This is a genomic window from Salegentibacter flavus, assembly GCF_900115145.1.
Taxonomy (GTDB): domain Bacteria; phylum Bacteroidota; class Bacteroidia; order Flavobacteriales; family Flavobacteriaceae; genus Salegentibacter; species Salegentibacter flavus.
In genome coordinates this window covers 57,672-449,050 of record NZ_FOVL01000001.1, presented here as the reverse complement: position 1 = coordinate 449,050, position 391,379 = coordinate 57,672, and the positions used below count along the sequence as shown (strand labels likewise).

At 40.2% G+C, this 391,379-nt stretch carries 378 protein-coding genes, 3 tRNA genes, 2 pseudogenes and 1 riboswitch (1 of these 384 only partly in view); of the genes and pseudogenes, 132 read left to right on the top strand and 251 right to left on the bottom strand.

What is annotated here, in order from left to right; genetic code table 11:
- Both BM266_RS17005 and BM266_RS02195 read left to right on the top strand, forming a co-directional pair.
- Window positions 1-546: relaxase/mobilization nuclease domain-containing protein (locus BM266_RS17005; protein WP_394333114.1), on the top strand; the 546-nt coding region annotated here is incomplete at its 5' end.
- A gap of 17 nt (window positions 547-563) precedes the next feature.
- Window positions 564-965 (top strand): DUF6730 family protein, encoded by a 402-nt coding sequence (locus tag BM266_RS02195; protein WP_093405267.1) that lies wholly within the window; start codon window positions 564-566, stop codon window positions 963-965.
- A gap of 148 nt (window positions 966-1,113) precedes the next feature.
- Here BM266_RS02195 and BM266_RS02190 read toward each other — a convergent pair whose 3' ends face one another.
- The 6 genes from BM266_RS02190 to BM266_RS02165 form a co-directional block, all read right to left on the bottom strand.
- A complete protein-coding gene (locus tag BM266_RS02190; protein WP_093405264.1) occupies window positions 1,114-2,097 on the bottom strand; it encodes an aldo/keto reductase in 984 nt (327 codons plus the stop codon).
- An 89-nt stretch (window positions 2,098-2,186) separates the two neighbouring features.
- A complete protein-coding gene (locus BM266_RS17305) occupies window positions 2,187-3,308 on the bottom strand; it encodes a cupin domain-containing protein (protein WP_093405262.1) in 1,122 nt (373 codons plus the stop codon).
- Window positions 3,309-3,347: 39 nt separating this feature from the next.
- Window positions 3,348-3,956: a flavodoxin family protein gene (locus BM266_RS02180; protein WP_093405259.1), complete on the bottom strand. Its 609-nt coding sequence runs from the start codon at window positions 3,954-3,956 to the stop codon at window positions 3,348-3,350.
- A 40-nt stretch (window positions 3,957-3,996) separates the two neighbouring features.
- A complete protein-coding gene (locus BM266_RS02175; protein WP_245760365.1) occupies window positions 3,997-4,446 on the bottom strand; it encodes a putative quinol monooxygenase in 450 nt (149 codons plus the stop codon).
- Window positions 4,436-5,287, bottom strand: a complete 852-nt coding sequence (locus tag BM266_RS02170; protein ID WP_093405257.1) for a DUF4440 domain-containing protein — start codon at window positions 5,285-5,287, stop codon at window positions 4,436-4,438. Before BM266_RS02170 ends, BM266_RS02175 begins: the two co-directional genes overlap by 11 nt.
- A gap of 27 nt (window positions 5,288-5,314) precedes the next feature.
- The gene (locus tag BM266_RS02165; protein WP_093405254.1) at window positions 5,315-6,433 is read right to left on the bottom strand and encodes an alpha/beta hydrolase; all 1,119 of its coding nucleotides are present in this window, start codon (window positions 6,431-6,433) and stop codon (window positions 5,315-5,317) included.
- Window positions 6,434-6,628: 195 nt separating this feature from the next.
- On the opposite strand from BM266_RS02165, the gene BM266_RS02160 reads away from it, so the two are divergent.
- From BM266_RS02160 to BM266_RS02150, 3 genes are all read left to right on the top strand, one after another.
- On the top strand, window positions 6,629-7,522 hold the full coding sequence (locus BM266_RS02160) for an AraC family transcriptional regulator (RefSeq protein WP_093405252.1): 894 nt from the start codon (window positions 6,629-6,631) through the stop codon (window positions 7,520-7,522).
- Window positions 7,523-7,682: 160 nt separating this feature from the next.
- Window positions 7,683-8,138, top strand: coding sequence for a helix-turn-helix domain-containing protein (locus BM266_RS02155; protein WP_081209147.1), 456 nt, complete (start codon window positions 7,683-7,685; stop codon window positions 8,136-8,138).
- The gene (locus BM266_RS02150) at window positions 8,128-8,691 is read left to right on the top strand and encodes a PIN domain-containing protein (protein ID WP_081209145.1); all 564 of its coding nucleotides are present in this window, start codon (window positions 8,128-8,130) and stop codon (window positions 8,689-8,691) included. The genes BM266_RS02155 and BM266_RS02150 overlap by 11 nt, the downstream gene beginning before the upstream one ends.
- 199 nt (window positions 8,692-8,890) lie before the next feature.
- Here BM266_RS02150 and BM266_RS02145 read toward each other — a convergent pair.
- Both BM266_RS02145 and BM266_RS02140 read right to left on the bottom strand, forming a co-directional pair.
- Window positions 8,891-9,262: pseudogene (locus BM266_RS02145) on the bottom strand (HAD family hydrolase); the annotation flags it as partial.
- Between the two features lie 213 nt (window positions 9,263-9,475).
- A tRNA-Leu gene (locus BM266_RS02140) sits at window positions 9,476-9,557 on the bottom strand.
- 139 nt (window positions 9,558-9,696) lie between these two features.
- Between BM266_RS02140 and BM266_RS02135 the strand changes: the two genes are divergently transcribed.
- Window positions 9,697-11,091: a dipeptidase gene (locus BM266_RS02135; protein ID WP_093405246.1), complete on the top strand. Its 1,395-nt coding sequence runs from the start codon at window positions 9,697-9,699 to the stop codon at window positions 11,089-11,091.
- Between the two features lie 353 nt (window positions 11,092-11,444).
- The gene (locus tag BM266_RS02125) at window positions 11,445-13,523 is read left to right on the top strand and encodes a dipeptidyl-peptidase 3 family protein (RefSeq protein ID WP_093405241.1); all 2,079 of its coding nucleotides are present in this window, start codon (window positions 11,445-11,447) and stop codon (window positions 13,521-13,523) included.
- A 53-nt stretch (window positions 13,524-13,576) separates the two neighbouring features.
- Here BM266_RS02125 and BM266_RS02120 read toward each other — a convergent pair whose 3' ends face one another.
- The 9 genes from BM266_RS02120 to ruvC all read right to left on the bottom strand — a co-directional run bounded on the left by BM266_RS02120 (window position 13,577) and on the right by ruvC (window position 22,108).
- Entirely contained in the window at window positions 13,577-14,155 is a 579-nt protein-coding gene (locus tag BM266_RS02120; RefSeq protein WP_093405238.1) for a PhnA domain-containing protein, read from the bottom strand.
- 30 nt (window positions 14,156-14,185) lie between these two features.
- Complete coding sequence (locus BM266_RS02115; RefSeq protein WP_093405236.1) at window positions 14,186-15,922, bottom strand: DUF885 domain-containing protein; 1,737 nt, start codon at window positions 15,920-15,922, stop codon at window positions 14,186-14,188.
- 47 nt (window positions 15,923-15,969) lie between these two features.
- Entirely contained in the window at window positions 15,970-16,977 is a 1,008-nt protein-coding gene (locus tag BM266_RS02110) for a metal-dependent hydrolase (protein WP_093405233.1), read from the bottom strand.
- A 100-nt stretch (window positions 16,978-17,077) separates the two neighbouring features.
- The gene (locus BM266_RS02105) at window positions 17,078-18,856 is read right to left on the bottom strand and encodes a MutS-related protein (RefSeq protein WP_093405232.1); all 1,779 of its coding nucleotides are present in this window, start codon (window positions 18,854-18,856) and stop codon (window positions 17,078-17,080) included.
- Window positions 18,853-19,215, bottom strand: a complete 363-nt coding sequence (locus BM266_RS02100; protein WP_093405325.1) for an MmcQ/YjbR family DNA-binding protein — start codon at window positions 19,213-19,215, stop codon at window positions 18,853-18,855. The genes BM266_RS02105 and BM266_RS02100 overlap by 4 nt, the downstream gene beginning before the upstream one ends.
- 35 nt (window positions 19,216-19,250) lie before the next feature.
- Window positions 19,251-19,601 carry a DUF4260 domain-containing protein gene (locus BM266_RS02095; RefSeq protein WP_093405229.1) on the bottom strand — a complete coding sequence of 117 codons (351 nt, stop codon included), beginning with the start codon at window positions 19,599-19,601 and terminating at the stop codon, window positions 19,251-19,253.
- A gap of 5 nt (window positions 19,602-19,606) precedes the next feature.
- Complete coding sequence (locus tag BM266_RS02090; protein ID WP_093405227.1) at window positions 19,607-20,350, bottom strand: cyclase family protein; 744 nt, start codon at window positions 20,348-20,350, stop codon at window positions 19,607-19,609.
- Between the two features lie 53 nt (window positions 20,351-20,403).
- A complete protein-coding gene (gene hemW / locus BM266_RS02085) occupies window positions 20,404-21,531 on the bottom strand; it encodes a radical SAM family heme chaperone HemW (RefSeq protein WP_093405224.1) in 1,128 nt (375 codons plus the stop codon).
- 25 nt (window positions 21,532-21,556) lie between these two features.
- Window positions 21,557-22,108, bottom strand: a complete 552-nt coding sequence (gene ruvC, locus BM266_RS02080) for a crossover junction endodeoxyribonuclease RuvC (protein ID WP_093405221.1) — start codon at window positions 22,106-22,108, stop codon at window positions 21,557-21,559.
- Window positions 22,109-22,187: 79 nt separating this feature from the next.
- On the opposite strand from ruvC, the gene BM266_RS02075 reads away from it, so the two are divergent.
- The 3 genes from BM266_RS02075 to BM266_RS02065 all read left to right on the top strand — a co-directional run bounded on the left by BM266_RS02075 (window position 22,188) and on the right by BM266_RS02065 (window position 24,017).
- Window positions 22,188-23,345, top strand: a complete 1,158-nt coding sequence (locus BM266_RS02075) for a glycosyltransferase family 2 protein (protein ID WP_093405219.1) — start codon at window positions 22,188-22,190, stop codon at window positions 23,343-23,345.
- A 27-nt stretch (window positions 23,346-23,372) separates the two neighbouring features.
- Window positions 23,373-23,663 (top strand): YciI-like protein, encoded by a 291-nt coding sequence (locus BM266_RS02070; protein ID WP_093405216.1) that lies wholly within the window; start codon window positions 23,373-23,375, stop codon window positions 23,661-23,663.
- Between the two features lie 102 nt (window positions 23,664-23,765).
- Window positions 23,766-24,017: a hypothetical protein gene (locus BM266_RS02065; protein WP_093405214.1), complete on the top strand. Its 252-nt coding sequence runs from the start codon at window positions 23,766-23,768 to the stop codon at window positions 24,015-24,017.
- A 4-nt stretch (window positions 24,018-24,021) separates the two neighbouring features.
- Here BM266_RS02065 and BM266_RS02060 read toward each other — a convergent pair whose 3' ends face one another.
- From BM266_RS02060 to BM266_RS02040, 5 genes are all read right to left on the bottom strand, one after another.
- Window positions 24,022-24,495 carry a hypothetical protein gene (locus BM266_RS02060; RefSeq protein WP_093405212.1) on the bottom strand — a complete coding sequence of 158 codons (474 nt, stop codon included), beginning with the start codon at window positions 24,493-24,495 and terminating at the stop codon, window positions 24,022-24,024.
- Window positions 24,496-24,654: 159 nt separating this feature from the next.
- A complete protein-coding gene (locus BM266_RS02055) occupies window positions 24,655-26,715 on the bottom strand; it encodes a lamin tail domain-containing protein (RefSeq protein ID WP_093405210.1) in 2,061 nt (686 codons plus the stop codon).
- Between the two features lie 324 nt (window positions 26,716-27,039).
- On the bottom strand, window positions 27,040-28,158 hold the full coding sequence (locus tag BM266_RS02050) for a tetratricopeptide repeat protein (RefSeq protein WP_245760363.1): 1,119 nt from the start codon (window positions 28,156-28,158) through the stop codon (window positions 27,040-27,042).
- A 16-nt stretch (window positions 28,159-28,174) separates the two neighbouring features.
- Entirely contained in the window at window positions 28,175-29,605 is a 1,431-nt protein-coding gene (locus BM266_RS02045; RefSeq protein WP_093405206.1) for a M56 family metallopeptidase, read from the bottom strand.
- Window positions 29,605-29,967 (bottom strand): BlaI/MecI/CopY family transcriptional regulator, encoded by a 363-nt coding sequence (locus BM266_RS02040; protein ID WP_093405203.1) that lies wholly within the window; start codon window positions 29,965-29,967, stop codon window positions 29,605-29,607. Before BM266_RS02040 ends, BM266_RS02045 begins: the two co-directional genes overlap by 1 nt.
- Before the next feature lie 270 nt (window positions 29,968-30,237).
- On the opposite strand from BM266_RS02040, the gene BM266_RS02035 reads away from it, so the two are divergent.
- Window positions 30,238-30,735 carry a DUF456 domain-containing protein gene (locus BM266_RS02035; protein WP_093405201.1) on the top strand — a complete coding sequence of 166 codons (498 nt, stop codon included), beginning with the start codon at window positions 30,238-30,240 and terminating at the stop codon, window positions 30,733-30,735.
- 59 nt (window positions 30,736-30,794) lie between these two features.
- Here the strand turns inward: BM266_RS02035 and hpf are convergent, their stop codons facing one another.
- Complete coding sequence (hpf, locus tag BM266_RS02030; RefSeq protein WP_093405198.1) at window positions 30,795-31,094, bottom strand: ribosome hibernation-promoting factor, HPF/YfiA family; 300 nt, start codon at window positions 31,092-31,094, stop codon at window positions 30,795-30,797.
- 198 nt (window positions 31,095-31,292) lie between these two features.
- Between hpf and BM266_RS02025 the strand changes: the two genes are divergently transcribed.
- Together BM266_RS02025 and BM266_RS02020 are read left to right on the top strand one after the other, a co-directional pair.
- On the top strand, window positions 31,293-32,339 hold the full coding sequence (locus tag BM266_RS02025) for a glycoside hydrolase family 130 protein (RefSeq protein WP_093405195.1): 1,047 nt from the start codon (window positions 31,293-31,295) through the stop codon (window positions 32,337-32,339).
- Complete coding sequence (locus tag BM266_RS02020) at window positions 32,336-34,624, top strand: glycosyltransferase (protein WP_093405193.1); 2,289 nt, start codon at window positions 32,336-32,338, stop codon at window positions 34,622-34,624. Before BM266_RS02025 ends, BM266_RS02020 begins: the two co-directional genes overlap by 4 nt.
- A 44-nt stretch (window positions 34,625-34,668) precedes the next feature.
- Here the strand turns inward: BM266_RS02020 and BM266_RS02015 are convergent, their stop codons facing one another.
- The gene (locus BM266_RS02015) at window positions 34,669-35,109 is read right to left on the bottom strand and encodes a hypothetical protein (RefSeq protein WP_093405191.1); all 441 of its coding nucleotides are present in this window, start codon (window positions 35,107-35,109) and stop codon (window positions 34,669-34,671) included.
- 138 nt (window positions 35,110-35,247) lie between these two features.
- Here BM266_RS02015 and BM266_RS02010 point away from each other — a divergent pair, with 138 nt between their 5' ends.
- Together BM266_RS02010 and BM266_RS02005 are read left to right on the top strand one after the other, a co-directional pair.
- Complete coding sequence (locus BM266_RS02010) at window positions 35,248-35,886, top strand: phosphoribosyltransferase (RefSeq protein WP_093405188.1); 639 nt, start codon at window positions 35,248-35,250, stop codon at window positions 35,884-35,886.
- Window positions 35,887-35,918: 32 nt separating this feature from the next.
- Window positions 35,919-36,680, top strand: a complete 762-nt coding sequence (locus BM266_RS02005) for an SDR family NAD(P)-dependent oxidoreductase (protein WP_093405186.1) — start codon at window positions 35,919-35,921, stop codon at window positions 36,678-36,680.
- An 8-nt stretch (window positions 36,681-36,688) separates the two neighbouring features.
- Here BM266_RS02005 and BM266_RS02000 read toward each other — a convergent pair whose 3' ends face one another.
- The 4 genes from BM266_RS02000 to BM266_RS01985 all read right to left on the bottom strand — a co-directional run bounded on the left by BM266_RS02000 (window position 36,689) and on the right by BM266_RS01985 (window position 43,304).
- Window positions 36,689-39,322: a cation-translocating P-type ATPase gene (locus tag BM266_RS02000; RefSeq protein WP_093405183.1), complete on the bottom strand. Its 2,634-nt coding sequence runs from the start codon at window positions 39,320-39,322 to the stop codon at window positions 36,689-36,691.
- A gap of 31 nt (window positions 39,323-39,353) precedes the next feature.
- Window positions 39,354-41,720 (bottom strand): phosphoenolpyruvate synthase, encoded by a 2,367-nt coding sequence (gene ppsA / locus BM266_RS01995; protein ID WP_093405182.1) that lies wholly within the window; start codon window positions 41,718-41,720, stop codon window positions 39,354-39,356.
- Between the two features lie 11 nt (window positions 41,721-41,731).
- Window positions 41,732-42,118, bottom strand: coding sequence for a hypothetical protein (locus BM266_RS01990; RefSeq protein WP_093405179.1), 387 nt, complete (start codon window positions 42,116-42,118; stop codon window positions 41,732-41,734).
- Window positions 42,119-42,197: 79 nt separating this feature from the next.
- Window positions 42,198-43,304, bottom strand: coding sequence for a DUF6920 family protein (locus BM266_RS01985; protein WP_093405177.1), 1,107 nt, complete (start codon window positions 43,302-43,304; stop codon window positions 42,198-42,200).
- Between the two features lie 171 nt (window positions 43,305-43,475).
- Between BM266_RS01985 and BM266_RS01980 the strand changes: the two genes are divergently transcribed.
- A complete protein-coding gene (locus BM266_RS01980) occupies window positions 43,476-44,765 on the top strand; it encodes a cation:proton antiporter (protein ID WP_093405175.1) in 1,290 nt (429 codons plus the stop codon).
- On the opposite strand, the gene BM266_RS01975 is transcribed toward BM266_RS01980, so the two are convergent.
- From BM266_RS01975 to BM266_RS01955, 5 genes are all read right to left on the bottom strand, one after another.
- On the bottom strand, window positions 44,745-45,449 hold the full coding sequence (locus BM266_RS01975; RefSeq protein ID WP_245760362.1) for an LrgB family protein: 705 nt from the start codon (window positions 45,447-45,449) through the stop codon (window positions 44,745-44,747). The genes BM266_RS01980 and BM266_RS01975 overlap by 21 nt on opposite strands.
- Window positions 45,446-45,778 carry a CidA/LrgA family protein gene (locus BM266_RS01970; RefSeq protein ID WP_093405170.1) on the bottom strand — a complete coding sequence of 111 codons (333 nt, stop codon included), beginning with the start codon at window positions 45,776-45,778 and terminating at the stop codon, window positions 45,446-45,448. The genes BM266_RS01975 and BM266_RS01970 overlap by 4 nt, the downstream gene beginning before the upstream one ends.
- Window positions 45,779-45,790: 12 nt before the next feature.
- The gene (locus tag BM266_RS01965) at window positions 45,791-46,564 is read right to left on the bottom strand and encodes a creatininase family protein (protein ID WP_093405168.1); all 774 of its coding nucleotides are present in this window, start codon (window positions 46,562-46,564) and stop codon (window positions 45,791-45,793) included.
- Between the two features lie 86 nt (window positions 46,565-46,650).
- Window positions 46,651-47,703 carry an RluA family pseudouridine synthase gene (locus BM266_RS01960; protein WP_093405166.1) on the bottom strand — a complete coding sequence of 351 codons (1,053 nt, stop codon included), beginning with the start codon at window positions 47,701-47,703 and terminating at the stop codon, window positions 46,651-46,653.
- A complete protein-coding gene (locus tag BM266_RS01955; RefSeq protein ID WP_093405163.1) occupies window positions 47,703-48,308 on the bottom strand; it encodes a PASTA domain-containing protein in 606 nt (201 codons plus the stop codon). The genes BM266_RS01960 and BM266_RS01955 overlap by 1 nt, the downstream gene beginning before the upstream one ends.
- A 101-nt stretch (window positions 48,309-48,409) precedes the next feature.
- Between BM266_RS01955 and BM266_RS01950 the strand changes: the two genes are divergently transcribed.
- Together BM266_RS01950 and coaD are read left to right on the top strand one after the other, a co-directional pair.
- Window positions 48,410-49,384, top strand: coding sequence for a D-alanine--D-alanine ligase (locus tag BM266_RS01950; RefSeq protein ID WP_093405322.1), 975 nt, complete (start codon window positions 48,410-48,412; stop codon window positions 49,382-49,384).
- 186 nt (window positions 49,385-49,570) lie between these two features.
- The gene (gene coaD, locus BM266_RS01945; RefSeq protein ID WP_093405160.1) at window positions 49,571-50,029 is read left to right on the top strand and encodes a pantetheine-phosphate adenylyltransferase; all 459 of its coding nucleotides are present in this window, start codon (window positions 49,571-49,573) and stop codon (window positions 50,027-50,029) included.
- Here coaD and BM266_RS01940 read toward each other — a convergent pair.
- Window positions 50,026-52,317 carry a TonB-dependent receptor gene (locus tag BM266_RS01940; protein ID WP_245760361.1) on the bottom strand — a complete coding sequence of 764 codons (2,292 nt, stop codon included), beginning with the start codon at window positions 52,315-52,317 and terminating at the stop codon, window positions 50,026-50,028. The two genes, coaD and BM266_RS01940, sit on opposite strands and share 4 nt — an antisense overlap.
- 157 nt (window positions 52,318-52,474) lie before the next feature.
- Between BM266_RS01940 and BM266_RS01935 the strand changes: the two genes are divergently transcribed.
- The gene (locus BM266_RS01935) at window positions 52,475-54,226 is read left to right on the top strand and encodes a M14 family metallopeptidase (RefSeq protein ID WP_093405157.1); all 1,752 of its coding nucleotides are present in this window, start codon (window positions 52,475-52,477) and stop codon (window positions 54,224-54,226) included.
- Here BM266_RS01935 and BM266_RS01930 read toward each other — a convergent pair.
- Entirely contained in the window at window positions 54,194-54,817 is a 624-nt protein-coding gene (locus tag BM266_RS01930; protein ID WP_093405156.1) for an NUDIX hydrolase, read from the bottom strand. The genes BM266_RS01935 and BM266_RS01930 overlap by 33 nt on opposite strands.
- Window positions 54,818-54,824: 7 nt before the next feature.
- Between BM266_RS01930 and pyrE the strand changes: the two genes are divergently transcribed.
- Both pyrE and BM266_RS01920 read left to right on the top strand, forming a co-directional pair.
- Complete coding sequence (gene pyrE / locus BM266_RS01925; protein ID WP_093405153.1) at window positions 54,825-55,466, top strand: orotate phosphoribosyltransferase; 642 nt, start codon at window positions 54,825-54,827, stop codon at window positions 55,464-55,466.
- A gap of 3 nt (window positions 55,467-55,469) precedes the next feature.
- Window positions 55,470-55,862, top strand: coding sequence for an orotate phosphoribosyltransferase (locus BM266_RS01920; RefSeq protein WP_093405151.1), 393 nt, complete (start codon window positions 55,470-55,472; stop codon window positions 55,860-55,862).
- 55 nt (window positions 55,863-55,917) lie between these two features.
- Here BM266_RS01920 and BM266_RS01915 read toward each other — a convergent pair whose 3' ends face one another.
- On the bottom strand, window positions 55,918-56,649 hold the full coding sequence (locus tag BM266_RS01915; RefSeq protein ID WP_093405148.1) for a biotin--[acetyl-CoA-carboxylase] ligase: 732 nt from the start codon (window positions 56,647-56,649) through the stop codon (window positions 55,918-55,920).
- Window positions 56,650-56,743: 94 nt separating this feature from the next.
- On the opposite strand from BM266_RS01915, the gene rsfS reads away from it, so the two are divergent.
- The 6 genes from rsfS (at window position 56,744) to BM266_RS01885 (ending at window position 61,652) form a co-directional block, all read left to right on the top strand.
- On the top strand, window positions 56,744-57,115 hold the full coding sequence (gene rsfS, locus BM266_RS01910; protein WP_093405147.1) for a ribosome silencing factor: 372 nt from the start codon (window positions 56,744-56,746) through the stop codon (window positions 57,113-57,115).
- 21 nt (window positions 57,116-57,136) lie between these two features.
- Window positions 57,137-59,209, top strand: coding sequence for an ATP-dependent zinc metalloprotease FtsH (gene ftsH / locus BM266_RS01905; protein ID WP_093405144.1), 2,073 nt, complete (start codon window positions 57,137-57,139; stop codon window positions 59,207-59,209).
- 97 nt (window positions 59,210-59,306) lie between these two features.
- The gene (locus BM266_RS01900; protein ID WP_093405142.1) at window positions 59,307-59,918 is read left to right on the top strand and encodes an LUD domain-containing protein; all 612 of its coding nucleotides are present in this window, start codon (window positions 59,307-59,309) and stop codon (window positions 59,916-59,918) included.
- A gap of 3 nt (window positions 59,919-59,921) precedes the next feature.
- Window positions 59,922-60,725 (top strand): phosphatidate cytidylyltransferase, encoded by an 804-nt coding sequence (locus tag BM266_RS01895; RefSeq protein WP_093405141.1) that lies wholly within the window; start codon window positions 59,922-59,924, stop codon window positions 60,723-60,725.
- Complete coding sequence (locus tag BM266_RS01890; RefSeq protein WP_093405138.1) at window positions 60,715-61,374, top strand: phosphatidylserine decarboxylase family protein; 660 nt, start codon at window positions 60,715-60,717, stop codon at window positions 61,372-61,374. The genes BM266_RS01895 and BM266_RS01890 overlap by 11 nt, the downstream gene beginning before the upstream one ends.
- Window positions 61,375-61,376: 2 nt before the next feature.
- Window positions 61,377-61,652 carry an acyl-CoA-binding protein gene (locus BM266_RS01885; RefSeq protein WP_093405136.1) on the top strand — a complete coding sequence of 92 codons (276 nt, stop codon included), beginning with the start codon at window positions 61,377-61,379 and terminating at the stop codon, window positions 61,650-61,652.
- A gap of 31 nt (window positions 61,653-61,683) precedes the next feature.
- Here BM266_RS01885 and BM266_RS01880 read toward each other — a convergent pair whose 3' ends face one another.
- Window positions 61,684-64,314, bottom strand: coding sequence for a valine--tRNA ligase (locus BM266_RS01880; protein WP_093405133.1), 2,631 nt, complete (start codon window positions 64,312-64,314; stop codon window positions 61,684-61,686).
- 208 nt (window positions 64,315-64,522) lie between these two features.
- Between BM266_RS01880 and BM266_RS01875 the strand changes: the two genes are divergently transcribed.
- A complete protein-coding gene (locus BM266_RS01875; RefSeq protein ID WP_093405131.1) occupies window positions 64,523-64,909 on the top strand; it encodes a DUF1573 domain-containing protein in 387 nt (128 codons plus the stop codon).
- Between the two features lie 49 nt (window positions 64,910-64,958).
- On the opposite strand, the gene BM266_RS01870 is transcribed toward BM266_RS01875, so the two are convergent.
- On the bottom strand, window positions 64,959-66,293 hold the full coding sequence (locus BM266_RS01870; RefSeq protein WP_093405129.1) for an aspartyl protease family protein: 1,335 nt from the start codon (window positions 66,291-66,293) through the stop codon (window positions 64,959-64,961).
- A gap of 99 nt (window positions 66,294-66,392) precedes the next feature.
- On the opposite strand from BM266_RS01870, the gene BM266_RS01865 reads away from it, so the two are divergent.
- A complete protein-coding gene (locus tag BM266_RS01865) occupies window positions 66,393-67,583 on the top strand; it encodes a pyridoxal phosphate-dependent aminotransferase (RefSeq protein ID WP_093405126.1) in 1,191 nt (396 codons plus the stop codon).
- A 6-nt stretch (window positions 67,584-67,589) separates the two neighbouring features.
- On the top strand, window positions 67,590-68,603 hold the full coding sequence (murB, locus tag BM266_RS01860; RefSeq protein WP_093405124.1) for a UDP-N-acetylmuramate dehydrogenase: 1,014 nt from the start codon (window positions 67,590-67,592) through the stop codon (window positions 68,601-68,603).
- 97 nt (window positions 68,604-68,700) lie between these two features.
- A riboswitch (TPP riboswitch) is annotated at window positions 68,701-68,788 on the top strand.
- A gap of 144 nt (window positions 68,789-68,932) precedes the next feature.
- On the opposite strand, the gene BM266_RS01855 is transcribed toward murB, so the two are convergent.
- Window positions 68,933-69,553: a fasciclin domain-containing protein gene (locus tag BM266_RS01855; protein WP_093405121.1), complete on the bottom strand. Its 621-nt coding sequence runs from the start codon at window positions 69,551-69,553 to the stop codon at window positions 68,933-68,935.
- A gap of 166 nt (window positions 69,554-69,719) precedes the next feature.
- On the opposite strand from BM266_RS01855, the gene BM266_RS01850 reads away from it, so the two are divergent.
- The 6 genes from BM266_RS01850 to BM266_RS01825 all read left to right on the top strand — a co-directional run bounded on the left by BM266_RS01850 (window position 69,720) and on the right by BM266_RS01825 (window position 75,839).
- Window positions 69,720-69,935, top strand: coding sequence for a membrane or secreted protein (locus tag BM266_RS01850; RefSeq protein ID WP_093405119.1), 216 nt, complete (start codon window positions 69,720-69,722; stop codon window positions 69,933-69,935).
- Window positions 69,936-69,939: 4 nt separating this feature from the next.
- Window positions 69,940-71,043 (top strand): glycosyltransferase, encoded by a 1,104-nt coding sequence (locus BM266_RS01845; protein ID WP_093405116.1) that lies wholly within the window; start codon window positions 69,940-69,942, stop codon window positions 71,041-71,043.
- Window positions 71,034-71,606 carry an RNA polymerase sigma factor gene (locus tag BM266_RS01840; protein WP_093405115.1) on the top strand — a complete coding sequence of 191 codons (573 nt, stop codon included), beginning with the start codon at window positions 71,034-71,036 and terminating at the stop codon, window positions 71,604-71,606. Before BM266_RS01845 ends, BM266_RS01840 begins: the two co-directional genes overlap by 10 nt.
- A 73-nt stretch (window positions 71,607-71,679) precedes the next feature.
- Window positions 71,680-72,558 (top strand): lipoyl synthase, encoded by an 879-nt coding sequence (gene lipA, locus BM266_RS01835; RefSeq protein WP_093405113.1) that lies wholly within the window; start codon window positions 71,680-71,682, stop codon window positions 72,556-72,558.
- A gap of 13 nt (window positions 72,559-72,571) precedes the next feature.
- Window positions 72,572-73,579, top strand: a complete 1,008-nt coding sequence (gap, locus tag BM266_RS01830) for a type I glyceraldehyde-3-phosphate dehydrogenase (RefSeq protein ID WP_093405110.1) — start codon at window positions 72,572-72,574, stop codon at window positions 73,577-73,579.
- Window positions 73,580-73,619: 40 nt separating this feature from the next.
- Window positions 73,620-75,839, top strand: coding sequence for a tetratricopeptide repeat-containing hybrid sensor histidine kinase/response regulator (locus tag BM266_RS01825; protein WP_093405108.1), 2,220 nt, complete (start codon window positions 73,620-73,622; stop codon window positions 75,837-75,839).
- Between the two features lie 195 nt (window positions 75,840-76,034).
- On the opposite strand, the gene lpxK is transcribed toward BM266_RS01825, so the two are convergent.
- Window positions 76,035-77,057 carry a tetraacyldisaccharide 4'-kinase gene (lpxK, locus tag BM266_RS01820; RefSeq protein WP_093405105.1) on the bottom strand — a complete coding sequence of 341 codons (1,023 nt, stop codon included), beginning with the start codon at window positions 77,055-77,057 and terminating at the stop codon, window positions 76,035-76,037.
- Between the two features lie 90 nt (window positions 77,058-77,147).
- Between lpxK and BM266_RS01815 the strand changes: the two genes are divergently transcribed.
- The 5 genes from BM266_RS01815 (at window position 77,148) to BM266_RS01795 (ending at window position 82,055) form a co-directional block, all read left to right on the top strand.
- The gene (locus BM266_RS01815) at window positions 77,148-78,242 is read left to right on the top strand and encodes a Nif3-like dinuclear metal center hexameric protein (RefSeq protein WP_093405103.1); all 1,095 of its coding nucleotides are present in this window, start codon (window positions 77,148-77,150) and stop codon (window positions 78,240-78,242) included.
- Between the two features lie 2 nt (window positions 78,243-78,244).
- Entirely contained in the window at window positions 78,245-79,027 is a 783-nt protein-coding gene (locus BM266_RS01810) for a zinc ribbon domain-containing protein (RefSeq protein WP_093405100.1), read from the top strand.
- Window positions 79,028-79,171: 144 nt separating this feature from the next.
- Window positions 79,172-79,789: a hypothetical protein gene (locus BM266_RS01805; protein ID WP_093405098.1), complete on the top strand. Its 618-nt coding sequence runs from the start codon at window positions 79,172-79,174 to the stop codon at window positions 79,787-79,789.
- A 3-nt stretch (window positions 79,790-79,792) separates the two neighbouring features.
- The gene (msrA, locus tag BM266_RS01800) at window positions 79,793-80,455 is read left to right on the top strand and encodes a peptide-methionine (S)-S-oxide reductase MsrA (protein WP_093405095.1); all 663 of its coding nucleotides are present in this window, start codon (window positions 79,793-79,795) and stop codon (window positions 80,453-80,455) included.
- Window positions 80,456-80,564: 109 nt separating this feature from the next.
- Window positions 80,565-82,055 carry a potassium/proton antiporter gene (locus BM266_RS01795; protein WP_093405094.1) on the top strand — a complete coding sequence of 497 codons (1,491 nt, stop codon included), beginning with the start codon at window positions 80,565-80,567 and terminating at the stop codon, window positions 82,053-82,055.
- Here the strand turns inward: BM266_RS01795 and BM266_RS01790 are convergent.
- Window positions 82,052-83,407 (bottom strand): FAD-dependent oxidoreductase, encoded by a 1,356-nt coding sequence (locus BM266_RS01790; RefSeq protein ID WP_093405316.1) that lies wholly within the window; start codon window positions 83,405-83,407, stop codon window positions 82,052-82,054. The two genes, BM266_RS01795 and BM266_RS01790, sit on opposite strands and share 4 nt — an antisense overlap.
- Window positions 83,408-83,606: 199 nt before the next feature.
- Between BM266_RS01790 and BM266_RS01785 the strand changes: the two genes are divergently transcribed.
- The 3 genes from BM266_RS01785 (at window position 83,607) to BM266_RS01780 (ending at window position 85,112) form a co-directional block, all read left to right on the top strand.
- Window positions 83,607-83,852, top strand: a complete 246-nt coding sequence (locus tag BM266_RS01785) for a hypothetical protein (protein ID WP_093405092.1) — start codon at window positions 83,607-83,609, stop codon at window positions 83,850-83,852.
- A 343-nt stretch (window positions 83,853-84,195) separates the two neighbouring features.
- Window positions 84,196-84,351: a lmo0937 family membrane protein gene (locus BM266_RS16905; RefSeq protein ID WP_106197114.1), complete on the top strand. Its 156-nt coding sequence runs from the start codon at window positions 84,196-84,198 to the stop codon at window positions 84,349-84,351.
- 92 nt (window positions 84,352-84,443) lie between these two features.
- Entirely contained in the window at window positions 84,444-85,112 is a 669-nt protein-coding gene (locus BM266_RS01780) for a hypothetical protein (RefSeq protein WP_093405090.1), read from the top strand.
- On the opposite strand, the gene BM266_RS17470 is transcribed toward BM266_RS01780, so the two are convergent.
- Genes BM266_RS17470 through kynU form a run of 3 tightly spaced genes read right to left on the bottom strand, consistent with a single transcriptional unit; the run spans window position 85,109 to window position 87,252 of the window.
- On the bottom strand, window positions 85,109-85,486 hold the full coding sequence (locus tag BM266_RS17470; protein WP_217648140.1) for a serine hydrolase: 378 nt from the start codon (window positions 85,484-85,486) through the stop codon (window positions 85,109-85,111). The genes BM266_RS01780 and BM266_RS17470 overlap by 4 nt on opposite strands.
- Window positions 85,467-85,946, bottom strand: a complete 480-nt coding sequence (locus BM266_RS17465; protein ID WP_217648139.1) for a serine hydrolase — start codon at window positions 85,944-85,946, stop codon at window positions 85,467-85,469. The genes BM266_RS17470 and BM266_RS17465 overlap by 20 nt, the downstream gene beginning before the upstream one ends.
- A gap of 10 nt (window positions 85,947-85,956) precedes the next feature.
- Entirely contained in the window at window positions 85,957-87,252 is a 1,296-nt protein-coding gene (kynU, locus tag BM266_RS01770) for a kynureninase (RefSeq protein ID WP_093405088.1), read from the bottom strand.
- 130 nt (window positions 87,253-87,382) lie between these two features.
- On the opposite strand from kynU, the gene BM266_RS01765 reads away from it, so the two are divergent.
- Window positions 87,383-88,024: an O-methyltransferase gene (locus BM266_RS01765; RefSeq protein WP_093405086.1), complete on the top strand. Its 642-nt coding sequence runs from the start codon at window positions 87,383-87,385 to the stop codon at window positions 88,022-88,024.
- Here the strand turns inward: BM266_RS01765 and BM266_RS01760 are convergent.
- From BM266_RS01760 to BM266_RS01735, 6 genes are all read right to left on the bottom strand, one after another.
- Window positions 88,017-88,574, bottom strand: coding sequence for a phosphatase PAP2 family protein (locus BM266_RS01760; protein ID WP_093405084.1), 558 nt, complete (start codon window positions 88,572-88,574; stop codon window positions 88,017-88,019). The genes BM266_RS01765 and BM266_RS01760 overlap by 8 nt on opposite strands.
- An 11-nt stretch (window positions 88,575-88,585) precedes the next feature.
- Window positions 88,586-88,867 carry a Sec-independent protein translocase subunit TatA/TatB gene (locus tag BM266_RS01755; RefSeq protein ID WP_093405082.1) on the bottom strand — a complete coding sequence of 94 codons (282 nt, stop codon included), beginning with the start codon at window positions 88,865-88,867 and terminating at the stop codon, window positions 88,586-88,588.
- A gap of 85 nt (window positions 88,868-88,952) precedes the next feature.
- On the bottom strand, window positions 88,953-91,256 hold the full coding sequence (locus BM266_RS01750) for a M1 family metallopeptidase (protein WP_093405080.1): 2,304 nt from the start codon (window positions 91,254-91,256) through the stop codon (window positions 88,953-88,955).
- Between the two features lie 58 nt (window positions 91,257-91,314).
- A complete protein-coding gene (locus BM266_RS01745) occupies window positions 91,315-91,821 on the bottom strand; it encodes a DUF6702 family protein (RefSeq protein ID WP_093405078.1) in 507 nt (168 codons plus the stop codon).
- 29 nt (window positions 91,822-91,850) lie between these two features.
- The gene (locus tag BM266_RS01740) at window positions 91,851-92,597 is read right to left on the bottom strand and encodes a peptidase associated/transthyretin-like domain-containing protein (RefSeq protein WP_093405076.1); all 747 of its coding nucleotides are present in this window, start codon (window positions 92,595-92,597) and stop codon (window positions 91,851-91,853) included.
- 51 nt (window positions 92,598-92,648) lie between these two features.
- Window positions 92,649-93,443 (bottom strand): carboxypeptidase-like regulatory domain-containing protein, encoded by a 795-nt coding sequence (locus BM266_RS01735; protein WP_093405075.1) that lies wholly within the window; start codon window positions 93,441-93,443, stop codon window positions 92,649-92,651.
- A 111-nt stretch (window positions 93,444-93,554) separates the two neighbouring features.
- Here BM266_RS01735 and pepE point away from each other — a divergent pair, with 111 nt between their 5' ends.
- Window positions 93,555-94,262: a dipeptidase PepE gene (pepE, locus tag BM266_RS01730; RefSeq protein WP_093405073.1), complete on the top strand. Its 708-nt coding sequence runs from the start codon at window positions 93,555-93,557 to the stop codon at window positions 94,260-94,262.
- A complete protein-coding gene (locus tag BM266_RS01725) occupies window positions 94,262-95,176 on the top strand; it encodes a glutaminase (protein ID WP_093405070.1) in 915 nt (304 codons plus the stop codon). The genes pepE and BM266_RS01725 overlap by 1 nt, the downstream gene beginning before the upstream one ends.
- 103 nt (window positions 95,177-95,279) lie before the next feature.
- On the opposite strand, the gene rpsT is transcribed toward BM266_RS01725, so the two are convergent.
- From rpsT to proS, 4 genes are all read right to left on the bottom strand, one after another.
- On the bottom strand, window positions 95,280-95,528 hold the full coding sequence (gene rpsT, locus BM266_RS01720; RefSeq protein ID WP_093405063.1) for a 30S ribosomal protein S20: 249 nt from the start codon (window positions 95,526-95,528) through the stop codon (window positions 95,280-95,282).
- A 29-nt stretch (window positions 95,529-95,557) separates the two neighbouring features.
- Window positions 95,558-95,629 (bottom strand) — tRNA-Glu (locus tag BM266_RS01715).
- 60 nt (window positions 95,630-95,689) lie between these two features.
- Window positions 95,690-95,761 (bottom strand) — tRNA-Glu (locus BM266_RS01710).
- A gap of 77 nt (window positions 95,762-95,838) precedes the next feature.
- Window positions 95,839-97,317 (bottom strand): proline--tRNA ligase, encoded by a 1,479-nt coding sequence (proS, locus tag BM266_RS01705; RefSeq protein WP_093405061.1) that lies wholly within the window; start codon window positions 97,315-97,317, stop codon window positions 95,839-95,841.
- Window positions 97,318-97,443: 126 nt separating this feature from the next.
- On the opposite strand from proS, the gene BM266_RS01700 reads away from it, so the two are divergent.
- Both BM266_RS01700 and BM266_RS01695 read left to right on the top strand, forming a co-directional pair.
- Complete coding sequence (locus BM266_RS01700) at window positions 97,444-98,538, top strand: hypothetical protein (protein ID WP_139220581.1); 1,095 nt, start codon at window positions 97,444-97,446, stop codon at window positions 98,536-98,538.
- Between the two features lie 97 nt (window positions 98,539-98,635).
- The gene (locus BM266_RS01695) at window positions 98,636-100,141 is read left to right on the top strand and encodes an OmpP1/FadL family transporter (RefSeq protein WP_093405056.1); all 1,506 of its coding nucleotides are present in this window, start codon (window positions 98,636-98,638) and stop codon (window positions 100,139-100,141) included.
- 53 nt (window positions 100,142-100,194) lie between these two features.
- Here the strand turns inward: BM266_RS01695 and BM266_RS01690 are convergent, their stop codons facing one another.
- The gene (locus tag BM266_RS01690; protein WP_093405053.1) at window positions 100,195-102,012 is read right to left on the bottom strand and encodes a T9SS type B sorting domain-containing protein; all 1,818 of its coding nucleotides are present in this window, start codon (window positions 102,010-102,012) and stop codon (window positions 100,195-100,197) included.
- 133 nt (window positions 102,013-102,145) lie between these two features.
- Between BM266_RS01690 and folE the strand changes: the two genes are divergently transcribed.
- From folE to BM266_RS01665, 5 genes are read left to right on the top strand one after another with little or no spacing between them, the layout of a single operon-like run.
- Window positions 102,146-102,826 (top strand): GTP cyclohydrolase I FolE, encoded by a 681-nt coding sequence (folE, locus tag BM266_RS01685; protein ID WP_093405051.1) that lies wholly within the window; start codon window positions 102,146-102,148, stop codon window positions 102,824-102,826.
- Between the two features lie 28 nt (window positions 102,827-102,854).
- Window positions 102,855-104,342 carry a cysteine--tRNA ligase gene (cysS, locus tag BM266_RS01680; protein WP_093405049.1) on the top strand — a complete coding sequence of 496 codons (1,488 nt, stop codon included), beginning with the start codon at window positions 102,855-102,857 and terminating at the stop codon, window positions 104,340-104,342.
- A 3-nt stretch (window positions 104,343-104,345) separates the two neighbouring features.
- Window positions 104,346-104,585: a membrane protein insertion efficiency factor YidD gene (gene yidD / locus BM266_RS01675; protein ID WP_093405047.1), complete on the top strand. Its 240-nt coding sequence runs from the start codon at window positions 104,346-104,348 to the stop codon at window positions 104,583-104,585.
- 57 nt (window positions 104,586-104,642) lie between these two features.
- Window positions 104,643-105,464 carry a prolipoprotein diacylglyceryl transferase gene (gene lgt, locus BM266_RS01670; protein WP_093405044.1) on the top strand — a complete coding sequence of 274 codons (822 nt, stop codon included), beginning with the start codon at window positions 104,643-104,645 and terminating at the stop codon, window positions 105,462-105,464.
- Window positions 105,461-105,958 carry a DUF192 domain-containing protein gene (locus tag BM266_RS01665; RefSeq protein WP_093405042.1) on the top strand — a complete coding sequence of 166 codons (498 nt, stop codon included), beginning with the start codon at window positions 105,461-105,463 and terminating at the stop codon, window positions 105,956-105,958. The genes lgt and BM266_RS01665 overlap by 4 nt, the downstream gene beginning before the upstream one ends.
- 340 nt (window positions 105,959-106,298) lie before the next feature.
- Here BM266_RS01665 and secDF read toward each other — a convergent pair whose 3' ends face one another.
- The 5 genes from secDF to asnB all read right to left on the bottom strand — a co-directional run bounded on the left by secDF (window position 106,299) and on the right by asnB (window position 115,331).
- On the bottom strand, window positions 106,299-109,295 hold the full coding sequence (secDF, locus tag BM266_RS01660) for a protein translocase subunit SecDF (protein ID WP_093405040.1): 2,997 nt from the start codon (window positions 109,293-109,295) through the stop codon (window positions 106,299-106,301).
- A gap of 165 nt (window positions 109,296-109,460) precedes the next feature.
- A complete protein-coding gene (gene mdh / locus BM266_RS01655) occupies window positions 109,461-110,387 on the bottom strand; it encodes a malate dehydrogenase (protein ID WP_093405037.1) in 927 nt (308 codons plus the stop codon).
- A gap of 92 nt (window positions 110,388-110,479) precedes the next feature.
- Window positions 110,480-111,448, bottom strand: coding sequence for a DUF6588 family protein (locus BM266_RS01650; protein ID WP_245760360.1), 969 nt, complete (start codon window positions 111,446-111,448; stop codon window positions 110,480-110,482).
- Window positions 111,449-111,591: 143 nt separating this feature from the next.
- Window positions 111,592-113,529 carry a DNA topoisomerase (ATP-hydrolyzing) subunit B gene (gene gyrB, locus BM266_RS01645; protein WP_093405032.1) on the bottom strand — a complete coding sequence of 646 codons (1,938 nt, stop codon included), beginning with the start codon at window positions 113,527-113,529 and terminating at the stop codon, window positions 111,592-111,594.
- 179 nt (window positions 113,530-113,708) lie between these two features.
- A complete protein-coding gene (asnB, locus tag BM266_RS01640) occupies window positions 113,709-115,331 on the bottom strand; it encodes an asparagine synthase B (RefSeq protein ID WP_093405030.1) in 1,623 nt (540 codons plus the stop codon).
- Window positions 115,332-115,595: 264 nt separating this feature from the next.
- Here asnB and BM266_RS01635 point away from each other — a divergent pair, with 264 nt between their 5' ends.
- Window positions 115,596-116,165, top strand: coding sequence for a DUF2911 domain-containing protein (locus tag BM266_RS01635; protein ID WP_093405028.1), 570 nt, complete (start codon window positions 115,596-115,598; stop codon window positions 116,163-116,165).
- Window positions 116,166-116,212: 47 nt separating this feature from the next.
- On the opposite strand, the gene BM266_RS01630 is transcribed toward BM266_RS01635, so the two are convergent.
- From BM266_RS01630 to BM266_RS01610, 6 genes are all read right to left on the bottom strand, one after another.
- Complete coding sequence (locus BM266_RS01630) at window positions 116,213-116,845, bottom strand: 7-carboxy-7-deazaguanine synthase QueE (protein WP_093405025.1); 633 nt, start codon at window positions 116,843-116,845, stop codon at window positions 116,213-116,215.
- Between the two features lie 69 nt (window positions 116,846-116,914).
- On the bottom strand, window positions 116,915-118,369 hold the full coding sequence (locus tag BM266_RS01625) for a M14 family metallopeptidase (protein ID WP_093405023.1): 1,455 nt from the start codon (window positions 118,367-118,369) through the stop codon (window positions 116,915-116,917).
- The gene (locus tag BM266_RS01620) at window positions 118,366-119,049 is read right to left on the bottom strand and encodes an N-acetylmuramoyl-L-alanine amidase (protein ID WP_093405020.1); all 684 of its coding nucleotides are present in this window, start codon (window positions 119,047-119,049) and stop codon (window positions 118,366-118,368) included. Before BM266_RS01620 ends, BM266_RS01625 begins: the two co-directional genes overlap by 4 nt.
- Before the next feature lie 63 nt (window positions 119,050-119,112).
- The gene (locus tag BM266_RS01615; protein WP_093405018.1) at window positions 119,113-120,504 is read right to left on the bottom strand and encodes a SusD/RagB family nutrient-binding outer membrane lipoprotein; all 1,392 of its coding nucleotides are present in this window, start codon (window positions 120,502-120,504) and stop codon (window positions 119,113-119,115) included.
- Between the two features lie 11 nt (window positions 120,505-120,515).
- Window positions 120,516-121,496 carry a SusC/RagA family TonB-linked outer membrane protein gene (locus tag BM266_RS17295; RefSeq protein WP_245760359.1) on the bottom strand — a complete coding sequence of 327 codons (981 nt, stop codon included), beginning with the start codon at window positions 121,494-121,496 and terminating at the stop codon, window positions 120,516-120,518.
- A gap of 2 nt (window positions 121,497-121,498) precedes the next feature.
- Complete coding sequence (locus BM266_RS01610; protein ID WP_245760358.1) at window positions 121,499-123,694, bottom strand: SusC/RagA family TonB-linked outer membrane protein; 2,196 nt, start codon at window positions 123,692-123,694, stop codon at window positions 121,499-121,501.
- Window positions 123,695-123,880: 186 nt separating this feature from the next.
- Between BM266_RS01610 and dacB the strand changes: the two genes are divergently transcribed.
- From dacB to BM266_RS01585, 5 genes are all read left to right on the top strand, one after another.
- Window positions 123,881-125,179, top strand: coding sequence for a D-alanyl-D-alanine carboxypeptidase/D-alanyl-D-alanine endopeptidase (dacB, locus tag BM266_RS01605; protein WP_093405015.1), 1,299 nt, complete (start codon window positions 123,881-123,883; stop codon window positions 125,177-125,179).
- Window positions 125,180-125,334: 155 nt separating this feature from the next.
- The gene (locus tag BM266_RS01600; protein WP_093405013.1) at window positions 125,335-126,390 is read left to right on the top strand and encodes a S66 peptidase family protein; all 1,056 of its coding nucleotides are present in this window, start codon (window positions 125,335-125,337) and stop codon (window positions 126,388-126,390) included.
- A gap of 43 nt (window positions 126,391-126,433) precedes the next feature.
- The gene (locus BM266_RS01595; RefSeq protein WP_093405011.1) at window positions 126,434-127,969 is read left to right on the top strand and encodes a helicase HerA-like domain-containing protein; all 1,536 of its coding nucleotides are present in this window, start codon (window positions 126,434-126,436) and stop codon (window positions 127,967-127,969) included.
- A gap of 16 nt (window positions 127,970-127,985) precedes the next feature.
- Window positions 127,986-128,543, top strand: a complete 558-nt coding sequence (locus BM266_RS01590) for a hypothetical protein (protein ID WP_093405008.1) — start codon at window positions 127,986-127,988, stop codon at window positions 128,541-128,543.
- Between the two features lie 149 nt (window positions 128,544-128,692).
- Window positions 128,693-128,893 (top strand): hypothetical protein, encoded by a 201-nt coding sequence (locus BM266_RS01585; RefSeq protein ID WP_093405005.1) that lies wholly within the window; start codon window positions 128,693-128,695, stop codon window positions 128,891-128,893.
- A gap of 69 nt (window positions 128,894-128,962) precedes the next feature.
- Here the strand turns inward: BM266_RS01585 and ftsZ are convergent, their stop codons facing one another.
- From ftsZ to mraZ, 13 genes are read right to left on the bottom strand one after another with little or no spacing between them, the layout of a single operon-like run.
- A complete protein-coding gene (gene ftsZ / locus BM266_RS01580) occupies window positions 128,963-130,915 on the bottom strand; it encodes a cell division protein FtsZ (RefSeq protein ID WP_093405002.1) in 1,953 nt (650 codons plus the stop codon).
- Between the two features lie 27 nt (window positions 130,916-130,942).
- A complete protein-coding gene (ftsA, locus tag BM266_RS01575) occupies window positions 130,943-132,301 on the bottom strand; it encodes a cell division protein FtsA (protein WP_093405001.1) in 1,359 nt (452 codons plus the stop codon).
- A gap of 3 nt (window positions 132,302-132,304) precedes the next feature.
- Window positions 132,305-133,009 (bottom strand): cell division protein FtsQ/DivIB, encoded by a 705-nt coding sequence (locus tag BM266_RS01570; protein ID WP_245760357.1) that lies wholly within the window; start codon window positions 133,007-133,009, stop codon window positions 132,305-132,307.
- Window position 133,010: 1 nt separating this feature from the next.
- On the bottom strand, window positions 133,011-134,369 hold the full coding sequence (murC, locus tag BM266_RS01565; RefSeq protein WP_093404995.1) for a UDP-N-acetylmuramate--L-alanine ligase: 1,359 nt from the start codon (window positions 134,367-134,369) through the stop codon (window positions 133,011-133,013).
- Between the two features lie 2 nt (window positions 134,370-134,371).
- Window positions 134,372-135,466 carry an undecaprenyldiphospho-muramoylpentapeptide beta-N-acetylglucosaminyltransferase gene (murG, locus tag BM266_RS01560; RefSeq protein ID WP_093404992.1) on the bottom strand — a complete coding sequence of 365 codons (1,095 nt, stop codon included), beginning with the start codon at window positions 135,464-135,466 and terminating at the stop codon, window positions 134,372-134,374.
- A 1-nt stretch (window position 135,467) separates the two neighbouring features.
- Window positions 135,468-136,670 carry an FtsW/RodA/SpoVE family cell cycle protein gene (locus BM266_RS01555; RefSeq protein WP_093404990.1) on the bottom strand — a complete coding sequence of 401 codons (1,203 nt, stop codon included), beginning with the start codon at window positions 136,668-136,670 and terminating at the stop codon, window positions 135,468-135,470.
- A 27-nt stretch (window positions 136,671-136,697) separates the two neighbouring features.
- Complete coding sequence (gene murD, locus BM266_RS01550; protein ID WP_093404987.1) at window positions 136,698-138,068, bottom strand: UDP-N-acetylmuramoyl-L-alanine--D-glutamate ligase; 1,371 nt, start codon at window positions 138,066-138,068, stop codon at window positions 136,698-136,700.
- Window positions 138,068-139,303, bottom strand: a complete 1,236-nt coding sequence (gene mraY, locus BM266_RS01545) for a phospho-N-acetylmuramoyl-pentapeptide-transferase (protein WP_093405314.1) — start codon at window positions 139,301-139,303, stop codon at window positions 138,068-138,070. The genes murD and mraY overlap by 1 nt, the downstream gene beginning before the upstream one ends.
- Before the next feature lie 36 nt (window positions 139,304-139,339).
- On the bottom strand, window positions 139,340-140,806 hold the full coding sequence (locus BM266_RS01540) for a UDP-N-acetylmuramoyl-L-alanyl-D-glutamate--2,6-diaminopimelate ligase (protein ID WP_093404984.1): 1,467 nt from the start codon (window positions 140,804-140,806) through the stop codon (window positions 139,340-139,342).
- Entirely contained in the window at window positions 140,803-142,809 is a 2,007-nt protein-coding gene (locus BM266_RS01535) for a penicillin-binding protein (RefSeq protein WP_093404981.1), read from the bottom strand. Before BM266_RS01535 ends, BM266_RS01540 begins: the two co-directional genes overlap by 4 nt.
- Window position 142,810: 1 nt before the next feature.
- Window positions 142,811-143,128: an FtsL-like putative cell division protein gene (locus tag BM266_RS01530; protein ID WP_093404978.1), complete on the bottom strand. Its 318-nt coding sequence runs from the start codon at window positions 143,126-143,128 to the stop codon at window positions 142,811-142,813.
- 16 nt (window positions 143,129-143,144) lie between these two features.
- Entirely contained in the window at window positions 143,145-144,041 is an 897-nt protein-coding gene (rsmH, locus tag BM266_RS01525) for a 16S rRNA (cytosine(1402)-N(4))-methyltransferase RsmH (protein ID WP_093404975.1), read from the bottom strand.
- On the bottom strand, window positions 144,028-144,495 hold the full coding sequence (gene mraZ, locus BM266_RS01520) for a division/cell wall cluster transcriptional repressor MraZ (RefSeq protein WP_093404972.1): 468 nt from the start codon (window positions 144,493-144,495) through the stop codon (window positions 144,028-144,030). The genes rsmH and mraZ overlap by 14 nt, the downstream gene beginning before the upstream one ends.
- A gap of 279 nt (window positions 144,496-144,774) precedes the next feature.
- On the opposite strand from mraZ, the gene BM266_RS01515 reads away from it, so the two are divergent.
- Both BM266_RS01515 and yihA read left to right on the top strand, forming a co-directional pair.
- A complete protein-coding gene (locus BM266_RS01515; protein ID WP_093404970.1) occupies window positions 144,775-145,539 on the top strand; it encodes an alpha/beta fold hydrolase in 765 nt (254 codons plus the stop codon).
- A gap of 33 nt (window positions 145,540-145,572) precedes the next feature.
- Window positions 145,573-146,172 (top strand): ribosome biogenesis GTP-binding protein YihA/YsxC, encoded by a 600-nt coding sequence (yihA, locus tag BM266_RS01510; RefSeq protein ID WP_093404967.1) that lies wholly within the window; start codon window positions 145,573-145,575, stop codon window positions 146,170-146,172.
- A gap of 8 nt (window positions 146,173-146,180) precedes the next feature.
- Here yihA and BM266_RS01505 read toward each other — a convergent pair whose 3' ends face one another.
- The 3 genes from BM266_RS01505 to gldB are packed head-to-tail and all read right to left on the bottom strand — an operon-like array spanning window position 146,181 to window position 147,847.
- On the bottom strand, window positions 146,181-146,540 hold the full coding sequence (locus BM266_RS01505) for a GTPase (protein ID WP_093404965.1): 360 nt from the start codon (window positions 146,538-146,540) through the stop codon (window positions 146,181-146,183).
- A 12-nt stretch (window positions 146,541-146,552) separates the two neighbouring features.
- Window positions 146,553-146,888 (bottom strand): gliding motility protein GldC, encoded by a 336-nt coding sequence (gldC, locus tag BM266_RS01500; RefSeq protein ID WP_093404963.1) that lies wholly within the window; start codon window positions 146,886-146,888, stop codon window positions 146,553-146,555.
- Window positions 146,888-147,847 carry a gliding motility lipoprotein GldB gene (gldB, locus tag BM266_RS01495; RefSeq protein ID WP_093404961.1) on the bottom strand — a complete coding sequence of 320 codons (960 nt, stop codon included), beginning with the start codon at window positions 147,845-147,847 and terminating at the stop codon, window positions 146,888-146,890. Before gldB ends, gldC begins: the two co-directional genes overlap by 1 nt.
- Window positions 147,848-147,952: 105 nt before the next feature.
- Here gldB and nadE point away from each other — a divergent pair, with 105 nt between their 5' ends.
- Together nadE and BM266_RS01485 are read left to right on the top strand one after the other, a co-directional pair.
- Window positions 147,953-148,744, top strand: coding sequence for an NAD(+) synthase (nadE, locus tag BM266_RS01490; RefSeq protein ID WP_093404959.1), 792 nt, complete (start codon window positions 147,953-147,955; stop codon window positions 148,742-148,744).
- Between the two features lie 121 nt (window positions 148,745-148,865).
- The gene (locus BM266_RS01485; RefSeq protein WP_093404957.1) at window positions 148,866-149,507 is read left to right on the top strand and encodes a response regulator; all 642 of its coding nucleotides are present in this window, start codon (window positions 148,866-148,868) and stop codon (window positions 149,505-149,507) included.
- Here BM266_RS01485 and dnaG read toward each other — a convergent pair.
- From dnaG to BM266_RS01465, 4 genes are all read right to left on the bottom strand, one after another.
- Window positions 149,500-151,458, bottom strand: a complete 1,959-nt coding sequence (dnaG, locus tag BM266_RS01480; RefSeq protein WP_093404955.1) for a DNA primase — start codon at window positions 151,456-151,458, stop codon at window positions 149,500-149,502. The genes BM266_RS01485 and dnaG overlap by 8 nt on opposite strands.
- Before the next feature lie 97 nt (window positions 151,459-151,555).
- Window positions 151,556-152,587: a porin family protein gene (locus tag BM266_RS01475; RefSeq protein WP_093404953.1), complete on the bottom strand. Its 1,032-nt coding sequence runs from the start codon at window positions 152,585-152,587 to the stop codon at window positions 151,556-151,558.
- A gap of 51 nt (window positions 152,588-152,638) precedes the next feature.
- Window positions 152,639-153,388: a hypothetical protein gene (locus tag BM266_RS01470; protein ID WP_093404950.1), complete on the bottom strand. Its 750-nt coding sequence runs from the start codon at window positions 153,386-153,388 to the stop codon at window positions 152,639-152,641.
- Window positions 153,375-153,932 carry an RNA polymerase sigma factor gene (locus BM266_RS01465; RefSeq protein WP_093404948.1) on the bottom strand — a complete coding sequence of 186 codons (558 nt, stop codon included), beginning with the start codon at window positions 153,930-153,932 and terminating at the stop codon, window positions 153,375-153,377. Before BM266_RS01465 ends, BM266_RS01470 begins: the two co-directional genes overlap by 14 nt.
- Before the next feature lie 139 nt (window positions 153,933-154,071).
- Here BM266_RS01465 and rluF point away from each other — a divergent pair, with 139 nt between their 5' ends.
- The 4 genes from rluF to BM266_RS01445 all read left to right on the top strand — a co-directional run bounded on the left by rluF (window position 154,072) and on the right by BM266_RS01445 (window position 156,889).
- Complete coding sequence (rluF, locus tag BM266_RS01460) at window positions 154,072-154,908, top strand: 23S rRNA pseudouridine(2604) synthase RluF (protein WP_093404946.1); 837 nt, start codon at window positions 154,072-154,074, stop codon at window positions 154,906-154,908.
- Window positions 154,909-154,992: 84 nt separating this feature from the next.
- Window positions 154,993-155,415, top strand: a complete 423-nt coding sequence (locus BM266_RS01455) for a VOC family protein (RefSeq protein WP_093404945.1) — start codon at window positions 154,993-154,995, stop codon at window positions 155,413-155,415.
- A 16-nt stretch (window positions 155,416-155,431) separates the two neighbouring features.
- Window positions 155,432-156,451 (top strand): AI-2E family transporter, encoded by a 1,020-nt coding sequence (locus BM266_RS01450; RefSeq protein WP_093404943.1) that lies wholly within the window; start codon window positions 155,432-155,434, stop codon window positions 156,449-156,451.
- Between the two features lie 33 nt (window positions 156,452-156,484).
- Entirely contained in the window at window positions 156,485-156,889 is a 405-nt protein-coding gene (locus BM266_RS01445; protein WP_093404941.1) for a YkvA family protein, read from the top strand.
- 35 nt (window positions 156,890-156,924) lie between these two features.
- Here the strand turns inward: BM266_RS01445 and BM266_RS01440 are convergent, their stop codons facing one another.
- The 3 genes from BM266_RS01440 to argS form a co-directional block, all read right to left on the bottom strand.
- Window positions 156,925-157,818: a bifunctional 5,10-methylenetetrahydrofolate dehydrogenase/5,10-methenyltetrahydrofolate cyclohydrolase gene (locus BM266_RS01440; protein ID WP_093404939.1), complete on the bottom strand. Its 894-nt coding sequence runs from the start codon at window positions 157,816-157,818 to the stop codon at window positions 156,925-156,927.
- A 114-nt stretch (window positions 157,819-157,932) separates the two neighbouring features.
- A complete protein-coding gene (ffh, locus tag BM266_RS01435) occupies window positions 157,933-159,261 on the bottom strand; it encodes a signal recognition particle protein (protein ID WP_093404936.1) in 1,329 nt (442 codons plus the stop codon).
- Window positions 159,262-159,395: 134 nt separating this feature from the next.
- Window positions 159,396-161,174, bottom strand: a complete 1,779-nt coding sequence (gene argS / locus BM266_RS01430) for an arginine--tRNA ligase (RefSeq protein ID WP_093404934.1) — start codon at window positions 161,172-161,174, stop codon at window positions 159,396-159,398.
- 110 nt (window positions 161,175-161,284) lie between these two features.
- On the opposite strand from argS, the gene BM266_RS01425 reads away from it, so the two are divergent.
- Window positions 161,285-161,710 carry a hypothetical protein gene (locus BM266_RS01425; protein ID WP_093405312.1) on the top strand — a complete coding sequence of 142 codons (426 nt, stop codon included), beginning with the start codon at window positions 161,285-161,287 and terminating at the stop codon, window positions 161,708-161,710.
- A gap of 27 nt (window positions 161,711-161,737) precedes the next feature.
- On the opposite strand, the gene BM266_RS01420 is transcribed toward BM266_RS01425, so the two are convergent.
- Window positions 161,738-161,941, bottom strand: a complete 204-nt coding sequence (locus tag BM266_RS01420; protein ID WP_093404931.1) for a hypothetical protein — start codon at window positions 161,939-161,941, stop codon at window positions 161,738-161,740.
- Between the two features lie 71 nt (window positions 161,942-162,012).
- On the opposite strand from BM266_RS01420, the gene BM266_RS01415 reads away from it, so the two are divergent.
- Together BM266_RS01415 and BM266_RS01410 are read left to right on the top strand one after the other, a co-directional pair.
- Window positions 162,013-163,443 (top strand): SDR family oxidoreductase, encoded by a 1,431-nt coding sequence (locus BM266_RS01415; protein WP_093404929.1) that lies wholly within the window; start codon window positions 162,013-162,015, stop codon window positions 163,441-163,443.
- A gap of 93 nt (window positions 163,444-163,536) precedes the next feature.
- Window positions 163,537-165,027 carry a BCCT family transporter gene (locus BM266_RS01410; protein WP_093404927.1) on the top strand — a complete coding sequence of 497 codons (1,491 nt, stop codon included), beginning with the start codon at window positions 163,537-163,539 and terminating at the stop codon, window positions 165,025-165,027.
- Between the two features lie 89 nt (window positions 165,028-165,116).
- On the opposite strand, the gene ctlX is transcribed toward BM266_RS01410, so the two are convergent.
- From ctlX to rpsL, 40 genes are all read right to left on the bottom strand, one after another.
- The gene (gene ctlX / locus BM266_RS01405) at window positions 165,117-166,043 is read right to left on the bottom strand and encodes a citrulline utilization hydrolase CtlX (protein ID WP_093404924.1); all 927 of its coding nucleotides are present in this window, start codon (window positions 166,041-166,043) and stop codon (window positions 165,117-165,119) included.
- Between the two features lie 4 nt (window positions 166,044-166,047).
- Window positions 166,048-166,959, bottom strand: coding sequence for a dimethylarginine dimethylaminohydrolase family protein (locus BM266_RS01400; protein WP_093404922.1), 912 nt, complete (start codon window positions 166,957-166,959; stop codon window positions 166,048-166,050).
- A gap of 72 nt (window positions 166,960-167,031) precedes the next feature.
- Complete coding sequence (locus tag BM266_RS01395; protein WP_093404919.1) at window positions 167,032-168,315, bottom strand: citrate synthase; 1,284 nt, start codon at window positions 168,313-168,315, stop codon at window positions 167,032-167,034.
- Between the two features lie 196 nt (window positions 168,316-168,511).
- Complete coding sequence (gene eno, locus BM266_RS01390) at window positions 168,512-169,798, bottom strand: phosphopyruvate hydratase (protein ID WP_093404916.1); 1,287 nt, start codon at window positions 169,796-169,798, stop codon at window positions 168,512-168,514.
- Window positions 169,799-170,118: 320 nt separating this feature from the next.
- Complete coding sequence (locus BM266_RS01380; protein ID WP_093404912.1) at window positions 170,119-170,301, bottom strand: hypothetical protein; 183 nt, start codon at window positions 170,299-170,301, stop codon at window positions 170,119-170,121.
- Window positions 170,302-170,305: 4 nt separating this feature from the next.
- The gene (locus BM266_RS01375; protein WP_093404908.1) at window positions 170,306-170,800 is read right to left on the bottom strand and encodes a hypothetical protein; all 495 of its coding nucleotides are present in this window, start codon (window positions 170,798-170,800) and stop codon (window positions 170,306-170,308) included.
- Window positions 170,782-171,318, bottom strand: coding sequence for a DUF3575 domain-containing protein (locus BM266_RS01370; RefSeq protein WP_093404905.1), 537 nt, complete (start codon window positions 171,316-171,318; stop codon window positions 170,782-170,784). The genes BM266_RS01375 and BM266_RS01370 overlap by 19 nt, the downstream gene beginning before the upstream one ends.
- Before the next feature lie 118 nt (window positions 171,319-171,436).
- Window positions 171,437-172,549, bottom strand: coding sequence for a glutamine-hydrolyzing carbamoyl-phosphate synthase small subunit (carA, locus tag BM266_RS01365; protein WP_093404903.1), 1,113 nt, complete (start codon window positions 172,547-172,549; stop codon window positions 171,437-171,439).
- A 157-nt stretch (window positions 172,550-172,706) separates the two neighbouring features.
- Entirely contained in the window at window positions 172,707-173,207 is a 501-nt protein-coding gene (rplQ, locus tag BM266_RS01360; RefSeq protein ID WP_093404900.1) for a 50S ribosomal protein L17, read from the bottom strand.
- 69 nt (window positions 173,208-173,276) lie between these two features.
- A complete protein-coding gene (locus BM266_RS01355; protein ID WP_093404897.1) occupies window positions 173,277-174,269 on the bottom strand; it encodes a DNA-directed RNA polymerase subunit alpha in 993 nt (330 codons plus the stop codon).
- A 20-nt stretch (window positions 174,270-174,289) separates the two neighbouring features.
- Window positions 174,290-174,895: a 30S ribosomal protein S4 gene (gene rpsD / locus BM266_RS01350; RefSeq protein ID WP_093404895.1), complete on the bottom strand. Its 606-nt coding sequence runs from the start codon at window positions 174,893-174,895 to the stop codon at window positions 174,290-174,292.
- An 88-nt stretch (window positions 174,896-174,983) separates the two neighbouring features.
- Complete coding sequence (gene rpsK, locus BM266_RS01345) at window positions 174,984-175,370, bottom strand: 30S ribosomal protein S11 (RefSeq protein WP_093404892.1); 387 nt, start codon at window positions 175,368-175,370, stop codon at window positions 174,984-174,986.
- 8 nt (window positions 175,371-175,378) lie between these two features.
- A complete protein-coding gene (gene rpsM / locus BM266_RS01340) occupies window positions 175,379-175,753 on the bottom strand; it encodes a 30S ribosomal protein S13 (protein ID WP_093404891.1) in 375 nt (124 codons plus the stop codon).
- A 2-nt stretch (window positions 175,754-175,755) separates the two neighbouring features.
- Window positions 175,756-175,872, bottom strand: a complete 117-nt coding sequence (gene ykgO, locus BM266_RS01335; protein ID WP_013621733.1) for a type B 50S ribosomal protein L36 — start codon at window positions 175,870-175,872, stop codon at window positions 175,756-175,758.
- Between the two features lie 120 nt (window positions 175,873-175,992).
- Window positions 175,993-176,208, bottom strand: coding sequence for a translation initiation factor IF-1 (gene infA / locus BM266_RS01330; RefSeq protein ID WP_013073244.1), 216 nt, complete (start codon window positions 176,206-176,208; stop codon window positions 175,993-175,995).
- 2 nt (window positions 176,209-176,210) lie between these two features.
- A complete protein-coding gene (gene secY, locus BM266_RS01325) occupies window positions 176,211-177,548 on the bottom strand; it encodes a preprotein translocase subunit SecY (RefSeq protein ID WP_093404888.1) in 1,338 nt (445 codons plus the stop codon).
- A gap of 11 nt (window positions 177,549-177,559) precedes the next feature.
- Entirely contained in the window at window positions 177,560-178,012 is a 453-nt protein-coding gene (gene rplO, locus BM266_RS01320) for a 50S ribosomal protein L15 (RefSeq protein ID WP_093404885.1), read from the bottom strand.
- Between the two features lie 11 nt (window positions 178,013-178,023).
- Complete coding sequence (gene rpmD / locus BM266_RS01315) at window positions 178,024-178,206, bottom strand: 50S ribosomal protein L30 (RefSeq protein WP_093404883.1); 183 nt, start codon at window positions 178,204-178,206, stop codon at window positions 178,024-178,026.
- A 13-nt stretch (window positions 178,207-178,219) separates the two neighbouring features.
- The gene (gene rpsE / locus BM266_RS01310) at window positions 178,220-178,744 is read right to left on the bottom strand and encodes a 30S ribosomal protein S5 (protein WP_093404880.1); all 525 of its coding nucleotides are present in this window, start codon (window positions 178,742-178,744) and stop codon (window positions 178,220-178,222) included.
- A 7-nt stretch (window positions 178,745-178,751) separates the two neighbouring features.
- A complete protein-coding gene (rplR, locus tag BM266_RS01305; RefSeq protein WP_093404878.1) occupies window positions 178,752-179,105 on the bottom strand; it encodes a 50S ribosomal protein L18 in 354 nt (117 codons plus the stop codon).
- A 12-nt stretch (window positions 179,106-179,117) separates the two neighbouring features.
- Window positions 179,118-179,660 carry a 50S ribosomal protein L6 gene (rplF, locus tag BM266_RS01300; RefSeq protein WP_093404875.1) on the bottom strand — a complete coding sequence of 181 codons (543 nt, stop codon included), beginning with the start codon at window positions 179,658-179,660 and terminating at the stop codon, window positions 179,118-179,120.
- Window positions 179,661-179,675: 15 nt separating this feature from the next.
- A complete protein-coding gene (rpsH, locus tag BM266_RS01295) occupies window positions 179,676-180,074 on the bottom strand; it encodes a 30S ribosomal protein S8 (RefSeq protein WP_093404873.1) in 399 nt (132 codons plus the stop codon).
- 66 nt (window positions 180,075-180,140) lie between these two features.
- The gene (gene rpsN / locus BM266_RS01290; protein ID WP_093404870.1) at window positions 180,141-180,410 is read right to left on the bottom strand and encodes a 30S ribosomal protein S14; all 270 of its coding nucleotides are present in this window, start codon (window positions 180,408-180,410) and stop codon (window positions 180,141-180,143) included.
- Window positions 180,411-180,412: 2 nt separating this feature from the next.
- Window positions 180,413-180,964: a 50S ribosomal protein L5 gene (gene rplE / locus BM266_RS01285; protein WP_093404868.1), complete on the bottom strand. Its 552-nt coding sequence runs from the start codon at window positions 180,962-180,964 to the stop codon at window positions 180,413-180,415.
- Window positions 180,965-180,966: 2 nt separating this feature from the next.
- Window positions 180,967-181,278 (bottom strand): 50S ribosomal protein L24, encoded by a 312-nt coding sequence (gene rplX / locus BM266_RS01280; protein ID WP_093404865.1) that lies wholly within the window; start codon window positions 181,276-181,278, stop codon window positions 180,967-180,969.
- A gap of 13 nt (window positions 181,279-181,291) precedes the next feature.
- Window positions 181,292-181,660: a 50S ribosomal protein L14 gene (rplN, locus tag BM266_RS01275; protein ID WP_081208845.1), complete on the bottom strand. Its 369-nt coding sequence runs from the start codon at window positions 181,658-181,660 to the stop codon at window positions 181,292-181,294.
- Window positions 181,661-181,662: 2 nt separating this feature from the next.
- On the bottom strand, window positions 181,663-181,920 hold the full coding sequence (gene rpsQ, locus BM266_RS01270) for a 30S ribosomal protein S17 (RefSeq protein WP_093404863.1): 258 nt from the start codon (window positions 181,918-181,920) through the stop codon (window positions 181,663-181,665).
- A gap of 17 nt (window positions 181,921-181,937) precedes the next feature.
- Window positions 181,938-182,129 carry a 50S ribosomal protein L29 gene (gene rpmC / locus BM266_RS01265; protein WP_081208841.1) on the bottom strand — a complete coding sequence of 64 codons (192 nt, stop codon included), beginning with the start codon at window positions 182,127-182,129 and terminating at the stop codon, window positions 181,938-181,940.
- A gap of 12 nt (window positions 182,130-182,141) precedes the next feature.
- Window positions 182,142-182,561 (bottom strand): 50S ribosomal protein L16, encoded by a 420-nt coding sequence (rplP, locus tag BM266_RS01260; RefSeq protein WP_093404861.1) that lies wholly within the window; start codon window positions 182,559-182,561, stop codon window positions 182,142-182,144.
- 20 nt (window positions 182,562-182,581) lie between these two features.
- Complete coding sequence (gene rpsC / locus BM266_RS01255) at window positions 182,582-183,301, bottom strand: 30S ribosomal protein S3 (RefSeq protein WP_093404860.1); 720 nt, start codon at window positions 183,299-183,301, stop codon at window positions 182,582-182,584.
- Between the two features lie 8 nt (window positions 183,302-183,309).
- Window positions 183,310-183,717 carry a 50S ribosomal protein L22 gene (gene rplV, locus BM266_RS01250; RefSeq protein ID WP_093404857.1) on the bottom strand — a complete coding sequence of 136 codons (408 nt, stop codon included), beginning with the start codon at window positions 183,715-183,717 and terminating at the stop codon, window positions 183,310-183,312.
- Between the two features lie 8 nt (window positions 183,718-183,725).
- Window positions 183,726-184,004: a 30S ribosomal protein S19 gene (rpsS, locus tag BM266_RS01245; RefSeq protein WP_081208833.1), complete on the bottom strand. Its 279-nt coding sequence runs from the start codon at window positions 184,002-184,004 to the stop codon at window positions 183,726-183,728.
- Between the two features lie 6 nt (window positions 184,005-184,010).
- A complete protein-coding gene (gene rplB, locus BM266_RS01240) occupies window positions 184,011-184,838 on the bottom strand; it encodes a 50S ribosomal protein L2 (RefSeq protein ID WP_093404856.1) in 828 nt (275 codons plus the stop codon).
- Between the two features lie 9 nt (window positions 184,839-184,847).
- Window positions 184,848-185,138, bottom strand: coding sequence for a 50S ribosomal protein L23 (gene rplW, locus BM266_RS01235; RefSeq protein ID WP_081208829.1), 291 nt, complete (start codon window positions 185,136-185,138; stop codon window positions 184,848-184,850).
- Window positions 185,139-185,143: 5 nt separating this feature from the next.
- The gene (gene rplD, locus BM266_RS01230; protein WP_093404854.1) at window positions 185,144-185,773 is read right to left on the bottom strand and encodes a 50S ribosomal protein L4; all 630 of its coding nucleotides are present in this window, start codon (window positions 185,771-185,773) and stop codon (window positions 185,144-185,146) included.
- Window positions 185,773-186,384 carry a 50S ribosomal protein L3 gene (rplC, locus tag BM266_RS01225; RefSeq protein WP_093404851.1) on the bottom strand — a complete coding sequence of 204 codons (612 nt, stop codon included), beginning with the start codon at window positions 186,382-186,384 and terminating at the stop codon, window positions 185,773-185,775. The genes rplD and rplC overlap by 1 nt, the downstream gene beginning before the upstream one ends.
- A 163-nt stretch (window positions 186,385-186,547) precedes the next feature.
- Window positions 186,548-186,853, bottom strand: coding sequence for a 30S ribosomal protein S10 (rpsJ, locus tag BM266_RS01220; RefSeq protein WP_072318085.1), 306 nt, complete (start codon window positions 186,851-186,853; stop codon window positions 186,548-186,550).
- 10 nt (window positions 186,854-186,863) lie between these two features.
- Entirely contained in the window at window positions 186,864-188,972 is a 2,109-nt protein-coding gene (fusA, locus tag BM266_RS01215; RefSeq protein ID WP_093404849.1) for an elongation factor G, read from the bottom strand.
- Between the two features lie 5 nt (window positions 188,973-188,977).
- Window positions 188,978-189,454, bottom strand: a complete 477-nt coding sequence (gene rpsG / locus BM266_RS01210; protein WP_093404846.1) for a 30S ribosomal protein S7 — start codon at window positions 189,452-189,454, stop codon at window positions 188,978-188,980.
- Window positions 189,455-189,477: 23 nt separating this feature from the next.
- A complete protein-coding gene (gene rpsL, locus BM266_RS01205) occupies window positions 189,478-189,852 on the bottom strand; it encodes a 30S ribosomal protein S12 (RefSeq protein WP_010230128.1) in 375 nt (124 codons plus the stop codon).
- 416 nt (window positions 189,853-190,268) lie between these two features.
- Here rpsL and BM266_RS01200 point away from each other — a divergent pair, with 416 nt between their 5' ends.
- The 3 genes from BM266_RS01200 to rlmB all read left to right on the top strand — a co-directional run bounded on the left by BM266_RS01200 (window position 190,269) and on the right by rlmB (window position 195,834).
- The gene (locus tag BM266_RS01200) at window positions 190,269-193,484 is read left to right on the top strand and encodes a SusC/RagA family TonB-linked outer membrane protein (protein WP_093404843.1); all 3,216 of its coding nucleotides are present in this window, start codon (window positions 190,269-190,271) and stop codon (window positions 193,482-193,484) included.
- A 13-nt stretch (window positions 193,485-193,497) separates the two neighbouring features.
- Window positions 193,498-194,895 carry a SusD/RagB family nutrient-binding outer membrane lipoprotein gene (locus tag BM266_RS01195; protein ID WP_093404841.1) on the top strand — a complete coding sequence of 466 codons (1,398 nt, stop codon included), beginning with the start codon at window positions 193,498-193,500 and terminating at the stop codon, window positions 194,893-194,895.
- Window positions 194,896-195,075: 180 nt separating this feature from the next.
- Window positions 195,076-195,834 carry a 23S rRNA (guanosine(2251)-2'-O)-methyltransferase RlmB gene (rlmB, locus tag BM266_RS01190; RefSeq protein WP_093404838.1) on the top strand — a complete coding sequence of 253 codons (759 nt, stop codon included), beginning with the start codon at window positions 195,076-195,078 and terminating at the stop codon, window positions 195,832-195,834.
- Between the two features lie 4 nt (window positions 195,835-195,838).
- Here rlmB and BM266_RS01185 read toward each other — a convergent pair whose 3' ends face one another.
- Entirely contained in the window at window positions 195,839-196,600 is a 762-nt protein-coding gene (locus BM266_RS01185) for a rhomboid family intramembrane serine protease (protein ID WP_093404836.1), read from the bottom strand.
- Between the two features lie 86 nt (window positions 196,601-196,686).
- Here BM266_RS01185 and BM266_RS01180 point away from each other — a divergent pair, with 86 nt between their 5' ends.
- Window positions 196,687-197,961: a replication-associated recombination protein A gene (locus BM266_RS01180; protein WP_093404833.1), complete on the top strand. Its 1,275-nt coding sequence runs from the start codon at window positions 196,687-196,689 to the stop codon at window positions 197,959-197,961.
- Here the strand turns inward: BM266_RS01180 and BM266_RS01175 are convergent.
- The 8 genes and pseudogenes from BM266_RS01175 to BM266_RS01140 all read right to left on the bottom strand — a co-directional run bounded on the left by BM266_RS01175 (window position 197,958) and on the right by BM266_RS01140 (window position 205,548).
- Entirely contained in the window at window positions 197,958-198,806 is an 849-nt protein-coding gene (locus BM266_RS01175) for a hypothetical protein (protein ID WP_093404832.1), read from the bottom strand. The two genes, BM266_RS01180 and BM266_RS01175, sit on opposite strands and share 4 nt — an antisense overlap.
- Window positions 198,807-198,923: 117 nt before the next feature.
- The gene (locus BM266_RS01170; protein ID WP_093404829.1) at window positions 198,924-200,333 is read right to left on the bottom strand and encodes a DUF5723 family protein; all 1,410 of its coding nucleotides are present in this window, start codon (window positions 200,331-200,333) and stop codon (window positions 198,924-198,926) included.
- A 2-nt stretch (window positions 200,334-200,335) separates the two neighbouring features.
- Complete coding sequence (locus tag BM266_RS01165; RefSeq protein WP_093404827.1) at window positions 200,336-200,887, bottom strand: hypothetical protein; 552 nt, start codon at window positions 200,885-200,887, stop codon at window positions 200,336-200,338.
- Window positions 200,888-200,939: 52 nt separating this feature from the next.
- A complete protein-coding gene (locus BM266_RS01160) occupies window positions 200,940-201,629 on the bottom strand; it encodes a YjjG family noncanonical pyrimidine nucleotidase (protein WP_093404824.1) in 690 nt (229 codons plus the stop codon).
- Entirely contained in the window at window positions 201,616-202,905 is a 1,290-nt protein-coding gene (locus tag BM266_RS01155) for a polysaccharide deacetylase family protein (RefSeq protein WP_093404822.1), read from the bottom strand. The genes BM266_RS01160 and BM266_RS01155 overlap by 14 nt, the downstream gene beginning before the upstream one ends.
- 9 nt (window positions 202,906-202,914) lie before the next feature.
- Window positions 202,915-203,616 carry a RadC family protein gene (gene radC, locus BM266_RS01150; protein ID WP_093404819.1) on the bottom strand — a complete coding sequence of 234 codons (702 nt, stop codon included), beginning with the start codon at window positions 203,614-203,616 and terminating at the stop codon, window positions 202,915-202,917.
- 81 nt (window positions 203,617-203,697) lie between these two features.
- Window positions 203,698-204,615: pseudogene (locus BM266_RS01145) on the bottom strand (Mur ligase family protein); the annotation flags it as partial.
- 54 nt (window positions 204,616-204,669) lie between these two features.
- The gene (locus BM266_RS01140; protein WP_139220580.1) at window positions 204,670-205,548 is read right to left on the bottom strand and encodes a tetratricopeptide repeat protein; all 879 of its coding nucleotides are present in this window, start codon (window positions 205,546-205,548) and stop codon (window positions 204,670-204,672) included.
- 199 nt (window positions 205,549-205,747) lie between these two features.
- Here BM266_RS01140 and BM266_RS01135 point away from each other — a divergent pair, with 199 nt between their 5' ends.
- The 6 genes from BM266_RS01135 (at window position 205,748) to mptB (ending at window position 216,776) form a co-directional block, all read left to right on the top strand.
- Window positions 205,748-210,469 carry a T9SS type B sorting domain-containing protein gene (locus BM266_RS01135; RefSeq protein ID WP_093404811.1) on the top strand — a complete coding sequence of 1,574 codons (4,722 nt, stop codon included), beginning with the start codon at window positions 205,748-205,750 and terminating at the stop codon, window positions 210,467-210,469.
- A gap of 25 nt (window positions 210,470-210,494) precedes the next feature.
- Complete coding sequence (locus tag BM266_RS01130; RefSeq protein WP_093404809.1) at window positions 210,495-211,436, top strand: PorP/SprF family type IX secretion system membrane protein; 942 nt, start codon at window positions 210,495-210,497, stop codon at window positions 211,434-211,436.
- Between the two features lie 12 nt (window positions 211,437-211,448).
- Window positions 211,449-213,131 (top strand): OmpA family protein, encoded by a 1,683-nt coding sequence (locus BM266_RS01125; RefSeq protein ID WP_093404807.1) that lies wholly within the window; start codon window positions 211,449-211,451, stop codon window positions 213,129-213,131.
- A gap of 125 nt (window positions 213,132-213,256) precedes the next feature.
- Window positions 213,257-213,949 carry a glycosyltransferase family 2 protein gene (locus BM266_RS01120; RefSeq protein ID WP_093404804.1) on the top strand — a complete coding sequence of 231 codons (693 nt, stop codon included), beginning with the start codon at window positions 213,257-213,259 and terminating at the stop codon, window positions 213,947-213,949.
- A complete protein-coding gene (locus BM266_RS01115; protein WP_093404802.1) occupies window positions 213,949-215,415 on the top strand; it encodes a cellulose synthase family protein in 1,467 nt (488 codons plus the stop codon). The genes BM266_RS01120 and BM266_RS01115 overlap by 1 nt, the downstream gene beginning before the upstream one ends.
- Before the next feature lie 11 nt (window positions 215,416-215,426).
- Window positions 215,427-216,776, top strand: a complete 1,350-nt coding sequence (gene mptB / locus BM266_RS01110; RefSeq protein ID WP_093404799.1) for a polyprenol phosphomannose-dependent alpha 1,6 mannosyltransferase MptB — start codon at window positions 215,427-215,429, stop codon at window positions 216,774-216,776.
- A 34-nt stretch (window positions 216,777-216,810) separates the two neighbouring features.
- On the opposite strand, the gene BM266_RS01105 is transcribed toward mptB, so the two are convergent.
- From BM266_RS01105 to BM266_RS01075, 7 genes are all read right to left on the bottom strand, one after another.
- Entirely contained in the window at window positions 216,811-217,782 is a 972-nt protein-coding gene (locus tag BM266_RS01105) for a deoxyhypusine synthase family protein (protein WP_093404796.1), read from the bottom strand.
- Window positions 217,775-218,650 (bottom strand): agmatinase, encoded by an 876-nt coding sequence (gene speB, locus BM266_RS01100; RefSeq protein WP_093404793.1) that lies wholly within the window; start codon window positions 218,648-218,650, stop codon window positions 217,775-217,777. Before speB ends, BM266_RS01105 begins: the two co-directional genes overlap by 8 nt.
- Window positions 218,651-218,698: 48 nt before the next feature.
- Window positions 218,699-220,102, bottom strand: coding sequence for an arginine decarboxylase (locus BM266_RS01095; protein WP_093404791.1), 1,404 nt, complete (start codon window positions 220,100-220,102; stop codon window positions 218,699-218,701).
- A gap of 288 nt (window positions 220,103-220,390) precedes the next feature.
- Window positions 220,391-221,254, bottom strand: coding sequence for a pseudouridine synthase (locus BM266_RS01090; RefSeq protein WP_093404788.1), 864 nt, complete (start codon window positions 221,252-221,254; stop codon window positions 220,391-220,393).
- An 82-nt stretch (window positions 221,255-221,336) separates the two neighbouring features.
- Window positions 221,337-222,242, bottom strand: a complete 906-nt coding sequence (locus BM266_RS01085; protein WP_093404786.1) for a geranylgeranylglycerol-phosphate geranylgeranyltransferase — start codon at window positions 222,240-222,242, stop codon at window positions 221,337-221,339.
- Window positions 222,243-222,255: 13 nt separating this feature from the next.
- Window positions 222,256-223,194: a mevalonate kinase family protein gene (locus tag BM266_RS01080; RefSeq protein ID WP_093405309.1), complete on the bottom strand. Its 939-nt coding sequence runs from the start codon at window positions 223,192-223,194 to the stop codon at window positions 222,256-222,258.
- Between the two features lie 50 nt (window positions 223,195-223,244).
- Window positions 223,245-224,327 (bottom strand): diphosphomevalonate decarboxylase, encoded by a 1,083-nt coding sequence (locus tag BM266_RS01075; RefSeq protein ID WP_093404783.1) that lies wholly within the window; start codon window positions 224,325-224,327, stop codon window positions 223,245-223,247.
- A 120-nt stretch (window positions 224,328-224,447) separates the two neighbouring features.
- Between BM266_RS01075 and BM266_RS01070 the strand changes: the two genes are divergently transcribed.
- A complete protein-coding gene (locus BM266_RS01070) occupies window positions 224,448-224,924 on the top strand; it encodes a TspO/MBR family protein (RefSeq protein ID WP_093404780.1) in 477 nt (158 codons plus the stop codon).
- Here the strand turns inward: BM266_RS01070 and BM266_RS01065 are convergent.
- Together BM266_RS01065 and BM266_RS01060 are read right to left on the bottom strand one after the other, a co-directional pair.
- Complete coding sequence (locus tag BM266_RS01065) at window positions 224,917-226,143, bottom strand: BaiN/RdsA family NAD(P)/FAD-dependent oxidoreductase (protein WP_093404778.1); 1,227 nt, start codon at window positions 226,141-226,143, stop codon at window positions 224,917-224,919. The two genes, BM266_RS01070 and BM266_RS01065, sit on opposite strands and share 8 nt — an antisense overlap.
- 83 nt (window positions 226,144-226,226) lie before the next feature.
- Window positions 226,227-226,931: a glycerophosphodiester phosphodiesterase gene (locus BM266_RS01060; protein WP_093404775.1), complete on the bottom strand. Its 705-nt coding sequence runs from the start codon at window positions 226,929-226,931 to the stop codon at window positions 226,227-226,229.
- 187 nt (window positions 226,932-227,118) lie between these two features.
- Between BM266_RS01060 and BM266_RS01055 the strand changes: the two genes are divergently transcribed.
- The 5 genes from BM266_RS01055 to BM266_RS01035 all read left to right on the top strand — a co-directional run bounded on the left by BM266_RS01055 (window position 227,119) and on the right by BM266_RS01035 (window position 229,892).
- Window positions 227,119-227,643 (top strand): DUF421 domain-containing protein, encoded by a 525-nt coding sequence (locus BM266_RS01055; protein ID WP_093404770.1) that lies wholly within the window; start codon window positions 227,119-227,121, stop codon window positions 227,641-227,643.
- A 3-nt stretch (window positions 227,644-227,646) separates the two neighbouring features.
- Window positions 227,647-227,925, top strand: coding sequence for a SemiSWEET family sugar transporter (locus tag BM266_RS01050; protein WP_093404768.1), 279 nt, complete (start codon window positions 227,647-227,649; stop codon window positions 227,923-227,925).
- Window positions 227,926-228,013: 88 nt separating this feature from the next.
- Entirely contained in the window at window positions 228,014-228,706 is a 693-nt protein-coding gene (gene gntA, locus BM266_RS01045) for a guanitoxin biosynthesis heme-dependent pre-guanitoxin N-hydroxylase GntA (protein ID WP_317040935.1), read from the top strand.
- Window positions 228,707-229,330: an FMN-binding negative transcriptional regulator gene (locus BM266_RS01040; RefSeq protein ID WP_093404762.1), complete on the top strand. Its 624-nt coding sequence runs from the start codon at window positions 228,707-228,709 to the stop codon at window positions 229,328-229,330.
- Window positions 229,311-229,892, top strand: a complete 582-nt coding sequence (locus tag BM266_RS01035; RefSeq protein ID WP_093404760.1) for a DUF1989 domain-containing protein — start codon at window positions 229,311-229,313, stop codon at window positions 229,890-229,892. Before BM266_RS01040 ends, BM266_RS01035 begins: the two co-directional genes overlap by 20 nt.
- A 142-nt stretch (window positions 229,893-230,034) precedes the next feature.
- Here BM266_RS01035 and clpX read toward each other — a convergent pair whose 3' ends face one another.
- The 8 genes from clpX to BM266_RS00995 form a co-directional block, all read right to left on the bottom strand.
- Complete coding sequence (gene clpX / locus BM266_RS01030; RefSeq protein ID WP_093404757.1) at window positions 230,035-231,267, bottom strand: ATP-dependent Clp protease ATP-binding subunit ClpX; 1,233 nt, start codon at window positions 231,265-231,267, stop codon at window positions 230,035-230,037.
- Between the two features lie 36 nt (window positions 231,268-231,303).
- Window positions 231,304-231,984, bottom strand: a complete 681-nt coding sequence (gene clpP, locus BM266_RS01025; RefSeq protein WP_093404755.1) for an ATP-dependent Clp endopeptidase proteolytic subunit ClpP — start codon at window positions 231,982-231,984, stop codon at window positions 231,304-231,306.
- Between the two features lie 107 nt (window positions 231,985-232,091).
- Window positions 232,092-233,417, bottom strand: coding sequence for a trigger factor (gene tig / locus BM266_RS01020; RefSeq protein WP_093404752.1), 1,326 nt, complete (start codon window positions 233,415-233,417; stop codon window positions 232,092-232,094).
- An 86-nt stretch (window positions 233,418-233,503) separates the two neighbouring features.
- Window positions 233,504-233,845 carry a phage holin family protein gene (locus tag BM266_RS01015; RefSeq protein WP_093404750.1) on the bottom strand — a complete coding sequence of 114 codons (342 nt, stop codon included), beginning with the start codon at window positions 233,843-233,845 and terminating at the stop codon, window positions 233,504-233,506.
- Window positions 233,846-233,927: 82 nt separating this feature from the next.
- Window positions 233,928-235,496, bottom strand: coding sequence for an SGNH/GDSL hydrolase family protein (locus BM266_RS01010; RefSeq protein WP_093404747.1), 1,569 nt, complete (start codon window positions 235,494-235,496; stop codon window positions 233,928-233,930).
- A gap of 9 nt (window positions 235,497-235,505) precedes the next feature.
- Window positions 235,506-236,756: an OmpP1/FadL family transporter gene (locus tag BM266_RS01005; protein ID WP_093404745.1), complete on the bottom strand. Its 1,251-nt coding sequence runs from the start codon at window positions 236,754-236,756 to the stop codon at window positions 235,506-235,508.
- Window positions 236,757-236,877: 121 nt separating this feature from the next.
- Entirely contained in the window at window positions 236,878-237,639 is a 762-nt protein-coding gene (locus BM266_RS01000) for an alpha/beta fold hydrolase (RefSeq protein ID WP_093404742.1), read from the bottom strand.
- Between the two features lie 10 nt (window positions 237,640-237,649).
- Complete coding sequence (locus BM266_RS00995) at window positions 237,650-238,363, bottom strand: pyridoxine 5'-phosphate synthase (protein ID WP_093404740.1); 714 nt, start codon at window positions 238,361-238,363, stop codon at window positions 237,650-237,652.
- Between the two features lie 90 nt (window positions 238,364-238,453).
- Here BM266_RS00995 and BM266_RS00990 point away from each other — a divergent pair, with 90 nt between their 5' ends.
- The 8 genes from BM266_RS00990 to murI all read left to right on the top strand — a co-directional run bounded on the left by BM266_RS00990 (window position 238,454) and on the right by murI (window position 246,400).
- Entirely contained in the window at window positions 238,454-239,110 is a 657-nt protein-coding gene (locus tag BM266_RS00990; protein ID WP_093404737.1) for a CBS domain-containing protein, read from the top strand.
- 1 nt (window position 239,111) lies between these two features.
- A complete protein-coding gene (locus BM266_RS00985; RefSeq protein WP_093404735.1) occupies window positions 239,112-239,996 on the top strand; it encodes an NAD kinase in 885 nt (294 codons plus the stop codon).
- Between the two features lie 100 nt (window positions 239,997-240,096).
- Window positions 240,097-240,798, top strand: coding sequence for a type IX secretion system protein PorG (gene porG, locus BM266_RS00980; protein WP_093404732.1), 702 nt, complete (start codon window positions 240,097-240,099; stop codon window positions 240,796-240,798).
- Between the two features lies 1 nt (window position 240,799).
- Window positions 240,800-241,540 (top strand): isoprenyl transferase, encoded by a 741-nt coding sequence (locus BM266_RS00975; protein WP_093404730.1) that lies wholly within the window; start codon window positions 240,800-240,802, stop codon window positions 241,538-241,540.
- A 7-nt stretch (window positions 241,541-241,547) separates the two neighbouring features.
- A complete protein-coding gene (locus BM266_RS00970; RefSeq protein WP_175494736.1) occupies window positions 241,548-244,160 on the top strand; it encodes a BamA/OMP85 family outer membrane protein in 2,613 nt (870 codons plus the stop codon).
- A gap of 30 nt (window positions 244,161-244,190) precedes the next feature.
- Complete coding sequence (locus BM266_RS00965; protein ID WP_093404726.1) at window positions 244,191-244,994, top strand: OmpH/Skp family outer membrane protein; 804 nt, start codon at window positions 244,191-244,193, stop codon at window positions 244,992-244,994.
- Between the two features lie 41 nt (window positions 244,995-245,035).
- Window positions 245,036-245,545 (top strand): OmpH/Skp family outer membrane protein, encoded by a 510-nt coding sequence (locus tag BM266_RS00960; RefSeq protein WP_093404723.1) that lies wholly within the window; start codon window positions 245,036-245,038, stop codon window positions 245,543-245,545.
- Window positions 245,546-245,608: 63 nt separating this feature from the next.
- Window positions 245,609-246,400 (top strand): glutamate racemase, encoded by a 792-nt coding sequence (murI, locus tag BM266_RS00955; RefSeq protein ID WP_093404722.1) that lies wholly within the window; start codon window positions 245,609-245,611, stop codon window positions 246,398-246,400.
- On the opposite strand, the gene BM266_RS00950 is transcribed toward murI, so the two are convergent.
- Window positions 246,397-247,449 carry a PorP/SprF family type IX secretion system membrane protein gene (locus tag BM266_RS00950; RefSeq protein ID WP_093404719.1) on the bottom strand — a complete coding sequence of 351 codons (1,053 nt, stop codon included), beginning with the start codon at window positions 247,447-247,449 and terminating at the stop codon, window positions 246,397-246,399. The two genes, murI and BM266_RS00950, sit on opposite strands and share 4 nt — an antisense overlap.
- A gap of 61 nt (window positions 247,450-247,510) precedes the next feature.
- On the opposite strand from BM266_RS00950, the gene BM266_RS00945 reads away from it, so the two are divergent.
- Complete coding sequence (locus BM266_RS00945; RefSeq protein ID WP_093404717.1) at window positions 247,511-248,428, top strand: NifU family protein; 918 nt, start codon at window positions 247,511-247,513, stop codon at window positions 248,426-248,428.
- 7 nt (window positions 248,429-248,435) lie between these two features.
- Here BM266_RS00945 and BM266_RS00940 read toward each other — a convergent pair whose 3' ends face one another.
- Window positions 248,436-250,700 carry an inorganic phosphate transporter gene (locus tag BM266_RS00940; protein ID WP_093404714.1) on the bottom strand — a complete coding sequence of 755 codons (2,265 nt, stop codon included), beginning with the start codon at window positions 250,698-250,700 and terminating at the stop codon, window positions 248,436-248,438.
- Between the two features lie 200 nt (window positions 250,701-250,900).
- On the opposite strand from BM266_RS00940, the gene BM266_RS00935 reads away from it, so the two are divergent.
- Both BM266_RS00935 and BM266_RS00930 read left to right on the top strand, forming a co-directional pair.
- Window positions 250,901-252,946 carry a thioredoxin domain-containing protein gene (locus BM266_RS00935; protein WP_093404712.1) on the top strand — a complete coding sequence of 682 codons (2,046 nt, stop codon included), beginning with the start codon at window positions 250,901-250,903 and terminating at the stop codon, window positions 252,944-252,946.
- 66 nt (window positions 252,947-253,012) lie between these two features.
- Entirely contained in the window at window positions 253,013-253,894 is an 882-nt protein-coding gene (locus tag BM266_RS00930) for a mechanosensitive ion channel family protein (RefSeq protein WP_093404709.1), read from the top strand.
- Here BM266_RS00930 and tsaB read toward each other — a convergent pair.
- From tsaB to BM266_RS00745, 37 genes are all read right to left on the bottom strand, one after another.
- The gene (gene tsaB / locus BM266_RS00925) at window positions 253,891-254,550 is read right to left on the bottom strand and encodes a tRNA (adenosine(37)-N6)-threonylcarbamoyltransferase complex dimerization subunit type 1 TsaB (protein WP_093404707.1); all 660 of its coding nucleotides are present in this window, start codon (window positions 254,548-254,550) and stop codon (window positions 253,891-253,893) included. The genes BM266_RS00930 and tsaB overlap by 4 nt on opposite strands.
- Window positions 254,551-254,604: 54 nt before the next feature.
- Window positions 254,605-255,858 (bottom strand): efflux RND transporter periplasmic adaptor subunit, encoded by a 1,254-nt coding sequence (locus BM266_RS00920; RefSeq protein ID WP_093404704.1) that lies wholly within the window; start codon window positions 255,856-255,858, stop codon window positions 254,605-254,607.
- Between the two features lie 3 nt (window positions 255,859-255,861).
- A complete protein-coding gene (locus tag BM266_RS00915; RefSeq protein ID WP_093404702.1) occupies window positions 255,862-257,301 on the bottom strand; it encodes a TolC family protein in 1,440 nt (479 codons plus the stop codon).
- Window positions 257,302-257,363: 62 nt separating this feature from the next.
- Window positions 257,364-258,482, bottom strand: coding sequence for an efflux RND transporter periplasmic adaptor subunit (locus BM266_RS00910; RefSeq protein ID WP_093404699.1), 1,119 nt, complete (start codon window positions 258,480-258,482; stop codon window positions 257,364-257,366).
- A gap of 36 nt (window positions 258,483-258,518) precedes the next feature.
- Window positions 258,519-259,784: an ABC transporter permease gene (locus BM266_RS00905; RefSeq protein ID WP_093404697.1), complete on the bottom strand. Its 1,266-nt coding sequence runs from the start codon at window positions 259,782-259,784 to the stop codon at window positions 258,519-258,521.
- Between the two features lies 1 nt (window position 259,785).
- Window positions 259,786-261,033: an ABC transporter permease gene (locus BM266_RS00900; RefSeq protein WP_093404694.1), complete on the bottom strand. Its 1,248-nt coding sequence runs from the start codon at window positions 261,031-261,033 to the stop codon at window positions 259,786-259,788.
- A complete protein-coding gene (locus BM266_RS00895) occupies window positions 261,026-261,727 on the bottom strand; it encodes an ABC transporter ATP-binding protein (RefSeq protein ID WP_093404692.1) in 702 nt (233 codons plus the stop codon). The genes BM266_RS00900 and BM266_RS00895 overlap by 8 nt, the downstream gene beginning before the upstream one ends.
- 106 nt (window positions 261,728-261,833) lie before the next feature.
- Window positions 261,834-262,067, bottom strand: coding sequence for a hypothetical protein (locus tag BM266_RS00890; protein WP_093404690.1), 234 nt, complete (start codon window positions 262,065-262,067; stop codon window positions 261,834-261,836).
- Between the two features lie 66 nt (window positions 262,068-262,133).
- The gene (locus tag BM266_RS00885) at window positions 262,134-262,673 is read right to left on the bottom strand and encodes a DUF420 domain-containing protein (RefSeq protein WP_093404687.1); all 540 of its coding nucleotides are present in this window, start codon (window positions 262,671-262,673) and stop codon (window positions 262,134-262,136) included.
- A complete protein-coding gene (locus tag BM266_RS00880; protein ID WP_093404684.1) occupies window positions 262,670-263,404 on the bottom strand; it encodes an SCO family protein in 735 nt (244 codons plus the stop codon). Before BM266_RS00880 ends, BM266_RS00885 begins: the two co-directional genes overlap by 4 nt.
- Window positions 263,405-263,435: 31 nt before the next feature.
- Window positions 263,436-264,080 (bottom strand): hypothetical protein, encoded by a 645-nt coding sequence (locus tag BM266_RS00875; protein ID WP_093404682.1) that lies wholly within the window; start codon window positions 264,078-264,080, stop codon window positions 263,436-263,438.
- A gap of 83 nt (window positions 264,081-264,163) precedes the next feature.
- On the bottom strand, window positions 264,164-264,526 hold the full coding sequence (locus BM266_RS00870) for a cytochrome C oxidase subunit IV family protein (RefSeq protein WP_093404680.1): 363 nt from the start codon (window positions 264,524-264,526) through the stop codon (window positions 264,164-264,166).
- Between the two features lie 26 nt (window positions 264,527-264,552).
- Window positions 264,553-265,533: a cytochrome c oxidase subunit 3 gene (locus BM266_RS00865; RefSeq protein ID WP_093404677.1), complete on the bottom strand. Its 981-nt coding sequence runs from the start codon at window positions 265,531-265,533 to the stop codon at window positions 264,553-264,555.
- Between the two features lie 54 nt (window positions 265,534-265,587).
- Window positions 265,588-266,169, bottom strand: a complete 582-nt coding sequence (locus tag BM266_RS00860) for a cytochrome c oxidase subunit 3 (protein ID WP_093404675.1) — start codon at window positions 266,167-266,169, stop codon at window positions 265,588-265,590.
- A complete protein-coding gene (cyoE, locus tag BM266_RS00855; RefSeq protein WP_093405307.1) occupies window positions 266,160-267,062 on the bottom strand; it encodes a heme o synthase in 903 nt (300 codons plus the stop codon). Before cyoE ends, BM266_RS00860 begins: the two co-directional genes overlap by 10 nt.
- Before the next feature lie 89 nt (window positions 267,063-267,151).
- Window positions 267,152-269,275: a gliding motility protein RemB gene (locus tag BM266_RS00850; RefSeq protein WP_093405304.1), complete on the bottom strand. Its 2,124-nt coding sequence runs from the start codon at window positions 269,273-269,275 to the stop codon at window positions 267,152-267,154.
- Window positions 269,276-269,395: 120 nt separating this feature from the next.
- Window positions 269,396-270,118, bottom strand: coding sequence for an energy transducer TonB (locus BM266_RS00845; protein ID WP_093404672.1), 723 nt, complete (start codon window positions 270,116-270,118; stop codon window positions 269,396-269,398).
- 44 nt (window positions 270,119-270,162) lie between these two features.
- Window positions 270,163-270,567, bottom strand: coding sequence for a VanZ family protein (locus BM266_RS00840; RefSeq protein ID WP_093404669.1), 405 nt, complete (start codon window positions 270,565-270,567; stop codon window positions 270,163-270,165).
- Entirely contained in the window at window positions 270,557-270,937 is a 381-nt protein-coding gene (gcvH, locus tag BM266_RS00835; protein WP_093404666.1) for a glycine cleavage system protein GcvH, read from the bottom strand. Before gcvH ends, BM266_RS00840 begins: the two co-directional genes overlap by 11 nt.
- A gap of 61 nt (window positions 270,938-270,998) precedes the next feature.
- Window positions 270,999-278,165, bottom strand: a complete 7,167-nt coding sequence (gene sov / locus BM266_RS00830; RefSeq protein WP_093404664.1) for a T9SS outer membrane translocon Sov/SprA — start codon at window positions 278,163-278,165, stop codon at window positions 270,999-271,001.
- Between the two features lie 3 nt (window positions 278,166-278,168).
- Window positions 278,169-278,750, bottom strand: coding sequence for a Holliday junction branch migration protein RuvA (gene ruvA, locus BM266_RS00825; RefSeq protein WP_093404661.1), 582 nt, complete (start codon window positions 278,748-278,750; stop codon window positions 278,169-278,171).
- An 85-nt stretch (window positions 278,751-278,835) separates the two neighbouring features.
- Window positions 278,836-281,130: an NADP-dependent malic enzyme gene (locus tag BM266_RS00820; protein ID WP_093404659.1), complete on the bottom strand. Its 2,295-nt coding sequence runs from the start codon at window positions 281,128-281,130 to the stop codon at window positions 278,836-278,838.
- A gap of 190 nt (window positions 281,131-281,320) precedes the next feature.
- Window positions 281,321-281,995, bottom strand: coding sequence for a PAQR family membrane homeostasis protein TrhA (gene trhA / locus BM266_RS00815; protein ID WP_093405302.1), 675 nt, complete (start codon window positions 281,993-281,995; stop codon window positions 281,321-281,323).
- Window positions 281,996-282,138: 143 nt separating this feature from the next.
- Window positions 282,139-282,747, bottom strand: coding sequence for a hypothetical protein (locus BM266_RS00810; protein WP_093404656.1), 609 nt, complete (start codon window positions 282,745-282,747; stop codon window positions 282,139-282,141).
- Window positions 282,731-283,222 carry an RNA polymerase sigma factor gene (locus BM266_RS00805; protein ID WP_093404654.1) on the bottom strand — a complete coding sequence of 164 codons (492 nt, stop codon included), beginning with the start codon at window positions 283,220-283,222 and terminating at the stop codon, window positions 282,731-282,733. The genes BM266_RS00810 and BM266_RS00805 overlap by 17 nt, the downstream gene beginning before the upstream one ends.
- A 100-nt stretch (window positions 283,223-283,322) precedes the next feature.
- Complete coding sequence (gene queG / locus BM266_RS00800) at window positions 283,323-284,249, bottom strand: tRNA epoxyqueuosine(34) reductase QueG (RefSeq protein WP_093404651.1); 927 nt, start codon at window positions 284,247-284,249, stop codon at window positions 283,323-283,325.
- A gap of 89 nt (window positions 284,250-284,338) precedes the next feature.
- Window positions 284,339-285,667 (bottom strand): cytochrome P450, encoded by a 1,329-nt coding sequence (locus BM266_RS00795; protein WP_093405299.1) that lies wholly within the window; start codon window positions 285,665-285,667, stop codon window positions 284,339-284,341.
- A gap of 81 nt (window positions 285,668-285,748) precedes the next feature.
- On the bottom strand, window positions 285,749-286,771 hold the full coding sequence (gene ruvB / locus BM266_RS00790) for a Holliday junction branch migration DNA helicase RuvB (RefSeq protein ID WP_093404649.1): 1,023 nt from the start codon (window positions 286,769-286,771) through the stop codon (window positions 285,749-285,751).
- A gap of 120 nt (window positions 286,772-286,891) precedes the next feature.
- Window positions 286,892-290,110 carry a WD40/YVTN/BNR-like repeat-containing protein gene (locus BM266_RS00785; protein WP_245760356.1) on the bottom strand — a complete coding sequence of 1,073 codons (3,219 nt, stop codon included), beginning with the start codon at window positions 290,108-290,110 and terminating at the stop codon, window positions 286,892-286,894.
- Window positions 290,111-290,271: 161 nt separating this feature from the next.
- Window positions 290,272-292,092, bottom strand: coding sequence for a cytochrome c oxidase subunit I (locus tag BM266_RS00780; protein ID WP_093404646.1), 1,821 nt, complete (start codon window positions 292,090-292,092; stop codon window positions 290,272-290,274).
- Window positions 292,093-292,122: 30 nt separating this feature from the next.
- The gene (locus BM266_RS00775; RefSeq protein ID WP_093404644.1) at window positions 292,123-293,184 is read right to left on the bottom strand and encodes a cytochrome c oxidase subunit II; all 1,062 of its coding nucleotides are present in this window, start codon (window positions 293,182-293,184) and stop codon (window positions 292,123-292,125) included.
- A 35-nt stretch (window positions 293,185-293,219) separates the two neighbouring features.
- Window positions 293,220-294,581 carry a quinol:cytochrome C oxidoreductase gene (locus tag BM266_RS00770; RefSeq protein WP_093404641.1) on the bottom strand — a complete coding sequence of 454 codons (1,362 nt, stop codon included), beginning with the start codon at window positions 294,579-294,581 and terminating at the stop codon, window positions 293,220-293,222.
- Between the two features lie 25 nt (window positions 294,582-294,606).
- On the bottom strand, window positions 294,607-295,293 hold the full coding sequence (locus tag BM266_RS00765; RefSeq protein ID WP_093404638.1) for a c-type cytochrome: 687 nt from the start codon (window positions 295,291-295,293) through the stop codon (window positions 294,607-294,609).
- 5 nt (window positions 295,294-295,298) lie between these two features.
- Window positions 295,299-295,826 (bottom strand): DUF3341 domain-containing protein, encoded by a 528-nt coding sequence (locus tag BM266_RS00760; RefSeq protein ID WP_093404636.1) that lies wholly within the window; start codon window positions 295,824-295,826, stop codon window positions 295,299-295,301.
- 5 nt (window positions 295,827-295,831) lie between these two features.
- A complete protein-coding gene (nrfD, locus tag BM266_RS00755; protein ID WP_093404633.1) occupies window positions 295,832-297,640 on the bottom strand; it encodes an NrfD/PsrC family molybdoenzyme membrane anchor subunit in 1,809 nt (602 codons plus the stop codon).
- Window positions 297,641-297,677: 37 nt separating this feature from the next.
- A complete protein-coding gene (locus BM266_RS00750; RefSeq protein ID WP_093404630.1) occupies window positions 297,678-300,752 on the bottom strand; it encodes a TAT-variant-translocated molybdopterin oxidoreductase in 3,075 nt (1,024 codons plus the stop codon).
- Window positions 300,753-300,807: 55 nt separating this feature from the next.
- Window positions 300,808-302,157: a c-type cytochrome gene (locus tag BM266_RS00745; protein WP_093404626.1), complete on the bottom strand. Its 1,350-nt coding sequence runs from the start codon at window positions 302,155-302,157 to the stop codon at window positions 300,808-300,810.
- A 219-nt stretch (window positions 302,158-302,376) separates the two neighbouring features.
- On the opposite strand from BM266_RS00745, the gene BM266_RS00740 reads away from it, so the two are divergent.
- Complete coding sequence (locus tag BM266_RS00740; protein ID WP_093404624.1) at window positions 302,377-302,763, top strand: SPOR domain-containing protein; 387 nt, start codon at window positions 302,377-302,379, stop codon at window positions 302,761-302,763.
- A gap of 72 nt (window positions 302,764-302,835) precedes the next feature.
- On the opposite strand, the gene infB is transcribed toward BM266_RS00740, so the two are convergent.
- Genes infB through rimP form a run of 3 tightly spaced genes read right to left on the bottom strand, consistent with a single transcriptional unit; the run spans window position 302,836 to window position 307,371 of the window.
- Window positions 302,836-305,619 carry a translation initiation factor IF-2 gene (infB, locus tag BM266_RS00735; protein ID WP_093404621.1) on the bottom strand — a complete coding sequence of 928 codons (2,784 nt, stop codon included), beginning with the start codon at window positions 305,617-305,619 and terminating at the stop codon, window positions 302,836-302,838.
- 42 nt (window positions 305,620-305,661) lie between these two features.
- Window positions 305,662-306,894, bottom strand: a complete 1,233-nt coding sequence (gene nusA / locus BM266_RS00730) for a transcription termination factor NusA (protein ID WP_093404618.1) — start codon at window positions 306,892-306,894, stop codon at window positions 305,662-305,664.
- Window positions 306,895-306,906: 12 nt separating this feature from the next.
- Complete coding sequence (gene rimP / locus BM266_RS00725; protein ID WP_093404616.1) at window positions 306,907-307,371, bottom strand: ribosome assembly cofactor RimP; 465 nt, start codon at window positions 307,369-307,371, stop codon at window positions 306,907-306,909.
- A 348-nt stretch (window positions 307,372-307,719) separates the two neighbouring features.
- On the opposite strand from rimP, the gene ric reads away from it, so the two are divergent.
- Entirely contained in the window at window positions 307,720-308,442 is a 723-nt protein-coding gene (ric, locus tag BM266_RS00720; RefSeq protein ID WP_093404613.1) for an iron-sulfur cluster repair di-iron protein, read from the top strand.
- 450 nt (window positions 308,443-308,892) lie between these two features.
- Window positions 308,893-309,729 (top strand): universal stress protein, encoded by an 837-nt coding sequence (locus BM266_RS00715; RefSeq protein WP_093404610.1) that lies wholly within the window; start codon window positions 308,893-308,895, stop codon window positions 309,727-309,729.
- Here BM266_RS00715 and BM266_RS00710 read toward each other — a convergent pair.
- Complete coding sequence (locus tag BM266_RS00710; protein ID WP_093404608.1) at window positions 309,726-311,243, bottom strand: hypothetical protein; 1,518 nt, start codon at window positions 311,241-311,243, stop codon at window positions 309,726-309,728. The genes BM266_RS00715 and BM266_RS00710 overlap by 4 nt on opposite strands.
- Before the next feature lie 199 nt (window positions 311,244-311,442).
- Between BM266_RS00710 and BM266_RS00705 the strand changes: the two genes are divergently transcribed.
- The 8 genes from BM266_RS00705 (at window position 311,443) to BM266_RS00670 (ending at window position 316,251) form a co-directional block, all read left to right on the top strand.
- On the top strand, window positions 311,443-311,640 hold the full coding sequence (locus tag BM266_RS00705; RefSeq protein WP_245760355.1) for a hypothetical protein: 198 nt from the start codon (window positions 311,443-311,445) through the stop codon (window positions 311,638-311,640).
- Between the two features lie 133 nt (window positions 311,641-311,773).
- Window positions 311,774-312,397: a metallophosphatase domain-containing protein gene (locus BM266_RS00700; protein ID WP_093404603.1), complete on the top strand. Its 624-nt coding sequence runs from the start codon at window positions 311,774-311,776 to the stop codon at window positions 312,395-312,397.
- Window positions 312,398-312,610: 213 nt separating this feature from the next.
- Window positions 312,611-312,943, top strand: a complete 333-nt coding sequence (locus tag BM266_RS00695; protein ID WP_093404600.1) for a hypothetical protein — start codon at window positions 312,611-312,613, stop codon at window positions 312,941-312,943.
- Between the two features lie 139 nt (window positions 312,944-313,082).
- Window positions 313,083-313,340: a DUF3098 domain-containing protein gene (locus BM266_RS00690; protein WP_093404598.1), complete on the top strand. Its 258-nt coding sequence runs from the start codon at window positions 313,083-313,085 to the stop codon at window positions 313,338-313,340.
- Between the two features lie 6 nt (window positions 313,341-313,346).
- The gene (locus BM266_RS00685; RefSeq protein ID WP_093404595.1) at window positions 313,347-314,144 is read left to right on the top strand and encodes an undecaprenyl-diphosphate phosphatase; all 798 of its coding nucleotides are present in this window, start codon (window positions 313,347-313,349) and stop codon (window positions 314,142-314,144) included.
- Window positions 314,145-314,858, top strand: coding sequence for a tRNA pseudouridine(55) synthase TruB (gene truB, locus BM266_RS00680; RefSeq protein ID WP_093404593.1), 714 nt, complete (start codon window positions 314,145-314,147; stop codon window positions 314,856-314,858). It abuts the gene before it with no gap.
- Between the two features lie 105 nt (window positions 314,859-314,963).
- Window positions 314,964-315,674 carry an energy transducer TonB gene (locus BM266_RS00675; protein ID WP_093404590.1) on the top strand — a complete coding sequence of 237 codons (711 nt, stop codon included), beginning with the start codon at window positions 314,964-314,966 and terminating at the stop codon, window positions 315,672-315,674.
- Window positions 315,658-316,251 carry a DNA-3-methyladenine glycosylase I gene (locus BM266_RS00670; protein ID WP_093404587.1) on the top strand — a complete coding sequence of 198 codons (594 nt, stop codon included), beginning with the start codon at window positions 315,658-315,660 and terminating at the stop codon, window positions 316,249-316,251. The genes BM266_RS00675 and BM266_RS00670 overlap by 17 nt, the downstream gene beginning before the upstream one ends.
- 1 nt (window position 316,252) lies before the next feature.
- Here BM266_RS00670 and BM266_RS00665 read toward each other — a convergent pair whose 3' ends face one another.
- From BM266_RS00665 to BM266_RS00650, 4 genes are all read right to left on the bottom strand, one after another.
- Entirely contained in the window at window positions 316,253-317,020 is a 768-nt protein-coding gene (locus BM266_RS00665; protein ID WP_093404584.1) for a sterol desaturase family protein, read from the bottom strand.
- 87 nt (window positions 317,021-317,107) lie between these two features.
- Window positions 317,108-317,746 (bottom strand): leucyl/phenylalanyl-tRNA--protein transferase, encoded by a 639-nt coding sequence (gene aat / locus BM266_RS00660; RefSeq protein WP_093404582.1) that lies wholly within the window; start codon window positions 317,744-317,746, stop codon window positions 317,108-317,110.
- An 84-nt stretch (window positions 317,747-317,830) separates the two neighbouring features.
- Window positions 317,831-318,202 carry a DUF3127 domain-containing protein gene (locus BM266_RS00655; RefSeq protein WP_093404579.1) on the bottom strand — a complete coding sequence of 124 codons (372 nt, stop codon included), beginning with the start codon at window positions 318,200-318,202 and terminating at the stop codon, window positions 317,831-317,833.
- Between the two features lie 6 nt (window positions 318,203-318,208).
- A complete protein-coding gene (locus tag BM266_RS00650; protein WP_093405294.1) occupies window positions 318,209-319,081 on the bottom strand; it encodes a flavin reductase family protein in 873 nt (290 codons plus the stop codon).
- Window positions 319,082-319,192: 111 nt separating this feature from the next.
- Here BM266_RS00650 and BM266_RS00645 point away from each other — a divergent pair, with 111 nt between their 5' ends.
- A complete protein-coding gene (locus BM266_RS00645; RefSeq protein ID WP_093404577.1) occupies window positions 319,193-320,341 on the top strand; it encodes a sensor histidine kinase in 1,149 nt (382 codons plus the stop codon).
- A 42-nt stretch (window positions 320,342-320,383) separates the two neighbouring features.
- Here the strand turns inward: BM266_RS00645 and BM266_RS00640 are convergent, their stop codons facing one another.
- Window positions 320,384-320,773, bottom strand: a complete 390-nt coding sequence (locus tag BM266_RS00640) for an HIT family protein (protein WP_093404574.1) — start codon at window positions 320,771-320,773, stop codon at window positions 320,384-320,386.
- Window positions 320,774-320,872: 99 nt separating this feature from the next.
- Window positions 320,873-321,349 (bottom strand): transcription elongation factor GreA, encoded by a 477-nt coding sequence (gene greA / locus BM266_RS00635; RefSeq protein ID WP_093404572.1) that lies wholly within the window; start codon window positions 321,347-321,349, stop codon window positions 320,873-320,875.
- 118 nt (window positions 321,350-321,467) lie between these two features.
- Here greA and BM266_RS00630 point away from each other — a divergent pair, with 118 nt between their 5' ends.
- A complete protein-coding gene (locus tag BM266_RS00630) occupies window positions 321,468-321,899 on the top strand; it encodes a Rieske (2Fe-2S) protein (protein ID WP_093404569.1) in 432 nt (143 codons plus the stop codon).
- Between the two features lie 41 nt (window positions 321,900-321,940).
- On the opposite strand, the gene BM266_RS00625 is transcribed toward BM266_RS00630, so the two are convergent.
- Window positions 321,941-324,322, bottom strand: a complete 2,382-nt coding sequence (locus tag BM266_RS00625) for a TonB-dependent receptor (protein ID WP_093404566.1) — start codon at window positions 324,320-324,322, stop codon at window positions 321,941-321,943.
- Window positions 324,323-324,611: 289 nt separating this feature from the next.
- Between BM266_RS00625 and BM266_RS00620 the strand changes: the two genes are divergently transcribed.
- Window positions 324,612-327,032 (top strand): hybrid sensor histidine kinase/response regulator, encoded by a 2,421-nt coding sequence (locus BM266_RS00620; RefSeq protein WP_093404564.1) that lies wholly within the window; start codon window positions 324,612-324,614, stop codon window positions 327,030-327,032.
- Here BM266_RS00620 and BM266_RS00615 read toward each other — a convergent pair.
- The 8 genes from BM266_RS00615 to BM266_RS00580 form a co-directional block, all read right to left on the bottom strand.
- A complete protein-coding gene (locus BM266_RS00615; RefSeq protein ID WP_093404561.1) occupies window positions 327,022-328,368 on the bottom strand; it encodes a sigma-54-dependent transcriptional regulator in 1,347 nt (448 codons plus the stop codon). The two genes, BM266_RS00620 and BM266_RS00615, sit on opposite strands and share 11 nt — an antisense overlap.
- Before the next feature lie 424 nt (window positions 328,369-328,792).
- Window positions 328,793-329,134 (bottom strand): hypothetical protein, encoded by a 342-nt coding sequence (locus BM266_RS00610; RefSeq protein WP_093404559.1) that lies wholly within the window; start codon window positions 329,132-329,134, stop codon window positions 328,793-328,795.
- Window positions 329,135-329,613: 479 nt separating this feature from the next.
- On the bottom strand, window positions 329,614-330,015 hold the full coding sequence (gene arfB, locus BM266_RS00605; RefSeq protein ID WP_093404557.1) for an alternative ribosome rescue aminoacyl-tRNA hydrolase ArfB: 402 nt from the start codon (window positions 330,013-330,015) through the stop codon (window positions 329,614-329,616).
- 4 nt (window positions 330,016-330,019) lie between these two features.
- Window positions 330,020-332,143 carry a DUF4301 family protein gene (locus tag BM266_RS00600; RefSeq protein WP_093404554.1) on the bottom strand — a complete coding sequence of 708 codons (2,124 nt, stop codon included), beginning with the start codon at window positions 332,141-332,143 and terminating at the stop codon, window positions 330,020-330,022.
- Window positions 332,104-332,736, bottom strand: a complete 633-nt coding sequence (gene pnuC, locus BM266_RS00595; RefSeq protein ID WP_093404551.1) for a nicotinamide riboside transporter PnuC — start codon at window positions 332,734-332,736, stop codon at window positions 332,104-332,106. Before pnuC ends, BM266_RS00600 begins: the two co-directional genes overlap by 40 nt.
- On the bottom strand, window positions 332,720-332,980 hold the full coding sequence (locus BM266_RS00590; RefSeq protein WP_081208579.1) for a thiamine-binding protein: 261 nt from the start codon (window positions 332,978-332,980) through the stop codon (window positions 332,720-332,722). Before BM266_RS00590 ends, pnuC begins: the two co-directional genes overlap by 17 nt.
- A 77-nt stretch (window positions 332,981-333,057) precedes the next feature.
- Window positions 333,058-333,750, bottom strand: coding sequence for a phosphoglycerol geranylgeranyltransferase (locus BM266_RS00585; RefSeq protein ID WP_093404549.1), 693 nt, complete (start codon window positions 333,748-333,750; stop codon window positions 333,058-333,060).
- Between the two features lie 4 nt (window positions 333,751-333,754).
- The gene (locus BM266_RS00580) at window positions 333,755-334,399 is read right to left on the bottom strand and encodes a 4'-phosphopantetheinyl transferase family protein (protein WP_093404547.1); all 645 of its coding nucleotides are present in this window, start codon (window positions 334,397-334,399) and stop codon (window positions 333,755-333,757) included.
- Between the two features lie 65 nt (window positions 334,400-334,464).
- On the opposite strand from BM266_RS00580, the gene ahcY reads away from it, so the two are divergent.
- On the top strand, window positions 334,465-335,781 hold the full coding sequence (gene ahcY / locus BM266_RS00575) for an adenosylhomocysteinase (protein WP_093404545.1): 1,317 nt from the start codon (window positions 334,465-334,467) through the stop codon (window positions 335,779-335,781).
- Between the two features lie 83 nt (window positions 335,782-335,864).
- On the opposite strand, the gene BM266_RS00570 is transcribed toward ahcY, so the two are convergent.
- The 4 genes from BM266_RS00570 to BM266_RS00555 all read right to left on the bottom strand — a co-directional run bounded on the left by BM266_RS00570 (window position 335,865) and on the right by BM266_RS00555 (window position 337,668).
- Window positions 335,865-336,233: a putative signal transducing protein gene (locus BM266_RS00570; RefSeq protein WP_093404542.1), complete on the bottom strand. Its 369-nt coding sequence runs from the start codon at window positions 336,231-336,233 to the stop codon at window positions 335,865-335,867.
- Window positions 336,234-336,322: 89 nt separating this feature from the next.
- Entirely contained in the window at window positions 336,323-336,583 is a 261-nt protein-coding gene (rpmA, locus tag BM266_RS00565) for a 50S ribosomal protein L27 (RefSeq protein WP_093404539.1), read from the bottom strand.
- A gap of 29 nt (window positions 336,584-336,612) precedes the next feature.
- Window positions 336,613-337,104, bottom strand: a complete 492-nt coding sequence (gene rplU, locus BM266_RS00560) for a 50S ribosomal protein L21 (RefSeq protein ID WP_093405291.1) — start codon at window positions 337,102-337,104, stop codon at window positions 336,613-336,615.
- Window positions 337,105-337,203: 99 nt separating this feature from the next.
- A complete protein-coding gene (locus BM266_RS00555; protein ID WP_093404537.1) occupies window positions 337,204-337,668 on the bottom strand; it encodes a DUF4199 domain-containing protein in 465 nt (154 codons plus the stop codon).
- 182 nt (window positions 337,669-337,850) lie between these two features.
- On the opposite strand from BM266_RS00555, the gene BM266_RS00550 reads away from it, so the two are divergent.
- On the top strand, window positions 337,851-339,173 hold the full coding sequence (locus BM266_RS00550) for a M16 family metallopeptidase (RefSeq protein ID WP_093404535.1): 1,323 nt from the start codon (window positions 337,851-337,853) through the stop codon (window positions 339,171-339,173).
- A 19-nt stretch (window positions 339,174-339,192) separates the two neighbouring features.
- On the top strand, window positions 339,193-341,253 hold the full coding sequence (locus BM266_RS00545; RefSeq protein WP_093405289.1) for a M16 family metallopeptidase: 2,061 nt from the start codon (window positions 339,193-339,195) through the stop codon (window positions 341,251-341,253).
- A gap of 56 nt (window positions 341,254-341,309) precedes the next feature.
- Here the strand turns inward: BM266_RS00545 and BM266_RS00540 are convergent, their stop codons facing one another.
- From BM266_RS00540 to mutY, 5 genes are all read right to left on the bottom strand, one after another.
- Window positions 341,310-342,215: a DMT family transporter gene (locus BM266_RS00540; protein WP_093404532.1), complete on the bottom strand. Its 906-nt coding sequence runs from the start codon at window positions 342,213-342,215 to the stop codon at window positions 341,310-341,312.
- Window positions 342,216-342,275: 60 nt separating this feature from the next.
- A complete protein-coding gene (gldD, locus tag BM266_RS00535; protein WP_093404530.1) occupies window positions 342,276-342,848 on the bottom strand; it encodes a gliding motility lipoprotein GldD in 573 nt (190 codons plus the stop codon).
- Window positions 342,845-344,167: a gliding motility-associated protein GldE gene (locus BM266_RS00530; RefSeq protein WP_093404527.1), complete on the bottom strand. Its 1,323-nt coding sequence runs from the start codon at window positions 344,165-344,167 to the stop codon at window positions 342,845-342,847. Before BM266_RS00530 ends, gldD begins: the two co-directional genes overlap by 4 nt.
- A 21-nt stretch (window positions 344,168-344,188) precedes the next feature.
- Window positions 344,189-344,635 carry a single-stranded DNA-binding protein gene (locus tag BM266_RS00525; protein ID WP_093404524.1) on the bottom strand — a complete coding sequence of 149 codons (447 nt, stop codon included), beginning with the start codon at window positions 344,633-344,635 and terminating at the stop codon, window positions 344,189-344,191.
- A 119-nt stretch (window positions 344,636-344,754) separates the two neighbouring features.
- On the bottom strand, window positions 344,755-345,804 hold the full coding sequence (gene mutY / locus BM266_RS00520; RefSeq protein WP_093404521.1) for an A/G-specific adenine glycosylase: 1,050 nt from the start codon (window positions 345,802-345,804) through the stop codon (window positions 344,755-344,757).
- Window positions 345,805-345,929: 125 nt separating this feature from the next.
- Between mutY and BM266_RS00515 the strand changes: the two genes are divergently transcribed.
- On the top strand, window positions 345,930-346,238 hold the full coding sequence (locus tag BM266_RS00515; RefSeq protein ID WP_262506692.1) for an HU family DNA-binding protein: 309 nt from the start codon (window positions 345,930-345,932) through the stop codon (window positions 346,236-346,238).
- Between the two features lie 295 nt (window positions 346,239-346,533).
- The gene (locus BM266_RS00510; RefSeq protein WP_093404518.1) at window positions 346,534-348,075 is read left to right on the top strand and encodes an Rne/Rng family ribonuclease; all 1,542 of its coding nucleotides are present in this window, start codon (window positions 346,534-346,536) and stop codon (window positions 348,073-348,075) included.
- A 72-nt stretch (window positions 348,076-348,147) separates the two neighbouring features.
- Here the strand turns inward: BM266_RS00510 and BM266_RS00505 are convergent, their stop codons facing one another.
- Window positions 348,148-349,593 carry a serine hydrolase gene (locus BM266_RS00505; protein ID WP_093404515.1) on the bottom strand — a complete coding sequence of 482 codons (1,446 nt, stop codon included), beginning with the start codon at window positions 349,591-349,593 and terminating at the stop codon, window positions 348,148-348,150.
- A 103-nt stretch (window positions 349,594-349,696) separates the two neighbouring features.
- Here BM266_RS00505 and BM266_RS00500 point away from each other — a divergent pair, with 103 nt between their 5' ends.
- A complete protein-coding gene (locus BM266_RS00500; protein WP_093404513.1) occupies window positions 349,697-350,179 on the top strand; it encodes a regulatory protein RecX in 483 nt (160 codons plus the stop codon).
- Here the strand turns inward: BM266_RS00500 and BM266_RS00495 are convergent.
- From BM266_RS00495 to BM266_RS00435, 13 genes are all read right to left on the bottom strand, one after another.
- Window positions 350,172-351,056 carry a cupin-like domain-containing protein gene (locus BM266_RS00495; RefSeq protein WP_394333111.1) on the bottom strand — a complete coding sequence of 295 codons (885 nt, stop codon included), beginning with the start codon at window positions 351,054-351,056 and terminating at the stop codon, window positions 350,172-350,174. The two genes, BM266_RS00500 and BM266_RS00495, sit on opposite strands and share 8 nt — an antisense overlap.
- Window positions 351,057-351,182: 126 nt before the next feature.
- A complete protein-coding gene (mnhG, locus tag BM266_RS00490) occupies window positions 351,183-351,623 on the bottom strand; it encodes a monovalent cation/H(+) antiporter subunit G (protein ID WP_093404510.1) in 441 nt (146 codons plus the stop codon).
- Window positions 351,620-351,895, bottom strand: coding sequence for a cation:proton antiporter (locus BM266_RS00485; RefSeq protein ID WP_093404508.1), 276 nt, complete (start codon window positions 351,893-351,895; stop codon window positions 351,620-351,622). The genes mnhG and BM266_RS00485 overlap by 4 nt, the downstream gene beginning before the upstream one ends.
- The gene (locus BM266_RS00480; RefSeq protein WP_093404505.1) at window positions 351,892-352,371 is read right to left on the bottom strand and encodes a Na+/H+ antiporter subunit E; all 480 of its coding nucleotides are present in this window, start codon (window positions 352,369-352,371) and stop codon (window positions 351,892-351,894) included. The genes BM266_RS00485 and BM266_RS00480 overlap by 4 nt, the downstream gene beginning before the upstream one ends.
- Window positions 352,371-353,894, bottom strand: coding sequence for a proton-conducting transporter transmembrane domain-containing protein (locus BM266_RS00475; RefSeq protein WP_093404503.1), 1,524 nt, complete (start codon window positions 353,892-353,894; stop codon window positions 352,371-352,373). Before BM266_RS00475 ends, BM266_RS00480 begins: the two co-directional genes overlap by 1 nt.
- The gene (locus tag BM266_RS00470; protein WP_093404500.1) at window positions 353,891-354,244 is read right to left on the bottom strand and encodes a Na+/H+ antiporter subunit C; all 354 of its coding nucleotides are present in this window, start codon (window positions 354,242-354,244) and stop codon (window positions 353,891-353,893) included. Before BM266_RS00470 ends, BM266_RS00475 begins: the two co-directional genes overlap by 4 nt.
- Window positions 354,245-354,247: 3 nt before the next feature.
- Window positions 354,248-354,661 carry a Na+/H+ antiporter subunit B gene (locus BM266_RS00465; RefSeq protein ID WP_093404497.1) on the bottom strand — a complete coding sequence of 138 codons (414 nt, stop codon included), beginning with the start codon at window positions 354,659-354,661 and terminating at the stop codon, window positions 354,248-354,250.
- A 10-nt stretch (window positions 354,662-354,671) separates the two neighbouring features.
- Window positions 354,672-356,981, bottom strand: coding sequence for a putative monovalent cation/H+ antiporter subunit A (locus tag BM266_RS00460; protein WP_093404495.1), 2,310 nt, complete (start codon window positions 356,979-356,981; stop codon window positions 354,672-354,674).
- Between the two features lie 300 nt (window positions 356,982-357,281).
- Window positions 357,282-357,569 (bottom strand): F0F1 ATP synthase subunit delta/epsilon, encoded by a 288-nt coding sequence (locus BM266_RS00455; RefSeq protein ID WP_093404492.1) that lies wholly within the window; start codon window positions 357,567-357,569, stop codon window positions 357,282-357,284.
- 42 nt (window positions 357,570-357,611) lie between these two features.
- Window positions 357,612-359,126, bottom strand: a complete 1,515-nt coding sequence (atpD, locus tag BM266_RS00450) for a F0F1 ATP synthase subunit beta (RefSeq protein WP_093404490.1) — start codon at window positions 359,124-359,126, stop codon at window positions 357,612-357,614.
- Between the two features lie 269 nt (window positions 359,127-359,395).
- A complete protein-coding gene (gene glmS, locus BM266_RS00445; protein ID WP_093404487.1) occupies window positions 359,396-361,243 on the bottom strand; it encodes a glutamine--fructose-6-phosphate transaminase (isomerizing) in 1,848 nt (615 codons plus the stop codon).
- A 37-nt stretch (window positions 361,244-361,280) separates the two neighbouring features.
- Window positions 361,281-362,843: a BamH family beta-barrel-assembly machinery protein gene (locus tag BM266_RS00440; protein ID WP_093404485.1), complete on the bottom strand. Its 1,563-nt coding sequence runs from the start codon at window positions 362,841-362,843 to the stop codon at window positions 361,281-361,283.
- 12 nt (window positions 362,844-362,855) lie between these two features.
- Complete coding sequence (locus tag BM266_RS00435) at window positions 362,856-363,668, bottom strand: glycogen/starch synthase (protein ID WP_093404482.1); 813 nt, start codon at window positions 363,666-363,668, stop codon at window positions 362,856-362,858.
- A 110-nt stretch (window positions 363,669-363,778) separates the two neighbouring features.
- On the opposite strand from BM266_RS00435, the gene panC reads away from it, so the two are divergent.
- From panC to BM266_RS00405, 6 genes are read left to right on the top strand one after another with little or no spacing between them, the layout of a single operon-like run.
- Window positions 363,779-364,627, top strand: coding sequence for a pantoate--beta-alanine ligase (gene panC, locus BM266_RS00430; protein WP_093404481.1), 849 nt, complete (start codon window positions 363,779-363,781; stop codon window positions 364,625-364,627).
- A gap of 6 nt (window positions 364,628-364,633) precedes the next feature.
- Window positions 364,634-364,984, top strand: coding sequence for an aspartate 1-decarboxylase (panD, locus tag BM266_RS00425; protein WP_093404478.1), 351 nt, complete (start codon window positions 364,634-364,636; stop codon window positions 364,982-364,984).
- A gap of 5 nt (window positions 364,985-364,989) precedes the next feature.
- Window positions 364,990-365,958, top strand: a complete 969-nt coding sequence (locus BM266_RS00420; RefSeq protein ID WP_093404476.1) for a lysylphosphatidylglycerol synthase transmembrane domain-containing protein — start codon at window positions 364,990-364,992, stop codon at window positions 365,956-365,958.
- A 33-nt stretch (window positions 365,959-365,991) separates the two neighbouring features.
- The gene (locus BM266_RS00415) at window positions 365,992-367,140 is read left to right on the top strand and encodes an alpha/beta hydrolase (protein WP_093404473.1); all 1,149 of its coding nucleotides are present in this window, start codon (window positions 365,992-365,994) and stop codon (window positions 367,138-367,140) included.
- Between the two features lie 21 nt (window positions 367,141-367,161).
- Window positions 367,162-368,526 carry a DNA repair protein RadA gene (radA, locus tag BM266_RS00410; protein ID WP_093404471.1) on the top strand — a complete coding sequence of 455 codons (1,365 nt, stop codon included), beginning with the start codon at window positions 367,162-367,164 and terminating at the stop codon, window positions 368,524-368,526.
- A gap of 34 nt (window positions 368,527-368,560) precedes the next feature.
- A complete protein-coding gene (locus BM266_RS00405) occupies window positions 368,561-369,703 on the top strand; it encodes a M23 family metallopeptidase (protein WP_093404468.1) in 1,143 nt (380 codons plus the stop codon).
- Here BM266_RS00405 and BM266_RS00400 read toward each other — a convergent pair.
- From BM266_RS00400 to BM266_RS00375, 6 genes are all read right to left on the bottom strand, one after another.
- Complete coding sequence (locus BM266_RS00400) at window positions 369,700-370,734, bottom strand: aldo/keto reductase (RefSeq protein WP_093404466.1); 1,035 nt, start codon at window positions 370,732-370,734, stop codon at window positions 369,700-369,702. The two genes, BM266_RS00405 and BM266_RS00400, sit on opposite strands and share 4 nt — an antisense overlap.
- Window positions 370,735-370,758: 24 nt before the next feature.
- Window positions 370,759-371,706 carry an OmpA family protein gene (locus BM266_RS00395; protein ID WP_093404464.1) on the bottom strand — a complete coding sequence of 316 codons (948 nt, stop codon included), beginning with the start codon at window positions 371,704-371,706 and terminating at the stop codon, window positions 370,759-370,761.
- A 20-nt stretch (window positions 371,707-371,726) separates the two neighbouring features.
- Window positions 371,727-372,488 (bottom strand): exodeoxyribonuclease III, encoded by a 762-nt coding sequence (locus BM266_RS00390; protein ID WP_093404462.1) that lies wholly within the window; start codon window positions 372,486-372,488, stop codon window positions 371,727-371,729.
- A gap of 105 nt (window positions 372,489-372,593) precedes the next feature.
- On the bottom strand, window positions 372,594-375,566 hold the full coding sequence (locus tag BM266_RS00385) for a GEVED domain-containing protein (protein ID WP_093404459.1): 2,973 nt from the start codon (window positions 375,564-375,566) through the stop codon (window positions 372,594-372,596).
- 120 nt (window positions 375,567-375,686) lie between these two features.
- Window positions 375,687-377,222: a glycine--tRNA ligase gene (locus BM266_RS00380; RefSeq protein ID WP_093404456.1), complete on the bottom strand. Its 1,536-nt coding sequence runs from the start codon at window positions 377,220-377,222 to the stop codon at window positions 375,687-375,689.
- Between the two features lie 64 nt (window positions 377,223-377,286).
- Window positions 377,287-378,171, bottom strand: a complete 885-nt coding sequence (locus BM266_RS00375) for a hypothetical protein (RefSeq protein ID WP_093404453.1) — start codon at window positions 378,169-378,171, stop codon at window positions 377,287-377,289.
- 61 nt (window positions 378,172-378,232) lie between these two features.
- On the opposite strand from BM266_RS00375, the gene BM266_RS00370 reads away from it, so the two are divergent.
- Entirely contained in the window at window positions 378,233-378,913 is a 681-nt protein-coding gene (locus tag BM266_RS00370; RefSeq protein WP_093404451.1) for a ComF family protein, read from the top strand.
- A 57-nt stretch (window positions 378,914-378,970) separates the two neighbouring features.
- Complete coding sequence (locus BM266_RS00365) at window positions 378,971-380,584, top strand: Ig-like domain-containing domain (RefSeq protein ID WP_093404448.1); 1,614 nt, start codon at window positions 378,971-378,973, stop codon at window positions 380,582-380,584.
- Here BM266_RS00365 and BM266_RS00360 read toward each other — a convergent pair.
- Entirely contained in the window at window positions 380,571-381,350 is a 780-nt protein-coding gene (locus tag BM266_RS00360; protein WP_093404445.1) for an amidohydrolase, read from the bottom strand. The two genes, BM266_RS00365 and BM266_RS00360, sit on opposite strands and share 14 nt — an antisense overlap.
- Before the next feature lie 103 nt (window positions 381,351-381,453).
- Between BM266_RS00360 and BM266_RS00355 the strand changes: the two genes are divergently transcribed.
- Entirely contained in the window at window positions 381,454-381,960 is a 507-nt protein-coding gene (locus tag BM266_RS00355) for a DUF1440 domain-containing protein (RefSeq protein ID WP_093404442.1), read from the top strand.
- A gap of 294 nt (window positions 381,961-382,254) precedes the next feature.
- Window positions 382,255-382,683 carry a tellurite resistance TerB family protein gene (locus tag BM266_RS00350; RefSeq protein WP_093404439.1) on the top strand — a complete coding sequence of 143 codons (429 nt, stop codon included), beginning with the start codon at window positions 382,255-382,257 and terminating at the stop codon, window positions 382,681-382,683.
- A 67-nt stretch (window positions 382,684-382,750) separates the two neighbouring features.
- Here the strand turns inward: BM266_RS00350 and fbp are convergent, their stop codons facing one another.
- Window positions 382,751-383,758, bottom strand: a complete 1,008-nt coding sequence (gene fbp / locus BM266_RS00345; protein WP_093405285.1) for a class 1 fructose-bisphosphatase — start codon at window positions 383,756-383,758, stop codon at window positions 382,751-382,753.
- A gap of 105 nt (window positions 383,759-383,863) precedes the next feature.
- Between fbp and BM266_RS00340 the strand changes: the two genes are divergently transcribed.
- From BM266_RS00340 to BM266_RS00325, 4 genes are all read left to right on the top strand, one after another.
- On the top strand, window positions 383,864-384,346 hold the full coding sequence (locus tag BM266_RS00340; RefSeq protein WP_093404437.1) for a GNAT family N-acetyltransferase: 483 nt from the start codon (window positions 383,864-383,866) through the stop codon (window positions 384,344-384,346).
- A gap of 76 nt (window positions 384,347-384,422) precedes the next feature.
- Window positions 384,423-384,908, top strand: coding sequence for a GNAT family N-acetyltransferase (locus BM266_RS00335; RefSeq protein ID WP_093404434.1), 486 nt, complete (start codon window positions 384,423-384,425; stop codon window positions 384,906-384,908).
- The gene (locus tag BM266_RS00330; RefSeq protein ID WP_093404431.1) at window positions 384,905-386,155 is read left to right on the top strand and encodes an aspartate kinase; all 1,251 of its coding nucleotides are present in this window, start codon (window positions 384,905-384,907) and stop codon (window positions 386,153-386,155) included. Before BM266_RS00335 ends, BM266_RS00330 begins: the two co-directional genes overlap by 4 nt.
- A gap of 113 nt (window positions 386,156-386,268) precedes the next feature.
- Complete coding sequence (locus BM266_RS00325; RefSeq protein WP_093404429.1) at window positions 386,269-386,919, top strand: SDR family oxidoreductase; 651 nt, start codon at window positions 386,269-386,271, stop codon at window positions 386,917-386,919.
- Window positions 386,920-386,997: 78 nt separating this feature from the next.
- On the opposite strand, the gene BM266_RS00320 is transcribed toward BM266_RS00325, so the two are convergent.
- From BM266_RS00320 to BM266_RS00295, 6 genes are all read right to left on the bottom strand, one after another.
- A complete protein-coding gene (locus tag BM266_RS00320; RefSeq protein WP_093404426.1) occupies window positions 386,998-387,978 on the bottom strand; it encodes a 2-hydroxyacid dehydrogenase in 981 nt (326 codons plus the stop codon).
- Between the two features lie 252 nt (window positions 387,979-388,230).
- The gene (locus tag BM266_RS00315) at window positions 388,231-388,596 is read right to left on the bottom strand and encodes a cupin domain-containing protein (protein ID WP_093404423.1); all 366 of its coding nucleotides are present in this window, start codon (window positions 388,594-388,596) and stop codon (window positions 388,231-388,233) included.
- A gap of 12 nt (window positions 388,597-388,608) precedes the next feature.
- Window positions 388,609-389,958 carry a magnesium transporter gene (gene mgtE, locus BM266_RS00310; protein ID WP_093404421.1) on the bottom strand — a complete coding sequence of 450 codons (1,350 nt, stop codon included), beginning with the start codon at window positions 389,956-389,958 and terminating at the stop codon, window positions 388,609-388,611.
- Complete coding sequence (gene rsmA / locus BM266_RS00305) at window positions 389,936-390,766, bottom strand: 16S rRNA (adenine(1518)-N(6)/adenine(1519)-N(6))-dimethyltransferase RsmA (RefSeq protein WP_093404418.1); 831 nt, start codon at window positions 390,764-390,766, stop codon at window positions 389,936-389,938. Before rsmA ends, mgtE begins: the two co-directional genes overlap by 23 nt.
- Before the next feature lie 15 nt (window positions 390,767-390,781).
- Window positions 390,782-391,099, bottom strand: coding sequence for a DUF4286 family protein (locus BM266_RS00300; RefSeq protein ID WP_093404416.1), 318 nt, complete (start codon window positions 391,097-391,099; stop codon window positions 390,782-390,784).
- Between the two features lie 10 nt (window positions 391,100-391,109).
- Window positions 391,110-391,379 carry the final stretch of a tetratricopeptide repeat protein gene (locus BM266_RS00295; protein WP_093404413.1) on the bottom strand. The gene runs 1,512 nt beyond the window's last position, so 270 of the gene's 1,782 nt are visible here — the last part of the coding sequence; its start codon lies off the right edge, out of view; it ends in the stop codon at window positions 391,110-391,112.

Sequence of the window (391,379 nt, the reverse complement as noted above, 5' to 3'; positions counted from 1 at the left end):
ACCCACATTCATATCTATACCAATAGAATTGGCTTTGATGGTAAGGCCTACAATGACAGTTTTATTGGAAAGCGCAGTCAAATAGCCGCAGATAATGTCGCAAAAGAATTAGGTCTTACCCGTGTTAAGGAAGTACAGAAGGAAAAACTTAATGAATTAAAAGGCTTTAGGCAGGAAATAAAGGATATTCATAATCGGGTATTGCAAACAAAACCAAAGTCCCTGGATGATTATATGAATAAGATGAAAGCCCATCAGGTGGAGGTGATTCCAACAATCAATAAAGCCAATAAGCTTCAGGGGTTTCGTATGGAATATAGAGGTGTAAATCTTAAGGCAAGTGAAATCGACCGTTCCATGAGTGGTAATAAATTAATTGCGGTAATCTCACAAAACAAGAGTTTTACAAGATTAAAGGAAGCGCCAAAAAATCTTTTGGTTTTAAACAAAACGGTGCAATTAAGCAGCAACCTTGCCTCCAAAATAACCAAAGACATTATAAAAGGAGCTTTAAAAAAAGTAATGGATACAGGAATAGGAATGTGATTATAAAAGTTTGAAGGATGAAAAAATTAGATGAAATTATGGAACTGATGGCCGATGAGATGGCTGATTTTAAATCCTCCCTGGAGAGCCTTGAAGATTTATCTAATAAATTGCACAAAACCAGTGTGCCGCTGAGTACGGAGGTCTTGGAAAAACATTTGAATTCCTTTCTTAAGATCCAAAAGCAAAAAGAAAATGCGAGAACTGGAAATCTGGAACTAATACTTTCAAAGCTGGAAAGGGCATATATCCTTCCTAAGAGCCTGGCAAGATTACTTCTCAGTATTCTATTGGCCCTACTAATATCATTTAGTTATCTCACCTATAAGTTGATTGAAAGCCAAAATGAAAACAGGGAATTAAATAAGCTGCTAAGTAAGGAGATTTCAATTCATAAAGGGAATAATACTCCAGAATGAAAAGTAGGTTGCGCCCTATGCTGTTTTTACTTTACACTTAACTTTCCGTACGCTATAAAAACAGCATAGGATCCGGCGCAGGTAAGTTATGGTAGATTTGGGGGCTGAAAAAAACTTCAAGACAACAATTTGAGAAATGTTAAGCTGACTAATTATCTTTTTGGTGGAGCTTCCACGCCCATACCATCCAACACCGGCTGTGCATTTTGGGCATCTTCAATTTCAATTTCTGAAAGATCTGAAATTCTTTTAATTCTTCCGAAGAGAATGAAATATCATTTGCCCTTATGTTTTCTCTAAGGTGTACTGAATTTGATGTTCCCGGAATAGGTGCTATCCAGGGTTTCTGAGCTTGGAGCCAGACCAGGGTTATTTGCGAAGGAGTAGCATTTTTACGCAAGCCCCATTCCTCGATATAGTAAAGCATTTCCAGGTTGTGAGGTATATTTTCCGGAGTTATTCTAGGTAAAATGGCTCTAAAGTCACCTTCAGAGAATCGGGTATTTTCATTGATCGCATCAGCAAAGAAACCATAGCCTAAAGGACACCAGGGGACAAAACCAATTCCCAGTTCTTCGCACAGAGGCAAAACTTCGGCCTCCGGATTACGGGTCCAGGGGGAATATTCATTCTGAATAGCAGCTAATGGTTCTACCGCGTGTGCCCTGCGAACCGTATTTAAACCGGGCTCCGAAAGCCCCCAGTGCAGGACTTTTCCTTCTTTCATTAAATCCTGAACAGTTCCTGCAACATCTTCAATGGGTACATTGGGATCTACACGATGTTGGTACAGCAAATCTATATAATCTGTATTCAACCTTTTCAACATTCCCTCCACAGCTCTACGAATAGTTTTGGGATTACTGTCTATTCCCCCTCTTTCGCCGGTGTCGGGATCTACATCAAAACCAAATTTAGTGGCAAGCACCACTTCTTTTCTAAAAGGTGCTATGGCTTCACCTACCTGCTTTTCGTTAATATGAGGCCCATATACTTCCGCGGTGTCGAAGAATGTCACTCCGTGGTCATAGGCCTCGCGATAAAGCTTATTTACCTTTTTTTGATCTCTTGGACCCCCAGCATAAAACCCAACTACCGAAAGTCCGCCAAGACCTTGAGCAGAAACCTCCATGGAACCTAGTTTGCGTTTCTCCTTAGAGCCCGCGCCCGCGCCGGTTTGCTTATTGTCTTTCCCTTATTTACATTATCACAATATTTTATCTACTCAGCATACTGGGAGTCTGATACTTCATCTTCCCATTCCGTTGGGCCATCAACTCTACTGGTAATGGCTATTTGCACAAATTCCTCATTCGGACCTGCACCGTGCCAGTGAGGCGTATCCGCAGGGCATTTTGCCACATCTCCTTTTTTCATTATTATTTTTGGACTCCCTATTTCCTGGTAGTAGCCTTCACCTGAAAGCGCAAGTATAATCTGCCCGTTAGGATGCCGGTGCCAAAAAGTTCTGGCTCCGGGTTCAAAGGTTACCACACCTACTGAATTTTTGTTTACCTCATCTGCAGTAACTAAAAAGTTAACCCAGGCATTACCTGTAAAGGCAGGATTTTCAATTTTTTTTCCTCGTGGATATATTTTTTCACTGTCATCATATTTGGATTCGGTTCCGGCAGGTTCTCCGGAGATTAGTGCTGCCACTATTTCCCTACTCTCCAGTCCAGTTTCCTTATCAATTTCGGTTTCAATAAGATCCACAATCTGGAGTATTTGTGGTTCAGTCACTCCATGTCTCATACTGATTTTAATATGACCTGTGGCCATAGGTGCAGCACCCCCCATACCTAAAAGGGCAGCCACCGTAGCGATTTCCCGCTCCTTATAACTCAATACCCCTCGTTTAAAAATATCTGCAAACAGGTGTTCTTTTAAAAACACTTCGATAATGGGAACCGTTTTAGCATAACCAGCTTTTGGGCGGTCTTCTACTCCGGTTAGATCGACCAGGACTTCTTTTCCTATTTCATATTTATCTCCGCCTTTTAAATCTTTTGGTTCTTCTCCTATTTCGTCTCTAATTCCCTTTTCCTTTCTATCGTTCAATACATCGGTTAGCGTATTGATGGCCATAAGACTTCTGGGAAAACCGGTATATGCATAAAGATGAACAAGTTCCTCTTTTATTTTATTAATGCTAAGTCCATTTTCCAAACCTTCGTTCAAGGCATCTTCTAAAGTTTCAAGATCTCCTGTAGCTGTAGCAGCAGAAATTCTGGCAATACTATATTCAGTAGGACTTAACTTTTCATTTTCCGATTGTGCTGAAATAGTGAAAGGCACTACTATCAACAAACAAAAAAGTATACTTCTAAAATTATAGCTCATTTTTTTAATTTTAAGATTCAATAGTTATCAGGACAGATTTTATAGTAGTCCAATTTTTTGCAGCCAGGTATCAAGCTGATCTGAAACTTCTTCTTCACGTTCTCCCTTAATGGCTAAGAATACCCCTCTTTTTTCATAGCCTCCTTCTACCGAAAAACCTTCAAGAATATCACTTTCAGGACATAGCTCTCGCAATTGCTCAAAACCCCGGCCTACTCCAAATCCGGCATTGGTGTTAAATGGAATTATGGTTTTTCTACTCATATCATTTTGAGTTAAAAAGGATTTCATTGGTGGTGGCATTTGCATATCCCAGGTAGGAAAGCCTATAAAGATCGTATCATAACTTTCAAGATCTTCTATTTCTGTTTTTAATGGAGGCAGGTATCCTTCTTCATTCTCACGATCTACCTGGTCCACGATTTTTTGATAATCCTCGGGATAGGGGTTTTCTTTTATAAGGACTATCAGTTCTCCACCCACCTTATGCTGTATTAGCTCGGCTACCACTTTTGTATTATTGGTTCGAGACAGGTATACAATAAGGGTTTTCTCTGAACCTACAGATATTTTCTTCTGAGAATTAGCACAATTCATTTCCACTGCAAAAAGTAGGAATGATAATATGACAACTAAACTCTTGTTCATTAACTTCAATATTTAATTGAGATTAAAATTTGAATTAATCTTAATCTTTAATTTTATTAAAAATTAGAGGCATTGTTTCTTTATCTAAAGCTTTCATATCAATTAATTCGAGGGTCTCAATCATACTTCTCGTTTTTTCTTTATAAGATTTAAAATGGGGTGTTTCTAAATGTGATTGATAAGCCTTTTTATTAGCGTAGATTTCCAGTAACCTTATCTCATTAGGATTTTCTTTTTGATACATTGGATAAATACATATTACTCCCGGTTCCAATTTAATTGAAGCTTCTGCCTCTTCGTTAAGAATAGCAATGTATTCATCCCTATGGTTAGCATATACTTTAATTTTAGCCATCCTTATAATCATTTCATCGACTTCAACATCCTGGTTCTCATTTTTTTCCTGGCCATAAGAACTAATACAGAATATTGCTAAAAATAATATCAACACTACTTTAGGGAGTTTCATCCCTGCTTTTTTAATCTTCATTAGGACTAGAAAGTTGTTTTACAAAAGAAAGGTTTGCTAATTTCCATTCATTCCCTTCTTTTACATAAACCTCGGTCGCTATAAAAGGATTAGTTACTTCATTTCCACCTACCACTGCCAATAGGGTGATTCGGCTTGAAACAATAGCAGTATTACCTATAATATCTGCAGACACTTCGTGAATATCTGCTTTCTTATAGTGTATACCTCCGCTACGAATAACCTCAACCTCACGGTCTTTTCCCCAGCTTCCGCCCATATGAACAAACTGGGATTTCTCGTGAAATAAGTCTTCAAGTTTATCGGCATCCTTATCGGCCATCCATTCCCATTTCTTTTTGGAAACCTCTATCATATCTTCCTCTGTATCTTTATTAGACAATTCCGGAGCCTTAATAGCATTATAGGTTTCCGCAGTAATGGTATCTGTCCATTTGGTAGGTGCATTTCCACTTATCGCGATATAAGTAACCGGGGTTTTAGGGGTAGCAGCGTGCCAGTGTTCCACTTCTGGATCACATTTAATCACATCTCCTTTTTTTACTACCTGAACTTCCTTTCCTTTTTGCTGGTAATAACCAACTCCGTCTGTGATGTATAATTGTTGACCTTTTGGGTGAAGGTGCCAGTTCAGTTTTGAACCGGCTGCCATTGTTGCCTGTACTACATTAAAATCGAAGTTTTCATCGGCATCAGCCAGGTGATTTAGCCAAACATCGCCGGTATGATAAACGTTAGGTGCTTTTTCCCCTTTCGGAAAAATTTCATTTTGAGCCATCAAGGAGTACGATGAAAGCAGCCCGATTACGGCAATTAAACAGAATTTTTTTATGAGTCTCATAATGTATTATTTAAGATTATTATGTTTTTAGTCCAAAGCTTTTTCCTGTAGCCACTCGAACAAGTGTTCAGCAACTTCTTGATTGTTTAAATCTGACATTGGGAAATGCGTATTACCTTTCATTCCGATTTCGGGTAGTGGTACCAGCGTAACATCTCCCCCGTGCTTGTTCACGATAGAAGTCCATTTTCTGGCCATAGTAAGCGCTGCCCGCCACTGTTCTTTACCCGGGTTCTGTGTTTCTTCTTCAGGGATATAATCTCCATAATAGATGATAATTGGAATTTCAGTAAGCTTTTCGAAATCAGACATAGGAACTGCCCGTGCACTGAGTTGACCGCCTAAATAAGGTATTGCTTCCGGTACTTCTCCCTCCGGAAATACAAAATTACTTCCCGGCTCATAAGATGCTATAGCTTTTATATTGTCATTTTCCAGAGCTGTGAGCCAGCCTTGCCCACCACTGTGGGAATGGGTCACCAACACGCCAGGACCGATTTTATTGAATAGAGCAGAAACCGCATCAATATTTAATTCTATATTCAAGAGCCCGGTATCGGGAGTCATTTGTCGGAAGAACTGATCTAAAGCTTCAGGATCTTTTGAGAATTGTACATCTTCATAAAATTCGGTCCCTAATCCCAATCTGAAGATACCAAACCACAACTGATCATCGGTACCTGCCGAAATGGTGGTAGGTTCAGTACTTCTTCCAGATAATCCTCTTCGGGGCTGGTCGATTAAATACACCGGAAAACGTTTCCGAAGAAAAATACTTTGGAATCCCTCCCTACCATCGGGAGTAGTTTGCCAGGTTCTCATCGATTGCCCGAATCCGTGCCAGAAAACCAGTGGTAATTCGCGGGAGTTTACCGGGTGTTGAAAAAGCACCGTGGCGTGATCCCCGTGCAGGGTTTGCCCCTGGGTACTTTGATTAGCGGGATTAAATGCTCCGTGTTCCACCGGGTCAAAAGTACCAGGACTCTTTTTTACTGTACCTCCAACGGTGAAACTTCCTTGTTTTTCAATAATTAATTCATCATTATGTTGAACCCCGCAGGAAAAAATTAAAAAACTTAGCAATAATAAAATCCCCTTAAAAGGAGAAGATAATGTCTTAGGTTTAATATGTGTTTTTAATATCATATTACTAAATTTTTGAATTGAACATATACCTAAATAAAGATAAATATTCATTTCTATACAAAGATCGAATAATAAACAGCCACACTTTGTATACAGAATACTGCTATCCTTACCATTTTTACTGATTAGACCTGGTCTTCTAATTTACTAATAATCTGATTGGTATATTTGTATGGAAATTTCAGATACTGTAATATGAAGGATTTAGTTAAGGTAGATAGCATCTCCCAGTACAATGAACTTAAGGCGATACCCACCAGGCATCCCTTAATTACTGCTTTTGACAGTTCCACAGCGAAACCTTTACATAGTGGCAATTTCAGTTTCGGCTTTTATGCCATATTCCTTAAAGGTGTAAACTGCGGGCAGCTCCAATACGGGCGTAATAATTATGATTATGAAGAAGGTACCCTGGTATTTATGGGTCCCGGTCAGGTGGTGGGAATAAAAAGCCAAAAAGATTACAATCCAAAAGGCTTTGCCTTACTATTTGATCCGGAATTCATCAAAGGCACTCCGCTTGCAGCAAATATCCATAGATATAACTTTTTTTCCTATGAGTTAAACGAGGCTTTGCACTTATCTAAAAAAGAACAACAAATAGTAAAGGAACTGTTTTTAAAAATAGATTACGAACTCGATCAAAATATAGACAAACACAGTAAAACGATTGTAGCCAATAATATTGAACTATTGCTGAACTATTGCGAACGTTTCTATGACAGGCAGTTTATTACCAGAGAGAACTTAAATAAGGGTATTCTCTCCAATTTTGAAAAATTATTACATGAATATTTCCATTCTGAAAATCCGAAGCAAATAGGCCTGCCTTCTGTAGCGTATTTTGCAGAGGAATTAAATCTTTCCCCAAATTATTTTGGCGATTTAATTAAAAAGGAAACCGGTAAATCGGCAATGGATCATATCCACCTTAAATTAATAGATATAGCTAAAGAAAAGATATTTGAAGCAGATAAATCTATAAGCCAGATCGCTTATGAATTGGGGTTCAAATACCCTCAGCATTTTACCCGGATGTTTAAAAAAGGGACAGGCTATACGCCTGCCCAATATCGAAATTCAAATTGATGTTTTGAGTGAGGCGAAGCGAGAGAGCCATCTCGCCAGGTCGTTCAATAATCTTAATTTGGGTAAATCCGTTTTTGGATATAGCTAATATAATTAACAATTTTTATCATTCTGTTTCGTTTATTTCGTTTAATATTGTAGAAGCAAAACAGATCAGGTTATGGAAACTTTTAAAAATATTAATCGTCCTTCAAAAGATGAGCAAAAAATTGCTATTGAGTCATATGATGCTTTAGCATCTGTAATCCGGCAGTTAAAATCGGAAAATCCTGAAATTGAAATTGAAGAAACCCAGGAAAGGATCAAAATTCCATTAAAAGCTTTAAAATTATTGGGAGAAGTTCTGAAGGCAATGAGTGAAGGTAAACCTTTTTCGATAGTGCCGATGGCTACAGAAGTTACTACGCAAAAAGCGGCGGAGATTTTGGGTTGTTCAAGACCTCATTTCGTGAAATTGCTCGAAGAAGGTAAAATTGAATTTACCAAGGTTGGTAAACATAGACGTGTTAGGTTTGAAGATGTTATGAAATACAAAAGAAAGATGAAGAAGGACCAGAAGCAACATCTAATTGATATAATGAAGTCTGATGAAGAATTAGGTCTGTATGATTCATAGTGTAAGGTTTAAATGTGTTCTGGACACAAACGTCATTTATCCAATTGAAATTAGAGATTTGCTTTTCTGGTTTGCTTATTATGATTTGTATACCCCGAAATGGAGCGAACATATATTCGATGAGTGGAAAGATGTAATGAAAAGAAAGGGAGTAGAAGAATCAGTTGCCAGCAAAAGAGCTGAGAAAGCAAATTTAGCCTTTCCAGATGCCATGGTTAATAATTACTCAGCCTTAATACCTAATCTCACACTACCAGATCCTAAAGATTGTCATGTTTTAGCTGCAGGAATAAAAACCAATGCTAACGTAATAGTAACTAATAATATAAAGGATTTTCCAAAAGAATATCTTGCTTCATTTGGTCTTTCGGCTAAAACTGCAGATGATTTTTTAACCGATATAATCGATTTAAATCCGGAACAAGCAGTTGAGGCTTTTAAAGAAATGGTGCTAAACAGAAGAAACCCTGATCTGAATGAGTTTGAAGTTTTAGATATTTTACGGAACAGAGGTTTAAAGGATACTGCAGATTTTTTACACTCTCAGTTATAATTCATTGGACTTCCGGTAACCAAAAGGTGTTATCCTTACGCAGCCCGATACCCCCATTTGAATAATCCTTATTTAAGAAAATTAGAAAAAACTTAAATAAGGTTAGTATGTAATAAAAATTTAAGACAAAAACTTAATTAACGAATCTTCTAATTAAAATTTCTATCCACTATTATAGCTATCCAAAAAAGATCCTTTCCTAAATTACGAAAAAGCTAAGTTTTGTAAATTTGGATTCCAGGCGGATGGAGCTGATAATAGATTCAGATTTTCTACTCAATCCAATAGCATATGGAAGTGTTTCCGGCTTATCGGCCATCAATGCAATATCGATCGCTTCCAAGGCAATGGCTATTGCCGGCTCATCGTTTCCCCCATCCCCAACCATGGCTACTTTAGATTCTTTTTCTTTTAATTTTTTAATCCCTTCTACCTTTTCTTCAGACAACAAACTTCCCCAGGCAACGGTCAACCCTATTTCTTCTGTCACCGATTCGGCTACATTCTGATTATCTCCAGTAAGCATAATCATTCGTTTAAGTCCGATTTCTTTTAATTTTAAAAGGGCTTCTTTGGCAGCATCGTTCGAATTCCCTTTCTTTTTTGGACCGCAATTAGCTCGTGCTCAGGAAGACCACCGTCGACCGCATTTCATTCTGCTACTTTTGATGGATGTTAAAAAAGGTTAAAAAGAATTTAATGTAAGGCGTTTTAATAAAATGTGTTACCCCGGTGTTACCCAAACAAAAAAGCCGACTCCTAAAAGTCGGCTTTTCCCTTGCTGTGCGGGCGGAGAGACTCGAACTCTCACACCTCGCGGCACTAGATCCTAAGTCTAGCGTGTCTACCAATTCCACCACGCCCGCATTTTCAGTTTACAACACTTAGGACTCGTTGTAAAAGCACTTACTTGTCGTAAGCGGATGCAAATATACATAAATGTTTCAATTCTCAAATAGTCCGCAAAAAAATTTTTTACCTTTATCTCACTTAAAAATTTATACAATGAATAACATCAAATCATATGTAGAAAACAATAGAGATCGTTTTCTAAGCGAACTCATTGATCTTCTGAAAATTCCATCGGTAAGCGCCGATTCCAAGCACAAACCCGATATGCTAAAAACAGCTGAAGCGGTGAAGAAAAATCTTTTGGAAGCCGGTTGTGATTCCGCAGAAATCTGTGAGACTCCCGGTCATCCTGTTGTCTATGGCGAGAAGATAATCGATAAAAACCTGCCCACCGTGCTGGTTTACGGACATTATGATGTACAACCGCCTGATCCCTTAGACCTTTGGAATTCCCCGCCATTTGACCCGGTAATCAAGGAAACCGAAATCCATCCCGAGGGAGCGATTTTTGCCCGCGGTGCCTGTGATGATAAGGGACAGATGTACATGCATGTGAAGGCCCTGGAATATATGACCAAAAATGATGCGTTGCCCTGCAACGTGAAATTCATGATTGAAGGCGAAGAAGAAGTGGGTAGTGAACACCTGGCTTGGTTTATCGAAAATAATAGAGAGAAACTTCAGAATGATGTGATTCTCATTAGTGACACCGGAATGATCGCCAAAGACACGCCATCTATTACTACAGGCCTGCGCGGACTCAGCTATATGGAAGTGGAAGTAACGGGGCCTAACCGCGATCTTCACAGCGGACTCTACGGTGGAGCCGTAGCCAATCCTATCAATGTACTTTCTAAGATGATCGCTTCCTTACAGGACGAGGATAACCGAATTACTATTCCCGGATTCTATGACAACGTAAAGGAATACAGCGAAGCCGAAAGAGCTAAAATGGCCGAAGCTCCCTTTGACCTCGAAGAATATAAAAAGAAACTGGACATTGCGGATGTGCAGGGAGAAAAAGGATATTCTACCCTCGAACGCGCCTCAATTCGCCCTACCCTGGACGTAAACGGGATTTGGGGAGGTTATATCGGGGAAGGTGCTAAAACCGTGTTGCCCTCTAAGGCCTATGCTAAAATTTCAATGCGTCTGGTAAGCGATCAGGACTGGGAAAATATCAGCGAATTGTTTACAAAACATTTTGAAAGCCTCGCACCAAAGTCGGTTAAGGTAAAGGTAACCACCCATCACGGAGGGCAGGCTTATGTCACCCCAATAGACACCCTGGAATATCAGGCTGCCAATGATGCTTATGCCGAAGCATTTGGAAAGGATCCTATTCCGCAGCATAGTGGAGGAAGTATTCCTATTGTTTCCCTTTTTGAAAAGGAATTGAAAAGCAAGACTATTTTAATGGGCTTTGGCTTTGATACCGATGCCATCCACTCCCCTAATGAACACTTCGGAATTTGGAATTACCTGAAGGGAATTGAAACTATTCCGTTGTTTTATAAGCATTTTACGAAGCTAAAGCAGGCCGAATAGCAGTAGTTTATACAATTCAGATTATAAATAATTTAAACCTCACAGGTCTCAGAGACCTGTGAGGTTTTTTTTATCTTTCTGAAGAATGGCTTTATTTATTAGTTCAATTATTATCAAGCCTCGTAGAGGCGGTATAAGTTTAGAAAAGTTAAAAATGAAAGAATCGAGTTCCAGCGGAACGGCACATAAAATAGCTTTTTGATTATAATTATTTCAGCAACCGCCTGTAAAATGATCGGTTTTTTAAAAAATTCCGAATATAAATGTGATCGATTCCTGTCTGTGATCAGTTTTTTAGCTGCCATTACTGAACGGAGTTTCATAACTTTGGATACATTAAGAACATAAACATTATGAGAAAAATATTTAGCATTTACCTGCTGGTACTTGTCACTGTTTTTACAGCCTGTGATGCCAGCAGACAGGGAACGGATAGTCCCGGAATAGCAACTCCCCCGGTATCTGAGACCACCATTGACACTACTGAAACCGATCATTTTGATTACCTGATAGACGAGTTTGCCGATATCAAGATCCTTCGCTATCAGATCCCGGGCTGGGAAGACCTTAGCCTAAAGGAGCAAAAACTGGTTTATTACCTGGTGGAAGCCGGACTTGCTGGCCGCGATATTATGTGGGCGCAAAATTACCGACACAACCTGAAGATCAGAAACGCGCTGGAAAACATCTATGTCAATTACCAGGGCGACAAAACTTCAGCGGATTGGAAAGAATTCGAAACCTACCTGAAACGGGTATGGTTCTCTAACGGAATTCATCACCACTACTCCAATTCCAAATTAAAACCCGGCTTCAGCAAAGATTATTTAGATACGCTTCTTGCTGATACCAATACTGAACTTAGCGGTGAAGCTTACGAGGTAATTTTTAATGATAAAGATGCCAAAAAAGTAAATCTAAACGAAGAGGAAGGCTTATTGTTAGGATCGGCTGTAAACTTCTACGGTCCCGATGTAACTGCTGAAGAAGCTCAGGCATTTTACGCCAAAGAAGAATCTCCAAATCCTGAAAAGCCACTTTCCTTCGGACTCAACTCCAGATTGGTAAAACAAAACGGAGAACTGGTAGAACAGGTTTACAAAGCAGACGGACTCTACGGTGATGCTATTACAGAGATTATCAAATGGTTGGAAAAAGCCGAAGGCGTAGCTGAAAATGAAAAACAAGCCAAAGCCTTAAGATTGCTTATCGATTATTACACCACCGGCGATTTGCAAACCTGGGATGACTATAACGTAGCCTGGGTAAAAGCCACCGAAGGAAACATTGACTATATCAACAGTTTCATAGAGGTTTATAACGACCCGATTGGATACCGCGGCTCTTACGAGAATATCGTTCAGATCAAGGACTTCGATATGTCTAAGAAGATGCAGGTTTTTGAAGACAACGTGCAGTGGTTCGAGGATAATGCTCCAATCATGGACGAGCATAAAAAAGAAGAAGTTGTAGGAGTAACCTATAAAACGGTTGTTGTTGCCGGAGAAGCCGGAGATGCTTCACCAAGCACACCCATTGGAGTTAATCTTCCAAACGCAAACTGGATTAGAAAGGCCCACGGAAGTAAATCGGTTTCTTTAGGAAATATCATTGAAGCCTACAACCAGGCCGGTGGCCCCGAAAAACTTCACGAATTTGCACACGATGAGGAAGAAGTAAGATTAGCCGAAAAATACGGTGAGCTTTCAGGAAAACTCCATACTGCATTGCACGAAGTGGTAGGTCACGCCTCAGGACAGATCAACCCCGGCGTTGGAGAAACCAAGGAAACTCTAAAAAGCTACGCATCTACTATGGAAGAAGGCCGCGCTGATCTTGTTGGCTTGTACTATCTGATGGATCCGAAACTGGAAGAATTAGGTCAAACCGATAATGCCGAAGAACTTGGAAAAGCCTCCTACGATGGCTACATCAGAAATGCTATGTTGGTACAATTGCTTAGAATTGAACCGGGAGATGATATCGAGGAATCTCATATGAGAAACAGAAAGTGGGTGAGCGCCTGGGCCATTGAAAAAGGTCAGGAAGATGGCGTTATCGAGAAAGTAACCAGAGATGGTAAAACCTATTACGACATCAAGGATTACCAGAAACTTCGTGAAATATTTGGAGACTTGCTACGTGAAACCCAGAGAATTAAATCTGAAGGAGACTACGAAGCTGCCAAAAACCTTGTAGAAAACTACGGTGTCAAAGTAGACCAGAATTTTCACCAGGAAGTAATCGAAAGAAACGAGCCTTTCAAATCGGCGCCTTACAGCGGATTTGTTAATCCGGTGCTTGTTCCTTCAATGGATGCGAACGGTGAGATCACCAAGATCGAGGTAACCCAACCTGAAAGCTTCGAAGCTCAAATGCTGGAATACGCCAGAAAATATAATTTTCTTGATGAAAATGAAGCCGCAGAGTAAACAACTTTTAGAATAAATAGAAAGAAAAGGCGCGGGAATCCGCGCCTTTTCTTTTATACCTTTTTTACGAATTTGGTAAGGATCACGATCTGTTGGCTCTCCACTTTTCCCTCGATCTGCTCGGGATTATCGTGAACCAGGGAAACCCGTCGTACTGCCGTCCCTCTTTTTGCGGTTAGACTACTGCCTTTCACATTAAGATCTTTGGTAAGCACAACAGTATCTCCTGCTTCTATAACCGCGCCATTGCTATCTCGATGCACCGCTTCAGGAGTTGCTTCCTCGTTTTTTAGTCCGCGCCGGGCATAGCTTTTCAGCTCATCATCCATATACATCATATCCAGGAGATCCTGGGGCCAGCCTTCAGCTTTAAGGTTATTCAGCATCTGCCAGGCGGTCACCTGCACAGCAGGTACTGGGCTCCACATAGCATCGTTCAGGCAGCGCCAGTGATTGGGATCGGCTTTTTCGGGATCTTCCAGTTGTTCTTTACAAACTGAACAAATCATAAAACTGCCATCTGTCTCTTCTCCCGGGAAATCCTCCAGGGTATAAAGATTTAAATTTTCTTTACTTCTGCAAAGCTCGCAGGTAGAATCGCTGCGCTGCTCTATCTCTTTTTCTAAACTCATTTTGCTTATTTGAAGCCACGAAGTTAAGCTTTAGTTTGAATTACCGCTTTCCTTAGTGTTTTTCTCAATAAAAGCATTCACCCGTTCTTCCAAAATTGGCAGCGTAACCACCCCCTGTTCCAGGATCACTTCGTGAAAGGCTCTCACATCGAAATCGGCTCCAAGAGTTTCCTCAGCTTTCTTGCGAAGCTCCCGAATCTTGATCTCGCCTATTTTATAAGACACGGCCTGTCCGGGCCAGGAGATATAACGATCTACTTCGGTGTTGATATTGTGCATAGAAAGCGCCGTATTTTTTCTGAAATACTCCACAGCCTCTTCCCTGCTCCAGCCCATCTCGTGAATTCCGGTATCGATTACGAGTCGGCAGGCGCGCCATTGCTCATAGGTGAGTTTTCCGAAGCGCTCGTAAGGGGTGCGGTAAATGCCCATTTCCCCTGCAAGGGTTTCAGAATAAAGCCCCCAGCCTTCTCCGTAAGCCGATAAATACATATTTCTGCGGAATTTAGGAATACTATCTCCCAATTCCGCATTCAGGGCATTTTGCAGGTGATGCCCGGGTACAGCCTCGTGTGCGGTAAGCGACGGTAACACATACAGTGGGCGGTTTGGTAGATTATAAGTATTCACCCAGTAATAGCCGGGTTGGGTTTCATCAGATGCGCCAATATATCTACCGGTGGTATATTTTGGAGCAATCGCATCGGGTACGGGCGCCACACCATAGGGTTTTCGCGGAAGGGTTTTGAAATAAGCCGGAAGCTTCGCGTCAATACGCTTGGAGATATCCCGGGCTTCCTTCAGGAGTTCCTCAGCGGTTTTTGCATAGAACTGCTCATCGGTTCTTAAAAAGTGTATGAAATCTTCAAAACTGTCTTCAAATTCCACTTCTTTGATGATCTCTTTCATTTCGGTATTGATACGGGCCACCTCATCCAAACCTATCTGATGCACTTCTTCCGCAGAAAGATCGAGGGTGGTATAATAATCAAGTCTGTTCTGGTAATATTCCCTGCCATTTGGGATTTCTGATACTCCAAGCCCGGTGCGGGTATTTGGCAGGTATTCGTTCTCGAAGAAATCTTTTATTTTTTTAAACTGTGGCACTACATTTTTGGAAATAGCTTCTTCCGCAGCATCTAAAACCGAATCTTTTTGTGCTTCTGAAAGGCCGCGGGGAAGGTTTTCGAAAGGTTCGAAAAAGTAGCTTTCCCGGGGAGAGTCCACAAGCTGATCGTTGTAGGTAGACTCATAACCTTCAAAGATAACACGCGGCTGAGTAATACCTCTTTCCAGACCTTTACGCAGCAAAACCAGGTGCTGATCTACATAAGCCGGAATCGCATTCAGTTTATTGAGATAAGCCTTCACCTGCGAATAATTATTGAAATCCCGAACCTGGTAGGCCAGGCTAAGGTGAAAACCGGCATCAGAGAGCAGCGGATTCAAATAGGCTTCATATTTATACTCATCAACATCCTCCTGCAATTTAAATTTCAATAATTCGAGGGAGATCTTTTCGGTTTCACTGAGGGAATCGGCATTGATCTCTTGCAACTCGGTGATTCGTTCTTCAGCAAATTCCGCCTGATTCTCATAGTTTTCTTCAGTATAAAGTCCAAGTGGAAATTCCTCCCGGTCGTAAAATTTATGCTCCTGAACCTTGTTGATAACGGTATCCAGCTTCGCCGACTCGCTTTGAGCTGAAAGCAAATTACTGAAAAGAAATACCGAAAGAAGCAGGAGATTTTTAAATCTGATTTTCATAAGTGAGTGGATTTGAGCTAAAGATAAGAAAGCTTTTCAAATCAACTTTAATTCCCGATAATTCTCTCTCCCAACTGGGCCATTAATTCCTTGGCATCACCACGGGTTTTAGGGGTTTCTTCAGCCATAATTCTACCATCCTCTTCCACCAGTTTATAATTAAAAGCGAATTCAGAATCGACTCGCGGAAAAGGATCCAGTATTCCGAAGCGAAGATCATTGAAGTATAAATCCCCTTCTTTTTCAGAAATCGTGTACCAACCTTCAGAGATCTTAATTAGTCGCTGCACATTTTTGCGTTGCCTCCACTCTCCCAGCAAATGATGCTTTTTAGGATATTCCACGAATTTTATAGGTTGAGAATCAAACAGCGAATAATCCCCGATAAGATAGGCATCCTCCACCTCCACATTGGCAGTCCATAAAATAGTATTCAGCGGGGCCGGTTTTGTTTCGATCTTTTTATAGGCAATTCCCTGCTCTGCCAGGGCATCAGTGAATTTGTTATAAGTGTATAATTTTATTCCGGGGGTGATGACCAGCAAATAAATACTGGAGATAATCAGGCCGAGATTATTATACTTTCTGCGCTTTCGGGAATCCCGTTTCTGCCGCATAGCCAGAATGAGAAACACCAAAAACGGCAAGGTGTACAGCGGATCTATCACAAAGATATTCTTATAGGCCAACCTCACTTCCAGTGGCCACAAGAGTTGCGTGCCCCAGGTTGTATGTGCATCCAACAGCGGGTGTGTTACCAGGCTCCAGAACATCAACCAGGACCAGTTTTGCCAGGTTGCAATAGATTTACGTTCAATTTTTGAAATCAGCCAACCGAAAACCGGAGCAAATAAAACCGCAAATACAATGGAGTGCGTAAAGCCGCGATGCCATTCAATGGCGGTGATGGTATCGGTAAAAGCGCCGGCAAAAGTATCGAGATCGGGAATGGTACCTGCGATTGCACCATAGAGCATCGCCTTATTTCCAACTTTCCGGCCGAGTACCGCCTCACCTACCGCGGCACCCAGAACTATTTGAGTTAATGAATCCATTTATATTTTAAAAAAATTAAAAAAACCAGAATGAGATACCGGATCATTCCGATAGCTATCGGAACGGTATGACGTTCCTTTGATACAGGGTAGTCGAGAACTAATCATCCACAATTTCCATTTTTCGAAGTAAAAACGAGGCATTCATATTCTGGCAAACTCCATCTTTAAACTTATAGTCGAAAAACAACTCATCGTTTACAATTTCAGCATCAAAATAATGATTTTTCACCTGTGGTAATTCAGCGGTGATCTCGCAGAGGCTCAGGTCGTGAGTAGCGATGATCCCGGTAGACTTTGATCTTACCAGTTTCCGTATGAATTTCTTCGAGCCGATAGCCTTATCGCTGCTGTTGGTGCCTTTCAGGATCTCATCGAGAATGATGAAATACCTGTCGGTTTTGATCTCATCTACGATGAATTTTAGTCGCTTTAATTCTGAAAAGAAATAGGATTCATCATCGCTCAGTGAATCGCTGGTGCGCATACTGGTGATGAGTTTAATCGGCGAATATCTACAGCTTTCGGCACACACGGGCAAACCGATATTACTCATCAGGATCTGAAGGGAAACTGTGCGCAAAAAGGTACTTTTCCCAGCCATATTTGCGCCGGTGATGATAAAGAATTCCTCGTTATTTATGCTGAAATCGTTAGCCACTCTTTTCTCAGGATCCAGTAAGGGGTGAGCCAGGACTGTTGCTGAAATTCGGTTTTCTTCAGCATTGATCTCCGGAAAGACATATTCCGGATGGTTAAAGGAAAAGTTCCCCAGGGAGTTCAGGGCATCGATGGTTTCTATCACCTCAAACCAGTGCGTCACATTCTGCCTGTAGGCGGATATCCATTTTTCCAGTTTATAGCTCTGGCGTAGGTCCCAAAGCAGAAATCCGTTGGCGAAGATCCCAAACAGCATATTGTTACGCTGATCCAGAGCATCAATGGCTTTGGAAAATTCCTTGAAAATGGCAGAGGCTTTCTTCTTTTCTGAACGGATAAGCTCCTTATTCTTTTGCAGAATTTCGGAAGAAAATTCTTCATTTTCCAGCAATGCCAGTAAATGGTGATATTGGTGAAAGGTATCCTGCACCTTGCTCACACTGCCTGAAAGCAAATTGATCTTTTTCAGATAGATGCCCGTATATAATAGCCCAGCAAGAAACCAAAGAAAAAGATGAATCCCTTTGAAATAATCCAGGGAATAGCCTGCGATCACAAGTAGCGAAAGCACTGAAAAAACCGTAGGCAGCCATTTCATATAAGCGGGCACAAAATTCCTATATTTTTTTAACCATTGCACTACGGTATTAGACGGAGTTTCGGTTTTAACCAGACGGGCAAGGGCAGTGAATTCCTGGCGCCATTTAGGTTTCTGCTCCAATTCTTTTATGGCCTCCTGCTTTTTCGGAATTCCCTCAATAGAATTTTCAGTAAGCATAGCCGCCAGTTTTTTGGCGCCTTCGTAAAGTGCTGTGCGATTGAGATACTGAAAGAAAGAACCTCTTCCGAAGAGATCGATATCCTGCCCAAATGCGTGCTTAGGATCTTCAAACTCAGTTCCTTCGGGAAGATCCTGGAAATCCCGGGTTTTCAGGATGTCTATCTCCAGTTCATTTAGTCTGATAAGTTCTTTTTGCTTATCGGCTTTATCCTTGAGGTCGCTGTGGCGGGAAACAAGAAACAGAAAAAGCGCGATCCCGCCAATTACCACCGGCACCAATACATTCATATTTCCGAAGAAATAATAAACCGAAAAAGTGATGATCAAAAATACCAGCAACCTCAATAGACTTGAGAAAAGAAGTTTCCGGGATAATTGGTTGAGTTGAAATTGATGAGTCTCTTTCTGATCTATATAAAATTCTAAAGCTTGTTTCATTGTAAATTTTGTAGTTCCTGCTGTAGTTTCTTTGTTAGACTCTGCACCACAAGATCATAGGAGTGATCGATGAGTTCAAGAACCAGCGTTTTTTCTAAATATCCGTCTAAGATAAGGCTATTCCAGTGTTTTTTATTCATATGATACCCGGGAAGGATGTGACTGCCGTAGGTTTCCCGTAATTCCAGGGTGTGATCGGGATCGCATTTCAGGTTGACTGTTAAGGGAACTTCATCCAATCCGGCAAGAGCAAACATCTTCCCCATTACTTTAAAAACAAGAGTATCGGGACCGAAAGGAAGTTCTTCGGTCACGCCTTTTTTGCTGAGACAATAATTTCTAAAAGTTTCTATGTCCATAAAATAATACATGTCATTTCCGCGAAGGCGGAAATCTACTTGCCAATTTCACCCAAATGGGTGAATTTAAATCCGGTTTCATACTTGAGTCCGTAGCCCAGCATTCGGTCAAATGAAGCGTGGGCAAATAAAATCACGCCTATTAATTGAAAAATTTGGTTCTCCAGACTGAAGCCTAAAAGCCAAATTAAAATGGCGAGCCCCTTGTGGTGAAACAGATTGTATAACAGTGCACCAGATTTATTTCCGAAGAGATAGCCCAGCATTCCAAGATCTGGAACGAGAAATAGCACCAAAAACCACCACCAGGCAAAATCGAGTAAACTAAAGGCCAATATTCCAAGAAGTAACATCGCGAGTTCTTCGAGTTTTAAGGTTAGTTTCATTATTACTATATTTTATATAAAACAGGTTTGGAAGGTGCAGCATCATTTTCAAAAGAGGCGATCTGCAGATTTAAAAGATAATTCCCATCGCCTATAGAATTCGGCACATACACCAGTTCGGTAATTGTAGCATCGAAACGGGTATTTTTAGGGTAATTCCAAAAGGCTTTATGCGCCAGCAACTTGCCTCCGTCCTTTTCCTTATCAACCGAGGGCAGATCTATAAGCAAATGCTGTACTCCGCAATTACGGAGGTAAATTGCGCCATCTTCAGTTAAATATGGCCAATTGGTATTGGAATATTTGCGGCTACGTTTTTCGATATAATTGGGTGAAGTTCGTATTACCAGGGCTTCAGCTTCATCTTTCTGAAAATGCTTTCGGAGAATTTCTTCGGTTATCACAAAGTCTTCCAACCAACTTTCCGGTTCTACCGAAATAAGTTTCGCCGTAAAAAAAAAGTTCTTTAAAGTCTGATTTATACTGTGAAATTCCAGCGAGATATGTCCCACACACTCAGTATGTGTCCCGTGGGCGTGCGGATTGAATTTCACGTTATTAAAATTCACGGCAGCGCCTTCAGAAACCTTCCCGATAAAATCGCCGTCTTTCACCGGCTCTATGACCGGAGCTCCAAGGTACCAGGCCACGGGATTTTTTGCATCTCCCCGTAAACTCAAAGAAATATCAAGGGCTTTGGAAAGATCTATGTGATAAGTTTTGTCTTTATGAATGATGTTCGCCAGCATCTGGTAAAATTACGAAAAGGCGAAGAAACAATTTTAAGAATATGTGTAGGCTTTTAATCCAGGTAGAAAAGATCGGCGGCAATGCCGTCACTCAGGAATTTCCCTTTAGCGGTGATATGGAAAACGCCATCTCGTTCTTCCAGAAGTTGTTTTTGCTTATGGGGGGCTGCATATTTTAAAAAATGCTGTTTATAGTCAGTTCCAAATTTTTCTTCTACTTCCGAAAGGGAAACGCCGAATTTAGTACGAAGGCGGGTCATCACATATTCGTTGTACTTATCGGCGGTGGAGAGTTCTTCGGTTTGCTGCGGAAGCTGATCTTTCTCCATCGCCTTAATGTAAAGGCTATTGTTGTTCACATTCCATTTCCTCACATTTCCATCGTAGGAATGTGCCGAAGGTCCAATGCCCAGATAAGGTTTACCCAGCCAGTAGGCAGTGTTGTTTTGTGAAAAATAGCCCGGTTTTTCGAAATTAGAAAATTCGTAATGTTCAAATCCGTTTTTGGTGAGGGTTTCCACCAGTATCTCAAAATGTCGCCGGGCGGCTTCATCATCAACCGGTTTAATCTTGCCTTTTTCGATAAATTTCTGAAGGGCGGTATTGGGTTCTACGGTAAGGGCGTAACTTGAAATATGAGGCACGCCAAGCTCCAGGGCAATCTTTAAGTTTTCCTTCCAGCGCTCATCGCTCATCCCGGGCACCCCGTAAATTAGGTCGATGGAAATATTATCAAAATACCTTTTCGCCAGCTGAATGCTTTCCCGGGCTTCTCCTGCATTATGCGCGCGGTTCATCAATTTCAGGTCTTCTTCAAAAAATGACTGTACGCCAATGCTTAGCCGATTGATCTTTGAAGCGGCCAGCATTTTTATCTTTTCTTCGGAAAGATCATCAGGATTGGCCTCAAGGGTGATCTCGGGATTTTCTGCAATGTTGTAATTCGAATAAATTGTTTCAAAAATGCTTTCGAGGTTTTGTGAAGACAGCAAACTGGGCGTTCCCCCGCCAAAATAGATGGTTTGGTATTCTGCCCCCGGTAGTTCATCCTTCCGAAGTTCCAGTTCCCGACAAAGCATCTCCACTACCCGACCTTTCTTTTTTAGGGAAGTCGAAAAATGGAAATCGCAGTAATGACAAGCCTGTTTGCAGAAAGGAATGTGGATATAAATGGCAGACATTTTATCTATTTTGAAGATTTGAAACCTACTTAATTTTATTCGGATTTTGTTTCACAAACGCATCCCAACCGCTGTAGCTTTTACCGATCTCGGTGCGGCCTGAATTATAGAAATGACAAACTGCCGCAGCAAGCCCATCGGTTGAGTCGAGATTTTTGGGTAAAGATTTCAAGTTAAGCAGACTTTGCAGCATCCTGGCCACCTGTTCCTTGCTGGCGTTACCATTCCCGGTGATGGCCATCTTTATTTTCTTCGGAAGGTATTCGGTGATGGGGATTTGACGTGAGAGTCCGGCGGCCATTGCCACCCCCTGAGCCCGCCCCAATTTCAGCATAGACTGTACATTTTTCCCAAAAAAAGGAGCTTCAATGGCAATCTCGTCAGGATTATAGGTGTCGATGAGTTCTATGGTGCGCTCAAAAATGAGCTTTAATTTGATATACGGATCGGAATATTTACTGAGTTGCAGTTCGTTGAGTTGCAGGAACTCCATCTTTTTATTTTCCACCTTTATGAGTCCGAAGCCCATAATCGTGGTTCCGGGGTCGATACCTAATATGATCCTTTCTCTTTTCAAAATCGCAGTTGGGGGTTAAAGCCGTCAAAAATTACGTAATTTCGGGCAACCAGGCAAAGCTAAGGAATTCTAAGGCCCAATGATAATTTTCGTATTCATAAGTATCGCTTACCTCATACTGATGATCTCCCTGATCTATGGCTGGCAGCAAATCCCTGAATTTTCATCTAATTTTTCCACTGCGGAAACCGGGTTTTCGATCATTATCCCATTCAGAAACGAGGGTGAAAATTTACCCGTTTTACTAAAATCCCTGGCAGAACTGCAATACCCCGCCGATAAATTTGAAATTTCACTGATTAATGATGCTTCGGAAGATGATTCAGTAGAAATTTGCAAAAATTTTCAGCAGAATTACCCGGAGTTTTCCATAAAAATTCTGGAAAATAACCGCCAATCGAATTCTCCTAAAAAAGATGCGATTACCACAGCAATTGAGAAAGCTGAATTCAAATACATCCTCACCACCGATGCCGATTGCCGGGTGCCAAAATTATGGCTGCAGACTTTAAATGATTTTATTAAAAATACACAGGCTGCATTAGTAGCAGGACCGGTTTCCCTCATTCCTCCCAGCCCCCCTATAACTCCCCCCGAAGAGGGGAGAAATGTGAAGCCTTTCCGGGCTTTTGAGGAGCTGGATGTTTTAAGTCTCCAGGCTGCAGGAGCGGGCGCTTTTGGAATCGAACAGGCTTTTATGTGTAACGGAGCGAATTTGTGTTATAGAAAAGATGCGTTTCTGGAAGCAGGTGGTTTCAGCGGCAATAATGAAATCGCCAGCGGGGATGATGTGTTTTTGCTTCAGAAATTTCAGCAGAAAAAATACAAGGTAAATTTTCTAAAGAGTCAGGAGGCCACTGTGCAGACCCAATCCCAGAAGAGTTTTCGTGCATTGATCTCTCAGCGGATTCGCTGGGCAGCAAAGGCACCGGCTTATAAAAGTCTGTTCTCTAAATTTGCGGGAGCCATTGTGTTGTTAATGAACGTCGGACTCCTGGTGGGAGCGGTTCTGGCCTTGATGGAAATCTGGCCTTACTACCCGGTTTTGATCATTTTTCTTCTTAAATTTAATGTTGACTTTGCGCTGTTATATCTTTCAGCAAAATTCTTTAAGCGGGAAGAGGTACTGCGCAGTTTTTTTTGGAGCAGTCTGGCCTATCCTTTTTTCTCGACCTATGTCGCACTGAAATCGCTGGTTTCGGGATATGAATGGAAAGGAAGGAAATTCAGAAGTTAGAAGGACCGGCATTTAAAAATCGAAACTATGGAATATTATATTTTAAAATACAAACCCATCTCAACCTACCTTGAGGAACGTGGAAAATATAGAAACGAGCATTTAAAACTGGCTGAAATTGCTGCTGAAGATGGTTCATTAGTTTTAGGCGGCGCTATGGAAGACCCCGCCGATGAAGCACTTTTGGTGTTCAGAGCGGAATCTAAAGAAGCAGTTAAAAGCTTTGCAGAAAATGATCCCTATGTTCAAAACGGACTCATTGAAAAATGGGAGGTTCGAAAGTGGAATGTGGTAATTGGAAGCTGTTTCGACGGATAAAAACCCCATTATTAACCATACTTTAATACCTCTTCAGTTTACTTTAATATTAGGATAACCCCTAAAGCAGATGCCAGACTTATTTTTACAAAAAAATAAGTTATGACAACTACTGAGAAGAATCTACTGGCAATATCTACTATCGATTTCCCGGTTCGTTATGAAGAATCGGCACAAACCATTCGGGATGCCAAAGGAATGATGGTATGCGATATTAGGGGATGGAGTAAAATACAGTTTATGGCTAAGGCACAGGAACGCCATAATGCCATAGGAACCCTAATATGTAACCTACTTAATGATTATAAGAATAAACAGGTGGTTGATTTTGATGAGATGATGCTTGGCGTGTAAAAAGTTACTCAGCCTTAATAACAATCGGCATTTTAAATACCGAAGACACCGGAATGCCTCGTTTGCTGGCGGGATAAATTTTTGGCAGGGAATCGATACTTTGAGTTAGCCAACTTCTGATTTCGGGCAACTGCTTTGTGGTGATGGAATCGATCTCTACCGAATCGATCTCAGGCCTGCCTTCCTTGCTTATCTTTAAATACATAAATAAGGTATCGTTAATAGCTTCAGTAACCACAGGTTGCTGTTTGGCAAGGTAAGCATATACATTTTCGGCAACTTCCCGCTCAAAACAATCTCGGGCAGCAGTGAGTTCGGTTTCATCCTGGCAGTCTTCAAAAGCGGGATACTGGTCTACTTCCTTCCAGTTGAGGGTTTGGGATTCGAGTTCCAATACTTCTTCCGAAGAGATCTTTTTGGTCTCGAAATTACAGGAAAACAAGAATATTGGTAAAAGCAGGAGTAAAGTTCTTTTCATTAGCAAACAGCGCTTTGACTTTAGACAAAAGTAATGAAAATGAAGGGAACTTCTATCTAATCGAAAGGCTGCTTTCCACCTATAAGAATGAAAAAATTTTCTTCTGTTCCTATAAATAAAGAAACCGGGCTATCCCGGTTTCTTTATTTGGCAAAGATATTATTTCCGAACTATGAACTGGCGGGAGGCAGTTGTCCCTCCGGTTTTAACTACAAAGAGGTAGAACCCATTTGGCCAGTTACCGGTATTCAATTCAAAGCTGTAATCTGTATCAGGTTGCACATTTCCAACAAAGAGATTGCTCATTTTCTTTCCGGAAAGATTAAAGACCTCTGCAGAAGCTCTACCTTCAAACATGGGTTTAAATTCAAGGGTTAACGGTCCGGCAGATGGATTAGGATATATAGTGATATTTACAATTTCATCCCCGGAATTGGTAGTTCCTGAAAGATCCTCACAGGCTCCCAGCACCGCTCCTTTGGCAAGGAAGGCCTTGACTGCAGCAGGGGGAACTGAAAGGGTTTTTTCGTTATAGCATAACTCGACCTTCTGCTTTTCTGAAATATCTGATACCAGAACAACAACCTCATCAGTACCCGAACAGCCTTGTGCATCTGTTACCCTTACAGTATAAGTTGTGGTAATCTCAGGACATACTTCCACTTCAGGTCCGGAAAGCTCAGGCAGGGGTGTCCAGCTGTATGTATATGGAGGTGTTCCTCCGGATGCCATAACAGACAGTTCAGTACAACTAAATTTTTCAGGCAAACCGGTATAAACTATCTTATCAGGTCCTGCATCCACAATGATCTCAGAGGTACAGCAGCTTTTCCCCGGGCTGGCATAGATCTCATATCCTTTATAAGTGCCTGCATACATAGTAGCATCACTCCAATTGGCGGGATCGTTATTATCCAGACTGGCATCACAAAGCTCCATAGAGTAACCTCCTCCCGCAGCACCCTCCGGCCAGGGTGAACCAATACCATAGGTGACCAGATCAATCATGACATCAGAGTGATGATCGGTATTGATAATATAGATGGTTTCAGGTTCATCATTGCTTAAATTTGCCCCGTGCCATTCATAGGCAGGAATTCCGAAGAAATCGGTGAAGACTGTGGCATTTTTGGCTGTTACCCAATATGCGCCGGACTCCAGAGTATATTTGGGTAAACGGCCGCTGGTAATTCCCCCTTTTATCCTCAAACCACCTAGCTCTATAGGTTTATCGGAAGCATTATAAAGCTCAATGAATTCAAGGTCATCTCTTTGTCCCACAGGAGGTTCATCATACATAATCTCGGTTATCACCAGACCTCCCTGCAGTGGATTGTAAATGATATCTGTAGTCATAGGTTCCATCACATTGCCTGCCAGATCCTCAACATTGGATATTCCGAGTTCATAATATCTTCCTATCTCAATAGGCGAGGATAAATGAAGTATAACCAAATCCCCTTCCTCTGAAATTTCAACACTTCCTTCCGCAGGTACCGAATTCAGAGTATAGTTTGAAATGTTCAGGGCGGTATTGTTTACCGGTTCACTGAATTCTATTTGTATCTCATCAATACTTAATGCCTTAGGCTCAAGGGCAAGCGGAGGAAAAATATCGCTCTCTGCTGCGTAGATCAGCACATCGTCTATTAGAACCTTTGCAACTGTCCCTTTTCGCGCGCCCGCTTTAGTTAGAAATCTAAGCACGACGTCGTTATTATCAAAAGCGTCGGGATGAAGAGCATAAGTGAATTCCATAAAATCTGAATCCACATTATTGAATCCCCGGTGATCTGACCCCATCAAAATCCTGGAGCCAAAGCTAAGGCCTCCGTCTGTGGAAAGTTGCATAAATAGCTTAACGTGTTTCATGGCCCCTGTAGCCCTGGTAGCCACCCAAAAATTGGCAGCAACATTCTCCATTCCACTGAGATCGAGACGAACCTGGGCAAATATCTCCACTTCTTCCTCATCTTCCCCCTCTTCCACTACTGGCCACAGCCCTAATGAATAATCTCCTGATCTTGTAAAAAAATCCTCCTGAAAAATTCTAATCCCATCTACCTCGTTTCCGGACCAGTTGGGAATAAAATTCTCGTTTTGCATAGTAAAGGCATCTTCAAAGCCTTCAGTATATGGAAAGTCGGTTTCCTGGCTCCATATTGACCCGGACAATAAAGCCGGTATAATTCCTAATAAGAAAAGTAAAAGTTTTTTCATGACCCCAATATTTTAGTTAAACACAACAGTAGATCCTGGTTACAGCATCATCTTATATTAAAGGTAGACAACAGGATGTTTTTTTGGAGTAACGAAAATCACCGGAAGCACGGGGATATATTTCTTTTTAGGACATAATGGATTGATAATCATATTTCATTATGATTTTTCATCTGGACCTATGAACAACAGTTATTGAAGATAGCTAGTTTTATCGCATCCTATAAGGAGGTCAATTCCGTATGCTATGAAGAAATTAGATCATTAAAAAAAGAAAAGTAAGGAGAACAATAATTTTTCCATATTAATACAAATACAATGCTTTTACTCTTCCAAATGAAGTTTCTTTTTTATATCCTTAATCCGGTTTCTGGTTAAGCTGAGCATCCCCGGATTTCCCTTCTTCTCATATTTTCGCAAATAGGTATTGTAATGCTGTAAAACCAGCTCCCTGTCTTTATAATAATTATCGGCAGCCACCGCTTTTTCATAGAGCGCCCGCTGATTATCGGGATTTTCTTCTAAAGCTTTATCAAAATAGTCCAAGGCGTCTTTATATTTTTTCTGAAGTTTATACGTAAGTCCGAGGCTAAGAAATTCGGCATCTACAGGTTGTTTTTTGATGAGAATGGCCATAAGCAAATGCGTTTCCGATTTATCTAAATCACCGGTTTGGGCATATAATTTCCCGAGGATAAAATGGGTGGCTGCGTTGCGGTCTTCAAATTCCAGGGCTTTTTTATAATATAAAATCGCCCTTTTATAATCGAAAAGTTGATAATTCGCATAACCGAGTTTGGAATAAATAAACTCGCTCTCTTGCCCCAATTCCTGCAATTTTTCGTAATGTGGGATCGCCTTACGATATTCTTTAAGCGAAGAATAGGTTTGTGCGAGAATGGAAAGCAAGGATGCATTTTCAGGATTCGCTTCCAGGCCTTGTTTACTAAGTTTTTCAGCTAGGCTATAGCGACGGTTCCTAAGTTCTTCTTTGGCAATTTTATACAATGCGCCCTGATGAAATTTGTCTAAAGCTATACTTTGCATAAAAAGATCCATGGCCGTGCTATCCTTTTGTTTTTCCTTTATAAGTGCGTGCTGGTAGTAGAAGTTTGCGTTTTCAGGATATTTATTGGTAAGACTGGAGAAAAGGCTATCGGCTTTGCTTAGTTTTCCGGTTTTCACCAGTAATTTCCCATAATCTATAGCTGTGAGCAGGCGTTTAGGATTAAATTCCAGGAGTTTTTCATAATGCTCAATTGCTATTGCTGAATTCCCCGCAGCCGAATGGTATTTTGCCAGGCTTTGGTGAATTCTCTCAGAATTATCCGAAATCCCTTCCAGTACTTCAATTGCCTCCTTATACTCCCCAACAGCATATAAACTGTCGGAAATAGCCAAAGCCGAAGTCTGAGCTTCGGCTTTAGCTACTAAAATCAACATAATTAAAAGAAGTATTCTATTCATCTACCTGGAAAACTATAGGAAGCGAATACATTACCCCAACTTCTTTCCCTTTTTGTTTTCCGGGTTGCATTTGAGGTAAAGAATTTATTACCCGAATGGCTTCAGTTTCAAGTTCCGGACTTGAGGCACGAGCTTTAGCATCGACAACCTTTCCGGAAGCATCAATTTTAAACTGAACGATTACCCGGTTCATACCCACTTCTGCGAACTCGCGCATTTCCTTCACCTTAAAATTTGAATTTACAAAGTTTGCAATCCCTGAGCTCATACATTTTTTCTTCGCCTCCTCATCTGACTCATTTTCACAGCCCGGGAAAACCGGCACCTCTTCGATTACCGCGAAGGGCACATCTGCACCAGATGCCACATTTCTAGTTTGAGAAGGTGGTGGTGGATAATTTCCGTCTTCTATTATCTGTTGCATAAGACTAAAAAATTGCTGCTTCTCGGCGTCGGTTAATTCCTTGCCATCTTCAATTGCATTTTTTATTTGTGTCAATTGTTCGGATATCGACTGATCTTGTGGAATTTCTTCAGAATTATCCGAACAAGCCACATAGGTTAGCATTATCAGCAAGAGCGGAACGATGATAAGGAATTTAAATTTTGCGATTGATTTTGATTTCGATTTTTGTAACATAATAATTCGTTTTTTGATTAATGAATGATTGAAAAATTGATTGATAAATGAAATATTCCGGGTGTTAAAGGTGGTGTTGAGCAACTGCTCATAATATTTCTCCTTCCCGGTGCGCTTTACCACACTGGCATCGGCGATGAACTCGTGCAAAGTGGAGATTCGGTTTTGATAGATATATAGGAGCGGATTGAACCAGAAAATAATCTTCTGAATTTCAAAGAACATCAGGTCAAGACTATGCTTTTGATGAATATGTACCAGCTCATGTGAGAGAATTTGCTGTCTTTCGCTTTCAGTTATTTTATCTCCCAGGAAAACCGTGTTGAAAAAGGTACAGGCTATCTTTGAGTTCGGGATCTCTATGATTCTGAAATTCTTTTCTTCTGAAATTTTCCGAAAACGGAACAAACGGTTTAGACTAGAGAATCTTTTGAGAAAGATCATCATCGTGGCAAGTAATCCTAAACCATAAAAGACCAGCCACCAATTTATTTGAAACCCGTTTTCTTTCACCACTACCTGGGGCAATTGCTGAACTGTCTGCGGCTGATCTCCTATGAAGACCTCTGGCAGCAAAACTGAGGTTAAGGCCTGAACAGAATCTGCCGGAAAAAGACTACTTAAACCTTCAACTTTTAAAAAAGGAAGTAACAAGGAAAGCACCGGCGTTATCAGCAAATAAGCCCGGTTGGCGTTAAAAAAGGTTTCCTTTTTTAGCAAAAATTCATAGACCAACAAAAATGCCAGTTGAAATAATATTGCCTGTAAAATATACTGTAGCATTAGTCCTCTTTTTTATTGATTTCCTTTAAAATAGCTTCCAGGTCTTTAGTGCTCATCTCGTTCTTCTTCATAAAAAAGGAGACCATATTTTTAAAAGACCCGTTAAAATAAGAGTCCATCAACTTGTTAATGCTCTGGTTGCTGTAGGTTTCACGCTTCAGCAAAGGAAAATACAGATAGCCTTTCCCCTTCTTCTCGTGATCTACAAAGCCTTTGTCTTCCAGGATGCGTACGATGGTAGAAACCGTGTTGTACGCAGGCTTAGGCTCGGGTATCTCCTCTATAATAGAAGCGACATTGGCCTTTTCCAGTTTCCAGAGGATCTGCATGATCTCTTCTTCTGCTTTAGTGAGTTGTTTCATAATATTTCCTTTGTCATTTCCGTGAAGACGGAAATCTATTTATACTTTTCTTCTCATTTCCGTCCCTCCGAAAAATCGGGAGCGGAAATCAATTTATATTCTTTTTAGTCTTTCCAGATTCAAGCTTATAAATCAAACTTGAAACCTAAAATTCTTTTAACACCGCTAATATAAAACTAAATATTTAGTTCTACCTAATTTTTTAGTTAAAAATATTTTCAGCACAATTTCTATTAATTCGTAACTTCCCTTGAAAATAGCATAAAAACTATGGATTTACTCTTTGTTATTCTGGGTGGAATTTTAATCATCACCGGGATCCTGGGCAGTTTTTTTCCGGTATTGCCGGGAATTCCGATTAGCTGGCTAGGTTTATTAATGTTGTACCTGGCACCATCGGTGCCTGTAAACTATCTTTTTCTGGGAGTTACTCTGGCTATTGCCATACTTATCTATTTACTTCAGCTGGTGATTCCGGCTATGGGTACTAAAAGATATGGAGGTAGCAAGACAGGGATGTGGGGCGCAACTATTGGACTGGTCATTGGTATTTTTACACCAATCCCCTTCGGAATTATCATAGGGGCATTTGTTGGAGCTTTTATAGGAGAAATTATCAATAAAAGCGATTCAAGATCGGCGGTGCGGGCGGCTTTTGGGTCTTTTGTAGGTTTGCTGGCCTCAACGTTTATGGAGTTTCTTGTTGCAGTAGGTTTTTTATTTCTGTTTCTCTATAAGGTGTGGGAATACAGCGATCTCTTGTTTTAAAATTCGGGCAATAAAAAAACCCGGCTCTCACCGGGTTCAAAAATTAACACCTAAATTAACTAATGATTCTGAAAAACTGCTTTTCGTTTTTTAAGCTGTTGCTCAAGTTCGGCTACAGTATTTTTCACGGCTAATTCAAAATTATCTGCTCTTGCTTCAGCGTAAATTCGGGGTCCCGGGGCACTAAGTTCTATTTCGCAGATCTTATCCTTCCCGATAGCCTGGCTTTCCCATTTGATAAAAACCTCAGCCCGGATAAGCCATTCATATTTATTTTGTAATTTTTCAAGTTGTTGGTTAATGAATTCAGCTAAAGCATCGCTGTTTTTAATCTTCACAAACTGTATATTGATATGCATAGTAGATGTTTTAATGATTACTCTAATTTACGCCCAGCTTCCCAAATTTAATATGACCGGCATCAGCTATAATTCACTTTAAATGCCTAAGCATTTTTAACAAAATATTATTGCAGGCAGAAATTGATAACTTGATAAATATCATAGCTTTAAAGCTCATCTTTCCTCATCTTTAATGGAAATAAAATCTGCTTGGAAATGCCGCCGAAAGTTAAAAAACACGGAGTGATCCTGGAGAAGACCCCGCACAACTTTGAAAATGAAGGGGTGTTTAATCCTGCGGTAATAAAAGAGGATGATACCGTGCATATTTTCTACCGGGCCGTGCGCATTGGTAACTATTCGAGTTTAGGTTATTGCCAATTGAAGGGCCCGCTGGAAGTAGTAAAAAGAAATACTTCCCCTATATTTTTCCCCACGGAAGACTATGAATTCCAGGGGACGGAGGACCCCCGAATCACCAAAATTGAGGACACCTATTATCTTACCTATTCAGCCTACGACGGCATTAATGTTTTTGGAGCTTATGCTACCTCTGAAGACCTGAAAAATTTTACCCGTGAGGGAATACTCACCCCTGTATTTAATTATGAAGAATATTCAGAACTCATCAGGGAAAACTTCGAGAAAATAAGTGAAAAACACCTGCTGTTCTATGAACTGTTCGTGCGGTATAAGCTCAACGAATTAATGAAGGGAAAGATCTATGTATGGGACAAAAACGTGATGTTCTTCCCGAAGAAAATAAATGGAAAATTTGCGGTACTCCACCGTCTGTGGCCTTCCATACAGATCTTTTACTTTGAAGAGAAGGAAGACCTCAGCCGGGCTTTCTGGCGGGATTATGTAAGGAATCTGCACAATCATATTGTCTTACGGCCACGATACCATTATGAATGCAGCCACGTTGGGGCCGGCTGCCCCCCCATAGAAACCGAAGAGGGTTGGCTTCTTATTTATCACGCGGTGGAAACCACCGTTAAAGGTTTGATCTATCATGCCTCGGCCGCATTGCTGGACCTGGAAAACCCCGGCAGGATGATTTCCAAATTAAAAACTCCCTTATTCTCCCCCACCGAAGAGTATGAAAAAAAAGGAGTAGTAGACAATGTAGTATTCCCTACCGGCACGGCCATTTTCGGAGAAGATTTGTACATCTATTATGGGGCCGGAGACGATTGTATTGCAGTGGCTTCGGTTAAATTAAAGGACCTGCTAAATGAACTAAAACAGGAATCAGAATGAAAAACTTAGATAACACATCCAAAATTCTCTTTATGTCTACTTTCCCGCCTACCACCTGCGGAATAGCTACTTATACCACCGATACTATGCAGTCTATTCAGCGTAAATTCGGGAAAAGTTTTGAATGCGAAGAACTGGAAATTGTAAAGGCCCAGAAACCGGGTTTCTCATATCATTTTAATCCCCAGAAAAAACAAGAGTATATACGTATAGCAGAGGATATTAACAGAAATCCTGAGATTAGACTGATTCATATCCAACATGAGTTTGGCCTTTTTGGCGGAGCTTATGGCAGCTATTTATTTGAATTTTTAAAAAAGACAGATAAACCGGTAGTGATGACTTTTCATACGGTACTCCCCCGCCCCAATCCGGAATTGAAATCGGTGGTTCAGAAACTGGTAAAATACTCTCATCAAATATTCATTATGACTCAGCAATCGGTGAAGATTTTAGTCGAGGATTATGGTATTCCGGAAGAAAAACTGGCGCTTATTGAGCACGGAACTCATATGGTAGCGTGGAAATCCCCGGAAGAGGTCAAGGAGAAATATGGTTTCCAGGGGAGACTGGTCTTATCTACCTTTGGTTTACTGGGTACAGGAAAAAGCATTGAAACAGCATTATACGCTTTACCAGAGATCGTAGAACAACACCCGGACGCCTTATATCTCATTATTGGAAAAACCCATCCGGGAAATATAAAAAACAACAGGGATAATTACAGGAAATTTTTAAAAAGCCTGGTAGATCAGTTAGAACTTTCAGCCCATGTTAAATTTTACGATTCCTATCTGGAGTTAAATCAGCTCCTGGAATTATTACAGGCAACAGATGTCTACCTGTTTACCTCCAAGGACCCGAACCAGGCGGTGAGCGGCACTTTTTCTTATGCAATGAGCTGTGCCTGTCCCATAATTGCAACCACCAATCCGCACACCAAAGAAATCCTTAACCACGAACTCGGAATCCTCATTGAAATTGGAGATCACAAGCAGTTATCAGAAGCCGCTATAAAATTACTTTCAGATAAAAAACTACGGGAATTTATGGCTGTGCAGGCTTATACCAAAACCAGTTCCAGTGTATGGGACAATATTGCCATTCAACATGCCAGAGTATACCAGGATATTTTAGACAAAAATGAACCGCTTAAATTTTCCAAACCAAAAATCAAGCTGGATCATCTTAAAAGACTTACTACGGAAAAGGGAATGATACAATTTTCAAGGATAAGTACCCCCGATCGGGATTCGGGATATACCCTTGATGACAATGCCAGGGCACTTATTGTCATGCTGATGCATTATAAAATTTTCAGGACCAGTGAAGATCTTAATTATATAGATCTCTATTTATCATTTATAGAAAGATGCCAGACCAAAGCTGGCAATTTTGTGAATTATATAGATGAACACAACAAGGTTCATATTAAAAACGATTATGTAAACCTGGAAGATTCTAATACCAGGGCCATTTGGGCTCTTGGTCAGGTAGTTAGCGAAGCCCATAATCTTCCTCCTGAATATATTAAAAGAGCAAAAAGTTGTATGGATAAAGCACGAACCTGGATACCCGGTGTTTTATCGCCCCGGTCAATCGCTTTTACCATAAAGGGTTTATACCTGTACCTCGAAAATTTTGAAGACGAAGAGTTTAAAAAGGCAATAGAAGACTTAGCACAAAACCTTATAAGCAGGTATGACCTCAACAGGGAAAAAGACTGGGAATGGTTTGAAGAATACCTTACCTATGCCAACAGTATCCTCCCCGAAGCTATGCTGCTTGCCTTTTTAACTACCGGTAAAAAGGTTTATAAAAAAACTGCCCTGGAATCATTTGAATTCCTTCTGTCTAAGATATATAAGAACGGAGATTTTAAGGTGGTCTCCAATAAAGGTTGGCACCAAAAGCATACAGAGCCGGAAAAGTACGGTGAGCAGCCCATAGATGTTGCCTACACCATACAGGCCCTCGATCTTTTTTACCAGCATTTTAAAAACCCAGCGTATAAAATAAAAATGGAAAAAGCTTTCAACTGGTTCCTGGGAGACAATCATCTTAATCGTATTGTCTACAATCCCGTTACAGGCGGCTGCGGAGACGGTCTCGAAAAAGAGAATGTAAACCTGAATCAGGGAGCCGAGTCTACCGTATGTTACCTTATGGCCAGGCTAATAATGGAATCGTATCCTGACACTTCTGCATCCGAGCCTTTCCAAGATAATTCATTAAGAACAAAAAGAAGAAGAGTGAGAAAAGCTTCGAGACCTGAATTCCGTTAAACAAAACATCCCATTATTAATGAGATGTTTTGTTCAGTTTAAATTTATTTAATTCCTGAAAAGTCCTCGGTGTCTTTGAGGTATTCGGTGATTTTAAAAATATCTATCCTGTTTTTCCTGAAGGATTTTACGAAATCGGTGATCTCATTTTCAAGATGTTCATGTTCCAGTCGAAATATCCTGGAGTCATCGCTGTCCTTTTCAATCATGACTCCAAGCTGCTCCCTGTGTTTTTGGGTTTTATGGAGCAAGTCTTCGCATCGGGAACGAATTTCCTGAAGCTCAGATCTAAGCCTGGAAACTTCATTTATGCTCGTATCATTATCTATCCAGATAAAATATTTATCGATTAGTTTATTGAGAAATTGTAGATCGTCCCTAAAAAATTTCAGATCAGATTCCCAGTGTTTGGTGAGCAAATAGAGCTGATCCCAATCGGCCTGGATCATAAATTCCCCTTTTGGTCTTTTTCTAAAATTCTCCATAATACTGCAATTTAATTACTACTGAAATTAACTCTTTCAACAGTAAAAAATAATGATTTTAATCATACAGCAGCAAGATTGATTTTTATCATTTCGGAGGATATATTTTTATAATATCTTCAGATCAAAATCTAAGCGATGTTTACAGACAGAATAGATGCAGGAGAACAATTAAGCCGGGAATTGGCAGGCTACAAGGACAAGCCCGTAGTGGTTTTGGCTATTCCCAGAGGTGGACTTCCAATAGGAGCTATACTCGCCAAAAGGCTGGGAGCGCCTTTGGATGTGGTCTTATCCAAGAAAATAGGCCATCCCAATAATAAGGAATATGCTATAGGTGCGGTAAGTTTAGCGGATGTCACGCTAAGTCCCACCGAGCATTTTTCAGAAGAATATATCACTACTGAAACAGAAAAAATAAGGGAGTTGCTTCAGAAAAGAGATAGGGAATACCATAAAAACTCCAGTCCGGCTAATTTAAAGGATAAAATCATAATTATAACCGATGATGGGATCGCTACCGGGAATACGCTTTTAAGTACGGTTATGTTGGCTCACAAACAACAGCCCCGGGAAATTATAGTGGCTATCCCGGTAGCTCCTCCTTCCTCGGTAGAAAAACTAAGGAACACTCCCGAGATCAGCAAAGTAATCTGCCTTGAAACCCCATACAATTTTAGTGCAGTGGGGCAATTTTATGAAGATTTCAGGGCGGTAAGCGATGAAGAAGCCATAGAGATACTAAATGAGACCAACCGGAAATCAGGGAGAAGCTAAAATTTTTAGGGATTAATTCAATACAAATAATTATGAAAAGATTAGAGAACAAAGTCGCACTAATCACCGGGGGAGCCGGTGGAATTGGATTGGAAACTGCCAAATTATTCCTTGCAGAGGGCGCCAAAGTATTTTTAACCGACCTGGAGGAGGAAAATCTCAAAAAGGCCGCTGAAAGCCTGAAAAGCGACAAGGTAGCCTGGTTTGCTGCCGATGTATCTAAAGCTGAGGACACTAAGAAATACCTGGAGAAATGTCTTTACAATTTTAGCAAAATCGATATTTTCTTCAGTAATGCCGGAATTGAAGGCAAAACAAGTTCCATTGCAGAGTATCCCGAAGAAGTTTTTGACCGGGTTATAGCTGTAAACCTAAAAGGAGTATGGTTGGGTTGCCAACAGGTTATTCCCAGAATGGAAGATGGAGGCAGTGTTATTATTACCAGTTCGGTGGCAGGATTAAAAGGTTTTCCCAATCTTGGCGCTTATGTAGCATCTAAACACGGAATTATTGGTATTATGCGAACTGCCGCGCTGGAGTTTGCTGAACGAAAAATCAGGGTGAATTCAATACATCCCGGTCCCGTAGAAAACCGTATGATGCGTTCCATAGAAGATCAACTCGGTCCTGATAATCCGGAAGAAGTCAAGGGTGGTTTCGAAAAATCAATTCCTTTTGGCCGCTATGCCGAATCAAAAGAAATAGGGCAACTGGCTCTTTTTCTTGCCAGCGATGAAAGCAAATACATGACCGGTACCCAACAGGTTATTGATGGCGGAATGTTTATCAAATAAAACAAGGTCTAATTTGTTAATCCTATTTTTTTTAAAATCTGTGATAACAACAAGGATGCAAAGGCGAAGACTGCAATAATCAGGAATTGCTCTTCATTTAAGGCTACCAGGGAAAGGGCCTCCTGCATAATGGGAATAAAATAGACCACCACCATTATAGCAATGGAAAATACAAGAGCTGCCCACACCCAGGGATTTTTGGTCACTTCATTTACCAGGAAGGAAGCTTTTCGACGGGGCAGGTTAAAAACATTCAGTAATTGTGCTAAGACCAGGGTATAAAAGGCCATATTATTAACTTCAAGCGCTGGATAAGCTTTGCCCAAATGAGCATAGACCACAATTCCTATTACTGCTGAAGTAATACTAAGTCCATACAAGACAGTAGAGGTCCATAATTTACGGGTGAGAATGGGTTCCTGCGGATCCCGGGGTGGCTGCTTCATCACCTGGGGATCACCTTTACCTACTCCCAGGGCCAGGGCCGGAAAGACGTCGGTTACCAGATTTAAAAACAGAATTTGCAAAGGCAAAAGCGGTAAGGGTAGGTTACTGAAAGATGCCAATGCTACAGAAATTATCTCTGCAAGATTACAGGAGAGCAAAAAAACCACAAACTGCCTGATATTTTCAAAGATGGTGCGTCCCTGCCGTATAGCAAGCTCGGTTGAAGTAAATTTATCGTCCATTAGGATCACATCAGCTACTTCCTTGGCAGCCTCTGTTCCCCGAATTCCCATTGCAATCCCTATATCTGCTTTTTTAAGGGCTGGAGCATCATTCACTCCATCCCCAAGCATCCCAACTATTGCTTTATTTTTCTGATAGAATTCCACCAGATCAAGTTTTTGCTTCGGTACCATCCTGGCAAATATCCCGGCTTCCATGACGGTTTTTTTCTTTTCGGGAGAAAAGGCCTCAAATTCTTCCAGTTCCCGCCCCAGAATTACTTTGGTTCCAGGGGCATCTTCTTCAATTAAACCTATTTCCTCGCCTATTTTCCTTGCAGTATCCGGGTGATCCCCTGTGATCATCACCACCCTGATACCCGCATTTTTATAGGTTTCTATTGCCTGTTTTATATCTTTTCGTGGAGGATCCAGAAAACCAAGAATTCCCACAAAAACCAGGTTCTTCAACAATTCTTCTTTATGTGGTTTTTCCTGAGATTCCCGGTAAGCAAAAGCCAACACCCTAATCCCTTCAGCAGCGATCTCTCCTGCTTTTTTTTTCCAAAATTCCTTATCGGTGAATTCCTTTTCTCCATCCGGAGTTAAAATAAGATCACAATCCGAAAGCAATGCTTCCAGGGCACCTTTTACAGTAATGAGATAATGGTCTTCATAGTTTTGAAGGGTGGACATTTTCTTGATTTCTGCATCGAAGGGAATTTCCGCTACTCTGGAATATTTTTCCCGCATTTCTTCATAACTGAAGCCCTGATCCGCAAGGAATTCAACAAGCCCGATCTCTACCGCGTCACCTTTTTGTTTCCCATCACGCAGGCTGCTATCATTACAAAGCGCAGCTACTTCGATGATCTTTTGAAAGGCTTTATCGTCTTTAAGATTGTTGGCATTAATATCATCTAAAGGATACTCCCCCGAAGAAAGCACCAGATAATGAATACTCATCTTATTCTCGGTAAGTGTCCCGGTCTTATCGGTGCAAATAATTCCTGTTTCTCCCAGGGTTTGTACTGCTTCCAGTTTTTTGATTACCACATTACGCCGGGAGAGCCTCAACATCCCCCTGGCCAGGGCTATAGTTGCCACAATAGGAAGACCTTCGGGAATAGCAGCTACTGCCAGGGCGATCCCGGTTTTTATCATCAGGGGGAGATCTTTACCCTGAAAAAATCCCGCTATTACAATTAATAAAGCGAGTCCAAGGGTTAGCCAAATCAACCAGTAACTAAGTTTTTTCAGCTTTTTTTCCAGCGGGGTTGTGTCTTTCTTTGCTTCATGGGTAAGCTCACTTATTCTTCCGATCTCGGTTTTGGTACCTGTTGCAATAATTACCGCTTTGGCTTTTCCTCTGGCTGCAATTGTCCCTTTGTAGAGCATATTTCTCCGATCGGCAAGCGGCGTATCTTCAGGAAGTTCGTCCTCAATTTTTTCGATCTGGTTGCTTTCACCGGTAAGCACGGCTTCTTTTACAGCAAAACTCCGGGATTCCAATACCCGGCCGTCGCCAGGGATCACATCTCCTGCCTCCAATTCAACAATATCACCGGGTACCAGCAACATTGCTCTTATTTTTTCAGTCTTTGAATCTCTTAAAACATTGGCTACGGTTTGCACCATTTTTTGCAGGGCCTCCACCGATCTTATCGCCTGCCATTCCATAAAAAACCCGATGAGTGCCGTTATAAGAATTACTATTAACACGGCAAATCCTTCTAACCACTCGCTAAATGCAAAGGCCAGCATCATTGCGGCAGCAAGAATATAAATTATAGGATCAAGAAACTGTTCGAAGAGAATTAACCAGATGTTTTTGGTTTTCGCATTGCGTAATTTGTTTTGCCCATATTGTTTCAGGCGTTTCTGTGCCTCTGCTGCAGACAGGCCTTTTTCAGGATCTACAGAAAATTCAGAAAGAATCTCCTCCTTTGATCTCGCATATGCTTCTTTGGGCATTATACCGGGGTTTGATTAAAGTACTAAAAACTCAGTTTCCTTCGGCTTTATTGATGTTTTCGATTCCTTTCAGCAGCGCATCAGGATTAAACGAGATACTGTTGATGCCTTCCTTTACCAGAAATGCTGCATATTCGGGAAAATCGCTGGGCGCCTGTCCACAAAGTCCAATCTTTATACCGGCCTTATTGGCTTTTTTTATCGCTGTTGCTATCATTTCCCTGGCTGCCGCATCATTTTCGTCAAAAACATCAGCCATTACCTCAGAATCCCTGTCTACCCCGAGGGTAAGCTGGGTAAGGTCGTTTGAGCCGATAGAGAAGCCGTCGAAAATTTTAGCAAATTCTTCGGCCAGAATCACATTGGAAGGAATTTCTACCATCATATAGATCTCGAGGCCATTCTCTCCCTGTACGAGTCCGAAATTTTTCATTAGCTCAACAACATTCCTACCTTCCTCCAGGGTTCGGCAAAATGGAATCATCACCTTTACATTGGTAAGCCCCATTTCGTCCCTTAGTTTTTTAATAGCCTTACATTCCAATTCAAAACCGGCTTTATAAAAAGGATGATAATAACGTGCGGCTCCCCGGAATCCAAGCATCGGGTTTTCTTCTTCTGGTTCAAACTGTTTCCCACCTATGAGATTTGCATATTCGTTACTTTTGAAATCGCTCATTCTAACAATCACTTCTTTGGGATAAAAAGCAGCTGCCATAACCGCCAGTCCGCGGGATAGTTCCTCTACAAAGTAGTCCTTCTTATCCTTATATTGCCAGGTGAGCTCTTCGATGGTTTTTTTTGTTTGGGAATCACTTATCTGGTCAAACTTCACCAGGGCCATTGGGTGCACTTTTATAAGGTGGGTGATTATGAATTCCATTCGCAGCAGTCCGATCCCGTTATTGGGATAAAAAGAAAGCTGAAAAGCCCTGTCGGGATCAGAAAGGATTAATTTAACTTCTGTTTCAGGTAGATTTATTTTACCAAAATCTATTTCCTTCTTTTCGAATTTCAGCTTTCCTTTATAGACGAAACCAGTCTTACCCTCACAGGAAACGGTTATTTCCTCACCATCTTTAATAATTTGGGTGGCATCATTGGTTCCTACTACTGCCGGTACGCCGAGTTCCCGGGCTACTATAGCAGCGTGGCTGGTGCGGCCACCACGGTCTGTAATAACTGCAGCCGATCTTTTAAGTAGCGGGTCCCAGTCTGGGCTGGTGGTTGAAGTCACCAGGATATCTCCAGGTTTTAGTTTATGTGCTTCAGCGGGAGATTTCAGGTAACGCGCGATGCCTGTGGCGATACTGGAACCTATGGCATTCCCGCTTACCAGCATTTCAGAATGTTCGGTAAGGTGGTACTCCAAATGATATCTCCCCTCTTTTTCCCTATGTACGGTTTCGGGACGGGCCTGGGTAATAAAAAGCTGGTTTGTTTCACCATCTTTAGCCCACTCTACATCCATAGGTTTTGAATAATGATCTTCTATCACCAAGATCCATTTAGAAAGCTGAATCACTTCCTCATCACTTAAAACGTAGGAATCCTGTTTTTCAATTGGAGTATCCATAGTTACAGTAGAGGAATGCCCGTTAGATTCAGAATAAACCATGGTGAGCTCTTTTCTACCCATTTTTTTCTGAACTATGGGGTTTTTATCTTTTTTAAGGGTGGGTTTAAAAACATCAAATTCATCGGGGTTCACCAACCCCTGAACTATGGTCTCTCCCAACCCCCATACACCAGATATATGAATAAGGTTTCGAAAGCCTGATTCTGGTTCCAGGCTGAATCCAATCCCAGAGCAGCCGATATCTGATCGCACCATTTTTTGAACCCCCACCGATAGCGCAATATCGTGATGGACAAAGCCGTGATCTTCGCGGTATTTTATAGCGCGGTCTGTATAGAGGGAGGCAAAACAATTTCTAACGGCTTTCAAAAGCACTTCTTCGCCGGTAATATTTAAAAAAGTCTCGTGCTGGCCGGCAAAACTGGCATCCGGAAGATCTTCGGCTGTTGCGCTACTTCTTACTGCCACAGGAATATTACCCGATTCCCCCAATTCATTATAGGCCCGCCTGATCTCATTGGCAAATGCATCTGAAAACTCAGAGGATTTTATGATTTTTCGCGCTTTAGCCCCAATTTCACCAAGGTTTTCAAAATGTTCTATATCGAGCGTTTTAATGAGATCTTTGAGTTTTTGTTCCAGGTTATTTTCCTTCAGAAAAGACCAAAAGGCTTCTGAGGTTGTAGCAAAACCATCAGGCACTAACACGCCTTCCGAAGAAAGCTCATTAAACATTTCGCCCAGGGAAGCATTTTTACCTCCTACCTGCGGAAGATCGTCAAGAGACAAGTCACTGAATTTCTTTATAAACTCCATCATAATTCAGAATTTTAATATAATACCAGTTGGTAGCCCATATTCAACAGAAATATTCCCATAAGGAAAAGAATGATATAGATTACCTGCACAAACCTGATATTAAGGGTGGTTAGTCGGCGGGTTGTAGAATCAGGAAACACAAAAAGTCCAAGGCCTATAAAAAGAGATATCCAACCCAGACCTGTAATAATAAAGCGCCAATCGGGTTCCCATATATTGTGAAAAAGAATGTTTAAAAGCCCTAAAATAATCGCTGCAAAGGCGGCCAGAATCAGAAACTTTTGATCTTTGAGATCTTCGAAGATCTGCCTTATCCTTTGTGGGTTGAAACTAAGGATAAAGAAAAAAATAAGCAGATACCAGCCCCAGAATTTGGCAAGAAAGACAGACGTTTCCATAAGCTTAAGCGCATTGGTTTAACCCAAATTTACCAGTTATAAGCCAGAATTAATATGACAAATATCAGTGCAGGTTGGCTTAATTTGGGTAGAACTCACCACTATTATAATCTACTTCCATAATTTCCAGTTCCAGCCAGGTAAAATCTCCCTCTGCCAGTTTCCAGGTAATTCTGCATTTATTGGGAATCCTATACCCTGAAAACTCTTTAAAATCAAGCATTTCGATATGCCAGGTTTCTTCCTTTGCATCTTGTTCCCCACCATAAAAGCGTTCGGCCTGGAAAGAAAGTAACTCCCCGTCTTCCGAAAAATTAAAAATCCCCGAAACCTTTTTTCCATATATTTCCAGGTCTGCCCGGGCGGCATTCCCATTCAAGGCTTCCCAACTGATTTGATTGCTTAAGGCTGCTGTGGGAAACCAACAGATCTCTGCGAGAAAACGCTGCATAGCCCCGGAATCTATTTTATCATTATTATATTCATTTACCACGGGAAACAGGGAGAGCAATTTAATGAGCATCTCTCCTTCCCCGTTTATCAACTTATCCCGGCCATCAAAATAAACGGGAGATCCAGAGTTAACACGGGCAGTCCAGATGAAAGAATGCGCTTTAACATTAAAATATTGGATAGCCTGAAAAGGCATCCAATCTGCATCGGGTTTAATCTTCATTCTACCCTGCTGCCGAAGCCGAACGAAAGCAACTTCCGGGTTATCTCTTACTCCTGAATTTCTCAACCATTTCCGGACTATTTCCGGAAGTTGAGTATTCTCTTCCAATTCTGCAGATACCTCTGTTGAAGTTTCATCAAGTTGAACTAAGCGGGTCACCTCTTTTTCTGTTTTTTTCTGAAAATAAAAACTGCCCAGGGCCGGAAGACTTATAAGTAAAATAACCAGGTTAAGAACACTGCCATATTTGGCGTCATGCCAGGCCAGAATAATAAGACTTTGAGAAATTATTACAGCGGCAAGTGCAAAAAAAGGCCACCAGGATTTATCCAGGAAATATAAATAAAGTACATATAAAAAGAGAAGCGTACAGAACAACCATAAAAAACCCAGAGGTTTGGAGATTTCCAGTTGAAGCTGTCGTATTTTACCGATTTGGAATGCCTTGAAAAAACCCAGCAGATGAATAAAGGCATGAACCAGTAGAATTATCCCAACGAGAATCTTCATTTTTCAAGGATTACAGACTATAAATTTACCGGAATAGTATTGATGAAAAAATGATGAAAATCATCAAAGCAATTCCTAAGAGCCATTTCCTATCCCCTAATTGTTAGCCTTTTGTGAAAGTCTGAAAACATATTCGCTACAAAGCAAAAAATCTGTTATTTTTATATACCTATGAAAGACCACTACCTTATCCTCGCAGGAGTAGGTTTAGCCACCCTGATTATGGCCTGGCTACCCTCGGTTTCCAAAAAGATTAAAGTCAGCTCTCCTATTCTCTTGCTGTTAATAGGTTTTTTACTTTTCTATATAGACATCCCATTGAGGTGGCCAGATCCTTTGTGGAACGATCTCAGCCTGATGTACTTTTCAGAAATGATCGTGATCATCTCCCTGATGGGAGCTGGTCTAAAGATAGGAACAGAATATTCTTTTAAAACATGGAAGCGCCCCCTCTTACTTGTTTTCGTCACAATGCCCCTTTGTATGCTCTCTGCATATCTTCTGGGTAATCATTTTTTATTGCTAAGTGTTCCATCTTCTCTGCTTCTGGCAGCCGTTCTCGCCCCAACAGATCCTGTTTTGGCGGCTGAGACCCAGCTGGACGACCCAAAAAGGGAAAAAAAATTCAAGGAACGGGTAAGGTTTTCCTTAACCGCCGAGGCAGGGTTGAATGACGGGATGGCTTTCCCATTTACCTATTTGGCTCTGCTTGTAGCACAGGCAGGCGGATGGGCAATGTTTGACTTTAGTGACTGGTTTTTAGATAAATTTTTACTGAAGATTATAATCGGGGTGATACTTGGTATCGCCATTGGTAGATTGATAGGGTTTCTTTTGGATAGGCTTCACCGATGGTCAAGCATCAAAACTTTTGATGGATTCCTGGCATTATCGCTAACAATTTTTAGCTACGGTTTAACAGAATTACTCCATGGTTATGGCTTCCTGGCTGTATTCTTTGCGGGCCTAAGCTTGAGATATTATGAAAAGATAAGCGGGGATTACAAGAAGAAGATGCATGATTTTGTTCACGAAATCGAGCGGCTATTGCTGGTGGTATGGATCATCTTATTTGGTGGCTCGCTAATGAATGGAATGCTGGAATTAACAGACTGGAAAGGAATCTTATTTGCCTTTACATTTGTTTTGGTAATAAGACCCCTGGCAGGATTAATAGGAATAGCGGGAATAAAGGAATCCTTTAAAAGTAAACTGGCGATAAGTTTTCTAGGCATAAAAGGAATTGGCTCGGTATTTTATCTTTCCTGGGCATTTGTACAATTTGATGGGTTTGAGAACAGAAATGAACTACATTCCATTACTGCTTATATTATTTTAATTTCAATAATTTTTCATGGGCTCACCGCTCCCTCTATTATCGGCTATTTCAAAAAAGACAAATTTGGGAATGATGTAGTAGAGGAAGAAGAAAGCGGAGTTTCAGAAGATTCTGAAAAATAATTCTAAGAGATATGGGGTAATAAGAGCGGTAATAATTCCATTAAGGCACATTGCCAGGCCGCTATAAACGCCTTGAATCTTTCCCTCTTCAAAAGCTCTTGCGGTTCCAATTCCGTGGGCTGCGGTTCCAAGGGCCGTGCCGATGGCGATCTTGCTTTTTATCCCTGATTTCTTCAGAATAAATGGGCCGAAGGCATTGCCAAATATTCCTACTGCTATGACTATTCCCGCAGTAATTTCAGGGATTCCATTCAAAAGCCGGGTTATTTCAATCGCGATAGGTGTGGTCACCGATTTGGCTGCAAGAGATCTGGTGATCACCTCAGGAGCTTTCAGCAATAAAAGAAAACCGGTAACACTTAGCACACCGGTAATCCCTCCGGCGACCACCGCAAGAATAAATATCTTTAAATTCTGTTTTACCTCTTCATATTTTTCATAAAAAAACACGCCTAAAGCTACCACAGACGGCCCAAGGAAAAAGCTAATATATTCTCCACCAACATTGTAGGTTTCAAAATCTATCCGGAAGATTAGCAGGAAACCAATTATTCCCGCGATGGCGATCAGCACCGGATTCAACAGCAAATAATTCCACCTTTTTCTGAGTTTTACCGCAAGGAAATATGCGATCAGGGTTATAAAAACCCCAAATACCGGAAGCTCGAAAAATTGCTGCATCATTTCCCGGTTTTTTCAAGAATTATAGCCGTTATATAGAGCGTAAGAATACTGCTGAAAATCACAGCCACTGTTATAGGTAGCCAGAATTCGGCTATCAAATTAAAATGAACCATCAAGCCAACGCCATAGGGAATAAAGAAAATCACGAGGTATTTAATTAGTTTATCTGATGCGGGTTTCACATCCTTCAAACTAATTAGTTTTAATTTTAAGGCGATAAAGATGAATAGCATCCCCAGAATATTCCCCGCCACGGGAAGTTGGAAAAGCCAGGAGACCAATTCTCCCGCGATCAGAAATCCGAAAATATAAAGCAGACTTTTTAGCATCAATTTCAGGGCTTATTCGTACATATCCTGAAGATCGGCGTGATGCAAATCTGTGATAAACTGTGCGATCATATCGGTGGTTTTCTCAAAGAATTGCCTGCCATTTTCTGCGGTGGCTCCTTTGGGATTCCCTACCCCGGTATCTTCTGTAACTTTAGTCCAGGCACGTTGTGAAGTCGCCCAACCTTCTTTAAGTCCGCGGATTTTAAAGGTTTTTGCAGCTCCATCTCCGGCTTCTTCCAGGGGAAGCACCAGATCAGGAGTTAGATGCATCACCGTAGCGGTCTCCAGTTCTCCCGCGTGATCGCCGGGCTCCTCAAAATACTTTTTTGCATCTGAAAGTTGCCACCAGTTAATAGCACAAATAAAAACATCGGGATATTCCAGGCTTAGTTCCCGAATCATCTGTTTAAAATTATTCCCGCCATGTGCATTCAGAATAACCAGTTTATAAATTTTATGGGCATCGAGCACCTGAACCACATCTTTTAATACCGCATACTGGGTTGAAGGATTCATATTCATACAAAGCTTCACTTCCATTTGGCCTGTATTAACGCCAAAAGGAATGGTAGGCAAGACAATAGGTTTTGCATTCTGCTTCCAGGCTTTGGCGGCAGCTTCTATGGCATTGGATTCCCCTAAAATATTATCGGTTGCATAAGGGAGGTGATAATTATGAGCTTCAGTCGCTCCCCAGGGGAGGATGGCTACGGTATAATTCTCATCTTTAACCTGTTTCCAATTGGTTTCGGCCAATACGTAAGGCCTTATTTTATTACTCATAGCTTCAGTTTTCTGGATTTAAAATCTATAAATTTAAGGAAACCATAAGGTTTCAGCCATCCGAAGTACAAGGAAATTTGAAAAAACTAATCCAGATTATCTTTCAGGTTCTTGGAATAATTGCGCCACTTTTCAATACAGTTCTGCATATCCTGAGGGATCTCGGTATCAAAACTCAGATCCTCTCCTGTTTCGGGATGAGTGAAGCCAAGGGTTTTGGCGTGCAGGGCCTGGCGGGGAAGCACTTTAAAACAGTTATCGACAAACTGCTTATATTTAGAGAAAGTAGTTCCCTTAAGGATCTTATCTCCCCCATAGCGTTCGTCATTAAAAAGCGTATGGCCAATGTGCTTCATATGAACGCGAATCTGGTGAGTACGGCCTGTCTCGAGTTTACAGGAAACCAGGCTAACATAACCAAAACGCTCCAGAACTTTGTAGTGAGTAACGGCTGGCTTTCCCTTAATTTCATCGTCACCTTCATAAACTGTATTCTGTAATCTGTTTTTAGGATGACGCCCAATATTGCCTTCAATTTTGCCTTCATCTTCTTCCACATTTCCCCATACCAGGGCCACATATTCCCGGTCGCTGGTTTTATCGAAAAATTGCTTAGAGAGATGCGTCATCGCATGTTCAGTTTTCGCAACTACAAGCAGGCCACTGGTGTCTTTATCAATACGATGAACCAGTCCCGGGCGCTCACTGCTGTTATTTGGCAGGTTATCGAAATGGTAAATCAGGGCGTTAATTAAGGTCCCGCTGTAGTTCCCGTGACCGGGATGCACAACCATACCTGCAGGTTTATTAATAACCAGCAAGCTATCATCTTCATAAACAATATCAAGGGGAATATTCTCTGGAGTAAGCAGGAATTCATAAGGCGGATGTTCAAACATCACCTGCACTATATCGCCCGCTTTTACCTTGTAGTTTTGCTTTACCGCCTCGTCGTTAACATAAATATTTCCGGTTTTGGCTGCTTTCTGAATTTTATTCCGGGTAGCATTTTCTATAAAATTCATCAGGAATTTATCCACCCGTAAAGGTTTCTGACCAATTTTTGCTACGAATTTGTGATGTTCATAGAGGGTTTCGTCCTGTTCCTCAATCTCGTTGTTATCGTCTTCTTTCCTCATTAAAATTCCAGTTCTTCTTCGTTATCACCCTCTTCATCTTCACTTTCCGAATAACGGCCGGAACCGTCCCCCAATACAAGATCTATTTTTGAGGTCTTCATCAATTCGTCTCCAGCTTCTATTTTTTGGCCTTCATGTCTTAATTCCAGCACCGCGTCTTTTGCGATATCAGGTTTATAGGTAACGTCTCCTATTTCAAAACCAAGCGAACGCAGGGTTGGTTCGGCCTGGCGGCGGGTTCTTCTGATAAGGTCAGGGATAATAACCTTTCTGTAACCCGAAGGATTAAGGGTGAGATATATTTTTCGGTTCTCTTTCACATACTGTCCGGGTTCGGGAACCTGTTCGATCACCGAAAAACGCGGAAAATCGGGATTAAAATTAGCAGAATCCAGGATCTCATACTGCAATTCCAGCGTTGCCAGACGATCGTCTACCTTATCAAGAGACATTTTCGAAAGATCAGGTACCTCGATACGCTGTTCCTGATTGGTAGAATAATCGAGCCATTTTAATGCAAGAAAAGCGATCACGATCAAGGCAATCACAGCCAGTACCAGCTGAATTAAAAAAGTTTTGCTAAAGATAAATTTAAATAATCCCATACATTTGTTTGTGAGCGACAAAGATATAAAACCCGGGCTTTTGGTTGCAGGCCTTATTAATGATATTTTTGTTTAACGGAAATAAACTCCAAAAATTGAAGATGAAGAAAAAAATCGCCATCGCAATGGGCGGGTATTCGAGCGAATATCACATTTCTATAAACAGCGGTAATATGGTTTATAAACATTTAAACCGTGAAATTTATGACCCCTATCGGGTACATATCTTACAAAACGGCTGGTCTGTGATAGATGAAAACGACAATCCATACCCGATAAACAAGAATGACTTTACGGTAAAGATAGGCGAAAAAACCATAAGCTTTGACTGCGTTTTTAATACAATCCACGGTACACCGGGAGAAAATGGTTTACTGCAGGCATATCTCGAATTAGTGGGAATCCCTCAAACGACCTGCGGATACTACCAGGCAGCCCTCACTTTTAACAAAAGGGACCTGATAAGTGTTTTAAAAGCCTACGGAATAAAAGCAGCAACAAATTATTTTTTGAACAAAGAAGATAGGATAGATTTTGAAGAAATTATAGACCGCGTGGGCCTACCCTGTTTCGTGAAGGCTAATCGTGCCGGAAGCAGCTTCGGGATCACCAAGGTTAAGAAAAAGGAAGATTTAATTCCGGCAACCAAAACTGCATTTAAGGAAGACAATGAGGTAATTATCGAATCTTTCCTGGACGGCACCGAAGTTTCGGTTGGAGTGATCACCTGGAAAGGCAAAGTTCGAGCCCTACCGGTTACCGAGATCATTTCTGAAAATGAATTCTTCGACTACGAAGCCAAATACCTGGGGAAGTCACAGGAAATCACCCCGGCAAACATTTCAGAAGAGAAAACCAAGAAAGTACAGGAGATCGCCAAACTGATCTATAAAAAATTAAAGATGAAAGGTTTCACCCGTTCAGAATTTATTTTTCACAAGGGGGAGCCTCACTTTATTGAAATGAACACAACGCCCGGACTGAGCCAAGCCAGTATTTTACCACAACAGGCACAGGCCGCTAACATTAACCTTACAGAGCTATACGGGAGTGCCATTGAAGCGGCATTAAAGTAAAACCCCCTCTGAATTTTTAATTATATTTACGTGGTTTTCTGTCAGCTTGGGAGGAATTTGAATATGGGATTTCCGCCTACGCGGAAATGACGGTATAAGTTTCCCGCCGGAGTTTATCCCGTCTTTGGAGGGACGGAAAAGACAAAATTAGTTTCCCGCCTGCGTGGGAGAAACAAATCAATATTTATGAGAAAAGCTGTATTTCCGGGATCATTTGATCCTTTAACCCTGGGCCACACCGATGTTATCGACAGGGCTTTGCCTTTATTTGAAGAAATAATTCTGGCTATAGGCACAAATTCCGATAAGAATTATATGTTTTCTCTGGAAGAAAGACTTCATTTTTTAAAAGAAACATATAAAGATATCCCCAAGGTTAAAGTGATGACCTATAAAGGCCTAACCGTAGATTTTTGTAAAGAACAGGGCGCAGATTTTCTGTTGCGCGGACTTAGAAGCGTGCAGGATCTGGAGTTTGAGAAAGCTATTGGGCAGACCAACTACAAGATGGCAGGTATTGATACTGTATTTCTCATCTGTTCTTCCGGGCACAGCCATATCTCTTCTACCGTGGTACGCGATGTTATTAGACACGGAGGGGACTATGAATTTATGGTACCCGATGTTGTTAGAAAAAAGGCTTAAAAGATATAATTCAACTGCACTCCCCCATAGTAATTTCTTGGGTTCCCGGGATAATAATATCTTGGAGCAGCACCTCCAAATCCAACTGCATTGGTTAAAACACTGGCCGCATAATGTTCATCAAAAACATTATTGATCCCGGCATAAAAATTCACCCCAAGATCCCTAAGGATATCAAAGGACCAGGAAGCTTTCAGGTTAACTAATTGATATTTTTCTGAATAACCAGAATTTGCATCATTCAGCGGAATTTTGCCAACCGCTCTGTAACCTGCAAAGAGATCAAGTCCCAAATCACTTTCCAGATTCAAGCCCAGGTTAAGTGTAGATTTAGGCACCCCAGGCAATTTGTTTCCTGAGAAATCCTGATCGTTATTTACAAACTCATCAAATTCAAAAAAGTTGAAAGCCGCGTTTAAATATGGTTTTGCAGAAATCCCCGGTGTCAGGTTAAAATTATAGTTCACGAGAAATTCGAGTCCGTTATGAATGGTTTTTCCGGCATTTAGTCCTACATATTGATCTTCAGCGACACGCTGAGCAACCAAAAGATCTTCTATTCTGATGGAATAAGCCGAGAATTCGGTGTAGAGTCGATTTTCCAGCCAGTTTCCTTTAAAGCCGAGTTCATAGTTAATCCCGGTTTCTGGTTGCAGCCCGGTGTTTATAAGCCCTTCGGGAGTTAAGGTTTCGGCTACGGTTGGGGTAGAGAAACCGTGACTTATGGTTCCATAAAAATTCTTTCCGGGGCTAACTTCATAGGTCGTTCCAACACGGGGGGAAAAGATAAGGTCGAAACGGTAATCCCCCGATTGGTCTATCTCATCCTGGGCATAAAGATCGTTAAGGCTATACTGGGTGGAATTGATATTAAATCCTGCTTCGAGCATCCATTTTTCTGAAAGCTCGAGGTTCATCTGGCCAAAGAAATTACTATAATTGCGATCTTGCTCATTCCCACTAAGGCGCTGGCCCATCACGCTACCCTGGTCTTCATATTCACGAAACAAATTCTCAAAGGTGGCGCCATTGTACCATTCGTTATAATATTCGGCACCGAAACTTACCTGGGAAGGTAATTTAAACACCAGCAACTCAAGGTTAAACCTGGTTCGGGCCCCTGCCGAAACCCGCTCCTCCTTCAGAATATCAAAGGGTCTCGGTTCATAGGCATCCCTGAAACTCAAATATACACTTGTAGTATTGCTGAAATTTTCTGAAAAATTATGCAGGTAAGAAGCGCCCAGCATTCCGCGGTCATATGACTCATAGCCCCGGGCCGCTTCCCAGTTACCATTGGCGCTTTGGGGATTGTTAAGGAAATCATCTTCATTCAGCGAGCTGGGAATATATGCTTTAAGCTTAGTAAAAGTAGCCAGAAGAGAAAGGCTGTTTTCTTCTGAAGTTTGAAGTCTGGCATTGATTACTGCCGACTGGCGGTCATACTCCCCGTTATCGCGATAACCATCACTGGTTAATTCAGAATAATTAGCGTGAATAGCGGCATTCGTGGTAGCATGCACTGCTCTTACCACATTTTTCCTCGTATTAAAACTTCCTACCTGAGATTTGAATGCAGCCTCGGTCTTCAAAGATTTTGGCAGAGCTGAAAAAAGATTAACAGAACCTCCCAATCCAGCTCCATATACACTGGAAGTAGGGCCTTTTATCACTTCTATACGGTCCAGGTTTTCGGGATCTATATCGTCCAGGGTGAGTTCCCCTTCGGCCGTTGTGAGTGGAATCCCGTCGAAATAAGACTGAATACGGTTGGTACTGTATTGAGAGCGCGCCCCAATACCGCGAATGTTAATCTTATTGGTATTCAGGGCACCCTGATTCACATACATTCCCGGCACATTATTGAATTTTTCCACCAGGTTAGTATTATCACCGCGTTTGAGATCGCTGGCAGAGACAAGGCTCACAGACGCAGGTAAATCCTGCAACCTACCAGGAATTGCCGTGCTGGTAATAATCACCTCAGATAAATTCTCCAGGGATGGGCTAAGATAAAAAACCCCGTGATGCTCAGCGTTTAAAATCTCAACTTCAAGGTTTTCAAATCCAATCCCTGATATACTGAGCATGGCCGGAAAATCCTCAATTGTGATTTCGAAATTTCCCGCATCATCAGAGAAGACTATGGTGCCTGTTGCAGGGTTTTCAATACGCGCATTTATAACTGGTTCAGCAGTTGCAGCATTTATAACTTTTCCCTCAAAATTCTGGCTTACAACCTGCTCTGCACTAATTAAAACCAGGAGGAACAATAAAAATTTTTTCAATATCTAAATATTTAAAACTTCGGAATAATAATTTTTCAGGGTAAAAATACCTCATAGCCTGCAAGCACACAAGCCGAAATAGATTAATAATACTCAAAGGGTTTTGCTGCTAAGGGCCTTTTAAGTAAGTTTATGCCTAAAATATTTAGGTTTTTTTATGAAAAAACTCATTATAGTATTTCTCGGGGCTTTTTTATTGATTTCCTGCGATCTGGAAAAATATCGTTTGGTAAACGATTTTGATTTTTTAACAAAATTCGAAAAATCTGAAGGCAAAGAAACGGGCACCTATGAAGAAGTAATAGAATTCTACCAGGAACTCGCAGATGCCTATGAGAATATAAGCCTTGAAGAAATTGGCAATACCGATAGCGGAGAACCACTTCACCTTGCAATTTTTAGTCAAAACGGCAAATTCAATCTTGATAATTTAAGAAAAGAAAACGGGATAATTCTTATCAACAACGGGATTCATCCTGGGGAGAGCGATGGGATAGACGCCACAATGATGTTGTTCCGGGATTTGGCCGGGGATTCAATTTCAACACCCAAAAACACTATTATCGCCACCATTCCTATCTACAATGTTGGTGGAGCGCTTAACCGGAATTCCACCACCCGGACCAACCAAAATGGTCCTGAAGAATACGGTTTTAGAGGTAACGCCCGAAATTATGACCTGAACCGGGATTTTATTAAGGCCGATACCCGTAACACCCGTAGTTTTTATGAAATCTTCCATAAGGTACAACCCGATGTTTTTATAGACAATCACGTAAGCAATGGGGCCGATTATCAATATACTCTAACTCATCTGTTCACCCAACACAACAAACTTGGCGGGGAGCTGGGCGAATATTTAAATAAAAAAATGATGCCCGCCATAGAGGACTCTCTACGGAAGAAAAACTGGGAGATTACCCCATATGTAAATGTTTTCAACCAGGTTCCCGAAGAAGGATTTTCACAATTCCTCGATACCCCCAGATATTCCACAGGATATACCACCTTATTCAATACCCTGGGGATGATGATGGAAACTCATATGCTGAAACCCTATAAAGACAGGGTTTATGGAACCTATGAGTTTATGAATTCTGTTATTAATTATACCGATGCTGATAAGGAGAGCATAAAAGACCTTCGGGACAGGGCCAGGAGAAAATACCTTACCGATCGCTGGTATCCAACCAATTTCAAACCCGATATGGAAAACCCGAGCAAAAGGAATTTTAAAGGTTTTGAGGCGGAGACGGTCACAAGCGAAGTCACCGGTGGACAGCGATTAAAATATGACCGCGATAAACCCTTTACCAAAGAGATTGATTATTATGATAATTTCATTGCTGAAGACCGGATAGAAATCCCAAGGGCCTACATCATTCCGCAAGGCTGGTGGAATGTCACAGAGCTCCTCGAACTCAACAACATTGTCCTGGAACCTTTACCGCAGGATACGGTGATACTTGTAGAAAGTTACAGGATTAAGGATTTTGAAACTTCAGAGCGAGCTTACGAAGGACATTATATGCATAAAAACACCCAGGTGAGTAGCAGGATAGATTCAGTTCAATTCAGGAAAGGAGATCTTTATGTGAAAACATTTCAGGACGGTGCTAGGTATTTATTAGAGACCCTGGAACCAACAGCTCCCGATTCCTTCTTCAACTGGAATTTCTTCGATCCCATTCTTCAGAAAAAAGAAGGCTTCTCGACCTATGTATTTGAAGATACAGCCAAGACTATGCTGAATCAGAACCCAGAGCTGAAAGAAGAGTTTGAGGAGAAAAAACGCAGGGAACCAGAATTCGAGAATAATTCTTACTCCCAATTACGCTGGCTGCACCAAAAATCTAAGCATTATGAAGAGGCACACTTACGCTACCCTGTTTTTAGAGTCCCCCGGTAGATATTTCTTCGGAAAGAGTTCCCTTATGTTAGCATAGGATTTTTTGAGTGCTTTGCGAGCCTTTTCGAAATTTTTCCACTTTGCTTTTTCAATGCCCTCTTTTTCCTCCGGAATAAGTTCACCGGTATAATTGGAATGCATTTCGTACCAGTGGGTCACTTTTAGCCTGAATTTACCTTTTCTCTTAAAAATATGATAGGTCTTGGCTAGAAAACCGGTAATTTTTAAATCTTTAATTCCGGTCTCCTCTTCGGTTTCTCTTACTGCCGAAGCTGCAATATCCTCTCCTTTTTCAGTTTTCCCTTTTGGCAGGTCCCAGCGCTTATTGCGGTAAATAAATAAGATCTCATTTTTATCGTTGAAAACCATTCCACCGCCCGCGGTTACCACGGGTAGCTTTTTGAACAAATGCTTCAAAAGCTTGTCTTCTTTTTCGTGATAAAGGTTAACATATAGTAATTCCCCTTTATTAATTTGTTTAATGATGCGCTTGAGTTTCACCTTTTTAATAGGAAAAGAGGTGTATTTTTCGCCAATATCTTTTTTAGTAGAAAGGATTATTGGAACATCATTGACAAAAACTTTATACATTTGTATTATGATTTTGAATAAAGAAACAGCAATCAAAACTGCTGAACTACTCCTGCAAATTAAAGCAATAAAATTAGAACCACAAGAACCTTTCACGTGGGCCAGTGGCTGGAAATCGCCAATTTATTGTGACAATAGGATTGTATTATCCTATCCGCCAATCAGAAATTATATCAGGGAACATTTTGCCCGTCAAACCGAGGAACTCTATGGCAAACCAGATGTTATAGCCGCTGTTGCTACCGGAGCCATAGGCATCGGGATGTTGGTTGCAGAATACCTGAGCCTGCCTTTTGTTTATGTTAGACCAGAGCCTAAAAGTCATGGTCGTAAAAACCAAATCGAAGGCGTATTGGAAGAAGGACAGAACGTAGTGGTAATAGAAGATCTTATCAGTACAGGAAAGAGCAGTTTAAATGCGGTAAAGGCCCTAAAAGAAGCTGGCGCTAATGTAAAGGGAATGTTTGCAATTTTCACCTACGGCTTTGCCACTGCAGAAGATAATTTCAAGCAGGCAGAAGTAGAATTGCACACCTTAAGCAATTACGATTACTTACTGGAAACAGCACAACGCACAAATTATATAAACGCTTCGGAAGCCGAAACCCTTAAGGATTGGCGACAGGACCCAAGCAACTGGAAAAAATAAACAATGCATTTAGAAAGCAAAAAAGTTACCACCGGGAAGAATCAGCAGGAAACGTTTGATTTTTTAACCAATGTTAAAAATTACGAGCAATTAATGCCAGAAAGCACAGAAAAATTTGAAGTGAAGGCTGAAGACAGGTTTTTATTCGGTTTAAAAGGTATGCCGGAAATTCAGCTGGAGATCAAAGAAACCAAAGAACCCGAATTAGTGGTTCTGGGATCTACTTCAGATAAGTTCAATTTCTCACTAAATATTCATATCGAAGACGCAGCCGAACAGCAAAGTGAGGTTTTTATGGAGTTTGATGGGAAGTTCAATGCGATGATGGCGATGATGGTGAAGGGGCCACTTCAAAAATTTATAAATACCCTTTCAGAAAACGCAGCCAAACTTTAAGCTTAAACTACTTCAGAAAAATATTCAACCCTGGAATTTTCCAGGGTTTTGTTTTTTAATACATCAGCTTAAGCTCCTTGAGGTCGAAAGTTTTAAAAACCGAATTCTCAATCTCCACATTGAGTCTTCCCGCGGTGGTTACTCCCCGAATAATTCCGGTTAGGTAAGAGTTATCAGGGTATTGAAAGGTAGAAACCACATCTTTTCTGAACATTCTTTCGGCGTATTCCTCGAGCACCCGACTTTGATTTGTGGAAGAAATCGATTGCAAGTCCCTTTCGATTGAGGTCAAGATTCCATCAAGCACCTCCTCCAGTTCGTAGGTAATCCCGGTGAGCATTTTTAATGAAGCAGCCTGGGGTAGACCGGGGAAATCTACCTGGTTAACATTAAGACCGACGCCAATAACCGAGGCTGACATTTGGTTATTTTTCAGAATATTCTCGATAAGGATCCCACCGACTTTAAAATTCCCTGACATTATGTCGTTTGGCCATTTTACCTTCAGGTTAGGAATATTAAAAAATTCCAGAGCCTTCACCACCGCCAAAGAGACCACTGCACTAAGTAAAAACTGACGGTCCACCTCGACCTTTATCTTCGGATAAAGAATGCTAAAAGTAAGATTCTGCCCCGGAGTGGCCATCCATCCTGAGCCCCGCTGCCCACGCCCACTGGTTTGATTATGAGCCAGCACACAGCAAGGTTCAAAATCCGATTTTCCGCGGTAGAGATCCCGGGCAAAATCGTTGGTAGAATTGATGGCATTAACTTTGATTATACGCATAGGTAAATAAGAAGTCGCAAAGGAGTTAAATCTTGTGTTAACAGGCTCTAAAAAAACTTAAAAAGTAATAACTTTGCGAAAATAAAAAATTTTAATGGTAAAAAAGGAAACGAACAGCGATCAACTTATTGCACATATAATAAAAGGGATAGAAGAGGTAAAGGGAAATGACATTGAGATTCTAGACCTTAGAGAAATTGAAAATACAGTTTGTGATTATTTTATCATCTGCAATGGTACTTCAAACACGCAGGTAAACGCCATAGTCAACTCTATCCAAAAAACAGTTAGTAAAGCCCTTAAAGACAAACCCTGGCATATTGAAGGCAGCGAAAATGCCGAGTGGGTTTTAATGGATTATGTGAATGTAGTAGTGCACGTTTTCCAAAAACACATCAGGGAATTTTACGACATTGAAAGCCTCTGGGGTGATGCAAAGATCACCACTATCGAGACTAATTACTAAATTTTATAAGACCTACCAGGTATGGCGAAAGAACAACCCAAGAAAAATATCGATCCGAAGAAACCAAAATTTAGCGCATACTGGATCTATGCCGCAATAATCTTAGTATTTTTAGGAATAAATTTCTTCAGTGGTGGCGGTTTTAATGAACCGGCCAAAACAAACCCTGCTGAATTTCAAACCTACCTTAGAAATGGTGATGTTGAAAAAGTACTCATCATAAACCGTAACCAGGCCCAGGTTTTTCTTACCGAAGATGCCAAGCAAAAAGAAGTTCATAAAAAATCACAGGACCCAGAGATCTTTGCTACCGGCGAAACTCCGGCTTACACCTTTGAATTCGGGGATCTTCAGAATTTTGAAAACAGTATCTCTGAAATTAAAAAAGAAGAAAACCTGGACACTGTGGTCACTTACGACACGCAAAGCAACGTATGGGGTGAGATCTTCATAACCTTACTGCCATTTGTACTTATAATCGGGATCTGGATCTTTATTATGAAAAGAATGAGCAGCGGTGGTGGTGGCGGTGCCGGAGGCCAGATCTTCAATATAGGGAAATCCAAGGCTAAGCTTTTTGACCAGAATACCGATGTAAAAACCTCTTTTAAAGATGTTGCCGGTCTTGAAGGCGCAAAGGAAGAAGTTCAGGAAATCGTAGATTTTCTAAAACATCCTGAAAAATATACTTCCCTGGGAGGTAAAATCCCTAAGGGTGCCCTACTTGTAGGCCCTCCGGGTACAGGTAAAACCCTTTTGGCAAAAGCCGTTGCAGGTGAAGCCAAGGTGCCTTTCTTCTCACTTTCCGGTTCAGATTTCGTGGAAATGTTTGTAGGAGTTGGTGCCTCGAGAGTAAGAGACCTTTTTAAACAGGCTAAAGAAAAATCCCCATCTATTATTTTTATAGATGAGATTGACGCCATTGGTCGTGCCAGAGGAAAAAGCAATTTTTCTGGGTCTAACGATGAGCGTGAAAACACCCTTAACCAGTTACTTACCGAGATGGATGGTTTTGGCACCAATACCAACGTGATTGTAGTAGCTGCCACAAACCGCGCCGACGTACTGGATAAAGCTTTAATGCGTGCAGGCCGTTTTGACCGTCAGATTTATGTAGACCTACCAGACCTTAACGAAAGAAAAGAGATATTTGAAGTTCACCTGAAGCCGTTGAAAAAAGTGGCAGACGAACTGGATACAGAATTCCTTGCAAAGCAAACACCCGGATTTAGTGGAGCAGATATTGCCAACGTATGTAATGAGGCAGCCCTTATTGCAGCCCGAAAAGGCAACAAAGCCGTTGGAAAACAGGACTTCCTGGATGCCGTAGACCGTATTGTTGGCGGACTCGAGAAGAAAAATAAGATCATTACCCCAGATGAGAAAAAGGCCATCGCCTTTCACGAAGCCGGGCATGCAACAGTTAGTTGGATGTTGGAACACGCTGCTCCCCTGGTAAAAGTAACCATCGTACCCCGTGGCCAATCCTTGGGTGCTGCCTGGTACCTGCCGGAAGAAAGACTTATTGTAAGACCTGAGCAGATGCTTGATGAGATGTGTGCCGCACTTGGAGGCCGTGCAGCCGAGAAGGTAATCTTCGATAAAATTTCTACCGGGGCATTAAGCGATCTTGAAAAAGTAACCAAGCAGGCTAAAGCCATGGTAACCATTTACGGATTAAACGAAGCGGTAGGTAACCTTACCTATTATGATTCCTCGGGACAGAGTGAATATAACTTCACCAAGCCATACAGTGAAAGAACTTCAGAATTAATAGATAAGGAGATCTCAAATCTTATTGAAGCCCAATATAAACGGGCTATAGCGCTTCTCACAGAAAATAAAGACAAGCTTACTCAACTTGCTGATATCCTACTGGACAAAGAAGTTATTTTCAAGGACGACCTTGAGAAAATATTCGGAGCCCGGCCTTTTGAAAAAGATAAGGATATGGCTAGAGCTGAACAGGATAAGAAAGAAGCTAAAAAGAGAGCCAAAGCTGAGGAATCGTCGAAAAATGCCGAGAAATCTTCTGAGGAGGGATCAAACGAGACAGAATCTGAAATTTCAGAAAACGACTCGGTTAATAAATAGTTTATAACCAAGGTTTAAAAAATCTTATTTTAAGTTAAGTTAAAGTAAGATTTTTTACCTTTGGTTAAAATGAGCTTTAGAACCACACCCAAACTTTATGAGTCTATTTAGAAGATTCCTTAACCCTAAATCTAAATCAGACAAAAAACAGGAATCCCCTGAAAATGCTGATCGGGGCAAATACATGCCGGAAGTAAAGCTCCCTACCGATGAGCGGTTTATGCTTAACTTCAAAAATAATGGTGGAAAGTTTCTTTATTGCGAGGATGAATCAGAGATTAGGGAAGCTTTTGATAATATTTTGCTGGAGAACGATTGGTATGAATCAGAATGTTGTTGTTTCGACCCGAATCTTAAGGATAGGTTTAAGGGTTTCAATCTGGAGTTCACCAAATCGGGCACAGCAGCCTTCTACCTTTCTACCAGTGAATTTCTGATCGCCAATGATGGTTCTATTTTAATTTCTTCAAACCAGATAAAAGAGTGCAAACTCCATGAATTACCAGCCAATTTTGTGATTATTTCTTCTACCAGCCAGTTGGTAGACACTATTGGTGAGGGGCTTAGAGGTATTAAATCCCGCAATAAGCAGAGCATCCCCTCTAACATCACCACAATTAAAAACTTCGAAACACAAAAAGAAGGTGATTTCATGAGTTACGGAAGTAGCACGAAAAACCTATATTTGCTCCTGCTGGAAGATCTATAACACATGAGGGAAGCAATTATCAGGACAATTTCAGGATTATTGTATATATCCATATTGGTTGCTTCAATACTTCATGATGAACTCGTATTCGTCAGTCTTTTCTATCTTTTAGGCCTTGTTTGCCTTATTGAAATGCAAAAACTTCTTCATCTTAGAAGCTATGCTCTTTATGCCATACAGGCCCTATTATTTTACCTTTTCAGCTATTTAAAATTCAATCAGGATGCAACCATCCTACTTTTATTCATCACAATCTTCGTGAATTTATTCCTTGTAAAAGACCTTATGGTAGTCCAGAAGATACCGGTTTTTGAAAAGAAGAAATATATAATTATTATATTCTATCTAATTTCTTCGGTAATATTTTTAACCCTACTTCCTACTATTCACGGGTTCTTCAGACCCGATTTAATAGTTGGAATCTTTGTTCTGATATGGACTAATGACACCTTTGCATATATTGTAGGGAAAAATTTTGGTAGAAAGAAGCTTTTTGAACGTATCTCCCCTAAAAAAACCATTGAAGGTTTCCTGGGTGGCCTCGTATTTAGTGCGGTGGCTAGTTTTTTTATTTTTCATTACACTCAATTCCTCAGCTTTCCTCTCTGGCTCGGGATGGCTATAATACTTAGTGTTTTCGGAACCTTAGGAGATTTAATTCAGTCAAAATTCAAAAGACAGGCTGGCGTAAAAGACAGTGGGAAATTAATGCCAGGCCACGGCGGATTGTTTGACAGGCTGGATAGTATTATCTTTGCCAGCCCATTTGTATATGCATATTTATACCTATTAAATTATGTTTCATAAAGAAGGATATAAAATAATGGCCTTTGCTGCAATAATCCTTATTGCAATAAATGTGCTTTCTTATAGTTTAATAAACACGTACTGGATTAAATTTTCAGTATTATTGGTTTCTATTTTTTTGTTCTTACTGATCATTCAGTTTTTCAGAAATCCAAAAAGAAGGACCCAGCATAACGATGCGCACATCGTTGCTCCCGTAGACGGTAAAGTAGTTGCGATTGAAGAGGTTTATGAAAAAGAATATTTCAAGGATAAAAGACTACAAGTCTCTATTTTCATGTCCCCTCTAAACGTTCACGTTACCAGACACCCCGTAAGTGGAACAGTGATATACAGCAAGTACCATCCCGGGAAATTTTTAGTAGCCTGGCATCCAAAATCCAGTGAGGAAAACGAACGAACAACGGTTGTGGTGAAGAACAAGCTTGCCGGTGAAGTGCTATACAGGCAAATTGCAGGAGCTTTGGCCAAGCGCATAGTTAATTATGCTGAAGAAGGCTCAGAGGTTATCCAGGGAAGCGATAGCGGTTTCATTAAATTTGGATCCAGAGTAGATGTGCTTTTACCTGCTGATACTCCATTAACGGTTAAATTAAATCAAAAAATGAAAGGCGGTTTAAGCGTGATCGCAAAAATTGAGGAGGATTAAAAATGTCAGATTTAACACAAAAAAGATTCAACAGGGCCTACGAATTAGCCAGTACCACCGACCTTAGTTTCCCTCCGGATATTATGCTTAGTTTCTATGCTTATTATAAAAGAGCCACCGAAAAAAACGGATTCTATTTACCCCATTCTGAACAGGGTGACCTAAGAAGCGCTTTCAAGATAAATGCTTTGGTACAGGTAAAAGATCTCAGCAAAAAAGACGCACAGGAAAAATATATCTCCCTTGTAGAAGAACATATTGGCGAAATAACCGAATAGATTAGATCACCAATATTTCATCCTCTAATAATTATTTCAAATTCTTTAAACTAGCTTCCAGAGCTTTGATCCTGGCCTCGGCATCAGCCTTTTTGGCTTTTTCTACGGCCACTACCTTTTCGGGAGCATTATTTACAAAGCGCTCGTTTGAAAGTTTTTTGTCTACAGTTTTCAGGAATCCGCGAGTGTATTCCAGCTCCTCCTCCATCTTATTAATCTCGGCCTCAACATCAACGGCACCTGTTATGGGGATATAATATTCGTTAGATCTTACCCGGAAGCTTAACGCTCCTTCTACCTGTTTATCTACAGTCTGAAATTCGGCGATATTACCCATTTTCCTAATAACCGGATCGAATACTTCGGAAGTATTTTCGTTATTCAACACCATAAAATCTATGGTATTTTTAAAAGATATATTTTTCTCTTTCCTGATTTTTCTTATTCCTGCGATAACTTCAGAAGCAATAGCAAATTCCTCGATGATATTCTGGTCAAAATCTTTTAGTTCCGGCCATTTAGCGACGATCAAGGCTTCCTGAGGAATTCTGGTGGTGATTTCCTGCCAAATTTCTTCAGAAACAAATGGCATAAACGGATGAAGGATTTTAAGATTGTCTTCCAAAATTGCGATCACCGCTTTATAGGTCGTGCCATCTATCGGCTCACCATAGGCGGGTTTCACCATTTCCAAAAACCAGGAACAGTAATCGTCCCAAACCAGTTTATAAGTACTCATTAAGGCATCACTGATACGATATTTTGAAAAATGATCTTCGATCTCGGCAAGGCTTTTTCTAAATTTAGCCGTATACCAGTTGATCGCGATCCTTGAAGTCTCGGCCTGTTCTTTTTCTTCTGAAACTTCCCAGCCCTTCACCAATCGAAATGCATTCCATATTTTATTACTGAAGGCACTACCCTGCTTACAAAGTTCTTCCTCAAACATTAGATCGTTCCCGGCGGGAGAGCTCAAGAGCATTCCTACTCTTACCCCATCGGCTCCATATTGCTCTATGAGCCCAAGCGGATCAGGTGAATTCCCCAGGGATTTAGACATTTTCCGGCGTTGCTTATCACGCACAATTCCTGTGAGGTAGACATTCTTAAATGGCTTTTCTCCGCGATATTCGTATCCGGCCATAATCATACGTGCTACCCAGAAAAACAGAATTTCAGGGGCGGTAACAAGGTCGTTGGTTGGGTAGTAATATTCTATTTCGGGGTTTTCCGGCTCCAGAATTCCATTGAAAACACTCATTGGCCATAACCAGGAAGAAAACCAGGTATCCAGGGCGTCTTTATCCCGGGAAAGATCAGATGCTTGTAGACTGGCATCACCAGATTGTTTTTTAGCTTTTTCCAGTGCTACTGCTTCAGTTTCTGCTACGACAAAATCTTCCTTTCCATTTCCATAATACCAGGCCGGGATTTGGTGTCCCCACCACAGCTGTCTTGAAATATTCCAGTCCCGTACATTTTCCATCCAGTGCTTATAGGTGTTCAGAAATTTATCAGGCACAAGATTAATATCCTTATTAACCACTGCTTCTAAAGCAGGTTGTGCCATATCTTTCATTTTGAGGAACCATTGATCGCTTAATTTTGGCTCTATCACAGCACCGGTTCGTTCACTTGTCCCCACTTTATTGATGTGTTCTTCGGTCTTAACCAAAACTCCAAGTTCCTCAAGCTCCTGGATTATTTCTTTCCTGGCAACAAAGCGATCCTTCCCTTTATAATGCAAACCGTAGTCATTGAGGCTGGCATCATCATTAAAGATGTCTATAACTTCCAGATTATGTTTATCGCCTAGCATTTTATCATTTTCGTCGTGCGCCGGAGTAACCTTTAAACAGCCGGTACCGAATTCCATATCCACATATTCATCTTCTATTATGGGGATTTCGCGATCACAAACCGGCACTATGGCTTTTTTGCCTTTTAGATGTTTAAATCGCTCGTCATTGGGATTTATACAAATAGCAGTATCCCCAAGAATAGTTTCGGGACGTGTAGTGGCAATAGTCACCATTTCGTCACTGTCTACAATCTTATAGTTAAGGTAATAAAGATTGCCCTGTTTCTCCTGATAGATTACTTCCTCATCAGACAAGGTGGTCTTTGCTTCCGGATCCCAGTTCACCATTCGGTATCCACGGTAAATGAGGCCTTTTTCATAAAGGTCTACAAAAACTTTTATAACCGAGGCCGACATCTTTTCATCCATCGTGAACTTGGTACGGTCCCAGTCACAGGAGGCACCCAGCTTTTTAAGCTGCTCCAGAATGATGCCACCGTGTTTATGAGTCCAGTCCCAGGCATGCTGTAGAAATTCCTCACGGGTGAGGCTGTTCTTATCAATCCCTTCAGCTTTTAGTTTGGCAACTACTTTAGCTTCAGTGGCGATGGAAGCATGATCAGTTCCAGGAACCCAGCACGCGTTGAATCCCTTTAGTCTGGCTCTTCTTACCAGAACATCCTGGATGGTATTATTCAGCATATGGCCCATGTGTAAAACCCCGGTTACGTTAGGAGGGGGAATTACAATGGTATAAGGCTCACGCTCGTCTACTTCAGAATGGAAATACCGGTTTTCCATCCAGTATTTGTACCATTTTTCCTCTACTTGTTTCGCGTTATATTTGGAAGCTATCGCCATAATTGGTCTGGTTTTTGAAAATAATGGCAAAAGTAACTATTAGTTAAGGAATTTAAAAGGAGTTGAATTGAATATAATTTTGTGAATAACTCTAATTCAGCTTATATTTACTATTCCGAAAAACTAAATTATCATGCCTTATTTAAGGCTATGTTCAACCAAAGTTCTTTGAAAGCTCAGGCTTTTAAAGACTTCTAAATTATGAAATATGAAAAAGTTAATTGCAATCGCTGTTTTTGTTTTAGCCGGAGTCGGTGTAGCCACCGCCCAGAATACGGCAAAAATGGAATTTAAAACAGAAACTATTGATTACGGAGAAATAAAGAAAGGTAGCGACGGGGTGCGTGTCTTTGAATTCACCAACACCGGAAATGCACCTTTAGTGATCGAAAATGTGACTTCCAGTTGTGGATGTACCATTCCAAAGAAACCTGAAGAGGCTATTATGCCCGGAGAGACCGGAGAGATCGAGGTAAAATACGATACAAAACGGGTTGGCCCCATCAGAAAAACTGTTACCGTATATTCAAATTCTGATGTTCCCACCAAAGCTCTTAAGATTAAAGGGAAAGTGATAGACAACGATACATTGTAAACATCCTGTGATTTTTACTAACAACTCCTGCTCATCGGCAGGAGTTTTTTTATAGAATTCGCTTAAGCATGAACGTGAATTTCATCTCCTTTAGCTCTCTTTCTACAATCAGTTTTATTAGCCTGCCATCCCGAGAGGTAAATAAACTTGATATCTTATCAAGAGAATATTTATGGGCAGGTTTCCCGTTAATTTCAAGGATTATATCTCCTATTTGCAGCCCGGCTTTTTCTACCGGAGAGCCCGGCCTGATCTCAGCAATTTGGTATTGTGGCGCCAAAGAAAATTTAAGCTGGTAAGTAATTTCTGAAACTTCCTCGCCATCACTTTGAATCTCTTCAACATCAAAAAACGGTGGAGGGGCCTCATAATGCCTCACAATTCTTTGCCCTGTATGCTGCACCACTACTCCACTCATATCATATTCAAAAGACTTCCTGAAATCTAAATTTGGCTTAAGCCGAAGGTTCTTTCCGGGATAGTCCAGGGTATAGTGAAAACGCTTCATTATCTGGCTACCTATACTGCCATTTCTATTATCATAAAGCGAAACATCCTTTACATAAAGGCTATCAGGAAAACTTGCGGTAACCTCCTTTAGTTTTAAGTCTCCTAAACTTAAAGAGCTTATTCTACTTCTTTTACCATAGACACTCCCGCTGATGCTGTAGCCCAGGAAATCTTCAAAAGAAGGATGGGGAACAGTAATTCCTCTTTCTTCATCAGTAAAAATCCAGACGGCATCACCTGATCCACTATCCAGCAAAAAAAGCATATTATGTTCTTGATCTTCCATCTCAACTTTAGCTTCCAGATAAGGTTTGTTTTCATCAAATATTAAAGGGATGTCCACGCAGCGTCTACACTTTTTATAATTATATATCTCAGGAGCATAAACCTTAATAAATTTCCTGCGGTAATTAAAATTTACAATGAAATCCCGAAAGAAGTCATAACCCAGAATACCGTTTAACTCAATGCCAAGCCGGTTTGAAAGTCCGATTAATTCTTCCTCAACAATATAAAGAGTTTCCGCTTCGCTAACCGCATCGCCCAGTGTTACCTTATTATTTATAGCTTTTAACGCCATTACCGGCTCTCCGGCCCCCAAACCCCGAAGAAAAATTCTACTAGTATTTTTAACGTCAGGAATTTCTCCATCTATCGCAAAAATCAAAGTGGCATTCACTCCGGTATCCAGCAAAAAGGAAAGTTCAACGCCATTGACCGTCACAGGAACAATCACCAGGTCATTAATCAATTGAAAAGGCAACTTAAAATAGCCTTTTTGATTTTCTACACGATATTCGCTTTGAGCCGTAAGAGGGATGGTTAAGCCAGTTAACCAAAGCATTAACAACCAGAAAAACATCAGCCTTTTCATTCTTCTTAATTTATGAAATATTCACAAAATAATGACCATAAGCCGACCAACTTTGTGACAATTATTTTGCATTTTTGCATACCATTAAAAACGTAAATCATGCCTAAAATTTCCAATAAGGGTAGAAACATGCCCGAGTCACCTATACGAAAGCTGGTACCTTATGCTGAAGCAGCTACCAGAAAAGGCCGTAATATCTATCAGTTAAACATTGGACAGCCCGACATAAAAACTCCTCAGGCTGCGCTTGATGCAGTAAAAACCAATGATATTGAAGTGCTGTCTTACAGTCATTCGGCAGGTTTTGAATCTTACCGCACTAAGCTGGCCGCATATTATAAGAAAAATGATATCCCGGTAAACGCAGATGAAATTATTGTGACTACTGGAGGTTCTGAAGCTTTGATGTTCGCTATGGGTAGCATTACCGATCCGGGGGACGAAGTGATTATTCCCGAACCATTTTATGCCAATTACAACGGTTTTGCCACTGCTTCAGGAGTAAATATTGTACCCATAAAAAGTTCCATAGAGAATAATTTTGCTTTACCTCCTATTTCTAAATTTGAAGAGCTTATAAGCGAAAAAACCAAAGCAATTATTCTCTGTAATCCGGGGAATCCCACCGGTTATTTGTATACCAAAGAAGAGATCGAGCAACTGGCAGAAATCGCCCTTAAACATGATCTTTTTATCGTAGCAGACGAAGTTTACCGCGAGTTCGCTTACGATGGGGTAAAACATCACTCCATAATGAGTATACCTAAACTTGCTCAAAACGCTATTATGGTCGATTCGGTTTCCAAGCGTTATAGCATGTGCGGCGCCAGGATTGGTTGTCTGGTATCAAAAAACCAGGAGGTGATGAAAACAGCCATGAAATTTGCCCAGGCCCGACTTAGCCCTCCAACCTTTGCCCAGATTGCGAGTGAAGCTGCTTTGGATACTCCGCAGGAATATTTTGATGAAGTAATTGAAGAATATACCACCAGAAGAAATATCCTCATAGAAGGCCTCGAAAAAATTGAAGGTGTGAAGGTGGCCAAACCAAAAGGAGCATTTTACTGCATCGCCGAACTCCCGGTGGAAAATGCCGACGATTTTGCACAATGGTTGCTGGAAGAATTTGAAATGGATAACGAAACCATTATGGTGGCCCCTGCTGCAGGCTTCTATTCCACACCCAATACCGGGCTAAATCAGGTTCGAATTGCCTATGTGTTGAAAAAAGAAAACCTGATACGAGCTATTGAAATATTGGAAGTAGCCTTAAAGCAGTACAATAAATAAGTTGATATGCAGGTTTCTGAAAATATCTCTTTAAAGAATTATAACACATTTGGTATTGACGTAAATGCCAAAAAGTTTATTTCGGTTTCTTCTTCTGAAGAATTAAGAAAGGTACTTCAGCAAACCTATGCAACAGAAATATTTATCCTGGGTGGTGGCAGCAATATGCTCCTCACCCGGGATATCAACAAAACAGTGCTACATATTGGTTTAACCGGAAGACAGATCATTTCTGAAACCGAAAATGAGGTTGTGGTTGAAGCCAATGCCGGGGAAAACTGGCATCAATTTGTACTATGGACACTGGACCACGATTTCGGCGGACTCGAAAACCTTTCCCTTATTCCCGGAAACGTAGGAACAGCCCCAATTCAGAATATTGGTGCCTATGGAGTAGAGTTGAAAGATGTTTTTGAATCCTGCACCGCAATACGAATACAAACGCTGGAAGAGATTAACTTCAAGCCTGAAGATTGTGAATTCGGATATAGAAATTCCGTCTTTAAACAAAGATTAAAAGGCGAATATATCATTACCTCGGTAAGGTTTAGGTTAAGCAAAACCCAGCACAAATTGCACACCGGATATGGGGCTATAAACGACTGGTTGATTAGAGAAAAAATAACAAAACCGGGTATTAAAGATATTTCCAATGCTGTAATCGCCATTCGGCAGTCTAAATTACCAGATCCGCGAGTACTTGGTAACAGCGGAAGTTTTTTTAAGAATCCAGTAATCCGAAGAGAAGAATATTTAAAGCTTCAGGAAAAATTCCCTGGTATCCCTTCTTATCCCATCGATGAAAACCTGGTGAAAGTGCCCGCCGGATGGCTTATAGATAAGGCAGGTTTAAAAGGTTACCGTAGAGGCGATGCAGGAGTGCATCAAAACCAGGCACTGGTTCTGGTAAACTACGGCGAAGCTACAGGCGAGGAGTTGCTTGACCTTTCCTATGAAATCAAGAACCAGATATATTCAGAATTTGGAATAAAGTTGGAAGCTGAAGTGAATATATTCTAAATTATTGTAAGAAAATATTTAACAGCTCCTACTACTTAAATAGTTTTTTTTTAAGAGTTTCTTATCAAACTCCCTCTTTTTATTTCCTATCTTTATTATATCAATATCGGGGTGCTTAGGCTGAGATTATACCCGCATAACCTGATCTGGATAATCCCAGTGTAGGGAATATTGAATCTAGCGAGGCTGAATGCCTTATTAGAGGAGCTTCATTTCCTTTACAGGAAATGAAGCTTTTTTTTGCTCACATTGATTGAAATAAGTCATAAAAAAACTACTGGGATTTACCGATAGTTTGAAATTTAGAACTTCTTGGATGTTACAAAGGACTAAGATTTTTTCCTCATCATTACCCCATCTATTTGATGAATTACACCGTTTGAGGCCTCTATATTAGTTTTGATGATTTTAGAAGTGTTACCATTCTCATCTTTGAGAAGAATATCATCTCCACTTTTAAGAGCGTTAAGCGAGGCGCCGCTCAAGGTAGTTATGGAATATTCTCCATTACCCTCGTCAATTCTTTCGGAAAGTTCTTCTGCAGTGATCTCATCCTCCACTACGTGATATTTAAGCACATCGCTTAATTTTTCGCGGTTTTCAGTCTTCATTAATGTATCCAAAGTGGCCCGATCTACCTTTTCAAAGGCCTCATTGGTGGGTGCGAAGATAGTATAAGGTCCCTCCTCTTCAGTGAAAGTCTGCGCAAGTTCTGCATTCTGTAAAGCGCTGGACAAGGAACTCAGCGAATCATCTTCCATCGTTTTTGCAGCAATACTGTTTGCTTCCCATTCCATGCGTTCTTCTTCTGCCTGCAAGCCAGCCGCTCGTTCAGCTTCTTGCCTTTCTAATCTTTCCTTCTCTTCTTCAGCTTTTTTCTTTCCATCTTCACAAGAAGTAAACACAAAGAGACCTAAAAATAGTATGACTAAAATTTTACTGATTTTCATAATTGAATTATTTAGTTTGTTAACCTGCAAATTTATCGCGTAACACAATCACTATTAGAGTTTTACATGTAATGTTTAGTTAAATAGTGTAAAGCTTTTCCTAATGTGTCGACTAATTTTACCAATCCTGTTTTTATTGTTATTTTTGCAGAAGAAATCTATCACCATGAAATTAATAATTATAAGTATAGTATTGCTTGCTCTTGCGTTTGCAGGGCTTGCTATAAAGATCTGGAGTAAGAAAGACGGAAAATTTGCCGGAACTTGCGCCAGTCAAAGTCCATATTTAAATAAAGGTGGCGAATCCTGCAGTTTCTGCGGAAAGATGCCAGAAGAAATGGGTAATTGCAGTACCGATAAAGAAGGGAAACAGATTACTTAACTGAATGACCCTAACTTTACTCGGTTTCTATTTATTATTCTGTTTAACCAACTTCGTTTTTTTCCTGGCATTTCTGTCGTTTGCCAATGCCAGAAACCGAAAAACCGAAAAACCGGGTTTTCCGGTTTCTGTAATTATTTGTGCGAAAAATGAAGCTGAAAATTTAAGGAATTTCCTCCCCTCTATTCTGGAACAGGAATATCCCGACTTTGAAGTTGTAGTGATCAATGATGCCTCTACAGATAGTACTCTTGAGGTTATCGAGGAATTTCAGAAAATAGACGGCCGTATAAAGATTGTTAACGTTCAGAATAATGAAGCTTTCTGGGCGAATAAAAAATATGCCCTAACCCTTGGTATAAAAAAGGCCAGAAACTCCCACCTCTTATTTACCGATGCCGACTGTGCCCCTCAATCGAACAAATGGATTGCAGGAATGGTTCAGAATTTTAGTGCAGAAAAAAGTATTATTCTGGGTTACGGCGGTTATTTTAAACATAGAAACTCTTTTTTGAATAAATTGATAAGGTTTGAAACCCTGCTTACTGCCATTCAGTATTTTTCATATGCCCGGCTCGGAAGTCCTTATATGGGAGTAGGCCGAAATCTGGCTTATACTTCAGAAGAATTTTATGCACATAAAGGTTTTGCCAGTCATTTGCATTTGCGCTCGGGGGATGATGATCTCTTTGTCAATGAAGCCGCCACCGCACACAATACCGCTATTTGCTTTAATAAGGAAGCCATAACCCGAAGTGTGCCCAAGCAAACTTTTAAAGAGTGGTTTCAGCAAAAAAGAAGACACACTTCAATTGCCAGGCACTACCAGCTTAAACATAAATTCCTACTGGGATTATTTTACAGCTCTAAATTATTATTCTGGCTTTTACTCCCCATTCTTTTAATAGCACAGGTTTACCCGGTAATAGTCCTATCGGCTTTAGGCCTTCTTTTGTTGCTGGAATTTTTGGTATATTATAAGTCGGCACGGAAAATTGGAGAAACAGATGTGGTTTGGTTATTTCCGTTTTTAGAAGTATTTTTAATCTTATCGCAATTAAGCATATTTATAGCTAATATTTTCTCAAAACCAAGCCATTGGAAATAAACCGGGAGGAGCTGCTTACCAAAATAAAGGCCGCCAAAGATGGGAATCAGGCTGCTTTCAATTATCTCCTGGATAAATTCTGGAATGACGTATATGGTTTTCAGCTTAAAAAAACCAGGGATGAGTATGAGGCTGAAGACATCAGCATTCAGACTTTCTCCAAGGCCTTTAACAAGATCCGTACTTTCGATGAAAATTACTCCTTCAGCACCTGGTTAATAGCGATCTCAAAAAACCTTCATGTAGATCTTATTAGAAAGAAAAACGCTTCAATAAGGTCAAAAACCACTTCAGAAAACGTTACCCAGGTTCATAGCATTGCCGATGAAACTCCTTCGATTGAAGACAAGCTCATCAAGGACCAGAATCTTGCTCAATTACTAACCGATATCAAGCAGTTGAAACCTCATTACCAGGAAGTGATCAACCTTAGATATTTCCAGGAGAAATCATATAAAGAAATTGCTGAAGCCCTTGATGAACCTATGAACAATGTCAAGGTTAAACTCCTCAGGGCCAAGAAACTTCTCGCAGAGATTATAGAAAACAGAAACAGGCTGTAAGCAATAAGAACAAAGGCTGTCTAATTTATGCAGTTAAACAGATTATTGTATCTTTGACCAATTGAATTTTGCTATGAGTACAGAGACAATTTCCCCTAAAGAAACCAAGACCAAATCCAAACCTAAATGGTTAAGGGTTAAGTTACCCACCGGAAAAAAATACACCGAGTTACGTAACCTGGTAGACAAATATGACCTTCATACCATTTGTACCTCCGGAAGCTGCCCCAATATGGGTGAATGCTGGAGTGAAGGCACTGCCACCTTTATGATCCTGGGAAATATCTGTACCCGATCCTGCGGATTTTGCGGGGTTAAAACCGGAAGACCGGAAACAGTAGATTGGGATGAACCTGAGAAAGTCGCCCGCTCCATTAAACTCATGAAGATCAAACATGCAGTAGTCACCAGTGTAGACCGCGATGATCTTAAAGATATGGGCTCCATCATCTGGGCCGAAACGGTAAAGGCCATTCGAAGAATGAACCCTGAAACCACTCTGGAAACCCTTATTCCCGATTTTCAGGGAAATGAAAGAAATTTAGATCGTATTATTGAAGTTGCTCCGGAAGTGGTCTCACACAATATGGAAACCGTAAAGCGCTTAACCCGCGAGGTAAGAATTCAGGCAAAATACGAGCGAAGCCTGGAAGTTCTACGATACCTGAAAGATCAAGGCATAAATCGCACAAAATCAGGCATAATGCTTGGTCTTGGAGAACAGGAAGACGAGGTTATTCAAACTCTTCATGATTTAAAAGATGCAGGAGTAGACGTTGTAACCATTGGCCAATATCTACAACCCAGCAAAAAACATCTGCCGGTGAAACAATTCATAACCCCCGATCAATTCAAAAAATATGAGGCTATTGGATTGGATCTGGGATTTCGACACGTAGAAAGCAGCGCCTTGGTCCGCTCCTCTTATAAAGCGCAAAAACACATAAACTAACTAAGAGCTTTCAATGGCGGCAAAAATCAATATAGGCATAAATGGTTTTGGTCGCATAGGGCGTAACCTTTTTAGATTGTTAATTGGACACCCTAATATCAGGGTTGTAGCCGTCAATGATGTTGCCGATGCCCGCACCCTAATTCATTTACTGAAATATGACAGTATTCACGGAGTTCTGAAAAATGAAGTTCGTGCTTCTGAAGATGGTTTTATTATTGACGGAAATTCTGTAAAACTCCTAAACAAATCTCATCCTCAAGAACTAAACTGGCAGAATTATAAAGTTGATTATGTAGTTGAAGCTTCCGGAAAATTTAAAACAACCGAAGATCTTCAGCATCATTTAAAGGAAGGCGTGAAGAAAGTGATCCTCTCTGTCCCACCACAGGACGACAAGATCAAAATGGTGGTTTTAGGAGTAAATGAGCATATTCTTGACGGCACAGAGAGAATAATCTCCAATGCTTCCTGTACCACCAATAATGCCGCGCCAATGCTTAAAATTATTCACGACAATTTTGGAGTAGAACAGGCTTATATCACCACGGTTCATTCTTATACATCAGATCAAAGTCTTCATGATAAGCCACACCGGGACCTTAGACGAAGCAGGGCTGCGGCACAATCTATAATTCCGACCACAACGGGGGCTGCTAAGGCTTTAACTCATATTTTTCCTGATTTACAAGAAGTTATTGGGGGCTGCGGAATTCGGGTTCCCGTTCCCAACGGCTCATTGACCGATATGACCCTTAATATCAAGAAACAAACCTCCATTGAAGAGGTAAACAAATTATTTAAGGAAACTTCAGAAACAAGACTGGCAGGAATATTAAGTTACACCGAAGATCCAATTGTTTCAATAGATATACAAGGCAATACCCATTCGTGCATTTTTGATGCCCAAATGACTTCGGTGATAGGAGGAAAACTGGTGAAACTTATCGGCTGGTATGATAATGAAATAGGTTATTCCAGCAGGCTTATCGATTTAATTTCAGCGGTTAATGATAATTAACTATATTTAACAACAAATTAGCCGCCAACCCCCCAAAGTGATGAACTTTACGCATATATGGGTATTTTTTATATTTTTCTCAATAACCTTACCATCCCAGGATGTTGATGAGGTTGAAGAAACCAATGCAAGAATCCAGAAGCTTCTAAGCCAAGCTGAAGAATCAATAAATATTCTGGATTTTGATCAGGCCCTGCAGCAGCTAAATACTTCCCTGGAATTTTCAAAAGGCATAGATAACAAAAAGTATATCGCACTTTCCAGTAGTATTCTGGCTAAGCTATACTATATCAGGCATGAATATAGCAGAGCTTCTACCGAATTGAATCGTGCTATTTCCATCCAAAGGGAAATCGAAGATGATATGGGGCTGGCATATAGCTATATAACCTACGCCAAAATCCTCATTTCTGAAAAAGATAGCAACCGGGCTCACAAATATTTAAATCTTGCTGAAAGCCTATCGGTAAAAAATGATAATACTGAGTATTTGGGAATTATCCACTTAAACCGTGGGATTATAAATTTAAACCTGGATCAAAAACCCACTTTAGCACTCTCCAATTTTAATAAAGCAGAAGGGTACTTAAAAGACGATGAAACTCCTGACATTTACGAGATATCACGGCTCCATTATTTTCGGGGCAAAACTCATTTCAAATTAAAAGATTACAATTTAGCCCTCACCGATATCCAATTAGCAAGAGATATTGGAAAGGAACAGAGTTTCAACGGAATATTGATGAGTTCCAACAAGGTACTTAGTGAAGTACACGAAGAAATAGGCAACCCGACACAGGCTCTTGAGTTTCTAAAGATCAGTAACATGATTCGAGATTCAATTTATAACATGAACAAGGAGGCCATAGCAGTAGATGCCACTACCCGTTATGGAGTTGATGCCATGAAAAGCAGCCTTAATGAACTCGCCCTTCAAAACGCCGAACAGGAACGGTCATTAAAAGTAAATAAGCTCACCACCATTTTAAGTGTAGCCTTAATCACTATTCTCTCATTATTAACTTTATCGCTTTACAAAAACAATAACCTGAGAGCAAGAGCCAACGAATTGCTTCAGAAAAAAAACACAGAACTCACAAAGGCCAAAGAAAATGCCGAAAAAGCATCAATGGCCAAGGCACAGTTCCTTTCTACAATCACGCACGAGCTCCGCACTCCATTATATGCCGTAACGGGACTTACCCATTTATTGTTGGAAGAGAGTCCTACTGAAAACCAAAAAGAACACCTAAATTCCCTGAAGTTCTCCGGGGAATACCTGTTGTCGCTAATCAATAACATTTTAGACCTCAACAAACTCGAGGCCAATAAGGTGGAAATTATGGAGGCTAGTTTTAATCTGGAGAAAAGAATTTCAGATGTGCTTATCGCTCTTAAAAATTCAGCCGATGAGAAGCATACTAAAATCCACTTTGATTTTGATAAGAAGATTCCTCGTAAACTAAAAGGAGATCCCCTAAAGATCTCCCAGGTACTTATTAATCTAATAGGGAATTCCATCAAGTTTACCGAAGACGGAGATATTTGGATAAGCGTCAAAAAGACCAAGCAGGACGGTCCCTTTATTTGGTTGAATTTTGAAATAAAAGATAATGGCGAGGGCATTACCAAAGAAAAACAAAAAGCAATTTTTGAAAATTTCACCCAGGGCTCTACCCAGATAAACCGAAAATTCGGGGGTACGGGGCTCGGCCTATCCATTGTTAAAAACCTGCTTCATTTACTGGGAAGTGAGATTAATCTGGAAAGCGAATTGGGAAAAGGATCCTGTTTTACTTTTGAACTTAAATTTGAAGCCGTAGAATTACCAAAAACCGAATCTCCGGAACTCCCCTCTTCAATAGATAATATGGAGTTGATGAAAGACAAAAAAATTCTGGTGGTTGAAGACAACAAGATCAACCAAATGATCACCAGGAAGATTCTTGAAAAGAACGGCACTATTTGCGATGTCGCAGATAACGGATCTGATGCGATAGAAAAGATAAGAACTGAAGATTTCGACCTTGTGCTTATGGATATTCATATGCCGGGAATAAGTGGTATTGAAGCGACTGCTGCCATTAGAAAGTTCAATGACAGCATCCCGATTATTGCGTTAACCGCAGTAACCCTTGATAATAATCTGGATGAGTTCTACGCCAATGGTTTTAGTGATATTATCCCAAAACCCTACAAGACCGAAGAGTTCTTTAGGAAGATTAACAATCAATTAGCATTAAGAGAATCAACCGTTTAGCGCTTTGGCATATGCTTTGCAAAATACAAGGCTAGTAAAATTATATATCGCAGATTACAATATATATAGTTTGAATTAGCCTAAAAAGAAATGAGGTGCCTGCGCACCTCATTTTTATTCCAATAACTAACTATCAATGGATTGGAAAATTAATTTTAGATTTATTTTTCTTCTGTGCTTAGTAATGACCGGAGACTACCTACTCTCCCTAAAATCAACCCGGTTCACATAGGCCAGAACTTCTTCAAGAAATTCCATTTCTCCATTGATAAAGGAAACCTCTATAGGAAGGTAAAACAGCTTTTCCTTAGCTATCCTGTTCTGAAGCCGCATATAATCCTTCTCGGTGGTTAGAATCAGGTCTTCTTTTTGCAGTTCAGCGATTTCAGATGAATTAAAATTATGATGGTCTCCAAAAGTTTTATGTTCAAATTTTAGCTTTTCCCCCTCCAGATATTTTACCAGCGGCTGAGGCTTAGCGATACCCGTAACCAGAGTGAATGGAGTAGTTTTCAAATCCCTGAGCATAATTCTTTTTTCACCAGAAATGATTTCTTCTGAATACCTGATAGAAGTAAAAAACAGTTCCTGATAATTACGCAGTTCAAGTTTAGTCCTAATGTGCTCCTGTTCACTTCTATTAAGGTTTGGCGGACATTTTGTGACCAGAATAATATCTGCTCGTTCAGCGCCAAATCCAGGTTCTCGCAAATTTCCGGTAGGTAACATAAAATCATCAGTATAAAGAGCTCCAAAGGCCGTGAGCAAAATATTCAACCCCGCTTTCACCTTCCTGTGCTGAAAGGCATCATCAAGCAATATAACCTCAGGGTTTTCTTTAAGTAAATTCGAAATTCCATTTTGGCGGTCGGCATCAACAGCTACAAGAGCATCAGGGAATTTTTTCTTAAACTGAAGTGGCTCATCCCCTACTTCGGCGGCGGCCTCTCTCCCCATTAAAAGATAATATCCACGAGTCTTGCGCTTATATCCGCGGCTTAAGCTAGCCACGCGGTATTCCTTCCCCAATACTTTCAGCAGAAATTCTATCATGGGCGATTTTCCTGTCCCACCGGTATTAAGATTGCCAACACAAATAATCGGAATCTCATAAGATTTTGATTTCAGGATTCCGCTATCGTAGAGAAAATTCCTGATAAGCATTACAAATCCATATAAAAGTGAAAAAGGCAGGAGGATTTTTCGGAAAAGTTCCATAGGGCAAACTATAATATTTATATTTGAAGTTAGGCTGATTCAAACAAAATTAACAAAAGCAGGCTTCTGCTTTCAATATAATAAAATTAAATGCAGATTCAGGAAGTTATTAATATTCTGGAAGATTTTGCTCCTACTGCCTACGCTGAAGATTTTGATAATGTAGGCCTTCTTTCAGGAGACCCCACCACCCAGATAAAGGGAGCGCTTATCACGCTGGACACCCTCGAAGAAGTGGTAGATGAAGCAATAGAGAAGAATTGCAACCTCATTATTAGTTTTCACCCTATTATCTTTTCAGGTTTAAAAAAACTCAACGGAAAAAATTATGTGGAGCGCACCATAATAAAAGCAATAAAAAATGATATCGCGATCTATGCGATTCACACCGCCCTTGATAACCAACATAAAGGCGTAAATGATATGATTTGCGAAAAGCTGGGATTAAGAAACAGGAAGATCCTTATTCCGCGAAAGCAAAGCATAAAGAAACTCACCACATTTGTTCCAAATAATAAGGCTGATGAAGTTCGAAAGGCGCTGTTTAATGCTGGGGCCGGTAGCATTGGAAATTACGACAACTGTAGCTTTAATTTAAAAGGTTCGGGGAGCTTTAAACCAAATGAAGAAGCAAATCCGGTGATAGGCGAAAAAGGAGAGGTGCATTTTGAGGAGGAAACACAAATCGGGTTAACTTTTCCTGCCCATATGGAAGGAAAGATCATAAATGCCCTTTTCTCCAGCCACCCTTATGAGGAAGTAGCCTATGAGATAACAACTTTAGATAATTCAAATCAACATTTAGGGATGGGAATGATAGGCGAACTTGAAGAGGAGCAGGATGAAGCAGAATTTCTTCAGAAGGTAAAACAGAACTTTAATTCAGGTTGTATCAGGCACTCAGAATTGCGACAAAAACCGGTAAAAAAAGTTGCCGTTTTGGGCGGCAGTGGCAGTTTTGCCATCGAAAATGCCAAACGAGCCGGAGCCGATTTTTATATTACTGCAGATCTCAAGTATCACGACTTCTATAAAGCCGAGAAAGAGCTGGTACTGGCAGATATTGGCCACTATGAAAGCGAGCAATACACAAAAAATCTGCTACATTCTTATTTGACAAAAAAAATTAGTAATTTTGCACTTATTTTAGCAGAGACAAATACCAATCCTATCAAGTATATTTAACTATGGCAAAAAAAAACGAAGTTACTGTAGAAGAGAAGTTAAGAGCATTGTACGATCTTCAACTGGTGGACTCAAGAATTGATGAAATCAGGAACGTACGCGGCGAGCTTCCCTTAGAAGTTGAAGATTTGGAAGATGAAGTAGCTGGATTAAACACCCGTTTAGAAAAACTGGATGCCGATATTGAGGTTATTGAGAATGATATTAAAAGCAAGAAAAACCAGATAGACGAGTCTAAAGCCACCATTAAAAAATATTCTGAGCAGCAGAAGAATGTACGAAACAACCGTGAATTCAATGCACTTTCAAAGGAAGTTGAATTCCAGGAACTGGAAATAGAACTGGCAGAAAAAAACATCGCAGAATATAAAGTTCAGATTGAGCAGAAGAAAGAAGTGATCGGGCAAACTAAGGAACGTTTGGACGAAAGAGTAAAACATCTTGAGCACAAGAAAAGTGAGTTGGACGAAATTCTTTCAGAAACTGAAAAAGAGGAACAGGCTCTTATCAAAAAATCTGCAGAGTTCGAGAAAAACATCGAAGAGCGTTTAGTAAATGCCTATAAAAGAATCAGAAGCAATGTGAAAAATGGACTGGCCATCGTTCCGGTAGAGCGTGGTGCGTCCGGAGGTTCTTACTTCACGATCCCACCGCAGGTAATTATGGAGATCGCCGGTCGCAAAAAGATCATTACAGACGAACATAGTGGCCGTATTTTGGTAGATGAAGAACTTGCCAAAGAAGAACAGGAGAAAATGAACAATTTATTTACCAAGGTAGGTTAAGAATTCATTCCAAATAATTCTGAAAAGCCCCAAATCTATAGATTTGGGGCTTTTTTGTTGGCTCCTGTTTAAGCATTGATTAACAAGTATTTCACAATTATACGTTAGATTAACTCTAACTTTAGATGTTCAAAACCTACTAAAATGAAAAATTATTTAATATTATTCAGCCTCGTATTTGTACTTTTTTCCTGCAAAAATGAGGAAAACGATAAGGAAGCTGAAGATATCCAAAATACCGAACAGAATTATGACGTCTATGAAAATTCGGATTCAAACAAGCCCGGTTCCCGATCTGAAACATCAGAAAATAACAAAACCTCCAGGGATAACAATATGGAAACTCCAGATAGTGTAAAGGATGGAAAAAATGAGGAGGAAGCCCAAGGCAGGATAAGCAACACGAAATATATAAAAGTTGATGAAAACGATGCCGGGTGCAGCTGTTATTGCGTTGATGTTGTAACCACAGGGCAATCTGAACTATGCCTCAAGGATAATGAAATCTATATCAAGGCGAGATTTTCTCAAAGCGGGAACACTACCCTAGTCTTTTTTACAAAACCTTCTGTAAAAAACACCAACGATAAGCTTCCGTGGGAAGATTTTGACACCAATACCCCAATCGCTGAAATTACCCCAACGCCAGATGGAATGGAACTGGACTGGAAAGGATTCTCCATTGACGGGGAGTTAGCGGTAGATTATGCTATTTACGGTAAAAAAACCCTTGAAGGTTCATACTCATACAGAAAACAATAAGAAATGAAACGATATATTTTTAGCTTTTTAGCCATAGTACTCTTTTCCTGTGGAAACAATGCGCAGGAAAAATCAGTAACCAAACCAGAAATAGCCAATGCAGACCCCGTCGAAGTCGAACCGGAAAACGGCCTGGAGAAGGCCTATTTCGCAAGCGGATGTTTCTGGTGTGTTGAAGCCATCTACGAGAGCATAGAAGGTGTAAAGGAGGCTGTTTCGGGTTATTCGGGTGGGCATACAAAAAACCCAACCTACGAGTCAAGCAATACCGGAAGAACCGGCCACGCTGAAGCAGTTGAAGTAATCTACGACCCGGAGGTGGTGAGTTTCAGAACCTTGGTGGAAGTATATTTCGGTTCACAGGATCCCACTCAGATCAACGGCCAGGGCCCGGATCAAGGTTCCCAGTACCGCTCGATCATATTTTTTCAGAATGAAAAGCAAAAACAGATTATTGAAGAAGTAAAAGCAGAAGTCGCCAAAAACTACAACAAATCTATCGCGGCTGAAATTCTTCCATTTAAGAAATTCTGGATTGCTGAGGATTATCACCAGAATTACGAAAAGAATAATCCCAACAACCCCTATATTCAAAAAGTATCGATCCCGAGACTAAACCGGTTTAAAGAAAAATTTCCGGATATCCTCAAGAAAAAGGAACACTGATCTTTAAACCACATCAAAAAGAATGGCAGCCAGATAGCTGCCTTTTTTATTGAATTAGATTTATTCTGCCCGCCAAAAAATGTATTTTTAGCGTCTAATTTAGGTATAGATGAACATTACCATTGAAAACGTACTCCTAATTGGTTCTCTGTTGCTCTTTATTAGTATTCTGGCAGGAAAAACCTCTTATCGATTCGGGGTCCCAACTTTGGTGCTTTTTCTGGCAGTGGGGATGCTGGCAGGTTCAGAGGGAATTGGTAATATTCATTTCAATGATCCCAGCCTGGCTCAATTCATAGGAATTGTTTCCCTGAATTTCATCCTCTTTTCCGGGGGACTTGATACCAGCTGGAAAAGTATACAACCCGTACTCTGGCAGGGAATTTCTCTTTCTACACTCGGAGTGCTTTTCACAGCCCTGGGGCTGGGAACTTTTGTATGGGGTATTACAGATTTCACCATTTATGAAGCCCTGCTCCTGGGAGCAATTGTTTCATCTACAGATGCTGCTGCCGTGTTTTCTATTTTAAGGTCTAAAAATCTGGCATTAAAATCTAAACTTCGGCCAACTCTCGAGCTCGAAAGCGGTAGTAATGACCCCATGGCCTATTTCCTAACCATTGCCTTTTTAAGCCTTGTGCTAAGTCCCGATAAGAGTTTATGGAGCATTATCCCCTTTTTCCTTCAGCAGATTCTTATAGGTACTGCGATGGGATTTCTAATGGGGAAACTTAGCAAGATCATAATTAATAGGATAAGGCTTGATTTTGAAGGCCTTTATCCAGTTCTGGCTATCGCTTTGATGTTTATCGTGTTTTCAGCTACAGATTTTCTGGGAGGTAACGGTTTCCTGGCCGTATATCTTAGTGGGGTTTACCTGGGGAATCACAGTATAATTCATAAAAAGACCATTATGAGGATGTTTGACGGACTCGCATGGTTGATGCAAATTGTATTATTCCTCACCTTAGGACTTTTAGTATATCCATCCCAGGTATTGCCTATAGTTGGAGTAGGCATACTGATTTCGGGCTTTTTAATCTTTGTCGCACGCCCGCTAGGGGTTATGCTTAGTCTTGTATTCTTTAAAATGAAGATGCGCAGGCGATTGTATATTTCCTGGGTAGGACTTAGAGGAGCCGTACCTATTGTTTTTGCCACCTATCCTCTTATCGCAGGAATTGAAAAGGCCAATATGATCTTTAATATTGTATTTTTCGTATCTCTTACCTCGGTTTTACTACAGGGAACTACCTTATCACTTATTGCGAAATGGCTGCACGTTGCACTGCCGATGAAGGTAAAACCAAAGTCTCCCGTAGATGCATTCTTGGCAGACGGCGCAAAATCATTGCTTAATGAGATTAGCATCCCGGAAAACAATCATTCTATTGGAAAAAGAATAGTGGATTTAAAATTTCCGCGGAAGGCTATAATCGCTATGATCTCCAGAGGAGATAAATTTATTACTCCCAATGGGAATACCGTTATTGAAGCTAATGATATTTTAATTGTATTAACTGAAGACAAAGAAACTCTTCATGGGGCCTATGAAAGTTTGAAATTACCGCCGAAATTAAAGGAAGAGGAAGAAGCTTAGGTGCTTCCATTATTTTTAATGATCTCCAACATCTTATCTTCTACCTTCTGAGAATTCCATTTTTCTTCGATCCCGGGGATTTCCATCACTTCATCCATAACCGCACGTTGCCAGTCCCCTATCGCTAAAGCTTCAGTATAAGGTTTATCAGAAAAGGTCACACGAGAATACATTGGAAGCCAAAGCTCCGGATACTTCTCACCAAACCGCTTTTCGATCTTTTTCCGAAGAATAAATTCGGGGTCTGCCGTTTTGCTGCTCATCTCAAGAAAATTACGACAACTGAGTTCTGCGATAGCATCGGCATTTGGTTTTCGTTCCTGCTGATATTCCAAAAAGATTTGTTCCCAATTGTCGCCGTGTTGTTTCATCTTTTCAAAAAGCACCGAAATATCTTCAAAACCGGCATTCATGCCCTGCCCGTAAAACGGCACTATAGCGTGCGCCGAATCTCCTACCAGGGCAACTTTGTCCCAGTAAGTCCAGGGGAAACATTTAATAGTTACCATGGAGCTGGTAGGATTTTTAAAAAAGTCTCTCTTAAGATTTGAAATCTCTTCTTTGATATCGGGAAAATGTGTTTCAAAGAAGGCGTCGGCCTGAGCTTCTGTGGTTAAGCTTTCAAAAGAAACCTCCCCTTCAAAAGGTAAAAACAAAGTGCAGGTAAAACTTCCATCGAGGTTAGGCATAGCGATAAGCATAAATTCACCCCGAGGCCAGATATGAAAAGAAGCATTGTCAAGCTTGTGGCTGCCATCTGGATTTGCGTCAATAGTGAGTTCTTTATACCCCACATCTACAAAATGTTGAGAATAATTAAAGCGGCTGTTACGTTGCATTTTATGTCTAACCCGGGAGAAAGCCCCATCGGCTCCAAAAATAAGATCATATTGATATTCCTTCCATTCGCTTTTTTCTGACTCACCGGTATATAAGCGCGCATTGGCCAAATCAATATCCCAGACTTTTTCTTCAAATCTGAATTTTACACCCTCGGCTTCAGCCAGATCTATCATTTTACGGTTAAGAACACCCCGGGAGATCGAATATATAGCTTCTCCTTTTTTACCGTAGGGTTGAAAATAAAGCGGTTGTGAAGAGACATGTAAAGCTCTCTTATCTAAAGGAAGGGCGATCTTTTTAATTTCGATCTCTATTCCTATCTCGCGTAATGCTTTCCAGCCACGATTAGACATAGCCAGATTAATTGACCTTCCTGAAAATTCAACTTTTCTGATATCGGGACGTCGATCAAATACTACTACTTTATGACCTGCCTTTTGAAGGTAAAGTGCCAACAGGGAACCAACAAGGCCCGAGCCTACTACGGCTATATTTTTGGAAGACTGCATAAATATTGATGAAAAGCGATTTAAAATCACCGGGTTCATCTACGAAAATACTTAATTCCTGAAACCTGAAGCCGGTTTTAATCCAAATACCCTCAAATGTGCTAATATTTTTATAAAAAAACCTAAAGCAGGGTTAAGAGTAACAGAGGTCCAGTGTGAAATCTCTAAATTTAATTTAATAACCAAACTAAAGACAGCTATGGATGAACAAAAACTGGAACAGATGCGATCTGTACTTAACAAACTTGAAGACATAAAAAATACCCAGGAAAGTATAATTGATAAGATTAATCATGTTATAACCGATCTATTTCAGCATCCCGACAAGGATTTGGAAAAAATAATGGAAGAGGCTCATCAGAAGGCATCAGATAATGTAGATGCTATTCGGGAAGCCATGGATGATTATGAAATGAGAATCAACAAAATAGAGACACAAGACTAATTTATTTTTCAATAATAATTTAACAACAGATTTAAACACTCGTTAAATCAAACGGCGCGATAGGTTCAATATCGTAATTTCATTTAAATAGAACTTAACCAGGAACAAAATGAGAAATCTTATTTGATTAATTGTGGTCTGGCTTATTGGATTTGGAGAAGATGCAGGTAATCTTATCCACATTCTGCAAGCACTGCCATAATTAAGATTTTAAACCGATTTGCAACTGGAAGAAGGCCATAATAACTTCACTATCAAATAGGTTCGTAAGAATAAATTTAAAATCATTATATTTAATACAATCAATTAACCAACGCAACCAAGTTGCCTAAAAACCACTATTATGAGAGATTTAATTTGGCTAATCGTAGTTCTATTAGTAATCGGATGGCTGATAGGGTATTTTGCCTTTCCTGATTTAGGAAGCATTATTCACATCCTTATCGTTATTGCCGTTATCTTAATTTTATATAAGCTGCTAACCGGCCGCCGACTATAATCGGAAGATTAAAACAAATTAGAAATACCCTTTGGAAATATTTTCAAAGGGTATTTTATTTTCTGTTATATTTATCTTCAAAGATTAACCTTATGAAAAAAACTGTACTGTTACTATCCATTCTTTTAACTATTAGCTGCAAAAACGAAAAAAGCGGAGATATATCTTCAGCAGAGAAAGAGGAAGAAACCAGAGCTCAGGAAATTGCCAGGGCACATGGTTTTGAAAATTTTAAAGATGTTGAGGAAATTAAATTCACCTTCAATGTAAAAGTAGGAGATTCAGTAAGAACTAGCCGGAGTTGGCACTGGAAAACGAGTAATGATGAAATAAGACTGACGGAAGGGGACATTAGCCGCACTTACATTAAAGACGACAGCATAGCCGATGATGAAAAAGAACTTGACCAGAAATTCATCAATGATTCATACTGGTTGTTATTCCCTTTTCAACTGGTATGGAGCGATGCTGAAATTTCAGAAGAAAAGAAAGCTGAAGCTCCCATCAGCAAAAAGGAAATGAGAAATATCACCGTTTCCTATCCTTCAGAAGGGGGTTATACCCCTGGAGACAGCTATGAAATCTTTTACGAAGACGACCTTATACTAAAAGAGTGGATCTATAAATCGGCCGATGGCAGCAGAAAATCTCCTACTACCTGGGAAGATTATAAGGATTTCAATGGGCTTAAGATAGCCAGATCGCATAAATCACCGGATGGAAGCTTTGAGTTGTTTTTCAGCGGGATTGAGGTAAATTAATAGCGCAGACCCCGAACCAGTTCTCCAGAATTTTCTGCAGGTTCCCAGTCGCTTTCTGGCTCAAAATAGCTCCATAACATTGCTGAAATATTTCGCTGCAGTTCCCAGGCTTCATTCCCATAATCCCAGGAAGTATCCTGGTTATCTTTAGTAGCGATATAAAACGCATAATCCCCCGAGGGCGCATTAACCAGCACCGCTTCAGAACGGGACTTATTAACCATTCCCTGCTTAGCTGCAGTCTGGATATATGGCGGGATCTGGGAAAGCGCATAGTCAGTATAAAAAGAATTGCTTAGCATCCTGTACATTTCATCGCTGGCGGCATCACTTACCAACTCCCTGTTTCTAATCTTAACAAGGAGCGTGGCCATTTCCCGGGGAGTAGTTTGTCCCCATCCGTATTTCTCCCCCACCGGCAAGCTGCTGGCTCCAGATGGAAGTCACATTATCGCTATAGGTAATCATCAATGCGGCAAGAGTGCGCAGGTCAGTTACCGTTGAATCCTTATAGAACTGCATTACCCCTGAGCCTCCATAGGCACGGGAATCCCGGTACAAAAGTGTATCATTAAGCGTTATTTCCTCTTTTTCGATCTTATCGAATAATCCTATAAGTATTGGAATTTTTACAATGCTTGCCGTAGGAAATATAGTATCGGGATTTATCCCGGCCTCTTTTCCGGTTTCCAGGTTATAAACATACACCCCGGCAATGCCTTTGAAATCTCTTGTGTACTCTTCAATTTTTTGTTGCAGCTGTTTGTCAACATTGTTTTCCTGGGCAGATAAAAATCCGCAAAGCAGCAGGACCAAAAAGGTTATACGCTTCATCTCTTTGTGTCTAGAGTTTTGAGATTGATTTCTTATTTTGAATTCCTTGTTTAAGCACCTGTCCAAACTTATACATATCCTCGTATGAACAATAGAAAGGTGCCGGGGCGAGCCTTATCACATTTGGTTCCCGCCAATCGGTAATCACTCCATTTTCCATCAGGTAGGTAAATAACTCTCTTCCTTCCCCGTGAAGAAAAACTGAAAGTTGTGTGCCACGCTCTTCCTGCTGTGCCGGTGTAATAATTTCAAAACTGCTATCAACTTCCTTATCAATTTCGTGCAAAATGAATTCAAGATAAGCCACAATCTTATTACGCTTTTCTATCAATGCAGGCATTCCAACCTCATCAAACATTTCAAGCGAAGCGAGATAAGGCGCAAGTGCCAGAACCGGGGCATTGCTAATTTGCCATGCGTTTGCTCCGCTTTCTGGCTGAAATTCGGGTTCCATTAAAAAGCGGCGTTCCTTGTTGTGACCCCACCAACCTTCAAAACGCGGGATATCTTTTTTGCCGTGGTATTTTTCATTCACAAAATACCCTGAAACATTTCCGGGACCACTATTCATATACTTATAACTGCACCAGGCGGCAAAATCAACCTTCCAGTCGCTCAGTTTCAATTCTATATTTCCCGCAGCGTGTGCCAGGTCCCAGCCAACAATCGCCCCTATCTGGTGACCTGCTTTTGTGATATTTTCCATATCCAGGACCTGCCCGGTATAATAATTTACGCCGCCAATCAATACCAGGGCACACTCATCGCCTACTTCAGCGATTTTAGCCAGGATATCTTCTGTTCGAAAATTATGTTCTCCGTCCCGTCTTTTTAGCTCAACTATAGCATCATCCGGATCATACCCGTGGAAACGCACCTGGCTGGAAATCATATACTGGTCGCTGGGAAAGGCTTTTTCCTCACAAATAATTTTATATCTTTTTCCTGAAGGCCTGTAAAAGGAAACCATAAGCAGGTGAAGGTTGACCGTTAAGGTGTTCATCACAGAAACTTCAGCAGGTTTTGCACCAACTACTTTCGCCAGTTTTTCTGAAAAGCGTTCATGATACTCCCACCAGGGTTTTTCAGCATTAAAATGTCCTTCCACAGCAAGATTTGCCCAATCGGTCATTATCTCTTCCACATACCTAGCGGCAGAGCGTGGCTGAAGTCCAAGGGAATTTCCGGTAAAATAGACTACTTCCTTTCCTTTATGCTTCGGAAAAATAAACTGAGCCCTGTATCTGGCTAATTCGTCCTGTTTATCAAGTTCCCGGGCGAACTCCAGGGTATTTTTAAATTGCATGCTGATGGTTTGATTAATTTCAGTAAAAATACAATTTAAGCTGAAGTTTCATAATATTAGCCTTTTGCCCCTGACATATTTTCCCCGGAATCCGTTTATCTTTGCCCGTATAAACCTTTAGTTTAAAAACATGCATTTTCTTCCTGAAGACATAGATGATTACATAGTTGAACATTCAGCAAAAGAGCCGGAGTTATTAGCGAAACTCAACAGAGAAACCAATCAAAAGATTTTACAACCAAGAATGCTAAGCGGACATTATCAGGGCCGGGTTTTAAGTCTGTTATCAAAAATGAAAAGTCCGAAATCTATCCTGGAAATTGGAACTTACACAGGATATTCTGCCCTTTGCCTGGCAGAAGGTCTGGCTGAAGGCGGTATGCTGCATACAATCGACATCAATGAGGAGTTGTACGATTTTCAGAAGAAATATTTTGAAGCATCAGCATATAAGAATCAAATAAAGCAATATTTGGGTGATGCCCTCGAGATAATTCCAATGTTAGATGCAAAATTCGACCTGGTTTTTATCGATGCCGACAAACCTAATTATCCCGCATATTTTGAAATTATCATTGAGAAAATGAATAAAGGAGGGGTTATACTTTCAGACAATGTTCTATGGAGCGGGAAGATAATTGAAACCCCAAATGAGGAGGACGAATCCACGAAGGCGTTAGTGGAGTATAACGATCTTTTAGCAAAAGACAAGCGCCTGGAAACTGTAATTTTACCAATAAGGGATGGCTTAACCTTAAGCCGGGTTAAATAAACCTTCTGCCAGATTTATTATAAAGCCAGAAAAAGACAAAGGCAAAAATAAGGCCTACCAATGCGCCAACCAGTAAATCGCTGGGATAATGAACCCCGACATATACACGGCTCATTATAAATAGAAGCGGCCAAATATATACCAAATATATCCAGCGGAATTTATCTTTTAAGCTTAGTACTATAAAAGTCGAGGCCACCATGGAAGAAGAAGCGTGACCGGAGAAAAAACTATAGTTGGTTGGTTCCTGCAAAATTCGAATCAAATCTACAAGCTCAGGATTATTATTAGGCCTTAACCGAACAAGAAAAACCTTCACCGCATTGGTAAACCCCCAGGTAGTAAGAAAAGCACTTAATAAAAATAAGGAAGAAAAACTGGCTTTTTTCCAGTGAAAAGCAATAAAGTAGAGAAGGAATAAAAAAATATAGAACGGGATCCAATTCTCTATCCGGGTAACAAATATCCAAAAATAATCATAGGATTCAATTCCCAGACTATTAAGATAAACAAATAATTCCCGGTCCCATTGCTTAAGCTGTTGCCACATTTCAACAGGTTTTAGAATCTACGTTTTACCGAACCGGTAATATCGTCTATATCTTCTTTTACCTTATCGATCTCTCCTTTTATATCTTTGGAAATATCAGTATCTATACCCTGTTTTTCAGCACTTTTCTGAATTTCACTTTTAATATCATTGGAAGCATTTCTGAGCGTACGCATACCTTTCCCAAGTCCCCGGGCGATTTCAGGGATCTTATCGGCCCCAAAAACCATCACGAGAATAAACATAATAAAGGCGATCTCAGCGCCACTTATAAATAATGGATGTACTACCATAGCGTGCAAATATAATCACAAATTTAGCCATAAAAAAAGCCGACTCGTTAAAGTCGGCTTTTTTTCTTTATTTCAGTGAGCCTGCTTAGTTATCCAGGCTTTCTTTAAATTCTTCAAATTTATCGGTGGTTTTATCCTGAGGCCAGCTATTGTTACTAACATCAACATCTGCTGTCTCCAGATCCGGATCTACTACTACAGAAGTGATTTCCTTTTCTGAGGCAATTGCCTTAGTTACTTCGGCATCATTTTTTCTCCAAAGCTGAACAGGATAGGTCACTTTTTCTGAAGTCCCATCGGCATAGGTATACTCCACAATAAGTGGCATAGGAATCCCACCCGGCTTCTCAAAAGTGATTTCATAGAAATACTTTGGATTTTTCATTCCTGCACGATCTTGTTCTGAAAAATTGTCCATTAAATATTCATTAAGTGTAGATGCATTCTCCAACGGATCTTTCCCTTTCATTGCTTCTTCAAAATCTTCGCTTCCTTCTTCTACAACATAGATCCCTTCCATATCCTCTGGTTTTGCACCGTAGCGCTCAAGGAATTCAGCACCCTCTTTTGTGGCTTTATCGGTAATGTAATATTTCTTGATAGATTTTACACCCATATCCACATTATCGGTAGTGTAAAACCAACCTCTCCAAAACCAATCCAGGTCTACCCCTGAAGCATCTTCCATAGTTCTGAAGAAATCCTCGGGAGTTGGGTGTTTGAACATCCAACGGTTCGCATAGGTTTTATAAGCGTGATCAAAAAGGTCTTTCCCCATAACAGTTTCTCTTAGAATATTAAGAGCGGTTGCGGGTTTTCCGTAGGCATTATTTCCTAACTGAATCACCTGTTCGGGATTAGACATAATAGGAGCGATAAATTGCTGGTCCCCTTTCATATAAGGAACTATTTTAGAAGGAATCCCCCGTCTGGAAGGATATTGACCCAAAGGCGCAATGGCTTCCGGATATTTTTTCCCGAATTCCTGCTCGGCCAGGTATTGGGAGAAAGTATTCAAACCTTCATCCATCCAACCCCATTGGCGTTCATCACTATTTACAATCATCGGGAAGAAGTTATGTCCAACTTCGTGAATTATTACACTTATCATCCCGTATTTAACCCTGTCGCTGTATTCCCCGTTCTCATCAGGTCGGCCATAGTTCCAGCAGATCATTGGATATTCCATCCCCTGATTTTTGGCGTGTACCGAAATTGCTTTATGATAAGGATACTGAAAAGTTTGATCAGAATAGCTTTCCAGAGTAGTAGCTACAGCACGAGTTGAATACTCTTCCCATAAAGGGTTCCCTTCTTTCGGATAAAGCGAGATTGCCATTACCTCTTTTCCCTGAACATCGGTATTCATCATATCCACAACAAATTTCCTTGAAGTAGAAAAGGCGAAATCCCTTACCATATTGGCTTTATATTTCCAGGTTTTGGTTTTGTTTGAAAAACCTTTTTCGGCTTTTTCAGCTTCTTCCTGGTTTACGATGATTACAGGTTTATCAAAAGATTTTTTAGCCTCTTCATAACGCTTCAGCATATCTTTAGTGTAAACCTGCTTACGGTTCTGAAGTTCTCCGGTTGCTTCCATAATATGATCTGCAGGCACGGTAATATTCACTTCATAATCTCCAAAAGGAAGTGCGAATTCCCCATTACCCCAGAATTGCATATTCTGCCAACCTTCTACATCATTGTAAACAGCCATTCTCGGGAAGAACTGTGCAATAACGTATACATTATTTCCATCTTCTGGAAAATGCTCATAGCCTGAACGGGCTCTATCGGTAACATGATTATTGATCTTGTACCACCAATCTATAGAAAAGGTATAGCTTTCTCCTGCGGCCAGAGGCTCAGCCAGGTCTATTCTCAACATAGTCTGGTTAATGGTATAATTTAGCGGTTTCCCGTTGTGGTTAATTTTTTCTATATTGAAACCACCGTCAAAAGATTCTTTCAAAAACTGATTCGTAAATCTTTCAGGGCTAGAAACAGGGTTCATCTTACTTGGATTCTTCTCCTGAGCAGGCGAATTTTTTGACCGGATATTCTGGTCCAGTTGCACCCAAAGATATTCAAGTTTATTTGGTGAATTATTATGGTAAGTAATAGTTTCTTTTCCCGTTAGTTTTGTGTTCTTATCGTCAAGCACGATATCCATTTTATAATCGGCCTGATTCTGATAATAAGCTTCTCCGGGTGCTCCGGCCCCTGTACGATATTGATTAGGAGTTGAAAACTCATCATAAAGCTGTCTGAACTTGTTTTGGTTTGTGTGACCTTCCTGGCGTTCTGATTGCTGTTGCTCTTCCTGAGCAGAGAGACCAACAAAAAAGAGCATTAAAATTGCGGAAGTCAAGAATTTAATTTTTCTCATGAAAACTGAATTATTATTTAATTTTTCTAAAAATAAGACTTTATGTTAAATAAATGGTTTAATTTCTAAATTTGAAACTTTTTTTATCTTCATTCTTTTGAAGTAACAGGCTTTTTGTAACTCCGTTTACTTTTACGTGAACGACGTTTTTCTGATCATCAAAAAGATCGGTCAATATTGAATTTGTAATGCTAATCTCTGTGAAAGGCACAACCTTTTCAACTTCGATATAGAGAATCATCTGGTCATTATCATATTCTTTTCCCAAATATTTTAACTGATGCTCCTTCCCGTTTGATTTAAGCTGAAGTTTCTGCCCAAGATATCGCTCTATCATTTTTCTAACCGGGCCTTCTTCGGCATCTTTCACAAGTCGAATATCGTTGTTAAAACGTTTTCGCAAAACATTCTCAAAATCATCTACAAAGACCCGGGTTATTATCTGAAGGGATTGACTTTCGGTTTTGTAATTAATTTCGGTAACACTAAGATAATACTCGTGTGCGGTGACTTTAAAAGAGGTCAAAATAAAGAAAAGACCAAAGAGAATAAAAATCTTTTTCATTAAAGGCTTTTAGTTTTTGTCATCAACATTCAATCCAAACTGATATAATCCTGATAATTGGGAATGGTTTTTTTATAAAATTCGATGAGTCCAAGAAGATCCTCCTTATTAACAAGTCTCATAAATAAAGGGTTTTCTGCGCAGTAATACAGAAAATTCAGCACCTCTGATTTCTTTAATCCCAGTTCGGTATTATAAAATTCTTCGGAAAGCAAATTACGGGCTTTAAGGATTCGGTTATTTTCTCTTTGATTTTCCCGGGCTTGCTTGAGTTTTCTCCTCTCACCACTTATTGCCCCATAAAGCAAACCTGCGGGATCCATAGGACTACTCATTCCACTAATTTTTCGTTCCACGATATTTGGCGGCTTTTTATCGGAATAAGGAATCCCAAATTCTGCCTGGTTCAAGGTTTCCATATTTCCAATATCCTGCAGTAAATTACCGGAAAGCTCATGAAGTTTCACCTCGTCAAGCTCGGTGAGTTCATTTTCCAGTTCAATTTCAAAAGATTCGGCTAGCATCTCCTTTCTTACCGCAATAGTAATATTCTTATACTGAACAGAAGAAAAAAGAATGGAATCTCCGGGTTTTACGCTTAGGATAAACTCTCCTGATTCTCCACTAAGCGTTCCTTTTTCAGAAGTAATATTAATAACATGCACTTGAGAAAGAAGAGAATCATTAGTGATTTTCCCATTAAGCAAATCTCTATCCTGAGCCTGAAGAGAGAAACTAAAAATAACGGCTATGAGTACAAGAATTACTAACCTCATCGAGATTCCTGTGAGGTTTTAATGTGGAACAGAGTACGTTGAGGGCTTTTATTAATTTTCAACTTGATTCTTGTATTCTCTACCTTTGGCTATAAGAAACTCTATGAGATCAAGTTCATTACCTTCCTGCATCATCTCGGCAGTAAGGCCATTATCTGAAGCATAGAAAATAAAATCGTTGATGTTTTCTTTTTTGATGTCCAGGTTTTCCTGAAAAAATTCATCGTTATATAATTGACGGATATATTCATCTTTTTCCCGTTGCTTAATTTGATGGCTTCCATTACTATCACCCACAAGAACCTTGAAAATATTCACAAGATTAAGTCCGTGAATAAGGCGGGTTTTACTAGCTGCCATCGCTTCATTTTTACCGGGTCCGGTTAGGGCATCGGGTTCAGTAACAACATTCATATTTTCCAAATCGGCGGCACTGTATCGCGGCAAATCAGGATCTGCAACCTGTATGCGAGCCACATCGACGTTAACGTTTCCGGAGAGGTCATGAGGCAGGACTACCACCTCAGGGAGTTCGGTTACAGTCTCACTGATAAAAACATTGAGTTCTCCCGAATCTATAACCCCCTGATCTACTACAACTGTAAATTTCTGAAATTGCAAAGCCGAAAAGCTTATACTATCATTTATGGCTACAGATATCCTGAATTCACCATCGGTATTGGTGATGGTTCCTCTTTGGGAAGTCTCATTATAAACAGTCATCCCCTCCAGGTTATCCCCTTCAGGAACAATAATTTTACCATCTATCACCACTCTTTGCACCTCTTGAGAGAGAAGTGGAAAAGTGGCTATCAAGAAAACTAAGGTAATTACAAAGCGTATCATAATACAATTTCTATAACTTAAAGGAACAATTTATCTTCTTATGAGAAAGATAAGTTGCAGGTAAATTTTTGTTAAACCTGCCTTTTCCTCTAAATTTACAAAAAAACAAAGATGAAAAAAGCCCTTCTAGCCAGTACCTCTACCCTGCACGGGCAGGCATACCTCGAATATTTAATTCCGGAAATAAAGAAATTTTTCGATGGAGTATCAGAGGTTTTATTCATTCCTTATGCCCGCCCAGGGGGAATTTCTCCTGAGGAGTATACCAAAATGGCCGCCACTGCATTTTCCAAAGCCGGGTTAAAATTGAAAGGGATACAGGAATACCAAGATCCGACAGAAGCGGTAAAAAAAGCTGAAGGAATCTTTACCGGTGGTGGTAATACTTTTTTACTGGTTACCCAGTTATACAAAAACAAGGTAATGAAGGTTTTACAGGAGGCCATCCTTTCAGGCACACCATATATGGGTACCAGCGCAGGAACGAATATTGCCGGGCTCACTATGCAAACCACCAATGATATGCCAATAATTTATCCCCCATCATTTAAAACACTGGGAATCGTTCCCTTTAATATAAATCCTCATTATTTAGATCCCGATAAGAATTCAACTCATAAGGGAGAAACCCGGGAAACCAGGATCAAAGAATTTCATACTCTGAATACCCAGCCTATAATTGGATTACGAGAAGGAAGCTGGCTGGAAGTTTCCGGTGATAAAATTACGTTAAAAGGAAAACCAGAGGCCCGAATTTTCAGGCCAGAACAAGTACCTTTCGAGATAGAAACAGGAACTTCCTTAAAGGATTTGCATTAATGGATTACCAGAAAATTTTAAATACTATTGAGAGCGAGATGAACTACCGTGATGTAGAAGGAAAAGTCGCCTCTTACATTCCGGAACTGGCAAAAGTAGACCCGAGAAAATTCGGGATGCACATTTATTGCGGAGATAAACAGCATTTTTGTTTTGGCGACAGCGATGAAAATTTTTCGATACAAAGTATAGCAAAAGTTTTTTCCCTATCCATGGCGATGATTCTTATGGGTGAAGATCTTTGGAAACGGGTGGATGTGGAACCTTCGGGAGATCCTTTTAACTCTCTCACGCAGCTGGAATATGAACAAGGCGTGCCCCGGAATCCTTTTATAAACGCGGGGGCTTTGGTGATCTCAGACATTTTAGTCGCCCAATTAGAAGACCCCAAACAGGAACTTCTTGATTTTGTAAGAAAGATTACCGGTAACCCAGAAATAGATTTTGATAAGAAAATCGCTGCTTCGGAAAAATCTACCGGGTATCGTAATATTGCTCTCGTAAATTATATGAAAGCACTGGGAAATATTAAATGTGAGGTAGAACCAATCGTAGATTTTTATTTTAACCTCTGCAGCCTCTCGATGTCCTGCAAAGAATTGGCACAAGCTTTTATGATCTATGCCAACAAAGGAAAAATCCTTGACACCGGAGAAGAAATTTTAACGCCAACCTCGGTAAAACGTATTAATGCCTTAATGCAAACCTGCGGCTTTTATGATGAAGCGGGAGAATTTAGTTTTGAGGTAGGTCTACCGGGAAAAAGTGGCGTAGGCGGCGGAATAGTTGCGATTCACCCAGACCAGTATTCTGTTGCGGTTTGGAGTCCTATTCTTAATCACAAAGGGAATTCGGAGCTGGGGATGAAGGCCCTGGAAAGACTAACCACCCTTTCGGGTCTTTCAGTTTTCTAAAATAATTTATCAAAAACGGGAGGCACAATTGAAATTTTTGGGCACAAAAAAATGCTCTCCGTTCTCACAGAAAGCATTCAGTAATTGAACACTGTAATAATTCTTAAAGCGCTGCTACGTGCTTACTAAGCTTAGACTTAAGGTTTGCAGCTTTATTATCGTGTATAATGTTTTTCTTTGCTAATTTATCAACCATAGAAACTACAGAAGGAAGCAAAGTTTCAGCTTCTTTCTTATCAGCCTCACGCAATTTTTTGATTGCGTTTCTGGTAGTTTTATGCTGGTAGCGATTTCTAAGACGTTTTGCCTCATTGCTACGTATCCTCTTCAACGCTGACTTGTGATTTGCCATTATATTCTTCTTTAATTAATCTTTTCTTGTAGTCCGTAGGGGAATCGAACCCCTGTTACCAGGATGAAAACCTGGCGTCCTAACCCCTAGACGAACGGACCATTAATTTTCAATAAAAACACCTTTTCAGGTAACTATGAAACAGCTCTCTGTTTCTCTTGTAGTCCGTAGGGGAATCGAACCCCTGTTACCAGGATGAAAACCTGGCGTCCTAACCCCTAGACGAACGGACCATTCTTTTCTTCAAATGCGGATGCAAAAATACAACTATTTTTCAATGCCGCAAATCTATGTTGAAAAAAATCAAAAATTAATACGCCTTAGCAAAAAGCACCCTTCCAGCAGAAGGTTTTCCTGTAAGAACACAGCTTCCCGTCTCTTCTTCTCTATCAAACGGAATACATCTTATCGTAGCTTTAGTAAGGTCTTTTATTTTATTTTCTGTTTCTGAAGTACCATCCCAATGCGCAGAAATGAATCCACCCTTTTCCTTTAATACCTTTTTAAATTCATCAAAGGAATCTACCCTGGTGATATGCTCATCTCTAAAGTTTTTAGCTTTATTAAAAAGACTATCCTGGATCTCTACCATTAGGTCTTTTACTTTTTCTACAACCTCAGTCTGCTGAACAAACTCTTTACTCAAAGTATCTCTTCGTGCCAGCTCTACAGAACCTTTTTCAAGATCCTTGGGACCAATAGCCAATCTCACCGGTACTCCCTGCATTTCGTATTGAGCAAACTTCCAACCTGGTTTTTGTGTATCACGGTCATCATATTTTACTGAAATTCCTGCAACTTTCAATTCATCGGCAAGCTTGTTGGCAACTTCAGAAATTTGTGCTAATTGCTCTTCACCTTTATAGATTGGAACAATCACTACCTGAATAGGCGCAAGATTTGGTGGTAAAACCAGACCATTATCATCACTATGCGTCATCACAAGAGCCCCCATCAATCTTGTGGAAACTCCCCAGGAGGTAGCCCAAACATGTTCGAGCTTACCTTCTTTTGAAGTAAACTTAACATCAAAGGCTTTGGCGAAATTCTGACCAAGAAAATGGGAAGTTCCCGCCTGCAAAGCTTTTCCGTCCTGCATCATCGCCTCTATACAATATGTTTCTTCAGCTCCTGCAAAACGTTCACTTTCTGTCTTACTTCCTTTTATAACCGGCATTGCCATAAAACTCTCGGCAAATTCAGCATAGATATTATTCATTAGCATAGTCTCATCCAGTGCCTCCTGTTTTGTAGCGTGTGCGGTATGTCCTTCCTGCCAAAGAAATTCTGCAGTTCTCAGGAATAAACGGGTTCTCATCTCCCATCGTACCACATTCGCCCATTGATTTATCAAGAGAGGCAGATCCCGGTACGACTGAACCCAATTTTTATAAGTATTCCAAATAATCGCTTCTGAAGTTGGTCTAACAATAAGTTCCTCTTCAAGTTTCGCCTCCGGATCTACAATTAATTTTGAAGTATCGTCAGGATTGGTTTTTAGCCTGTAATGGGTCACTACAGCACATTCCTTGGCAAATCCTTCTGCATTCTTTTCTTCAGCCTCAAATAAACTCTTTGGCACAAAAAGCGGAAAATAAGCATTTTCATGCCCCGTCTCCTTGAACATTTTATCCAGTTGGGCCTGCATCTTCTCCCATATGGCATAGCCGTAAGGTTTAATAACCATACAACCTCTAACTGCAGAGTTTTCGGCCAGGTTTGCCTTAACTACCAGCTCATTATACCATTTTGAATAATCTTCGCTGCGTGTAACTATGTTCTTCCCCATTCCAATAATTTGGCACAAAACTTGTGCTATATTTAACACTTATTAATAAATAGTTAGTCTGTGTATAACTAACATTTAGCGCAAAACTAACTATTTTTGTAATGTTCAACAATAAAATATAGGCTAATGATACGCAATTACAACATTCCTAAAAGAGCGTGGTTCTTAATGACTCCTCTAATATTATTGCTATTGTTAGCATCTTGTGGTTCCACACAGTATTCCGGCTATGAAGACGGAATCTATGGCGACGGAAGCCAAACTTATCCTTCTGAAACCGATCGATCTCAATATGCTACTCAAGACAATAATGCAAACTCATATTATAAGAATCTCTTCGCTGAAAAATCTGCAATATATGGAGAAATGGCAGATAATATGATCTTTACTGATGTGGATGAATATACTTCTGCAGATGATTATGAAGATGAAATGTACGAGCAGGATGCTATAGAGTATTCCGGAGGATATGCCCCCTGGGGAAACGACCCCGACCAATACACCATAAATATTTACAATACCGGATGGTATAGTGGATTCTACAATCCATATCGTTGGGGCTGGAGTGCTTCGTATTACAATCGATGGTATGATCCGTTTTTTATAGATCCTTACTGGGGACCTGGTTATTATTATCCATACTGGGGCTCAAACTTCGGCTACAGCCCATGGGGCAGCCGAATTGGCTTTGGTTTTGGGTTTGGTTCTTACTGGGGTAGCTGGTATGGCATGGGATACGGAAACTACTATGGATACCCTTACAACAGATGGGGCTATAATTATCGCTATCGCAACACATATAATGATGTGGCCTACAATACCGGCCGAAGAAATTCCTATTCTGATTATTCCTCAACCCGAAGAAATGCTTCAGCAGATAGCAGAAGCTCTTATTCAAGAAGTATAAGGAGTATTCGAAATAATGATGTTTCAGCCAGAAGACAGGCTATAAGCAGAGGTGATAATTCCAGGATTTACAGTAGAACGACCAGGAATTCTGAACCAACCCGCGTAAACACAAATGTAAACACGCGACGTTCAAATTCGAATTCCACCTATAACCGAAGTCGTACTACCAGGAATAATAACACCTATAACAGGTCTTCTAATAGGTCATCCCGTAGCAGCGGTGCCGTAAGAAGTTCATCTTCTTCCAGCCGAAGCTCCGGAACCTCAAGAAGTTCTGGTAGCTCACGAAGAAGCGGGGGCGGCAGAGGATAATCTGTAACAAGGGATTTGACATAAAACACAACCTTACAGGACAAGTCCTGTAAGGTTTTTTTAAGATTTTTCACGACAAAAAAATAAATGATCTGATATGAAAAAGTTAGCCTTTTTATTAATTACCTTATTGGGTTTCACATACACCCAAGCCCAAAATATAACCGACGCATACAGATATTCTTCAGAAGACCTTACGGGAACAGCACGTTTTCGTGCTATGAGTGGAGCTTTTGGAGCACTTGGAGGAGATATGTCGGCGATTTCGATTAACCCGGCTGGATCTGCAGTATTTCTTAACAGTTTTGGGACAATCACCCTGGATTTTAGAAATAGCACCAACGATGTAAATTATTTCAACAGCTACACCTCCAATGAGGAATCTGATGTCTATTTCAACCAGGCCGGTGGAGTTTTGATTTTCGATACTGCCAATAACAGTTCCTGGAAAAAATTCAGCCTGGCAATGAATTATTCAAAAACTAAGAATTTTGACGATAGTTTTATTGCAGCGGGTACCGGAAACAATTCCATTGATCAGTATTTTTTAGGTTATGCTGATGGAATTCCATTGGATCTACTTCAGACTATGGATGGAGAATCTATTTCAGAGCTTTACACCTATTTAGGTGAAAACGAAGGTTTCGGTGCTCAGCAGGCTATGCTTGGTTACCAGGGCTATGTAATTGACCATGATCTTGATGATCCAAACAACACTACTTACAATTCTTTTATTGCTCCGGGAAATTTTAACCAGGAATTTTCTTCTTATGCAACAGGCTTAAATGGAAAGTTCACCTTTAACTTTGGTACACAATATGAAGATTTCCTTTTCCTGGGAGCTAACCTTAACACACATTTCATTAACTACGACCGGGCAACCCGATATCTGGAAACCAACAACAATAGCGGGAGCGCAACAAATGAAGTTCGATTTAATAATAATTTAAGCACCAACGGAAATGGATTTTCCTTTCAGCTTGGGGCCATCGCCAAAGTAAATGACAATTTTCGCGTTGGGGCTTCTTACGAATCGCCAACCTGGTTGAATATCGAAGAACAAACCACTCAATACCTCGAGACTAATAATAACCAGAATGAACGGGTGACAGTAAATCCAAATGTACTAAACGTTTACCCCGACTATACTTTAAAAACACCTTCGAAGTTAAACGGTAGCATTGCCGTTTTATTTGGAGGACAGGGACTTATAAGTTTTGATTATTCCTATAAGGATTACTCCAACATAGAATTCAGACCGAAAGATGATCCCGATTTCAGTTATCAGAATACTCAAATAGCCGATAACCTAAAAGCTGCTTCCACATTTAGGTTTGGAGGAGAATACAGAATTCAAAACTGGAGTCTCCGCGGAGGATACCGCTTTGAGGAAAGTCCCTATCAGGATGAAATCAAGGTAGGAGATCTTACCGGCTATTCGGCAGGGCTTGGTTACAATTTTGGAAGTATAAAATTAGACCTGGCTTATACAAATGCTCAAAGGGATGAAAACCCTCAACTGTTTGATGTGGGTCTAACAGACACTTACAAAATTAACCGCGACCTTTCCAGTGTGGTTTTATCTCTTAGTTTTGGACTTTAGGAAGAATTAAAATATTTGGCTTTAAAAGCGCCTTCCAGGCGCTTTTATGTTTCCTACCTTTTCAGGGTGAAATGAGACTTAAAGATGCTGGTTTTTCCAGTATTTCTATCGAGATATTCCAGCTTAAACCAGTAATCATTCGCAGGCAGATCCCGGCCTCCAAAACTACCATCCCAGCCGGCTCCATTTGGATTCAATTGTTTAAGCAATTTCCCGTACCTATCGAAGATAAAAAGCTCAAGAACCCGAATATCTTCATCACCTTCAATTTTCCAGGTATCATTATACCCATCGGAATTTGGAGTAAAAAACCGAGGATAACCCACCAGATCAAAATTTTCTGAGGTGGTTGCGCCGCATCCATTTATTTCTCTGCCCGTGATATTGTGCAAGCCGGGAGGAACATTTTTAAACACATTGCTTTCCTGCCATGGCCCGTTGTCCATCTGAAATTCATAAACAGCATTTGGTGAAATCCCAGGAATAGCTTCGGCGGTTACCGTATAACCTTCTTCAAAATCATTCCCCTCAATTCCAATTTTAACTTCTTCTGGCGCTGAAAAAACCATTATGTCAGCCTCAAAATTTCGGGAGCAATCACCTATTAAATCAGTAATTGTCAGACTAAGCTTATCAACTTCCGGAATTTCATCCAGCACCAGGATTGCCTGCGTAGAAACTTGTTCATCCCCTAAAAACCATTCGAATTCATAATTCGGCCCAAGATCTTCTCCCAGTTGAATATCTTCAAGAATGTCACCCTGAAGATCTGCACATAATATTACTGTCTCAGCTAAAATCTCTTCCTGAATAATCTCTACTTTAATACTAACCTTTACCGGATCGGAATAACAACCATTTTCAGATCTAATCACTGCAAGTATATCCTGAGTTTCAACTTTCAGATAATTTCCGGGGTCGACAATTGGTTTATCTTCTTCGAAATGTTCATCAGATTCATAATAAATCACTTCAAGTTTTTCGGAAGGTGGATTACCAGTGGTTATCTCAGAATTCAGAACAGTAAGATCTATAGATTCCTGGCTGCCATCACAGATATACAGCTCTTCAGGTTCATTGGCTGTTGGCTCAGGATTAAAGCCTACAAAAACAGTATCATCAATAACCTCAGAAAACCTATTGGAAACAATGAGTTTATAGGTTCCCTCCTCCTCTACTTCTAAATAGGCATCGGTTTCCCCTTCAATTTCTTCAAATGATCCATTTTTCTCTACAAACCAGGCATATTCTTCAGCAAACAAAACGGTTCCATCCACAATTACCGTTTCTCCTTCACAACCATAAATCTCATCTTCAAGCCCCCCCTGGAAACAATCGGTAGACCCAGCCCCAGGTTGCCCCGCATTCACCTGTTCAAGTTTTATAAATCCCTGGGTTTCACTAAAATTGGTGATAACCACAACATAGATCTCTCCTGCTTCGGTTTCCCCAAGATCCATCCTTTCGGTGCTATCAGGTTCGTAAGAGCTACCCACAAGATTTTCTTCACTTAGCATCTCGTAATCACATATATCGTCAGATGGTGAGAATGGCCCCCATACTGCAAAATCCACGTCAAGAATTTTACCGCTGCCATCATCGTTTTCGGTTTGAGAGATCAGAAATTCCAGCCTTCCGCTTTCCTGAACCTGAAGGAAATACCAACTTGGATATGGTTGGGTGGTGAGATCACCATAATACGGACCTTCTTCGGCTTGCTCCTGGTCACTATTATCTTTATGACTGTTTTCAAAAACAAATTGGTTTCCCCCGGCACAAAAGGGCTCAATATTTGCACAAACTTCTCCCTGAGCCCATACAGATGGAAGGCTTAGCAAAAAGAATACTAATAGAGCAAAAACTGGTTTCATAGCTATCACAGCAAGATATATAAATTTAAGTAATAAGGCGAAATCTTCAGTTTCTAAGACGAAGTGAAAAACCCATTAAAATTGTATCTTTGCAAGCTGTAACCACTGATTACGACAATTATTGTAAAACGGCATGAAAATAGACAAAATTTTGACGGAAATTGATGAAATGGGGGATGCCCATGCGGGTAGCAGTGCAGATACTCCAATACGTGAAGATGCTTTTGAACTTAGTGATATTGAAAAAGTTGCTTTAATCAAGGATGACGTAAAAAAAATTATGGAAACTCTGGGACTGGACCTTACCGATGATAGTCTACAGGGAACTCCTCAAAGGGTTGCCAAAATGTTCGTGAACGAAATTTTCTCAGGACTAGATCCGGCAAATAAACCCAAGGCCTCCACTTTCGAGAACAAATATAAATATGGGGAGATGCTGGTAGAAAAAAACATCACTGTTTATTCTACCTGTGAGCACCATTTACTTCCTATCGTTGGGAAAGCACACGTGGCTTATATTTCTAAAGGAAGAGTTATAGGGCTTTCCAAAATGAATCGCATAGTAGATTATTTCGCTAAACGCCCACAAGTCCAGGAGCGAATGACGATGCAAATAGTTCAGGAGTTACAAAGAGCCCTTGGCACACCTGATGTAGCTTGTGTGATTGATGCGAAGCACTTGTGTGTAAACAGTCGGGGAATCAGGGATATTGAGAGCAGTACCGTAACCAGTGAGTTTGGCGGAGCTTTTAAAAACAAAGAAGTAAAACGTGAATTCCTGGATTACATCAAATTAGACACAACCTTTTCATAATTAATTACATTTAAACAACTAACTACCTATGGCGCTTTTTGATGAACAAAGCTTAAAACTGTATAATTCAATGGGCGGGGAGAAAGAGATTTTCACCCCTATAAATCCGGGACACGTAGGCATGTATGTTTGCGGCCCTACTATTTACAGCAATGTTCATTTAGGCAATTGTCGTACTTTTATCTCCTTCGACCTGGTCTTCAGGTATCTTAAACACCTGGGGTATAAGGTACGGTATGTTAGAAATATAACCGATGCCGGCCATTTGGAGAACGATGCGGACAGCGGAGAAGACCGCATCGCCAAAAAGGCAAGGTTGGAAAAAATTGAACCTATGGAAGTAGTACAGCGCTACACCATAGATTTTCATAATATTCTTCAAAAATTCAACAATTTACCGCCAAGCATCGAGCCTACTGCCACAGGGCATATTGTGGAGCAAATTGAGATTATAAAAGAGATCCAGAAAAAAGGATTTGCATACGAAGCCAACGGTTCGGTTTATTTTGATGTGATGAAATACAATGAAAGTCATCACTACGGAAAATTAAGCGGGCGTTCACTAGAAGATATGGTCGCAAATACCAGGGAACTTGCCGCTCAGAGCGACAAAAAGAATCCCCAGGATTTTGCACTGTGGAAAAAGGCAGAACCCCAACATATTATGCGCTGGCCATCTCCCTGGAGTGACGGCTTTCCTGGCTGGCATTTAGAGTGTACCGCTATGAGTACAAAATACCTCGGAGAAGAATTCGATATCCACGGAGGGGGAATGGACCTGAAATTTCCTCATCACGAATGCGAGATCGCTCAAGGTGAAGCTTCCACCGGCAAAAACCCTGTTCATTACTGGATGCATGCTAATATGCTTACCCTTAATGGCAAAAAGATGGCGAAAAGTACAGGAAATAATATTCTACCCGAAGAGATCTTCTCCGGTAACAATGATATTCTGGACAAGCCATTTTCTCCCAATGTCACAAGGTTTTTTATGCTTCAGGCGCATTACCGCAGCGTATTGGATTTTTCTAATGAAGCACTTTCAGCAAGTGAAAAAGGTTTCAACCGTCTTATGGATGCCTACCATCAAATCGACAAGCTTCAGGTAGGTAAATCTTCGTCAATTTCGGTTAGCGATTGGAAACAATCCTGCTACGATGCGATGAATGACGATTTTAATAGTCCTATCCTTATTGCAAAACTTTTTGATGCTGTAAAATTCATCAATAGTGTTAAGGAAGGTAAAGTCGAAATCACTTCAGAAGATAAGGAAATACTTCACGAAACCATGAAAAACTTCATGTTTGATGTGCTAGGACTTCTGGAAAAAACTTCAGAAAATGAAGAAAGCACGCAAAAACAACTTTCAGCAACCATAGAGCTGCTTATAAAACTTAGAGCCGAAGCAAGGGTAAATAAGGATTTTGCTTTAAGCGATCAAATCAGAGACCAGTTACAGACTTTGGGCATTCAGCTTAAAGACGGAAAAGAAGGCACGACCTTCAGTATCGAATAACAGATGCTAAAAAAAATTCTCGCATATCCTTTTATCCTAGTGGTGAAATTCTACCGCAATTTTATTTCCCCATTAACTCCGGCAAGCTGTCGCTATTCGCCTACCTGCTCTCAATATTCCCTCACTGCTTTAGAAAGGTTTGGAGTGTTTAAAGGGGGCTGGCTAAGCATTAAAAGGATAGTTAGCTGCAATCCCTGGGGCGGAAAAGGCTATGATCCCGTTCCGCCAAAAAAGAACACCTAGCAACTTGCAGAAACCTGCAAATATGTATCTTTACCTTACTAACATAAAATTCACTTCATGTTTTTAAATGCAATTACCTGGAACCCTTCTGAAGGTTTGGACCTGGGATTTTTCACCCTTCATTATTACAGCCTAATGTTCCTTATCGCTTTTGGTTTGGGGTGGTATATAATGAAAAGCATTTATACACGGGAAGGTATTGCAATAGAAAAATTAGATTCCCTTTTTATCTACACAGTACTCGCAACCCTTATTGGGGCCCGACTGGGACACGTGATCTTTTATGATTGGGATTATTTTCAGAATCATTTACTGGAGATCTTTCTGCCTGTAAGATTTGAACCGGAATTCGAATTCACAGGTTTCAGAGGACTTGCAAGCCATGGTGCAGCCATTGGGATCATCATAGCAATGTATTTATACCGAAAAAAGGTGCTGGACAAACCAGTTCTCTGGATCCTTGATAGGATTGTTATTCCGGTTGCCAGTGGTGGTATTTTTATTAGAATAGGAAATTTCATCAATTCTGAAATAATTGGAAAACCTACAAATTCAGACTATGGAGTTATTTTTGCCAAACTTGGCGAAGATTTTCCCAGACATCCCGCACAGCTTTACGAATCTGTTTGTTATCTACTTATCTTCATTTTGCTTTGGTACTTATACTGGAAAACCGAAAAACGTTTAAAAGTGGGATACATCTTTGGTTTATTCCTGGTACTTCTTTGGACGGTAAGATTTTTTGTAGAGTTCATAAAGGAAGCTCAGGTAGAAGAACGCGCAACCTGGCTTCTAAATACTGGTCAGTGGTTAAGTATTCCGTTTATAATTGCAGGTTTCTATTTTATGTATCGTCCAACCAAAAACCGCAGCCTATGATTCGCAGAAATCTTTTCTTAAGCCTGGGCATGGCCTCAGTAATCCTTTTTTCCTCTTGTAAGGAGGACGCAAAGCCAGAGGAAGAAATAATCGAAGAAGATATTGAATTCACCAAAGAAGGCGAACTCAGCCTTATTAAATCTGAAGGTGATACCATAAAGAAACTAGACATAGAAATTGCCGATAGCCAATACGAACACGAAACGGGTTTAATGTATCGGGAAAGTATGGAAGAATTACAGGGAATGTTGTTTATATATAATATGGCCGAACCACGTGCCTTCTATATGAAGAACACTTACATACCATTGGATATCATCTATTATGCTTCAGATAGCACTGCGGTGAGCTACTATGAAAATGCTGAACCAATGGATGAGACCTCCTTGCCTTCAGGTGAACCGGCACAGTTTGTACTGGAAATAAATGCAGGGCTAATTAAGGAATGGGGTATTGAAGTTGGAGATAAGATCTTTTTTAAAAGAACAGATTAAGCAATTAAACACAGCTTTTTACCAATAAAAAAACTAAAGCTTTCCTACTAAGGGAAAGCTTTTTTGCTGATTGCCTACAACTAAATTAGATAAAAATGAGTAACCTAAAACTTTAAACTCTTATCATAACAAGGCGGAATTTCCAATTATAGTTTCCTTGTGTAAAACTAAAACAAGGGAGTAAATTTCTCCGGGGAAAGCCTACCGAGCTTTACAATTGAACACGATTTCAAACTTTACAACATTCACTAACGAGGCAAGCCTCGGGGTATTTAACCTCCTAGAATAAAAAAGGCTTTCCAAATGCGGAAAGCCTTTTTTTATAAGCATTAAACTTTACTTAAACTGTAGTTTCAGTCTCTTCTTCAAGTTTCTTCTTCTGAATTTTAGCCTTATCGGTGACGCTATCAAACATAACCGGCGTCGCTATAAAGAGTGATGAATAAGTACCTACAATTACCCCTACTATCAAGGCAAACATAAAGCCTCGAATGCCTTCCCCTCCAAATATGAAGATAGCCAACAATACTATTAAGGTGGTAAGCGAGGTGTTCAGCGTACGACTTATCGTACTATCCAAAGCACTGTTAATAGTCCTGTCAAGATTCCATGAGGTGTGCTCATTAACATACTCCCGGATTCTGTCAAACACAACCACGGTATCGTTAAGCGAGTAACCAATCACGGTTAGGATTGCAGCGATAAAAGCCTGGTTGACCTCCATACTAAAAGGCATCACCTTGTAAAGCAAAGAGAAAACACCCAATACTATAATAACATCGTGAGCTACAGCAGCTACCGATCCTATACTGAACTGCCATTTTCTAAACCTCAATAAGATATAAAGGAAAATAACAACCAGGGATCCTAAAATAGCCCAGAAGGAATCATTTTTAATATCATCGGCAATGGTTGGACCAACCTTCATAGATTGCATAATCCCAAGGCTACGGTCAGTTCCACCGGCACGAAATTGCTCAAAAGTAAGGTCGGCAGGAAGATATTCCTGGAGCGCCCCATACATTGTTCTGGCAATCTCCTCATCTACTTCAGATCCATCATCATCAACACGATAATTGGTTGTGATTTTTAGCTGATTGTTTGGCCCAAAAGTTTTAGCCTCTGCACTTCCAAAAACAGCTATCAGGTCATCCTGAACATCAGTAGGAGAAACATCCTGGTCAAAACGAACAGTGTAAGTTCTACCTCCCACAAAGTCAACTCCCAGATTTAATCCCTGAACAAGTAGTGAACCTAAGCTTATTATGATCATTATTCCTGAGATCACATAAGCAAGTTTTCTCTTCCCTAGCCAATCTACCTTCACATTTCTGAAAAGGTTTTTTGTCGCTGAAGTAGAGAAAGGAAGTTCTTTTCCGCTTTTTGCATAACCATCTATAAACAGACGGGTAATAAATATTGCAGTAAATAAAGAGGTTGCAATACCAATTAATAAGGTAGTAGCAAAACCTTTAATAGGTCCGGTTCCAAGAATCAAAAGAATAAAACCTGTAAGACCTGTGGTAATGTTCGCATCTAAAATAGAAGAAAGTGCATTGTTGAAACCATCTTTAATAGCATCCTTCTGCATTTTACCTTTTGCGAGTTCTTCTCTAATCCTTTCAAAGATAAGTACGTTCGCATCTACCGAAATACCAATGGTCAAAACAATACCGGCAATACCAGGTAAAGTAAGAACGGCACCAAGTCCGGCTAAAATTCCGAAGATGAATAGGATGTTCACTGCAAGAGCTATGTCGGCATAAATACCGGCTTTCCCATAATAGAATATCATCCAAAGAAGTACAAAGACAAGAGCTATGGCAAATGACATAATCCCACTATCGATAGCCTCCTGTCCTAAACTTGGCCCTACGATCTCACTCTGGATAATATCTGCTGAAGCAGGAAGTTTACCTGCTCGAAGTACATTAGCTAAATCCTGTCCTTCCGTAATAGTAAAGTCTCCTGTAATCTCACTTCTTCCTCCTGAAATAGGTCCACTGGAAACTCCGGGAGCAGAATACACAATATTATCAAGTACAATAGCGATCTGGCTTTGATTGTTGGAAGCATAACCGGTCATTTCTTCCCAGATCTTTGCTCCCCTGCCATCCATTTGCATAGACACCGCTATCCTGCCAACCTGGTCAAATGTTTGGTTAGCATCGGTGATCACATCTCCGCTTAAAGGCGGAGTCATATTTCTGTTCCCCTTTAAAGCATACAGACCTACAAGATCTGCGTCGCCTTCAGGAATTCCCCACACAAATTTAGCGTAACGCTGGTCTGCAGGCAGAAGTGATCTTACCTGCGATTTGTTAAGATATTCCATAGCCTTAGCTGTATCCCTGGTAGAGAAATAAGCTAAAACCGGCCCACCTTGAGAGCCCGGGGATTTAATAAGATCAAATAATGGATTATTCCCGGTTGCAACGTCTGAAGTATCATCTTCAGCTTCAGCAAGAAGTTCATCTATATCGCTATCTTCCGTAGATGTAGTATCGGTTTCGGCCCGTGCCTCCTCTTTATCTCCAACTAATTCGATCAAACGATTATTAGCTTCTGCGAGGAAATTTCCAAATTCATTGCTTTTATATACGTGCCAGAACTCTAACTGTGCTGTACTTTGAAGTAGATTTTGAACCCTGCTGATATCTTTGGCTCCGGGAAGTTCTACAAGTATTCTTCCTGAATTCCCCAAACGCTGGATATTTGGTTGTGTTACACCAAACTTATCGATACGCTTACGAAGTACCTCAAAGGCCGAAGTAATAGACTCGTCTACCTTTCTTCTTATAATACCTTCTACTTCATCATTAGACATTTCAGAATTAATCTCATCACTAAGAGATTTATTAAAGAATGCATCGGGAGAAGCCAGCCTGGCATCAGGAATATCATTGAAAGCCTCAAAGAAAAGATCTATATAATCGTCCTGACTATCTTTTTGTGCTGCATCGGCTTCATCTAAAGCACGGTTAAAAGCAGGATCGGCAGTATTATTGGCAAGACCATGAAGAATATCTCTTACCGAAATCTGAAGAATTACGTTTATTCCGCCTTTAAGGTCTAAACCTTTATTAAGCTCTTTATCTTTTGCATCATTATAAGTTATGCCGGCTATAATATCATCTCCTCCAATTGAGTCCAGATAACGTTTCTCTTCAGCATCTCTTAAAACTGAATAATTATCTACATCTTCACCAATTTTTTGAATGGCAAATTCTTCAGCTTCATTTTCAACTCTATTTGTGATAAATGTAAATGAAAGCTGGTAAATACATACCAGTCCAAATAAAATTGCAAAAACCTTAATCAGTCCTTTGTTCTGCATTATTCCTTAAATTATAATTAATTAGGTCGATTTTAAAAACGGACAAATATAGGGTTTCAAAAATCAAATCCCAATATTTTTATTTGGAATAATTTAACTTTTAAACCCAAAAAAGACCCCAGAAACTGCGGCCTTTTTTAAGAAATCATTTAAACTTTTGAGTATTTATACGTCTAGCAAAGTATTGGTCTTTTTTACACCTTCTGCGCTTTCTTTCATTTTAGCACTTTCAGCATCGCTAAGTTCGAGTTCAACGATCTTTTCAAGACCATCTTTACCCAATATAGCCGGTACACCTATACAAATGTCATTAAGCCCGTACTCCCCTTCCAGCATTGCTGAACATGGAAACATTTTTTTCTGATCGCAGGCAATTGCCTGAACAAGAGCTGAGACAGCTGCTCCCGGAGCATACCAGGCAGAAGTCCCCAATAATTTGGTTAGCGTGGCTCCTCCAACTTTAGTATCTTCAGAAACCTGATTTAGACGATCTTCTGATATAAATGCCGTTACCGGAACAGAATTTCTGGTTGCCAGTCGCGTAAGCGGTACCATCCCAGTGTCACTGTGACCACCAATCACCATCCCATCAACATCTGATGGCGGGCATTCTAAAGCTTCGCTTAATCTAAACTTGAAACGGGCGCTATCTAAGGCTCCACCCATACCTATTATTCTGTTTTTCGGAAGGTTTGTGGTCTTATGCACCAAATATGTCATGGTATCCATTGGGTTACTAACCACAATAAGAATAACATCAGGAGAATGCTTAATAAGGTTTGTAGCAACTTCTTTTACGATCCCTGCATTAATCCCTATCAATTCTTCTCTGGTCATTCCAGGTTTACGTGGGATTCCACTGGTAATTACAGCAACATCACTGTCAGCAGTTTTAGAATAATCACCGGTAGTCCCGGTAATTTTGGTATCAAACCCGTTTAGAGTCGCAGTTTGCATAAGGTCCATCGCTTTTCCTTCAGCAAAGCCTTCTTTAATATCCAGCAGCACTACTTCAGATGCAAAATCCTTAATGGCTACATATTCTGCACAACTGGCACCAACAGCACCAGCTCCAACTATTGTAACTTTCATATTATATATTTTATATCAATTAATATTAGTTCCTAGCGAAAATACGAAATAAGGGAAAGCTTTACTAATAGAAAGAAGTAAAAACCAAGGCCTTAAATCCTGAAATGCAGGCCGAGATTCATATTAAAAAAGCTTCCTGCAGTTACCATCGTGCTTACTTTAAATTTATTGAAGTATAAATTAAAACCTATGTCTCCTTTAAACTGAAGTTCATTTTCTCCCAGGGTTTCCAGAGCTGTATTTATATTTCCTAAAAACGGCCCACTGCCATCCATCGCGTAAGCAAAGTTGGAATTTGTTGCCCCCAGGGCACCGAAGATCTCAAAATTTTCGTAGCGTTTTGAGGCCAGGGCTTCAAAAAGCCAGAGATCACCGTTTACATCAATTAGATCGAGAACTGCAACTTGAGGGATGTTCACAGGATCAAACGCATATTTCACATCAAACTTACTATAGGTAATAAGTGCAGAGACCTGAAGATCTTCAGGCTCATTAAACATAAAATACTGACTAAAATTATGTTTGATCCCAGCCCCATATGTACTGAAATTCACATCGTCTATGGTCATCTCAGGCAGGGCTCTAACTGTAAATTCAGATTCATAGGGCAAGCCCATAGTTACCTGCACAAACGGATGCGGAATAAGTCCTTTATCCACACCTTCCAAGGCCTGAAACTCGAAAGAATTCCCCATTACGGTACCCTCATAATAGACATCGGTAGTTTCTCCAAAGGCGGTTGGAACTTTGGCGTTAGACGCTCCCTTTATATTAAGTAAACTAAATTCATTATTGGAAATAGTACTACTCTTTTTACTTGAAGGTACAATGAGACCATTCGCATGCACTGAAACTTCAAATTTCCAGGGAGCCAGACTTTGCGCAGAGGTGAACCATCCAGCACTAGCCTGGTAGGCTGCCCCGGATGCAGCCGGACTGGCAAATTCATCAGCAATATGAAGTAAATCACCCACTACGGCATCTACATCATTTTGAGCGATTATAAAATTTGAAGAAATAAATAAGAGTAGGGTGCAAATTGTTCTGGTTAGAATTTTCACAAGATTCAGGTTTAGTTAATGGAGTAAAAATAGCAAAAATACTTTTGCAGCATATTTAATAACCGGGGAAAAAAACCAAACAAAAAATCTTAAAACAAGAAAACCCATGACAGGCACGGGTTTTCTTTTTATAGCTTATAAACTTAAGCGTCTATATTTGCATATTTAGCGTTCTTCTCGATAAACTCACGTCTCGGCGGAACCTCATCTCCCATTAGCATAGAGAAAATCCTATCTGCCTCACTACTGTTATCAATATTAACCTGACGCAGTTTACGTTTTTCAGGATCCATAGTGGTATCCCAAAGTTGTTCTGCATTCATTTCCCCAAGACCTTTATATCGCTGAATTTGCACGCCGCCACTATAGCTTTCGGCAATTTCATCACGCTCTTCCTCACTCCAGGCATAACGCTTCTTGCTTCCCTTCTTCACAAGGTATAAAGGTGGAGTTGCGATGTATATATTACCTCCTTCTATTAGTTCCTTCATATATCTAAAGAAGAAAGTTAGAATCAAAGTTTCAATGTGACTACCATCAACATCGGCATCACACATAATCACAACTTTATGATATCTTAATTTATCGATATTCAAGGCCTTACTGTCCTCTTCGGTACCAATGGTTACACCAAGTGCAGTATAGATATTCTTGATTTCTTCGTTTTCAAATACCCGATGAGTCATGGCTTTTTCAACATTCAGAATTTTACCTCTTAGCGGAAGAATAGCCTGGAATCTCCGGTCTCTACCCTGCTTGGCAGTTCCACCCGCCGAATCTCCCTCAACGAGGAATACTTCACTCTGAGTAGGATCCTGCTCTGAGCAGTCTGATAATTTCCCAGGCAAACCACCAATGCTCATTGCGGTTTTACGCTGCACCATATCACGGGCTTTTTTAGCCGCGTTTCTGGCTTGAGCAGCGAGAATCACCTTTTGAACAATGATCTTCGCATCATTAGGATTTTCCTCCAAATAATTTTCAAGCATTTCTGAAACTGCCTGAGAAACCGCTGATGTTACTTCCCTGTTTCCAAGTTTGGTCTTGGTTTGCCCCTCAAATTGAGGCTCGGCAACTTTTACTGAAATAATAGCGGTTAATCCCTCACGGAAATCATCTCCGGTAATCTCAAATTTCAGTTTATCCAGCATTCCCGAGGCATCGGCATATTTCTTAAGCGTAGTGGTTAAACCTCGTCTAAATCCAGATAAATGCGTTCCTCCTTCGTGAGTATTGATATTGTTTACGTAAGAATGTAAATTCTCATTGAACGAAGTGTTATAAACCATCGCCACCTCAACAGGTATATCATTCTTTTCACCTTCAATCGCGATCACATCGCTGATTATAGGATCCCGATTACCATCAAGAAATTTTATAAATTCTTTTAATCCTTCTTCAGAATAAAATCTTTCAGAGAGAAATTCTCCATCTTTGTTGATCTCCCGTTTATCGGTTAACGTGATCTGGATTCCCTTATTCAAATAGGCCAGCTCGCGCATTCTACTTGATAAAGTCTCATAACTGTAATCTACACTTTGCTGAAATATTGAAGAATCCGGTTTAAATGTTATTATAGTTCCATTCTTGTCCGATTCTCCAACTGGTTTTACGGGATACAAAGGCTTCCCAAGCTCATATTCCTGTTCCCAGATCTTTCCATCACGATAAACTGTGGCTTTCAAAGAAGAAGAAAGTGCGTTCACACAACTTACACCTACCCCGTGCAAACCTCCGGAAACCTTATAAGAATCCTTATCGAATTTACCTCCGGCTCCAATCTTGGTCATTACCACCTCAAGAGCAGAAACCCCCTCTTTTTTGTGAAGATCAATAGGAATACCCCGACCGTTATCCTCGGTAGTTACCGAACCATCTTCATTAATTGTAACTTTAATGGTATCACAGTGGCCCGCCATAGCTTCATCTATGGAGTTATCTACCACCTCATACACCAAATGATGCAATCCTCTTACCCCGGTATCTCCAATATACATCGAAGGTCGCATGCGCACATGCTCCATTCCTTCAAGCGCCTGGATACTATCAGCCGAATATTGTTTCTTGGGTTCTTCGCTCATATATTCTTTAATTAAATTCGTCTGTTTTATATAACGAACAAATATAACAAAACCCTTATTTTCTGCTAGCGGAAGCCTGATTTTAAGCCTTTAAGTTATTAACAATTTGTGCAAAAAAAGCCCGTAGGGCAGGTAATTTTATACCTCGCACTACGGGTCTTTCAAAACACAGGCTTAATTTATGAGGCTTTGGCTAATTCCTCAAGTTCTTTTTTAGCTGTTGATGCAACATGAGAGGTGTTTGCCCGGCCACTTGGGTCCAGGTCTTCCTGCCATTTTGGAACCCATCTTTTTACAGTTTTGGCTGCGCTCTCCTGCGGAAAATGTGAAGCAAAAATTTCCCGATAAAAATAGGCCTCTTTGGTAGCCGGAGTATTATGGGGATATTTATCGACTGCCTCAGCCATTTCCCGATCACTCACACGAGCTGAAGCATACGCGATAAGCTCATCTATCCAACTGTATCCAACCCCGTCACTAAACTGCTCCTTTTGCCTCCAAAGCACTTCTTCAGGCAAAAAGGGCTCTTCGGGAGTATCAAAAGCTTTTCTAACGATATATTTCTCCACCCCATCATAGGTGTTTGGCATTTTATATTTTGCCTGGGTTTCCATAGCGACCTTTAAGAAGGCCTTATCTAAAAAAGGAACCCTGGCTTCCAATCCATGAGCCATCGTAGATTTATCGGCTCTTAAGCAATCGGCAGTGGCCAATCTTTGTACTCTTCGAATTGTTTCTTTCTGAAATTCATCGGAAGAGGGTGCATTTTTGAAATAGAGATAGCCTCCAAAGATCTCATCGGCTCCTTCTCCTGAAAGAACCACTTTTACTCCTTTCTCTTTTATTGCTTTTGAAAGGAAATACATTGGTGTACTCGCCCTAATGGATGTTACATCATAGGTTTCGAGGTGCCACACCAGTTTTTTCAGGATTTCAATTCCCTCTTCTACCGAAAAATAGATTTCGTGATGTTCAGTCTTCAGGAATTTTGCCACTTTCCGGGCGGCTACCAAATCGGGAGCGCTTTCATCCAATCCTATTGAAAAAGAATGCAGCTTTTGTCCGCTGTCTTTCATCAACCTTGCTGCTATAGAAGAGGTAAGCGAAGAGTCCAGCCCGCCGCTCAACAATACCCCAAGAGGCACATCGGCCATAAGCCGTTTTTTCGTTGCCTCAATAAGGCTTTCTCTAAGTTTTGTAAGGTCGAGATCTTTATCTGCTTTGGTATAATCGTACCAATCGGGTTTATAATATTCTACAAATCCCGTTTTTGGGGTATAGTAGTGCCCCGGAGGAAAGGCAGCAAAATTGGTACATTGATCAGCAAGCGCTTTCATTTCACTGGCAAACCAGATCGCACCATCCTCATCGGTGCCGTAGTATAAGGGTTTTACCCCAATTGGATCACGGGCTGCTATAAAATCCTTCCCGTCTACAACAACAAATGCAAAAACTCCATCTAATTTATCTACAAAATCATAACCGTACTCTTCATACATATGAACTATTACTTCAGAATCTCCTGTTGTTCTGAATTGGTGGCTTTTCAGCTCATTCTCCCGCAGTGACTGGTGGTTATAAATTTCACCATTATGGATCATCCAGGCTTTACTGGTACCTTTAATTGGTTGTTGCCCTGTTTGCAAATCCACAATAGAAAGTCTTTCATGACTCAACAAGTATCCTTCTTCTGTAATTTGCAGTCCACTTTCATCCGGTCCGCGATGAGACATTCTCCTGGAGATCCCACTCACTTTCTCTTTACTTAATCGCTCTCCGATTACTGCTAAAATTCCACACATAATAATTGCTTTAATATTTCAAGACAAATATGCGTTGAAGCTTCCAGTTTAAAAACAAAAAATTACATTTTGCTACTAACTGTAAATATAAAAAACATTATATGCATAATTTTAAAAGCTTTACAGGTAAAATTTCTCTCAAAAAGTTTAGTTATGTAAATCTGGCAAGGTATCTGCCTGATAATTATTGATGTTTTTTACAGATCTCTTCTGTATTTATTACAATATCTCTTATATTTAAAAGAAAAATTAATCAACAACACTATGAAGAAAATTTTTATCGCAGCTTTAGGAATTATTTTTTTAATGGGAATTCCACAGCTAAAAGCACAGGAGAGAGACACTACCTCCCCCAATTTTCCAAAAATGGACGCCAGTCCAATGGACCTTATCATCTACCGCGACAGCAATAATGATGTAATCGCCAGGGTACTTTACAGCAGGCCCAGGAAACGCAACCGGGTTGTCTTTGGTAAATTAGTGCCGTACGGACAAGTTTGGAGAACGGGAGCAAATGAAGCTACCGAGCTAACTCTTTATAAAGACATGAAAGTGGGCGATGCTGTGGTAGAAGCAGGAACATACACTCTATATTCTATTCCGAAGGAAAAGGAGTGGACAATAATTCTTAATCAAAAAACCCACACCTGGGGTGCTTACGAATATACCGATGAGGAAGATATAGTAAGAATAACGGTGCCTGTAAGAGAGTCTTCTACTAACATAGAAAACTTGTCTATGACTTTTGAGAGTGCCAGTGACGACAGTGGAACTAATCTTTTAATTGGCTGGGACGACAAATACGTTAAAGTGCCTTTTAAAAATATAAACTAATAAGTTATCCATTGATCAAAAACGCTCAGATCGGGCGTTTTTTTATTTTATGGGATATTGAGATATTTATGGGTTTGAAGTGACACTTTCCACTTTGGATTTTTCATTACATAATCCACGATTAGCGGCATCATTTTATCTCTTTTGCTCCATTCGGGCTGGAGGTAGAGGATGCAATCTTCACTAACCTTTGCTGCCTGTTCTTCAGCAAATTTAAAATCGTGTTTATTAAAGATGATCATCTTAAGTTCATTGGCCAAAGGATAGATTTCATCAGTTGGAAGTTTTTTCTTCTTCGGAGAAAGACAGATCCAGTCCCACTGGCCGGATAACTTATATGCTCCTGAAGTTTCAATATGAATTTTACTGCCTTTATTTTTTAAACCCTGAGTGAGTTGGGTCATATCCCAGGTCAGGGGTTCCCCACCTGTCACCACAACAGTATCACTATAAGCGGTAGCATTTTCAATAATTTTACCAATATGAGTTGGCGGATGCAGGCCTGCATCCCAACTTTCCTTCACGTCACACCAGTGGCATCCAACATCGCAGCCCCCTATCCTAATAAAATAAGCGGCAGTCCCTTTATGGAATCCCTCTCCCTGTATGGTATAGAACTCTTCCATTAACGGAAGCATAATTCCTTCATCAACCAGCCTTCTTGTATCTTCTGTAATCATAGCGCGCAAAGATACGGATTATCCTTTTTTTCCTCTCCGCTTTAGGCCAGGATTATTTATTGCTGGTTTTTATTTGAGGATTAAGGCGTTTTTTACTGCGGAAGGCTCTTCGCCTATTTTAACCAGGAATCCATTTATCACCGCGTATTCAGTCTCCCCATCTTTCTCGAGAAAAAAGGAATGAGAAATATCCTCTGAAACTTTAAAATCCGGAGAAACAAGGTTTACAGGATAATCGGTAAAATTTTCTTTTTCCGGTAAATTCTCAACCGGGATATAGGCATAAGCCTGTTCCATTAGCTCCTCAAAATCCAGTTTTCCTACAGCCTCCACATCGGGTAAGATCTCTGGATATACTTTTCCTGAAATCAGCTTATAACCTAAAAGGTCTTTGCTGTTGTAGGCATAATTCGTAGAAAGATCTCCCCGGTCTGCTACATAAGCACGATAGGAATATTTCTGGGGCGTGTCGCCTGGAACTTCACTGTGGTTAATCCCGAGATCCAGGATATATTCATTCCCCAGTAATTCATAGGTAACCTCTGTTAATTTCAGGTCATAGAGTTTGGAATCATTCTGCGGAATATTTTCATATTCCGCTATATCCACCGTTTTATAATCTTCATCTGCAATAGCGAAAACTGCAGCAAGAATGGCTACAAAATTCAATTTTCTTATTTCCTGTTTTTCAGGATCATCAGGGTAACCCCCGCTCTCAATTAAAATAGTACTGGTGCCCCATTTCTGAATATTATCGCCAAAGGCCCGGGGTTCAAAATCATCGTTGTATCTACCAACCTGCCCGGGTGCATAGTTCTGTAAAACGCCATTCATTAGGACAATGAGTTTCATAGCGTTCCCTCGAACCTTATTAATGGATTTCTCATAATCGTAAGCCGGCGCCAAAAATGAAATCGTAGCAGGTTTTTCGGTGCCTTCTGCATTGTAATAGCGACTCTGGTCGTGAAGATTGAATCCAAAATCGGCATCAAGGCTATCTCTAACTTTTTTTAGGGTTTTACTTTCGGGGGATTGTAATCTTAAAGCATCCCGGTTAACATCTACACCTAATGCATTTCGTCTTTGAAATTTTTCGGCGCCATCAGGATTCAGCATAGGGAGAAAATGTAAAGTAACTTCTTTCAAAAGTGCTTCCTTTTCAACTTTAAAATCATCAGCATTCAGGAAATTAAAAATATCAAAAAGAGCCATAGTGGCAGTAGATTCATCTCCATGCATTTGGGACCATAGCAACACATCGGTCTCACCGGTTCCAATACTCAAAAGATTTAAAATTCTGCCCTCGATAGATTCCCCAACTTTATTAATCCTGAACTCTGAGTTACTTTCCAGTTTTTTGATCAGGTCTATAACCAGCTCGTGAGTAAATCTTCTTTGATTGATGCTCTCTTCTTTATAATCGGGATATTTCGCATAAAGCTTTTTATAAAAATTATCCTGTTGAGCCGAGAGTCCAAAAGTTATAAAAAGAAAGAAGATCGATAAAGTTGAAAAGTTTTTCATTTAACTGTGGATTTAGGCTTGGGAACGGGTTTAAAATTAAAATTTTTCGTCGCACGTCTAACCGCGTTCATGAAGTCTACCCCCGGATCGGTTTTTTGGGTGCGATAACCGCTGTCTTTTTCTTTCCAAAGCGGATGGTTTTCAAAGTTAGTGTATTCATAATGTCCTATGAGATAATCGATATTGTACTTGTTTGCGAGGTAATTCACCAACCAGATATTGGCATCGACCTGCGCCTGGGTTAAAGGAGCTTCCTCGGTGCCACCAACATTTTCAATACCAATAGCTACATGGTTGAGACCAATAACATGTCTGGCCATGAGTTTTTCCGGCATCAGCCTGTAAATTTCGCCATTGCGATGCACGAGAAAATGCGCAGAAACATTCAAGGCGCCCGCCTTCTGGATATCGGCTCTGGCCCCTGGTAATTTCACAGGATCGAAAGCTTTGAATGAAGCTTCAAGTGTTGGTATAGCTGTCCAGTGCAAAACGATCATTTTGGGGGTTATCTTCGGGGTTTTCTTACGTAGATCATAACGCTCTTCCATATAATCTAAACTCAGCTCCCGGCGCTCCTCGTTGAAATTTATAGGCTTATCAATAATAAAATAAGCCACTTCCCTGGATGGACCGCAAGAAGTAAAAAGAATCACCAATGAGATTAAAACAAGTTTTTTCATATCTTTTAAAATTAAAAAAGGGCCGCCAAAAAAGCAGCCCTTCTAAATTAATGAAATTTAATTTTATTCATCCCACCATACGTTACCATAGATGCTATCTTCTCCACCAAACTGACGTTGTACAGCCTCTTCATAATTAGCTTCATTATTAAAAACCTCGTTATCTGGATAACTTAAACGGTTTGGAACTGCAGCACCATTTGGCTCAACTAGGTCATTAGGGAAACCTGTTCTTCTCCATTCTGACCATGCTTCATAACCGAACATATATAAATGCACCCAACGCTGGTTGGAAATTTTCTCAATGGCATTATCGGGGTCAAAAGCAATTTCAGGTTGATCAAGAAGATCACCTACACCATCTGAGCTTCCGGTCCATTGTTCAATAGAAGCTTCAATGGCTTCTTCATAAAAGGTGCCGGCATCTCCTTCGGTGGTCCAATTTCGCGATGCAGCTTCGGCTTTTGCAAACAGAACTTGTGCATAAGTAACCAGATATACTGGAGCATCCTGGGCGAAAATTTGAGATCCAAGAAGTGAATAGTCTTCAGTTCCTATGTTCTCTTCTTCACCAAATCTAAGTCCTACATATTCTCCTGTTGCTCTCGCAGGATCTCCATAAACCTCAAGCCGAGGGTCATTAACCGGTTTCATTTCTTCAACAAGATTCTCGGTCAAAGCCCACCATTCACGATTGCTGGCTACAACCTGGCTGTACCAGTAATTTTGATTGTTTGCATCAGCTAAATGCTGGAACACAAGATTATCAGCATTCGAGGTGAAAACTCCTGCATCTAAGGCTGCATTAAATTCATCCCGCGCAGTATCCTCATCCACTTCTGAAAGTCTTAGAGCCATAAAGAGCCGAATGGTATTCCCTAGCTTTTTCCATTTAGACATATCTCCATCATACACGATATCATTGTTTATGCTTCCGGAAACCATCATATCATTAGCTTCTTTTAGTTCACTGAAGAGGTCATTATAGATAAATTCCTGAGTATCGTATTTAGGAGTGAAATTTTCAGATCCCATCAAGGCATCAGAATAAGGTATATCTCCCCACCGGTCGGTTAAATTCCAGTAAAAATACGCTCTAAGAATCTTCGCTACGGCTACCTGGTTCGCAACGGGACCATCTGACCCGCTAAGATCATCTGAATCCAGAACCGTTTGGAGGTTTTCCAGGGGTCCCTGATAATATCCATAGAAACTTGTGCTTTCCTGAGGATATAAGGAGGTTCCCACGTACTGGGTCTCTGCCAGATACTGCGCCATAAATTCTCCTTTAGGAGAGGAAGCAAGCCCAGGCAAATAAAGTTGGGCGTTAGCAATCAATTGAGTCCCGGAAGCCTGGTTAGGCAGGTTCGGATTTATATTGATGTCTTCATCAAAGTCACTGCAACTTCCCAGAATGAAAGTAGACAGAAATAATATTATATATGTTTTTTTCATCGCGATAATTTTTAAAATGTGATGTTTAGATTAATCCCATAAGATCTTACCGTTGCCAGCTGTCCTGATTCATACCAGCTAATTGACTGGCTACCGGTAGATATTTCAGAAGGGTCTATACCATCTGGAGCCTCCTGCCAAATCATTGCAGGATTTCGCGCTATAAGAGCCAAATTAACCGTGTCAAAAGGAAGATTACTCATTAAATTTTCCCCAAAGGTATATCCAAGTCTAAGCTCCCGTAGTTTAATATAGGAAGCATCATACAGCCATTCTTCATAGATTCTTCTCCCCACAACATTTCTGTAATAAGATCTGGCATCTACATAAGCTTCTACGGGCTGGCCGGTTTCGGCAGAAATACCAGTAACTTTTACTCCACCACCTTCTTCAAGTGGATCTCTTACATTCATTCCTCTGTCGTTAGTAGCTACTGTTAAAGGGTCTTGCCCTGTTCTAACCCCTAGCATTTTTGAGCGGCTAAAGAATTGTCCTCCCCCTTGAAAATCGATCATTGCTGCAAGGTTAAAGTTCTTGTAGCGGAAGGTATTCTGGAAACCTCCGGTAAAATCCGGAAGTACCGAACCAAAATTATGGGTGGCATCGGTATACAAAGGCATATTATTTTGATCTAACAGAACTTCCCCGGTAGCATCGTCTCTCTGGTAAGCTTGCCCTATAAGACTTCCAAAAGGTTCCCCTTCATAAGAATTCAGGTAACTCGAAACGCTGGAATAAGTGGTAGACCCATAGGTATAAACATCAATTCCCGGTGCTAATTCAACCACCTCACTTTGGTTTCTGTTAATATTAAAAACAGCATCCCATACAAAATCATCGGTTTTAATGGGTTGTCCAGTTAAAGTTATTTCTATACCCTGGTTCTGGATAAGACCTGCATTAATAGTACTTGAACTATAACCACTTGCTCCTGATACATCAAGATTAATGATCTGATTTTTATTTTTTTGTAAATAATAGGTGAAATCCAAACCTAATTATTGAGAAACCTAAGATCAACCCCTGCTTCATAGGAGTGAGCGAAAGAAGGTTCTATATCAGGGTTGTTCAGATTATCAGGCACATATAAGGTGTTTATATTTCCATAAACGGTACCAACGCCGTAAGCCGGGGTGGTTTGATATGGACTAAGATCTGACCCCGCCTGAGCATAACTGGCTCTTAACTTTCCAAAAGTTAGAAAGTCAGATTCTATGAGTTCACTAAAAATCATACTTCCGGAAATAGATGGATACCAATAAGAATTGTTGTCTTCTGGTAAGGCCGAAGAATTATCGTTTCTAATAGAAGCATCTACAAAATAAGTGTCCAAATAACCTAAATAAATCATCCCAAAGGCACTTCTAATCTGTTTCTCCAGCTTATAGGAAGTAGTCGAAGGCCTGTCAATTGATGCATCAATATTGTAGAAACCTGGCGCAGATAAACCACCAACTGTAGCTTGAGATAAATAGGTGTAATTACGATTATAAATATTCCCTCCAATAGTTCCATTAACAGAGAATTCCTCAAACTTTTTATTATACTGAGCAATCAATTCATAGTTGAATTCCTTATTCTGATACTTTCCTACAGAGTAACCGGGTATACTCTTTCCCCCAAAGGCTGTTCTGCCTTCAATATTTTGAGTATACATATCTGATCTTATTGCTCCGGATATTTCAATTTCCGGTGTGATTTGATATTTCAGCGCGACATCCCCAAAGAACCTGTCCCGGGTATCTTCCGAAGTATTTTCATATGCATCAAAATAGGGGTTGTTCCAGTATAAAGGATTAAAATTGGTTATTTCTCCTGTTGTGGAACTTGGATTGCGCAGGTTCCAGTGAAGAAATGTACCATCGGCATATTTATAGTCCTTTAAACGGTTCATATCAAGATTTCTCTGAAACCACTGGTTAAAGTAAGCGACACCGTACTCAGAACCCTGTCCTGGTCTTCTGGCATCATTCCTTGCATAGTTAATATTAGTTGAAAGCGTGATCTCATCTGAAAGATCCAGAGCAGCACTCAAACCTAAATTATTTCTATTTAAATAGGTATTAGGTTCAACCCCTTCTATACGAGTGTCATTGAGACTTAATCTAAAAGTGGTGTTCTCGTTTCCACCAGAAACGGTTACGCCATTATTCAGGTTATAACCTGTTTCATAATAATCCTCTATATTATCAGGATGTGGAACAAATGGTGTTAACTGACCGTAAGTAGGATCCTGAGGATAAAAACTAAAGACTTGCCTTACGGGCGTACCATCCATTTTTGGCCCCCAACTTTCATCTACACTTATGGCTACATATGGATCACCATTCGGAAGGGTTGAGAAAGACTGACTTGATCCAGCCCCGTACATATTTTGTTTAGGCAAAAAGTTACCCGCTCTTTCAATTGAAAAAGATGAATTTATTTGTACCTGAACATCTTCAACACCCTTTTTACCCTTCTTAGTGGTAATCATAATTACCCCGTATTGTCCGCGTATTCCGTAAAGAGCAGAAGCTGCAGGTCCTTTCAGGACATTTACAGATTCAATATCACTTGGATTAACATCCTGGCCTAAGTTTCCAAAATCTGCTCCGGAACTGCCGGAGAAGTTAGCATTGGAAATTGGAGTTCCATCAACTACCATTAAAGGTTGGTCTCCCCCGCTTATGGAGTTCACACCACGAATTTTTATCTTTTGGGTTCCTCCCATACTGGCTCCTGAGGAACCGGTAACCTGAACACCGGCAACCCTACCGGCAAGGGAACCTAGAACATTCTGTTCATTGGTTAAATTCATATCCTCACCATCTACCTCCTGGGTAGCATATCCTAAGGATTTCTTTTCTCTGGAAATACCGAGAGCGGTAACTACTACCTCTCCTAAACTCTCCAAATCTTCCACCATTTCCACATTAATAGTGGTTTGATTGTTCACAGCTATTTCCCGACGCTCAAAACCAAGCGAGGAAAATACCAAAACAGCATCAGGGGTAACATCAATGGAATATTCCCCGTCCATATCGGTCACAGTTCCCTGATTGGTTCCTTTCACCAGTACATTCACGCCCGGCAGTGGCATACCATCACTGGCAATGGTCACTGTCCCAGAAACGGTACGCTCCTGAGCGAAAATACTGGAAATCTGAAAAATAGCTAATAAAGCTATTAGTGTAAGTTTGTTTCTCATTCCTTGTAGTGTTATATTTTTGCTAATAATCCTTAAATATATATAAATTGCGTCTACTCTGCGGCTTTACCTTACCTAATAAACAAGGTTTTACTAATATTTTAGATAAGCTATATTCGAAAAAACAAAATCTATAAAAAGCTTAACCCAAGTCACAATTCATTAAAACTCCAAAATTCTCAAAAGATGAATATCCACCCTTTAATAATCTTCGGATTAATTATATTCCTTGGCTCCTGCTCGGTTTCAAAGAGAACGACAAAAAATATCGATAATAGCTTCAGGGAAGCACCTGCTTTTAAACAAGGTTTTGCGGGATTTATGGTTTATGATCCGGAAGAGAAAAAAATACTATATAACCACAACGGAAGGAAATATTTTACTCCGGCATCAAACACAAAATTATTCAGTCTTTATACGGGATTAAAAATCCTGGGGGATTCTGTCCCTGCCCTTAAATATACCATCAAAAACGACAGTCTTTTCTTTACCGGTACAGGAGACCCTTCGCTTTTAAACCCTAATCTTCCGGATTCACAGGTCATTCCGTTTTTAAATGAACGAAATGAAACCCTGGTGATGGTTCCTCCGGTTTACACCGAAAAACACCAGGGTCCGGGCTGGGCATGGGATGACTTCAATTCCTATTATTCTGCGGAAAGAACTCCTTTTCCTATTTATGGCAACCTGGTGGAGTTCACTTTTAAATCAAGTGAGGAAAAACCAGAGATCAGTCCGACGATATTCTCAGATTCAATTGTTATCTCAGAGACTAAAAGATCAAGGGTAAGAAGAGAAATTCGCAGCAATACGTTTTTAATTCAGAATTCAAAAAGAGAAATCAATTTCAGCCAGAATGTGCCCTTCCATTATTCAACAGAAATGGCGGCTGCTCTTTTAAGTGATACGCTTAAAAAGCCCGTTTTCATAAAGAAATCATCTGAAATGAAGTTTACAGAAAAGCTTTATAGTATTCCTGTAGATAGTATGTATAAAAGGATGATGGAAACGAGCGATAATTTCATCGCCGAACAAATTCTGTTGATGGCAGCTCAACAGATAAGTGACACGCTAAAAAGCGATATCGCCATCAAACATATGAAAGAAACTTTTCTAAAAAACCTTACTGACGAGCCTTATTGGGTAGATGGTTCGGGCTTATCGCGATACAATCTATTTACCCCGCGCACTATGATAAGCTTACTCCTTAAAATAAAAGAAGAAGTGCCGGAGGATAGATTGCTTTCCTTACTGGCCACAGGCGGCCAATCCGGTACTCTAAGAAATTTCTATAAAGCTGAAGAACCTTACATTTTTGCCAAAACCGGCACCTTGCGCCACAACCATAGCCTTAGTGGCTACCTGCTTACCAAAAAAGGCAAATTGCTGGTCTTTAGTTTTATGAACAGCAATTATACCGTACCTACTTCTGAACTTAAGGATGCTATGGAACAGATACTTCTACAGATTAGGGACAATTACTAAAAAATAAAAGGGAAGTAAATAAAAATAGCTAATTTCGGTTTATAGAAATTTTAAGGAATGAAACCGGCTTGCTGCCGGACCCGAAAATGGCAGCATACAGGAACATGATTATAATTCTGTGCCTAATTCCCAAATTGGGATATAAATTATAAAAAATGAAAAGAAGAACCTTTGTACAAAATATAGGGCTGGGAAGCCTGGCTTTCCCTCTGAGTTCTTTTTCAGATAAAATTGAATTCTCCGGAAGAAAAACCTCTGAATTATTAATCCCAAAAGCTTTGGAGACCGGGCAAACCATTGGAATTGTTAGCCCCGCCAGCGCAATTTTTGAGACTGAACCTTTTGAGATTGCCAAAGAATCTTTTGAAGCACTGGGACTCAATGTGAAATTCGGAAGTCACCTGAAAAACCGTTATGGCCATCTGGCCGGAAGCGACGAAGAACGCGCCGAAGAGCTCAATGAAATGTTTCGGGACCCTGAAGTAAATGCAATAATCGCCCTTAGAGGCGGTTCGGGAGCAGCCAGAATTCTTGACAAACTGGACTATGAAGCTATTGCCACAAATCCAAAGATCTTTATAGGGTACAGCGATATCACGGCCCTTCATCTTGCGATTTTTCAAAAAACCGGATTGGTAACATACCACGGACCGGTAGCAGTATCTGTTTGGAATTCCTTTAGCAGCGATCACCTTAGAAAATTGCTTTTTGAAAAAGAGGCTGTTCTTTATGAAAACCCGGAAGACAAAGGAGATCAACTTACCCAAACCAAGAACAGGATCAGGACGATTACTCCGGGACAGGCAACAGGGCAATTACTCGGCGGAAATCTCTCGGTAATGACAGGAATTATGGGATCGGAATATTTTCCTGAAAACTGGGAAGGAAAGATCCTTTATCTGGAAGACGTGGGCGAGCAGATTTATGCCGTAGACAGAATGATGTCTCAACTCTATTTAGGAGGTGTGCTCGATAAAATTAGCGGATTTATCTTCGGAAAATGCAGCAGTTGTAAGCCCGGGGGAAGTGGTTATGGTTCCCTCACCCTTGAAGAAGTCATAGACCACTATATTAAACCCCTTGGCATTCCTGCATTTTCCGGAGCTATGATTGGTCATATAGACGATAACGTTACCATACCAAATGGAATCACGGCCAGAATGGATGCCGAAAAAGGAACATTTGAGTTGATTACTCCGGGCGTTGAATAGTTAACTGCAAAACAATTTTTATACATTTATAAAAAACTTCAGCTTGGAAAAATCAGAAGATTTTATTCAACATATTCAGGAGGGTTACCAACCTAAGGGTGATTTTATTCACCTGGGAGCGGCGATGTTTGAGGGAAAAACCTATGCCGATGCCGCTGTAAAGATTCCGCTTAAGACGATGAACCGGCATGGCTTGATCGCTGGGGCCACAGGAACAGGAAAGTCTAAAACCCTGCAAATCCTGGCTGAAAATCTTTCAAAAAAAGGTGTTCCAGTCTTATTAATGGACGTTAAGGGCGACCTGAGTGGGATCGCCGAAAAATCTGCAGGCGGCGAATTTCTTGATGAAAGACATCAAAAATTAGGCTTCCCTTTTGAAGCCAGCAGCTCTCCCGTTGAGTTTTTAACCATTTCTGAACAAGATGGAGTAAGATTAAGGGCTACGGTAAGTGAATTCGGCCCGGTATTACTTTCCAGGATTCTGGACGTCACCTCTACACAGGCGGGTATTCTCGCGATAATTTTTAAATATTGTGATGATCACCATCTCCCGCTATTAGATTTAAAAGACCTGAAAAAAATTATCCAGTATGCTACAGATGGTGGGAGAGAAGAATTTGAAAAAGAATATGGGCGCATTTCCAGTGCATCTACCGGAGCTATCCTAAGAAAAATAGTAGCCCTGGAACAACAAGGAGCTGAGCGATTCTTTGGAGAACGCTCATTTGATGTTCATGACCTTTGTAGAAAGGACAGCAATGGCCACGGTTACGTAAATGTAATGCGACTTACCGACATTCAGGATAAGCCTGCTTTATTTTCAACCTTTATGTTGAGTCTGCTGGCAGAAATTTACACCACCTTTCCTGAAGAAGGAGATAGCGACAAACCCAAACTCGTGCTTTTTATAGATGAGGCCCATCTAATTTTCAAAAATGCTTCAGATGCCCTTTTAGATCAAATTGAAAGCATCGTAAAACTTATCCGATCCAAAGGGGTTGGTCTTTATTTTGTAACCCAGAATCCCACCGATGTACCTTCAGAAGTATTAGGACAGCTGGGCTTGAAAATTCAGCATGCGCTCAGGGCTTTCACTGCCAAAGACCGAAAAGCGATAAAATTAACGGCCGAAAATTATCCACTTTCAGATTATTATGATACCAAAACAGAATTAACCTCGTTAGGAATTGGGGAGGCTTTGGTTTCGGCCCTTGATGAAAAGGGAAGACCTTCTCCCCTGGCTGCAATCATGCTTAGAGCACCTATGAGCAGAATGGATGTGCTGAGCCAATCAGAATTAGAAGAAAAAATATTTTCTTCCTCTTTAAGAAAAAAGTACAATGAAGAGATAGACCGGGAAAGTGCTTACGAACTTCTGAATAAAAAAATAGACGAAGCCGAGGCAGATAAAGCAAAGGAAAAAGCAAAAGAAGAAGAATTAAAACGCCAAAAGGAAGCCGCGGGAAGTCATCGGGGCACACGCAGTAAAAATAAAACCGAAGGAGCCATAATCAAAGTGTTAACCAGTGCAACCTTTATTAGGGGTGCTTTAGGTATTCTCAATAAACTCTTAAAATAAAAATCAATAAACCCATATGAAAAGTAAGTTCCTATTAATTTTAGTTATAGCGATTAGTTTTATTTCCTGTCAAAAAGATGAAGACAATCCTTTCCTGATTACTGCTACGCAAGTGGGACCGATTAAGAAAGAACTCAGAATAAACAAACTGGACTCTGTTTTCCCTAATGATTCCATTGTAACCCAAACCAGCGGAGAACGGCAATTGCGTTCCACCGATGAGATCAAGATTTTTGAAAAGGGAGGAAAACCACTTCTTGTTTTGGAACCCCTCCAGGAATTTGATTCAATAAGCACTATTGGATATATACGGATACTGGACCCCCAGTATGAAACCAAAGCGGGCATTAATACCGAAAGCACTTTTAAAGATATTGTAGAAAATTACAACATCTCAAGAATAGAAAACACGCTTAATGCAGCGGTAGTATTCCTGGACGAGATAAATGCCTATATCACTATAGACAAAAAGGAACTTCCTTCAAATTTGCGCTATGACACCGATTCCAGGATTCAGACCTCTCAAATACCGGACGATGCAAAAATTAAATACTTTATGATCCATTGGGATTGAAATAGTTTATTCCTTCAACCAATTCAAGAAACCTATAATGGAGATAAAAAAATGGAAAACCCACTAATTGTCAATCTTTAAGAAATGTTAATCATACTCCCTGTGTAAAATCTTTGAGTAACTTTATACTCTAACCAAAACACTATGTTATGATTAAAATCTTAGGAATCATTATGACTGTTGGCGGTGCAATCGCACTGGTTATGGGAATTCTGGGGGTATTTGGAAGTTTTGCTTTAATGCTGAATCCCTGGGCCTTAACAATAATTGGATTCATATTCTTTTTGGCAGGGATTTCCCTGATTAAAAGACGAAAAGATACCGAAGATATTGAAGCGGAAAAACGTTAAACTTCAAATCCTGAAAAACAAAAAAGGTGCCCATTTAGGCACCTTTTTTATGAGCAGTAATTAAAAAGATTAGTCCACATTATCGTGAAGAAAAGAGTTATTTCTTCTGAAATGCAGTTGGTCATTTTCATCCTTACCAAGGCTGGTACGGGATAACTTTTCTTCACCCGGCCTGTTTTCATCAAGGTCCACACCTTGTCTTTTATAAGCGGGTTGTTTCTCGAATTCATCGACCTGCGCTGCATTGCTTCTGAATTTATAATTAAACTCCTTCATTTTAGCTCTTCTCTCGGCTGCGCGTTCAATTAAAACTTCAGAAATTGGATTATTGAAGGGATCTTCATTATCTTTTTTCTCTGTTTCCGGCTTAGGAGCCACAGTTTTCTTTTCAAAAGCGATGGTCTCATCTTTTGGTTCCTCCTTTTTGGAAACCTTAGAACCCTCGAGAGAACGCTCCAGTTCCATATAGTCATCAAGGCTGTATCGCTTAACCCCACGCGCTGAACTTTCGGTCACAGGAACGATTTCCACTGGCTCATTAACCTCTATCTCTCTGGAGCTTTCGAAGAGGTCATGTTTTTTAGCTGAAGGACTTTCGGTAGAAGTTTCTTTTTTGGACTCCTTTTCCTGCTGGTTATTCAGCGGAAAATCGAAAGTGAACATTATCTGTTCCTCACTATCAGATTTTTCCTCTTCAGCTTCATTTGCACCCAGGTTATTTACTTCATCTGAAGTTTCGTTGATGATAAAATCGTCGGGGTTCACCTCATCATAGCTCACCTCCAGATTCCTGGCTGACTGCGGAGTTTTCAGCAGTTCATCTTCCTTTGTCTTTATATTACCAACCTCGTCTACATCTTCCAGGCTGTCATCCAGAGTATGCACAATCTTTGGATTTGGAGCCTGTTCTTCATTTTTAGGCGTATTTACCGAAGAAAGACCACCTGTTCTTTTAGGATTAAGATCCTGCTCGGCTCTTTGGTCGTCCTCCAGAGTATGAATTATTTTTTTAGCTTCAGTATTAACGATCTCATTTTGTTGTTCTACATTAAACCCCGTAGCGATAATAGTTACCGAAATGGCTTCATCTAAGGCTTCGTCTTCTCCCACACCCATAATAATATTGGCGCTATGCCCGGCCTCGGCCTGGATGTGATCGTTAATTTCACCAATTTCATCAATAGTAATCTCTTCAGATCCCGAAACGATTAGCAGTAGTACGTTTTGGGCACCTGTAATTTTGTTATCGTTTAACAACGGAGAGTCTAGGGCTTTGCTTATCGCGTCCTGTGCCCTGTTGGCACCTGTAGCCTGCGCCGATCCCATAATCGCGGTTCCACTGTTACTCAGTACTGTTTTGGCATCTCTAAGGTCAATGTTTTGAGTATAGTGATGTGTAATTACTTCGGCTATTCCTCTGGAAGCAGTAGCAAGAACTTCATCGGCCTTAGAGAAACCAGCTTTAAACCCAAGGTTTCCATAGACCTCTCTAAGTTTATTATTATTGATTACAATTAGGGAATCTACATGGCTGCGGAGTCTTTCCACTCCAAGCTGCGCCTGTTCGTTCCTCATTTTCCCTTCAAACTGAAAAGGAATGGTTACGATACCCACGGTTAGGATATCCATCTCTTTGGCCTGTTTTGCGATCACAGGGGCCGCACCTGTACCGGTACCACCACCCATCCCGGCGGTAATAAATACCATCTTGGTATTGGTATCAAGCATTTGCTTGATCTCCTCAAAACTCTCTACGGCTGCCTGCTGACCAATTTCTGGATTTGCTCCCGCTCCAAGACCTTCAGTAAGGCTTACACCCAACTGGATCTTGTTAGGAACCGGACTGTTTTCCAGGGCCTGGGAATCGGTGTTGCAGATAACGAAATCTACTCCTTTTATTCCCAGCTGGAACATGTGATTTATGGCGTTGCTTCCGCCGCCGCCTACACCAATAACTTTTATGACGTTCGATTGATTCTTTGGTAAATCGAATGCTATGTTTCCGAATTCTGTACTGCTCATAAATTCTGTTTTACTGGTTCTCTCTTTTTACTCTGCGTTATCTAAAAAATCTTTAAACTTCTCTGCCCACTTGTCAAAAATACTCTTGCGGGTATGTTTTCCCGGGGCATGTGGATCGGGTTTCAGGTCTTCTTTATTTTCAATATCGTCATCAAAGCTTTCCTTAAGCTCTTCTTCTCGTTGTTCCTTGCTTTTAAGCACGGCTTCCTCCTGAAACTTTTTGGCACCGTGCTCCAAACTATTCATCACTAATCCAACCGCTGTGGCATATACAGGACTTGTGGTTTCAGAATCATTTGTTCCGGCAAGATGCTCGTTAGGATAACCTATTCTGGTATCCATTCCGGTAATATACTCGGCGAGTTGCTTTATATGCTTAAGTTGCGCTCCTCCACCGGTAAGCACCATCCCGGCAATTAATTTTTTCTTTTGTTCTTCGTGCCCATAGTTCTTTATCTCCAGGTATACCTGCTCTATGATCTCTACAACCCTTGCGTGAATAATCTTGGAAAGGTTTTTTAGGGTAATCTCTTTGGGCTCCCTTCCACGTAAACCAGGAATGGAAACTATTTCATTATCCTTATTTTCCCCCGGCCAGGCCGAGCCGAATTTTATCTTCAGCAGTTCCGCCTGCTTTTCTATGATCGAACAACCTTCTTTGATATCTTCTGTGATTACATTTCCACCAAAAGGTATTACCGCAGTATGGCGAATGATTCCATCTTTAAAAATGGCAAGATCGGTAGTTCCTCCTCCTATGTCGATTAGGGCCACTCCGGCCTCCTTTTCTTCCTGGCTCAATACGGCATTCGCCGAAGCCAAAGGCTCCAGGGTCACTGCCGAAAGCTCAAGACCTGCACTTTTCACGCAACGACCAATATTCCTGATGGAAGAAACCTGACCAACGACAACGTGAAAATTAGCTTCCAACCTACCGCCATACATTCCAATTGGTTCTTTGATTTCTGCCTGCCCATCAACTTTGTATTCCTGAGGCAAAACGTGTATGATCTCTTCTCCCGGAAGCATCACAAGTTTATGTACCTGGTTGCAAAGGGTATGGATATCATCGGCATCAATAACCTCATCAGGATTTGGGCGGGTTATGTAATCGCTGTGTTGCAGGCTACGGATATGTTGCCCGGCTATACCTACCACTACATCTTTGATCTTAAGTCCCGAATCAGCTTCAGCTTCCTGAATAGCCTGTTGAATAGACTGAATGGTTTGCGTGATGTTATTAACCACTCCGCGATGAACGCCAAGGCTCTTGGATTTACCAATCCCCACGATCTCCACTTTGCCGTATTCATTTTTACGACCTATCATAGCCACGATCTTCGTGGTCCCTATATCCAATCCTACTGCAATGTCGCTTTGTTCCATAATTTACTTTTTCGTGCAAACAACCTGATTCCCAAACTGTAAGTTCACTTTTTTATAGGCATCCAGTTTATCGTCTTTAAGCGCTTTTTTATAAAAAACCTTAAAATTGTTGAACTTCAAAGGAATTTCTTCAACCTTTCCGAAATACACACTAAAATCAAGTTTGCGCATTTCCAGCTCAAATTTTCCACCGTTCAACCTCCTTATACCTGTAATATGCTGAGTTAAAAATTTATCGTTCTTTATGTAATTCACCAACGGATATACTTCAGAAACATTGTCGTCATCAAAGCCAAAAAGCAGTGGCACTCTCGCTGAATAATAAGGTGAAAGAGGCATTACCTTCCCGTTTTTGTCCAGATAAAATGAAGAGTTTCCCACTACACGCCCGATTGGTTTCCGCTGACTGATATCGGCTTTGAGTTTGCCGTCAAGATTCAGGTAAACTTCTGCGTTTTCAATCATATCGTGGTTTTTCAGTAGGATTTCTACCCTATTCAAATCTAAAGTTTCTTTATCTATGCTCGTAAGCTCAAGATTATTTTGTATTAACAACTTATTAACCGCTTCCTCAGTGACATAGAGGTTTTCATCTTCCAAAAATTCAATATTTACCTCACTTATTTTTCGGGATTTGTGACGGTATTCGGCAAAACCATAAAGAAAGGCCACCAACCCCAGCAAAAACATAGCTTTTATGTAGCCCATCTTACCTTTCATTTAGAAGAATCCTTTTTAAAGGTTCGACTTCTTCTCCAATATCTCCGGCGCCCATCATTACGATCACACTAGCATCACTTTTCTTCACTTCTTCTGAAAGCTGCTCCTTGGTAATTAACCGCTTTAAATTCATTTTAATCTGGTCAAATAACCACACTGAATCAATCCCTTCAATTGGTTCTTCCCGGGCAGGATAAATATCCAGTAATAACAATTCATCAAATTTGGCCAGACTTTTAGCGAAATCATCACCAAAATCACGGGTTCTGCTGAATAAATGCGGCTGAAATATCGCCAACACCTTTTTCCCAGGATGCATTTCTCTTACCGCCTGATGCACCGCTTCAATTTCTGCGGGGTGATGGGCATAATCATCGATAAGGACCAACTCATCGGTTTTTATTTTATAGGTAAATCTACGCCTCACACCTTTGAAGCTAAATAAAGCCCTGGCGAGTTCTTCATCGGTTGGGGAGCCGTACTGAATAGCCATCGCCAGGGCTGTTATAGCATTGAGCAAATTGTGCTTGCCGGGTAGATTAAATCTTAAATCCTTAATTATTCCTTTTGGAGTTCTTAAATTGAAATGGTAAGTGCCATTTTCAATTTCTATATCTGTTGCAGTATAATCGGCATCATCTTCAATGCCAAGAGTTATTCCTTCTATTGGAAGACCATTCTTCACAAAAAGCGTTCCTGATTCGGGAACAAGCGCTGCAAAATCCCTGAAAGTTTTATCCAGTTCTTCTTTATCATGGTAAATATCCAGGTGATCGGCATCCATAGAGGTGATTGCCGCAATATTGGGGGCAAGCTGCATAAAGGAGCGGTCAAATTCATCGGCTTCCACCACGATTACTTCATCTCCCTTAAGAATAAGGTTACTTTGAATATCCTCGCTTATTCCTCCCAGGAATCCCGTAACCGGTGCTCCTGTTTCTTTCAGTAAATGACCAAGAATTGCAGTGGTTGTGGTTTTCCCGTGAGTTCCGGCCACGGCAAGGGTATTCTTACCTTTCGAAATAAGGCCAAGAACTTCGGCCCGTTTTTTCAACGGAAATTCCCTGCTAATAAAATATAACCACTGCTTATGTTCCTTCGAAATCGCCGGAGTATAAACCACTAGTGTACCCTCCAGATGAGTGAAATCCTCAGGAATACTCGCTACAGCCTCATCATAAACCACCTGTATACCTTCGCTTTCCAAAGTTCTGGTAAGCGGCGTGGAAGTTTTATCGTAACCGGCTACATTTTTTCCCTGGAATTTAAAATAGCGCGCAAGCGCACTCATCCCTATTCCGCCAATGCCGATAAAATAAATGTTCTTTATGTGGTTTAATTCGATCAAAATTATTCTCTAATTAATTTTTCTACTTCATCTACTATTGCAGAGGTTGCATTGGGCAAAGCCAATTCTTTAATATTTCGGCTTAATTCTTTTTGTTTTTCTTCTGAATTGAGCAAACCAAAAAACTCGGTTTCAAACTTGTCTTCCAGCTCATTTTCAGTAAGCATCAACGCGGCATTTTTTTCAGCGACAGAACGCGCATTTTTCGCCTGATGATCTTCTGCAACATTGGGCGAAGGAATAAATAGTACCGGTTTTCCAACAATGCATAATTCTGAAACGCTTATTGCACCGGCCCGCGAAATGATCACATCAGCTGCAGCATAGGCCAGATCCATCCTGTTCAGGAATTCGTGGGTTTGCACGAATTTCCCGTTGTATTTTTTGTATTCACTGAAATACAATTTTCCTGTCTGCCAGATCAACTGAATTTCCTTTTTCTCAAATTCTTCAGCGAATTTCTCTATCAATTGATTGATCCTTCTCGCACCGAGACTTCCGCCAAGCACTAACACAGTTTTCTTTGCAGCGTCAAGTTTAAAAAATTCCAGGGCTTCCGCTCTTTTTGAACTTACTTCCAGTAAATCCTGCCTAACCGGGTTGCCTGTTATTACGGTCTTATCCACAGGAAAAAATCGTTTAACCTCTTCATAGGCTGCACATATTCTATTCACTGCTTTTGAAAGCAGCCGGTTGGTAATTCCGGGATATGAATTCTGTTCCTGGATGAGGGTTGGAATATTTTGAGAGCTTGCCACTTTTAATAAAGGTCCACTGGCAAAGCCGCCGGTCCCAATCACCACAACTGGATTAAAAGCTTTTATTATTTTTCTTGACCTTTTCAAACTGCTTAGTAGTTTAAAAGGAAAAGCAAGATTTTTCAGACTCAGTTTCCGCTGAATTCCGCTTATCCACAAACCTTCGATCTCATACCCGGCTTGGGGCACTTTTTCCATCTCCATTCTGTCCTTCGCACCCACAAAGAGGAATTTGGCTTCAGGGTGGCGCATTTTTATCTCGTGAGCGATAGCTATCGCCGGATAAATATGGCCTCCTGTGCCCCCTCCAGATAATATGACTCGTAGGTCTTTTTTCATCTTATATCGCTTCGCTTAAAATATCAAGCGGATTTTCTTCTTCGTTTAATCGCTCTTCAGCTTCTTTAATTTCTTCCCGTTTGGCGCTAACACTAAGGATAATTCCCAGTGCCATACAGGTCATCCAAATCGAGGTTCCCCCGCTACTGATTAATGGAAGGGTTTGCCCTGTCACCGGAAACAATTCAACAGCCACTGCCATATTGATGAGTGCCTGAAAAATTATCGGTAAACCCACCCCCATGACAACCAGTTTCCCGAACATGGTATTGGCCTTGGTCGCAACAATTATTATTCGGAACAACAGCATCAGATAAGCACTCATAACTCCAAATGCTCCTATCAATCCCATCTCTTCAACTATTATCGCATAAATAAAATCGGAAGAAGACTGGGGTAAAAAGTTTCGCTGTACGCTTTTGCCAATTCCTGTTCCTGTTACTCCTCCGCGCGCAATAGCAATCTTGGCTTTCTCTATTTGATAATCCGCTTCGGTATCTTCATCATTAGAAAAGTTCTCGATCCTGCTTGCCCAGGTATCAACTCTGTTGGGTAAAAGTCCGGGGAAAGCTTTGGCTGTGAGAATGAATATAGTGAGCAAAAGGAATCCGGCTGCGACTATAATTCCAAGATATTTTGCAGGATACCCTCCTAAGAACATCAATACCAGAACCATACAAAATATGATAGCTGTGGTGGAAAAGTTGGCCGGCAAAATTAGCATTAATACCGCACCTACAGGCAACCAAAGTGGTAAAATAGACTCTTTAAAACTTAAAGTTTTATGCGTCATTTTAGAGAGGTACCTGGCCACATAAACCATTAAAACCACTGATGCCAGAGTAGACGACTGAAATGAAACGCCTAAGACAGGAATCTGTATCCAGCGGCTTGCGTTAGCTCCGTCTATGATGGTTCCCTGAAAAGCTGTGTATAATAACAGCACGATGACTACAGGTAAAAATAAAATAGAGAGCCCCCGGAAATAGTGATAGGGTATTTTATGAATGGCAAAAAGCAATGAAAAACCAAGCACCAAATGGAAAAAGTGAACAACCACATACTTAAATGTGCTTCCATCTCCATAAAGGTATGCAAGGTTACTACTGGCGCTGTATACCGGCAAAAATGAAAATAATGCCAACAAGCCGGCGGTTGCCCAGATAACCTTGTCTCCTTTAAGATTTGAAAAAAAGTTGCTCATTTTATTGATACTCTTCTAGTTCTAATTTTATAAATTTCTTACCGCGTCTTTAAATTGTCTGCCACGATCCTCATAATTTTCAAAAAGATCGAAACTGGCGCAGGCCGGAGATAATAGAACTGAATCTCCTTTTTCTGAGAGCCTGTATGCCATTGTAACTGCTTCAGACATAGATTGGGTTTCCACAATAGTTTCAACACAATTCCCGAATGTATTTAGCAGCTTTGTATTATCTACCCCAAGGCAGATTATCGCTTTCACTTTTTCATTCACCAGAGGCAAAAGATCGTCGTAAACATTTCCTTTATCTACCCCGCCAACGATCCAAACCGTTTCAGACTCCATACTCTCCAATGCATAGAATGTGGCGTTCACATTAGTTGCCTTTGAATCGTTTATATACTGAACATTATTGATCTTCAAAACCTTTTCCAAGCGGTGTTCAACCCCCTGAAAATTCTCCATACTCTCACGTATGGTTTCTTTTCTAATTCGTAATAATTGTGCTACCGTAGCAGCAGCCATAGCGTTTTTGGTATTGTGCTTACCTTGCAGACCTAATGTTGTTGTTGGCATATTAAATTGATCGTTATTAATGTTTATTACAATATTTTCGTTTTCTATTTCGGCACCATTTTCTATTTTCTTCTCCAGTGAAAATGGAAGCTTTTGTGCTTTAATCTTGTTGTTCTTCAACCATTCTTCAATGATCTCATCATCGGCATCGAAAATGAAAAAATCATTTTCGGTTTGATTTTCGGTGATCCTGAATTTTGATGCTACATAATTCTCCAGCTTATAATCATATCTATCCAGATGATCTGGGGTTATATTAGTCAACACAGCTATCTCAGGCCTGAAATTCTCAATTCCGTCCAGCTGAAAACTACTTAGCTCCAGTACAAACCAGTCGGGCTTGGTTTCAGCGACCTGTTTTGCAAAGCTGTCTCCCACATTCCCAGCCATTCCTACTGAAATTTTACCGGCTTTCAGAATATGGTGAATGAATTTCGTGGTGGTAGTCTTACCATTACTTCCTGTTACTCCAATTATTTTTGCTGAAGTAAAAGCGGTAGCAAATTCTATTTCAGAAATAACCGGAATCCCAAGTTCCTTTAGTTTTAATACTAAGGGAACAGTATCGGGAATCCCCGGACTTTTCATCACCACATCTGCATCGAGAATCTTAGCTTCAGTATGCCGTAATTCCTCCCATTCAACCTCAATATTTAAAAGAACTTCTTTGTACTTATCCTTAATCTTTCCCTGGTCTGAAACAAAGACTTTAAAGCCTTTTTTATTCCCCAGAATAGCCGTTCCGGCCCCACTTTCTCCACCACCCAGGATCACTAGTTTTTGCGAGCCTGATTCGCTGATATTTCTCCAGTCCTTCTTCATTATCGCACCTTAAGTGTGATGATGGTCACAATTGCCAGAAAGATTCCGACGATCCAGAACCTCACCACGATCTTGCTCTCGTGATATCCCCTTTTCTGATAATGATGATGCAAAGGAGACATCAAAAAAATTCTTCTTCCTTCTCCGTATTTTCGTTTCGTGAACTTAAACCAGGCAACCTGTAAAACCACCGAAAGATTTTCCATCAGAAAAATTCCGCATAGAATCGGAATCAGTAATTCCTTACGGGTGGCAATAGCCAGTACCGCGATTATTCCACCTATAGTAAGACTTCCGGTGTCTCCCATAAAAACCTGCGCGGGATAGGTATTGTACCATAAAAAGCCAACCAAAGATCCTGCAAAGGCAGTGATGTAAATCGTCATCTCTCCAGACCGGGGGATGTACATAATGTTCAAATAATCTGAAAAAATGATGTTACCGGATACCCAGGCAAAAATCCCAAGTGTTAATACAATTATGGCTGAAGAGCCCGCAGCAAGGCCATCAATCCCGTCGGTTAAATTGGCGCCATTGGAAACGGCAGTAACAATAAAGATCACGATAGGAATAAAAATGAGCCAGGCGTAATTTTTAAGCACAGGATTTATCCAGGTAATAAGGCTGGAGTAATCGAATTCATTATTTTTTACAAATGGAATTGTAGTGGTCGTGGTTTTTTCTTCAGGCCCCATCACGATCTCATCGGTATCAACCAACATTTCCTGCTGTTGAGTTGCAGGCCTGTTGGTCTCTTCTTTAACAGTAATCGCCGGATGAAAATACATCGTGGCTCCCACTATGAGCCCGAGGCCAACCTGTCCAATGACTTTAAATTTCCCAGACAGACCTTCCTTATCCTTTTTAAAGGTTTTAATATAATCGTCTATAAAGCCAATTGCTCCCATCCAAAGGGTGGTGACAATGAGTAAAAGAACATAAATGTTATCCAGCCTGGCGAAGAGCAATACCGGAATTAAGGTGGCGATTATTATAATAAGTCCACCCATAGTAGGTGTTCCGGTTTTTTCATTCTGGCCTTCCAGACCAAGATCTCTTACACTTTCACCAATTTGTTTTGTTCTTAAGTAATTGATAATTCTTTTACCATAAATAGTAGAAATTGCAAGCGCAAGGATAATCGCCATCGCCGACCTAAAGGAGATATACTGGAACAGGCGCGCGCCCGGCACCTGGTACTCTGCATCTAAATATTCAAATAGGTAGTATAACATATCCTTGTTTGGCACCTGCATGGGCAGGTTCGATTCTTATTTTTCTAATTGCTTTAAAAATTCTGCTACTATTTTGAGATCATCAAAATCAAATCTTTCCCCATTGATCTCCTGATAGGTTTCATGACCTTTCCCGGCAATCAGGATAATATCGTTTTTGGCAGCCATCTGACAGGCGGTTTTTATCGCCTGTTTTCTATTGGTTACCGCATTGGTTTTTTTGAAATTCTGAGGCTCCACTCCGGCTTCAATCTCTTCAATAATTTTATCAGGGTCCTCAGTTCTTGGGTTATCGCTGGTAAAGATTACATCGGTGCTTAGCGCCGATGCGATATGCCCCATCTTGGGTCTCTTGGTCTTATCTCTATCTCCCCCACAGCCAAGAACCGTGATCAGTTTTTCATTCCTGGTCCTGATGCTGTTTATAGTCTCCAACACATTCTTAAGCGCATCAGGAGTATGTGCATAATCTACAATTGCGGTAATCTTTTCTTTATCTGAGATCAAATATTGAAATCTTCCACTCACCGAATCCAGTTCGCTGATAATTTTCAGGGTCTCAAGAGTCTCCAGTCCAAGCAATTCAGCGGTAGCATAGATTGCCAGTACATTGTATGCATTGAAATTCCCTATAAGTTTTGTCCAGAGTTCCTGGCCATTTACCTTCAGCAATAAACCTGTGAGCTGATTTTCCAGAATCTGCGCTTTATAGTCGGCGTAAGATTTTAGAGCATAAGTGTATTTTACCGCTTTGGTATTTTGAAGCATCACCAAGCCGTTCTTATCATCGACATTGGTAAGTGCAAAAGCCGAAGCCGGCAACTCATCGAAGAATCTTTTCTTCACATCACGGTATTCAGCAAAATCCTTGTGATAATCAAGGTGATCATGAGACAGGTTAGTGAAAATTCCACCTTTGAATTCCAGAGCGCTTGTTCGGTGTTGGGCAATGCCGTGAGAGCTGACTTCCATAAAACAGAATTCCACACCTTCATCATTCATCTGATGGAGGTAGGAATTTATGGTAAGGGAATCGGGGGTTGTTCTTACAGCATCAAAACTCTTATCCCCAACCATTACTTTTACGGTTGAAAGCAACCCAACTTTAAAACCTGCCTTGGTAAAAAGCTGATACAACAAAGTAGCGATAGTGGTTTTTCCATTGGTACCGGTAACTCCTACAAGTTTTAATTTTTCAGAAGGATTATCATAGAAATTCGCTGCCATATAAGCCAGCGCTCTTTGAGAGTCGTTCACCTGAACATAAGTAACCCCATTGACGATATCTTTAGGTAGTTCTTCACAAATTACTGCCAGTGCTCCCTTGTTTACAGCCTGTTCTATAAATTTATGGCCATCGGAAAGTGTCCCCCGAATGGCTACAAAAACATCATTTAATTCCACCTTACGGGAATCAAACTGAATATTGTTAACTGCAACCGAAGTATTCCCGGTTACGGCCTCCATAGAAACTCTGTACAATATGTCTTTTAAAATATTCAACTTAAATGCAGATTTACCTGTTGGTTATTTTTTATTTTCTGCCCGGCCGATACCGACTGTGCTTTCACTTTTCCTTTTCCATGGAATTTCACTTCTAAACCAAGATTTTCTAAAAGGGATATGGCATCCATTGCCGGCATTCCAATCACATCGGGCATAATTATTTTCTCGTTCTGGATCTTGGTATAGTATTTTTCAAAATCATCTTCTATAACTTCATTTTCTACTTCTATAGATTCCAGTTCATCTTCTATTGGGGTATCGGTATAGATCTTTTGAGCGATACGTTTAAAAACCGGCCCACTAACATCGGCTCCATAATAACCCACTCTGTTATCGGGTTTATGAATTACCACTATACTGGTATATTTGGGGTTTTCTGCAGGGAAGTACCCCACAAAGGAGGAAATATAGCGTCTGTTGGAAGCCCAGTCATCCATCCAGTATTCAGTCTGGGCGGTTCCGGTTTTCCCGGCCATAGAGAAATTTGGGGAATACAGACTTTTGGCTGTCCCGCGTTCAACAACATTTTTAAGCATCTCCTGCACTTTGGAAAGTGTTTCCGGAGAACAAATTGCTGGGTCGATCACTTCTTTTTCAAATTTCTGAATGGTTTTATCCCATTCTTTTACCTCTTTTATAAATCGGGGTTTCACCATCTCTCCATTGTTGGCGATGGCGTTATAAAAGGTAAGTGTTTGCAGAGGCGTCATCTGGATACTTCCATAGCCGTAGGCCATCCACGGCAACGAAAGCCCCGACCATTTCTTATCTCCCGGTTGCGGAATATCCGGTACTCCTTCTCCTTTTATATCCAAACCAAGCGGCTCATTCAGGTGCATCGAATTAAGCTTATCGATGAATTTCTGAGGCTGGTCTTTATAGTTGTCATAAATAATTTTTACGGTTCCAACATTGGAGGAAACTTCAAAAGCTCTTGCAACGCTAATATCTCCATACCCACCATGTTTCGAATCCCGAACCATCCTTCCGCGGATCGGAAGCCGACCATTTCCGGTTGCCACGATATCACCGGTATCAACTACTTTATGGTCCAGGGCAGCAACCATAGCCATTAATTTGAAGGTAGATCCGGGCTCGTGTAATTCACCAACGGCATAATTAAGTTTTTCATAATAGGTGCCCTTAGAGGTTCTCCCTAAATTGGAGATGGCTTTGATCTCTCCTGTTTTGGTTTCCATTACCACCACACTGCCATGATCGGCTTTATACTTTTCGAGTTGCTTCAAAAGAGCATGATGAGCAATATCCTGAATATTGACATCTATGGTTGAAATAACATCGTAACCATCTTTTGGCTCCACCTCATTATTATCGCTAATAGGCTTCCACTGGCCTTTGGCTATTTTCTGTTTCAGTCGGCGGCCATCGGTTCCTCTTAAAAAAGAACTGTACGCTCCCTCAAGTCCAACCCGGGTGAAATAACCCTGGTCATCCTGGCGTTCATACCCAACGGTTCGCTCTCCCATTTTCCCCAATGGATGCTCTCGCACAGTGCGTTGCTCCACGATCATTCCCCCTTTATACGTTCCCAGATTGAACATAGGGAACTGCTTCAGTTTAAGAAATTCTGAATAACCAAGACCTCTTGTTATTAAAAGGTAACGTTGCTTGTTAGCTCTGGCCGTGCGAAGTTTCTGCGCGTAATAGGAAGCTGAATTGCCAAGCATTGCAGCCAATTCTTTGGATAGCGGACCTATATTCTCCTGAAAATTCTTATCGGAAACAGTTACTGCATCAAATCTTATATCGTATTTGGGAATGGAAGTAGCAAGTAAACTTCCGTTAGAATCATATAAGTTACCGCGATTGGAAGGTATTTTGAAGTTTCGGTAAGTGCGCTCTTCAGCTAATTGTTTATAATATTCGCCATCTACAAACTGAATATCCAGAAGCTTGACGCTTACGCCAACCGCAAACAAAAACATACAGGCTGCCACGAAGTACAACCTGTTTAATATGCCTTTTTCGGTTATTGCCATTTTATTCCGGGATATTTACTCTTATTTTAAAGGGTGGTGTTTCTGATGGTCCAACACCCCTATCACTCATTTTCCTGGTGATTGTAGACTCCATTTTTATTTTCATCAAGGCAGAACGCCGGTCTACAAATTCACTTCTCAATTCTCTCACTTCATTATGCAGCTGAGCTATTTCATGAACTTTCCTCTCGGCACTGTGAGAACTAGCGATCATAATAATGGCCAACAACGTGCAGTACACAATAAACCTCCAATTATTAACCGCATCGCGGCTAATGAGAAAATTTGCTCTAAGAAGATTGTAAAAACCCTTTTTCATCACTTTCTAAGAGATTTTAAATTCTTTTAGCTACACGCAATTTTGCACTGCGGGCACGGCTATTTCGTTCAATTTCTTCTTTGGAAGGAACAATTAGCCCTCCTACCTTTTTAAAAGGAACCGAAATATTTCCGTAGAAATCCTTTTCCGGCTCGCCTTCAAACAATCCGCTTCTTATAAAGCGCTTCACCAAACGGTCTTCTAACGAGTGATAGGAGATCAGACTTATACGCCCACCTTTTACCACAAGTTCTTCTGTTTGCTTTAAAAATTCTTTTAGTACTTCAATTTCCTGATTCACCTCTATCCTGATCGCCTGATAGATTTGAGCCAGAACCTTATTTTCTTTACCTTTAAAAAGATGCGGCTTCAAAAGTTCATTTAATTGTTCGCTGCTTTCAATTGCCTTCTGCTCTCTGGCCTCTACAATAATTTTTGCAAGTTTTGGAGCATTCTTTAAATCGGCATATTGATAAAACAACTGTCTTAATTGCGTTTCAGAATATTGATTAATCACATCATAGGCACTCAGTTTGCTGTCCTGGTTCATCCGCATGTCGAGTTTAGCATCAAAACGGGTTGAAAAACCACGTTCAGCTTCATTAAACTGATGGGATGAAACTCCAAAATCCCCTAAGATGCCATCAACCTGCTTTATTCCATAGAACCTCAGGAAGCGCTTGATAAACCGGAAATTCTCGCTGATAAGTGTAAATCGCGGATCCTCTATTTTATTCTGCAAAGCATCTTTATCCTGATCGAAACCGAAAAGTTTACCTTCGGAACCCAATCTTTTAAGAATCTCCCGGGAATGTCCGCCGCCACCAAAAGTGACATCAACGTAAACCCCGTCTTCCTTGATATTGAGGCCGTCTACAGATTCTTTTAATAAAACCGGATTATGATATTCCATCTAGATCGTCATTACCCATTACTTCTTCAGCCAGGTCGGCGAAATCATCGGTAGACTCATAAATGGTCTTCTCGTACTGCTCTTTATCCCAAATCTCGATAATGTTAATTGCCGAATTCAGGACGATTTCCTTCTCAATTCCGGCGAAACCCACAAGATCCTTCGGAATTAACAATCTGCCGTTTGCATCTACCTCCACACTTTTCACCCCGGCTGTAAACCTTCTAATAAAATCGTTGTTCTTTTTCTTGAAACGGTTAAGTCCGTTCATTTTCTTCATCAGTTTATCCCATTCTTCCATGGGATATAATTCCAAACAAGACTGAAAAACGGCTCGCTTTAACACGAATCCCTCCTGCAACATAGGCGCAAGCTGCTTCTTTAACGCTGAAGGCACCATTAACCGGCCTTTTGCATCTACCTTGCATTCATATGTTCCGATGAGATTTACCACTAGTTAGATTTTCAAAGTCAAATATATTGAAAATATTACCACTTTTTACCACTTTTTACCACATTGTTGATAAATTTTTCCCTCCTATTACACTGAAAGACTTTTGAATACACCTATGAGGTTAGATCTCAGAGCCTTGGTTTTATCCTAAAATTTTGTGTTAAAAATGATCGCCAATCCTGTTAAATGCTATAAGGAATTGCCTTTGCTATTTCTCAAAAATGATTATACTTGTATCGAAATCGCTATATTTGCGATTGCTAACCGCAAAGGCTATCAATGAAAAATAATTTAAGGCAAGAGGGTAAATTCACATACCTGGAGAAAGGAGAAGGGACTCCAATAGTTATTTTACACGGACTGATGGGTGGCTTGAGTAATTTTGATGGTGTTATTGATTTTTTTCCTCCTAAGGGCTATAAAATTTTGATTCCTGAATTGCCTTTATACTCCATGTCTCTACTAAAAACCAGCGTGGGTACTTTCGCGAAATACATTAAAGAATTTGTAGACTTTAAGGGTTTAGATAAAGTGATCTTACTAGGGAATTCCCTGGGAGGCCATATTGGTCTTCTCACTACTAAACTATACCCCGAGATGGTAAAGGCGCTTGTTATAACGGGAAGTTCCGGTCTATATGAAAACGCAATGGGAGAAAGTTACCCCCGGCGTGGCGATTATGAATTCATAAAGAAAAAAGCACAAAACGTTTTTTACGATCCTGAAGTTGCTACCAAGGAAATAGTAGATGAAGTTTACGACACGGTAAGCGACCGTAATAAACTGGTTAAAACCCTTGCGATTGCAAAAAGTGCGATCAGGCATAATATGGCGAAAGACCTGCCGAAAATGCGAACTCCAACCTGCATTATTTGGGGGAAAGATGATAATGTCACTCCTCCTGAAGTTGCTGAAGATTTTAAACGCCTCCTACCCGATGCCGATCTTTACTGGATCAACAAGTGTGGGCACGCGGCTATGATGGAGCATCCAGAGCGATTCAATGAGCTTCTCCACGCCTGGCTGCAAGAACGCAATTTTTAATTAGTCCCAAACCGGGTTATAAAATAATTTCTGATGAAAATCAAATCGGCCGAATTTGTGGTTAGTAATTCCAAGGTGGAAAAATGTCCTGATTCCCGTCTGCCCGAGTATGCCTTTATTGGCCGAAGTAATGTGGGGAAATCTTCACTTATCAATATGCTTACCGAGCGAAAATCCCTGGCCAAAACCTCATCAAGACCGGGAAAAACACAACTTATCAACCATTTTCTAATCAATGGAAACTGGCACCTGGTAGATTTACCTGGATACGGTTACGCAAAGGTTTCAAAATCTGCAAAAAGAACATTTCAGAAATTTATCACTGCGTATTTTGCGAATCGCAAACAAATGGTATGCGCCTTTGTACTGATAGATAGCCGCCACAAGGCACAAAAAATAGATCTGGAATTTATGCAGTGGCTGGGCGAAAACCAGATTCCTTTCTGTATTATTTTCACCAAAGCCGATAAGATTAAACCTAAAGCCCTGGAAACCAACATTAAAAATTACCAGACTGAAATGCTTGAATACTGGTCAGAAATGCCGGAGTTTTTTATTAGCTCTGCCACTTCTGGTCTTGGTAAGGAGGAAATCCTGGGTTATATCGAATCGGTTAACCAGCAACTGGAATAGCCTAAGAATTAAGTTCTGCTTTCAAGAAGCGCTATTAACTCTTCTACATTTTCCATTTCTTCGAGTTCCTCAGTTGAGACCAAAATTCCCATTTCTCTTTCATCTTCCCATAAAACTATTGGAAAAGTATACTTGTATCCGAATTTCGAGGCATACTTTTTCCTGAATTCATCCAAATGCAGGAAATCTATTTCCAAATCTGAATCTCTTTTGAATTCCTTCCAGGCTTTCTTTTCAGAAAAAACCCCGTGGGTAAGCTCACATAATTTGCACGGGGTAGACTTAGATCCCACCAATTTAAGGACTGAATCCAATATTGCATTATGACTGCCCGAGAATGAATTATAGACAAAGAGTAACTTTTCCAAAGGAGTTTGATTTTATTTTTTAGTGATCTCCATTTTTTCGGCGAAATAATCACAGAAATCCTTCATTGTATCGGTCATTTTCTGGTCCTGGGTTGCGCGATTAAATGTATCACTCATGGAAACCAGGGTTTGATGGAAGAACTTTTTCATCTCATCAACCGGCATATCCTTGGTCCAAAGATCAATTCGCAGGGTCTCCTGTTGTTTGCTGTCCCAAACCGAAAGCATTATAGCTTTTGCTTCTTCCTTGTGAACGCCTCCGTCTTCAGCACTCCAGTAAAGTTCTTCAGGAACCTGGTTTTCGTCGGTTATTACTTCTATATTTATTTCAGACTTCTTGTAGGCCATTATTTACTTGGTTTATAATTTGCGTTATTAAAAATAGTCTCGGCATCGGTTTGCAACATTTCTTCTACCGAAGCTTCATTTCTATCCATATATTTTCTGATGATCTGCCATCCGATATATTGCCCCAATCGGTCTGGCGATTCATTATCAAGCGCCAGGTAAAATTTACTGAAAGGTGCCGGATATAAAAATCTGGTATACAGCTCAGAATCGGTATCAAAGATAAATTCCTTATCCACAAAATGCCGCCAGATCTGTTCTTCATTACTTTTAGCCCATTCAAACTCTTCAGGGGTGTAGCCAATTTTATCGGCATCTGTTCTAAAAGGGATCCACAGGTCTTTAAGGTAAAGCATTTTCCCATAGTAGATCATATGCGCGAGAAATGTTCGGGCCTGCGGCCTGGGAACATATTTTTTCGCGTATGCCTGGGAAACATCGGGAAGAATTTGAGATCTCCGGAAATTCTTTTTCAGGTATTCCTGCAGCCCGATGTAAAAATGATGATCTTGCCCGAGGTAAGTATCAAGGGCGATAAAAAGTTTATCTTCTGCAATTACCACCTTATTCTTATAATCTACTTCAGAAGTGATGGTAATTACATCCGGGGTTTCAAAATCGGGGAAATAATATTTTATATGCTGAAAAAATCTGTGCAATTCATCTTCTTCCCGGGAAAAATCGGAAAAGGCTTTGGCTACCTCTGCGTTGAGCTCTAGCTGAATGGTGTCGGTTAACTTTTCTTCCCAAACCTCATCACCGTATTGCTTAGGAAAAAGATAAGGATACTCTGCTTTCAATTCAGGGAGGCTTTCCGGAGAAGCTTCGGCAAATTTCTCATCAAAACGGATTACCTCAAAATCGACTTCAACTTTTTCGATTTCCTTTTCAGTTTCTGACATATTTCCGCAGGAAAAAATGGCCAAAACGGTAAAAAACAACAGCAATTTCCTGATCATACAATTTTCTTATGAAGGCTTTAACGCCTGGGAGCTTTTATAAATTACCTTTAAATAGTAGTTTTGAGACAAAGGTATTATTTACAAACTAATTCACCCAAAATTATGCAGACTGATAAAGTAGTAGATCATATAGTAAACTGGCTAAAAGATTACGCAACAAAAGCCAATATGAATGGTTTTGTTATAGGAATTAGCGGCGGTATCGATTCGGCAGTAACTTCTGCACTTTGCGCCAAAACAGGAATGCGTACTCTTTGCCTGGAGATGCCTATTCACCAGCCAAAAAATCAGGTGACAAGGGCGCAAAAACATATACAATACCTAAAGGAACATTTTGCCAATGTGAGTAACCTGGAGGTAAACCTCACCCCTGTTTTTGATAATTTCCAAGAGGCAGTCCCAAAGGCTGAAACCTCAGATAATCTGGCTTTAAGTCTTGCCAACACCCGTGCCCGGTTAAGAATGACTACCTTATATTATTTTGCCGGGATGCATGCTTACCTGGTTGCAGGCACAGGGAATAAAGTTGAAGATTTTGGTGTAGGATTTTTCACCAAGTATGGTGATGGCGGAGTCGATCTTAGTCCAATTGCAGATTTGATGAAGAGCGAAGTATACCAGATCGCTGAATACCTGCAACTTTCTACTGAAATAATAAATGCTGAACCTACCGATGGCCTGTTTGATGATAGCCCAAGCGACGAAGAGCAAATTGGCGCCTCTTATGATGAACTGGAATGGGCTATGCTGGAGGCCGGAAAAGGAAAAACAGTAGATGACTTTTCAGGAAGACAAAAAGAGGTTTTTAAAATTTACCAAAGCCGTCACAGAGCTAATTTGCACAAAATCAATCCGATACCCGTTTGCCAGATTCCCGTTCATCTTAAAAACTAATCGTTTTATCGAATAAGCAACTAAAATTTCTATAATTAATAAGAAAACAGGTATTTTTAAGTAAGTAAAAAATATGCCTCCGCCCTACAGGCATATAGTTTTTTCAACACCAACCTGTTTTATGAATACAATATTAATTGCAGATCATCATCCTGTGGTAAGCGAGGGCATCGGTAGCATCATACGTATGAACCCGGCCCTGGAAATTATTGGTAAAGTTACCAATGGAAATGAACTCTTTAAGTTTTTATCCCGGCAGGTTCCTACCGTACTGATTCTTGAATTAGATCTCCCCGAAATTCACGGCATTAATGCCATAAGGACTTTAAAAAAGGAATATCCGGAATTGAGAATTCTGGTTTTTAGCTATCACGCAGAAGAAATGTATGCTTTAAGTGCAATTAAAGCAGGAGCATCCGGTTATATTTCCAAAACAACAGATCCCAAAACCTTAGAATCAGCAATTTATCAGGTAGCCCGGGGCGGAATATATCTGAATAAAAAAATAACTGAGAAATTAAATTCCGGAATGTCCAAAGGTAAAAGTCTTATCACTAAATTCAAAAAGCTTTCTACTCGTGAAATCGAAGTCTTAAATCTTATCTCTGCAGGAAAACGCAATAAAGACATAGCCGAAACCCTTAATATCAACGAAAAAACGGTAAGTACCTACAAAACACGTTTGCTGAAAAAGCTAAACGTTGATAATGTAGCCGATCTCATTACCAGATCCCGACTACTGGAAATAAACCCCTCTACATAACCCGATTGAGCTTATCAGAAAGCACTTTCTTTAAACTTAAATAATCCATTATATCCTTTAGTATCACACTGCTGTCCGTTTCCGGGTCGGGAGTTTTTACTTGCGATGAAAGTTCATCTATCTTCTGGTTTATCAAAAACCGTCGTAGTGAAAGGATGGTTTCAGAAACCAGGCGTGAAAGGGTTTCTTTCTTGGTTTTTACAAAAATATTCTGCCGATCCCAGTCGTGCAATTCATACTGCTCGTCCTCCATTAAAATATTGGTTATCGCCGAAGCCTTTTCAGCATCAATTTCATTAATGAAGGTCTCCATCGCGAAGGAATCGTTGCTGTTAAGCCTATCGATAAGATCACTATAAATCTGCTGAAAATCGGAATTGGTAAAAGCTATTTCATCCTCCTGAAGGTCAAGAAATATTTTCTCAAAGACTCTGGCTTTCTGTATTTCAGGTTCAAGCACCAATTCTCCGTTTTCTTTTTCTTTTAGAAGTAGATCCTCAAATTCCTCCTCTTCCTTTCCGTATAACAACAGCAGGCTTATAATTTTTTTCTCCAGTTCAAATTGCTCATCTACCCTGGGTGCTATTTGTTTTTCTTCTTTTACAACATCAAAAGATTTTCTGGCAGGTTTCCTTTGGGACTGGCCATCAGATTTTTTGGTTAACTGTGCCAGGCTGGAATAAAGCACTTCTTCAGAGATATCCATGATCCTGGAACACTCCTGAAGATATACTTCCTGCTGAATATTATCAGGAATCTTTGAAATACTTTGAACTATTTCTCTAATTAATCCGGCTTTCTTCACCGGATCATTTTTTGCTTCCTCCATTAACAGGGAAGCTTTAAAACGAATAAAATCCTTTGAATTTTCTTCAAGGAAATCCCTTAACTCTACCTCAGAGTTTTTCCGGGCAAAACTATCAGGATCCTCGCCTTCAGGGAAGGTGCAAATCCTTACGTTCATCCCCTGTTCGAGGATAAGGTCAATTCCGCGGAGGGAAGCTCTCAAACCGGCTGCATCTCCGTCAAAAAGCACTGTAATGTTTTTAGTAAGTCGGTTAATGAGCCGGATCTGCTCAGACGTAAGCGCCGTCCCTGAGGAAGAAACCACATTCTCTATTCCGGTTTGGTGAAACTGGATCACATCGGTATAGCCTTCAACAAGAAAACAGTTATCTTCTTTAGCAATAGCCTGCTTGGCGTAGTTAATTCCGTAGAGGACCTTGCTCTTATGATATATCTCGCTTTCGGGAGAGTTCAGATATTTCGCAGCTTTTTTATCGTTGGAAAGTATTCTCCCTCCAAAACCAAGCACCCGGCCAGACATAGAATGAATAGGAAACATCACCCTGCCTTTAAACCTGTCGAACTGCTTTTCGCCTTTTACGATACTAAGTCCGGTTTTTTCCAGGAATTCCAGCTTGTAGCCTTCGGCCAGGGCTTCTTTGGTAAAAGCATCCCACTCATCAAGGCAGTAGCCCAGCTCGAACTTATTGATGGTTTCTAAAGTAAAGCCGCGCTCTTTGAAATAACTTAAACCAATTGCCTTTCCGGGATCGGTTTTATGAAGTATTTTCTGAAAATATTTATTGGCAAATTCTGAAACCAGGTACATACTTTCCCGCTCGTTGGCCTGTACCTTTTGTTCGTCGGTTTGCAGGGTTTCCTCTATTTCAATCCCGTACTTTTTTGCCAGGTATTTTATGGCTTCAGGATAGGTAAAGTGCTCGTGCTCCATAAGGAAAGCCACCACATTACCACCCTTCCCGCTTGAGAAATCCTTCCATATCTGTTTCACAGGAGAAACCATAAAACTCGGGGTTCGCTCATCGCTAAAAGGACTTAACCCCTTAAAATTCGAACCCGATTTTTTAAGCTGAACAAAATCGCCGATAACCTCCTCAACCCGGGCGGTTTCAAATACATTGTCTATGGTGGTTTTTGAGATCAAAGGGCGAAAATTTTCACGGAAGTTATTAATTATTTCTTTGAAAAAACAAAGCCCCGGAAAATATCTTTCCGGGGCTTCAAAAGTATGAATTTATAAGCTAATCCACATCAAAGCGAAGTCCGAGTGAGAAATTATGCAATTCCCGGTTTGGGTCTTTGAAAATCGGGTTCAAATCATATTTCCCGTACAAGGTGGCACCACCCCATCCCAGGTAAGCGCTTAAACCGTAAACAAAATCGTTGGTGTTGTAATCGTTTTTCAGCTTTTCTTTTATTTTCTCGCCATCGACTTCATACTTGAGCTTTTGCCGCTCCCCAATATTTAAACCGGCATATCCTCCCAAACCTATTTTCAATTTTCCTACGGTAGAATATCGAATACTTCGGTCGGTTTCGATTTTGGTAGAAGGACCAAACTCAAAATGAACGGGAACTACCAGGTTATCCATCCTGAATTTCGATTTTTTGAGATCATAATTGAATTCGGTTAAATAAGTTTCGTTTCCATCCTGCTCAAAAATCTGGTTATCTACCGGTTTTAAGCCATTAAACTGAAATGACACCCCATAACGAAACCTCAACCAATTGGTATTTTTAAAAACCCGGGTTTTCCAAGCCCAACCGATTTCAAAAAATCTGCTTCCAGCCAATTTAAAATCCGAATCATTAAGGGACTGACCATCTTCAAGCGCATTGTTAAATCCGGCGGCTATTACAAGATCATTGGTAGTTCTTCTATCGTATTTATTTGGATTAGTATCTAAACCTCCTACTTTACCGTCTTCGCCAAATGTTAGCCAAACACTTTTATCATTAGAACTATTTCTGGATTCCAGGGCAAATTTATTTTCAAGGATGGTAATACGGTTTTCAATGTTTTTTGCATGTTTACCAGCAGCTGTCTCTTTTTGAAGCATGGCTGATTCTGCAGTTATTTTACCCTGCTCAACAAGACGGTTCAGGGAAGTAACTGTTTTTTTTAATTCCTCCTTTTCCTCGGTAACGATTTCCTTCTTTAATTTCTCCAGGGTTTCAACCTGTCCGTAATCTGAATCTTTGGATTGAGCATAAATTTCCTGAAATAAAAGAGAACTCAAACTTACTACTAAATAGATAATGATTGTTTTCATAAAACTGATTTGATGGATTAATTGATAAATGACCCTAAAAGGGGATGATTATTATTTATTTCGATTGGTAAAAGCATAACTCGCTTCCTCAAAACCTTCTTTTAATAGTTCAAAAACCTTTTTACGGAAAGACTGATCGAGTTCTGTTTCAACATCGGCCAAAAGAGCAGATGCATTCACACTCCCATTGTCTTCAAAAACCTGCTGCCGGGTAAGCCGGCTTGCAGCTTCCAGTAATAAATCATCTACCTCGGCTTCAGTAAGATCTTTTTCTGCCTGCTCAGAAACTACCATGGCAATAACTTCCTCCAATTGGTTTTTTACAGGTGTCAAATTCTGAACCGGCGGTGTAAGGCTTATATTTTCAAGCTCAAAATGAAGGTTTTCAATTTCTGTTGAAGCAGCCACTAATTTCTCCCGCTTAATTTCCGGAGTAGGTTGCTGCGGAATTTCTTTCGAAGATTCAACTTTCTTATTTTGTGCAGGCCTTGTTTTCTTTTCTTCAGAAGCAATCTCAACCGGAGCTTTAAAATCTTCACTTTTCCGGGTATTTTCAGGAATTTTTTCGGTGGGTTCTTCTACTATTGCAGGTGACTCTGGTGTTGTGCTAAAAAACAGGCTTCCCGCAAAAAAAGCCAGAACCATTATGGCTGCCACCAATGGCCACCAGGCCCTGAACTTACTTTTTTCCTCATCCTTGCCCAATTTAGCCTCGAGCTTCTCCCAATTTCCCGCTGAAGGAGCTATCTGGCGTTCCCTTAACTTCTTCTCTGCCTGCTCTTCAAATCTATGTAGTGCCATAAGCTGTGTTTTGTGCGATTAATTTTTCCTGTAATATTTTTCTTGCTTTAAAAAGCTGGGATTTGGAAGTCCCTACTGTAATTTTCAGCAAATCTGCGATTTCAGCGTGTTTATAGCCTTCAATAGCATACATTATAAAGACCATTCGATAGCCTTCGGGCAGCTCATCAATTAAAGTCTGAATCTCTTCCGCGCTTAATTCTGAAGAAACCGTTTCGGAAATTTCTGCTTGTGAAAATTCATCCTCCAGAAATTGAAGTTTTTTGTTTGACCGTAGAAAGGAAATACATTCTCTAATCATAATCCTACGTATCCAACCTTCGAAACTGCCTTCATTTTTAAAACTTTTCAGATGAAGAAAAACCTTTAAAAACCCACTTAGCATTACTTCTTCTGCTTGCTGAAGGTCTTTAATATATTGCCTGCAAACACTTAGCATTTTCCCCGAATGCTGGTCGTATAACTGGCGCTGCGCCTCCCGGTTTTGGTTGGCAGCCAGTTTAATAAGTAATTTTTCGTTTTTAAAGAGTTGAATTACTTTCACCTGTGGTTTTTAAATTAGCCTCTATATACATAGACGCATGAAAGTTACAAAAGGTTGCCTGTGGATTCATTTTTTTTTGAAAATTAGTTCTTGAAGAGAGCGTTTTAAATCTTGTATCTTTGCAACAGAAATCAATTTTATGGCCGAAGAGAAACTCACCCGAATCAATAAATACCTCAGCGAAGTTGGCTATTGTTCCCGCCGTGAAGCTGATAAACTCATAGATCAGGGCCGAATCACCCTTAACGGTAAAGTTCCTGAAATGGGCACTAAGGTAAGTGCGGAAGATGAGGTTAGAGTTGACGGCAAATTGATTTCAGCAAAAGAGAAGAAAGAACCTAATGTTTACCTCGCTTTCAACAAACCTGTGGGAATTGTTTGCACTACCGATACGCGGGTGGAAAAAGATAATATTATAGATTTCATAAATTATCCCAAGCGCATTTTTCCTATTGGGAGGTTAGACAAACCCAGTGAAGGACTTATCTTTCTTACCAATGATGGCGATATTGTTAACAAGATCCTCAGAGCAAGGAACAATCACGAGAAAGAATATATTGTCACTGTAAACCGCCCACTAACGGACGATTTTATAGACAGGATGAGGAATGGAGTACCCATTCTTAATACTACTACCAAAAAATGCGAGGTAGAAAAACTGGGGAAATATGAGTTCAGGATTGTTTTAACCCAAGGCCTTAACCGCCAGATAAGGCGGATGTGTGAATTTTTAGGTTATGAGGTTACCTCTCTGAAACGCATCAGGATCATGAACGTAAATCTTGATGTGCCGGTAGGCAAATGGCGTGATCTAACAGACGAGGAGTTACAAACGATTAACAAAATGGTAGACGATTCGATTAAAACGGAAGAAGCTTCCAAACTTAAAACTTCTGCCTCGCGTAACTTAAAGAACCACACTGAATACAAACCCAAACAAAACCGGCCTTCCCGGAGACCGGGGCACAAATCTTAACAGATTATTAGCGAACTTCATTGATATTATGTTAAGATAACTTCCTAATTTTAAATTCAACACTAATCAGGTAATTATCTAAGCATGAAAATACCACCTTTTCACCTCGCCATTCCTGTTTCCGATCTTCAGAAGGCCCGAAAATTTTACCGGGACGTTCTTGGATGTGGAGAAGGCAGAAGTAGCGGGCACTGGGTTGATTTTAATTTCTTCGGACATCAGCTGGTCATTCATTATAAACCCCAATCAGAAACCGAAAAAGCACATTCCAATCCTGTAGACGGAAAAGATGTGCCGGTACCTCATTTTGGGGTGGTATTGGAATGGGAAGTTTTCCAGGAATTTTCTAAATTAATGGAATCCCGGGGAATAGAGTTTATAATTGAACCCTATATAAGGTTTAAGGGCGAGGTTGGTGAGCAGGCTACTATGTTCTTTAAGGACCCCAGCGGAAATGCTTTGGAATTTAAAGCATTCAAAAATCAAGATCAGCTTTTTGCATCTTAGTCTTAAATAATTTCATATGGATAGATTAAAACCGGCCCTTGTAAGACAGTTATTTGTGCTTCTGCTCATATTGTTTATGTCGGTTTTAATTTTCAAAGAAATCACCCCGTATTTATCTGGAATTCTTGGAGCTATAACCTTATATGTGGTTCTAAGGAACTGGATGAAAAAACTGCTCGAAAGAGGATGGCATCCTGGTCTTGCCGCTGGCCTTTTAATGACGGGCTCATTTATAGGAATCCTGGTTCCGGTGAGTCTTGTAGTAATTATGCTTACCTCAAAAATAGGGAAAGCTGTGGCTAACTCAGAAAGAGTGATAAGGGCTATTAAAGATCAATTGACAGAAGCTGAAAGCTATATTGGATACAGTATTAGCAGTGCCATCGATACCTCGGCCATTACGAACTGGATCTCAAGCAATTTACAAAGTTTTGCCGGAGGCACCTTTAATGCTACCATTGCAATTGGTATCATGTATTTTATGCTCTATTATATGCTTATCAACAGGGATAAGATGAAGGAAATACTTTTTTCATATATTCCTATGGGAAGGGATAATATTGATGTGATAAGCGATGAAAGTAATGAGCTGGTAAAATCTAATGCACTGGGGATTCCCTTGGTAGCTTTATTCCAGGGAATAATTGCCCTTATTGGTTTTCTTATCTTTGGTGTGCCCGATCCGTTTTTTTGGTTTGTAATAACCGCTATTGGTTCAATGATCCCTTTTATAGGTACTGCGGTAGGAATAATACCTGTAACCATCCTGCTCTTTGCTCAGGGAGATAACTGGCAGGCAATTGCCATGCTGGTTTACGGCTTTGCAGTGGTTGGAGTAACAGATAATTTGATAAGGCTATATATTCTTGAACGTCTTGCCGATGTGCACCCACTAATAACCCTATTTGGAGTTATTATAGGAGTTCCCTTATTTGGTTTCATCGGATTGATTTTCGGTCCTTTATTGATTTCTTTATTTTTATTGATACTAAAAATATACAAGAAGGAATACGGAAATACTTACGAAAAATTGTAAATACTAATCACTATTTAATTAAAAATATAAAAAATGTTTAACAGAAAGAGTACAAATATTGATGAGAAATATGTAGAAGAAAAAGTTGCAAAAGTAGATGAAGGCGATGTAGAGCTTGCGGCTAAAAATCAGCAGGAAATTTCAGATAAGATTCTAAATGCAAATGCACTTAAGAAATATACTGAACTCGGAAAAGTGATGTTTGGTATGCTACAGGATTACCGAAAGGGAATTTATAAAGACGTTCCCTGGTTCACCATTGCAGCTATAGCTTTTGCCTTGTTATATGTTTTAAATCCATTGGATATGGTACCAGATTTCATTCCGGGAATAGGTTATGTTGATGATTTTGCGGTCCTAACTTTTTCTCTAAGATTTATGGAAACCGATCTACACAAATATCTCGACTGGAAGCTGGAAGAAGGAGAAGAAGCTTAAAAAAAGGCTTTCTGATAATCAGAAAGCCTTTTTAGTTATCTCTTCATACCTCTTTGCTTGTGACGCTCTCTGGCGAGCAAAGTGTTCTTAAGCAACATCGAAACGGTCATAGGACCAACCCCGCCGGGCACAGGTGTGATATAAGATGCTTTTTTACAACAGTTTTCATAATCAACATCTCCTTTAATCACATAACCCTTTTCTGTATTCTCATCGGGAACACGGGTAATTCCAACATCAATAACCACCGCATCATCCTTGATCATTTCGGCTTTAAGGAAATAGGGGATCCCTACCGCGATTATAATGATATCAGCCTGGGAGGTGATCTGGGTAATATTTTTAGTGAATTCGTGGGTAAGAGTAACCGTAGAATTTCCTGGAAAACCGCTACGTCCCATCAAAATACTCATTGGGCGTCCAACGATATAACTACGGCCAATAACCACGGTATGTTTTCCTTTGGTAGGAATATCGTAGCGCTCCAGTAATTCCAGAATCCCAAAGGGTGTTGCTGGTATGAAGGAGGTCATATCCAAAGCCATTTTCCCGAAGTTAGTAGGATGAAATCCATCTACGTCTTTATCGGGATCAACAGCAGTTAAAACCTTTTGAGTATCAATTTGAGGAGGCAGAGGTAACTGGACGATAAAACCATCTATATCATCGTTTTGATTAAGCTCCTCGATCTTATCAAGCAACTCCAACTCACTAATGGTGTGGGGCAAACGGTAAAGTGAAGATTGAAAACCTACCTGCTTACAGGATTTCACTTTCGCGTTTACATAGGTAAGACTGGCTCCATCCTTTCCAACAATAATTGCGGCAAGGTGCGGGACTTTTCCACCTTTAGCTTTGATTTTTTCAACTTCTGTAGCAATCTCATTTTTAATGTCGTTGCTGGTCTTTTTTCCGTCTAAAATAGTCATTTCAGTAAGCAGTATATTAATTGGCAGTTAGCAGTCCATTTTCGACTACAGATTTACCGGATTACTAATCAATAATTAAAAAAGCTACCTGAATCCAGATAGCTTAGGTTATACTTATTTCATCCCCTTCATCATTTGCATCATCTTCTGGCCGCCACCGCCCTGCATCATCTTCATCATTTTACCCATCTGGTTAAATTGCTTCAACAACTGGTTTACTTCCTGAACAGTGGTTCCCGAACCTTTACTGATACGTTTCTTTCGACTGGAGTTTATAAGTTTTGGGTTGCTGCGCTCTTCAGGAGTCATCGAATGGATTATCGCTTCAATTCCTTTAAAGGCATCATCATCGATATCTACATCCTTAAGCATCTTTCCCGCCCCCGGAATCATTCCCATCAGGTCTTTCATAGACCCCATTTTCTTAATCTGTTGAAGCTGTTTCAGGAAATCATCGAAACCGAATTTATCTTTAGCAATTTTCTTCTGAAGTTTTCTCGCTTCCTCTTCATCATATTGTTCCTGGGCGCGTTCCACAAGGGAAACAACATCCCCCATCCCCAAAATTCTGTCGGCCATACGGGAAGGATAGAACACATCAATCGCATCCATCTTTTCACCCGTACCAATAAATTTAATAGGTTTATTAACTACAGATTTAATGGAAATCGCCGCACCACCGCGGGTATCACCATCTAATTTTGTAAGGATTACTCCGTCAAAATTCAGTCTTTCATTAAAGGTTTTTGCAGTATTTACCGCATCCTGACCCGTCATAGAATCTACCACAAATAAGGTCTCCTGTGGTTCAACCGCCTTGTGAATATTGGCGATCTCGGTCATCATCTCTTCATCTACAGCAAGCCGACCGGCGGTATCAATAATTACTACGTTATGACCATTTTCCTTAGCGTGTGCGATAGCCGCTTTAGAGATCGCAACCGGGTCCATATTTCCTTCTTCGGAATATACCTCAACACCAACCTGTTCTCCAACAACGTGAAGCTGGTTGATCGCAGCTGGACGATACACATCACAGGCTACTAAAAGTGGTTTTTTGCTTTTTTTCTTCTTCAGAAAATTAGCCAGTTTCCCAGAGAAAGTGGTTTTACCACTACCCTGCAAACCAGACATCAGGATTACCGATGGATCACCAGACAGGTCAATTCCTTCAGCTTCACCTCCCATGAGTTCCGTAAGCTCGTCCTTAACAAGCTTTACCATCATTTGTCCCGGCTTTAATGCTGTTAATACATCTTGTCCAAGCGCTTTTTCCTTTACGGTATTGGTGAAATCCTTAGCAATCTTATAGTTAACATCGGCATCAACAAGAGCCCGCCGAACCTCTTTAAGAGTTTCGGCTACATTAACCTCGGTAATCTGCCCGTGACCTTTTAAAACGTGTAAGGCATTATCTAACTTGTCGCTTAAATTATCGAACATAATCTCTTCCTGTAGTTTAATTTTGCGCCCTTTAAGAGGCGGTTTGCAAATTTAATGATTTGATCCTGAAGTGAAAACTTTTTATTTCGCTTCAAATCCAATACTTTCTTCTAAATTTTTATTCCTCTTTTGGCCTACATTCTCTCCGGCACCTTTATTCCCAGTAATGTAAAGCCCGATTTGATAACATTTGCTACTGATTGGGATAATTGCACTCTGAATACCTTTTGTGAAAGATCTTCGGCTCCAAGAATAATCACGTTCTGATAGAAAGAATTGAATTCCTTCACCAGGTCATAAACATAATTGGCAATGAGTGCCGGACTGTGATTTTCGGCAGCCAATTGAATGGTTTCAGGATAAAGCTGAAGTTGCTTGAGCAATTCCTTTTCTTTTTCGTGCAATTGATAATCTGGAGCTACCGGCTTGCTGTAATCAAAATCGGCTTTTCTTAAAATTGACTGGATCCTGGCGTAAGTATATTGAATAAAAGGCCCGGTATTTCCCTGAAAGTCCACCGATTCTTCAGGATTGAACAGAATGCGCTTTCGCGGATCTACTTTCAGGATATAATATTTTAAAGCGCCAAGCCCTATAATTCGGTATAAGTCTTCTTTTTCTTCTTTAGAATAACCATCCAGTTTCCCAAGTTCTTCAGAAATTTTCCTGGCGGTTTCAGTCATTTCCAGAATAAGGTCGTCAGCATCAACTACTGTACCTTCACGACTCTTCATTTTTCCCGAGGGTAGGTCTACCATTCCGTAGCTCAGGTGATATAGATAATCTGCCCAATCATAACCCAGTTTTTTCAGAATAAGGAATAAGACTTTAAAATGATAATCCTGCTCATTTCCTACGGTATAAACCATCCCGTTAATATCGAAATCTTTCACCCTCTGAATGGCCGTCCCGATATCCTGGGTCATATAGACGGCTGTACCATCACTACGCAAAACGATCTTCTCGTCCAGACCTTCGTCGGTGAGATCTATCCATACACTGCCATCCTCTTTTTTATAAAAAACACCTTTCTCAAGCCCCTGGTTTACGACATCTTTACCAAGAAGGTAAGTATCGCTTTCGTAATAATTCTTATCGAAATTTACTCCAAGAGCATCGTAGGTTTTCTCAAATCCATTGTAAACCCAATTGTTCATTTTCTCCCACAGGGCGACTACTTCCGGGTCATTGTCTTCCCATTTGAGAAGCATTTCCTTGGCCTCGTTCAGAATTGGAGCTTCAGCCTTTGCTTCCTCTTCGGTTTTGCCCTGGGCGATTAATTCTGAAATTTCCTTTTTATATTCCTGGTCGAATTTAACATAGTAATTCCCCACCAGTTTATCGCCTTTTAAGCTGGCTGTTTCCGGGGTTTCTCCATTTCCAAATCGTTGCCAGGCCAGCATAGATTTACAGATATGGATTCCACGATCGTTAATGATCTGGGTTTTGTATGATTTGTTTCCCGCGGCCTTTAAAATTTCAGCGACGGAATAGCCCAAAAGAATATTCCGAATGTGCCCTAAATGCAAAGGTTTATTGGTATTTGGCGAAGAATATTCCACCATAATCCCTTTAGCATCTTCCGAAGGAGGAATTACCCCGAAATCTTTGCGATCTTTTACCTCATTGAAGAAATCCAGATAATAGGCATCGCTTAAAACGATATTCAGAAATCCCTGAACCACATTAAAACGCGCAACTTCACCAACATTTTCCTGTAGATAATTTCCTATATCTTCTCCCAACTTTGCGGGATTAGTTTTCACCTGTTTCAGCATAGGGAAAACCACCAGGGTAATATCGCCTTCAAAATCCTTTCGGGTAGGTTGAAACTCGGTGTGATTTATTTCTACTTCATACAGCTGCTTAACAGCTTCTTTTACTTTTTCTGAAAGTTTCGCCTGAATGCTCATTGCTACTTCTGGGTTTTATTATTTGGCTTAAAATAAGAGCGCAAAGATAACAGAAATTAGAGTTTTACTACAGGTTTTGGCGCCAAATGCTTATCTTTAAGCAAAAAGCTATGCTCCTTAATGTTTCCTATAATCGGGCAAAGATCAAAGAAAAGATTATCGACGAAGTAGGACCTCCCTTTACGCTTTTTGAGCGTATGAAATTAAAAGGGATAGGCTCGCCAAAGTTACACATCACCTCTACCAGCATCGATATCCACAACCTTCTGGTTCTCGACAATAATGCCAATACCTGTAATGTTGAAATGCGACCTAAAGGAATCATCATTATGTTCCGTTCTTTGCTGGAAACTTTTGCCCTGGTAATCCCATATTACAAACTTCATCTATATAAAGGCCGGGCCGAGGAATATTCACTTTATCGGGATCATTACCACATTAAAGTGAAGGCAGACCATCCGGAAATACATAAATATTTTAAAAAGATTCTGAATTACAAAACAGACAATGCCCCAACCCAGGTGGAGGATTTGTAGATTTAAAAGAAATTTTCAACTCTTGTGTCAGCGTTTCTTATAGGCAAGGCCACCAATTAAGGCCAAAACCCCGAAGGCGATCATAGCAATAGGCTGGGTTTTATCCCCTTGTGCTTCGAACTGGAAAGGACCGGCATCTACAGAAACTTCAGGAGTAATAAGGGTATAGAAGCCATAAGCAATAAGGCCTAACCCTACTACGAGAAGCACAACCTTGAGAACATTATTCATTTTACAAAGTTTTTTAAAACTTAAGTGAAAGTAATAATTAATCCCTAATTTAACGCTGAAATAACATAAAAATGCGAATACTACTTACGGGGGCCAACGGTTATATCGGAATGCGACTTCTTCCACAACTGCTTGAAATGGGCCACGAAGTGGTTTGTGCAGTTAGGAACGCAAACCGCTTTACTTCCAATAAAAATATCAGGAAAAAAGTAGAAATCGTAGAACTTGATTTTCTAAAGGATTCTGAAACTCCAGATAAGATCAAAAATATCGATGTGGCCTTCTATCTTATTCACTCGATGAGCGGCTCTACTGAAGACTTTGATGAGCAGGAAGCCAGATCAGCAGAAAATTTCAATAAAATAATGGCTGGCACTTCGGTAAAGCAGGTGATCTATCTAAGTGGAATAATCAATGAAGAGAAACTTTCTAAACACCTGGAATCCCGGAAAAAAGTAGAGGAAATTTTATATACAGGGAATTTTAAACTTACCGTTATTAGAGCGGCGATTATTGTTGGTTCAGGTAGCTCTTCCTTTGAGATCATTAGAGATCTTTGCGAAAAACTACCGGTTATGATCACCCCAAGTTGGGTTGAAACAAAATGTCAACCCATTGCCATAAGAGATATAATCCAGTTTTTGACCGGAGTTATTGGCAACGAAAAATGCTATAATGAATCTTTTGATGTAGGAGGTCCCGATATCCTTACCTATCGGGAAATGATGGAGATTTATGCAAAAATAAGGGGCCTTAAAATCTGGATCATCGGGGTGCCTGTAATGTCACCTAAACTTTCGGCATACTGGCTTTATTTTGTGACCTCAACTTCCTTCAAGCTTGCCCAAAACCTTGTAGACAGCATGAAAATTGAAGTAGTGACTAGCGACACAAGGCTTCAGGAGATACTTGACATTCATCCCATAACTTACCAGGAGGCCATAAAACTGGCCTTTTACAAGATCGAACAGAACCTCGTAATTTCCAGCTGGAAAGATTCCCTTAGCAGCGGTCGATTTAATAAAGAACTCAACGATTATATACAGGTACCCACTTATGGTTGTTTAAAGGATGAACAGTCTACCAAAGTTAAAAATCCGGAAGAAATCCTGGAACGCATCTGGGCTATTGGCGGACTCAATGGCTGGTATTATGGCAACTGGCTTTGGAAAGTTCGCGGGCTAATTGATAAGTTTTTTGGCGGAGTTGGCCTGCGCAGAGGAAGAACCCATCCTACCGAAATCACTGCCGGTGATTCTCTTGATTTCTGGCGGGTTTTACTGGCCGACAAGGAAGAAAAACGCCTATTGCTTTTTGCTGAAATGAAAGTCCCCGGGGAAGCCTGGCTGGAATTTAGAATAGATGAAGGAAATGTGCTACACCAAATCGCCACCTTTCGTCCAAAAGGGATTTGGGGAAGATTATACTGGTATGCCATGTATCCTTTTCATTATTTTATTTTTGAAGGCATGCTGAATAAAATAGCTGAAGGAAAAGAATAAACCAGGTGTCTCACTTCCAATTGGTTTTTCCTGGTCCAAATATATTCCGGATATTAGGTAATTGAGAAGACTAAAGTTTAAACACTGGCATTTTTGAAAACTGTTTATAGCCTGGTAAGGCAAAATATACTTCTGGCTACTTCCATAACAATATTACTGTTATGCTCCCTTTTCATCTTTTTTTTTACCGATTATTTCTACCAACTAATTGACTTTGCTTCTTTATGGATCAGGGAATATTTTGGTGCTTTCTATCTTTGGTTAGGCTTAATTTCCGTTTTCTTTTTAATAGGAATTGCTTTTTCCAGATTCGGGAAGATTAGGCTAGGTCCCAGTGAACCCGAATTCTCTCGACTCGGTTGGATTGCCATGCTTTACAGCGCAGGAATGGGTGCGGGAATATTATTGCGGGCGGTACAGGAGCCGGTTTTTATGTTTATAAATCCCCCGCTGCAAACCACAGATTCAGCTGATATCATCGCGTTGGAATACACGTTTTACCAATGGGGTTTTACGGCCTGGGCTTTTTATGGCATTTTTGCATTATTAATAGCTTATTCCCTTTTTGTGGCGAATAACAGAATTAAATTAGGCCACAGCCTTCCGCAGTTAAAATCGGTGAAACTTCTTCCCCAAGGGGTAGACCTCCTTACTATCTTAACCACCGTCTTCGGTTTGGTTGCTGCAATTGGACTGGGAACCACACAAATTGAAGGTGGATTAAGTCATCTTACATCCACCACCCCAGGAAATTTATGGCTTACCATAGCTCTGGTTTTTCTAATTTGTGCACTGGCATTTTTCTCTGCGTATGCCGGAGTAGAGAAGGGTATAAAAAGAATCTCCACCTGGAATATTTTTATCACGCTGTTACTACTGTTCTTTGTGTTTTTCCAGATTGACATATTAGTCAGTTTAGAGCGATTCGGAATTTCTCTCTACCAATATATAATTGATTTTATTCCATTAAGCCTGGCTTTGGGAACATACGATCCGGGGAAAGAATTCCTTACTGACTGGACTTATTATTACTGGGCGTTTTGGTTGGCCTGGGCTCCATTTACAGGAATATTTATCGCTCGCATTTCAAAAGGTAGAACAATCAGGGAAATGATTTTGGGGGTTTTACTTATCCCTTCCCTTGGAAGCTTTTTCTGGTTTAGCGTTTTTGGATCGGCTTCTTTCGATTTAATAAACCAAGGGGCTGCTTATAACGAAGAGTTCGATAATGTCTTTACCTCCATATTCCGGTTCTTAGAATATCTCCCTTTTTCTGATCTTACTAATATTGTTGCAGTACTACTGCTTGTGAGTTTCCTGGTAACCTCGGTAGATTCAGCAATTTTTGTGCTTAGTATGTTTTCAGATAAAGGCAAGGAAAATCCCAAAAGAAAATTCCGACTTATTTGGGCGGTAATTATCCTTATTTTTTCTGAAGCCATTATCGTACTGGGAAATGTAAGGCCAGACAGCGATGTTCTGACCGCAATGCAAAAATTTCTGATTATAAGTTCCCTTCCTTTTGCATTTTTCACTGCAGGGATTATGGTCTTATTTTTAAGGGAATTGATAAAAAAACACTAGCATAAACGAAACCATTTACCATCGAAATTTTAAGGTTTGTTAGGCAAATGCACTCCCCCAGTAAACACTTAATCACGTTTGGTAAGAATCTATTCTTTTGGCAAAAACACTTCTGCTAACATACAACGGGCACTTCCCCCACCACAAGTTTCAATAACTTCCAGATCACTGCTCAAAATTTCGCAGTATTTTTCAATTTTTGCAATCTGGTCAGGGTTCAGACTTTCATGGGCCCTAGCACTCATCACAAGATATTTTTTATCAAAGGCTCCCTTTACCTGTAACATATTTCCGGCGAATTCATGCATCTGGGCTTCAGAAATGACGACTATTTCTTTACCATCCTTTTTAAGGTGTTTCAGAACATTTTTGCGTTCTTTCTTATCATCTATGGTTTCAAGACAAATCACTGCAAATTCTTCAGCTACACACATCATGACATTCGTGTGATAGATAGGCTTACGTTTTCCGCCTACATCCTGATTAGCATGAAAAATAACAGGAGTGAATTCAAAATCCTCACAAAATTCGATGAGTAGATCCTCATCGGCGCGGGGTGAAATCGCGCAATAGGCTTTCTGATTTTCCCTGTCCAGAATAAGGCTTCCTGTACCTTCCAGGAAGTAATCTTCCTCTTCAGCAGCGGTATAATCTACAATATTGGTGATTTTAAAACCTTCCTCTTCCAATTTTGCAAAATACTCCAAGCGACGCTCCTTTCTTCGGTTTTCGGCAAACATGGGATAAAGAGCGATTTGACCATTTTCATGGAAAGAAACCCAGTTGTTAGGGAAAATAGAATCCGGGGTATCCTCCTCCTTTACATCATCTACCACAACAACATTTACTCCTACTCCCCTTAGTTTGGTTACAAAAGCATCAAATTCGGCCTGGGCTCGTTCGTTTACATTATCATCATTCAGATCTTCCTGAAAGTAATTATTCACGGCAGTTTGTTCGTTCATACGAAAAGCCACCGGTCTAACCATTAAAACTGTATTTGTGATCTGTTGCATAGGTTTAATCTCTTATTAAAGGCAAGGTTGAGCATCTCAACAAGCCTTCTTGTTTAGCAATTTCGGCATAGGGAACCTCTTCTACAGTGATGCCCTGTTCTCTAAGCCAGGTATTGAGTCTGGTAAAATTCTTTTCTGAAATAACCACATCTTCAGCAATAGAGAAAATATTAGAATTCATATTATACATCTCCTCACGGGTAATCTCAAAAACATTTTCTTTTCCAAAAAAATCAACCAGCCATTTATATTCCTTTTCTTCTAAAAATCCACCCTTATAGATAATAGCTTTATCTTTTCCTACAGGCTGAAAACAACAGTCCAAATGCAAGGCATTATCCCGGGGCTCGGTATTGGATTTCTTTAAATTAAAGGAAACCACTTTTTTATTCGGAAAAAGTTCCTGCAGGGCTTTCACTGCCTGCATATTAGTACGCGCAGTGATATAGTCCTTATAATCCTCGCCATAATATGTTCCTACAAATAGATAATCTCCATAAGGCATAACATCACCACCTTCGATATGCGCTTCTTCCGGAAGTTTTATTATTTGACTTTCTGGAATTTGATCGATAACATGATTGATAGCCTCGATCTCCTTTTCCCGATCGGGAAGGATATTGGATTTTATAAATTTATCTTCAATAACAAAGGCGATATCCCTTGTGAAAATTTGGTTGTAATCCTTTAGAACCTTTGGTCTGTATACCTTTACGTTATATTTTTCCAGAACTTTGGCAACGGCATCCATTTCCCTTACCATATCTTCTTCTTTAGGATAAGTTCCGGCTTTTATATGTTCCCTTGATTTCGGATCGTAAGCTTCCGAAAGATCGGGCGTACCGCCAAAACTTTCAGCGGTTCCCAGCACCACGGCACGCAGCCTGGAAGTTTCATTAGTGATATGCAAATTCATACTGCAAATTTTTGCAAATATAAAAAAAGCCTCACTGTTAAATGAGGCTTTTTCTAATATATTAAGGATCAATTATCTTTTGTCCACAGGTTGGAACTCACGGTGAGTATGGCCGGTATAGATCTGTCTTGGACGGCCTATAGGCTCTTTATTTAATCTCATCTCTCTCCACTGAGCAATCCAACCCGGAAGTCTGCCTAGAGCAAACATTACGGTGAACATCTCTACAGGAATTCCTAAAGCACGATAGATAATTCCTGAATAGAAATCTACGTTAGGATATAATTTTCTATCTACAAAGTATGGATCTTCCAGGGCTTCTTTTTCAAGACCTTTGGCGATATCCAATATAGGATCTTCAACACCTAACTGACCAAGCACTTCATCTGCAGATTTTTTGATGATCTTAGCACGTGGATCGAAGTTTTTGTACACACGGTGTCCAAAGCCCATAAGTCTGAAAGGATCATCCTTATCTTTAGCCTTAGCCATAAATTTCTTGGTATCTCCACCATCCTCTTTAATTTTTTCAAGCATTTCTATAACCGCCTGGTTAGCTCCACCGTGAAGTGGGCCCCAAAGTGCTGAAATACCTGCTGAAATAGATGCGAACAGTCCGGCGTGAGAAGAACCTACCATTCTTACAGTAGAAGTAGAACAGTTTTGCTCGTGATCGGCGTGAAGGATTAATAATTTATCCAAAGCATCAATCACTGATTGATTTACTTCATACTTTTTGCCCGGTTTTTCGAACATCATTTTATGAAGGTTTTCTACATAACCAAGAGAATCATCTCCGTAGTTAAGTGGAAGGCTGGTTTTCTTTCTTAAGGTCCAGGCTGCAAGAACCGGAAATTTACCAAGAATCTTAACAATAGCATTATACATATCCTGTTCAGAAGAAACATCAACGCAGGATGGGTTGAAGGCTACAAGAGCACTTGTAAGTGAAGAAAGCACTCCCATGGGGTGTGCAGCTTTAGGAAATCCGTCCAGGATCTTCTTCATTTCCTCATCTACGGTAGACTGCTCTTTGATATCATCGTAAAACTTCTCTAATTGCTCTTTAGAAGGAAGGTCTCCAAAAATAAGCAGATAAGCTACCTCCAGAAAATCAGCTTTTTCGGCCAAATCTTCTATTGCATAACCTCTGTATCTCAAAATACCTTTTTCTCCATCCAGAAACGTAATTCCGCTTTCGCAGCTTCCGGTGTTTTTATAGCCTGGATCCAGGGTTATAACCCCGCTTTCACCACGCAAACTTTTAATATTTATACCAAGTTCATTCTCGGTTCCTTCTACGACGGGAAATTCATATCTCTTACCGTCTATTTCAAGTGTAGCTACTTTTGACATATCTTTTATAATATACTTAATTAAACATATTTTCGATAGTCGCTAAGTTACAAATTATAGCCTTAAAAAATGTATTATGCAGGCATAAGATTTGATGAAAAACCACTAATAATCTATTTTTCTAAGAAATAATTTAAATAAAAAAAGTCTTTTGATTTTTCATCAAAAGGCTTTCAAAATTATCTTCTAAATCGAACTAGATCTTAAAGGCTTTTCGTTGCGGAAAATATGCTACTTCTCCTAGCTCTTCCTCTATCCTGATCAATTGATTATATTTCGCCATACGATCACTTCTAGAGGCTGAACCGGTCTTGATCTGGCCTGTATTAAGGGCAACAGCAAGATCGGCAATGGTATTATCTTCGGTTTCTCCTGAACGGTGAGACATTACAGAAGTATACCCGGCATTATGCGCCATATTTACTGCTGAAATGGTTTCAGTAAGCGTACCAATCTGATTAACCTTAATAAGGATAGAATTGGCGATACCTTCCTCAATTCCTCTACTAAGACGTTCTACATTGGTTACAAAAAGGTCATCGCCTACAAGCTGAACTTTATCACCAATTAGATCGGTAAGGGCTTTCCAGCCTTCCCAGTCATTTTCATCCATTCCATCTTCAATAGAAATAATAGGATATTTAGAGGCCAGTTCTGCAAGATATTCAGCCTGTTCCTGGCTCGATCTGATCTTCCCTGAATCTCCTTCGAATTTTTTATAATCGTATTTTCCGTTTTCATAGAATTCGGCAGCGGCACAATCAAGAGCGATCATAACTTCATCTCCTCCTTTATAACCGGCCTTCTCAATTGCTTCCAGAATAGTATCCAAAGCATCTTCGGTACCGTCCAGAGTGGGCGCGAAACCACCTTCATCTCCAACTGCGGTGCTTAAACCTCTATCGTGAAGTACTTTTTTAAGATTGTGGAAGATCTCTGTTCCCATTTTAAGAGCTGCAGAAAAACTTTCGGCCTTTACCGGCATCACCATAAATTCCTGGAATGCGATTGGCGAATCACTATGCGAACCACCGTTAATAATATTCATCATTGGCACAGGAAGCGTTTTGGCACTTACCCCTCCAATATATCTGTATAATGGAAGTCCAAGTTCATTAGCAGCTGCCTTGGCTACTGCCAGAGAGACTCCTAAAATAGCATTCGCGCCAAGCTTTCCTTTATTTGGAGTGCCATCGAGCTCAATCATCGCCTGATCAATAAGATTTTGTTCAAAAACAGAGAATCCAAGTAGCCTTTCCGCAATAACGTCATTTACATTTTCAATGGCTTTACTAACGCCCTTCCCCATAAAGTCCTTACCGCCATCACGAAGCTCTACGGCCTCATGCTCTCCGGTAGAGGCACCTGATGGAACAGCAAATCTTCCAATAGTTCCGGTTTCAGTTATTACATCTACCTCTACGGTAGGGTTTCCTCTTGAATCAAATATCTGACGGGCGTGAATATCTATAATTGCACTCATAGTCTGTTTCTTTTTAGTTATTTTATGAAGTACGCAAGATACAAATAGCCAGCTTAAAACACGAGTGAAACCGGTAGTTTTAAGCCATTTATAACATTAGTTATTAACGAAATCGTTTTCTTTACGGTAACGAAGAGAACAAAATTTTGTCTTATTTCCAGTTTAATGCTTTAAAAATAAAAAAGATCAGAATCTGATAACTCTGATCTTTTAATCTTTTATTTATTAAAGATTTGCCTAAAACCAAATTAAAAAAAGCATTTCTAAAATTTAGCAGATATATTTTAAAATAGAAGTTAATACGGAAATCACAATTTTTTTTAATAATTTTCTGAACCAAATGGGTTGTAGTAAAAGCGGACACCCAGGCCAATAGTGGAAGTTAAAGTAGAACGAACATAGGCATCTTGCGCTGAAAATTCCATAGTATCCCAAACATTATTGGCATCTACCAAAGTATAATGAAGAGAAAGACCAAACCAGTATTTTGAGGTAATTTGCAAACCTTCAAAACCAATGAAAGCTCCAAAATGAAGTATTAATCTTGGACTCCTGGCCCTCTTTTAAACTTATATATCTATTATTATTGCCACTATACTCGAGATAAGCTGCTTCACCATTGAGTCTGCCAATGTGATATTTCGGAGAGAAGGTAAAGTAAGCGTCTTCTTCGCCAAATTTTAGTTTAGGATTCAGAGTTAATACTGAAAATGTAAATCGCTGCCTTAAGAGTCCTTCGCTTAAATTATCCACGAATACACTTTCATCAAATACACTTCTTTCCTGAAGTGCCCCTCCTCCATAATCAAACCCGATTTCCGGAGCAAATAATTTGAGCTGATAAATTTGAGTACCTACCGATAATTTTATAAAACCATTATTCTCAAAAGAAGTATGCCGGTACATTTCCAACCCGCCATAAAAAACAGGATGTTTTTGGGCCTGGATTTCCGAAATACAGAGAAATAAAAGACTGAAAAAAATTAGTTTGAAAGACGCCATCCTAATCTTAAACCAATAAGTGGAGAGAAAAAAGATTCACCAGATTCATTAAAACCGTAACCAGCCCCTAAATTGAGGTCTAATTTAAAACCACCTCCATAATAACGCTGTAAACCCCATACCGGGCCAATCGCTCCAAAATAACCTTCATTATATTCTAAATCTCCAATTATAGGTTTTCCTGCCTGAACAGCTCCGCTCAAAGCAATATAATTAGCACTGTTATTATTTATATTTTTTCCTTTTTCCAGGCGTTTTTCTAAGTTATAATAATAGCGATATTGAACATTAAAAATAGGATATACACCAAAACCTTCATCGAAGCTGTTCTTTCTATAAGCAAAGCCGGTGCCTGCCCTTAAATCTAAAGTACTTGAATTTGTGAGACCGAACTCATATTCCAAACCGGGAGTTAAGATGTTTATAGATAAAAGTCCGTCTTCAACCGAAGCCTGACCTTGTGCATTGATGAAAGAAAATGATAAAAAGCAAAAGCTAAGTAGTAATAGTTTCTTCATTGATGAGTTTTGATTGGGATGAATTGAGATCGCAATTTAGAATAAAATAAGTCTTAATACAGAAAAAGCCCAAAATTTAAAGATTCTGGGCTTTTTATTTATTTTTTATAGAAAATTATTAAACTTTCGCTCCTTTTATTCTGTCCAGAAATTCATCAAATAAATAGCTCGCATCGTGTGGACCGGGACTTGCTTCAGGATGGTACTGTACCGAGAAACAATTTTTGTTTTTCATCGCAATTCCACCAATGGTATCGTCATTAATGCACATATGGGTTATTTCCACATCGGGATGAGCTTCAGTTTCTGCTTTATCCACAGAGAATCCGTGGTTTTGAGAGGTAATCTCTCCTTTTCCTGTTTTAAGGTTCAGGACAGGGTGATTAATTCCACGGTGACCGTGATGCATCTTATAGGTTTTAATTCCATTTGCGATGGCTATAACCTGGTGACCAAGACAAATTCCGAAAAGAGGATGATCTTTTTCTAAAATAGATTTTGTAAGACTAATTGCATCTTTCAATGGTTGCGGATCTCCGGGACCATTAGAAAGGAAATAACCATCCGGATTCCATTCCTTCATTTCTTCATAAGTAGCGTTATACGGATATACTTTTACATATACATCCCTATCGGCCAGGTTGCGAAGGATATTTTTCTTAATCCCGATATCTAAGGCAGCTACGCGGTAAGTAGCGTTTTCACTTCCGAAGTAATATGGTTCTTTGGTAGAAACCTTGGAGGCAAGTTCCAGACCATTCATATCAGGTACTTTCTCAAGCTCTTTTTTCAGTCCCTCAATATTATCCACATCGGTAGAAATAATGGCGTTCATAGCTCCTTTTTCCCTGATGTAGGTTACCAGCGCACGTGTATCTACATCAGAGATGCCAAAGATGCCACTTTCCTCGAGAAAAGTCTCCAGAGAAGCATCGGCTGCCGGACGAGAATAGGTATAGTTGAAATTCTTGCAAATAAGTCCGGCAATCTTTGCTTTGTCAGATTCATTATCTTCTTTGGCGGTTCCGTAATTTCCTATATGAACATTGGTGGTTACCATTAATTGTCCAAAGTAAGAGGGATCGGTAAATATCTCCTGATAACCGGTCATCCCGGTATTGAAACAAATCTCGCCGGTGGCGCTTCCATCTTTATCTCCTATAGCCTTTCCGTGAAATATAGTTCCATCGGCCAGAAGAATAATTGCTTTTTTGCGGGTTTGGTACTTCATTGTAACTAATACTTAATTATGTTGTCTTGTGTTGTGCTGTGGGATTTCCTATTTAGATTTCCGTCTTCACGGAAATGACTATTTTCATATTAATATATAAAAAAAGGATAAACCCGAGAGCTTATCCTTTTTAGAATTTATAAGAGAATGAATCATTCTATTCTTCTTTTTTATCTTCTTTAGATGAAGATTTCTCTTCAGTTTTAGTCTCTGCTTTTGGAGCAGCTACCTCAGAAGGTTTTTTCTTACCAGCTCTACGAGTAGATTTTTTCTTCTCTGGTTTGGTAAGGTTATAAGTTTCGTTGTAATCAACTAACTCGATAAGGGCCATATCGGCGTTATCTCCAAGTCGGTTACCAAGTTTAATAACTCTGGTGTAACCTCCCGGGCGATCTCCTACTTTAGGAGCTACCTCACGGAACAATTCCGCAACAGCTTCTTTTTGACGAAGTTTACTAAAAACAATTCTACGATTGTGTGTAGTATCTTCTTTAGACTTCGTTACCAAAGGCTCTACAAAAACTTTCAAAGCTTTTGCCTTAGCAACGGTAGTGTTAATTCTCTTGTGCTCAATTAACGAGCAGGCCATATTGGCAAGCATAGACTTTCTGTGAGCGGTCTTTCTCCCTAAATGGTTGATTTTCTTTCCGTGTCTCATTGTTCTGTTCTTTATTCATTTTCCCAAAGCCTGGTCTTCTGCCGGCTTTTATGGAAAACTACTTATATATTAGTCCTTATCTAATTTGTATTTTGAAAGGTCCATCCCAAAGTTTAAACCTTTGTTGCTTACCAACTCTTCTAATTCGGTAAGAGATTTCTTTCCGAAGTTTCTGAATTTCATCAGATCGTTTTTGTTGTAAGAAACAAGGTCTCCAAGGGTGTCAACCTCTGCTGCTTTCAGGCAATTTAGTGCTCTAACCGAAAGATCCATATCTACCAACTTGGTTTTAAGCAACTGTCTCATATGAAGAGATTCTTCATCATAAGTTTCAGTTTGTGCTATTTCATCTGCTTCAAGCGTGATACGCTCGTCAGAGAATAGCATAAAGTGGTGAATAAGGGTTTTTGCAGCTTCGGTAAGTGCATCTTTAGGGTGAATAGAACCGTCGCTTACGATCTCAAAAACCAGTTTTTCGTAGTCGGTTTTTTGTTCTACACGATAGTTTTCAATGCTATACTTTACGTTTTTAATTGGCGTAAAGATAGAATCTGTGAAAATAGTTCCTAAAGGAGCATTTGCTTTTTTATTTTCTTCTGCCGGAACATAGCCTCTGCCCTTTTCAACAGTGACTTCCATATTCAAATTAACCTTTTTGTCAAGGTTACAGATCACAAGATCCGGATTTAACACCTGGAAACCAGAGATAAATTTTTGGAAATGACCCGCAGTAAGTTGATCTTCACCTGAAACAGAAATTGTAACGGCTTCGTTATCTATTTCATCAATTTGCCTTTTAAACCTTACTTGCTTCAGGTTTAGGATAATTTCTGTTACGTCTTCTACTACGCCTGGGATAGCAGAGAATTCGTGATCTACGCCTTCGATACGAATCGAAGTGATTGCGAATCCTTCCAGTGAAGATAATAACACTCTTCTTAAAGCGTTACCAACGGTTAATCCATAGCCAGGTTCCAAAGGGCGAAATTCGAATTTCCCCTCGAAATCTGTAGAATCAATCATTATAACTTTATCGGGCTTTTGAAAATTTAGTATTGCCATATTACGACTTCTGTGAATTATTATTTCGAATATAATTCGACGATGAATTGTTCATTTATATTTTCCGGGATCTGAATACGTCCTGGTACAGAAACAAAAGTTCCTTGTTTTGTTTCGTTGTTCCAGGTAATCCATTCATAAACACTGCTGGAATTAGCAAGTGACTCCTGGATGGCCTGAAGGGATTTAGATTTTTCGCGAACACCAACTACATCACCAGCTTTCAACTGGTAAGAAGGAATGTTTACAAATTCACCGTTCACGGTTATATGCCTGTGAGAAACCAATTGTCTCGCAGCTCTTCTTGAAGGGGCAACACCCATTCTAAAAACTACGTTATCTAAACGGGATTCACATAATTGTAAAAGCACCTCCCCGGTAATTCCCTGGGAACGGGTAGCCTTTTTGAACATATTACTGAATTGACGCTCTAAAATACCATAGGTATATTTAGCTTTTTGCTTCTCCATTAACTGGATAGCATATTCTGATTTTTTTCCGCGACGACGGGTGTTACCGTGTTGACCTGGAGGATAATTTCTTTTCTCGAAAGATTTATCATCCCCGAAAATAGCTTCTCCGAATTTACGGGCTATTTTAGTTTGTGGACCTGTATATCTTGCCATTAAATTTAAATTTGGAAGAGAGGGATTATGAATTAAGGCATTTCTCCTTCGATAATCTTAACTCCTCTCTCAATTATTATAATTTTTATTAAACTCTACGTCTTTTAGGAGGACGACATCCGTTGTGTGGTAATGGAGTAACATCGATTATTTCGGTTACCTCAATCCCACTGTTATGAATAGAACGGATAGCAGATTCTCTACCATTTCCGGGTCCTTTTACATAAACCTTTACTTTACGCATACCAGCTTCGTGTGCCACTTTAGATGCGTCTTCTGCAGCCAATTGGGCAGCATAAGGAGTGTTCTTCTTAGAACCCCTGAAACCCATTTTACCAGCAGATGACCAGCTAATAACATCACCGTTCTTATTGGTTAAAGACACAATAATGTTATTAAAAGAAGCAGTAACATGCGCCTGTCCGTTAGACTCAACAGTTACTTTACGTTTTTTTTGAGTTGTCTTCTTTGCCATATTACTTACTATTTAGTTGCTTTTTTCTTGTTAGCAACTGTTTTTCTTCTACCTTTTCTCGTTCTCGAGTTATTTTTGGTACGTTGACCTCTCAAAGGTAAACCGGTTCTGTGACGGATCCCTCTGTAGCACCCGATATCCATAAGGCGCTTAATACTTATTTGAACTTCAGTACGTAATTCTCCTTCGATTGTATAATTACCAACAGCTTCACGAATACGACCAATCTCTTCGTCGTCCCAGTCTGAAACTTTTGTACTTTCATCTACTTTGGCTTCGGCCAGGATTTGTTGCGCCCTGCTCTTGCCAATTCCGAAGATATAGGTCAATGCTATAACTCCTCGCTTTTGTTTTGGTATATCAACCCCTGCAATTCTTGCCATAATTAGCCTTGTCTTTGTTTAAATCTAGGATTCTTTTTGTTAATTACGTAAAGCCTGCCTTTTCTGCGCACAATTTTGCACTCGGCACTTCTCTTCTTTATTGATGCTCTAACTTTCATCTCTTTAGGTTTTTGTGCTCCCGGCAAGCGATACAAAAAATTCGCATCCAGGATATTCAGCTATCAAATTTTTTCAGGTTGCAAAAGTACTGAAAATTTTATAAATAGCTCAAATTACTTTTAATATCTGTAAGTTATGCGAGCCTTACTTAAATCGTAAGGACTCATTTCCAGTTTAACTTTATCTCCGGGCAACAGCTTGATATAGTGCATACGCATTTTACCCGAAATATGTGCAGTCACTACGTGACCGTTTTCCAATTCCACCCTAAACATCGCATTAGACAATGCTTCAATGATGGTTCCGTCTTGCTCTATCGCTGGTTGTTTTGCCATAATTAAGCTACTGCTTTTCTGTTTTTACCTGTTTTCATCAATCCGTCATAATGCCTGTTAAGCAAATATGAATTCACCTGCTGCATAGTATCTATCGCAACTCCAACCATAATAAGCAGCGAGGTCCCTCCAAAGAACAATGCCCATCCTGCTTGTATTCCTAATAAAGACTCAACTATAGCAGGGAACACCGCAATAATAGCCAGGAATACCGATCCAGGGAGAGTGATTTGAGACATGATTCGGTCTAAAAAGTCAGCCGTTTCGCTTCCAGGACGAATCCCGGGAATAAACCCACCGCTGCGTTTAAGATCATCAGCCATTTTATTGGTAGGCACGGTAATCGCCGTATAGAAGTAAGTAAACACTATAATCAATAGTGCAAAAACCACATTATACCAAAAACCGAACATATCGCTAAAAGCGGCTGTTACTCCCTGTGCAGCTTCAGAATCTGAAAGACCAGCAACTGCTGCAGGAATAAACATAATAGCCTGGGCAAAGATAATTGGCATCACCCCTGAAGCATTAAGCTTAAGCGGAATGTATTGTCTTGACCCAAACACATTTTTCTCATAACCACCGGAAGCGGTTCTTCGGGCATACTGAACCGGGATCTGACGCACAGCCATCACCAGCATTACAGAAGCAAGAATTATCGCGAACCAGATCACTAATTCGATAAGGATCATAATTAAACCACCATTAGACTCAAATACTCTGGAAGCGAATTCCTGAATAAACGCCAGTGGCAAGGTCGCAATGATACCTACCATAATTAATAATGAAATACCATTACCAATACCCTTATCTGTAATTTTCTCACCTAACCACATAGCGAAAATACACCCTGTGGTAAGAATAATTACCGATGCCGTTACAAAAGTAACAGTATCTCCTAAAAGGAAAGCGCTTGATGGCAGGGTTGAAAAAAGGTTATAAATATAACCCGGACCCTGAACAAGAGTGATAGCTATAGTAAGCCACCTGGTAATCTGATTGATTTTTCTTCTACCGCTTTCGCCTTCTTTTTGTAGTTTTTGCAGGTAAGGAATCGCAATTCCCATAAGCTGCACTACAATAGAAGCAGAGATATAAGGCATAATCCCTAAGGCAAACACCGAAGCATTCGAAAACGCTCCCCCGGTAAATGCATTAAGGAGGCCTAAAATACCTCCTTCAGTTTGACTTGACAGGTTTGCGAGCTGCGAAGCATCTATTCCTGGCAGCACTACCTGCGCTCCAAAACGGTATACTAATAATAGACCGAGGGTTACTAAAATTCTGTTTTTTAGTTCCTCAATCTTCCAAATATTCTTAATAGTATTGATGAATTTCATTGGGCTATCTATTATAAAGTAACAACTTCACCTCCGGCAGCTTCAATAGCTTCTTTAGCTGAGGCTGTAAATTTATGAACAGATATTTTCAACTTTGCTTTTAATTCACCTCTTCCTAATATCTTAACAAGCTCGTTTCTTCCGGCAAGGCCGTTTTCAACCAAAACGTCCATATCTACGGTTTCTTTGATTCTACCTTCATCAACAAGACGTTGAAGGGTGTCCAAATTAATACCTTGATATTCTTTACGATTCCTATTACTGAAACCAAATTTTGGTACCCGGCGTTGAAGCGGCATTTGCCCACCTTCAAAACCAATCTTCTTGGAGTAACCAGAACGCGATTTAGCACCTTTGTGACCTCGGGTAGCAGTACCACCTTTTCCAGATCCTTCTCCACGGCCTACGCGCTTGCTGTTACTTTTAACTGAACCCTTTGCAGGTCTTAAGTTATTTAATTCCATGTGTGAACCTCTTATTTTGTTTCTTCTACAGAAACCAGATGTTTAACTTTATTTACCATACCAAGGATGTTTGGCGTATTGTTGTGCTCAACAGTTTGACCCATTTTCTTAAGGCCAAGCGCTTCTAAAGTCAGCTTTTGATTTTTAGAACGGTTGATCGCACTTCTCACTTTTGTAACTCTAATCTTTCCCATCTCTGTCCTTGATTTATCCTTTAAAAACCTTTTCTAACGAAATACCACGTTGTTTAGCTACAGTATCGGCACTACGTAATTGCAGTAATGCATCAAAAGTAGCTTTTACTACGTTATGAGGATTTGAAGAGCCCTGGTTCTTAGAAAGTACATCATGTACTCCAACCGCCTCCAATACGGCACGAATTGCACCACCGGCAATAATACCAGTACCGTTTGATGCTGGAAGCAACAAAACTCTGGCTCCACCGTATTTACCTTTTTGTTCGTGAGGTAAAGTTCCTTTATGCAAAGGGATTCGAACTAAATTCTTTTTAGCATCTTCTACACCTTTGGAAATAGCGTCGGCAACTTCTTTAGATTTCCCTAAACCTTGCCCAACAACGCCATTCTCATCTCCTACTACTACAATAGCAGAAAACCCAAAAGCTCTACCACCTTTTGTAACTTTAGTAACACGCTGTACTCCTACCAAACGGTCTTTTAATTCAAGCCCGCCCGGTTTTACATGCTCTACGTTTTTATAATCTTGATACATAATTTTTCTAGAATTTTAGGCCTCCTTCGCGAGCACCATCGGCTAATGATTTAACTCTTCCGTGATATAGATATCCACCTCTGTCAAATGAAATGGTTTCCACACCGGCTTTCTTAGCTTTTTCAGCAAGGTTTTTTCCAACAAGCTCTGCTTGTTTAGATTTATCTCCTTCTGCTGAAATATCCTTATCTCTTGAGGAAGCCGCAGCAATGGTTTTTCCTTCTACGTCATCTATAATCTGAGCATAAATCTCTTTATTACTTCTGAATACAGATAATCTTGGTCGGCTTGCGGTACCCGTAATCGATTTACGTACACGCTTCCTGATCTTATTTCTTCTATCTTGTTTTGAAACTGCCATATCTAAACTTTATTAAGCTGATTTACCTGCTTTTCTACGTAATTGCTCTCCAACAAACTTAATACCTTTACCTTTATAAGGTTCTGGTGCTCTAAAGCTTCGTATTTTAGCGGCAACCTGACCCACAAGTTGTTTATCGTAAGAAGTTAGTTTCACGATAGGGTTTTTACCCTTATCTGAAACTGTTTCCACTTTAACTTCGGGAGCCAAATCTATTACAATATTATGAGAGTACCCAACGGCGATATCTAATTTTTGCCCCTGGTTGCTGGCGCGGTATCCTACCCCTACCAACTCAAGAGTTTTAGTATAACCAGTTGTAACACCTTCAATCATATTGTCTACCAAAGCACGGTAAAGACCATGCTTGGCTTTTTGTTCACTTTTCTCTGAAGAACGTTCGAAAGTGATCACGCCATCTTCGATTTTCACCTCGATGCCTTTGATCTCCTGCTTAAGCTCTCCAAGCTTTCCTTTTACCGTAACAAATCCATCCTTGTAATCTACAGTTACACCTTCAGGAATTGTAATTGGGCTTTTACCTATTCTTGACATTTCTTTAGTCTTTTATTAGTAAACGTAACACAATACTTCACCACCAACTTTATCGGCTTTGGCCTGCTTACCAGTCATTACCCCGTGAGAGGTAGATATGATAGCAATTCCCAATCCATTAAGGATACGAGGAAGTTCATTGGCGCCGGCATACTTACGTAAACCGGGTTTACTTATTCTCTGGATATCTTTAATTACAGGCTCTTTGGTAATCTTGTCATACTTAAGGGCGATTTTAATCACTCCCTGAGCAGTAGAATCATCGAACTTGTAACTTAGGATATAACCCTGATCGAATAATATTTTAGTGATTTCTTTCTTAAGATTAGAAGCCGGGATCTCCACAATTCTGTGGTTTGCCGCAACGGCATTTCTAATTCTTGTTAAATAATCTGCAATAGGATCTGTATTCATCTATTCTAATTTGCGGCTGTGGTTTTCATTCTGAAAACAGGATGAACCTTCAACCAATTTATAATTTTACCAACTAGCTTTTCTCACCCCTGGAATAAGACCTTGATTGGCCATTTCCCTGAACATTACTCGCGATAGTCCAAATTGTCTCATGTACCCTTTAGGTCTTCCTGTTAGTTTACAACGGTTGTGCAAACGTACGGGAGAAGCGTTTTTTGGTAATTTTTGCAATGCTTCGTAATCGCCGGCTTCTTTAAGAGCCTTACGTTTCTCAGCATATTTCTTTACCATTTCCTGCCTTTTTACCTCACGGGCTTTCATTGATTCTTTAGCCATAATTAATTCTTTTTAAAGGGTAATCCCAGTTCGGTTAACAATGATTTTGCTTCCTTATCGGTTTTTGCTGTAGTAACAAAAGTGATATCCATCCCTGCAATGCGGTTTACCTTGTCAATATCAATTTCCGGAAAAATGATCTGCTCGGTAATCCCCAGGTTGTAATTCCCTCTTCCATCAAAACCGTTGGCTTTAATTCCGCTGAAATCACGAACTCGTGGCAATGCAGAAGTTATAAGTCTGTCTAAGAATTCATACATTCTATATCCTCGCAAAGTAACTTTAGCGCCAATTGGCATTCCTTTACGAAGTTTGAACGAAGCAACATCCTTTTTAGAAATGGTTTGTATCGCTTTTTGACCAGAAATAGAAGAAAGTTCTTCTACTGCGTGATCAACAAGTTTTTTATCGGCAACAGCTGCACCAACTCCACGGCTAATAACTATTTTTTCAAGTTTTGGAATCTCCATTACGTTGGAGTAGCTGAATTCTTCTCTAAGTGCAGGTTTAATTCTGTCATTAAATTCTGCTTTAAGTCTTGGTACGTATGCCATAACTAAATTACTTCATTAGATTTTTTAGAAAATCTCACTTTCTTTCCATCCTCTTCTCTATAACCAACTCTGGTAGTTTCACCATTCTTGTCTATTAGAGACAGGTTGGAAATATTGATAGGAGCTTCTTTCTTTACAATTCCACCTTGTGGGTTAGAAGCGCTTGGCTTCTCATGTTTAGAGATAGTATTCACCCCTTCCACAATGGCTTTATTTTTATCAATCAATACCTTTTGTACTTTACCTTCCTGACCTTTGTGATCTCCGGCAATTACTCTTACGGTATCTCCTGTTTTTATCTTAAGCTTTCTCATTTTTTTAAATGTATTAAAGCACTTCTGGTGCCAATGATACAATTTTCATGAATTGCTTATCACGAAGTTCTCTCGCCACCGGGCCAAATACACGGGTACCGCGCATCTCTCCGGTTGGGTTCAACAATACACAAGCGTTATCATCAAAACGAATGTAAGATCCGTCCGGCCTGCGTACTTCCTTCCTGGTACGAACAACTACTGCTGTTGAAACTGCACCCTTTTTAATGTTTCCGTTAGGTGTAGCTTCTTTTACGCTGACAACTATCTTGTCTCCAACAGAAGCGTATCTTTTCTTTGTACCTCCTAATACACGAATGGCCAATACTTCTTTAGCCCCGGTATTGTCTGCTACTTTTAGTCTAGACTCTTGTTGTACCATAATTACTTCGCTCTTTCAATTATTTCTACTAATCTCCAACATTTCGATTTACTCAAAGGTCTTGTTTCCATGATCTTTACAGTATCTCCTTCGTTGCAGTCGTTTTGCTCGTCGTGCGCTACGTATTTCTTCGTTTTTAAAACGAATTTTCCATACATAGGGTGTTTTACTTTCTTAACTTCAGAAACCACAATAGACTTCTGCATTTTATTACTGGTAACAACACCTATACGTTCTTTTCTTAAATTTCTTTTTTCCATGTTCAGCAGAATAACATTTATTGTTGTTCTCTTTTAGTTAACTCTGTAGCAAGTCTCGCTATGTCTCTTCTTACAGCTCTAAGCTGGATTGGGTTCTCTAATGGCGAAACTGCGTGAGCCATTTTTAAATCTGAATATGCTTTTCTAGATTTATCAAGCTCCTCTTGTAATTCTGCCACAGAAAATTCTTTTACTTCTGATTGTTTCATAACATTTAAATATTAAGCCTGATAATCTCTAGCTACAATAAACTTAGTTTTTACAGGAAGTTTTTGTGCTGCAAGACGAAGGGCTTCTTTAGCCACGTCCATTGGCACCCCACCAATTTCAAATAGGATTCTTCCTGGTCTTACAACAGCTGCCCAGTATTCAACGGCACCTTTACCTTTACCCATACGCACCTCAAGAGGCTTCTTAGTGATAGGCTTGTCCGGGAAAATCTTGATCCAAAGCGCACCTTCCCTTTTCATATAACGAGTAGCAGCAATACGCGCTGCCTCGATTTGACGGGCGGTTACAAAACTAGAGTCCATAGATTTTATCCCAAAGGTTCCATTAGAAAGACGATGACCTCTTTGAGACATCCCCTTCATACGGCCTTTCTGTTGCTTACGGTATTTTGTTCTTTTAGGTTGTAACATTTTTTCTTTACTTTAAAAAATTACTTTCTACGACGTGATTTGTTACCACCCCGACCGGCTCCAGGCTTTCCACCTTGCTTTTTGGCCAGGCCAACTAGCGGGGAAAGTTCTCTTTTACCGTAAACTTCGCCTTTCATGATCCATACTTTAATACCCAGTCTACCGTAGGTAGTGTGAGCTTCAACTAAAGCATAGTCAATATCGGCCCTAAAAGTAGACAATGGAATTCTACCATCTTTGTACGATTCTGAACGTGCCATTTCAGCACCGTTTAAACGACCGGAGATCTCAATTTTGATTCCTTCAGCGTTCATTCTCATAGCAGCCGCGACAGCCATTTTTATTGCACGACGGTAAGAGATACGATTCTCAATTTGTCTTGCAACACTTGATGCTACTAAATGAGCGTCAAGTTCTGGCCTCTTAATCTCAAAGATGTTGATTTGAACTTCCTTGTCTGTGATCTTCTTTAGCTCTTCTTTAAGCTTGTCTACCTCCTGGCCACCTTTACCGATAATGATACCGGGTCTGGCAGTGGTGATAGTAACGGTTACAAGCTTAAGGGTACGCTCTATAATTACCCTTGATACACTCGCTTTAGAGAGACGAGCATGGATATATTTTCTAATCTTATCGTCTTCGGCTAACTTGTCGCCGTAGTCATTTCCTCCGTACCAGTTGGATTCCCATCCTCTGATAATACCAAGGCGATTCCCGATTGGATTTGTCTTTTGTCCCATACTCTTACTTAGCTTTGTGTATTATTGTTTTCTCCAAGCACCAAAGTAACGTGGTTGGATCTTTTTCTAATTCGGTGTGCCCGACCCTGTGGTGCAGGACGCAGCCTCTTAAGCATTGCTCCTCCATCTACACGAATCTCTTTCACAAATAATTCAGCCTCTTCGATGTTTGCATCTTCGTTTTTAGCTTGCCAGTTGGCAACAGCTGAAAGCAAAAGCTTCTCTAAACGATTAGACGCTTCCTTCTGGCTGAATTTTAAAATATGAAGCGCATTTTCTACTTTCTCTCCTCTTACAAGATCCGCAACAAGACGCATCTTTCTGGGGGAAGTAGGGCAGTTATTCAACTTTGCAAACGCCACCTGCTTGTTGGCTTCTTTTATTTGCTCTGCTCTTTCTCTTTTACGAACTCCCATAGCTTCAATTATTTTTTACCTTTATTTTTCGCACCTGCATGCCCTCTAAAAGAACGTGTTGGTGAAAATTCTCCTAATTTATGACCTACCATGTTCTCGGTTACATAAACTGGAACAAATTGTTTCCCGTTATGAACCGCGATAGTTTGCCCAACAAAATCCGGAGTAATCATAGATGCGCGAGACCAGGTCTTGATCACGGCTTTCTTTCCAGACTCAACATTTTGAGCAACCTTCTTATCTAATTTATAGTGAACGTAAGGTCCTTTTTTTAATGAACGTGCCATATCTTATTATTTCTTTCTACGTTCTACAATATATTTATTACTCGCTTTTGTTCTTGAACGGGTTTTAAAACCTTTAGCAGGCAAACCTTTTCTTGAACGTGGGTGACCTCCTGAAGCTCTACCTTCACCACCACCCATTGGGTGATCTACCGGGTTCATAGCAACTGGTCTTGTTCTTGGTCTTCTACCCAACCAACGTTTTCTACCGGCCTTACCAGAGATCTGCAACTGGTGGTCACTGTTTGAAACAGCTCCTATAGTTGCCATACAAGTAGAAAGTACTCTTCTTATCTCTCCGGAAGGAAGCTTGATGGTTGCATATTTACCTTCTCTCGCAAGAAGTTGAGCAAAAGCCCCAGCACTCCTTGCCATAACAGCACCCTGTCCGGCTCTAAGTTCGATGCAGGAAACAATAGTACCAAGAGGAATAAAGCTTAAAGGCATTGCATTTCCAATTTCTGGAGCTGCCACCTCATTGCTTGATACTAAATTCTGCCCAACTTGAAGACCGTTCTGAGCAATAATATACCTCTTCTCGCCATCCTGATAATTCAATAGTGCGATAAAGGCAGTTCTGTTTGGATCGTATTCTATACTTGCAACAGTTGCAGGAATCCCCTGCTTGTCGCGTTTAAAATCGATAACTCGATAACGTCTTTTGTGACCACCACCTTTATAGCGCATGGTCATTTTTCCCTGACTGTTTCTACCACCCGACTTTTTGATCGGAGCCAAAAGGCTTTTCTCCGGCTTGTCAGTAGTAATGGCGTCAAACCCATTTACTACTCTAAAACGCTGCCCAGGTGTGATTGGTTTTAATTTTCTAACTGACATTTTTTCATCTTAAAGATTACTATACAAATCAATAGTTTCACCTTCCGTCACCTGTACCAAAGCTTTTTTGAAAGCGCTGGTTTTACCAGTGATCATCCCAGATTTTGTATATCTGGTTTTACGATCCGGACGGACATTTATAGTACGAACTTTTTCAACTGAAACCCCATATGCAGCTTCCACCGCATTTTTGATCTCAATCTTATTCGCCTTATTGTTTACCACAAAAGCATAACGATTATTTAGCTCGCTATCTGCTGTGGCTTTTTCCGTAATAATGGGTTTTATTAAGATATTCATAAGGCTTATTTACTTAAATTCGACTCGATTCCTTCTAAAGACCCCTCAAGGAACACGATATTCTTCGCGTTTAATATTTTGTAAGTACTTAATTCTGAACTACTTACAACCTCGGAGCCCTTCAAATTACGTGACGACAAATATACGTTTTTATTTGACCCGCCCAATACTATCAGGGATTTTTTGTCCTGAATACCAAGGGCTTTCAAAAAGTCGATGTAATTTTTGGTCTTTGGTGCATCAAAAGAAAAATCTTCCACTACGGTGACAGCATTTCCGTTTGCCTTAATGGTCAAAGCCGATTTTCTGGCAAGACGCTTAAGGTTTTTATTCAATTTGAAACTATAGCTTCTTGGTCTTGGACCAAAAACACGTCCACCACCTTTAAAAATAGGAGACTTGATGCTACCTGCACGAGCAGTACCGGTACCTTTTTGTTTCTTGATCTTACGGGTACTCCCGGTGATCTCAGCCCGCTCTTTAGCTTTGTGAGTCCCCTGGCGCTGGTTAGCCAGATATTGTTTTACATCAAGATAAACAGCATGTTCGTTAGGCTCAATTGCGAAAACAGCATCAGAAAGCTTTGCTTTTCTGCCTGTTTCTTTTCCTTTTATATCTAAAACTGCTACTTCCATTACTTGCTAATGATTACGTATGAGTTTTTGTGACCTGGAACAGCACCTTTCACTACGATAAGGTTCTTATCTGTAACCACTTTCAAAACTCTCAGGTTTTCTACTTTCACTTTATCTCCACCCATTCTACCGGCCATCTTCATTCCTTTGAAAACTCTCGCAGGATAAGATGCAGCACCAATAGAACCCGGAGCTCTTAAACGGTTATGCTGACCGTGGGTTGCTTGTCCCACACCAGCAAAGCCGTGTCTCTTTACTACCCCCTGGAATCCTTTACCTTTAGAAGTACCCGAAACATCTACGAATTCCCCTTCTTTAAAGTGTTCCACGGTGATAGCATCACCTAATTTAAAATCTCCTTCAAATCCCTGGAATTCCACGACTTTACGCTTTGCAGCGCTTCCCGCTTTCTTGGCATGCCCTTCGGCAGCTTTGTTGGCAGTCTTTTTGTCATCGAAACCAAGTTGAAGTGCTTCATACCCGTCAACCTCTTTGGTTCTGACTTGGGTAATTACGCATGGACCTGCTTCAATTACGGTACAAGGGATATTCTTCCCGTTCTCGTCGAAAATACTGGTCATGCCTATTTTTTTTCCTATTAACCCAGACATAATTAATTTTTGATTATTACTTATTTATTTAAAAAAAATTCAGGGCAGAAAAATACTTTCGCCCTGAATGTATTTTTCCCGTTTTTCCCTCGCCAACTGCTCAGGACATGTATATTCCCACGTAGGTGGGAATCTTTTTGATCCCCGCCTTCGCGGGAATGACTTATACTTTTATCTCTACTTCAACCCCACTTGGCAATTCAAGCTTCATCAACGCATCAATGGTTTTTGAAGATGAACTGTAGATATCAAGAAGTCTCTTGTATGAACTTAGCTGAAATTGCTCCCTTGATTTCTTGTTTACGTGAGGAGAACGTAAAACAGTAAAAAGTTTTTTATGCGTAGGCAAAGGAATTGGTCCTGTTACCACTGCACCCGTAGTTTTTACGGTTTTTACGATCTTTTCAGCTGACTTATCAACCAGGTTATGATCGTAGGATTTTAGTTTTATTCTAATTTTCTGACTCATTTTCCTAAGATTATTCGTTTGTACCCTTTGCTGCCTTTATTACTTCTTCAGAAACATTTGAAGGTGTTTCGGCATAGTGAGAAAATTCCATAGTTGAAGTTGCTCTACCTGAAGAAAGCGTTCTCAATGTGGTTACATAACCAAACATTTCAGAAAGCGGCACTTCAGCTTTAACAATCTTGGCACCAGAACGGTCACCCATACTACTCATATGACCTCTTCTTCTGTTAAGGTCACCTACAATATCTCCCATATTTTCTTCCGGAGTAACTACTTCTACTTTCATAATTGGCTCCAGAATAACAGAACCTGCTTTTTTAGCAGCATCTTTATACCCAAGCTTAGCAGCAAGTTCGAAAGATAATTGATCGGAATCCACAGGGTGGAAAGATCCATCCTTAAGAGTAACTTTAAGAGTATCCATAGTAAACCCGGCTAAAGGACCATTCTTCATAGCCTCTTTAAATCCTTTTTCTACAGACGGAACAAATTCTTTAGGAATACGACCACCTTTGATCGCATCTACAAACTGAAGTCCCTCTCCTTCAAAATCCTCATCTGCTGGTCCTAAAGTAAAGACGATATCGGCAAATTTACCTCTACCACCAGTTTGCTTTTTATAAACCTCACGGTGATCGGTAGTTCTGGTAACAGCCTCCTTGTATTCAACCTGAGGTTGACCAACGTTAACTTCTACCTTAAACTCACGACGCATACGGTCTATAATAATATCCAGGTGAAGCTCACCCATACCAGAGATAATTGTCTGGCCTGAAGCTTCATCGGTACGCACTGTAAATGTTGGATCTTCTTCTGCAAGTTTTCCAAGTGCCATTCCCATTTTCTCAACATCAGCCTTAGTCTTAGGCTCCACCGCGATACCGATTACCGGCGCAGGGAAAGACATAGACTCAAGTACGATTGGGTGCTTCTCATCAGTAAGCGTATCTCCGGTTTTAATATCTTTAAAACCAACAGCAGCTCCAATGTCACCAGCTTCAATTCTATCAATAGGCTCCTGCTTATTAGAGTGCATCTGATAAATACGAGAGATACGTTCTTTCTTACCAGAACGGTTATTCAACACGTATGAACCAGCATCAAGAGCCCCAGAGTAAACTCTGAAAAATGCCAAACGACCTACGAAAGGATCGGTAGCAATTTTAAATGCAAGTGCAGAGAAAGGTGAATCTACATGCGGCTTACGACTCTCCTCTTCATTTGTATTTGGATTAACACCTACGATTGCTTCAACATCTGAAGGTGCAGGAAGATATCTCATCACAGCATCAAGCATTGCCTGAACACCTTTGTTTTTAAAGGCAGAACCACACATCATAGGGATGATAGACATATCTATGGTTGCAGCTCTAAGCGCAGCGATAATTTCATCTTCAGTAATTGAATTTTCATCTTCAAAGAACTTTTCCATCAATGCTTCATCATACTCGGCTACAGCTTCTACAAGCTCAGTTCGGTATTTATTCACATCTTCCATAAGTTCTTCAGGAATATCTATGATTTCATAGGTCATCCCGTGATCTTCATCATTCCAGATCACCGCCTTTTTAGAAATAAGGTCTACTACACCCTTAAAATCTATTTCATCACCAATAGGAACTTGTAATGGCACAGGGTTTCCTCCAAGCATTTCTCTAACCTGCTTACACACATTAAAGAAATCGGCTCCCTGACGGTCCATTTTATTTACAAACCCTAAACGCGGTACTTTATATTTATCAGCCTGTCTCCATACTGTTTCACTCTGAGGCTCAACCCCATCCACAGCACTAAACAAAGCAACAACCCCATCAAGCACACGTAAAGAACGCTCTACCTCTACGGTAAAGTCAACGTGACCTGGGGTATCAATTATATTTACAGTATACTCCTGGTCACGGTACATCCATTTACAGTGAGTTGCAGCAGAAGTAATAGTAATACCTCTTTCCTGTTCCTGCTCCATCCAGTCCATTGTTGCAGCACCGTCGTGAACCTCCCCTATTTTATGGCTTATCCCTGTATAATAAAGGATACGCTCTGTAGTGGTGGTTTTACCCGCATCAATATGCGCTGCAATTCCAATATTTCTAGTAAATTTTAAATCTCTTTGTGCCATTTTTCTTAGAATCTAAAGTGAGAGAATGCTTTATTAGCTTCGGCCATTTTATGAGTATCCACTCTTCTCTTAACTGCAGCACCTTCTTCTTTAGCAGCAGCAAGAACTTCTGCGGCCAGCTTCTGCGCCATTGCCTTTTCGTTTCTCTTTCGAGAAAAGCTAATCAACCACTTCATAGCGGTTGACACTTTACGGTCTGGCCTTATCTGCATTGGAATTTGAAAAGTTGCACCACCCACACGTCTGCTTCTCACTTCTACGTGAGGCATAACGTTAGATAAAGCGTCTTTCCACACCTCTAAAGCAGTTTTCTCTTCATCTTGTTTTTTCTCTTCAACAATTTCCATTGCATCATAGAAAATTTTAAAGGCTACCGATTTCTTACCATCCCACATCATCATGTTCACAAAGCGTGTTACAAGTTGATCATTAAACTTTGGATCTGGTAAAAGCGGTCTCTTTTTCGCCTGTCTTTTTCTCATTTCTTTACATTAAAAGTTTTTAATTACTTCTTAGGGCGTTTTGCACCGTATTTAGACCTACGCTGAGTTCTACCCTCAACACCGGCTGTATCCAAAGCTCCACGAACAATGTGATACCTAACACCTGGCAAATCTTTAACCCTTCCGCCTCTAACCAATACTATCGAGTGCTCCTGCAAATTGTGTCCTTCTCCCGGAATATAAGCGTTAACTTCTTTTCCATTAGTCAACCTTACCCTGGCTACTTTACGCATAGCCGAATTAGGTTTCTTAGGAGTGGTGGTATACACACGGGTACACACACCTCTTCTTTGAGGACACGAATCCAAAGCAGCCGATTTACTCTTCTTGGTAATCTTGGCTCTTCCTTTTCGTACTAACTGTGAAATTGTTGGCATAATTTCTTTTACCTAATTAATTTTTAAATTACTCCCTATTTTTTAGGGTTTGCAAATGTAGAAATAAAAACCAAGTTTTCAAATCCATAATCAATTAATTTTCAAGCGGCTCGGCAAGTTGAATAAAATTCAAGCGAAACCTGCTAAATCCACGCCATATATAAAGGACCAAAAGGAACTAAAAACCACTTCTCTGATAAAAATGCAATGAATTTGAGCTAAATCTAAAGTTTTTGAGGCCAACGAGAACAAACATTAACATTTCAACAAAATCAATCACATAGGCTGAAAAAGAACCATCTATAGTATTTTAGTATAAAAACTTAGAGATGCAAAATCATTTTAAGAGACAAAAGCTTGTATAATTAACCATTTATTAGCACTTTTGGCGTTGGCTAATTCAAACAAATTTTAAAATGAAAACAAAGTTTAGTAGTATTTTAACGCTATTACTAGCGTTTGTTGTGCAAATAACATTTGCGCAAGAACAAACGATTACCGGTACGGTGACCGATGAAGATGGTCTTCCGTTACCAGGGGTAAACGTTTTAGTAAAGGGTACCAGCGCTGGTACCCAAACCGATTTTGACGGAAATTACTCCATCACTGCCGATCAAGGCGATGTATTGGTGTTCTCTTTCGTTGGTCTGACAACAGCAGAGTATCCGGTAGGAAACAACACAACAATTGATGTTGTATTAGAAGCTGATGCAGCACAACTTGAAGAAGTTGTGGTAACAGCACTGGGTATCCAAAGAGAGAAAAAATCTCTTGGGTATGCCACGCAGGAAGTAGACGGATCTGAAGTATCTGATGTACCAACCTCTAACTTTATGAACTCGCTTTCTGGTAAAGTAGCAGGTCTTAAGGTTAAGTCTTCCGGTACTATGGGTGGTTCTTCCGACATTGTAATTCGTGGTAACTCCTCGCTTACAGGAAACAACCAGGCTTTATTTGTGATTGACGGTACACCTATTAGTAACGCAACTCCTAACACTTCCGACCAAGCTCGTGGTAGAGGTGGTTATGATTACGGTAATGCCGCAGCAGACATCAACCCTGATGATATCGCTTCTATGAACGTTCTTAAAGGTGCTGCAGCAACTGCTCTTTATGGTGCGCGTGCCGCGAATGGGGTAATTATTATCGAAACTAAAAAAGGTCAAAAAGGTAAAGGTATTGGCATCTCTATCAACTCTACTTTAATGACCAGCCGTGCAGACGAAGAAACTCTTCCTAAATATCAGCAGCAATATGGTGCAGGATACGGACAGTACTATGCTTCTGAGGATGGTTATTTCAGTCTTTATGATGTAGATGGTGATGGTAATCTTGATGAAACTACTCCGTTTACTGAAGATGCTTCTTTTGGAGCACGTTTCGATCCAAACCGTATGATCTACCAATGGAACTCTATTTATCCACAGTTAGACACATACCAACAAGCGACGCCTTGGGTTGCTGGTGGAAACACACCTAACGACATTTGGGAAACCGGTTCAACTGCGATCAATTCTGTAGCTTTAGATGGAGGAACTGACAAGAGTAACTTTAGGTTAGGTTTCACTAACATGATGACGGATGGTAATCTGCCTAATGCAACAATGAAAAGAAATACCTTAAAATTTAGTGCTGGTCACGACTTTACAGACGATTTTCGTGTTAGCACAAACGTAACCTATATCAAAAGTGACGGTAAAGGTAGATATGGTACCGGTTACGACTCTGAAAACATCATGCAGTCGTTCCGCCAGTGGTATCAGACTAACGTAGATATTTATGAGCAAAGGGATGCTTATTTCCAAACTGGTGAAAACATCACCTGGAACCCTAACAGCCCAACAAATTTGACTCCTATCTACATGGACAACCCATACTGGACTCGTTATGAAAACTTCCAGACAGATACCCGTAACAGGTACATTGGTAATATTAACCTGGACTATGAGATCAATGACATCTTTAGTGTAATGGGACGTTTCTCTTTTGACACTTATGAAGAACTTCAGGAAGAAAGAAGAAATGTAGGTAGCTCTGGAGTATCAGGTTACTCTCGTTTCAACAACCGTGTTGCAGAATACAACTACGATGCTATTCTTAACTTCAACCACGATATCGCTACCGATCTTAACCTAGACGGTAACTTAGGAATGAATCTTAGAAGGAATCAGAACAAATCTATTAGAGCTTCCACCAATGGTGGACTTAACGCACCTGGATTCTATGCTCTTTCAAACAGTGCTGATCCACTTAACCCACCAAGCGAATATGACGCCACCAGCATGGTAGACGGTATTTATGCAAGAGTTGGATTTGGGTACCAGGATACTTACTTTATAGAAGGTACAATAAGAAGAGACCGTTCTTCTACGCTACCTAAAGAAGAAAACACATTTTACTATCCTTCTGTCTCTACAAGTATTATCCTTACTAATGCACTTAATGCAGACTGGCTTAATTTCGCCAAGTTTAGAGCTAACTACGCAGAGGTTGGTAGCGATACTAACCCATACAACGTATTTAACACTTATAGCATTTCTGCTCCTTTTGCAGGACAGGGTATTGCTAACAACAACTTCAGCTTGAATAATATCGAGCTAGTTCCTGAAAGAGCTAAATCTTATGAGGTTGGTCTAGAAGCGGACTTCCTTGACAGAAGAGTTGGGTTTGATATTTCTTATTACAACACTCAAACTGAAGATCAAATTACTCCGGTACCAGTATCAAATGCTACAGGTTTCGGCGAGGTTTGGTTGAATTCAGGTACCATCGAAAACAAGGGTATTGAAGTTTCTTTAAACCTTAACCCGATTAGAACTGAAGACTTCAATTGGAATATGAACATTAACTGGGCGCGTAACCGCAGTGAGGTTCTTGAACTTGCTCCAGGGATTGACAACTTAGAATTAGCTTCCTTACAAGGTGGTGTTTCTATTAACGCTGCTCCTGATGAGCCTTATGGCGCAATTAGAGGTAGAGACTATGTTTATGATGATAACGGGAACCGTATCGTTAACGATGCTGGTTACTACTTAAGATCAGCTACTTCTAACGAGATCATCGGTAATATCCAGCCAGACTGGACAGGAGGTGTATCTAACACATTCCAGTACAAAAACCTAAGTCTTGATTTCCTTATCGATGTCCAGGAAGGTGGAGATATCTTCTCACTTGATACGTGGTATGGTTTTGCTACCGGTCTTTATGACAGGTCTGTTGGACCAAACGATCTTGGTAACCCAATTAGAGATGCTGTTGCCGATGGTGGTGGTGTAATCCTTGAAGGGGTAACTGAAGGTGGTCAACCAAACACAACCAGAGTTAGAGCTGATTACTATGGTACGCCATTCGGATATGCCAGAGATGCTAACAAAGGTCATGTTTACGATGCATCTTTCGTAAAGCTTAGAGAGGCTAGCCTTACTTATGCTTTTGGAGATGATGTGATTGAAAGACTACCTTTCACAAGAGCTTCTATTTCTGTGGTAGGAAGAAACCTATGGATTATCCACAAGAACATTCCTTATTCCGATCCGGAAGCAGGTCTTAGTGCTGGTAATATCCAGGGATACCAATCTGGTGCATACCCTGCATTCAAAGAAATTGGTGCAAGTGTGAAACTTAACTTTTAATTAAAATATTATCATGAAGAAACTTTTAATAACATTTATTGCTCTATCAACTTTATGGTCTTGCCAGACCGATGAGCAATATGAAGATCTCAACAGAGATCCGAAAAATCCAACAGATGTTGCTGCAGATTTCCTTTTTACTTCTGCATCTGTTAACCTGGCCGATCAGTTGGCCAGTCCTAACGTAAACCTTAACATTTCCAGGTTTATTGCGCAGTATCTTACTGCCACTACCTACCTGGATGAGCCTAACTACGACCTAAACAACCGTAACATCCCACAAAACCACTGGTCTATACTTTACAGAAATGTATTGTTTAACCTACAGGATGCTAAGGAAAGAGTTCAGGCAAATGAGAACCTTAGTGCTGGACAAAAGTCTGCAAGAGTTGGTCAGATTGAAGTATTGGAAGTATATGCCTGGCAAATACTTGTAGATACCTTTGGAGATATTCCTTATACTGAAGCATTGAACGGGAAAGACAACTCTTTACCGGCGTATGATGATGCTGCAACTATCTACAATGATCTTTTAACAAGACTTGAAACAGCTCACACCAACCTTGGTGCAGGGCAGGGATTCGGCGGATCTGATGTGATCTATCAAGGAGATATGGCTAAATGGCAAAAATTTGCAAATTCATTGCAGGTTCGTTTAGCAGCCCGAATAGATAACTGGGCCGAAGTAGAGGAAGCTGTTGGTAGAGGAGTATTTGACTCTAATGCCGATAATGCAACTATGGAATACCAGTCTTCACCACCAAACACCAACCCATTATGGGTAGACCTGGTACAGAGTGGACGTTCTGATTATGTAGCTGCCAACACAATCGTTGACGTTATGAACGAATTAGATGATCCCCGTAGAATGGTATATTTTGATGACAATATCGAACCATATACAGGTGGTATCTATGGAGGTAGTAACTCTTTCCAGAGCTATACTCACATTGGAACTGAGTTCACAGAACCAACTCACACAGGTATTTTTATGGACTATGCCGAACTTAACTTCCACCTCTCTTATGCAGCTATGGAAGGAGCCGGTTTAGAAAACGATGCCCAGTGGTATTACGAGGAAGCTATTACCGCTTCTATGGAATACTGGTTAGGAGAAGATGTTGATGCATCAGGATACCTATCTCAGTCTGAGGTTGCTTATGATGGTACAATGGAGCAATTAGGAACTCAGTTCTGGATCGCTATGTTTGATAACCCATTAGAAGGTTGGAGTGTTTGGAGAAAATTCGATGCTCCGGAATTGAATCTTCCGGAAGAATCAGGTAATCCTGTACCACTTCGTTACACTTATCCTGTAAACGAACAAAACCTTAACCAAGATAACTACGATGCTGCTGCTTCTGCAATTGGAGGAGACGATCAACAAACCCCACTTTTCTGGGATAACTAGTAACCTAGTAGTAGTTTTAATTATACTAAAAGGCTGCCTTAACGGGCAGCCTTTTTTTGTTGGAGAAGATTGGATTTAAAGCAGTAATTAGATTAATAAATTTACATTCCAGAAAACAGTTCCAACTTCAAAATCATCTAAAAAAGCTTTCGTTATATTATTAAAACTTACCTTTGCCTTATGGAAGAAAACACAAGAATTTTCGGTATCAGGGCCGTTTTAGAGGCAATACAAAGCGGAAAAACTATCGATAAAGTTTATATTCAAAAAGGACTCGCCGGACCTTTATTTCAGGAGTTAAACCACCAACTCAACAAGGGTGAATTCAATATCTCCTATGTTCCCGTAGAAAAGCTCAATAAACTGGCTAAGGGGAACCACCAGGGCGTTGTAGCTTCTATCTCGCCGGTTAGTTTCAGGAGTATTGAAGAAGTAGTAGCCCAGGCTTTTGAAGAGACCTCCACTCCCCTTTTTCTCCTGCTCGACCAGATCACCGATGCCAGAAATTTCGGAGCCATTATCCGTACGGCAGCATGCACCGGAGTGAACGCTATTATTTTCCCCGAAAAAGGATCGGCACCTGTAAATGCCGATACAGTAAAAACCTCGGCAGGCGCTGTTTTTAGTGTGCCGCTTTGCAAGGTGAACCATATTAAAGATGCTGTTTATTACCTTCAGTCTTCAGATATTCAGGTAATCGCCGCAACCGAAAAAACGAATGACACTATCTATCAGGTAGACTTTAAAAAAGCAAGTGCGCTGGTAATGGGCAACGAAGCTAAAGGAGTTTCTAATTCTATTTTAAATGCGGTAGACGTGAAAGCCAAATTACCAATGTCCGGAACTATTGAATCCCTGAATGTTTCAGTGGCTTGCGGAGCAATTCTATATGAGGCGGTAAGACAAAGAATCCCCCTAAACGCCGAAGGGGGAATTTAAGATTTTACTCTTTTCGATCTTTCGATTCTTTATAAAAATACCTATAAGTGATTTTATCCTGAGTTAGGTCTTCAGGAGGATTTTCCTCCACCTCGTCCTCGGGAAGATGCTCAATGAAGTTTCCATTTTTGTCGAAATGCCGCATAAACCGGTCATTCTCTTCATTGTATTCCGGTTTCTCCCATTCGTATTTGGGTTTTTTAGCGATATTCCTCCGGTAGATCAGCGATAATCCAAAACCGGTAATCAATCCGGAAAGATGACCCTCCCAGGAAATACCCGGTTCTATAGGAGCCACATACCATAACATTCCGCCATAGAGAAAAACCACGATAAGCGAAAGCGCAATCAAGCGAAAATATCCTGAAAAAACTCCTTTGAAAAACAGAAAGGCTGCGAGCATATAAATAACTCCGCTGGCTCCAATATGATTTGAAGGACGACCAATAATCCAGGTTAAAAGCCCGGTAATCACAAGACCGATCAAAAGCACCTGCCAACTGATTTTCCGGTAGAAATAAAACAAGGACATAGAAAGGACCAGAAGCGGCACAGAATTATTGAATAAATGCTTCAGGTCGCCGTGAATAAAAGGTGAAAACAAAATCCCCCTAAGGCCGGTTATTTCCCTGGGCCGAACTCCATACATATTGAGATTCACATTGAATCTCACTTCAAACCAGAATACCAGCCAAATAAGAAGTACAAAAAGGATGGGATAACCCACAACCCTGGTAGAAAAAACAAAGGATTCAGCCTGCTTCATAACTCGTTTTTAAGGTTTTACCAACAAAAAATCAACCATATTCCTTAATAGTGACAAAGTGTTATCCAATTTACTAATTTTGTCAGATGAATGAACCATTAGCAGAAAGATTACGTCCAAATAATCTAGATGAATATCTAAGTCAGCAACATTTGGTGGGTCCAAAAGGTGCTTTGAGACAACAGATAAAGTCGGGAAACATCCCTTCCCTCCTCCTCTGGGGTCCTCCCGGAGTAGGAAAGACCACCCTGGCTAACATTATTTCCAACGAAACCGACCGGCCTTTCTATACGCTTAGTGCAGTTAGCAGTGGGGTCAAAGATGTGCGGGAAGTCATTGAAAAAGCAAAGAAGAGTGATGGCTTATTCACTACAAAAAACCCAATTCTATTTATTGATGAAATTCATCGTTTCAGCAAATCCCAACAGGATTCACTTTTAGGCGCTGTTGAAAAAGGGTGGGTCACGCTAATCGGCGCCACAACCGAAAATCCGAGTTTCGAGGTGATCTCGGCATTGCTATCCCGTTGCCAGGTATATATTCTGAAGCCTTTTTCTGAAGAAGACCTAATAGCCTTGTTACATAGGGCGATGAAGGAAGATAAACACATAGCTTCCAGAGAAGTTAAATTAAAAGAAACTGAAGCTTTATTACGCTTAAGCGGTGGTGATGCCCGGAAACTACTCAACATCTTTGAAATACTCATCAATGCCACAGAAAAAGGCACTGAAATTACCAATAAACTGGTGCTGGATAAAGTTCAGCAAAATACGGTGCTTTATGATAAGGCCGGAGAACAGCATTATGATATAGTTTCGGCATTCATAAAATCGATAAGAGGAAGTGATCCAAACGGGGCCGTTTACTGGCTGGCCAGAATGATTGAAGGTGGCGAGGATGTGAAATTCATCGCCAGAAGATTGCTCATCCTCGCAAGTGAAGATATCGGCAATGCGAATCCAACTGCATTGGTCATCGCAAATAACACTTTCCAGGCGGTAACCACCATCGGATTCCCGGAGAGTCGTATCATTTTAAGCCAATGCGCAACATACCTGGCAACCTCCCCAAAGAGCAACGCAGCGTATATGGCCATTAATCAGGCCCAGGCTTTGGTGAAAAAAACCGGAAATCTTTCGGTTCCTTTAGCCATTAGAAATGCCCCAACCAAATTGATGAAAGATATAGGTTACGGAAAGGATTATAAGTACGCTCACAACTATGAAAATAACTTTGCTGAAGCAGAATTTCTCCCAGACGAGATAAAAGGCACACAACTTTACGACCCGGGCAATAACCCACGTGAAAGCGCACAACGAGAATTCTTAAAAAAACGCTGGAAGGCTAAATATAATTACTAGTCTTTTTTGACCGTATAGGTGGTTTTTACCGATACTCCTCTACTGGCGTCGAAATGTTCTACCACAAGATCACCATTTTCAGAAAAAGAGGCGATTCCCTGTTTGGTAACCGAATTATAAATAAAACTGCCCCCCTCCTGGGAACTTATAAGCAAAGCAAAGGGCTCACTCATGCCTTTTTGAAATAGAGCATAACCATTTTCGTTCTCCTGAAGCTGAAAATAGGTTCCGTCCTTTTCGAAATTGAGAATTCCGGGTGCTTTTTCTTCGGGAATTTTTTCACTTTGAACAACTACTTCAGGTTTTTCGGGGCTTTCGGGAGTGGTTTTCTCTTCCTGGGGAACTTCAGCAGCAACCTCAGCCTCTTCAACTACTTCAGCCGTTTCTGGAGTAGCAGGAGTTGCGGGTGGCGCATCAGCCTCAAAATTATAATTCAAAGCTTCCACCGATTCAAAAGCCTGCCTGAGGGATTCGTGCCAGGCCGTTTTATAATCTTTTTCCCGGCTTGTTCCCTCTTCAGAAGTAAAAATCAGATTTCCGTGGCAATCCTCGAGGGTAATTCGCATTCTGGTAGTAAAAAGGCCCGAATCCTCGACAACATTCGCATCAAGACCGAGACAATTATCGCGCTGCAGGTCTTCCGGCCGGCTTTCTTTGTTCATTAGGGTTTCAAATCCTTCTCTTTCAAAAAGGAATTTCAGCAAAGAATTTAGCTGATGCTGGTTTTTCTCCTTCGAAAATTCGAAGCTTTCAGGAATAATTATGTATTTATATTCATTAAGATTTTGGGCCTTCAGGCCTGAAAAACTAAAAAGAATAAGAAGTGAAAAAAGTAGTTTTTTCATATGTGTTTTATTTGTTTATAAATGGTCATATATAATTCGCATATCCCTGCCTGCCGCCGGCAGGTTTATTGGTGTTTGTATTGTATTCCGGTTATGCTCATTTCATAGTATTTTATTTTAAAGATCTTTAAAGACCATTTGCATCCCCAATTGCACCGAAGTGCTCCTCGCCTTTGCAAGGTTGCGGAACCCCAGCAAATTATTAGCTGCAAGATAAAGATTAAATTTATTAAAAGTCACCGAATACATCAATCCGAAATTAGCAAGAGAATAATCATCAAAAGTATGCGCAATCCTGAAGCGTTGTTTTTCGGTAAGTTTTTTATCCCAGTATGTGGTAAAGGCATATACGAATCCGCGTGGACGCAATACCCCAGCCAGGTTCATTCCTATCTGGTTCATAAATCTAACTTCATTAACTTTTAAATAATTACAGGGAAGAAAGGCTTGCCCGAACCCGTATTCTATGGCAAGATTGAATTTCGCCGGGCGCCAGGTTATATAGGGCTCGTTATAGGTTCTATCAATGAGGTTTCTGTCAACTTCATCCTCAAACTCATCCCAATAAGGAATCGCGCGACCAGTTTCATCCAATTCAGGAAAAAGCGGCTCCAAACCATCGGTTTGATAGGAACCATAATAATGATAACTTTCTACATCTTCCCGCTGGAACATTACTCCTATGTCCTGTACAGAGGCCGAGGCCACAAACTGTTCAGTTACTAGGTAGCTTAAACCCAGATCCAATCCCACCCCCACATTTCCTCCAAAAAAGGAGCGCTTAAGCAATTCGGCCGTACCTTCCTCCACGGTCATGTCCTCCTCCTCATTTAAGGATGCAAAGCCTGAAGTATTTACCTGAACATCCATATTATCTACAATGTGCCTGTATTTATTGGGACCCTGTGGAGTTGTTATCGTGGTAAAGGTTCCCGTATTTCCGGTGCTTTCAGCATTAAATATACCTGAATATAATTTCCCCCGAACCCCCACGGTGAGGCGTTGATCGAAACGGTGATTGAGCCCAAGATGATAAACCGTCAGGATTTCCCCGGTGAAAGCCGCCTGGGAAAAATCAAAGACATCATTGATATAATTAGCATTTCCCTCATTAACGAGTATGGCGAGATCTTTTGGAAAATAAGAGAAGAAATCAAGTTCCTGGTAAATTCCGGTTGAAAGATAATTTCTTTTGTCCAGCTGCCAGCCCAGGGAAATGATCTCTACCTGCTCATTAGCGGTAAAATGGTCGTAGGAAGTCATGCTATGCATTGCTTCTTTTATCCGGGTATTGATATTAGTCCCATGATTTCTAAAAATATCGTGCAGGCTAATTCCACTGGTCCCCGCTGAAAAGTGTATTTGCGAAAAAAACGGCAGCCCTATGTGACCTATGAAATCTATTTGAGCACCGGGATTTAGCAACAAACTTTGCGGAAGATCATCAACATTATAAAGCAGAGGTTTATTTTGTGCCGAAAGCAGTGAAAAACAAAACAGGAATGGGATAAGTAGCCAGCATCGCATATTTAAAAATCAAACTTAAATAATCCCGTTGAAGCGAATTTCAATTCTCCCTTAAATTCATCTGAATTTGGGTGTGCTTCCAATTCAATCACCATTTGTATGGAATTTCTAACCAAATGTATACGGTTCTCCTCAATGATTTCGGTATAATCTGTCTCTACAGGATTATTCAAACTTCCCGGTGCAACTTCATATTGGATTAGAATCTGCTCTCTTCCAGCATTAGAAAGAAATTTTATAGTATGTGAGAAACGCTGAGGAAAAGTATTGATATGCCTGAAATAAAACTCCACTTCAGTCAGGTCTTTTTGGATATAATCGTCGTCCAAAAATTCCAGGCGAACCGTGTCCCGAATTACCGGCTGAAAAACATTATTCCCAGACTGATAAAAATAATCTTCGCTAATATCATAAATAAGCAAGTCTACGTCAATATCCGGGCTTAAACCAATTTCCTCTGCCTGATCCAGATCAATGTCCTTCACGCACCCGGTTAGAGCCATGCAACAAACAAGACACAGGATAACTTTATTTATTCCCGGGATTAAAGACATCAGCATTGGTTTTGGGGCACTAACCCCTAACGAAATTAATGAACAATTATTACTAAAGATAATCTCTTAGTTCATTTAACGTTTGAATTTGTCTTCCATCAATTTTTTCTTTCTTACGGTAGTAATCAAAGTAAATAGTACTCATCCCAAAGTCCTGGGCACCTTTTACATCGGCAACAAGATTATCACCAATCATAAGGCTTTTAGAAGGAAGGGCACTGGCTTTGTTTAAGGCAGTTTCAAAGATTAGGGAATGAGGTTTTTTCACGCCGGCTTCTTCTGAAGTGGTTACGGTGGCAAAGAATTTACTTATACCGGAATTATGGAGCTTTTTATGCTGAACCTCTTCAAACCCGTTAGTAATAATATGAAGTTGGTAATTAGCCTCAAGGTAATTCAGTATTTCCACACTTCCGTCGAGCAAATGATTATTCTCGGGTAAAAATTCTATGTATTCTATTGAAAGCTCTTCAATGGTTCTAGCTGAAGTTTCCATTTTAAGCAGGTCAAAACTATCCTTCAATCGCCCAATGCGCAAATCTTCCTTGCTCACCTGGTTGTCACGGTATAATTCCCAGTATTTGTAATTCACCGGCACATAAACCTCTAGAAAATCCTCAATCTTAAGCGAGATTTTTCTTCTGCTGAACATCTGCTCAAAAGCAAGGGCAGAATTCTTATCGAAATCCCACAAGGTGTGGTCAAGATCAAAGTAAATATGTTCTATATCATTTAATTTCATGGATCTGTTTTAGAAATGAATAATATAGTTCTTTATCTGAATAATCAGAAAAATCCTGATTCTTAAATACCGCATTAAAATTCCCCTCCACCGCTTTCACCTCCTGCAGCATTTTGGCAACCTCACTTTTCATTTTCCCGATTGGCTCCTCCTCCAGGACATTTGAATTCAATACGTAAGGGTGAATTTCTAAAGGCGTAGTAACTTCCGTGTTGATATCATAGAACAAAAAGGGTGTGCAAGTTCCGGCTCTAAACCCCTGGGTTTCGGGGTAGCCCATAGAATAATCCTCGGGAATTTCCAGCTCGGTCAAGTTATTATAATGTTCGGGAAGACTCAGGTTATATTTGCTATTCAAAACCGCTCGAAGGGGAGAATGAACAATTTCTTCTAATCTGAGCTTTTCTTTTCTAAGGGTTTTAATATTTCGCAAGGAATAATAACCCAGAAGTAAACCAACTTTTGTATAATCTGCCACATACTTGATAACAGATCTAAGCGGCATCCTGTTGGGATTAATATTGCGGTCATGAACCGTAAAATCACTCAGCTGAAACAAAAACATCAGCTTTAAATCGTATTGTTTTATAAGTAAAATCAAGTCTTCAAAAATATTGAAGGGATCTTTTTTGAGCCTCAATAAAACCTGAATCCTATCCAGAACCTTCCCGAACTGAAGTTTTACAAGATCCACTAGCATCCCAACAAAACTTCTTACAAAACCTTTGTTCCGGTAGCTAAAGGCATGTTCTACTGCGATAATACTTTGTACAGAATAACTCCGTTTTTTTTCGTTTAGATCAGGGTAGCGCTGCTGAAGAACTTCGCGGAACTTATAGGCCCAAACATCAACCACAGGCTTTTGAAGAAAACCCTCCTGCTCTGCCAGACTTTCAGAAGCTGGAAAACGCCCGTACTCGTCCTTTACGTGCGGCAAATACTCCTCATACCTGCTTAACAAATAAAAGGAAGCAGCAAAAATATCAAAAGGAAGATCACTCTTTTCAGTGGCAGGAAAAAAGCAAAAACTATCTCCCCAGGGCTGAACTTTAATCTCTACTTCAGAAAGTCCTTGCTCCATCAACAAACCGGTATTCTGAATAAAGAGCTCGTTGCCCAGGGCCTGTTTTCCGTAGGAAAGTTTCATTCCATCATGCGCTATGAACTCTTCAATCTTAGAAGTAAACCGAATTGAAATTCCCAGCATATTTGTGCAAATATGCTTAAAAATGTAGATGATCCTTGGGGTGATTTTCTGGGTATAGATTAAAAGCATTCCTAAGTTTTATAGCACACCTTCATCGGCAAAGCTAAAATAGGAGTTTTCGGTTACAATCACATGGTCCAGAACTTTAATATCAAGACTTTGAGCCGCGGTCTTTAATTTTCTCGTAAGTTGTTTATCGGGTTCACTGGCCAGTAAGGTGCCAGAAGGATGGTTATGCACCAGAATAAGCGATGTAGCCGAAAGTTCCAGGGCTTTCTTTAGCGTTAAGCGCACATCTACCAAGGTACCGGTTATTCCACCTTTACTGAGTTGAAGTTGTTCAATTACTTTATTGGAATTATTTAGATAAATGATCCAGAATTCTTCATGCGGGAGTTCTCCAATTACAGGTTGCATTAATTCAAAAACCGATGCGCTTGAGGTTATTTTCTTTCGCTCAAGGGCTTCTTCGATACGTCGGCGGCGTCCCAGTTCCAGGGCAGCGATTATACTAACCGCTTTTGCCGGTCCCACCCCCTTAAAATTACATAGCTGTTGAACGGAAAGCTTTCCCAATTCACTTAAATTATTCTTTCCTGAAGCCAGGATACGTTTACTGAGCTGAACGGCACTTTCATTAGGACTGCCCGAACCAATAAGAATAGCGATTAATTCGGCATCACTAAGGCTTAATTTACCTTTTTGAAGCAGTTTTTCCCGGGGACGATCGTCTTCGGCCCATTGCTTAATGCTGAAATTCATTTGCTGTTCGTTTTCCATCGTCTGTTAAAGATAAAAAATACTTTTATATCCTTAACAATTTGGCTGAAATTGAGTTACTTATGAATCATTCTCCTAATTCTTTACAGCATCCTGGAAATCGATGATCGCTTCATAGAAATCATCTTCATCAATCCCCATATGCTGGCATATCCATTTTGCTCCGCCGAGATTATTCATATTATCTGCTCTGGAAAATTCCAGAGGCATTTCCCCTTCAGGTGTATCAAGAATAAAAGTATCATCTTCTATATGATATTCTGGACTGGAATATGGGTGTTTTCTTATGGGATTTTCAGTTTTTTCGGCAAGTTCCTTTAGCTTTTCATCCTCTTCGTTATACACCAAGATCCCCCCATTTACTATTGAATTAATAAAAATCTGAAACTGCTCTACGTAATTTCCCGAAGCTGAAAAATCATCAATATGCTCTCTGGCAATCCCGCTTAGCAAGGCGATATTAGGCTGGTATAAGTGAAATTTAGGTCGGCGATCTATTGCAGAGGCAGAAGATTCATCACCTTCAATCACTATAAAATCGTTTTCCTCGGTAAGGTTCAAGGTATTTTCAAATCCGGAAACCGGTGTCTCAAGCATATAATCCACTTCTTTCCCATGATATTTCATCACGTGAAGAACCATGGCTGTAAGAGTTGTTTTACCGTGGCTCCCGGCGATAACTACACGAGTTTTATCCCGTGATAATTCAAACATAAACTCAGGAAAGGAATATATCTTTATGCCAAGTTCTTGAGCGCGTTTTAATTCAGGATTATCGGTTTTGGCCTTCATCCCCAGGATTACCGCGTCTAGGTTTGTAGTTATTTTCTCCGGGAACCAGCCTGATTCTTTGGGAAAAAGCTGGTGTTTTTCCAGGACGAGCTCTGAGGAACCGTCGATAGAATTATCGCTTCCACTAATTTGATATCCTTTGTTCTGGAGTGCAATGGCTAAGTCGTGCATTGCACTTCCACCAATCCCGATAAAGTGCAGATTCATAAAGCTGAAATTTGCTGCAAATATAATTATTTAAGCCTGAAGAATAAGGGAAAATTACATTTGAAGAATTCGCATTTTTTCTTTTTCAGCCTCAGGAAAAACAACCTTATGATTAAGGGCCAAATTGATATTTTTAAGTGCTTCTTCCCTATTATTTTGGGAGGCCTCGATTCGGGCCAAATGCAAATAAGCAAAGGCCGGTGATTCCAGGTCTTTATACCCGTAATCTGCAATATATCTTTCCAGGAATCCTGAAGCTTTGTCAGGATAAATATTTAAAACCGCTGCTCTTTCCCCTAATTCATAATTGACATGATTCCTGGCAACAAGGCCAGGATTGCTCACTGCGACAGTAATAGCCTTTCCAATCTCCTCCTGAAACGCTTCCGACTCCTCCTGAGTTTTGTAGATATATGCCCGGGCAAGGTGGGCTTCTACTTTATTGATCTCTTCCAGCTCTTTTACATATTCCATAGCCGCATTTTTCCCACCCCCGAGCAATGAAGGAATTTGCATGTAAAATTCCACCAGAACACGTCTTACCTCCACATGTTGAGGATCAAGCTCGGCAGCGGTTAGCAATGATTTTTTCATTTCAGGGACTAAGAGCGCTGCCTGAAATTTAGAACCTTCGAGGGCTTTCATACCAAGGGCACCACCTAACTTAAAATTATACTCGGCTGAATCAGGGTCCCTGTCTACCAGATCGCGGTAATATTCAATAGCTTTATCCCAATTCTTATTAAAGCTGGCTATATCACCTAATAAATCGACAGCGTCTTCCCTTTCCTTGAATTCGAGCAAAATATTCTTTGCCTGCTGAATTTCTCCATTTTTGAGTAAATTCACCCCATCTTCAAATGACCTTTGGGCCATAGTCAAAGATGGAAGTACGATGAACGCCATAAAAAATCCTATAAAAAGTCTGCCCATATATTAAAATTTTCCTAAATTTAGACAATATTGTAACAATTTTGAAGTCCCGATATTCTAACAACTTCACAAAACGACCTATTAATGCTAATTATTGTTAAACTAGCATACAATAAGACTGCCAATGTTAAAAATAATTTTAATATTTGTGCTACTTAAATCAGTTTATAATCTAATATTTAAAATTAACACCTAGCCTATGCAAAATTTTACTTTTGGGAGGAAGGGAACGAATTGGTTCCTTTTCGCCTTTGTTATGTTAATTGGAACCTTGCCCTCGTTTGGGCAAGCTAACGATTGCGCCACTGTAGACGATGATGATATTGGCACAGCCGGTAATCAACAATTTTTCTGCTACCTATCTACAGTAGATGAAATTAAAAGCACCGGTGGCACAAACACCGCTATCTTTGAAAGTGCTGATACTGTGAATGACACGCAGCCTATTGATCCTAATGAACTTTTATCTACAGCTACTTACTATGTAGGAAGCACTACAGAAGTTTGTAACCGTGTTGCTGTTGAAGTTACTGTAACTTCGGCCGACACTCCGGACAACTCATTATTCCCTGGACAAAACAACTTTACCTTATCACCCTGTTTATCTTCAAATTTTACTGCGGATGATCTTGAAGCTTTGTTTACAGTTGATGCTGGAAATAACTATTCGATCGTAGTTTATACTTCAGAATTTGGAGAGCAAATCGCCGTAGGAACGGAAGAATTAGTCCCAGGAGAAAGCTATTATGTTGCCCAGGTATCTTCTGTAGACGGCGAATGTCCTTCAACTAGAGCTGCTGTAGGATATAATCCTACGGAAGCTCTTACTCCAGTTGCTGAACCGACTCAAACTTTTTGTGAAGGCGCAACAGTAGCAGATCTTGTTGCCGCAGGCACCGAAGATAACACTCAGGCCATAAGATGGTATAGAAGCGCTACTTCAAGTAGCCCTCTTGCAGATGATGTTGAACTAATTAATGGGGAAGATTATTTTGCCTCTCAGGTCGTGAACGATCGTAATGATATCTTCCCTCCTTGTGAGACTCCTGCTACAGATAGAGCGGAGGTGACCGTAACTATTGTAGAAGGTCCTGATGCCGGTGCAGATGCCGCAGGAATTATTTGTGAAACGGACGTTCAGGATACTTTCCCTTCAGAAAATGCAGTTGAAAATTTCTATTTGAGTTTATTAGAGAATGGAGTACCGACAGATGGAACTTTCAGCCCGAGTATTTCACAAATGGTAAGTCAATTTCAAAATGATACAGATGGTCTAGGTGATTTCACTACTACCTATACCATTGGTGAAAATGACTGTTCAGATTCAGTGGACCTTACTATCTCCGTAATCGCAGCTGAGGATGCCGAAGCAGGTGATGATTATTCCGCTGAATATTGCGTTACTCAAGATGAAGATTTAGACCTTTACAGCTTTTTAAGTGATGACGCCATTAAAACCGGTGAATTTTCTGCTCCTTTTGAGGATGGAATTTTCAATCCTTCAGCTGAAGGAGAAGGAACTTATACTATAACTTATTCTGTAAATGAAGATAATTCCTGTGTTAATGGTTCCGATGAAGCTACCTTCACTTTAGAAGTGAACGAGGTAAATGAAGAAAACATCACAATAAATATCGATCCTTCTGAATTTCAAGGGATGACAGCAGAGGAGGCGCTAAATGAAGTTTCCAGTAGATTCGCCCCTTATTTCGATGGAGTTCCAGAGGATGGCGATTTTGATCCTGCTTTAGAAGTAGCCTTTGCTGATTTGGATCCTGGAAATCCTGAAGGAAATTATACTGTTTCTTATTTAGGAAATTCCTGCGAGATATTAAACTTTACAGTTATAATAGCAGAACAACCTATTACAGATGAACCATTTGTAGGTATCGTTTGTGAAACCGATGTTCAGGAAACATTCCCTAGCAATGACGAAGTTAGAAAATACTACCTAGCTTTATTGCCATCAGGAACTCCAACCAACGGAACTTTCAATCCTACCATTGATCAAATGGTAACGCAATTTCAGAATGATGCGGATGGCCTTGGTGATTTCACAACAACGTATACGGTAAACAACGAATCTTTCGAGCTTACTATAAGAATAATTCCAACTATCGAAGCCAATGCAGGTGAAGGGCAAACCGTTACTTATTGTACTGGTGCAGGAGAGCAGGATTTATACGCACTCCTTAGCGATGACGCTAATGAAGACGGAGTTTTTGAAGGCTACGAAGATGGTGTATTCAACCCTTCAGTAGAAGGTGAAGGTACTTATGTGATCACTTATAGCGTTACTGATGAAGTCGCTTGTGTTACCGGAACAGCTTCTGCAACATTTACTATCAATGTTAATGAAGGAGATGCTAATGCCGGAAGCGATAATATCGCTATTGTATGCGAAACCGATGTTCAGGAAACTTTCCCAAGTGTAGACGAGATAAGAAAATATCTTCTTTCAATGCTAGACGAAGGGGTGGACAGAACGGGAACTTTTAGTCCTACTCCTGCCCAACTTGCAGATATCTATCAGGATGATGAGGATGGTCTTGGTGATTTCACCACTACCTACACTCTGCAAGATGGAGAATGCTCAGATTCCGCCGAACTTACTATTAGGGTGATTGAAGCTATAGAAGCAAATGCAGGTGACGATTTCGCCACCACCTTCTGCTCAAACGAAGAAGATCAGGATCTTTACAGTTTCCTTAGTGAAGACGCCAATGCAAATGGATATTTCGAAGGTTACGAAGATGGCATATTCAGTCCATCAGAACAAGGAGCTGGCGTTTATGACTTCAACTACGTTGTAGACGATTCTTCTGCTTGTGTTGAAGGAGAGGATACTGCTGCATTTAGTATTGAAGTTTTTGAAGCTCCAAATGCAGGAGAAGATTTTGCTGAGACAATCTGCATCACCGAAGCCGAAGAAATGATTGCAAACCCACAAGCCGCTTTAGATTGGTTCAATTCTATTGTGGATGTAGAAGGTGTGGATCAGGATGGTGAATTTGATCCTGCTTTATCCGGCCTTGCAGCTGATATTATTGCATACGTTAATACACCGGATTCTCCGAGCGCTACATTTGAAACCACTTATACGGTTTCTAATGATAACTGCGAAGATTCAGCAAATATCTCCTTAACTATTAATAATCTTGAGGAAGCCAACGCTGGTGAGAACGTAGAATTGACTTTCTGTGTTTCACAAGGGGATCAAAATCTATATGACTACCTAAGTGATGGTGCAAATCCAAATGGATATTTCGAAGATTTCGATGGCACAATCAGTCCATCTGAACTAGGAGAAGGAACTTATACCTATACTTATATCGTTGATGAATCTGTAGATTGTGTGACTGGTGAAGATTCTGTTGAGTTTACCGTTGAGGTAATAGGAGACATCTTCGTTGGAAATGATAACCAGGAATTTATCTGTAATGCAGAAATTGTAGCTGGAATGTTCCCAACCGAGGCTTCCGTAAGAAGTTTTTACCTTAACATGTTAGACGAAGGTGTGTCAAGAGATGGAACTTTTAGCCCATCAATTCTTGATTTAATGGACGCCTACAATAATGACGATAATATTGGTGACTTTACTACCACTTATACACTTACTGAGGGTGAATGTTCAGCTTCTGTTGATCTTACAATCACCGTATATGAATCAATCCCAGCTGAGATCGATCCGATCGATGATGTGACTCTTTGTTCCATCGATGACGATCAGGATATGTTCTCTTTCTTACCTGAAGGTGCCGATACCAATGGCTACTTTGAAGGTTATGAAGACGGAATGTTCAGTCCATCTACAACTGGTGCAGGTGAATTTGAAGTAACCTATACTTTAGATGAAACTTCACCTTGTGTTACAGGAGAAGCTTCTGCTACTTTCACGATCACTGTCCTAGAAACTGTAACTGCAGGTGAAAATATGACTGCCAATTTCTGTGCAACTGATGGAGAGCAGGATTTGTATAACTTCCTTGATGCAGAGGCTTCAACTGATGGTGAATTCACCTATAATGATGAAGTTCTTGTAGACGGAATGTTCGATGCAAGTGCGATGGGTGCAGGATCTTATGATGTGACATATACTGTTGAGCCAATCAACGAATGTGGAGTTGCAACTTCAATCCTAACTGTAACTGTAAACGAAGTGCCTGACGCGCCGGCAGCTCCTGAATTGGATGCTTTCTGTGCGATCGAGATGGCAACAGGAGCCGATCTGCCAATGGCAGAAGGACAAACCTGGTATGCCGATGCAGACCTTACCACAATGGTAGCTGCTGAAGATGTGCTTGAAGATGGTGCTTACTATCTAACAGTAACTTCTGAAAACGGATGTGAATCTGAAGCTACAGAAGTAACGGTAAGCGTTAACGATTCTCCGGCACCAACAATCAGCTCAACAAATCTTGAGTTCTGTGATGCCGATAATCCAACCATAGCAGAGCTTACTGCAGAAATAGTAGAAAGCGGGGATATCACCTGGTATGATTCAGAAGATGGAACCAATGCTCTTGGCACTTCTACTACGCTAACTTCAGGAACTTACTATGCTACTCTTACCGGAGAAACCGGCTGTGAAAGTTCACAAAGACTGGCTGTAACCGTATCTGTTGAGAACTGTCCTATCCTTTATCCGGAGGCAATTACTCCAAACGGAGACGGCAGGAACGATACCTTCATTATTGAAAATATCACTAATGAATATCCAAACTATTCTATTGAGATCTTTAACCGATGGGGTAATGTAATTTACAAAGGAAATGCTTCCACTCCTGCATGGGATGGAACCTCTAACCAATCTGGTTCCTTTGGAGATGATGTGTTACCTGTAGGTGTTTACTTCTACGTGATTGATTTCAGCGACGGAAGTACCGAACCAAAACAAGGTAAAGTATACTTAAGTAGATAATCAAAAGGATAAACACTAGAAAGAAATGAAAATAACAATCACAAAATATCTAATATTCGCGGGCATTATCCTTTTCTCTATTAAAGGTATGGCTCAGCAAGACCCAATGTTCACTCAGTATATGTATAATATGAGTGTCATTAACCCAGGGTATGCTACCGATGATCCCGGTATGCTTAATCTAGGTGGTATTTACAGGTCTCAATGGCAGGATGTTGAGGGTGCACCAAGCACCTTCAGCTTCTTCGCTCACACACCTGTAAGTGAACGCGTAGAACTAGGTCTAACCGTAGTGCACGATGAAATTGGTGAAATTGTAAAAGAAAACAATATCTCTGCCGATTTCGCTTATGTACTTCCGGCTGGACAATCAAGTAAGATATCATTTGGTATTAAAGGGGGATTAACCACCTTTGATGCAAGCCTTTCCGGTCTTAGCGTAGTAGATCCGGGTGATCCCGCGCTGCAAGACGTAAATGAAGTATTTCCTGTATTTGGAGTTGGAGCCTTCTGGTTTGGAGACAATTATTATTTAGGTGCCTCTGCCCCTAACCTCTTTACTTCAAAATACATTGAAAACGAACAAGGCCTCCAAGCCTTGGGCAAAGAAGAAATACACTACTACCTCACCGGTGGATATGTATTTGATATCAGCCAGGATGTACGCCTAAAGCCTGCTTTTATGACAAGAGCTGTTCAAGGTGCGCAATTAGCTGTAGATGTTACTGCAAATGTTCTTCTCTATGACAGACTGGAAGCAGGAATCGGGTACAGGTTTAACGAAACCATTACAGGACTTGTGAACTTTAAGATCACTCCTGCCTTAAGGGTTGGTTACGCCTACGATCATTTTACTTCAGATTTTCTGGGGTACAACGTGGGAGGAACCCATGAGGTTATGTTATTATGGGACATCGATCTCTTCGGCCTTACAAAAGGATACGACAAATCACCTAGATTCTTCTAAAAACAGCAAGACATGAAAAATATATATAGTACACTTTTATTATTACTGATAAGCATCACTGCCTTTGGGCAGAGCTCCCAGATAAAAGAAGGCGACAAGCTTTTTGCTCAAAGAGCTCTTATTGATGCCGCAGATGCTTACGAGCAGGTTGTAGATAAGAATCAGGAGGTTTTGCAAAACCTTGGTGATGCCTATTTCTACACCAATCAAATGGAAGATGCAGTTGAAACCTATCGAGTGCTTTTCCTTAGACACGAAGCTGAAGTAGCTCCTGAATACCGCTTCAGATTTGCCCACGCCTTAAGAGGTGTTGGTGAGCACGAAGAGGCCGATGAGCATATGAGTGAGTTTTCTGGAAATGACGTTAATTTTGACGAATTCCAGAGAGAACTCGATACCATCGCCCCTCATGTTTACACCACCGATCAAATCATGAATAATAGTGCTGCCGCAGATTTCGGAATAGCTTATATGGGAGACCGTATTGTATTCGCTTCCACCAGAAATCAGGAGCGTCCTATTTATCCGTGGAATAAAAAACCTACTCTAGACCTTTACAGCGCCGAAATGACTGACGAAGGTGAATTAGTGGATATCCTCCTTTTTTCTGAGGATATCAATACTGATTCTCACGAAAGTTCTGCCACCTTTAACGAGGATGGTACTGTAATGTTTTTTGATCGCACCAGCGAAAAAAGAGTTAAAAACGAAGAAGGTGTAAGAGTAGCGCACATTAAACTTTACCGTGCTGAATTGGTAGATGGGGCCTGGACCAACATCGAAGCTCTTCCATTCACTAGCGATGAGTACTCTACCGAGCACCCAAGTCTTAGTGCAGATGGAAGCAAACTTTACTTTGCCAGTGATATGCCAGGATCTGAAGGTTCTTTCGATATCTATGTAGTAGATATTAATGAAGACGGAACTTACGGAACTCCGCAAAATCTTGGAACGGGAGTTAACACTCCACAACGGGAGCAATTCCCTTTCATAAGCGAAGAGAATGTACTTTATTTCGCTTCAGATGGGCATCAGGGATATGGAAACCTGGATGTCTTCAGAACAGAAGGAGATTTTTCAGAAGTACAAAACCTTGGAGCTACAGTAAACTCAGGTCGTGATGACTTCGCCTTTGTAATTAAAGAAGGTGACGAGGAAGGTTACTTTGCCTCTAACCGAAGAGGTACGGACAACCTTTACCTGTTTAACCGCGAAGATTATGAACCTCCTGTAGTTGAATTCGAAGATAGAGAGACTAACGTTGAAACCGGAAGACAGCAACTTAGAGGTGTAGGAAACATTTACTTCGACTTTGATAAAGCAACTATTAAAGACGAATCTAAACCTACTCTAAATAAAGTTGTTGATATTATGAATAAGTATCCAACTATCAACATCGAAATAGGTTCTCACGCAGATGCCAGAGGTTCTGATGAATATAACATGGAACTATCTGAGAGACGTGCAGCTTCTACCTTAGAATATCTTGTAGAAAACGGAATTGACCGTAGCAGATTAACTTCTGAAGGTTATGGTGAGAGCATGCCGCTCAACGATTGTACCGAACCAACAGGTTGTACAAATGAGCAGTACGCTAAAAACCGTAGAAGTGAGTTCACTATTATGAACGAGCAAGGTGAACCTGAAGATAGAGACGACTACGAAATCAATGAGGAAGAAGTAGAAGAAAACTAATTCCAACTTAGAATACTAACTAACCAACCTTTAAAAGCCCCGGAAATTCCGGGGCTTTTTTATTTCCGATTTTTTATGGAGAAGCCCCTGCCCAAACTTATATTTGTATTCCAGCAAATAGACCTATGCCTCCAATTATAAAAGTTATTATCCCGGCCTATAACGAAGAAGCATCCATAGGAAAGGTTATTGCTGAAATTCCCGAATTAGTTAAGGAAATTATTGTGGTAAGCAACAGTTCCACCGATGCAACCGAACAAAATGCAATAACAGCCGGGGCCACTGTACTTTTAGAAAAAAGAAAAGGCTATGGTTATGCCTGCCTGAAGGGAATGGATTATGTCGCAAGTCAAAATCCGAAGCCAGATATCATTGTTTTTCTTGATGGAGACTACAGCGATTATCCAGAAGAATTGAACAAAATCGCAGCCCCAATTATGGAAGATGAAATAGATTTAGTCATCGGCGCAAGGAAGAAGGAATTAAGAGAAAAAGGCTCAATGACCAGTCCGCAGATCTTTGGAAACTGGCTGGCCACTTCATTGATGAAACTTTTTTTCGGAGCCCGGTTCACCGACCTTGGCCCATTCCGGGCCATTAAATATGAGAAATTAGTTGCCCTGCAGATGGAAGATAAAACCTATGGCTGGACGGTGGAAATGCAGTTGAAAGCCCTCAAAAAAAATTATACTTACACCGAAGTTCCAGTAAAATATAAAAACCGCATTGGCACCTCAAAGGTTTCGGGCACGGTGAAAGGTGCTACCTTTGCAGGAGTAAAGATCCTGGGCTGGATCTTCAAATACAGTTTTAAATAATGGAGCTTGCAATTCTCATCATATATTCCCTCTCCCTGCTGATAATTTTCATCTACAGCATTTCCCAGCTTCAACTATTACTGAATTACCGGAAAGCCCAAAAAAAGGTAGACACTTCTGAAAAATATAATTTGAGTGATCCTACCCAAATCCCAGCAGTTACTATACAACTACCACTGTATAATGAATTGTATGTCGTGGAGAACTTACTCGATAATATTGCAAAAATTCAGTATCCAAAAAATAAGCTGGAGATCCAGGTGCTCGACGATTCCACCGACGAATCCATTGCCCTCATCGCTGAAAAAGTTTCGGTCTTAAAAGAAGCCGGTTTAGATATCAAACACATTCGCCGGGAATCCAGGACCGGGTTTAAAGCAGGAGCTTTAAAAGAAGGTTTGAAAATCGCGAAAGGAGACCTTATCGCGATCTTTGATTCCGATTTTTTACCCAAAAAAGACTGGCTCCTACAAACCGTCCCCTATTTCAAAGATCCTGAAATTGGAGTGGTACAAACCCGATGGGGCCATATAAACCGCGATTATTCCTGGCTGACCAAAATCCAGGCCTTTGCACTCGATTTTCATTTTATCCTGGAACAAACCGGAAGAAATTTTGGCCGTCACTTCATCAATTTTAATGGCACGGCGGGCATCTGGCGTAAAGAATGTATTCTCGATGCCGGTAACTGGAGCGGTGACACCCTAACCGAAGACCTTGACCTAAGTTACCGCGCCCAACTTAAAAAATGGAAATTCAAATATCTTGAAGACGTAGAAACCCCGGCCGAACTCCCGGTGGCCATTAGCGCAGCCAAATCACAGCAATTCAGGTGGAATAAAGGAGCGGCCGAGAACTTCCGAAAAAATTATAAAAAGCTATTGAACGACAAATCAGCTTCTTTCAACACCAAATTCCACGGATTTTTTCATTTGCTCAATTCCAGTATGTTTTTAATTGTGCTGCTATTGGCAGTTTTAAGCGTTCCAGTTTTGTATATTAAAAGTCAGAATCCCCAATTTTCTTGGTATTTCAATTGGCTGGGAGTTTTTCTCCTTAGTACGATCATTTTCTTTTTCTGTTATTACGCGGCCTGGAAAAAAATTCACGGCAGCGGATTTAAAAGTCTATTGAAGTTTATCGGGATGTTCTTCAGTTTTTTCTCGGTGGCGATGGGCTTTTCGCTTCATAATTCTATCGCTGTTTTGGAAGGTCATTTAAGAAAAAGATCGGATTTTATCAGGACTCCTAAATTCAATATTAATTCGGCCAACCAGAACTGGAAGAACAACATATATTTAAGTCGGACGATAAGTCCGCAATTATTGCTGGAATTTGGGCTCTGGTTGTATTTCGGTTTCGGACTCTACAGCGCTTTTTTACTGAATGATTTTAGTTTGGCGATTTTCCATTTAATGTTGTTCCTGGGCTTTGGCTTTGTAGTTTTTAAAACGATTCGAACTTAGTCCCCGGAAAGATGAAGGAGTTTTTTAAAAACCACCGATTCAGTCTCCTCATCGCCATAACCGGCATCGCATTTTATTTTTCCTTCGCTTTCAACCTTGAACGCAATGATTTTATAAAACTCATAGGCCTTTATGGCGGATTGTTTTTTATAAGCTTCAGACTAATTCAGCTTGAGAAAACCAATTTTTGTTTCCTGGCCGGTTTAGCGCTCCTCTACAGACTTATTTTTCTTTTGGCCTTGCCCAACCTCACCCAGGATTTCTATCGCTTTATTTGGGACGGAAACCTCATTCTCGAGGGAATCAATCCTTATTTATTCAAACCTTCTGAATTGATTGGAAATTTTCAAGGAATTTGGACTGAACTTTACAAGGGAATGGGAAGTTTAAGTCAAAACAATTTCACCAGTTATCCCCCGGTTAATCAATTGATTTTTGCTGTATCGGCGTTGTTAGGCGGGAAATCGATTTTAGGATCGGTAATAATAATGCGGATATTAATCATCCTGGCCGATTTAGGGACGCTTTTCTTCGGAAGGAAACTGTTGCAGGATTTCGGTCTTCCGCAGCATCAGATCTTTTGGTTTATCCTGAATCCATTTATCATTATAGAGCTCACCGGAAACATGCATTTTGAAGGGGTAATGCTGTTTTTCATCATTTTCTCACTCTATTTACTTCACAAAGGAAAATGGCTAATGAGTGCAATTCTGCTGGGAATTTCAGTTTCGGTGAAATTGATTCCGCTTATGTTTCTGCCGCTGCTCTGGAATTATTTTCGAAAGAATCAACAGCTTAAAATCCAGAAATTATGGTTTTATTATGCTACAGTAGCGATAACAGTCCTGCTGACTTTTCTTCCCTTTCTTTCTTCTGAACTGATCTCCAACTTTTCAGCCAGTATCGGACTTTGGTTTCAGAAATTTGAATTCAATGCGAGTATCTATTATCTCATTCGCTGGATTGGTTTTGAGCTGAAAGGCTATAACATTATCGCTGCCGCGGGAAAAATCTTACCGGTTTTAACCCTTTTAATTATTCTGGGGCTCGCGTTTTTCCGAAGAAATAGATCAACTACAACTTTAATCACTTCGATGCTTTTTGGAATAACTGCATACCTCTTTCTTTCTACTACGGTACATCCCTGGTATCTGGCCACACCCCTACTATTATCTGTTTTTACAAAATATCGTTTTATGATTTTATGGATAGGGCTGGTCTTTATGAGCTATTTCGCATATTCCAATCCCGGTTTTGAAGAAAATTCCTGGCTTTTGGCGGTAGAATATCTTCCGGTTTTTGGTTATTTAATTTATGAGATCTTCAAAAATGAATTTCAAACAAAAAAGCCTGTAATTTAACTTACAGGTTCTTGTTTATACTCCAAATTACTACTTACATATCCAGTAAATAGGCAAATATCAATGGCGCCACTATCGTAGCATCACTTTCTATAATATGTTTCGGCGTGTCGATATCCAATTTTCCCCAGGTGATCTTCTCATTAGGCACAGCTCCCGAGTATGATCCGTAACTGGTTGTAGAATCCGAAATCTGGCAGAAATAACTCCAGAAAGGCGTATCGGTTCTTTCCATATCCTGGTACAACATAGGCACCACGCAAATAGGAAAATCGCCGGCAATTCCTCCTCCAATCTGGAAGAAACCGATTCCGTTTTTAGAATTACCGGTATACCAGTCGGCAAGGAAGGTCATATATTCTATACCCGATTTCATCGTGCTTGCTTTTAGCTCACCTTTGAGTACGTAGGAAGCGAAAATATTTCCCAGGGTGCTGTCTTCCCATCCGGGAACTACCATTGGCAAATTCTTTTCGGCCGCAGCATACATCCAGGAATCTTTGATATCAATCTCGTAATGCTCTTCCAAAGCCCCGGAAAGCAATAATCTATAAAGGAATTCGTGTGGGAAAAAGCGCTCGCCTTTTTCTTCAGCATCTTTCCAAATCTTCACGATTCTATGCTGAATTCTTCTAAAGGCTTCTTCTTCGGGGATACAGGTATCGGTAACCCGGTTAAGGCCCTTTTCCAGCAGACCCCACTCATCTTTCGGAGTGAGGTCGCGGTAATTAGGCACACGTTTGTAATGCGAATGCGCCACCAGGTTCATCACATCTTCTTCCAGATTGGCCCCGGTACAGGAAACGATATGCACTTTATCCTTGCGGATCATCTCGGCGAAAATTTTACCAATCTCGGCAGTACTCATAGCTCCTGCGAGAGAAACCAGCATTTTTGAACCGCCCTGCAACTGCTTTTCGTAATCTTTTGCCGCATCTACCAAGGCGGCAGCGTTAAAGTGTAAATAATATTTTTCTATGAATTGCGAAATCGCTCCTTTACTCATCTTCGTCTTCGTGGTTATGATTTAAATATTTGAATTTGTAGCTCAACATCTTGTAATAAAGTTTTGCCGCAAGAAAATCAGATGATTTTTCATTTTCATTCGGGCAAAGTTCTACGATATCAAAACCAACTACATTTTTCTTTTTGAACATCAACTTAAGGAATTCCAGGGTTTCATACCAAAAAAGTCCGCCAGGCTCCGGGGTTCCGGTAGAAGGCATAATAGAAGGATCTAACGCATCCAGATCTATGGTAATAAAAACATTTGGGGTCATTTGGCCAATGGCATCATCCATCCAGTCTTCGTATAGATCGTGTGCGAAATACACCTGGTTCTCGTCCATATGCTCTACTTCTGAAACATCCATTGAACGAATTCCAACCTGTACCAGGTTTGTCTTTTTACTGGCCTCATGTACCGCACAGGCGTGATTACAGGATGAACCTTCATATTCCGGTCTAAGATCGGCGTGAGCATCTAGCTGAACTACCGTAAGATCTTCGAAACTTTCGTTAAATGCACGAATGGTTCCGATAGAGACAGAATGTTCTCCCCCAAAAATAGTTACAAATTTATCCTGTTTTATATAGTTCTTTACAGTCTTATGAACGGCTTCCACCATCTTTTCGGGAGAAGAATTCTCAGAAACAGGAGGAGCTAAATAAATTCCTTTTTTGTAAACCTCGCTTCGTGTTTCAATGTCATAAAGCTCCATATTTTCTGAAGCTTCTAAAAAAGCTTCCGGACCTTTATCTGCGCCTTTCTGCCAGGAACTTGTTCCATCGTAAGGAACAGGAATTAACACCACTTTAGCATCGTCTATGCGAGAATACTTATCTGGTATCCCTGCGTAATTCTTTTTGTTCATTGTAAAACTTGATTGAATAAGAGTTAGTTGTATAAAGTTATAAAAAATTTAGTTGCCATTGTTATAGCCAAGAATTTTCAACATATCTTCTGCATTCTGCTGTTTGCTGAACAACTCTGTCGTGATATTTCCATTTTCATCTTTATCAATGAGAATATGTTTGGGTTGCGGGATCAGGCAGTGATGCAAACCACCAAAACCTCCAATGGTTTCCTGGTAAGCCCCGGTGTTGAAAAACCCGATATAGAGCGGTTTATCCTTTTTGTACTTCGGAAGATAGATCGCGTTCACGTTTTGCTCTGAGTTGTAATAATCGTCGCTATCACAAGTTAATCCGCCCAACAAAACCCTTTCATATTCATCGTTCCAGCGGTTTAAGGCCAGCATCACAAATTTCTTACTAATCGCCCAGGTATCGGGCAGGGTGGTAATAAATGATGAATTGATCATATTCCACTTTTCCCGATCATTTTGCTGTTTCTGATACAGAATTTCATAAATAGCGCCACCACTTTCACCTACCGTAAAACTTCCGAATTCGGTAAAAATATTAGGCACTTCTACTTCGGCATCATCACAGACCATTTTTATCTGGTTGATGATCTCATCTACCATATACTCATAATCGTATTCAAAATGCAAAGAATTCTTCACCGGAAACCCACCACCAATATTAAGACTATCCAGCGTTGGACAAACCTTCTTCAAAGCGATATAAACTTTTAAACATTTGATCAATTCGTTCCAGTAATAGGCCGTATCGCGAATTCCGGTGTTGATGAAGAAGTGGAGCATCTTCAGTTCAACCTGATCATTATTCTTAATTTGTTTATTGAAAAAAGGCACAATATTCTTATATCCAATTCCCAGCCGGGAAGTATAGAATTCAAATTTCGGCTCCTCTTCAGAAGCAATTCTTATCCCAATAGGAAATTTGCCATCTATATTTTCAGAAAGTAGGTCTATTTCCTCGTAGTTATCGATGATAGGGATACAATTCCTATGACCATTATTCAAAAGCCGGGCTATATTCTCGATATACTCATCCCTTTTAAAGCCATTGCAAAGCACATAAGTATCGTCGGTGATCTTCCCTTTAGCCTTTAAATTCTCAACGATATTTATATCAAAGGCTGAAGAAGTCTCAATATGGATATCATTTTTCAAAGCTTCGTTCAAAACGTGTTCAAAATGGGAGCTCTTGGTGCAGTAACAATAATTATAGGTGCCCTTATAATTATGTTTTTCCATTGCGCTGGCAAACCATTTTTTTGCTCTCTGGATATTGTCAGAAATTTTAGGCAGGTAATTAAATTTAAGGGGAGCGCCGTATTTACGCACAAGTTCCATCAGGTCAATTCCGTGAAACTTTAGTTCATTATCATCCAGGGTAAATTCTTCCTGAGGAAAATAGTAGGTCTGGTCTATTAAATCGCTGTATTTGGTATTCAATGGAGTGGTTTAAGAGTTTTGAAGGTAGAAATTAGGGATAATATTACCGCATCAAAAGATTTGATTGGTAAAAGTTTGTTAAGATGAATTTTTCAGGTGATAATTTCAGGCCTGAAATTCGGCCAAATAAGAAATATTCCGGAAAAGCCGGTAAACTTCCGGAGAAGTGAGGCCAAAAATTTGTCAATTATGCTTATACATTAGAAGATTTATAAAATTAAAAACCCGGTTCTCTATAGAAAAATCCGGGTTAAAAATATTAAAAAACTTAATACGGAATAACTTTTTTTAAAGCATTCCAAGATTTATAAGCTCTTGATCTGTAAGCCTTCTGAAACGACCTCTGGGCAGGTCTTTTTTTGTTAGTCCACCAAAGACTACACGATCAAGTTTTTCTACCTCGTAACCCATACTTTTAAATAAACGTTGGATCACGTGATTTTTCGTAGAGTTGGTTTCAAGGCCAACTTCATTTCTCGGCCTGTCGGCAATATAACTAACATCCTGCACCTTAACTTTACCGTCTTCGAGAATCACCCCGGCTTTAATCTTATCGAGATGTTCCGGTGAGAGTGGCTTGGTAAGACTTATATGATAGATCTGTCTTATCCCATTCTTAGGTTTCCCTAATTTCTTGGCAAGACTACCATCGTTGGTAAAAAGTAACAATCCCATTGCCTGGGTATCGAGTTTCCCAACAGGGTCAAGTTTTGATTTGGTTGCCTTGGCCATTAGTTCCATCACGGTTTTCCCGCCTTTTTCCATACTTCCGGTCACATAAACCCCTTTAGGTTTATTCAGTAAAAAATATTCGGGTTTTTCGGGATTCAGGGTTCTGCCGTCAAACTTAACCTCATCGGTAAGCTTGACTTTATGCCCCATCTCGGTAATAACCTTCCCGTTAACCGTAACATTACCAGATGAAATATAGATATCGGCATCACGACGGGAACAGATCCCGGAATTCGCAATGTATTTATTGAGCCTGATCCCCTCAGTCTTTTCGGTTGATTTAGCTGAAGTGGGTTTAGCTGAAGTTTTGTCTCCCGCCTTTTTTATAGGGGCATTCCCCCGGGCATAAGATTTCTTTCGTTGCCCACCACCTTGTCTTCCGCTGAATTTTCCATCTGAAGATTTATCGTTTCTGCTCATAGCGCTAATTTTTTGCAAAGGTACTGTATAAGTACAGATTAACTAAATTATAAAAAGAATAATATTATTGAAACAAATTGATTTAAAACACCCGGCTAAGCACATCTCGAAGGTCGATAAGCAAAATACTGAAAACTCCGGCCACAATAATCAATTTAAGAATGTTATGCAATAACAAATATTGCCATTTGGCTTTACTGAAATACAGGAATAACACGAAAAACACCAATAATACAAGAGAAGAATAGAAGTAATAATTCATATAACCAGTATCAAACCTGGTAATGAGAAGTAAAATAGGAACTACCGCAAGTATGGTTAAGACTGAAAGAAAGAACTTACTCCATTTTTCCCCATATACCACCGGAATTGTCTGATAGTTCTGCACCAGATCGCCCTGCATATTCTCGAGATCTTTTACCAATTCCCTCATAACAATCATCAAATAAAGGAAGGTAGCGTGAATAAAGATAACGGTCTCAAAATTCCTGTAATACACGAAGATCACAAAAAAAGGAGTTATGGTGAGGATAGAGGCTACCAGATTCCCCAAAAACAGAATCTTTTTAAGACGGTGGGAATAAAGCCAGATAGCAAAAATGTAAATTGAAAAGAACACCACCGTTTTAAAAGAAACATAGCTTGCAAAAAATATCGCGAGTAAATTCAGAATAAAATAGACCGAGAGCTTGGTGCGCTGGCTCACAATCCTGTCCAACATCGTTTTCTTAGGCCTGTTGATCAGGTCTTTTTCACTATCGTAAAAATTATTAATGATGTATCCCGAAGCCACAATTGTCGCGGAAGAAAGGATTAGAAAGAATAAATTATCGTCAAAGATGATATCCCGCAATGGTAAATCGGGAGCAAGTATAAAAGCTGAAGTAAGGTACTGTGCAATAATGAGCACCAGTATATTATAACCACGAACCACCGAAAACAAACTGAGCATTTTCAGCAACAAACGTTTGTTGGAGATGGAAACCATTAAGGGGGCTTGTTTAGAAGTTGTAAACCACTTCTAATTTATAATCTTTTAAGGCTTTTCTTGCTTTTTCTATGTCTTCAGTAAACCCGAGAATGTATCCACCACCTCCTGAACCACAAAGTTTGAGATAGTAATCGTTGGTATCAATTCCCTTTTGCCAAAGTTTATGAAATTGCGCGGGGATCATAGGTTTAAAATTATCCAGTACAACGTGAGAAAGACTCTTAACATTTTTAAAAAGTGATTTTACATCCCCTTTCAAAAAGTCATCTACACAGGCATCTGTATGTTTTACGAACTGGTCTTTAAGCATTCTTCTAAAGCCTTCCTGCTTCATGTTTTCCATGAAAATACCAACCATTGGGCCAGTTTCGCCGGTGCTCCCACTGTCAAGCAAAAATACGGCTCCCTGCCCATTTTCGGTTTGGGAGGGAATCCCTGCGGGCTCAATATTGTCTTTTGAATTTATAAGGATAGGAATGCTCAAATAGCTATTAAGCGGATCAAGACCTGAAGATTTTCCGTGGAAAAATGATTCCATTTCGCCAAAGATTTTTTTCAACTTTAGAAGTTTATCTCTAGTAAGATTTTCCAGTACAGTTATCTTATCGGTAGCATATTTATCGTAGATCGCTGCTACTAAAGCACCACTGCTACCCACTCCATATCCCTGTGGAATTGTGGAGTCAAAATACATTCCTTTAGCTATATCAGCCTTTAATGAATCCAGATCGAATTTAACCAGATCAGGATTGTTTTGCGAAAATTCCCCGAGGTAATCGGCAAATCTGCGCAAACTCTTGTTGGATTTGATAGCAGCTTCAGATGGATCTTCATCTACCTTCAAGGCACCATTGTAAAAATTATAAGGAATTGATAAACCTTTGGAATCTTTAATAATTCCGTATTCTCCGAAGAGAAGGATTTTTGAATAAAATAAAGGTCCTTTCATAAGCTCTGGTGTAAACTGTACCATTTTAAGGCAGAGAAATTTAGGTAAATCTACAATTTTTCCGCACCTTTTCCAATACTGTCGCAAATATACTGCCCTTTTTCACAATAGGCAACCAACTCATTCTTAATGAATTCCAAAACTTCTTCTTTATGCCTTTTGGGGTAAAGCACATGAACATTCGCTCCGGCGTCTAAAGTAAAACAAACCGGAACACCTGTAGATTCTCTAAATCCCCATATCCTATTGATTATTTCCAGGGTATTTGGTTTCATTAGAATGAAATACGGCTCACTGCTCATCATCATGGCATGCAATGTTAAGGCTTCACTTTCTACAATTTTGATAAATTCTGGCAGGTTCCCGGTTTCAAAAACTGCCTGTAACTTTTCAAGGTTTGCATGTGCCTGTTCAAATCTAGCCTCAGCAAAAGAATGCCCGTGCATTAAGTTATGGCCTAAGGTGCTACTCACCTGTTTTTGTCCTTTATCGACCAGTAAAATCGTGTCCTGATAGGATTTAAAAACCTCAAGAACTTTATTTGGATATTTTATTCCGAAGAGATCGCTGCTACCCGCTGTAGTTTTATGTTCTCCCCATTCTATGAGCTCTCCTTCAATGCTGCGGCAGGCACTCCCGGAGCCTAATCGGGCCAGAAATGAAGCCTTCTTCAGAAAATAATCTTCAGTTATTTCCGGATTTAATTCCTTTTCCAAACTCATCACACATAGGGCCAGGGCACTCATTCCACTAGCAGAAGAGGCAATCCCACTACTATGTGGAAAAGTATTTTCAGTTTGTATAACTAACTCATAATCCTTCAAAAAAGGAGTGTATTTTTCGATGCGCTCAAAAAACCTCGTGATTTTTGGTTTGAAGTCATCTTTCTTTTTTCCTTCAAAAAACAATTCAAAATCAAAATCCTCGCCTTTGATTTCTTTTTTCTGAAACTCCATCGTAGTGATGGTTTTACAATTTTTCAAAGTAAAACTCACCGAAGGATTGGCTGGAATCTGGTTTTTTTTCTTACCCCAATACTTCACCAAGGCTATATTGCTTGGGGATTGCCAGGTCACCTTACCAGATTGCACCGACTTCTGAAATTCTCCCGGAATAAAATCCTGTTCACACATCTTAAAAATTTTTAGTAAAGATAGTTTTTAACCTGAAATTGTCCATATGCATAACTTATGTCTTGAGGGTTCTATAATTCAATTTAATTCCTATTTTAGTAGAACCTAACCAACTCGAAGATGACAAGGAAGCTTTTCATACGTAGTTCTATAGCCATTGGCATTTGTTTGTTCTTCGGTTTTGTGGGGGCGGTTGCAACTCAAACCGCTATGAATGGTTGGTATACAGCCCTGGATAAGTCCTGGTTCGACCCGCCGGAATGGATCTTTGGCCCGGTCTGGATGTTAATGTACGTTCTTATGGGTATCGCGGCAGGGATCGTCTGGAGCAAAGGTTTTTATCATAAATGGGTAAAAACGGCTCTTTATCATTTTGGATTCCAACTCTTGTTCAACGGATTTTGGTCTCTGCTATTTTTTGGACTAAACAAGCCTTTCTGGGCATTGCTCACTGCTATTACCTTGTTCATCCTGGTAATTCTTACCATAAGATGGTTTAAAATAGTGAATGATCTCGCTGCATACCTTCTTGTACCCTATGCTGTCTGGGTGCTTATGGCGCTTGTTTTAAATTTGGAGGTTTGGTATCTTAATTAGCGCTCATCGCTTTTGCAGCAAGGAATCCACCGGTCCAGGCATTTTGAAAATTAAACCCACCTGTTATCGCATCTATATTTAAAACTTCCCCGGCCAGATAGAGATTTTTATGCAGCTTACTCTCAAAAGTTTTAAAGTTCACCTCTTTAAGATCTACTCCGCCTGCAGTTACAAATTCCTCTTTAAAAGTGCTTTTTCCATTCACCTCGAATTCAGCATCACAAAGCTGATTGATCAAAGCTTCCAGCTGACTTTTATTAACTTCTGCCCAGGTAGTCTCCGAACTTATCCCTGATGCCTCTACCAAACTCTGCCATAAGCGCTTGGGAAGACCGAACCTCGAGTATTTTGCCACTTGTTTTTTTGCTTCCTTTAATTTAAGTTTTTTTAATTCTTCTTTTATTTCCTCTGAAGATATCTCCGGCAACCAATTCACCTTTATCTGAAACTTATAATCTTCAGCATAAAGCTCCCTCGCTCCCCAAGCTGATAATTTCAGAATAGCCGGCCCGCTCATCCCCCAATGCGTGATAAGCAAAGGCCCCTTGCTTTCTAATTTATCTTCTTTAGAAGTAAGTTTCACCCGTACATAAGCTTCAGTGGCGATCCCTGCTAAACCTTTTATTCTTTCATCCTTAATATTGAAAGTAAAAAGCGAAGGCACCGCAGGCACAATGCTATGCCCTAGTTTAGCGAGAAGTTTCCACATTTTAGGATTACTCCCCGTAGCCAGCATAATTTTTTCTGCTGAAAAATCTCCCTTATTGGTCTTGATATCCCAGGTTTCCCCTGCTTTCTGAATTTCCTGTACCGAATGGTTCTTCAGAACATCAATTTGTAATCTTTGAATCTCGCTCAGGAAACAAGTGATTATACTTTCAGAAGAATCTGAAACCGGAAAAATACGGCCATCCTCTTCGATCTTAAGTTTGATCCCTCTTTTCTCAAACCATTCCATCGTATCGCCGGTCATAAAACTGTGAAACGGGCCAAGCAATTCTTTTTCCCCTCTTGGGTAATTAGCACTAAGTTCCTTAGGAACAAATTCGGCATGAGTTACATTACAGCGACCTCCCCCTGAAATTTTCACTTTGGAAAGCACTTCCTTTCCTCTTTCCAGAATTGCGATCTTCAATCCCCGATTCATCTCAGCAGCATTTATTGCGGTAAAAAATCCCGCGGCGCCACCGCCAATAATAATGATGTCGAAATGCTGCATTTTTGAATATTGATGATTTGGTGACGCTCCTCTGGAGCTCTAATTCTATTTATTTAATCGAGTTCTCTATTAATATGCCTCTTCTATGGAGCTAAGCTTATAAATAGCCGGTCAGGAAAATCAGAGATGATTCCATCTACCCCAAAATTTATCATTCTGGTAATATCATCTGGTTCATTAACTGTCCATACATTCACTTTAAATCCCGCCTGGTGAGAATTCTTAACGCTGTCTCGAGTAATTATTCCTAAGGACGGGTGGATGGCTTGTGCATTGAGTAATTTGCCTAATTCTATGGCTTCGCTTACGCTAGCCTTGCTCAAAACTCCAAGTGGGACTTTCTCATCAAATTGCTTAATTTGGAAGAGTTCATTCTTCTGAAAACTTGACACGATAAAATCCTGATATTTCCAGTTTCCTTTTGCGATATATTTCTGGATTATTTCTGAAGTCCCCACAGCGGTATTCAAGCCTTTAAGTTCAATATTAATGCTGCATTTTCCCTCAATAAGATCAAGAACTTCAGTTAGCAGCGGAATGTGAAAATATTCTTCAACCTTAAGCAATTTTAATTCCTCCCAGGCTCTTTTAGCGATCTCTCCACTTCCGTTGGTGGTACGGTCCAGCGTAAAATCATGAAAAACCACGATCTCACCCGTTTTACACCGGTGCACATCAATTTCAATGGCATCTACCCCTAAATCAATGGCTTTTTGTATGCTTTCCAGGGTATTTTCGGCGAGAAGGCCTTTTGCGCCTCTATGTCCTATTTTCAGAATAGATTTCATTGGACAAAGGTAAAAGCTTTATTGAAATGAATTAAGCTGAAAGCAAATCTTTAGAAAGGCTTATTACAACTTAACATTTTTTTAATGTGAGCCTTTCCTAAATTTAAGAATACAACCAATGAGTCTTTTTGGTTGATCAAATATCTATCGGCTATTTGGAAAAGTCTAATCGATAAAAATTTAAAAAATGGAAAAATGGTTTGAATTCTCTACCGAATCTTTAATCGCTATCGCACTTACTGCCGCAGGTATTTATTTAGCAGTTATAGTTTTTACCCGCATAGCCGGGAAACGCAGTTTTTCAAAAATGTCCAGTTTTGACTTTGCAATGACAGTGGCCGTTGGTTCTATTTTGGCAACTACCATTCTCTCGGCATCAGTAAGTTTAATCCAGGGAATAGCAGGTCTCGCAGCAGTATACATTTTGCAAATGGCAGCAGCTATTTGCAGGCGATTTTCCTGGTTTCGGGAAGCGATAGACAATTCGCCTTTATTACTTATGGATGGCAAAAATATTCTCTACGAGAACTTAAAGAAAGCCAGGGTTACCGAAGGTGATCTACGTTCAAAATTAAGGGAAGCGAATGTCCTGGATCTTTCCCAGGTACGGGCGGTAATTTTTGAAACTACCGGAGATATTTCGATAATGCATACTTTAGATCAAAATCAGGAAATAGAAGATTGGCTTACAAAAGACCTACAAAATAATTAAAATATGATGCTTAGCTGGACAGATATTCTGGGATTGGTAGCAGGGGTTTGCACCACAATAGCCGTCATTCCTCAAATTAAAAAAGCCTGGAAAACCAAAAAAGTAGAAGATGTTTCCCCGGGAATGTTCACCATTTTAATAATTGGCGTTTTTTTATGGGTAGTTTATGGAATAATTCAAAATGATTTACCGATAATTGCTACCAACGGTGTTTCTTTGGGGCTAAATGGCGTGATGCTATACCTTATGCTTCGCTACAGGAATACTAATAAAAACCAATAGCTGTTAATCTTCACTAATCTTAATCTAAAGTCTTCTTAAACCATTTCAGTTTGTTTTTATATCCCATTATTTTTAAAAAAATGTGTAAATGATGAATGCTAGCGCCCATAAAAAATTTAAAAAGAGTTCTGTTAAACCTACTTATAAGGATTTCAGGGAATTCATAATCGATAAGGACCACCCCTGTGTAATGGCGCAAACCGTGTTCAGTATGGATAAAGCTGAAATTCACAGCTATGAAAATTTCGGATCTCTTAAAGCTGCAAAGGAGATATTAAAAGATCTCAGGCAATACCTGGAGAATTACGACTTCAACTCCAACGAATTTTACACTTTTATTGCGGCTTTTCCGGAGCAAAAAAATTTAACTGAAGCGAAATTTGAAGAATTGCTTTGGAAGCAATTGCAATTAATTCACCAGGCAGATGACAAAGATTGGGACCCCGAGGTGAGCAAAGATCCGGAAAGTAAAAACTTCAGCTTTAGTATCGCCGGAAAATCATTTTATATAGTGGGTCTCCACCCTAACAGCAGCAGGAAGGCTAGACAAAGTCCGTATCCTGCACTTACCTTTAACCTGCATTGGCAGTTCGAAAAACTTAGGGAAATGGGTTCTTATCAAAACGTGCGGGATAAGATACGGGAACGCGACATCGAACTGCAGGGCAGTACAAACCCTATGCTGGAGGATTTCGGTGAAAGCAGTGAGACCAGACAATATAGCGGGCGAAAAGTTGGAGAAGAATGGAAATGTCCTTTTCTTCACGGGAAAAATAAATAAATGTACCAACCGAAAAAATATCAGAAAAAGGACTCCAATTACATTTATACATTTATACAACATCACCCGTTCGCCACACTCGTTCTTAAAGGAGAACGGCTTCTTGCTACTCATATTCCGGTATTGGTTGAGGGTGATGCAGAGAATTTAAGACTCTACAGCCATATTGCCAACCATAACGAACAAATACAGCATCTTACAGACGGGACCGAAGTCTTACTGATTTTTCAGGGGGCTCACGGGTATGTTTCTTCGTCCTGGTACAGGGAAAAAGATATTAGTACCTGGGATTATTCGGCGGTTCACGTGAATGCAAGGATCAAAATTCAATCTACCGAAGAGCTGGAACAGTCGCTTGTTAACCTAGTTCATAAATTCGAAAAAGATCAGGAAAAACCCTTATGGTATAAGGATATTCCTTCAGAAATAATTTCAGACCATCTCCCGCTCATTACCGGGTTTTGGTGTGAACCGTTTAAAATTGAAGGGATAGCAAAGTTACATCAGGGTTACGATTCAGAAAACCTCAACCGAATTAGCAAAAAATTACAGGAACGGGACGACCCTATGGATTCAGTTCTTGAAAAAAATATTAAAGCTGAAAATGATACAAAAGATAGATAAACAAAGTGGCGCTGCCTTTAAACTTAAAAAAGGTCAACAATTAAAAGTGATCTCCCCGGAAGCTGAACAGGTAAGCGATATGGTTTTGTTTAATGCTCACGACATCCGGGAGAAACTATCCTCTGGGAAGACCCTGGATTTTGAGGAAAGCATCCTTATTACAAAAGGAAATTTTTTATGGAGTAACCGAAGCCAAAAACTGATGGAAATCCTGGAGGACACCAATGGGCGCAATGATTTTTTACTGGCTCCCTGCAGCCCGGAGACCTTCGAGATAATGTATGACTATAAGAGTTATCACCCCAGTTGTTTTGAAAATCTCTACAGCAATCTGGAGGAATTTGGCATCCGCCCAGATGATGTCCCCACGGCCTTCAATATCTTTATGAATGTACAATTTGACAGCAAAGGTAAATTAAGTGTAGACCCTCCGCTTAATAAAGCAGGAGATTTTCTCCTTTTTGAAGCAAAAATGGACCTTATCGTCGGACTTACCGCCTGCTCTGCAGAAGACAGCAACAATGGCAGCTTCAAACCCATCTATTTTGAAATCATCGATTAAGCCTCTACGCGTTTTTTCCTTTTTCTGCTGAAGCGCGTAAATTCAGTATTACTATAGTCAAAGAGAAGAATACGAGTGTATGAAAACAAAAAGGCCATTCTTTTTACAAATGGCCTTTTAAAGTATTTAATTAGATGTCTTGCTAAGAAACTGCTTTTAGCTTTTTAATAGTAGATTTGTTGAGTTTGTCTTCAGCATAATCCCTATCCACAACAAGTTTTGTTTGGTTGCTCTCAGGCATATCAAACATCGCATCAGTAAGTATCGCTTCACAAAGGGAACGAAGTCCTCGTGCGCCAAGTTTGTATTCCACAGCTTTCTCAACGATGAAATCTAAAGCTTCTTCAGTCATATCAAATTCGATATCGTCCATCTCAAAGAGTTTCTGATATTGCTTTACGATGGCATTCTTAGGTTCGGTAAGTATCGCTCTAAGAGTTTTCTTATCCAGCGGATTCATATAGGTTAAAGCCGGTAGCCTTCCAATAATTTCAGGGATAAGCCCAAAGTCTTTTAAATCCTTCGGGATAATATACTTCAGCAAGTTCGTGCGTTCTATCTGGTCGTCACCTTTTGAAGCGCTAAAACCAACAGCCTGCATATTCAATCGCTTGCTGATGTTTCTCTCGATCCCATCAAAAGCTCCTCCGGCAATAAACAGTATGTTTTCGGTGTCTACCTCAACAAATTTCTGATCGGGGTGCTTACGACCTCCTTTTGGCGGAACATTTACCGTGGTTCCTTCCAGTAATTTAAGTAAAGCCTGCTGTACTCCCTCTCCCGAAACATCCCGGGTAATTGAGGGATTATCGCTTTTTCTGGCAATCTTATCTATTTCATCGATAAAAACGATTCCGCGTTGTGCTTTCTCTAAATTATAATCGGCAGCCTGAAGCAATCTGGTTAAGATACCTTCTACATCTTCACCCACATATCCAGCTTCGGTGAGTACAGTGGCATCAACGATAGCCAAAGGTACATTCAGCATTTTAGCAATGGTTTTTGCAATAAGGGTTTTCCCGGTTCCGGTTTCCCCAACCATAATAATATTACTCTTCTGAATCTCTACATCGTCATCAGATTTGGGTTGTAACAAACGTTTATAGTGGTTATAAACCGCTACCGACATAACTTTCTTAGTAGCCTCCTGACCAATCACATATTCATCTAAAAAAGACTTGATCTTTTTGGGTTTGCTTAGCATCAAATCTGAAGAAAGCTCACGAGCCTCCCCCTGTTTTAATTCTTCCAGGACGATGCCATGAGCCTGCTCTATGCAGCGATCACAAATATGAGCATCCAGGCCTGCGATGAGTAAATTGGTTTCAGGTTTTTTTCTTCCACAAAAGGAACATTCTAATTCTTCTTTCGCCATTTCGTTTAATTTAGCGCAAACTCAGGTTTGCTTAAATTATTTTCCTTCTCTTTTTAGTATCTCGTCTATCATACCATATTCCAGCGCCTTTTCAGCTTTCATCCAGTAATCACGGTCACTATCTTCTTCGATCTTCTCGTAAGTTTGTCCGGAGTGCTTAGCAATAATCTGATACAATTCCTTTTTAAGGGTTAAGATCTCTCTTGCTGTAATCTCGATATCACTGGCCTGGCCCTGGGCGCCCCCAAGCGGCTGGTGTATCATTACCCTCGAATGCGGCAAGCCACTTCGTTTTCCATTTTCTCCGGCACATAGTAGAACCGCTCCCATTGAAGCTGCCATCCCGGTGCAGATTGTTGCAACATCGGGCTTGATAAACTGCATGGTATCATAAATTCCAAGTCCGGCGTAAACACTTCCTCCCGGGGAATTAATATATATCTGAATATCTTTGGAAGCATCTGTACTTTCCAAAAACAACATCTGTGCCTGTACAATATTAGCCACCTGATCGCTTATTCCGGTTCCTAAAAATATAATGCGGTCCATCATAAGGCGGGAAAAAACGTCCATAGCAACAGCATTCATTTGGCGTTCCTCAATAATATTGGGAGTCATCCCCAAAGGATTCATGCTGCTAACGATCTTACCGTAATAATTACTGTTTATGCCGTGGTGTTTAGTGGCGTATTTTTCAAATTCTTTTCCGTAGTCCATTAAAATACTTTTTTTCTCGTGTTAAAAAGAGGGGTCTCCTATACCCAAAAAGGCGTTATCCCAAACGGTTTAACGCCTTAAAGATAGGTATAAAATTCTAAAATTTCTTATTGATAGATCTCTTTCACAAATTCATCATAAGTGACTTCTTTCTCTTCAAACTTCATGTTCTCTTTATAGAAATCAAGAAGTTTTTCATTCATCAGTTGCTCAGACAGTCGCTTAACTTCATCCTGATTTGAAAGGATTCTTGAAGCGATATCATCAAGTTCTTTTTCTGAAGGGTTCATCTGGCCAAATTGTGCCATTTGCTCTTTGATCTTTTCGTGAGAAAAAGCCTTCAGGTCTTCAAATTGAACCTCAAGCTTATTATCATTTATGATCTTCCCTTCAATTAACTGGTAACGCAAGCCTTTTTCACTCTTTTCGTATTCTTCTACGGCTTCCTCTTCAGTTAATGGCTTTTCGCCTACAGTGCGGATCCATTTCTGAAGAAATTCCTTCGGAAGTTCAAATTTAGTGTTATCGATCAAAGTCTCGGTCACATCGTTCATCAACTGCTGATCACTTTGCTGTTCAAATTGCTTGGCAGCATCTTCCTTGATCTTATCTTTAAGTTCAGTTACCGATTTCACTTTGTCCTTTCCAAAGAGCTTATCAAAAAGCTCCTGGTCAAGATCGGCCAGCTCTCTTTTATTTACTTCAGAAATAGTGAATTCAACTTCAATATCAAGATCGTGAGCTTTATCGTGATCGATTCCAAGAAGATCAATTAACTGGTGATCATCCTTGAAAAGATTTTTGGTTTTCAGCTTAATGGTATCTCCAACTTTGGAGCCCATAAATTTATTAAGATTCTTTTTTCCGTTGATCTTTTCCAATTCTACCGAAGATTCCTTCTCAATACCTTCCTCTTCATTCTTGAAAGTCCCGGCAACGATATCCTTTTCATCATCTACTTCATCTTTAGAAATCAGTTTTCCGTATTGCTTTTGCATAGATTCGAGCTGGGTGTTAACCATCTTCTCATCGGCAACGATGTTATACTTGGTAACCGGCTTTTCAAGATCAAGATTCACCTCAAATTCCGGGGCAAGACCAAGTTCAAATTCAAAGCTGTATTCTTCCTTATTCCAGTCGAAGTCTTCCTGTTCTTTTGGGATAGGATTCCCTAAAACATCAAGTTTTTCTTCGGTAAGGTATTTATTAAGGGCGTCCTGCAGAAGTTTGTTAACCTCATCTACCAAAACTGCCTGTCCGTATTGTTTTTTCACCATTCCCATTGGCACATGGCCCTTTCTAAATCCGGGTATGTTAGCGTTTTTACGGTAATCTTTTAATATCTTCTCTACCTTTGGGGCATAGTCTTCTTTTGCGATATCAACTTTTACTACCGCATTAAGCTCATCAATATTCTCTCTGGTAATATTCATCTTGACTTGTTATAAAAATTGGAGTGCAAAATTACACTTTTTTCCCAAGCCCACAAAGTTTCAATTTATTGAATTTCAGCCTTCTTCTAATCTTTTCCGAGAAGAGAAAACAGTATGGATTGAAAGAGAGATAAAAGCAGACTAAAAAGCAGGGCGATAAGAAAACCATTCACCTCAAATCCACTCACAAAGGCATCGGCAAGAAGAATGATGATCGCATTTATAACCAGCAGGAACAATCCCAGGGTCAGTATAGTTACCGGCAGGGTAAAAAGCACTAAAATTGGTTTGACCAGCAGGTTTAAAATTGCCAGAACAATGGCGACAATTATTGCGGTAACATAACCCGCAACTTCAACGCCGGGAAGAAATTTAGCCAGCACAACAACGGCCAGCGCGGTAAGTAAAATTCTTAAAATGAAGTTCATAGCTTATAGTGTTAGTACTACAAATATGCAAAAAACGCCGGAATATCCGGCGTTTAATGAAAATTGAAAAAAGTGAAATTTTTTAATTAACCTCATTATTGAGCGTTATTGTAGGATAATTCCCAATATTAACTCCAGGCACAGTAGAACTATATGTAGTGTTTATCTCTTTGATCAACTCGTTAGCTACAATTGCGTATCCCCGAGGGGTTAAATGAATCCCGTCTAAGGAGAAAGCACCACCACTAGCAAAAGTTGAAGTCACGGTACCCGCATCAAAGCTATATCCATTTTGAGCAATATTGGTTAGCAAAGAATTTGCATCCAGCATTGCCAGCCCATTTGCATCTGCAATGGCAGAGATCGCCTGGTTATACGCTGCAGTAGCATTCTTGATATTCTCAATCTCTTCAGCATCCAGGACATCTGCATCTTCTATTCCGGCTACAGCCCCGAACAACGTATTCACCTGTTCTTCGGTTGGTTGCCCCCCACTTTGAAGAACTCCCAGCACCTGCATAACTTCCGGAGTTAATCTTACTGAACCATAACCCTGAGCTAAAGCTCCCTGGTCTATGGTTAAAAGCAATAATTCCTCTTCAGTCATTTGTCGGAATCCCAGAGGATTCATATCTGATGGTTCTACGGAAATTACAAATCGGTTAGGACCTTCGCTAAAAGTTAAGGCATATTGACTTGCGAGTGCCATTGCCTGCTCCTGCGGAACTCCTTGTTGCATTAAAACACCGGTAAAAACCTGAGAAACCGCCTGAAAGAATCCGGTTAAGTTTGCAGCAGTTTCAGCGTCCAGTACTAATGCATTATTTGGTACAGTTGTAAAATAGGGCACAGAAGTAACATCTGGAATATTTACCAATACTCCACCTGTAGCGGTACTGGTTAAAGTCTCCACAAGTCCTGAATAAACCGAAGCAAAAACATTAGGATCGGTTATATCGTTTGTTCCATAGGTAGAAGGATCGGTGTTATTGGTTTGATCTTCCCCCGTTCCTCCTGAAGTCGCGTACCCAAGCACATCATTATTTCCTATCCAAAGAGAGAAAAAACTAGGGTTCATCATCATAGCATCCGCGATTACGGTAGTAGATCCTGAAGTAGCAAAACGCGCGAAGTAAGGATTAGCCATTCCGGTAGGTACGCCTTCAGGATTGCCATATCCCTCTGCTACTAAATGGTAACTTTTAGCACCGGCTACCCCCATATTACTAAACGGCCCATCCAGGGTATTTAAAACTTCGGTAGTAGGTTGACTTCCGGTATAGCGGGCAGGCCCAGGTTCTCCATTAGCACCTACTGCTAAAACGTAACGGTTTTCAGCGATAACATTTCCGCCAAATAAAAGTCCGCCTGTATTATCACTCATATAAGGAATCGTGAACTCATTGGTTTCCTGAGTTAACGCAAATTGTTGCGCCATGATATTAGGATAAGAATTTTCCTGACCGGTAATATACAAAGCTCCGTCAGCATAACCTGAGGTTAAGGAGTTACCCAGCGCTACGTAACTTGAGAAATCGGCTTCCCCATTGCTGTAAGTACCTATTTCATCAACCGGGGTTTCCAATTCTGGTTCACAGGACAAAACTCCTGCGGCTAGTACTACTGCTATATATCTATAATATTTTTTCATGTTCTTCAATTAAATTTTATAAGTTAAACCAAGACCCGGAATAAAAGCAGATGTCTTATAAGTACCTTCAAAAGGTACTTTTTGTCCGTCTTCACTATAGTAATCATAAGATTCATCAACTTCTTTATAACGGTTATACAGGAAAGATGCATCTATAGACAGCCTCTCATTAACATTTACAGAAAGACCACCGGTGAATCCCTGTGCATCATTTCGGGGTGTTTCAGGAGCGAAATAACCCGATTGCACCGGAGACTCATCAAAGTAGTAACCTACTCTAAGGGTGAACATTTCATTTGCCAAATATTGCATTCCGAAACGGTATGTTGCGGCATCTTTATAATTTCTCGCATTCTGAGAATCGGGAATGTTGGGGTTTGCAAAATCAATATCCAAAGATTCATATACGCTCCAGTAAGTTCGGTTATAATCAACGGCCAACAACCATTTATCCAGTAACTCATAGGAAACTCCAACTGAAAGTTCGGCCGGAAGAGGCAGTTCAGCATCAAAGCTAGTATCTTCAAACGGGGTCAAAGGAGAGTTAGGGATATTCTGGAAATCGGCATCCCCACCTTCAGCATCCATCATTATTTCTGAGCGATAATTAAGCCCAACAGTCAATCTATCGGTAGGTTTGTACATTGTACTGGCAGACCATCCAAAAGCACTTACGCCAGTAGCGTCTACAGTAACATTGGACCGATTTCCTTCAAGATCGGTTAGTGTTCTGTTCAGGTTTCGGTTAAAATTAACACCACCGGTTACATAGATAGGACCTCCACCTACACTAAGATTATCAGTAATCTTTACTGAAGCCAGAGCTTGAATGTAAATCGCTTTCAGGTCAATATTATTCACCAAATGCGATCCAGACCAGTCGTCTGGCCATTCCACGGTACTACCATAAGGTGTATAAGCGGCAAGACCAAGACTTAGCCAATCATTCATTCTGTAAGAAAAATAAGCGTAAAAAGGAGTTCCCACCGGACTATCGGTGCGGTAAGTTTCACCAAATTGATCATTTTGCCATACTGTCTCAGAGAATACGGCGCTGGCACCTACAGCCATATTAATTTTGTCTTCCAGGTATACCAACCCTGCAGGGTTAAAGAAAGCGAGTTCAGCATTGTTTACCACAGCCACCCCGGTGTGACCCATAGCAAGAGAACGCTGGCCCTGAAGGCTTACCCGGTATCCTCCGGCATATGTTACGGATGCAGCCAAACCAAAAAGGCATAGAAATAATAGTTTTTTCATAATTGAATTGGGATTAATAATGGTATTTAATAAAATAGTCTCTTCAAAAATAGAACAAATTAGAAAGTATGCAATGAATCAGATCATTTTATTATGCATACATAATATATTCAGGGTAAATTTAAAGAAATTTCAGCACAGCTTCATAAAAAGCATCACTATTCTCGGCGTGAACCCAGTGACCTGCATCGGGAATGCTTATGATTTCGGCTTTTGGAAATTGATTTTTTATGGAAACTTCATCTTCTGAAGTAATATAATCTGAATTCTCTCCTCTAATAAATAAGGTTTCCCCGGCATATTTTTGATCTTCGGGGAGCGCCTCTCCCACTTTCTCTATATTTGCCTTTAAGGCTGAAAGATTGAGCTTAAGACATAGTTTGTTCTGAGACTCCCTTTCCAGATTCTTTAGCAAAAATAGCCTGATGCCTTTATTAGAAATAAATTCCTTCAGGAGATTCTCCGCTTCCTTTCTCGAACTTAGATGGGCTTCTTCCAGAGCCGTTAATCCATCCAGAATTTGCTGGTGATGGGGCGCATAGTATTTTGGCGCGATATCTACTACAATGAGCTTTTTCACCAGGTCAGGGTTTTGAGCAGCTACCAGCATAGCGGCTTTCCCGCCCATGGAATGCCCTAATAAAATTATATCAGAGAGATTATGCTGCTTGCAGTAATCAACTACATCTTCAGCCATTATTTCATAGTCAAAATCGTCACTGTGCGGACTTTTCCCGTGGTTTCTTTGATCGATAAGATGCACCTGATAACCTGCTTCGGCAAACTGGCCACCCAGGGTTTTCCAGTTATCTCCCATTCCCAAAAATCCGTGTAGAAAGAGAAAGGGCGTACCTTCCCCAAGAATATTTGAATGTAATTTCATAGTAATGCTCCTATTTTAAAAGTTCGAGATACCTTTTTACTGTGGTTTCCATACCTAAATATAAAGCTTCAGAAATTAAAGCGTGCCCTATAGATACCTCATCAAGAAAGGGTACTTCTTCATTAAAATATTTCAGGTTTTCCAGGGAAAGATCATGACCGGCATTCACACCCAACCCAAGTTCATGGGCCTTCCGGGCACATTCGGCATAGGGTTTCACCCCAGCCTTATGTCCTTCAGCAAACGTCAAAGCGTAGGCTTCTGTATACAATTCAATACGGTCTGTCCCGGTTTGGGCGGCACCTTCAATCTGGTTTATTTCGGGGTCTACAAAAATCGAGGTACGAATTCCGTTATTTTTAAATTCTAAAATGATCTCTTTTAAAAAATTCCGGTGTTTTACGGTATCCCAACCCGCGTTAGAGGTGATAGCATCTTCAGCATCGGGTACCAGGGTAACCTGAGCAGGTTTCACCTCAAGTACAAGGTCTATGAATTTTTTTACGGGATTTCCTTCAATATTGAATTCGGTTTTGAGAAGCGGTTTCAACTCCCTCACATCGCTGTAACGAATGTGTCTTTCGTCTGGACGCGGGTGAACGGTTATTCCCTGGGCACCAAATTTCTCAATATCCAAAGCTGTTTGTAGCACATTGGGAATATTCCCTCCCCGCGCATTCCTTAGGGTGGCAATTTTATTGATATTAACGCTTAATTTGGTCATCTTTTTGGCTTTAGATTAACAAAAATACAAACTTGCCAATGCCTTAATGAATTTTATTTTAATTAATTTGCAGAAATAAGGACGTGGGATATGAACATAGAAGATTTTATTATTAACGATGTCTCGATTTGTCATTTTTCCGATACAGTTGTAGAGATTCAAAATTTGTTCAACCAGCTTACCTACTCCCATCTCCCCGTAGAAAATAACGGGATATACATGGGCTGTATTTCAGAAAATGACATTCGTTGTTTTGAAGCAGAGAAAACCCTGGAGGATTATCAATATGCTCTTGAAGGTTTCTTCGTTAGAGAAACCGATTACTGGCTGGATATTCTGGATGCTTTTGCGCAGAATAACACCAATATTTTACCTGTTTTAGATGAAGAAAATAAATATCTGGGCTACGTAGAGCTTAATGAGATTATCGCGATTTTTAATGAAACCCCTTTTCTAAGTGAACCAGGGAATATAATTGTGTTAGAAAAAGGCTTTAATGATTATTCCTTTAGTGAAGTGAGCCAGATTACAGAGTCTAACAATGCCAATATTCTTGGTGTTTTTGTTTCAAAATTTGAAAACGACCTTGCCCAAATCACCCTAAAACTCAGCCCAACGGGAATCAACGAAATCATCCAGGCCTTCAGGCGGTATGGATATCGAGTGATTTCAGAGCATCAGGAAGACAGCTTCAATAAAAATTTAAAAGACCGCTCAAAATACTTAGATAAATACCTCAATATTTAATATGAAAATTGGCATCTACGGACAATTTTACCACACCAATGCCGGAGAATATATCGGGCAGCTTTTGGAGTTACTGGACAACGAAAATGTAAAAGTAGTTATTGAGGAGAAATTCTTTGATTTAATTAAACTCAATGAAACAATACCTGATTCCCGGAGTCATTATGAAACTTTCACCTCTTTAGACAGGTCGTATGACCTGTTTTTTTGCATTGGAGGGGACGGAACTATCTTAAAGTCCATTAATTATGTAAGGGACATGGAAATTCCAATTGTTGGGATTAACACAGGGAGATTGGGCTTTTTAGCCACCATCCAGAAGGAGGAGATCGAAAGCACCATCCACGGCATCCTAAACAGAAATTTCAGCATATCACCGCGGAGTGTTTTAAAAACCGAATGTCATCCCAACGCACAAGATCCTATTTTCAATAACGTAGCCCTTAACGAAATAGCAGTTAGCCGGAAAAACACAACCTCGATGATTACCGTTGACACCTGGCTTGACGATCAGTATCTCACTTCTTACTGGGCAGACGGGTTAATAATTTCAACACCCACCGGCTCTACCGGATATTCCTTAAGTTGTGGCGGTCCTGTAATCACTCCAGATACAGATTCTCTTGTAATCACGCCTATCGCGCCACATAATTTAAACGCCAGACCACTTGTTATTAAAGATAACACAAGGATAACACTTCGGGTTTCGGGACGGGAAGATTCCCATCTACTCGCTATGGATTCCCGGATTGCATCATTAAAGAACGATACTAAAATCACTATTATCAAGGCACCCTACACAATAAATATTGTTGAATTAAACGAACAGAGCTTCCTGCATACCTTGCGCCAGAAACTTTTATGGGGAGAAGATAAGCGTAATTAAGCAATAAAAGTTTTCTAAAACTGTTTATGAATATGTACAAAACTGCTCAAATTATTGTAGAGCAAACATTATTGTTATATTTGCAAACTTTTGAAAACCTATGAGGTACCTAATAGCTTTTGTAATCATGTTTGCTTACTCGGCTAACACATATTCACAAACCTTTGAGGCAGGTCCATTTATAGGAGGAGCTAACTACATAGGGGATGTAGGTAGAACTAATTATGTTTTGCCCAATTCCCTGGTTTTTGGGGGACTCGTAAAATGGAACCGAAGCCCGAGACATGCATTCAGATTTTCTTTGCTTTTTGCTGAAATTAATGCCGATGACAACAAATCTTCAGAAAACCGGAGAGTGCAAAGAGGTTATTCTTTCAGTAACAATATAGCGGAAGCGTCCTTAGGAGTAGAATTTAATTTCTGGGATTTTGATCTTCATCAGGGTCATCCGCAAAGTTCGCCCTATCTTTACACCGGGCTAACCTATTTTAGGGCAGATCATCTTTATTTGAAAAATGGACGAGGCGGAAATCTGGTTAACGAAGGTACCAACTGGTCTTTTGCCATCCCGATGGTAATTGGTTATAAGGAAAGCATCACAAAACATATTGTAGGAGCTTTTGAAATTGGGGCGCGTTACACCTTTACCGACAACCTTGATGGTAGCTGGCCCGAAGAATTATTAGACAGGCGGGATCCGCCAATTGAATTTGGAAACCGAAATACAAACGACTGGTATGTGTTTACGGGGGTGAACTTCACCTTTTCCTGGGGTCGAAGACCTTGTTACCGGAATTTTTAATATGGATTACAGAGAAAAAATTAACCTTAAAAATCTGCCGAAACATATTGCCTTAATTATGGATGGCAATGGACGTTGGGCAAAGCAGCAGGGCTTTTTAAGGATTAAGGGGCACGAACAAGGCACTACAGCGGTACGCGATGTCGTGGAAGGAGCCGCCGAACTCGGCGTGGAGCATCTCACCCTTTATGCTTTTTCGACCGAGAACTGGAACAGGCCCAAACTAGAAGTTCAAACCTTAATGAAACTTCTGGTTTCTTCACTTCGGAAAGAAATAACTACGCTTCAGGATAACGATATACGTTTAAACGCTATCGGAAATTTGGATAATCTTCCCAAAAAAGCACACCGAGAACTAATGGAAGTTATCGATAAGACCAAGAGCAATAATCGTATGGTTTTAACCCTCGCCTTAAGCTACGGTTCCCGGGAAGAGCTTACCAGCGCAGTGAAGGAAATAAGCCTGAAAGTTAAAAACAACGAAATTTCTTCTGAAGATATTGATGAATCAGTTATAAATCAGCATCTTTACACCCGAAATTTACCAGATGTAGATCTGCTTGTTAGAACAAGCGGGGAGCAGCGCATAAGCAATTTCCTTTTATGGCAAATCGCTTATGCCGAATTATATTTTACAGAACTATTATGGCCGGATTTCAGAAAAGAAAATCTTTTTGAAGCCATTTACAATTATCAAAATAGAGAACGACGATTTGGAAAAACCAGTGAGCAACTCAGTTAGCGCATTCATGACGAAGAAGTTTATAGCACTTGTAGCATTTTGTTTATTTTTAGGCACATCCACCCAGGCACAAGACTTGCCAATTTCCGATGGCGAAAAATATATTTTAGGAGAAATAAAAGTAACCGGTAACGTTAGTTATAACGAGCAAACCGTTATTGCCTATACCGGCCTCAAGAAAGGCGAGGAGATTTATATCCCGGGAGATAAGTTGAGTAATGTCCTTAAGAAATTATGGAAGCTTGATCTTTTCAGCGATATTAATTTCTACCTCACAAATGTTGAAAATGGTGTTGCCGATCTCGAACTGGAGATTCAGGAGGTCCCGAAACTTTCCAAAGTAAGAATCCAGGGATTAAAAAAACGGGAACAGGAAGAACTTCTCGAAGAAAACAAACTTAGAGAAGGTGCTAAGGTTACTGAAAACCTTATCACCACCACCAAGAACTATATCGAAAGCAAATTCCGTAAAGAAGGCTATTTTAACGCTAACGTTAAAATAAATACTACTCCGGTACAGGATACCACCGATACCAAATCAAATCTGGTTAATATGGTAGTGGATGTAGATAAGGGAGACCGGGTTAAAATAGATGACATCGATTTTGCTGGAAACGAGAATTTTTCAGATGCCAAGCTTAAACGCAGTATGAAAAATACCAAGCAGAAAAATCTGTTTAGGTTTTGGAAGAGATCAAAATTTGTACGCGCAGATTATCAGGAAGATAAGCAGTCTATTATCGATAAATATAAAGAAACCGGTTACCGGGATGCCAGGATTGTTTCAGATAGTCTTATCAAAAAAGATGATGAATCCATAACTCTTAACCTAAAAGTTGAAGAGGGAGATCAATATTATATTGGTGATATAGAATTCTTAGGAAATTCAGTTTATTCTGATGATCAATTACAAAGAGTACTCGGAATAAATAAAGGAGATATATACAATGGCGTTCTTCTTGACAAACGTATTATGGACCAATCAAGGCCAGACGCCCAGGACCTTTCCAATCTTTATAAGAACAACGGTTATCTTTTCTCGAATATAGACCTGGTGGAAACCAATGTTTATAATGATACCATAGACTTTGAAATAAGGATAATGGAAGGAAAAGAAGCCTATTTCAATGAAATAAGAGTTACCGGTAACGATAAGACCAAAGATCACGTAATATACCGGGAATTAAGAACCAAACCTGGCCAGAAATACAGTCAGGAAGATGTGGTTTCTACAGTTAGGGAACTCGGGCAGTTAGGTTTCTTTGATGCAGAGCAGCTAGAACCTAATTTTGTTGATCCCAACCCACAGACGGGTACTCTCGACCTGGAATATTCAGTAGTAGAAGCGGGCGCCAGCCAAATTGAGCTCCAAGGTGGATATGGCGGTGGTGGTTTTATAGGAACTCTGGGGCTTTCCTTTAATAATTTTGCGCTCTCAGGCCTTTTTGACAAAGAAGCCTATAAACCTTTACCTATGGGTGACGGGCAATCCCTTTCATTAAGAGCACAAGCCAGTACTTTTTACCAGACTTACAGCCTTAGCTTTATGGAGCCCTGGCTTGGAGGCAAAAAACCGGTTAGCCTGCAGACTTCTTTCTCCTTTACAAGGCAATTCCTGTTTGACTATTTAACCCGTAGAGCCGATAAAAGCAGAAGTTTCGACATCCTTGGAGTAAATGTTGGCTTAGCGAAGCGTTTAACCGTGCCAGATCCATATATAACGGTGTCCCATGCCATAGGATTCCAACGATATAACCTTAATAACTACAACACAGGTCTCTTTACCTTCGGGGATGGGCACTCTAATAACCTGAGTTACACCTTCGGTCTTACCAGAGACAACACATATGTTAACCCGATTTTCCCTACCGGAGGATCTAAATTTAAACTAACAGCTAAACTTACACCTCCTTATTCGCTTTGGAATGATGTGGATTACGCAAACCTTGGTGAACAAAGAGAATTCCAGCTGGAAGATGAAAATGGTAATCTCATAGATCTTAATGGTGGTCGGGTTACTCCTGAAAATGCCGTTCCTGATCAGGGAAAAATAGACCAGGAGAAATTCAATTGGCTGGAATTTTACAAAGTGAAATTTAGCGGGGAATGGTTTACACAAATCTATGACAAACTCGTCCTTAGGACTTTTGCTGAATATGGTTTTCTTGGGGCCTATAACAATGATCGTGGGGTCCCTCCTTTCGAGCGTTTCTTCCTTGGGGGAGATGGTCTTGGAGCCTTTAGTTTAGATGGAAGGGAGACAGTTCAACTTAGAGGTTACCCTAACCAGTCTGTAGTGCCTATAGACAGACCCACAGGATCTACAGATGATGGAGCTACCATTTTCAATAAATATTCACTTGAATTAAGATATCCTATTACCCTTAAGCCTTCTGCATCTATTTATGCTTTAACATTCTTAGAAGCGGGTGCCTCATATGACAATTTTAGAGACTACAACCCTTTTCAACTTAACAGATCGGCGGGAGCAGGTTTAAGAATTTTTATGCCGGCCTTCGGTTTATTAGGTATTGACTTTGGATACGGGTTTGATCCCATTGTGGGAAGTCCGGGCGCAAATGGGTGGGAAACACATTTTATCATAGGACAACAGTTTTAAATTGGCACGATATTTTCTATATTCGGTATTATGAAAAGAATTCTCCTTATTTCACTAATAATCCTCACCGGGAATTTTGGAGCAAATGCTCAAAAGTCTTTCCGTATTGGTTATGTTGATATGGAGTATATTCTTGAAAACGTTCCTGAATACCAGGAAGCCGCCGCACAGCTTGACACCAGAGTAAAAGACTGGCGCGAAGTTGCAGAAAAGAACAGAAGAGAGATTCAGGCTTTAAAAGAGGAACTGGAAAATGAAAAGCCACTTCTCACCAAAGAACTTATTGAAGAACGGGAAGAAGAAATTGCCTACCGCGAAGAACAAGCCGCCGAATATGAGCAAAACAGGTTTGGACCGAACGGAGACTACATAATTCAGAAAAAACAATTAATAAGACCAATCCAGGACCAGGTATTTACAGCGGTTCAGGAAATTGCCGAAAACCGTAATTTTGATATGGTATTTGACCGTACTTCTGAAAGTGGTATGATTTATGCCTCCCGTCAGTTAGATGTCAGTGATCAGGTTTTAAGAAGCATCAACCGGGCTTCAAACCGTCGCCAGTTGGATTCAAAAGAAGAGGTCGAACAATTTGAACGCGAAGAAAACCGAACCGTAGAAGAAGATGCCGAGATAGCCGAAAAGGAAAAAGCGGTTAAGGACAATAAAAGCGAAAGGGAAGCTCTCATTGAAGAACGTAGAAGACAACGCGACTCTATAAAAGAAGCCAGACAAAGAGAATTTGAAGAACGCCGCAAAAGGATTCTTGAGGAAAGACAAAGAAAAAAGGATTCTATTCAGGCGATCAGAAATAAGAAAGACACGATAAACTAAATAAATTTAACCTTTAACTTAACAATTAATCTCACTTTAAAATGAAACAATTCAAAACACTTTTTATAGCTTTAGCTTTAACCCTTGGTGCTACCGCTTTTACCAATGCTCAATCCAAAGTGGCTCATATCGCTACCCAGGAACTAGTTGAGTCTATGCCTGAGTATAAAAATGCCATGGACCAATTACAGAAGCTGGAAAAGACATATGACGCCGAGATCAAAGACATGTTAACCGAAGCACAAAATACTATGCAGCGTTACCAGTCTGAAGCTGAAACCCAAACAGAAGAAGAAAATGCAAAACGTGCTACTGAACTTCAGGCAACTGAAAGAAGAATCCAGGAGCATAGCCAGAAAGCAAGACAGGATCTTCAGAAAAAAGAGAATGATCTTATTCGTCCTGTAATCGAGAAGGCCCGTGAAGCTATTCAGAAAGTAGCAAGAGCTCAGGGTTACGATTATGTACTTGACTCTACTACCGGTACCGGAGTAATCCTTGCAGACGGGAAAGACCTTATGGCCGATGTAAAGAAAGAACTAGGAATGTAATTCCTTTTCAAATAATAAATAAAAACTGCGCCTGAATGAGGCGCAGTTTTTATTTTTGTATCTATGAGTTCAACCCAACCTATTGGTATTTTTGATTCGGGTGTAGGCGGTACTTCCATCTGGAAAGAAATACACGAACTTCTTCCCTTTGAAAAAACCATCTACCTGGCCGATAGCAAAAATGCACCATACGGGAAAAAACCTATCGGAGAAATTATAAACCTCAGCAGGAAGAATACTGAGAAACTCCTGCAAATGGGAGCCAAAACAATTGTTGTGGCCTGTAATACGGCAACTACCAATGCCATTAAAGTTTTAAGGAGCAATTACAATGTTCCGTTTATAGGAATTGAACCCGCTATTAAACCTGCGGCACTTCATTCGAAAACAAAAGCGATAGGAATTCTTGCCACCCAAGGCACTCTTACAAGTGAATTATTCCATCAGGCCTCCGAATTGTATTCAAAAGACATTCATATTTTTGAGGTAGAAGGTCACGGACTCGTAGAATTAATAGAAAGCGGAAAGAGAAATTCTAATCAAACCAAAAACCTGCTTAGAAATCTTTTAAAACCTATGTTGGAACATTCCATAGACTATCTGGTATTGGGATGCAGCCATTATCCTTATTTAGTGCCTGTGCTAAAGGAAATTCTTCCCGAAGATGTGCAGGTAATAGATTCGGGAGAAGCAGTGGCAAGGCATACAAAAGTAGTTTTAACTGAAAACGATCTGCTCGCGCCAGAAGGAATAAACCCAATCCCCGAGTTTTTCAGCAACACAAATCCTGAAGTTCTGGCCTCGCTCATAAATGCTGAAGAAAATAATTTCAAGGTTTCCCACCTGGACTTTTAGTTAACCGCAGGACACTTACAATCGTAACGTCCCCGGCTCTCCCCGAAATCGTATCCCAGGGTAAGCTGATGGAATCCGTTATTACTTAAAACCATTGAATTAAACTGATGGGTATAGGTGTAGCCAAACATAAAACGTTTATAATCCACCCCAACAAAAGGCGTTAGATATCGCAATTGCTGATTTTTAACCTCCTGTCCATCGCTGGTATACTCGGCACCTTCAAAGCTGTTTCGATAGGATATCCCACCCCAAACCTGGCCAAAATCAACTTCGTGATAAACTTTCATATTAACATCTATATTTTTTTCAGCGGTTTGTTCGCGCAGCTGAAAGAGTAAGGAAGGCTCATAGCTCCAGGGACCTTCTACCTCAAAAACATAACCCGTTGAAACGAGATACTTCCGTTGATTGCTGGGAACAGCATCAGAATAAAATAATTCCCTTCTAACCGATAGTATATTTTTAGCAGCCAGGTGAACATAGAAATTCAGGTAATAATATGAAAGCCCAAGGTCCATATTTCCGTAGATATCGGCCTGGTCATTGCCTCCAATAATAGGATCATATTCTGTGAATCCGCTTTGATCCAACCTATGCTGAATGACTCCAGCACTCACCCCAAACGAAAGCTGGTTCAGGTCAAATTCACTACGGGAAAACATAAGATGGTAGGCAAAAGTAGCGTAGGCCCCGGTTTTAGAGAAATTTCCGTTCTGGTCATTAAAAAGTATCCCTCCCAGCCCCACACGCTCTCCTGTGCGTGCATTTACTGCAAGGGTTTGTAAATTAGGTGCATTATCTACGTCAAACCATTGCTGTCTTGCAGTAAGCCTTATTTGGTTGGAATTAGCAGCTCCTGCCATAGAGGGATGCAACAAATAGAGGTTATCGGTCAGATAATCTGAATAGGTTGGAATTACCTCCTGAGCATTACTAGTAATACCAAAAAATACTAAAATTAAAAAAGAATTTTTCCCCGGGAATTTCAGCCTGGCACAATTCGAAAGTTCTGAGAGATAAAAAATTAATCGAAAAACTAATATCATAAGAAAAGTAAAGATATCGATTAGCTAAGTTTTCTTTATTACTTTTGACAAAAATTTTACTATGAGCAATTTTGCTATCGACATACATCCAACAGACAAACCCGGAATCGTTAAGTTTGAAGCCAACAAGTTTCTTACCCGGCATAAAAGTTTTGAATTTCATAATATAGATGAAGCGAAAGACTCACCCTTGGCGCAGCAATTATTTTACTTGCCTTTCGTAAAAACCATTTACATCGCCCAGAATTTTATCGCGATCGAAAAATATGATATCGTGGATTGGAAGGATGTGCAGGAAGAAGTTGCTGGCCAGATCCAGGATTACCTCAATAAAGGAGGCCTTGTGGTTGAAGAAGAAACTGAGGAAAAAAAATCTATCCCGGTTACTGTTTATGCTGAAAGCACTCCAAACCCTGCGGTAATGAAATTTGTCGCCAATAAAAAACTGGTGCTTCAGGCAACCGAATTCAAGAATATTGATGATGCTAAGAATTCACAATTAGCCCAGAAACTCTTCCATTTCCCATTTGTTAAGGAGATCTTTATGGATGAGAATTATGTTTCTATTCAGAAGTATGATATTGCAGGTTGGGAAGAAATAACCATGGAGCTAAGGGAATTCATTCGTAATTTCATTCAGGATGGAAATGAAGTGATAACAAATGAAAGCCTTGGCCAGAGCAATGCAGGAACCGAAGCTGAGATAGCAAAACCTCAGCTTGATCTCGACAGCCTGGACGACACTTCACAACAAGTGGTTGCTATCCTGGATGAATACATTAAACCGGCAGTAGCCAGTGATGGAGGTAATATTCTTTTTGATTCATACAACGCCGAAAGCAAAACCGTAAAAGTAATTCTTCAGGGAGCCTGTAGTGGCTGCCCGTCTTCTACAATGACACTTAAAAGCGGTATAGAAACTATGTTACGGGATATGCTTGGTGGTAAAGTAGATTATGTAGAAGCAGTTAACGGCTAAAATTGATTTAAAATGTTCTCTTTGCCTCAATGTTGAACTCCTGAAACAGTTGTAGCAAACTCATCGTAGAGCTTATCAGGTCCTTTGTTTCAAGCAATAATCCGAAATAAAGCTTTGTATTCTTGGGACTGGTTTCAGAAGTTCGGATACGGTTGATCTGTTTCTGAATTAGCTCTGATACATAATCCAATAGTTGTTGCTTTTCGGCAAGAATCTCCTCGATATTGCTGAATTCGTGATTATCGAACGTATCTTTTATATCGTCAAACAACACCTGCATTTTTTCATCGACCTTTTTGAGATCCCTCACCTGATTAAACTTCAGGTTTTTGTGGTTGTTGTTTACATGATTATAAGAATTACGGGTGATGAAACCAATAGACTGCACCATATCCTGAAGATAATCCAGGATTAAAATATAGAATTTGCTGGCTTCTACTGAATCCTCATCCAGCGACTTGATAAAGTAGAAAATATTGCCTTTTAGTTCATCAACTTCAGATTCCAGCTTTTTAATCGCCTTGCTATTCTTCTTTAACTTACCAAGATCGTGATAGCCCAGGTTATCTACTGTTTTGGTGTACATTTTATTTACCCCACCAATTACACTAGAGATGTTTTCTGAACTTTCGGCAGTGATCTCATTGATCGTGATGATATCGGTTCTATTATAGCGTTTCCTATTTTCCTCTTCCTTGGTTTTTTTAGAATGAATCATTGTACTTCTCACCACTAAAACCACCGCAAGAATGATAAGCAATGCGAGCGCTATCATCCCGCCGAAATATATAATTGCAGCAAAAAGTGCTGCAGCACTAAAAGCAACCAGGGCTGTAACAAACCAACCTCCCACTACATTAAGAACACCTGCCACCCTATAAACCGCACTCTCCCGATCCCAGGCCCTATCTGCCAGAGAAGTACCCATAGCCACCATAAAGGTTACATAAGTCGTAGAGAGCGGAAGCTTCATGCTGGTACCAATGGAGATGAGAATACTGGCCACAACCAGGTTTACCGAAGCCCGAACCATATCAAAGGCCGGAGCATTCGCTCTTTTGCTTCTCACATGAGTAGTGGACTTTTCAAATTTAGATTCAATTTTTTTCTTTAACCTTAAAGGAAGGACTACTGAAATTGCATTTCCAAAAACCACCGAATAACGTACGATACTACGGGAAAGGAAATTAGGTTCAAAGCGCTCCGATCCATCTCCCTGCCTTGCGAGATTCACCCCGGTATCTACCACAGAGCGGGCCTTCCCGGAAAACCAGATGGTAATCACCATAACCCCCCCCGCCAGTACAAGCAGAAGTTGTGGAGTGGGAACACTTCCGGAGAGTTCAGTCATCAATAGGTCTGAAGGCATAACTCCGGTTGCCTGATACGCAGATTGCCAAATCTCAAATGATTGCCAGGCCGCAATAGGAACACCAATAAAATTTACCAGGTCATTTCCTGCAAAAGCAAGTGCCAGTGCAAAGGTTCCTACCACAATGACAACTCTTAGAATATCCATTTTCAGAATACTCATTACGAACTGGGAAAGTAGAGTGAAAATAACAAAGCTTATCCCAATAATTGTCAGGGTATTATCGTTCAGATAGACTAAAACATACTGGGGAATAAAGGAAACACCCTTTAAACCCTTCATTAGGATAAAATGAAGAATGGCCGTAAGGGAACCTCCACCAAAGAGCGCACCCACATATTTTATTTTTCTTTCAAACTGAAAAGAAAAAATTAGCCGGGATATATACTGAATTAACGCACCCACAATAAAGGCAATAATAACCGCCAGGAGTATTCCTAAGATAATTTCGGTAGCTTTCGATGTATTTATATAAGAAGTGAGCTGATTGTAATCCCCGGTATCCATGTAGATCTTTATTAGCGCCATACTAACAGCTGCACCTAAAAGCTCAAACACTATAGATACGGTTGTAGAAGTAGGCAGCCCAAGAGAGTTGAAAAAATCCAAAAGCAAAACGTCAGTGATCATAACCGCCATGAAAATGATCATGATCTCTTCAAAGTAGAACTGATCTGGCACAAAAATACCTTTTCGGGCTACTTCCATAAGACCACTGGAAAAGATAGCGCCTACCGCGACCCCAAGGCTCGCTACTATTAGAATTGTGCGCATGGAAACCGCTTTTGAACCTATCGCGGAGTTTAAAAAGTTAACAGCATCGTTACTAACTCCAACCACAAGGTCTGTAATCGCAAGTGCAAATAATGCGACCAACATTACAATATACACGTCTTCCATAGGCTCTAAATATACGCAATCTACAAAATTGATTTTTTTTTCAGGAAACTTTAGTTCTTTAAGATTATTAAAACTTCAATTAATAGAAGTTTACAATTTTAAGTACTTCCTGCAGCCTTTTTAATTTTGTATCTTTCTAACAATTGAATTAATAAAATTCAATTATCTGACTGTTACATCTATCGTAAAAAACATTCACGATGAAAAATAAAAAACCAACATACACCAACGATCTCATAAATGAAACCAGCCCATACCTGCTTCAGCATGCACATAACCCGGTAGACTGGAAACCCTGGAATGACCAAAGTCTGGAGAAGGCCAGAAAGGAAAATAAACTTTTAATAATTAGTGTGGGATATTCCGCTTGTCATTGGTGTCACGTTATGGAACACGAAAGTTTTGAAGATCCCGGAGTAGCTGAAGTGATGAATGCCGATTTTGTAAACATAAAAGTAGACCGGGAAGAACGTCCCGATATCGATCAGGTGTATATGAATGCCGTTCAGGTAATGACAGGCACCGGTGGATGGCCAATGAACATCGTGGCACTTCCGGATGGCCGTCCGGTATGGGGCGGCACCTATTTCAAAAAGGAACAATGGATGAATGCTCTCAACCAGCTTTCAGTGTTATACAAACAAAAACCTGAACAACTCCTGGAATACGCCGGAAAACTGGAAGAAGGATTACAGAAATTACAGTTCATAGAACTGCCCCAAGAGGAACAGCCTTTCTCCAGGGATTTTTATCCTGAAATTCTCAAGCAATGGAAAGCTCAATTTGATCTTGAAAACGGAGGTTTCAAGGGTGCTCCAAAATTTATGATGCCCAATAATTATGAGTTTTTACTGAGGTATGGCCTTCAGCAGCAAGACGAAGAAATACAGAAGTTCACCGAGAAAACCCTCAAAAAAATGGCTTGGGGCGGTATTTATGATCCGGTAGGAGGTGGTTTTTCCCGGTATTCTGTAGATGAACGCTGGCACGTGCCGCACTTTGAGAAAATGTTGTACGACAACGCTCAGTTGGTTAGGCTTTATAGCCAGGCATATAAAAACCATCAAAATGATCTTTTCAAAAATGTAATTGAAAAAACTTTGGAGTTTATCCAGGAAGAATTAACCGCGCCCGATTATGCGTTTTACTCGGCCTTGGATGCAGACAGCCTGAATGAAAAAGGTAAATCGGAAGAAGGCGCGTTCTACACCTGGACAAAAGCAGAGCTGAAAAACCTGCTTGAGGAGGATTTTAAACTCTTTTCGGAATATTTCAATATCAATAATTACGGAAAATGGGAAAAAGACAGGTATGTGCTCATCAGGACAAAAAAATCAGCTGATATTGCTTCAGAGTTTGAAATTTCCGAAGAACAACTTCAGGAGAAAGTCAGATCCTGGATGAAGAAACTCAAAAAACATAGAGAAGGTCGCAAAAAACCCGCCCTGGATGATAAGACCCTTACTTCCTGGAATGCCCTTATGCTTTTTGGCTATTTAGAGGCTTATACAGCTCTTAAAGATCGCAACTACCTGGACACGGCTCTGAAAAATGCGGATTTCATAAAGACCAAACAAATAGCCGGTAACGGTAGACTTTTCCATTCTTATAAAAAGGGCAAAAGTTCCATTAATGGCTACCTGGAGGATTACGCTTTTACCATAGAAGCCTTTATAAAACTTCACGAGATTACTTTTGAAGAATCCTGGTTAAGACTCGCCGATGATTTGTGTGAGATTTGCATTGAAGATTTTAGCGAGGAATCCCCGATGTTCTATTTCACTTCAAATAAGGACAGGAAACTCATTACCCGCACCCTGGAAATTATGGATAATGTGATCCCGGCTTCCAATTCGGTAATGGCTAAAAATCTTTTTAAACTCGCAGCTTTATTGGGAAAAACTGAATATAAAAACCGCGCAGAGAAAATGCTGAAAAGTGTTCAAGCACAAATTAAAACTCACCCGGGCTCCTATTCTAATTGGCTGGACCTGATGCTGAATTTCACCCACCCGTTCTTTGAAGTTGCTCTCACGGGTGAAAATGCGAAAAACCTAAATTTTGACCTTCAGGAGAAATACTTACCCAACACCCTTATCACGGGTACAACGGGCGAAAGTGAATTGCCATTGTTGCAAAATCGTTTTCAGGAAAACAATGATTATATCTATGTTTGCAGCGAAGGGAAATGTGACCTGCCACAAACATCTGTCGAAAAAACTGTGAATTTAATTAAACACTTTTAACAAAATTTAAACAGGAATTTTTCCCAAAATTTTATTTAATGTACTCTCTTTGTAAAAAAATAATTTATGGATAAATTAAACGATTGGGGCGACATCGCCAGGGAATATGCAGACAAATTTATTGATTACCTGCCTACTTTATTAGGTGCACTTGCTTTGCTAATTATTGGCCTTTGGATAATTAGCCTAATTGTTAAATATGTAGATAAACTATTTCAGAGAAAAGATTACGATAGAACATTGGAGATTTTCACCTTAAATTCCATTCGGTGGGGACTTCGAATAATTCTTTTTGTTCTGGTGATTACCCAATTGGGTGTAGAAAGCGCTTCCCTGGTAGCTGCTATTGGTGCCGCGGGTTTAGCGATTGGTCTTGCAATGCAGGGATCACTTTCCAACCTGGCTGGTGGTGTACTGCTCATAATTCTTAAGCCCTTTAAAGTTGGTGACTGGATAGAAGTACAGGGGGTTTCTGGTTCTGTGGTAGAAATCAACCTGTTTTATACCAAATTGGATACTTTTGGGAATCAACGAGCAATAATACCTAACGGTGACTTGAGTAACGATAATATTATTAACTATAGTTTCAATGGTACAAGGAGGGAAACTTTAAGCTTTGGAATATCTTATGATGATGATTTAAAAAAGGCAAAACAAGTACTTAGGGACCTTGTTGAAGAACAGGAAGATGTTCTTAAAGACCCTGCCCCACAAATTATTGTTGCGGAACTCGGAGCCGATTCGGTAAACTTTTCGGTTAGATATTTTGCTGAAAACAGTAAATTCTGGGACCTCCACTGGTATATGATCGAAGAAGGAAAACTAAGACTGGAAGAAGCCGGCATGACAATTCCTTATCCTCAACGTGATGTTTACCTGTACGACCAAACAAAAATGAACGGTACATTAGAAAAGAATCAGAATAACAATTCAAATTCAGCCAATTAACCGGCTTTAAAATCTTTCAGGTAATAAGGTTCAAAGTAAGCGACATCTACGGTGTCGCTTATTTTGTATTTCTCTATTGCAGAATTACACATCTCTTTTGCTGAAGGCAAGGTATCGGGAACAAAAATAGCATTTGGATGTTGGCAGATTGTTTGGAATTTTGCCACTCCGGAGCCTATAAATACCACTTTACCTTTTTCCAGGTATTCAGCGTAAATTTCTGCTTCCAGAATTTCGGCACGGGTCTCCCTGATCTGTTCAAATTCAGCATTAAATACTGCGGAATACACCTCCATTCTACGGGCATCAAGCAAAGGAATCACTAAAGCGTCACTATCTTTTACCTGCCGGGCCAGGGACTTTAGGGTAGAGATCGAAATAAGCGGAATTTCCAGTGAAAAACATAAACCTTTAGCAGCCGAAACCCCAATTCTCAAACCTGTATACGACCCGGGACCTTTACTAATGGCTACCGCATCCAGATCTGTAATCTTAAGGTTATTTTCCTTAAGGATCTCATCGATAAAAACGTGAAGCTTCTCGGCGTGGGAATAATTATTATTCTTATCTTCCTTAATAGCAAGCACCCCATCATTTGTAGCAATAGCCACAGAACAATTGGTGCTTGAGGTTTCTAAACAGAGGATGTTCGGCAAAATAGTAATTTTAGTAGGCAGGAAGATTATTTCCTTCGTGCGGCTGCAAAATTACTAATTTTCTTTTGAAGCTACTTTTACTTGATCACCGGCTTTTAATGATTTGGTAACAAGGGTATACGGCCCGGTAATAACCTCTTCCCCTTCCTCAAGGCCCTTAGTGATTTCGATGTGGGAACCATCCTGGATACCGGTCTCCACCACCCGAAGCTTCGCCTCATCGTTTTCTTTCACAAATACAGCTTCAAACATTTCTCCTCCGGGTTTTATCATTGAATTTCCGTTAGCTGTAGTATCGCTTTTTATCACAATCGCACTAATAGGCACCCCAATAATATTTTCGCGTTTATCGGTGATTATATCTACCGTGGCGGTCATTCCCGGACGAAACGGGGAATAATTTTCAGGTCTCCCTTCTAAAAGGTCATCGTAGGAATCTTCAAGAATCCTAACCTTAACTTTAAAATTAGTAACCTGATCGGTAGTAAGCTGGCTGTCCGCAGAATTGGAAATTTCAGTAACCAGGCCTTTAAATTCTCTGCGTAAGTATGCGTCAACTTCAACAATGGTAGAATCTCCTACCTCTACTTTTACAATATCATTTTCATTTACGTCAACTTCCACCTCCATATTAGCCAGGTTAGCGACCCTCAGGATCTCTGTACCCGCCATTTGCTGAGTTCCTACCACTCTTTCGCCCAGTTCTGCATCCAAACGGGAGATCGTTCCGCTCATAGGCGCATATATGTTTGTTCGTGAAAGGTTGTCCCGGGCTTCGGTTACGCTGGCCGCACTACTTTGCATATTATAGTAGGCTGATTCTTTTGAAGCCTGGGCCACTTCATAATTTGAAACTACCGCATCCCATTCGGCCTGGGAGATAACTCCTTTTTCAAAAAGGGTTTTGTTCCTCTTATAATCGGCTTCTGCCTGTTTTAAATTTGCCTGCGCCTGGTTGTAGTTTGCCCTCATATTCTGTAGGCCTGCTTCCATTCGTTGAAGATTGGACTGATAGATATCTGGATTTACTTTTACCAAAAGATCGCCCTTCTCCACACTCTGTCCTTCTTTGATAGGAAGTTCAATGATCTCTCCGGAAACTTCAGAAGAAAGTTTAACCTCTACCTCCGGTTGAATTTTTCCTGTTGCGGCAACAGTTTCTGTTATATCCAGGGGTTCTGTTTTAGTGATCTCCACTTCTTTTACGTTCCCGGACTCTCCAAACCAGCCGGCTCTTTTTCCGATTACCAGTACTACTATTAAAACCAGGGAAACACCAATAATGATGAAAAGCGTCTTTTTCTTCATAATTTAAAATTTAAGCTCTGTTACCGGGACCCCGAAATAAAGCTCTATGACTTTAAGTTTAAAAATATAATCGTATTTAGTTCGTACCACTTCACGCTGGGCGTTTTCATACCGCAGTTTAGACTGGCTGTAATCAAAAGCATTCGTTAATCCAACATCATAACGCTGGGTAGCATATTCATTAGCCTGTTCCTGAGCATCAGCTGCAACAAGAGCGGCTTCATAAGCTTCAAAAGCTCCCCTGGCATCTACGTAAGCCTGGTAAACATTAGCTTCAAGGTCCAGCTCTGCTTGCTCCATTTCATATTCAGCACGTTTAGCACTTACCTGAGATCTTTTAACCTGGTTACGCGTAGCGAAACCGTTAAAAATTGGAACACTTAATTGCACCCCGTAGCTAATACCATCATTTCTTTGAAGTTGTTCGAAGAAGGGCAGCGGATTGCCGATGGTAGTCATCGTATTTGGAGCGACAACAACCTCTCCTGTACTTTCCACCACTCCAATTTCACGTGTTGGATCCTGTGGATCTATAGTTACTCCGGTAATTCTTCCCATCCCAGATTCCCGGGTATTGTAATTGAAGAATGCACCAAGAGTTGGCATATAGGCTCCTTTGGCAATTTCAACATCTTTCTCGGCGAGGTCACGGTTCGCTTCAGCTATTTTTAATTCTGATCGTTCCTCTCTGGCGCGGTCAATAATATCATAAACCGAATTTTCAAGGATATCACTTCCGAAGATATCGTAATCGCGATCTACGATATCGAAATTTTCATAATCACTTATTCGTAAAAGCTGGGCCAGGTTGATCAGGGATATTTTAATATTATTTTCAGCTACTATCATTCGCTGTTTCTCATCGGCATCAGTTGCTCTTATTTCCAATAAATCGCCACGGGGCAGGGAACCTGCTTCAACAAGCTCTTGTGTGCGTTCCAGCTGTTCCAGGGTCACCTCGTTTTGCGATCTCAAAACTTCCAGGTTTTGTTTACTGAAAAGCACCTGAAGGTAAGAATCGGCCACAAACAGAGTGATATCATCTTTCATCTTATCCAGCGAATACTGGGCAGAAAGTTGAGAGATCTTGGAGCGCTGCAGTTGTTTAAAATTGCGCAAGCCATCAAAAAGATTCATACTGGCTGTGACTCCGGCTGAAAAGTTTCTGGTAGTCTGTGTTTGAAGAATTCCGGTAGTAACATTCTGCGTTAAACCGGTATTCCAGGAATTAGTAGCAGAGGCGTTAACATTCGGCAGAAAATTTCCTATGGCATCGAGCCGTTCAATTTCAGAAATTTCCAGGTTAAGCTCAGACTGCTGAATGGAGATATTATTTTCAAGAGCATAATTCACACACTCTTGAAGTGTCCATTTATCGCCTTCCTGGGCAGTTGCAAATAAAGCAGAAATTAAAAATAGAGTTAGTAAGCTGTATTTTTTCATAATCGGTATTGTAGTTGATAAGTCTGTGAAATTCTAAACTTGTTACATTTTCAAATAAAAATCTAACTTCCGGCAAATTCCGGACTTGGTTTTACTTTGTTCCAAACCTTAATTTTATCATCTTTAGAAATGCCATTTTTCACTTCTACCTGAATTCCATCACTAATTCCCAATTCCAAATCTCTTCTTTCAAATTCCTGGTCTCCGGTTTCTATTTCCACAAAAGGCTCTTGAGTTTTTGGATCAAACTGAACAAGCGCTTCCTTAATTGCCAGAACCTCGTCTGCCCGGTCTAAAATAATAGATGCATTTGCGCTTAACCCGGCACGAATAAAAGTAGTGTCGGCTTTATCTAAGGTGCCTTTTATTTCAAACTGAATCGCTCCATTTTCATCTACTCCTTTCGGCGCGATATAATCTAAAATTGCATTAAAGGTTTTATTCTCTATTGCACCAACCGTTACTTCCAAGGGTAGATCTTCCTTTATTTTCCCTACTTCACTTTCGTCAACTTTTCCTTCAAAGATCATTTCGTTTACATCGGCTAAAGTTGCTAGAGTGGTTCCATCGTTAAAATTGTTGCTTTCAATTACCTGGTTTCCTACCCGCACCGGCACGTCTAAAACCATCCCATCTACGGTAGATCGAATAAGCGTATTAGCTGCACTTCCAATTCCGCTGGTGGTCCCGGTTTGAACTATTTCGAAATTTTGTTCCGCCGAACGGTAGTTCTGCTGCATCCTTTTGAAGTTTGCTTCAGCATTGTCAAAATCGTTTTGAGAGATCACTCCTTTTTCAAATAAGGCCTTTTGCCTCTTAAAGGTTTTTTCTTCATTTTCTAAATTGATCCTGGCCGTAGCTACAGCATCCTTAGCGCTTTGTAATGAATTGACATTTGGAATTACCCGAATTTTAGCGATAAGATCTCCCGCCTCAACTCTTTCTCCCGCTTCTATATATATTTCATCAATAATTCCGGAAATATTCGGTTTTATGAGCACTTCTTCCTTCGGAACAATATTTCCCGTCGCCACCGTTTTCTTGATGATGGTTTCTACGGAAGCCTGCTCGGTTTCATAAATCGTAGGATCTTCCTGATTTTTCTGAAACAAATAGTATAAGGCGCCTACAAAAACTACGACGATCAATACTAAAATTGAGATGGTTACTGTTTTTTTCATTTTTTGATTGTATTTATCTTCTTTACTTTTCTCTCGTTATTCGGTTCTAAGGGCATCAACGGGTTTGATTTTAATCGCATTCTGTGCAGGAATTAGTCCCGCCAATAAGCCTGAACACACTAAAATGGCCAACGCGGTAATCACTACCCCTAAATCTACACTCGGATTGGAAAACATCATTTCTGAAGTATCCATTCCGCTTAAAGCATAATTAATTGCTGCAATTATTCCTGTGGCGAAAATAATCCCGGCCATTCCGGAAATAATGGTAAGGAAAATAGCCTCCATTAAAATTTGCCCTCTAATAGACCAGGGCGTAGCACCAAGGGCACGCCTTACACCAATTTCATTAGTTCTTTCTTTTACCACGATTAGCATAATATTACTGATGCCAATTATACCAGAGAGCAACACCAAAATCCCCACAAAATAGGCTACTGCTTTTAGCGCAACGAACAAACCATTAATCTTGTTGTATTCTTCGTATAAATCAAAATTACCCACAGCTCTATCATCCTCCGGATGTATGGAGTGCCTGCTTTTTATAAGATCCAGAATCCTTGATTTTAAACTGGTAATAGAATTTTCATCCTGGGCGGTTATTGCCATCCAACCAACCCTATCTCCCATATTGAAAGCCTGGGAGAACGCGGTGAATGGAACATAAATTTCTTTCTGAGCTTCTTCTGAGTTTCCTCCGCCGCCACCTTTTTTCTTATAGGTGCCGATCACCATAAAATTGACACCATTGATTTTGAGATAAGTTCCAATAACTTCCTCTCCTTTATCATAAAGTTCCCTTCTTACACCCTCACCAATTATGGCAACCTTCCTTTTTTGTTCTATATCCAGGTAGTTAATAAACCTCCCGGAAGTTACATCCATTGGTTCTTGCTGAATGATCTCTGGATAATCCCCATAAACATTAAAAGCACCGGTTTGCAACCCGCGAACCACATTATTATTTCCGCCGAAGCCACCTAACTGGTTTCTGGGAGAGATAAACCGAAGTCCCGGGACATTCTCCCGAAGGGCTTCTACATCGCCCGTCTTAAAACTATAACGTCTCCCTTTTGGTAAGCCTTTATAGGGTTTAGATGGAGTTTGTGTCCACATAAACATCGTATTGGTAGCAATGCCACTAAAACCCTGCTTTACACCATTTTCGAGGCCTTTCCCCGCAGCGAGTAAAATAACCAGGATAAAAATCCCCCACATTACCCCAAAAGCAGTAAGTATGGTTCTAAACCAATTAGCTGTTAATGCTTCAATTATTTCGCTCCATTTATCCCTGCTAAACATACTATTCGTCTCTTAGTGCTTCAATAGGTTTAATTCTCGCAGCTCTCCAGGCAGGAAAAAACCCGGCAATTGCGCCGGCAATTACCAGTATAAAAACGGTGGTAAGCGCCACATTAAAATTAACTGCAGGATTCGAGATATACTGAGTTTCTATAAGAGGGCCTACAAATTCCAATAGCATCAAACTCGCAATCAAGCCAATAAAACCGGCAATTGCGGTCACAAAGATAGATTCGTGCAAAACCATCCCCACTATAGACAGCGGTTCTGCTCCAAGAGCTTTTCGTATTCCTATTTCCCGGGTTCTTTCTTTTACGATAATGAGCATAATATTACTTACACCAACAACGCCGGCGATAATGGTACAAATACCAACTCCCCAGAAGAAGAATTTTATCATATCCATAAGATCGTAGAAGCGTTTGGCATTTTCCAGAGAGTTATTAATGCTAACCGCGCTTTCATCCTCGGGAGCTATGGTATGTGTTTCCTTAAGTTGATTCTCAATTTCGGTTGAAAAATAATTGGAAGCGGCAAGCGCAGCTTCAAAATTATCTTCGGGCTCTAAGGTAAAAGCCATATTTGCAATATTGTTGGCACCGCCAAATACCCGTTGTGCAGTAGAAAGCGGCATAAAAACCAGGCTTTCTTCCCTTTCTCCACCGGGATCAGTAAAAACACCTATCACTTTAAAATTAATTCCGGATATCTGCACGTACTCACCAAGAGGGTCTTTTCCATCTTTAAAAAGGTCATCCCGAACTTTTTTCCCAATCGCAACGACTTTCTCAAAATTCTCGTGATCTTTATAATTTACAAAGCGTCCCTCAACCATCCCGCTGTTTTCCAGAAACTGATAATCAGGATAAACGCCTTCTACACGATAAGAACCTGATTCTTTCCCGAAATTTACTATTCCGTTCCAGATTCGGAAAATAGAAGATTTGTATTCTAAGTCATCCTGATGTTTTAAAGCGGTGTAATTAAAGTCCTCATTTTTCATCTGAATTCTTCTGCCCGGGTTTAGGCCTTTATATTCCTTTGAGGTAACGCCGGTATAAACGTAAATGATGTTAGCAGCATCCCTTTGGAATTCCTGTGAAATACCGTTCCGCATTCCTTCACCAATCCCCAGAAGAATTACTAAAATAAAAATCCCTGAAGCCACAGATAGCCCGGTTAAAAACGTCCGTAGTTTGTTTTTACGAATCGTATCAAAGATCTCTTCCCAACGTTCTAACTCAAACATTTTCCTGCGCTCTAACCTGATTAACCTGGGTATCCTGAATTATCCTGCCGTCTTTTAAGTTAACGATCCTCTTCGTCATTGCAGCAATATCGGGTTCGTGGGTTACTACAAGTATGGTTCGGCCTTCATCGTTTATCTCCTGAATTAGATTCATAACATCATAAGATGTTTTTGAATCTAAAGCTCCGGTAGGCTCATCGGCTAGAAGGACCTTTGGATCGCTGGCAAGAGCTCTCGCAATAGCAACCCTTTGTTTTTGCCCTCCGGAAAGTTCGTTAGGTAAGTGTCCCGCCCAATCGGCCAGGCCAACTTTTTCCAGGTAACTCATTGCCTTATCTATGCGTTCCCCGCGTTTAATTCCCTGGTAATACAGCGGAAGCGCTACATTATCCAAAGCATTTTTATAAGAAATAAGGTTAAAAGATTGAAAAACAAACCCAAGGAATTTATTGCGGTAGCGGGCAGCTATTTTTTCATTAAGATTTTTAATTACAACGCCATCAAGAGTATAAGAACCTTCATCAGCCTCGTCGAGCATCCCAAGAATATTCAGTAGGGTAGATTTCCCAGAACCTGAAGATCCCATAATAGAAACGAGTTCACCTTCGGCAACGTTAAAATTAATTCCTTTTAAAACGTGCAGTGAATTACTGCCCACTTTATAGGACTTATGAAGATCTCTGATTTCTATCATTGCAGTGCATTTACAAGTTGCTAACTTTTTGTTGAAAAGTGTCACTCATAAGACTCCACGATAGAGAAAAAGTTACATTTTATTTAAGAAATTATTTTGAAGTGGTTTAAGCTTCTTCAGACTTTTTAGCTTGTTTCCGGGAGCGGTAAATAAAATAGCCTATTCCCCCAATAAGAAGATAGGGGAACATCATTAGGTAGAGTATTCCGTTGTTTATTCCCTTAGCCATGCTTTGGTCTCCCTCGCTTTCCAGAACAGCTCTACACATGGCGCATTGCGCTTCAGCAGCGATTGGAAGAAGTAAGAGCAGAAGTAATATGAATAAAAATCTGGTTTTCATTTTCTATAATTAAAGCACAAATTTAAAAATTTAGTCACTCTCAATAAAAGATTTAACACGAGATAATTAGTAATAAGGCATCATAAAAACATACACTAGAACCCCCGTTATAGCAACATATAACCAAATAGGAAAAGTCCACCGGGCGATGCGGGCGTGTTTATCATATTCAGCGGTAAGTCCCCGATACATCGTAAAGAGAACCAGGGGAACAATTATCGCCGAAAGTATTATATGGGTAATAAGTATAAAAAAGTACAAATACCTCAAAACTCCTTCGCCACCATAAGGTACAGGATCATTGCTCATCTTAGAAATCACATAACTTACCAGGAAAACAGCAGAAAGAAAGAATGCCGTAATCATTGTATTACGGTGAAGTTTGTATTCCTTAATCCTCATAAAAAAGTACCCCAACATCAGCAAGATAGCCGTGGAGCCATTCAGGATCGCATGAAAAAAAGGAAAAGTTCCTGCCCGGGTCCCGAGAAAGTTAAAGCGTTCAGGGAGGTACATCAAGATAAGTACGATTAAGGGTACGGCGATAGAAAGCGCAATAATTACCGGCACCGCAATTCTATCGGTTTTAGTTAGGCCTGCTCTCACAATAAGTTTTTAATATCTTCAATTAAAATATCAATTTCAGGGGTTTCTTCTCCTTCGGCTACAGATTTATTTCTTTCAACAGAACCTCTGTAATAAATTATGGGGTTGCCATAAGCATCTCTGCGTGACCTGATGTAACCTTCCTGGTCTACAAGAGCAAACATTCCCTGATGCGCAAAACCACCGGGAGCATCCTGGTCTTCACCGGCATAAATATTAAACCCGGAATTAGCCAATTCATAGATATACTCCTTATCCCCGGTCAAAAGATGCCAGTTAGGATTGGTAATCCCGTACTTTTCTGCGTATTCCTGTAAAACTTCAGGCGTATCGTAGGTAGGATCTATACTAAATGATGCGATCCCAAAATCTTCTTCATTATTAATCTCATTCTGAATATCCACCAGATTACTGTTCATAATTGGGCAAATTGTTGGACAGGTAGTAAAGAAAAATTCGGCTACATATACTTTTCCAAGGTAATCCTCATTGGTAATAGTGTCTCCATTCTGATCAATAAGTTCGAATTCGGGCGCTTTTTTACGTTCTCCATCGATCTCCATATAAGCGAGTTCTTCAGCAGAAGCAGATTTCCTCTCAGTTCCCTTTACATTCAATCGATCTGACTCCACTACTGAATCGGTGCTGATGCGATCTACTATTTTTGGAATAAAGATGATCCCAAAAATCAGGATGATCAGGGAAATTCCTATGTATGAATAATTCTTCATTATAAATGGTTTTCTATGGTTGTCGAAAAAATTAGTTTTTCCTTTCGGCGTTATTCTTTTTAAGGGCCATACGATATTCAGCGAGTATAACCTTCACGTCATCATTCATTTTATTGCTTAAATCCGCAACAGAGCTGGCATCATAACCATACATCTTTCCATAATCCTCATCGTCCTTCCTACCGCGAAGGTTTTTGTCTTTGTCTACAATAAAAACATACGGAGTGTGCAGGTTTTTATCCAGTTGAAAACCGGAGTTCATACTTTCAAAAACCGCTTTTACTTTTTCTTCAGAAGAGAAAACAAATTTCCAATTCTCTGGGTTGCCTATCGCCTCAAATTCATCGGAAAACCGAATAGCTTCCTCCCGGGCAGATTCTGGTAGCACGATCACGAATTGAAAATCATTAAATTCATAGTATTTCTCCAGGATCTTTTGATCGAGGTTAAACGTATGCCCTTTAATTTGATCCAGATCTTTTCCGAAGAAAGCTACAATACTAATCTTTTCCTCAAGAGAAACACTATCCCCCTGCAAACTTTCAAAATCATTTAAATCCTCTACATTTTCTGTCAACACAGGAAGTTTTGCAAAATTATTTTGTCCTGAAGAAAAAAAGAGGTAAGCGATAATGGGTAAGGCGAAAAGTACTATGAGCACAAAAAACTTTTTCATAAACCTGATTCTAGGAATGAGTACAAAAATAAAAAGACGGCTCCATAAAACCGTCTTTTCTTTATCATTTAACTTTCATCAGCCTAAAAATCCCAGGCTACGTGATTAGTTTTAAAAACTTCGTATATATAATCTCCTTCGGTAAGAAGAATAAATAAAAGATACCCTATAAGAAACACTCCGGTCCATACAATTGCTCTGCGCAAGCCTTTTACTTCTCCTTCAAGGTGCATGAAAGCCCAGGCAATATAATATGCCTTAAAGAGCGTAAGAATGATGAAAATCCAGTTTAGGAGGCTCATACTAAATAGATCAGTATGAACAAGAAAACCAGGTTTTATAATACCGAAAACAACCTCAACAATAGTCAAAACAGATAGTATTGCAAAAACTATCCAGATTCGCTTGGTATTAGATTCGTGATGATGTGCAGTTTCGTGTGCCATAATATTGTTCGTTCTGTCTTAGAAAATTATACCAGGTAAAAGAATGTAAATACGAATACCCAAACCAGATCTACAAAGTGCCAGTAAAGCCCAACTTTCTCAACCATTTCATAACTACCACGTCTTTCGTAGGTACCAATTACCACGTTAAAGAAAATAATGATGTTTATTAAAACACCTGACAATACGTGGAAACCGTGAAATCCTGTAATAAAGAAAAAGAAATCGGCAAAGAGAGGTGGTCCATATTCATTTTGAGACAGATTTGCCCCTTCTATAACTCCAACGGCCTCGGTGTTCAGCTTTGCAAGAGACTCGTCTCTACTAAGAATGGTTTTCTCGCCTTCTTCTGTTAAAGTTTGTGTTCTTACCAGAATATTTTCATTAGCTGCAAAACCAGCTTTTATTTCTTCGATGGAATAAGTAGGAAGCGCTGCGCCCTCTTCAAACCATACTCCACTTTCACGAGTATGTGGAACTCGCTCAGTTGGCATAACCTGCGCTACATCGGCAAGGGCCACCCGGTGACCTTCGTTATCTACAAACTGAAGAATATTCCCTCCCTTTGTGCTAACTGCACCATAAGTTCCGGTAATAAAGTTCTTCCATTCCCAGGCTTGAGAACCAAGGAAAATTAGTCCGCCAATAATGGTAAGAAACATGTAGAAAATCACTTTTCCCTTTTTCATCTGATGTCCGGCGTCTACTGCCAGAACCATCGTTACCGACGAAAATATAAGGATAAAGGTCATTAAGGCTACATAATACATGGGGGCATCAACCCCATGAAGGAATGGGAAGTGATTAAATACCTCATCGGCTATAGGCCAGGAATCGATAAATTTGAATCTTGAAAAACCATAAGCCGCAAGGAAACCTGAAAATGTAAGCGCATCGGAAACGATGAAAAACCACATCATCATTTTTCCGTAACTCGCTTTAAGAGGTTCATTTCCCCCGCCCCAGGATTTACCTTCGGTGCCTGTTCTTACAACAGTCGCGTCCATAGAAGAGTTTTTAGTTTAGTTTTTGAGTATTGCGCAAAAATAACGTAAATTTTATTATCTGAAGAAATATAAAAATAAAAACAAATAAACCCACAGAATATCTACAAAATGCCAGAAGGTGGTACCCAGCTCGATTCCAAGCATTTGGCCCGGCTGGTAGCGTTGTTTAAAATGGTTATAAATTACTACCAATAATACTATTAAACCTCCCGCTAAATGAGCTAAATGCACCAATACCAATACATAAATAAAGGATGTGGTGATACTGCTTTCACTACCTGTAAAATAATAACCCTGCGACACGATATCGTTAAACCCTTGAAATTGAAGGGCTACAAATAAAAGAGCCAGGATTAGTGTACCAAGCAAAAAGGCTGTTCCATTCTTAGGTTTAGAAGCGGCAATACTTCTTTTCGCCAGGAAAAAAGTAATACTACTTGCTACTATCACAAAGGTACTCCATACAAAGGCATCAGGAAGATCAAAACCAGTAAGCCAGTCTGGCCTGTTTTTACTTACAACATAAGCACTTGTTAATCCAGCGAAGGTCATCACCATACTTATAATCCCAAACCAGAGCATCATTTTTTTAGCTCTGGCAAATTTGCTTTTATCGGTTCCTTGTGTTAAATCCATTGTCTTATAAATTTATCCAGTACATATATAATTTGAAGCAAGGTAATATATGAAACGCTGGCAAACATTAATTTTTTGGCCGCCTGGGCCGATTTTTTCTTATAAAGATTAACTGCATAATACAACATCCCCAGCCCGAGCATTAATATTAAAATTGCCGCAACCGGAGTTAGATATAGCCTTCCTGTAACCCCAAATGCCGGAATTAATGAAACAAGTACGGTCCATACTGTGTATAGAACAATTTGTATTGCTGTTCCTTTATTCCTTTTCCCCGTAGGCAACATAAAAAAGCCTCCTTTTTTATAATCATCATACAACCACCAGCCCAAAGCCCAGAAATGTGGGAATTGCCAGAAAAACTGTATCATAAATAATATTCCCGGTTCAATCCCGAAACTATCTGTAGCTGCAACCCACCCGAGCATAAACGGAATCGCTCCCGGAAAGGCTCCAACAAAAACAGAAAGTGGAGTTTTGGTCTTTAGCGGGGTGTATATACTTACATAAATGAAGATGCTAAGTGCCCCAAACATCGCAGTTTTAGGATTGATGATATAAAGTACGATCAAGCCAAGAATAGTAAAGACACTCGCGATAATAAAAGCACGGGTAACCGTCATTCTGCCAGCAGGCACAGGACGGTCCTTTGTACGATCCATCAAAGCATCGAGGTTTTTCTCGATGATTTGATTAAATGCATTTGAGGCTCCAACCATAAGGTATCCTCCAATAGCAAGTAATAGTACAACCACAAAGTCTATGCTTTCAGCTCCCAGAAAATATCCCGTAATAGAAGAAAACACCACGCTAACTGCAAGTCGCATTTTGGTAATTTCTTTAAAATCGGTTAAGCGGGAAACAGTTGGGGTATGTACGCCGGAGCTACTCAAAAACAGTTTTTTAAATTGGCGCAAAGATAGCCCTTAATTCGTTTTAGACAAGGGCTCACAAATGTTAATTTTGGAGAACAGCAAGAGACTTAATAGTCGTAGTACCAATTAAATATATCGGTTCTTATTCCGAAGTTGATCCAGGTAGTTGAATTCTCAAACTGATTAAAGGTTTTTACCTCAGGCTTAAAATTTCGATAAATAAAACTTCCGTATAATTTAAGATTCGTGGCGGGATTAATTATATAGCCTGCCTCCACTTCAGCAAAAAGCGAACTAGTAGTGTTTCCCTGGCCTATTTTAACGCCGGTATCCAAATTCTCAGGCCGCTCCCTTTCACTGCCGTAAATATCACCACCATAATTATAATTATCGGCAAAATTATACCCACGTGTGCCATAGATGAATTTTCCATGGCCATACCATCTGTCTTTTTTGTAGCGAGCTATTGCCAGAATTTCCCTGAAACTTGCACCCCATTGATGTGCCATAGACTGGTTGTTATGCCCATAATTTAAAACCCCCGTATTATGAGAATAGGTATATGGCCGCACCTGGTTATACTCGGCCCTCAGGAAAAGACCAGGCACTGAGAATGCATTAAAATATTTTACTCCCAGTTGATACCCCAACTTGTTTTTCCAACTCTGTTCTCCCCCAAAAACATCAGCAGAAGAGAATTCGTCTATAACCCATTGCCCGTAGACATTTATTTGATCACTAACTTTATATTTTCCGGTTAGACCGATAATCGCGTTCCCGCCACGGGCGCCGGTAGAGAACTCAATAGCACGGTAAAAAATCACCGGGTTTAAATAATTAAGATCAAACCCGCGGTCGTTATCGTTTTCCCACACCACCGATTCAAAAAAGCCCAGATTTAGTCTTTTAGTAACATTATAGCTCAAATAATGATTTGCCATATATTTTGTGCGGAAAGAACCGCTCTCGGTAACCTCCGGTCTAACATCACGCAAAGACATCCAGGTATTGGTGTATTTAATCTTCCAGAAAGTGGTATTAAGCTTAAAATAAGGATAGGGCGAAGCATTATCACTCATTAAAAGCGAACGATATCCATCACCGATAAAATTTTTTCCGTGGCCAAATTCAAGATTAAAGAATTTCCCAGGGCTATAAGTAAGGTAACCTTCAGCTACAGGATAATCATAGCCGCCATCCATAAAAGGCTTTGCGATTCCACGGCCGGGAATAATGGCAGGATCGCCCCCATCTGGCCTTATTGATTCGGCATAGCGGTTGTAATAATCAGCAAATCTCCCCTGATTTTCATATACCACGGAATAGAAATTCAGCTTCTCCCCAAGGCCTCCCTGAAAGATCGCGGCCCTGGTGTTGTTATAAGTGAATTCGTATTCGGTTTGTTCGAAATCTTTACCTAATTGCATATCCATAGCAAAATCTATGGTGAACCAGTATTCATCGGTTTGAAACCGGATTAGATGTTCATTCCAGATTTTACGCCCAAGCAAGGAATTTGTATTTTTTAGCATTTGCATTTCTTTAGCCTCAAAATCGTAATAGGGAGCGACCTCATCGAAGCGCAAGGGTTTAGAAGCCGAATGAGTATTTGTGCCTATTCGATTAAAATTAGCATCGAATCTCGAATAATATTCATGACTTAACGGAATATTAATCCGGCTTTGATATCTGGGCCGCGTAAATTCACCCGACTTAATGCTATCGTATTCATTTAATGCCTGAACTTTGGAATCTGTTCTTTGAGCAATTTTCTTTTCTGTATTTTCTTCTGAAATGAATTCTTCCTGAACAGTTACTTCTTCAAGAGAAATCTCCAACGGAATCATCAGCTTCATTTTAAACTGCATAAAAGAAGGCCTGGAGTTATAAGTTGCTGGAGCAATTATAGGAAGAAGAGCAAAAACACGCTGAAGCTCCTCTTTTAATTCAGAATAAGCAGCATCAGTATACAGAAGATTAAAAGAGCCGGTTTTATCAACTTCAAAGATAAGGGTAGCTACTCCCCGGTAGTCTTCAGCTTCTACTTTTGAAGGTATTTGAAAGTTTTCAATAACAAAAGCTGAAAAAGTCCGCTCAAAACAGTCAGATTGTTGTTCATAGGGAACATTTTCACATTCGGAAAACCGGGGATAAACCTCTATATTGTTTTTAGTTTGTGCAGACAGGCAGACAGAGGCAAGAATCATAAAAAGAAGCAGTGTATACTTCATACCACTTGCAAGTAGGTTAGTTTCACAATGGGAATATACATTTTTTAAACAGAGTTTTAGAGCCAAAACAAAAAAATCCCGGGAAAATCCCGGGATTTGATATATAATTTATAGTAATTTTTAATTCTGAACCTGGAACACAATTGGAAGAGAGTACATAACTCCCACTGCTTTCCCACGTTGTTTACCGGGTTGCATTTTAGGCAGTTTATTGATTACCCTTGCAGCTTCCCTCTCAAGTCTTGGGTGTGGTGCACGGGACATCACGTTAACAATATCTCCGTTTTCGTCAATCTTAAACTGTACGATCACCCGGTTAACTCCAGATAATCCAAGCTCTGAACCAAGATCCTTGTTAAACTCTCTGTTTACGTGCTGCTGAATCTTCTGACTCATACATTGCTTCCGCTCCTCATTGTTTTTCATGTTCTCACAACCTGGATAGATTGGTACATTTTCAATAACGGCGAAAGGAACATCTGCAACTTCTTCTTCTACAGGAGCTTCTACAACCTCTTCTACTTCTACAATTTCCTCTAGGTTGGTTTCGGTAGACTCGATCTCGTCTTCTTCTACTTCTTCCTCATCTTCAACAACCTCAATCACCTCTGGCGCCGGTGGTGGTGGCGGTGGTGGTGGTGGTGTATTTTGCATTTCCGTGATTGGAATTTCTTCATCATCCAATTCATCTAAATTAAGCTGACCGGTATCGAGGGCGTCCTTGTCATAGGTTTTCCACTCAATGGCCTGCCAGGTAACAAAAAGGACTAAAATAAGACCTAACTGAAGAAACAGGACGCTTCTTCTGCTAAGATCTGCTTTAGGATTTTTCTTTGGTTCCATAATGGGTTATTGATTAATAAGGATTGCTAAAATAAATATTTTTTCTAAAAAACTAAATTAATCTTGCTTTTTAACCTTTGCAGGATTCCTTTAGATAACAGTAGTAACATCGCGGCACTCATCACACCCAAACTATTGGCTAATATATCCCACCAATCGGGTTCTCTGAAGCTGGTAAGGGCTCCTTGTAAACCCTCAATTAACATACCAAAAGCAATAGCAAGAACAGATATCTTAATTAAATAAGAATAATACTGCTTAAAACCCTGTTCCCTAAAAACTATATAAAGTTGCCAAAGTATAACCAATGCAAGATAGGCTATAAAATGTAAAAACTTATCTGTAGGGTTAAATTTACCCACACTAATTTTCCCCAGTTGCACCAGGGAACCAATGGTAAGGGCAAGGGTGTAAAGGCTTGCACCAATTAAAATGATTCTAGCTACCAATAATTTCTTTATAGGCTTCAGGGGTTAATAGATCTTCGAGTTGAGAAGCATCAGAAAACTTAATTTTAACCATCCAGCCATCTCCATAGGGATCAGAATTCACCTTTTCAGGCTCATCTTCAAGGCTGTCATTGAAGGCTACTATCTCTCCCGAAAGCGGAAGATATAGATCTGATACTGTTTTCACAGCTTCCACAGTACCAAAGACTTCTTCTCTTTCCAGAGTTTCATCTAGGGTATCTACTTCAACGTAAACAATATCACCTAATTCACCCTGGGCAAAATCGGTAATTCCTATAGTGGCGGTATCGCCTTCAATTTTAACCCACTCGTGGTCTTTGGTGTACTTTAAATCTTGAGGTATGTTCATAATTTGATATTATATATACGCAAAGGTAATTTTTTAATGCAATTGTTCAAACAGCCATTATCTAATTTCCGAAATTATATCTTAATGTTATTCCAGATCTGATAGTAGTCTGCGGAAATGCGGTAGAAACAGCGTATTCAGAAAAACTATGATCGTAATAAAATATAGCAGTGAGGTTTTGAGATAGCGCATAATCTGCCGTGAAATTGATACCCCAGATATCCTGCCCTGCAATAACCTGACTGGTCTCCAAATCTAAATATCTAATCACCGTATTATTCCTTCTGAAGGATACATCTCCTTTAAAATTAAGGTCACTACTCAAAATTCTATTTTGCCCGGCTAAACTAGTTGCAATTTTCAGGTCCTGTATACGGTACCCCATCCCAAGCCTGTATTCATTCCCTCGGGTCTCGGTAAGCAGGTTATTGTCAAAGCTAAGCGCAAGAGCTCTGTCTTTTCGAATTTCGGCAAGCACCTGTATCGAGGATTTTGTTTCAAGATCTAACCTAATCAAAGGAGTAAACAATTCGGTTAAAACTATGTTTGAATACAGCACAGGATTTTTAAAATCTCCCGCCTGGTTAACAGCAAACCTATCATCAGGATCGTAATCAAGATTGCTTTGAAACTGATTTATCGTGTAATTAGACTGATACCCGTGATTTAAAGAAATTCGTCTGAATTTATCCTTAAACCAACCTATTCTCATCAAGCCGGTATATTTAAGATCCCAGTTGGGTAAAGGTACATCTCTAAAAGCCCCGAGTTTAACATTATCGGGGTCAACCCCGGCATATGCCGAAATAAAGGCTGGTAATAACACGGCCTGATTGGTTTTCCCCAGTCCTACCGGGTAACCGTCTTCGTCTGTATTATTAGGATCCAGACCACGTTCAACAGCCAGTCTACGCGCTACATCCAACCTGTTTTCCCTGAAAGTTTCAAAGGTTTCTGAAGAGGCTTCTGAGGATTGATTAAATGCTGTCTTAAGCAGGATGGTCGAAATATTAAAATTCCCGTAAGTATATGGAGTCAAAGATTGATATTCCAGCGTGTTGGGATCAACTCTGTAATTTTCATTAAATGTTTCTGCATAATTTCGGTTGGCACTAATGTCTATGGTAAGATCCGGCAGAAGGTCCAAAGAAGCCTGAGCAGCGAGTTGTTCATTCTCAACTGTGGTAAACTGCTGGTTAAAATCCTGGAAAAGGGTCAACCATCCCCTTCTGGCGGCCATATACCTTATTTCGTCCTGAAGCCCGAAGGTAAAGCCCGTAGTTGGCCTTAGGGTCCCCATAAAACCTATTTCAGGAGTATAACCCGGCATAAAGGTCCCCTGACTATTCCTGTAGTTCACCTGAATCCTTTTTAAGGAAGTAATCACCCCAATAAAGGTATTATAACCTCTGTATTCTTTAGTCTCGGGAGGTGAAGCCTCTTGTGGTTCTTCCTGGGTTCCATCCAGGGTTGGCACTCCGGCACTGCGTTCTTTTATGGTACTGTTACCTACGGTTTTCTTCTCCACCAAACCAAGATAATCATATAGGTTTTGCATATCAAGGCTTGCATTCACCTGATGAGTATTCGAGTTCTGGATAGAATTTCCGATATCCGGAACCCCTTCCAGGTTTTCATATATTCTGGATCCCCGCTGCCATTGAAAATCACCGGTGAATGAATAGGTAGCTTTCAAAAATCGCAATACCGGTAGTTTTTCCAGGGGCAGATCATAATTTAGCTGAAGGCTCTGATAATGCAGATTAGGCTCCCCTATATTGAAGAAATCATCCCACAGGCCAATGCTGTTATCGGGAATACCGTCTTCAGTGATATAATTCCTTACAACCCTGTTATTCGAAGCATTGAAATTGAAATTCAATGATCTGGTCAAATTATAATTTATGCCGTAATCCCAATTAAATAAATAATTCCGTTGATATAAAACAGGTAATCCCAGATCGTTTTCTGTCAATTCAAGGCTTCGGAATTTCTGTTCATTATACTGCCGGAGAATATTTGAACTAGCATTAATATTTGTTGGAAGCGGATTAAAATTGAAGTCTTTAATAATTGTAAAATAATCACTGCTGTCTAATACCGCAATATTCTTAAAAGGTTCAATGGGTTCATTTGCAAAATTAAACTCATAGTTTCCTCCCACCCTCACATTTTGATCAAGGCTTTCTTCAATTTCAAAATCCCTGTGGTCTACCTGGTTGTATGAAGTGGAAAAAGTGAAATTCTCAATATCGTAAGGCATAGGTTTTGCTTCGCCGGTCCTTTCTTTTCTTAGCCCTATTACATTTATGCTTTGGCGTTTTGTATAAGACTGCGATTGCTTTTTAACCTTGTCCCTTTCCACAGGATCAACGATATCCTGTAATCGTGTATCCAGTTCCACATCAAGGAATTCCTGATCGTATTTTGGAGTTACCAGTTCCTCGCCGCGACTATAATTTACAGGAATTCTTAGCCCCCATTTCTGCGGAAATAATTGCCCCATATTTAAATTGGTAACCACATCATATTGCTGAACATCTTCCCTGCTTCGCTGATTCGGTCCCTGATCCAGCGTACCGAATCCAACAGTGCTTTTACGTCCTGTCGCCGCAAGGTTGGCAAAATCCGCAAGATTGGTATCCATATTAATAATACTGGCCCAGCCCCCTTCATTATTAAGATCTGAAAGTCTTAATTCGTTAAACCACACCTCACCACAAAGATCCTGCACGCTATTATTTGGCATCCCGTTTTTCAGGCCGAGCATTAGTACCCGAACATTTCCAAAACTTGGATTTCCCTTAATTCCTATTCTCATTTCTCCGGGGTCGTAGGTATCTTCAGCATCGGTTAACTCAAGATCCTGAGTATAAAAATTAAGATCCCCTGAATTCAATGAAGGATCACCCAATACACTTGTTTTAACCCTTTTCAATAACTCCAGGGGTAGGTCAAGGCGATTTACTGCCGGCCAGATTTCTTCAGCAGACTGTGCTCCAAATAATGTTGGGCTTAACGGAATTTCAACCTGATAAAAGTTATCGGTAAAATCTGTTCCTATTCTTAAGAAAGCCACCAATTGCCCATCTTTTAACGGCGTTTGGTTCACCAGAGATTCGGCGTGCAGGAACATCTCAAGGTTTTTATACTGCCGCATATCAATCTGGAAATTCTTATAAACAGCACGGGCATCCTGGGGTTCAAGATCACAAACCCTTAAAGCCAGCGACTGTTCATTTTGCCTGATATTGGTATTGCTTTCAAAAAGCTCTTCTCTTATCACGCCCGGAGGCAACACATATGGAATTGGCTGCCGGTTTTCATTCTCTTCTATGTTTACCGCAGTAACTTCAAATAAAGTATTGGAATTTTCGGGCCTGGCATTCTCAATTTGCAAACTCTGGTTATACCTGCGGTAATCACCCCTAACCAGTTCCATCGTCCCAAATCTTAACAAAGTAGGATCTTGAAAACCGGTTAGAAACATCCTCATAAATCTTATCGATCTAAAATCAGCTATACCCCCTTTGCTATCGGTTGGTTCGTAAATAGGCACCTTGAACTGAAGCCACCTAACCGGAAGTTCCTGTCCGTTTCTTAGACTCACATTGAGCTCCTTAACATCGGTGATATACTGGTTATTATCTATATCCATACCCTGGAAGAAAGGTACTTCATACTCAAAGTAACTGTCTATGGTATTCATCGTATTGTCCCTGTTAATATCCTCGGCAGTAGGCAAAGTGGTGTTCCCGCGGTTTGTATTTCCAACCTCGGTTGGGGAATTCCCTTCAATCCCGTTATAATTTCGGTAGCGATTTACGATGTTTCCGTCGCGGGCAAGAAAATAGTCATAATTATCACCGGCAGGATCTTCCAGGTTTCCAAATTCCGGAAATTTCACAGCTTCTTCTTCATCAGAAAGACCGTTATACCCCACATCCTGGTTTAAACGTTCCTGGCCTTCAGAATCAAAGGCATACACCAGGGACTGATCGGAAGGCACCTTTCCAAAATTTGTAGATATGGTATTACTGTCGCCTCCATCTTTAGGCAAGCCATTTTCATATTGTTTTCTTCCATCCTTTACAACATCTTCGGAAATATTCCCAAGATTGAAGTTGATGCTTCCTCCAGAATTCCCGCGGTTTTCCTCATAAATATATGGATCCATCACCCAGAATTCGATGAATTCCACGTTAGACTGCTCAAAGTTTGTAGCGCTTATTCCCCGCATCATCCCGCCAAAATTATCGGTTGGATTCGGCAAAGTATTTCCCCCTGAAGCAGTAGGATTAAAGTTATAAGGTCCGCGTTCCCCGGGAAAATACGCTACATCCATAGTATAAACAACCATAGGCTGCCCCTGTACCACATCTGTATTGGGGAAAATTTCACTCATTGAAACCCGCCGGGTAGCATAAGAAGAAAGGTCGGCATCGGTAATTCCATCGGGCCGATTACTGCTGTAAAAAATAGGGTCTATGGTGTACCAGGCTAGTTTAGCACGTTTAAAGCCTACGTTTATGTCACCATTAGAAAGCTCACCTCCAAATCCCAGAGGAACGCTGGAGAGGTCCCAGCTTAGGGGGGTGTTAATCCCAATAGAGGTTTGAGCAGCTTCAAAATCGTCAATATAAGTCGTGGTTTTTCCTCCAAAATCATTAATATTCGGTGATCCCGGCTGCAGATAGGCAAATTCGCCGGTCACCGAAAAATTAGATTCAACATCGGTATCTATATTCGGAAGCTTATTCACCAATCGGGTGAAGAAAGGAACTTCAGTAGAATAATTTAAATTGAAACCGTAAATCGAATTATTGAGCGGTTCGTAGCTATAATTAGCCTTTTGAGTTAATGGTCGTTCTTTTAAATTCAGGAAGGTAGCGCCTACAAGGAAATTTTCATTGAAAAGATGTTCTACATTAACCCCGGTAAAGCGTTTGGTCTGTTGCCCGAAGAGCGCATTGTTTTCCGTATTTACCTGAATGGGAATATTAGAGGCAAGTAAACCTTCATCGAGGATTTGAACACGGCCAAGTTCATAATTCACCACATAATCTACGCCCTCCTGAAGCACCCGACCTCCGGCCGTTACTGTTACAGAACCCGGCGGCAAATTAAAGCCAATCGGAATTCCTTCTACCTCAGCCGACTTATATCTTCCTTTTAATTGAAATTTGTTCTTCTCGGCCTCTTCCTGTTCGGCCTGAGTTTTGGTGGTGCTGTAAAGGGAACGAAATACATATTTTAATTGGTTTGCATTCCAGGTATCCTTATCGGCATAATCTTCTGTCCCGGTATTGGGCGTATTATCCAGTTCCCTGAAAAGGTGCTCTCCGAAAGGCTCCACCGAAGTAAAAATCACATTTCCATTTCGCGGATCTATGGTTAGGCCGGGAACATAATCAAAAAAGCCGTCCCCGCCCACGATGGGATCGTTATTGGAGTTAAGCTTATCCAGATTAAAAACCCTCAACAGAGGAGTATCGCTTACATCTTCTGGCAAGGGAGTAGCCCCATCCCCTGCAGGTTTAATATAGTTAATCGGTTGCGGATCGGTATAAAGAATATTCATTCTGAAATCTTCTCTTTCCAACTCATAAGCACCCAGGCTGTAGATATTCTTCATCATTAGGTCCCAGATAGGCTCATTTACGTTGGTAATCGTGCTTTTAAGAAGTTTTACCACCAGGTTACGGTTAGAACGTGCATTGATGTCCTGTTCATTTTCATCACCTGGTTCTTCAGCAGAAACAGAGCCGGTAGCATCTACCCCATCGTTCGCAAATTCACCAACCTGGTACACCTGTCCGTTAGCAGTGAACTGAAATGCAACTGCCAGCACCTCGTCATTACTTAAACGCTGGTTTAACGAAATATAGCCCAATTGGGTATTTAGTGTATATTCATTAGACTGTAACTGACGGGCGTTTTCGAGTTTTATATAATCGGTCCCTTCTGAAACCTGCACACCTCCAAAACCACTTTCTATGGTAGAAATATCCCTGATGGCAGGAGTAAGGACAGACTCCTCAGTACCATTGATTCCAAAAGGATTAAAATCGTTATTCGTGTTATCGGGAAAAGCACCTTCAGCCTGGTTAAAGAAACCAGCAGGCGGATTATCCAAACCTATATTTCCTTCTAAAAAAGTTTCCCCAAGATCCTGAATTCCAACAATATTACGAGTATCCTGAAGATTTTGAATATTATTGGTTCGATTGGTCACCCATACCTGGATTCGCTGTACCTGGATATTGGAATTTATAAAGGGATAATCCCTTAAAGCCTCGTCATAATGATCTCTAAAATAATGTGCCAGGAAGAAATGCCTATCCTGATCGTATTCCAGGATGAATCTTTCAAAATCTTCAATTGTTGCTCCACCTTCAACATTCACCGTTCTCCGTTCTGATTTTTGTTCAGAAAACACTCCCGTAATCCTGGTTTTTCCAAACTGGAGTTCGGTTTTAAACCCAAAAAGACTCTGTGCGCCCTGCATAAGTGCATTATTCAAGGGCATATTTACGTTACCAACCTCAATCTTCTGAATAATATCATCTTCATTGGGGGTATATTCCAGTTTCAGTTGATTCTGAAAATCGAAGGTTGATTCAGTATCATAATTAGCAATGATACCCAGGCGTTCCCCCACCTGTCCCTGAAGGCTTAAACTTATACGCTGGTCAAAATCGAAGGTGAGATTCTTTCGGTTTCGCGGAGAAAAAGCCGGGTTATCCTGTTTGGTATAAAGCAGTCCCAAATCCATTTCAACAGTACCCTGAGGTACAATATCTATCTGGCTCCCGCCAAAAACACTCTCAAAAAAACCGGAGTTTACATAGAAATCCGGCAACATATCTTTCTGAATTTCTTCGGCTCCTTTTTTATTCCCGGCGAGGGCATCACCTTTAAGCTTAAAATAGTTTTGCATCTCTTCCCGAAGCACAAGTTCTTCAAATTCTTCAGGAGTAAGGATGAGGGGTTGCGACAAACTGATATTGCCGATGCTTTCACGGAAGATGTAACGGTCTAAAATGGGATCATACTCATACTGGGAAGAAAAACTCTCGGGATCGGGCAATGAAATTGTGCCCAAGTCATATCCGGTTCGGGTGGTGTCCTGCGAAGTCTCCTGTCCTGATAAATTAGTTGAAATTACCAGCGATAACAGTAAGGCAAGCGGGACCGAAGTTGACAATTTCAAGTAATTGTTCTTCAATTTCTAAAGGTTTTTAAGCGCCAGTTTAATGAGGGACTCCACGGTGGGGCTGGTAGAATCCTTTAAAATTTTATCTATAACTTTCCCTGCTTGCTTCCGGGCAAAGCCCAGGGTTTCTAAAGCTGATAACGCTTCTTCTTTAATTGTATTGTCCTGAGAAACAAAAACTTCATCTCCTCCCTGCACTTTCAGGATCTTATCTTTCAGGTCTAAAATAACCCGCTGGGCAGTTTTAGCTCCAATTCCTTTTACACTCTGAATTGTTGCTACATCGGCTGTGGCTATGGCATCCCTTACCTGACTAGGTTCAAGCGAAGACAACATTGTTCTTGCCGTACTGGTACCCACTCCCGAAACCGAGATCAGCAACCGGAAAACTTCCCGCTCATATTTGTCACTAAAACCATATAGGGTATGAGAATCTTCTTTTACCTGCAAATGGGTATAGATATGTACAGCTTCAGCATCGGGAAGTTTAGAAAAAGTATTTAATGATATATTTAAAAAATAACCAACTCCGTTACAGTCTATCACCACATGCGTGGGATATTTTTCAATCAATTGCCCCTTTAAATGATGAACCATATATCAATTCAAGCTTAGATATCAAATGTAGTAAAATTAACTTAAGCCTGAAACGCTCATTTCATAGGCTTTTTCATCAAATTTACTACAGATTTTCCTTTTGTTTCTTTCTTTCTTTTTCCTGTGCATCAACTACGGCAACGGCTGCCATATTCACCATTTCTTCTACGCTCGCCCCTAGCTGAAGAATGTGTACCGGTCTTTTCATACCCATCATAATTGGCCCAATAGAATCGGCATGATTCAGCTCTTTAAGCATTTTATAATTACTATTCGCTGAATCCAAATTCGGAAAAATTAAGGTGTTCACCTTCTTCCCGGCCAGTTTAGAGAATGGGAATTTACTCTGAAGCATTTCCCTGTTAAGGGCAAAGTCTATCTGTAATTCTCCATCAACTTTTAATTCTGGTTGCCATCGGTGAAGGTACGAGACTGCTTCTTTTACCTTCGAGGCGTGGGGGTCTTTAGATGATCCGAAATTCGCATATGAGATCATTGCTATAACCGGTTCCAGCCCAAAAAGCTGCACGGTGCGCGCAGTCATTTGTGCAATTTTAGCCAGATCTTTTGCCGGCGGATCAATATTAATGGAGGTATCACTTATAAATAATGGGCCACGCGAAGTATTCATAAGGTTTGTTGCGGCCACACGGCTAACTCCTTTTGCTAATCCAATAAGTTCGAGCATAGGTTTTACGACAGTTGGATAAGCTCTGGAATACCCTGAAAGCAAAGCTTCGGCATCTCCTGTATTGACCATCATCGCCGCGAAATAATTTCGAAGACGCATAAAATTCTCGGCATCATATAGAGTTACTCCACTTCGATTGCGTGTTTTCCAGTAAGCTTCAGCATAGTCTTTGCGTTTATCTTCCTGTTCATCAGATTTAGGATCAAGGATCTCAACATCGGCTTCAAAATCTATTTCCTGCATAAGCTCCTGAATCACCTCTCTTCTCCCCAGGAGGATAGGAATTCCAATTCCTTCATCATTTACTATCTGGGCAGCCTTAAGAACATCAAGATGGTCGGCTTCAGCAAAAACAATGCGTTTAGGGTCCATTTTGGCCCTGTTCATCAATAAACGTGTGATCTTATTATCACTTCCCATGCGCTCCAGAAGCTCTTCCTCATATTTTTCCCAATCCTGAATAGGGTGCCTGGCACACCCACTTTCCATAGCAGCCCGGGCTACCGCCGGAGGAACTTTAGTAATAAGCCTTGGGTCAAAAGGCTTGGGAATAATATAATCGGGACCAAAGTTCATACGGGTCTCTCCATAGGCAATATTTACCTGTTCGGGAACGGGCTCTTTGGCTAGTTCGGCCAGGGCTTTAACCGCGGCCATTTTCATTTCTTCGTTAATTTTAGTAGAGCGAACATCAAGAGCGCCCCTAAAAATAAACGGGAATCCCAGTACATTGTTCACCTGGTTAGGATGGTCGCTACGGCCGGTTGCCATTATCAGATCTTTTCTAGTAGAGATAGCCAGGTTGTAATCGATCTCGGGATCGGGATTGGCCATTGCAAATACAATAGGTCTTTTCGCCATGCTTTTCAGCATTTCGGGAGTTACAATATCAGCAATAGAAAGACCAACGAAAACATCGGCATTTTTCATCGCCTCATCCAGAGTATCGATCTTACGGGAAGTCGCAAATTCGGCTTTTTCTTCGGAAAGGTCTGGTCTGTCTTTCCTTATAACCCCTTTACTGTCCAGCATGACAATATTCTCGGGCTTGGCTCCAAAGGCTTTATATAATTTGGTACAGGAGATTGCAGCAGCACCGGCACCATTAATTACTATTTTGACCTTTTCCATTTTCTTTTTAGACAATTCCAAGGCATTCAGCAAAGCAGCCGCAGAAATAATCGCAGTCCCGTGCTGGTCGTCATGCATCACCGGAATATCAAGCTCCTCCTTCAGGCGTCTTTCAATCTCAAAAGCTTCAGGAGCTTTTATATCTTCAAGGTTAATTCCACCAAAAGTGGGGGCGATGTTTTTTACAGTTTCAACGAACTTATCTACATCTTTTGTGTCTACTTCAATATCAAAAACATCAATATCGGCAAAGATCTTAAATAGTAAGCCCTTGCCTTCCATAACGGGTTTTGAAGCTTCAGGACCTATATCCCCAAGACCAAGAACGGCAGTACCATTAGAGATAACAGCTACCAGATTTCCTTTGGTGGTATATTTATATGCATTTTCTTTATCCTTTTCAATCTCTAAACAGGGTTCTGCCACTCCCGGGGAATAAGCCAGAGACAAGTCTCTTTGTGTTGAATATTTTTTAGTGGGAACTACCTGAATTTTTCCAGGTTTTGGTTTCGCGTGATAAACCAGGGCTTCACGCCTTTTTCTGGGAGTACTACTCATAATTGCTCAATTTGACTGTATCTACAAAGTTAGGAAGGTTGTATGAATAAAAGACACAAACTTCCCGGAAAAGGTCGCAAAACACAGCTTTTTAGATTAATATTAAAAAGACCTTCTTCTGAGAAAAAACCCTTCAATAAACCCTACTATTACTTCCTTAAAAAAGGAATTCTAATAACTATTCTGAATTTTAAGAAAGGATATTTACTGATTCTCCTGGCAAGACATAAAAGTAAATGGAGATAAAATGGCAGAAACTTCCCAGGAGGACGAAAATATGAAAGATAGCATGATTGAATTTTATCTTATTCAGACTAAAAATTATAGCTCCCACTGTATAGGAAATACCCCCTGCAACCAACCATAAAAGCCCCGGCAATTCAAGATTATTCACGAGAGGTTTTACCGCAAAAACAATTATCCATCCCATTACAACATACATTATCGTTGAAAGTATATTGTACCTCCCTGTAAAGAAAAGTTTCAAAATAATTCCTGTGAGTGCGAGGCCCCAAACCACCCCAAAAATACTCCACCCCACAACTCCGTTTAATGTGACTAAGGCAAAGGGCGTGTAAGTGCCCGCAATTAGCACATAAATAGAGGCATGATCTACAATATTTAACCGATATCTCCAGGTAGAATCTTTTGAGGCATGATAGAAAGTGGAAGCCGCGTAAAGCAGAATCATGCTTGCGCCGAAAATACTAAAACTTACCAGGTGCCTGATACCTCCCAGCTCATTCGCTCTTAAAATTAGCAGTATCAATCCAATTACGCTTAGCGCGAATCCAAAACCGTGAGAAATGATATTAAATTTCTCTTCAAGCGGGGGATAATAATGACAGGTATCTTCTTGCTTCATCATCAAATTTTTATTCATACAACAACCTGTATTAATTTAGGGAAAAATTGAATAAAATAATTAACGAACTAAAGAAATTATCGAAAATTTTATTTCCCTGAAAAATCAATATTTCTCTTTAAACTTTAAAATCAAGAATCTAACTAAGACTTCATCAAGTCTTCCATATCTTCAATGGTGCTTTCTAACCTTGCCAGTAACCTTCCGTATACAATTTTTGTAGCGAGACGATAGCAAAGAATTCCGAGCACGGAAAGAAATACAGCCAATCCTAAAATAAGCAGAATCTCCAAAGCTAAATCGAGCTGTCTAAATTTTGTTAGCATTTTGGTGCCCTGAAAGAACATCCAATAAGCCGGGATAGTCACTAAGGGTAAACCTAATCCAATGAGCAATGTTGTAAATCTCATGATCCTTTTCAATTGAATCCTGTAATTCAGAAGATAACTATAGGTATTATCTCTTATATCCAGAGTTTCAAGTCCTTTTAGCATCTTTTTGTTGAGAAAAAACAGTGCAATAATAAGAACAGCCACGTATATGCCCAATATGACTTTGCCTATAAAGGCAAAAATTGCCAGTAAAATAACGGCTATAAGAAGCAGACTCAAATTATCCTTCTTCGATGTACTGTTAATTTGTTGGATGACTAGCCCAGATTTTCTTTTGTACAAATTGGATACTACCGGAGCTGAAAGTCCTTTTTCAGCTTCAAATCCTTTTTTCCAAATATTTTCAATAGATCTTTCCATCAAGCAATTTTTTAAGTTGTTTTTTAATACGAGTGATTCTCACCCCAATGTTATTTGGCGTGGTTCCAATAATAGTCGCAATCTCTTTATAGGAATTCTCTTCCAGATAAAGTAAAATAATAGCCCGGTCTAGTTCAGATAATTGGCGTATCGCCTTGTACAGAAGCTGTAAAGATTCATCCTGAAAAGAATTTTCAGTAATAGGTATGTTCTGGACTTCTATGTAATCTGTAGAACGAGCCTGTTTCTTTTTTCGCTTTTTCAAAAGGCTCATACACACATTTAGAGAAATTCTATAAACCCATGTAGACCATTTGGCTTCTTCTTTAAAATTCTTGCGGCTATTCCAGATTTGCAGACACACCTCCTGATAATAATCCTGAAAATCTTCCTCGGTATCGGTATATGCCCTACAGATTTTAATGATAATTCCTGCATAAGGTAGAATAAATTGGGTGTAGAAATCTTTACTCAAAATTGTCTTTACCTGTTTAGTGACGAAAATCGCGGTTTATTACAGTGCGACAAAAAATATTTTTATTGCCTGCCTGTTTTTAGAAGTGAATCGAAGAGTTTTATTTCTTTAAAAAATCAATATTCCTTTTCAAACCTTCAAATTTTGTCCTTTTCACGGCAGATTTTCTGAAGATCTCATTGAAGGTTTCTTTGGTGATCTCTTCCCAGTCCTTTTTATCATTTTCAAGTAACCCGGGATGTGGATTAAACAGAGGTTCATTATGCGGTTTGGAAAAACGGTTCCAGGGGCAAACATCCTGACAGATATCGCAACCAAACATCCAGTCTTCAAACTGGCCCTTAAAGGAGTTTGGAAGCTCATCCTTTAATTCAATTGTAAAATAGGAAATACACCTGCTGCCGTCAACTTTATAAGGTTCTACGATGGCCTGAGTGGGACAGGCATCTATACAAGCCGTACAGCTTCCGCAGTGATCGGTTACCGGGGTATCATATTCCAGCTCCAGGTCTACAATAAGTTCAGCAATAAAATAAAAAGAGCCCGTTTGCTTAGATAAGAGATTGGAATGCTTACCTATCCAGCCGAGACCGCTTTTGGCCGCCCAGGCTTTATCCAGCACCGGTGCCGAATCAACAAAAGCACGCCCTTCTATTTCTCCAATTTCATTTTGCATAAACTGCATCAGGTCTTTAAGCTTATCCTTGATCACAAAATGGTAATCCCGCCCATAAGCGTATTTACTAATCTTATAGGAATCCTGATTTTGAATTTGCTGAGGATAATAATTCAGCAATAAAGAAATTACCGATTTTGAACCTTCTACAAGTTTGGTGGGATCAAGGCGTTTATCAAAATGATTTTCCATGTATTTCATTTCGCCATGCATCCCTTTTTGAAGATATTTCTCCAGGCGGGGGGCTTCCTCTTCAAGAAATTCGGCTTTAGAAACCCCGCATGAAAGAAAGCCGAGGCGTTTGGCTTCGGCTTTAATTAAGGAGGTATATCGCTCTTTTAAATTACTCATACTGATTTTACAAAGATGCGATTTTTTAAATATAACCTATTTCACAAATTTCACCAACCCTATTCTTACCAGACTATGGTGAAGTAGCATTAGGATCTCTTTTCAAATCTCAAAATAGCATTTTTGGGTTTCAACGTAATTAAAGGTTTTATTTCAATTTCTTCTTTATTTGTACTGATCCTGTACCTGGAAACCAGCTCTGAAATGGCTAAAATCATTTCATACATCGCAAAGTTATTACCAATGCACTTTCGTGGTCCTGCCCCAAACGGAAAGTAGTGGGCGGTATGTTTGGTGCCTTCAGCAAATCGGGAAGGATCAAATTCCTGTGGATTTTCCCAGTATGTAGCATCACGATGAATTTCATAGATCGAAAACAATAAATTTGAATTTTTATGTATTCTGAATCCGTTAAATTCATCTTCCTCAAAATTAATACGATCTATAAAATAAACCGGCGGATATAAACGCATAGCTTCTTCTAAAACCTGTTTCGTATAAGTACAGGAGGCCATCAGTTCAATAAGATTGCTGGCCTTTTCCTTAGCTTTTTTTGTTTCCGAAGCAATTCTTTCCTGAATATCCGGATGTCTTGCGAGGAGCTCAGCAGTGAAAGTGAGTGCATTCGAAGTGGTTTCATGACCTGCGGTAAAAAAGATCAGAATTTCATCGATCAGTTGTTTCTCGCTCATTGCCGTGCCGTCATCATACCTCGCATCAAGCAGCATATCCAGCAGATCTCCCTCGCCTACAGGATTTTCTTTTCTTTCCCTCACTAATTTCCTAAGGATTTCACGCGCCTCTTCAACTAAGGCCATATGCTTTTTTATGCTTCCTCCATACTTAAACCACCAGCGCTTAAAAGGCTGACGGAGTTCTTTGACCAGCATTCGCTGTGCCGCTTCGGTAATATATTGCAAGTGGTCGATCTCCTTTTGGCCTACGGCACTGCTAAAAAGGGATTTTACCACCGTTTGAAAGGCAAGGTCATTAAAAACAGGAAAAATATCTATGGATTTATTGGGTTCGATCTTGTCCAACTCTAGTAAAATAGCCGAATTTATTGTATCCATTAAACCGGCGATTTGCTTCTTATGAAAAGCGGGCTGTATGAGTTTACGCTGTTTCCGCCAGTGTTCTCCTGTAGAAGTCAGGAGGCCGTTGCCCAGGTATTTTGCCATATCCCGGGTTTGGATTGGCGATTTCTCAAAGTTTTTATGGTTTTTCTGAAGGGCATATTCAGCAAAGGCAGCACTCCTGGAAAAAACAAGGGGATTCCCAAAACCGGTTTTAACTCTGAAAATATCTCCCAGTTTTTCAAAATTTTCAGCATGAAAAGGCAAGGGATTTTTGAGGATAAGATTGGCTTTCCCCATAAATTTTAGCCACGATACAGCCGGAATGTCTTTACCTTTCATACCTCCCATTTGAAGGTTCAAGTTAAGAAGAAACCACCTGAAACGGCTTGAATCGAAAAGAAAACACTCTTTTTTTAACTTTTAGAACAATCCGCCCTGTGTATTTCCTTTCGTCCTGCCAAGGTGCCGGTAGGCTGCTTCGGTTACTTCCCGACCACGAGGGGTGCGGTAAATAAATCCTTGCTGAATGAGGAATGGCTCGTAAACCTCTTCGATGGTTTCAGCGCTTTCGCTTACTGCGGTAGCCAAAGTTGTGATCCCCACGGGACCACCTTTAAATTTATCTATAATGGTTTCCAGGATCTTATTATCCATTTCATCCAAACCGTGGGTATCTACGTTTAACGCTTTGAGACCATATTGGGCAATTTCCATATCGATTTTGCCATTGCCTTTAATCTGTGCAAAATCCCGCACTCTTCTTAGAAGCGCATTGGCAATACGTGGAGTCCCCCGGCTCCGGCCTGCAATTTCGATAGCAGCATCCAGGGTAATGGGAACTTTGAGTATCTCAGCACTTCTTTGAACGATGTCTGAAAGCAGTTCGGTGGTGTAATACTGAAGTCTACTGGAAATACCAAAACGTGCACGCATAGGCGCTGTAAGAAGTCCTGAACGAGTGGTTGCTCCCACCAGCGTAAACGGATTCAAATTGATTTGAACAGTCCTCGCATTTGGCCCGGTTTCAATCATAATATCAATACGGTAATCTTCCATTGCTGAATAGAGGTATTCCTCTACCACAGGACTCAATCTATGGATTTCGTCAATAAAAAGAATATCCCTCTCATCCAGATTTGTAAGAAGACCGGCCAAATCTCCGGGTTTATCCAGGACAGGCCCGGAAGTGACTTTAATTCCGACACTAAGTTCGTTGGCTAGAATATGTGCCAGAGTTGTTTTCCCAAGCCCCGGAGGTCCATGGAAAAGGGTGTGGTCTAAAGCTTCGCCCCTTTGATTGGCCGCTTCAACAAAAACCTTTAGATTTTCCAATACCTGATCCTGACCTGCAAAATCATCAAATTCCAGGGGGCGCAAGGCCCTTTCTATATCAATTTCTTCGGGAGAAAAATTTTCTCCGCTGGGATCCAGATTTTCATTCATAACTATCATCAGGTCTTTGAGCAAAGATAAAGAAAAGTAAGCAAGGGGAATTGATGAACTTCCCGAAAAGAAAAAGCCTTTCCCAAAAAAGAAAAGGCTTTAGTTTAGATAATTTTCAACTTATTTTCCCAATTCAAATAATTTAATCTCCTTAAACGGTGATATCTCTACCTGCTCCATTATCGAACGGTATTCGGGCCATTTAGTCTCAAAAAATGAATTTATTTCCTGTAATACCTCTTGTAATTCATCTTCAGCGTGAGAAATTAAAGTGTTTTCGGTTGAGGTAAGGCCAGATGGACGGCTGCTAACATATTGTCTCGCCATACCTAGCCTTGTTTGGACCGTCATTTCACGGCTTCTAACAATTCCTTGTCTTTCATCTTCCTTCCCCAGGAAAAGTGCAATTTTTGTTTCAATGGTATCAACAATGGCTTTTGAAGCTTCAATTTCGGTTTTAAACTTTTTCTCATCCTCTTTTTTTAGTTTCTCCTGAAATTCCTCTGCGGTATTTTTGCTTTGAACCAATTGCTTTACAGCATCAGCTGCCACCTGTGACATTTCTTCCAACTCCTTTTTAGCTTCATACTTTTCGGAAACAGCCTTTTCAGAAATATCCAGGCGAGGATCGGTTTCTACACTTATCTCCCCTTCCGATTCCAATTCACCATAGCTTATTACCACCCGATACGTACCTGGTTTTACAGAAACCCCTCCGGGTTCATCCTTGGAGTCTATGATTTTTCGGGAAGGTGAATCGGGGCCTTTTTCATCCATAGACCAGGACATTTTATAAATTCCTGTAGAATCGGGAGCTTCTTTTTTCAACGTTCGGATTAACCTTGACCCATCATAAACCTGCAGGCTAATAGTATCCCATACTGAAGCTGTTTTGCCTTTTTCCTTTTCCTCAGTTTCTTCTTCTGAAGCTTCTTCTTTTTCCCCAATCTTAGGATTAATAAAATAAGAGATCTTTGCACTCCTACCACGGTTTTCACCGCTAAACATGGCGTCAGCAGGAAAACGACTTCCTGAGGGCTGCTGGTTAGCGGCAAGATAAGCAGTGGGAGATGGGAAAACCTGAAGCTTTGGCTCTTCTTCCTTTAAATTGGTGAACATAGCTTTGTTCCTGGCTATTTCACGAAGAGGTCTTATATCATCAAGTATCCAGAAAGACCTTCCGAAGGTGCCAATAACCAGGTCATGTTCTCGTGGATGGATCACCATATCTTTTACGGGTACAGTTGGAAAACCATTAGTCCATTTTTCCCAGTTCTCCCCGGCATCTATGGAAACATAAAGGCCATCATCTGTCCCAAGAAATAGGAGGTTTTCTTCTTCAGGATCTTCTACGACAGAGAGAGCAAAACTAATTACATCTTCCTCATCAACTATCCTTTCCCAACTTTTTCCATAATTACGGGTGCGGTAAACATAAGGCGTGTAATCATCTCTTCTATAATTGTTAGCCACCAGAAGCGCTTCTCCTTTATTTTTGTTAGAAGCTTGAATTTGTTCGATCCAACTTCCTTCTGGCAATCCTCTCAAATTGCCGGAAACCTCGATCCAGTCTTCACCGCCGTTCTGGGTATAAAAAACTTTTCCGTCATCAGATCCTGTCCAGATCATATCCTTTTCTACGGAAGATGGTTCTATTACTAAAAGGGTAGTATGGTTTTCTGCTCCGGTGGCATCAATTGTTAAGCCACCACTCTCCATCTGGTTTTGCTTTTCTGGATCATTGGTGGTTAGATCTGGAGAGATCACCTCCCAGGTTAATCCTTTGTCGGTTGATTTATGCACAAACTGACTTCCGAAGTAGAGGGTGTTATTATCAAAAGGATCGATATTTATTGCCGAATCCCAATTGTAACGAAGCTCCACATCGGGATCGGGATGGGTAGGTTTAACCACATAATTGTTGCCGGTTTCAGAATCATATCTCCCCACATTCCCCTGCTGACTCATAGACCAGCCATAGCGACTGTCATCGGGATCGGGGACTACATCAAAACCGTCACCAAAAGAAATCTCCTGCCAGTAGGAATTCCTGATCCCCTGGGATTTCCAAACATAGCCGGGCCCTTTCCAGCTTCCATTATCCTGCATTCCGCCATAAACATTATAAGGAGTTTCGTTATCCACTGCTACATGGTAGAACTGACCTACAGGAATATTCTCGGCAAAATACCAGGTTTCACCACCATCCCGGGTAATATTTAAGCCCCCGTCATTTCCATCAATCATAAAATCAGGGTTTTCAGGATGAATGTACCAGGCGTGGTGATCGGGATGTATACCATTATCAGCGCCGTAGGCAGGCATCAATTCTTCGAAGCTTTTTCCTCCGTCTTCAGAAACATTTACAAAAGTAAATATGCTGTAAATACGGTTTTCGTTATTGGGTGCAACGTATATTTCAGCATAATAAAAAGGGCGGTTTCCAATTTCGGCCATATCATCATTGACCAATTTCCAGTTTTCACCTCCATCTTCAGATTTGTACAACCCATTCTTTTTTGCCTCAACATAGGCGTAAACTACTTCGGGCTTGCCGGGTGCTATGGCAAGACCCATCCGGCCGAGTTCCCCTTTTGGCAAACCATTTTCTTCAGTTATTTCTTTCCAGTTTTCACCACCATCGTAAGTAACATACAAACCTGAACCAGGCCCACCGGAATTAAAGAACCAGGGTTCCCTTTTGTGCTCCCACATGGCAGCAAAAAGTTTATTAGGATTCTGGGGATCCATAACAAGTTCAGCTACACCTGATTTTTCATTGGTGTATAAAATCTTTTCCCAGGTTTTTCCGCCGTCTGTGGTTTTGTAAACGCCGCGTTCTTCATGTTCTCCCCAGGGAGACCCAATAGCTCCTGCAAAAACAGTGTTTGGTTTAGTGGGATCTATAATAACCCGATGAATGTGCCGGGTATTCTCAAGGCCCATTCTTTCCCATGATTTACCGCCATCAAGGGATTTATATATTCCGGCGCCACCATTAAGACTATTCCTGGGGTTTCCTTCACCGGTGCCAACCCAAACAACAGAAGGATTGGATTGCTGAATGGCAACAGCACCAATTGAAGCAGTTTCCTCATCGTCAAAAACAGGGTCCCAATTTACTCCGCCTGAAGTTGATTTCCACAATCCACCCGATGCCGAACCAGCATAAATTATATCAGGATTAGAGGTTACGGCATCAATGGCGGTTATTCTCCCACTCATTCCGGCAGGACCAATATTGCGCGGCTCCATGTTTTTGACTAAAGACATATCGAGTTGTTGGCCAAAAACAAAAAGAGGAAAAATTAAAAAGGCGAGGAGTAATTTTCTATTCATTTTTAATGATATTCAGGGATTATCCCCAAAAGTGCTAAAAGATCCCTAAAAAAACAAGGGGTATGATCTTAAAAATAAAAAGTATTTAGGTGTTTAAACAAAAAAACCTCCGGAGATCATCCGGAGGTTTTTAAGTCACTTAAGGAAAAAATATTTGATCCTTAATGATTCAATTCTTCTTCATTTTCCTGAAGTGGTATATTCTGCGGAACAAAATCCTGTCCTTTAATCACATATTCACCGTCTTCATTGGTCTTACTATAGTCATAAGGCCAACGGTATACATATGGGATCTCTCCAGGCCAGTTCCCGTGGATGTGTTCTACCGGAGTAGTCCATTCCAGGGTAGTAGCATTCCATGGGTTTTGTGTTGCTTTTCTTCCGTAGAAAATGGAAGCAAAGAAATTCCATAGAAACAGCACCTGAACGGCTGCAGTGATAAGTGCAAAAATTGTTATGATCACATTTACATCTGCAAGATCATCAAAATATGGGAAGGCGGTGTTGGTATAATAACGTCTTGGCAATCCGGCCAGTCCAATAAAGTGCATCGGGAAGAAAACTCCGTAGGCACCCACAGCGGTAATCCAGAAGTGAACGTAACCCATATTTTTATTCATCATACGGCCAAACATCTTAGGGAACCAGTGGTAAACCCCGGCCAGAAGTCCGTAGATGGCAGATATACCCATTACCAGGTGGAAGTGGGCAATTACGAAATAAGTATCGTGTACGTTAATATCAAGGGTAGAATCCCCAAGGATAATACCTGTTAAACCTCCGGTGATAAAAGTAGATACAAAACCGATAGAAAATAACATTGCAGGATTCATCTGTAGATTACCTTTCCATAAGGTGGTAATCCAGTTAAAGGCTTTCACTGCTGAAGGGATCGCGATAAGCAAAGTTGTAAAAGTAAATACCGATCCAAGGAACGGGTTCATCCCTGATACAAACATATGGTGACCCCATACAATTGTGGAAAGGAATGCAATCGCTAGTATGGAAGCAACCATCGCACGGTAACCAAAAATAGGTTTACGGGCATTGGTAGCCATAACTTCAGAAACAATACCCATTGCAGGTAAGATTACGATATAAACTTCAGGGTGACCAAGGAACCAGAAAAGGTGTTCAAACAATACCGGAGAACCACCCTGGTGACTTAATACCTCTCCTGAAATATAAATATCACTAAGGAAGAATGAAGTTCCGAAACTACGGTCCATTATCAGCAACAAGGCCGCCGATAATAGTACCGGGAAGGAAACCACCCCGATTATAGCTGTTACAAAAAATGCCCAGATAGTAAGTGGAAGTCTTGTCATGGACATCCCCTTGGTTCTTAGGTTTAAAACAGTTACGATGTAGTTAAGAGAACCTAGTAAGGAGGAAGCAATGAATATGGCCAAAGAAATCAACCAAAGTGTCATCCCAAGTCCTGAACCTCCAATCGCCTGTGGCAAAGCACTAAGCGGAGGATAAATAGTCCAACCTGCATTTGCCGGCCCAGATTCTATAAAAAGGGAAGCCAACATAATTACCGAAGACACAAAGAATAACCAGTAGGAAACCATATTGAGAAATCCTGAGGCCATATCACGCGCTCCAATCTGCAGGGGAATAAGCAGGTTACTAAAGGTTCCACTTAATCCGGCGGTTAATACAAAAAATACCATAATAGTCCCATGGATAGTAACAAGGGCAAGGTATATAGAAGGGGTCATTACTCCATCTGGAGCCCATTTACCTAAAAGAGCTTCGAAGATAGCGAAGGACTCTTCTGGCCAGGCTAGTTGCATACGGAATAAAACAGACATCATAATACCTACGATCCCCATTATTATACCTGTAATAAGGTATTGTTTAGAGATCATCTTATGGTCTGTACTAAATATATATTTAGTAATGAAAGATTGTTTATGATGATGTCCATGATCGTCGTGATGATCCTGAGCCGGTGCTGTTGCTAATGCTGACATATCTTAAAGTATATTCTTTTAATGTTGTGTTTAATTATCCATGAATTCCCCGAAAGTAGACTGCTCGCTCAACCATGCGTTGTACTCTTCTTCAGTTTCAACTATGATCTTCATTTGCATATTGTAGTGAGCTTCTCCACAAATCTTATTACAGGCAATAAAATAGTCGAATTCATAAGGATCGAGCGGCATTTCACCCTCAGCCCTTAGTTTTTCGCTATTATCCTTTCTGATTTCGTTTATGGTTTGAACTTTATCTACCATATACTCACTATCTCTCATTTCTTCAGTAGTAATGGTTGGCGAAAAGCCGAACTGGGTAACCATACCGGGCACCACGTTCATCTGAGCACGGAAGTGTGGGAAATAAGCAGAATGTAACACATCCTGAGACCTGAATTTAAAGAGAACAGGTTTATTTACCGGAAGGTGTAATACAGTCGTAATCTTGTCATCCTCCCCATAAGGGTCACTTTCGTCAAGACCTACATTGTTTCTACCTTCTATAAATCTCACATTCGCTTTACCAAGAGTATTGTCTTCTCCTGCATAACGCGCCTGCCAGCTAAATTGTTTTGCATAGATTTCAATAACTATGGGATCACTGTCCTCATCGATATTCATAATATCAGACCAGGTAAACAATCCGTAAATAATTAATCCTGCAAGGGTAATTACCGGGATAATAGTCCAGATAAATTCAAGCTTATCATTATCGGCAAAGAACAAGGCTTTATTTCCTTTTTTTCCCTGGTATTTATAAGCGAACCAGTGCAGTAGTGCCTGAGTCAACACCTGAACTATCATAATGATAGCAATGGAAATAAACATAAGAGTGTCTACCTGACTACCATGATCTGATGCAGCTTCGGGAAGATAAAGTTTACTCCATTTCCAGAAGCTATATGCCATTCCAACATAGATAAAGATCATGAACCACAGCATATACCTGGCTTGCTTCCGATTGTCGTTATCGTTGGCAATTTGGGTTGAATCTGCACCCGGCCCTTTGGAGAGTTCAAAAATCTTCGATAATTGCCATCCGGTTACGGCAAGAAGTGCAAGTGCAATTATTACTAAGAATACGGTCATTTTATAATTTCTTCTTTAAACAATCAATCTTTTTATTAATAATGGAAGTGTTCACTTTCTTTTATGAACGGGTTCCTTTTAGCTAATAACGGAGCTTTGGATAGCGCGTTGAAAACCACAAAAATAAACAATCCTGCAAATAATAAAACTGCACTTATTTCAGGAAGTCCAATAAACCATGATTCACCAACGGTGGCAGGCATTATCATCACAAATACATTCACGTAATGCCCAACCAGAATAACAATTCCGGTTAAAACCACAAACCAATTAACACGTTTATAGTCGCTGTTCATCAACATTAATAACGGGAATATAAAATTAAGTGCCACCATCCCGAAAAACGGCAGTGAGTAATTTTCAATCCGGCTTATGAAGTATACAACTTCTTCAGGGATATTGGAATACCAGATAAGCATAAACTGAGAGAACCATAGATAGGTCCAGAAAATACTCATCCCGAACATAAACTTAGCCAGATCATGAATATGACTATCATTTACAAAAGGAAGGTAGCCTCTTGATTTAAGATAAATGCTTATTAAGGCAATCACAGTGATTCCAGAAACAAACAAGCTTGCAAATACGTACCATCCAAATAAGGTGCTAAACCAGTGTGGGTCAAGACTCATTATCCAATCCCAGGACATCATAGATTCAGAAACTATGAAGAATACAAGGAAGCCTGCAGCAAGTTTAAAGTTTTTCTTGAAATAATAATTATCTGTGGCCTCATCAAGTCTTCTTGAATTTCTAACCAGAAAATGTCTGAAGATAAACCAACCTCCTAGGTAAATAGCTGCTCTAATTAAGAAAAACGGTACATTAAGATAACTTGATTTATTTCTTATTATGGCATCGTTTTCTACAACTTCAGGATCCATCCAGATAAATAGGTGGTTCATATGCATTCCAGAAAGTACTAATAGTACAAACAAAATTATTCCGCCTGGAACAAGATAGGCGGTAATAGCTTCCATCACTCTGAATAATACTGGAGACCATCCGGCCTGTGCAGCATACTGAACTGCATAAAAAGCCAGTACTCCTAAGGATATCATAAAGAAAAAGAAAGCTGCTACGTAAACGGCAGCCCAAGGTTTGTTTTGTAATTGGTGCAATGTATGCTCTAAATGTTCGTCATCATGAGATGCAGCCCCTTCTTCACCGTGAGTGGCAGCTTCATCTTCTAATAACATGTCATGTTCTGCTTTTGCAAAATCGGCTTCCACAAGGGTGCTTTCAGCCGGTTCAGCATGATGTTCTTCCGCAGCCAACATTTCCCTAACATCATCAAGGTCTGATGGTGCTTGCAAAAATCCTATAACGAGACCTATGGCACCAACAATTACGAAAATAATTGCTGTTAACTTTAATTTACTGGATAGCGTGTACATATTTATAGATCTAAATACTTTATTCTTAATTATTGCTTTCTTCTTCTGTAAGAACAGTGCCTTCTCCAACATTCTCCTGCGCCGCCTGTACATCGGGATCATCCGGACTTACGGTAGGTCCAACTTCTTCATATTCTCGTTCCGGGTTTCCTTCCAACTGATCTTTAAGATTCATTACGTAATGAGTGATCTGCCAGCGCTCCTTTTCATCGATTTGAGAAGCATAAGAGCCCATTGAGTTAAGTCCGTAGTAGATAACATGATATACACTACCTTCAGTGATTGCTCTTCCCACATCATCGTAAGAAGGAACCCCAAGAATTTTTTCTCTTTCAGCAAGAATCCCCTGTCCATCACCTGCATCGCCGTGGCACACAGCACAATAAATAGTATATAATTCTTTTCCTTCGGTTAAGTGCTCCTCGGTATAAGGCAGCGGATTTTCAAGTTCGGTTTTTGCCTGTGAACTTCCGTCGGGAGTATTCTCATATTCATACGGCTTCCACCCGCGGGCTACAGTACCTTCTACAGGATCCATAGCAGATTGGCCACCGGGAAAAATATCGTATTCACCATAAGCTTCATAACCAATCGGTTCGTACATGTCTGTATTAGACATAAATTGGTAATTAGGTCGCTCCTTATCGGCACAGGATACCACTAAGCCGGTCAGAAGAAACAATACTATAGATTTATGGAAAAAACTTCTCATTTTGTCTATTTATTATCAATTATTTTAATTTCTGATGCTCCGGTTTTATAAAGGAAATCCGAAAGATCATCAACATTGAGATTGGCTGCATCAACTTCCATAAGGAACTTGTCATCGGTAGTTCTTACATCAGGATTTTCAGCAATTTTAAAAGGCCATAATTTACTTCTCATATAAAAAGTGATCACCATAAGGTGAGCAGCAAAAAATACCGTTAATTCAAACATAATAGGCACAAATGCAGGCATATTTTGAAGAAAGCTAAAGCTGGGCTTACCTCCAATATCCTGTGGCCAGTCTTCTATCATTATGAATTGCATCATCCAGATAGAAACAACAAGCCCAACTACCCCGTAAAGAAAGGAGGTAATGGCCAATCTTGTTGGCGCAAGTCCCATTGCCTTATCCAAACCGTGAACCGGAAACGGAGTATAAATTTCACCAATATGATAACGGGCTTCACGAACCTGCTTTACTGCCAGTAGAAGCACATCGTCGTCATTATAAATAGCGTGTATAACTTTTGATGCCATCTTAATTACTTGTTTTTTAGTTTACCTGCCTGCGCAATCCAGTCTTCTCTTTGAGTTGCATTCGGGAAGTTTTCTATTACTTCATCCAGCAATTCGAAATCGTCCTGAGTTAAATTACCAACCTGAACATAGGTGTAAATTCCCACCTGATGCAAACGCTGTTCAAGGAAAGGTCCAACGGCTTTTAATTTCTGAAGATCATCTGCAGTCTGGGTTTCCGGATTAAAGGTTCCAATTCTATCCAGCATAGCATCAATCCGGTCGCGTACAACTTCTGAAATAACAAGACCATCAACATTTACGGTTTCATTATGAGAATCATCATATCTTGTTCCATCATAATCTTCAGTATCCTGTACTTTTTTATGAATTCCTTCTTCAGTATTAGAAACAGGCTCTCTCACGATAGGGTCGTAGTGTTTTACATCGTCCCCATGCTCGGCTCTCAATTTCTTGTATTTTTCTCCTGAAGCTTTCAGAATAGTTTTAACTTCAGCCTGTGCGATCACTGGGAAAGAACGGGCATAAAGCAGGAACAACATGAAAAAGAATCCAATAGTACCAATAAAAATTCCTATATCTACAAAAGTAGGAGAGAACATAGTCCAGGAAGAAGGTAAGTAATCACGGTGAAGGGAGGTCACAATAATTACAAAACGTTCAAACCACATCCCAATATTTACAACAATAGAGATAAAGAACGAGAACATAATACTTGTTCTTAGCTTCTTAAACCACATAAATTGAGGAGAGAACACATTACAGGTCATCATCGCCCAATAAGCCCAGGCGTATGGACCGGTAGCCCTATTAAGGAATGCATATTGCTCATATTCAACTCCCGAATACCATGCGATAACCAGCTCGGTGATGTAAGCAACACCCACAATAGAACCAGTGATCATAATCACGATATTCATCAATTCAATATGTTGTATGGTAATATAATCTTCCAAATTAGACACTTTTCTCATGATAATAAGCAAGGTGTTTACCATTGCAAATCCAGAGAAGATCGCTCCCGCCACGAAGTAAGGAGGGAAGATCGTGGTGTGCCATCCCGGGATTACCGAAGTAGCAAAGTCAAAAGATACGATAGTGTGCACAGAAAGTACCAGAGGAGTTGCCAAACCGGCAAGCACCAGAGATACTTCTTCAAAACGCTGCCAGTCTTTAGCACGTCCACTCCAACCAAAACTTAAGATTCCGTAGATTTTTTTATTAAAAGGAGTAATTGCACGATCACGTATCATCGCAAAGTCAGGTAGTAAACCTGTCCACCAGAATACAAGTGATACCGATAAATAGGTTGAAATCGCAAATACATCCCAAAGCAGGGGTGAGTTAAAATTAACCCACAACGAGCCGAACTGGTTAGGAATTGGGAGTACCCAATAAGCCAGCCATGGGCGTCCCATGTGAATTAAAGGGAACAAACCGGCCTGCATTACAGAGAAAATAGTCATCGCTTCAGCAGAGCGGTTAATAGCCATTCTCCATTTCTGACGGAAAAGCAAAAGAACCGCCGAAATAAGCGTCCCGGCGTGACCAATACCTACCCACCATACAAAGTTGGTGATATCCCAGGCCCAACCCACGGTTTTATTAAGACCCCAGGTTCCAATACCTGTAGAAATAGTATATATGATACTACCCGTACCCCAAAGAAAGGCGACAAATGCAATAGAAAATACAATCCACCAGGTTTTATTAGCCCTTCCTTCAACCGGTGCGGCTACATCCACAGTAACATCGTGGTAGCTCTTATCCCCGGTAACTAAAGGCTTTCGTATAGGTGCTTCGTAATGAGACATATCCTTTTTAAATTGATTTCTTTAATAGTTGATTTTATTAAGCTTCAGTGGTATTCCTGATTTTTGTCTGGTACATCACATTTGGCTTGGTACCTACATATTCCAACAGGTGATACATCCTGTCATCTTCTCGCTTCTTCACAATCTCAGCACTCTCATCATTAATATCCCCAAACACCATTGCTCCTTTATCACAGGCTGCAGAACAAGCGGTATGGAATTCCCCGTCTTTTATCTCACGACCCTCACGTTTTGCATCAAGGATTGTTTTTTGCGTCTTCTGAATACACATAGAACATTTTTCCATTACCCCTCTGGAACGAACGGTAACATCTGGATTAAGCACCATACGACCTAAATCATTATTCATATGATAATCAAACTCATCGTTCTGGGAATAATCAAACCAGTTGAAACGACGTACTTTATAAGGACAGTTGTTGGCACAGTAACGAGTACCTACACAACGGTTATAGATCATTTGATTTTGTCCCTGGCGACCGTGCGAAGTTGCCGCTACAGGGCAAACGGTTTCACAAGGCGCGTGGTTACAATGCTGACACATTACCGGCTGGAATACCACTTGCGGATTATCTGCAGGCTCTTCCATCTCTTTGAATTCTGAAAGAGAACTACCAAGGCCAGAAATATTATTCTTCTTCTCAAGATCATCTCTGAAGTTATCTTCAGAAGAATAATAACGGTCAATCCTTAGCCAGTGCATATCACGCGATCTTCTCACCTCGCTTTTTCCAACAACAGGAACGTTGTTCTCGGCGTGGCAGGCAATCACACAAGCCCCACACCCAGTACAAGAATTTAAGTCTATAGAAAGATTAAAATGATGCCCAATACTCCTGTCAAAACCTTCCCACATATCAACTTCGGGGGAGGTTACAGGTTTTTCAATGTGATCTAAAGATACATTAGGAACTTTATTCCAAACGTCAGCATCTTTTGTGTTGAAGATCTCAAGGGTGGTTTCCTTGATGATATCTCCTCTCCCCATAAGGGTATTATGCAACTGTACAGATGCAAATTCGTGCATACCAGGAGCTTTTTCAAGACTGATACTCTGCACAGAACTAAAATCTTTATAAAGGGAATAAGCATTTATTCCTACCTTCATTTCTTCCTGGATAGCCTCCTTTTTACCATAACCCAGCGCAAGTCCTACTGAACCTTTAGCCTGTCCCGGCTGAATCATAACCGGCACATTCTTAACTGTGGTTTCACCTAATTTAATGTTTACGTAACTACCATTTAAGGCACCGTTAGAAACATGTTCGTTAACAAGACCAAGCTCCTCTGCATCGGCTTTAGATACAGTAAGATAATTATCCCAGCAGGCCCGGGTTATAGGATCTGGTAATTCCTGTAACCATGGGTTATTGGCTTGTTGACCATCTCCAATGGCAGTATTAGTAAAGAGACTAAGCTCAAGACCATTAATTTCTTCAGCATTAGCCAGGTTTCTGGCAGCTGAAGAAACATTTACGCTCGCCACTTCATTAGCAGTCTCTACCGATACCGGTGAAGTTGCTTTAAAAGTTCCATCGTGTAACGCATCGGTCCAGGATTTGTCTCCAAAACCACCAGCCCAGGTTTCTTTTAAATATTCGTAGTAAGATTGATCATTATCAATCCAACGAAGCAAGCAATCCTGAAATTGACGAGTGTCAAATAAAGGCTTAATTGTTGGTTGCATTAGGCTGAAATCCTGCTCTGTGTATTGTATATCTCCCCAGCTCTCAAGATAGTGAGGAACAGCAGCAACATATTTAGAAAGTAGTGCAGTTTCATCTGGTTTTAAGCTGAAAGAAACAGTAACAGGAGTATTTTTTAATGCTTCGGCAAATCCCAAAGAATCAGGCAAGCTATAGGCAGGATTAACACCAGCCATAAGCAAGGCTCCCACATTCCCGCTTTTCATATTATCTACAAGCTCTGTTACGGCCTGTGCATTCCCCTGACGAATCATTCTTGGATTAGCGGCATCCATAACCTCACTCCCAAGAGCCTCATTAATTGCAAGAACAAGAGTCTGAGCATCGTTATCAGGAATACCTGATACTACTACTCCGCCACTTCCTGCTTTCCTTAACTGGCTCGCAGCTTTCACAACTGCATCATCAACAGCACCAGAAAGATTACTGGTAGAAGAACCACCGGCAATATAACCATAAAGTGCAGCCAGAATGGCTTTTTGCTGTGACGGTTTAACCGGCACACGCTTATCGGCATTTGCACCAGATAAGGTCATATTTGCTTCAAACTGAATATGACGGGACATTTTTCCATTTTCGGGAACACGCCCTTTAGCATAACCTGCATCATAACCACCACCGTGCCAGTCACCAAGGAAATCGGCTCCTACAGAAACAATGGTTTCAGCTTTTGAAAAATCATAATTTGGCAAGGCACGCTTTCCAAATTTCGCCTGAAATGCATTAAGAGCAGCATCTTCAGAAACGGTATCATAAACTACGTGGCGTACATTTGGATATTTTGAAGAGAAATCCTCAATAAGTTTCGTAGTTGAAGGACTGGCAAAGGTTTGTGTCAGCAACACGATTTCTCCATTCACATTTTCCAGCTCAGCTTTAACCTCACGATCAAATTCTTCCCAGGAAACATTCCTTCCCTCTATCATTGGGCGCTTAACACGCTCAGTATCATATAAAGACAATACAGAAGCATGAACACGTGCATTACTACCACTCTTCGCTACTGAAAGGTCATTATTTTCAATTTTTATAGGTCTCCCCTCACGGGTCTTCACTAATACGCTGGCAAAATCAAAACCATCGGCGATGGTAGAGGCGTAGTAATTAGCTACCCCGGGAACAATGCGCTCCGGTTGCACCACATAAGGAATAGATTTAATAACAGGCCCTTCACAAGCAGCCAAAGAAGCAGCTGCGGTACTAAACCCAACATATTTTAGGAAATCCCTACGTGAAGTTTTAGAACTTTCAAGAGAGTCCTTATCCCCTAAAAACTCATCCACGGGAATTTCTTCTGTAAATTCTTTTTGTTGGAGTGTCTCAACAACAGAGCTATTTTCATTTAGCTCTTCAACACTTTTCCAGTATTTTTTGTTTGATGACATATATATATCTAGATATTAACTTCGAAATTAAACCCCGCACTGCGGGAATATATTTTTAATAGTGACACTTGGCACATTCAAGACCACCCATTTGAGCTACGCTCAATTCTTCTACCCCGTACTTCTTAGATAATTCCTCATGAATTTTCTCGTAATACTCATTGCCTTCCATTTTAACTTTAGTATCGCGGTGACAATTTACACACCATCCCATTGTAAGGGGCGCATCCTGATAAACCACTTCCATCTCCTGGATTGGACCGTGACATGTCTGACACTGAACTCCACCAACGGTAACGTGTTGAGAGTGGTTAAAGTAAGCAAAGTCTGGGAGATTATGAATTCTTACCCATTTAACAGGCTGGGTTTCCCCAGAATAAGACTGCGTAGAAGGATCCCATCCAACTGCATCATACAGTTTTGCGATCTCACCATCATAGAATTCTTTTGAATGTTCTATGGTTGCGGTTTCAGGAGCAACTTCAGAAATAGTTTTATGACAATTCATACAAACATTAAGGGAAGGAATTCCCGCCTGCTTGGAAGTTCTGGCAGAAGAGTGACAATATTTACAATCAATCTGGTTATCGCCAGCATGAATTTTATGAGAATAGTGAATTGGCTGAATTGGCTGATAGGATTGATCCACTCCAACCTGCATAAACCAACCGTAAGCAAAATAACCTACTGCAAGCAAAACAACAATCGAAGTCACAAGAACCAGGAATTGATTCTCTACAAAGGCTTTCCAAAGCGGTTTTCTTTTAGGTTTTTCAGGCACAACAACTCCAGAAGCTTCAGCGAAATTCTTGAGGGTTTTATTCACAAGGAACAGGACAACAAGAAGCATAACCAGAACAAACACCAGGATAGCAAGAATTACATTTACGGAAATACCTCCTTGTGATCCATCACCTCCCTGCGTAGCACCTTCTCCAGCGGCGGCAGTTGTAGGCTCGGGTTTTGGCTGCTCCACATAAGCCAGAATATCATTTACTTCGTCTTCGCTTAACTGCGGAAAACCAGGCATTGGAGTATTGTTATACTCTTCAAAGACTGCGACAGCCTCCTCATCACCACTAGCGATAAGATCGGCGCTGTTTTCAATCCATTGATAGAGCCACTGCATATCCCGTTTTTCGGTAATCCCATTAAGCGCAGGCCCAATAGATTCAGAATAAGGTTTATGGCAGGCCGCACAAAGTGAATTAAATAAGGATTTCCCATTAGCGGGATCACCCAATCCGGAAGCCGCGGCTTCTTCTACCTGTTCTTCCTGTACTTCAGCATCGGCGTCTTGCTCAGCCTCCTCCTGAGACCAACTCAGGAAAGTACACGAAATAAAAAAAGCTACACTTAAGAGCCACAATCGCGAAGTTGAATTTCGGTATTTCACCTTTTTCATATTATAAAGTTGAATTAAGGTATAAATTTTGGCACGATATTTTAACGCAAAATAACAAATAAAATGTGTTCGCACCCTTAATTTGGTGGACAAAAGTAATACTTAAAGTGGAGTTGAGGAATGTTACATTCGTGTTAACACTTAATTTATAATAGTTCTAAATAATAAAACGCAGTGCTTTCTGTTATTTAATTTTACTTTTGTTTTAAATAAATAAATATGAGAATCTTAAATCTTAAATCAATACTTACGGCCTGTATTCTCACTGGAATTTCCTTCACAGGAATCCAGGCACAGGAAGGGTCCATTAATTTAACCCAGGATCAAAAAATTGAAACTTTATTGGAATTAAAAGCCGAAATGACCAAGAATAATGAAATTGGAGACCGATATAAAATCCAATTATTCTATGGAGATAACGGCAAGGCAAATGAGGTTATAAAGGAATACCGGAGCAAATACTCCTATCCTTCATTAATCGCTTATGAAGCTCCTAATTATAAGGTATGGGTTGGAAACTTCAGAAACAGACTTGAAGCCGACCGGGCTTTATTAGAGATCAAAGAAACATTCCCATCTGCATTTATTCCAAAACCACGGAGGTAATAGAAAATATTTTAGCATAAAAAAAGCTGTTTCGTATTTCGAAACAGCTTTTTTTATACTTAAATCCGGAGGTTATTTTAATTTCTTTTTCACCTCAACTTCACGGAATGCTTCTATTACATCGCCTTCTTTAATATCGTTGTAATTTTTCACCTGCATACCACAATCGTATCCTTTGGCAACTTCTTTCACATCTTCTTTGAATCGCTTCAGAGAAGAAAGCTCACCAGTAAAGATTACTACACCATCACGGATAATTCTAATTCTAGAACTCCTGTATATTTTACCGGAAGTAACCATACATCCAGCAATAGTTCCAATTTTAGATATCTTGAAGGTTTCTCTTATCTCAGCAGTACCGGTTATCTCTTCTTTCAGTTCTGGAGAAAGCATACCCTCCATCGCATCTTTAAGATCATTGATCGCATCATAGATAATAGAATAAGTTCTGATATCGATTTCCTCTTTATCGGCAAGTTGTCTGGCGTTTCCGGCAGGTCTTACATTAAATCCGATAATAACCGCATCAGATGCTGAAGCCAGCAGCACATCACTTTCTGTAATAGCACCTACGCCTTTATGGATAATATTTACCTGGATTTCTTCAGTAGACAGTTTCAGGAAGCTATCGGTAAGAGCCTCTACAGATCCATCAACATCACCTTTCAGTATAATATTAAGTTCTTTAAATTCTCCTAACGCAATTCGGCGCCCAATTTCATCAAGCGTAATATGGCGCTGTGTTCTAACAGATTGCTCACGTTGCAGTTGAGTACGCTTGGCAGCAATGTCTTTGGCTTCACGCTCATCGGCCATTACCTTGAACTTATCACCAGCCTGCGGTGCTCCATCAAGCCCCAATATGGATACGGGAGTAGAAGGCCCGGCCTCTTTGACTTCGTGGCCACGCTCATCGTGCATCGCCTTAATCTTACCACTATGTCTTCCAGCAAGTACATAATCTCCAATCTTAAGAGTTCCTGTTTGTACCAGGATTGTGGATACATAACCTCTACCTTTATCCAAATAGGATTCTACAACCGTTCCGGTTGCAATTTTATCAGGGTTGGCTTTTAATTCCAGTATTTCGGCTTCAAGAAGTACTTTTTCAAGCAATTCTTCAACTCCGGTTCCTGTTTTTGCTGAAATATCGTGTGACTGCACTTTACCTCCCCAGTCTTCAACAAGAAGATTCATTGCAGCTAATTTCTCTTTAATTTTTTCAGGGTTTGCTGTAGGAAGATCAGATTTATTTATGGCAAACACGATAGGAACTCCCGCTGCCTGGGCGTGAGAAATAGCCTCTTTTGTTTGTGGCATTACATCATCATCTGCAGCGATTACAATAATAGCAATATCTGTTACCTGTGCACCACGAGCACGCATCGCCGTAAAGGCTTCGTGACCGGGAGTATCCAGGAATGTCATTCTTTCACCATTCTTTAACTCTACGCTATAAGCTCCAATGTGCTGGGTAATCCCACCACTCTCACCAGCGATAACATTCTCTTTACGTATGTAATCCAGTAAGGAGGTTTTACCGTGGTCTACGTGACCCATAACGGTTACAATAGGCGCTCTTTCTTTAAGATCTTCAGGGTTTTCAACTACCTCTTCGGTTGTTTCCTCAATATCTGCAGTTACGAAATCTACTTCATAACCAAATTCATCTGCTACAATAGAAAGTGTTTCTGCATCAAGACGCTGATTCATTGTCACCATCATTCCAAGCGACATACAGGCCGAAATAACCTTAGTCACCGGAACATCCATCATTGTTGCGACTTCACTTACCGTAACAAACTCGGTTACCTTAAGCACCTTACTTGATGATTCCTGTTCTGCCAAATCGTCTTCTGAACGTTGGCGGTGTTGATCTCTTTTATCTCTACGGTATTTGGCCCCTTTTCCTTTTCCGGATTTACCTTGAAGTTTTTCAAGGGTTTCACGTACCTGCTTTTGTACTTCTTCTTCGCTAGGCTCTTCTTTTGAAATTGGCCTTGCGCGTTTACGTCCTCCGGCAGCAGCACCAGCTCCTCCTTTTCTAGCCGTTTGGCCCGGAGCTCCGGGTTTAGCATCCTTACTTATACGACGACGACGCTTCTTGCGCTTATCTTTTTTATCGTCTTCGGCTTTTTTATCTTCTTTTTTCTTTTCGGGCTTTTTAAACTTAGAAAGATCTATTTTTTCACCAGTAAAATTAGGTCCGTTAAGCTTGGTGTATTTGGTTCTAATTGTAGAGTCTTCTTCCTCTTCAGGCTTGGCTGGTGTTTCCTTAACAGGTTCTGGAGATTTTTCTTCAGCAGCAGGTTTAGATTCCTGAATAGGCTCGGGCTGGGCTTCCTCTTTCTTCTCTTCTGCTTTTTGCGCTTTAGGTTTCTCTACTTCTTTCTTTTCTACCTTTTCTTCTTTCTCTTCCTCTTTCTTCCCGGTGGGCTCTTCGGGCTTCGCAGGTTCTTCTTTTTTAGGAGCTTCAGACTTTTTATCAAGATCTATCTTACCTACTTTTTTAGGGCCGGCAAGCTTAGCTTTAGAAGAAATCACCTCTTCCTTCTCCCGCTCTTTCTCTTTGTCTTCTTCAAGCTTGCGCTTCTCTTCCTGCTCTTTTTCGCGGGCTATACGCAGCTCTTCCTTTTCTTTACGCTTTTCTTCACCGACTTCTTTTGAAGCTACTTTCTTACTTTTATCGGTTTCGAATTCATCAGACAGCACCTGATAAATCTCAGGGGAGATCTTAGTAGTAGGACGCGCCTCAATATCGTGACCTTTGGAATTAAGAAATTCCACAGCCCGGTCTAACGAAATATTGAATTCACGTAAAACTTTGTTTAATCGCATTGTTTTTGCTTCAGCCATAAATTGCCCTCTAAATTAACCTGTATTCTATTCTATTTATTCTTATTCTTCGAATTCATCTCTCAACACCCGGATAACAGCACGAATGGTTTCTTCTTCCAAATCGGTACGACGCACCAGGTCATCCAAATCCTGTTCCAAAATACTTTTTGCAGTATCAAGGCCGATCTTAGAGAATTCTTTTATTACCCAGTCTTCAATTTCATCGGAGAATTCATTTAACTCAACATCTTCTTCAACACCTTCCCTAAATACATCAATCTCGTAACCGGTTAACTGCCCCGCAAGTCTGATGTTATGTCCTCCGCGGCCAATGGCTTTAGAAACCTCTTCAGGTCTAAGCATTACCTCGGCGGTTTTATTTTCTTCATCCAGTTTCATAGAGGTGATCTTAGCGGGACTTAAGGCCCTTGTAATAAATAACTGGTCGTTATTGGTGTAATTAATCACATCTATATTTTCATTGCCCAATTCACGGACAATACTGTGTATTCTTGAACCCTTCATCCCCACACAGGCCCCAACCGGGTCTATCCTGTCGTCATAAGAATCTACGGCTACCTTTGCTTTTTCACCTGGAACTCTCACCACCTTTTTAATGGTGATTAGACCATCAAAAACTTCAGGTATTTCCTGCTCAAAGAGCTTTTCAAGGAAACCGGGAGCGGTTCTTGAGAGAATTATACTCGGTTTATTTCCCTTAAGCTCCACGCTTTCGATGATTCCTCTTACGTTTTCTCCTTTTCTGAAGAAATCTGAAGGAATCTGGCGGTCTTTTGGAAGAATGATCTCATTCCCTTCGTCATCCAGTAAAATTATCGCTCTGTGGCGTATATGATGAACTTCAGCAGTATAAATTTCGCCTTCAAGATCTTTAAAGTGCTTATAGATATTAGTGTTATCGTGTTCGTGAATCTTAGAGATAAGATTTTGACGCAAGGCCAGTATAGCACGACGCCCAAGGTCTACAAGTTTTACTTCTTCTGAAACATCTTCACCAACTTCAAAATCAGGTTCTATTTTTCGGGCTTCAGTAAGAGAAATTTCCTGGTTCGGATCCTCAACTTCACCATCGGCAACCACAACTCGGTTTCTCCAAATCTCAAGATCCCCTTTATCTGGGTTTACAATAATATCAAAATTATCGTCTTCACCATATTTTTTCTTCAATGCGTTTCTGAAAACTTCTTCCAGAATCGCCATCAGGGTAACTCTATCTATAAGCTTATCATCCTTAAACTCTGAAAATGACTCAATCAAAGCGATATTTTCCATATCAATTTGCGGTTAAAATGTTATAATAACTTTTGCTTCTACAATCTCTGAATACGGGATCACGGCTTCTTTTTCGACCGTGTGCTTACCTTTACCTACCGGCTTGGGTTCCCTTGTTTTCCAGTTCAATGTAATATCCTGCTCTGTTGCCTGGCTTAAATCCCCCTCAATAGTTTCAGAAGTGGTCTTTATCTTTACTTTTCTGCCAATGTTCTTTCTGTATTGCCTTGGTAACCGAAGTGGCTCTGAAACACCGGCCGAACTAACCTCAAGAGAAAAATCTACTTCCTCTCTGTCCAGATTATGTTCAATCTGGCGACTCACGGCTATACAATCATTTACAGAAACGCCCTGGTCTCCATCTATGATCACCGAAATATGATTATTGGAAGGGTTAACTTCAAGGCTTATTAAAAATAAAGAATTATTCTCTTCTAAAGCTTCCTTCAGCAATTTTTCTACTTTATCCTGCAACATAGCTTATAAAAAGAGGGGACTTTCGTCCCCTCGCTGTACTTTTTTAGTTTCAACGATGCAAATATAATAATAAAATCGGAGATAGAAAACCACACCCCCAATCAAATTTAAGGCACTTCATAAAATAAGGTTTTCATTTTTAAAGCTTTAGCAAAAACCATTCATCTATCTATAAGCATTTGTACCATTTTAGATTCATTCAGCTTTTAATTCCTTCTGGATGTGAATTTTATCATTATGACCTGACTCATAAACAGACAGGTCCTTAATAACCACCTTTGTATCAATAAGATCAAAAATTGCATATCCACTTATTTAAAAATATCTATTAACATAAACACCTGAATTATGGAAAACTTAAAAACAAAGACCGTAGCCCAAATGGTTACCGAAAACATTGACACAGCCCACGTTTTCAAAAAGCATGGAATTGACTTTTGTTGCGGCGGAAACATACCTGTTACAAAGGCCTGTGAAAATGCTAACGTAGATTACTCTACTCTTGAGCTTGAATTGCTAAATGTCAATCCTACAGCAAGCAGGGCGAACAATTACAACAGCTGGGATCTGGATTTTCTAACAGACCATATCATTAATGTGCATCACACTTACGTTGAAGAAAATATCCCGCTTCTTTTGCAATACTCGGCAAAAGTAACCACGGTTCATGGACATCACGCTCCCGAATTAAATGAAATACACGATCTGGTTTCGGAAGTGGCCGGAGAGTTAAGTGCCCATATGAAGAAAGAAGAACTCATCCTTTTCCCCTTTATCAAGAAACTGGTACAGGCGAAACGAGAGGAAACTGAAGCTCCTAAACCTCATTTTGGCACAGCAGATAACCCTATTAAAATGATGGAAGCAGAACACGAAACTGCAGGGGAATTATTGAGAAAAATCTCGGTTTTAAGCAATAATTACACCCCCCCTGAATTTGCGTGCAACACTTATAAGGCGTTCTATTCTAAGCTGGAAGAATTCGAGCAGGACCTGCACCAGCACGTTCACCTGGAAAACAACATCCTTTTCCCTAAAACTCTGGAACTAGAAAAAGAATTAAATAATTAATCCTTATTTAGAGGGTGTTTTAGCCGAATCGCCGGTTATTAAAACAAAAAAAAGAGACAGGTCCATCGCGTCCTGTCTCTTCTTTTTGAAACAATATTTATAGAACACGCCAGGATTGTGGCTAAATGCGCATAGGCGCCATTGATCTTTATAATATATTAGGAGGCCAGAAGTCCCAGCGCCAAAACAGCTATAAAGAATATATAAACCCAATATGCCCGTGTACTCCTATTTAGATTTTCCATAACTCCATCTCTTAATTGCCCTTCAAATAACCAGAATTATCAGCCAACTTAAACTGACTAAGGTCATATAAACCAAAAATCCAATCCTCTAAGCTCTGGCTTTTCTACTATTGGATTCAGTAATATTTAAAAGTAAAATTCCTGTACATATTTTTTTTGTACATTTAATAATATCTTTATTATCAACTTATAGGTTTGCATCCTCATGAAAAAAATACTCGTTCCCACAGATTTTTCCGATCAGGCTGAAAATGCACTTAAGGTAGCCGCTCAACTCGCTCGTAAATTCGATAGTGAAATTTATCTTTTACATATGCTGGAATTACCATTACAGCTTATAGATCCTGTGCAGGGAAGCAATACTCACAACCTTCCTGAATCCATATTCTTCATGAAACTCGCGCACCAGCGATTCGCAAAATTAATGGCAAAACCCTATCTAAAAGATTTAAATGTAAAGGAAACCGTATTATTTCATCAGGCCTTTGAAGGCATAAAAGAAGTGAGTGAAGAAAGGGAATGCGACCTTATTGTTATGGGCTCACATGGAGCCAGTGGCTTTAAGGAAATGTTTATTGGAAGTAATACAGAAAAAGTTGTTCGTTCCTCCGAAATCCCCGTCCTGGTTATAAAAAGGGATCAACCTGAATTTAAGGTTGAAGATTTTGTCTTTGCCACCGATGCCGATGAAGCCAACCGCCACACCTTAAAACACGCAGATGAAATCGCCAAAAAGCTATCGGCCAATCTACACCTTTTATTCATTAACACGCCTAATAATTTCATAACCAGCAAAGAAGCTTATGAAATGTTGGAAAGATTCATCAAGGGTTCTGAGGTGGATGGAGATAAGATAAAATTGCATGTTTATAACGATACCAGCGTAGAAAAAGGTATTCTTAATTTCGCACGTAATATGAATGCCGGATTAATTGGGATAAGTACCCACGGCCGAAAAGGTATCGCACATTTCTTTAATGGAAGTGTGAGCGAAGACCTGGTAAACCACGCCAACCGGCCCGTTGTCACTTTCAGAATTTAAAAAAAGGATTTTAGGGCCCCGGCCCGGATCATTTTCCAAAGATAATTCCAGAAAGATCGGGTTTTATCCCGGGTGACTTCAATTTGTTTTTGCACAACATCTTCAGAAATCGCATCTTTATTCATTATAAGATTTGCCAGGGCAGACAGCAACTTGTTTTTTCGCCTTCCATCCTTGCGAAGCACTTCCACCTTAAAATCTTTATAAACCAGCCTCATATCGCCTAAAGCTTCTGTGTGGTTTCCGGAATAATTAAATGCCATATCTTCTATCGAACCCTTGGCCAAAACGTTCATTGCTGGCTTCATAAACCGGTTCATTGCTTCTTCAGAAATTCTATTCATATCTCCCGAAATATTAAATCGGTCATTTTTATTCTGAATATTAATTCTCCAATTCACGCTAAGATTTGCCTCCTGCATAAACAAGGTTTTCACATCAACTTCAGTAGACTTAAAATCTTTAGCCTGCATATTTATATTAGACAAGTTGTAAATACTGGCATCCAGGTTGCTGAAATCTACCTCTCCGGGAGACCGGTCACCATCTATTAACTCTTCATATTTTATGTAAGAATTAATCACTCTAATGGTGTCCAGCTTTAATTTAAACGGAAGCCTCCTGATCATTTCACTGTACATTTTCTTTTGCCGGGTATCGTCAGGCTGCAACTTATCCCTATACACCTCAAGGTTTGCATTTTTAATCTTCACTAGAGGATTCTCTATGGAAAGACTATCGTTTTCAAACTTCCATTTTAAATTACTAAAAATCACTTCTTCCACCACCAATTCAAAGCGATCGAGTTCGTACGGAATATGCTGCTGGAATTCCTGTTTACCATAAACAGGAATAATCCTGAAATCATTAAACACCGAATGGCCTTCTTCAATATTCATCTTTCCCAAACTTATATTATGCCTTGGGTCAAGCTTAAAAAAAATCGAATCTCCTTTAAAAACATAATCTTTATACTGAAATGGAATGGTATTATTTACACTGCTGGAATCTAACTGAAAATCAAGGATCTTCAGATGATTAAATTTTGTAAACAGAGAATTCTCTGCGGAATCATTTTCGATTATGGCCAGCTCTCCGTTTTTTATCTGAAGTCTTTTTATTAAAATATTCTCTTTGAACCCTGAAGAAGTGGCGTCCCCACTGCTTTTTGATTTTTTGCTTTTATTAATTATAAAACTGGGGCCATCCAGGCTTACTTCTCCAATTTCTAAATCTTTATCTGTAAGATATTTAAATATCTCAATATTATTAAGACTAAGTTTTTCTGCTTTAAAGCTTTTTCCATTCACGGAAAAAGAAGGAGATTCAAGTGTAGCTTTTCTGCTAAGGAGGTTTACGTCAAGTTCTTCATAGTTTAAATTAATTTGCGATGTTGCATCTTGAATTCCTTTTTTCAATTTTTCTTCAGCAAAATTATTCAGCGCAAATAGAATAAGGGCTAGTAGTATTATTCCAGTAATGATGTAGAGAAATATCTTTGAGCTTTTCTTCAAAATTATAAATTTATTTAAACCAATTTACAATTCTAAAGAACCACTCCTGAAGCGTTTAAGAGATTTTAACTTAAAAATTTAACCGTCACATTTCTACATCGTTAAATTTAAGTCAAACATTTAAATTCTGAATTTTGGAGGGGTTTTTGGTTATATCTTTGAACCAAATCAAGAAGAAAAAATGTTTTTAAAATTCAGTGTGAAAATATTATTTATAGCTATAGAGATCTTTCTTGGATTTTATAGCCTGGTAGTTAGCGACAGTTTGCTGGTCAAATTCCTGTTCTTTGCCGTAACCGCACTGATTGTAGCTTTTGGCATAACCAAATTAATCACTAAACTACTTCCTATAGATAAAGATTATACTTCTCCCGAAATTGAAGAGGAAGAAAAGTAAGACCTGGTGACAGCGATTTTTGAGTGAAGTGAAGATGAGGAACCTTTTTGAGGAATCGTTGTTACAGAGAAATCCGGTGAAAAACTCACCGGATTTTTTTATCTTTTGAACTTTAAAACCTCTCCTATTTTCAATGAAGCTGGTATGCATTGGTGATACTCATAACAAACACCAGGAAATTAATATCCCCAATGGAGATGTATTAATCCATGTAGGAGATTTTACCGAAGCTGGAACCAAACACGAAACTCTGGATTTTTTAGAATGGTTTTCAGAGCGACCTCATAAGCATAAAATTTTCATCGCAGGTAATCACGATTTCTTCATGGAAAAATCAGGCCTTTCTGAATTTCCTGAACTCCCTCCAGATGTTTTCTATCTCGAAGACGAAGGAGTTGAGATTGAGGGTGTGAAATTTTGGGGGTCTCCCGTAACCCCCGGTAATGGCACCTGGGCATTTAACCGTAAACGTGGAAAACAAATACGTTCACACTGGAATAAGATTCCAGGAGATACGCAGGTATTAATCACACATACTCCACCCTATAGTATAAAAGACAGACTTAGCAACAAACGTCATATTGGCTGCGAAGAACTTTTTAAGAGGGTCAAGCAGCTGCAACTACCCTTACATATATTTGGCCATATTCATAACAACTATGGCAAAACCCGGATTTCTCCTACTACTTATATAAATGCCTCAAGCCTTGACGACCAGTATCGATTCCACCATTCCCCGATAATTTTTGAAGTTTAAAAGCATTTTACCCAATTTTCCTTAAAACCGTGTAAGAATACACTTACTTCAAACTATTACAACACTTAAGGAACCTTAAAAACATCTCTTAAAGGAGTTAAACTTTTATTAATCAAAAGACTATTAGTTTTTTTTTAACACCAAATAAACAAGCTAATACTAATTTAGCCTGTGTAAGATAAAGATTACTAACCAAAATAACCATTCTTAATTATGAATACGATTACGTCGCCAAGTCACATTATTGATGAAGTTAAGAATTTGATCACTTATAGTATTTCCAATCCCGAAATTGAAATGACTAATTTCAATACTATGCACCGGGCTATTATAAAAAAATATTTTGAGGCCAAGAATGTAAAGATCAATTATGCCAAACAAACGGTGGAAATGCAAATCCCCGTTGGCAAAAGACAATATACCAGCATTACTTTTGAATGTCAGAATCTCCAACGATTTTTAAAAGCTTGTATAAGAAAAGACGAAAAGAGCCTGGAATTTTACCAAAGCTTGCTTACACACTACAACGTAACGCACGCTGCCTAAAATAGAAAAATAAACCAAAAGACACAAAGCTGCCGGCCCAAACCCGCAGCTTTTTTTATGACTCTATTATAAAATAAATCCTTTCAGCCCTAGTTACATAATTTTAATTAATTTTGAATCCCCTAAACCAGGAGCCATTATGCAGAAAAAAGAAAAGGAACTGAATAAACCCGAACAGCATTTCATTTTTGGTAAAAAGAACTACACCTATATGTTCATTGGCCTGGCCGTGATTGCCCTGGGGTTCATTTTAATGTCTGGCGGGGGAAGCGAAGATCCTAATGAATTTAACGACGCTATTTATAATTTCAGGCGTATACGGCTTGCACCTACTTTGGTTCTCTTGGGCTTCGCAATTGAAGTTTATGCTATTTTATTGAATCCTCACAAAAAATAACCACCCTTGAACGAATTTGATGCTGCAATTCTTGGAGTAATCCAGGGACTCACCGAATTTTTACCGGTATCATCCAGTGGCCATCTGGAACTGGGAAAAGCAATTTTAGGAGATACAAGTGTACCCGAGGAATCTCTATTATTTACTGTGGTTTTGCATTTTGCTACCGCTCTGAGCACCTTGGTAGTTTTTAAAAAAGATGTAGTCGAAATATTTCGCGGACTTTTCCAGTTTAAATGGAATGAAGAAACCGAGTTTTCAGCAAAAATTATCATTTCTATGATTCCCGCTGCTTTTATCGGGTTTTATTTTGAAGATGAATTGGAATCTCTTTTTGGAGGAAACGTGTTGTTTGTTGGATTTATGCTCATAATAACCGCGCTTCTACTATGGCTGGCAGATAAGGCTAAAAACACCCAGAAAAAAGTGAGCTTCTCTAATGCGTTTGTTATAGGAGTCTCCCAGGCAATATCAATCCTGCCGGGAATTTCCAGAAGTGGTGCAACTATTTCAACTTCAGTTTTACTGGGTAACGATAAAACCAAAGCTGCCCGTTTTTCATTTTTGATGGTGGTTCCTCTTATTGTGGGAAAGATCGTTAAAGATCTGTTAGATGGCAACCTTGCGGAAAGCACCACAGAAGCTTCAGTACTTATTGTAGGTTTTATCGCAGCTTTTATTGCGGGGCTTGCAGCATGCACCTGGATGATTACTTTGGTTAAAAAAAGTAAACTCTCCTATTTCGCCATTTATTGTTTTGTGGTAGGTGTCGCAGCAATTATCTTCGGATATTATAATTATTAAATGGAACAAGAACAGTTCACACCAGAAGACTTTAAAACAGGCCAGATACTTTTATTCGATAAGCCCCTTGGATGGACCTCCTTCCAACTGGTTAATAAAGTGCGATGGCTTATAAGGAAAAGCTGTGGCATAAAAAAAATCAAGGTAGGCCACGCCGGGACGCTTGATCCTCTTGCCAGCGGACTTCTGATTATTTGCACGGGAAAGTTCACAAAAAGAATTCAGGAACTGCAAGGGCAGGAAAAAGAATATACCGGGACTATCAGCCTGGGTTCTACAACTCCTTCTTATGATCTGGAGACCGAAGTTGATCAGGAATTTCCTGTAGATCATATCACCGAAGAAGATCTTAACCAGGCAGTTTTAAAGTTTACAGGAGAATTTGAACAAAGGCCTCCGGTTTTTTCAGCATTAAAGAAAGAAGGCAAAAGACTCTATGAATTTGCCAGGAAAGGCGAAGAGGTGAAAATCAACACCCGGCCGGTAGAAATAAGTGAATTTGAGATTGATTCCAGCAGGTTTCCGGAAATAGACTTCAGAGTGGTTTGCAGCAAAGGAACATACATTCGCAGTTTGGCTCATGACTTCGGAAAAGCACTTAACAGCGGAGCACATCTTTCAGCATTAAGACGAACCCGTATTGGAGAATATAGCGTTGAAAATTCCTTCAGTGTAGAATCCTTTCAGAATTTCTTACCTTCACAAGAAAACTAATAAGCCGAACCTTTACCTTGTTTTCCGGCACAATTATTTAAGTATCTAAACAAGAAAATCACAACAAAGCTGAAATAAAAACCTTCCAGCTGAGTTTTAAATGCAATGGATTTTTTTGACAGACATAAAGCCCTGATTATAACTATACTGTTCTGCTCGGTGGTAGTACTGGCTTTACATGTTTTTACATTATCTCAAAAGCAAAAACAAATAAGCGAGATGATTGTAGATCTTGAAAGTTTTGAGCAGGAAGAGGAAGAAATACCGGAGCCTGAGGAGGAAAACCCAGAACCCCCACAATCCACAACTCAGGAAACTCATCGTGCTTTTGATGAAAACCAAGAAGCCCGGCAGGAAAACTTTGAACGGGAATTAGAGGAAATATTCGAAAAGAACAGCGCTCAAAGCAAGGAAACTTCAGAGAATGAAAATGAATCGGAAGACGGGGAATATAATCTGCAAAAATCATCTCAAAAAAAACAGCAGGCTTCTCACGGAAATGAGGCGTCACAAAAAATTTCAACCCAGTCCGGCAGCCTAAGAAATAGCTCGATTTCCTTTTCTTTGAAAGGACGGAATGCCGTTAATATCCCTAACCCTGTCTATACCTGTGACCGGGCTGGCAGAGTGGTAATCAATATTCGTGTTGATGCCGGCGGGCGGGTTTTCGAAACTTCGGTTAACAAAGCGAGTTCAACCACCTCAAATCAATGTCTAATCGATAATGCCCTGCAATACGCTGCCGATGCCGTTTTTAGTCAGCTCCCCGGCAGGGATAACCAACCAGGAACTATAACCTATGAATTCCAGCCTTAAGAAGAAAAAACACCGCTGCGGATGGTGCGAAGGCGATTCTTTGTATGAAGCCTATCATGATGAAGAATGGGGCGTGCCCGTTTACGATGACCAAACGATTTTTGAATTCCTTACCCTGGAAACCTTTCAGGCAGGTTTAAGCTGGATCACGGTGTTGCGGAAAAGAGAGAATTTCCGCGAGGCTTTTGATGATTTCGACTATAAAAAGATCGCAGTTTATTCTGAAGAAAAAATCCTTGAGCTCCTTGATAATCCCGGGATAATTCGGAATAAACTAAAAGTACGCTCGGCGGTTAACAACGCCCAGGCTTTTATGAAAATCCAGGAAGAGTATGGAAGCTTCAGTAAATACATCTGGAGTTTTGTGAATGAGAAACCCATTCAGAATAAAGTTAAAAACTACAAAGAAGCCCCGCCAACCACTGAAATCAGCGATAAATTAAGCAAAGATCTTAAAAAACAGGGATTCAAATTTGTGGGTTCTACGGTGATTTATGCGCATATGCAAGCTACCGGAATGGTGAATGACCACGAAATCCAGTGCTTCAGATATAAAGAGATACATCCCGATTTATAGGCTAAGTTTCACTTTCAGGGGTTTCCATTTTTGGACTTTCTGTTCCCATTAATTTATCCCAGAAGGTAAAGTATAATCCGTAATTGGTATTGAATTCGGCGTGGTGATAATGATGGTGGGTGGCACCGATGAATAATTTACCAAACCAACTTTTTTGAAATTTTTCAGGGTAGACCTCAATATCTAAATGATTAATCACGCTGCTGAGAGTCATTAGAAGTAGATAAAAGGCCAGCACATAGATATTAACCGGAATAATTAGCAGGATTACTGGCAGAATAATCGCTTCCAGTAAGCTCTCCCAGGGATGAAAGGAAAAAGCCGTCCAGGGGGTGGGTGTTAAGCTATCGTGATGCACCTTGTGTACGGCTTTGTAGATGCGGGGATGATGCATCCAACGGTGCACCCAGTAATAATAAGTTTCGTGAATTAGGAGGATTAAGATGAGGCTTACCGGTAAATACCAGTAACCAAATTCTTCGGGTGGAAGGTAAATAGCGGTGAGATCCTTCGTCCATAACCAATACAGGATCGTCCCCGCCAAAGCAAAGATCAACGAAGCTTTTATGCTCCAAATGATTTCTTTTTTTAATTGACCTTTTTTAGCGCTTCGTCTACTTAACTTCTTAGCATTAAATTTTCCAAAATTCCATACGTAATAGTAATAGTAAAAAATTCCAGCGGCAAGAAAATACCTGAATACGATGGCGAAAAAGAAAATCGTCAGGTATAAAAGAAATATGGTGCCTGTATTAATTTCGGGAAACATAGATTCACTGCTAAGTATTAAATTTACATAATTCGATGTTTATTCTTACCAAATTCCTCACTTCTCCAAAAGAAAAATTTAATTAGTTCACTTCAGAAATTTTAAAAACTCCTTCCTGGGGATCTCTTCAGCTCCAAGGCTGGCGAGGTGATCGGTATAGATCTGGCAGTCGATAAGCTTTATCCCCTCTTTCCTCAATTTTTCCACCAATTTTATAAATCCAAATTTTGAAGCGTTACTCACTTTTGCGAACATACTCTCCCCGCAGAAGACATTTTTATCCCTTAGGTATATACCGTAAAGACCGCCCACCAGTTTTCCATCCTTCCAAACCTCCACCGATTGGGCAATATTCAGCTCGTGCAACTTTTGATATTGGGCTTTTATCTCTTCAGTGATCCAGGTACCATCCTGGCCGGGGCGTACAATGTTAGCACAATGTTCCAAAACCTGGACAAAATCTTCATTATAGGTTATTTTAAAAGCATCTTTTTTTAGAAGCTGTTTCATACTCTTTGAAACCTTTAGCTTCTCCGGAAAAAGTACCATTCTGGGATCGGGGCTCCACCACAAAACAGGCTGGCTATCATCATACCAGGGAAATATTCCCTGGCTGTAAGCAGCGATAAGACTCTTGACATTAAGCTCTCCCCCAACGGCAAGTAAACCCTGCTCATCAGCATAATCTACTGGAGGAAAAGGATCGCCATTTTTAAGAAAGATCAACTGAAGTAATTTTTATGGTTAAAAAAAGCCCGATAGAATACTACCGGGCTTGTAAATTATGAATTTCTTAGATCTTTTTCAGAATTAAAACGGCAGGTCGTCGTGATCTTCTTCATTGAAGTCACTGGCCGGTTCAAACTGATCTGGTGGCGGTACTTCCTTACTTCCGGGTTGTTGTGCCTGCAGGTTTTCAATTCTCCAACCCTGTACCGAATTGAAGTATTTGGTTTCCCCCTGTGGACTAACCCATTCACGACCACGTAAGTTAATACCTACTTTTACCGGTTGACCAACCTGATAACTATCTAATAGATCGGTTTTATCCTGTACGAATTCGATCATAATATGTTGTGGGTACTGCTCTTCTGTAGTGACCACTAGTTCTCTCTTTCTAAAACCATTGTTACCAAAGGTTTTAGTTTCTCCAATTAGTTTAATCTTTCCTTGTACTTCCATAAATTTTTATTTTGCTAATAGTATTTTCCAGGCTGTTTCAGGTTTTTCCTGCTTCAGAAGTTCCTGAGCCTTTAAATGAATTTTATTTTTATCTCCGCTTTTAATAAGGTCTGCAATTTCTGAATTTTCATTCAAATAACCTTGAATTTCTTCTTCTGAAGGTAAACGCTCTACATTACCCAGTTTCCCGAGATCGTTTCCGGTAAGGATCTTACTATCCCTGATTTCAGCAGAAATAGCATCCACACCAATTCCTAAAGTAGAAAGAGGTTTGGGTACTTCAAACATCCCCATATTGGCGCGGGTATACCAATCACCTCCCATTCGCGCTACCTGGTCGATCTTATGCTGATCTATGAAGCCATGTTCATCCAGAATTTCTTCCTTAATATGCATTTTCAGCACTTCACAAATAATCAAATTACCTGCTCCACCTTCCTGGCCGAGTTCTACCACTTCTTTTACCTTGCATTCAAGCTGCACGGGAGATTCAGCTACACGAAAAGGCTTAACGAGTTCAGAGGGCAACATTGTAAGTCCGGCTTTATCAAACTCATTCACTCCTTCGGCATATTCGGTGCTGGAGAGTGACATTTGCTGTACCATATCGAAATTCACGATATTTATAACAACCTCTTTGTTAGCTTTGGCATTGTTGTATGTATGCTTAACCGTATTGTCTCTGCCCCGTCTTGCAGGAGAAAAAATAAGGGTAGGAGGGTTAGAGCCAAAAACATTAAAAAAACTAAAAGGCGACAAATTGGGTCTGCCTTGTGAATCCAGCGTGCTGGCAAAAGCAATAGGTCTTGGCCCTACGGCACCCAGCAAATACTGGTGTAATTTACCAGTACTAAGCTCCCCGGGAGTTATACTTACCATTCTTTGATTTTTGACAAAGGTAACGAAACCCATAAGGAATGAAAAAAGCTGCAAGGCAATAATATATGTTTAAAAACGCTTATCTTTAAAATATAAAACCTGTAAGACTGCATGAATTTTACCGATGAGCGAAGTTTTAACCGCTGGTTTATAGTAATATCCTGTTTGGTGGTGGTCGCTCTAGTTCTGTGGAACACCTCTATTTTTTTCCAAAGCCTTAAAGAAGATGAACGTGCTAAGATGAATATCTGGGCAAAGGCTCAGCAGGAACTTGACAATGCCACGGCAGACTCAGAGATTGATTTAATCCTGGAGATCCTAAACAATAACACCAGCATTCCTATAATTCATACTTATGCAGATGGGCAGGTAGCTTATACCACAAATATAGATCCCTCAATTACCCAGAACGAAAAGAGGTTAAGAAAATACCTCACACGTATTAAGGATGAAAATGAACCGATTGTTATTAATCTGGGAGAAGGGCAAGAGCAATATATTTTTTACGGAAATTCCCCGGCTCTAAATAAGCTTAAATATTATCCTATCGGACTCACCCTCATTGGTTTTCTCTTTATTGGAGTGGTTTATTTCTTCTACACCACCACAAAATCCAGTGAACAGAATAAACTTTGGGCCGGAATGGCAAAGGAAACTGCACATCAAATCGGTACTCCATTGTCCTCATTGATTGGGTGGACAGAAATCCTGAAAGATGAAAAAGTTAAACCTTCGTATATAGAGGAAATGGAAAAGGACATAGACCGTCTGAAAACTATCACAGAACGTTTTTCCAAGATCGGTTCAGCGCCCTTATTAACAAGAACAGATATAGTAGAGGAAACTAATAATACGTTCGATTACTTAAGAACCAGAAGTTCCAACCTGATCAATTTTCAATTAATCGTCCCGGAAGAATCGATTTATGTAAACCTCAACCAACAGCTCTATAGCTGGACCATAGAAAACCTCGTGAAGAATGCTATAGATGCTATGCGGGGCAAAGGCACGCTAACTATCGAAATAAAACAAGACAGTAACTGGGCTTATATTGATATTAAAGATAGCGGAAAGGGAGTAGATAAAAATAAGTTCAAACTCATCTTCGAACCCGGGCATACCACTAAAAAAAGAGGTTGGGGATTAGGTCTTTCGCTTGCTAAAAGAATTATAGAAGAGTATCACCGTGGAAGAATTAAAGTAGCTCACAGCGAAATCAATAAAGGCACAACCTTCAGAATCTCCCTAAGAAAGGTTTGATCTTTTATTACCTTATTCTGAAATCCCATTCCCAGGAACTACTTAAAGGTTTACGTGAATAGACTCAGCTAATTTCTCAAACTCTTCATCGCTCATTTTAACGCTATTTGAAAAATCCATGTCTTTCATAGAATTCAGCGGAATAAGATGCACATGTACGTGGGGAACTTCCAGGCCAACTACGGCCATCCCAACGCGCTTGCAGGGAACAGTTTTCTCCAGAGCTATAGCAACCTTACGGGAAAACCGCATCAATTCCTGGTAAACTTCCTCCTCCAGGTCAAAGATTTTATCTACTTCTTTCTTCGGAATACAGAGCGTATGGCCTTTAGCATTTGGGTTGATATCGAGAAATGCAAGAAACTGACTGTCTTCTGCGATCTTATAAGCCGGGACCTCGCCCTGAGCTATTTTACTGAAAAGTGTGGCCATAACTTTGGTTTTTATTAGTTCTCTTAAAGATAAAATCCTTTTCTTTCTTCCTGAGTTAAGGAATTGGAAAAGGATTTTACTTATTTGTTAAATAAAAAATTATTCTCTCCAGATTTCGAGAACTTCAAACTCCATTTTTCCGCTGGGAACATCAATTTGGGCCTTTTCTCCCACTTTTTTACCTAACAAACCTTTTCCTATAGGTGAATCTACCGAAATTTTTCCCGATTTAAGATCGGCTTCGCTTTGGGCAACCAGTTTATATTTCATTTCTGAACCATTACCCAGGTTTTTAATGCGAACAAAAGAATGCACCAGCACCTTAGAGGTATCAAGTTGAGATTCGTCTATAACCCGGGCGTTAGCGACTATTTCTTCCATTTTTGAGATCTTCATCTCCAGCATTCCCTGGGCCTCCTTGGCCGCATCATATTCAGCGTTCTCACTAAGGTCTCCTTTATCACGGGCTTCGGCAATCGCTTCAGAAGCTCTTGGCCGCTCAACATCTCGCAGCTGATTTAATTCATCTTTCAACTTTTTTAGGCCCTCTGCAGTATAATAAGATACTTTGCTCATAACTTCATCGTTTATATAAATAGAAAAAATCCCATAGCACGACGGGATTTGTTTAACAAATATAATAAATTTAAGCTTTGAAAGCAATTATATTCTTTTAGCAAGAAATGCATCTTTTATGAAAAAAATAATTTTCGGGTTAATCATTCCGGTCTTTCTGGTCGGGTGTTCTACAGATGATAACAATCGACTTAATAATCCTAATCTCCCTGATCTTAATTTCAGGATTCAGCTTAATTTGGACTTGCCGGAATACAACAACCTACAATACCCTGGCAACTCCTATTCCACTTATAGTAATGGAATAAAAGGCGTTGTGGTTTACAACATCAATAATTCCCAGTATACCGCGTTTGAATTAAGCGATCCTAACCATCCACCAAATAATTGCTCTGCGATGCAGGTAACCGGTATTACCGCAAAGTGCCAGTGTGACGACGGGAACGAATATAACATCGTGACAGGCGAACTTACAGCCGGTGAGGGCCAATATACTTTAAAGCCTTACCGCATAGAGCGACGGGGAAATGCTATTGAGGTCTATAATTAAAAAGCCCTGCCATCGGAGATGGATGGCAAGGCTCACTCAAATTAAAATTTCAGGGTAACTCCAAGTAAAAAGTTGGTTGTTGCCTGCGGATAATATCCGGCTCCATCATAGGTTTGTTGCCCACTAGAAAATTCGGGATTTGGCACATCGTAGGTGTAATAATACCCGTTAGAAACATATTCTACCCCAAATATATTATTCACTAATCCGGTAAAAACTACTTCTTTAAAAAGCGGCGCTTCTTTCCAGCTGTATTGGATATTAAAATCATTTATAAAATAACTATCCAGTAATGAAGCTTCGGTTTCAATATTACTCATGTACTGTTCTCCTACATATTTGGAAAGAAGATTTAATTCCAATCCTTCAAAGGGATAATAACCAATCAGGTTAGCAGCAACAATTGATGGGGAATAGGAAATCTCTGTATTTCCAAAATTCATAGCTTCCCCGTTCCAGGTAGAAACGAAATCGATATTTTTATTTTGACTTAAAGACAGATTTGGCCTGAGATTAATTTTATCTGAAATTCTAATGGTCGCATCTATTTCAAGTCCAAGCCTATAGCTCTCCCCACTGTTTTCCCGGATAAAAGCTCCAACTTCATCCAGACCACCGGTTAGCACCAGTTGATTTTGATAATCCATATAATAAAGGTTCGAATTGACCTGAACGTTCGGCGAGTTGTACCTCCATCCCAGTTCAAAATCGTTCAATTCCTCCGGTTCAGGATCGCCGTTCTCATAGTCGTTTCGACTGGGCTCCCTGTGTGCCCGGGCAAAAGAGAAGTAAAATTGATTACCGGTATTCATCTGGTAAGTAAGCCCCGCTTTTGGATTGAAAAAATTTAAATTATCATCTACCGGAAAATCACTTCCATCAGAAAGGATACCTTCTGTTTCATAAGTCACAGTCCTCAACTGAAGATCAGCATAAGCTGCTAATTTATCAGTAACTGCAAAATTTGCTTTTCCGTAGATATTAAAGTCGGTTTTTGTAGCCGTGTTTTCGTAGTAGGGCTCGTTTAGCCTTTTATTTCTAGCAAACTTCGTATAGATAACTTCTCCGAAGTGATCGCCTATATACTTGTTCCATCCCCCTCCCAGGACCAGATCCAAATTACTTTCCTGGTAATTAAGCCCAAAAGTAGTTCCGTAAAAATGATTGTCCAGCCATTTGGTGCCAACCAGATCTGAATTAGTAATTGTCTCTCCCCCGGCTTCAAAGGGCTCTAATCCAAATTCGGCAAGCTCAGCACCTTCTTCGTACTCTTCATAATAACCTCTCCCGTAGGTATAATGTAGAGCAAGATTAGAAGACCAGTTAGGGTTATATTCCTGATTCCACAGCAATTGATAATGATCCTGCTTGTAGTTATCGGTTTGGTTTTCGTAATAGCGGGTCACGCCGTTCTCATCTTCATAGATCCCTGCAGGGTTAAAAGTGCGATCATTTTCAAGGGTTTCAGCATCTATGCCGTACCAGGCCTGGTAGGTTCTTTCGCTTCCTCCAAACGTAAGTGCTTTTACCAGCGTATTTTCATCTACAAAGGTTCCCTGGAGAAAATAAGATTTCAAATCACTCTCCGCCCGGTCTATATAGCCGTCACTTTTGATCTGAGAAACACGTCCGGCGAATTCCCAATTCTCGTCAATAAGACCAGTACTGAATTTCAAGGTATGTTTCCTGGTGTTGTAGGAGCCAATACTGTTAGCAAGTTCTGCGGAAGCTTCTTCCTGGTAGCCATCGGTGAGAATATTGAGACTGGCCCCGAAAGCCCCGGCTCCGTTTGTGGAAGTTCCAACCCCACGCTGAAGCTGCATATTCTCTACGGAAGAAGCAAAATCACCCAGGTTAACCCAAAAACTTCCCTGGCTTTCGGCATCGTTATAAGGTACGCCGTTAATAGTCACATTCACTCTTGTACCATCACTACCTCTTACGCGAATTCCCGTGTAGCCAATGCCTGCACCGGCATCTGAGGTAGAGACCACATTAGGCATGTAATTCATTAGAATTGGAATATCCTGACCCAGATTTCGGTCTTCAATTTCTTCATTGGTCAAGTTACTATAAGTAATGGGAGATTGGGCATTTACCCTTAAAGACGAGAGAAAAACCTCATCAAGTACTTCTTGCGCGTCAGAGAGATCGATATTCAGGGTTTTGTCCTCATAAAGATTCACCTGAACAGATTTCTGATTTCCATAGGAAAAAATGAGGATATAAGCCCCATCTTCTAGCTCCAATCGGTAATTACCCTCGGCATCGGTTTGGGTTCCCGCACCTGTTTCTTTAGCGTAAACCGAAACGCCCTCAAGTGGGACCTCGTCCTCGGTGACTTTTCCTTTTAAAATGTGAGTTTGAGCTAAGGTCTGAAAGGAAATCAGACAAAGGCTGGCAAAAAATAATACAGATTTCATTCGTAAAAATTTATTACGAATAAAAGGGGCGATTATTCTTAGGTTAAATATTAAATAAAAAAATCCTGAAATTGCCCACCGGTGTTTTGGCATTTTCAGGAGTACATACTTAGTGCGTTTTGCGCAATCCCTTGGCAGCATTACCTGCCCAGGTTCATTGGGTATGATCTCAGCCTCAATTAAAAGGCACCCCTTGTGAGATATGCCACAAATGTATAAAGCTTTTTGGGAATTCCTATAATTTTATTGCATTTCATTTAATTGGTGTAATTTTAGCGGAATTTAAGTTATGCGAAATACCAAACGTTCTATAACCTTTAAAGTGGTTGCCGGATATCTCCTGGTAGCTGCCCTGGCAGCCCTTTCGGTTTGGTTTGTCTATACTCAGGTAGTCGCATTTACCAATCTCGCTGATTCCAATACCACTAATAATGAGAAGCTCTTCCTGGTTAGCGATATTACTACAGAATTATATGAAACCGAAAATATTAGTCGGCGGCTCATCCAGACCGGTAAGGAAAGTGATCTTGAATTATATCAGGAACATTTAGCTACCATTCAGAATAATATCAGCCTGCTTAAAGAATCATATACCGACACCCAAATGAAGACCGAGTTGGACAGTATCTCTGCCTTGCTTTCGAGAAAAACCAACAACCTCAACGAATTATTGATATTAAGAGAACAGGACCGGAATACTAATTATTACACGCAGGTTTTAGAGGAACTTCGCAAGGTAGACCCTTCTTTTAATGCCAATAATTATGAAGAGCGGTTTGCTAAACTGGAACCGCATCAACGAAGAGTTCTTATTAAATTATTGGAATTCTCTGAAGAAGACAATGAGGAACAGCTAACCAACCGAACTGCCGATTCACTTATCGGTTCTGTAAAAAATGTGCTTAGTGAACTTGAAACCGCTAACCAGCAATTTCGCCAGCAGATAATTCAGAAAGAAAATGAACTGCTGGACAACGACTTGATCCTGAATCAGCAACTCCGAAGTGTGCTCGCCACCATAGAACAGGAAGAACGGGAAGCCTCTCTCAACCGCGCTGAAAGTTCAGAAAAAATGCTGAAGAATACTTCTATAATAATGATATCGGCCGGTTTAGTGAGTATTGTAATAATTCTGGTTTTTTTATTTCTCATCATCAAAGATGTTAGCCGAAGTCAGCGTTACCGAAGTCAACTGGAAGAAGCCAAAACCTTTGCCGAATCACTTTTAAAGAGCAGGGAACAGTTTATGGCAGCTATCACCCACGATCTCAGATCACCCCTGAATACTTTAATAGGTTATACCGATCTGATGGAAAAATCCTCACTAAATAATAAGCAAAATCACTATTTAACCCACGTGAAGAAATCTTCAGATTTCATCCTTAGATTGGTTAATGATTTGCTGGACCTGTCAAAATTAGAGGCAGGAAAAATGCTGGTGGAGAAGTTACCGTTTAATCCTAAGAAATTAATTGAGGACAGTGTGCATAACGCCTTACCGGGTGAGATCAATAAAGATGTAGAAATAATAATAGACGCCGCCCCCGAAACCGATGTTCAGGTATTAAGCGATCCCTTCAGAATAAAGCAAATCATTGCAAATCTGGTGACCAATGCCTATAAGTTTACATACGAAGGGGAGGTGAGGGTTAGTGCCGGGCTCAGAAAAGAGATTGAGGATAGTTATACCCTCATAATATCGGTAAAAGATTCAGGGATCGGGATTCCGAAGGAAAAACAGGAGAAAATCTTCGAAGAGTTTTCCCAGGAAAATAGTAAGATTGAGAAACAATACGGAGGTACCGGTCTTGGTCTTACCATCACAAAAAGTCTAACCACCCTGTTAAAAGGAAAATTGGAACTCATAAGCGCGCCCGGGGACGGTAGTGAATTCATCGTTTATCTCCCGGTTGTTAAAACTGAAAAACAGGAGCAACTTATTGCTAAACCAGAAGAACAAAGTCCACCCCCGGCCCTTCTTAAAAATAAAAAGGCTTTGGTAGTGGATGATGAACCCTCTCAACTCGCTCTAACCCAGGAATTGGTTAAATCGTTAGGGCTCACCTGTGAAAGTAGTCTTAATGGCTATGATGCACTAAACAAATTGAAATCTGATAAGTTCGATTTGGTGCTCACTGATATTCAAATGCCAAGAATGGATGGTTTGGAACTCATCTCACAAATTAAGGAAGACCCCAAAACAAAGAATATTCCGGTGATTGCTATCTCCGGCAGAACAAGCCTGGAACCCGATTTCTATACAAAGGCCGGATTCGAAAAAAGCCTTATCAAACCCTATAAGCCACAAGAACTTTTAAATAGTATTGCTCAAATATTTAAGGTTAAGGTTGCGACTAATAATTATCTCCCACCCAGCAAAAGACCCGGCACCGAATATGATCTTGAAGAGATCTACCAGTTTTCTGGGGGTGATGAGAAAGCAATGCATATCATTATAAATGCCTTTCTGGATAGTTCAGAAAAAAACCTGGAAGACCTTGAGGAAGCCTTTAAAAAGCAGGACCAGGAAAAAATGGCTTCGGTTGCCCATAAAATGCTGCCAATGTTTAAACAAATGAAGGCACATTCAATAGCACAAAAATTAAGGGAAATTGAAACCTATAATGATTTAGATGAACCTGGATTTACCGGGCTAATCAAAAATATTCGGTTATTAATGAATAATCTTAAAACTGAGATTACAGTTTAATCCCATATTGTTTAAGCTTATTATAAAGGGTTTTGCGATCTATTGAAAGCAATCTTGCAGCTTTACTTTTATTTCCACCTGATTTTTCCAATGCCTCGATAATGAGTTGCTCTTCGTTCTTATTTTTAAAAAGCCCATACTCGGTTTCAGATTTTTGTGCGGTAGAAATTTCGTGAGGCAGGACTTTTAGGGGGATCAAGTCGTCCTGGGTTAAAAGCACAGCCCTTTTTACCATATTCTTTAACTCCCGCAAATTCCCAGGCCAGTTGTAATTTTTAAATGCTTCGATAGCCTCTTCAGTAAAGCCTATCACATTTTTTTCAAGTTCAGCATTTGCTTCATCCAGAAAATAGTCTGCAAAGATCATAAGGTCTTCTTTCCTGTCTTTCAGCGCCGGAACTTTAATAGAAAATTCATTCAACCTATGATAAAGGTCTTCCCTGAATTCTCCTTCTCTTACCGATTGGGCAAGATCTTCGTTCGTGGCGGTGATCACACGAATATCAACTTCAATTTCGTTGTTGCTTCCTACGGGTTTGATTCTTCTCTCCTGAAGCGCCCGCAGCAATTGCACCTGCAACTCGTAGGTTAAATTTCCTATTTCGTCAAGAAACAAAGTCCCGCCGCTGGCAGCTTCAAAGTGACCGGTTTTATCATTGATCGCCCCGGTAAAAGAACCTTTTATATGCCCAAAAAATTCACTGGAAGCAAGCTCCCTCGGAATTGCCCCGCAGTCTACAGCAATAAAGGCCGCATCTTTCCGCTTACTTTGGAAGTGAATACTTTTAGCCACCTGCTCTTTTCCCGTACCACTTTCCCCCATAATGAGAACCGACATATTTGTGGGAGCAACCAGCTCAATATAATCGTTAAGTTTACGAGAAGCATCGCTCACACCTTTTACAAAACTATCTTTCTGTAGGGGAGTTTTTTGAGCTTTTTTGACTGGTTTTACGATTTCAGCGGTACTTGCCTGGTGATGTTTTAATGCGTTTTCTATGGTTTGAAGAATAGATTCAGGTCTAAAGGGCTTGGAAACATAATCAAAGGCACCATCTTTCATCGCCTGCACGGCCATACTTATTTCAGCATAACTTGTCATGACAATGACCTGCGTTTTGGTGTTTTTGGCCTTCACCTCTTTTAAGATATCGAGACCATCTTTATCCGGTAGTCGAACATCGGTAAGGATTAGATCAAAATCCTTATCATTTATAATTTTTAATGCTTCTGAAGCTGTAAAAGCAAGCCTCACCTCATAGTTTCTTTTTTGTAGAAACGTTTTAAGCATCGTGCCGAAAGCGACATCATCTTCTACTATGAGGATTTTAGTCATAAATAATACTGAATTAAAATGTATAGTGCAAATTTAACAATCTTAGGTTCATAGGTTTTAAAATTAAGCATAAAAAAAAGAGATCAATTTAATTGACCTCTTTTTCTGACAAATCTAAAAAATATACTTATCGGTTATTAGGTATCCATTTTACGGAAAAATATAGAATATCTTTTCAACACTTTACTAAACGACTCTTTTTAAAGTGTTAGTTGATCAAAGAATCCTTGTTCCCTGAAAGTCGTTTTGCTCAATTTCAATCCCCAATGGGGCAGATAAAAAATTCTATTTTCTCCGTTGCCGAAAGAGTTGGCGTCTCTATAATTTCGGCTAATGTTTTAAAACCGCCATATTTCAGGATAGGGTAAAATAGAGCGGATTTAAAGCTGGTTAGCTGTAAGAATGGTTAAAAAATATACTTGATCTATTTATCCTTATCTTTCTTATCTATCCAGTTACCATCCTGGTCTATATAAACTTTCTTTTTCTCACCTTCTACATTAAGTGAAAGTTTGTACATTGTTTTCCCGTCTTTTTCCTTAACCCAGGCTTCCTCAGTTACTGCACCATTAAAATCGGTCATTACAGCATCCTTAACTGGTTGTGGAAGCGCCAGAACATCAATTTCTTTAAAATCTGTCTTTTCCTGAGCATGAGCTTCAACTTCAACGTTTGCATCTACGTCACCGTCAACCTGAGCATTTACATTTTCAGTATAAAAAAACATTGCGGTTACTGCCAGTAAGCTTAATCCTAACTTTTTCATAACTTATAATTTTAGAGTTTTAATATTTTAGTTATTAAGTATACAGGAATAATTATACCAATTCAGCAAAATACTTCGTAACCACTTGAAATTAAAGGGTTTTCACCAAATTATATTTAGTCGTCCTAAAAATTTTATGTGGAAATTCACTAATTTTAAGAGTTCATTATGTGGAAATTCCCACCAATATTCTACAGATGGAAACACTTATAAATAAAAAAGAGGCCCTAAAGCCTCTCTTTCTCCGAAAATCTAAATTATACAACAGTTATCCAAGCTGTTGAGTTTAGTTAATTTGAATCAAGTTTTTATCAAACTCTTAATATAGTAAGTGAAAACCGTACCATTACCAGTAAATAAAGACACTTAACTGAAGACCAAACTTTTAAACAATTTCCCGAAATAATTAAACTTTTAAAAACTGGGGAAATACCTACCAGCTTCCACATTTATGTAGAAAATATCCACAGGTTTTAATTTCACTGAAGTGGATTTTTTCTTCCCGCTTTCTTCTCAGCCTTGATTTTCTTTTTTTTTAACCGTTTTTCCCTGGCTGCACGGGAAGGTTTTGTCTTTTTCCGGGGTTTTCGTTTTTTAAGGGCATCCTTAATCAAATTCAGAAAACGAAGAGTAACATCTTTCTTATTTTTATGCTGGCTACGGGAAATATCACTTTGAAGCACCAACTCTCCGGCTACGGTAATCCTGTTAGCCAATTTTTTGAGAATCCTGGCTTTTTCCTCTTCTGATAAAGCTTCAGAAGCCTCCACCGGAAAATAGAGTTCAACCTTTGATGAGGTTTTATTCACATGTTGGCCGCCAGACCCGGAACTCCTCACCGCCTTAAAATTTAATTCCTGGATAATCCTTTCCTCGTCCACAACGCTATTCTGTACGATGACTTGGTTTAAGTAGATCTGCCACGGTTTTTACTGGATTAAAAGTGGATACCGGAACTTCTACAAAAACAGTATTCCAAAAGGCCATCCCTCCATTCCAAAGACCCGGACGCTCAAGGGCTTTTAATGGTCTTCCGTCTTTAGTTTTATGGGCGATGAAGCTCATTCGCTCATCTACATATTGATGAAGATCGTACTTCTCGCCTTTCCTGTTATAGATCCCGCAAACGATATCCACGGGATTGAAGTGTGTAGAATTATTCAGGATCTTGAGTTGCTCCATACTATCCTTATCGATTTGTGCCCCTTCAATAATCTGCAGGCTCACTTCTCCTGTTTCATCTTTCACCAAAAAGGGACCACCACCGGGATCTCCTTCGTTCTTTACCATTCCACAAACCCGTAGAGGCTTATCCAGCTTTCTGCACAGATACTGGGTTTTCTCTTCTCCTGTGAATTTATTAAAAGAACTTGTGATCTCTACGGAAAACTCTTTTTCGATAAAACGGGCGATCTCATCGAGCTTGGTTTCAGAATTATTTCCCGTATCCAACTGGTTTAAATAAGTGAAAATTTGTTCCTGAAGCTGAAGTAGTTTTCCTCCTAACATTTTTTTATACTCTACCACATCACCAAGCCTTTTTTCAACCACCACATTATCTATATTTTTAATAAAAATAAGATCGGCCTCCTGGTTATTAAGATTTTCAATAAGGGCTCCATGTCCACCGGGCCTGAAAAAGATATGTCCCTCTTCATCTCTAAAAGGTTCATTATCTTCATCTACGGCAATGGTGTCGGTTTTAGGGTCCTGGTAAGAATAGGTAATCTCAAATTTGGTATTAGTAGCCTTCTCCACTCGCTCCTTAATAGTTTCAAATTCATTTTTGAATTTATCCTTATCTCCATGGGCAACCGTGAAATGTACCTTGGCAAGGCCATTTACACTTAGGTATTTTGAAGCACCATACAGGTGTTCTTCAAAAGCTGTAGCGATTCTGTCTTCATATTTGTGAAATGGTACCAGACCCTTTGGTAAGTTGCTAAGATTAAGACCGTCTTCATAGAGCATAGTTTTAACCAGAAGCAGGTGCTGTTCGTCCTTTGATTTATCATCCAAGGATGAATACTTTTCTCTGACTAATTTAAAAGCCCTGTCATAAAAAGGTAAGCTTTCAATACCTTCAAAAAATCGTTGGAGTGAAGGATCTTCCTTTCGATCAAGGTAATTTCTTAAGCTCTCCTGCTCAGGATCAAATTCATCGGTGAAATTATGCAGGGCCTTGAACATCCTGGTAGCAGCCCCGGAAGCAGGAATAAACTTCAGAAGGTTTAGTTGAGAAATCTTGTTCTCGTAAAGAGCAATGAAATCTTTCTTTTCTTTTTCAGAATAAACAAAAATTCCATTACCCGGAGTGGCAGCCCTTTGAATATCGACTTTTACATTTCCTCTTTCAAATAATTTAAGTTGGCGCTCTACTTCTTTCGAGCTTAATCCGTTCTCTTCAATTTGTAAAATATCAATTTCGCTGAAACCCACGTCTATTCGTTTTTTTAAAAGTTTATTAATTTCTGAAACCACAGTTTGAAAGCGCTCTTCTAAATCACCTTTTAAAACCACATAAGGTTTTCCGGTGAGGATCAAAGCTTCTTCAAATCGCTTAAACATCCCGATACGGTCGAAGGGTTTATCCCGAAGATCGTCGGGAGTCCAGGGTACGTCAATATACATCAAAAAGTATAAATCATACCGATTGTTTAACGCATGTTTAAGAAGTTGCGGATCGCAAAATCCATTGTAATAGGCTTCAGAATAAACTTTTAACTCCAGGAGATCTGTATCGCAAAACAGGATTCTGTTGGCCTTTTCCGCCAGTTCATTCTCTCGCTGCATTTGGCCACAGGCAATTGGCAACATATCCTTTGGTTCACAAACTTTTTGCTCTAAATTCCATTTTTCCTGAAGATATTCCCTCATGTATTCCTCTACCCAAAGGGTATTAAAATGTTCTGCCAGCATTTGGGCAAGGGTAGTCTTCCCAGTGGATTCAGGACCAAAAAAAACAGCCTTTAAGACGGACGTAGGTCGTTGCGCAAGTGTTTCTGCCATGCTTTGTAGCCGTATATAGCGATTATGGTAAATACAAAATATTGAATTGCCGTGAAAGTAAGCCCCTTATAGAAATATAATGGCACCGAAATAATATCTCCTATAATCCAGAAAATCCAGTTTTCAATCTTCCTGTTAGCCATTTGCCACATTCCCACAAAGAAAATAGCTGTTGTTAGAGTATCGACATAGGCTGTCCAGTTATCCCATTTATCAAACCACTCGTAAACTACAAAAACGAAGATGAGCGTAGCTATAAAAATGAATAAGCTTTGCCAGTTCTCCTTTTTGGTGGTGTTGGTAATAGGGGTAAAATGGGTTGCATCAACTTTGCGGGTCCAGACATACCAACCGTAAATGCTCATAGAAAAATAGTAAGCATTAATCATCATATCCCCAAGCAACTGCCATTGCCAAAGTAAATAAACAAAAATGAGCGTACTCACAATCCCCGTTGGGTAAACCAGAATGTTGTTTTGTTTGGAATACCAAACCGATAAAAAACCAAAGATCACCGCAATGATCTCAAGAATTATAAAAAGCGTGGGGTATCCTGAATATTGGTCGAAGAAAAAATCAAAAATCGGCTGCATAGTCGCTGCGATCAGATTTTACAATTTTCATATATAACAGGCCACGGTCTATGGCTTCAAAAGCATTTTTAATTTCTGAATTTAGCAATGCCATCACCTCATCATAATCCCCATAAACCTGCGTGCTCAACGGATTTTCTTTTACTGTTAATCCTGAATCCCTCATTTTTTTGATGAAGTTAATGATCGCAGGCTCAAAATTATCCTGAATGGGAGTCAAGGTAAGTTCTACTGAAATTTTCATTTGTGGGGTTTTTTAGTCGAAGCCAAATTTAAAGATTTGAAGTCAGTAATGTGGAACCGAAACCAATAAATCTGCTTTCATTCTTCAAAATGGGTTCCTATAACCAGCATATCTACGCCCGCCTCATAGGCTTTCCTCTGTTGTTGTGTGGTGCGGATGCCTCCACCTACTATTAAGGGAATATCTATAGCTTTTTTTACTGCTGCTATTATCTCTTCGGAAACCGGTATTCTGGCACCACTCCCGGCTTCAAGGTAGATGAGTTTCTTTCCTGAATACTGTCCTGCAAGTGCAGTATTTACAATGGCATTTACCTCGAATTGAGGTATGGGTTCTGTATTACTAACTCTTTGCACGGCAGATTCATTGCCTCCGTCAATTAAAATATAACCTGTTGGAATGATTTCGAGACTGGTATTCCTCAATTTCACCACCGATTTAACCTGCTGACCTATAAGATATTCGGGATTACGTCCTGAGATTAAACTGAGGAATAAGATAGCGTCGGCATCATCCGTGATCTGATTGTGATCTCCGGGAAACAGAAACACCGGTAACTGAGTTCTGGCTTTTATTGCTTTTACCGTTTTTTCAGTTTGATTTTTTTCTACGGTACTTCCGCCTACAAAAATATGAGAAGTGTTTTCGGGAATACTATTCAGGAAAGCTCCAGCCTCGTTTTCCTCAAATTTATCGGGATCAATAAGGACGGAAAGCAATTTTCTATTTTTGGCTACTGCCGCTTCGATCTGCCGGTAAAAATTCAGCATCAAATCAGTTTTCTATTGCCTTCGTTGCCCAACCGTAAACGCAGGTAAAACCTTCAAATTCCAGGAATTCCATTTCATAAAAGGATTTTCTTCCTTTAAATAAAACTTTTGCTGTGGTTTTGGCATCCTCAAAATCGAAATCGGTTACGTTGATGTGCTGTAAAAATCCTAAACCGGGTTCGGCATACATTTTATAAACAGATTCCTTGGCACCCCACACGATGGTTAGTTTACGAATTAAAGCATCTTCGTTGGCAAGAGTATGATACTCCTTTAGCGGGGTGAACTTATTGGCGATCCTGAGAATCTTATCCCGTTGTTTTTCAATATCTATCCCAACCTTTTCATCACTAACAATAATACCGGTAAAATTAAAGGAATGCGTAATAGAGATGTTTTTCCCGTCTTTCAGATGGGGTTTTCCGAGTTTATCATAATACAGGTCGGCATCTACATAACCGGCTTCAGCCAAAAGATGGCGTATACTCATAAACCCGCGGCGATGAATTTCAGATTTCATTCCGTCTACCCTGTTCTGGCAATGATCTGTAAGTTGAATTCCGTCGCTAAGTTCTTCAAAAGGCTCTTCCACCTTCCAAATGAAGACTTTAGTATGGGGATTTGCTGTTATTGTTTTGTAAAGTGGCATGTAGGTTTGTTATAGATTCCTTATTTTTGCGAGACAAAAATTTGCTAATATTCAAATATAATAATATGTCGACTAAAACAGTGCCTTACACCGCTTATAAAGTTAAGGATATTTCCCTTGCCGATTGGGGAAGAAAAGAGATAGAACTTGCCGAATCTGAAATGCCGGGACTAATGGCACTTCGGGAAGAATATAAAGATGAACAGCCTTTAAAAGGTGCACGAATAGCCGGTTGTTTGCATATGACAATCCAAACCGCTGTGCTTATTGAAACGTTGGTTGCCCTTGGTGCTGAAGTGACCTGGAGTTCCTGTAATATTTTCTCTACCCAGGATCAGGCTGCAGCCGCGATTGCCGCTGCCGGAATCCCGGTCTATGCCTGGAAGGGAATGACCGAAGAAGAATTTAACTGGTGTATCGAACAAACTCTGTTTTTTGGTGAAGAACGCGAGCCTTTGAATATGATTCTTGATGATGGGGGTGATCTTACCAATATGGTTTTTGATAAATATCCTGAGCTTGCCAAAGGCATCCGTGGACTTTCAGAAGAAACCACTACCGGAGTGCACCGTCTTTATGAAAGAATGAAAAACGGAACTTTGGTAATGCCGGCCATTAACGTGAACGATTCGGTGACCAAATCGAAATTCGATAATAAATACGGTTGTCGCGAAAGTGCAGTAGATGCAATTCGCCGTGCTACCGATATTATGCTTGCCGGGAAACGCGTTGTGGTTTGTGGTTATGGAGACGTTGGTAAAGGTACCGCAGCTTCATTTAAAGGAACCGGAGCCATTGTAACCGTTACAGAAATCGATCCTATTTGTGCCTTGCAGGCCGCGATGGACGGTTTTGAAGTGAAAAAACTTGAAACCGTAGTTGAAAAGGCAGATATCGTAATAACTACAACTGGGAACAAGGATATTGTTAGAGGTGAACATTTTGGAGCGATGAAAGACAAAACCATCGTTTGTAATATCGGGCATTTTGATAACGAAATTGATGTTGCCTGGCTTAACAATAACCACGGTGATACCAAAGACACTATTAAACCTCAGGTTGATAAATACACTGTTAACGGAAAAGATATTATTCTTTTAGCTGAAGGTCGCCTAGTAAACCTTGGTTGTGGCACAGGCCATCCGAGTTTTGTAATGAGTAATTCTTTTACCAACCAGACTTTAGCCCAGATCGAACTTTGGAAAAATGCCGATAAATATAAAAATGAAGTTTACATGCTTCCAAAGCACCTGGATGAAAAGGTAGCTAAACTTCACCTTGAGAAAATAGGTGTAGAATTAACCGAGCTAAAACCATATCAGGCCGAATATATTGGTGTGGAAGTAGAAGGTCCATTTAAGCCGGAGTACTATAGGTATTAAAACTGTCATCTCTGCGCAGGCAGAAATCTCATTGTTTATTTGATACATAATCCCTTTTGAAGTGAAATTCAGAAGGGATTTTTTTATTCAGGAATCATAAACCAGGTAAACAGGATGATTGCGATTAGTACAACAAGGGCCACGAGTAGAAAAATCATCCATTTACCAATCATAGGTTTTGCTCTGGAATCTGGCAGGCGGCTTCTATGTGTTGTCTCAAAATGTTGGTCTACGCCGGAATAACCGTGTTGGGTAAGAATACTTTTAGCTGTTTCTTTTTGCTGCTCTTCAACCTGGATCCTGCTTTCTGTAGTTGAAAGACCGGCATCGTTTTCTTCTGAAGAGGTTCCCGTATCCAGAATTTTAAAGTTTATACTCTCCTTAACAAAAATCTCTTTTATTCCGGAAACTTCAGTAATATCGGCGGTACGGTAAATAGTAACATATTTCATCGCTTAATCGGTTGGTTTACTTATAAATATACAAAAAAAGCCTCTTCGTTTCCGAAAAGGCTTTTGATATTATTCTAAAGCAAAGTTAATTAAGCTTCGAACGGTTCAATTGAAACGTAAGATTTATTATTCGTTGTTTTAGAGAATTTCACAACACCATCTATTTTGGCGTGTAAAGTATGGTCTTTTCCTGCATACACATTCTCTCCAGGATTGTGTCCAGTACCTCTTTGTCTTACGATGATATTTCCGGCTGCGGCAGCTTGTCCGCCAAAGATCTTCACACCTAAGCGTTTTGATTCTGACTCTCTACCGTTCTTGGAACTACCGACTCCTTTTTTGTGTGCCATTTTATTTTAGGTTTAAAGTAGTTTAATAATTAACTTAAAGCTTCAATTAATTCAGCTTTCTTCATTGAAGAATAACCTTCAATTCCTTTTTCTTTAGCCATTTCTCTTAATTCCACCACGGTGTGTTGGTTAAGATCATCCGCTTTGCTTTCGGCTTTGGTATCTTTTTTAGGCTCCTCTTTTTTAGCTGAAGAAGCTTTCTTTCCACCTTTTACATCAATGCTTTCAATTACGATTTCGGTTAAAGCCTGACGGTGTCCGTTTTTCTTCTTGTAACCTTTACGTCTTTTCTTTTTGAAAACAATTACTTTGTCCCCCTGAAGGTGACGGGAAATTTTGGCTCCTACAAGAGCGCCTTCTATAGCCGGGGCGCCTAAGGTAATGTTGTCACCATCGCCGGTAAGAAGAACCTTGTCAAAAGAAACACTGTCTCCTTCTTCTCCTGCTAAACGGTTTACAAACACCTTCTGGTCTTTTGCAACTTTAAATTGCTGCCCTGCTATCTCTACAATTGCGTACATAGTGTTTTTATTAGATTTATGCTTTACAAACGCCTGCTTTTTAGCAAGCGGGTGCAAATATACTTCTAATTAATTAATTCACAAACTCTTCTAAAGTTTTTAATAAGTATGCTTCTTCCCTTCCTTGGTGTTCCAGGAATCCTTGTAGAGCTGCATAAAAGTAAGGGTAAGAACGATAGTGGTTGCAAATCCCATTAGTGCAACCGTAAACAGTAACATTCCGATATTAATAAACCAATCGTCTACCCACATAGTTACTATTTCATCCTTAAAATCAGGATCGATCTCAGTAGCGTAGATTCCAAAGAAAATCGTGAATAAAATCGTTGCATTAAAACCGGTTAACAGCCCGGTCATAAAACCTTTTTGATATTTGAATTTATTCCCTGCCGATAGTCGGTAATACTTAATTGCTTCCCACATACCGTAAGCCATTATCACCCCATTGAACAAGCTGTAAATAGGATATTTATGAGCATCGAATAATGAGAGTATTAAAAAATAAGCAATAAGTCCTGCAGCTACGGCTACTCCATGTTTTATAGGAATACTGAATTTTTTCATAGTTCTTTTTTGGTTTTATACTAGTAAATTTCTTAAAAAACTACCGGTTTCACCCTTAACACCTTGTTAATTTTAGAACGAGCGTGGTTTAAATATTATTTTACCAATTAATATTCAACTACTGTAACAAATCTGTATTTTCTAATACTTATATCTGTACATTAATAAAAAACCATCTAGACATGTTTGACAAAATTAAGCTTACTGCCTGCGCCTTACTGGTTAGTGCCGTAGGAGTTGCCCAAGAAGTCGAATTCACGGAATACGACCTGGACAATGGACTACACGTTATTTTACATCAGGACAACACGGCTCCCGTAGTTTCAACCTCTGTGATGTATCACGTTGGCGGAAAAGACCTAAAAAATAACAAAACAGGATTTGCTCACTTTTTCGAACATCTTTTGTTTGAAGGAACAAAGAACATTGGAAAAGGGGAGTTTATGTCTATTATAAATTCCAACGGAGGCTCTTTTAATGCTACTACATCTTTAGACAGAACGTATTATTATGAGACATTTCCCTCAAATAAATTAGAACTGGGCCTTTGGCTTGAATCTGAAAGAATGCTTCACCCCGTTATAGGCCAGGAAGGTGTAGAAACGCAAAACGAGGTTGTAAAAGAGGAAAGAAGAAGAAGTTACGATAACAGACCTTACGGGAATCTACTTCAGGTAGTACAACGCAACCTTTTTACCGAACACCCTTACAAAGATCCCAACATTGGCTATATGGAAGACCTTGATGCGGCAACTCTGGAAGAGTTCAATGAATATTTCGATGAATATTACGCTCCGAACAACGCCACCCTGGTAGTAGCCGGAGATATAGATATCGATGAAACCAAAAAACTAATCGAAGATTATTTTGGGGCGGTCCCTTCAGGAAATGAGGTTTCCAGAACCCGTGTGGAAGAAAAGCCTATTAATAATAAAGTAACCGATACTTTCCACGATCCAAACATACAGCTACCAATGTTCCTCCTGGCATATAGAACCCCGGGAATGGCAACTAAAGATGCTCAGATCCTAGATATGGTGTCCACAATACTTTCGGGAGGAAAATCATCCAGGCTCTACAAGAAACTTGTAGACGATCAAAAGCAGGCTTTACAGGTATCTGCTATAAACCTTGCTTTTGAAGATTACAGTGCATACGCTATCTTAAGTTTACCTCTTGGAGAAACTAAATTAGAGACCCTAAAACAAGAAATTGACGAGGAGATAATCAAACTTCAAAATGAAACAATTTCTGAAAGAGAATTTCAGAAACTTCAGAATACCTTTGAGAACAGGTTCGTAAACGCGAACAGCAGTGTTTCAGGAATTGCAGAATCATTAGCAACCTACCACGTACTACATGGTAATACCGATTTAATAAACGAACAAATAGAAATTTACCGATCTATTACTCCGGAAGATATTAAAAGAGTGGCCAACGAGTATTTAAACGAAAACCAACGAGCCGAGATCTATTACCTTCCAAAAACGGACGATGTTCAATAAAAAATATAAAGACAATAAAATGAAAAAATATATACTCACTATAAATGCCCTATTGTTTCTGGCGTTTTCAAGCATTGCACAAATAGATCGAAGCACACCACCGGAAGCGGGTCCTGCACCAAAGATCAATCTTGAAAAACCACAGACCTTTACTTTAGAGAATGGGCTAAAAGTTATGATAGTAGAAAATCATAAGCTTCCCCGGGTTAATATGACTCTTTTACTGGACAATCCGCCTCATTCTGAAGGAGAAAAAGTTGGCGTTTCCTCCTTAACCGGAGGTCTACTGGGAACTGGGACCACTAAAACTTCAAAAGATGAATTCAATGAAGAGGTAGACTATCTTGGCGCCAATCTTTATTTTAGTGCCCAAAGCGTTAGAGCGAACACTTTATCAAAATTCCTCCCAAGGGTATTAGGATTAATGGCTGAAGGTGCCTTAACTCCAGAATTCACCCAAGAAGAATTTGAGAAACTTCAACAACGTGAGATCGAAAACCTTGAAAGCAATGAAAAGGATGTGGCTTTTAATGCAGGACGCTTAAGAAGAGCCCTGACTTATGGAAAAAACCATCCCTATGGCGAATTCAGCACTCCTGAGACCCTGAATTCTGTTACTCTGGAAGACGTTAAATCGCACTACAACAATTACTTCGTTCCTGAAAATGCTTACCTGGCAATTATTGGAGATGTAGATTTTGAGAAAGCTAAGCAGTTGGTTGAAGAAAATTTCAGCAAGTGGAATGCGAAGGAGATTCCTGAGGTGGATTTACCTGAGGTGGAGAATGTGGAAACTACCCAGATTAACTTACTTGATATGCCAAATGCAGTTCAAAGTCAGATTGCGGTGGTTAACAGTGTAGAGCTTCAAAAAAAAGACCCTGATTATTTCCCAGCCTTAATTGCTAACCAGATATTAGGAAGAGAAGATGGAAGACTTTTCAATAATCTTCGGGAAGATAAAGGATACACTTATGGCGCATATTCTTCCCTAGGGAGTGACAAATATGCTGCTGCCTTCACCGCTTCTGCTGAAGTTCGAAACGAAGTAACCGACAGCTCTGTTGTAGCTTTTATTGACGAGATCCATAGAATTCGCAATGAAAAGGTTTCCGAAGAAGAATTAAATAACGCAAAGAATAAATATGTAGGTAATTTTGTTCTTTCTCTTGAACAACCATCAACCATTGCCCGATATGCACTTGATATTGAAACAGAAGAGCTTCCTGAGGATTTCTATGAGACTTATCTACAGAAGATCAACGATGTAACCGAAGAGGATGTTCAACGTGTAGCTAAGAAATACTTTAAGCTTGACCAGGCACGAATTGTTGTTGCCGGTAAAGCTTCAGAAATTGCTAAAAATCTTGAAAAGATCGAATTCAACGGAAAAACACTTCCGGTTAAATATTACAACAAACTCGGAGAGGAAGTTGAAAAACCTCAGCAGAAAGAACTCGATGCTTCAGTAAGCGTAGAAAAGGTTTACGCCGATTATATTCAAGCAATTGGTGGCCGTGATGCCGTAGAAGAAGTTGAAACTGTGGCAATGATCGCTGAGGCTACTGTCCAGGGAATGGCTTTAAACCTTAGCATGAAAAGAACCAGGGATGGTAAGTTAAACCAGGAAGTTTCTGTTGGCGGAAATGTGATGAGCAAGCAAATATTTAATGGCGAAACAGGTTTTGTAGTAGCGCAGGGACAAAAAATTCCTTATACCGAAGACCAGATCAAAGCTGCTAAAATAGATGCCAACCCGTTCCCTGAACTTGAAGTTGGAAATGCAAGCCTTAAAGGAATCGAAAACGTAGAAGGAATAGACGCTTACGTGGTAGCTCTTGGAGAAAACAACAAAGCCTTTTATGATGCGGAAACCGGATTGAAAATTAAAACGGTTCAAACCGTATCCCAAATGGGGCAAACCATGAGCATCCCAACAGGATATAGCGATTACCAGGAGGTAGAAGGCGTGAAATTCCCTTTCTCTATCTCGCAGGCCGCAGGCCCGCAAACATTTGAATTTAATGTAACTGAGATCCTGGTAAATGAAGGGGTAACAGCAGAAGATTTTGAAGAATAGTTTTTTTATTAATGTTAGAGGGTGAGAAAACCGGCTTAAAGGCCGGTTTTCTCTTTTTATATCGCTTGCTTTCTGAATTTGCTGAACAGTTTTTTAGACCGGTTCACTATAAAAACTCCTGCTAAGATTACCATGGCAGAGAACAATTGCCAGAAGCTAAAAACCTCACCGTCCAAAATTCCCCAACCAAGGGCAACCACGGGGATTGTATAAGTAACAGAAGTGGTAAATACCGGATCTGATATCTGCACGAGCTTATTGAAAATTATCATGGCTATTCCGGTACCAATTATTCCCAGAACCGCCACATAAGCTACGGATATTTGAATTTCGGAGGTAGCTATTTCCTTCTGAAAAAAGCCTGATAAAACAAGAATAATAAATGCAGGAATAAGCAGCACTGTAAAGTTTCCGGCTGCGATTGCCAGCGGGGAAATATCGCTCATTTTGGTTTTAAGAATATTCACGTTAATTGCATAACAACCGGCGGCCATAACCACTAACAGAGAATACATATAATTTTGATCTGGATTTATTTCAGCTCCACTTAGTATTAACCCAATTGCCCCAATCAAGCCAATTGCCACCCCAATAAGTTTATTTTGGGTGAATACCGCTCTAAAAAAGAAAGCCCCGAAAATAAGAGTTAGAATTGGCGTAGTCGCATTTAATATTGAAGCAATGGCGCTGTCGATCTGGGTTTCAGCAAAAGCAAAAAAATAGACCGGAAAAAATGACCCCAGGAATCCCGAAATCACAATCCATTTCCACTGATTTGAAGAAAGCTTGCGCAGGCTATTAAACCCTACCAGGATGAGGAAAAGAGCTGCGAAAATAATTCTAAAGGAACCTACTTCGGTGGCCGAAAGCCCAACAAGGCCTTTTTTAATTAGGATAAAAGAACTCCCCCAAACCAGGGAAAGCAATAAGAGATAGATCCATTTCAATTTTTGTGGTGGCATATGGTTTTTGCTTTTTCAGGAGCAAAAATCGATATTAAATTACGCAAAACAACTTTTCTCTTACTTTTTCTCCTGCCAGCGGAGACTTTCCATCAAATGCTTCATATCCTTTTTAAGATAATCTGCTGCGGGAACAATGGAATCAAAATTAGGTTGGCGGTTAAAATAAACCGATCCGGTAAGAAAATGTTCAACACTGTCGGTTAGATAAAACTGGGCCTGGGAGGCTGCATCACCTTCAATTTCATAAAACATCCCGTAGGTATCGTGAAGCTCATTGGTATACATATCACCTTCAATAACATCCGCTTTTATGGTATGTTGTAATGGCAGATTTTGAGCATCTTTCAGCAAAGAATCGAGATTGTTTCTAACCGGCTGATAGGTAATAAAAATCATCCCGTTCATATCTTTATATTCCAGGTTTATCCAGCAGGGTATATTATTCCTTGAAGGAGTAATAACAGCTTTTTGATTCTTTTCGAAATTGTAAGGACAATCCAGGTTTATTGGAGAGTAAACGGCCTCTGTGTAATCCAGCGCCAAAAAGGCCCTGGGCTTAGGTCTGGCGTCCTCATTCCCACAGGAAGAGAACATGAACACTAATATTATTATCGCAAAGGCTAGTCTCATACAGGCATTATGCTAAGCTTGATCTGTTTTATCCGTTTATCGTCTACCGCTTCTATGGTAAAAGTATAATTCAGGAAAAAGATCTCATCATTTTTCTTCGGGAAGCCTGCCGATATCTCCAGAAGGAAGCCTGCAAGAGTTTCGGCTTCCCCCTTTTGCTCTTCGAAAGCTTCCGGATATTCCAGCTTTATGATCTTGTAGAAATCCTTTAGCGGTGTTTTCCCCTCAAAAATAAAATTATGTTCATCTAGCTTTGAGAAGATCAGGTCTTCATCATCAAACTCATCGCTAATATCTCCAACGATCTCTTCAATTATATCTTCCAGGGAGATCAATCCGCTGGTTCCACCATATTCATCCACAACAATTGCCAGGTGACTTTTTTTATTCTTAAAATCGTTGAGCAAGTCATCAAGTTTTTTATTCTCCGGAACAAAATATGGCTCTCTTAATAACTTTGTCCATTCAAATTCATTTTCTTCAATATAAGGCAGAAGATCTTTCACATACAGGATACCTATGATATTATCTATATTTTCCCTGTACACAGGAATACGGGAGTAGCCGTTTTTGATAATTTCGGGAATGATCTCTTCATAGTTCAGATTTTCGTTGAGTGCAAAAATATCCATCCTGGGGCGCATTACCTGTTTGGTATCGGTATTCCCAAAGGAAACAATTCCCTTAAGGATCTTTTGCTCCTCTTTGGTGGTTCCTTCATCACTGGTAAGATCCAGGGCCTGCGAGAGATGGTCTACATTCAAAAAGGAACGTTGTTTCCCAAGTTTGTCGTGAATAAACAAGGTAACCGATCGCATAGGCGTACTAAGAGGAGAGAAGAAACTATCGAGAAAATTAAGTGGTTGAGCCATAAAATTTGAAAACTGAACTCTATTCCTGCTGGCATAGACCTTTGGCAGAATCTCTCCAAAAAGTAAAATTAGGAAGGCCACCACTCCCACTTCTATAATAAGTTTAAAATCTACCCCCCAGAAAACGGTTCTCATCCTACCGAAAAGCTCATCGGTGAGCGTATCAAAAAGCAGAACGATGGCAATATTTATAAAATTATTAGCGACCAGAATAGTAGCAAGCAATTTCTTAGGCTTGTCTAGGAGGTTGACTACAATTTGCTGTGCTTTGCTTCTCTTCCCATCATCGGTGATCACATCGGCCGGAGTAAGGGAAAAGAATGCCACCTCTGCACCTGAGATAAGGGCAGAACAAAGCAGTAAAAGCAATAAGATAATTAAACTAATTATCTGGGTGAAGTCTATAGTGGCCCAAAACAGAATTAAACTGGGAGGTTCTGAGTCCAAATGCTATGGTTTTAGTTAAACTTAAAAAGGAAGATCATCTTCATCTTCTTCCTGTGCAAATCTATCATTTTTTGGCTGGCTTTGTGGTTTTTGTGCCTGAGTTTCCTGTGGAGCACTTCCACCTGCCTGATCTTTGGGAGTTAAAAAGGTAAATTCTGAACAGTGAATTTCTGTGGAATACTTATCATTTCCCTGGTCATCCTGCCATTTACGGGTCTTAAGTCGACCTTCGATGTAAACCTTATCTCCTTTCTTAAGATATTTCTCGCAAATCTCTGCAGCTTTATTACGCACCACAATATTATGCCACTCGGTATTGGTAACCCGTTCCCCGGTGGCTTTATTGGTGTAGGACTCATTTGTAGCCAGCGGAAAGCGTCCCAGCGAATTTCCACCTTCAAAATAATGCATTTTCACATCATCTCCCGTATGCCCTATCAGCATTACTTTGTTTAGCGTACCAGTCATTTTTTTAGTTTTATTTGAACCTCATTTAGAGGATTTTCTAAGTTTAAATTTATTCTAAAATACTCAAAAATTTCGAGCAGACTAAAATTGATTGAAATAAAAGTTTCAACACTTCTTAATTAATAATCCTCAAAGCCCGATTCTTCAAGGAAATTCTGGATTAAAACCGGAACAGGATAATTCTTAACTTTTTCTATCGGAATGCCTTTTTCATTTAATGCTTCGGAGTTAACCAACCAGAAATGGGTGTAAATATGCTGGTGGGAAAGCTTGTGTATAACCGGTTTTTCATTATACAAAACAACATTAGCCGCCAAAACACCTGTCTCATCCTGAATCTTTTCTTCGGAAATAAATGTTTCAGAAGTTACCGATTCAAGGGTCTCGATGAGTGGAAATTCAAAGAGTCCTTCCCAAATCCCTTTTCCTTTGCGCTGCTGAAGCAGGGTTTTATTCTCTTCAGAAGAAAAGACCAAATAATTGAAATAACGCTTTTTCACCTTCGGCTTCTTAGGCTTAACCGGCAATTCCTTAATCTTATCGTGTTTTAAAGCTAGGCAAGTCTCATTAAAAGGACAGCTTTCACAATGCGGATTTCGCGGTTTACAGTGCAAAGCTCCAAACTCCATAAGGCCCTGGTTGAACTTCGAAGGATTCTCTTTATCCAGTAATTCCCATGCCAGCAGTTTAAATTCTTTGATTCCGGCGGTTGAATTTATAGGAGTTTCGACATCAAAATACCTGGAAAGAACCCTGTATACATTCCCATCAACAACGGGAACGGCTTCATTATAACAGATAGAAGCGACAGCACTGGCGGTATAATCACCAACCCCTTTCAGGCTTTTAAGTTCCTTATAATTATTGGGGAAAACACCGTTTAGCTCAAAAGCCACATATTTTGCGGTTTCGTGAAGGTTGCGGGCACGGGAATAGTAGCCTAATCCCTGCCAGAGCTTGAGCACTTTTTCCTGGGAAGCCTCAGCCAGATCAAAAACAGTTGGAAAAGCCTCAATGAAGCTTAAATAATACGGTAATCCCTGTTCCACCCGGGTTTGTTGCAACATAACTTCACTAAGCCAGATATGATAGGGGTCGGCAGTTTTGCGCCAAGGCAAATCGCGCCTATTATTTAAATACCAATTAATCAGTATTTTAGAAAATTCCATAGAAATTATTGTCGGGTTGCAATATTAAAAGTTTATTCCGTTATTATTTAATGAATTAGGCTTGAAATATTGGAGATTTAATTCTTATATTTGCGCCCTTGAAAAATTAGAAACCCCAATTTATAATATTAAATAGCACGAAAATGACGAAAGCAGATATCGTAGCAAACATTTCAGAAAAATTAGGAATGGAAAAAGGTGATGTTCAGGCTACTATTGAGACCTTCATGGACGAAGTCAAAACTTCACTAGAAAGCGGAGACAATGTATACTTGAGAGGATTTGGAAGCTTTGTAGTAAAAACAAGAGCCGAAAAAACCGGAAGAAATATTTCTAAGAACACTACCATCAAGATTCCAGCGCACAACATTCCGGCTTTTAAACCGGCTAAAATATTTGTTGAAGGCGTTAAGTCTAACGTTGAAGTAAAGTAAAAGCCCGCTATAGCAGGCAAAAGAAAATAAGTTATTAATTAAAAACGTACACTATGCCAAGTGGTAAAAAAAGAAAAAGACATAAGGTAGCTACGCACAAGCGTAAGAAAAGAAGAAGAGCTAACCGCCATAAGAAAAAGTAGTTTTCACACTACTTTTTTTGTTTAAAAAGTTCATTGAAATCGAAATCCTAAAGCCCGCCCTTAGCGGGATTAAGATTTCTTCAGGAATAAAAACCCTGTGAGAAAATAATGTTTAATCCATCCCGATCATATCGGGACAAAAATCTAAAAGAGTGGACAAAGAATTAATTATCAGGTCCGAATCCTCTGCTGTAGATTTTGCCTTACTAAAAGATGGAAAACTTATAGAACTCAACAAGGAAGAAGACAGCAACAAATTTAATGTTGGCGACATATTTCTCGCCAAAATCAGAAAAGCTGTACCCGGGTTAAATGCCGCATTTGTAAATGTTGGCTATGAAAAGGATGGTTTTTTACACTATCACGATCTCGGGCCTCAAATCTCTTCCCAGCTTAAGTTCATAAAACGTGTAAGCACAGGTAAATTAAAAGATTATTCGCTTAAGAATTTTACTTTTGAAAAGGATATTGACAAGAACGGTCAAATTACCGATGTTCTAAAGTCAAATCAATCGATACTGGTTCAGGTTGTAAAAGAACCTATTTCTACCAAAGGCCCCAGGATAAGTTCAGAGCTTTCCATCCCGGGCCGTTATATAGTGCTGGTTCCTTTTTCTAATCGGGTTTCGGTTTCACAAAAAATCGAAAGCAAAGAAGAAAAGGACCGCCTAAAAAGACTGGTAAAAAGCATTAAACCCAAAGGATTCGGGGTTATTGTTAGAACCGTAGCCGAAGGCAAAAAAGTAGCAGAACTGGACAGAGATCTTCAGAATTTAGTTGATCAATGGACAGCCATGAGTAAAAAATTGTATAAAGCACCTCACCCCTCAAAAGTACTGGGAGAACTCAACAGAGCTTCTTCCCTACTTCGGGATATCTTCAACGACACTTTTACTTCTATTATCGTTGACGATGAAACGCTTTATACACAAATTAAAGATTATGTGGGCGAGATTGCCCCAAGTAAAGAATCAATTGTAAAATTATATCAGTCGAATGTTCCAATCTTTGAAAAATACGGTATCGAAAGACAAATAAAAACTACGTTCGGGCGCACCGTTTCTATGAGCAAAGGCGCCTACCTGGTGATAGAACACACCGAAGCTATGCACGTTATAGACGTGAATAGCGGTAACCGTTCTAATAAATCTAAAAACCAGGAAGATACTGCATTAGAGGTGAACATGATAAGCGCCACCGAAATAGCCCGCCAGTTGCGACTTCGCGACATGGGAGGAATAATTGTGGTAGACTTTATCGATATGGGCCGCGCCGAAAACCGCAAAGCCCTTTTCGATCACCTTAAAAATGAGATGAGCGACGACCGCGCAAAACATAAGATTTTGCCGCCGAGTAAATTCGGATTGATACAAATTACAAGACAACGCGTACGGCCGGAAATGAATATTAAAACCCGGGAGATAAATCCCAACGGGGTTGGTGAAATTGAGGCACCAATACTTTTAATAAACAAAATAAAAACCGACCTGGAAAAACTCATCAAGAAAGATCACAAAAAGATCACTTTGAGTGCGCACCCATTTATTGCAGCCTTTTTAACCAAAGGCTTTCCATCACCCCGTTCGCAATGGTTTTTAGACCATAAGCGCTGGGTTAAAATTTTACCAAGAGACGCTTACACGTACATGGAGTATCACTTTCACGACAAAGAAGGGAAAGAGATCACACTTTAAATTAAAAACGCCTTTCGTTAATTCGAAAGGCGTTTTTTTTTGGCATCTATTCAGCTAAAACAGTTAAATTATTTAGCGGTTAAGTTTCTCTGAATAATTTCCATGGGATTTATACCTGATTATTTCACCGGCTTCCCCTCTTTCAAATTCCAGGGTCTCTCCCAATTCCTCATCATCTCTAATTCTTCTGAAAGTATCACCTTCAATGTGCTTATAAAAACTCATTGCCTTTGTTGGCGAGGAGGTTGGCAAGCGCATCATTACCAGTTTTTCTCCCCAGGACCCAATATAAACTTCATTCGTCCAGGGACTACTATCATAATAACCTACAAAATCATCAAGTTTAATCGCATCTCCGGTTTCCTCCTCATTCTCTTTTTTATCCTCACCGGTTTCAGTTTTAATCTTGTTTAAAATTGCATGAATCCCGGTTGCGTATTTCCCGGGATTTGTTCCATTGGCATTAATTAAAACCGCGTAGGTTCGTTTTGATTCAGGATTAACCATTAGAATAGAGCGATAACCGGGACAACTACCGCCATGACTAATCCAGGTAGTGCCATCAGAGCCTTTGCTCACAGCAAATCCTAATCCCCAGGTAGTCTCCCAATCGGGATCTGTCCAGTGAACTCTTTGCATTAATTTTAATGTTGAAGGTTTTAAAATTTCAACGGCTGATGTATCTCTTAATCTTAATTGCCAGGCACCAAATTCCCCCAGGTCCTCAACGGTGGAAGAAAATCCCGCTGCTGCCTGAACCCCACCGGCATCAAAAAGTTTTAATTTCTCCCGTGAACCATCTCTTTTTAAAGGTCCATACCCAACTGCCAGCTCATCCCCATATTTATCTTCCGGCAGAGAGGCATAAGTGTTATCCAACCCCAGGGGATCAAGAATATTTTGTCGAACATATTCCTCATAAGGCATTCCTGAAATCTCTTCGACTACTTCTCCCAACAAGGTTAACCCCAGGTTGCTATACTGAAAATAAGTTGAAGAGGGGTATAAGGTTTCCTGCTCTGAAAGCTCCTCTCTTATTTCCTCTGTCTCCGGAAAAGCAAAATCGGGGCCGGTCCAGTACGAAAAATTAGATTCCCGCGGCAACCCGGAGGAATGAGTTAGTATACTCCGAATCGTGATGGGTTCTGTATCCTTAAACTGCTGTTTTAGATCATACCAAGGCAGCAAATCTTCTATTTTGTCATCCAGCCTCAGCTTGCCTTCATCATACAGTTTCATCACGGCCACCGAAGTAAAAAGTTTGGAAATTGAACAGATACTGCATAAGGTCGAAACATCAGCTTGTGTATTGTCATCGGGGTTTGCAAATCCAAAAGCTCCCGACCAGATTTTATCCTGATCTTCGGTTACACTGGCTATTATCGCTGGAAGCTTCTCATAATCCTTTTGGGCATCTAACCAAACTTCTATGAGTTGAATAGCTTCATCATAATCTTTCTGCGCATTTACAGAAACAGTTAAAAAAAAGAGTACAGATAGTAAGAAAAAAATTTTCATATGGCTGGTATTAAATTAATTCTGTTAAAATAAACCAATAACCCGAATGATAAAAGGTAACCAGAAAAATAATTTAGTTTTGAATTGACTAATTTTGTTTGATATGAATACCGGTCAAACTCATAAATCTTATTCCGTCAAAGAAGCCACGATCAAACTGATGCAGTTTTGCGCATACCGTGACCGCTCTCACAAAGAAGTTGAGGAAAAATTAAGAGAAATGAACATGATCCCGGCTGCACAAGAACAGATTATCATTCAATTGATGCAGGAAGATTTTTTAAATGAAGAACGCTTTGCCCGCAGTTTTGTAAGAGGTAAATTCAGAATAAAAAAATGGGGGAGAATAAAGATCAGGCAGGGACTTAAATTCCGGGAGATTTCTTATCCAATAATAAAACTGGCCTTAACTGAAATTGAAGAGGAAGCCTACCTTCACACTTTGGAAGAATTAGCAATTAAGAAACAAAAGGCAATCAAGGAGAACAACCTGTTCAAGAAAAAGAGAAAATTAGCCGATTTCCTGCTTCAAAAAGGTTACGAAGCTAATCTCGTATACGATAAGGTGAATTCACTAGTTAAATAGGCTTATTATGCCTCTCGGTGCGTTTTATAGCTAGTTCGTTCTTGTAGTCTATCCATCTCTGACCTTTCCATTTTCTCATGTAATTATCGAAATGGCGCATAAAGAGTAGGTTATAAACCGCTTTGGAGAAATTTGTTGCACTTCGGGGAAATGCTCTAAGGCTCATTGAGAATCCTGGAGTAAGATATGTCATTTGGTGCCAGTATCCTTCAGGCATATAAAGGCACTCTCCGTGATTGAGTTCGGTAACATAACCTTTCGCTTTAGTTAGTACAGGGAATTTATCAAGATCGGGATTATTAAAGTCGATATCTTCTCTTGAGATCAGAGCATGAGGCACTTTATAAAGGTATTTTGTTTCTGAAGGCGGAAATAAAATACAGCGTTTTCTTCCGTGGAAATGAAAGTGAAGTATGTTGGCAAAATCGATATCATAATGCATAAAAACCTTCGAGTGCTCTCCCCCAAAAAATAAGGTAGGCAGCTTCTTAATGAATCGCAGACCAATATCAGGAAATTTAAAATCCTGCTGAAGCACGGGAACTTCCTTGAGCAATTGGTACAAAAAAATACGATAATTGGTAGGCCTTGACCTTAACAGATCTATATAATCTGCCATTTTCATCTCAGTATGAGGCTCGTTGAATTTGTATTCTGAAGATATAGGCCTGTCATCGTAAAGGGGCACTGTTTTATCTCCGGCCATTTCCTTTATATACTGCAAATCCCATTTTCGGTAAGCCGGCCAGTCTTCTATAAGATGTTCAATAACTACCGGTTTTTGTGGCTTGACATAATTTTCGATAAAATCCTTCTTGGAGATTCGTGCCACCCTTGAGATTTCAGCTAACTCAAGTTGGTTTTTTGTCTTCATCATTCAGCTTCATTCAATTCCAGCAAGCTCATGCTAATTCTCGTTATCTTTTCGTAATTATAGTGTTGGCTTTTATGGTGTCGGTATGGCATCAGGCAAACGCACAATTATGTCAAAAACCAGGATTAACTATTTCACCAATTCATCCTCATCTTCTTCATCTTCATTTCCATAGTCGGGCCTGTCATGCATCACATTATCTCCAGGCGTATCGTCGATTTCACTTTTAAGCACGTGAGTTTTCTTCTGGTATTTACCATGTAGATCATCCATAACCGATTTATCCCAAAGTTTTACTCCCATAAAATATGAAGCCCTACCAATTAGATGCGCACTTACAGGTGCTGTAAGCAGCACAAATAGAAAAATCACCAGAGCTCTGGATGTTGTTGAAAGATCATTAAAATAAATTGCTGATGATAACAGCAAAAGGCCAACCCCCAGAGTAGCCGCCTTTGTGGTTACCGATATTCTAAGATAGGTGTCCGGCATTCTTATCATGCCTATAGCAGCAAGTAAGATGAACAGGGTTCCCAGAGTTATTAATATGACTATTATGATAGTACTCATTTCTTTCGGTTTCTTTTTTCAATATAATAAGAAAATGCCACGGTACTTAAAAATGCAATAAGAGCAAGGATCATGGCGGTATCCATAAATGTAGATCTTCCATGAACGATACTATAAACGGCAATAATTCCAATTCCTGTGGTTATCAAAAGGTCTAAGGCGATAACCTTATCAGCGATGCTTGGTCCTCTAAAAAACCTGTAAAATATTAACAGGATAGAAAAAGCCAGAACTGGCAGAATTACATAATATATATAGTCGTTTAATGTCATTTCTTAAAAATATCCAATAAGCGTTTTTCAAAACCGTTTTTAATCCCGTGTATAAATTCTTCCCTATCTGTGATATACATCGCGTGTACAAAAAGTACTTTCTTGTCATTAGAAACATCCAGGCTAAGAGTACCGGGCGTTAGTGAGATCATATTGGCCAGTAAAGTAATTCCAATATCCGATTGTATGTCCAGGGGCACCATAACGATCCCGGGTTTCATTTTTAGATTTGGAGTACTTACTTCATAGGCAACTTGTAAATTAGCTTTTACCAGTTCAAATAAAAAATAAAATACGAAGGATATCAATTTAGGAACAAGCGTGAAATAATTATATTTTCTTTTATCCTTGCTTGTAATCCAAAGGATAAAAAAGCTCAACACAAAACCGAAAATATAATTGTTAAATGCAAAATCACCGGTTAGTGCAACCCAGATGAAAGTGAGTAATAAATTTGCGACGAACCTGCTTTTCATTATTCGGGATTTTGAACATTATTAAACACCGCATCAATATACAATTGATTATCCATAAGTTCCTGTGCCACACGCGATGACAGAATCTGGATATTTTCAGCACCAAAACCAATGTACAGGGAAACAAAACTTAAAAAAACTATGGGCGCTACAAAACCTAGTTTCCGGTATTTCCCCATTTTATGAAAGTAATCAAATTTAATTCTTTTACGAATTTCTCCGGGATTTTTCCAGAATACCTCTGCCCAAAGTTTAGCAATCACCACAAGGGTAATAAAACTAGCAAAGATAATAGCAGCCAGCCCCCAGTAACTTTCAGTATTAAAACTCGCTGTAATTAGCGAAATTTTAGGCCAGAAACCAGATAAGGGCGGAATTCCTACAAGAGAGAATAACGGGATAAAAATTAGCAGGCTCAATTTGGGATAATCGCTGTAAAACCCTCCTAGGGCTCGCATACTACTCGATCCCTTTATTCTGTAAATTAGTCCACTTACCATGAAGAGGTTGGTTTTCACAATGATATCATGAATAAGATAGAAAATTGTACCCGCAATGGCAACTTCGGTAAACATTCCCAAACCGAGTATCATATATCCTATATGACAAATTATAAGGTATGAAAAAACCTTTTTTACATTATTCTGGATAAGTGCTCCCACACCTCCACTAAACAGCGTTAAAATCGCTATTACAAGCAGGAGTTCATCCAGAAAGGCATCCCCAACAAAAATAAGCGTAAAAACCCTGATGAGGGCATACACTCCTACTTTGGTAAGCAAGCCACCAAATATGGCTGAAACTGCTGATGGCGGCGTATGATAGGAAGCAGGCAACCAGAAATAAAGCGGAAAAACCGCTGCTTTTATCCCGAAACCTATTAAAAACAAAACTGCAGTAATCTGCACTAAAGCTCTGTTTTCAACTTCGGCAACCTTAATGGCAAGATCGGCCATATTTAAACTTCCCGTCAATCCATAAAGTACTGCAATGGCAGTAAGGAAGATCATTGAAGCCAGGAAATTAAGTGTAAAATATTTTACCGCACCTTCCAGCTGGGCTTTTTCCCCGCCAAGGGTTATTAAAACGAAGGAACTAATGATGATAATCTCAAACCATACGTAAAGGTTGAAAATATCCCCCGTAAGAAAGGCTCCATTAAGGCCCAGCAATAGAAAATGAAAAATGGGGAAATAACCAAATCTCAACCTGTCCGGGATCATAGAGGAAGCAGAGAAAATCGAAACAGCAAGTCCGGCAATTGCGGTAAGCAATACCAGGGTTATCGAAAAAGAATCGGCAACAAAGGTAATTCCAAATGGGGCTTCCCAGCTTCCGGCCTGCAGGGTTTGGGTCCCGTTATTCCAAATAAAGCTGAATACATAAATTGTTAATCCCAGATGCAGGATACTTCCTAAAATACTAATGATCCGCTGTGCATTTATCCTGTACCAGAAAAACATCAAAAGGATGCTTAATAGCAGTTGCAGCAATAACGGATATAGAATTAACTGTTGTGTCATGAATCTTCGTCGGTTGCGTTCATTTCGTCAAGGTCATCGGTCTTTACTACTTTATGCGCTCTTTTTACAAGAATAATAGCAAAAGACTGCAAGCCAAAACTAATTACGATGGCTGTTAATATAAGTGCCTGCGGAACAGGATCGGCATAGGCTTCAAGAAAAACCTTGGATTCTTCAGGAATAATTGGCGGAGCTCCCTCTGTTATTCTTCCCAGAAGAAAGATGAGCAGGTTGGCACCATTTCCGAGCAAAATAATTCCAATAATAAGTTTAACCAGGCTTCGGCGCAGAATCATATAAATACCCGCAGCATAAAGCACCCCTATTATTATTGCAAAAAGTATTTCCATAAATTAAGCCGATTCTGATATTGTAAATATTATTGTTAAGGTGACTCCCACCACAACAAGGTATACCCCAATATCGAAAAAGAGGGCAGACCCAACATTTCCTATTACCGGAAAAGGATCAGGAAACCAGAGTCCGGTCATAAAAGGATCATCCAGTCCAATTACCGGGGCAACCCCACTAAGAAAAGCCAGGGCCAATCCTATTGGCATCAAAAAGCCGGGATGTATTTTGAGCAAATCCTTCGCTTTGGCCAGGCCGTTAGCAAATGCGTGCAATACAAAAGCTATGGCCGCAATAAGACCTCCAACAAAACCCCCGCCTGGCAAATAATGCCCTCGCAGGAGAATAAATACGGAAAACACCAACAATACCGGTAAAAGGTAATTAGATGCTGTTTTTAATATTAATGTCTTCATTTATTATTTTTTAGTTAGGCCTGTCTGAACTTTTTACGCGTAATTTCAGCAAGCCATATACTCCAATCGCCGCAATTGCGAGTACCGAAATTTCGATCAAAGTATCTGTTCCTCTAAAGTCTACCAGGATAACATTTACCACATTCTTTCCATGTGCCATTATATATGCATTTTTCGCATAGAAATCTCCAACATCGCTATTAACCGGTTCGGCTAAAACCTGCAAAGCTATAAGACTTATTAACCCTCCAAAAGTAAGGGATAGAATTCCATCGCGAATCCTCATTTTATAGTCTGATAACACCAGGTATTTAGGCAATCTGTAAAGAACCAGTACAAAAAGAATAACTGTAAGGGTATCTATTGAGAACTGGGTCATGGCCAGATCGGGAGCACTGTAAAAAACAAAAAGCAAGCAAATGGCAAGACCTACCACCCCCATCGCGGCCACGGCTCCAATACGCGACCTGGTAAAGACGGTATAGAACACGCCCGCAATAAGAATTATGGTTACCGCCAGTTCATAGGCGGTTATCTGAGATAATTTTGTATGATCTATTACCAGACGAGAATTTCCTATAAAGATATAGCCCACCAGAATCACCAGAAAAAGTATAATGGTAGTTACATAATTCCGGAGATAACCGTTTTGGAAAACATTTGTCCAGAATTTTGAAAATGCTCCAAAAAAGTAAGTTAGTTTTTTCAAAATGCTTTCTGGAGAAACCGGTTCTAATTTACCAATCCGGTTTTCAAGTTTTTCTGAAGGCTTCAGAATAAAATAAAGCAGAATCCCTACCACAATAGTAATTATACTTAACACCAGGACCGTATTAAACCCGTGCCATAAGGCCAGGTGAATATCTGAAGCATCTTTACCCAAGGCTGTAACCACAGGTTTCACCAGGTACGACTCAATCAAGGCAGGGAATATTCCGAATACAATTCCCAGAATTGCCAACAGCAATGGCGGTACCCACATCAATGGGTCGGGCATCTTAGCTTCGGTAAATTTTTCGGGTAACCTCCCTGTAAAAGGTTTTATCCCGGCAACAAACCCTGCATAAAGCAGTAGAATTTTGGTAAGAACAATCGCGGCAACTATTAGGATCACCATTCCTGTGGAATGTGTACTGGCTTCATAGGTGAGTTCTTTTCCGAGGAAACCAACGCTTGGCGGTATTCCGGCACTGGAAATCGCAGCAAGAAAACCTGCTGCAGCAACTGGCATCATCACTTTTCGCAATCCTGCCAGAACTGTTACATTTCGCGTTCCTGCCTGAAGATCTATTATCCCGGTAACCAGGAATAAGGTAGCTTTATAAAGCGCGTGCACGATTATAAAAACGGCTGCTGCCAGGAATGCTCCCTGACTTCCGAGACCGATTAGGAAAACCAAAATACCAAGGGCCGAAATGGTTGAATAGGCAAGCACTCCTTTAAGATCGGTGCGAAATAAGGTATGGACTGCTGAATATAACATGGTTATACCTCCCACGACAATAAGCGTGGTATTCCAGAAATTGGTATCCCCCAATACAGGGGTAAAACGCATTAATAAATAAACCCCGGCTTTTACCATTGTTGCCGAGTGCAAATAAGTAGACACTGGCGTTGGCGCCTTCATCGCTCCGGGTAACCAGAAATGAAACGGGAATTGCGCAGATTTTGTGAAAGCAGCGCCGAAAATAAAAATCACGGCAAGAATATAAAACTCATGTCCAGCAAGAGCCTCTTTCATTGTCATCATTTCAGTAATGCTGTAGGTGCCCGTCATGCTACCAAGCAGCAGGGCTCCAGCAAGTAAAGAAAAACCACCAAATCCGGTAATACCTAATGCGGTAAGTGCAGATTTTCTTGAGGCCTCACTTGTATTGTTAAACCCGATAAGAAAGAAAGAACTTATACTGGTAAGCTCCCAGAAAACAAACATAGAAATAATGTTATCTGAAAGCACCAAACCTAACATAGCCCCCATAAAAACGCTCAAATAGGCGTAAAAGCGATCCAGGTACTGGTGATTTTTTAAATAGGAAGAAGTGTATACATATACCAGAAAACCAATCCCTGTAATCATTAATGAGAACAAAAGTGAAAGCCCATCTAAACTAAATCCGAGATTCACTCCAAAGGATGGGACCCACTCATAGGTTTTGCTCACAACCTCTCCCGAGGCTATCCTCGGAATAAATGAAGCGAAATATATAAAAAGAGATAACGGGATAAGTGCAGAAACAACAGCCAATTTACCTTTAAAAAACCTTCCTGCGAAAACCAGGAAAAAAGCAAATAAAAACCCTAAAAGTATAGCTGTTAGCATATTTTTCTTTAAAATTCCGTTCTCGGCAAATATAGCAGATATTATTTAAGTTTAATAAGGAAAATGGGGCATAAACTGCGGTTTTGCAAGGTTCTGAATTTAGATTATCTTAAAAAAGCGAAAATTCAGCTACTTTCTTAAATTATTGAAAATTCAGTATCTGAAAATAGGCTTAAATTCTTACCTAATTTCAGAATGAGCACCCAAGAAAATTTTTACCCGATTCTGAAATATTTCAGCAATTAAAAAGCCGAAGGAATTTCCTTCGGCTTTTTATAAAATATATTCAGAAGCTAAAACCTAATCTGCAAGGATTATAGCTTTGTTATCCTTCATTTCTAAAACCCCTCCCTGAATCGGGTAATAGAGAACTTTTTCGCCTTCCTTTCTAAAATCAGAAGAAAGATCTTCTAAAAAACCTCTGCTTACGTTGGTAAGACTAATCTTAACTTCACCCTTGGTTAAAGTGGAAACGATAGGCGCGTGATCATTAAGCATCTGGAATTCACCATTTGCTCCCGGCACCTTTACCGCATCAACTTCAGCCTGGAAAACTACCGCTTCGGGGGTTACGATTTCTAATTGCATAGTTATCTAATGTTTTGAACTTCCGCATTTGCGGAAAGGCTTTTAGTCTTCTTCAGCAAGCATTTTCTCACCTGCCTCGATAGCTTCTTCTATTGAACCTTTAAGGTTGAAGGCTGCTTCAGGAAGGTGATCCAATTCCCCGTCCATGATCATATTAAAACCTTTAATGGTTTCTTTAATATCTACAAGCACTCCTTTAAGTCCGGTAAACTGCTCGGCTACGTGGAAGGGCTGAGAAAGGAAACGCTGCACCCGTCTTGCACGGGATACCGCAAGTTTATCTTCTTCAGAAAGTTCTTCCATACCAAGAATAGCGATGATATCCTGCAATTCTTTATAGTGTTGTAACAACTCTTTTACTCGTTGTGCACAATCGTAATGTTCATCTCCTAAAATTTCAGGAGTAAGAATTCTTGAAGTTGAATCAAGAGGATCTACCGCTGGATAAATACCAAGTTCGGCAATCTTACGGGACAATACTGTAGTTGCATCCAGGTGGGCAAAAGTTGTTGCCGGTGCCGGGTCAGTAAGGTCATCGGCAGGTACGTATACCGCCTGTACCGAGGTAATCGATCCATTTTTAGTAGAAGTAATACGCTCCTGCATTGCCCCCATCTCGGTAGCAAGCGTTGGCTGGTATCCTACAGCTGAAGGCATACGCCCAAGAAGTGCAGACACCTCTGAACCTGCCTGGGTAAATCGGAAAATGTTATCTACGAAGAAAAGCACATCTTTCCCCTGTCCTTCTCCAGCTCCATCACGGAAGTATTCAGCAATTGTAAGACCAGAAAGAGCAACACGCGCACGTGCTCCCGGTGGTTCGTTCATTTGTCCGAATACGAAGGTAGCTTTAGACTCACGCATTACGCTTTTGTCCACTTTTTTAAGGTCCCATCCGCCTTCTTCCATAGAATGCATGAAGTCGTCACCATATTTTATAATACCAGATTCAAGCATTTCCCTAAGAAGATCATTTCCTTCACGGGTACGCTCTCCTACTCCGGCAAATACCGAAAGACCACCGTGGCCCTTGGCAATATTATTAATTAATTCCTGAATAAGTACTGTTTTACCTACCCCGGCACCACCAAAAAGTCCAATCTTACCACCTTTTGCATAAGGTTCGATAAGATCGATCACTTTGATACCAGTAAATAAAACTTCAGTAGAAACAGATAAGTCCTCAAATTTTGGCGCATCCCTGTGAATAGACATACCATCTTTTCCGGATTTAGGTAAATTCCCAAGTCCGTCAATAGCATCACCTACCACATTAAACAACCGACCATAGACTTCTTTACCAACTGGCATTTGAATAGGCGCTCCCGTAGCAACTACCTCAACTCCACGGCTCAAACCATCTGTAGAATCCATAGAAACCGTTCTAACAGTTTCTTCACCCACGTGAGATTGAACCTCCAATACCAAAATGGAACCGTCTTTTCTTGTAATTTCCAAAGAGTCGTAGATCTTTGGTAAGTCAGTATTTTCTGAGTCGAACACGACGTCAACTACAGGGCCAATAATCTGGGCAACTTTACCTGTTACTTTAGACATTATCTAATTCTTTAATGTTTAGTATTTAAAAATCTTAAAAAACACCGCCGGGAAATTATTATTAATCAAAATTCCAAACAGGTTATTTTCAGGCTGCAAAGATAGTTTTTTCTTGATAAAATCATACCCCTGCTCAAATAACTTTTTGCTACATAAACCGATATCTGCTAAAGGCAGATTATTCTTAATTTCTGCGGAAAATAAGCTCGTAAAAAAAGCCTTTCAAAATTAAATCTGAAAGGCTTTTGTAAATATTTATTCTGAATATTTTATTCTACTGTTACCGATTTAGCCAAATTTCTTGGCTGGTCTACATTCTTACCGAGCATCACCGCAATATGGTATGATAATAACTGAAGCGGGATGGTAGTCAACAACGGAGTCAAAAGTTCCATAGTTTCCGGCACTTCGATCACGTGGTCTGCAAGGTCTCTAACTTCTTCATCCCCCTTGGTAACCACAGCAATAATCTTTCCGCTTCTGGATTTGATCTCCTGTATATTGCTCACAACCTTTTCATAATGTCCCTTTTTAGTTGCAATCACAATAACAGGCATATGTTCATCAATCAGCGCGATAGGCCCGTGCTTCATTTCGGCAGCAGGATAACCTTCTGCGTGTATATAAGAAATTTCTTTCAACTTCAGAGCGCCTTCCAGTGCTACCGGAAAGTTAAAGCCCCTACCAAGGTACAGGCAGTTTCTCGCGTCTTTATAAATATCGGCGATAAATTTTATATTCTCGTTAGACTCCAGGGCAAGTTTAACCTTCCCGGGAATACGTTCCATCTCCTGAAGAAGAAGCATGAAGTCCGGATGAGAAATTGTCCCTTTATGTTTGGCCAGTTTAAGCGCCATTAAAGTCAATACGGTAATCTGGGTTGTAAAGGCTTTGGTTGAAGCGACTCCAATTTCGGGCCCCGCGTGGGTATATGCACCCGCGTGAGTTTCACGTGAAATAGAAGAACCTACCACATTACAAACCCCAAAAACAAAAGCACCCTTTTCTTTGGCTAGCTTAATCGCCGCCATAGTATCGGCTGTTTCTCCACTCTGAGAAATCGCGATCACTACATCATTTTCTGAAATAATCGGGTTACGATATCTGAATTCAGAGGCATATTCTACCTCCACAGGAATACGCGCCAGATCTTCGAAAATATACTCTGCAACCAGCCCGGCGTGCCAGGAAGTTCCGCAGGCAACTATTATAATTCTTTTAGCGTTGGAGATTCTTTCAATATTATCATCAACCCCGGCCATTCTGACAATACCCTTATCAGCAAGCATTCTTCCGCGAAAAGTATCACTTATAGCACTGGGTTGTTCATAAATTTCCTTCAGCATAAAGTGCTCGTAACCACCTTTTTCAATTTGCTCAAGGTTAAGCTGAAGCTCCTGAATATAAGGATCTACAAGAGAATCATCTTTGATTTTTCTGACTTTTACACCTTTATCTCTTCGCACAACAGCCATTTCCCCATCTTCCAGGTAGATAGCGTTGTTGGTATATTCAATAAATGGGGAAGCATCTGAGGCAATAAAGAATTCATCTTCTCCAACCCCTATAGCCAACGGACTTCCTAAACGGGCAACAACTATCTCATTTGGTTTTCTTTTATCGAAAACAGCGATAGCATAAGCCCCCACGGTTTGATTCAGCGCGATTTGCACGGCTTTCCCTAATTTTACACCTTCCTTGTTTGAAACATCTTCAATAAGATTTACAAGGACTTCGGTATCAGTATCGCTTTCAAAGGTATATCCACGGGTTTTCAGCTCTTTTTTAAGGGCATCATAATTTTCAATAATCCCATTGTGAATTATTACAAGATTTCCTGAATTTGAATAATGAGGATGAGAATTCACATCGTTTGGCACTCCGTGAGTAGCCCAACGGGTATGCCCTATCCCAACATTTCCTTTAGTGGAAATTGAACTTTCAAGTTTTTCTTTTAAATCTGCAACTTTGCCTTTAGTCTTACAAAGTTTAAGTTCTTCTCCGTCATAAAGAGCAATCCCGGCACTATCGTAACCGCGATATTCCAGTCTCTGAAGCCCTTTGAGCACTACAGGATAAGCATCCCTATGCCCAATATAACCAACAATTCCGCACATAATTTAAGTTATTGGTAGTAGTTAAGTTAATTGTTTTTTATTCTGTGGTTCGGGTATAATAAATCCAAAGTTTAGGTTGCTTCTCTTCATCTTCAGCCGCATTCCCATAAAGGACCGTTCCCAGAGGCGCCAAAACAGACATCGCTGGCACACGGCTTACTTCTCCACTATCTCTTACAGCAGAGTTAGCGGTTTGATTTATGTTTTGTGTAATCACTAAACCAAGTTTGACGTTCTCTCCTTCGTTATTGAGAATTTGATTAACGTGCTGAGTAAGATTTAAGCTATATTTTATTCCGTTTTCATTTTCATCCCGCTCCAGGGGTTTTGAAAAAGTCTTCATTGATTCTGAAGGGTCTTCAGGATTAAAGTCACCAATAAATTGCTCGGCAAAAGAATAATCAGCAATAATCCTGTTGTTTTCCAAATCATAGACATACAACCTGTCAGGTTCCTGTGCGCCCGCCATAAAGTCCTGGTTCACATAAAACTGAAGATTAACTTCATTAATGAGCCAGTTATTTTCTTTTAGTTCTTCTATTTCGGATTCATTTTCAAAGAGCTCAATTATTGCCATACTTCCCTCACCACCTTTAAGGAAAATATTCTCTTCCCCGTTTTCAGTGTCTGCAGCAGTAATGGCCTGGAGCACATCTGCTGGGAATTCACCTTCAAAAGTATTCACAGCATTGCTGCCAAACTTTAGTTGATAACTCCCTCCCTTTTCAACCGTTTCAGCATCTCCATCATCATTGGTTTCTTCTGCTTCATAGGTATAATAAAGATTTACATCCCCTTTACCCAGATTAAGAAGAATTTGGCTACTTGCATCGTTATTCGCTTCGGCTTTTAGAAAAAGGCCTCGGAAATAGTCTCTGAAGTTATTATTATTGCTTAATTCTGATGATCCTTCTTTGTTTATTATCTTCTGCTGAAAATAATCTACAGGAAGTTTTATTCTCAAAGCGGGCCCGGTTGTGGTGGTGTCTGCTTCTCCTACTTCATCGTAACCATAATTCACGATTGCCTCTGAAGAAGGTTCAAAATTATCATTTTCATAAAGCACATCGCCCACAAGGTTTTGCTCAATAAGATCTTGTTGATCTGAATAATATTTCTGGCGACTCTGAAAATCGGCATCAGGATCGAAATCGGCTAAAAAATAACGTGATTCCTGAACTGAAAGCTTGAAGCTTCCTTCCCCAAAAATAGAATCCAGGCTATATTCAATATTCCCCTCTTCATCACTTTCACCTTCGGTACTATAAAACGGAATAGTAAGAACTACGCTATCTAATTGGGTATTATCTCCAAAACCAGGATTGGTTGTAGTGAGGGAAAGCTGGGAAAAAATGCTCGCTGCGGTTTCCCCGTAAACGGGGTCGCTATATACTCCAAGTAAATAATCTGAAAGGTTGTTGGTTTGTACTGAATTTATTTTTTTACTGTAAGTTGTCACTTCCAGTTTCTGCAATTCTACATCGGTAGGGTTTTCGATTATTTCTCCTCCTACAGTACTAAACTCATCATCACATGCTACTAAAACAAAGCTTACAGCCAAAAGCGCTGCAATTTTGCTTGTCAATCTTTTAAAATTCATTCGGTATTTTTTCTATTGGGGTAAAACTTTTTCGGTGTAAAAATCCTGATAGGCCTGGGTGAATTCTTCCCGATTTTTATAAGGAAGTATAGGTTTTTTAAGTTTGGTCATATAATCAGACAACTCGGCCGGGATTTCTTCACTGCCCTGGATAAGAGCATCAGAATGATCGGCAGCGGTTTTCATCAGGTTAACATAATTTGGATTTTTCAGGTGTTTCAAGTCCTGATTTTCCATTCCGTCAAACAATACTTTTTCCTGCATATCTTCACTTAACGTACCATCGAAACTTTGATTGTACACCGAGGTCACAATTTTTGCATTATTAAAAAGCGGTTCGTTACCGTAATAACGTCTTAAATAGAGCGGCAATAAGGAAGCAAGCCACCCGTGAACGTGAATTATATCGGGAGACCAGTTTAATTTTTTAACGGTTTCGATCACACCTTTTGCAAAAAAGATGGCGCGCTCGTCATTATCATCGAAAAGGTTCCCATCTTCATCGGTAAGGGTAGCCTTCCGCTTGAAATAGTCTTCATTATCAATAAAATAAACCTGCATCCTTTCTTTAGGTATAGAGGCCACTTTTATGATTAAAGGCATATCAAGATCGTTGATCACCAAATTCATCCCAGAGAGTCGAATCACTTCGTGTAACTGGTGGCGACGTTCATTGATATTACCAAACCTAGGCATAAATATTCTAATTTGCCCCCCAAGGTTGTTTACCATTTTTGCGGCTTCAAAAGACGTGGATGATATTTCGGTTTCAGGTAGGTAAGGTATAACTTCAGACGAGACGTACAATATCCTCTTATCTTTCATAAATTCATTGCTTTAATTGCAGTTGCGAATAAAAAACACGCAAAATTACAAAATTTTATGCAGATTGCCCTTAATATATTAAGTTTGCACGCTGTTAATTTTTTGATAATATGCAGATTTTTAAGAAAAAAGAGGCCCTTCAAACGGCGGTGAGCAAGCTTAAATCTCAGGGAAAAACCCTGGGATTAGTGCCTACTATGGGTGCGCTTCACGAAGGACATCTGTCGTTGGTGCAAAACGCTGAAAAGATCTGTGACCAGGTTGTGGTGAGCATCTTCGTGAATCCCACGCAATTCAATAATCCTCAGGATCTTGAGAAGTATCCACGTGGCCTGCAGAAAGATATAGATTTACTGGAAACCCTGAACCCAAATTTATGGGTTTTTGCCCCTACTGCTTACGAGCTTTATGGCGAAAATGTTATTTCAGAAGAATTTGATTTTGGAAGTCTGGGTGAGGTTATGGAAGGAAAGTTCCGCGCAGGACATTTTGACGGAGTGGGCACAGTAGTAAAAATGCTTTTTGAAATAGTAAAACCTCACAAAGCTTTCTTTGGGCAGAAAGATTATCAACAATTACAAGTTATTCGTAAATTAACAAAAGACGAGAATCTTCCGGTAGAGGTAATTGGCTGCCCCATACTTAGGGAAGCTAACGGCTTGGCCCGTAGTTCGAGGAATGAACTCCTGAACCCCACACAGCGGGAAAACGCCGCATTTATACACCAAACCCTGCTGAAATCCAGGGACTTATTTGGCACAAAAAGTGTTAACTACATCACCGATTGGGTCAATGCTCAGTTCGAAAATCACCCCTTTTTAAAGCTGGAATACTTCGAAATTGCTGAGGCCTCATCCCTGAAAAAAATAAACCGAAAAAGAAAAGGGCAGGATTATCGTGCTTTTATCGCAGCCTATGCCGGGGAAGTTCGCTTAATTGATAATATAGCTCTAAATTAATTAGAAATGCAGGTACACGTAGTAAAATCTAAAATTCATCGCGTAAAAGTAACGGGCGCAGATCTTAATTATATTGGCAGCATAACCATAGATGAAGACCTTATGGATGCGGCTAACATCATAGAAGGCGAGAAAGTCCAGATTGTTAATAATAATAATGGCGAACGCCTGGAGACCTACGTTATTCCCGGACCCAGAAATTCTGGAGAAATAACCCTAAATGGTGCGGCTGCAAGAAAAGTAGCCAAAGGCGATGTACTTATCCTTATTGCCTATGCCATAATGGAATTTGAAGAAGCTAAAACATTTAAGCCCTCATTGGTATTTCCTAACGAAGAAAACAACCTGTTGAGTTAATTTTTTTGAACAAAAAAACTATAAAAATACTAAAGATTATTCTCCCCCTACTACTCGGGTTTATTTTCATTTGGTATTCCCTTCAAAGCGCAACCCCAGAGGAACGTCGGGAGCTTTTAGACAATATCATAAATGCCAACCCACTTTGGCTAATTCTTTCCCTCATTTTTGGTACACTTTCACATATGTCCCGTGCATACCGGTGGCAGTATATGCTGGAACCTATGGGGTACAAACCCCGCTTCGCAAATTCTTTTATGGCAGTTATGGCGGGTTACCTGGCCAATTTTGGCATTCCACGATCCGGGGAAGTTCTTCGGGCTGCTACGCTTTCCAGCTATGAAAAAATTCCTTTTGAAAAAGCCTTCGGCACTATAATTTCTGAAAGGATTGCCGATATAGTGGTTATGCTCGCAATTATGGGTTTTACGCTTATCCTGCAAACCGAACATCTACTCACTTATTTTAAAACTAATCAGATCAACCCACTAATTACTATCACAATATTATTTCTGCTGCTACTGGCAGGGGTAGGAGGCATCTGGTTAATAAAACGCTCCAACCTACCTTTCCTGGTCAAAATCAGAAATTTGGCACAAGGTCTAATCGAAGGTATGCGTAGCATTTTCCGAATGAAACAAAAATGGGCTTTCCTTTTCCATACCCTGTTTATCTGGCTGATGTACCTCCTAATGTTTTACGTCATAAGTTTCTCTGTGCCTGAAATGGCACCCCCTGGAACGGGTATGATGCTTGCCGCCTTTGTCGTAGGTTCGCTGGCAATTTCAGCAACAAATGGCGGAATTGGCGTTTATCCGGTAGCTATTGGCGCCATTCTTGTGCTTTTCGGGATAAGCAAACAATCCGGGGAGGCCTTTGGCTGGCTTACCTGGGGGACACAAACCCTTTTAGTGCTTGTACTGGGCGCACTCTCCTTCATTTTACTTCCTGTTTTTAACCGTAAGAATAATTGATTATCTTGGGGTTCTATAATCAATTTAACACCTATGATGAAAAAATTACTCTTAATGGCAGCATTTCTTGCTCCAATATTCACATTTTCACAAACCCTTTACGAAACGATTAACTCTGAAAAACTCGGGGAAGAAAGACAATTAAAAATTCAGTTACCGCGGAATTATGAGGCAAATACTGAAAAAATCTATCCGGTAATGATCGTACTGGACGGCGACTATCTCTTTGAGCCTGTTGCCGGGAATGTAGATTATTATTCCTACTGGGAAGATGCTCCCGAAATGATCGTTGTAGGAATCAATCAGTACGGCAGTCGTGAATATGATGCCGCTTACGACGAGCAAAATTTTCTCCCATCCGGCGATGGTGCAGCCTTTTTTGAATTCCTGGGAATGGAATTGATGCAGTATTTAGATAATAAATACCGTACAACCGATTTTAGGGTAATCCTAGGTCACGATTTCACTTCTAACTTTATTAATTATTACCTCTTCAAGCCCGATCCCCTTTTTGACGGTTATATAAACCTTAGTCCGGACCTTGCTCCTCAAATGACGGAAAGGATCACCAACTCCCTGGCTAAGTCTGAAACAAAAAAATGGTACTACCTGGCTACGGGAAGTGACGATATTGCTCAGCTCAAGGAAAAAATACTTTCTTTTGATAATCAGTTAAAGACTTTGGATAATAAAATGGTTGAATACCATTTCGACAATTTCGAGAACACCACACATTATTCTTTGGTAGGAAAAGCTATTCCTTCGGCATTGTCAAGCATGTTCAAGGTTTACAGTCCAATATCTGTAAAAGATTATAACGAGGTCCTCCTGCAAACTTCTATTTCACCGGTTGAATATCTTACGGACAAATACGAAACCATAAACGAGCTTTTTCACGTAGAGAAGCAAATAAGACTGAACGATTTTATGGCAATTTACAACGCTATAGAAAAAACCCGCCGCTGGGATGATTACCACGAACTAAGTAAAATGGCAGAGAATCATTATCCCGGGACAATGCTAGCCACCTATTTTGAGGCGCGCTATGAAGAGGAAACAGGAAACCCCAGAAAGGCGATGCGAACCTACCAGAAAGCCTACGGACAAGAAAAAATTGCCTTCCTGGACACCGATTTTATGCTTGCCAAAGCCGATGCGATTAAAAAAGATTTCGGTTATTAGCATAAAAATTCAGAAGCTTAAATGGCTAAGGCAAAGACTACTTTTTACTGCCAGAATTGTGGCAGCCAATATTCAAAATGGCAGGGAAAATGTTCGGCCTGCGGGCAATGGAACACTATAGTTGAAGAACTGGTACAAAAACCGGATCCCAAAGACTGGAAAACTCCTGCTTCTAAAGAAACCAAAAGGGCAAATCGGCCCCTAAAAATTGCCGAGATCGAGACCTCTCCCGAAAATCGCTGGAAAACCTCAAACAATGAATTAGACAGGGTTTTGGGTGGCGGTCTCGTGCCCGGTTCTCTCACTTTGCTCGGTGGTGAACCGGGAATCGGGAAAAGCACTTTGCTGCTTCAGATTTCGCTTCAGCTAAATTATAAGGTGCTATATGTTTCCGGCGAAGAAAGTCAGCAGCAGATAAAAATGCGGGCTGAACGCATCAATCCCAATCCGGCGAACTGTTATATTCTAACCGAAACCAAGACTCAAAATATTTTTAGGCATATAGAAACTGTAGAGCCACAGGTGGTGATCATAGATTCAATTCAAACCCTTCACAGCGATTATATAGAAAGTTCTCCCGGCAGTATTTCCCAGATAAGGGAATGCACCGCCGAACTTATAAAATTCGCCAAGGAAACCGATACTCCTGTAATTCTTATTGGTCATATCACCAAGGAAGGCAGTATCGCGGGCCCTAAAGTTTTGGAACATATGGTAGACACCGTTCTTCAGTTTGAAGGCGACCGAAATCACGTGTACCGAATCCTTCGCGCTCACAAAAACCGCTTTGGTTCTACCCACGAACTGGGAATTTACGAGATGCAGGGCAGCGGGTTGAGGGAAGTGACCAATCCTTCTGAAATACTTATCTCTAAAAATGACGAAGACCTCAGCGGGACTGCTATTTCGGCCACCCTCGAAGGGATGCGCCCGTTGATGATTGAGATTCAGGCTTTGGTTAGCACAGCTGTATATGGTACTCCCCAACGCTCGGCAACCGGTTATAATGTGAAAAGACTTAATATGCTGCTGGCAGTGCTGGAAAAACGAGCCGGATTCCGCCTGGGAGCGAAAGATGTCTTTCTCAATGTAACCGGAGGAATAAGCGTAGACGATCCCGCAATTGATCTTGCAGTGGTCGCAGCAATTCTGTCTTCCAATGAAGATATTGCGGTTGAAAAAGACATTTGCTTTGCCGCTGAAGTTGGTCTTGCGGGGGAAATTAGACCTGTGACCAAGGTAGAGCAGCGAATTATGGAGGCTGAGAAACTCGGTTTCGCAAAAATTATGATCGCAAAACAAAGCAAGATCCCTAAAAATAATTTTTCCATAGAGATCATTAAAGTCGCCAAAATTGAAGATGTGGTGAGTCATCTTTTCGGGTAAAACTGGCATAGTTACTGCCTTAATGTAGGCGACTATGAAAAAGACATTGCAGATAAAAATACTTGTAATCAGCCTTGTTTTACTAAGCACTGCCTGTTCCCAGATCAATACGGCTTCCGATTTTATCACCAATCCAACCGCAAAGGAAAAATACCAGCGGGATTTCGATATTTCTGATGAATTATATGAGCTATGGCAATCCAGGGTGGATCTTGCGCTGATGGATAACGTTAATATAGAGTTTCCATATGCCGAAACGGGGAAATTCTCTCCCCGTAGTTTCCATATCTATTCCTATGAAATGGAGCTGCAACCGGGAGAAATTCTCTCATTTGAGGCCGAAACAGATTCAGTTAAAGATCTGGTATTCATTGAACTTTATCAGAAAAAAGGAGATTCAACTTCAGGTTTTGAAAAAATTAAAACCGCTGAATTTCAGAAAAAGGAATTTAGTTTTGAACCTGAAGAGGCGGGAAGCTATAAACTGATAATCCAACCGGAAATTGAGGCTAACACCCCTTTTTTATTTAAAATGCAAAAAAGACCGGCCTATTTGTTCCCGGTCCTGGCTGGTAAAAACAATTCTATACAAAGTTACTGGGGCGCGGTGAGAGGCGGAGGTACCAGAAGCCACGAAGGAATAGATATTTTTGCTAAACGCGGAACTCCGGTAGTAGCGGCCACAGATGGGCATATCACCTATACCGGTGAAAAAGGCCTGGGAGGTAAACAGGTATGGCTGCGCGACAATAAAAGAAACCAATCTTTGTATTACGCCCACTTAGACAGTATTCATCCAAATTCAGGAAAAGTAAAGGTGGGAGATACTCTGGGCTATGTAGGAAATACCGGAAACGCCCGCACCACACCACCACATCTACATTTCGGGATTTACAAAAGTTATGGGGGCGCGATAAATCCACTGAGTTTTGTATTCCAATCCCAGAAATTGGAGATTGAGGATTCTCCTGAAAACCTCTATCCCGGTAAACTATTGGTCACCTCTTCAAAGGCTAATCTGAGAAACCGACCTGCTACCAGAAACTCCACAGTCCTGAAAACCCTCACCGCTAATGACACTTTAAATTTCCTTGGAAAATCAAAAGACTGGTATCACGTAAGGACTTTTGAAGACAGAGCAGTGTTTATTCACCAAAGTCTTGTAAGCCCGATTTAGGGAGCCGGATTTGGAATTCTCTCGTGAACAGCGTTTATTTCCTCAAGTATTTCAGAAGAAAGCTCCAGGTCTATGCTTCCGATATTTTCAGCAAGTTGATCAAGATTGGTCGCACCAACAATGTTACTGGTTACAAAGGGCTGCTGATTGATAAAAGCGAGTGACATTTGTGCAAAACTGAGCCCATGTTTTTTAGCGATTTCGCTGTATTCCCTGGTGGCTTTCACCGCCTGATCTCCTGAATATCTTTTGTACTGCGGAAAGAGATCCAGCCTGCTATTTTTCTTTATTCCATCCAGATGTTTCCCGGTTAAAACCCCCATTCCAAGCGGTGAATAAGGCAGATAACCCACCTTTTCCCGATGTAGAATCTCAGTCAGCCCAATTTCGTCTTTTCGGTTTAAAAGATTATATGGATTCTGAACAGTAAGCACTCTTGGCAGATCCTTCTTGCTTTCCTCAAGGAAACGCATTAGTCCATAAGGAGTTTCGTTTGAAAGACCTATGTACTTTATCTTTCCTTTTTTCACGAAATACTGGAGGTTAGAAAGCACCTCTTCAAAATTTTCCTTCCAGCCTTCATCTTCGTCTAATGAAAACCCTCTTTTCCCAAAAAAATTTGTTTGTCGCTCCGGCCAGTGCAACTGATATAAATCAATCACATCGGTTTGCAGGCGTTTTAAGCTTTTATCGAGAGCATCTTCCAAGGCTTCCCTGGAATAATCAAGTTTCTCACGGATATGAGCCACCTGCTCCCCCGGGCCAGCAATTTTTGAAGCCAGGACAATCTCATCTCTTCTTTTGGTTTTGTTAAGCCAGGTTCCTATTATTTCTTCGGTTCTTCCCTGGGTTTCGGGGCGGGCGGGCACGGCATACATTTCAGCAGTATCAAGGAAATTTACTCCTTTATCCAGCGCAAGCTCGATTTGCTGATGGCCTTCGACTTCTGTATTCTGTTCTCCCCAGGTCATTGTGCCCAGGCATATTTTACTTACTTTTATATCGGTATTCGGTAGGTTAGTATATTTCATATCATAATTTCCTAAGGAAAATCTTTATTCCTCTTCGTTTAACAATTTGGTTACCTCATCAAGTTTTGGAGTAAGAATAACTTCTATTCTTCTGTTTTTTGATCTGCCTTCCGCAGTTTCATTTGTAGCAACCGGAGCATGTTCACCACGCCCGGCAGCGGTAAGGTTTTGTGGGTCTATATTATTATTTGCACGAAGGATTTGGACAATGGAGGTTGCTCTCTTGGTTGAAAGATCCCAATTATCTTTTAGAGGCCCGCTTCCGCCATATGGCACATCATCGGTATGACCCTCTATTAGCACAGCGATATCAGGATTTTGTGCCAACACCTGTCCTAACTGCTGTACCGCTTGTCTTCCTTCGGAATTTACTGCCCAGCTTCCCGAGCTAAAAAGCAATTTATTTTCCATAGAGACATAAACTTTCCCATCGCGTTGTTCTACACTTAAGCCTTTACCTTCAAAATTGGTAAGCGCCTTAGAAATCGCGTCTTTAAGCGCGTTCATTTTGGCATCTTTGGCTGCTATTAGTCCCTCCAGCTCATCGATTCTCCTCGATCTCGAATCCAAATCTTTTTGTAACCTAGTCAATCGAGCCTGCTCCTGTGCAAGCGCATTTTCCTTTTCTTCCAGCTCTGCCAGAAGTTGGCGATTTTGGCGGGAATTATCAGCAATGGCCGCCGAGCTGTTTTCTTCCAGGGCATCATAAGAATCCTTCAGGGTCTCGTATTTTCTTCTATTGCTCGCCAGCTCTTCTTTTAAACGATCTCTTTCTGCAACGGCTTCAGCATAATCCTTATTTAATACTGAAAAGTCTTCATCGAGATTTTTGTATTTATCAAGGTCGCTTTTAAGGTTTCGATTTTCCCGCTTCAGGTCGGCATGTTTGCTTTCAAGGTCATTGTAGACTTTTGAAGACACACAGGAAGTAAGGGAAAAAATCACAACAAACAACAAGGCTATTTTCTTCATAATTAAGGGTTTTCGGGATTTTATCTAAGCTCCAGCAATACGGGGCAATGATCGCTGTGATATGCTTCCGGTAATATAACGGCTCGTTTTAACTTATCTTGCAATGGCTCTGCCACTAAATTATAATCTATTCTCCAGCCTTTGTTATTGGCACGCGCATTGGCACGGTAACTCCACCAGGAATATTGATCGGCCTCCTCATTAAAGTACCGGAAAGAGTCTATAAATCCACTTTTTATAAATCTGTCCAGCCACTCCCGTTCTACAGGAAGAAATCCGGAAACATTCTTTAAACGAACCGGGTCGTGGATATCGATGGGTTGATGGCAAATATTATAATCTCCACAGATCACCAAATTGGGAACTTCGAGTTTAAGATTGTCTATATATCGCTGAAAATCGTCCATATACTGCAGTTTATGCTCAAGACGATTGATATTTGTACCCGAAGGCAGATAAAGGCTCATTACCGAAAACTCTTCGAAATCTACTCTAATGTTACGACCTTCAAAATCCATGTAATCTATCCCTGTACCGAATTCAACGTTCTCAGGTTTGGTTTTACTCAGGATGGCCACACCACTATAGCCTTTTTTTTGTGCTGGATACCAATAGTGATATGGGTATCCAGCCTCTTCAAAATCCTCGAGGTTAAGTTGTTCGGGCTGGGCTTTAATTTCCTGAAGACAAACCACATCTGGATCTACCTGCTGTACCCAATCTAAAAATCCCTTTCTAAGTGCTGCTCTTATTCCGTTTACATTATAGGAAATAATCTTCATTTAATCTGTTTTGCTCAAAAATAAGGCTTCCGGGAAAAACCACAAGTTCCGGAATTCAATTAAAAAAATAACGTTATTTGAAAAATTTATAAAGGTAGAAACTCATTATTTTACGATAATCCTTTTTACTCTTCCCACTTCCCAAGTACCCACCCGCACCAGGTAAACTCCTCTTGCGGCATAGCTCATATCAAATTCATAAACATAGGCGTTACCATCGCTCATTATTTGATTTTCTATCATTTGTTGGCCAAGTATATTGTATACGCTTATTCTTAGTGGTTGATCATAGGTGGTTTCGAGAATGGCCTTAAAATGCTTCTGGTCCTTAGAAAGGATAACGAATTCTGCTTCTGAAAGCAGGTGATCATCAATATCCAACGTGCTATCTGTTATGGTTACTGTATAATCGTGGGTAGTACCATATTGCATAACAGAACATGGAGAATTTAGATCTCCACTCCATTCCGGATTTGTATCTCCCGCCCTTATTCTTAAAAGATGTTGCCCCAACGGCGCATCTTGCGGAAGATCAAATTCAAAAGTTTCCCAGGCCTTATAGCGGGTTAACGGCTGAGATTCAATAACCATTTCAGAATCTTCAAAAACTGCATTGTCATTGAAATCTATCCACATAGAAAATTGTTCCCTTTCCTCGGCAACAAAGGAAGTTTGCACTGATACTTCCTGCGTGCCTTCAGAGCGGTCTATTATAGTTGTCTGATCGGTAAAATCGATGTAGCCGTTTCCGCAGGGAATATTTTCATTTAAAATATCGCCGAGTTCAAAGGCCCAGATTCCATCTCCAAAGCTACAATCACTCCCTCGAGGAATACAATCCATACTAACAATGGTTTCTTCTACTGAATCGTTTTCTGGTTTTGTGTCGGTTTCGAGCAAAGTACTGGCTGTTATTTCATACCATCCCGAGCTGGAAAGATCTACAGTTTCAGAAAATGTGAAGACCTCATCTTCCCCAACGCCTAAAACGCCCGGGAAATTCTCAACCACACTAAAATTATTTCCCAACTGATAGCTTACCTGAAAACCTTCCTGAGGCATACCACCAAAATTTTCGATGGTAACTACTACTTCCTCCGTTGAATCCAGGAACTCCCCTGTTTCAGGTGCATCAATAGAACTTATTCCAATATCGTTAGGAGATAGATGCCGTATTGTCTCTGTCAGACTGTTGTTTGTGTCATTTTCATCGGCAGCCGGATTTACACTTACTGTAATTTCATACTCTGCCCCGGATTCTGAAAGGTCTACCGTTTCACTAAAAGTATATTCCATCATTTCGGTGCTTTCAAGGGTTTGGTTCACCGTCTCTGTGATTGTTCCTCCTCCATTTATAGAATAACTCACTTCAAAATCAGTTTGGGAATTTCTTCCCAGGTTTCTGATTCTAATAATTATTTCTTCATTCTCTCCCAGTGTTGACTCAACAGGAGCCACTAATTTTGTAAGCGCAAGGTCATTGTTATATTCCGGGGCGATCCTGAAGGTTCCAACCTGGTTAATGCGCTGTTCGCCTTCAAATACTTCGCCTATATACCAGAAAGTTAATCCGTCCTGGGCATCTACACTCATATGGGAATAATCTCCATAGCGAAAACTGGGATTCGGACTAATCCCTTCTATAATACTTTCTTCTTCCACGGTCATAACTCCTCTGGGATCTCCTTCAAACCTACCTGTAAAACGCAAAGAAGGCGGAATTGGCCGCTCCGGACTATCATCCAGAACAGTATAGCCTAAACCTATATTCCCTTCAGCATCAATAGCGATACTACCCCCGAACCTGTCACTTTTATCAGGAGCATAAGTACCTTCCTGGTATACCTGCCATTGATCTCCATCCTGGCGCTGCCGAAGTTCATACCATCTCACTGCAGCATGCTCGGCTGCACTGGGTTCAATATCTACCACAAAATTCATTACCACCGAGTTGTGAGTCCCAAACCTGCGATATTGGGTAGCGTACATCATGGTAGCTTGTAACGCATCCAGATCAGGGGCATCAAAAGGCTGAGATAAATTCTTAAACGAGCCTCCATCAAAAGTAGAATGAAAAGGCGACACTCCTTCTGCAACTCCCAGTTCCTGGGATTCAGAAATAGTAGAATTGCCCGGCTGATTCCAATCTACATTCACCAACCATAATTTTAAATGATCTTCATTTACACCTTCCCAGGAGTCATCCTGCATGTAAATAATAGGGGAATTCCCCGGCGGCGGTAATTCTCTTCCGTTAACATGGAAGGCAGCCGGGCTATAAAATCTGGTGGTTTTGATTCCCGGAAGTGGAAAACCAATCACCTGAGCTGATTCTCCTCTTAACATTTTATCGCGCTCCATCACGTATATCACCTCACTTTGGTCGGCGGTAGTATTGTCTTTATTGGTAGTGAAATAATAACCATCGCTCCAAACCGACAACTTTGGATAATCGGGATACATTCCATTTGTTGGAAAACGATAGGTGTACCATCCGGAATTAACAGGGTCAGGTCCTTGAGAAACCGCTATTAGAAAACTTCCCGGAAGCGTGTCCATCTGACTAATAACATATCGATCGGCGTTTTCGTCATAAACCACAATTGGATCTCCTCCTCTTTCGTTTGTAAACTCCCCGCCTATACTTGCAAGATCTGCCGGCGGCGTTAACTGGTTTCCGTTTTTATCGAATATTGAAAAAGCAGCATTCCAGGCATTTACATAATGATTAGGACCCGCCACTCCAGTAGGATCTGAAGGAGTCGCCCGAGTACTCACTGCCTCAAAATTCAGTTTTTTTTCACCGGAAAGTTTTACATCTCCCATTTTACTCTGTCTTACGGGATCTTCTCCTCTGGGCAGACCTTTCCCCGGAACTATTTTATTAATGCCCCGGTTTCTGGGATTAAAGAGTTTGTACTCTGTTGTAGGCGTAATTAACCTTGTTTTTGAAAATGCTGCAGATGGCACTGCCTGGGCCGAATCGATATACGCAGGACCGGCTACTTCCCTTTCCTGAGCCACGGTAGTATGTTGAAAAACATAGAATAACGTAATTAGTAATAGTATTTTTTTCATCTACAGCGATTCTTGATATATTCCTTAAAAATAATCATTATCAGGATAATAGAAACAAAAGAGGCACTTAATAAACTATTAAATGCCTCTTTTGTAAGATCTAGCTGAATTAAATAATTCTTACTTCAGCCATTTTTTAAAGTCGACTTCCTCTTTTATAAGAGTTGCCAATTCTGAGATTTTCACCCGTTTTTGCTCCATACTATCCCTGTAGCGAAGGGTCACGGTCTTATCCTCCAAAGATTCGTGATCCACTGTAATACAAAACGGTGTTCCCGCAGCATCCTGACGGCGGTAGCGACGACCAATTGCATCTTTTTCATCATACTGTACCTGTAAATCCCATTTCAATTCGTCTATAATCTCCTGAGCAAGTTCGGGTAAACCATCCTTTTTAACCAATGGAAGCACGGCAGCCTTGGTTGGTGCCAGCACAGCAGGAAGTTTTAAAACCGTTCTGCTGCTTCCATCTTCAAGTTGCTCCTCCTTTAAAGATGAAGAAAATACGGCAAGGAACATTCGGTCTAAACCAATGGAGGTTTCAATTACGTAAGGCACATAATTCTCCTTAAGTTCAGGATCATAGAACCGCAGTTTTTTTCCTGAATGTTCTTCGTGTGCTTTAAGGTCAAAATCTGTGCGGGAATGGATTCCCTCCAATTCTTTAAATCCGAAGGGGAAATTAAATTCTATATCTGTGGCGGCATTGGCATAATGCGCCATTTTTTCGTGGTCGTGAAAACGATAGTTTTCTTTTCCTAAACCAAGGGAATCATGCCAATTCTGGCGGGTTTCCTTCCAGTGTTCAAACCACTTCAGCTCTTCGCCGGGACGTACAAAAAATTGCATCTCCATCTGTTCAAACTCCCGCTGGCGGAAAATAAACTGCCTGGCGACAATCTCATTTCTGAAAGCTTTACCAATTTGTGCTATTCCAAAAGGAATTTTCATCCTTCCGGTTTTCTGAACATTAGAAAAGTTTACGAAGATCCCCTGGGCTGTTTCCGGCCTGAGGTATAGATCTGAAGCAGTCTCGGCCGAAGCGCCTAATTTTGTGCCAAACATAAGATTGAATTGCTTGACATTGGTCCAGTTCTTCGAACCGCTTTCAGGGCAGGCTATCTCCAATTCTTCAATAAGAGCTTTCACATCATCGAGATCCTCTTCTGTCAACGACTTTGCAAGCCGCTCTAGAATCTCTTTCCGCTCCTTACGGTAACGAATAACCCGCGGATTGGTCGTCACAAATTCCTCTTCATTGAAGGCATCTCCAAAACGCTTTCGTGCTTTCGCAATTTCCTTCTCCGCCTTTTGATGGATCTTTTCAGCATAATCCTCCACCAGCACATCGGCACGGTAACGTTTCTTAGAATCTTTATTATCAATAAGCGGATCATTAAAAGCATCTACATGGCCTGAAGCCTTCCAGGTGGTAGGATGCATCAGGATTGCGGCGTCAAGGCCAACAATATTCTGGTGCAGTTGCACCATGCTTTTCCACCAGTAATCTTTGATGTTCTTTTTTAATTCGGCTCCGTTCTGACCATAATCGTATACGGCGCTTAATCCGTCATAAATTTCACTCGACGCAAAAATATACCCATACTCCTTAGCATGGGATATTACATTTTTAAATAAATCTTCTTGTTTTGCCATAGCGCAAAAATAAAAAAACCACCCCGATATTAGTCAAGGCGGCCTTTGAAATTTAAATTTTTAATTATCTAAGACTAAAAGATCCTGTTCCCAGCAATATGTCTTCGGCATAGACATAAACCTTATAGGTTCCTTCAAGCAGTTTTTCTTCGTTGGTGTTAGCCAAAATACAAACATCCAGCTCATTGTTTTCATAAAAAACCTTAGAGGCTGCACTATATACCATAGGCCCACCTTCGTGGTTTACTACAATTTCATCGCCTACCAATTCATTTTCCGGGTTATAGACCTGAACGTACATATTTCTTTCTCCGGGTCCGGCAAGATCATTGGCAGTAATGGTGAAACAAGTTCTTATCTGATCTATTCTTCGGGTGCGGTCGTTTTCCACCAGCTTTCCACTGTTTCTAACAATCACCCCTTCTCCCGAGAGACCGGTTATTTTAAGTTGTGAAGCTCTGTCTACCTTGTTTGACAAACTTTGATTTGTATTTTGAAGGGAATCTGAAATTCGGGTTCTTTCCTGAAGGGCTACGCTGGTGCTATCCAGACTTGTTGCCATTCTTTGATTCTGGGCGCTTAAACTATCTACTATCCTAAATAATTTTTCCCTTTCCACCTTTAAATTGGATATCTCTCTTTGGAGTCGGGTATTCATGGCATAGGTAGCATCATAATCCTGAACCGAATCCAGAAGACGTTCTATCCTATCGCGTGCGTTCACAAGATCCTGATCCAGAACTTCATTTTCCTCGATCGCCTCGTCATATTTGACGATAAGGTCATTGAGTTCATCTTCAATTACGGCTTTTTCCTTTTGGAGGATCGCCTTGTTTTCCTTCTCTTCATTATAAAATTTCACGGTATAAATGCCCAGGACTACAAGGGCAACTGCCAGAATACCGGTTAAGACCTTCAAGGCTGTATTGTTCTTCTTTTCAGTCATCATATAATAGAATTTAGTTTGTAAATTTAGGAGTTTAGTAAGGGAACCGACAAGCTGTTAACAAATGTTTCACGATTTACTTAATTTATTCTACCCAAAAATTTGTAATTGTTGCGAAACCGAATTGGTTACGCACGAAACCATAATATGTACTTCCTGTCTTCACGAGCTTCCACTTACTAACTTTCATCTTGATAACGAGAACACTACAAAAAAAGTATTTTCAGGGAGGCTTAGTATTGAAAATGCTACTTCCCTGTTGTATTTTAAAAAGAAGGGGATGGTACAGCAGCTAATCCATAATCTTAAATACCGTGGTAATCGGGAAATAGGAAATTTCCTGGGGCAGTGGCTTGGGGAGGAACTAGCAAAGATCCCGGAATACACCCAAATAGATGCGGTGGTCCCAGTTCCGCTTCACCGGAAAAAATTAAAGTCCCGTGGGTTTAATCAGGTTGAAGATTTTGGGAAAGAAGTCGCAAATAGTCTGGAGTCCGAGTACATTGATGATGTTCTGGTGAAAAAATCGGCTACTACCACCCAGACCTTTAAAAAACGATTAAGCCGCTGGGGGAGTATTGACGAGACATTTATGATAGAAAACCCCGAAAAACTTGAGAACAAACACCTCCTACTTGTAGACGATCTCATCACGACTGGCGCTACAATGGAGGCCTGTGTTACAAAACTTCAAAAGATAAGTGGAGTAAAGATAAGCCTGGCAAGTATGGCAATTACCGATTGAATTTTGCCGGGAAAACTAAAATAATCGTTTCTTTGTCTAAAGATTCATCGCGTGATTATGCTTAAACGAATTCCGAATTTTCTGCTTGTAATTTTCCTGACCCTGGGTTTGGTTCAATGTGCAAAAAAAGGTATGCCCGAGGGCGGCCCCGAAGATGAGGAACCACCAAAATTTGTAAGGGCTACCCCGGAGAATTTCAACACCAATTTTAACCGCGATGAGATTCGTATTTATTTCAACGAATACATCAAACTCAATAAACCCCAGGAACAGATCATCATCTCACCTCCAATGGATCCCAAACCTACCATTCTTCCATTGGGAAGCGCAAGAAAGGATATTAGGATCGAGATCTTTGATACACTTCAGGAAAATACTACCTATACCATCAACTTCGGAAAAAGTATAGTGGATAACAACGAAGGCAACGAATTACCTTATTTCAAATACGTTTTTTCTACCGGAGATTATCTTGACTCCCTTTCAGTACAAGGAACGGTAGATGACGCTTCATTAAAAGAGCTGGCAGAACCGGTTTCGATATTTTTATATGAAATAGATTCAACTTATTCAGATTCTATTGTCTATAAAGAAAACCCCAGATATGTAACCTATTCCAAGGACAGCATTTTCACTTTTGAACTGGAAAATCTTAAGGCAGGAATTTACCAAATGATCGCGATTCAGGATAAAAATGCTAATTATAAATTTAATCCTCAATCAGAGAAAATCGGATTCATTGAAGAGCCAATTAGTCTGCCAGCAGATACCAGCTATCATATTACCCTTTTTAAAGAAGAACTGGAATTTAGTGTGGAAAGACCCAAATTATTAAAGGGAAACCAGATCCTGTTTGGTTATGAAGGCGTTACAGATCTGGATAGTCTTGAGATCAATCTTTTAAATCCTAAACCCGAAGGCTTTCGCTCCCGGATTGTAAAAGATCCAAAAACCGATACCCTTTACTATTGGTACAACCAAAAACCGGAATCTGACAGCCTTTCGTTTGAAATAGTGAGTCCTAAAAAGAGAGATACGCTCTTCACAAAGATATCTGAACTTGAACGCGATACGCTTAAAGTAACCCCTGAACCCAGTGGAAACATCGAATTAAACGAAATTTTTAAATTCAGGGCAAACACTCCCCTGGTTGAGAGCAATGCCGACCTGATAAGAATTCTCGATAAAGATTCTGTAGAAGTGAATTTTTCAGCAGAACTTTTACTCTTTAAAAATGAACTTCAACTTCAATTTGAGAAGGAGGAGAACAATAAATACCAGATACGGGCTTTACCCGGCGCGCTAACCGATCTCTTCGGAAAGACCAACGACACCATCAATCAGCAAATTTCCACAAAACCATATTCTGAATATGGCAGTGTGGTGTTAAGACTTCAGAATGTTAATAGCTTCCCGATTATTGCCCAACTAACCAATCTGGAAGGTGAAGTTCAAGCTGAAAGATTTTCAGAAAACGAGACGAATTTTAATTTCAGATTTCTGAAACCGGCGAAATATCTGGTGCGGGTAATTATAGATAAAAACGGAAACCAAAAGTGGGATACCGGTAATTATTTGGAAAAACGCCCACCGGAAAGAATCCTTTACCATAGCGACACCCTGGAAGTTCGCTCAAACTGGGATTTGAATGAAAGTTTTATTTTAGAGTAAATTCATCGCGATCCTGAAGAAATTTTAACTGCTTCCTGGTTTTCTCCAGGTGATCCTTATCCAAACTAATCTCCTCAACAAAAGGTGATTCCCTGTTTTCTCCGGTTAAATTTTCGCCTAAACAATCGTAAGCCGCGCTGTGCCCTGAATATTCATAGCCATCACCATCGGTACCGATTCGGTTTATGCCAATACAATAGCTCATATTTTCAATCGCCCGGGCTTTTAATAAGGCGTCCCAGGCTGCAACTCTTTTATTTGGCCAGTTAGCAACATAGATAAGAAGATCGTAATCTTTGGTATTTCTTGCCCAAACCGGAAAACGAAGATCATAACAAATAAGCGGGCAAATTCTCCAGCCTTTATAGTCCACAATTAATCTTTCCTTACCGGCGGTATAGGTTTTATCTTCTTTAGCTAAAGTAAAGGTGTGACGCTTGTCGTAAGTTTTATAACTCCCGTCTGGATAGACAAAAAACAGTCGGTTATAGTAATTCCCGTTTTCAGTAATAATAAGACTTCCGGTGACTGCAGCATTTTTAAGTGCTGCCATCTCCCGCATCCAATTAAAACTGAGTCCGTCATTCCTTTCGGCTAATTTTTCAGCATTCATACTGAATCCCGTTGTGAACATTTCCGGTAGAATTATAAGGTCTATCTCATCTGAAAGAGCCTTAATTTCTTTTGAAAATAAACTGCGGTTAGCCTGCGGATCTTCCCATTTAAGGTCCACCTGTAACAAAGCTGTATTTAGTGATTTACTCATACTTTAAAATTATCAATTTTTAAACAACTCATCCCAATTCCTTGTTAAACAATTGCAGAAAAAAGGCCTAATAGATAGCTTTAACTTATAAAAAATTCAACAGATGAAACTAACTGCCTTTTTAAACAAAGATACTTACACCCCTGATACCCAAAGAGCACTCATTTCAGGATTTTTAGGAGGTCTCGCCGGAACTGCCGTAAAGAGTATAGTAGAACGCTACTTGCCGGTAAGAAAAGTTGAGCAGCGTTCGGCACAGATCAAGATCTTAGATGATCTTTCTACCAAGATTACCGGAGGCCCCATTAGCGTACAGAACGAAGCTCTTGCGGAACAGTTGGTGAATTTCCCGGTTGGGGCGACTCTGGGTGCCGCTTATGGCTATGGGAAAAAAGACAGAGACCATCTTAAAATTACTGATGGAGTAATTCTTGGTGGCACCACCTGGTTCACCACTCACGAGACCTCTCTTCCGTTGCTAGGCCTGGAAGGCAATCCAAAAGACATTCCTATTAAAACCCAGGCAAATGAGTTATTTGCTCACGTACTTTTTGGAGTGACCACCGAACTGGTAAGAAGTTTTGTTAGTAAAAAGCTGAAAAACCGGTAAATAATTTTTCCAGCTGTTAAAGCATTTGAGGCATCCTATCTTCCAGTTTTTCTGAAGACAATTTCTCCCTATGCCTACCGGTAATGATAGGGAAGAAATACCTTTATCATCAAATACTTAAAGGGGGTTTTTCATTTTAATCCAGGGCTTGTGACTGAAATTATCCAAATTGCCTTTCACATAAAAAGGATTAAGAAAAGACTAGCGAAAGTCCAAACCTCCATACTTTTTAGCAGACTTTTAAAAGAAAAAGCTTTTGGCTTTAGTTATATTTGTAGTATAAAACTCAATCAAATGTCAATTTCAGATTTATTCGGATCAGGGGAACATCTCCGAAACATTAACCATTTTGCCTGCATCGTCAACCTGGCAAGTGTGGATGGAGAGATCAATGAACAGGAAGAAATTCTTTTAAAACGTTTTGCCCAAAAAATGGACATTAATGAAACGGAATATAAAACGGTAATTAGAAATCCAAAGGAATTCCATGTTAACCCTTGCAATAGTGTAGAACAGCGCCTGGAGCGCCTGCATGATCTTTTCAAGATTATCTTTGCCGATAATAATATAGACCGTGAGGAAGAGGAACTGATTAAACGTTACGCTATTGGGTTAGGCTTTTCCAGCGAGGCTTCTGAAGCTATCATAAAACGTTCTATCCAGATCTTTACAGGACAAATAAGTTTTGAAGACTATAGATTACTTCTTGACAGAAAAGATTAATATCAACTTAAGATAAAGTATAAAAAATCCCAAAAGAGGGATTTTTTAATTTAAACCTGGATTTATTCTACTGGAATTTCTTCATAAATTCTTCGGCTTTTTCCACCATATTTTTGCTCCCTGCAAAAAATGGGGCCCGCTGGTGTAACTCGGTTGGTTGGATGTCCATAATTCTGGAAAAACCATCACTGGCTTTCCCTCCGGCCTGTTCAATAATATAGGCCATGGGATTGCATTCATAGAGCAGCCGCAATTTGCCATTAAAGGCTTTTGAACTTTTTGGATAAATAAATATTCCGCCTTTGATCATATTCCTATGAATATCAGAAACCATGGAGCCGATATACCTGGAAGTATAAGGCCTGTCTTCTTCTTCTTCCTGGCAATATTTTATGTATTTTTTTACTCCCTCCGGGAAATGCACATAATTACCCTCGTTAATAGAATATATGCTGCCGTTTTTAGGAAACTTCATATCCGGATGTGAGAGATACCAGGAACCCAGGGCCGGATTCAGGGTAAAACCATTCACCCCATGACCAGTGGTATAAACCAGCATCGTAGAAGTTCCGTAAATAATATAGCCGGCAGCCACCTGTTTATTCCCCGGTTGGAGAAAATCTTCTTTGGTTACCGGAGTGCCTATAGGCGTTACCCGGCGATAAACAGAAAAAATGGTTCCCACGGAAACATTCACATCAATATTAGAACTGCCGTCAAGGGGATCCATTAAGACCACATATTTATTTTGGTGATCGTTGTTGCAACCGGCAATTGTTATGAAGTCGTCGTTTTCTTCGGAAGCTATCCCACAAACGATCTCGCGATTGGTAAGGGTTTGAATAAATTTCTGATTGGCATAAACATCCAGTTTTTGCTGGTCTTCTCCCTGTATATTGGTTTCTCCATAAGCCCCGATAATATCAACCAGCCCGGCCTTGTTCACCTCGTGGTTTACCACTTTTGCCGCAAGACGTATGGAATTGATCAATCTGGACAGTTCTCCAGAAGAATAAGGGAAATCTGCTTGATTATCTATTATAAATTCCCCAAGGGTTTGATATTGTTTAGCCATCATTTTTGATTTGGTTCGTCAAAAATATTTAAAATAAACACTAGCTACAACGTTTTCGTATATTATATATTTCAAGTTGTACTTTTGTTTTAAATAAAATACGAAATGGACTATACTATTAGAAAAGCAGTTCCCGAAGACATGCCGGCAGTTCTGGAGCTCATCCAGGAACTTGCCGAATTCGAAAAAGAACCCGACGCAGTGATACTCACAGCTGAAGACCTTAAAAGAGATGGTTTTGGCGAAAATCCATCTTTTATCTGTTTTGTTGCTGAAGTTAACGGAAAAATAGAGGGAATGGCACTTTGTTATTACCGTTATTCAACCTGGAAAGGAAAGACCGTGCATCTTGAGGACCTGGTAATTAGAAAAGAATTCAGGCAGAAAGGTTTGGGAAAAGCCCTCTACACCAAGGTTATCGAATATGCTAAAAAACAAGGCGTGAAACGGGTCGAATGGGTGGTGTTGGACTGGAATACACCGGCAAAAAATTTCTATACCAAAAGCGGAGCTCTTGTCTTCGACGACTGGTGCACTGTGCAAATGGATGAACAGGCCATGGACGAATATCTAAGAAACTCACGTTAATTTAAAGCTAAGCCACAGTATATTTAATAAATCTATTCCTAATTTTGAATAATAACCAACTTAAAAACCAGAAATTATGAGTGTCGATTACAATATCAGGGAAGCCAAACGCGAGGATATGCCAGCGGTTCTTGAACTTATAAAAGAACTGGCCCAATACGAAAATGCTGCCGATGAGGTAGAGATACATCTGGACGATTTAATAAAGGAGGGTTTTGAGGAGAAACACTTTAAATGCTTTGTGGCCGATGTTAAGGGTAGAATCGAAGGAATGGCCCTGGTTTATTTCCGCTTCTCTACCTGGAAAGGTCGTACCGTTCATCTCGAAGACCTTATTGTGCGCAAAAAAATGCGTGGTACCGGACTTGGTGGGGCTCTTTATAATCAGGTGGTAAAATATGCCTATGAAAATGGCGTTAGACGTGTGGAATGGGTGGTTTCTGAAGGCAACAAAAATGCAATCGAATTCTATGAAAATACCGGAGCCGAAATAAAGAAAAACTGGTACACCGTGCATATGGACGAAAGCGGAATCCAGAAAAACGTTGAAAAACTAGAATGAAAATATACAAGTTTGGAGGAGCTTCAGTAAAAGATCCTCAAGCCGTAAAAAATCTATTAAAATTATTAACCTCTAAAGACCACGGCAAACTCCTTATCGTTATTTCAGCGATGGGGAAAACCACTAATGCCATTGAAAAAATTGTCGCAAAATACTTAGAGGAACAAAAAATTCCGGAAGAACTTCAGGAGATTGAAAATTCACATCTGGAAATTGCAGGAGAACTCTTCCCCGAAACTTCCCATCCGGTTTATTCAAAAATAACCGGTTTATTTGAGGAAATCCGGAATTTTATGGAGCATAATAAATCCAATCGCTATGACTATGTGTATGACCAGATCGTGAGTTATGGGGAGTTGCTTTCTTCAAACATTGTTAGCGAATACCTAAATACTCATAACTTTAAGAATACCTGGATTGATGCCCGGGACCTAATTAAAACCGACAGCACCTACCGCGATGCGCAGGTAAACTGGGAAGAAACCCAGGAAGCCATCAATAAAAACATTGATAGAAACCAGGTAAACATCACCCAGGGGTTTATCGCTTCAGATGCTGATAATTTCACCACTACCCTTGGCCGGGAAGGCAGTGACTATACTGCAGGGATCTTCGCATATTGTCTTAACGCTGAGAGTTTGAGCATCTGGAAGGATGTACCCGGAGTACTTAATGCCGATCCACGGGAGTTCACTCAAACTTCCCTGCTAAACCAGATCTCTTACGAAGAGGCCATTGAACTTGCCTTCTATGGAGCTTCGGTGATACACCCAAAGACTCTGCAACCCCTTCAGAAAAAAGAGATTCCACTTTACGTCAAATCCTTTGTTCAACCTGATGGCAATGGCACTTCAATAAGGAGAGGAAACCGGATAGAACCTGAAATCCCCTGCTTCATCGTAAAGAAAAATCTGGTGCTCATTTCACTTTCTTCCCTTGATTTCTCATTTATGGTGGAAGAAAACATCAGTGAGATCTTCAGGCTTTTTCATCTTTACCAGATGAAAGTAGATCTCATCCAGAATTCAGCGATCAGTTTTTCGGTTTGTGTAGATAACAGATTTAATCAGCTCGAGAAGCTTATTCAGCATTTAAAAGCCAGGTTCAGGGTGAAATATAATACGGGTGTTTCCCTTTACACCATCAGGCATTTTAATGACTCGGCGATAGCCAGCCTGGAAAAAGATAAAGAAATTCTTTTGAAGCAAATAACCCGGGACACCGTTCAATGGGTAACGCGTAATTAAAACGAACACCAAGGCCCCACCCCTGTTAATTTCATGTTATTCTGAAACTTGTTTTAGGGAATTTTTTATTTCATCCTTATCTTTCAAGATCTACGAAAAATCATTAAAATATTATGGAAAGGATACTTATCGCAGGAGCGACAGGACATACAGGAAAAAGGGTAATAGAAATCCTTAACAATACTCAAAATTTCAAGCCAATCGCAATGATTCGGGATGAATCACAAAAGCAGATTTTCGATGATATGGAAGTCGAAACTGTTTTTGCCGATCTCGAAAAAGATATTGAACACGCGTTCAAAAAGATAGACCGGGTGATCTTTGCGGCTGGTTCAGGCAGCAAAACAGGTCCTGACAAAACCACCAGCGTAGATCAGGAAGGCGCGAAAAAAATGGTGGATGCAGCGAAAAAATTCAAGGTAAAAAAATTCATCATGCTTAGCGCGATGGGAACCGATAATCCTTCTCAAAATAAGGATCTGGAACATTACCTAAATGCCAAAAAAGAAGCCGATGATTATCTTGTGGATAGCGGTATTCCTTACACCATTGTGAGACCAGGAGCCTTAAATGATGATCTTGGGCTCGCCAAAGTGAAAATTGCGCCAAAACTCGAAGAACGGGGAGAGATCTCCCGTGATGACGTGGCTTTCTTACTGGTAATGTGCCTGGCTGATCCATTGGCCAAGAATATGGCTTTTGAAGCTTTAGAAGGCGAAGAATCTATAAAATCGGCGCTGATTGAATTAAGCCAGAATAATTAAGATATTAAATCTAAAAGGTCTGCTTTCTGAAATAATTCTCAAAGCAGACCTTCATTTATTTTAATTTTCCGGGAAATACTATTTCTTATCTCCTTTCCCGAATTTTCCGATTATTTTTTCTGCGATAACACTGGCCAGTTTTTCATGAGATTCCACCGTCCACCCGGCAACGTGTGGACTAAGAATAACATTTTGCAAAAACATTAGCTCCTGCATAGCCTGGGGAATATTGTTTTCTACGCTAAGGGCGATATTCTTCTTATTTGAAAAAAGACTTTCAAAAGAGTCTTTTTCATATTCCAAAACATCCAGGCCTGCGCCCAGAATTCGACCATCTTTTAGCGCTTCAACCAGATCTTCGGTAACCACGCATTTTCCGCGAGCGGTATTGATAAACCAGAAGGGTTTATTAAATTTCCCGATGAATTTTTTATTTATCATCTGGTTAGTTTCAGAGGTTAAGGGAGTATGGAGACTAACAACATCTACCTTTTTGGCAAAATCTTCAAAGGAGACCTGTTTTGCATTTTCATCCCCTACATTCTCCTTTATATCATAGCAAAGTACCTCCACCTCAAAACCTTTCAGCTTTTTGGCAAAGGCCTTTCCCATATTTCCATAACCTATAATTCCTACGGTTTTTCCGTCAAGTTCCAGGCCTCGGTTTTCTTCCCGGTGCCATAGTCCATCTCTTACTTCGCGATCGGCCTTGTTCAGCTTATTGAAAAGGGATAATAGCATTCCCAGAGAATGTTCGGCTACTGCATTTCGGTTCCCTTCAGGAGCAGAGAACAACTCTATATTGTGCTCTTTAGCATATTCCACATCAATACTCTCAAGACCGGCGCCAACTCTCGCGATAAATTTCAGATTTGGTGCCGCATCTATAAATTCCCTGTCGATGGTATACCGGCTTCTAATCACGATTCCATCATATAAATGCTGATTAGCCAGGGTATCTTCCCTGGTTTGGGTATAGCCTTCAATATTATGGTGTCCGGCTTCCTCCAGTTGTTTTATAAGAGTTGGGTGATTGGTGTCGGCGTGCAATATGATCATTTTAATTTATTTTAATTCTGAAAAAATCATGAAACATCTGTCTTTCAGAAGCTTTCTTCTGAAGTTGCAAATGCAACAGACAAAGATAAAGAATGATGCCGAAACCGTGAAAGATTGAGGCCGGAGGTTCTAAAAACCAAGCTTGATTTTTGATAAATAGAAAAGGAGAAAATTTCCGAAGATATCCTTAGTGAGAATGAAAAATGGCATAATTTCAATTACTGATTCTGTGCCTCAAATTCTCAGCAATGATTATATTTTAGGATAGTCCTCTACCGTTAAGGAACTGGCTACATTCCCGGTATGTTTTAAAGCGAGTTTTTCAAAGAGCATAATATGTGCTTCTTCCCCGTCATCTGTTTTGGGACAATGCTTCACCCCTTTTGGAACCATCAACATTTCTCCCTCTTCCAAAGTTTCTGTTCTATCTTGAAATTGAATATAAAGTTTGCCTTTTATTACCTGAAAAAGCTCGTCTTCTTCGTCATGTACATGCCATACAAATTCTCCGGTTACTTTTGCCAGTAAGACCTGCATATCATTAACTACTGCAATTTGATGCGGATGCCAGTGCTCACTAAATTTGGTAAGCTTCTCTTGTATATTGATAGTTTTCATAGTATATGTATTCTAAAAACCAAGAATAACTTTAGATAGGTAAAAGAAAAGAAATATCCCTAAGATATCATTGCTGGTGGTAATAAAAGGTCCTGTTGCAATTGCTGGGTCAATACCTCGCTTATCGAGAATAATAGGCACAAAAGTCCCAATTAAGGCTGCTAAAATAATAACGCTTAGCAATGAAAGAGCTATAGATAGACTCACTAATTGTGGCTGGCCTACAATAAGCCCAAAAAGTATTATTAATAAACCCAGGACTACTCCATTAATAAGACTGAGACTAAGTTCCTTTAAGAGTCGCTTAAAGAGGCTGCCTCTAAGATTATTATTAGCAAGTCCCTGTACTATTATCGCACTGGATTGTACTCCCACATTCCCGGCCATCGCCGCTATTAGCGGGGTGAAAAAGAATAAAACCGGAAATTTCGCCAATGCCTCTTCAAAACCCTGCATCACATAAACACTCCCTAAACCTCCAAAAAGCCCCAGTACCAACCAAGGCAATCTGGCACGTGTAAGACGCCATACACTGTCATCGGCTTCTACACCTTCAGAGATACCTGCCGCCATTTGGTAATCTTTTTCAGCTTCCTCCTTAATGAAATCTACAATATCATCAATGGTTACACGACCTACCAAACGGCCCATTTCATCTACCACAGGAATAGCCTCCAGGTCATACTTCTGCATTATTCGGGCTACTTCTTCCCCATCGGTATGAACATTCACATAATCAACCTGGGGAATATAAATATCGCTAATGTTGGCGCGGCTTGGTGCGGTAAGAAGATCTTTTAAAGATAATCTACCCTTTAATTTATTTTTGTCATCTACAACATAAATAGAGTGAACCCGGGTCACATTCTCGGCCTGTTGCCGCATTTCGGTCATACAGCCGGTAACACTCCAGTTTTCGTTAACCTTGACGAGTTCTTTTGCCATAAGACCTCCGGCAGAATCCTCATCATAACGCAACAGCTCAACGATGTTATCGGCATGTTCCTCATCGGCCATTTCGGCGATAACATTTTGCTGTCGCTCCAGAGAAAGTTCAGAAATGATATCGGCCGCGTCATCGGTATCCATTTCCTCCAGCTCATCGGCAATTTCTTTAGGAGTAAGGGTATCGAGAATGCGTTCTCTAACGTTTTCCTCAAGTTCCATTAAAGCCTCGGCCGTTTTCTGGCTATCCATCAGTTTAACCACATAAACCGCTTCATCCAGGCTTAGCTCGGTAAGAATTTCAGCAATATCGGCATGGTGCACGTCTTCCAGGTGCAAAAGAAGTTCCTCGTTGTTCTTTTCTTCTACGAGGAATTTAATTTTCTCTATTAACTCATTGCTGATCTGAAATTGCATAGGGCTGAATTTTTAAGGTCAATTCAATAAATGCATCGTGGCCCAGTTGCTCAGGACGCTCGTCAAATATAGTATCTTCCCTTAAACTATCGGGTAAATTGAAGCTTTTTAAGCTATTTCTAAGAGTTTTCCGGCGTTGGTTAAATGCAGTTTTAACGATTCTGAAAAAAAGCTTTTCGTCGCAGGCTAATTTCTGGTTTTTCTTTCGGGTTAACCTCAGTACTCCACTCTCTACCTTTGGCGGCGGATTAAAAACCGAAGGAGGAACCGTAAAAAGATACTCGGCTTCAAAAAAGGCCTGGACCAGAACCGATAGGATTCCGTAGGTTTTATTACCTTCCTTTTCACAAATGCGTTTGGCAACCTCTTTCTGGAACATCCCTGAAAATTCGGGGATCTGGTTCCGCATTTCCAAAACCCTGAACACGATTTGGGTTGAAATATTATATGGAAAATTCCCGATTACAGCGAATGGCTCCTCACCAAAAATTTGAGAGAGGTCATACTTCAAAACATCTTTCTCGTGAATTCTGCCTTCAAGTTGTGGATAATTCTCCCGGAGATAAGTAACACTTTCGGTATCGATCTCTATTACGTGAACCTCAGCTTCCTTTTTCAGTAAATATTTGGTCAACACACCCATTCCCGGACCAATTTCAAGTACTTTTTTATAACCCGAGAGGCTTAAAGTATCTGCAATCCTTTCAGCAATATTTTCATCGGTAAGAAAATGCTGTCCCAGGTGTTTTTTTGCTCTAACTTCAGATTCTAAAAAGTGAGCTGTATATTTTTTACGAAATTTCCCCATTATATACCGGTGTTTCTAATTAATCTCCTGCTCGGTGATCACCTCAAGTTCAGTACGAAAAGCCACCATTTTCCCTTCAAAGGCTTTTCCACGGGAGCGCAGGTCCTGAGCATGTTCCCGAAAATAATTCTGGAGGCTTTCCCTATCTGGTGCAGTATACTGCACAGAGTAAGTGATTCCTCCCATTTCTTCTTTTACCATAACACGGGTCATAAGAGCTTTTGTGAACTTCCCGGTTTTCAGCATATCGGGGATGTGCTCGGTTTTCATCCAATCCAGCCATTTTTCGTGAACAGACTCTTCGATATTTATGGTGACATTATAGATATACATAGGGAATATTTTATTCGATGGTATCGCCCCGAAGGCGACGGAATTTTTTACGGGCATCTACAAAATAAATGCTGTCGGCAAAGTTAAAGATAATTTGCTCGTAATATTCCATTGCCCTTTCCGGATTATCCAGATACTTCGCATAGAGTTCGGCAAGGTAATAATTAGCATTATCGGCAAGGATATCAGTATTAAAAAGTCTGATAATTTCCAGGTAATTGGATTCAGCCTTCTCAAATTCTTCAATGTTTTCGTAGAGTTGTGCTTGTTTAAAGAGGAC

Bases quoted from the DNA above. Each gene is read 5' to 3' on its own strand.
- BM266_RS02195 (WP_093405267.1), top strand. From the start codon at position 564: ATGAAAAAATTAGATGAAATTATGGAACTGATGGCCGATGAGATGGCT.
- BM266_RS02190 (WP_093405264.1), bottom strand. From the start codon at position 2,097: ATGGAGGTTTCTGCTCAAGGTCTTGGCGGACTTTCGGTAGTTGGGTTT.
- BM266_RS17305 (WP_093405262.1), bottom strand. From the start codon at position 3,308: ATGAGCTATAATTTTAGAAGTATACTTTTTTGTTTGTTGATAGTAGTG.
- BM266_RS02180 (WP_093405259.1), bottom strand. From the start codon at position 3,956: ATGAACAAGAGTTTAGTTGTCATATTATCATTCCTACTTTTTGCAGTG.
- BM266_RS02175 (WP_245760365.1), bottom strand. From the start codon at position 4,446: ATGAAGATTAAAAAAGCAGGGATGAAACTCCCTAAAGTAGTGTTGATA.
- BM266_RS02170 (WP_093405257.1), bottom strand. From the start codon at position 5,287: ATGAGACTCATAAAAAAATTCTGTTTAATTGCCGTAATCGGGCTGCTT.
- BM266_RS02165 (WP_093405254.1), bottom strand. From the start codon at position 6,433: ATGATATTAAAAACACATATTAAACCTAAGACATTATCTTCTCCTTTT.
- BM266_RS02160 (WP_093405252.1), top strand. From the start codon at position 6,629: ATGAAGGATTTAGTTAAGGTAGATAGCATCTCCCAGTACAATGAACTT.
- BM266_RS02155 (WP_081209147.1), top strand. From the start codon at position 7,683: ATGGAAACTTTTAAAAATATTAATCGTCCTTCAAAAGATGAGCAAAAA.
- BM266_RS02150 (WP_081209145.1), top strand. From the start codon at position 8,128: ATGATTCATAGTGTAAGGTTTAAATGTGTTCTGGACACAAACGTCATT.
- BM266_RS02135 (WP_093405246.1), top strand. From the start codon at position 9,697: ATGAATAACATCAAATCATATGTAGAAAACAATAGAGATCGTTTTCTA.
- BM266_RS02125 (WP_093405241.1), top strand. From the start codon at position 11,445: ATGAGAAAAATATTTAGCATTTACCTGCTGGTACTTGTCACTGTTTTT.
- BM266_RS02120 (WP_093405238.1), bottom strand. From the start codon at position 14,155: ATGAGTTTAGAAAAAGAGATAGAGCAGCGCAGCGATTCTACCTGCGAG.
- BM266_RS02115 (WP_093405236.1), bottom strand. From the start codon at position 15,922: ATGAAAATCAGATTTAAAAATCTCCTGCTTCTTTCGGTATTTCTTTTC.
- BM266_RS02110 (WP_093405233.1), bottom strand. From the start codon at position 16,977: ATGGATTCATTAACTCAAATAGTTCTGGGTGCCGCGGTAGGTGAGGCG.
- BM266_RS02105 (WP_093405232.1), bottom strand. From the start codon at position 18,856: ATGAAACAAGCTTTAGAATTTTATATAGATCAGAAAGAGACTCATCAA.
- BM266_RS02100 (WP_093405325.1), bottom strand. From the start codon at position 19,215: ATGGACATAGAAACTTTTAGAAATTATTGTCTCAGCAAAAAAGGCGTG.
- BM266_RS02095 (WP_093405229.1), bottom strand. From the start codon at position 19,601: ATGAAACTAACCTTAAAACTCGAAGAACTCGCGATGTTACTTCTTGGA.
- BM266_RS02090 (WP_093405227.1), bottom strand. From the start codon at position 20,350: ATGCTGGCGAACATCATTCATAAAGACAAAACTTATCACATAGATCTT.
- hemW (WP_093405224.1), bottom strand. From the start codon at position 21,531: ATGTCTGCCATTTATATCCACATTCCTTTCTGCAAACAGGCTTGTCAT.
- BM266_RS02075 (WP_093405219.1), top strand. From the start codon at position 22,188: ATGATAATTTTCGTATTCATAAGTATCGCTTACCTCATACTGATGATC.
- BM266_RS02070 (WP_093405216.1), top strand. From the start codon at position 23,373: ATGGAATATTATATTTTAAAATACAAACCCATCTCAACCTACCTTGAG.
- BM266_RS02065 (WP_093405214.1), top strand. From the start codon at position 23,766: ATGACAACTACTGAGAAGAATCTACTGGCAATATCTACTATCGATTTC.
- BM266_RS02060 (WP_093405212.1), bottom strand. From the start codon at position 24,495: ATGAAAAGAACTTTACTCCTGCTTTTACCAATATTCTTGTTTTCCTGT.
- BM266_RS02055 (WP_093405210.1), bottom strand. From the start codon at position 26,715: ATGAAAAAACTTTTACTTTTCTTATTAGGAATTATACCGGCTTTATTG.
- BM266_RS02050 (WP_245760363.1), bottom strand. From the start codon at position 28,158: ATGTTGATTTTAGTAGCTAAAGCCGAAGCTCAGACTTCGGCTTTGGCT.
- BM266_RS02045 (WP_093405206.1), bottom strand. From the start codon at position 29,605: ATGCTACAGTATATTTTACAGGCAATATTATTTCAACTGGCATTTTTG.
- BM266_RS02040 (WP_093405203.1), bottom strand. From the start codon at position 29,967: ATGAAACAACTCACTAAAGCAGAAGAAGAGATCATGCAGATCCTCTGG.
- BM266_RS02035 (WP_093405201.1), top strand. From the start codon at position 30,238: ATGGATTTACTCTTTGTTATTCTGGGTGGAATTTTAATCATCACCGGG.
- hpf (WP_093405198.1), bottom strand. From the start codon at position 31,094: ATGCATATCAATATACAGTTTGTGAAGATTAAAAACAGCGATGCTTTA.
- BM266_RS02025 (WP_093405195.1), top strand. From the start codon at position 31,293: ATGCCGCCGAAAGTTAAAAAACACGGAGTGATCCTGGAGAAGACCCCG.
- BM266_RS02020 (WP_093405193.1), top strand. From the start codon at position 32,336: ATGAAAAACTTAGATAACACATCCAAAATTCTCTTTATGTCTACTTTC.
- BM266_RS02015 (WP_093405191.1), bottom strand. From the start codon at position 35,109: ATGGAGAATTTTAGAAAAAGACCAAAAGGGGAATTTATGATCCAGGCC.
- BM266_RS02010 (WP_093405188.1), top strand. From the start codon at position 35,248: ATGTTTACAGACAGAATAGATGCAGGAGAACAATTAAGCCGGGAATTG.
- BM266_RS02005 (WP_093405186.1), top strand. From the start codon at position 35,919: ATGAAAAGATTAGAGAACAAAGTCGCACTAATCACCGGGGGAGCCGGT.
- BM266_RS02000 (WP_093405183.1), bottom strand. From the start codon at position 39,322: ATGCCCAAAGAAGCATATGCGAGATCAAAGGAGGAGATTCTTTCTGAA.
- ppsA (WP_093405182.1), bottom strand. From the start codon at position 41,720: ATGATGGAGTTTATAAAGAAATTCAGTGACTTGTCTCTTGACGATCTT.
- BM266_RS01990 (WP_093405179.1), bottom strand. From the start codon at position 42,118: ATGGAAACGTCTGTCTTTCTTGCCAAATTCTGGGGCTGGTATCTGCTT.
- BM266_RS01985 (WP_093405177.1), bottom strand. From the start codon at position 43,304: ATGAAGATTCTCGTTGGGATAATTCTACTGGTTCATGCCTTTATTCAT.
- BM266_RS01980 (WP_093405175.1), top strand. From the start codon at position 43,476: ATGAAAGACCACTACCTTATCCTCGCAGGAGTAGGTTTAGCCACCCTG.
- BM266_RS01975 (WP_245760362.1), bottom strand. From the start codon at position 45,449: ATGATGCAGCAATTTTTCGAGCTTCCGGTATTTGGGGTTTTTATAACC.
- BM266_RS01970 (WP_093405170.1), bottom strand. From the start codon at position 45,778: ATGCTAAAAAGTCTGCTTTATATTTTCGGATTTCTGATCGCGGGAGAA.
- BM266_RS01965 (WP_093405168.1), bottom strand. From the start codon at position 46,564: ATGAGTAATAAAATAAGGCCTTACGTATTGGCCGAAACCAATTGGAAA.
- BM266_RS01960 (WP_093405166.1), bottom strand. From the start codon at position 47,703: ATGAGGAAAGAAGACGATAACAACGAGATTGAGGAACAGGACGAAACC.
- BM266_RS01955 (WP_093405163.1), bottom strand. From the start codon at position 48,308: ATGGGATTATTTAAATTTATCTTTAGCAAAACTTTTTTAATTCAGCTG.
- BM266_RS01950 (WP_093405322.1), top strand. From the start codon at position 48,410: ATGAAGAAAAAAATCGCCATCGCAATGGGCGGGTATTCGAGCGAATAT.
- coaD (WP_093405160.1), top strand. From the start codon at position 49,571: ATGAGAAAAGCTGTATTTCCGGGATCATTTGATCCTTTAACCCTGGGC.
- BM266_RS01935 (WP_093405157.1), top strand. From the start codon at position 52,475: ATGAAAAAACTCATTATAGTATTTCTCGGGGCTTTTTTATTGATTTCC.
- BM266_RS01930 (WP_093405156.1), bottom strand. From the start codon at position 54,817: ATGTATAAAGTTTTTGTCAATGATGTTCCAATAATCCTTTCTACTAAA.
- pyrE (WP_093405153.1), top strand. From the start codon at position 54,825: ATGATTTTGAATAAAGAAACAGCAATCAAAACTGCTGAACTACTCCTG.
- BM266_RS01920 (WP_093405151.1), top strand. From the start codon at position 55,470: ATGCATTTAGAAAGCAAAAAAGTTACCACCGGGAAGAATCAGCAGGAA.
- BM266_RS01915 (WP_093405148.1), bottom strand. From the start codon at position 56,649: ATGCGTATAATCAAAGTTAATGCCATCAATTCTACCAACGATTTTGCC.
- rsfS (WP_093405147.1), top strand. From the start codon at position 56,744: ATGGTAAAAAAGGAAACGAACAGCGATCAACTTATTGCACATATAATA.
- ftsH (WP_093405144.1), top strand. From the start codon at position 57,137: ATGGCGAAAGAACAACCCAAGAAAAATATCGATCCGAAGAAACCAAAA.
- BM266_RS01900 (WP_093405142.1), top strand. From the start codon at position 59,307: ATGAGTCTATTTAGAAGATTCCTTAACCCTAAATCTAAATCAGACAAA.
- BM266_RS01895 (WP_093405141.1), top strand. From the start codon at position 59,922: ATGAGGGAAGCAATTATCAGGACAATTTCAGGATTATTGTATATATCC.
- BM266_RS01890 (WP_093405138.1), top strand. From the start codon at position 60,715: ATGTTTCATAAAGAAGGATATAAAATAATGGCCTTTGCTGCAATAATC.
- BM266_RS01885 (WP_093405136.1), top strand. From the start codon at position 61,377: ATGTCAGATTTAACACAAAAAAGATTCAACAGGGCCTACGAATTAGCC.
- BM266_RS01880 (WP_093405133.1), bottom strand. From the start codon at position 64,314: ATGGCGATAGCTTCCAAATATAACGCGAAACAAGTAGAGGAAAAATGG.
- BM266_RS01875 (WP_093405131.1), top strand. From the start codon at position 64,523: ATGAAAAAGTTAATTGCAATCGCTGTTTTTGTTTTAGCCGGAGTCGGT.
- BM266_RS01870 (WP_093405129.1), bottom strand. From the start codon at position 66,293: ATGAAAAGGCTGATGTTTTTCTGGTTGTTAATGCTTTGGTTAACTGGC.
- BM266_RS01865 (WP_093405126.1), top strand. From the start codon at position 66,393: ATGCCTAAAATTTCCAATAAGGGTAGAAACATGCCCGAGTCACCTATA.
- murB (WP_093405124.1), top strand. From the start codon at position 67,590: ATGCAGGTTTCTGAAAATATCTCTTTAAAGAATTATAACACATTTGGT.
- BM266_RS01855 (WP_093405121.1), bottom strand. From the start codon at position 69,553: ATGAAAATCAGTAAAATTTTAGTCATACTATTTTTAGGTCTCTTTGTG.
- BM266_RS01850 (WP_093405119.1), top strand. From the start codon at position 69,720: ATGAAATTAATAATTATAAGTATAGTATTGCTTGCTCTTGCGTTTGCA.
- BM266_RS01845 (WP_093405116.1), top strand. From the start codon at position 69,940: ATGACCCTAACTTTACTCGGTTTCTATTTATTATTCTGTTTAACCAAC.
- lipA (WP_093405113.1), top strand. From the start codon at position 71,680: ATGAGTACAGAGACAATTTCCCCTAAAGAAACCAAGACCAAATCCAAA.
- gap (WP_093405110.1), top strand. From the start codon at position 72,572: ATGGCGGCAAAAATCAATATAGGCATAAATGGTTTTGGTCGCATAGGG.
- BM266_RS01825 (WP_093405108.1), top strand. From the start codon at position 73,620: ATGAACTTTACGCATATATGGGTATTTTTTATATTTTTCTCAATAACC.
- lpxK (WP_093405105.1), bottom strand. From the start codon at position 77,057: ATGGAACTTTTCCGAAAAATCCTCCTGCCTTTTTCACTTTTATATGGA.
- BM266_RS01815 (WP_093405103.1), top strand. From the start codon at position 77,148: ATGCAGATTCAGGAAGTTATTAATATTCTGGAAGATTTTGCTCCTACT.
- BM266_RS01810 (WP_093405100.1), top strand. From the start codon at position 78,245: ATGGCAAAAAAAAACGAAGTTACTGTAGAAGAGAAGTTAAGAGCATTG.
- BM266_RS01805 (WP_093405098.1), top strand. From the start codon at position 79,172: ATGAAAAATTATTTAATATTATTCAGCCTCGTATTTGTACTTTTTTCC.
- msrA (WP_093405095.1), top strand. From the start codon at position 79,793: ATGAAACGATATATTTTTAGCTTTTTAGCCATAGTACTCTTTTCCTGT.
- BM266_RS01795 (WP_093405094.1), top strand. From the start codon at position 80,565: ATGAACATTACCATTGAAAACGTACTCCTAATTGGTTCTCTGTTGCTC.
- BM266_RS01790 (WP_093405316.1), bottom strand. From the start codon at position 83,407: ATGCAGTCTTCCAAAAATATAGCCGTAGTAGGCTCGGGCCTTGTTGGT.
- BM266_RS01785 (WP_093405092.1), top strand. From the start codon at position 83,607: ATGGATGAACAAAAACTGGAACAGATGCGATCTGTACTTAACAAACTT.
- BM266_RS16905 (WP_106197114.1), top strand. From the start codon at position 84,196: ATGAGAGATTTAATTTGGCTAATCGTAGTTCTATTAGTAATCGGATGG.
- BM266_RS01780 (WP_093405090.1), top strand. From the start codon at position 84,444: ATGAAAAAAACTGTACTGTTACTATCCATTCTTTTAACTATTAGCTGC.
- BM266_RS17470 (WP_217648140.1), bottom strand. From the start codon at position 85,486: ATGGCCACGCTCCTTGTTAAGATTAGAAACAGGGAGTTGGTAAGTGAT.
- BM266_RS17465 (WP_217648139.1), bottom strand. From the start codon at position 85,946: ATGAAGCGTATAACCTTTTTGGTCCTGCTGCTTTGCGGATTTTTATCT.
- kynU (WP_093405088.1), bottom strand. From the start codon at position 87,252: ATGCAATTTAAAAATACCCTGGAGTTCGCCCGGGAACTTGATAAACAG.
- BM266_RS01765 (WP_093405086.1), top strand. From the start codon at position 87,383: ATGCATTTTCTTCCTGAAGACATAGATGATTACATAGTTGAACATTCA.
- BM266_RS01760 (WP_093405084.1), bottom strand. From the start codon at position 88,574: ATGTGGCAACAGCTTAAGCAATGGGACCGGGAATTATTTGTTTATCTT.
- BM266_RS01755 (WP_093405082.1), bottom strand. From the start codon at position 88,867: ATGGTAGTACATCCATTATTTATAAGTGGCGCTGAGATCGCCTTTATT.
- BM266_RS01750 (WP_093405080.1), bottom strand. From the start codon at position 91,256: ATGAGAAAAATTAAATTCTTGACTTCCGCAATTTTAATGCTCTTTTTT.
- BM266_RS01745 (WP_093405078.1), bottom strand. From the start codon at position 91,821: ATGAAAAAGATTTTTATTCTCTTTGGTCTTTTCTTTATTTTGACCTCT.
- BM266_RS01740 (WP_093405076.1), bottom strand. From the start codon at position 92,597: ATGAGGTTAGTAATTCTTGTACTCATAGCCGTTATTTTTAGTTTCTCT.
- BM266_RS01735 (WP_093405075.1), bottom strand. From the start codon at position 93,443: ATGATACGCTTTGTAATTACCTTAGTTTTCTTGATAGCCACTTTTCCA.
- pepE (WP_093405073.1), top strand. From the start codon at position 93,555: ATGAAAAAAGCCCTTCTAGCCAGTACCTCTACCCTGCACGGGCAGGCA.
- BM266_RS01725 (WP_093405070.1), top strand. From the start codon at position 94,262: ATGGATTACCAGAAAATTTTAAATACTATTGAGAGCGAGATGAACTAC.
- rpsT (WP_093405063.1), bottom strand. From the start codon at position 95,528: ATGGCAAATCACAAGTCAGCGTTGAAGAGGATACGTAGCAATGAGGCA.
- proS (WP_093405061.1), bottom strand. From the start codon at position 97,317: ATGGGGAAGAACATAGTTACACGCAGCGAAGATTATTCAAAATGGTAT.
- BM266_RS01700 (WP_139220581.1), top strand. From the start codon at position 97,444: ATGATACGCAATTACAACATTCCTAAAAGAGCGTGGTTCTTAATGACT.
- BM266_RS01695 (WP_093405056.1), top strand. From the start codon at position 98,636: ATGAAAAAGTTAGCCTTTTTATTAATTACCTTATTGGGTTTCACATAC.
- BM266_RS01690 (WP_093405053.1), bottom strand. From the start codon at position 102,012: ATGAAACCAGTTTTTGCTCTATTAGTATTCTTTTTGCTAAGCCTTCCA.
- folE (WP_093405051.1), top strand. From the start codon at position 102,146: ATGAAAATAGACAAAATTTTGACGGAAATTGATGAAATGGGGGATGCC.
- cysS (WP_093405049.1), top strand. From the start codon at position 102,855: ATGGCGCTTTTTGATGAACAAAGCTTAAAACTGTATAATTCAATGGGC.
- yidD (WP_093405047.1), top strand. From the start codon at position 104,346: ATGCTAAAAAAAATTCTCGCATATCCTTTTATCCTAGTGGTGAAATTC.
- lgt (WP_093405044.1), top strand. From the start codon at position 104,643: ATGTTTTTAAATGCAATTACCTGGAACCCTTCTGAAGGTTTGGACCTG.
- BM266_RS01665 (WP_093405042.1), top strand. From the start codon at position 105,461: ATGATTCGCAGAAATCTTTTCTTAAGCCTGGGCATGGCCTCAGTAATC.
- secDF (WP_093405040.1), bottom strand. From the start codon at position 109,295: ATGCAGAACAAAGGACTGATTAAGGTTTTTGCAATTTTATTTGGACTG.
- mdh (WP_093405037.1), bottom strand. From the start codon at position 110,387: ATGAAAGTTACAATAGTTGGAGCTGGTGCTGTTGGTGCCAGTTGTGCA.
- gyrB (WP_093405032.1), bottom strand. From the start codon at position 113,529: ATGAGCGAAGAACCCAAGAAACAATATTCGGCTGATAGTATCCAGGCG.
- asnB (WP_093405030.1), bottom strand. From the start codon at position 115,331: ATGTGTGGAATTTTAGCAGTAATCGGAGAGCGATTAAGTAAAGAGAAA.
- BM266_RS01635 (WP_093405028.1), top strand. From the start codon at position 115,596: ATGAAGAAAATTTTTATCGCAGCTTTAGGAATTATTTTTTTAATGGGA.
- BM266_RS01630 (WP_093405025.1), bottom strand. From the start codon at position 116,845: ATGATTACAGAAGATACAAGAAGGCTGGTTGATGAAGGAATTATGCTT.
- BM266_RS01625 (WP_093405023.1), bottom strand. From the start codon at position 118,369: ATGAAAAACTTTTCAACTTTATCGATCTTCTTTCTTTTTATAACTTTT.
- BM266_RS01620 (WP_093405020.1), bottom strand. From the start codon at position 119,049: ATGAAAAAACTTGTTTTAATCTCATTGGTGATTCTTTTTACTTCTTGC.
- BM266_RS01615 (WP_093405018.1), bottom strand. From the start codon at position 120,504: ATGAAAAAAACATATATAATATTATTTCTGTCTACTTTCATTCTGGGA.
- BM266_RS01610 (WP_245760358.1), bottom strand. From the start codon at position 123,694: ATGAGAAACAAACTTACACTAATAGCTTTATTAGCTATTTTTCAGATT.
- dacB (WP_093405015.1), top strand. From the start codon at position 123,881: ATGAATATCCACCCTTTAATAATCTTCGGATTAATTATATTCCTTGGC.
- BM266_RS01600 (WP_093405013.1), top strand. From the start codon at position 125,335: ATGAAAAGAAGAACCTTTGTACAAAATATAGGGCTGGGAAGCCTGGCT.
- BM266_RS01590 (WP_093405008.1), top strand. From the start codon at position 127,986: ATGAAAAGTAAGTTCCTATTAATTTTAGTTATAGCGATTAGTTTTATT.
- BM266_RS01585 (WP_093405005.1), top strand. From the start codon at position 128,693: ATGATTAAAATCTTAGGAATCATTATGACTGTTGGCGGTGCAATCGCA.
- ftsZ (WP_093405002.1), bottom strand. From the start codon at position 130,915: ATGAGCAGTACAGAATTCGGAAACATAGCATTCGATTTACCAAAGAAT.
- ftsA (WP_093405001.1), bottom strand. From the start codon at position 132,301: ATGGAACAAAGCGACATTGCAGTAGGATTGGATATAGGGACCACGAAG.
- BM266_RS01570 (WP_245760357.1), bottom strand. From the start codon at position 133,009: ATGGGCTACATAAAAGCTATGTTTTTGCTGGGGTTGGTGGCCTTTCTT.
- murG (WP_093404992.1), bottom strand. From the start codon at position 135,466: ATGAAAAAAGACCTACGAGTCATATTATCTGGAGGGGGCACAGGAGGC.
- BM266_RS01555 (WP_093404990.1), bottom strand. From the start codon at position 136,670: ATGAGCAACTTTTTTTCAAATCTTAAAGGAGACAAGGTTATCTGGGCA.
- murD (WP_093404987.1), bottom strand. From the start codon at position 138,068: ATGAAGAAGGACTGGAGAAATATCAGCGAATCAGGCTCGCAAAAACTA.
- mraY (WP_093405314.1), bottom strand. From the start codon at position 139,303: ATGTTATACTACCTATTTGAATATTTAGATGCAGAGTACCAGGTGCCG.
- BM266_RS01535 (WP_093404981.1), bottom strand. From the start codon at position 142,809: ATGGCAATAACCGAAAAAGGCATATTAAACAGGTTGTACTTCGTGGCA.
- BM266_RS01530 (WP_093404978.1), bottom strand. From the start codon at position 143,128: ATGAAAAAGGGTTTTTACAATCTTCTTAGAGCAAATTTTCTCATTAGC.
- rsmH (WP_093404975.1), bottom strand. From the start codon at position 144,041: ATGGAATATCATAATCCGGTTTTATTAAAAGAATCTGTAGACGGCCTC.
- BM266_RS01515 (WP_093404970.1), top strand. From the start codon at position 144,775: ATGAAAAATAATTTAAGGCAAGAGGGTAAATTCACATACCTGGAGAAA.
- yihA (WP_093404967.1), top strand. From the start codon at position 145,573: ATGAAAATCAAATCGGCCGAATTTGTGGTTAGTAATTCCAAGGTGGAA.
- gldC (WP_093404963.1), bottom strand. From the start codon at position 146,888: ATGGCCTACAAGAAGTCTGAAATAAATATAGAAGTAATAACCGACGAA.
- gldB (WP_093404961.1), bottom strand. From the start codon at position 147,847: ATGATCAGGAAATTGCTGTTGTTTTTTACCGTTTTGGCCATTTTTTCC.
- nadE (WP_093404959.1), top strand. From the start codon at position 147,953: ATGCAGACTGATAAAGTAGTAGATCATATAGTAAACTGGCTAAAAGAT.
- BM266_RS01485 (WP_093404957.1), top strand. From the start codon at position 148,866: ATGAATACAATATTAATTGCAGATCATCATCCTGTGGTAAGCGAGGGC.
- BM266_RS01475 (WP_093404953.1), bottom strand. From the start codon at position 152,587: ATGAAAACAATCATTATCTATTTAGTAGTAAGTTTGAGTTCTCTTTTA.
- BM266_RS01470 (WP_093404950.1), bottom strand. From the start codon at position 153,388: ATGGCACTACATAGATTTGAAGAGCAGGCAGAGAAGAAGTTAAGGGAA.
- rluF (WP_093404946.1), top strand. From the start codon at position 154,072: ATGGCCGAAGAGAAACTCACCCGAATCAATAAATACCTCAGCGAAGTT.
- BM266_RS01455 (WP_093404945.1), top strand. From the start codon at position 154,993: ATGAAAATACCACCTTTTCACCTCGCCATTCCTGTTTCCGATCTTCAG.
- BM266_RS01450 (WP_093404943.1), top strand. From the start codon at position 155,432: ATGGATAGATTAAAACCGGCCCTTGTAAGACAGTTATTTGTGCTTCTG.
- BM266_RS01445 (WP_093404941.1), top strand. From the start codon at position 156,485: ATGTTTAACAGAAAGAGTACAAATATTGATGAGAAATATGTAGAAGAA.
- BM266_RS01440 (WP_093404939.1), bottom strand. From the start codon at position 157,818: ATGACTATTTTAGACGGAAAAAAGACCAGCAACGACATTAAAAATGAG.
- ffh (WP_093404936.1), bottom strand. From the start codon at position 159,261: ATGTTCGATAATTTAAGCGACAAGTTAGATAATGCCTTACACGTTTTA.
- argS (WP_093404934.1), bottom strand. From the start codon at position 161,174: ATGAGCATTCAGGCGAAACTTTCAGAAAAAGTAAAAGAAGCTGTTAAG.
- BM266_RS01425 (WP_093405312.1), top strand. From the start codon at position 161,285: ATGCTCCTTAATGTTTCCTATAATCGGGCAAAGATCAAAGAAAAGATT.
- BM266_RS01420 (WP_093404931.1), bottom strand. From the start codon at position 161,941: ATGAATAATGTTCTCAAGGTTGTGCTTCTCGTAGTAGGGTTAGGCCTT.
- BM266_RS01415 (WP_093404929.1), top strand. From the start codon at position 162,013: ATGCGAATACTACTTACGGGGGCCAACGGTTATATCGGAATGCGACTT.
- ctlX (WP_093404924.1), bottom strand. From the start codon at position 166,043: ATGCAACAGATCACAAATACAGTTTTAATGGTTAGACCGGTGGCTTTT.
- BM266_RS01400 (WP_093404922.1), bottom strand. From the start codon at position 166,959: ATGAATTTGCATATCACTAATGAAACTTCCAGGCTGCGTGCCGTGGTG.
- BM266_RS01395 (WP_093404919.1), bottom strand. From the start codon at position 168,315: ATGTCAAAAGTAGCTACACTTGAAATAGACGGTAAGAGATATGAATTT.
- eno (WP_093404916.1), bottom strand. From the start codon at position 169,798: ATGAGTGCAATTATAGATATTCACGCCCGTCAGATATTTGATTCAAGA.
- BM266_RS01375 (WP_093404908.1), bottom strand. From the start codon at position 170,800: ATGGCGTCTTTCAAACTAATTTTTTTCAGTCTTTTATTTCTCTGTATT.
- BM266_RS01370 (WP_093404905.1), bottom strand. From the start codon at position 171,318: ATGAAGAAACTATTACTACTTAGCTTTTGCTTTTTATCATTTTCTTTC.
- carA (WP_093404903.1), bottom strand. From the start codon at position 172,549: ATGAAGTACCAAACCCGCAAAAAAGCAATTATTCTTCTGGCCGATGGA.
- rplQ (WP_093404900.1), bottom strand. From the start codon at position 173,207: ATGAGACACGGAAAGAAAATCAACCATTTAGGGAGAAAGACCGCTCAC.
- BM266_RS01355 (WP_093404897.1), bottom strand. From the start codon at position 174,269: ATGGCAATACTAAATTTTCAAAAGCCCGATAAAGTTATAATGATTGAT.
- rpsD (WP_093404895.1), bottom strand. From the start codon at position 174,895: ATGGCAAGATATACAGGTCCACAAACTAAAATAGCCCGTAAATTCGGA.
- rpsK (WP_093404892.1), bottom strand. From the start codon at position 175,370: ATGGCAAAGAAGACAACTCAAAAAAAACGTAAAGTAACTGTTGAGTCT.
- rpsM (WP_093404891.1), bottom strand. From the start codon at position 175,753: ATGGCAAGAATTGCAGGGGTTGATATACCAAAACAAAAGCGAGGAGTT.
- ykgO (WP_013621733.1), bottom strand. From the start codon at position 175,872: ATGAAAGTTAGAGCATCAATAAAGAAGAGAAGTGCCGAGTGCAAAATT.
- infA (WP_013073244.1), bottom strand. From the start codon at position 176,208: ATGGCAAAACAACCAGCGATAGAGCAAGACGGAACCATCATTGAAGCA.
- secY (WP_093404888.1), bottom strand. From the start codon at position 177,548: ATGAAATTCATCAATACTATTAAGAATATTTGGAAGATTGAGGAACTA.
- rplO (WP_093404885.1), bottom strand. From the start codon at position 178,012: ATGGAATTAAATAACTTAAGACCTGCAAAGGGTTCAGTTAAAAGTAAC.
- rpmD (WP_093404883.1), bottom strand. From the start codon at position 178,206: ATGGGAAAGATTAGAGTTACAAAAGTGAGAAGTGCGATCAACCGTTCT.
- rpsE (WP_093404880.1), bottom strand. From the start codon at position 178,744: ATGTATCAAGATTATAAAAACGTAGAGCATGTAAAACCGGGCGGGCTT.
- rplR (WP_093404878.1), bottom strand. From the start codon at position 179,105: ATGGCAGTTTCAAAACAAGATAGAAGAAATAAGATCAGGAAGCGTGTA.
- rplF (WP_093404875.1), bottom strand. From the start codon at position 179,660: ATGTCAAGAATAGGTAAAAGCCCAATTACAATTCCTGAAGGTGTAACT.
- rpsH (WP_093404873.1), bottom strand. From the start codon at position 180,074: ATGAATACAGATCCTATTGCAGATTATTTAACAAGAATTAGAAATGCC.
- rpsN (WP_093404870.1), bottom strand. From the start codon at position 180,410: ATGGCTAAAGAATCAATGAAAGCCCGTGAGGTAAAAAGGCAGGAAATG.
- rplE (WP_093404868.1), bottom strand. From the start codon at position 180,964: ATGGCATACGTACCAAGACTTAAAGCAGAATTTAATGACAGAATTAAA.
- rplX (WP_093404865.1), bottom strand. From the start codon at position 181,278: ATGAGAAAGCTTAAGATAAAAACAGGAGATACCGTAAGAGTAATTGCC.
- rplN (WP_081208845.1), bottom strand. From the start codon at position 181,660: ATGGTACAACAAGAGTCTAGACTAAAAGTAGCAGACAATACCGGGGCT.
- rpsQ (WP_093404863.1), bottom strand. From the start codon at position 181,920: ATGGAAAAAAGAAATTTAAGAAAAGAACGTATAGGTGTTGTTACCAGT.
- rpmC (WP_081208841.1), bottom strand. From the start codon at position 182,129: ATGAAACAATCAGAAGTAAAAGAATTTTCTGTGGCAGAATTACAAGAG.
- rplP (WP_093404861.1), bottom strand. From the start codon at position 182,561: ATGTTACAACCTAAAAGAACAAAATACCGTAAGCAACAGAAAGGCCGT.
- rpsC (WP_093404860.1), bottom strand. From the start codon at position 183,301: ATGGGACAAAAGACAAATCCAATCGGGAATCGCCTTGGTATTATCAGA.
- rplV (WP_093404857.1), bottom strand. From the start codon at position 183,717: ATGGGAGTTCGTAAAAGAGAAAGAGCAGAGCAAATAAAAGAAGCCAAC.
- rpsS (WP_081208833.1), bottom strand. From the start codon at position 184,004: ATGGCACGTTCATTAAAAAAAGGACCTTACGTTCACTATAAATTAGAT.
- rplB (WP_093404856.1), bottom strand. From the start codon at position 184,838: ATGTCAGTTAGAAAATTAAAACCAATCACACCTGGGCAGCGTTTTAGA.
- rplW (WP_081208829.1), bottom strand. From the start codon at position 185,138: ATGAATATCTTAATAAAACCCATTATTACGGAAAAAGCCACAGCAGAT.
- rplD (WP_093404854.1), bottom strand. From the start codon at position 185,773: ATGGAAGTAGCAGTTTTAGATATAAAAGGAAAAGAAACAGGCAGAAAA.
- rplC (WP_093404851.1), bottom strand. From the start codon at position 186,384: ATGTCTGGGTTAATAGGAAAAAAAATAGGCATGACCAGTATTTTCGAC.
- rpsJ (WP_072318085.1), bottom strand. From the start codon at position 186,853: ATGAGTCAGAAAATTAGAATAAAACTAAAATCCTACGATCATAACCTG.
- fusA (WP_093404849.1), bottom strand. From the start codon at position 188,972: ATGGCACAAAGAGATTTAAAATTTACTAGAAATATTGGAATTGCAGCG.
- rpsG (WP_093404846.1), bottom strand. From the start codon at position 189,454: ATGAGAAAAAGACAGGCGAAAAAGAGACCGCTTTTACCAGATCCAAAG.
- rpsL (WP_010230128.1), bottom strand. From the start codon at position 189,852: ATGCCAACAATTTCACAGTTAGTACGAAAAGGAAGAGCCAAGATTACC.
- BM266_RS01200 (WP_093404843.1), top strand. From the start codon at position 190,269: ATGAAAACAAAGTTTAGTAGTATTTTAACGCTATTACTAGCGTTTGTT.
- BM266_RS01195 (WP_093404841.1), top strand. From the start codon at position 193,498: ATGAAGAAACTTTTAATAACATTTATTGCTCTATCAACTTTATGGTCT.
- rlmB (WP_093404838.1), top strand. From the start codon at position 195,076: ATGGAAGAAAACACAAGAATTTTCGGTATCAGGGCCGTTTTAGAGGCA.
- BM266_RS01185 (WP_093404836.1), bottom strand. From the start codon at position 196,600: ATGAAGCAGGCTGAATCCTTTGTTTTTTCTACCAGGGTTGTGGGTTAT.
- BM266_RS01180 (WP_093404833.1), top strand. From the start codon at position 196,687: ATGAATGAACCATTAGCAGAAAGATTACGTCCAAATAATCTAGATGAA.
- BM266_RS01175 (WP_093404832.1), bottom strand. From the start codon at position 198,806: ATGAAAAAACTACTTTTTTCACTTCTTATTCTTTTTAGTTTTTCAGGC.
- BM266_RS01170 (WP_093404829.1), bottom strand. From the start codon at position 200,333: ATGCGATGCTGGCTACTTATCCCATTCCTGTTTTGTTTTTCACTGCTT.
- BM266_RS01165 (WP_093404827.1), bottom strand. From the start codon at position 200,887: ATGTCTTTAATCCCGGGAATAAATAAAGTTATCCTGTGTCTTGTTTGT.
- BM266_RS01160 (WP_093404824.1), bottom strand. From the start codon at position 201,629: ATGAAATTAAATGATATAGAACATATTTACTTTGATCTTGACCACACC.
- BM266_RS01155 (WP_093404822.1), bottom strand. From the start codon at position 202,905: ATGCTTTTAATCTATACCCAGAAAATCACCCCAAGGATCATCTACATT.
- radC (WP_093404819.1), bottom strand. From the start codon at position 203,616: ATGGAAAACGAACAGCAAATGAATTTCAGCATTAAGCAATGGGCCGAA.
- BM266_RS01140 (WP_139220580.1), bottom strand. From the start codon at position 205,548: ATGGGCAGACTTTTTATAGGATTTTTTATGGCGTTCATCGTACTTCCA.
- BM266_RS01135 (WP_093404811.1), top strand. From the start codon at position 205,748: ATGCAAAATTTTACTTTTGGGAGGAAGGGAACGAATTGGTTCCTTTTC.
- BM266_RS01130 (WP_093404809.1), top strand. From the start codon at position 210,495: ATGAAAATAACAATCACAAAATATCTAATATTCGCGGGCATTATCCTT.
- BM266_RS01125 (WP_093404807.1), top strand. From the start codon at position 211,449: ATGAAAAATATATATAGTACACTTTTATTATTACTGATAAGCATCACT.
- BM266_RS01120 (WP_093404804.1), top strand. From the start codon at position 213,257: ATGCCTCCAATTATAAAAGTTATTATCCCGGCCTATAACGAAGAAGCA.
- BM266_RS01115 (WP_093404802.1), top strand. From the start codon at position 213,949: ATGGAGCTTGCAATTCTCATCATATATTCCCTCTCCCTGCTGATAATT.
- mptB (WP_093404799.1), top strand. From the start codon at position 215,427: ATGAAGGAGTTTTTTAAAAACCACCGATTCAGTCTCCTCATCGCCATA.
- BM266_RS01105 (WP_093404796.1), bottom strand. From the start codon at position 217,782: ATGAGTAAAGGAGCGATTTCGCAATTCATAGAAAAATATTATTTACAC.
- speB (WP_093404793.1), bottom strand. From the start codon at position 218,650: ATGAACAAAAAGAATTACGCAGGGATACCAGATAAGTATTCTCGCATA.
- BM266_RS01090 (WP_093404788.1), bottom strand. From the start codon at position 221,254: ATGAGCAGAAACGATAAATCTTCAGATGGAAAATTCAGCGGAAGACAA.
- BM266_RS01085 (WP_093404786.1), bottom strand. From the start codon at position 222,242: ATGGTTTCCATCTCCAACAAACGTTTGTTGCTGAAAATGCTCAGTTTG.
- BM266_RS01080 (WP_093405309.1), bottom strand. From the start codon at position 223,194: ATGAAAGGACCTTTATTTTATTCAAAAATCCTTCTCTTCGGAGAATAC.
- BM266_RS01075 (WP_093404783.1), bottom strand. From the start codon at position 224,327: ATGTGTGAACAGGATTTTATTCCGGGAGAATTTCAGAAGTCGGTGCAA.
- BM266_RS01070 (WP_093404780.1), top strand. From the start codon at position 224,448: ATGACAAGGAAGCTTTTCATACGTAGTTCTATAGCCATTGGCATTTGT.
- BM266_RS01065 (WP_093404778.1), bottom strand. From the start codon at position 226,143: ATGCAGCATTTCGACATCATTATTATTGGCGGTGGCGCCGCGGGATTT.
- BM266_RS01060 (WP_093404775.1), bottom strand. From the start codon at position 226,931: ATGAAATCTATTCTGAAAATAGGACATAGAGGCGCAAAAGGCCTTCTC.
- BM266_RS01055 (WP_093404770.1), top strand. From the start codon at position 227,119: ATGGAAAAATGGTTTGAATTCTCTACCGAATCTTTAATCGCTATCGCA.
- BM266_RS01050 (WP_093404768.1), top strand. From the start codon at position 227,647: ATGATGCTTAGCTGGACAGATATTCTGGGATTGGTAGCAGGGGTTTGC.
- gntA (WP_317040935.1), top strand. From the start codon at position 228,014: ATGATGAATGCTAGCGCCCATAAAAAATTTAAAAAGAGTTCTGTTAAA.
- BM266_RS01040 (WP_093404762.1), top strand. From the start codon at position 228,707: ATGTACCAACCGAAAAAATATCAGAAAAAGGACTCCAATTACATTTAT.
- BM266_RS01035 (WP_093404760.1), top strand. From the start codon at position 229,311: ATGATACAAAAGATAGATAAACAAAGTGGCGCTGCCTTTAAACTTAAA.
- clpX (WP_093404757.1), bottom strand. From the start codon at position 231,267: ATGGCGAAAGAAGAATTAGAATGTTCCTTTTGTGGAAGAAAAAAACCT.
- clpP (WP_093404755.1), bottom strand. From the start codon at position 231,984: ATGGACTACGGAAAAGAATTTGAAAAATACGCCACTAAACACCACGGC.
- tig (WP_093404752.1), bottom strand. From the start codon at position 233,417: ATGAATATTACCAGAGAGAATATTGATGAGCTTAATGCGGTAGTAAAA.
- BM266_RS01015 (WP_093404750.1), bottom strand. From the start codon at position 233,845: ATGAACTTCATTTTAAGAATTTTACTTACCGCGCTGGCCGTTGTTGTG.
- BM266_RS01010 (WP_093404747.1), bottom strand. From the start codon at position 235,496: ATGAAAAAATATTATAGATATATAGCAGTAGTACTAGCCGCAGGAGTT.
- BM266_RS01005 (WP_093404745.1), bottom strand. From the start codon at position 236,756: ATGAAAAAACTATTATTTCTATGCCTTTTTGGTTTGGCTGCATCCGTA.
- BM266_RS01000 (WP_093404742.1), bottom strand. From the start codon at position 237,639: ATGAAATTACATTCAAATATTCTTGGGGAAGGTACGCCCTTTCTCTTT.
- BM266_RS00995 (WP_093404740.1), bottom strand. From the start codon at position 238,363: ATGACCAAATTAAGCGTTAATATCAATAAAATTGCCACCCTAAGGAAT.
- BM266_RS00990 (WP_093404737.1), top strand. From the start codon at position 238,454: ATGAACATAGAAGATTTTATTATTAACGATGTCTCGATTTGTCATTTT.
- BM266_RS00985 (WP_093404735.1), top strand. From the start codon at position 239,112: ATGAAAATTGGCATCTACGGACAATTTTACCACACCAATGCCGGAGAA.
- porG (WP_093404732.1), top strand. From the start codon at position 240,097: ATGAGGTACCTAATAGCTTTTGTAATCATGTTTGCTTACTCGGCTAAC.
- BM266_RS00975 (WP_093404730.1), top strand. From the start codon at position 240,800: ATGGATTACAGAGAAAAAATTAACCTTAAAAATCTGCCGAAACATATT.
- BM266_RS00970 (WP_175494736.1), top strand. From the start codon at position 241,548: ATGACGAAGAAGTTTATAGCACTTGTAGCATTTTGTTTATTTTTAGGC.
- BM266_RS00965 (WP_093404726.1), top strand. From the start codon at position 244,191: ATGAAAAGAATTCTCCTTATTTCACTAATAATCCTCACCGGGAATTTT.
- BM266_RS00960 (WP_093404723.1), top strand. From the start codon at position 245,036: ATGAAACAATTCAAAACACTTTTTATAGCTTTAGCTTTAACCCTTGGT.
- murI (WP_093404722.1), top strand. From the start codon at position 245,609: ATGAGTTCAACCCAACCTATTGGTATTTTTGATTCGGGTGTAGGCGGT.
- BM266_RS00950 (WP_093404719.1), bottom strand. From the start codon at position 247,449: ATGATATTAGTTTTTCGATTAATTTTTTATCTCTCAGAACTTTCGAAT.
- BM266_RS00945 (WP_093404717.1), top strand. From the start codon at position 247,511: ATGAGCAATTTTGCTATCGACATACATCCAACAGACAAACCCGGAATC.
- BM266_RS00940 (WP_093404714.1), bottom strand. From the start codon at position 250,700: ATGGAAGACGTGTATATTGTAATGTTGGTCGCATTATTTGCACTTGCG.
- BM266_RS00935 (WP_093404712.1), top strand. From the start codon at position 250,901: ATGAAAAATAAAAAACCAACATACACCAACGATCTCATAAATGAAACC.
- BM266_RS00930 (WP_093404709.1), top strand. From the start codon at position 253,013: ATGGATAAATTAAACGATTGGGGCGACATCGCCAGGGAATATGCAGAC.
- BM266_RS00920 (WP_093404704.1), bottom strand. From the start codon at position 255,858: ATGAAGAAAAAGACGCTTTTCATCATTATTGGTGTTTCCCTGGTTTTA.
- BM266_RS00915 (WP_093404702.1), bottom strand. From the start codon at position 257,301: ATGAAAAAATACAGCTTACTAACTCTATTTTTAATTTCTGCTTTATTT.
- BM266_RS00910 (WP_093404699.1), bottom strand. From the start codon at position 258,482: ATGAAAAAAACAGTAACCATCTCAATTTTAGTATTGATCGTCGTAGTT.
- BM266_RS00905 (WP_093404697.1), bottom strand. From the start codon at position 259,784: ATGTTTAGCAGGGATAAATGGAGCGAAATAATTGAAGCATTAACAGCT.
- BM266_RS00900 (WP_093404694.1), bottom strand. From the start codon at position 261,033: ATGTTTGAGTTAGAACGTTGGGAAGAGATCTTTGATACGATTCGTAAA.
- BM266_RS00895 (WP_093404692.1), bottom strand. From the start codon at position 261,727: ATGATAGAAATCAGAGATCTTCATAAGTCCTATAAAGTGGGCAGTAAT.
- BM266_RS00890 (WP_093404690.1), bottom strand. From the start codon at position 262,067: ATGAAAACCAGATTTTTATTCATATTACTTCTGCTCTTACTTCTTCCA.
- BM266_RS00880 (WP_093404684.1), bottom strand. From the start codon at position 263,404: ATGAAGAATTATTCATACATAGGAATTTCCCTGATCATCCTGATTTTT.
- BM266_RS00875 (WP_093404682.1), bottom strand. From the start codon at position 264,080: ATGAAAAAGTTTTTTGTGCTCATAGTACTTTTCGCCTTACCCATTATC.
- BM266_RS00870 (WP_093404680.1), bottom strand. From the start codon at position 264,526: ATGGCACACGAAACTGCACATCATCACGAATCTAATACCAAGCGAATC.
- BM266_RS00865 (WP_093404677.1), bottom strand. From the start codon at position 265,533: ATGGACGCGACTGTTGTAAGAACAGGCACCGAAGGTAAATCCTGGGGC.
- BM266_RS00860 (WP_093404675.1), bottom strand. From the start codon at position 266,169: ATGGATTTAACACAAGGAACCGATAAAAGCAAATTTGCCAGAGCTAAA.
- BM266_RS00850 (WP_093405304.1), bottom strand. From the start codon at position 269,275: ATGAAGTATACACTGCTTCTTTTTATGATTCTTGCCTCTGTCTGCCTG.
- BM266_RS00845 (WP_093404672.1), bottom strand. From the start codon at position 270,118: ATGGAACCAAAGAAAAATCCTAAAGCAGATCTTAGCAGAAGAAGCGTC.
- gcvH (WP_093404666.1), bottom strand. From the start codon at position 270,937: ATGAACATACCTCAAGATTTAAAGTACACCAAAGACCACGAGTGGGTT.
- ruvA (WP_093404661.1), bottom strand. From the start codon at position 278,750: ATGGTTCATCATTTAAAGGGGCAATTGATTGAAAAATATCCCACGCAT.
- BM266_RS00820 (WP_093404659.1), bottom strand. From the start codon at position 281,130: ATGAGTAGTACTCCCAGAAAAAGGCGTGAAGCCCTGGTTTATCACGCG.
- trhA (WP_093405302.1), bottom strand. From the start codon at position 281,995: ATGAAGCAAGAAGATACCTGTCATTATTATCCCCCGCTTGAAGAGAAA.
- BM266_RS00810 (WP_093404656.1), bottom strand. From the start codon at position 282,747: ATGGAAAGATCTATTGAAAATATTTGGAAAAAAGGATTTGAAGCTGAA.
- queG (WP_093404651.1), bottom strand. From the start codon at position 284,249: ATGAGTAATTTAAAAGAGCGATATACCTCCTTAATTAAAGCCGAAGCC.
- BM266_RS00795 (WP_093405299.1), bottom strand. From the start codon at position 285,667: ATGAAAGGTAAAGACATTCCGGCTGTATCGTGGCTAAAATTTATGGGG.
- ruvB (WP_093404649.1), bottom strand. From the start codon at position 286,771: ATGAATGAAAATCTGGATCCCAGCGGAGAAAATTTTTCTCCCGAAGAA.
- BM266_RS00785 (WP_245760356.1), bottom strand. From the start codon at position 290,110: ATGAATAGAAAATTACTCCTCGCCTTTTTAATTTTTCCTCTTTTTGTT.
- BM266_RS00780 (WP_093404646.1), bottom strand. From the start codon at position 292,092: ATGTCAGCATTAGCAACAGCACCGGCTCAGGATCATCACGACGATCAT.
- BM266_RS00775 (WP_093404644.1), bottom strand. From the start codon at position 293,184: ATGACCGTATTCTTAGTAATAATTGCACTTGCACTTCTTGCCGTAACC.
- BM266_RS00770 (WP_093404641.1), bottom strand. From the start codon at position 294,581: ATGTACACGCTATCCAGTAAATTAAAGTTAACAGCAATTATTTTCGTA.
- BM266_RS00765 (WP_093404638.1), bottom strand. From the start codon at position 295,293: ATGAGAAGTTTTTTCCATAAATCTATAGTATTGTTTCTTCTGACCGGC.
- BM266_RS00760 (WP_093404636.1), bottom strand. From the start codon at position 295,826: ATGGCATCAAAAGTTATACACGCTATTTATAATGACGACGATGTGCTT.
- nrfD (WP_093404633.1), bottom strand. From the start codon at position 297,640: ATGTCTCATTACGAAGCACCTATACGAAAGCCTTTAGTTACCGGGGAT.
- BM266_RS00750 (WP_093404630.1), bottom strand. From the start codon at position 300,752: ATGTCATCAAACAAAAAATACTGGAAAAGTGTTGAAGAGCTAAATGAA.
- BM266_RS00745 (WP_093404626.1), bottom strand. From the start codon at position 302,157: ATGAAAAAGGTGAAATACCGAAATTCAACTTCGCGATTGTGGCTCTTA.
- BM266_RS00740 (WP_093404624.1), top strand. From the start codon at position 302,377: ATGAGAATCTTAAATCTTAAATCAATACTTACGGCCTGTATTCTCACT.
- infB (WP_093404621.1), bottom strand. From the start codon at position 305,619: ATGGCTGAAGCAAAAACAATGCGATTAAACAAAGTTTTACGTGAATTC.
- nusA (WP_093404618.1), bottom strand. From the start codon at position 306,894: ATGGAAAATATCGCTTTGATTGAGTCATTTTCAGAGTTTAAGGATGAT.
- rimP (WP_093404616.1), bottom strand. From the start codon at position 307,371: ATGTTGCAGGATAAAGTAGAAAAATTGCTGAAGGAAGCTTTAGAAGAG.
- ric (WP_093404613.1), top strand. From the start codon at position 307,720: ATGGAAAACTTAAAAACAAAGACCGTAGCCCAAATGGTTACCGAAAAC.
- BM266_RS00715 (WP_093404610.1), top strand. From the start codon at position 308,893: ATGAAAAAAATACTCGTTCCCACAGATTTTTCCGATCAGGCTGAAAAT.
- BM266_RS00700 (WP_093404603.1), top strand. From the start codon at position 311,774: ATGAAGCTGGTATGCATTGGTGATACTCATAACAAACACCAGGAAATT.
- BM266_RS00695 (WP_093404600.1), top strand. From the start codon at position 312,611: ATGAATACGATTACGTCGCCAAGTCACATTATTGATGAAGTTAAGAAT.
- BM266_RS00690 (WP_093404598.1), top strand. From the start codon at position 313,083: ATGCAGAAAAAAGAAAAGGAACTGAATAAACCCGAACAGCATTTCATT.
- truB (WP_093404593.1), top strand. From the start codon at position 314,145: ATGGAACAAGAACAGTTCACACCAGAAGACTTTAAAACAGGCCAGATA.
- BM266_RS00675 (WP_093404590.1), top strand. From the start codon at position 314,964: ATGGATTTTTTTGACAGACATAAAGCCCTGATTATAACTATACTGTTC.
- BM266_RS00670 (WP_093404587.1), top strand. From the start codon at position 315,658: ATGAATTCCAGCCTTAAGAAGAAAAAACACCGCTGCGGATGGTGCGAA.
- BM266_RS00665 (WP_093404584.1), bottom strand. From the start codon at position 317,020: ATGTTTCCCGAAATTAATACAGGCACCATATTTCTTTTATACCTGACG.
- BM266_RS00655 (WP_093404579.1), bottom strand. From the start codon at position 318,202: ATGGAAGTACAAGGAAAGATTAAACTAATTGGAGAAACTAAAACCTTT.
- BM266_RS00650 (WP_093405294.1), bottom strand. From the start codon at position 319,081: ATGGTAAGTATAACTCCCGGGGAGCTTAGTACTGGTAAATTACACCAG.
- BM266_RS00645 (WP_093404577.1), top strand. From the start codon at position 319,193: ATGAATTTTACCGATGAGCGAAGTTTTAACCGCTGGTTTATAGTAATA.
- BM266_RS00640 (WP_093404574.1), bottom strand. From the start codon at position 320,773: ATGGCCACACTTTTCAGTAAAATAGCTCAGGGCGAGGTCCCGGCTTAT.
- greA (WP_093404572.1), bottom strand. From the start codon at position 321,349: ATGAGCAAAGTATCTTATTATACTGCAGAGGGCCTAAAAAAGTTGAAA.
- BM266_RS00630 (WP_093404569.1), top strand. From the start codon at position 321,468: ATGAAAAAAATAATTTTCGGGTTAATCATTCCGGTCTTTCTGGTCGGG.
- BM266_RS00625 (WP_093404566.1), bottom strand. From the start codon at position 324,322: ATGAAATCTGTATTATTTTTTGCCAGCCTTTGTCTGATTTCCTTTCAG.
- BM266_RS00620 (WP_093404564.1), top strand. From the start codon at position 324,612: ATGCGAAATACCAAACGTTCTATAACCTTTAAAGTGGTTGCCGGATAT.
- BM266_RS00615 (WP_093404561.1), bottom strand. From the start codon at position 328,368: ATGACTAAAATCCTCATAGTAGAAGATGATGTCGCTTTCGGCACGATG.
- BM266_RS00610 (WP_093404559.1), bottom strand. From the start codon at position 329,134: ATGAAAAAGTTAGGATTAAGCTTACTGGCAGTAACCGCAATGTTTTTT.
- BM266_RS00600 (WP_093404554.1), bottom strand. From the start codon at position 332,143: ATGGCAGAAACACTTGCGCAACGACCTACGTCCGTCTTAAAGGCTGTT.
- pnuC (WP_093404551.1), bottom strand. From the start codon at position 332,736: ATGCAGCCGATTTTTGATTTTTTCTTCGACCAATATTCAGGATACCCC.
- BM266_RS00590 (WP_081208579.1), bottom strand. From the start codon at position 332,980: ATGAAAATTTCAGTAGAACTTACCTTGACTCCCATTCAGGATAATTTT.
- BM266_RS00585 (WP_093404549.1), bottom strand. From the start codon at position 333,750: ATGCTGAATTTTTACCGGCAGATCGAAGCGGCAGTAGCCAAAAATAGA.
- BM266_RS00580 (WP_093404547.1), bottom strand. From the start codon at position 334,399: ATGCCACTTTACAAAACAATAACAGCAAATCCCCATACTAAAGTCTTC.
- ahcY (WP_093404545.1), top strand. From the start codon at position 334,465: ATGTCGACTAAAACAGTGCCTTACACCGCTTATAAAGTTAAGGATATT.
- BM266_RS00570 (WP_093404542.1), bottom strand. From the start codon at position 336,233: ATGAAATATGTTACTATTTACCGTACCGCCGATATTACTGAAGTTTCC.
- rpmA (WP_093404539.1), bottom strand. From the start codon at position 336,583: ATGGCACACAAAAAAGGAGTCGGTAGTTCCAAGAACGGTAGAGAGTCA.
- rplU (WP_093405291.1), bottom strand. From the start codon at position 337,104: ATGTACGCAATTGTAGAGATAGCAGGGCAGCAATTTAAAGTTGCAAAA.
- BM266_RS00555 (WP_093404537.1), bottom strand. From the start codon at position 337,668: ATGAAAAAATTCAGTATTCCTATAAAACATGGAGTAGCCGTAGCTGCA.
- BM266_RS00550 (WP_093404535.1), top strand. From the start codon at position 337,851: ATGTTTGACAAAATTAAGCTTACTGCCTGCGCCTTACTGGTTAGTGCC.
- BM266_RS00545 (WP_093405289.1), top strand. From the start codon at position 339,193: ATGAAAAAATATATACTCACTATAAATGCCCTATTGTTTCTGGCGTTT.
- BM266_RS00540 (WP_093404532.1), bottom strand. From the start codon at position 342,215: ATGCCACCACAAAAATTGAAATGGATCTATCTCTTATTGCTTTCCCTG.
- gldD (WP_093404530.1), bottom strand. From the start codon at position 342,848: ATGAGACTAGCCTTTGCGATAATAATATTAGTGTTCATGTTCTCTTCC.
- BM266_RS00525 (WP_093404524.1), bottom strand. From the start codon at position 344,635: ATGACTGGTACGCTAAACAAAGTAATGCTGATAGGGCATACGGGAGAT.
- mutY (WP_093404521.1), bottom strand. From the start codon at position 345,804: ATGGAATTTTCTAAAATACTGATTAATTGGTATTTAAATAATAGGCGC.
- BM266_RS00505 (WP_093404515.1), bottom strand. From the start codon at position 349,593: ATGAAAATTTTTTTCTTACTATCTGTACTCTTTTTTTTAACTGTTTCT.
- BM266_RS00500 (WP_093404513.1), top strand. From the start codon at position 349,697: ATGAATACCGGTCAAACTCATAAATCTTATTCCGTCAAAGAAGCCACG.
- BM266_RS00495 (WP_394333111.1), bottom strand. From the start codon at position 351,056: ATGATGAAGACAAAAAACCAACTTGAGTTAGCTGAAATCTCAAGGGTG.
- mnhG (WP_093404510.1), bottom strand. From the start codon at position 351,623: ATGAGTACTATCATAATAGTCATATTAATAACTCTGGGAACCCTGTTC.
- BM266_RS00485 (WP_093404508.1), bottom strand. From the start codon at position 351,895: ATGACATTAAACGACTATATATATTATGTAATTCTGCCAGTTCTGGCT.
- BM266_RS00480 (WP_093404505.1), bottom strand. From the start codon at position 352,371: ATGAAAAGCAGGTTCGTCGCAAATTTATTACTCACTTTCATCTGGGTT.
- BM266_RS00475 (WP_093404503.1), bottom strand. From the start codon at position 353,894: ATGACACAACAGTTAATTCTATATCCGTTATTGCTGCAACTGCTATTA.
- BM266_RS00470 (WP_093404500.1), bottom strand. From the start codon at position 354,244: ATGGAAATACTTTTTGCAATAATAATAGGGGTGCTTTATGCTGCGGGT.
- BM266_RS00465 (WP_093404497.1), bottom strand. From the start codon at position 354,661: ATGAAGACATTAATATTAAAAACAGCATCTAATTACCTTTTACCGGTA.
- BM266_RS00460 (WP_093404495.1), bottom strand. From the start codon at position 356,981: ATGCTAACAGCTATACTTTTAGGGTTTTTATTTGCTTTTTTCCTGGTT.
- BM266_RS00455 (WP_093404492.1), bottom strand. From the start codon at position 357,569: ATGCAATTAGAAATCGTAACCCCCGAAGCGGTAGTTTTCCAGGCTGAA.
- atpD (WP_093404490.1), bottom strand. From the start codon at position 359,126: ATGTCTAAAGTAACAGGTAAAGTTGCCCAGATTATTGGCCCTGTAGTT.
- glmS (WP_093404487.1), bottom strand. From the start codon at position 361,243: ATGTGCGGAATTGTTGGTTATATTGGGCATAGGGATGCTTATCCTGTA.
- BM266_RS00440 (WP_093404485.1), bottom strand. From the start codon at position 362,843: ATGAATTTTAAAAGATTGACAAGCAAAATTGCAGCGCTTTTGGCTGTA.
- BM266_RS00435 (WP_093404482.1), bottom strand. From the start codon at position 363,668: ATGAAAGATAAGAGGATATTGTACGTCTCGTCTGAAGTTATACCTTAC.
- panC (WP_093404481.1), top strand. From the start codon at position 363,779: ATGCAGATTTTTAAGAAAAAAGAGGCCCTTCAAACGGCGGTGAGCAAG.
- panD (WP_093404478.1), top strand. From the start codon at position 364,634: ATGCAGGTACACGTAGTAAAATCTAAAATTCATCGCGTAAAAGTAACG.
- BM266_RS00415 (WP_093404473.1), top strand. From the start codon at position 365,992: ATGATGAAAAAATTACTCTTAATGGCAGCATTTCTTGCTCCAATATTC.
- radA (WP_093404471.1), top strand. From the start codon at position 367,162: ATGGCTAAGGCAAAGACTACTTTTTACTGCCAGAATTGTGGCAGCCAA.
- BM266_RS00405 (WP_093404468.1), top strand. From the start codon at position 368,561: ATGAAAAAGACATTGCAGATAAAAATACTTGTAATCAGCCTTGTTTTA.
- BM266_RS00400 (WP_093404466.1), bottom strand. From the start codon at position 370,734: ATGAAATATACTAACCTACCGAATACCGATATAAAAGTAAGTAAAATA.
- BM266_RS00395 (WP_093404464.1), bottom strand. From the start codon at position 371,706: ATGAAGAAAATAGCCTTGTTGTTTGTTGTGATTTTTTCCCTTACTTCC.
- BM266_RS00390 (WP_093404462.1), bottom strand. From the start codon at position 372,488: ATGAAGATTATTTCCTATAATGTAAACGGAATAAGAGCAGCACTTAGA.
- BM266_RS00385 (WP_093404459.1), bottom strand. From the start codon at position 375,566: ATGAAAAAAATACTATTACTAATTACGTTATTCTATGTTTTTCAACAT.
- BM266_RS00380 (WP_093404456.1), bottom strand. From the start codon at position 377,222: ATGGCAAAACAAGAAGATTTATTTAAAAATGTAATATCCCATGCTAAG.
- BM266_RS00375 (WP_093404453.1), bottom strand. From the start codon at position 378,171: ATGATGACTGAAAAGAAGAACAATACAGCCTTGAAGGTCTTAACCGGT.
- BM266_RS00370 (WP_093404451.1), top strand. From the start codon at position 378,233: ATGTTTCACGATTTACTTAATTTATTCTACCCAAAAATTTGTAATTGT.
- BM266_RS00365 (WP_093404448.1), top strand. From the start codon at position 378,971: ATGCTTAAACGAATTCCGAATTTTCTGCTTGTAATTTTCCTGACCCTG.
- BM266_RS00360 (WP_093404445.1), bottom strand. From the start codon at position 381,350: ATGAGTAAATCACTAAATACAGCTTTGTTACAGGTGGACCTTAAATGG.
- BM266_RS00355 (WP_093404442.1), top strand. From the start codon at position 381,454: ATGAAACTAACTGCCTTTTTAAACAAAGATACTTACACCCCTGATACC.
- BM266_RS00350 (WP_093404439.1), top strand. From the start codon at position 382,255: ATGTCAATTTCAGATTTATTCGGATCAGGGGAACATCTCCGAAACATT.
- fbp (WP_093405285.1), bottom strand. From the start codon at position 383,758: ATGGCTAAACAATATCAAACCCTTGGGGAATTTATAATAGATAATCAA.
- BM266_RS00340 (WP_093404437.1), top strand. From the start codon at position 383,864: ATGGACTATACTATTAGAAAAGCAGTTCCCGAAGACATGCCGGCAGTT.
- BM266_RS00335 (WP_093404434.1), top strand. From the start codon at position 384,423: ATGAGTGTCGATTACAATATCAGGGAAGCCAAACGCGAGGATATGCCA.
- BM266_RS00330 (WP_093404431.1), top strand. From the start codon at position 384,905: ATGAAAATATACAAGTTTGGAGGAGCTTCAGTAAAAGATCCTCAAGCC.
- BM266_RS00325 (WP_093404429.1), top strand. From the start codon at position 386,269: ATGGAAAGGATACTTATCGCAGGAGCGACAGGACATACAGGAAAAAGG.
- BM266_RS00320 (WP_093404426.1), bottom strand. From the start codon at position 387,978: ATGATCATATTGCACGCCGACACCAATCACCCAACTCTTATAAAACAA.
- BM266_RS00315 (WP_093404423.1), bottom strand. From the start codon at position 388,596: ATGAAAACTATCAATATACAAGAGAAGCTTACCAAATTTAGTGAGCAC.
- mgtE (WP_093404421.1), bottom strand. From the start codon at position 389,958: ATGCAATTTCAGATCAGCAATGAGTTAATAGAGAAAATTAAATTCCTC.
- rsmA (WP_093404418.1), bottom strand. From the start codon at position 390,766: ATGGGGAAATTTCGTAAAAAATATACAGCTCACTTTTTAGAATCTGAA.
- BM266_RS00300 (WP_093404416.1), bottom strand. From the start codon at position 391,099: ATGTATATCTATAATGTCACCATAAATATCGAAGAGTCTGTTCACGAA.